Source organism: Polaromonas sp. P1_E12, assembly GCF_056405975.1.
Genome location: NZ_JBFUBB010000003.1, coordinates 1 through 449122, shown reverse-complemented (window position 1 = coordinate 449122; position 449122 = coordinate 1). Strand labels below are relative to the sequence as shown.

The window sequence follows — 449122 nt, the reverse complement described above, 5'->3', positions numbered from 1 at the left end:
CCCAAAGAGTAGTTCAGCCTGGGCAGCGTCCCAGCACATGCGGCGAGGGGCGTATCTATAGGCTTACACGCACATGATCGTGAGGCGGTGTCCCTGATGTTCCGTATGTTCGACGACTTTCCAGCCGAGCCGGGCATACAAGGCTTCGCTGTTCGGCGTAAACAGGTAGACCTTGTCTTTGCCCATGCCGGCGGCCTCCCGAACCACATGCCGGACCAGCGCCGACCCAATCCCCTTGTTCCTGTGCTCGGACGCGACATAAACGCTGGACAACCAAGGCGATAAGTGGGAATGGGTAATCGTTTGCGGCAGCAGGCTTGCCGACCCCAGAAGCCGGCCTTCGCAGACCGCCACAAAGGTCATCGGCAACGCGCCCTTCTGCGCGGATGCCTTCAGCCTCTGCGTGCGCTGCTCAACCGTAACCGATGTATTGAGATAGCCGAATTGCGCCTGGTGCCACACGGCCAGCGCCGCGAGATGCTGCGGGTGGTCGGCAAGATGGCCAATGCACACAGGAGATGCTGCGTGCCTCATGCCAGTTGAACCCAGGCAGCAACAGACATGGGCGGCACGGTCACAGTGTGCTCGTCGCGGCCCGCCAATTCCCGGGCCAGCAACGCGTCGACATCGTGATGATCCGCATCAGCACGCCCGAGCTTTCGAGCCATGGGTGTGACCGACCTGACCGCCTCCAGAGGCAGTTCGATTGAACGTGCACCATACTGAAGAGGTGCTGATGTCTGCACCTGCACACTGCCGTAGCGCGTCAAAATACTTGGGAGCCTTGCTGCCATGTACGGATTGATGCCTGCGTCCAGCATGACATCGCCTATGAACACAATCGCCTCATGTGTTTCTGGCGATGCAGGCGGCCAGATGCTGCTGTGTACGCCGCGGAAAAAATCCATTTCCAGAAACGCCATCGCTCCTCCCGGCCGGACCCAATTGGCCACGCGTGCAACAGCAGCCTCGGGACTTGCGATGTACAGCAGGAAGTACCGCCCAACCACAGCGTCAAACATCCGGGGTGGCTCAAAATCGTCCAGATCAGCCAAAACAAACTTCACATTCTGAAAACCCGAATCAGCGATGCGCAACGCAGCGGCATCAAGCTGGGCCGGGTCCCGGTCCACCGCCGTCACTTCGCCGCCGGGCCCCACACGGCTTGCCAGCAACAAGGTCATATCACCGCTTCCACAGCCCAGTTCCAGGACCTGGGACCCAGGCTGTACGCCGGCCCCTGTCAACAGGTTCTCGGTAAGCGGCAGTATCGCCAGCCCCTGCATTTTCAACCTGTCGCGCTCTTTTTCACTGCTGTGCAGCGGGTAGCTTTTCATCCTTCATGGATCCTTTTTTTTGGTTGTCATGTCGTTCCAGAGCTGCGGCAAAGTGCCCGCACGGGATGCCCCAATCGGTCAGGCATACATCGTCGATGTGACGCCAGCAACGTGATTCTCGAAAGAGCAGTATCCAGCCCCTGCAAGGCTCTGCACAGTGTGTGAACTACGGTATCCAGAGATCTCGGCCCGGTAGGCAATACCGTAGCCAAGCCGACTCTCTGACCACGACCGGGCTAGAAAATCCCGTATTGCGCGGCCCGGTGCGCAGCTTCAGCCCGCGTCTTGCTACCCAGGGCTTTCAAGGCAGCGCTCACATGCATTTCAACCGTACGAGGACTCAGGGATAGTGTGCGTGCGATCTGTTTGTCGGTCTGTCCTTGCGCTACCTGCCTCAGCACCTCGGCTTGGCGCACTGTCAGCCGGAAAGCAGGTGCCACAGCGCCCTCGTTGCCGGCGAGAAATTCAAGCACGGTATCGCGCACCCCGGGCCATGCCGGCTCCTCCACCAAAGGGATGTTGTTGTGCGAGTCAATCGGAACGAAGCGTGCGGCAGGAATGAGTGTGGCCAGTCTTTGCCCTTCGTCTATCGGATACAAAATGTCTCGGCGGGCGTGTAGAACCAGGCATGCAGTGTCAATCCGCTTCGCACTTTCGGTGAGGTCAAGGTCATAGAACGCCCGGACGCTCTGCGCAGCGATGGCGCCGTTCATGCGCTGGCTGACGATTCGATCATGGGCCTCAAGTTGCCCGGCCGAGGCGTCCGGGAGAAATTGTGCCGTGAATATGCGCCGGAAAGACACCGCAAACTCGCTTCGCCCATCCAGTCCGGATTCATACACCTGCAACGCCGCCATGGCATCGTCCCGTTGCGCGGGAGTCAGTTCACGCCGCAAACGCCCGCGAACGGCCCCTCCATAGATAACCAGGCGCGTCAACCGGGCAGGATGGCGGGCGGCATACTCGATTGCCGCATACGCCCCCGTACACACCGCCACCATGGCAAAGCGCGTCAGACCCGCTGCATTGACGACCGCCTCAATGTCTTCCACCCAGGCATCCAGGGACATGCGCTCAGGTTTTCGCTCCGAAAGCCCACAGCCCCGCATATCGAGCCTGATCACGGTGTGGCGGGCGGCCAGCGCGTCCATCCAGTGCCTGCTCGCGGGTCCAGGCGATGTCAGGTCGTTGTCGGTGTACTGCAGGGTGACCCACACGACTGGCGGCCCGCAGCCAGTTGCAGTGAAAGCGATGGCCGTTCCATCGGCGCTTTTGCAAAAATGAATGGAATTTGGATTCTTCAAAAGAGGGGGCTGTTGCAAATTTGTCTGACAACGCACGGGTAGATGGGGGTGCGTCAACAGTGCTCAGTATCACATCACAACGCAGTGTCTTGAACAGGGCCGAAAGCGTAGCCCGCTTTGAAATACTGCCTGAACGAAACGTCGGCACCGGTAAGCGTTTTATGATGCAGTCAAACGGCTGGCCCGGCTGCCAAAGACGAACGGCACAAGGCGCTTCAAATCAACAACACGGAGACCACCAATGGCTGACATCCAGATCCAGCGCGAACACACCCTGGGCCTTGCGGAGGCGCGCAAGATCGCCTTCAAATGGGCCGAGCAGGCCGAAGAAAAATTCGACATGGAATGCACCTACGAAGAGGGCAAGGACGAAGACCTGGTCAGCTTTACCCGCTCTGGTGTCAGCGGCACGCTGACCGTCACCAAGGACCGCTTCGATCTCCAGGCCAAGCTGGGTTTCCTGCTCGGCGCCTTCAAGGACAGGATCGAGGACGAAATCGTGAAAAACCTGGACACCCTGATCGCGAAAAAGCCTGCAGCCAAAAAAGCCACCGCCAAAAAGAAAGCGGCCTGAGTTTTCAGGCTCATTTCCCCGTGAGCTACAACCTCGCCCGGTTTGACCTGGTGTCGGTGCGCCTGGCGGTGGCCTGCGCCCAGACAGGCAGCCTGACGGCCGCTGCACGCGATTCGCACCTGGCGCTGGCTGCCGCCAGCCGGCGCATCCGGGAGCTTGAAGACGCCCTGGGCGACGCGCTGTTCGAACGCCATCCACGCGGGCTACTCCCCACGGCGGCGGGCCGCGTCTTCGTCAAACACGGGCTCACGCTGCTGCAGACCATGGAACAGTTGGGCGGCGAACTGGCCGACCTGCGGCGCGGCATCGCGCGCCACATCCGCCTGTGCGCGAGTAGCGCCGCCATCAGCCAGTTTTTGCCGCCCTTGCTGGCGCGCTATGGCGAGCTGCATCCGCAGGTGCATATCGACCTGGAAGAGCAGGTGTCGGAAGCCGTGGCGGCCACTCTGCGCGAAGGCCGGGCCGATGTGGCGGTATTTGTGGAAGGGCCCGACACCACAGGGCTGGACACGCGTCTCTTTCGCGAAGACGAGCTGGTGCTGATCCTGCCGGCCGGCCACACGCTGGCAGGCAAAACGCCGCTGGCCTTTGTCGATGCGCTCGACGAAGAATGGATCAGCCTGACCGCCGGCGCCGCCATGCTGCAAAAGCAGCAGCAAGCCGCGCTGGCCGCCAACCGACCGCTGAAGCTGCGCATGCAGGTGCGCAGCTTTGACGCCGTCTGCCACATGGTGTCCTCCGGCCTGGGCGTCGCCATCCTGCCCAAGGCCGCGACGCTACCCATGGTCAAAAGCATGAAGCTCAGCTGGCGGCCGCTGGCCGACGCCTGGGCCCAGCGCCGCCTGCTGACGGCCACCATGGCGGGCCAGTCAGATGCGGGGATTGCATCGCTGGTGGATTTTCTTACCCCGCTTTCGCAAAACGCGAAACCTAAAGCCCTAAAACGGAAATAGACGGAGCCGGACCGCGGCGGCACACTGCCGCCCATGCCCTCCCCTGAAAAATCCCTCGCGGCTTCTACCCACGCTCCCGGCCAGGGCCCGCTCACCGGGCTCAAAGTGCTGGAACTCGGCCAGCTGATTGCCGGGCCTTTTGCCGCCAAGACGCTGGCGGACTTCGGCGCCGACATCATCAAGGTCGAAACGCCGGGCACGGGCGACCCGCTGCGCAAATGGCGCCTGCTGAAAGACGGCACTTCCGTGTGGTGGCAGGTGCAGTCGCGCAACAAGCGCTCGGTGGCGCTGGATTTGAAGAGTCCTGAAGCGCAGGCCATCGTGCGCCAGCTCGCGCTTGACGCCGACGTGCTGATCGAGAACTTCCGCCCGGGCGCCATGGAAGGCTGGGGCCTGGGACCCGACGAATTGCTGGCGCTGAACCCACGACTCATCATGCTTCGCATCAGCGGCTACGGCCAGACCGGCCCTTACCGCGACAAGCCGGGCTTCGGCGTGGTGGCCGAGGCCATGAGCGGCCTGCGCCACCTGACGGCCGAGCCGGGCCGTGTGCCGGTGCGCGTCGGCGTGAGCATTGGTGACACGCTGGCCGCGCTGCACGGCGTGATCGGCATCCTGCTGGCGATGCAGGAACGCCAGCGCTCCGGCAAAGGCCAGGTGATTGACGTGGCGCTTTATGAAGCGGTGTTCAACTGCATGGAAAGCCTGCTGCCTGAATACAGCGCCTTTGGCGCGGTGCGCGGCGCGGCCGGCAGCGCCCTGCCCGGCATTGCACCCAGCAACGCTTATCTGTGCAAGGACGGCGGCTATGCGCTGGTGGCCGGCAACGGCGACAGCATCTTTAAACGGCTGATGACCACCATAGGCCGCAGCGATCTCGGCAACGACCCGGCGCTGGCCGATAACGCGGGCCGCGTGGCGCGCGTGGCCGAGATCGATGCGGCCATCGGCCAATGGACGTTGAATCTCACAGTAGACGAGGTGCTGGCGGCGCTCGACAAGGTCTCGGTGCCCGCCGGCCGCATCTACACCGTGGCCGATATCGTTGCTGACCCGCACTACCAGGCGCGCGGCATGCTCGATGAAGTAAAGATGGACGACGGAAGCCTGCTGGCCGTTCCCGGCATCGTGCCCAAGCTTTCGCGCACGCCGGGCGGGCACCGCCGAAATGCGCCGCAGGTGGGGCAAGACACCGATGCGGTGCTGCGCGAGATCGGGCTTTCAATCGAACAGATTCAGGCGCTCAAGGACAAAGGCATCGTGGCTGGAAAGGATGTCAAATCGTGAACACCCTGAAACGTGAAGTGCGCCGCGCCGGGCCGCCCCAAGCAAGCATAGCCCCCTCGGGGGGCAGCGTATTACACGAAGTGAAAAGCGTGGGGGTCAAGATCCATTTCAACGAGGTCGCCACGCGTGACGGCTTCCAGATCGAGCCGAACTTCATCCCAACCGATGACAAGGTCGCGCTGGTCGATGCCCTCAGCGTATGCGGCTACGCCAAGATCGAAGTGACATCGTTTACCTCGCCCAAGGCCATCCCCATGCTGCGCGATGCCGAAGAGGTGATGGGCCGCATACGCCGTGTGCCCGGCGTGGAGTACACCGTGCTGGTGCCCAACCTGCGCGGGGCGGAGCGAGCGCTGGAGTCGCGGGCCGACGAACTCAACCTGGTGATGTCGGTATCGGAAACCCACAACCTGGCCAACCTGCGCATGCCCCGCGAGAAAAGCTTTGCCGCGCTCTCTGATGTCATTCGCCATGTTGACGGCCGCACGCCCATCAACATTTCGCTGTCGTGCTGCTTCGGCTGCCCGATGGAAGGCGAAGTGGTCGAGGACGAAGTGCTGCGCTGGAGCGATCGCTTCGCCGCCTTCGGCGCAGACCGCGTGCGCGGCCTCACGATCTGCGACACCACCGGCATGGCCCACCCGGCTCAAGTCGGCCGCATGGTGGAGGCGCTACAACAACGCTTTGAAGGCCTGCAGCTGACCTTGCACTTTCACAACACGCGCGGCATGGGCCTGGCCAACGTGCTGGCGGCCGTGCAGGGCGGCATTACGCGGTTTGACGGCTCGCTGGGTGGCCTGGGCGGCTGCCCCTACGCGCCCGGTGCCAGCGGCAACATCAGCAGCGAAGACGCGGTACACATGCTGCATGCGATGGGTTACGACACCGGTATGGACCTTGAAAAGCTGCTTGCGGTGGCGCGGCAAATGCCCGGCATCGTCGGCCATGACGTGCCTGGGCAGGTGGCCAAGGCCGGCCGGATTACCGATTTGCATGAGCCACCGCCTTATGTGGCCGAGCTAAGGGCCGCCTCGGCATGATTCGGCAACTGGATCACCTGGTGCTGACCACCTCGGACGAAGCCCCCTGCGTGGACTTCTACACCCGCGTGCTGGGCATGACGCTGGAAACCTTCACCGGCGGCACACCACCTGTAGAGCGCAAGGCCTTCAAGTTCGGCAAGCAGAAGATCAACCTGCATGTCAAAGGGCGCGAGTTTGAACCCAGAGCCCACCTGCCGGTGCCCGGCGCTCTGGACCTGTGCTTTCTGGCCGGTGTCCCGCTTGCTGACGTGATCACCCATCTCGAGCGGGAGCGCTGTCCAATCATTGAAGGCCCCGTGCTGCGTACCGGCGCCACACAAAAGATCCGCTCGGTCTATGTGCGCGACCCCGACCTGAATTTGATAGAGATTTCCGAACCCGCCTGAAACAGCATCCCAAAACTACAACCGGAGACAACGACATGAGACAACGTAATTTCTTCCACCATCTCGCCATCCTGGCAGGGGCGATGACCGGTCTGGCAATACTGCCTGCCGCGGCGCAGCAGGCCTATCCCGGCCGCCCGGTCACCGTCATCGTTCCGCAGGCGGCGGGCGGCGCCAACGATGCCATTGCGCGCATCGTGTCCCAAAAGCTCGGCGAAATCATGGGCCAGACCTTTCTGGTTGATAACCGGCCCGGCGCGGGCGGTAATGTCGGTACCGCCCAGGTGGCCAAAGCCAGGCCCGACGGCTACACCCTGCTGCTGACGACCAACAGCGCGCACGTCATCAATCCCGCCATCTACAAAAGCACCGGTTTCGACCCCGTGAAGGATTTCGAGCCGGTCGGCCTGGTGGCCAACGCCGGCTATGTGCTGGTTGCCAACTCGGCCTTTCCCGCCAATTCGGTGGTCGAGCTGATTGCCCAGGCAAAAGCCAGCCCCGGCCAGATCAGCTATGCCTCGGCCGGCAACGGCACGCTGAACCACCTGATCGGCGAAATGTTCAAGCGGGCGGCCGGCGTGGACATGCTGCACGTTCCCTACAAGGCTTCGGCTGCCGCAGCCACCGATGTTGCCGGCGGACAGATTCCGGTGTCGGTGCAGAGCCTGCCGTCGGCGCTGCCCTTCCTGCAGTCCGGAAAAATCAAGGTGCTTGGCGTGGTGAACGAAAAGCGTCTGGCCTCCTTGCCCAATGCGCCGACGATTGGCGAAACCCTGCCAGGCTTCGGCTCGACACCATGGTATGGGCTGTTGGCGCCCGCCGGTACGCCCAGGGAAGTCATCGTCAAGCTGCAGGCCGCCCTTGAAAAGACCCTGGCCAGCAAGGACGTGGCGGACAAGCTCGCGGCACAAGGCTGCGACGTGATGACCGCCAGCCCAGCGCAGTTTGCTGCGTTGATCCAGGGCGACCTGCCGCGCTGGAACAAGATCGTCAAGGACTCTGGCGCCCGCATCGACTGATCCACCGCCCTTCAGCCAAAACCTGGTCGGACATTGCCCGGCCTGAGCCACCCTTCCCCGAAAAAATACTATCCGGAGACAACCATGACCCTTATTTCCCGCAGAACCCTCATGACCGTCGCCAGCCTGAGCACGGCCGCATGGCTCAACCCGGTGCGTGCGCAGCTCGCCGGCAAACCCATCACACTCATTGTGCCCACAGCGGCCGGTGGCACCACCGACATTGCGGCACGCATGCTGGCCGAGCCCTTGGGCAGGATTCTGCAAACCTCGGTGGTCGTGGACAACCGCGGCGGCGGCAACGGCAACATCGCCGGCCAGATGGTCGCGCGAGGCCCGGCCGATGGCACCAGCCTGCTGGTGCAGTACTCGGGCTACCAATGCATCACGCCGCTGATCCAGCCGGTGCCTGGCTTTGACCCGGCGACCAACCTCAAGCCGCTAGGCCATTTGATTGACGCGCCGCAGCTGCTGGTGGTACGCGGCAACTTTCCCGCCGACAACTTTGTGGACTTCATCAAGTACGTCAAGGCCAACCCAGGCAAGGTCAACTATGCATCCAGCGGCAACGGCTCGCTGCAGCATGTGACGACCGAGCTGCTCAAGGACCTGACCAAGACTTTCATGGTGCACATCCCCTACCGCGGTACGGGCCCGGCGCTTAACGACCTGCTGGCCGGCACGGTGGACTTCACCATCACCACACCGCCGCCGCTGCTGCCGCACATCCGCGCAGGCAAGCTCAAGGCGCTGATGGTGACCGGCCGCACGCGCCTGGCCGCGCAACCCAATGTGCCGACCGCTATCGAGACGGGTGTGCCGCTGGTGGCATCGTCGTGGTTCGCGGTCTACGGGCCGACGGGACTGTCCGCCGACCTGCAAGGCCGACTCTCGCTGGCCATCAAGCAGGTGGTGGAATCGGAAGGCTTCAGGAAGCGCGCCGAAGAGCAAGGAGCGAAAGCGGTTGTGATGAGCGGCGCCGAGCTGGCTACCCTGGGTGACAACGAGCGCAAGATGTGGGACCGGATCGTGAAACTGGCGAACATTAAAGCCGACTGAAGTCTTTAACAGCCAGCAAAAAGCGGCACAGCCCCGGTGCAAATTGCGCCAGGGCTGTGCCGCTTTTTTGTGGAAGAGAGTCTTAGCTCAGATCGGCGATCAAATCGATGTACTGCTGCATCGCGTCATCCTGCGAGGTGCCCTTGAGGTTGTTCCAGGCGTCCCACTTGGCACGTGCGACCATGTCGCCGAAGCCGGGCTTTTTCTCGGCGTTGTCGCCGATGCTGCCCTGCTTGTAGAGCGCATAAATCTTCAGCAGCGTGGCGTTGTCAGGGCGCTCGCTGAGGTTTTTCGAATCGGCCATGGCTTTGTCGAAGGCGGCTTTCAGGTCTGACATGAAGAATCTCCGTTTTTAGAAGTGGGTCACCAATGAGGTGGCTTGGGGTAACTGCCCGGTATCTTAGCCAGGCCGTTCCTTGCAAAATAGGGAACTTACCCCATCCGGGGTGAGTTCGCATCAGTTTTGCATTCGGGAGTGCTCATGGTTACACGCGTTACCGCTCAGGCCGCAGGCCGCAAAGTGGCAAAAAACGTCCAGAAGAACGTCAAGCGGGCCGTCTCGGGAACCCTGGGCATTTCAGGGGAGCGCATGAGCAAGGTCGACACGGCCTGGCTGCGCATGGACAACGATGCCAACCTCATGATGATCGTGGGCGTCTGGCAGCTGGCGCCGGGCGTCAAGTACGCTGCCGTCTGCGAACGCATCGAAAACAGCCTGCTGAAGTACGACCGTTTCAGGCAGCGCGTGATGGAAGACGCCGCCGGCGCCACCTGGGTGATGGACCGCAACTTCGACCTGGCCAACCATGTCGTGCAGGAGAAGTTGGCCAAATCAGCCAACCAGGAGCAGGCCCTGCAGGACCGCGTGGCCGTGCTTGCCACCCAGCGCCTGGATCCGAGACGCCCGCTGTGGCAAATCCACCTGATCGAGGATTACACCGGGCCCGATGGCGTCAAGGGCAGCGCGATGATCGTGCGCATCCATCATTGCATCGCCGACGGCATTGCGCTGATCTCCGTGACCATGTCGCTGGTCGATGGCGGCACGCCGCCGCCTGAGCGGCGCACGAAGGCTGCGGCGGCTACCGGCACGGAAGACTGGATTGCCGACACCCTGCTCAAGCCCTTCACCGACATCACCGTCAAGGCACTGGGCGCCGTCGGTGAAGGCGCAGCGCGCTCGCTGGGCATGCTGGGTGACCCCAAAAAGGGCATGGAAGACGGCATGCACGGCTCCATGGACATGGCCAAGGTCCTGATGCAGGTGCTCAAGGACGGCGCCGCGCTGGCCCTGATGCCCGACGACTCCAAGACCCGGCTCAAAGGCAAGCCAGGCGGCGCAAAAAAAGTGGCCTGGTGCCAGCCGATTCCGCTGGATGAAGTCAAAGCCGTGGGCAAGGCACTCAACTGCTCGATCAACGACGTGCTGCTCAGCTGCGTGGCCGGCGCCCTGGGCGAATATTTGAAAACCTTCGGTGACGACGTGGCAGGCCAGGAGATTCGCGCCATGGTGCCGGTCAACCTGCGGCCGCTGGACCAGGCGCACAAGCTGGGCAACCGGTTCGGCCTGGTGCCGCTGGTGCTGCCCATCGGGGTGGAGAATCCGATCGAGCGCGTCTACGAGGTGCGCCGGCGCATGGCTGCGCTCAAGGGCAGCTACCAGCCGTTGCTGGCTTTCAGCCTGCTGGCGGTGGCGGGCCTTTTGATCAAGCCGGCGCAGGACGTGATGCTCAACCTCTTTGCCAAGAAAACCACGGCGGTGATGACCAACGTGCCTGGCCCGCGCGAAAAGCTCAAGTTCTGCGGCTCGACACTGGAGCAAAGCATGTTCTGGGTACCGCAGTCGGGCGACGTGGGGCTGGGCGTGTCGATCTTGAGCTACGGCGGCGGCGTGCAGTTCGGCGTGATCACCGACAGCACCCTGTGCCCGGAGCCGCAGCACATCATCGACGAGTTTGTGCCGGAGTTCGCCAAGCTGTCCATCGTGACGCTGATGCTGCCCTGGGGAGAGTGAGCCCTCGCTGTGCGTCGCAGCTGCCAGGAAGTTCCGGTTAATTTTTTGAGGTTTTTATGGCCTTAGCCCAATAAGGACGGGCGCAAGCAGCTACTTTTTTGATAGCACATCCCGCGGCAACTCCACCGCGCGGAAAGGACGTCAGGCTGCAAAACGCTGTGAGGCGATGGCCAACAGTCCGTCGAAGATGAGGCTGTCCACCAGCTCAAACTTCACCGACATGCTGGGCGCCATCTTCCAGCCAGCGCCGCCGGTCATGATGCATTCGGGTGTTTCGCCGCAGTGGCGGGCGACGTTTTCCACCATGCGGTGTATCGCACCGGCAATGGCGAAAGTGCCGCCGCTGGTCAGCGCATCGCTGGTATTGGTGGGAAAGTCGCGCACCTCGCCGGTGGGAACGTGCAGACCGGCCGTGCCGGACTCGAGCGCGCGCAACATGATGCCGTGGCCTGGAAGAATGAAGCCGCCCAGGAATTTTCCGGAAGCGTCGATCGCCTCGACCGTCACGGCGGTACCCACCATGACAACCACGCAAGGCTTGTTGATGCCGCGCGCCAGCAGCCGGTGGCGCGCACCGATCATGGCCACCCAACGGTCAGCGCCCAACCTGGCCGGATGGTCATAGCCATTGGTGACACCAGCCTCATGCGGGCTGGAAACGACCCAGTGCGGCGCCACGTCCCAGAGTTCCATTTGCTCGACCACACGCCGCTTGATGGCGTCGCCGGCAACGATGCAGCCGAGGATACGCGACGGAGGTTGCATGCCGCCCCACTCTTCTTCGGACAGCTTGTCGATGTTTTCCAGAAACACCGCACCCTGCGCCAGCAGCTTGGCCCTGGGCACAGGGGCTTCGTACTGGGCCCATTTCAGGCGGGTGTTACCCACGTCAAGCGCTAGAAAGGTCATTTGGCGGATTATGAACAGGTTTGAAGCGCACCTGCAGGCGCAGGCCTACAGGTTTTCCAGTAGACGCGGCAAAGAACGCTCAGATCAATCCGAACCAGCACGCGCGCTGGATGGCGGCCAGCTTGTTGTCGACCTTGAGTTTGGTCATGGCATTTGAGAGGTGAAAGTTCACCGTGCGTTCGCTGCAGGCCAGCAACTCGCCGGTCTCGCGTGCCGTCATCCCCTGGAAGGCAAGGCTCAGGCATTCGAGTTCGCGCGGGCTCAGCGGACTGCGCGCTTCGGCCAGCGCGCGCTTGAGCAGCGGCCAGATGTTGAGGGCCGACCAGGCCAGCAAGGCCGCCTCGCTGCGGTCATGCCACTGGCGCGGGCTGAAGAGGTAGCATTCAAAGGCCCGCCCCACCGTCAATGGAAAGGCGATGCGCACCACGCTTTGGTAACCGTGAGCCAGCCACAGCCGGCGCCAGCGGCCCAGGCTTTCGAAAGCGGTTTTGGAAATATCCTGCCAGGCGACAAGAGGTGCGTCGGAATCGCGCCACGGGGCGCCGAAGTCCCGGCTCTCTGCCAGGGCCTCGGCGGCATCCAGCAGGCGCGGAGGGTGAATGGCCAGCACCAGCCGGTCTTCCTGCCCCCCGAACGGGTCGGGGCCGAGCACCATGAGCGCTTCGACCGAGAACTCGCGAAGGGCGCACAGCCAGTCGCTGATGACGCCATCCAGGCTGACGCTGTCAAAGTTGGCAGGTAACAGCATTAGCTTGACGAGATGAGAACCGGGACAATACAGTCAAATGTCAAATGCATCATCAGTCAGGTTCCCGGTTGTGCTGGAGAAGTTCTTAACGTGAGGAGCGCTCGCTTTCACGCGTGGCTTGCGCGGCGTCCCCTGCTTCAGTGGCTGCGCGAGGAACTGATCCTTGCGCCCCTGGAGCCCATTTTGCATCCATCCCCGCGACGGCTGTGGTGGCTGGGTCTTTCTTTTTTTTCGGGCAACGCCCTGTTCGCCTGGATCTGGTCGGTCTGGCTGCCGCAGCCCTATGAAAACCTGCCGCTGCGCGTCGTGGCCAGCGTACTGGGCTACAGCCTGATGACCAAACGCGTCAACCATGACCCGGGAAGCAGGCTGGCGCAACGGGTGTTTGGCGTGGTGTTCTGGCTCGAACTGCCGGTCCTGTTCAGCTGGATGTACCTGTGCAACGGCAGCAATACCGTGTGGCTGGCCACCCTGGCGGCCATGGTGCTGATCTACTACCATGTCACTGACTGGCGCCTGGCGACCCTGGGCACCATCACCGGTGGGGGGCTGGCCTGGGTCATGTTCCTGTACGTGGGGCCGGCGGTTCCCTCCCTGCCGGAAGACCAGCGCACCGTGCATGCCGTGGTATTTGCGTTTGCCTGGTCGATCGCGCTGGTGCTGAACCTTTCCTCGGCCAACCTGCGGCGGGAACAGCTTTCCAGCACGCTCACTACCATCGGCATCATGGCGCACGAGCTGCGCACGCCGCTGTCGACGGCAGCCCTGCTGGGCGATGCGATCCAGCTGGAGGTACAGCGCCAGCCCGACAACCCGCGCGCGCTGCAGCTGGACAAACTGGCGCTGCGCCTTCACGCACTGGTTCGAAACATGAACCACCAGATCGACACACAGATCGCGAATGCCAAGCTGCTGCAGCTGCCACGGCATACCCAACAGGTCGCGGCCGGCAAATTGGTCCAGGATGTCGTGGCGGCGTATCCCTACCAGTCGAGTCGCCAGAGGGAATGCGTGCGGGTGCTTGTTCACGATGACTTCACCTTCCGTTCTTCCGCCACACAGTTTTCCCAGGTGCTGGACAACCTCATCAAGAACGCGCTGCATTCCCTGATGGCGGCTGACTCGAAATACCCGCACGGCGCCCTGCGCATTGAAGTCGGCAGGACGCAGGCGCGCGGCCGCATCATGGTGGCCGATGAGGGCATGGGTATCGACGCTGCCTTGCTGCCGCAGATTTTCAAGCCGTTCTTCTCGAGCAACCGCGGCACGGGGCATGGCCTGGGCCTGGCCTTTTGCCAGCAAGTGGTACAAAGCGCAGGTGGCACCATTCATGTGAAATCAGAGTTCGCCGTGGGAGCTGCTTTTACCATCGAGCTGCCGATTACGGCCTGATACCTTGCACATGATTTGCTTTTGACAACCCGCGCTAGACTGACAACATGTCCTTTGCACTTTACCGCCGTCCCGGAGGCGTGGTTTTCCTGGACGACGACCCGGATTATCTCGAAATGCTCGCGGAAGTCATGCCGCTGGACTGGTGTGTACGCCTGTTCCTGCGCCCGGTGGCGTGTATAGACCTGCTGCTCCAGGAGCCGGTGCGCTGGGAAGCGGATGCCTGGCGCCAGCAGGAAATCATCAATCGATGGCGCGAGGGGACGGCCCTGATCCCGCAAATCCTGCAGTACTGGCGGGAAGACGGCACGGCGCGATTTGCGCTCACGCAGGTCTGTGTGGTGGACTATTCCATGCCGGCCATGAGCGGACTGAGGGTGTTGAGCGAGCTGACCGGCTGGTCGGGTTCGCGCGTTTTGCTGACAGGCCGGGCCGACGAGCAACTTGCCGTGTCGGCCTTCAACCGCGGGCTGATCGAACAATTCATTCCCAAGCAATCTCCGGAGATCCGGCTGCGCCTGACCGATGCGGTGCAGGCGCTGCTGCGACAGCCCGATCCCCGGCACCAGCAGACCTGGCGGGCGACGCTGTCCCGCACGCAGCATGCGCTGCTGTGCGAACCATCCGTCGCGCAGGAGCTGGAAAACCTGGCACTGCGGCAAGGCTGGATCGAGCATGTGGTGATAGGTGCACCCTTCGGTGTGCTGGCCCTTGACCGTAAAGGCAGCGTCAGCTGGTTGCAGCTGGAACCCGCCGGGAACCTGCCAGAGCTTGCCGAAATGGCGGCATCGCAAGGCTGGGATGCCGCGACCGTGAAGGACGTGGCGGCAGGCAGGAAACTCATCGACCTGGAACTGCAGCTGGCGCTGGGCGCCGGCCACAAACCCCAGCCGCGCCAGGCCTTCGCCATCGCCTCCGGTCCGACCGTGCTTCATGCGGCGCTTTTTACCGTCGGCGAGCCTTTTAACCCCGGCTTCATGAGCAGCCACGAGCGATTTATTGCCACCTCGGGTGAGAGACACCTTCAGGACTGACGCCGGCATCATGCCTCCTGGCCGGCCCGGGCGCGCCGTGCAATCGGCCAGTCCCATGGCTTCACGATCGGCGCGATCTCGCGTGCGACCGCTTCCACATGGTCCAGTTCGGAATCCATCAGCCCGGCATTCAGGGTTAACCTCATCATCGCGCGTTTGCTGCTGGTGGCCGGCGCGCAGAACATCGACGAAAACACGTTGCGCTCCTCCAGCCGGTCCCGCAACACCATGGTGTCGGATTCCAGTCCAACCTCCAGCGCAATGATCTGCTGGCTGCCCTGGTGGATGGGATAGCCCAGCTCGCTCAAGGCAGACCGCAACCTGCGCGTGTGGGCGTGAAGCCTTGCGCGCGCATCGTCGCTGTTGCGGATCACCTCCAGCGTGGCTGCAAGGCCGGCAATCTCGTGCGGCAGCAGGCTGGAGCTGAAGATATTGGGAAAGCTTGAACAGAGAATGTAATAGCGCATGTGCGCCGGCGCGGTAAAAAAGCCGGCCCGGCCCGCAAAAGCCTTGGCAAGGCTGGCGGTGATGAAGTGCACGCGGCTGGTGAGGCCCAACTCGGCGCACAGCCCCGCACCTTCCGGGCCGTGTGTGCCCAGCGAGTGCGATTCATCCACCAGGATCATGCAGCCGTGCTGCTCGGCCACATCGACAATTTCCCCCAGGGGGCAGATGGCACCCGTGGTGCTGTACACGGAATCGACCACCACGATGCCCGGGCCGTTCCTGGCGATCATCCGGGCGAGATGAACCGGATCATTGTGGCGAAAAGCGAAAGCCGGGGCGCGCGCCGCATGGGCGCCTTCCCACAACGATGCATGGGCCAGCGTATCAAGGTATACAGGGGTCTGCGCATCGGCAATCGCCTGCAGCAGGCCGACATTGGCCGCATAACCCGATTGGCAAATGAAGCCGTCGTCCTTGCCCACCCAGGATGCCAGTGCCAGCTCCAGCGTGTGTGTGGGATGCTGATTCAGGTGGAAGACACCGGACTGCACCACAAACTCCTGCTCCTTGCGCAAGGCTTCCACCTGCGCGTGAACGATGTGCGGATGGCCCGTGACGCTGAGGTAGTCGTTGCCGTCCAGCCGGATGGCATTGGAGTCCGGTGTTTTGCCATGAAGCATGAACTTTCCGCTCCACTGGTGGTTCCAGCGCGGCGTGAAGTCGCGGGATATTCGCTGGCACAGCTGGGCCCCAAGGGCAGGGTTGGAAAAGTGTGCGGTGTCAGGGGAAAGTTTGCGTTCGAGTACTTGCATGGGGACTCCGTTAAAAAGAGGAACCCCATTGAAAGCGCTCAAACAAATTGATACGCCTTACCCCCTGTCAGAACTAACAGGGGGCACCCCCATACATCAAACTTCAGACAAAGTCATGCGAACTATTCACTTCATTTTTGTGAAATAAATGCGCCATTCACTTACATATACAAGTTACCAAAGGTACGCACAGGACTGCTTCAATTCAGGGTTTTACCGGAATTTCAGCCCTGCTTCCAGGGCAAGCCCCGAAAACGCCAGCCTCCCTTGCGGCCGCGCTGCCCCTGGTCATCAGCATCGCCTTCAAAACCTTCGAGGATGTTGTAAGCCTCGACGCCCAGCTCGGTCGCGCGTTTGGCCGCCGCGACCGAACGCACGCCGCTGCGGCACAACAGCACTGCCTTCTTGCCGGCGGGCACGGCAGCTTTCAGCCCCTCATCGAATCCTGCGTTCATTGCCATGCCCGGCCATTGCTTCCAGGCCAGGGGGACAGAGCCGGGTACATAACCCACCCATTCACGTTCGGCGTCAGTTCGTACATCCACCAGCACGGCTTCGCCCGACTGCATCCATTCAAAAGCCAGCTGTGCAGAAATATCGCCGGCATAGCCGGAAGCAGTCTGGACACCAGGTTGCGCGGAACCATTTGCAGAAGTGTTTTTTTTCATCACAGGGCCTCTCAGTTCGGGGTGTTGATCAACAGGCATATCGGGCATGCATGCACCGCATGACAGCGACCCGAAACCAGCAGATCAAGTTTATCCCCCTGCAACCACACGCCAGACAGTGAGGGCATAGGCAGGCCGCGCATCCCTGGCGCAGGTGTGACATGCACAATCACCCTACCCATGAACTGCAGGAGACCCCGATGCCCCGCAACGCCGACACACCTTCTCCACAAAAGGTACAGCCTGGCAAGGCAAGCTTCAAGGCTCTGGCCAAAACCGTAGCCCCCTGGCAACCCTCTCCGTCGAAGCCCAAGGGGTTTTCTCTTGCCAGCCTTGACCCGGCCGCCAAGCCGTTCTCGACGGGCGACAAGCTACGCGATAAAGCTGCCGTCGAAGCACTGGCCACGGAGATTGACGGATTGCAAAACCTGTTTTACGCGGACAAACGCTACAAACTTCTTGTGGTCCTGCAGGGAACGGACACCTCAGGCAAGGACGGAACATTGCGCGGTGTCTTTGGGCGCATCAGCCCGCTGGGCGTACGGACGGTCAGCTGGAAGGCGCCGACGGAAGACGAGCGGGCGCATGACTACCTGTGGCGAATCCATCAACAGATGCCGGGCACGGGGGAGATCGCGATTTTCAACCGCAGCCATTACGAAGATGTGTTGCTGCCGCCCGTCAACGGATGGATCACACCGGCACAAACAGCACAGCGGTTCCGGCACATCAACGACTTCGAACGCATGCTCTCGGAAACCGGTACGGTGATCCTCAAGTTCATGTTGCATATCAGTCCCGATGAGCAAAAGCAACGGCTGCAGGAGCGACTAGATGACCCCGCCAAACACTGGAAATTCAGCGCGGGCGACCTGGAGGTTCGCAAACAGTGGAAGCAGTACCAAAAGGCTTACGAAGCACTGCTTCAGGCCACCAGCACTCCTTGGGCACCCTGGACCGTGGTGCCGGCTGACTCCAAGACGCATCGCAACCTGATGATCGCCACCCTCGTCCGGGCCCGGTTGCTGGAACTGAAGCTACGCTTTCCGCCGGGCGATCCGGCCCTCAGGGGGCTGAAAGTCACCTGAGCTCCTCGCGGGCTCCTGTCGGTCACGCACAAACAGTTTCACCCTGAGAAGGGGCAACAACCTGTAGCGTTGGTGGAAACCCTCTTTGTAAGGAATGGGCAAGACGGAATGATGAGTCCTCTTATATTTTTCGAAACAACAGGAGACAAGTCATGACCGAGAGCAAAAGCCCCCGCAGGCGCGGCCTGCTGAAAGGCGCCGCGATTGCCGCCGGCGCCCTGTCCGCCCCCATGGTCGCCATGGCGCAGACAACGTCCTTTCGCTTCCAGAGCACCTGGCCGGCCAAGGACATCTTCCATGAATACGCCAACGATTTCGCGAAGAAGGTCAATGACATGGCCGGGGGCCGACTGAAGATCGAGGTGCTTCCATCCGGCGCCGTGGTGCCGGCTTTTCAGCTACTGGAAGCTGTGAATAAGGGAACCCTTGACGGTGGACACGGCGTGGTGGCTTATCACTATGGCAAGAACAACGCCCTGGCCCTGTGGGGCTCCGGCCCGGCCTTCGGCATGGACCCGAACATGGTCCTGTCCTGGCACAACTATGGCGGCGGCAAAGCGCTGCTGGAAGAAATCTACAAGTCGATCAACATGGATGTGGTGTCATACCTCTACGGCCCCATGCCTACGCAGCCGCTGGGCTGGTTCAAGAAGCCGATCGCCAAGGTGGGTGACATGAAGGGTCTGAAGTTCCGCACGGTCGGCCTGTCGGTCGACATCTTCACCGCGATGGGCACCTCCGTGAACCCGTTGCCCGGTGGTGAGATCGTGCCGGCACTGGACCGCGGCCTGATCGACGCGGCCGAGTTCAACAACGCCAGCTCCGACCGCGTTCTGGGTTTCCCAGACGTGGTCAAAAACTGCATGCTGCAGAGCTTTCACCAGAGCGGGGAGCAATTCGAGATCCTGTTCAACAAAGGCAAGTACAACGCGCTGCCGGCCGAACTCAAGGCGATCATCGACTATGGCGTGCAGGCGGCCAGCGCCGACATGAGCTGGAAGGCCATCGACCGTAACTCCACCGACTACGCCGAGATGAAAAAGCAGGGCATCAAGTTCTACAAGACGCCCGACGCCGTGCTCAAGGCACAGCTGGAAGCCTGGGACAAGATCATCGAGGACAAAGCCAAGGCCAACCCGCTGTTCAAGAAGGTGATCGACTCGCAGAAAGCCTACGCCGCACGCACAATCCCCTGGCAGAACGACTACATGGTCGATTTCAAGATGGCCTACAACCACTCCTTCGGCAAGAAGAAAGCCTGAGCCTGCGAGCCCCGGCGAAGCCGGCCAGCCGTCCAACCCTGGATGGCTGGCCTTTTTGATGGGAACACCGGTTCAAAATGAATACACAAAAAATCCTTCACACGGCTGACCACATCAGCACCTGGGTCGGGAAGGCCGCCGCCTGGCTCATCGTGATCCTCATGGTGGTCGTTTGCGCTGAAGTTTTCAAGCGTTACGCGCTCAACGCGCCCACCGCATGGATCTTCGACGTCAATAACATGCTGTATGGCACGCTGTTCATGCTGGGGGGCGCCTACACGCTGGCGCATGACGGCCATGTGCGCGGCGACTTCTTCTACGGCAACTTGAAGCCCCGCACGCAGGCCTGGCTGGACCTGGTCCTGTACATCGTCTTCTTCCTGCCCGGGATTATGGCGCTGACCTGGGCCGGCTGGACATACTTCAATGAGTCACTGGCGATGCGCGAACAAACCTTCAACGCCACCCCAATCCCGCTGTATCCGTTCAAGTTTGTGATCCCGGTGGCTGGCACCATTGTGCTGATGCAGGGGCTGTCCGAGATCCTGCGCTGCGTCGTTTGCATCCGCACCGGCATCTGGACACCTCGGCTCAAGGACGCCCAGGAATCCGATGTGGTCGCGCAGCAGCTGGCCGGCAGCGAGTTTGTCGATGAAGAAGCCAAGCGGCTGGCCATCGAAAAATCCGCCGGCCTGAAAGGTTGAACATGAATCGCCCGGCCGTTCCGAAGATTCTTGGCACCGCAGCCCACAGGGCGGAGGTCTCCAAGTGAGCAACGCAGTACTCGGCATGACCATGCTCGGTCTGATCGTGGTCGTCATCATGATGGGCTTTCCCACCGCATTCACACTGATGGGCCTGGGCATGGCGTTCGGCTTCGTGGCCTTCTACGATCCGTCCACCCATTTTTGGGAAAACAGGATCTTCGACCTGATGGTCCAGCGCGCTTTTGGAGCGATGACTAACGAGACCCTGTTATCGATTCCGCTGTTTGTGCTGATGGGCTATGTGATGGAGCGCGGCGCGCTGGTGGACAAGATGTTCCATAGTGTGCAGCTGGCGTTCCGCAGCGTGCCCGGCTCACTGGCGGTCACCACCCTGATCATCTGCACGTTCTGGGGCATCGCCAGTGGCCTGGTGGGCGCTGTGGTGGTGCTGATGGGCGTGATCGCCATGCGGCCCATGCTCAACGCCGGCTACGACACGCGACTGGCGGCCGGCGTGATCACCGCCGGCGGCACGCTGGGCATCCTGATCCCGCCCTCGGTGATGATCATCGTCTACGCCGCCGTCGCCGGCCAGTCCGTGGTCAAGCTCTACGCGGCGGCCATGTTCCCCGGCTTCTTCCTGGCCCTGCTCTACCTGGTCTACATCGTCGGCTGGGTCATGCTCAACCCCAAGATCGCGCCCAAGCTGCCGCCGGAGCAGAACCGCGCGCCGGTGCCACTCTGGCTGCAGCAGGTGACCGCCGCCTATTCACGCAGGGCGCTGCAGGCGCTGGCCATGGCCATCGCGGCTCCGGGCAAGGCGCTGCAGGCGGGCGCCCAAGTCAGCCGCGGCTTCCTGTTGCGCAGCTTGGGCACTGCCCTGGTGCCGGTGGTGTTCGCGCTGGCGACTCTGGGCGGCACCTGGTGGTATGTGGTCATCCATTCGCAGGCCGACAACATCGCCCAGGTGGCGGCGGCACGCGCCGCCAAGGCCGCAGCGCCGACAGGCGGAGGCCTGCAGGGGCCCGCAGTCACCGGCGGAGTCCAGGAACCACCTGCGGAAGAAGGGCTGAAAGAACCCGGCGACACGGCCAAGGAGCCGGCCGAAGCCGGCGGCTTGCAGGCGCCGCCGGGATCGGAAGATGCGAAGCCATCGACAGCAGCAACCACCGCCGACGCACCACTGCAGGAAATCGGCGAGCCCTCGGGTTCGGGGCCACAGACCGCACCCGTGCCCGAGTCCTTCTACACGGGCTTTGCCATCGCCTGCGTGCTGATGGCGGGACTGCTGCTGTGGTACTACCGGCGCTTCGACGCCGAGCAGTTCGAGATCCTGCGGATGCTGGTGAGCTCGGTCATGCCGCTCGCGCTGCTGACCATCGTCGTGCTGGGGGTCATCCTGTTCGGCATCACAACCGCAACCGAATCGGCGGCCGTTGGCGCGGCCGGCGCCTTTCTTATGGCTTGGCATGCCGGCACGCTGGACTTTCAGAAAATCAAGGAGGCGGTGTTCCTGACCTGCAAGACGACCTCCATGGTGTGCTGGCTGTTTGTGGGTTCAGCACTCTTCTCCGCGGTTTTCGCTCTGCTGGGCGGCCAGCGCGTCGTCGAGGAATGGGTGATGTCGATGAATCTGACACCACTGCAGTTCCTGCTGCTGTCGCAGGCCATCATCTTCGTCCTGGGATGGCCACTGGAGTGGACCGAGATCATCGTGATCTTCGTGCCCATCTTCCTGCCGCTGCTGCAGCATTTCCAGATCGATCCGATTCTTTGGGGCGTGCTGGTTTTCGTGAACCTGCAAGCGGCCTTCCTGTCGCCGCCCGTGGCGATGTCGGCTTTCTACCTGAAGGGGGTGTCGCCACCGCATGTGACCATCAACCAGATCTTCGCCGGCATGATGCCCTACATGCTGATCGTGATCCTGTGCATGGTGTTCATGTACATCTGGCCCGGGTTGACGCTCTGGCTGCCTAAATACCTGTACGGGTAAACAGGCCGGAAGCCATTGGGTACCAGGCTTTGGCAAAGAGGGGCGCTCCGCGTCCCTTTTTTTTTGCTCGCACCGCTACACGGCGCACACTTGATCGGCGCCGGCTTACCGGCTAAGATTGACGTTTACGTAAACGTCAATCAAACAGATCACAGATCGACGGTCCAACCGCCGCCCGGAGACAACCATGACCGACATGTCCGCTGAATACAAAGCGCTCGCCAGCTACCGCCCCACTCACAAAGTGCGCTTCATCACGGCGGCCAGCCTCTTTGACGGTCATGATGCCGCCATCAACATCATGCGGCGCATCCTGCAGAGCATGGGCGCGGAGGTCATCCACCTGGGCCACAACCGCAGCGTGGACGAAGTGGTCACAGCCGCCCTGCAGGAGGACGCGCAAGGCATCGCCATCAGCTCCTACCAGGGCGGGCATGTCGAGTACTTCAAGTACATGGTCGACCTGCTCAAAAGCCGCGGCGGCGAACACATCCAGGTGTTCGGCGGGGGCGGCGGCGTCATCGTGCCGCCCGAAATCCGCGAGCTGCATGCTTACGGCGTCACCCGCATCTACAGCCCCGAAGACGGCCAGAAGATGGGCCTGGCCGGCATGATCGGCGAGATGGTCATGCGCTGCGACAAAGACCTGACCAGTTTCGCGCCCAAGAACGTCACGGCCATTGAAGGCCACGGAGAGATGAACTGGCGGGCGCTGGCGCAGTTGATCACGGCGCTGGAGAATGGCAAGGCCGACGCGGCACTGGTGGACAAAGTCCGCACGCAGGCCTCCACCTGCAAGATCCCTGTGCTGGGGATTACGGGCACTGGCGGCGCCGGCAAGTCTTCATTGACCGACGAGTTGATACGCCGCCTGCGCCTGGACCAGAACGACAAATTGCGCGTGGCAGTCATCAGCATTGATCCATCACGCCGCAAGAGTGGTGGCGCGCTGCTGGGTGACCGCATCCGCATGAACGCCATCAATCCCTGGACTGTTCCCCTGGCTGGTCAGAAGAACGCCGACAGCGGACAACGCGTGTTCATGCGCTCGCTGGCCACACGCGACTTCGGCTCTGAAATCAGCCAAGCGCTGCCCGACGTGATCGCCGCCTGCAAATGTGCAGGCTTTGACCTGATCGTGGTCGAAACTTCCGGCATAGGCCAGGGCGACGCCGCCATCGTGCCGCATGTGGACGTGCCCATGTACGTGATGACGCCCGAGTTCGGCGCAGCCAGCCAGCTCGAAAAAATCGACATGCTGGACTTCGCCGAGTTCGTCGCCATCAACAAGTTCGACCGCAAGGGCTCACTCGATGCCTTGCGCGACGTCTCCAAACAGGTGCAGCGCAACAGGGAAGCCTGGGGCACGCCGGCCGACAAGATGCCGGTGTTCGGCACCATGGCCGCGCGCTTCAACGACGACGGCGTGACCGCGCTCTACCAGGCGCTCAAACCACGCCTGGCCGCGCTGGGCCTGGCGCTTGAGGCTGGCATGCTGCCCGCCGCAGAGGTCCGCCACAGCACCAATCAGACGCCTGTGGTGCCGGCCGCGCGTACGCGCTACCTGGCCGAGATCAGCGACACGGTGCGCGGCTACAAAAAGCGCGCCCGCGCGCAGGCTCAGCTGGCGCGCGAGGTGCAGCAACTCAAAGCCGCCGCCGCCATGCTCAAGATCGACAAGCCCGACCGCGCGCCCGCCGCCGAAGCCGCGCTGGACCTGGCCGGCCACCGCAAGGCCCGCATTGATGCCGACGCGCGCGCCCTGCTCGCCCAATGGCCCGACATGCAGACTGCTTACGCCGGCGACGAATACGTGGTGAAAATTCGCGACAAGGAAATCCGTACCGCGCTGACCACCAAATCCCTCTCAGGAACCACCATTCGCAAGGTGGCCTTGCCGCAGTACGAAGACCACGGCGAAATCCTCAAATGGCTGATGCTGGACAACGTACCCGGCAGCTACCCCTACACCGCCGGCACCTTTGCTTTCAAGCGCGAGGGCGAGGACCCGACCCGCATGTTCGCCGGCGAAGGAGATCCTTTCCGCACCAACACCCGCTTCAAGCTGCTCAGCGAAGGCATGACCGCCAAGCGCCTGTCCACTGCGTTTGATTCGGTCACGCTCTACGGCAACGACCCGGCGCTGCGGCCCGACATCTACGGCAAGGTCGGCAACTCAGGCGTCTCCATCGCCACGCTGGACGACATGAAGGTGCTGTACGACGGCTTTGACTTGTGCAACCCCTCGACCTCGGTCTCGATGACCATCAACGGCCCGGCGCCGACGATTCTGGCCATGTTCATGAACACGGCCATCGACCAGAACCTCGACAAGTTCAAAAAAGACAACGGCCGCGACCCGACGGCGACCGAGGCTGCCAAGATTCGCGAATGGGTGCAAGAAAACGTGCGCGGCACGGTGCAGGCAGACATCCTGAAAGAAGACCAGGGCCAGAATACCTGCATCTTCTCGACCGAATTCAGCCTGAAAGTCATGGGCGACATCGCCCAGTACTTTGTGCACAACCGGGTGCGCAACTTCTACAGCGTCTCCATCAGCGGTTACCACATCGCCGAAGCTGGCGCCAACCCGATCAGCCAGCTGGCCTTCACGCTGTCCAACGGTTTCACCTTTGTTGAAGCCTACCTCGCGCGCGGCATGCACATCGACGACTTTGCGCCCAACCTCAGCTTCTTCTTCAGCAACGGCATGGACCCGGAATACACCGTGATGGGCCGCGTCGCGCGCCGAATCTGGGCCGTGGCCATGAAAGAAAAATACGGCGCCAACGAACGCAGCCAGAAGCTGAAATACCATATCCAGACCTCGGGCCGCAGCCTGCACGCGCAGGAAATCCAGTTCAACGACATACGCACCACGCTGCAGGCGCTGATCGCCATCTACGACAACTGCAACTCGCTGCACACCAACGCGTTTGACGAAGCCATCACCACGCCCACCGAAGAATCGGTGCGCCGCGCCATGGCCATCCAGCTCATCATCAACCGCGAATGGGGCCTGGCCAAGAATGAAAATCCTTCACAGGGCGCTTTCATCATCGAGGAGCTCACCGAGCTGCTCGAAGAAGCCGTGCTGCTGGAGTTCGAACGCATCGCCGAACGCGGCGGCGTGCTGGGCGCGATGGAAACCGGTTACCAGCGCGGCCGCATCCAGGACGAGTCCATGCACTACGAGATGCTCAAACACACCGGCGAGCTGCCCATCATCGGTGTGAACACCTTCCGCAACCCGCACGGCGATGCGGTGCAGGACAAGCTGGAACTCGCGCGCTCCACCGAAGAAGAAAAACAAAGCCAGCTCAAGCGCCTGGACGACTTCCACCGCCGCCACGCGACCGAATCACCCGCCATGCTCAAACGCCTGCAGCAGGCCGTGATCGAAAACCTCAACGTCTTCGAGGTGCTGATGGAAGCCGTGCGGGTCTGCTCGTTGGGGCAGATCACCCACGCGCTGTTTGAGGTGGGCGGGCAGTACCGGCGCAATATGTGAATATTGCTCGGCATGGCTCCGCGGGAAGCCGTTGTTGCCGTGCTGCGCGTGGAGTTTTTGGCGACGGGAATGTCTCGCTGGCTGTCCTGCGGAGCTGGGGCGATGACTTTGTTGCAGGCACAACGAGGCGGAAGATGTGGCCTGTGATTCGCTATTAAATTCATAGCTGCTTACGCAAGTAGCATAAGGGCCAGGACCAGATTTTGTGTACGGAAATGCACTAAGGGGCCTGTAAGACAGGGCGGCGGACTAGTTCCTGCTGGCGGCACTTTTGCTGCCAGAGAGACTCACAGCCCCCATCGTGCAATACCTTCACCAAGAGCACTCAGGACAACGGCTACGAAGACAGCTGAACCGTAGATTTCGGTGTCGTTCGCCGCTTTATTCTCCTTCGTATTCACTGCATGCAGAGGATGCGCTCCGCTTGAGTGTCGGTTGGTTTATTTATGAATCCAATGTGAAATCTTTGCCATCACCCCCTGTGGTGGCGGAATCCACCCGGGCTGGAGAAAGTCGTACACATCGTCGTAGTGCTCCAGTGGCTGGTTGGGCATGAGTTCCATAGGTACGAGCGGGCAGTCGATCTGCACGGGAATTCCTTTGAGCCAGCAGAGTTTGGCGCAGTAGGTGCTCATCTCAGCTATCAAGTCCTCTACCAAAGGATCACCTGTTTGCTTAACTGCGTCTCGCAAAATTAGGTTTTCAAGCCCATTTTTATCGCGCCGCATCAACAACGAAAAGAAATCCCCGCCGTCGGTAGCGAACTGCCGATCAATTTTGCGACCATGCTTGACAAGTTTCTCTACTTTGGCTTGCAAGGCTTCGTAGTCACCCAAAATGGCTAGCTGCCACATGTGTACTTTGAAGTGTGAATTAAGTGGATTGCTTCGATTCCTCATGAAGTCCGGAGGTTCCAGGCTTGCCATGGCATCGATGATTTTCGGATTGTCGGACAAGAGCGCATAGTAGATTTCTTTGCCAATCGAAAATTTTTGATARCTATCCAAGGCAATCGCAGCCAACTCTAGCTTGCAAGCGACATGCATATGCTGCTTGAAACTTTGCAAATTGCCCTCCACAAAGTAATCGAAGATGCCAATTCTTAGATGATCGTGACTTAGCGAGCTATAACAAGCGCGCAAGTCGATCGGTTTGATGCGAAACCTGATTTTGTTGATTAACCCCGGCATTCTTTCTTTAGAGATCTCGGCAAGATTTTGTGCATTTTCGTTGGCATTTTTGAGCATGAGGAATTTCACCTTAGCTTCACGATGGTCATGCCATTGGCATTGACGCCGGTAACAACCTTTACCAAGGTTTGATCGTTGAAAGAAGTTTGAATTTTGGCTGCGACTACCTTCTGTTGAGCGGTTCCGTTTTCTAGTCTTGCTATCGCGCTCTTAATCCAGTCGTCCGTCATCTGCGTATCCATACTTCCCGACGGTCCACTCAATTTAATCGACCCATTCGCATTGAGCGGCTTAACCTCATTGATGTAGACCTTGTCGCCTTTGACATATACCCCGTCAAAGCAATTGCCACTGCCGCACTTTCCTTCTAACTGCGTAAAGCCGTTTCGAGCGAAGTAGCTGTCCGCAATGTACTCGCGCAATAGACCTTGTGCGTTGGTGTTAGGTAAGCTGTCAAGCTGGCGCAGAGTGGCTTGCTCCACTGCGCTCAAGCGCACGGGCAATGCTTCTTCTGTGATTTGTTTTGTGCTGATGTTACCCCCACTGGATGCGGTCGCACGGCCAGCTAGAAATACATCTACTTCACCCAAAGCCCGACCGAGCGTGGTTAGCGCGCGGCTACCGATCGCCCCGCCGAGTACGAATTCTTCGACAGGGTAGCTGGGTGTCGCCGCGCCGTTCAGCGCAATCAGTTGCTCCAGTCGCGTCTGGTCGCGTTGATCCATGCCCGCAGCTATAGAGCTGGGTAGCTGGCCCAAGAATGTGTTGGCGTAAGGGTTAGCACGCTGCTCGGCCGTTGCGCTGAAGTAGGTTTGTTGCGCCCCGTTTGCGGTCATGATTTGGCCGTTCACGCTTATGGGCTGCCCTGTGTAGGGCGCAAGCAAAAGCTGTGCTGTTTTAAGGTCGTTCAGATATTTTTCAACACCTCCCAAAGCTCCTTCGCTGCCAGGCTGCGCTGCAGTTTGAGCCAACGCAGTGAGGTAGTGAAGGTTTTTGTCGTATTCGCGGGAATCGGTTTGACCTTCGGCCGCACGCTCCATCAAATCAGTCCACTTGACGGCACTGGATATTTCGCATGCTGAGTTGCCACGACACTCCTGCTTCGCCTTATCTTTAGCCAACTTTTCGATCAGGCTTCGCTCATTGGGATGCAACTGCCGATTATTGGCATCCACAGTAAAAGCAGTAGCGGCCCCCTGCGCACTACCGAAGGCCGCACCCACCCCCGCAGCTGTCAAACCAGCAACCCCTTGCGCAATGGTCTTCGCTGCCCCTTCACTCAAACCTGCGTTCTGCAAGCCCTGCTGAACGCCGTCCTGGAAGTCGTTCATCAGGTTGGCCGCGCTGGCGCTGGCTGCCGCGCCTGCCGCCCCGCTCAGGCCACCGCTCAGCGCGCCTGCCGCCGTGTGCAGGGCAATGCGGTAGATACCACCTTCTTCCCACTTGGATGCTTCGGCCAGCAGTGCGGCTTTCTTTCCTGCATCCTGCTCTGCTTTGGCTTGCTCTTTGAGGTCTTTGCCCTGCTTGGCTGCAAAGTCGGCCACCGCCTTGGGCGCTTCCCTGCTGAAGGCCTGCGTTATTGCCACCTGCGCATTGATTTCGTTTTGGACTTTGGCCGCATCAAAGATGGGTTTGATACCCGTCTCGGCATCGGTACTTCTGACAGCGGTATTACCTGCAATGCCCGAGATACCGCTGCTGCTGGTGCTGCTGACATCCGCCTTGTCTTTGCCGATGCCGGCGCTGCTGGTGCCGGCGCTGCTGCCCACGGTCACGCTGTAGGCGCTGCCTTTGTAGGCGGCCTGGTTCTGGATGTCGCTGATGCTCAAGGCGCCACCGGTGGTGAAGCTGTTGGCGCCGGTATCGACGGCGTAGTCTGTACTGGCAATCACGCTGCCTTTCAAGGCGGTGTTGCCTGCTACGTCGACCTGGAAGCCTCCGTCTCCTGCCTTGATGCCGCTTTGCTCGGCAACGCTTTGGAAGTCGCTGCCGATCTTGCTTTTGCCGGCGCTGACGCTGCCTGTGCTGGTGCCGTAGCAGAAGGGCGGTATGCACAGGCTCAAACTAAAGCCGGAGTTGTTTTGTTTGGCGTCGAAGGTGGCGCTGTCCTGCAGGCTTTCGATGTTCAGGTTGCCGCCTACCTCGGCTTTGACGGTGTCAGCGGCAATCACTGCGCCTTTGAGGATGGTGTCGCTCCCGCTTTTGAGGGTGACGGTGTCGCCGGCACTGCTGCCGCCGGTGATGTGGCTGTTGGTGTAGCCGGTGTCATTGCCATCGGCATTGCCGCGGGCTTTGCTGGCGGCCAGCTCCAGGGTGAAGCCGTTTTGTGCACCGCCCACGGCAAAGCCTATGCCTACGCTGGTGCCCTGGGAGCTGTTGGTGCTGTGCTGGGCGCTTGCGCTTTTGGCGGCAAGTATGTCCAGCTGGCCTTCGGCGTTGATGTCGACGTTTTGGCCTGCGCTGATGTCGCTGCCGATGATGGTGATGTTGCCCTGGCCCTGGCTGGGCTGGCCGCTGGCGTTGATGGTGACATTGCCGCCGGCGCCCACGGTGCTGCCCTGGGCCTGGCTGTAGCTTTGCTCGCTGGTGCTCTGGGTTTTGGTGCTGGAGATGCTGACACTAACTTTGAAGCCACCCAGGTTGCCCGCTGCTGCTGCCGTCGCCATGTCTGCTGCGGCTTTTGCCTGCATGGCCATCGTTGCTGCGGCCAGGGCTTTCATGCGGGGGTCTTCTGTCTGGCTGGAAGACTTGGCGACGCTATTCAGGCTTTTGATGGCATCCACGATGGGGATGGAGACGCTACCGCCGATCGATTGCTGGCTGGTTTTTTCGGTGGCAACAGAGCTGCCGGTGTTGTAGGCCTCTTTGATCAGGACGTTCCTGGCCTCAATGTCGATGTTGCCGACGTTGCCAGCCCCGCCTGTGCCGGGCTGGGCGAGGGCCAGAACCTGGCTGGCGGTTTGGGTGTAGGTTTGCCCGGCGCGCAGATCGACGTTGCCGCCCAGGCTGGCGACGGTGGAGCCCACCTGGCTGGTGCTCTTGCCGGTTTCGTCCTGGCTTTTCTGGAGGGTGCCCAGCGCCGGCTGAAGGATGGTGCCGACCATGCCGGATTTTTTTGTGGAAGACGCGGTTTCAAAGGTCTGATTGTTTTGCGCGCTGACGATGCTCAGGTCTCGCGCAGCTGCGATGGCAATGTCGCCATCGGCCACCAGCGTGGCGGCGCGCAGCGTGGTGTCGCGCCCGCTGCTGCTGGCGATGCTGCCGGCGCTGAGCGTACTGCCCACTGCTGTGCTGCTGGTCATTTTTGCTTGTTGCTCGCTGCTGCTCTTGGTAAGCACGGCGGCGCCAAACGTCACGGCACCGGTGGCCATGAGTGTTCCGCCAACGACCTTGCCCAGCCCGGTGGAGTTTTTTCGGGTCTCGCTGAACTGGCTCACAGCCAGGGTGTTGTGCCCCTCGGTGAGGTTGACGTCTCTGCCCGCTGCAATCGTCAGGGCGTTGGCTGCGTTCAGGTTGCTCGCTTGCACGTTCACATCCACGCCCGCGCCTATCGTGACGCTGCCACCGGAGAAGTTGCTGGCCTGCATGTCGGTGCGGTCCAACGTCTGGCCCGTCGTGGTGGTCTTTTTGGAGAAGAGCCCCTTGCTGGTGTACTGGTGGTTCTCGTCCACGCTCTGGCTGCTCTGCCCGGCCGTGATATTAATGTTATTGCCTGCGGTGGCCACCAGGGCCGCACCTGCTTGCACCGTTGCAGCCCGGGCGTTGAGGTCTGTCCCCGCGGCAAGCCTGACGCTGCCATTGCCTTGAATGACGGTGCCCACTTCGGCGCTCTGGCTGTCCTTGCGGTTGTTGTTGGAGTTCCAGATGATGGTGTTGTTGCTGGCCTCTGTCACTGTGCCCAGGTTGAGGTCGCGCCCGGCGGCGATCAGGGTGCTGCCTGCGGGCTGGCCGGCTGCGGTGGGGGCGTTGTTGATCAGCTCGGCGGCGATGAGGTTGATGTCGCGCCCGGCGCTGGCAACCAGGGTGCCGCCGGGGTTGGTCACGTACAGGCCGGCCACGCGGTCTATGTTGGTGCGGTTGCCGGTGCCGCCGGTCTGGGTGCTGGTGGTGCTGGCCACATTGAGGTCGCGCCCTGCCGTTGCCGTCAGCGTATCTGCGGCGATGATTTGCCCGCCGATGTTGTTCAGGTCGTTGGTGGCCGCTACCGCCACACTGGCGCCGCGGATGCGGCCGGCAAGATTTTGTACGTTCTGGGCGTTGAGGACGACAGCGGTTCGGCCTGCGATGGTGCCGCTGTTCAGCACATCGCCACTCAGGTTGAGGTTGGTGGCGCCGGCCGAGATCAGGGCGCCGTCGCCGGTGAGGTCGCCGTCTTTGACCTTGACATACAGCTGGGGCACCAGAGCTTTGACTTTAGTGCCATCGGCCAGGGTGACTTCTCGTTCGACCAGCCAGACGATGTCGCTGGTCAGTTGCGCCATCTGCGCGGCACTCAGGGCAATGCCGGGGCGCAGGCTGTACTGCTGGGCAAAGGTCACGCTGTTGTTCATCAACGCCTGGTATTGGGCTTCGTCGCTCTGGTAGCCGTCGAGGAAACGCCGGCCTGTGAGTTCAGCCACCTGCTCGCGGATGAGCTTTTGTTCATAAAAGCCGTCGCCCAGGCGCTTTTGGGTAAGGGTGGGATCCAGGCCCAGTTGCTGCAGCATGTAGTCGCTGCTGAGCCACAGGCGGTAGTTGGCAAAGCGTGGGTCGGTCTCGATCAGGAAGTTGCCTGCGGCGTTGGGGTTGATGCGAAACAGGCTGTTGTTGGGTACGGCGGTGTTGGGATTGTTGGTGGCCACGCTGGCGCCTTGCCCAAGCGAGACCAGTGTGCGGGCATTGATGCTGGTGCCTGTTCCAGCGGGCGCGGTGTTTTGCAGGTAGACCGTGGGGGTCAGGTTGATGCCTTGCACGGCACTCCCCGGGTTGTAGCCGGCGGAGGCGGTGCCGGTGTCGTCGCGGCCACTTCGGTGGTTTCTCCAGTAGTGATAGACCATTCCAGCGTCGGTGATGACGCGCTGACCGGCCACCTCAGTGTTGGTCAGCGTGCCTATGTTGCCAGTCAATGTGCCGCCGGCGATGATGCGGCTTTTGTCGTTGAAGACGTTGGCGGCGTTGATCGTCATGCTGCCTCCCGAGAGGATCTGCCCCGGGTCCGACGCTGCGACCACGGTCTCCGAGATGCTTCGGTTGTACTGGTACATCGACCAGGCTTCATAGCGACCGCCATCGGGCGTGGCCAGGTGCAGTGACTCGTCGTCGTAAGTCGTCAATCCGGGGGTGCCCGCCAGGAAACGGGTGCCGGAGCCGCTGCCCTGAAACTCGGTGATCACCGAACTGGACACCGGCACCACCTGTGTGCTGAAGTGATTGTTGGTGTTGTTGATCTGGGCGGCGTTGATCGTCAGGTTGCCCAGCGCTTCAATGGTGGCACTGCCGTTATTGAGGGTGGTGGCTTGCCCTGTTGCCTGCTTGGCGCCATCCAGGCTGTCGCCTATGGCCATATCTCCGCCGCTGAACAGCAGGGCGTGCTCTGCGTTGTTGATGGTGGTGGCACCTATGTCGAGGCGGTTTCTAGCAGCGATTACCGGGGCAACCCCGCCTTCGGCGATGTTGTTGAGCGTGGTTGCACCAATGGCGACGTGGTCGCCGTAAATGCGGCCGGTGCCCAGGTTGTTGAGGGTTACGGTTTCAATCACCGTTTCCACGCCATCAATCAGGCCGCGGTTGGTCAATGTGTTGGCATCGGTGGCGACGAGCTTGACTGCGGTTCCGCGGATTTCTGCACCGGCCTGGTTGTCCAGGCTGGCGGCCTTCAGCGTCAGCCCCTGGCCCGCGAGCAGTTGCCCCTGGTTGGTCAGCGTGCCTGTGGTCTCCAGCGACGCATTGCCGGTAGCCTGAAATTGCGCTGCGGCGGTGTGGGTATGGTTGCCCAGCAGCTTGGTGTTGAGGCTGCCCTGGCTTAAAACCTTGCCGTCGCTGCTCAGGCTGGCGGCATCAATGACCAGCGCTTGGCCGGCGATCAGGGTGCCGCCGGTGTTGGTGATGGCCAGTGTCTTGCCGGGGGCGTTGACGGCAGGGTCGTTGCCTGCATTCGGGTCTTTGATGTTCAAGGTGCCGGTTGCAGAGATGAGGCCCAGCGTGTTGTTCAACTGACCGGCGATGGTGAAGTTGGCGGTACCTGTGCCGTTGCCATCGTTCTGCACGATTTCGCCGGCGACATTGCTGAGGGCACTGGCGCCCACAGTAAGCTGACCTGCAGACACCTTGGCTGCGTCGGTGCGCAGCAGGCCAGGGGTGCTGATGGTCAAGCCCTGGGTGACGGCCATGACGGCCGAGCTGGCGTCAATACCGCCTGCACCGGCTGCCAGGTTCAGGCTGTCTGCGCTGTTCTGGCTGCCCGCCAGATTGATGCTTCCGGCGTTCAGGCTCTGCGCGCCCGTAGAAAGGTTTTGACCGAGGGCCGCAATCGTTTGTGTGGCGCTGACGCTCAACGCGCCGGTGCCGCCGGTAGCAGCAACCAGGGTACCGTCTTCCCGCAAGCCCGCTGCCAGTACCGAACCCGCCGTGCTGCTGACTTCACTGGCCGCGCCTGTGGCTGCCAGGGTAGTGTTGCCCTGTGCCGCAACCAGGCCAGCATTGCTGATGTTGCCACGCGTGCTCAGGCTGGTGTCGCCGGTGGAATAGATGGTGCCGCTGGCCGCGTTGCTGATGCCGCCGCTGGCGTCCAGCCGGGTGGCAGCCGAGCCGGCGATACGGCCCGTGTTTTGTAGCATGCCGTCAACTGTTACCACTACGTTGCCGGCAGTCGCACCAATGTTGCCGGCGTTGCGCACGCCCACACCTGCTTCGGTGCCCACCAGCGTGATCTTGCCCGCATACATGCCACCGAGCAGCGCAACGTCGAGTGCAAATGCAGGCGCAGCACCGCTACCTGCGATCGGTGTGGCGGTGGTCTGAGCCTCATCCACCGTACTGGCGCCAGTGGTGACCTTGAGCTCGTTGGCCCAGATGCCGGCGTTGACCTCAGCCGCGCGCGCGATGATGCCGGTGAAGTCCGTCCGGCTGGCGTCCAGACCGGCCCCGCTGATGTTGACCAGGCCTTTCTGGACCACATAACCTTCGAGGTTGCCGCCATTGATGATGGGCGTTCCGGTGGTGAGCGTAGCGCGGCTGGCGTTGATGAAACCGCCGCCATTGACATTGATGCCCGACGGGTTGGCAATGATCACTTCTGCGCGCTGGCCGGCCACCTCGATATAGCCGTTGATGTAGCTGGGGTGGCTGGAATTGATCTGGTTGACGATTTTGGCGGCAGAGCCGGTGGCCAGCCACGGGTTGCCCTGTACCCAGCCGCCCAGTTGGCTCTGCACGTTGGTGCGGCTGTTGTTAAGAATGACGCCGTTGGGCCCGACGTTGAACAAAATCAATTGGTTGATTGACACACCGGCAGCCGAAGGCGTGGTGATGTTCTGCACCGGCACACCATTGGGGGCCACGAGGATGGTCGGGCGCTGGCTGCCGGGGGCGCTGGGATCTGCAGCTACCTGAGCCTGCGCGACCGGGAGCCACTGCGAGAAGCCGCCCAGGGCGCAGAACACGGCGACACTGAGCGCCCTGAAGTTGAAGCAAGTTGCGCCGCTCAACGAGTCGGGCCGTTGCGCAGCAGGCGACTGTGTGGATCCGGTGGCCTTGCCGCAGCTGCTGGCGGTTTCCTGCACAGCCATGCGCATGCCGCGTGCATGGTTGAAGACGATGCGGTACAGGTTCTTGTTCATGGTGGTGCGGTTCTTCTCAAAGATCTCTTAATCAAAATCAAAAGCTGTAGTTCAGGCTGATGCCAGCAGTAGCGTTGGCTGTGACGAAACCCTCGGGCTTCTCAAGCGGGCGACCGATAAAGACGTCGTAACTCATGGCCTTGTAGCTTCCGCGCAGACCCAGCACGACACCGGTCAGGCGCCGGCCGGCCAGGAACTCGGCCGACGGGCCGCTGACCTCGCCGTGGTCCAGCCCGGCATACAGTTCCTGTCCGCTGTTGCCCAATGCCACGCCCAGGTCGTTGCGCAGCAACCAGCCGCGTTCGGCCATCAAGCTGGATTCACCGTCAAAGCCGCGCACGGTGTAACGCCCACCTATGGCAAAGCGGTCTTGCGGGCTCAAGGGGCTGCGGTTGGCTTGAGCGCGGACGCCGGCGTTGTACCGGAGCTTTTGGCCTGCTGCTTTAAACGGCAAGCTCAGATTGACATCCAGCGTGACCAGTCTGAAGCGCGATGTACCTTCGCCAAACGCTTCTTCCGGCGCAGGTAGAGAATTGAAGGCGCCAGTGCCGCGCTTATAGGCGAGGGTGGTATCCAGCGTGGACTGGCCAATGAATTCGCGATGGTTCAGTGCGGCGTGCCAGCCGCCGACCCTGCGTCGCTGAACTTCAATTTCGGTGTCGTCGATGTAGTTGTTTGAACTGCGGTAGAAGGCGCCGAGGGACAGCGTGGTCTTGCGCGCCGCGTCCCGGTAGACCAGCCGCGAGAGTTTGAGCTCGGCGTTGCTGCTGGTGCCGCGGTAGATATAACTCTGGTTCAAGCCGGTAACAGATTGCCAATAGCGGTTCTTGCTGGCGGTGGCGCCAAGCAGCCAGTAGCCCATGGGTACCGAGTAATGCACCGTGCGCCCCCGGGTGCCGCGCTCGCCTTCCTCACCGCCGCCCTGGTCACCGTTGAACGACAGGTACAGCAGATCGTTCAGGCTCAAAGGATTGTCCCAGGACAGGGCCAGGCCGCCCTGGTAGCTGCCGGTGCTTTTGGCGCCGCTGTCGTCCGCCGACAGTGAAAGCCGCAGTGGAAAGGCCTGCTTGTAACTGACCACCAGATCGCTCTGACCCGGCAGTTCGGCCGGCTCGATCTGGATATCGGCCTCGGCGGTTGGAACGCGCTTGAGATTTTCCAGCGCCTGCTCGACATCGCGCAGGTTCAGAACAGCACCGGGCTCCGCCGGTGCGGTGCTGTTCGGCCGGGTGCCGGGTTTGGTCCCCTGGGCAAAACGTATGGCACGAATGCTGCCCGGAAGCACGGTCAGCGTGAGGCTGCCGCTTTTGAGGTCTTGCGGCTCGGCCAGGATGCGTGAGGTGACAAAGCCTCGGGCCGTCCAAGCGTTTTGCGCACGCTTGATGAGCAAAGCAATGCTTTGCTCGCCCAGACAGCGTCCCAAAGGTGAGTCGCTGGCATCGGCGCCGGAGGTGGCGGCAAGCAACCAGTCAAAGCGTTGCGCAGCGTCACCTTCGCCATGCAGGGTGATCGTGCGGATCTCAAAACATGGCGATTCTGAAACAGGCAGCCGGGCTTGCCCGGGTTCGGGCCCGGCGCGCAGGCGCACATCGGGCGCGGTTTCAAGCTGTTCCCGCAAGGCCTTCTCCCGCTCCTGCGCGCGGCGCTGCTCCTGAACGCCAATGCGCGGGTCGGGTTGGGCATGAATACCGGCGGTAAGCGCCCACAAGCCAACCGCGACAGCGAGTCGGTCCAGGGAAAACCCAGAACGGATGATTGGATGCAGCACCAGCGACGAAGTCGACCGGTCTGACGAAGCTGCGCTAAAAATGCTCCCACTCCCAAGTACTTGTTTTTAATAACTATTTTCACCCAACAGTGAGTGGCAACCCTGCATGGAGAGCGATCTTAGGGGCTCGGAAGTAAGAAAACTGTAACTTCTGCCGATTGTTACTTGTATCCTTTCACATCTTAAAAAACAAAATAAGAGTACTTATTAATATAAAGATCGGCTTTACGGGGGAGGTCGGCGGAAACGTGGCGCCAAGCGAGATTTTGGAAGCTCTGCCCAAACGTGTCGTCGAAGAGACACCTTAAGGGCGGCTTTACCCAAAAACGGTTTCTGAGGAAGCCGAATCGTCGAAAACAAGCGACGGACAATAGATGCCACTGTTGAATTGCACTGAAGTCTGACCCGAGTTTTCCATCGAATATGGACTCACACTCTTTGTGAGCAGAAGGTGCTCACGGTGTGGATAAGTTCCTGGTTTTCTCTGGCGTGGCGTGAGGCCAAACGTGTTGAGCCGCGCTGAAGCCTCAATTTGGGCGCCGACTCACCCCGTATAGCCCGCCATACGCGGCAACCACAGCACCATGCCCGGCCAGAAGGTCACCAGCGCCAATGCGCCGAGCATGACGAGCAGGTAGGGCCAGACCTCCGCCATCAGTTCGGAGAAGGAGACGTCGGCGATCTTCATCATCATGAACAGCAGCAGCCCATACGGTGGCGTTACCAGCCCGATCATGATGTTGAGCACGGCCATGACGCCGAAGTGCACCGGGTCAATGCCCAGTGCCACCGCGGTGGGCAGCAGCACCGGCAGGATGATCAGAATGATGGTCGAGCCTTCCAGAAAGGCCCCCAGCAACAGCAGGATGACATTGACAAGCAGCAGGAAGGTGAGAGGTGTCATTTCCATGCCTTTGAGCATGCCGCTCAGGTGGGTGGGGATGTTCTCCGAGGTGATGACGTAGTTGAACACCAGCGCGCCGGCGATCAGCATGCCGATGGAGATGCTCATCTTCGCGCTGGACAGCAGCGAATCGTAGATGTCAGGCCAGCCCATGCTGCGGTACAGGCCGGCGGAGATCAGCAGCGCGTAGGCGGCCGCGACACCCGCCGCCTCGGTCGGCGTGGTGATGCCGCTGTACAGGCAACCCAGCAGGATCACCGGCAGCATCAGCGCGGGAAAGGCCTCCTTGGTGATGCGCGGCATCTCGGACAGCGGCACCCTCTCTTCCACCGGGAAACCGCGCCGCTTGGCCTGGAACCAGATCAGCACCATTTGCACCACGCCCAGCAGCAGGCCGGGCAGCACGCCGCCGATGAACAGGTAACCGATGGAGGTGCCTGACACCAGCGCATACAGCACCATGGGGATGGATGGCGGCAGTATCGGCCCTATCACCGACGACACGGCGCTCAGCGCCGCGGCGAAGCCCGGCGTGTACTTGCCCTCGCGCGTCATCATCACCTGCATGACCTTGCCCGAGCCGGCGGCGTCCGCCAGGGCCGAACCCGACATGCTGGCGAAGACCACGCTCTGCAGCACGTTGACCTGCGCCAGGCCGCCCGGGAAGCGGCCGACGATGGCGTTACAAAAGCGCAGCAACCTGTCCATCACGCTGCCCGTACTCATGAACGTAGCAGCCAGGATGAACAGCGGAATAGCCAGCAGCAGGAAGCTGGAATAGGTGCCGTTGAGCAGTTGCTCGGCGGCGGCGCCCACGTCCATGCCTTTCATGTAGAGGTAGAGCACAGAGCCGGCAATCATGGCCAGGCCGATGGGCGCGCCGAGCAGGCTCAGGCCGACGATGGCGATGATCGCCAGCGAAAAGGGACTTGTGAGGTTCATAGGGCGGACGCTGAGGACGGCATGTCGCGAGTGGTTTTGTCGGGCCCGTGTATCAGCTGGCGCACCGCGCGGAGGATGACCGCCACGACGAAGACAATGTAGATGGAATAGGTGACGTCCATGCGGACGCCGAGGTAGGAACTCTTCTCGACCTTCATGAAGGTGACATAGCTCCACGCGCCGGGCAGCGACATGCCGAACAGCACGATGATGGCGATGGCCACGACACCGCCGACCACCCGGCGCGTGCGATAACTCCCGCGCGAGCTGATCATGTCGATGCGGATCTCCTCGTCGTCCTTCAGCACAAAGGCCGCGCCCCACAGCACCAGCCACAGCCAGCACACCAGCGACAGCTCGGCGGTCCAGCCCACCGGCCAATTGAACAGGTAGCGCATGACGATCTGCACCAGGAAGGCGACGAAGATCACGGCCAGCAGGCCGGCGGCCACCGCTTCGGCGAAGCGGTGCAGCGTTTTCAACACTCGGGTCAGCATGGGCCGCGGGTCACTTCATGGCGTTGATCTGCGCCAACATGCCGGCAGGCCAGGCCTTGGCTTCGTCGGACGCCAGGTAGACCTTCTGCGCATACTCGCGGAAGGCGGCGATGTTGGGAACGTAGACGTCGAGCCCGCCCTTGCGGAAGCTCTCCGCCAGCTCGGCCTCGCGCTTCTGGTGCTCGGCCGTGCTCCAGGCGATGGCCTTGTCGGCCGCGGCCTGGAAGGCGCGCTGCTTTGCCGGCGACATGCCGGCCCAGGTCTTGAGGTTGACGGTGAGCACGTCAAAGCCCACCAGGTGCGAGGTCAGCACCAGCTGGCCCAGCACTTCGTTGAACTTCATGTTCTGCACGTTGGGCAAGGGATTGTCCTGGCCGTCGATGGCGCCGGTTTGCAAGCCGGTGTAGGTCTCCGCGTAGGCCATGGGCGTGGGGTTGGCGCCGAGCGAGCGGCCCAGCAGTTGCCAGGCGTCGCCGGGAGGCATGCGCAGCTTCACACCGGCCAGGTCGGCGGGCGTGTTGATCTTCTTCTTGCCCTTCAGGCCGACGTGTCGCGTGCCGAAAAAGGTCGGGCCGAGGATTTTCACCTTCAGCTGGTCTTCCACCATCTTCTTCATCTGTGCACCCTGCTCGCTGGCGAAAAAGGTGTTGAGGTGGTTGGCGTCGCGGAACAGGTAGGCCGAGGTCAGGATGGACCAGGCCGGCACCTGCTTTGAGATGTCCTGCGGCGCGATGTTGCCCACCTCCAGGTTGTCGCGCTGCAGCGCGACCAGCTCGGTGCCCTGGCGGAAAAGCGTGGAGTTCAGGTGCATTTCGACCTTGAAGTCGGCGGCGACATCCTTGGCGAACTGGTTCATCATCTCGGCGCGAATGTCTTTGTCGGAGAACACGGCAGCGAAGCGAATGGTGGCGGGAGTCTGGGCCCAGGCCCGCAGTGCGGCGGTGGCGGCCAGGGTGGCGCCCGCGCCAAGCAGCGTACGCCGGGCTATCGGAAGTTGGATGGAATGGTTCATGGCTTGTCTCCTTTGATGTATTTGGATGAAATGGAAATTGCGTGGAAATTCCGGGTGGGGCAATCGGGCTCTACGTGGCTCTATGCAAAGGTCAGGCGCTGCGCGAGCGCCCGCAGCGCCAACTCGTAGCCGAACGGGCCAAAGCCGCAGATGACGCCCGTGGCCACCAGCGACACAAGCGAGTTCTGGTACAGCGCATCGCGCCGGTGGATGTTGGTGACATGCACTTCGGCAATCGGCTGGTCCAGCGTCTTGAGAGCGTCCAGCACCGGGATGGAACGGAACGACAGCCCGGCCGGGTTAATGACAAGGGCGGCGGCCTTCTCGCGGGCTTCCTGCACCCAGTCGACCATCATGCCCTCATGGTTGGTCTGGCGGAACTCGCACGTAAAACCCAGCTCGTCCGCGACACGGCGGCATAGTTGTTCTACCTGCGCCAGCGTCGTGGAGCCGTAGAGATGCGGCTCACGCACGCCTAGCAGGTTGAGGTTGGGCCCGTTCAGGACGTAAATCACTTTCGATTGCATGGGATTCCTCACGGAGACCTTTCATGGACGCGAACCGATTCTTGCCCCGTCGTGCCACAATCTTTCCAAACTGGAAACTTTTTTCATATGACGATATGAGCAATGCCCTGGACCGCGGCTTCACCGTGCTGGAGCACCTTGCGCACTACCCGCAAGGCTCGCCGCTGTCGCTGATCGCGACGGAGCTGAACCTACCGCTGAGCGCTTGCCACCGCGTGCTGGCGGACCTGCAGCGCCTGGGCTATGTGCGCCAGGCCCGCAAGCAGGGCGAGTACGTGCTCACGACCAAAGTGGTGTCGCTGGGATTGGGCTTCCTTAGCAGCGCCGGCATCGTCAACATCGCTGAGCCGCTGCTGGAACGGCTGGCGCAAACATCAGGCGAGCTGGTGCGCCTGTCCATCGTCGACGAAGACCGCCTCACCTTTGTGGCCAAGGCGCAGGGCCAGCGGCAGTCGGGCTTGCGCTACGACCCGGACATGGGCATGGACGTGCGCCTGTCATGCACCTCGTCCGGGCATGCGTGGCTGATGACGCTGAGCGATGAGCGCGCGCTGGAACTCGTCAGCAAACAGGGCTTCGGCACACCGGCGCAATACGGGCCCAAGGCGCCCACCACCATCAAGGCGCTGCTCGGCTTCCTGCACGCGGCGCGGGTACGCGGCTACGCGATGATCGACGAAGTGTTTGCACCGGGCATGTCGGCCATGGCCGTGCCGGTGTTCCACCGCAAGGCGGCCATCGGCGTCATCAGCATCGCGGGGCCGCGCACGCGCCTCACCGGCGAGCGCACGCATGAACTGGCGCCGGCGCTGCAAGCGGCGAGCGCGGAGCTGGGGCCTATCAGCAACGCATCGACTCTGTTCGGCAAGCCGCCGCTGGGCAAGGGCTGAGCAGGCGAACATGAGCGACTCAGCCTGATGCGAAAGATCCTGATTTCCATTCTCGCCGCGCCTTTCGCCGGCGCGGCTCTGTTCGCCTTCTGGATCAAGTGCGAACACAGGCCGGCGGAGGCCATCGCAGCGACCCACGCGTACATCGAAGGGGTGGACACTGACGCCGGCTGGAAAGCCCGCCTGCGCCGCTGCGTCAAACCGACCGGGTTTACACCGTTCCAGACCAACGGCAACCGCCTTCGCCGGCTGGCCGGCAACCAAGACCCTGACCCGGTGGAGGTCAGCGTGGATTTTTTTGATTGTTCGGTTCGCTTCTACCTGCGCAAGCAGAAGTCGGGCTCCTGGCTGGTCTACAAGGCCCAGAGCCATGCGGGCTAGGACTTCGTCCTTGCCTCGCTAGAGCTTCAGGGTCAGCCGCCTCCAGGCGCCTGCCTCTTCCAGTTGGTCCTGCACCAACGTTGCACCAGTAAAACCCAGCGTTCGCCGCTCAGCCGCCGGCATCAGCAGGATGAGACTGTCTTGCACAAGCGGCTGCGCGCCCTCACGGTGAACCGCGATGTGCAGGCCTTGCGCGGTGGATTCGACGCTCAAGCGCCTGGAGCAGGCCGTGATCGAAAACCTCAATGTGTTCGAGGTGTTGATGGAGGCGGTGCGCGTCTGTTCGTTGGGGCAGATCACCAATGCGCTGCTCGAGGTGGGTGGGCAGTACCGGAGGAATATGTAAATCGCCGGGGGCTGCTATTACCCAACTGATCAATAGCACTATTGACGAATCCTGCCAGCACTGGTGACGATGGATAACTCGACGAAGCTGGAGCCAGAGTGCTGTCCCGGTTTAAAGCTGATCAAGTAACCACCCAGGTCAAAATTACTCATGCCGTCCAAGGCTAGAACGGTCCCCTCGCGGCTGGGCCTGCTGCCTTGGCGGCGTATCGCTTCAGAAATGACGCGAGCGGCAATATAGCCCTCCATCATGGCGTAGCTCACAGGCACTTCCAGGTTGGGTGTCTTGGCAGCGGTCTCAGTAAATTCCTTGACTAGCTGACTGGAGACCTTGTACGGACTTGGCGTCACTTGGGCGATAGCCACACCTTGCATCTGCTCCGGAGACAGTCGTTTCGAGAGTTGCTCGATGTCGGCGCCCGAATGCGAAAGCAGTTGAGCCGCGCCACCTGCGATACGGTACTTCTCAATGAAGCCAGCCGCAGCAGACCCGCTGGAAACCATGATGATCGCTTGCGGCTGCATGTTCATGAAAGTGTCCACGGCGTCGGTGACGTTGACCGTGTTGGCGACGTAGGAGGCGCGTCCTTCGATCGTCGCTCTGACTTTCCTAGCTGACTCCTCGGCCGCGGCGATTACCGCAGTTGAGCCCGGCCCAGCCTCATGGAAAAGCCCCAGGCGCTTAATCCCGATGGTGGCCAAATGCTCAATGAGTTTGGAAATCTCGTCGCGCAGGCCTGCCCGCACGCTATACAGGTAGGGGGTGTCCGGCTGAATCTCCGAAGTACGGTAGCCCACCAGAGCGATCTTTTCTTTTGCCAAAATTCCCGCAGACACCAAGTCTGCAACATTCTTGCCGCCAAAGTAACCGGCCAGAACCAGTGGCTTATCTTCAGCAATCATCTGCTTGGTCAACGTGACCGTGTCGTCGGGCCTCCCGCCATCATCCTTGCGCAAGAGTGTGAGCTTATGACCGTTGATGCCACCGGCCTTGTTCATGACGTTGAAATGCAATTGCAAGCCGGCGGCGTAAGCGCGGCCCTGACCGGCCTCCGGCCCTGACATGGGGCCGACTTGGCCTACCATGATCTCTGCGGCGAGTACCGGACCGGCTCCCGTCACAAGGGCCCCCACGGCCAGTGCCATCAGGGCCTTGGCGAAAGCCGACGATAAACAACGGTTGTGCATGATGAGAGTTTCCTTTGTGCCGCGAATCTGACGGACTTGGATATCGATCAGTGGTCAACCTGCTGCAACACGGTCGCGGACTCTCCGTTGCCAGCGCCGCTTCGGCTGTGATCCGCGCGGGGGAACCGTCGGGTTCGGGCCCGCCTGAGCAAGCTGGATTCCATGGATCAAGGAAGGGGGCCCGACCCGCCTCCTCATGGACGGCCGAAACGCGCGCCATCATCAACCCGGGCTTCGAACTGCAGCAGAGCGAGCAGTTGGCGAACCTTGACGCCTTGCGGTCGAGCCAGGTTGTCGCGAAGCGGTGCCAAACGCTCTTCCGGAAGGATGCCCGTTGTGCATTGTTCGAATTTGATTTGCCGCTCCAACGACGAAAACGGATTCAGGAATGACCCTTTGGCGTGGTGAACCACACGCTCCAGGCGTCGTCCGTCCTTCAAGGTTACGACTGTGGTGTGGGGGAGCAGCTGCGTTGCGGTTTCTACGCGTGTCGAATCCAGGCGCATTTCGACGCGTGGCATGAGGCGCCGGGTCACGTCGTCTTGCACCGCTTGCGGCGTGAAGTCGGCCAACGTGACCGTGCCATAACGGAGCATCGTTGCCACCGCGTAGGGCATGGAAAACATGGCCTCGCGGGGATCCCTCGGCTCCGGGTATTTGAGATTCACCAGGTTGACGCGCCCGACCAATGTTTCGACACGCTCCACGTCCTCCATGCCGAATCGGTGTTCCGTGGCCAGGGCTTGCAACGCGTCCAGACAGCGGTGTGTGGACGCACAGTTGGGATACAGCTTGAATCCCAGGCCGTGGCTGTCGATCGCCAGCGGGCCATCGTTGACTGCAGTCATGGACCGCCAGTCGGCCGCCAAGCCCCCAGCATAGAGTGCGCCAAACCCATGCGGGCCTTCCAGGGCTTTATCGCTGCCGGTGACGCCTGAGGCCGCAAGCGATGCGGCCAGCACACCGCCTTGAGCCGCCAGTCCGGCATGCACGGGTTTCGTGTCGGTGCCGAACTGGACCTTGGGTCCAGCTGCCATGGAAACAGCCAGGCTGAGGGCGTGTGTCATACCGCCGACGCCCAGCCCAAGCAGTCTGGCGCAAGCGGCTGCGGCAGCAATTACACCAATGGTTTGAGTACCATGCCAGCCTTTTTCGGCATGGGACCGGTCCATCGCCATCCCGACGCGGGCCATCACCTCGCTTCCGACGATCAGTGCATCCAGCACCGCATCGAGCGTGGCATCAATCTCGTGCGCTTGCGCCAGGATGGCTGGGATCACAGCGCAGCCAAAATGGCCACCGGCGACGAAAAACATCTCATCCAACTCCCGCGCATGGGCGGCCGTGCCGTTGGCCAATGCACTGAAGGCGGCACAAGTCCCGGTGTTGCTACCCACCACCGGGACCGGTCCCGCGACACGCAATCCCGCACGTACCGAGGCGCAAACCGGATCCCCAGCACCCGCCACCATGGCGACGATGGTGTCCTCCAGGGAGTGCTCCGCCGTGCGCAGGGTGGATTCACCCCATTGACTGGGGACCGTGGCAGCCCAGTGCGCGAGAACCTGGGTAGCGGGGACGGGGGAACTGAACATGCTTGTCCTTGGGGTCTGTTTTTGGTATGTGGTTGCGCCTGTCAGCGCATCCTTGTGTGAAGCGAATAGCCGAAACGCAACAGCAGGCCTACGCGAAAGGCCAGGCACATTCAGTCAAGCTTTACTCCGGCGTTGCGGATCACGTCACCCCATTTTTTCGCCTCGCTGTCAATATGTGTCTTGAAAAACTCGGGCGTTCCCCCAAGCGCGACCTGCCCCACTTGTGCGAATTCGGCTTTGGTCGCAGGTGCCTGCAGCCAGTTGTTGATCTCACGGTTCAGGCGCAGGATCACCGACCGAGGCGTGCCCGTCGGTGCCACAATGCCGCCCCAGGCCACCACCTCGAAGCCTGCAATGCCCGCCTCTTCCATGGTCGGCACGTTGGGCAGCAGCGCCGAGCGACGTTTACTGGTAACCGCGAGCGGACGCACCTTGCCCGACTGGATCGCGCCCACCATGGACGGCAGGTTGTCAAACATGAAGTCGATCTGCCCGCCGATCAGGTCGGTCTGCGCCTGCGGAGCCCCGCGGTAGGGAATGTGGCTGAAGCTGATGCCGGCTTTTTCCTTGAGGATTTCGCCGCTGAGGTGACTGGTGGTGCCGTTGCCGCCGGAACCCATGGTCAGATTGCCCGGGTGGCTCTTGGCATAGATGACCAATTCGCGAACCGAGGCGATGGGCAGGCCATGGCGGACCACCAGCACATTGGGCACCTGCGAGAGCACGGCCACCGGCGCCAGGTCTTTATCGGGGTTGTAGGGCATCTTGGAAATCAGGCTGCGGTTGATGGCCATGGTCACGATATTGCCGAAGCCCAGCGTATAGCCGTCGGGTTTGGCGGTGGCCACCGCCTGCATGGCAATGGTGCCTGCCGCGCCGGGGCGGTTCTCGACGATCACCGCTTGTTTGAGCTTGTCCTGAAGGTAGTAGGCCAGTTTTCGGCTGGTCTGGTCGGGCGTGCCGCCGGCGGCCGAGGGCACGATCAGTTTGATAGGCTGGGTGGCGGGCCAATCCGCCGCCAGGGCGGTGCCAGCCAGCGTGGCCGCCGCCAGCAGCAGTACAAGGCGCGCTTGAAATTTCGACATCTGTGACTCCAACTTCTGTTCTTGAGGGGCCGCCCACTGCGGCGCCCTGAATATCTGACATGCGCGCCGGCCTGTCCAACGGAATAAACGCATACCCCCCTGCATTTATTTCATGCCCGCATAGCCTTTTTCATTGCGGGCGAACGGATGCCATGCCAATAATGGCCGTAACCGCCATGAAATATCCGACGCAGCGCCACCTGCCCTCCATCGTCAACCTCAACACCTTCGAGGTGATTGCACGGCGCCTGAGCATCACTGCCGCAGCCGATGAACTGGGTCTGACGCAAAGCGCGGTGAGCCGCCAGCTGTCGGACCTGGAGGGCTTTGTCGGCGTTGCACTGTGCCGGCGCACAACTAGCGGGATGGAGCTGACGGTTGACGGTGCCAGCTACCTGCGACGGGTGCGCACCCTGCTGGACGAGTTGGAGTCAGCGACCATCGCCGCGTCCATGGGCTCCATGCCAGGCAAGATACTGCGGCTGTCTGTGCCCACCACCTTTGGCACGCTGTGGGCCATGCCTCGGCTGTGCGCCTTCGCCATCGCGCACCGGCAAATCCAGCTGGACGTGGCCACGCATACCGGGCCCATCAGCATGCGCGACTCGGGGCTGGACGCGGCTATCGTCTACTGCGAAGGGCCGGAGCCCGGCTGCGTGGCCGACCTGCTACACCCCCTGCACTCCTTTCCTCTTGCGGCGCCCACGCTGAGCCGGCTGGCGGCGCCGCTGACGGGCACGCAAATGGCAGCGCTGCCCTTGCTGCACCAGAGCATGGTGCCCAACTCATGGCCGGCCTACCTGCGGCAGCTGGGCGCGTCTGTAGAAGTCCCGATGCCGGGCGCCCACTACGGTCTGCTGTCGCTTGCATTGACGGCAGCGGAGGCCGGACTGGGCATCGCACTGGCGCCGGACTATGTGAGCGCATCGGCGCTGCAGACCGGGCGCCTGGTCAAGCTGAATGACAAGCCCTTTATTTCGCCGCGCAGTTACTTTCTGGTGACGACGAACGAGCGCGCCAAGGCGCCCGTAATCCAATCACTGCGCCAGTGGTTGACGAGCCAGTCGCCGCCTGCCCCTTGAGGCTCCGGCGGTGGCCAGCTGAATGAGGCAGAGGCGGCGTGGTCCAGGAGACTGATCAACGCGCGAAGTTGCCGCTCCAGGCCAATCACACCAGAGACGCCGGAGAGTGCAATGGGCCAAGTCACAACTTCCGTCGAAGTCCACCTCAATGGTGAGGACCCCAGGGGCCTTCCCAAAGCGGCATCGCCGGGTTCGTACCCAGCGTGCGTTTTGCCGCGGCCCTGGTTTTGGCCGCGTTGACCGGTTTGACACTGTGGTCCGGCACACTCAGGGTTTGCGTTTGGCTGGCTGGGCTGACCGGGCGGCCGGCGGCAACGTCTGAGGCGTGTAGGCCGGTTGTGGTGAAAGCGGCCGCCAGGCCGACAGATGCAAGGGGTCGCAAGATCAGGACCAACATTTGAAGCCTCCCGTAGTGAATTGTCGTCACTGCAGTGACAGCATGCAAAGGACGTGCCAGAACTCCAGCCATCGTGTTGCACCGTCACGGCTTACCGCCAAGGCTGGTGATCCGCTGCCCGGGATCGCAGCGGCCCAGGACACATTTCCCTCATATAGGGTCAAAGCTTCAGCGTCAGCCGCCTCCAGGCGCCTTCGAGCTGATCCTGCACCAGCGCCCCGCCGTCAAAGCTAAGCGGGCGTTGCTCTGTTGCCGGCAACAGCAAGACCAGGTTGTCTTGCACAGGCGGCTGTGCGCCCTCACGGAACACCGCGATGTGCAGGCCTTGCGCGGTGCAATCAACGCGCAGGCGCCACTGCCCATAAGCGCCGCTGCGCCAGGCCTGGCTATGGCCGTCGTCTTCAAAACAGCTGGCTTCGAAACTGCCATCCCCCTTGAAGGGAAATACCTGGAAGCCGCGCAGGTCTTGGACCTTTGCGAAATGGATCTCTCCGAGGTTCAGCGGTACGGCACAGCCTTCGCGTGCCAGCAATGGGGGCGGGCCATCCAGCGGCGCATCCAGCGTGATCCACTGGCCGGCTTTCACGTACCGCGCGGTGTGCGCCTCGTACCAACCGCCGGTGCCGGGCAGCCACACGCGGCGCTCGGTCTGGCCGGGCTCGACCACCGAGGCCACCAGCAAATGGGCGCCCAGCAGCATGTCGTCGTTTTCTTCCAGGCAGTGCCTGTCTTCCGGGAAGTCGTGGTACGTCGGCCGGATGATGGGTTCGTAGGCGCTGTGGTAACGCCATACCAGGTCGTACAGGTAAGGCATGAGCCGGTAGCGCAGGCGGATCAGCTCGCGCACCTGGGGCGTCACCTCGGGGTACATCCAGGGTTCATTGACGGTTTTGTCGTCGTTCCACGAATGGATGCTGAAGCGCGGCAGGAAGATGCCGTGCTGCACCCAGCGCAGCAGCAACTCGGGCCCCGGCGCAGGACCGGAAAAACCGCCTATGTCGTGCCCGGTGTTGGACACGCCCGACATCGCCAGGCCCAGGCCCATGCGGATGTTGTAGCGCAGCGTTTCCCAGGCCGTGTAGTTGTCGCCCGACCAGGTCTGCACATAGCGCTGCATGCCCGCGGCGCCTGAGCGCGACACCAGGTAGGGCCGCTCCGCGGGCGCGAACTCGGTCTGCGCGGCATGCGACGCCTGCATCATCAGCAAGGTCTGCAGCGGGCGCACCTCGCGCGCGGGACGGGGCGCGCCGAAGCCGTGGGCCAGCGCCTTGTCGCTCCAGATCTCGTATTCGTTGTTGTCATTCCAGGTGGCGGGGATGCCGTATTCGAGCAGCTGCTCAGTCACCTGCCTCTTCCACCAAGCGATGGTCTTGGGGTTGGTGAAGTCGAGGTACGCACCGGTGCCGTCCCAGAACTGTATGGCCGTGGGTTGGCCGTCCGGGTCTTGCACCAGCAAGCCGGCCTGCCTGACCTCTTCGAAGCGCGGGTGGTTGCTGAGCAGCGCAGGCTTGATGTTGGGCACCAGGCGTACGCCGCATTCCAGGTAACTCTGCACAAACGCTGCGGGGTCGGGAAACTTCTCGCGGTTCCAGTTGAAGACGTAACGGCCCGGGCCAATGGAGGTGTAGCCCGACGACAGGTGGAACGAGTCGCAGGGAATGTCGTGCTCTTCACAGCGTTCGAGGAACTCGCCCATGCGCTCTTGCGCATTCGGTGCGTCTGTGTAGCTCATGGTCGAGCCGGAATAGCCCAGCGCGTAGCGCGGCGGGAAGATGGGCCGGCCGGTGAGCCAGGTGTAGCGGCGCGTGATGGCGGCCGGGTCGGCGCCGGCGATGTAATACAGGTCGAGGTCGCCGTGATCGGCTACGAAGTAACGGTAGTGGCCGTGGTAGTTGTCCATCTCGCGGCCCATGTCGAAACTGCAATCGGACAAGGTGTCGTAGAACAAACCGAAACACAGGCCGGCGTCTTTTTCACCACCTTTGCGCGTGATGTAGAACGGGATGTGTTTGTACAGCGGGTCGGTGCTGCGTGCGCTGTAGCCCATGGGGTCGAGGTTGCACATGCGGTAGCGCTGGCCGGCACGGTTGGCGTCGCCGGCGCGCTCGCCCAGGCCGAAGTAGGCTTCGCCGCGTTCGCGCTGCAGGTAGTGGTAGACCTTTTCGTCCCACCATCCAAAGTTGTAGCTCTGCGTGGTGCGGTCGGAGGCTGTGGCCTGCCAGCGGCCCTGTTGCCGGCTTTCCCAGCGGCAAAAGAAGCCTTCGAGCGCGATGGTCAGGCGCACGGCGCCTGTGGTGATCTGTAGTTGCGAGCCCTCTTCCTTGAGTTCGAATGCGGGCAGCGAAAAGCCGCTCACGTCGAAGCGGTCGCGGCCTTCAACGGGCAAGTTTTCAAGTCCAGGCGCCACGGTCCAGCTGCGCGGCATCTGCAGCCGTCCTTGCGGCAGCACCAGCACACGAACGATGTCTTCTTCGAGCACCCAGATGTGGGCCGTGGCACCACTGGTGCTGTTCAGGACGAGGTGGTTGCCGCTGCGCGATTGCAGGGCGAAAGTGGGAGCTTGGTCAAGGCGCATGGTCGGCTGGTCAATGTTTCGGGTGGCGCAGGTTCAAAGACGCAAGCCGTTCTGGTCGAAGAAATGCAGGTGCTCTGCGGGTGCGGTCACCTTGACGGTGTCGCCGCGCTGGATGTTGGTCTGCCCGCTCAGGATGATTTCAAAAGGCGAATCGGGCACCACGTTGCCATGCAAGATGCTGGTGCTGCCGAGTTGCTCGACCTGCGACACCTTCATCTCCAGCGGACCGTCGTTGGTGAGCTGCGCATGCTCGGGCCGGATGCCCACCGTGCTTGTTCCAGGCTTGGCGCCAGGCATCTGAGCCACCGGCACGAAGTTCATCCGCGGGCTGCCGATGAAGCCGGCCACGAACTGGTTGCAGGGCCGGTTATACAGCTCCAGCGGCGAGCCGACCTGCTCGATGCGGCCGGCGCGCAGCACCACGATCTTGTCGGCCATGGTCATGGCCTCGACCTGGTCGTGTGTCACGTAAATCATGGTCGCGCCAAGCCGGGCATGCAGGTCGCGGATCTCGGCGCGCATCGAAACGCGCAGCTCGGCATCGAGGTTAGACAGCGGTTCGTCGAACAGGAAGAGCTTGGGTTCGCGCACGATGGAGCGGCCTATGGCTACGCGCTGACGCTGGCCGCCGGAGAGCTGGGTGGGCCTGCGCTGCAGCAGCGGCGCGAGCTGCAGCATGGTGGCGGCGGCATTGACCTTGCTCTCGATCACGGCTTTGGCCACGCCCAGGTTTTCCAGGCCGAAAGCCATGTTGTCGTAGACGCTCATGTGCGGGTAGAGCGCGTATGACTGGAACACCATCGAGCAGCCGCGGTGCGCGGCGCTCACGTCATTGACACGCTGGCCGTCGATGCGGATGTCGCCGCCGCTGGCGGGCTCCAGCCCCGAGATGATGCGCAGCAGCGTGGATTTTCCGCAGCCTGAGGGACCGACGAAGACCACAAATTCACCGTCGGAAACGGTCAGGTCCACGCCATGGATGATGGTGGCTTTGTCGAAGGTTTTGACGACGTTGGCGAGTTCAAGAGTGGCCACGGGAAAGTCCTTGGTTATTTGACGCCGGCACTGGCGATGCCAGTGGCGATGTATTTCTGCAGGAAGGCAAAGACCAGGGTGATCGGAATCAAGGTGATCACGGTCATCGCCAGCAGGTAGTGCCACTGCGTGTTGAGTTCACCCTGGAAGGCATTGAGCGCGAGCTGCAAGGTGAAGTGCTCCGACTTGGACAGCACGATCAACGGCCAGAGAAAGTCGTTCCAGCGCCACATGAACGAGAAAATGGCCAGCACCGCCATCGCCGGAGCGGCCAGCGGCAGGATGATCTTCCAGTAGATGCGCCACTCGCTGGCGTTGTCCATGCGCGCGGCCTCCAGCAATTCGTCGGGAATGGTCAGCATGTACTGGCGCAGCAGGAACACGCCCGTCGGCGTGGCCACCGCGGGCAGGATCACGCCCCAGAGGTTGTTCAAGAGGTTCAGCTCCGAGATCACCAGGAAAGCCGGCACCAGGATGATGGTGGGCGGAATCATCAGCGTGGCGATGATCAGCACAAACACCGTCTTCTGCCCGGTGAACTGGTACTTGGACAGCGCGAAGGCCGCCATCGAATTGAACAGCAGCGTGAGGATGGTCGCCACCACGGTGATGAACACGCTGTTCCATAGATAGGTGCCGAAGGCGAACTTGCCGAACAGCTCGGTGTAGTTGCCGCCGGCGAATTTGAGTTCATTCACCGGTTTGCGGTCATTGATGTTCACGCGCAGTTCGGTCTGCGGCGCCGCGGGATCGACCATGGTGGCGACCAGGCCGATGCGGCGCACCTGGGCCAGTTCGCGGATATTGCCCTGTTCGTCCTTGGCACGGAACAGCGGCAGGGGTTTGTCGTATCCGGCCACCACCGCTTCCTTCTGGCTGTAGGGCAGAAAGGTCGGCGGGAACTGGCTCAGCGCGCTTTCGGTCTTGAAGGACGACATCACGAGCCACAGCACCGGGCCGAACATCACGATGAGGCCGGCCAGCAGGTAGGCATAGGAGACCCAGTCGGTCCAATGCAGGCTGGTGCCACCGTATTTGTAGCCCTTGGTGCGGGTGAGGAAATTGGCCATGGCTTTTCCTTACTTCTTGATTTTTCCGGCCTCACCGGCTTTGGACAGCCGCAGTTGCGCGAGCGTCAGGGCCATCAGGCCGGCGGCCAGGATCAGCGAGGCCGCGGCGGCCAGGCCGTAGAGGTGGATCTGTTCGGCGAAACCGGTCTGGTAGATGTATTGCACGATGAAGGTGGTGGCCGAGCCCGGGCCGCCGCCGGTGAGCACAAACACTTCGTCAAAGCTCTGCACCGCGCGGATCATCACCAACACCAGCACCACGATCAGGTTGGGCATGAGCAGGGGCAGCGTGATGCGCCTCAGCACGCGAAACGGCGGTGCAGCGTCCATCTCGGCGGCTTCGTAGACGTCTTTCGGAATGGCCTGCAGGCCGGCCAGCAGAATGAGTGTGTAAAAACCCATGTGAGCCCAGATCGACACCACCACCACCCAGAAGAATGCCCAGTGCCGGTCAAGCAGCCAGTCCATCGGCGAGCCGCCCATGGCCACCAGGCCGGCATTGAACACGCCCTGGCTTTGCAACAGCCATTTCCAGATCAGCGCCACCACCACCGGCGACAGCAGCACCGGGTAGAAGAACACACCGCGCCAGAAGCCGCGGCCTATGATCTTGCGGTTCAGCACCAGGGCCGTCACCAGCGAGAAGAACACCATCAAGGCCACCTGGATCAGGCTGAACTTCACCGTGTTGGCGATGGAACGCCAGAAGATGTCGGTGCGGCAGGTCTGCAGGTCGGTGTAGTCGCGGCATTCAAGCAGGATGGCGAAATTTTCCAGCCCCGTGAAAGGCCGCTGCATGGGCAGTAGATTTACCCCGCCGGTCACCGCATACACCAGGTTCACCACGATAGGTAAAAAGGTGAAGATGCTGATCACCACCAGGTTGGGGCCGACAAAGAGCCAGCCTATGCGCGAGGCGCCCAGCCATTTCTGGCCCAGCCGGAAGACCGGCTCGAACAGGTTGAACAAAAAGCCCAGGAAGGCCGAAAAAACCGACATACCGACTCCGATCTACTGTGCCCAACATGACGCCCTCTGCGCCGTCTTATGCCAGTGACACCGCGGAACTGGCTCCGCCAGGCCGCAGGTGTCGCCCCCTGCAAGGGGGAGGCGCGCACGCAGTGCGCGCCACGGGGGTGCGCCTATTTTTCGGCTTGTTTTACCGCTTCGGCCATGTCGGTGCCGATTTTGGTCACGGCCTCATCCACGCTGATCTCTCCCACGATGGCCTGGGTGACCCGGGTTACGGTCGGCAGCATCAGGGCGCGGTTGTACTTGTAGCCTTGCAGCGCGTAGGCCGGCGGCGCGATGGTGGAGGTGCCGCTGGTGAACACGCCGAGCGCGGCACGCGCCGTCGGGCCGGCGCTCGGGTAGTCCACGCCTTTTTTGGCCACGCCTGCATGGGCCGGAATATTGTTGGTACGGGACGCGAATTCGGCGACATTGGCCTCCTGCGCCATGAAGTCCAGGAAGCGGCCCACTTCTTTCGGCGACTTGGTGGTCTTCAGCGCCACCCAGGCCGCGCCGCCGGGCATACCCGAGCAGGCAGCCGGGCCACAGGGATTGGGCACGGCGACCCAGTCGAAGGCATTGCCGATTTCCTTTTGCATGCGGTTGATCTGCCATGAGCCCGAAAGGATCATCACCACACGGCCGTTCTTGAACTCACCCACCGCATCGGCATAGCTGGAGCCGCCCGAGCCGCCCCACACATCTTTAAGCATGGTGCCGTCCTTGTGCCAGGCGACGAACTTGCCCACGGCGGCCTTGTAGCCTGCATCCACCGTGAGGTTTCCCTTGGCGTCGAAAATCTTCGCGCCATAGCTCACGGCGGGGCCGGCGAAGCGGTGGCCCGAGCGGTCCCAGGCCATGGCGGCCGGGGTTTGCGTGGCCTTGGCCACCTTGCGCGCTGCATCGGCCCACTCTTCCCAAGTAGCCTTGGGGCCTGGCATGGGTACCTTGGCCTGCTCGAACAAGGTCTTGTTGACGAAGGGGCCGGTCATGGTCATCTGCGAGAGGAAACCGTAGATGCCCTTGTCGCCTGCCTTGTTGCGCATCCAGGGCAAGGTGCTGCCGAAGTTGTCTTCCCAGTACTTGCGGTCCTTCACATGGGCGCTGATGTCGATGTAGTTCTTCGACAGGCCACCGATCTCGGCGACACGCGCGATGTCGGGGCCCTGACCCGCCGCCAGCTGGACGGGCAGCTGCTCGACCACCGTCTTGTAGGGCACGGTGTCGAGGATGACCTTGGCGCCGGGGTTCTGCGCCTCGTAGCGCTTGATGAGGTCGGCGGTCACGTCGCACTCGTTGCCGTCCTGGTAGCACATAACCCGGATTTCGGCGAAGGCGCTGGTGGCCAGCGTGGCGACGGTGGCGCCCAGGAGGCCGGCGCGCGTGGCGTGCCTGGCGAGGGAACGAAGCTGGAAGTTCATGGTTGTCTCTTTCTGGAAAAAGGAAGGTGGGGCCGATCGTTCGCCGGCTTCAGGAATGCGCGTCGGCCCCGGAACGCAGCGCGGCATCCGTTCCACCGCCGGGCAGCATTTCCTCGGTGCGCGGATACGGATCGAGCAGGAGCACCGACAGGGGCTTGCCGGCGCTGTGCGTGCTGGTGGAGATGGAACCCATGTCGTCTTGTGCCGTTGTTTTGCGATCGTGGCTGACTTTGGGCTATTATGGCAAACGTTTGCCAACGCTTGGCAATCGTTTGCCATACTTGTCAGTCACGGCTTTCTCGGTTATATGTTGTCCTGGCACGCACCGATCGCGCCGCCGGTCGGCCATCCGCCGTCGGCCCTTGTTTTCCAAAAATACGACCCATCGATGCTTCGCTTTCCACTCGCCGGACTCTCGCCTCGCCATCCGCATGACCGGCCTTCGCGCCAACCCAATATTCGCTGCGGCGTCCAGACCCGGCAGACCTGCCGCCCGCACCGATGACCGACGACACCCCGCGCAGGCGCAAGGGCGTCGGCCCGGTTTCGCTGAGCGAAGTCGCCGCGCAGGCCGGCGTCTCAATCTCCACCGTCTCGCGCATCGTGAACGGCGAGACCCGGCGGGCTTCGTCGGAAACGCTGGCGCGCGTGCGCGAGGCGATCAAGACCGTGGGCTACCACCCGAACCAGCTGGGGCGCGCGCTGCGCAACCGTGAGAGCCGCCTGGTCGCGATGCTGGCCGCCAACCTCGACAACCCCGTGATGGCCACACTGGCCGCCTCCACCGAGGCCGCGCTGCGCGAGGCCGGCTACACGATGATTCTGTGCGATACGCACGACCGGCCGGAGCTGCAGGACGACTATCTCAACGCCATGCGCTCGCAGGTCGTGCAGGGCTACGTGATGGTCGCGGCTCAGCCCAGTGCCGGCCTGCGCGACTTCGTGGAGCGCGGCGCGCCGATGGTCTTCGTGAGCCGGCGCAGCCCGTTCGGCACCTGCGCCTTCGTGGGGCCGGACAACCTGGCGGCCGGCGCCGCCGCCGCAGACTACCTGCTCGACCGCGGCATCGACGCGCCGGCCGTGGTATTTCCGTCGCGCGGATCGTCCACGACCCGGGAACGCGTGCAGGGCTTCTGCGAGCGGGCCGGCGCCAGAGGCTTGTCAGCCGACCGGATCCGTCGGGTAGAGGCTCCGGGCATCTCGCACCTGGAAATCGGCTACGCCGCCGCGGCCCAGTTCGCGGCGCCCGGTGCCTGGCCGCGTGGCGCGATGTGCATCAGCGACCAGGTCGCCTATGGGCTGCACCGCGTGGCCCGCGAGAGCGGGATCCGGGTGCCCGGCGACTGCGAGCTGGTCGGCATCGACGGCAACCCGATCAATGCCTGGCTCGCCCCGTGGCTCACCTCGGTCGAAATTCCGCACCAGGATTTCGGACCGGTCATCGTGGACCTGATGCTGAGCCTGTGGGGCGGCGAAGCGCCACGCGAACGCCTCATGCCGCACCGCATGGCGGCTGCGCTTGAGACCTGAAACCGGCCAGCCTGCGCGCCTTCAGGAAAGCTTACTTTCTATCCCACGGCTTGAACCGGTTCTGCGGTGCAGGCACAGCATCGCCGGAAGCTTGCCCCTTCTTCGCCAGGTGTTGCGGAGTTGCCCATGCACTCTTTTTCGTCTTGCCATTCCCATCAATGACAGTAATAATCCGACCTCTTATGAATCTCACCAACGTGATCAAGGCAACTTTCGCCACCTGACTTCGCCTTTCGATCGCGTTCGGAAGGCTTGTGCCTTCCGGACAACAAAACCCCGGCAGGCTTTCCCTCCGGGGTTTTGTTTTTTTGGGCTTTAACCATGCGTACCTACGACAAGCTGATTGCCACGATTCCCGACCGCCGGAGCGCAAGCACCGTGCGCCTGGGCTCCGGCCGCAATTTCAACCTTCAACGCTAGCATCCAGGCGAATCCCGCCTGGGCTGGCCTTTGCCAACCAGGCGGCAGCCGCTCGCAAAGCCGAGTGCGGCCGCAAGAAAGATTCACCATGACTGCAAAAACCCACAAGCTCCGCAATATCGGCGTCATCGCCCACGTCGACGCAGGCAAGACCACGACCACCGAACGCATCCTGTTCTACACAGGTGAAAGCCATCGCATCGGCGACGTGAATCACGGCACCACGCGCATGGACTTCGACCCCCAGGAACGCAAGCGCGGCATCACCATCAACAGTGCGGCCATCACCGTTCACTGGAAAGGCGCGCAGATCAATGTCATCGACACGCCCGGACACATCGACTTCAACATCGAGGTGAACAGGTCCTTGCGCGTTCTCGACGGAGCGGTTGTCGTCTTCGACGGCGTGGCCGGCGTGGAGCCGCAAACCGAGACCAACTGGCGCCTTGCGGACAAATACCAAGTGCCCAGGATCGCCTTCATCAACAAGCTTGACCGCGTCGGTTCGGATTTCCAGCGCGTCGTGGCCATGATGAAAGATCGCCTGGGTGTGACGGTCGTTCCGCTGCAACTGCCGATCGGCTCGGAAGGCGACTTCCGCGGCGTGGTCGACCTGGTGGCGATGCGCGCAATGTTCTGGGACAAGGACGATGCGAGCGAGCCTTTCCGCGAGGCGGACATTCCCTCCGACCTGGTGGATCTGGCAGTTCGTACACGCGCCAGCCTGGTCGAACTCGCGGCAGAGCAGGAGGATGCCGCGCTGCAGGCCTACGTCAACGGCGAGGAGATCGAACTCGCCGTGTTGCGCCGCTGCATCCGCAAAGGTGTGCTGACTGGAGCGTTTGTGCCTGCGCTCGGCGGTTCGGCATTCAAGAACCGTGGTGTGGAGCCTCTGCTGGATGCCGTCGTGGACTACCTGCCCGCGCCGGACGATATGGTTCGCGAAGATGGAAAACCGGCTTCCGCCAGTGATCCGCTTGCCGCGCTGGCGTTCAAGGTCACCACGGATGACCATGGCTCGAAGGTCTTCGTGCGTATGTACGGCGGCAGGCTTGGCCGTGGCGACGTCGTGCTCAACGCGACGACCGGCAAGACGGAACGCGTGACGCGGCTCTATGAGGTGCATGCGGACGACCTCATTGAACGCGAGGAACTGGTAGCGGGAGATATTGCCGCCGTTGTGGGTCTCAAGGACACGCTGACGGGCCACACCCTGTGCGATCCGTCTCATCCGGTTCATCTGGAAGAAATCAGCGTTCCAGAGCCGGTGATTCACGTGGCAATAGAACCCAGGACCAGCGGCGACCAGCAAGGCCTCTCCAAGGCACTGCAGGCGATGTTGAGGGAGGACCCGAGCCTGAAGCTCCGGCATGACGCGGAGTCCGGGCAAACAGTCCTCTCCGGCATGGGAGAGCTGCAGCTCGAGGTTTCTATCGAGAAGCTGCGGGCCAAATATGGTGTCGAAGTGTCGGTTGGCCAGCCACAGGTTGCCTACCGGGAAACAATTTCACGAAATGTGGAGGTGAACCATGTTCACAAGAAGCAAAGCGGAGGGCCCGGCCAGTTCGCCGAGGTCAAACTCCTGCTGACGCCTCTGAACCGAGGCGAAGGCATCCGTTTCGACAGCCGTGTTGTCGGCGGCGCTGTGCCGCGGGAATTTATTCCAGCGGTAGAGACCGGCATACGGCGTGCCGCGCTTTCGGGTGTGGTGGCAGGCTATCCCTGTGTCGATTTTTCAGTCACGCTACTGGATGGCGGTTTCCATGAAAGAGACTCGTCGACGGTTGCGTTCGAGTTGGCCGCCATGGCGGCTTTCCGGGAAGGCTTTGCAAAAGCGGGGCCACAGGTCCTGGAACCGGTCATGGCCGTTGAAGTCATCACACCGGTGGATTACCTGGGCGACTGTATTGGCGACCTGAATCGCCGGCGCGGCATGGTGCGCGGGCAAGGCCAGCGCGGCAATGCGGCGTTGATCGAAGCCGATGTGCCTTTGAAGGAGATGTTCGGTTATATCGGTAGCCTGCGCGCGCTGTCTTCGGGCCGCGCGCAGTATTCGATGCAGCTGGCTCACTATGAGGTGATCCCAGCGGTGCAGCTTGCTGCGTTGTTGCAGAACTAAGCGCCTTGGGCGTGGACCTTGTGTTCACGCCCTTTTTTTTGCTCTCACTGGCCCGGTCCGAGGTCACCGGGCAACTGGCCGGCGAAGGTGCAGAGTCGGTGCAGGGCCGCTTCATCGAACACCTCGCGCCGGATGCGTCACGCGCCGGGTTTAGGCCTTTTCCAGATCACGCCGTCCACCAGGTAGTGATGGAAATTCACGGTGAAATGCAAAATGAACACGGCGGGCAAGCCTAGCCAGATCAATTGCCGACCCGCCACCGACAGCGCTTCGTACATCACGGCGCCCAGCACCAGGCATAAGGCAAGGTATTTGGCCGCATTTTTGAATGGGTTCATCAGGCGCTGAAGGTCTTGGCCGTCAAGGGATCGTTGATCGACGGCGCCCGGCAGTTGCGCGTCACGGCGGACATTCTGCAGCCATACAAACTGCAGGTATTGCAGGTTGTGCCAGATATTGACCACCAGCCACCCCGACGTGATGTTCGTGGCCCACAGGTAAGCGACTGCCGTGACAAGCAGGTGCGATGCCACAAACAGGCAATGCCCCGCGTTGAGTTGACCGGCCAGCGCAAGGCGCAGCTGCCGATATCCCCACCATGCGCACACAAACACGGCGACGATGCCTGTTGCGCCTGTCAACGCGGCGTCAACGGATGGAAGATAGATGGGGTAGCCATAAAAGAATTCAGGGGCTGTTGTACACCGATGCATCAAGCCCCAAAGCGGAAAGAGATAGATCAGGCTTTCAGACAAGCGATCAGGGCCCGTTGCCTGCGGGTCGGCCCTTCTGTACGCCCTTGCAATGCCGAACGACTGCCGGGTGACATGGTAGGTCTGCGCAATGAAATACAAGGTAAACAGGCCGCCCAACTCATAGGCCAGCGCGACCATCGTGACCCCGACCAGCACGATGGGCGGCAAACCAAAAATCAGGAACCAGTGCTTTTTGGCTTGGGCTTTGTCAAACCCGATGCGGGTGTAGGTCGCAATGACGTGGGGGCTGGCAAATAGCCAGATGTCGACCAGTACCACCGCTACAAACATCGCGGGTGAGATCGTCGCCAAAGCGCCCAGGACCAGCGCGATGCCGGCGGTGCCAAAGAGGAACAGCCTGTCAAACCACGGATCGTAGAGAAGCGGGCCGTGATTGGCGGTACCGACCGGCCAGCGCAGGCTCATGTCACCGGCAGAATAATGGGAGGTGGCCGCGCTGAGCCGGGAGGAACGAATTTTGGCGGCCGGACGAACTGGGTTCTCGGCCGAAGATTGCGTTCCGTCGTCGCCTTGATCTGCTCGTATGCGCTGTTGAGGCCGGCCTCAAACCGCGAAGCCAGCGTCAGCCTGCCCGGCATGGCAGACAAACCAGCGGGGGGCAATGTCTGGTAGGGGTCATACGACGGCCTGGCTTCACAAGGGTAGCAAAGCCCATCGGCATCAAACTGGCTTCGGAATTGAATGGAATAGACCACCCCACCGGGTTTATCGCTGTCGATGGGAAATGAAAAATCCACAACAGAATCAGAGGCATCGGCGGCAGGATTGCTGTCGCGCAACAGGATGAAACCGGAATCAGTGAAGGCGCGGACCCACTCCCGCTTCAGATCCGGCAGTTTGACCTTGACGTAGGAGTTGTCGTAAGTCCAGCGATTACGCTCTCCGCCCCATGCGTTTTTGTAATCAAACCCGCGCTGGGGATCCAGGTAGTTCAGGGATTTGTTTTTGATGGACGAATACGCTTGGTCGATGTCCGGGTAGAGCCTGCTGCTCAGGTCGTACTGGACCATCCATGGAAATTTCCCGATGTCCGTTTCGTCCTGTATTTTTCCCCATCGCAAAAAACAGTTCATGCACCGGCCATTGACAACGGTGCCGTCTACCTTGAATCCAAAAATCACAACGCCGTATTTGCCATTCTTGTCCACGGGATAAGAAAACCGGAAGACCGTGGCGCTGTCTGCGTCTTTTTTGGCGGCAAGCAGGGTGAAGCCGGATTCCACAAACGAATCAATCAGGATTTGATTCAAATCCTGCACTTTGATGCTTTTGTAGATCGCCATCGGGAATGCGTTCGGCGTTCCTATCTGCCTTGTTGCAATCGGGTTTGCAAGCGGCTGGGCGCTTGAAATGGAAAAACATCCCAACCCCAGGATCAATGCCAGGAAAACCGCCATTCTGGACAACATTTTTCGGTACCCCCCGTTGACGTTATCCATGGATTAAACATCATGGCCGTCTTCCATCAAGAGGAGTTTTTATCTGGATTGGATACCGCATCGAACCCAATTCACCGAACGCCAGCCATTTTGGCCATGAAAAAAGCGCCCGAAGAGGCGCTTTTTTCATGGATGCGACCTGGGGCCGCATCAGCAAAACAGCTCAACCCTGGTGAGGGCGCTTGCCTGGGTTCTTTTTGCTGCGGGTGTGCGAACCGCGCTCCAGGCTGATCTTCTGGCCGCGGCCGGTCGTGATCGTGTAGCCCTTGGGAGGGACTGGCTTGGGGGCGCAGATGTCGGCTTCGACTCTGATTTTCTTGGGCATGGAAGACTCCGGGTTAAAAATGGCGTAGCCCGTGATTTTAAGCCACTCCGGGGCTGCAGGGCTCCCGCCGGGCTTATTAGGCGTACAAGGCGGCCGGCGCCTGCTCCCGGACGCACTGTGTTTGGGCCGCCGCCAGCGTGCGCGCCACGGGCTCCCAGGTGCTGGCATAGGCGGGGAGCGCGTCGGGTGCAAAGGCGGTGTGCGGCCAGTCGGAGCCCCAGACCATGCGCCGCCCGAACAGCCCCGCGACCTTGCGGATGGTCTCGTCTAGCGTCTCATACGGCGCCTGCGCCCCCAGGCGGTACCAGCCCGAGAGCTTGACCCAGGCGCCCTGGTCGGCGAGCTGCTCCAGCGCCCGCCAGGCCGGGTGATCCGGAGGAACGCCGGCGTACATGCCGGCGAGGTGGTCCAACACCGCCGGTACCGGGCTGGCCGCATGCAGGGCCGCGATCACGGGCAGGTCTTGCGGTGCCGCATACCACTGCACATGCCAGCCCAGCGCACGCAGGCGCGGCGCCAGGGCCTGGAAGCTGTCCCGGGCGCCGTCACCCTCCCCGGCCTTGAGGCTGTCCCCGACGGGAGACACCAGATTAAAGCGCACGCCACGCACGCCGAGCGCATGCATGGCCTGCAGTGCCGCATCGTCGATGGAAGGCGGCAGCACCACCACACCGCGATGTCGCCCGCCACCGACACGCAAGGTGTCCAGCAACACTGTGTTGTCGGTGCCATAAACGCTGGGCTGCACCAGCACCAGGTGGCCGAAGCCATGGCTTTGGGCCAGTTGCTCGATGTCCGCCAGCGGCCGGTGCGCGGGCTGGTAATGGCCCGGCGCGACAGCCGCAGCGGCGTCAAAGACGTGGACGTGGCTGTCCCAGCCGGGCGCCACCGGGTCAGGCGTGGAACTCTGCACCGCTTAACCCGTGGTGATCTTGCGGTCTTTGATGATGCGGCCCCATTTGAGCTGCTGGGCTTTGAGGAAAGCCTGGGTCAGCGCTTCGGGGCCCTCAGGGAAGGCTTCGCCGCTCAGGCTGCGGATGCGGCCCAGCACTTCGGGGTCGGCCATGGTCTTTCGGATGGCGGCGACCAGCGCGGCTTTGGACTTGGCGTCTATGCCGGCGGGCGCCAGCACCGGATTCCACTCGAGCACCTCATAAGCCGGCACGCCGGCTTCTTCCATGGTCGGCATGTCGGGCAGCGAGCGCGTGCGGCGCCGGCTGGTCACCGCCAGCGGGCGCAGCCGGCCCGACTGGATCTGTCCCAGCGAGGAGGCCACGTTGGCGAAGAAGAGCGGCACCTGGCCGGCCATCACGTCGTTCATGGCCGGGCCGCCGCCGCGGTAGGGCACGTGCACCAGCTTGACGCCGGCCAGGTCTTCAAACAGCGCGCCAGCCAGGTGCTGGGCCGAGCCGTTGCCGGAGGAGGCATAGGCGATCTGCCCGGGTTTGGCCTTGGCCAGGCGTATCAGGTCCTTGACGCTTTTGGCTTCAAAACCGGGCGTGCACACCAGCACGTTGGGGAACTGCGCCAACACGGCCAGAGGCGCGAAAGCCGTGTCGGTGTCGTAGGGTAACTTGGGGTAAAGCGCGGGATTGACGGCGAAGGACGAGGCATCGACCAGCAACTGCGTACCGTCGGGCACGGCGCGCGCCACCTGCGTCGCGGCGATCTGGCCGCCGGCGCCGGGCTTGTTGTCGACCAGCACGGGCTGGCCCAGGAACTCCGCCATGCGCGGTGCGATCAACCGCGCCATCAGATCGGCGCCGCCGCCCGCGGCATAAGACACGACCAGCGTGATCGGCTTGCCACCGGCGATCTGGCCCGCGGCATGAGCGGCAAAGGTCCAGGGTGCAGCGACGGCCGCGCCCGCGGCCTGCAGCACGAGGCGGCGCGAACGGTTCAGCGGCTGCGCGGCATTTGAAGGGTTGTTGCTTGGGTGTGGCATGGTTTTCTCCAGTTCCAGGGTGTGTTCAGGGTGTGTTCAGGTGATGGTGACGGTGTAGTGAAAGGCGTGGGCGTCGCCCCGCGTGTAGCGCACTTCGACGCAATGGCCGGCAAGGTCGTAGGCGCAGCGCGTGACCAGCGCACAGGGATGGCCGGCCGACAGGGCCAGGTGGCCGGCCTGCGCCGCCGTCAACGCGCCGAAGCCGATTTCATCGACCGCGCGGGCCACGTGCACGCCGCAGCGTTCGGCAAACATCGGGTAGAGCAGGTCGCCCCAGCTGTCGGTATCGCTCTCGGCGAGCTCGGCAAACAGGGCCGGGGGCAGCCAGATTTCCTCGTAAACACAGGGCTGGCCAGAGAGCGAGCGCACGCGTTGCAGCCGCAGCGCCGTATCGCCGCGTGCAAGGCCGAGGCGCCGCGCCACCTCGGCGGGTGCGACCAGCAGCCGGCGCGAGACGATGTGCGAGGCTGGCACTTCACCCGTGCCCTCGCCGAAGCGGAAAAACCGCATCATGGTGCCGCCCGTCATGCCGGCACGCACAAAGGTGCCGCGGCCGTGGATGCGTTCGATCAATCCCTGGTCGGCCAGGAGTTCCAGCGCGCGGCGCAGCGTGCCCAAGGCCACGCCGTGCTCGGCGGCCAGGGTCTGCTCGGCCGGCAAGGCGCTGCCCGGCGGCCACTCGCCCGCCACCACGCGCGCGCGCATAGCGGCGGCCAGGGCGGCATAACGGCTTTGGCCCGGTTCGGCGGGGACCACAGTGAGGGTGGGCTTATGCATAATTGATCTAGTCCTATAGATGACTAGATCATGTCATGCGTCCCCGCATCTGTTCTCAGGGTTTTCACGTAGTTTTCGGGACCAGGAGCGGCCTTCTCCGAAAAAAAAAAGCGGCGCCCATCAGGGCGCCGCCTCTTTGCGGAGAAGCAGCGAACCACTTACTCGATGGTCGCGCCGGAAGCCTGCACAATGCCCTTCCATTTGAGGTAGTCGCTCTTGAGCAACGCGGAGAACTGCTCGGGCGTCATGTTTTGTACCTCAGCGCCTTGCGCGTGAATGGCCGCCTTCATTTCGGGTGTGGCCAGCAGCTTGTTGACCTCGGCATTGACCGTGGCAACGATGTCTTTGGACGTGCCGGCCGGCATGAAGAGGCCATACCAGGTGCTGACGTCAAAATCCTTGTAGCCCAGTTCGGCCACCGTGGGCACATCCGGCAGCGAGGTGCTGCGGCGGGCCGAGGTGACGGCCAGCGGGCGCAGCTTGCCCGATTTGATCTGGGCGATGGCCGAGGGCAGCGAGGACACCATGAGGTCCACATTGCCCGCCAGCACATCCATCATGGCCGGGTTGGAACCCTTGTAGGGCACGTGGCGCAGCTTGATGTTGGCCGCGCCGTTAAAAATCTCGCCCGCCAGATGGATGGTCGTGCCGTTGCCGGGCGAACCGTAGGTGATGGAGTCAGGCGCAGCTTTGGCTGCCGCCACCACGTCGGCCAGCGTCTTGAAGCGCGACTGCACGCCCGTGACGATCACGACCGGCGTGTAGGCGACGTGGGCCACTGCCACCAAATCCCTGGTCGGGTCGTAGCTCAGGTTTTTGTACAGCCAGGGGGCAACAACCAGGTTGTCCTTCTGGCCCATGACCATGTCATAGCCCGTGGGCGCTGCGCGTACGGCCTCTGCAATGCCGATGGTGCCGCCGGCGCCGCCGCGGTTATCGGGCACCACGGTCCACTTGCTGGCCTCCGCCAGTTTGGTGGCCACCAGGCGTGACAGGATGTCGGTGCCGCCGCCGGGCGGGAACGGAACGATCAGGCGGATCGGCTTGGCCGGGTATGTTTGGGCCTGCGCGGCACAGAGCACGAGCGCGAGGGCAATGAACGACAAAAACTTGCGAAGCATGGGGGAAGGTCTCCTTATGGGGCTTGCCAAGCATAAGGCGAATGAAAAAGACGCACTCGCTTGCAGCCGGTTTGACCTTCAATTTTATTCGCCGGCCTGTCTATACAACATGGCGGTGTAGCGAGGCCGGACCGTGATCCGCGGGGTCCGGCGTCTCGATCGGCGATGCCCTGGGCGGGCTGCAGCGCCTGCCATGCACCACCAGCGCCCCCGCAAGCGCCGCTTATGATCAGCCCTTTAAAAAATAAGAGGGCCTTGCATGTCATCAAACTCTTCTGCCGCGCCGTCCATGGTGCGCACCGGCGCCAAAGCCGGTGTGGCGTTTGCCAGTTCTGTCGCCATGGGAGGTTTGCTGGCTTTCCTGCTGGGCGGTGGCGTGTTCTTCTTCTACCTGAGCCGGCTGTCCGGCCCTGGCATGCCCGCCGCTGCGCATGCAGGCGGCGCCGGCGCCATCCTCGCCTTGCTGTTTTCACCGCCCTTGCTGGTCAGCATGCTGCTGCTGGCCTTTGTTCCGATTTACCTGATGCTGGGCGTGGCGCGTGGCCGCAGCCGGGCCATACAACAAGTCGTGACGGGTCATGGAGAGGCCATGTCGCAGCGATTGACAGACGCGATTGCCGGACGTATCGAGGCCATGCCGCGAACCAAGGGTGCACTCGAACGGGTGTCAGAGATGCTGTCGGCCGATGCCATTGGTCAGCAATTGGCGCCCGTGCTGGGCCAGGGACGCGCCGTGCGCGGCATGATCAATTTCGTGGTGAACCGCCTGCCGCTGGCTGATGTACTGGCGCAATGGCAGCAGGCCCGCGCCGCCGAGGCCGCACCTGCGCCAGCACCAGGTTCGCCTGACCCGGTGTTGCGCACTCTGCTCGCGCAGCGTATTGGCCAGACGCTTCAGGATGCCGCTACGCCTTCCCGCAAGCCGCTCTACATCGCCATGGCCGTCCAGGCGGCCTTGCTGGCAGCAGGGATGTGGCTGACGCGTTGACACGCGTTGACCCCTGGAAAGGTCTAGATCATCTCCAGCGAGGTGGCGCGGGAAGGCGGCTTGAACAACACATCCAGTGCAGCCAGTTGTTCATCGCTGAGCCGGATTTGCGCCGCCGCGGCGTTCTCGCGCAGCCGTTCCGGATGGCCCGTTTTGGGAATGGCGATGACGCCGTCCTGCGCCAGCACCCAGGCCAGCGCCGCCTGGGCGGGTTGCATGCCGTGGCGCACGGCGAAGCCGGTCAGGCCTGCATGGCGCAGAAGGCGCGCCTGCTCGATCGGTGAATACGCCATGACCGGCACGCTGCATTCGCGCAGCCAGGGCAGCAGATCCCACTCAATGCCGCGGCGCGTGAGGTTGTACAGCAGCTGGTTGGTTTGCACGCCCTGACCGCCGGGCACTTGCCACAGCTCCTGCATGTCGGAGAGGTCAAGGTTGCTCACGCCGTAATGACGTATCTTGCCGGCCTTTTGCAGCGCCATCAAAGCCTGCATGGTTTCGGCCAGCGGAACCGAACCCCGCCAGTGCAACAGATAAAGATCGATGCGGTCAGTGCGCAAACGGCGCAGGCTGCGCTCGCACGCGGCCACTGTTCCCGCCTTTGAGGCATTGTGCGGATACACCTTGGTGACGATAAAGGCTTCGTCACGCCTTCCCTGCAGCGCCTCGCCAACGAGTTCTTCGGCCAGCCCCTCACCGTACATTTCCGCGGTATCAACCAGCGTACAGCCCAGGTCCAGGCCCAGCTGCAGAGTCGCGAGTTCGTCGGCGCGCCGCGCCGGCACGTCGCCCATGTTCCAGGTGCCCATGCCCAGGGCGGGAACGGCTTCGCCGCAGGGAAGCAATACGCTTTTCATGCAAAGCATCTTAGCGCCGCGCAGTCCCGAACGGCGCATTTCAGTGATGCGGATACGGAATCAATGGCCCCCGAAGAATTCATGGTTCCGCCGGCCCCGCGACGTAGCATGGCGGAGCTTTCACTGCGCCAGCGCGCTCACCTGATGGAGACCGACATGAAGATCATCCGAAGCAAGGATTTCACCGCAGCACGCGCCTGGGGCGCGGTGACGGTAGCCAACATGCAGGGCATCACCACCCGGCTGCACTGGACCGACAAACCCTACAAATGGCATATCAACGAGGGCGAAGAAGTGTTTGCGGTGCTCGATGGCCGCGTGGAAATGCGCTACCGCGACAACTGCGGGCAATGCTCCGTGATGCTGGAAACCGGCGACATCTTTTTCGCGAGCGTGGGCACCGAGCATGTCGCCTCACCGGTGGGCGAGGCCCGCGTGCTGGTGGTGGAAGTGGAGGGCAGCGACTGAAACGATCCGGCTTGATCCGCGCACGCCCCTAGGACGCTGCAGGCAGCAGCGGCAGGTTCACCAGCAGGTTTTGCGGCTTGAGCCTCACCACCCCGTCGGCGTTCATCATCAATCCCAGGTACACCGGCTTGCCCGCCACATCGCTGCGCATTTCCCGCGTGTCCACAAATTCCAGCCGGAACAGGCTGACCAGGCGCTGCAGCCGGTCGGGCGCAACGTCCATTCCCTCATACAGGTCATTGAGCAAGGCTGTGGACTCCACGTCCAGCCCTACATGCCAGCGCCAGGCTTCATCGTCCACTTTCTGCACCGGCCGGATGGTGACTTCAACGCCGAGAAAATGCTTCACCCACTTCTGCAACACGCTTGCCAGCGCCTTGAGGCCTGAGCGGGCGCGCACCATGGTGAAGACCAGGCCGTGGCTCAGGTCGTTGCTGACCTCATGCGTCAGGTCCAGCAGAAAACGGTGGCGGCCCGGCTGCTGCCAATACGTGAAAACGTTATCGTCATTGAGCACCTGCAGTTCAACCACGGGCACCGGCGCCTTGGCCTCCGCCAGGAAGCGGCCGAAGTCGCCCACACCGCCGGTCTCATTGAACATGTCGATCACTTCCTGGTCGCCGCTTAGCACCTGGCCGTCCTGCGTACTGATGCGCTGGGGGCGAAACAGTATTTCGGCGGCGCGCACTTCATATGCGTCGGTGGAACCCTGCAACACATTGTGGACAACCGCCTGGGCAATCAGGTCGATGAACAACGGCGGTATGTCGATGCGGCCCGTTCCGTCTCGCGGGAACAGGCCCAGGTAGTACGCCTCCAGCGTGCCGGCGGCGAGCAGTCCATCGCGAAAGCGCAAAAACAGGTTGTAGTTGTCACGCGCATCCGCATCTTGCAGGGCCGCCAATTCGGCGGGCTCTACCGGTCGGGAGGGTGCAGCCACCAGCGCGGCGTGCAGGGCACGTTCGGCATCGCATGACTCGGCCACCGGCGCGAGTTCGGGCCGCGCGAGGAAGAGCCGCAGATAGTCGTCGGAGGGTGCGAGCCAGCCGCGTGCGTTGCGCTGGAGCCGGGAAAAGCCGCTGGAAGGCCAGAAATCTTGCATGGGGCAATCGTCTCATATTGCACGCGCCATTTTTTCGCCGCAGTCCTGTCGCTCCTTTTTTGATAGCTGCTTGCGCCCATCTGCATTGGCCTGCAGACATTTTTCTCTAACAAAAGTGTCATTAACAGAACGATCGGCCGCTGCAGGCATTACATCCCGTTTCATTCCAGCCTTCTGTTTCGCAATCTTTACCGCCTGTTAGCACTCCATCCATCGTCACGCACGTTGTACTGGGTAAGGTCTCCTCATCAGGCGGCGATCACGATGCGATCACGACGGTTACGTCAGCCCGCCTTCCAGTCCATCCATGTCCCGCAAGACAGGAAGAGAGCGTTCAACATGACAGCAATCGACACCGGCGACACAAACGTGTCCCATACCGATCACATGGCCTTCCGGCCTTCGCACCTTTACGGCTACCTCACGCTGCTGGCCTTTGCAGTCCTGCTGGCATTGCTGCAGCCCGTTGCCTGGGCGCAGGAGCCTGCGCCTCAGGGCGCCCAGTTGGATCCACCCGGCCGGGTCGCCCGGCTTAACCTGGCCGAAGGCGCCGTGAGCTTCGCACCGGGTGACGGCAACAACCCGGCAGGAGCGTCGGCCTGGACACCCGCCGTGCTGAACCGGCCGCTGACAGCCGGCGACAGGCTGTGGACGGGCCCCGGCGCCCGCTCGGAGCTGTACGTGGGCTCTACCGCGCTGCGCATGAACGGCCAGACCAGCCTGGATTTCCAGGCACTGGACGACAACACCACCCAGTTGCGCCTGGCCCAGGGCACGCTCAAGCTGCGCGTACGGGCCCTCTATGAAGGCCAGCGGCTGGAAGTGGATACGCCCAACCTCGCGTTTGTGGTGTCGCAGCCCGGTGACTACCGGCTGGACGTCGACCCTGCCGGCAACACGACGCGCGTGGTGGCCCAGTCGGGCAGCGGCGTAATTTATGGCGACGGCGTCGCCCCTGTCACACTGCAAAGCCGGCAGCAGGCCAACTTCAGCGGCACGCAACTCACCCCGGCGGGACCGGGCGCCGCACAGCAGGACAGTTTTGACCTGTGGGCCGCCGCCCGCGACCGGCGTGAAGACCAGTCGGTTTCGGCGCGTTACATACCGCGCGAAACCGTGGGCTACCAGCAGCTCGACAGCTATGGCACCTGGAGCCAGGACCCGGGTTACGGCGCCGTCTGGATACCGCGCGCCGTGCCCGCCAATTGGGCGCCCTACCGCGTCGGCCACTGGGCCTGGGTTTCGCCCTGGGGCTGGACCTGGGTGGATGACGCACCCTGGGGGTTTGCACCGTTTCACTATGGCCGCTGGGCACAGATCGGCCCGCGCTGGGCCTGGGTACCGGGCCGGCTGGCACCGCGCCCTGTCTATGCGCCCGCCCTCGTCGCTTTTGTGGGCGGCAGCAGCGGCGGTGTGAACTGGAACATTTCCATCGGCGGCGCACCGCGGCCCGGCGTGGGCTGGTTCCCGCTGGCGCCCGGAGAAGCCTTTCGCCCGGCCTACCGCGTGAGCCCGCGCTATGTCACGCAGGTGAACCACAACATCGTAGTCAACAACACCGTCAACGTGACCAACATTTACCGCTACCAGCGCCAGCCTGCAGCCGTCACCGCGGTCAGCCGCGAGGACTTCGAACGCGGCCGGCCTGTGCACGGCAATCCCCACCGGCTGAGCAGCGCCGACCTGGGCCGCGCACAACTCGTGGCCGACCGCGGCGCCCTGCCGCAGCGCCCGAATCCGTCGGAGCTGCACGCGCAGCAGCGCCCCGTGGCCGCCGCCGCATTGCCGCCGCCCGCCGTGGCCACGCGGCCGGTGGTCAGCAGCCGCGACGACCGCAGGGATGATCGCCGGGACGGCCGGCGCGATAACAACAACCGGGACGAGCACCGCGCCGGTCCCGCCGCCGGCAGGGACCACGACGCCCGGTCACAAGCCGCCGCTCCCGCTTCCCCCGCCGCGCCTGTCGGCGCAGCGCCAGCCGCACGGCCCTCGCCCGCACCGGACCGCAGCGCCCTCGAGGCCAGCCAGCGCGCGCAACGCGAGCAGCAGCGCCAGCAGCAGGAGCAAAAAGAACGCCTGCAAGGCCCCCAGCTGGAACAGCAACGCCGCCAGGGCGAAGAGGCCATAGGCCAGCGCGCCCTGCGCGAGCAAGCCCAGCGCGATGCGCGGGCCCGCCAGGAAGCGCAGGAACGCGCCCAGGCCGCGGATGCCAATGCCAATGCCAATGCCGATGCACGCGCCAACGCCGACCGCCATGCCGCCGAACAGGCCCGTCGCAGCCAGCAACAAGCGCAGCGCGAACAGCTGCGCCAGCAACAGGAACAACGAGAAAAGCTTCAGGGTCCCCAGCTGGAACAGCAGCGCCGTTCCGGTGAAGAATCCATAGGCCAGCGCGCCCTGCGCGAACAGGCCCAGCGCGACCAGGAAAACACCCGCCAGCAACAGGCCGCGCAAAGACAGCAGCAACACCAACAGCAACTGCAGCAACAACAACGTTTGCAACAACAGCAGCAGCATTTGCAACAACAGCAACAACGTGCGCAGCAGGAGCAGCAGCGCCAGGCCCAGGCCCAGGCCCAGGAACAACAACAGCGGCGGCAACACCAATTGCAGCAACAGCAGCAGCAACAGCAGTCACAACGCGACGCCACCCCAGACAAACCGTCCCGCCAGGCCGACGCAACCAATCCGCGCGGCCAGCGCGGCGAAGGCGGCCCAGGCCGCAACCGCGAGCAATAAAAAAGCCAATACGGGCGCCGGTTTTCTACCGGAGGGGGCACTCCTCATCAAGCAGGGGCCGCGGAACCGGCTTTGCCGGGCAGAACAAGCCCACCCCTGTCCAGGCTCACTTCGTGTAGCCTGCTCCCCCTCAAGGGGGCGGCGCCTAGGGCCGGCAAAGCCGTACCCTCGGCCCCCGTTTGGTTGGGCCCGCTGAACTCTTAAACCAGCAGGGGCCGCGGAACCGGCTTTGCCGGGCCGCAGGCGCAGCGCCCCCGAGGGGCTGGAGCCCGCGGCTCCAAGCCTGCCTGCGCAGGCTTGGACGGGCGACAGAGGCGAAGCGTCTCGCAAGCTGCGGCCTGCAAGGCCTCGCGAACCACACGCAATGGGGAGCGTGGGGGCCTTAGGGGATCACGCAAAACTACTTAAGGGTCTGACCCGGTACCGCCTCGGAGGGTGGGTGGCTAGGATGACCACCTGTGTTTCACGGGTTCGCGCCTGCTGCCGCATCAGCCGCCGCGGCACCTTGCGCCCGTGATATCCAACCCATCTTCCGGAGAGCCAATTTGTCAGTGGAGTTCATTCTCGAAACACGAGGACTGACCAAGGAATTCAAGGGATTCGTGGCGGTCAACAACGTGGACCTGAAAGTCCAGCGAGGGCATATCCATGCGCTGATCGGGCCCAACGGCGCCGGCAAGACGACTTTCTTCAACCTGCTGACGAAGTTCCTCATCCCCACGCGCGGAAGCATTGTCTACAACGGTAATGACATCACGTTTGAGCAACCCGCGCAGACCGCGCGGCGCGGCATCGTGCGGTCATTCCAGATCTCTGCGGTCTTCCCGCACATGACGGTGCTGGAGAACGTGCGCGCCGCCTTGCAGCGCAACCTCGGCACCTCGTTCCATTTCTGGAAAGCGGAAGACACCCTGTTTCACCTGCATGGCCGTGCTCGCGAGCTGCTGGCCGAGGTCGACCTCAGCGACTTCGCCGACGAGCTCACCGTGAACCTGCCCTACGGCCGCAAGCGTGCGCTCGAACTCGCCACCACGCTGGCGCTGGAACCCGAACTGATGCTGCTGGACGAACCCACGCAGGGCATGGGCCACGAAGACGTGGACCGCGTGACGCAGCTGATCAAGAAAGTCTCGGCCGGCCGCACCATCCTGATGGTCGAACACAACATGAACGTGGTGTCGTCGATCGCCGATCGCATCACGGTGCTGCAGCGCGGCGCCATCATTGCCGACGGGCCTTATGCAGAAGTGTCAGCGAATCCGTTGGTGATCGAAGCTTATATGGGCACAGCGAACACCGAGCTTCAAGGGGCGCACTAGAGATGCTGGCCCCCACGCTTTTCACTTCGTGTAATACGCTGCCCCCCGAGGGGGCGCTGCGCCTGCGGCCCGGCAAAGCCGGTTCCGCGGCCCCTGCTTGCACTACACCTCTTGCCTCTGTGGCGACCAGGATGTTGGCCCTATGACCAAAGAACTTCTCAAAATTGAAGACCTGCACGCCTGGTACGGCGAGTCGCACATCTTGCATGGCGTGAACCTCAGCGTCAACGAAGGCGAAGTGGTAACACTGCTGGGCCGCAACGGCGCCGGCCGCACCACCACCATGCGCGCCATCGTCGGCATGACGGGTGCACGCAAGGGCTCGATCCGCATCAACGGCGAAGAAGCCATCAAGCTGGCGCCGCACAAGGTGGCCCGGCTGGGCGTGGGCTACTGCCCTGAAGAGCGCGGCATTTTCGCCAGCCTGACAGCCGAAGAAAACCTGATGCTGCCGCCCACCATAGCGCCCGGCGGCATGAGCCTGGACGAAATCTACGCAATGTTTCCCAACCTCAAGGAACGCGCCAGCAGCCCCGGCACGCGGCTGTCCGGCGGCGAGCAGCAGATGCTGGCCGTGGCGCGCATTTTGCGCACAGGCGCGCGCCTCTTGCTTCTCGATGAAATTTCCGAAGGCCTGGCGCCGGTCATCGTGCAGAAGCTGGCAGAGATGATCCTCACGCTCAAGGCCAAGGGTTACACCATCGTGCTGGTCGAACAGAACTTCCGCTTCGCCGCGCCGCTGGCCGACCGCTTCTATGTCATGGAGCACGGCCGCATCGTCAAGCAATTTGCGCAGTCCGAGCTGACACAAAACATGGGCATGCTGCAGGAATACCTCGGCGTCTGAGGCCGGGTGCGCCGAATCCCTTTTCAGTCCTCATTTGGTCCCCCCCAGTTCACCCCCCATCCATAACAGGAGACATCATGAAACTCAAAGCACTTGCCGCCGCACTCGCCCTTGGCCTCACAGGCGCAGCCTTCGCACAGAACACCGGCCCGATCAAGATCGGCATCATCACCGACATGTCCAGCCTTTACGCCGACATCGACGGCCCCGCCGGCGCTGAAATGCTGAGGTGGGCCGTGCAGGATTTCGGCGGCAAGGTCCTGAACCGCCCCATCGAAGTGCTGAGCGCCGACCATCAGAACAAGGCCGACGTTGCATCATCCAAGGCGCGTGAGTGGATCGACAAGGATGGCCTGCAGATGCTGATTGGCGGCACCAACTCCGGCACGGCGCTGGCCATGTCCAAAGTCACCACCGAAAAGAAAAAGCCCTTCCTCGTCATCGGCGCCGGCTCGGCCCGCCTGACCAATGAAGACTGCTCGCCCTACACCATCCACTACGCCTACGACACGGTCTCGCTGGCCAAGGTCGCCGGTTCCGCGCTGGTCAAGGCCGGCAACAAGAGCTGGTACTTCCTGACCGCCGACTATGCGTTCGGCTACTCGCTCGAAGGCGATGCCTCCACCGTGGTCAAGGCCAACGGCGGCACCGTCGCCGGCACCGTCCGCCATCCGCTGAACGCCTCGGACTTTTCGTCTTTCCTGCTGCAGGCGCAGTCTTCCAAGGCGCAAATCCTGGCACTGGCCAATGCCGGCGGCGACTTCACCAACGCCATGAAGGCCGCCAAGGAATTCGGCATCGGCAAGACCATGAAGGTTGCCGGCCTGCTGGTGTTCATCAACGACGTGCACTCCCTGGGCCTGGCCAACACCGAAGGCCTGCAATTGGCGGACAGCTGGTACTGGAACCAGGACGACGCCTCGCGCAAGTTCGCCAAGCGCTTCTTCGATAAATACAAGCGCATGCCTTCCAGCCTGCAGGCGGCCGACTACTCCGCCACCCTGAGCTACCTGAAGGCCGTGCAAACCGCCGGCACGACCGATTCCGACAAGGTCATGAGCACGCTCAAGGGCATGAAGATCGAAGACTTCTACAACAAGGGCCAGATCCGCGCCGACGGCCGCATGATCCACGACATGTACCTGTATGAAGTCAAGAGCTCCAAGGATTCGGGCACGCCATGGGACTACTACAAGACCATCGCCAAGGTGCCTGGCGAGCAGGCTTTCACCACGGTGGCCGAATCCAAGTGCTCGGCTCTCAAGAAGTAAAGCATCACTGCAACTGCGCAAACGTTGAACTGACGAAAAAACAAAAAACGGGGTAGAACGAGGGTTCGATCCAGCCGGTCATTTCGCAGAAATGCAGAATGACCGGCTGCTTCTTTGAAAAACCCTTGCGCTCCCGCCACAACTCACGGTATCGGTGTCCTGACAGGTTCCCATGGAAATTTTCGGTATTCCCCTGCAAGCGTTTATGGGCCAGCTGATGCTGGGCCTGGTCAATGGCGCCTTCTACGCCATGCTGAGCCTGGGGCTCGCGGTGATTTTCGGCCTGCTGGGCATCGTCAACTTTGCGCACGGCGCGCTCTACATGCTGGGCGCCTTCGCCGCCTGGATCATGCTGGACCAGTTCGGCATGAATTACTGGTTCGCGCTGGTGTTGGCGCCGCTGACGGTCGGCATTCTCGGCGTCATCATTGAGCGGCTCTTCCTCAAGCATCTGTACAAATTGGACCCGCTCTACGGCCTGCTGCTGACCTTCGGCCTGGCGCTGGTGCTCGAGGGCGTCTTCCGTGAAATCTACGGCGTCTCGGGCCAGAACTACAACGTGCCAGACCTGCTGGCCGGCTCCATGGACCTCGGCTTCATGCGCCTGCCCATCTACCGCGCCTGGGTAGTCGTGGTGTCGCTGGTAGTCTGCCTGGGCACCTGGTTCCTGATCGAACGCACCCGGCTGGGCGCTTACCTGCGCGCCGGCACCGAAAACGCGCCGCTGGTGCAGGCCTTTGGCATCAACGTCCCCATGATGGTGATGCTGACCTACGGCGCGGGCGCCGCCCTGGCAGCCCTGGCCGGCGTGCTGGCCGCGCCCATCATCCAGGTCAACCCGCTGATGGGCTCCAACCTGATCATCGTGGTCTTTGCCGTCGTCGTGATCGGCGGCATGGGTTCCATCCTCGGCTCGGTCATCACCGGCCTGGGCCTGGGCATCGTCGAAGGCCTGACCCGGGTGTTTTATCCTGAAGCGTCCAACATCGTGGTATTCGTCATCATGGTCATCGTGTTGATGTTCCGGCCCGCCGGCCTCTTCGGAAAGGAAGCCTGACCATGAGCGCCCTCTCCACCAAAGCCGCCAACATGCTGCGCATCACTTACCTCGTCCTGCTGGCTTTTGCGCTGGCTGCGCCCTTCCTGGGTCTCTACCCGGTGTTTGTGATGAAGCTGCTGTGCTTTGCGCTCTTCGCCTGCGCCTTCAACCTGTTGCTGGGTTTTACCGGCCTGCTCTCGTTCGGCCATGCCGCATTCTTCGGCTCTGCCGCTTATGTCACCGGCTGGTTCATCAAGTCGCAAAACTGGACACCCGAACTGGCTCTGCTGGCCGGCGCGGTGGCGGCCGGGCTGATCGGCCTGCTGGTCGGCCTGGTGGCCATCCGCCGCCAGGGCATTTATTTCGCCATGATCACGCTGGCGATTGCGCAGATGGTCTACTTCGTCTGCCTGCAGGCGAGCTTTACCGGCGGCGAGGACGGCCTGCAGGGCGTGCCACGCGGCAAGCTGTTCGGCCTGCTGCCGCTTGAATCCGACGTCACGCTGTATTACGTGGTGGTGGCGATTTTTGTGGCCTGCTTTCTGTTCATCTCGCGCATCGTGCACTCGCCCTTCGGCCAGGTGCTCAAGATGATCCGCGAAAACGAACCCCGCGCCATCTCGCTGGGCTACAACGTCGACCGCTACAAACTGCTGGCCTTTGTGCTGTCGGCCGCGCTGGCCGGCCTGGCCGGTTCGATGAAGACCCTGGTCATGGGTTTTGCCACGCTGTCGGATGTGCATTGGTCCATGTCGGGCGAGGTCATCCTGATGACCCTGCTGGGCGGCGTCGGCACTTTCTTCGGCCCGGTCATGGGCTCGGGCATCGTGATCGCGCTGCAGAACCTGCTGGCCGACAAGGTCGGCTCCTGGGTCACCGTCATCATCGGCGCGATCTTTGTGCTGTGCGTGCTCGCCTTCCGCAAGGGCGTGATCGGTGAGTTGCAGGCCTTCCTCGAACGCCGCCGCGCCGCGGCCAAGGCTGCCGCGGCAAAACCCTGACCGGCAGGGCCGGGCGGCCGTCCCGTCCGGCTGCTTTTAAAGTCCTTCATTTGCTATTATTTTAATAGCTGCTTGCGCTTGTCACCATTGGCTAACAGCCTCATTTTCTCAACATCAGTCACCCCGGAACTCGCGCCGGTACATCGACGGCGAGGTACCAAGCGTCGCCGCAAAGTGCTGCCGCAGGGATACCGCCGAGCCGAATCCCGCATCCAGGGCAATCTGCTCCATCGAGCGGCCGGTTGATTCGAGTTGCCGCTGCGCCAGCGCCAGGCGCTGGCTGGTCAGCCACTGGCCCACGGTGGTCCCGGTGATGTGCCGGAAATGCCGGGTGAAGGTGCGCCGGCTCATCAGGGCACGCGCCGCCAGCGTGTCGAGGCTGTGGGGCTGGCGCAGGTTTTCCTGTACCCACGCCAGGATGGCCGACAGCCGGTGGTCGGAGCCTGTGGCAGGCAGGGGTTGCTCCACATACTGCGCTTGGCCGCCCTGCCGCTGCGGCGCCACCACCATGCGGCGCGCCACCCGGTTGGCGGTTTCTGCGCCGAAGTCCCGGCGCAGCAAATGCAGGCAGCAATCAATGCCGGCGGCCGTGCCTGCCGAGGTCAGCACGTCACCGTCGTCCACATACAGCACATCGGGCTGCAGCCTGACCTGCGGATAGCGCTCGGCAAAAGCCGGCGCCAGCGCCCAGTGCGTGGCGGCAGGCCGGCCGTCCAGCAAGCCGGCCTCGGCCAGCACAAAAGCCCCCAGGCACAGCCCGACGATGCGCGCGCCGCGCTTGTGCGCCGCACGCAAAGCCTTGAGCAGGGCTTCGGACGGCCGCTCCATCGGGTCCCGCCACGACGGCACCACCACGGTTTGCGCCTTGGCCAGCACGCTCAAGCTGTGCTCCACCGCAATGGTGAAACCGGCGGTCGTGCGCAGGCTGCCCGGCGTTTCGGCGCACACCAGCAGCCTGAAGCGCGGCAGGTCTGGCCCTGAAAAATCGTTGCCAAACACCATGCACGGCACGGAGAGGTGGAACGGACTGATGCCGTCAAACGCCACCACAGCGACCGTGCTGAGCTGACTTGTGGTGCGCGACTTGATGCGTGACTTGCCAGCGGTCGGCACCTGTGAAAGTGTGTTTTTCGACATGACCCGATTCTATCGAATATTGTCAATTGGGCCACTTTCATGAAAGCTCCCCCAGCCCAACAATCACACCATCAGCATTCGTTGATCACTTGATTCAGCAACAACCCGCAGGAGCAAACACATGGCCATCCCGAACTCAAAGCCCGCAGCACCACGCCGCGCCCTCGTCGTCATCGATGTGCAAAAGGAATATTTCAGCGGCGGCGGCCTGCTCATCGAATACCCGCCGGTGGAAAAAACCTTGCCCAATATCGGCCGCGCCATGGACGCGGCGCGCGCTGCGGGTATTCCGGTGGTGGTGGTGCAGCACAGCGAATCGGCCGCGTCGCCGCTGTTCGCCAAAGGCTCCCCCCTGTGGGAACTGCATGAGACCGTGGCCAGCCGCCCGCGCGACCACTACGTTGAAAAATCCTGGCCCAGCGTCTACACCGGCACCGACTTCGCTGCATGGCTGGAAAAAAACCGCATCGACACCCTCACGGTGATCGGCTACATGACACACAACTGCGACGCTTCCACGATTTTTGAGGCCACGCACCGCGGCCTGCATGTGGAGTTCTTGCAGGATGCCAGTGGCGCACTGCCGTATGCCAACGAGGCTGGCCGGGCCAGTGCCGAAGAAATCCACCGCGTGTTCAGCGTGGTGTTTCACTCGCGCTTTGCCGCCACAGGCTCCACCGACGCCTGGATCGCCGCGGTCCAGGCCGGCGGACGGCTGGAAAAAAACAACGTCCTCGCGTCAAACCGCGCGGCCATTGCCGGCCGGTAACAGGCACCTTTCGCGACGCCCCTCAGAGGCCGTCGGTCGAGAGCGCATGGTTCACGCGCTGCGGGACGACCAGTTGCCCATAGCCATCAGGAATGGCCTGGATCTGGATGATGGGCGCACTGGACGTGACGCTGCCGAACAACATGGCAAAAGCCGCGTCGGCCGCATCACGGCCGGTGGCAAACCGCACAAAGCCCATGGGAATGGCGGTGCCTGACGGATCGAACAGGTACCACCGATGGCCCAGGTAAACCTCGACATAGGCATGGAAGTCGGTGGGGCCGAGCGCGGGGTCGGCGCCGTAATCAATGCCGGTGGCAAAACGCGCCGGCAGGTTGAGGGCGCGGCATAGCGCAATCATCAGGTGCGCGAAATCGCGGCACACACCGACGCGCTCCACCACCGTGTCGATCGCCGAGGTGCTGCCGTGCGAGCTGTTGGACTCGAAACTCACGCGCTGCTGCACCCACTGGCAGATGGCTTCTGCCCGGCTGTAACCTTGCTGCAAATGGCCGAACTCGTTGGAGGCCAGCTTCTGCAGCCGGTCGGACTGGCAGTAGCGGCTCGGGTAGATGTAGGGCAGCACGGCACCGGGAAGCTGGCAGACCGGCACCTCGCCCAGCTCACCGGGCGCCGCTGTGTAGTGGTAAATGTCTACGGTGGCTTCATAGCGCACGCTCAGTGGGCCGGGCTGGGCCTGCAGGCGCAGGTAGCGGTTCCGGCTCGCCGGGTCGGTGTCGATGGTGAAGGGCACCGGCTGGCTGACCTGCAGGTTTTCAGCCTGCACGATTTGCTGCTGCGTGTGCGCCGCGTGGACGTTGAAGATGAAGTCGCCGCCCGGAGGCGCGACGTCGTAGTTGAGTTCGACGGAAAACTGGAGCCTGACCATGGATTCTTTCCTTGCCGTTGCGCAAGGGTCAGGCCTGGAGCAAGCCTGCCGCCGCGCAATCGTCAATCAATGAAGGGAGCCTGTCAGCGTGGCGCTCGCCGCAAGCGGGCACCTGCGCAAAGCGCGCTGATCTGGTGTACCAGTCATTGTGGACCTCTTCGAGGCGGATACCGGCGATTTGCGGCGGTTTGCGGCTTTGGCGTCCGCCATGACCACGCGGCGTCCGGCTTGCGGGTGGCATGGGCGCCTACATGTCAGGGCTGCCGGCATGACCCAACTCCTCAATTGCTATTAATTCAATAGCTGCTTGCGCCCGTCAGGTATGGGCTGGAGGCCGATTTGGCTTAAAAATCCAGGTCAGCGGCCCTCTGGCTCGTCATCCAGCAGCCGCACTTTCACGCTTTTTCCCTTGACCCGCCCGGTAGACAGCTTGTGCAGGGCCTCGGCAGCAATCGCACGGTCCACCGCCACATAGGTGGAGAACTCATTCACGTTGATCTTGCCGACCTGCTCGCGCGTGAAGCCGGCCTCGCCGGTCAGCGCGCCCAGCACGTCGCCGGCGCGGATTTTTTCCTTGCGGCCTCCCACAATCTGCAGCGTCACCATGGGCGGCAGTAGCGGTTCATTGCTGGCCGGCGTCAGCTCGGTCAGTTTGTGCCATTCGGATTCAGCCTTTTGCAGCACCTCGATTTTCCCGACATAACCCATCTCGTCCATGCTGGCCAGACTGATGGCCCAGCCTTCTTCGTCGGCGCGGCCGGTGCGGCCAATGCGGTGGATGTGTACCTCGGCATCGGGCGTCACATCCACGTTGATGACCATTGCAAGCTGCGCGATGTCCAGGCCGCGGGCGGCCACATCGGTGGCCACCAGCACCGAGCAACTGCGGTTGGCAAACTGCACCAGCACCTGGTCGCGCTCGCGCTGCTCCAGCTCGCCGAACAACGCCAGTGCACTGAAGCCCTGCTCTTTCAAGTAGGCCACCAGTGCGCGGCACTGCGACTTGGTGTTGCAGAACGCCAGCGTGCTGGCCGGACGGAAATGCCGCAGCACCTGCGCGACGGCGCCCAAGCGGGCTTCGTCATGGTCGCTGTCCGGCACCTGGTACCAGCGCTGCTGGATTTTGGTTTTTTCATGCTGCGCCTGCACCGTGATGGTTTGCGGCGCCTTCATGAATTGCTGGCTCAACTTGGCAATGCCTTCAGGATAGGTTGCCGAGAACAGGAGTGTCTGCCGCTCTTTCGGGCACTGTTTGGCGACGGTGACGATGTCCTCGAAGAATCCCATGTCCAGCATGCGGTCGGCTTCATCGAGCACCAGGGTGTTCAGCGCTTCCAGGGTCAAATTGCCGCGCGCCAGGTGGTCCATGATGCGGCCGGGCGTGCCCACCACAATGTGCGCGCCGTTTTCCAGGCTGGCGGTCTGGTTGCGTAGCGGCACACCGCCGCACAGCACCACCACCTTGGTGTTTTCCTCGGCCCGCGCCAGACGGCGGATCTCGGTCGCCACCTGGTCGGCCAGCTCTCGCGTGGGGCACAACACCATGGCCTGTATGGCAAAGCGCCGTGCATTGAGGTTGGCCAGCAGAGGTATCGCAAAGGCGGCGGTCTTGCCGCTGCCGGTTTTGGCCTGGGCGATCAGGTCTTTGCCCAGCAGCGCCACCGGCAGGCTGGCAGCCTGGATGGGCGTCATGCTGAGGTAGCCGAGCTGCTGCAGGTTGGCCAGCACGGCGGCATTCAGGGGCAGGCTGGCGAAGTCGGTATTGCCGGCGGAAGAAGGGGAAGAAGGGGAAGAAGGGGAAGGAGAGGAGCTCATCCCCCATTATCGGTGCCAGGCCTTCAGCGGCCTGAACCAGACTGCATTTGCAGCCCATGGCCACCATCCCTCGCGAGTGCCAGGTCGCGCAACTGTGCATCGTGTACTTCCGAAATGGAGGTCAGACCGAGCAGGCCCAGATCACGCTGGACTTCGTCGGCCAGGATGCGGATTGCATGGCGCACGCCCTCTTCGCCGGCGACGGCGGCCGCATAGTTGAACGGGCGGCCGACAAACACGAACCTGGCGCCAAGTGCGAGCGCCTTCAGGACGTCCGTCCCGCGCCGGATGCCGCTGTCCATCATGACCGGGAAGTCGGCGCCAACCGCCCGGACAACCTCGGGCAGTACGCGCAGCGGCGAGACCGTGCCATCGAGCTGGCGGCCGCCGTGGTTCGACACGATCAAACCGTCGGCGCCCATGTCCCGCACCTTGCGTGCGTCCTCGTGGTTCATGATGCCCTTGACCACCAGGGTGCGCTTCCACTTGCGGCGGATGAGGGCCAGGTGCTCCCAATCCAGGTGGTCCTTGGCACCGAAGTCACGTGCCACCCGCGACGAGAGGATCGGAGCGCCACGGGTCGCGTACGAGTTCTCGAAGTGCGGCATCCCGTGGGTAACGAGCGTCCGCAGGAAGGTGCCGATCGTCCAGCGCGGGTGGGTGAGCCCCTCCCACGCCAGGTGCAAGCCCGGTCGCAGGGGCGTGGAAAAGCCTGCACGGATGTTGTTCTCGCGGTTGGCGAGCACAGCGGTGTCGACCGTCAGCACGAGCGTCTTGACGCCCGCACGGTCAACGCGGTCGATCAACGCCTCGATCTTGGCGGTCTCGCCCGGCAGGTAAGCCTGGAACCACGTCTCCGGGGCCGCGGCCATCACCTCTTCCAGCGGGATGAGTGAGGAGCCGCTCATGATCATCGGCACGCCCTCGGCCGCCGCTGCGCGGGCCTGCACGAGGTCGCCGCGATACGCACTGAGCGCACTGATGCCCATCGGCGCGATGCCGAACGGTGATGCGTAGCGCCTCCCCAGAAGATCGACCGCCTGGCTGCGGCCGGACACGTTGCGCAGCACTCGCGTGATGAAACCGAACTCCGAGAACGCTGCGCGGTTATCGTGCAGCGACGCCGAGTCTTCTGCTCCGCCGGCGATGTATTCAAAGAGCGGGCGCGGCAGGTGGCGCCGGGCGCCTGTTTCGAAATCCTGCAACGACAGGAATTTTCGCAAGCTCGGTACCGCGACGGGACGTGCTCCCGGTGACAGGCGCGTCACCCTCGGCACGGCCTCGGAAGAGGCGAATTGCGACATATGGAGATCAGTTCACCTGGATGTTTGCTTCGCGGATCACCTTGTCCCAAAGTCCGGTCTCCTTGCGGATCATGTCGGTGAGCTCGGCCGCGTCCGCAAGCTCGATGTCGACCCCCTGTTCTTCGAAACGCCTGGCCACCCCAGGGTCGAGCGACGCCTTCTTCATCGCCGCATAGAGGCGCGCGACGACGGGCGCCGGCGTTCCGTTGGGCGCGAAGATGGCATTCCAGCTCTTGTAGCCGAAGCCGCGAACGGTGTTCGAAATCAAGGGGATCCCCTTCAGAGGTGCTGCGGCGCTGGGGGCGGTGAGGCCGATGACCCGCAGCGAGCCGTTCTGGGCCATGCCGGTGAACGAAGGCATGGTTCCGAACATCGCATGGATCTGGCCGGAGACAAGGTCCGTGGTCGCCGCCGAAGCCCCGCGGTACGGCACGTGCTTGATGTCGATCTGCGCGGCGCGCGCGAACAGTTCCGTGCCGAGGTGAGCCAATCCCCCGACGCCTGCAGAGCCGAAGTTCAGTTGGCCCGGATGTGCCCTGGCATACGCAACCAGCTCCGCGATCGTCTTGAACGGCATCTTCGCCGTCACCACCAGCACGTGTGGTGCCGTGGCGATCATCCCCACCGGCGTGAGCTGGGTCAGGATGTCCACACGCGGCTTCTGCAGCAGGGGTTGTGCCGTGATGTTGCCGGAGGCGGCGAAGAGCAGCGTATGGCCATCGGCCTTCGAGCCTGTCACCTTCTGCATGGCAGGCACGCCGGCGCCGCCGCCGGCGTTCTCGATGATGAAAGGCTGTCCCAGGGCGGCGCTCATGGCCTGGGCCAGATCGCGGCCGAGGACGTCCGTCGCGCCACCGGCGGCGAATGGAATCACCATCCTGGTCGAAACCGAAGAGGCGCCCTGCGCCCAGGCGCCGAACGCGGCGATTGCAGCCGCCGAAGCAAGGAAGCTACGGCGCCTGGCGTGCATGTTTGTCATGGAACGTGTCTCCTGGATCAAGGAGCGCATGATCCGAACAAAGATACAGGATAGGCAATGCGTTACGCCTGACGTAACGGTGCGCGGGCTTGAATACAATCCGGCCATGCCGCAAGAGTCCAGGTCCAAGCCGCCGCATGCGACGCCGAAGCGACTTCTCGCGGACGGGCCGGTGGGAACCTCGACGCGTCCAGGCGACGAGAACGTCACGGCCGTGGCGCGTGCGCTGGCTATCCTCACTGCCTTCGAAGGCGACGAGCTCTTTCTCCCGCTGGCGGAGCTCGCACGCCGTACCAGCATGCACAAACCCACGGTGCTGCGGCTTGCGCGCACGCTCGCTGCAGCCAGATTCCTCGTCAGGCGCGAAGACGGTGCGTGGCGGCTCGGCCCTGCAGTAGGCTGGATGGGCTCCCGCTACCAGGCGCAGTTCGACCTCGACTCCGCCATCGAACCCATCCTTCGCCAGCTTGGTACGGCCACGGGAGAAAGCGCCTCGTTCTTCGTCTTCGAAGGCAACCTGCGCAGCTGCCTGATGCGTTGCGAGGGAACGGCAGGTGTTCAGAGCCAAATTCGCTCTGGCGAGGTTTTTCCCCTGGACCGCGGATCCGCCGGCCGGGTGATTCTGGCCGCCCTGGGCGAACCGGGCAATCTGAATGAGCGCATCCGTCGATGCGGTTTCCACATCACCCGCGGCGAGCGGAACTCGAAAATCGCGAGCGTCTCCGCGGCCGTGCGCGGACGCCATGGCGCCGTGCTGGGCTCTGTCAGCACGGCGGGCCCGGTGGAACGACTGACGGGTGCGGTACTCGCGCGTTACGCGCCCGCCACGGTTCTGGCGGCGAAGCAGCTCGGGCAAGCGCTCGGCGCCATGCCTTCCACGGCGCTGCGGGCAACCTGGCATCCGTGATCTGCGTCGCAAACGACGCGAAATGTCACCCGGGCGCACCTGATGTGATGTGATGTGATGTGATGTGATGCACTATCCTGTGCGGCCTGCGAAAAAATGCAGTCGTCACCGATGAAGGAATACCGGTTGCCGCTTCTCCACAAACGCTGCCGTTCCCTCTCGTGCGTCTGGGGAAGCCGCTGCGATCATGAACTGCGCGGCCTCTATGGCCAGGCCCTCGTCGATGGAAACATTCAGGCCCCGCGTCACCGCACGCAGCGAGGCCGTCACCGCCACTGCGGAGTTTTCGGCGATGCGGTCGGCCATTCGCAGGCACGCCGGAAGCAGGTCATGGGCCGGCACCACATGGTTGATGAGGCCTATCAACAGGGCTTCCTCGGCACTGATGGCGTCGCCGGTGAGGATCATTTCGTTGGCGCGCTTGCGCCCTATGTGGCGCGGCAGGCGCTGCGTGCCGCCAAAGGGCGGTGGAAAGCCCAGCCGGATTTCCGGTTTGGCAAAGCTGGCGTGCTCCGCCGCAATCGCCAGGCTGCAGGCTTCCATGGTTTCGCAACCGCCGCCGAAGGCGATGCCGTTGACGGCCGCGATGATGGGCTTGGGGTAGTTTTCGATGCGCCGCGTCATCGTCTGGCCGCGCATGACGAAGTTGCGGTAAGCCGCCTCGGGCGACGCTGCGATGTCGGGCGCAAAGCCCGCGATATCGGCGCCCGCGCTGAAAGCCTTGTCACCCTGCCCCGTCACCACCAGGCAGCGCACGCTGTCGTCGCGCTCCAGGGCGTTCAGCCTGTCCATGAGCTCATCGATCAGGGCGTAGTTCAGTGCGTTCAGTTTCTCGGGCCGATTCAGGGTCAGTATCACGTGTTGGCCGCGGCGCTCAGTTTCTATCAGCATGGTGTCTCCTCAGGTTTTCGGGCAATAGCGTCGGGGGATACGAATGACAACACACCGCAACCGCGCGGGGCACCCACAAAATAAGTCGCGGCTTGCGGCGTGACAAAGGACTGGCCGTTCTCCAGCACCACGTCGCTGTCCCGGCGTCCAGCCAGCGCATCGCTGGTGATCCAGAGGCAACCCCCAGTGCAGGCCAAAACCTGGCCGCGCGGCAAGCGCAAGGGTTTGGGGATGGGCCCGAGCTTCAGCGGAGTCTGTGGAGTTTGTAGGGTTTGCAGGGCATGCATGGCGGACTCCTTGAAAAGTGTGGTTTGATTCTTCAACGGAGCCGGCCCGCGTGGCCGGATGGTTTGTCATACGGGGTATTCCAATCATTCATGCCATGCTGAGCAGCCCTTCCACCAGCGCATTGCGCGCCATGTCGCTCGATGCCATCCGCGGTTTTGAATCCGCGGCACGGCACCTGAGCTTTACGGCGGCGGCCGAAGAGCTTTGCATCACGCAGTCGGCCGTGAGCAAGCAAGTGAAAAGCCTGGAAGATGCGCTGGGCACGACGCTGTTCCTGCGTGGCGGCAAGGGCCTGAGCCTGACGCCGCAAGGCCGTGAGCTTTATGAGACGGCCCGCGCCGCGCTGGCGCAGCTGGCCTCGGCCGTGGACCGCCTGCTGGCGGTGGACAGGGTCTCTGTGGCTGTCACCACCACGCCCTCTTTCGCCGCGCTGTGGCTGGCGCCCAAACTCGCCAGGTTCCAGTTGCTGGAGCCCGCCATCGATGTGCGCGTCGACGCCACGGAAGCGCGCGTCAACCTGGAGCGCGAAGGCATGGATCTGGCCGTGCGGCTCTACCCTGTGCTGCCGGGCGGCGAAGACCCGCCACCCCTGCTGCAGGAGCAGGCCCTGCTGGTGGCGGCGCCGGCCGTCGCGACGCGCATTCGTAACGCCGCCGACATCACGGCCACACCGCTACTGGTCTATTACGACCCGGCCACGCGTTTCCCCTGGATGTCGTGGCCGGACTGGTACGAGCGCCTGGGCTTGAAACAATCGGCGCAGCAGCCGTGCCTGTATTTTTCGCAGTACGAGCATGTCCTGACCGCGGCCGTGCAAGGCGCCGGCGTCGCGATAGGGCGCACGCCACTGGTGCTGCCGCTGTTGCGCAGCGGCCAGCTCACGGTTGTCTTGCCCGGCGAGACGGTCGCGGGTTTGGGCTATCGCATCGTGATCTCAGCCCACAGTGCAGAGCGGCCCGCCGTGCAGAAGTTTCGCGCGTGGCTGGAGCGCGAACTCGCGCTCGAAGCCATAGGCTAAGCCCAGGCGCCGGTAGCTTCCAGCACCGGGGAGAGTTCCGCCTCGCCCCAGCGCAGCGGCAAGGAAGATTCCACCAACCGCATGGACTGCACCTTGAAACGCATCAGGCGCTGCGCGCCGGTGAAGGACTGCACCTCGGGCCCGTCCCAGATGATGTCGGCCGTGACGGCCAGGTACAGCAGGTCGCCGTTGTCGAAATCAATGAACAGCAAGCCGGCACGCGGGTTCACTACCAGGTTGCCCAAGGTGTTGAAGAAGTAGTTGCCGACGAAGTCCGGCACGGTCAGGGTGCCGTCGGCCTCCACGCGCACAAAGCCGGGCTTGCCGCCGCGGTGCGACACGTCCACGCCGCCGGCGCGGCCGGCTTGCTCACCGTTGCCCTCATAGGCTGTGGCGATGAACAGCGTGTCCGCCTGTTCAATCATGCGGCGCGCCGCGTCATTGAGCTGCGCCGACGCGTGCACCACCGGCCCGGCTGCGGGCGCGGGACGGTCCGCATAGACAGGCTCGCGCGCCTGGATGTATTTGGGGCAGTTGCCGAAACTCTGGCTCAGCTCCACAGCGAAGCCCGAGGCACTCACGCCGCGAACGATGCCGTTCATGCGGTTACGCCTGCGCGTGTGCGGCTCTATGCCCAGCAGGCCTATCGCGGCGCCGTCTGCCAGCGTGCCTTGCAGGGGATCACCTGCGAGCGGCTGCGTGCGCACCACCAGGTGATGCGCATCGGGCGAGTGGATAAAACCCGGCGGCTGGGCCAGCACCGAGGCCCAGGGCTGGCCGCTCGCGTCCACCGTGCCGGCAACCACAAAAGGCAGTTGCTCAAAAAACTCACGGTGCTGGTCGGGCATGAAGTCGCGAATCACGCGCGGGCCGATTTCCGCCATGCGCGCGCGCACGGCCGCGCCCACGCGCGCTTGCGCAGCGCGCTCGCCTTCGTGGAAAGTGGCGGTGCTCATGCGGCCAGCCCTATCGGCGTCCTGACCATGGGCACAAAGCGCGGCAAGGCCTCTATGCGGGCCAGCCAGGCGCGTATGCGCGGGTAGGCTTCCAGCGAGACCTTGCCCTCCGGCGCATGGGCCGAATAACTGTAGTTGGCGATGTCGGCCAGTGTGGGGGTGCTGCCCGCGAGAAAAGCCGACTGGCCCAGCTGCTGCTCCATCACCGCGAACAGGGCATGCGCGCGCTCAATGGCTTCCGGACTTTCCGGCCGCTTGAACAGCTGGATGACGCGCGCGGCGGCCGGGCCGGAGGCGAGCTGCCCCGCAGCGACCGACAACCAGCGCTGCACCGCCGCAGCGGCCAACGGGTCGCGCGGCAGCCATTGCTCGGCATCCGGCGCGTAGCGTGCGTTGAGGTAGACCAGGATGGCGTTGGAATCGGCCAGCGTGACTTCACCGTCCTGGATCACCGGCACCTGGCCGAAGGCGTTCATGGCCAGGAAGGCCGGCGTCTTGTGCCCTTTGGTGGCCAGGTCGATCTCGATGCGCTCGAAGGGCAGGCCCAGCAGCGAGAGAAACAGCTCCACCCGGTGTGAATGGCCGGAGATGGCGACGCGGTACAGGCGTATGGGTTGTGCGGGCTGGGCTTTGGCGGCGGGTGTGCTCATGGCGGGGCTTTCGGCAGGTTGAAAAATCTTGCTCTCGGGAGAGGATTCTGTTTGAACCGTTATCTTGAATAAATGGTTCTGATGATATTTAACTAATCCATTAAGTGGATGAATCCCCGCAACAGGCGTAGCATGTCGCCATGGACAAACTCCGGGCCATGCAGGCCTTTATTCACATTGCCGAACAAGGCAGCCTCACGGCCGCAGCCCAGGTCATGGAATCGTCGCTGCCGGCCATGGTGCGCACGCTGGCCGGCTTCGAGGCGCAGCTGGGCGTGCGCCTCTTCAACCGCACCACCCGGCGCATCTCACTGACCGAGGAAGGCCGGCGCCACCTGGAGAGCTGCCGGCAGGTGCTGGCCACACTCGCGGACGCAGAAGCGGCACTGACGGCCGACGCGGCCGAACCCGCCGGACACCTGACCATTACCGCGCCCATGCTGTTCGGCCAGATGCATGTGGCGCCCGCCGTCACGCGCTTTGTGCAGCACCACGACAAGATGCGCTGCTCCATGGTGCTGCTGGACCGCGTGGTGAATCTGCTGGAAGAAGGCATCGACGTCGGTATTCGCATCGGCGAGCCTGAAGACTCCAGCCTGGTGGCGCAGAAGGTGGGCACCATCCGCCGCCTGGTGGTGGCCAGCCCGGCCTGGGTTCGCCGCCACGGCGTACCAAAGCACCCCAAGGACCTGCTCAAGGCCAACTGCGTGCGACTGACGGACCATTCCCCCACATGGGGTCCGTTCATAGACCAGGGCCGACCGCTTCGGCTTGCCGTCAGTGGTAATCTGGAGTTCAACCAGATCGCACCGGCTGTGGCGGCCTGCGCGGCGGGTGTGGGATTCGGTTCTTTTTTGTCTTACCAGGTGGCGCCGTTTTTAAAAACCAAACAATTGCGCACCGTGCTGGAGGGTTTCGAGCCGCCGCCCCGGCCCATCAACATTGTTTACCCGCACGCCCGGCTGCTGCCCATGCGCACGCGGGTGTTCATTGAGTGGATGAAAAAAGAGCTCCGGGAATTCCAGTCTTGAGAGCCGGCATCAAGGCACCCGAAAAAGCAACGTCAGCAGACACCAGAACAAGGACAGCGAATGCAGACTTTTGATTTTGACCTTTTCGTGATCGGCGGCGGCAGCGGCGGTGTGCGCGCCGCGCGCATGTCGGCCCAGCGCGGCGCCCGTGTGGGACTGGCCGAATTCGCTGCGATGGGCGGCACCTGCGTGAACGTGGGCTGCATTCCCAAAAAGCTCTACAGCTATGCGGCCCACTACGGCGACAGCTTTGAAGAGTCGCGCGGCTTCGGCTGGACCGGCGAGGCGCCGGTGTTTGACTGGGACACGCTCAAGGCCAACCGTGTCCGCGAGATTTCGCGGCTCAACGGCATTTATGTGCAGCTGCTTGAAAGCGCCGGCGTGCAGATCATCACCGGCTGGGCACGGCTGCTTGACGAGCACACCGTCGAGGTCGACGACAAAAAGTTCACGGCCAAAAACATCCTGATCTCCACAGGCGGTACCGCCACAGTGCCTGCCGTGCCGGGACGCGAACATGTGGTGACCTCGGACCACATGTTTGACCTCAACCCCTTCCCGAAGCGCCTGCTGGTGGTGGGCGGCGGCTACATCGCTTGCGAATTCGCCTCGATCTTCAATGGGCTGGGCTCACAGGTCACCCAGGTGCATCGTCGCGACATGCTGCTGACCGGCTTTGACGATGATGTGCGGCGCTTCATTGCCGCCGAGATGAGCAAGACCGGCATCACCCTGCAGCTGGGCGCAGAGATCGCCGCTATCGCCAAAACCGCCACAGGCCTGCAGGTGACGCTCAAGGACGGCGGCGGCCTGGAGGTGGACACCGTGCTCTACGCCACGGGCCGGGTTCCCAATGCGAATGGCATCGGGCTTGAAGCTGCCGGTGTGGCCGTCAACGCAGCCGGTGCGATCCAGGTCAATGCGCACTACCAGACCTCGGTGCCGTCCATCTATGCGCTGGGCGATGTGACGGCGCGCATGCAGCTGACACCGGTGGCGTTGGGCGAAGCCATGGTGGTGGTGGACCAGCTCTTCGGGCCGGCCGCCGGCAAAAAGCCGCGCAACATGAGTTATGAGTTTGTGCCGACCGCCGTCTTCACCCATCCCAACATCGGCACGGTTGGCTATTCAGAGGCCGATGCGCGCGCAAAGTTCGGCAAGGTCACGGTGTTCCGCGCCGACTTCAAGGCACTCAAGCACACGCTGAGCGGCAGCACCGAACGCACGCTCATGAAGCTGCTGGTCGAAGACGCCACCGACCGTGTGGTCGGCCTGCACATGGTGGGGCCGGACGCCGGCGAAATCGTGCAGGGTTTTGCCGTGGCCATGAAGGCCGGTGCGACCAAGGCAATATTTGACAGCACCATCGGCATCCACCCCACGGTGGCGGAAGAGTTTGTGACGATGCGCGAGCCGGTCAAGGACTGATTTCAGCGCCCTCCCGGTGCAATCTCAACGCAATGCCCGGCACGCACGTTGGCGGGCCGATGCAGCTGTGTTTCAAGGTCTTTGATGCACGACATCGCCACGAAAAAATGGCAAGACCGCCGAAACTTCAGTTAGCACGCGCCGCCACTCCGATCTCGCTCAAATACTCTTTGAGGGCGGTGCGCCATAAAGCAGGTTTGTGATAAATATGATGTCCGTCACCCTCGATCGGGGGCTGAAGCAGCAAGCGTCCCTTGCCCCCTGCCGCCTGAAACGCTTCGTAGGAAGCGCGTATGGTGTTGGCGGTATAGCGGCTGTCGTTTTCCGCGAAGACCCAGAGCGTGGGAACGCGCGTGGTTTTTCCGAACTCCGCGAACCCATCCACCATCATCCGGTTGAGGTGGCCGGGGCCGCTGCCGATTTTTCTTATATCGTTTCGCCCGCCTGAAAAATCGATGGTCCCGATGAGCCCCGTCGGGCTCTGGCTGGCGAGGTACATCGAGAGGTAGCCTCCGGCCGACTGGCCCGAGAGGATGAGCCGGCTGGCATCAAGCTCCGGGCGGGTCTTGAGCCAGACCAATGCGGGCAAGACGTCTTCGGACTGTACACGCGCCTTGTAAGTGGCGTCGCCGTCCTCATGGGAAAAGTTTTTCGGATAAGTGCCTTCAGACATGCCCACGCCACGGCGTGCGGGCATCAGCACGGCCACGCCCATTTGCAGAAACTCGCGCGCAACCACCATATCGCGGAACCGTTCCTTGTCGCGATTGAATACGATATCCCCGTGACTGAATACCGTAACCGGATAAGGGCCCCCGCCAAAACGACGGACCTCGGGTAACAGCAAAGTGGCTTCCAGCCGGTTGGTGCCGAAGGTGCCGGGCACCTGGTAAGTGATGACTTCCTCTCGCCAGGCAATGGGCGGGCTGGCATAGCCGATAACAGGGGCCGGTTCCTGCCCCTCAAGCCAGCCGGCGACGGCCTTGGCCACAATGGCCTCCTGCCCCTGCAGCACGTGCTGGCTACCACGCCCGCAATCATCCTTGCCGTCCTGCTGCTCGTAACCTACCTGGACAAAAGTAAAACGGCTGCGCTGGGCCAGGATTTGCGCCTCCGGAAAAGGTGCACTGTCGCATTGAGCGCCAGGCGCGTGCAGCATCAGTACGGGCTTGCGCAAGGCGCTCCAGTCGCTGGTGCGGTTGTTCTTCAATACGCTGGAGGCCACGACGATCTTCCCGAATCCTTCCAGGTCGTCGGCGATGTCCAGCAGCGGAGCCACCAGGGAAAAGCCGGCCAGATGAACCTGCGCTCCGGGAAACGACTGCTGCGCCTGCTTGAGCGCCGCGGCAAGGTCTTGCCGCACCTCCCGGCGCGGCCTGGCGTTGAGGTTACGGCGTTCGGCATCGCTGGGCGGGTCCACGTACACCAGGGCCACACCCTGGGCCTGCAGCTGAACCGCCCCACGCACCCAGGGCCCGCCGAGGGTTAACGCGGCAGGGCCGTTGGCAACCTTGAGTTGGGGTACACCGCCGGGTTGCGGGTAGACCAGCACGTGCCTGACCGGCTGGTTGCCCCCAACCGCATCGCCGTAAAGGGCAATGGCCAGCGTGACACTCTGTCCGGTTGGCGATACACGGGTGGACAAAGTCTGCACGGTCCAGTCCTGGGCCTTCGACTGCAAAGCGCCGCCCAGCAGCAGCACAGCCAATGCAAAACGAATGCAGGCGGAAAGCACCATCAGATGACGTGATTGCATTTCCCGGGCTCCACCTCGACTTTGAACTTGCATGAAACAGGCCGGAGGCTTTGCCTAGTCCGCGTCCGGATCTTCAGGCGTATCCGAATCCGGCTCGCGGTCTTTCAGGCGTTCGTCGAGGCGCTGGCGGATGGTGCCGGCCTCTCCGAGAAACTGCGCCAGGGGCACAGCCGGCGCCATGCGCAGGGACGGCGGGTAGAGGGTGGACATGTAGAGCTTGTTGGACAGGCGCTTGTTCTGCAGCCAGTTGGTGCCCAGCATGGCAACGATGCCCAGCACGGTCACGCCGGCCACCAGCCCCGCCAGTCCACGGCGGCGCTGCGGGACGATGACCGTCAGGTGCACATAGACGGCCGCAGCCGCCCCCAGCAACAGCAGCGGCACTTCAAAGCGCGCCAGGCTTTCCAGCGAGAACATGAAAGCCAGCAGGCCGGCCAGCGTGGCAACCAGCTGTATCGCCACCGAACTGGTGCAGGCAATACGGACATGGCGCCAAAACTGGAGGTGGCCGGTAAACAGCTTGGTGGCCAGGGCCCACAGCCCCGCCCACACGGTGATCGCCATGGCCACCGCCGCCATCAGGCCGGGCAACTGCCGCGCCAGCTGGGAAGGCTCGGTCAGGGTCAGCCACGACTGCCCCACCACCAGGGCCAGCATGGCGGCCAATGCCAGCAGGGTCCAGCCGGTCGTGCGCCACGGAAAGTGCGGTAGCCGCTCTTCAGCGGCTACCGGCGCTTCCGCCAGGCGCAGCCCCAGCTTCAGCCGGCCCAGGGTCAGGGCCTCGCCGGCAGGCCAGCTGAACTGCGTGCCCTGGCCATGCAGCGTCCGGTTCAGCGCGACACCATTGACCGTGTCCAGCACCTGCACCATCACTTCGCCTTCCGGCGTGCGGTCTATGCGCAGGTGTTCAGCGGCCACATGGCCGTCATCCAATACCAGGTCGGCGGTGAGTGCGCGGCCCACGGTAACGGGCCAGTGCCGCACGTCAAGGCGGCCCACCAGTGCACCGTTGCGGTCGGTGGCCTGCAGCAGGGCAAGATTGCCGGCGCTCATGGTGCGGCCTCCCATTTAAAACCGCCCAGGTAATGCGCCACCAGCTTGAGGCCGTTGTCAAAACTTACGCCCTGCGCATCCATGCGCCCTTGCACACCGCGTGTGGACTGGTTGACGGACATGGTCAGCACAGACACATCGTAGAGGCCCGGCAGCTTGCGGTAAGCACTCATGCACACCACGGCGCGCATGGGCATGCCGCCCGTTTCGACGAAGCGTTCGGAGCACTCGGCCGCCGTGGCCTTGCGTGAACCCCGGGTAGAGAAGTACTCATTGCCGAAACTTTGCGAGTACATGACGGCAAAACGCAAGGGGCCCAGCTTGGGCGCGTTGTAGGCTTCGTAGCGCAGGCGGATGTAGCCGGTGTTGAAATCGCCCGCGAACACGTGGCTGTCAATCTGGCAGTCGGTGCGCTCCAGGTCAAAGGCCTTGAAGTCGGGCTCGCGTCCGCGGCCCCAGCAGCGGGCCAGGGAATCTTCGGGCACGGGCACGCTGTAGCCGCCATGTTTTTGCGCGGTGAGCGGCACCGCGGTGAACTTTTGCGTCAGCAGGGCCTGGTGCTCGCCCAGCTGGCGCGCCACCTCGGCATGTGCCGGTTTGGTGATGGGCTTGGCCGAAGCGGCCTTGGCCAACAAGGCCTGGGCGAATTCGGCGGGGATCAGAAAACTCAGCAGGTCGCCGTCCAGCCGCTTGGATACGTTGATACCGACCACCTGGCCGGCATCGTCCAAAGCCGGGCCGCCGCTCATGCCGGGGTTGAGCGCGCCGCCGAAAAAGATGCGTGGGTAAAAGCTGCGCTGCACGAGGCCGTTGTAGGTGCCCTCGGTTACGGCAAACCCGATATCCAGCGGATTGCCCAATGAATAAATGCGTTCGCCGCGCGCCAGGGGCCTGTCCGCGCCGCGAAAAGCCAGCTGCGGCATTCCTGTAGCCGGCGTTTTCACGCGCAGCAGCGCCAGGTCGTTGCGCACGTCAAAGGCGAGCAATTCAACCTCGGCCTCCTTGCCGTCCACCGGCACGTAGACGCCGCGATAGCGCTCGGGCTCCAGCGCCAGCTGGCTGGCCACATGGAAGTTGGTGATGATGAGCCCGTTCGCAGACACAAAAAAGCCCGAGCCCACACTGGCCTGGGTGTTGGAGTTGCGCAGCAGGGTGCGGATCTGCACCAGTTTGTCGCGCGTGGTTTCATAGGCACGCTGGGCGTCGCGCGATATCTGGGCTGGTGCGGTGGCCGGCGCCTGTGGAGCGCGGCCCGGTGCCGGGGCCTGCGCCTGGGCCACCTGCAGGCACAGGGTACCGAGCAAGACTGCCGCCAGCGTGCGCAGGTGCCCCGAAAGGTTGTGGTGTTTCATCAGGGCATTCTAGGGTGTGCCGCGGCACTTGCAGCACAATGATGTGCATGCCCTGCGGTGCTACGCTTTGCGAAAACCACCTGATGGACCTTCACCATAAAAACAAGGCTTTTTTCATGCCCTATCTGCCGCCTTTCATAGCCCCGACCCGCTACAGCGACCCGGCCGCCGCACTGGCACAGGTTCGCGCCATTTATGACCAGCAGATTGCCCACCTGCGCGATGCAATGCAGCGCTATGTGGCCGGCGAAACCCTGCCCGGCCATGTGCGCGCCTGCTACCCTTTCGTGCGCATCCATACCGACACCGTGGCCCGCGCCATCCTGGAGACGCCCGACATCTCGCAGCTGAGTTTTGGTTTTGTGGCCGGTCCCGGCCGCTTTGAAACCACACTGACCCGGCCGGACCTCTACGGCAACTATTACCTTGAACAGTTCCGCCTGCTGATGCAGAACCACGATGTGGAGCTGGAAATAGGCACCAGCACGCAGCCCATCCCCATCCATTTCTCATTTGCAGAGAACGACCATATTGAAGGCAGTATGGACGCAGCCCGCCGCATGCTGATGCGCGACGTGTTCGACCTGCCCGACCTGGCCGCCATGGACGACGGCATCGCGAATGGTACGTATGAACCCCTGCCCGGCGAACCGCAGCCGCTGTCGCTGTTCACCGCGGCGCGCGTCGACTATTCGCTGCAGCGCCTGCGCCACTACACCGGCACTTCGCCGCACTGGTTCCAGAACTTCGTGCTGTTCACCAACTACCAGTTCTACATCGACGAGTTCGTGCGCCTGGGCCATGAAGCCATGGCCGACCCGGACAGCGAGTACACCGCCTTCATCGAGCCCGGCAACGTGGTGACCCGGCGCGCCGGCCTGCCCGCCGAGGCCGGCGACGAGCTTGGCGTGCAGCCGCCCCGCCTGCCGCAAATGCCGGGCTACCACCTGCTACGCGCCGACCGCACCGGCATCACCATGGTCAACATCGGCGTGGGCCCGGCGAACGCCAAGAACATCACCGACCACATCGCCGTGCTGCGCCCGCACGCCTGGATCATGCTGGGCCACTGCGCCGGCCTGCGCAACAGCCAGCAACTGGGCGACTACGTGCTGGCCCATGGCTATGTGCGCGAAGACCACGTACTGGACGAAGAGCTGCCGCTGTGGGTGCCGATCCCGGCGCTGGCTGAAATCCAGGTCGCGCTGGAAAAAGCCGTGGCTGACGTGACCCACGCCGTGGGCCCCGACCTCAAGCGCATCATGCGCACCGGCACCGTGGCCTCCACCGACAACCGCAACTGGGAGCTGCTGCCGGGCAACCAGCCGCAGCGCCGCTTCAGCCAGAGCCGCGCCGTGGCACTGGACATGGAAAGCGCAACGATTGCCGCCAACGGCTTTCGCTTTCGCGTGCCCTACGGCACCCTGCTGTGCGTGAGCGACAAGCCGCTGCACGGCGAGATCAAGCTGCCCGGCATGGCCAACCATTTCTACCGCGAGCGCGTCGACCAGCACCTGCGCATTGGCATCCGTGCCATCGAGCTACTGCGCGCCGAAGGCATCACGCAGCTGCACAGCCGCAAGCTGCGCAGCTTTTCGGAAGTCGCGTTCCAATAGGTCCGTCAGTTGCTATACTTTTGGTAGCTGCTTGCGCACGACCCTATTGGCCTGCAGCCTTATTTTTTATAAATATCACCCGCCCATGGAAAATCTTTCACCGCTCGTTCCTGTCACAGAAGCCAGTCATGGCGTGGTGATCGACCTGATCTACGCAAGCACCAACAACTTCACCGGCCAGGTGATTTATGACAGCCCGCTGTGCTTCTTGCATCCGCAGGCAGACGCCGGCCTGCGCAAAGCCATAGCGGCCGCAAAAGACATGGGCTTTCAGCTCAAGATTTTCGACGCCTTCAGGCCGCAGGAAGCGCAGGAGGCACTTTGGGCCGTGGCGCCCAACCCCGCCTACATCGCCGATCCGGCCAAGGGCTCCAACCACACACGGGGCGTGGCGCTTGATGTCACGCTGCTGGCGCACGACGGGCAGGAGCTGGACATGGGCACGCCGGTCGACACCATGACGCACGGGTCCCATCACTTTCACACGGCACACCCTGTGGCCGTCCAGGTCAACCGCATGCGGCTGCTCACGGTCATGCTGGAAGCAGGCTTTGTGCACCACCCCAACGAATGGTGGCACTACCAGTTGCCGGACGCCAAAGGCTTTCCGCTGATCGACAGCCATGCCTTCATGCGCTGCGTGGGCGAGGGCCAGCAGCCCGCCCGGCTCAGGGCCGCCTGAGCTCGCCGGCCGGGCCGGCCACCGGCAGTTCCGCCGGCTGCCGCGACTCGGCCGACTCCGTACGCACCAGCGGCAAATGCTGCGGGTATTCGCGCTGCATGAAGTCCACCAGCGCCTCGCGCACCTTGCAGCGCAGGTCCCAGTTCAGGCTGGAGTTGGCGGAGGTCACCAGCACCCGCAGCTGCATGCTGCGCTCGCCCGCCTCCACCACCTGCAGCAGGCACAGCCGCTTGTCCCACTCGGGCGCTTCCTCGCAGGCGCGCCGTGCCGCGTCGCGCAGCGGGGCCAGGGGCGTGCGGTAGTCAACCCAGATAAAGACCGTGCCGATGATCTGGGCGCCGGTGCGCGTCCAGTTCTGGAACGGGTTTTCAATGAACCACTGCAACGGAACGATCAGGCGCCGCTCGTCCCAGATTTTTAGCACCACGTAAGTGCCGGTGATCTCCTCCACCCGGCCCCATTCGCCCTGCACGATCAGCACGTCGTCCAGGCGGATGGGCTGCGCCAGCGCCAGCTGCAGGCCGGCAATCAGGTTGCTGAACACGGGCCGCGCCGCGATACCGATCACCAGCCCCGCCACACCCGCCGAAGCCAGCAGGCTGGCCCCGAATTGGCGCGCGCCGGGAAAGGTCATCAGCATCAAGGCCAGCCCCGTCAGCAGCACGATGAACATGGCGGTGCGCGCCAGCATGCGGGTCTGCGTATGGATGCGGCGGGCGTTGAGGTTGTCCTCCACATCGACCGGGTGCAGGCCGATCACGCCCAGTGCGGCCCCGCGCGCCGCGCGCATGCCCGCCCAGGTCAGGGCGGCGAGCAGCAGCAGGCCATTGGCATGGCGCACCCCGTTGATCAGCGGAAAGGTATCCGGTGCGCTGTGCCAGACGATCTGCAGGGCAATCAGGGGCAGCAGCACCTGCACCGGAGAGCGGCATTGCTCTGCGACCCGGGCCATGACCGGCATGGAACGCGTCAGGCGCAGGACCACGACAGCGCCTATCGTGTGTACCACCAGCGCCAGGGCAACGCCGATGCAGGCCGCCAGCAACACGTGCAGCGACGAGTCGTCCGCCCAGGAAAGCAGTGCTGCGAAGTTCATTCAGTGGCCCCCTCGTTCACCCTTCAGCTCTCCGACGGCCCTGCACGACTTTGGGTGGCGCGGGGAAAGCGGAGGTTCCGATGGTGGTCATACGCTGGAGATGAAGTGGCAAATGGAAACGGGGGACGGAAAACGGGGAATGGGGTAACGCCGGGGGCCGGAGGCCTTGGGGCATGGGTAACAGCTCACGCCCGAGCTTTTTACTTTGCCCGTCCTTACTCTACTGCAGCAGAGTTGCGCCTCAAGTAGGACGCGTGCCAGTCTTTCCCCTGCAAACCATCAGTCCATTGCAATCAGATGATAATTATTCTCAATTAGAGTTTTAACCTGTGGGCCGCAGCATGCGCCGCCCTCCCTGAAAGACACCATGTCCACAACACCCTCAGCAGCCGTCCCTTCTCCCGACGCCGCGCCGCGCAAGCGCCGGCCGCCGCGCCATGTGCAGGTCACCCGCGTGCAAACCTTGAGCCCGCTGATGCGCCGCATCACGCTGCAAGGCGCTGAGCTGGAAGGCTTTGAGGTGGCCGACCCGGCCTGCTACATGAAACTGATTTTTCCTGAGCCAGGTCAGACCGAGCCCGAGCGCCCACTGCCCGATGGGCCGCGGCCGAAGTCCATGCGCACTTACACGCCGCTGGCAGTGCGCAACGATGTGCACGAGGTCGATGTGGATTTTGTGCTGCACGGCGACGGCCCTGCCTCCACCTGGGCTGCGCAGGCTCAACCGGGCCAGGTGCTGTATTTGATGGGCCCCGGCCCTGGCTACAAAGTTCAGCTGGATGCGCCTGCGCATTTCCTGATCGGTGACGACAGTGCCTTGCCCGCGTTTGAAACCATTCTGGCCGCCCTACCCGCCACGGCGCAGGCGCGCGTGCTGGTCGAAGTGGTGGATGCGGCGGAAGAACGCGCGCTGCACAGTGCTGCCAAAGTAGAAGCGCACTGGACCGCACGCGGCAGTGACAACACGCAGGCTGGCCAGGCACTGGAAGCCGCGTTGCGCAAAGCCGGCGCGCCCGCACCCGGCACGCGCATTTACCTGGCCTGCGAGGCCGCGGCCATGCGCCGCATTCGCAAGTTGCTGATTGAAGAGCTGGGCATGGAGCGTGGACACATCGTGGGCCGCGGTTACTGGAAGCTGGGCACCGTCAATCACCCGGATCACGATTACGGGGAGGGTGACTGAGCCCCCACGGTCGCTCACTTCGTGTAGCTCCCTGCCCCCCAAGGGGGCCGCCCGCCTGCGGTCTGGCAAAGCCAGTCCCGCGGCTCATGCTGGGTTAAGAATTCAGGAGCGTAACAGGGGCGAAGTTATTTACCAGCGGGGGCCGAGGGTCCGGCTTCGCCGGCCCCAGGCGCCGCCCCCTTGAGGGGGGAACAGGCTACACGCAGTGAGCCTGGACGGGGGTGGATCTCATCCACGCGCATAACTCACCGTGAGCATCTCCCACTGGTGTCCTTCGGGCTCGTTCCAGTAGATGCCCTTGCCGCCAAGGTATGTGCTGACCTGCATGTCCATGGGGCCGCGAACCGAGCTACGGTATTGGATTCCTGCCGCCTGGATGCGCCCCAGGATCGCATCGAATTCCTGCTCGCTCACGCGAAAGCAGAAATGCTCGACGGGAAAGTCTTCGTCGGTGTCGATGAAGTCCAGCGTCAAGCCGTCGTTGATGTAGACGGCTGAAAAAGGCCCTATCGTGGTTTCAGCCCACCGCACGCCGAGCAGCTCTGCCAAAAACCTGGCCGAAGCCACCTTGTCTCGCGCCGATACGATGAAGTGGTCCAGATGAATGGTCATGGCAGGCCTCTTGATGGTGATGGCCTGTTTTATAGCGTGTGCGGGCCGCGCCTGTACACCAGCGTGCGTAACAACCTTCATGGCGGCGTTGCCGCCATGGCCGCATGGCTGTAGCCTTACGGGCGGTTCTTATAAGAAAAGTGGGCGTAGGCCAATAGGGACGAGCGCAACAAGCTATCTTATTGATAGCAGACAAGGCCAGCCGCACAACCCCGGTCCACACTCACAGGTCGAAGAACACCGTCTCCTTGCCGGCCGCGCTGTCCTGCATGCGGATGTCGAATCGGTAAACCGGTCCGGCGCCCGTCATGTCGCGTTGGGCAACCAGGGTGGCACGCCGTTCGGCCGGCACGCTGGCCAGCACCGCGTCTTTGCCGTTCACTTCCGCCTCATCATCAAAGTAGATACGCGTGAAGGTATGCACCAGCAGGCCGCGCATGGTGACGCAGACGTTGATGAACGGTGCTTGCCCCGCCACAGCGCCGGGCTTGACGGTGAAGAATTCGTAATGGCTTTGCGGCAGGGTGCCGGTGCCGCAGCGGCCAAAGCCGGTGAAGCCGCGTGCTTCGGCATCGGCCACCGACGAGATGGGCTGCCCGCTGCCGTCGGGCTGGGCAATCTCGACCATCGCGTCCATCACGGCATTGCCGGCGCCGTCAAACACCTGGCCGGTGATACGGATGTGCTCGCCCTTGGCATTCGGCTGGGCCAGCACGGGCGTGAACAGGCTTTTGAGGTCGTAGCCGTATTGCGTAGGTGTGAGGCCATAGGCAAAGAAGGGGCCGACGGTTTGCGAAGGGGTTTGTTTAAGTGGGCTTGTAGTCGTCATGGCGTTGTCTTCCTGCCGCTTATTCAAAACGCGTGGCTTTGGGGCCGCGCAGCACGATGTCGAACACATAACCGAGCGCGTAGTCGGGCTGGGTCACGTCGAGACTGAATTTCGAGACCATCAGCTCGCGCACGCTTTCGGGCGCGCCCATGTACATGGGGTCGTAGCCGAGCAGCGGGTCGCCGGGGAAATACATCTGCGTCACCAGGCGGCTGGCGAAGTAATCACCAAACAGCGAGAAGTGAATATGCTGCGGCCGCCAGGCGTTGGGGTGGTTGCCCCAGGGGTAGGCACCGGGCTTGATGGTCTTGAAGCTGTAGCGGCCTTCGTTGTCGGTCATGCAGCGGCCGGCACCCAGGAAGTTCGGGTCCAGCGGCGCGTCGTGCTGGTCGACCTTGTGCACGTAGCGGCCCGCCGCATTGGCTTGCCAGACTTCCACCAGCGTGTTGCGCACGGGGCGGCCGTCTTCGTCCAGCACGCGGCCGGTGACGATGATGCGTTCACCCAGCGGGTCGCCATTCATGACGGCGTTTTTGGTCAGGTCGCTGTCCAGCGGGCCGAACTGCCCGGCGCCATAGACGGGCGCATTGAGCTGCGCCAGCGCCTGCTTGATGGGCACCAGCGGCTGCTTGGGGCCGCGCAGCAAGGTGGATTTGTAGCCGGGATAAATATGGGGCGAATGGCTGGTCCAGTCGCGTGGGGCCAGAAAACTGTTGTTCAGGTCGGGTTTCATCGATGTCTCCAATGGGTTGCATGCGCTGGCGCCCTGGTCGCGGCGCGCTTTTCTACGCTGCCGCGACTTTAATCGGCCTCAATGGTTATGTATATTGACATTTTCTCGACTTATCCATAACCAAATGGTCAAATTGGAGCATGGTCGATGAACGCATCAAATACCGGCACCTGCAGTGCTTTCTGGCGGTGGCGCAGCATGGCAGCCTGCAAAAGGCGGCCGACGTGCTCGCCATCACGCAGCCCGCCGTATCCAAAACCCTGAAAGAACTTGAGGGCCTGCTGGCGGTGCGATTGTTTGAGCGCGGGCGCAAGGGCGCCGTGCCCACGCGCGAGGGCGAAGCCTTTTTGCGGCATGCCGGCGCCAGCGTGAGCGCGCTGCGCGAAGCTGTCGCCAGCGTTGCGCAGACGCGGCGGCAGGGCAGCGCGGTGATTGCCATCGGTGTGCTGCCGACGGTGGCACCGTGGCTGATGCCCTTGCTGCTGGCGCGGCAAGAGGCCCAGTCCGGGCCGGATGCGCACACCAGCCTGCGCATCCAGACCGGCGCCAACCCAGAACTGCTGGCCAGCCTGCGCCAGCGCGCGCTGGATTTGGTGATTGGGCGTTTTGCCGAACCGGCCCATATGCTGGGCCTGACGTTTGAGCACCTGTATGCCGACCCACTGGTACTGGCGGTACGCCCCGACCACCCGCTGCTGGCGCAAGCAGGGCGCAAGGCCGATCCGCTGGTCGGCTTGCAGGCCTTCACCACGATCCTGCCCACGCAGGGCACGGCCATACGCCATACCGCCGACGGATTTTTCCTCACACGCGGCCTGCCGCCCCCCGTGCGCCTGGTCGAAACGCTGTCGGTGTCCATCGCACGCGGCTACACGCAGCAAAGCGATGCAGTCTGGCTTTCGCCGCTGGGGGCTGTGCGGCCGGACCTGGACAAGGGCACGCTGGTGCGCCTGCCCGTCAGCATGGCCGGCACCGAAGAGCTGGTGGGGTTGACGCTGCGCGCCGACATGGCGCCCACCGAGGCTCAGCACCAGCTGATCACCACCATCCGGGTGCTGGCGGCAGAGCGCCGCAGCGAAGCGCCGGCCCTGCTCTAGGCTGGCTCGGCCTGCACCGCAAAGCGGGCGGTCAGTTCACCCAGGCCCAACTCTTCAAGCACCTCACGCAAACGCGCTTGGGCGGCACGGGTTTTACCGGCCTGCGGCTGCGCAGGCCGGCTGGCAAGAATGAGTTCGTTCTTCATCGAATGCTCCCAGCCCACGAGCTCGGTCACGGTGACCTGGTAGCCGTTGGCTTCGAGCTGCAGGCAGCGCAACACATTGGTGATCTGGCTGCCGAATTCACGCGTGTGCAGCGGGTGCCGCCAGAGTTCGGCCAGCGGCGTGCGAGACAGTGACAGCGCACGGCTTTTTTTCAGCACACCGGCCACTTCAGCCTGGCAGCACGGCACCAGCACCATGTGGCGGGCATTTTTGGCCAGCCCGAATGCAATGGCGTCATCGGTGGCGGTGTCGCAGGCATGCAGGGCGGTGACGATGTCCACGGTGGGCGGGAGTTCAGCCGAAGTGGTGGCCTCCTGCACCGACAGATTCAGGAACGACATGCGCGCAAAACCCAGCCGCTGGGCCAGCACGCGTGACTTTTCAACCAGCTCGGCACGCGTTTCAATGCCGTACACATGGCCTGCGGTTTTTTCGCCGCGGTGCGCGACATTAAAGAACAGGTCGTACAGGATGAAGCCCAGGTAGGACTTGCCGGCGCCGTGGTCGGCCAGGCTGAAGGCGGCCTTCTCCGCAGCCACCTCATTGAGCAAGGGCTCGATGAACTGGTACAGGTGATAGACCTGCTTGAGCTTGCGCCGCGTGTCCTGGTTGAGCTTGCCTTCGCGCGTGAGGATGTGCAGTTCCTTGAGCAGCTCGATCGACTGGCCGGGGCGAAGTTCTTCGATGATTTGTGCTGCGGATGCGGGCTTTCCTGAGCCCTTCGAAGGCTTTGCCGCGCGCGCGGTGCTGGGTGTTTGCATGGCCTCAAGTTTAGTGGCGCGCCCCCGGTACAGGCGGCCCCGGTGCAAAGCCCCTGGAAGTCGGCATGGAACATCCGGAAACAATTAACTTGCACACAATTTAATTGCTCGCTATAATTCATCCTATGCCCAACAAAACCGACACCGCCAATGCCACTGACGCCATGCTGCAGCTGGACAACCAGCTGTGTTTTGCGCTGTATTCCACCTCTTTGGCCATGACCAAGCTGTACAAGCCCCTGCTCGAAGAGCTGGGCCTCACGTACCCGCAATACCTCGCGATGCTGGTGCTGTGGGAGCAAGACGGCCTGACGGTCTCGGAACTCGGTGAACGGCTCTATCTGGACTCGGGCACGCTGACCCCGCTGCTCAAGCGCATGGAATCCGCCGGGCTGGTATCACGCATCCGCGCGGTGGAAGACGAGCGCCGCGTTCACATCACGCTGACGGCGGCTGGCCGCAAGCTCAAGGCCAAGGCCGCCAAGATTCCGGGTTGCATCCTGAGCGCCACCCAATGCTCGATTCCCGAGCTGGTGTCGCTGACGCAGCAGGTGCAGTCGTTTCGCAACCGCCTCACCGCCTGATTTCTTTCACCATTTCACTGAATTTTTAACCCGCCCCGATCCGGGGTATTTTCCAAAGGAAGCCACCATGACCACACTCGAAAAAGTTCTCTACACCGCCCACGCCCACACCACCGGCGGCCGTGACGGCAAGTCCAAGACCGACGACGGCCGCCTGGACGTCACGCTGAGCTCGCCCGGCACCGCCGGCACCGGCACCAACCCCGAGCAGTTGTTTGCTGCCGGCTACGCAGCCTGCTTCATCGGCGCGATGAAGGCTGTCGGCGGCATGAAGAAAATCGACGTGCCTGCAGACGTTTCCATCGACTCCAGCGTTGACCTCGGCAAGATCCCGAACGGCTACGGCATCGCCGTGCGCCTGGACATCACCCTGCCCGGCATGGACCGCGCCGCTGCACAAGCGCTGGTGGATGCAGCCCACCAGGTTTGTCCGTACTCCAACGCCACCCGCGGCAACATTGATGTTGTGATCACCCTGAAGTAATAGAGCCCCGGCTCATGCTGGATTGAAGAGTTCAGTGACGTAACCCAGCGGGGTATTCACCAGTGGGGGCCGAGGGTCCGGCTTCGCCGGCCCCAGGCGCCGCCCCCTCGAGGGGGGAACAAGCTACACGCAGTGAGCTTGGACGGGGGGGTGTCACTAATGCGGCCCGCCGGTGTTGAACCGGCGGGCCGTTTCATTTACGGTGTGCGCATGAACACCGCAGCTTCAACCACCTTCCAGGTCCGAAAGGACGCCCTTGCCGAAACCCGCTGGCATACCGATGCGCCTCTGCCGCTCACGCCCGGCCAGGTGCGGCTCGGCATCGAATCATTTGCGCTGACCTCCAACAACATCACCTATGCGGCCTTCGGTGACGCGATGAACTACTGGCAGTTTTTCCCGACCGGCGAAGAGAGCTGGGGCAGCATCCCCGTCTGGGGTTTTGCCGTGGTGGCGGAGTCGCAATGCGAAGGCGTGGCTGTGGGGGAGAAGTTTTACGGCTACTACCCCATGGCCAGCGAGCTGGTGCTGCAGCCGGCGCGCGTGACGCCCGCCGGTTTTTTCGACGGCGCTGCGCACCGGCGGCCCCTGCCGGTCGCCTACAACCAGTACATGCGCTGCAGCGCGGACCCGTTTTATGACGCGGCCACCGAAGATGTGCAGTCGCTTCTGCGGCCGCTGTTCATCACCTCCTTCCTGATTGACGACTTCCTGGCGGACAACGGCTTCTTCGGTGCCAATGCCATGCTGCTGTCCAGCGCCTCCAGCAAGACGGCGTATGGCACGGCTTTCCAGCTGGCCAAGCGGCCGGGCATCGAGGTGATCGCCCTCACGTCGCCAGGCAACGTCGCTTTTTGTGAAAGCCTGGGGTGCTACAGCCGTGTGGTGACCTATGACCAGCTCGACGCGATTGGCGCCGACACGGCTTGCGTTTACGTCGACTTCGCGGGCAGCGCCAGCCTGCGCCAGCGCATTCACAGCCGCTTTGGCCAGCTTCGCTACAACTGCTCGATAGGCGGCACGCATGTGGACGACCTGGCCGCCAAAGGCAGCGCCAAGGAGTTGCCCGGCCCCCGGCCCACGCTGTTCTTTGCGCCTTCGCAGGTCAAGAAACGCATCACCGACTGGGGCAAAGAAGGCTTTGGAAAGCAGCTGGTGCGCGCCTGGCGGGATTTCACGCGGCAAGTGACGGGCGCCAAAACGCCTTGGCTCATCGCCCAGCGGCATGCCGGGCAAGTTGCGGTGCAAGCCGCTTACCAGGAAGTGCTGGCCGGCAAGGGAGACCCGCGCACCGGCCACATCCTGCAGCCCTGATTCTTTCCGCCTTCAACGGACAGGCGCTATGGTTTTTATAGCTGTTCGCGCTCGTTTTCATTGGGCCACAGGCCTTTTTCATCCGAGAAACAGGCGATTACAAGCCCCTGCTGGCAGCGCACCATCATCTGCGCCGACAATCAGGCATGACAGAAAAACACAAGGCTGAGGCGCACGCAACGCTGCACGCGTACGAGACATTGACACCCGACGTGGTGCTCGATGCGCTGGCCAGCGTCGGTTTGCTGGGCGACGGCCGCCTGATGGCACTTTCAAGCTACGAGAACCGGGTTTACCAGATTCACCTGGAGAGCCCCGTGGGTGACGCCGACCTGGCGGGCGATGTCGTGGTGGCCAAGTTTTACCGGCCGGACCGCTGGACCGACGAACAGATTGCCGAAGAACACGCCTTTGCCGCCGAGCTGATGGCCGCCGAGATACCGGTGGTGGGCGCGCTGGTGCTGGAAGGCCGCACCGTGCACCACTTCAAGGGCTTCAGTTTCAGCGTTTCGCCCAGCCGCGGCGGGCGGCGGCCCGAGCTGGACAACCTGGAAGTGCTGGAGTGGATAGGCCGTTTCCTGGCCCGCATCCACACCGTCGGCAGCGCCAAGCCCTTTGCGCACCGGCCGGCCCTGAACCTGCAAACCTTTGGTTATGCCTCGCGCGACATCCTGCTGGCGGGCAGCGACCATGGTGCCAAAGGTTCCCACGGCTACATCCCGCTGGACATGGAGTCGCGCTGGCGCAAGGCCTTTGAAGAAGCCATGCTGGTGGCGCAAACAATATTTGAAAGCGTGGGCGACGTGAAAAACCTGCGCCTGCACGGTGACTGCCACCCCGGCAACATCTTGTGGACGCCCGAGGGCCTGCCGCTGGCCGGCCCGCATTTTGTCGACCTGGACGATGCGCGTACGGGGCCGGCGGTGCAGGATTTGTGGATGCTGGTGTCAGGCGACCGCGCGCAGTGCACCCGCCAGTTGGGTGCGCTGGTGGACGGGTATGAGGAGTTTCGCGAATTCGACCGGCGTGAGCTTGCGCTGATCGAGCCGCTGCGCACGCTGCGCCTGGTGCACTACAGCGCCTGGCTGGCGCAGCGCTGGCATGACCCGATCTTCCCGATCAACTTCCCCTGGTTCGGCTCCAGCGACTACTGGAAGAGCCAGGTCGACATGCTGGAAGAGCAAACCGAGGCCATGCAGGATCCGCCGCTGGTGTGCTGAGGGACTGCTGGCTCTCTCCAGGCAGTCAGCCATGTCCATGCTGTCGCTATGAATTTAATAGCTGCTCGCGCACACCCTTAAAGGGCCAGAGGCCGAATTGACTCACAAAAAGGCCTCTCTCCGCCTTTCTGGAGGCCCTGTATTCGCTCAGCCGGCGCGCGGTGCCTACACCAGCAACGCGTTCACCCGGCGCACGTATGCCGCCGGGTCTTCAGGCATGCCGCCTTCGGCCAGCAAGGCCTGGTCAAACAGGATGTGGGCCAGGTCGTCAAAATGCGCACCGTCCACGCCAGCCTCGAGCTTTTTGACCAGCGGGTGCTGGGCATTGACTTCCAGGATGGGCTTGGACTCGGGCACGGCCTGGCCGGCCTGCTTGAGCATGCGGGCCAGCTGGGTCGACATGTCGCCGTCCTGCACCACAAGGCAGGCAGGTGAGTCGACGAGGCGCGAGGTGGCGCGCACATCCTTGGCTTTGTCTTTCAATGCTTCTTTCAGCTTGTCGAGGATGGGCTTGAACTGTGTCTGCGCCTCTTCGGCGGCCTTCTTCTCGTCTTCGTCCTGCAGCTTGCCCAGGTCTACCGCCCCCTTGGCGACCGACTGCAGCGGCGTGCCGTCAAAGTCGTGCAGGTAATTGAGCGCCCACTCGTCCACGCGGTCGGCCATCAACAGCACTTCGATGCCTTTCTTGCGGAAAATTTCGAGCTGGGGGCTGTTCTTTGCCGCGGCCAGTGTGTCGGCGGTGATGTAGTAGATCGCGTCCTGGCCTTCCTTCATGCGGGCTTTGTAGTCGGCAAAGCCCACGCTGACGGTATCCGTCGTTGAGCTGGCAAAGCGCAGCAGCCTGGCCAGTCGCTCGCGGTTGGCAAAGTCTTCGCCCAGGCCTTCCTTGAGCACGGCGCCGAACTCGCCATAAAAAGCCTTGAACTTGTCGGCGTCATTGGCGGCCAGGTCTTCAATCATCGACAACACGCGCTTGGTGCAGCCTTCGCGGATTGCCTTGACGGCGCGGCTTTCCTGCAGCAATTCGCGCGAGACATTGAGCGGCAGGTCGGACGAGTCCACCACACCCTTGACGAAGCGCAGGTAGGTCGGCATCAGCGCCTGGGCGTCGTCCATGATGAAGACGCGCTTGACGTAGAGCTTGACGCCCGCAGCCTTGTCGCGGTTGAACATGTCCATGGGCGCCTTGGCCGGGATGAACAGCAGCTGCGTGTATTCGGTGGCGCCTTCCACGCGGTTGTGCGTGGTGGCCAGCGGCGCTTCGCTGTCGTAGCTGATCTGCTTGTAGAACTCGTCGTACTGGTCTTGCGTGATGTCTTTTTTGGCGCGCGTCCACAGCGCCGCGGCCTGGTTGACGGTTTCCCATTCGCCGGTCACCACCATCTCGCCGGGCTGGTCGTTTTCGCCTTCCTTCCATGCTTCTTTCTGCATCAGGATGGGCAGCGAAATGTGGTCGGAGTATTTGTTGATGATGCCTTTGAGTTTCCAGGCGTTCAGGTAGTCGAGCGACTCTTCTTTCAGGTGCAGGATGATGCTGCTTCCGCGCTCGGCGCGTTCGAGCTCGCTGACTTCAAACTCGCCAGTGCCGTCGCTGCTCCAACGCACACCCTGGTTTGCCGGAAGGCCGGCGCGGCGGCTTTCCACTGCGATGCGGTCGGCCACGATAAAGCCCGAATAAAACCCGACGCCGAACTGGCCGATCAGCTGCGCGTCATTCTTCTGGTCGCCCGAGAGTTTGGCCATGAAGTCGCGCGTGCCGCTCTTGGCAATCGTGCCGAGGTTGTCGATGGCTTCCTGCTGCGACAGGCCGATGCCGTTGTCGGTGATGGTCAACGTACCGGCCGCCTTGTCAAAGCTCACTTTCACCTTGAGCTCGGGATCACTTTCATACAGCGACGCATCGTTCAACGCTTCGAAGCGCAGCTTGTCGCAGGCATCCGACGCGTTGGAAACCAGCTCGCGCAAGAAGATGTCCGGGTTCGAGTACAGGGAGTGCGTGACCAGCTTGAGCAGCTGCGCGACTTCGGCTTGAAAAGACAGGGTTTGTTTCTGCATGGTTTGAGGCATGGTTGTTTCAGGTTTGTTACTGATTCACTGGATCCGGAAAGAAAAAGCCGTTTCAGACGGCAGTATTTACGCTTGTTACTTGTAAGTCTTTTGACTCTATTTATGAATAAATCCAATAATTTCAACGGTTTGACGTGACAAATTCCCCACTAGAGTGCGCTGTTACAGATACAAATCACCCGATTTCAGAAATATCTAGTTACAGTCCATTCACCTTCACATTTCCCTTGTTTGTTATTCGTTTTTTAACTGGAGAACAGTCATGAAAAAGCTCATTTTAGTAATCGCCCTCGGCCTTGCCGCTATCGCCACCCTGCCTGCTTACGCTGCCACGGCTGCCGGCACCTTCAACGTGGTGATCAACCTGACCTCGAAGTGCGAGATCAACTCCACCAACGCCGCCACCGGCGCGGTCATCAACAACGTGGTGTTCAACTACACCTCGTTCCAGACCACGGCGGCCACCTCCACCGGCGGCGGTTTCAATGTTCGTTGCACCAACTCCCTGCCTTACACCCTGGCACTGAGCAACTCCGGCGTGACCGATGATGCCGTCAACCTGGCTTATACCCTGGCACTGAGCGCTGCTGCGGGCACCGGCAACGGCACCGACCAGGCCTTCACGGTCAACGGCACCATGGCCGCCGGCCAGGCTGGTACCTGCGCCACGGCGACTTGCACCAATACCGCCGCGACCAACAAGACCAAGACCCTGACGATCACCTACTGATCGCCCCCCGGGCTTGATGTCAGCCACGTCGACAGTCATGATCCGCAAGGCCGCCTTCGGTGTTCTCCTGATGCTTGCCGCTGCTGCCTGCTTTGCGGGCGCGGCGGCGGGGCAGTTGTCGGTCCAGATCACGCTGAACGTCCCGGGAAACACCACCGGCAATGGCAACGCCTGTACCAGCGCCACCGGCTCTGGCGGCAGCGGCGCCTCGGTACAGGTGACCTGCAATTCGAATGTCTTTGTCAATATCTCGCAAGTCCGCAGCCTAGGGGATGCCCGCTTCATGCCCGGTTACCGGCCCACGCGGGACTCCCTGCTGCCCGACTACTGCCGCAATGAGTTGTCCCGCAACGACCCTGGCGCCCGCTTTACCTGCCGGCTTCAAGACCAGCGCCAGGTGGCCACGGCCGATGAAGAATCGGATGACGGCTGGGAAATCGAAAGCCGGCGTTACGCCCTTGACACAGATGCCGCAGCGGTTGAAAAACAGGCCCGTTTGCGGCTTCAGGATGACCGCGGTACCGTGACGGCACTGCACCTCGCCCATGCCGGTAACCTCTCTAAATCGGTTGAGATGCTGGTATCCTTCTGAGGATGAACGTCTCACAGCGCCGAAGCAAGCTTGTTACCTACGCCTTCCTGCTAAGCCTGCTGGGGCCTTGGGCGGCTGCTACGGCAGGCGTTTTTTCCGTGACACCGGTGCGGCTCTACATGACCCCGCGCGATCGCGCCATCGCCGTCACACTGTCCAACGAAGCCGATACCGAAGTCGTGCTGCAGGCTGACATCAACACCTGGACCCAGAAACCCGACGGTACTGACGAACTCGTCCTGACCGAAGATCTGATCCTGGCCCCTCCCATCATCAAGCTGGCACCCAAGGCCCGGCAAGTGGTACGCCTTGCCCTGCTGAAACCCGCAGATGCAAGCCGGCAGCTGACCTATCGCATGATCATTCGCGAAGTTCCTGAAGCTGTACCCGCAACTGGCATTCAGGTTCCCATCGCGCTGGCCTTGAGCATGCCCGTGTTCATCACGCCCCCTGTGGCCAAACGCCAGGTTAGTTGCACTAACCAGCTGGCGGACGCCAAAACCCTCAACCTGCAATGCAGCAATACCGGTACGGCTTACGCCCAGATACGGGAAGCGACCGTTACGCGCAGCACACAAGTCCTGGCCCGGTTTGAGGGTGGCAGTTACATCCTGCCCGGTGCCCGTAAAACGGTCGGGCTTAAGGCAGAGCAGGCCCTTACAAAAGGGGACGCCCAACTGGTGGTGACCTTTGATGACGGACAAAGCCTGACGACCAGCATCACGCTGCCTTGATTTGGTACCCGATTTCAATGAGGCGCTGGTGGACTTTACGAAAACACCCCGTAGCGATTGGCATTGCAGGCCTTTGTTACGGCCTGCTGGCACACGCCCAGACACCCGCCTCCTCTAATGCGCCGCCAGCGGCCCGGTCATCCAGCGACCGGCTCCTTCCGCTGGAAGTCTTCATCAACAGCACCAAGGGCGGCGTCTGGACCCTGCTTGAGCGCAACGGCATCCTGTATGCGCCGGAAGATGCCTTTGAAGAGTGGCGGCTGAACCATCGGCCCAGCGCGCAGGACGTTGATTTCCAGGGCCAAAAGTGGTTTCCGCTGTCTGCTATTCCGGGATTCGAAGCGCGGCTGAATTTTGCCGACCAGTCAGTGGATCTGGTGTTTTCGCCGGCCGCCTTCAACGCCGTGCGCCTGACGCAGGAATCGGCCATGCGCCCTCCGCTGTCACCGTCGATTCCCGCCGCATTTGCCAACTATGACCTGAACTACATCACCACCCGCAACCGCGTCGGCGGCAACACCATGGACTCGAAAGACCTGGGTGCCCTGACTGAATTCGGCGTGTCGGGCGAGATGGGGCTGTTGACAAGCAGCTACGTGGGTCGCAACCTCATCAGCCAGGACCCGACGCTCAAGGCCTCATGGCGTCGGCTTGAAACCACCTACACCCGGAATTTCCTGGACAGCAACAGCTCCCTGCGACTGGGTGACAGCAGCACGCGAACCGGCATTTCGGGACGCCAGGTGTATTTCGGCGGGATCCAGTTCAGCAAAAACTTCTCGCTGCAACCAGGCTTCGTCACCCAGCCCATTCCCACGGTGACCGGCCTGTCGGCGGCGCCCAGCACCGTTGAGCTCTATGTCAACGACGCACTGCGGCAAACTTCCAAGGTCCCATCCGGCCCCTTCAGTATCGACAACTTTCCCGCGTTGACCGGCGCCGGGGAAGCCCGCGTGGTGGTGCGCGACATCCTGGGCCGGGAGACCGTCATTACCCAGTCTTTTTTCAGCAATGCCAACCTGCTGGAAGAAAACCTCAGCGACTGGAGCTTTGAGCTGGGGGCCGTACGCCGCGATCTCGGGCTCGAGAATGCCGACTATGGTGATCGCTTCGTTTCTGGCCTCTGGCGCCAGGGTCTGAGCAAAAGCCTCACGGTCGAGGCCAACGGCGAATGGTCGAAGTCTCTGATGCGCGCCGGCGCCGGCGCCAGCTATGAGCTGCCCTTCCAGATGCTGGGGCAGACAGCGTTTTCGGCCAGCCGCAGCGACGCGGCGGGCCAAGGCACCAACTGGATGGTCGGGGTCGAGCGCAGCGGACTGCGGCACGGCGTGTCACTCAGCGCGGAAGGCGCATCGCGCGGCTACCGGCAAATCGGTATCGATACGCCATCGCCCCGCCTGCAAACCACCGCCAGTTACAGCTACAGCAGCGACAACTTCGGCGCCTTCAACGTGAGTTACGCTGGCTTTGACAACTACGACCTCGGAAAGCTCAACACTCTCAGTGTGAATTACACCCTGCGCCTCGGTCAACGCGCAGCCCTGACTTTGAGCGCCACCCGCCTCAGCGGCATCAGCTCGGGGACCTCAGTGGGCGCCACCCTGATCGTGCCGCTTGAAAATCGGGTCACCATCGCCGCAGGTGTCACTACCCGCAGTGGAAGCACCGAAGGATATGTAAACGCCAGCCGAGCAGTGAGTGCCGAAACCGGCTGGGGCTGGCGAACGGCGCTGGGCTCCCGTGCGGACGGCCGCTATGCGGAAGGCGGCGCTTATTACCAGGGCACCAAGGGCCTGTTTTCGGCTGACGTCAGCAATGGAGAGAGCCAGCAAAACCTGCGCCTGGGCCTGATCGGGGGCATGGTGGCGGCCGAAGGCCAAGTCTTTGCCACGCGCCGCGTACAGGAAAGCTTTGCCATTGTCGAGGTGCCAGGTTATGCCAACGTGGGCGTGGGCTTCCAGGGCAGTACCCTGACCCGAACCAATTCAGACGGCGTCGCGCTGCTGCCGCGCCTGCTACCGTTCCAGCGCAACAGCGTACGCCTGGATCCGAGCGAGCTGCCGATCAGCGCCGAACTCGACTCCATCGAGCTCGAAGCCGTGCCGGCGCTTCGGGGTGCGGTCAAGATCGCGTTTCCCGTCCGCTCAGGACGGGGCGCCTTGATTCGTATTGAGCTGGACGATGGCGAGCCGGCGCCCTCGGGTGCAGAGGTTGAGCTGATCGGCGACAAGAAAGAGTTTTTTACCGCTCGCCGCGGCGAGGCCTTTGTCACCGGGCTGCAGGCCCAGAACCGCCTGCGCCTGAAATGGAACGGGGCTACCTGCACATTTGCGGTGGAGTTGCCGCCCGGCAACCTTGAGGATATCGCCCGGGTAGGCCCGGTACGCTGCAGTGGTGTCAAACGATGATTGACACCAAACCCTGGCGCCTCGCCGCTGCGGCCTGCCTGTCCCTGCTGGGCGCGGCACCGGCCTGGGCCGCGCTGATCTGCAACGCCACGGCGACGCCTGTGCAGACGGTGTACTTTGAGAACGACCCGAATCCCACAGACGGCGCGTGGACCGTGACGATCAACTGCACGCGCGGCCCCACAGATCCAGCCAGCTCAGACTACACCTTGCAGGCCGATAACGGCTTCAACCCCACCGGGAACACCAACCAGGCGGTCAACGGCAACGGCCAGACCAACCGCATCGCTTACGAGCTTTACAGGACGGCACCAGGCAACGGCGCATGGGGCGGAACCACGGCCACTGACTTCGCCGGAACGGTCAACTTCGGCGGCGCCCTGACGGCCAGTGCCACCCATGTCTTCTACAGCCGCATAGCGGCCGGGCTTAACAAGAGCGCCAAACTCTTCACCGACACCGTGACCATGCGTCTGCGCTATGACAACGGCCCCGGCAACGTGGATGTCTTCCCCACATTCCCCGTGAGCATCAACAACCAGTCCGTCTGTCTGCTCAGCACGCCGCCGGGCAACATCCAGTTCAACTACGCATCCTTTCAGCTCGCCGCGGCCGCAGCCAGCACGGCATATGCCGTGCGCTGCACCATCGGCGAAACCTACACCATGGCGCTGGACGCGACGGCGGGAAACCTGCTCGCGCTCAATTACACCCTGGCTTTGAGCAATCCCGCAGGTCAGACCGGTACCGGCTTCCCGCAGAATTTCACGATCAACGGAACCATCCCAGGCGGCCAATCCGGCACCTGCGCAACGGGCACGTGCACCAGCACGCAGACGCGAACCCTGACCATTACTTACTGACATCCATCTTGTTTTCCGTCGGCGTGATTTTTGTCACGATTTTTCGACACCAGTACCCACGGGGAACGACGCAATACGGCACCATGCACAGTACTGCTACAAAACGTTACCATCAGCAGTTAGAAGTCGTCCCGCCAGCGAAGGCCCGGGCGATTAACGGAGCCCATCGATGAGTGTCTCTTACGCATTGCGCATTGCCCTGGCAGCCCTGCTGTGCACCTGCGCGCTGCAAGCTAAAGCAGCCATTACCTGCACACTCGCAGCCACGTCTGTAGACCTCAATTACACCAACGGGGCCGCCGCCGCCAATGCCAGCGGCACCATCACCGTGAACTGCACCCGGCTGTCGACGGACGCCAACAGCACCACTTATTGGGTCAGCATTGATTACGGCAGCCGCACGGGCCTCTCCCGCCGGGTTTTCCGTCACGGCGGCGGCACCATCAATGCCGACCGGCTCGATGTCAATATCTACAAGAATGCGACCACGACCGACTGGGTCAATACCGGCACCGGGCGGGTGAATGGGACCTTGAATTTTGGCGCTGCGCTAAGCGCCAGCACCACCCTGACCTACAACTTCCGCGTGGTGGCCGGACAAACCGGAAACACGGCAGGCATTTATGACGAAACCTTTATCACGACCCTTCAGCTAGCCACTGCCGGCCCCGTCGTTGCCACCACGACCTTTACACCCACCGTGAGCATCATCGCCCAATGCTTTGTGGGGCAGGTGGCTGCAGGCAATACGGCCCCGGGCGCCATTTCTCCGTCCACACTGACGCTGAACTACATCTCTTTTGCGCCCACCCCCCAGACCAGTACCATGAACTTCACGGTCGACTGCACTCGCGGCACCAGTTATGCCCTGGCGCTATCGCCGGCAGCGGGCACATTGCTGGGTCTCAACTACACGTTGGCACTCAGCAGTGCAAGCGCAACGGGCGATGGCCGGGCTCAGCCCTATACGGTGACAGGCACCATTGCAGCCGGCCAGGCGGGCACCTGTTCCACAGCCACCTGCACTGCCACCCAGACCGGGGTTACGGTCACCGTCACCTATTAACACTAACGGCCAGCGCGCATCCCTGGCGCGCTATTAGCAAGCGCCTGCCGCCGGGCGCTTTGCTGTTTTTATGCCCAATAAGGGCAGCATTCCACAGCCCTGTCGCGCCCCAATTGAGGCTGACACCCCTCATACTGAAGAAAACCCCAATAAAATTTGGATTTCATCAATTAAATGAATAAATCAAATTAAAAAATCAATTTGTGTGAAATGTCACTAATTAACAGTTATGAGGTGACTTTTACCAATTGATTCAAATTAATAAATTCGATAGCATGACTGCAACAACTGATAGTTTTAAGGAGTTGCACCATGAAAACCATCAAATTTGCTTTTATCGCCGTCCTGGCCGCCCAGTCCCTGCTCGGGATTCACAGTGCAGCCCAGGCGCAAACCAGTTCCGGCTCCTTCGGTGTGACCATCATGCTGCGCAGTTTCAGCGAAGCCGTCACGGCAGACCATCGCTGCACCCATCGCGGCCAGCCAGACGGCCAGGCTGGCACCTTGCGCATCAGTTGCCCGGCGACCGTGGATATTCAGGCCATTGCTGCCGCATCGACCAATAGAAGCGGTCAGACGCAACGCATGAACACCATGTCTGATTCCGGCGCAGGTAGCCGCCTGGCTGTGGTGGCGGGCAAACCCATGAATTCCCGCGACCCGGTTGAATTGACCATTTCCTGGTAGCGGCAGGCGACGCACCGCCCCATCTTCGCTCCGCGCCTCGCGAATCCGGCCTTCAAGCTGCTGTTGGCAATCAGCATGCGTGCGGCTACGCGCCTGACCGCCTGACCGCCATCTCCGCAAAAGGAACGGCGACCTGCTGGCGCCCCTGGAATACACGTCCCCACAGCATCTACCGTGACGCCGACACTGAGCGTTGCAGTTCTGCCGATAACTCTTCGCACGCTACACAGCCAACAGATCAGCGATCCAGCCTCTGCTGCTGTGTTGTCTGCGCGCCTGCGAATGCAGCACGCGATCCCAGCGGCGCACTCATCGCTTCCACGGACAAAGACCCTCACAAGCTTCGCGCGCCAGACCTTCTCGTTAGGGGCGCAGGCAACCTGCTCAAACCAAGCTCCCTTCTCTCGTGATCGCTTGAATGCCCGCTTCGAGCTGGAGCTTCAAGCAGCGCGTTCTACGGGCTCATCGACCAATGCCACCGCTCATCGCTCACACAAGAGCAGAGCGCCACCCCTCAAGCAACCGTACTGCTTCGCGAAAAGCAGAGAAAAACATCCGCCGAGCAGGTGACGGTAATTTGTTTCTGACTCGTTACAGTAATTTGGGAAATATCTCACAGTTAGCGACCATCGGCTTTCGTTACACCTCTCTCAGCAGGCTTCTTTCTTGTCGCCATTTCGCATAAATCCATTGTTTTCAATGACTTAAGCGTGACGTATTTACCATTTGTCGCCCGCGTTACGAATGTAAAGCCACCTTTTTTCGAAACGCCTAGTTACAGTCCACTCACGTTCAAAAAAAGCCTGAACACCCGATTCACCTCATCACCATGATCTGGAGAAACTTAATGAAGAAAATTGTTTTAGTAAGCGCCTTGAGCCTCGCTGGCTTGTTGGCCGTACCGGCCCATGCAGAGTCCACATTCACCACGCCCGCAGTAACTGGTTCAACAGCCACTGCGCGCCTGGACTTTTCAATCGTCATCCCGCAGGTCCTGTTCCTGCGCGTCGGCACCAGCAGCGGCAACACGGCTACCGATGGCACCATCAACAGTATTTCCTTTACTGTGCCCGGCGCCAATGTGGGCGACAGCACCGTGATCGCCGGTGTCGGCGGCGACCTGACCGCAGGTGCCGTGACAGTGCGTGTTTATGGCAACGGTGGCAACATCAACCTGAACTCAAACACCACCGGTCCGCTCACAAACGCCACCGGCCAAACAATTCCGTGGAGCCAGATCAGTGTGGCCAGCGCCGCACTGGCAGCCACCACACCCGGCTTTACCAACGCCGCCATTACCCATCCCACGTTCAACGCGACCGGTGGAGCTGGCACGTTGACCAGTTTGACCGCCACCAACAGGCTGGTTCGCGTCGAAGGCAAGTGGACTTACACCTACCTCAACGCCACCCTTCCCGCAGCCGGCACCTATGGCACTTCCACCAACGGTGGTCGTGTTACCTATACCGCCACGCAGATGTAACTTAACCCTTAACCATTTATCCCTTAGGAACCATCATGAAAAAACTCCTTCTTGTCAGCACCCTGGGCTTGACTGGCCTGTTCAGCGCTACCGCCCATGCGGAATCCACATACGTCCCAGCCGCGGTGACCGGCTCCACAGCCAACGCGCGCGTGGACATGTCGATCGTGATTCCGCAAGTGCTGTTCCTGCGCGTCGGCACCAGCAGTGGCAACACGGCTACCGATGGCACCATCAACAGTATTTCCTTTACTGTGCCCGGCGCCAATGTGGGCGACAGCACCGTGATCGCCGGTGTCGGCGGCGACCTGACCGCAGGTGCCGTGACAGTGCGTGTTTATGGCAACGGTGGCAACATCAACCTCAATTCAAACACCACCGGCCAGTTGACGACCGGTGTCGCCGCCGAAGCAATCCCCTGGAGCCAGATCAGTGTGGCCAGCGCCGCACTGGCAGCCACCACACCCGGCTTTACCAACGCCGCCATTACCCATCCCACGTTCAACGCGACCGGTGGAGCTGGCACGTTGACCAGTTTGACCGCCACCAACAGGCTGGTTCGCGTCGAAGGCAAGTGGACTTACACCTACCTGAACTCCACGCTGCCTGCGGCTGGTACCTACGGCACATCTGCCAATGGTGGCCGCGTCACTTACACCGCCACCCAGATGTAAGCAGCGCCACATGAGCGCTTGAATGGAGGCCCCGTCTGACGGGGCTTTTTTTGTTAATGCTTGTCAGTTAGCGTAAAGTGACACTTATGCGCGCACCATCAAAGCTCCTCCTGCCCACTCGCAGCAGTGTGTTGCCAATGCTGCGCATCGTCACATTGTCAGGCAGCGCGTTGGCATGCGTGGGCGCCCAGGCCTTTGTCGTCACCATCACAGCAGGCACCAAGTCATTGTTTTTGCAGGTAGGCGCCGGAACCATGACCGGCGGCAATTTCAGTACAGGGGGCACGCCCGGCAACAATTCCACCATCAATCGCGTTTCGGTCACCATTCCAGCGGCCAACATCGGAGCCGGCACCAGCGCCATGACAACCGACAGCACCGTTACGGCCAGCCCTTATGACAGCTTTGCCTTTTGCACGGTGCCCGCGCAGGTTTACGTCGGCGGCTTTTACCGCACACCAGGCACCGGCGCCAACGCCACACTCACCGCCACCGCACCGGCCTCTCTGGTCAATGCCACGGGCGACACCATTCCGTTCAATACGATCTCCTGGGTTTCCGGCGGCGCATCAGACCCAACCGCTACCATCCCCAGCGGAACGTTTGTAGGCGGTGCATCACAAACGCTGCTCAGCGTTACACGCAACACCTGGTTTGAAAGCTGCCTGCAGTTCAACTACGCCAATACCCAACTGGTGGGTTCGGGCACCTTTACCGGCCGCGTCAGCTACACCCTGACCTCCCCATGATGATGAAAAGACCGGTCAGCCTGTCACACCTCATCGGATTTGCCGCCCTCCTGCTGCTTGCCAACGTGCTGACTGCGCAACACGCAGCCGCCACCACGACCCGCGTGGATGACACCGGCACCGTCGCGACCCAGAGCGTCGTCCCCATGCGCTGGCGGCAACTGGTTCCCGGCCGCGGTGCCGACAACTCCGTGGAGGCCAGCCTGCGGGTCGCCCTGCGCCTGAACCTCTCTCGCTGGCTGAACCAGCCGGTCAGGCTTTACATGGGACTTGCCCCAGTCGCGGGCGAGCCCATCTTTGTCACCTGGCGAACCCAGGGGCGTTTGCTGCCTGGCTCACTGCGCTCCGGCGGGCGCACCCTGATCTTCGACGGTGTCGTCAGTGCAGCTTCCCTGGAAGAAACCGTTGAGCTGCTTCTCAGAACAGATGGGCGCGCGCTGACGTCTTCCCAGGCCCTGCAGTTTTATTTCGAGGTAGATACGCCATGACCCGTCTCCAATTGCCTGCCATGCCGCGGTATGCCGCTGGCTTTCTTGGCTTGGCCTTTGCCCTGATTGCACCTGTCGCGACGGCAAGCGAATTTGCATTGGCAGTGTCGCCTCCCCGGTTTGAGCTTGAAGTCAAACCAGGCGAGCGAATCCGCCAGGTCATGGAAATAACCAATGCCTCCTCAATTGCCAACACGTTCAGCATCAAGACAGCGGACTGGCGGTTTGGCATGGACAACTCCGTCACTTTCACTGAGGAGTTGGGGCCCGGCAGCTGCCGCCCATGGGTGTCCATCGAGCGGCGCGAACTCACCGTCGCGGGTGGGCGCCCTTACCGGTTTCGTTTTGAGGTCAACGTGCCGCCCGACGCAAAGCCCGGTGAATGCCGTTTTGCCATCATGCTGGAAGGCCAGGAACAGGTCACCCGCATGGAGTCGGGCCCGCCCATTCCTTTTTCCGCCCGTCTCGGCGTGGTGGTCTACGTTGCCATCGGCGGCGCCACACCAGAGCTGAGCGTCGCCGGCTCGGGCGTCCAGACCGTGAATGGCAAGCCCACACCGGTCCTGCAGATCCGCAACAGCGGCACCGCCCACGGCCGTATCACCGGTTTTCTGAACGGCACCGATGCGTCCAACACCTCATTGGAATTCTCACCTGCCAACACCCCCATACTTCCCGGCGAAACGCGCACGATTTCGCTGAGTGCCACAAGGCCGGGAGACCAGGACACCGCCGCGCAAATCCGCTATCCCGTCACGGTGCGCGGCAAGCTCGAGTGGGGCAAAGGCCAAACACAAAGTATTGAGCAGCGCTTCGCCCCATGAAGCGACGGGCGCACACGCCGATCATCCCTTCTTCCTTCCCACCGAAGTGGTGGCGCATCGGCCTCGTGGGGCTTGGCGCCGGATTTGCAACGGCTACGGCCCTGGCGCAGGCAACCGCCACACCCGCTACCGATCAGCCTTATGTAGACCGTGTCATGGAGGGCGTGCCGGATCCTGACGGCGCCCTGCAGCTGAAGTCCAGCGAATACAACGAAGCCGGCTGGCCGCGCAGCTGGCGTGTTGATTACTCCCTGTTCAAACAAAGCGGCGGCGGCGACACAACCTCCCGCGCGTTGGGCATAGGCGGCTTCGTGGACACACCGAACCACGGCGCACTCTCGGTCAATGCCAACCTGGTCCAGCAGCAATCGAATGCGCCGGGCAACCAGGCCCAAAACAGCGGCAGCACCTGGCGCATTGACCAGCGCGCCCTGCCGCTGGACGACGGCTGGTTTGCCAACCACAACGCGGGTGACATCAATACCGTCAGCACCCGGCTCGCCCGTGGTACCGGGCGGGTATCGGTGCCGGCCACGCCCATCCGGGGTGTTGGTGGGCAGTGGTACCTGAACGACGCCGTAGACCTGAACGCAGCCGCGGGACGTACCGGCCTCTTTAGCGGGCTGGATGCCGCCGGGTTCCAGACCTCCGGCGGCAGCATCGGGTCTGCCGGTGCGCAATTTCGCCTGCCCACCGGGGATGCACTGGGGGCGGGAAGCCGCACTGACGCCGCATTCCAGCTGATCGACGGCAAAAACATTTCGGACGGCGCGGGCTTCGGCAACGCACTGAACACCCGCGCTTACTTTGCTGCTGCGTCCTGGGAAGGCGCAGCGCCGTGGGGCCCGGGCCTGGCTACCGGCTATGGGTCGCCCAGTGAGCGCATCGGCGGCTTGCGCATGCAGGCCAACGTGGTACGCAGTGACAGCACGCAGGGCGGCGTCGCAACCGGCCTCTGGCTGGATGCCGCATGGCGAACCGAACGCTGGCGCAACACGGCCGGTGTTTTCCGCTTTGAACCCAATTTGCGCTGGGGCACAACAGTTCTCGCCAGCGACCTGCAAGGCGTCTACTGGCAGGCCGACACCTCTACCCGGCAGTGGCAAGCCGGGTATGCGGTCGAGCTGAGTGACAGCGTGAGCCGTGCCGGCGCAGGCAGCGGTGCGTCGGGACGCAGTGCTTTTATCAACGTCAACGGCCGCTATCTGCTCGATTCGCGCAACTCGGTGGGCGCGGCGCTGAGCTTTCGCACCATCACCAGCCCCGGCCAGTCGGCGCAGCTGTCCTGGAGTCGCGCCAGCGACTGGGGCCAAACCCAATGGCGCGCCGACCTGGCCAACGCATCCGGCGTCCGGACGACCCGGCTCGGGGTAGACCAAAGCTGGCCGGTTGTCTTGCCGGCCACCTTCGGTACGTCGCTGGCATGGGAGCGGATGAGCGGCAATGTGAGTCCCACTACCGGGCTGATCTGGGGCATTCTCGGCACCTTGTCGCCGTGGTCGCAATGGTCGCTGGATGGGTCGGTGCGAGGTGCGCGCCGCAGCGACGGAGGCGAGTCGGTCAATGCAAACGTCGGCGTGAGCTGGCAGCCTTATGGCGGCTGGACGCTTTCCCTCCGGTATACCGAGTCACGTGGCCAGGAGCCGCTTCCGGCACTGGTGGTCTCGGCCCTGACGGCAGCAACGCAGCAGGCCATTGCAACCACCCAGACCAACCGCAGCATCCAGCTGCTGCTGCGCTACGAGGACCGGGCCGGCACCTCCACAGCACCGCTAGGCGGCCTGCCCGGAACCGGCTCCGGCGGGCTCACAGGCACGGTGTTTTTCGACGCAGACAGCAATGGCCGCAGGGAAGCGTCTGAAGGCGGCGTGCCTGGCGTCACCGTCATCCTCGACCGGCGCTATGTGACACGAACCGACAGCCAGGGCCGCTACGAGTTTCCCTACGTGGCAGCCGGAGAGCATTTGATCGAAGTTTCTCCGGACAACGTCCCGCTGCCCTGGAGCCCGGTTCTTCGCGATCCTGCGAAGACCGTCATTCTGGTACGCCAAACCAATTCACTCGACTTCGCCGTGCAGCGCGAACGCTGAAAACACCGCCTCCACTCCACGGAGAGCCCGTGTGAGCTGAGATAGCTGCGTCAAGACTCAGAACGTCTGAGCTCGGGGCCGCGGCAGCCCTCGGAAAACTCAAAAATTGACAAATCGATGGGTTCGCCTGGCAGGAATTTGATGAAACAATCAAAATCAAACTGAAATTTGCTGAAAAACCGAATAAACCGGTAAATAAGTCACACATTTGCTGGCATTAATGTCTTGCATCACTTTTATCAATTTAGTTACTATTGAGGCGTACTTAATCACTTCACAGGCTCAGCTCCGTGTCCTCCTGCAACACCTACCCAATGTCTTTCAGCCGCCTCATGGCGCTGTCGGCGCTGCTGGTGGCCATGTTCTGCATACCGCAGAGTTCACGAGCTGGCGAGATGCTGAGTGTTGACAAACCCCAGGCCAGCACGAAGCTGGATTTCGCCATCGTCATTCCAGCTGTGCTCCGTATCCTGGAAAACAGCCACCCGGCCGCCCTGTTCTCTGCCGACACCACGGGATCCCTCATTTCCGCCACGCAGCGCATGGTGTTGGTATCGACCCTGGGCAAGGGCTTCTGCATGGACTTGCAGCTCAATCAGCAGCAGGTAGCGGGCTGGCAGCTGAACGTCAGCGGCAGCACGGGCACCCGCGTTGAGGCTGCCGATGGCGGCTACCGGGTCTGCGCACTGCGTCCCGGCCGTTTTGAACTGGCACTGCAACACGCCTTCAGCCTGAAGGAACGCAAACCCGGCGCAGACGCCTCGGCCTCCAACTTCAGCTGGCCCGTCAGTGTGAGCCTGGTCACCCCCTGACCAGATTGCGTAAAACCCCCGGCCGCCAGGAAGGCTAGCGGCCCAACCATTGCACCAGCTGGCGCGTCACCTCGGGGCGGCCCAGCAATTCCATGTGGTTCATGCCCTGCGCCACCCACTGGTTTTCCGGCGCAAACGCCAGCGTGCGGGCCGCCTCTTCATGCAGGCCCAGGGCGCTTTCCAGCGACACCAGCCCATCGCCCACCATCTTGCGCGCCAGTGCCTCCCTGACCGGGACCAGGGGGCCGCGGCCGGCTGACAGCGTGGTGGCGGCGACCGCATAACAATCCACGCCCGCGGGCAGGGGCACGACCTCCCGCACGTCGGGGCCACGCTCAAAACGCCCCGCCTGTCGCCAGTCGGCTTCCAGCACGTTGCCGTGGCGCAAGTCAGTGATGCCGGCACTGCGCACCTGGCCGATCCTGGCGAAGGGCCGCGTCACCAGGTTGCTGCCCAGTACGCCGTCGACCCAGCTGCCCAGACGCTCCAGCGGCGCGCCGTGATGGGGTGTTCCCAAAAACACCATGGCCTTGAGCTGCTGCAGCCAGCTGTGGCCCGCCTGGGCTGCGTGGTGCCAGGCGCTGCGCGCCACCAGGCCGCCCATGCTGTGCACCAGCAGCGTCACGTCCTGCACCGGCTGCGGCCAGGCCTTGACCAGCTGCTGCAACAGGCCGGCCAATTGCTCGCCATTGGCCGAGGTATGCAGCCCCGTGTTGTAGTGCAGGTATACCGGTGTGTAACCGAGGTCACGCGCCAGCTGGCCGCCATGGCCCTGCGGCAGCGCGCTGTTGCCGCACCATTGCAGGTCGTTCATGCACAGCCCGTGAACCATCACCAGAATCTTTCCCGTCGCGCGCGGCAGCCGCGCAGCCAGCGCCTCTGGGTCCAGCACCAGCGGCTGGCCTTCATGGCGCAAGCTCATGTGGATGGCCAACGGGTTGCCCGTGTCCAGCAGCAGGTCTCCCAGCACGCCATTCAGGGCCGAAAGCATGGCCTCGCGCTGCGGCGAAGAAGCCTGCGCGCCGGCCAGCGGCACTGCGCGCGACAACACCGCATTGGCCGCCCCACCAGCCAGCCGCGTGACGCCCCTGATGCTGCCGTAGACCCAGCCCGTGATGCCGGAAGGCTTGACACCGCTGCTTCCCGGCGCACTGTCGACAAACCTTGAACCCAGCAGGCCAAACGGTGCGGCAACGGCTTTGTACACATTGCCCTGCACGGTTTCTGCCAGGCCTGTGACGCCCAGGGTGGCCTGCGTGGCAAGCTGGGCCAGCCCCTGGATATCGGAAACATGCAGCCAGGTCGGCAGCCTGAAAGACCCGGGTATGGAGATGGTGGCCGTGGCGTCAGGCCGGTCTGGTGTGCTCATGGCGCGATTGTGGCGCTATGGGAGCCCATGCGCCAGCGGGTCGTTCCACCGCAGCGGTTTATAAGGAAAAAATGGCGTTAAGCCAAGCAGGACCAGCGCAATCAGCTATTAATTTAATAGCAAAAGAACTACAGGTGTTGGTGGCTAAGACGAGCCACCAGACCGCAAGATGCCACCTTTCAGCGCGCCGTTCCAGGGGGAATGCCAAGAGTACGCGCCCTTGATCCCCACCTAGTGCAAGGTCGTTTGCTCCTGGCAATAGTCAAACAGGCCCTCGAGCTCACTGGACTTGTCGAACACCGCATCAGCCCCGAGTTCGGCGGCGCGCCTGCGGATTTCATCCGTCGCGTAGTTGCTCAGGACGACCACCTTCTGGTAGGGCTCACGGTTGCGGCAGCCTGCGAGCACGCCCAGCCCGCTGCCTTCCTTCAGGAAAAGGTCCACGATGGCCAGATGCCACTCACCGTTGTGCAGCTTCAGCCAGCGGGTGGCCTCGGTCTGGGTGGCGCCGTGGCCCGTTACCTGGACAGCGGCAATCTCCTTGAGCGCCTCTATCAGGTTCTCAAGAACGATCTCGTTGTCTTCAACCAGGTAAGTAATAAGTGCCATACAACCCACTTTAGGCCGCGGCACACGGGAAACTGCCATCCGTTGGCGCACATCCGGGTAGGACAGGGGCACGCTCGGGTAAGCCCGAGCGTGCAGGCTAGAAGTGCTCGTGCGGCGCCAGGTAGCGCCATTGTCCGACCGGCAGGTGGCCCAGGTTGACATGGCCGATGCGCACGCGCTTCAGTCCGGTGACAAACAGGCCCACCTGCTCGCACATGCGGCGAATCTGGCGCTTTTTGCCTTCCTTGAGCACAAAACGCAGCTGCTCCGGGTTTTGCCATGACACCTGCGCGGGCTTGAGTGCCTGCCCGTCCAGGCTCAGGCCGTGATTCAGCAGCGCCAGTTTTTCGCGCGGGAACAAAGCCTGCACGTTGGCCGTTTCGTCCCCTTTTTCAGTTCTGTAGCTAACGCGCACCAAATACTCTTTTTCGATCTCCGAGTCTTCACCGATGAGCTGGCGCGCCACCCGGCCGTCCTGCGTCAGCACCAGCAACCCGATGGAGTCGATGTCCAGCCGCCCGGCCGGCGCCAGGCCACGCAACTGCTCATGGCCCCAGCGCATGCGGCTGTTGCATTCGCGCCAGCGGTTTTGCGGCTGCACCAGCACCACGGCCGGTTCATGCCCGTCTTCGGCCTGGCCGCTGACATAACCGACCGGCTTGTTGATCAGGATGGTGACCTGCTGGCGCTGCTGCTGCTCGGCCTGGCGGTCGATCTCGATACGTGCGTCCACGGCCACCGGCTGCCCCATGACGGCCGGTGCACCGTTCACACGCACCCAACCGCGGGCGATCCAGTCATCAGCTTCACGGCGAGAGCAAAGGCCCAGCTCGGCCATGCGCTTGTTCAGCCGCACGGTGGGGGCCGGTGCGCCTAGTGCAGTCGCTGCCGGCGCGGCTTTCTGGATTCGTACGGCGGCGCCGACAGGCCTCGGGCCGGGTTTGAGAGGTTCAGTCATTTGCTATCTATTTTATAGCTGCTCGCGCAGGTTATTCGTGGGCTACAGGCGTATTTGGCACTTAAATGCCACCGGGTACGGCTCTCAGGCCACCCAAAGGCGATAACCCACAGCCGTTTCCGTGAGCAGGTGTTTGGGCTGCGCCGGATCGGCCTCGAGTTTTTGCCGCAGGTGGCCCATGTAGATGCGCAGGTAGTGATTTTGCCCGGCATGGGCGGGGCCCCACACTTCGCGCAACAGCTGGCGGTGTGTCAGCACCCGCCCGGCGTTGGTCATCAACACGGTGAGCAGGCGGTATTCGATCGGCGTGAGGTGCACCTCCACGCCGCCGCGGCGCACGAGCCGCGCCTGGCGGTCCACCACCACATCGCCAAAGGTAAAAAGCGGCTCGTCAGGCGTTCCGTCAGCGCTGGCAGCGCGCGGGCGGCGCAGGTTGGCGCGCACACGGGCCAGCAGTTCGCCCACGCCGAAGGGTTTGGTCAGGTAGTCGTCGGCGCCGGCGTCCAGCGCGGCGATCTTGTCGGCCTCGTCCGCGCGCGCCGACAGCACCACAATCGGCACGGCCGACCAGCCGCGCACGTCGCGAATCACCTCCAGCCCGTCGCCGTCGGGCAAGCCAAGGTCCAACACCAGCAGGTCGGGCTTGCGCGTGCCGGCCTCGGTCAACCCGCGCTTGCCGGTGTCCGCCTCGAACACCTGCCAGCCTTCGGCCTCCAGCGCCGCGCGTACAAAGCGGCGTATCTGTGGCTCGTCTTCAATCACAACGGCAACGGGTGCGGGGTGGGACATGGGCAAAGAGGAAGAAAGGTCAGGCGGGTTCAGGCAGGCCCTGCGGCGGCGGGCGGCGCGGCAGGGTGATGGTGAATTCTGCACCACCGCCCGGCGCATTGGCGGCCGTGATCTGCCCTCGGTGCGCCTGCACCACTGCCTGGCAGATGGCCAGGCCCAGCCCCACGCCCGGCGTGGCCGATTCGGTCTCGCCGCGCGTGAACTTCTCGAACAGCTCGTGCTCGCGGCCCTTGAGGGTGGCGGGCAGGCCGGGCCCGTGGTCACGCACCGCCAGCATCAGCGCCTGCTCCGTCGCCTCTGCGCTGATTTCTATAGGCGACCGCCCGTACTTGGCGGCGTTTTCCAGCAGGTTGGCGAGCACGCGCTCCATCAGCACCGCGTCAAATTCGACCAGCGGCAGATCGGCGGGTAGCGCCGCCGTGACAGCCTTGCCGGCCAGCGCGTGCTGCGCCTGGCGGATCGCCGAACCGACAATTTCCTCGACAGACTGCCATTCGCTCCTCAGGTTAACGGCACCGCTTTGCAGCCGCGCCATGTCCAGCAGGTTGTTGACCAGCGCGCTCAGGTGCCGCGCTTCGCCGGCGATGGCGCGCGCCGCCTGCGACTGTTCGCTACTGAGCGGCGGCGCCGTGCGCTGCAGGGAGTCGGCCAGGCCGATCAACGCAGTCAACGGCGTGCGCACATCGTGCGAAATCGCCGCGAGCAGCATGTTGCGCAATTTCTCGGACTCCATCTGCACCACCGCCTGCTGGGCCACCTCCACATAGTGCACGCGCTCCTGCGCGATGGCGATCTGCCGCGCCAGGGTTTCGAGCTGCTGCATCTGCTCGGGAATCAGCAGCCAGCGCGCCTGCGCAGGCTTGAGCGCCAGCACGCCGCGCACGCGCATCGGCGCCTTGAGCGGGATGTAATGCCATGCCTGGGCCGACAAGGTGGCGGTGGCCAGCCCCGCCGGCTGTTCGTTGCGGAACACCCAGTCGGCCACGCTGGCGTCAAAATCCGCGGGCGGTTTGGCGGGCGGCAGTAACTGGTCGTGGCTGTCGGTCACCATCACCAGCGCCTGCCCGCCGAAGTTGCGCTGCGCGGCCGCTTCGCCGAGTTCCATGACCTGCTCACTCAGCAGCGCCGCCGACAGGTCGCGCGTGAGCTCGAACAGCGACTGCGCGCGGCGCTCGCGGCCGGCCGCAATGCGCGCCTGAAAACGCAGGCCTGCCGTGAGTTGCCCGGTTAGCAGCCCCACCATCAGCATGACGGAAAATGTCAACAGGTACTGCACATCGCTGACGGCAAACGACAGGCGGGGCGGCACAAAGAAAAAGTCAAACGCCGCCACATTGAGGAAAGCCGCCAGCGCTGCCGGCCCGCGCCCGAACTTCAGCGCCACCAGCACCGTACCGAGCAGAAACAGCATCACGATGTTGGCGAGGTCAAAAAATCTGAGCAAAGGCAAAGCCAGCAAGGTGACTGCGGCGCTACCAGCCATTGCCCATGCGTATCGCGGCAGGCTCTCCTGCCAGGCCGCGGCGGCATCATCGTCGGCAGAACGCTGCACGGCGCGCGCCAGCCGCCGCGCACTGTCGGCATGGCCCACCTCCACGATGTCCAGTGTGGGCGCCAGCGTTGCCAGCCGGCGCGTCATGGTGGAGCCGGCCCACAGCGCGCGCCAGCCCGGCAGCTGCGGGCGCCCCACCACCAGCGTGGCGCAATTGAGTTGCTGCGCCTGCGCTACCAGTTCGGCGGCGGGATCGCTGCCGGTCAGTACCGCCGTGGCCGCGCCCAGTTCTTCGGCCAGCTGGATAACGGCCAGGATGCGGTCGCGCCTGGCAACCTCCAACAGCTGCAGGCGCGGCGTTTCCACATACGCTGCATGCCAGCGCACATTGAGCTGGCCGGCCAGGCGCGCCGCCGTGCGCACGGTCTGCTCGGCGCCTTCACGCGGGCCTATGCAGGCGAGGATGGCGCCTTCGGTGTTCCAGACCGGGGCGATGGATTTTTCGACGCGGTAGCTGCGCACGTCGTCTTCCACATGCTCGGCCGTGCGCCGCAATGCAATCTCGCGCAGTGCGATCAAATTGCCTTTGCGGAAAAAATTCTGCGCCGCGCGCTCGGCCTGCTGCGGCAGGTAGACCTTGCCGGCTTTCAACCGCGCCATCAGTTCGTCAGGCGTGACGTCGACCAGGATGATTTCATCGGCGCCGTCCAGCACCGTGTCCGGGACCGTTTCATGCACGCGTATGCCGGTGATGGCACCCACCGTGCCATTGAGGCTTTCCAGGTGCTGCACATTGACCGCTGACCAGACGTCGATGCCGGCTTCCAGCAGCTCCTGCACATCCTGCCAGCGCTTGGCATGGCGCGAGCCCTCCACATTGCTGTGGGCGAGCTCGTCGACCAGCAGAAGTGCCGGCTTGCGCGCCAGCGCCGCGTCCAGGTCGAACTCTTTCAACCTGTGCCCGCGGTAGGCTACCTCCTGCAAGGGCAGTTGCTCAAGCCCGGTCAGCAGTTCCATGGTTTCACTGCGGCCATGGGTTTCGACCACACCGACCAATACATCCCGCCCGGCCTTGCGCTCGCGCTGCGCGGCGCTGAGCATGGCGTAGGTCTTGCCCACGCCGGCACTGGCACCGAAGTAGATGCGCAAACGTCCCCGGCGCGCTTTTTCCTCCTCGCCGCGCAGACGGTCGAGAAGTTCGTCGGGGTCAGGGCGGGAGTCGGAAAAACTGGCCATGCCGTTGCGCTATTCCTGGGTGATTCAAAAGTTTCAAAGATCGCCTCGCAAAGGGTAACACCGGGTGTGTTTTTCCTGTTCGCCTGACTCGCCATCTTTTGGCATGCCGGACTCCCGCCTTTCACCGCGGCCCGCGATCCACCAGGCCACCGCCAGCGGCACGCCAAAGGCGGCCAGCGCACACAAGACCCGCAGAAGATCAGAGTCCATGGACATTTCTCTTAACGAAGCGCTTCCAGCGCGAGGTTGAGTTGCAGCACATTCACCTGGGCCTCGCCCAGAAAGCTCAGCAAAGGCTGCTCGGTGTACTGCCCGACCAGGGCCTGAACCTTCTCAAGCGCCAGGCCACGCGCTTTGGCCACACGGGCCACCTGGTAGCGCGCCGCAGCCGGGCTGATGTGCGGGTCCAGCCCGCTGGCAGACGCCGTGACCAGGTCCACCGGCACCTGGGCCGTGTTGCCCGGATCGGCCGCTTTCAGCGCTTCGACACGGCCCTTGACCGCGTCGACCAGCGCAGGATTCAGCGGGCCCTGGTTGGAGCCGCTGGAAGCCGATGCGTTGTAAGGCATGGGCCCCGTGGCCGATGGGCGGCCCCAGAAATTTTTGGGATCGCTGAAGTTTTGCCCGATCAGCGAAGAGCCGACAACCTTGCCGTCACGCTGGATCAGGCTGCCGCCGGCCTGCGCCGGAAACAACGATTGCGCGGCGCCGGTCACCACCAGGGGATAAGCCACGCCGGTGACCAGGGTCAGCACGGTGAACATCACAATTGCGGGGCGAAGAATATTTGTCATGAGGATTCCTTGATATGCAGGTGTTCAGGCGAGGTTCATTGCTACCAGCAGCAAGTCAATCGCCTTGATTCCGATAAAGGGCACGATGAGACCGCCCAGGCCGTAAATAAGCAGGTTGCGGCGCAGCAGCGTGGCGGCGCCCACAGCGCGGTATTTCACACCTTTGAGCGCGAGCGGGATCAGGAACATGATGATCAGGGCGTTGAAAATCACCGCCGACAAAATCGCTGACGACGGACTGCCCAGGTGCATCACATTGAGCGCGGCCAGCTGCGGGTAGGTGGTCACAAAGATCGCCGGGATGATGGCGAAGTACTTGGCCACGTCGTTGGCGATTGAAAACGTGGTGAGCGAGCCGCGCGTCATCAGCAGGGCCTTGCCGGTTTCCACGATCTCCAGCAGCTTGGTGGGGTTGGAGTCGAGGTCCACCATGTTGCCGGCCTCCTTGGCGGCCTGGGTGCCGCTGTTCATGGCGACCGCCACGTCGGCCTGGGCCAGGGCCGGCGCGTCGTTGGTGCCGTCGCCCGTCATTGCCACCAGTCGGCCTTCGGCCTGGTATTGGCGTATCAGTTTGAGTTTGTCTTCGGGCGTGGCCTCGGCCAGGAAGTCGTCAACACCCGCCTCGGCAGCGATGGCAGCGGCCGTGAGCTTGTTGTCGCCGGTGATCATCACCGTCTTGATGCCCATGCGGCGCAGTTCGCCGAAGCGTTCCTTGATGCCGGCCTTGACAATGTCTTTCAGCTCCACGATGCCCAGCACCGTGCTGCCGTCGGCCACGGCCAGCGGCGTGCTGCCGCGGCGCGACACGTCATCTGAAGCGCGCAGAACTTCAGCCGGAACGGTTCCGCCCAGTGCTTCCACATGCTTGCGGATCGCATCGACCGCGCCCTTGCGCAGTTGCCGCTTGCTTCCATCGGGATTCAAGGCGTCCATTCCGCTCATGCGGGTTTGCGCAGTAAAGGGCACCTCAATCACAGCCTGCATGGGCGACTGGCTGACGGCCAGCTTCAGGGCCAGCGCCACGATGCTGCGGCCTTCCGGCGTTTCGTCGGCATAGGAGGCCTGCATGGCGCAGGTGGCGAGCGCTTTTTCAGACACGCCGGGCGCGGGCAAAAAGCTCGAAGCCTGGCGGTTGCCGTGGGTGATGGTGCCGGTCTTGTCGAGCAGCAGCACATCCACGTCGCCGGCAGCCTCAACCGCGCGGCCCGAAGTGGCGATGACATTGGCCTGCATCATGCGGCTCATGCCGGCCACACCCACAGCCGACAGCAGGCCGCCAATCGTGGTCGGGATCAGGCAGACCAGCAGCGCTACCAGTGCGGTGATGCTCACCACCGTGCCCGCCCCCACCGCACCCACGCTGAAGACGGAGAACGGCAGCAACGTGACAGTAACCACCAGGAAAACAATGGTCAGCGCCACCAGCAAAATCGTCAAGGCGATTTCATTGGGCGTCTTCTGGCGTTTGGCACCTTCGACCATGCTGATCATGCGGTCCAGGAAGGATTCGCCGGGGTTGACGGTGATGCGCACCACCAGCCAGTCTGACAGCACGCGCGTGCCGCCGGTCACGGCGGAGAAGTCGCCGCCCGACTCGCGCACCACCGGGGCCGATTCGCCGGTGATGGCGCTTTCGTCGACCGAGGCCACGCCTTCAATCACTTCTCCGTCCAGCGGAATCATGTCGCCGGCATCGACCAGCACCACGTCCCCTTTCCGGAGATTTTCAGCTTCTTGCGGCAGGAACGTGGCGCCATGCCGGGGTTCCTTGAGCTTCTTGGCCCAGGTGCTTTTTTTCAGGCTCCGCAGCGACGCCGCTTGTGCCTTGCTACGGCCCTCGGCCAGCGCTTCGGCAAAGTTGGCGAACAGCACGGTGAACCACAGCCAGACGGCCACGGCAAAGATGAATCCGGCAGACGCTTCGCCCTGGCCCTGCAGGGCTTGCAGGCCCAGCAAGGTTGTGAGAATGCTGCCGATGTAGACGACAAACATCACGGGGTTGCGCCACTGCACGCGCGGGCTCAGCTTGGTGAACGAAGCCACGATGGCCGGCTTGAGCAGCGCGGGATCCAGCAGCATTAAAGTTTTTTGGGTACTCATATGGGTTTCTCTTTGAGCCTCGCGGTTATTGGCCTGGCCACAGCATCAGGTGCTCGACCACCGGGCCCAGCGCCAGGGCGGGCACGTAATTGAGCAGGCCCACCAGCAGCACAGTGCCTATCAACAGCATCACGAACAGCGGGCCGTGCGTGGGCATGGTGCCGGCCGTAACCGGCAGGCGTTTCTTGGTGGCCAGCGCACCGGCAATGGCGAGCACCGGAACGATGAAGCCGAAGCGCCCCAGCCACATCACGATGCCCAGCAGCGTGTTGTAGAACGGCGTGTTGGCCGACAGCCCCGCGAAGGCGCTGCCATTGTTGTTGCCGGCCGAGCTCAGCGCGTAAAGGATTTCAGAAAAGCCGTGCGCACCGGGGTTGGCAATGCCCGCCTTGCCTGCGCCGGCCAATACGGCGATGGCGGTGCCGGCCAGAACCAGGACAGGCGTGACCAGGATGGCGATTGAGGTCAGCTTCATCTCATGCGCCTCGATCTTCTTGCCCAGGTATTCCGGCGTGCGGCCAATCATGAGGCCGGCGATGAACACCGCCAGGATGGCGAAGATCAGCATGCCATAAAGCCCCGTGCCAACGCCGCCAAACACCACTTCGCCCAGCTGCATCATCACCATGGGCACCATGCCGCCCAGCGGCGTGAAGGAGTCGTGCATGGCATTGACCGCGCCGCAGGACGCCGCCGTCGTGATGACCGCGAACAGGCTGGAGGCATTGATGCCGAAGCGGGTTTCCTTGCCTTCCATGTTGCCGCCGGCCTGTAGCGCGCTGGCCGTCTGGTCCACGCCCAAAGGCGGCAGCAACGGGTTGCCGGCCTGCTCGGCCGGGGTGATGGCCACGACGGCGACGACAAATATCACCGTCATGGCGGCCAGCACGGCCCAGCCCTGGCGCTGGTCGCCCACCACGCGGCCGAAAGCGAAGCACAGCGCCGCCGGAATCAGGAAGATGGACAGCATCTGAAAGAAATTACTCAGCGCCGTCGGGTTTTCGTAAGGGTGGGCCGAGTTGGCGTTGAAGAAACCGCCGCCGTTGGTGCCCAGCATCTTGATGGCTTCCTGAGACGCGACCGGGCCCATGGCCAGGGTCTGCTTGTCGGATTTGGCATCCTCCATCACGGGATTGCCCTTGTCGTCTTTCAGCGCCTGGCCATCAGGGCCGTTTTTCGGCTGCTGATAGCTGGTCACTTCCAGTGTGCTCACGTCTTTGTAGGCATCAAAGTTCTGGATGACGCCCTGCCCCACAAGAAAGACGGCAAACACCAGCGACAACGGCAGCAGCAGCCAGGCCGTGATGCGCGTGATGTCCACCCAGAAGTTGCCGATGGCGCCGGTCGCCCGCGCGGCAAAGCCGCGGAACAACGCAAACACCACGGCGATGCCGGTGGCAGCAGAGAAAAAGTTCTGCACCGCCAGCGCCAGCATCTGCGTGAGGTAGCTCATGGTGGATTCGCCGCCATAGCCCTGCCAGTTGGTGTTGGAGACAAAGCTGACGGCGGTGTTGAAGGCCGAGTCGGGCGTTACCGCGGCCATGCCGGCCGGGTTGAGCGGCAGCCAGACCTGCAAGCGCTGCAGGGCATAGACAGCCAGCACGCCGAGCGCGTTGAAGGCCAGCAAGGCCAACGCGTACTGCGACCATTTCATGTTGGTATCGGCCGATGTACCGGCGAGGCGATACAGCGGCGCTTCCGCCTTATGCATCCAGTTGGGGAGGCTACCGGAATACAGGCGGGCCAGCCAGATACCCAGCGGCCAGGCCGTGACCAGCAGCGCACCGAGGAAGAGGGCGAGGAGCCCCCATGACACGTTGCTCATCAAAACTCCTCGGCGCAGATCAGCGCATAGACGAGGTAAGTGAGCAGCAGGACAGCACAGACGCCGCCGAAGCCGTACAAAACGTCGAGGCTGATCATGAACGGCCTCCTTCGGATTTTTCAAGCTTCTGGAAGCCCCAGACCAGCAAGACCATCACACCCCAGAGGGCGGCGGCGCCAAGAATAAACGCGAGATCCATGACTTTCTCCAACAACAAACGATGGAAGAAGTTTCGGATCCGACGTGTAAAAACGGGGATGAAAGACCGTGGGCCGGTATAAAGAAAGCGTAAAAATCAGGGGTTTAAACCCTGTTCAAGCCGAGGCGTGAGACCGCATCACCACGCGCAGGTGCAGCGCGCGCAGGGCGTCAATGTCGTCCAGCAGGGACGAGGCCAAAGGCAGCAAGGGATCACCCTGATCGCCCGCTTCCTCCAACAGCAAGACCAGACGCGCGGCTTTGGCATGGAGCGCCTCCATAGCCTGCGAAACCTCGCTGTGGTTTTCCATCGCACCGGCGTGGCTATCGCATCGCGCTGCGGGTGACCATGTAAACGCCTATCAGCAGCAGACCGGTGAAAAACAGGCGCCTGAAACCCTTCTCGCCCACTCGCCCGCGCAGCTTCTGGCCGACGACCATGCCCAACAAGGCAGCGGGCAATGGCAGCAGCAAACTCCAGCCACCCGGCATGCTGCCCATGGCAAAAGAGCCTTCCATCACCAGGCGCAGAAAAAGTGCGACAGTAGAAACGGTGAAAGACAGGCCCAGCGCCTGCACCAGCTCGTCTTTCTTGAGCGATAAGGCCTGCAGGTAAGGCACAGCCGGAAAGACAAACACGCCGGTGGCCGAGGTGATGGCGCCGGTCGCCAGGCCGGCAGCGAAGGAAGAAACCCGCTCGCCGCGCGGCGTGACCACCAGCGGCAGCGCGCACAGCCCCAGCAGCGCATAAATGATCAGCGCGGCGCCCAGACCTGCCGAGGCGAGGTCCGCATCAAGGGTGACCAGGCTGACCGGTGCCCACAACGTTCCGGCGATCACGCCAGCCTGCAGCGGCCACAGGCGCCGCAACAGGCTTGCCAGCGCGGCGCCGTCCCACATCTGCCAGGCATTCGTCAGCAACGAAGGCAGGATCAGGATGACGGCTGCCTGCGCAGGCGGCATCACGCTGGCCAGCAAGCCCATGGAGAGCGTCGGCAACCCCAGGCCCACCACGCCCTTGACGAGGCCGGCCAGCAGGAATACGCCGGCGACGGCGGCCATCAAGAGGGTGTCGTTCCCTGCGCTCACGAAGTTGTTCATCGAGTTCATGCACCGATTCTGCGCAGCGGCGCGCTGGCGCTCAAGCGGTAATATCCGTTCACAGCCTTCGCCGTTGCCGAAGGCTAAAACGCCTGCAGCCCATGCCCGCCACCCTTCGCTTTGACCTCATCGACCTTCGGCTGTTTCTGCACACCGTCGATACCGGCAGCATCACGGCGGGCAGCAAGCTTTCACACCTGGCGCTCGCCTCGGCCAGCGCACGCATACGCGGCATGGAAGACGCCCTGGGTGTGCCGCTGCTGGAACGCCTGCGCGCCGGCGTGAAGCCGACCAAGGCCGGCCTGGCCGTGGCCCACCATGCGCGGCTGGTGTTGCAGCAAATCGAGCGCATGCACGGCGAGATCGGCGACTATGCCGGCGGGCTGGCCGGCAAGGTGCGTTTGCTGTCGAACACCGCCGCCATCACCGACTACCTGCCGCAAGCACTCGCGGATTTCCTCAACACGCATCCGGCCATCGACGTCGACCTGGAGGAGCGCCCCAGCCACCTGATCGTGTCGCAGCTGCTGGGCCAGGCGGCCGACCTCGGCATCGTGGCAGACTCCGCCGACATCTCCAGCCTTGAATCAAAACCTTTCCGGCGCGACCGGCTGGTGCTGGTGGTTCCAGCCGGCAGCGGCTTCGGCCGCCAGCGCCAGATACCGTTCGGGCAAACATTGAGCCATGACTTCGTCGGCCTGGAGGAAGACAGCGCCCTGCAACAGCACCTGAACCTGCAGGCCGAGCGCCTGGGGCTGCGCATGCGCACCCGCATACGGCTTCGCAGCTTTGAGGCGGTCTGCCGCATGGTGGAGGCCGGGGTCGGTGTGGCCGTGGTGCCGGCCATCGCGGCCGAACGCCATGCGGAGGCAGGCAAGCTGCGCATCCTCAAGCTGACCGACACCTGGGCCGACCGGCAGTTGCTGATCTGCGCGCGCCGCTTTGACCAGCTGTCGCTGCCGGCGCTAAGACTGGTCGAGTCGCTGTGCGCGCCTGCCGCGCCGCCGGAGCGCTCACACGCGCACACAACACCCAAGCGATAAAGTCATGCCCATGCAAACCCCTGAACCCACAGACCTGCTGGCCAGATCCTGGCGGCTTTGCGCTGATGCCCTTGCCGTCCGGCCAATCGGGCGGGCGGTGTTCGACGGACTGGTGGCGCGCTACTCAGAGCCGCACCGCAAGTACCACACCGTGCAGCACCTGGGCGAATGCCTCTCGCATTTCGAAGGCGTCCGCGACCTGGCTGAACAGCCCGCAGAAGTCGAGATGGCACTGTGGTTCCATGATGCGATTTACGACACGCAGCGCCACGACAACGAGGAAAAAAGTGCCGACTGGGCTCGCGAGGTGCTGCTGGCGCACGGCACCGCCGAAGCCGCCGCGCAGCGCGTTCATGACCTGGTCATGGCCACCCGCCATACGGCGCTGCCGGACTCGCCCGACGAACAGCTGCTGGTCGATATCGACCTGTCCATCCTGGGCGCCGGCCCAGCCAGGTTTGCCGAATACGAGCAGCAGATCCGGGACGAATACGCTTTTGTACCCGCGGCCGTGTTCCGGCAAAAGCGGGGCGAAATCCTGCAGGGTTTCCTGGACCGGCCTGTGATCTACAGCACGGCGCATTTCCACGAAACACTGGAAGCGCGTGCGCGCGAGAACCTGCGCAAGGCGATTGCCGGCGCGACATCGGCAACCAGCCCTTCAGCACGATGAACATCTGCCCCCACTGCCGTCAGGCTGGAATCAAGATCTGGGAAAAACGTTTCTCCAGCCGCGGCAACCCCGCCACCTGCACCGTGTGCGGAGGGCTCTCGCATGTTCTGGCCAGCGCCGCCGGCGGCACATTTATCCTGACATCCGTCCTGTTGATGCTTGCCGTCCTTGCCGGTTTTTTGACCAGCTCATGGCTGGCCGGGTTGTCGGGTGGACTGCTGGCAGCGGCCTACAACCTGTGGGCATGGCAGCGCGAAGCGCTTTGGCCGATCCTCAAGGAAAACGCCCAGGCTGCAAACCGCGCCAATTGGGTGGTCGCCGCGGTTTCCATCTTTATTTCGTTTCTTTCCTGAGGGACGGTGCCCCCACCTGTCGCACCATAACGCTATCAATTTCATAGCTGCCAGCGCATATCCTGATTGGTCCGAAGGCACTTTTGACATCAAAAAAATGTCGGGCACCACACGCCAAGTGCCAAAGATGGCTTCCCAGGATAGTTTTCTCTCTACAAATTGCTATTAATTCAATAGCTGCTTGCGCTTTCCCCCATTGGCCTGCAGCCATTATTTGCTTGAAAAAACACTGGACCGCAGGGCGCCCAGGTCCAGCACGCGCAGGCCGCCGTATTCGATGCGGATGAGGCCCTGGGCCTGCAAGGCATTGAGCGCCTCGTTCACGCGCTGGCGTGACAAACCCACCAGGTAAGCCAGTTCCTGCTGCGTGATGCGCAGGATTTCGCCCACACCCGGATACAGCACCGGGTTGAACAGCGAGGCCAGGCTGCGCGCCACACGGATGTCGGGGTTGTTCATGCGGTCGATCTCGCGCGCGGCGATGAACTGACCGAGCCGCTCATTGAGCTGGTTCATCACAAAGCGGTTAAAGCCGATGGAGTGGTCCAGCAGCCAGTGGAAGGTTTCAACGGGCAGGCCCGCCACCACGCTTTTGCGCAGCGCCTGGATGTTGTAGCGGTAGGGCTCGCGCTTGAGCGCCGTGCCTTCACCGAACCAGCCGCCGGGCGGCACGCCGGTGAACGTCATGGTCATGCCCTGCTCGTTGTCGCTGCTCATCTTGAGCAGGCCTTCGACCACGCCAAACCAGTAGGTCACCGGCTTGCCCACACGGCACACATAGTCGCCCGGCGCGGCGTCGCCTACCTGCAGCCCCGCCAGCGCACGTGCCCTTTCTTCAGGCTGCAGCAAGGGCAGCCAGGGAATGCCGCGCAGCTCGTCGGGCGTGGGGTTCCTGCGGCGCTGGTGAAGAGGCGGTTCAGTGGACATGGCTCACAGCATTCGGGTGAAAGTCAGTGAAAGGTCAGGGAAAGTCCGGGGCGGGCGCAACCCTTGGATTGTCGTCGGATAGACATTTCATTGCCAATCCAAAGCATAGCATCGGCCCCGCTGAGACAGCAAACCAACAACGAAAGCCAGGAGACCCGCCATGACCGAAAACCGCACACCTTCGCCGACCGATTCATTTCCTGCAGGCATCGACCCGCAGCGCACCCGCCTGACACGCCGCCGCATGCTGGGCGCACTCGCCGCCGTGCCCGCCGCACTTTACGGGCCGGCGCGCGCTCAGGACACCGGCCCGGTGCACATCGCGCAATCCATCGCGCTGAGCGGGCCGCTGGGCGAGCTGGGCCAAGCCATGCACCAGGGTGCAAAAGCCTGCTTTGCCAGCATCAACGCCAAGGGCGGCGTGAACGGCCGGCTGATCGAACTCACCGTGGCCGACGACGGCTACGACGTCAAACGCGCGCTGACCAATGTGAAAGGCTTCATCGACGACAAAAGCAATTTCGCGCTCTTCAATTGCATGGGGACACCCATGATCGAAGCCATGCTGCCTCAGGTGATGGAGTCGGGCATGCCTTTCTTCGCACCGTTTTCCGGTGCGCTGTCGGCACGGCCGGCCAATGCGCGCAATGTGTTCAACATCCGCGCGAGTTACGCCGACGAAGCCGAGCAGCTGGTGCAGCACCTGGCAACCATCGGGATCCGGCGCATCGCGATCGTCTACCAGAACAACTCCTTTGGGAAAGAAGTCTTCGACGCCACCCAGCGCTCCATGGCCAAACACAAGCTGGAAGCGACCGCGATTGTCACGGTGGAAAACAACTCTTCGGATACCGGCCCGGCAGCGGTAAAAATTGCGGGCTCCAACCCGGAAGCCGTGCTGGTGGGCCTGGCCGGCAAGCCGACCATCGACTTCGTGAAAGCGATACGCGTGCAGCGCAAGGGACTGCCGCTTTATGCGCTGTCCATCATGGGCGCAGCCGCCACACTCAAGGCTATGGGTGACGACGCCACCGGCATTGCCGTGTCTCAAGTCGTGCCCTTGCCGGGCAATACCGTGGTGCCTATGGTGCGCGAATTCCAGCAGGCCTGGAAAGCCGCGGGCGTGACGCTGGAGCCTTCACACCTGGCGCTGGAGGGTTACATCAATGCCCGCGTGTTTGCCGAGGCGCTGCGGCGTGCAGGCAAAAACCCCACGCGCGCCGGCTTCATCGACGGCACCTGGAATTTGAAGCGCTATGACCTGGGCGGCTTTGAAGTGAGCTTCAGCGACTCGGCCCGCAATGCCTCACGCTTTGTGGAACTCACCATGGTTTCGCGCGACGGGCGCTTTATCCGATAAACCGCGCCGACCCCGGGCACACCCCAGTAGGACTTACCCGGAAATTGTCGTCGCAATGACACCGTAACGTCAAAGCCGGTCCTACTATTCATTGCATACCAGCGGCTTTCAACGAGAAGCCGCACAAGAACGGAGACAAGAAAGCGAATGCAGACCACGTTCCCACGATTGCTGCTCAAACATGCGGCCGAACGCCCCGGCGCCGCCGCCATGCGCGAAAAAGAGTACGGCATCTGGCAGGCGCACAGCTGGGCCGGCATGGCGCAGCTGGTGGAGCGCATCGCCTGCGGCCTGCATGAAGCCGGGCTGCAGCGTGGCGAGCACATGGTCATCATCGGCGCCAACCGGCCGCGCCTGTACGCCACCATGCTGGCCGCGCAGTCGCTGGGCGCCATACCCATTCCGCTTTACCAGGACGCCGTGGGCGCCGAGTGTGTCTTTCCCATCAACAATGCCGACGTACGTTTTGCGCTGGTGGAAGACCAGGAGCAGGTGGACAAGCTGCTGGAGATACGCAGCCAGTGCCCGCAACTGGACCAGATCATTTATGACGACCCGCGCGGCCTGCGCAACTATGCCGAGGCTGGCCTGCAATCGCTGGACGCCTTGCTGGAAAAGGGCGAAGCCTTTGCCGCGAAACAACCCGGCTTCTTCAAGAGCGAAGTCGAAAAATCCCGGCCGGATGATGTGGCCGCGATGTTTTTCACCTCGGGCACCACGGGCAATCCCAAGGGCGTGGTCCATACCCACAACACCCTGCTGGACCGCGCCAAGGCCGGCGCCGACTTCGACAAACTCACCTCCGGCGAGGAAGTGCTGGCGTACTTGCCACCCGCGTGGGTCGGCCAGAACATCTTCAGCTATGCGCAGTGGCTGGCCTGCGGCTATGTGGTGAATTGCCCCGAGAGCGCGAGCACCGTGATGATCGACCTGAAAGAAGTCGGCCCGACCTACTACTTTGCGCCACCGCGGATTTTCGAAAGCCTGCTGACCACCGTGATGATCCGCATGGAAGACGCGGGCCGCATCAAACGCGGCATGTTCAACTATTTCATGGGCGTGGCCAAACGCGCCGGCCCCGCATTGATGGACGGGAAGCCGGTGGGCGGGCTTGACCGCCTGCTATATGCACTGGGCAGCGTGATGGTCTATGGCCCGCTGCGCAATACGCTGGGTTTTTCGCGCGTTCGCGTGGCCTACACCGCGGGTGAAGCGATTGGACCGGACCTCTTTACCTTCTACCGCTCCATCGGCATCAACCTGAAACAGCTGTATGGCTCGACCGAGACCGCCGTGTTTGTGTGCCTGCAGCCGGACAACGAAGCACGCGCCGATACGGTAGGGGTGCCGATCAGCGGCGTGCAGATCAAGGTGGCCGACAACGGGGAAATCCTGGTGAAGTCCGCCGGCCTGCTCAAGGAATATTACAAAAATCCCACGGCGACGGCCGAGGTGCTGAGCGCCGACGGCTGGTATCACACCAGCGACGCGGGCTTTATCGATGCCGCCGGCCACCTCAAGATCATCGACCGCGTGAAAGACGTGGGCCGCATCAAGGGTGGCACCAACGACGGTGCCATGTTCGCGCCCAAGTACGTGGAAAACAAGCTCAAATTCTTCCCGCACATCAAGGAAGTCGTGGCCTACGGCGACGGCCGCGAAAAAGTCTGCGTGATGATCAACATCGACTTCGACGCCGTGGGCAACTGGGCCGAACGCCGCAATCTGCCTTACGCCGGCTACACCGACCTGGCGCAAAAGCCCGAGGTTTACCAGCTCATCAAGGAGTGCGTCGAAAAAGTCAACGCCGACCTCAGCGTGGACGCCCTGCTGGCCGGCTCACAGGTCAGCCGCTTCCTGGTGCTGCACAAGGAGCTGGACGCCGACGACGGCGAACTCACACGGACGAACAAGGTGCGGCGCGGCTTCATTGCCGAGAAGTACCAGCCGCTGATCGATGCGCTTTATGGCGGCAAGACCGAACAGTTCATTGAAACCGTCGTGAAGTTTGAAGACGGCCGATCAGGCAGCGTCAGTGCGACGCTGAAGATCAGCGACACACAGACTTTTGCGCCAATAAAGGCGGCAGCATGAACAACAAGCAACAGCAAGTCCCCCAGATACCAGCTCGAGCCGCGGAACCGGCTTTGCCGGGCCGCAGGCGGGCGGCCCCCTCGGGGGGCAGCGTAGTACACGCAGTGACAAGCGTGGGGGCAAAGTTTGCACCCGTGAAGGCAGCAGCATGACTAAAAAGATCGGTGACGTCATCCTTGACGTCAACAACATCAGCCTGAGTTTTGGCGGGGTCAAGGCCCTCTCGGATATTTCCTTCAATGTGAAAGAGCATGAAATCCGCGCCATCATCGGACCCAACGGCGCCGGCAAAAGCTCCATGCTCAACTGCATCAACGGCGTTTATGCGCCGCAGCAGGGCTCCATCACCTTTCGCGGCCAGACCTTCAAGCATATGAACAGCCACCAGGTGGCCGTCATGGGCGTGGCGCGCACTTTCCAGAATCTGGCGCTCTTCAAGGGCATGAGCGTGCTCGACAACATCATGTCGGGCCGCAACCTCAAGATCAAAAGCAACCTGCTGCTGCAGGCGCTGCGCATAGGCCCCGCCGAAAAAGAAGAAATCATGCACCGCGAGGCAGTGGAAAAAATCATCGACTTCCTGGAAATCCAGGCCTACCGCAAGACGCCCGTCGGGCAACTGCCCTACGGCCTGCAAAAACGCGTTGACCTAGGCCGTGCGCTGGCGATGGAGCCGCAAGTCCTGCTGCTCGACGAACCCATGGCCGGCATGAACGTGGAAGAAAAGCAGGACATGTGCCGCTTTGTGCTCGACGTGAACGACGAGTTCGGCACCACCGTCGTGCTGATCGAGCACGACATGGGCGTGGTGATGGACATCTCCGACCGCGTCGTGGTGCTCGACTACGGCAAAAAAATCGGCGATGGCACTCCCGACGAAGTACGCAACAACGAAGACGTGATCCGGGCCTACCTCGGCACCAGCCACTGACATGGACGAGAACACCAAGATGAAACCACAGCGTTCCCCGCAACCCACGATGTCCCCATCCAGCGAAGGGAGCCAGTGATGGGTTCATTTTTAGAGACGATTATTGGCGGCCTGATGTCGGGCATGCTGTATTCGCTGGTCGCATTGGGCTTTGTGCTGATCTACAAAGCCTCGGGTGTCTTCAATTTCGCCCAGGGCGCGATGGTGCTGTTCGCGGCGCTGGCCATGGCGCGTTTTTCCGAGTGGATTCCGCAGTGGACGGGACTGGACAGCAAGTTCATCAACAATGCATTGGCCTTTGCAGTCGCGCTGGCCATCATGGTCGTGGTGGCCTGGTTGATTGAAAAGCTGGTGCTCAGCAAACTCGTGAACCAGGAAGGCGTCGCGCTGCTGATGGCGACGTTGGGCATTTCGTATTTCCTGGACGGCTTCGGCCAGACCATCTTTGGCTCCAGCATTTACAAGATTGACGTGGGCATGCCCAAGGATCCGATGTTCCTGCTGGAAGGTGTCTTCCAGGGTGGCCTGCTGGTGAACCAGGAAGACCTGGTCGCCGCGCTGATCGCCACCGCCCTGGTGGCGGCACTGGCCGCCTTCTTCCAGTACACGAGTACAGGCCGGGCCTTGCGCGCCGTAGCCGACGACCACCAGGCCGCGCAATCCATCGGCATTCCGCTCAACCGCATCTGGGTCATCGTCTGGAGCGTGGCGGGCTTCGTGGCCCTGGTGTCCGGCGTCATCTGGGGCAGCAAGCTGGGCGTGCAGTTTTCGCTGTCGGTGCTGGCGCTCAAGGCGCTGCCGCTGGTGATTTTGGGTGGCCTGACTTCGGTGCCTGGCGCGATTGTGGGTGGGCTGATTCTGGGCGTTGGCGAGAAACTGGCCGAAGTCTTTCTCGGCCCTTACGTCGGCGGTGGTATCGAGATCTGGTTTGCGTATGTACTTGCGCTGTGTGTCTTGCTGGTCCGGCCTCAGGGCTTGTTCGGCGAAAAAATCATCGATCGCGTATAGACATGAAGCCCCCACGCTTGTCACTTCGAGCCTTCGGCGCGCTGCCCCTTACATGTGAATTGGGGCCGATGCGCCTACGGCGCGGCAAAGCCCAGCGCACAACTTCTTTTATTGCGATCTAACGGCGGCTCACCTTTATGTTTTACAGAGAAAACGGCCAGTTCAAAACCAACTACCGGGCTGACCAGCAGATCTTCCCAATCCTGCAGGACCGGATCGCCATCGGCTTGCTGTTGGCGTTCGCCTTCGTTGTCGTGCCATTGTTGGCCAGCGACTACCTGTTCCGCGCCATCCTGATTCCCTTCCTGATCTTTTCGCTGGCAGCCGTTGGGGTGAACATCCTGGTCGGCTATTGCGGACAGATCTCGCTGGGCTCGGGTGCCTTTATGGCGGTGGGGGCCTATGGCGCCTACAATTTCTTTGTGCGTATTCCCGGCATGCCGCTGATTCCAGCACTGATCCTGGGCGGCTTGTGTGCCATGCTGTTCGGCATCCTGTTCGGGCTGCCCAGCCTGCGCGTGAAAGGCCTGTACCTGGCGGTGACCACGCTGGCCGCGCAGTTCTTCAGCGACTGGATGTTTTTGCGCATCAAGTGGTTCACGATGGACACGCCTTCGGGTTCGGTGTCGGTCTCCAACCTGCAGGTGTTTGGACTGCCCATCGAAAGCGCGCTGAGCAAATACCTGTTTTGCCTGGCCATCGTGGTGGTGATCACCCTGCTGGCCAAAAACCTGGTGCGCAGCGCGATCGGCCGCGAGTGGATGGCCATTCGCGACATGGACGTGGCAGCCGCCGTGATCGGCATTCGCCCGATGTACGCCAAGCTCAGCGCCTTTGCAGTCAGCTCTTTCATCATCGGCATCGCTGGCGGCCTGTGGGCCTTTATTTACCTGGGCGCCTGGGAGCCTGCCGCCTTTTCAGTGGACTACTCCTTCCGCCTGCTGTTCATGGTGATCATCGGCGGCATGGGCGCCATCATGGGCAGCTTCTTCGGCGCGGCCTTCATCGTGGTGCTGCCGATTGTGCTGAGCCAGCTGCTGCCGGTGCTTGCCGGCTGGCTGGGTATATCGATCTCCACGGCGGGCATCTCGCACGCGGAACTGATGATTTTTGGTGGGTTGATCGTGTGGTTTTTGATTGTCGAGCCGCATGGGCTGGCCAAGCTGTGGGCCGTTGGAAAGCAGAAATTACGGCTATGGCCATTCCCCCACTGAGCGCTCCGATACGCCAGGCCTAGGGTTAAGAATTACTCGAAATCACCAATGCGCAATGGATTGTTAGGTCGTTTACTGAGGTGTCAGTTTTTTTCGCGGTGTTTATAAATTTTCCAGGAGACAACAATGAAGATTCGTAACGTGATGTTGGCGGTGGCAATCCTCGCCACCGGCGCTTCGTCCCTCGTGGCGACCAGCGCATTCGCACAGGCCAAAGAGCAATTCTTTCCGGTGCTGTCTTACCGCACCGGGCCTTACGCGCCCAACGGCGTGCCCTGGGCCAACGGCTATGTGGACTACCTCAAGCTGGTCAATGCCCGCGGCGGCATCAATGGCGTGAAGATCTCGTTTGAAGAGTGCGAAACCGGCTACGACACCGCGCGCAGTGTCGAATGCTACGAACGCCTGAAAGGCAAGAACGGCGGCGCCACGCTGGTGCAACCGCTGTCTACCGGTGCGACGTTTGCCATCACAGAAAAAGCCCCCGTCGACAAAATTCCGGTGGTGACCGTGGGCTATGGCCGCAGCGAGAGCGCAGACGGCTCCATCTTCAAATGGAACTTCCCGATTGCCGGCACCTACTGGGTCGCCGCCGACGCCATCCTCCAGGCCATCGCCAAGAAGGAAGGCGGCTTCGACAAGCTCAAGGGCAAACGCATTGCGCTGGTCTATCACGACTCGCCGTTCGGCAAAGAACCCATTCCGCTGATGCAGGAACGCGCCGCCATGCACGGCTTCACGCTGCAGCTGCTGCCCGTCACCGCGCCCGGTGTCGAGCAAAAAGCCACCTGGCTGCAGGTTCGCCAGTCGCGCCCAGACTACGTTGCACTGTGGGGCTGGGGCATCATGAACACCACCGCCATCAAGGAAGCGCAAGCCACCGGCTACCCACGCGAGAAGATGTACGGCGTGTGGTGGGCCGGCGCAGAGCCTGACGTGAAAGACGTGGCTGAAGGCGCCAAGGGCTACAACGCCGTGACCATGCAGCACGGCGCCGAGCCGAATTCCAAGCTGGCCAAAGACATGCTGACCCTGGTGCACGGCAAAGGCCAGGGCACAGGCCCCAAGGAAGAAGTCGGCCAGGTGCTTTACATGCGTGGCGCCATGAGCGCGATGCTGGGCGTGGAAGGTTTGCGCGCCGCGCAAGACCGTTTCGGCAAGGGAAAAATCATGACCGGCGAGCAAGTGCGCTGGGGCCTGGAAAACCTGAACCTGACGCAGGCCAAGCTGGATGCGCTGGGCTTTGCCGGCGTGATGCGGCCTATCAGCACCTCGTGCACCGACCACATGGGTTCGGCATGGGCGCGCATCCATACCTGGGACGGAAAGGAATGGAAATTTACCTCCGACTGGCTGCAGGCTGATGAGCAGGTGATCAAGCCCCTGGTCAAGTCCACCGCCGCCAAGTACGCCACCGAGAAAAAGCTGACGGCGCGCACACCCGCTGACTGCCAAAGCTAGGCTCCCCCCGTGGCGGCGCTCTGCGCCGCCTCCCCCTCAAGGGGCGGCACTGGTGGACCGGCAAAGCCGGATCCACGGTGCCCTTGCCTTGAAATCCTTCCGCCAGGCGGGAGGGGTGCGGCTCTCGCGAGCCGCCAATTGGAAGGCCTGCACGCAGGTCTTCCAATTGGTCAGGAAAAAATATGGACACACCTAACATCGTTCTCAATGTCAACGGCATCGAGGTTATCTACAACCACGTGATCCTGGTGCTCAAGGGCGTCTCGCTGCAAGTCCCGCAGGGCCGCATCGTGGCCATCCTGGGCGGCAACGGCGCGGGCAAGACCACCACACTGCGCGCGATTTCCAATCTGCTCAGGGGTGAGCGCGGCGAAGTCACCAAAGGCTCCATTGAGCTGCGCGGCGAGCGCATTGAAAACCTCTCGCCGGCCGACCTGGTGCAACGCGGCGTGGTGCAGGTGATGGAAGGGCGGCACTGCTTTGCCCACCTGACCATCGAGGAAAACCTGCTGACCGGCGCCTACACGCGCAGCAGCAAGGCCGAAGTGGCGGCCAACCTGGAGAAGGTCTACAACTATTTCCCGCGCCTGAAAACCCGGCGCACCTCGCAGGCGGCTTATACGTCTGGCGGTGAGCAGCAGATGTGCGCCATCGGCCGTGCGCTCATGGCCAGCCCTTCCATGGTGCTGCTGGACGAGCCCTCCATGGGCCTGGCGCCGCAGATCGTCGAAGAAGTCTTCAACATCGTGAAGGACCTGAACCAGAAGGAGCAGGTCACCTTCCTGCTGGCCGAGCAGAACACCAACATGGCACTCAAATATGCCGACTACGGCTACATCATGGAAAGCGGCCGCGTGGTGATGGATGGCGCGGCCAGCGACCTGGCCAATAACGAGGATGTCAAGGAGTTCTACCTTGGCGTGGGCGGCGGCGAGCGCAAGAGCTTCAAGGATGTGAAGAGCTACAAGCGCCGCAAACGGTGGCTGGCCTGAATGGCCCCCACGCTTGTCACTTCGTGTACTGCGCTGCCCCCCGAGGGGGCCGCTGCGCCTGCGGCCCGGCTAAGCCGGTTCCGCGGCCCCGGCTGGTTTAAGACCTCTCCTTGCCCAGGTTTTCTCCAAATATGACCACACATTACGACTCACTGGAAGTGCGAAGCCCTGCGGAACGCGAGGCGGCGCTGCTGACCGCCTTGCCGCAGCAGATTGCCCATGCCAAGACCCGGGCCCCCGCATTCACAGCCATCCTTAAAGACGTTGACGCCCAGGCCATCACATCACGTGCGGAACTGGCGCAATTGCCCGTCACGCGCAAGCATGAGTTGCTTGAGCGCCAGCAGGCCGAGCGCGCGCCCGGTGGCAGTGGCAATGCATTTGGCGGTTTCAGCGCCTTGCGCTACGGCGCGCATATGCCCCATGTTTTTGCCAGCCCTGGCACCATTTACGAGCCCGGCGGCAAGCGCAAGGACTACTGGCGCATGGCTAGGGCCTTGTATGCCGCCGGCTTTCGCGCCGGCCAGCTGATTCACAACAGTTTCAGCTACCACTTTGTGCCGGCGGGCTCCATGATGGAAACCGGCGCGCATGCCCTCGGTTGCACCGTGTTCCCGGGTGGCACCGGCCAGACGGAGCAGCAGGTACACGCCATGGCGGAACTCAGGCCGGCCGGCTACATCGGCACACCAAGCTTCCTGAAAATCATCATGGAGAAGGCCGCCGAAATGAAGGTGGAACTGCCGACCGTGACGCGGGCACTGGTTTCAGGCGAGGCGTTTCCCCCCAGCCTGCGCGACTGGCTGGGTGAGCGCGGCATTGCGGGCTACCAGTGCTATGCCTCGGCCGACCTGGGCCTGATTGCCTATGAAACCGAAGCGCGGGAAGGCCTGGTGCTGGATGAGGGCGTGATCGTGGAAATCGTTCGTCCGGGAACGGGCGACCCGGTGGCTGAGGGTGAAGTGGGGGAACTGGTGGTCACGACCCTCAATCCCGGCTATCCGCTGATTCGCTTTGGTACGGGCGACCTTTCCGCCATCCTGGCGGGCACCTGCCCCACGGGACGCACCAATGCGCGCATCAAGGGCTGGATGGGAAGAGCCGACCAGACCGTCAAGGTCCGCGGGATGTTTGTACACCCCGGACAGGTCGCTGACATTGCCCGGCGCTTTCCGGAAGTGATCAAGGCCAGGCTGGTCGTCAGCGGAGAGATGGCGAGCGACAACATGCATTTCCAGGTAGAAACCGCTTCCGCCCCGGATGGCCTGGACCAGCGTATCGGCGACGCCATCCGTGACGTCACCAAACTGCGTGGAACGGTCCAGCTAATGGCGCCGGGAAGTCTCCCCAACGACGGAAAGGTTATTGAGGATGCACGTAGTTACAAGTAGAGCCCCCAGCTTGTCGCTGCGCCTGCGGTCTGGCGAAGCCAGTCCCGCAGCCCCTGCTGGCCTGAACTCCCAAAGCCCGGGGTTGCGCGCTGCCCGCAAAGCGACCGGGGGCTAGCCCTTACGTAGTTCCCGCGATGTTTGCGCAGTAAGCGGACCGTAAACTTGGCGCGTTCATCACAAGGAGACGCTCATGAAACGCCTGTTAGTCCTCGCCGCTGCTGCAACGGCCATGTTTGCAGCCCACGCGCAAGCCCCCGCCTTCCCCGGCTCCAAGCCAGTCACTCTGGTGGTCCCATTCGCGGCCGGCGGCCCAACCGACCGTGTGGCACGCGACCTGGCCGAAGCCATGCGCAAAGCCATGGGCGGCAGTGCCAACTTCGTGGTGGAAAACGTCAACGGCGCCGGCGGCACCATCGGTGCGGCCAAGGTAGCCCGCGCAACGCCCGATGGCCACACCTTGCTGGTGCACCACATCGGCATGGCGGCTGCGCCGGCCCTGTACCGCAAGCTGCCCTACAAGGTGCTGGACGACTTCGAGTTCCTGGGCATGATCAACGAAGTACCGATGACCATCATCGGCAAACCGCAGCTGCCGGCCAACAACTACCGCGATTTCGAGAACTACATTCGCGCCAATGCCGGCAAACTCAACATCGCCCATGCCGGCCTGGGTTCCGCATCGCACCTCTGTGGCCTGATGTGGCAGGCAGCCATCAACGCCAAGGACGCGATGACCACCATCCCCTTCGGCGGTACAGCACCAGCCATGAATGCACTGGTGGGCGGACAGGTCGACATGATGTGTGACCAGACCACCAACACCACCGGCCAGATTGAAGCCGGCCGCGTCAAGGCGTTTGCGGTCACGACCGCCAAACCGCTGAAGAACAACAAGCTGCTCAAGGACTACCCGACGCTGCAGGAAATGGGCCTCAAAAACTTCGACCTGACGATCTGGCATGGCATGTACGCCCCCAAGGGAACGCCGCCGGCCGTGATGACCCAGCTCAACAACGCCCTGAAAGTGGCGCTCAAAGACCCCGACTTCATCAAGAAGCAGGAAGGCCTTGGCGCCGTGGTGGTGACCGACAAGCGCGTCGAACCTGCCGCCCACAAGGCTTTTGTATCGGCCGAGATCAACAAGCTCAAGCCCGTGATCGACGCCGCCGGCAAGTTCGCCGACTGATCCGTTGACCGTTTGATTGCCAGCCGCCCGGTTCACGCCGGGCGGCTTTTCTTTTTTTGGGTGGCTGGGTTGAAACCCTCTTGAAGCATGGACCCACGCACGCTATCTTCATGTGACCCCCGGCCGCGCCGGCCATCCCTGGAGCCCCTCTTGAACAACAACAGCAAGCCCTTTCTTTCCCGTCGCTACGGCGCTTTCCTGGCCACCGCGCTGACCGCCGTCGCCACCTTTATGGCCACGCCCTCCGCCTGGGCGCAAAGCGCCAGCTGGCCCACCAGGCCCGTCAAAATCGTCGTGCCCTTCGCGCCAGGCGGCACCACCGACATCCTGGCCCGCGCCATGGCACCTGAACTCTCCAAGGCATTCGGCCAGCCCTTTGTGGTTGAGAACCGTGCCGGTGCCGGCGGCAACATTGGCGCAGACGTGGTCGCCAAATCCACACCTGACGGCTACACCCTGCTGATGGGCACCGTGGGCACGCATGGCATCAACAAGTCGCTGTACAGCAAGATGGCCTACGACCCGCAAAAGGACTTCGCGCCCATCACGCTGGTCGCGGGCGTACCCAACGTGATGGTGGTGAATACCGAAAAGGCGAAAGCCGCCGGCATCAACAATGTCACGGACTTCATACGCGCGGCCAAAGCCAAGCCCGGCACTTTCAACATGGCCTCCAGCGGCAACGGCACGTCCATCCACCTGGCGGGTGAACTGTTCAAGACCATGAGCGGCACTTACATGACCCATTTCCCCTATAGCGGCTCCGGCCCGGCACTGCTGGCGCTTGTGGGTGGCGACATGGATGTGATGTTCGACAACCTGCCGTCTTCCATGCAGCTCATCAAGTCCGGCAAGCTCAAAGCCCTGGCCGTGACGAGCTCAGAACGCTCAGCCGCCCTGCCTGACGTCCCCACCATAGAACAGGCCGGCGGCCCGGCCATGAAAGGTTTCGACGCGAGCTCCTGGTTCGGCCTGCTTGCCCCCGCCGGCACGCCGCCCGACATCGTGAATCGCATCCAGCAGGAAACCGCCAAGGCGCTGGGCACGCCTGCGATGAAAGAAAAACTGCTGGCCCAGGGTGCGATTCCGAGCGGCAATACGCCGGCACAGTTCACGGCTTTTATTAACGCCGAACACAAGAAGTGGGCGCAGGTGGTGAAGGCTTCGGGGGCGAAGGTGGACTGAGTGCATATCAACTCACCACGCAAAAAGCCCTGTCACCAGGGCTTTTTTAATATGGCTCGGCGCGACCGCTGGCCCTGCTGAGCCTAAACGCCCCAAACCACCTCATGCCCCGACTTCAGGTTGCGCTGCAGCATGTCAATAAAAGGCACGGCGCGCTGGCGCAGGCCCAGGCCGTCGCCTGGGACGACGCCGTCTTCGGCATTGGCGTCGTGGGCTTCTTCATGCGCGATCGCTGCCTGCAGGGCGGCTATCGCGGCGGGCATTTGCTCGGGCAGGATGATGCCTTTGGGGGCGGGGTCTTTGCCGATGATTTCGAGGACCTTGCGGCCGTTGGCTTCGAGCATGATCACATCGCCGGCGTCTTTTGATTTGAATTTGTAAAGCATGGATGCTCCTCTAGTTGGACAGACAGGCCATTATGGAAAGTTTTCGGACGCGTGTATGTAGGCAGGTTTCACCTGTTGCGGCCTCGGGGTTCCGGCTGCGGCCGCCGGGCCGGCCGCGCGGCTCAAGCAAAATAGGGCCCATGTTCAATATCGCCACTGTCCCCAAGTCGGCTCGCCAGGCTCTCAGCCAGGATGGGCTGAGCCTGCTCAACCCTGCCGAGCTGACGGCCACGCTGGAACTGCCGACGCCGGCATGGACATCAGGCTGGCAGGCGCTGACAGACTCCTGGAACCGCTTGCCGCCTGACGCCCATCTGAAGGACGGCGGCCACTACCGCAAGCGCCGCCATTCCTGCTTCGTCCAGGAACTGGCCACAGGCACGCTCACGCAAACCCCGCATCGCGCCCACTGGCAACCCACCGATTACAACGCCCTGCACGGCGGCTTCGAGCGCTGGTTCGACCCGGTCGAGCCAGCGGTAGCTACAGCCCAGGCGTGGACGGACCTGCTGGCCAACCTGGGCAAGCTGTTTGCGCAAGTACAGCCCGCCGGGCGCTGGCATATTGAAGCGCACCAGTTCCGCATCGACACCGCGGGCGGCGTAGGCCGGCCCACGCCGGAAGGCGCACACCGCGACGGCGTGGACTTTGTGGTGGTGATGATGGTGGGGCGCCACGGCGTGAAGGGCGGCGAGACCCGGGTGTTTGACGCCAACGGCCCGCACGGCGTGCGTTTTGTGATGCAGGAGCCGCTGACAGCGCTGCTGCTGGACGACGCACGGGTGATTCACGAAACCACGCCCATACTGCCGGCAGACGATCGGACCGGCGGCGGTTTTCGGGATACGCTGGTGCTCACTTACCGGGCAGCTGGCTTTCAGGCACCCTGATATGCGGTTGGTGCGGCAGCCGTAAATACCCCCGCGGCCTCTACCCGCTGCAGTAACACCCGTTTTCCGGTGTTGCGGAAAACACCGGAAAACCCGCTTGACGGATTTAGTTTAAACCTAAACAATTAAGGTCAAATTAATCCAGAGAGTACGCATTCATGCACATTCTTTGCCTGGGCGGTGGTCCCGCAGGCTTGTATTTCGCCCTGCTGATGAAGCTGCAAAACCCGGCGCATCAGGTGACGGTGGTCGAGCGCAACCGGCCTTTTGACACCTTCGGCTGGGGCGTGGTGCTGTCGGACCAGACGCTGGGCAACCTGCGCGTGGCCGACCCGGTCAGCGCGCAACTGATCGGCGACGCTTTCAACCACTGGGATGACGTGGAGGTGTTTTTCAAGGGGCGCTCGGTGCGCTCCGGCGGCCACGGTTTTTGCGGCATCGGCCGCAAGCGTCTGCTCAACATCCTGCAGGAGCGCTGCATCGCGCTAGGCGTGGACCTGGTGTTCGAAACCGACGTGCAGGACGACCAGGCTATCGCTGCGCAATACAACGCCGACGTGGTGATCGCCAGCGACGGTCTGAACAGCCGCATCCGCAACCGGTATGCGGAGACCTTCAAGCCCGACGTGGAGCTGCGCGCCTGCCGTTTTGTCTGGCTGGGCACGCACAAGACGTTCGACGCCTTCACCTTTGCCTTCGAGCAGACTGAGCATGGCTGGTTCGCCGCGCATGCCTACAAGTTTGACGAGAACACTTCGACCTTTATCGTCGAGACACCCGAGGCCGTGTGGAAGGCGCACGGCCTGGACCAGATGAGCCAGGAAGACGGCATCGCATTTTGTGAACGTCTGTTTGCCAAATACCTGGACGGCAACCCGCTGATGAACAACGCGACGCACGTGCGCGGCTCGGCCATCTGGATACGTTTCCCGCGTGTGGTATGCGAGCGATGGGTACATGAGGTCGCCATCAATGGCAAGCAGGTGCCGATTGTGTTGATGGGCGATGCGGCGCACACGGCGCATTTCTCGATTGGCAGCGGGACCAAGCTGGCACTGGAAGACGCGATTGAGCTGACCAACTGCTTTGCCCAGCACGGTGATGCCACCGCGGCGCTGCAGGCTTATGAAGCGCTGCGCTCGGTCGAGGTGCTGAAGATACAAAACGCGGCGCGCAACTCGACCGAGTGGTTCGAGAATGTGGACCGCTACAGCGGCATGGAAGCCGAGCAGTTCTTTTATTCGCTGCTCACACGCTCGCAGCGCATCAGCCACGAGAACCTGCGTGTGCGCGATGCCGCCTGGCTGCAGGGCTATGAGCAATGGTTGGCTAAAAGCAGCGCACCGCATGCGCCGCCGCCCATGCTGCTGCCTTTGAAGACCCGCGAACTGAATCTGAAGAACCGCATCGTCGTTTCTCCCATGGCTACCTACAGCGCGGTAGACGGCGTGCCGCAGGACTTCCATCTGGTGCACCTTGGCGCACGCGCGCTGGGCGGCGCTGCACTGGTGTTTGTGGAAATGACCGCGCCATGCGCAGAGGGCCGCATCACCCCCGGCTGCCCGGGCCTCTGGAACGAGACGCAAGCCAAGGCGTTCAAACGCATCGTGGATTTTGTGCACGCCTCGGGCGCTGGCGCCAGGATTGGCATGCAGCTCGGCCACAGCGGCCCCAAGGGCTCGACACAAGTCGGCTGGGAGCAACCCGATGAGCCGCTCGCCACCGGCAACTGGCCGCTGCTGGCGGCCAGCGCCGTGGCTTACGGCCCCACCAACCAGGTGCCGAAAGCCATGACGCGCGCCGACATGGACCGCGTCAAGGCGGAGTTCGTGCAGTCCACGCATTACGCAGCCGAAGCGGGCTTTGACTGGCTGGAACTGCATTGCGCGCACGGCTACCTGCTGTCGAGCTTTATCACGCCGCTGACCAACCAGCGCACGGACGACTACGGCGGCAGCCTGGAAAACCGCTGCCGCTTTCCGCTGGAAGTGTTTGCCGCCATGCGTGAAGTGTGGCCGGCGCATCTGCCGATGAGCGTGCGCATTTCGGCGCACGACTGGGCGCCGGGCGGTAACACGGCGGATGACGCTGTGGCCATCGCCCGGATGTTCAAGTCAGCAGGGTGCGACTTCATCGACGTCTCGTCGGGCCAGACCACGCGCGCGGCCAGGCCGGTTTACGGCCGCATGTACCAGACGCCGTTTGCCGACCGCATCCGCAACGAGGTGGGCATAAAGACCATCGCCGTGGGCGCGATCTCGGAAGTCGACCATGTCAACAGCATCATCGCCGCCGGCCGTGCCGACCTGTGCGCCATTGCCCGGCCGCACCTGGCTGACCCCGCCTGGACGCTGCACGAGGCCGCCAGGCTGCAAAGCCGGCATGTGGACTGGCCTCTGCCCTACCTGAGCGGGCGCGACCAGCTCTACCGTGAACTCTCAAAGAAAAAAGAGCTTGTAGCCCAGGAAGAACGGGCGCAAGCAGCTATCAAATAGATAGCGCCAACGAATTACACCATCAAGGAGACAAGCCATGGACATGGAAGCAAGAGGGCACAGCGAACACCCCGAGGCCTTGCGGCTCTGGCTGCGCATGCTGACCTGCACGCAGCTGGTCGAGAAGCAGGTGCGTACCCAATTGCGCGAGCAGTTCGACACCACCTTGCCGCGCTTTGACCTGATGGCGCAACTTGAGCGCAGCCCGGAAGGGCTGAAGATGAACGAGCTGTCGCGCCGCATGATGGTGACCGGCGGCAACGTGACGGGCATTACCGACCAGCTGGTGAACGAAGGACTGGTGGAGCGTGTGGACGTGGAGGGCGACCGCCGGGCCTACCGCGTGCGCCTGACCCCCCGAGGACGAAAGCTGTTCGACGAAATGGCAAACGAGCATGAAGCCTGGATCGTCGCGGCCTTTGAGGCTTTGTCACCACGCGAGGTGGAGTCCCTGCACAAACTGCTGGGCAAGGTCAAACAACACCACAACGCCCTGCTGACCGACAGCAAACTGGAAACGACATGAAACACTACATCGGCCTGGCCAACCCCATGCATGCGCAGTTTGATGCGCTGGCCCATCACCAGGCGGAGCATTTCGCTTATGCCTTCGACGCCGGCGTCGCGACGCTGACGCTGAACCGGCCCGAGCGCAAGAACCCGCTGACCTTCGACTCCTACGCCGAGCTGCGCGATCTGTTCCGCACGCTGAATACTGCCACCGACGTGAAGGCGGTGGTCATCACTGGTGCCGGCGGCAACTTCTGTTCGGGCGGCGATGTGCACGAGATCATCGGCCCACTGACAAAAATGACCATGCCCGAACTGCTGGAGTTCACGCGCATGACGGGCGACCTGATCAAGGCCATGCGCCTGTGCCCCCAGCCCATCATCGCGGCGATTGACGGTATCTGCGCCGGCGCCGGTGCCATGATGGCGCTGGCCGCCGACATGCGCCTGGGCACGGCCCAGGCCAAGACGGCGTTCCTCTTCACGCGCGTGGGGCTGGCCGGTGCCGACATGGGGGCCTGCGCGTTGCTGCCGCGCCTGATCGGACAGGGGCGCGCATCGGAACTGCTGTTTACCGGCAGATCCATGAGCGCGCAGGAAGGCTTGCAGTGGGGCTTCTTCAACGCGCTGCACGAGCCGCAAGATGTGCTGGCGCAGGCGCAAAAGCTGGCGCAAGAGCTGGCCGACGGCCCGACCTTTGCGCACGGCATGACCAAAACCATGCTGCACCAGGAATGGGCCATGACGCTGGATCAGGCCATAGAAGCCGAAGCGCAGGCCCAGGCCATCTGCATGCAGACGCAAGACTTCACACGGGCGTACGAGGCCTTTTCAGCCAAACAGAAACCAGTGTTCCGCGGCGACTGAGCGCGGCAGGACGACAAGGATCACGCATGAGATCGACCACCGCCCACTTGGCGCTGCCTTTTTTTGACGAGGTTCACCGCGACCTGGCGCAGCGCCTGGCCGACTGGATGCCGCAGCAGCACATCGACGAAAGCGATGACCGCCGGGCCTGCAAGGAGTGGGTGAGCCTGCTGGGTGCCAACGGCTGGCTGCGCTATTGCGTACCGGCGGGTAAGGACGGCACCCTGGGCGGCGCACTGGAAAAGCTGGACTCCCGCGCGCTTGTCATCCTGCGCGAGACGCTGGCCTTTCATTCGCCACTGGCCGATTTCGCGTTTGCGATGCAGGGACTGGGCAGCGGCGCCATCACACTGGCGGGCACACCGGCGCAGCAGGCTGCCTACCTGCCGCAGGTGGCCAGCGGCAAGAAGATCGCGGCCTTCGCCTTGAGCGAACCCGACGCTGGCTCGGACGCCGGTGCCATGGTGACCTCCGCCACAGACACGGGCGACGGCTGGGCCTTGAACGGCAGCAAGACCTGGATCAGCAACGGCGGCATCGCGGATTTTTACGTCACCTTCGCCAAGACGGATCCGCAGGGCGGAACGCGCGGTATCACGGCTTTCATCGTCGACGCCACAAGCAAAGGCCTGGACAGCAGTGAACACATCGCAGTGATGGCGCCGCACCCGCTGGCCACGCTGAAGTTTGCGCATTGCAAGCTGTCGCGGGAAGCGCAGCTGGGCACGCTGCACGGCGGGTTCAAGCTGGCGATGCAGACGCTGGACATCTTCCGCGCCTCCGTGGCCGCTGCCGCGCTGGGCATGGCGCGCCGTGCCCTGGCCGAGGCAGTGCATTTCTCGAAGGAACGCAAGATGTTCGGCCAGACGCTGGCCGACTTCCAGCTCACGCAGGCCAAGCTCGGCGAGATGGCAGCGCTGATCGATGCGGCCGCGCTGTTGACCTATCGCGCCGCATGGATGCGCGACGAAAGCGAACGCCTGGGCAGCGGTGCGCGCATCACTGCCGAAGCGGCCATGGCCAAGATGACGGCCACCGAGAACGCCCAGAAGGTCATCGACATGGCGCTGCAGATGCATGGCGGCCTGGGCGTGAAGGTTGGCACCAAGGTGGAGAGCCTGTACCGCGACATACGCTCGTTGCGCATTTACGAAGGCGCGACTGAAGTGCAGCAACTCATCATTGGAAAGGCCGTATTGCAATCATGAGCACCTTCGTCTCCGACTCCATCGAAAGCGTTGCCGCGGTACCGTCCGCACAGACGGACCGCTTTGTACACGACCGTTTGCCACCGTACGAACAGCTTCCGCGCATGGTGTACGCACTGCCCGAGCTGTGCATACCGGCGCAGGCCAACCTGGTGCAGGCCCTGTTCGACAAGGCGTTTCGGGAGGGACGCGCGGGCAAGCCGCTGCTGCGCTCGGACAAGATCACTCTGAGCTATGCAGATGCGCTGGATCGCGTAAACCGCATCGCGCAGGTGCTGACGGAAAACTTCGGCCTGAAGCCCGGCAACCGGGTGTTGCTGCGCGGCGGCAACTCGATCGGCATGGCACTGGCCTGGCTGGGCGTGGTGCAGGCCGGGCTGGTGGCGGTGGCGACCATGCCGCTGCTGCGCGCCAAGGAGCTGGGCGAGATCATTGAGAAAGCCAGGCCCGCGCTGGCTTTGTGTGATGCCGGCCTGCTGGAGGAATTGCAGACGGCGCAGGCGCAATGCGATACGCTGCCCATCATCGTGCCCTTCAACCTCATGGATGCAGCGGGCTCGCTCGCGGTTCTGTCGGCGCAGAAGAACGGCAAATTCACAACCTGCCCGGTAGCCGCCGACGACATCGCCTTGATGGCCTTCACCTCGGGCACCACGGGAAAACCCAAAGCCGCGGTGCACACGCACCGCGACGTGCTGGCGGCCTGCGAGGCCTGGCCGCGCCACGTGCTCAAGGCAAGGCCGGACGACATCGTCATCGGCTCGCCGCCGCTGGCCTTCACCTTCGGCCTGGGCGGCATGCTGATTTTCCCGATGTGGGCCGGTGCCTCTGTTTACTACCCCTCCATTGCCTATACGCCAGAAGCGATGGTCAAGCTGATCAACCAGGTCGGCGCAACGGTCTGCTACACGGCACCGACGTTTTACCGGCAGATGGCTGCGTTCGCCAAACAGCACGGCGTGCCCGGCTTGCGGATGTGCGTGAGTGCCGGCGAGAGCCTGCCTGACGCCACGCGGCAGCTATGGAAGGACGCTACCGGCATTGAGATGATCGACGGTATAGGCGCGACCGAGATGTTCCACATCTTTATCTCCGCAGCCGGCGCCGACGTGCGCCGCGGCGCCATCGGCAAGGTGGTGCCAGGCTACACCGCCAGGGTGGTGGACGACACCGGCGCGGAAGTGCCGCGCGGCACCATAGGCAAGCTGGCTGTGGTGGGCCCGACCGGCTGCCGCTACCTCGATGATGCGCGCCAGGGCAACTATGTGAAGGACGGCTGGAACTACCCGGGCGACGCCTTCATGCAGGACGCCGACGGTTATTTCTTCTACCAGGCGCGCGCCGACGACATGATCATTACCGCGGGCTACAACGTGGCGGGCCCTGAGGTGGAAGATGCCCTGCTCAAGCACCCTGCCGTGGCTGAATGCGGTGTTGTGGGCTTGCCCGACGACGACCGGGGGATGGTCGTCAAGGCCTTTGTTGTGCTCAAGCCTGACCAGGCAGCAAATGACGCCATGGCAAAGGCCCTGCAAGACCACGTCAAGGCGGCGCTTGCGCCTTTCAAATATCCCCGTCAGATCGAATTCGTGACCAAACTGCCGCGCACCGAAACCGGCAAGCTGCAACGCTTCAAGCTGCGCGAATCATGAAATTCACCGCGCAAAAGCTCGTCAGGTTTCACCATTGCGATCCGGCCGGCATCGTTTTTTACCCGCAGTTTCTCTATCTGTTGCATGAGGTGCAAGAGGATTTCCTGGCGCACATCGGCTTTCCCGAACATGTTCTGATTGCCGGTGGCACAGGCGTGCCGATTGTGGATCTGAAGGTCGAATTTCTCGGTATGTGCCGTCATGGCGACCCGCTGACAATCACGCTGGAACTGACTCGCCTGGGTAACGCGAGCATGGGTATGCAATACGAGATTCATGGCAGCCCAGCCTCGCCAGACGGCGCCGAAGTCATCAAGCTGAAAGCGCATGGCGTGGTGGTCTATTCAGAGCTCCCCAATGGCAAACCCCTGCCGCTTCCCGAACGAATGCGCAGCGCCCTGTTACCTTATTTGAAAACATCCTCAGGAAGCTCATGATCAAGAAACTACAACCGCCCGGCTGGGCCGAGCCCAAAGGTTATGCCAACGGCATCCTTGCACGCGGCGCCTTGCTTTTTGTGGGCGGCCAGATTGGCTGGAATGCACAGCAACAGTTCGAGAGCGACGATTTCATCGCGCAGACGCGCCAGGCGCTGCTGAACATTGCGGCCGTGCTGAAGGCCGGTGGCGCCGGACCCGAGCATATGGTCCGCATGACCTGGTATGTGTTGGATCGTGTCGAGTACGTGGCCAGGCTCAAGGAACTGGGTGCTGTCTACCGCGAAGTCATGGGAAAGAATTTTCCGGCCATGACATGTGTCGAGGTTGCGGGCCTGGTTGAAGACCGCGCCCAGGTGGAAATTGAAGTGACGGCGGTTGTGCCGGACTGAGCAACAGCTATACAGGCCTGCTGCAAGCAATGACTGCCGGCGACGTCACTGGCAGCAGAATCGCTGAACGCCGATGTAAGCCGGAAAGCAAAACGCCTGCTTGATGCAGGCGTTTTGCTGTTGGCCTCGAGAGGCTAACTTGTTGGTTGCGCGGGCAAGATTTGAACTTACGACCTTTGGGTTATGAGCCCAACGAGCTACCAGGCTGCTCCACCGCGCGGTATGTATGTATTGTAGCTTACTCTGCCTTGGCCGTGTCAGCTGTAGTGTCTTCTGACACTTCAGGACGATCCACCAGTTCAACCAGTGCCATGGGCGCATTGTCACCAACGCGGAAGCCCATCTTCAGAATGCGGGTGTAGCCGCCGGGACGTGCCTTGTAGCGTGGGCCGATCTCTGCGAACAGCTTGACGACCATATCGCGGTCACGCAGGCGATCAAATGCCAAGCGCTTGTTGGCCAGAGTAGGTTCTTTACCAAGGGTGATCATGGGTTCGACCACGCGGCGCAATTCCTTGGCCTTGGGCAGGGTGGTCTTGATGACTTCGTGCTGCAGCAGCGAGTTCATCATGTTGCGCAACATGGCGAGGCGGTGCTCGCTGGTGCGGTTGAGTTTACGTAATCCGTGTCCGTGGCGCATAGTGTTTCCTTTTTTAAAATCCAGGCAGCCGTATCAGGTACTGCCCGTGCGAGATCCCCTTTCCGGCGGGATCTTGTGGTTCAAATTAACGCTTGTCGAGGCCGGCGGGTGGCCAGCTTTCCAGGCGCATACCAAGAGTCAGGCCGCGCGAGGCAAGCACTTCCTTGATTTCGTTGAGCGATTTACGGCCCAGGTTCGGCGTCTTCAGCAGCTCATTCTCAGTGCGCTGGATCAGATCGCCGATGTAGTAAATGTTTTCCGCTTTGAGGCAGTTCGCCGAACGAACGGTAAGTTCGAGTTCGTCGACAGGGCGCAGCAGAATCGGATCGAACTGCTGCGAGCTGCGCTGAACGGGTGCGTCAAACGCGGCCAGTTCATTGCCTTCGAGCTGTGCGAACACGGCCAGCTGCTCCACCAGGATCTTGGCCGAGGCACGGACAGCATCTTCAGCCGTCACCGCGCCGTTGGTTTCGATTTCCAGCACGAGCTTGTCGAGGTCGGTGCGCTGCTCAACGCGGGCGCTTTCAACGATGTAGCTCACGCGCTTGACGGGCGAGAACGACGCGTCCAGCACAATACGGCCGATCGATTTTGGCGACTCATCGCCATAGCGGCGCTGGTTGCCCGGCACATAGCCGCGGCCATTTTCAACCTTGATCTGCATGTCGATCTTGCCACCGTGCGACAGGTTCACGATCACGTGCTCAGGGTTGATGATTTCCACGTCGTGCGGAGTCTGGATGTCGGCGGCAGTAACTGGGCCTTCGCCGTCCTTGCGCAGGCTCAGCGTGACTTCGTCGCGGTTGTGGAGCTTGAACACCACACCCTTGAGGTTCAACAGGATGTTGACGACGTCTTCCTGCACACCGTCGATGGATGAGTACTCGTGCAGGACGCCCGCGATGGTGACTTCGGTGGCGGCGTGGCCGACCATGGAAGACAACAGTACGCGGCGCAGCGCGTTGCCCAGCGTATGGCCGTAGCCACGCTCAAACGGCTCCAGAGTCACCTTGGCGCGGTTGGCGCCGAGCTGCTCAACATTAATGGTTTTTGGTTTCAACAAATTGGTCTGCATGCAGTCTTCCTCTCAATACCCTCGGTTCGTTACACCGATAAGGCCGGCGAAGCACACCCTGGCGATACGGTGCCCCGTATCGCAGGAACGAAAAATTAGCGTGAGTACAACTCGACAATCAACGATTCGTTGACGTCGGCGGCAAACTCGTCGCGATCAGGTACCTTCTTGAAGGTGCCTTCTCCCTTGTCGGCGTTCACATCGACCCAGGCGGGCAGACCGACCTGTTTTGCAAGCTCCAGGGCTTCCGTGATACGGGTCTGCTTCTTCGACTTGTCACGCACGGCAATAATGTCGCCGGCCTTGACCATGTACGAAGGAATGTTGACAGATCCGCCATTGACCGTGATGGCCTTGTGCGAAACCAGCTGGCGCGCTTCAGCACGGGTCGAACCGAAGCCCATGCGATACACAACGTTGTCCAGACGCGACTCAAGAATGAACAGTAGATTGGCGCCGGTGTTGCCCTTGCGACGATCCGCTTCTTCAAAATAACGGCGAAACTGCTTTTCGAGCACACCATACATGCGCTTGACTTTTTGCTTTTCGCGCAATTGCAAGCCGAAGTCGGAAGTACGGGTACCAGAGGTACGGCCGTGCTGACCTGGCTTGGAGTCGAATTTGGCCTTGTCGCTGATGGCGCGGCGTGCACTCTTCAGGAACAGGTCGGTGCCTTCACGGCGGGATAGTTTGGCCTTGGGGCCTAGGTAACGTGCCACTTGAGTGTCCTTTTGTCATCTGCTGCAATGAATTGCAGGAGCCGGAGGTCGTAACCTGCGGCGGTGGGCTTGGTAAAAATGCCTGGTATCTGACGGGCTGAAACAACCCGCCGGATGCCTGGGCACGGGGAATTAAATGCGGCGGCGCTTTTGCGGGCGGCAGCCGTTATGCGGAACCGGGGTCACGTCGGCAATCGAATTGATCCGGATGCCGAGTGCGCCCAAAGCGCGGACAGATGATTCACGGCCTGGACCAGGACCCTTGATTTCGACGTCAAGATTCTTGATGCCTTGCTCAATGGCGGCGCGACCAGCCACTTCGGAAGCGACCTGCGCTGCGAAAGGGGTGGATTTGCGCGAACCTTTGAAACCCTGACCACCGGAAGACGCCCAGGACAAGGCATTGCCCTGGCGATCCGTGATAGTGATGATCGTGTTATTGAAAGAAGCGTGGACGTGGGCGATACCATCGGCCACGTTCTTGCGAACTTTCTTGCGAACGCGTTGTGCGGCGTTATTGCTTGGTGATTTTGCCATGACGACCTCTCAATTATTTCTTCAAAGCTGCAGCGGCCTTGCGCGGGCCCTTGCGGGTACGGGCATTGGTCCGGGTGCGCTGGCCACGCATGGGCAGGCCGCGACGGTGGCGGAAACCACGGTAGCAACCGATGTCCATCAGGCGCTTGATGTTCATCGTGGTTTCACGACGCAGGTCACCCTCGATGGTGAACAGGGCGATCTGCTCACGGATTTTTTCCAGGTCGCCATCGGTCAGATCTTTGACCTTTTTGGCGTAAGCGATGTCACATGCTTCGCAAATTTTGCGAGCGCGCGTGCGACCGATGCCAAAGATAGCAGTCAAGCCGATTTCGGCATGTTGCTGCGGCGGAATATTGATACCAGCGATACGAGCCATGTTCGTCCTCTAAAACTCTTGAAATCAGCCTTGACGCTGTTTGTGACGCGGATCCGTGCAAATCACACGGACAACGCCCTTGCGACGGATAACTTTGCAGTTACGGCAAATTTTCTTGACCGAAGCTGAAACTCTCATTTCTATTACTCCTAAACTTTCACTCTGTGCTTACTTGGCACGGAAAACAATTCGCGCGCGCGATAAATCGTAAGGCGTTAACTCAACCGTTACCTTGTCACCGGGAAGAATGCGGATGTAGTGCATACGCATTTTTCCCGAGATGTGCCCCAGTACAACATGTCCATTTTCCAGCTTCACCCTGAAAGTCGCATTGGGAAGGTTTTCTACAACCTCACCTTGCATCTGGATCACATCGTCTTTAGACATATCCCATCAAATACCCAGTTAACCGCCCAGTGACGTCTTGAAGTTCGCCTTTTTAAGCAACGACTCATACTGTTGCGACATCATGTAGTTCTGTACCTGGGCCATGAAATCCATGGTCACCACGACAATAATCATCAACGACGTACCGCCAAAATAAAACGGCACGTTGTATTTCAAAATCAAAAACTCCGGCAACAGGCACACGAATGTGATGTAAACCGCACCTGCCAGCGTCAAACGCACCAGGATTTTGTCAATGTAGCGCGCCGTCTGATCGCCCGGCCGAATACCCGGAATGAACGCACCGCTCTTTTTCAGGTTGTCCGCCGTTTCACGGCTGTTGAACACCAGCGCCGTATAGAAGAAGCAGAAGAACACGATCGCACTGGCATACAGCATTACGTAGATTGGCTGGCCCGGCGTCAGCGTGCTGGCGATGTCTTTGAGCCAGCGCATGCTTTCACCGGTGCTAAACCAGCCCACGACGGTAGCAGGCAGCAAAATGATCGATGAAGCGAAAATCGGGGGGATCACACCCGCCATGTTCAACTTCAACGGCAAGTGCGATGACTGCCCGCCGTAAACCTTGTTACCCACCTGGCGCCGCGCATAGTTCACAAGAATCTTGCGCTGCCCACGCTCTACGAACACCACGAAATAGGTCACCAGCACAACCACCGCGACGATCACAATGGCCACCAGAATGCTCATGGCGCCGGTACGCACCAGCTCCAGCAAGCCACCCATTGCGCTCGGCAAACCTGCCGCAATGCCTGCAAAAATCAGGATCGAAATGCCGTTACCCAAACCACGCTCGGTAATCTGCTCACCCAGCCACATCAGGAACATCGTGCCGGCCGTCAGGCTGAACACTGCCGTCATGCGGAAACCAAAGCCGGGCGCCAACACCAAGCCTGGCGAGCTTTCCAGCGCCACAGCAATGCCCATGGACTGGAACAATGCCAAAGCCAGCGTGCCGTAACGTGTGTACTGCGTAATCTTGCGCCTGCCGCTTTCGCCTTCTTTTTTCATCTGCTCGAACGTCGGAACGACGTACGTCAGTAGCTGCATGATGATCGATGCCGAGATGTACGGCATGATGCCCAGGGCGAATACCGTAAAGCGCGACAGGGCACCACCAGAAAACATATTGAACAAATTCAATATGCCGCCTTGTTGGCCCTTGAACAACTCCTTGAGCTGGCCAGGATCAATCCCTGGCACCGGGATGTGCGCGCCAATGCGGTACACCACGAGAGCCAGCAGCAAAAACACAAGCCGGTTACGCAAATCACCGTACTTGCCGGTTTTCGCAATTTGAGCTGAGTTGGTTGCCACTGATTTTCCAGTCAGGTATTTAAGCGACAGAGCCGCCGGCGGCTTCAATAATGGCCTTGGCACCCGCCGTGGCGGAGATGCCGTTCAGCTTGACAGCCTTGGACAGCTCACCCGACTTGATGACCTTGACGTTCTTGGCAAGCTGGCCCACCAGGCCGGCAGTCTTCAGTGCCAGCAGATCGACTTCAGCCAGACCCAGCTGCTCCAGCGCACTCAGGGTAACCTCGGCGTTGAACTTGAGCAGATGCGACTTGAAGCCACGCTTTGGCAAACGGCGCTGCATAGGCATTTGACCGCCTTCGAAGCCGACCTTGTGGTAGCCACCAGCACGTGATTTCTGGCCTTTGTGGCCGCGTCCAGATGTTTTACCCAGACCGGAGCCAATGCCACGACCGACGCGTCGCTTGGCATGTTTGGCACCTTGGCCAGGCTTGATTCCGTTCAATTCCATTTTGAGTCTCCGCTCAGACAATCTTGACCAGATAGCTGATCTTGTTGATCATGCCGCGCACTGCGGGCGTATCCTGCAATTCGCTGACGCTGTTGACGCCACGAAGGCCCAGACCGCGCACAGTGGCGCGATGCGATTCCTTGGTGCCAATCGGGCTGCGAACCAGCTGGACTTTGACTTTGGTTTCTTTGGTCATTTCAATGCCGCCTTAGCCGAAGATCTCTTCGACCGATTTGCCACGTTTGGCCGCAATTTCAGAAGCGGTCGTGGAATTGTTCAGTGCATCCATGGTGGCACGCACCATGTTGTAAGGGTTGCTCGAACCATGACTCTTCGCCACGATGTCGGTAATGCCCATGACTTCGAAAACGGCGCGCATTGGGCCGCCAGCGATGATGCCGGTACCCTTGGGAGCCGGCGCCATCATGACGCTGGCTGCACCGTGGTGACCGAAAACATTGTGGTGGATGGTGCCGTTTTTCAACGAAACCTTGGTCATGTTGCGACGCGCTTCTTCCATCGCTTTTTGCACGGCTGCCGGCACTTCTTTCGACTTGCCTTTGCCCATGCCGACGCGGCCATCGCCGTCACCCACGACGGTCAACGCGGCGAAACCGAGGATACGGCCGCCCTTTACGACTTTGGTCACGCGGTTAACCGCGATCATTTTTTCCTTCAGACCATCGTCTGGAGCGTCGTTTTGCTGTTTTGCTTGAAACTTAGCCATACTTAATTCCAGTCTGCTTAGAACTGCAAACCAGCTTCGCGAGCCGCCTCAGCCAGCGCTTTGACGCGGCCGTGGTACGCAAAACCGGCGCGATCAAACGCCACTTTTTCAACACCTGCTGCTTTTGCCTTTTCGGCAATGCGTTTGCCAATGGCTTGCGCAGCAGCAACGTTTCCACCTTTACCCGAAGCGCCGATTTCCTTGCGGACTTCCACTTCCGCGGTGGAAGCAGCAGCCAGGACCTTGGTGCCGTCGCCAGAAATAACGCTGGCATAGATGTGCAGATTGGTGCGATTCACGGTCAAACGGGCAACACCTTGCGTAGCAATGCGAATGCGGGTCTGACGTGAACGACGAAGGCGCTGCTCTTTTTTGGTCAACATGATGCAGCTCCTTATTTCTTCTTGGTTTCTTTGATCGTGATCTTCTCATCCACATAGCGGATGCCCTTGCCCTTGTAAGGCTCGGGAGGACGAACAGCACGAACTTCAGCGGCGATCTGGCCGACGCGCTGGCGGTCGGAACCCTTGATCACCACTTCCGTGGGAGTCGGCGTTGCAACGGTGATGCCAGCAGGCATGTCCATGATCACAGGGTGCGAATACCCCACGGTCAGGTTCAGCTTGGCGCCCTGAGCTTGGGCCTTGTAGCCCACGCCGACCAGGCTGAGCTTCTTTTCGAAGCCCTTGGTCACACCAGTCACCATGTTGTTCACGAGCTGACGCATCGTGCCGCTCATGGCATTGGCTTCACGCGAATCATTGGCCGGCACAAAAGTCAGCTTGCCCGCATCATTCTTGATGGTGACAAGCGCGTTCTGCGTCAGCGCCAGGGTGCCGAGGGCACCCTTGACATTGATCTGGTCTGCTTTCATGGCCACGTCCACACCCTGAGGCACGGTCACTGGCATTTTTCCTACACGAGACATTTCAGTTTCTCCTCAATGCCGCCGTTAGGCCACGTAGCAAAGCACTTCACCACCGATACCGGTAGCGCGGGCTTTACGATCGGTCATGACGCCTTGCGGGGTCGTGACAATTGCCACACCAAGGCCATTCATGACCTGGGGGATGGCGCCATGGCCTTTGTAAACACGGAGGCCTGGGCGGCTGACGCGCTCAATGCGCTCAATCACGGGCTTGCCTGCGTAATACTTCAGGGCGATTTCCAGCTGGGACTTGCCTTCGTCGGTCTTGACGGAGAAGCCATCAATGTAGCCCTCATCTTTCAGAACCTGCGCGATGGCAACTTTGACTTTTGACGACGGCACCAGCACGACGGCTTTTTCAACCATCTGTGCATTGCGGATGCGGGTCAACATGTCGGCGATAGGATCACTCATGCTCATTTTGTGGTTCTCCTATGCTTACCAGCTTGCCTTGGTGATACCAGGGATATCACCAGCAAAAGCCAACTCACGGATCTTGGCGCGAGCCAGGCCGAACTGGCGGAAAGTACCGCGTGGGCGGCCCGTGATCGCGCAGCGGTTACGCTGGCGGGTCGGGTTCGCATTGCGGGGCAGTTTTTGCAGCTCGAGGCGAGCCAGCTGACGCTCTTCGTCAGAGCGCTTGGCGTCGTTGGACGTCGCCTTGAGTTCAGCGTATTTCTTGGCGAACTTCGCGGCGAGTTTCTCGCGCTTCAGTTCACGTTGCAGTAAAGCTTGTTTTGCCATGTCCCGCCTCAGTTCTTGAACGGAAAACGGAAGGCGGTGAGGAGTGCCTTGCACTCTTCATCGGTCTTTGCCGTTGTGGTGATGCTGATATTCAGGCCACGCAAGGCATCAACCTTGTCGTACTCGATCTCAGGGAAAATGATCTGCTCTTTCACGCCGATGTTGTAGTTTCCGCGGCCATCGAAGGCCCGGCCGGAAATACCGCGGAAGTCACGCACACGCGGCAGGGCCACAGTGACGAAACGATCGAGGAACTCATACATCTTCACGCCGCGCAGGGTCACCATGCAGCCGATAGGCAAGTCTTCGCGGATCTTGAAGCCGGCGATAGCCTTCTTGGCCTTGGTCACGACAGGCTTCTGACCGGCAATCTTGGTCATGTCGCCGACGGCGTTGTCCATGACCTTCTTGTCGGCAACAGCCTCGCTCACACCCATGTTGAGCGTGATCTTGGTGATGCGGGGAACCTGCATAGGCGAGGTATAGCCGAATTTTTCAATCAGGCCGGGGGCGATTTTTTCGCGGTACTGGGCTTGCAGGCGGGCCTGCGAAGCAGCTTGTACAGGTGCGGTCTTTGCCATGTTATGCAACCTTGATTTCTTCGCCACTGGACTTGAAGACGCGCACTTTTTTGCCGTCTGCCAGGAGCTTGATGCCAACGCGATCCGCCTTGCCGGTAGCGGCATTGAAAATTGCCACGTTCGACTGGTGAATCGGCATGCTTTTTTCGACGATGCCACCGGTGGTGCCCTTGAGGGGGTTGGGCTTGGTGTGTTTTTTCACCAGGTTGATCCCATCCACCAGCACGTAGCTATCATCTTTGCGCAGCGAAATCTTGCCGCGCTTGCCTTTGTCGCGACCAGCGATCACGATGATCTCGTCGCCTTTACGGATTTTGTTCATGGCGAGTCCTTACAGAACTTCAGGAGCCAGGGACACGATCTTCATGAACTTTTCAGTGCGCAGCTCGCGCGTCACTGGTCCGAAGATGCGGGTGCCGATTGGCTCCAGCTTGGCGTTAAGCAACACTGCTGCGTTGCCGTCGAATTTGACGAGCGAACCATCGCCACGGCGAATGCCCTTGGCGGTGCGAACGACCACAGCGCTGTAAACCTCGCCTTTTTTGACGCGGCCACGCGGAGCGGCTTCTTTGATGCTCACCTTGATGACGTCACCAACGCTGGCGTACCGGCGCTTGGAGCCGCCCAGAACCTTGATGCACATCACGGACTTGGCACCCGTGTTGTCAGCAACATCGAGCTTGGATTGCGTTTGAATCATTTAAATGTGTTCCCAACTTGCACCGGAAGGCAACCCCTTGGGATTACCAGCCAATCAGTCTTGGGCCCGTCGTCCACACTGCAAACCACTTGCAATGCTTCCGTTAGGCAGAATTCCTCGCCTTTTTAGAGCGAAGCCCACGATTATGACTGAGCGAAAAGCCACTGTCAACCGCTTGTTGTGAAAATATCCCCACAATAAAGCGGCGGTACCTCCAGAAGCCCGGGGAGCCCTCGGGTACCGGCCACGCTTCGCGCTTATGCCACGGGCGGATTTTCGGCATTAAATCCGGCCTCAGACCAATAGGGATGCGCGCAACCAGCTATCAAAAAGAGAGCAAAATCTGCCCGGGCATCCAATTTCGCCCGCCTCCTTCCTCCTTTGCAGGACGGCAACTGGCGGCAATTCAGGCTGGCAGGCTGAGGTATTGGCCACACAGCGTCAGGAATTCGTCCAGCTGGGGATCCACGCCGTTTTCCTGCTGTAGCAGAGTGGCCACTTCCGGCGCCAGGGTTCTGGCCAGTGCCGCGTCGAGAAACAGCAGACGGGAACGCCGTGCCAGTACGTCTTCAACGGTGCGGGCATATTCATGGCGGGCAGCGAAACGCACCATTGCCTCCGTCAGCCCACCGCCTAATTCGCGGCTGGCACCCGGCAGGTTTTCCATGGCGGACGCCTCGCTGCCATACAGATGAGACCCTGGTGCCTCGCTAATTTTGTGATTCGAATTGTGAGCGCCAACTAACTTCAAGTTTGTGGTGACGCCGGCCCCGCGTGTTGGCAGCAACGCCGCGCCAAAACACTTAGCCAGGACATCTTCAGCCATCGCCCGATAGGTCGTCCACTTGCCGCCGGTCACCGTGACCAGGCCGCTTTTGCTGACCAGCACCGTGTGCTCACGCGACAACGCCTGGGTGCTTCCGGCATCCTCATCCGGCGGCTTGACCAGGGGCCGCAACCCCACCCAGATGCTTTTAATGTCAGCCGGACCGGGCGCGCGGCTCAGGTAGCGAGCCGATTCGCGCAGGATGAAGTCAACTTCTTCGCGGAAAGGCAGCGGCTCGCGGGCCAGGTCGTGGCGCGGCGTATCCGTGGTTCCCAAAATGGTTTTACCCAGCCAGGGGACGGCAAACAGCACCCGGCCGTCGGCCGTCTTGGGCACCAGCAGGGCGTGGTCGCCAGGCAAAAACGAGCGGTCCACCACAATATGAACACCCTGACTGGGTGCCACCATGGGCTTGGCGTCCCGCCCTATGGCCTGCCCATCCTGCAGCCGCAACTGGTCCACCCAGACACCCGCCGCGTTCACCACGCAGTTGGCGCGGATTTCGAATGTGCGGCCCGTTTCCTGGTCCCGTGCATGCAGGCCGACCAGCTTGCCGCCCTCATGAATCAGGCCCGTTGCCGCGCAGTAATTCACCAGCAACGCCCCCTGGCGCGCCGCCGTGCGGGCCAGCGCCAACGCCAGCCGCGCGTCGTCAAACTGGCCATCCCAGTACTTGACGCCGCCCTTGAGATCTTGAGCCTGCACTGTCGGCAGGCAGGCAAGAGTTTCTTGCCGGTTCAGGAATTCCGTGGCGCCCAGACCCGCCTTGCCAGCCAGCGCGTCATACATCTTGAGCCCGATACCGTAGAACGGCGCCTCCCAGAACTTGTAGGAAGGCATGACAAAGGGCAAGGGCTGCGCCAGATGCGGCGCGTTGGCCAGCAGCGTGGTGCGTTCGTGCAAGGCCTCACGCACCAGCGAGATATTGCCCTGCGCGAGGTAGCGCACACCGCCATGCACCAGCTTGGTGGCGCGGGACGATGTGCCCTTGGCAAAGTCGTGCGATTCGACCAGCACGACAGAAAACCCGCGGGCGGCCGCATCCAGTGCGACCCCCAGGCCGGTAGCGCCGCCGCCAATGATCGCGATGTCGTAGTGGTACGGCTCGGCAAGCCGGGCCATTAAATCCTGGCGCCGCGTTTGCGCAGGCGCTAATTCAGTCGTCATGGGCTTTGCTTCCCGTTTCCATACAAACCCATTGGTAAAAAGTGCGCCGAGCTTACCCTGCGCTTGTTGCAATAACCTGAATCCAGAAAAAAAGCCGTGCAGCGCTCACGCACCGCACGGCCATCCGATCAGCGTACTTTTCCGTCTTTCCAGGCCTGCAGCAACTTGTCGTAGTTGATGGTTTCGCCCTTGGGTTTTTCATTGGCCAGCTTGGCCCATGGCGCCGACTTGTCGCTCAGCCATTTGGCGGGATCACCCTTGGGGTTGAGCTTGGGCGGGCACTTGGCCATGCCGGCGCGCTCCAGGCGGCCCATCACGTCGTCCATCTCGCCCGCCAGCGTGTCCATGGCTGCCTGCGGCGTCTTCTCGCCGGTCACTGCCTGGGCCACGTTCTTCCACCACAGCTGCGCAAGCTTGGGGTAGTCGGGTACGTTGGTACCAGTCGGCGACCAGGCCACTCGGGCGGGGCTGCGGTAGAACTCGACCAGGCCGCCCAGCTTGGGCGCCATGTCGGTCATGGCCTTGGACTGGATATCCGACTCGCGGATCGGTGTGAGGCCAACAATGGTCTTTTTCAGCGACGTGGTCTTGGCGGTGATGAACTGCGCGTACAGCCAGGCGGCGGCCGTCTTGTTCTCGTCGTGCGCGGCAAAGAAAGTCCAGCTGCCCACGTCCTGGTAGCCGTTTTGCATGCCCTGTTTCCAGTAGGGGCCGTTGGGGCCGGGGGCCATACGCCACTTCGGCGTACCGTCGGCATTCACCACGGGCAGGCCTTTCTTGGTCATGTCGGCGGTGAAGGCCGTGTACCAGAAAATCTGCTGGGCGATCTGGCCCTGGGCCGGCACCGGGCCGGCTTCCCCGAAGGTCATACCGGTGGCCTCCTTAGGCGCATATTTCTTCATCCAGTCGACGTACTTGGTCAACGCGTAAACAGCAGCCGGTGAATTGGTCGCGCCACCGCGCGCTACCGAGGCTCCCACCGGCGTGCACTTGTCGGCCGCCACCCGGATACCCCATTCGTCAATCGGCAGGCCGTTGGGCGTGCCGATGTCGGCCGTGCCGGCCATGGACAGCCACGCGTCGGTAAAGCGCCAGCCGAGCGACGGATCCTTCTTGCCGTAGTCCATGTGGCCGTAAATCGGCTTGCCGTCGATGGTCTTCACGTCGTTGGTGAAGAACTCGGCGATGTCTTCATAGGCGCTCCAGTTCAGCGGCACGCCCAGCTCGTAACCGTATTTGGCCTTGAACTTGTCCTGCAAGTCCTTGCGCGCGAACAGGTCGGCGCGGAACCAGTACAGGTTGGCAAACTGCTGGTCAGGCAGCTGGTACAGCTTGCCGTCCGGGCCGGTGGTGAACTTCGTGCCGATGAAGTCCTTGAGATCCAGGCCCGGGTTGGTGTATTCCTTGCCCTTGCCCGCCATGTAGTCGGTCAGGTTCATCACCTTGCCATAGCGGTAGTGGGTGCCGATCAGGTCCGAGTCGGAAATCCAGCCGTCGTATATCGACTTGCCGGACTGCATGGAAGTCTGCAGCTTCTCGACAACATCGCCTTCCTGGATCAGGTCGTGCTTGACCTTGATGCCGGTGATTTCCTCGAAGGCCTTGGCCAGCGTCTTCGATTCGTATTCGTGGGTGGTGATGGTCTCGGACACGACCGAGATTTCCTTCACGCCCTTGGCCTGCAGTTTCTTGGCCGCGTCAATGAACCATTTCATTTCCGCCTGCTGTTTGTCCTTGCTCAGGGTAGAGGGCTGGAATTCATTGTCAATCCACTTCTTGGCAGCCGCCTCGTCGGCCCACCCCGGGCTGGCCATGGCACACACTGCGGCCACTGCCAGGGCCGTATAACGCATCTTCATGATTTGTCTCCTCATTGGTTCACTCCCCGTGGTTGAAGGCTTATTCGGCTCCGGGGAATATGAGCCGGGTTCCTTTTCAAGATTTCTATCCCTTGCGCATGACAAGTGCGAGCAGGGCCATCGACAGCAAAAAACTGATCCAGATCGACGGGTCGCCCTCCAGACCCAGCCACCCGGCCAGCTTGCCGCTGATGCCCACAAAGATGAGGTTGACGTAGGCCGCACTGAGCAGGCCGATAAAAAGCCGGTCACCGCGGGTGGTTTCCAGCGGCAAAAAGCCGCGCCGTATCGTTGTCGGAGATTTCAATTCCCACACCGTCATGCCCACCAGCATCAGCACGATGCACGTAAAGAAAATTGCCACTGGCGTCGTCCAGGCCATCCAGTCAAACATGGGCTCCCCCCCGAACGCCTTCGGCGCTCCCCCTCAAGGGGGCGCCGCAAGCGGCCTGGCAAAGCCAGATCCGCGGCGGCCGCTTGATATACCGAGTGATAGTCATAGGGTCTCTCCTGTTCCTTCGCGCGGGGTCATACCCTGCCCATTGCGAAGCCTTTTGCGATGTAGTTGCGCACAAACCAGATCACGATGGCGCCCGGTACGATGGTCAGCACGCCGGCCGCCGCCAGCGTGGCCCAGTCCATGCCGGATGCCGACACCGTCCGTGTCATGGTCGCGACGATGGGCTTGGCATTGACGCTGGTCAGTGTGCGCGCCAGGAGCAATTCGACCCAGCTGAACATGAAGCAAAAGAACGCCGCCACACCGACACCGGCCTTGATGAGCGGCAGGAAGATGCGGACAAAGAAGCGGGGGAATGAATAGCCGTCGATGTACGCGGTCTCGTCAATCTCGCGCGGGATCCCGCTCATGAACCCCTCCAGGATCCACACCGCCAGCGGCACGTTGAACAGCAGATGCGCCAGGGCCACCGCGATGTGGGTGTCCATCAGCCCCACTGTAGTGTAGAGCTGGAAGAAGGGCAGCAAAAACACCGCCGGCGGTGTCATGCGGTTGGTCAGCAGCCAGAAGAACACATGCTTGTCGCCCAAAAAGCTGTACCGCGAAAACGCATAGGCGGCCGGCAGGGCCACAGTGACCGAAATCACGGTGTTGATGGCCACATAAATCAGGCTGTTGATGTAGCCCGAATACCAGGACGGGTCGGTGAAGATGGTCTTGTAGTTGTTCCAGGTAAAGTCCTGGGGGAAAAACGAGAAGCTCGACAGAATTTCAGCATTCGTCTTGAAGCTCATGTTGACCATCCAGTAGATGGGCAGCAGCGCAAACAGGATGTACGCGATCAGGAACAGCGTGCGCGCCTGGAATCTGGGTGCGTTAGGTGAGTTCATTCCACGCCCTCTTTCTCTTGCGTGCCCACGCGCTGCATCCAGTTGTAGAGGATGAAGCACAGCAGCAGGATGATCAAAAAGTAAATCAGCGAGAACGCCGCCGCCGGGCCCAGGTCAAACTGGCCGACGGCTTTTTGCGTGAGATATTGCGAAAGGAATGTCGTGGCATTGCCCGGCCCGCCGCCCGTCAACACAAAAGGCTCGGTATAAATCATGAAGCTGTCCATGAAGCGCAGCAGCACGGCAATCATCAGCACACCGCGCATTTTGGGTAGCTGGATATAACGGAACACCGCAAATTTACTGGCGCCGTCGATGCGCGCGGCCTGGTAGTAGGCGTCGGGAATGGAGCGCAAACCGGCATAGCCCAGCAGCGCCACCAACGGCGTCCAATGCCAGACATCCATCATGAGCACCGTCACCCAGGCGTGCGTGGCATTGCCGGTGTAGCTGTAGTCAAAGCCCATCTTTTGCAGCATCGCGCCCAAAAGGCCAATGTCAGCCCGGCCATAGATCTGCCAGATAGTGCCCACCACGTTCCACGGAATCAGCAGCGAGAGCGAAACGAGCACCAGCACCAACGAGGCCTTCCAGCCTTGCGCCGGCATGGACAGCGCGAGTGCGATGCCCAGCGGAATTTCGACCGCCAGCACGGCCAGCGAGAACGTCAGTTGCCGCCAGAGCGCCGCATGCAGTTCTTCGTCACGCATGACGGATACAAACCACTCAGTGCCGACAAACACGCGCCGCTCGGGCGAGATGATGTCCTGCACCGAATAGTTAACCACGGTCATCAGCGGCAGAATGGCGGAGAACGCCACGCAGATGATGACGGGCAGCACCAGCAGCCAGGCCTTCTGATTAACGGGCTTAGTCGTCGTGCTCATGCATCCACCAGTTCGTCATTGAGGTACAGGCAGGTGTGTGGCCCCATCACCTGCAGCCAGACCTCCTCGCCAACTTGCGGCGCGCGGGAAGCAGGGTTCAACCGGGCCTTGATCGTGTGTTCACCGATCCGCGCCGTCAGCATCCAGTGCGTGCCGATGTCCTGCACCAGCGTGACAGTAAAAGGCAATGCGGCCGGATCGCCGGGCGCTGTCTTCACCACGTATTCAGGTCGAACGCCCAGCTTGAGCTCACCGTCGGGCATGGCGCGCTCGGGTGGCAGCGCCAACGGCCGCTCCGCGACGCGTAGCGCGCCACCGACGACGGTGGCCGGCAAGAAGTTCATGCCGGGCGATCCGATGAAGTGGCCTACAAACGTATGGCGGGGGCGCTCAAACAACGCATCGGCCGAGCCCGTCTGCACAGCACGGCCGCGCGTCATCACCACCACTTCTTCGGCAAAGGTCAATGCCTCAACCTGGTCGTGTGTCACATAAATCAGGGTGAGCTTCAATTCATGGTGAATCTGTTTGAGCTTGCGCCGCAGTTGCCATTTCAGGTGCGGGTCGATCACCGTGAGCGGCTCGTCAAACAGCACAGCAGACACATCGGGCCGCACAAGGCCGCGGCCCAGCGAAATTTTCTGCTTGGCATCTGGCGCAAGCCCAGCCGCGCGGTGGTTGAGCTGGCCGCTCATGTCCAGCATCTCGGCAATTTCACCAACGCGTTTTTTGATCTGGTCTTCCGGCACCTTGCGGTTGCGCAGCGGAAACGCCAGGTTTTCAGCCACCGTCATGGTGTCGTAGATCACCGGAAACTGGAACACCTGCGCAATATTGCGCTGCTGCGGCGAGGCGTGCGTCACATCTACGCCGTCAAACTTGACCGTGCCCTGCGACGGCACAAGCAAGCCCGACATGATGTTGAGCATGGTGGTCTTGCCGCAGCCCGACGGGCCCAGCAACGCATAAGCGCCGCCATCGCGAAAACTCATGGTGAGCGGGAGCAACGCGTAGTCGCTGTCTTCGCGCGGATTCGGCCGGTAGGCGTGGGCCAGGTCGAGATCAATACGCGCCATAAGGCCTCCGCAGCACAGAAGTCGTTGCAAAAAGGTGCTTCATGCAAGTCCTCCCTTGCGCTCTGGCGCCAAAAGCAAGGCACCGGTCGCATCAAAGACATACACCTGGGCGGGGCTGAGAAACAAGGTGATGGGCGCACCCAGCTCGAAGTAGTGCACGCCGGTCAGTTGGGCCACCAGCTCACCCACCGCCGTAGCAACGTGGACAAAAGTGTCGGAACCCGAAATTTCAGCCAACTCGACCTTTCCCGGCAGCGCCACATCACCCTCACGCTTTTGGACGCGCAGGGCGCTGCCGCGAACACCGGCCGTGAGGGTGGCCAGGTTTTGCGCCGGCGCATCGGGCAAGGCCAGCGCCAGGATAGGCCCTGCCGCCAGCTGCAGGCCTTGCGCTGCGGGCAGGGCCGCTATCAGATTCATGGGCGGATCGCTGAACGCACGCGCAACGCGCAAGGATCGTGGCGAGTGGAAGACCTCGGCGGTCGGGCCGTACTGCAGCAGTTCACCACCGTCCATCACGGCGGTGTAGCCCCCCAATAACAAGGCTTCGCCAGGCTCGGTGGTGGCGTAGATCACGGTGGAATCGCCGGCGGCAAAAAGCTGGGTCAGCTCTTCGCGCAGTTCCTCGCGCAGCTTGTAGTCCAGGTTAACCAGCGGCTCGTCCAGCAGCATCAGAGGAGCCCCCTTGGCCAGTGCACGCGCCAGGGCCACCCGCTGCTGTTGCCCGCCCGACAGCTCCGCAGGGTAGCGGTCCAGAAACATCTCGATATGCAGGCGTTCGGCCAGTTTTCGCACCGTCTGGTCAATGTTCTTTTCGCCGCGCAACTTGAGGGGCGAGGCGATGTTGTCCGCCACCCGTAGCGACGGGTAGTTGATGAACTGCTGGTAGACCATGGCGACGTTCCGCTCGCGAACCGGCATGCCGGTCACATCGGCGTCGTTCACCAGGACTTTTCCCTGCGTGGGGACATCCAGACCCGCCATGATGCGCATCAGGCTGGTTTTCCCGGCCTGCGTCGCGCCCAGCAACACAGTGACTTCGCCGCTGCGCGGCGCAAGGTTCATTTCATAAAGCCATTGTTCGGCGCCGACTTTTTTGCTGACGTGGTCCAGGGACAGCTGCATCACGCGCCCCCTCTGTGCAACCGGCCATTGAGAATGCGTCGCAGCGACCCGAAACGGCGGTGGAGCCTCTGTGCCGGGGCAGCGGCAGGCAAACAAAAAGAAGCAGTAGACAAGAGAAGGGCTCCCGGCGAAACTTGGACGAAGTTCGGTTTTTTTCTATTTTTCTTCTTTTGTGATTGTTTTATCTAATTGTTTTCCCTTATCTGTTTCCTTTTGTTTCGATATAAAGTTTCCAGACCTCCACGATTCCATCAAACTTGAACCCGCGTGAACTCCAATCCCAGGCAAATCAAGCTCCTCGACGTCGTGCGAACCCATGGCTCGGCCTCCGTCGAGCAGCTCGCAGAAAAATTGGACGTGACCCTGCAGACCGTCCGGCGGGATGTGCAGCGCCTGGCGGAAGCAGGCTTGCTGACGCGCTTTCACGGCGGCGTGCGGGTGCCCAGCTCCACCATCGAAAACATTGCGCACCGCCAGCGCGAAAGCCTTAACGCCGAAGGCAAGGCGCGCATCGCGCGCGCGGTGGCCCGGCGTGTTCCGAACGACTGCTCATTGATCCTCAATATCGGCACCACCACCGAAGCCATCGCCAAGGCCCTGCTGCACCACAAGGGACTGCGGGTCATCACCAATAATTTGAACGTGGCCGGCATCCTGTGCAGCAATACCGATTGCGAAGTCATCGTCGCCGGTGGTGTAGTGCGTTCACGCGACCGCGGCATCGTGGGCGAAGCGGCAGTCGACTTCATACGCCAGTTCCGGGTAGACATCGCGATCATCGGCATTTCCGGGATCGAGCCTGACGGCTCCCTGCGCGACTTCGACTACCGCGAAGTCAAAGTTGCCCAGACCATCATCGAGCATGCCCGCGAAGTCTGGCTGGCGGCAGACAGCAGCAAGTTCAACCGGCCCGCCATGGTGGAGCTGGCCACGCTTTCCCAGATTGACCGGCTGTTTACCGACATGCCTCCGCCCGAGCCATTCCCCACCTTGCTGGAAGAGGCGGACGTCAACTGTGAAGTGGCCCATTCCTGAGCCCCGCGCACTTGTGCGCGCCTGCCACCCTTTCATACACTCCAGCGCATGACATACCTTCTCGCACTCGACCAGGGAACCTCCAGTTCCCGCAGCATCGTGTTTGACGAACACGGCCACATCGTGGCCCTGGCCCAGCAGGAGTTGCCGCAGATCTACCCCAGGCCAGGCTGGGTCGAGCACGACCTGATGGAGATCTGGCGCACGCAGCTGGCCACGGCCCGCGAGGTGCTGGCCAAGGCCCATATCAAGGCCAGTGACATCCGCGCGCTGGGCATCACCAACCAGCGCGAGACCACCGCCCTCTGGAACCGCAAGACCGGCCTGCCGGTTCATCACGCCATCGTCTGGCAGGACAGGCGCGCGGAAGCCACCTGCGCCGAGTTGCGTGAGCGCGGCAAGGAAAAGCTGATCCAGTCCAAAACCGGGCTGCTGATCGATGCCTATTTTTCTGGCACCAAGCTCAAATGGCTGCTGGACAACGTGCCCGGCGCACGCGCGCAGGCCGAGCGCGGCGAACTGGCCTTCGGCACCATCGACAGCTGGTTGATGTGGCAACTCACCGGCGGCGCGTTGCACGCCACCGATGTCAGCAATGCGTCACGCACCATGCTGTTCAATGTGCATGCCAATCAATGGGACGACGAGCTGCTTGAGCTGCTGGGCATCCCGGCTTCGCTGATGCCGAAGGTGCTGCCTTCGAGCGCACATTTCGGCGACGTGCAGCCCGACTTGCTGGGTCACGCCATTGCCATTGGCGGCGTCGCCGGCGACCAGCAAAGCGCACTGTTCGGTCAGGCCTGCTTCAAGGCCGGCATGGCCAAGAACACTTACGGCACCGGCTGCTTCATGTTGATGCACACGGGCAGCCAGTTTCAAACCTCACACAACGGTCTGCTTACCACCAGCGCAGCCCAGGCAACAACCCAAACGCAGTTCGCCACTGAAGGCAGCGTGTTTGTTGGCGGCGCCGTGGTGCAGTGGCTGCGCGACGGCCTGCACGCCATCAAAGGCAGCGCCGAAGTGCAGGCGCTGGCCGAAAGCGTGCCTGATTCAGGCGGCGTGATGATGGTTCCGGCCTTCACCGGCCTGGGTGCACCCTACTGGAAACCGGACGCGCGCGGCACCATCACCGGCCTCACGCGCGGCACCACGGTGGCCCACATCGCACGCGCCGCACTCGAAAGCATCGCCTACCAAAGCGCAGCGCTGTTGCAGGCCATGAGCCGCGACGCGGTCAGTGCCGGCGCAGCGCCTGTGGCCGAGCTGCGTGTAGACGGCGGCGCCTGCGTCAACGACCTGCTGATGCAATTCCAGGCCGACCTGCTGGGCATACCGGTGATCCGTCCGGCCGTGATTGAAACCACCGCGCTGGGCGCCGCCTACCTGGCGGGGCTTTCCAGCGGCGTGTACGGCAGCACCGACGAGTTGTCAGGCATGTGGCGCGCCGAGCGCAAGTTTTTGCCGACTCTGGGCGCGGACCGGGCCGCTGAGTTGATGGCGCGGTGGGAACAGGCAGTGCGGCAGACCGTGCTGCAGTAAGCGCGGCCCTGCCCGACACGATTTGCGCGCCTGCGCTTGTCACACTCCCCTCAAGCGCGGCCGCTAGACTTGGCCGCATGAACCCTTACTCCACAACACCCTCCAGGCGCCGGCTGGTCCTCGGAGCCGGCGCGGCCGCTGTGCTGGGCCTGGCCGGTTGCGGAGCGCCGCAACCGGTGGCCGCAGCCACCCAGCCGCCTCGAACACGCCTGCGCCTGATCGGTGAATCCCGCATTCCACACCGGCTGCAATTCCAGGGCACCACGGTGGGCGGGCTCTCGGGCATCGACTACGACGCCGCCAGCGACCTGTATTACCTGATCAGCGACGACGGCTCCGACGTCAACCCCGCGCGGTTTTACACCGCACGCATCGCGCTGGACATGAACAGCCTGGGCCAGCCGGAATTGCTGAGCGTCACCACCCTTCGCGAAGGCAATGGCGACGCGTATGCGGCCGTATTGCGAGGCATCCAGATTCCCGACCCGGAGGCGATTCGCTGGCGCCCCACCAGCCAGACGCTGCTGTGGACCAGTGAGGGGCACTCCCTGGCGGGCGTGGCACCGGAGCTGCGCGAAAGCCGGGCTGACGGCACGATGGTTCGCGAATTTACGCTGCCGCCCATGTTTGAGTTTCATCTCATCCGGGGGCCGCGCGTCAATCTGGCACTGGAAGGCCTGGCGCTGACACCCGATGACAAGACCGCCTGGATCGCCATGGAAAACGCTTTCCGTCAAGATGGACCCGTACCCACGGTGAAAGCGAAGGGCGGGCCCTGCCGCTTCACCCAAATTGACCTTGCCAGCGGGAAAGCATTGCGGCAAATCGCGTATGTGCCCGACGCCATTCCGCGCGCACCTGTCGCACCAGCCACCTATGCCGACAACGGTGTGGTGGAAATCCTGATGCTCGATGCCGACCGCATGCTGGTGCTGGAGCGGGCCTATATGGCCGGCTGGGGCCCGCAAGCAGGTAACTCGCTGCGCCTGTACCTTATCGACACCCGGCAGGGATCCGACACGCTCGCAACGCCTGTCCTGCAGACTGGCACCTATCGCGCGGTGGACAAAACACTGATCGCCGACTTTTCCACCTTCACCGGCCCGGGGCCCGGCCTCCGGCTGGAACGTCTGGACAATACGGAAGGCATGGCCTGGGGCCCGGTACTGCCCAACGGAAATCGCAGCCTGGTCTTCATTAGCGACGACAATTTCAGCTCCCGGCAAATCAGCCAGTGGCTGGCCTTTGAATTTTTGGATTGACAACGCATGACCTCCACTTCCCGCACAAGCAACGAACACATTGCCTTCATAGGCGGCGGCAACATGGCCAGCGCCATCATTGGCGGCCTGCTTAAACAGGGCATGCCAGCCAGCCAGATCCAGGTGGTCGAGCCTTTTGAGGAGCAACGCAACAAGCTCACCCGGCAATTCGGCGTGCAGGTGCATGAAAAACCCGGCGCGCCACTGGCCAGCGCCGGCCTGGTGGTCTGGGCTGTAAAACCGCAGACTTTCAAGGATGCAGCCCTGCAAACACGCTTTCACACCAAAACCGCCCTGCACCTGAGCGTGGCAGCCGGCGTGCGGTCCAGCAGCATCGCGCGCTGGCTGGGCACCGAGCGCGTGGTGCGCGCCATGCCCAACACGCCGGCGCTGGTCGGCAAAGGCATGACGGCGCTGTTTGCGCGGGATGCCGTGACAGACGATGACAGGCTGGCCGTCGAGCAGGTGGTCAAGCCCACAGGGGATTTCCTGTGGCTCACCGAGGAAGCCCATCTGGACGCGGTCACCGCCATTTCGGGCTCCGGCCCGGCCTACGTCTTTTATTTTGTGGAAGCCATGATCGAGGCAGGCACGGACATGGGCCTTGCGCCGGAACAGGCGCGCAAGCTTGCCGTCGGCACCTTTGTAGGCGCTTCGGCGCTGCTGCAGGCGTCCGACGAGACGCCCCAGACCCTGCGCGCCCAGGTCACGTCCAAAGGGGGCACCACCTACGCCGCGCTGACCTCCATGGAGCAGGACCGCGTCAAGATGCTGTTCATGCGCGCCATCCACACGGCGAGGCAGCGAGCCGGTGAATTGGGTGATGAGTTTGGTGCGGGCTGAAGAGGTTTAAGAGAAAACCTCCTGCAACCCAATGTAGGAAAGCGCAAGCAGCTATCTATTTAGGAGCTTAGGAACTCAGCTCATCTGGTGATGAACTTTGCTTCCCAAGCCCCCAACTTAATAGCTGCTCAGGCACATATTCGATGTCAATGGCCAAAACTACAGAACAGCCTGAAAAAAGCCGTTTTCCGCCTCTGTGAGCACCAGGGAAGCCTACTGATCAACCTTGACACGGTAAGTGACGACGATTTGTGCCCCAGAGGCCAGCGAACCGGTAAAAGTCCACTTCAATGCCCCCTGCGCGTTCACGGCCGGTTGCGTGGTCACCGTGCAGCCCGTGATACCCGTGGGCAGCACGCCTGGGCAGGCGGTGGAGACGAAGCCGGTGAACGCCGGGGTCGAGTCGCTCACAAACAGCGTGGACAGCGCCTGTGTGCCGTTGTTGGTGGCCGTCAACGTGTACTGCAGCGTGTCGCCAGGGCTGGCGTTTACGCTGGTGGCCGAGGCGATAGCCTGGGTGACGTTGCTCACCAGCTTGGCCAGCGACAGGTCGCCAGCCTGGCCGACGGTGGTGATATCGGTGACAAGCAGGGTGCTGACGCTGAGCGCCGGGCTGGCGTTGGTGTAGCTGAAGGCCGCGCTCAAGGTTACGCTGTTCTGCGCGCCCTGGCCGGCCCCAGCGGGCACGAACTGCTTGACGATGAGGCAGACGGTCTGCCCGGCGGTGACGGTGAGAGCTGTGGTGACCTGCGCCTCGCTGGCCTCCAGCGCTGCGTTGCAATTGCTGTCCTGATACAGCACCTGGCTCCACGCAGGGCTGGCCGGCGTGGCGGTGTTGGCCATCGAGAAGGTGACTTGCCCGCCGGTGCCGGCGGTGTAGGTGTGGGCGTAAAACACGACCGTGCCGGGCTGGGCGGTTTGCGCGCCATTGGGGCTCAGGGTGTTGGGCGCCACCATGCCGAAGCTGATGCCGGTGCGGGCCAGGCCAGCGCCGGCGGTGTAGCTGACGCTGGGCCGGGTGTAGCTGCCGCCCGTGGTACCGGCCGAGCCGCCGGTGGCGGTGTAGCCGGCCGGCAGCACGGGCGTGATGACCACGGTGCCGCTGGTGACACCGGGAATCCACAGAATGAAGCTGCCATCGCTGGCAGTGGGTTCGGTGTCCACCGTCGTCGCACCCTGCATGGCGTTGACGGTGATGCCGGCCAGGCCGGGCTCCGTTCCGGCCTTCACGCCGTTGTTGGCAGTGCCGCCGCCCGCGCCGTTGTCGGCAAACACGTTGCCGCTCAGCGTGCTGCCGCTGTACAGACCAAAGTTCTGCGGTGGGGGCGGCGCGCCTACGATGCTGAACTGAATCACGCCGGTGGGGTTCTGCGTACCGATGAAGCCGGCCGGATACGCAGCCGCGATGTCGCTCAGCGTGTTGTTGCCGTCCACGATCAGGCAATAGTTGCCCTGCTGTATGTTGGTGAAGCTGTAGGCGCCGGTGGTGAGGTTGACCGATGCAGCCACGGTGGCCGGCCCAGTGCAAGTGCCGCCCGTGCGCGGCGCAAGCTTGACCCACAGCGCGCTGGCTCCGCCAATGCCAGCCTCGCCCGCGTCCAGGTTGCTGTTGTGGTTGGGGTCGCTGTAAACGTTGCCGCCGAAACCCAGGGCTACCGTACTGACCACGGGCGCAGCGCAGCCGGCGCTCGGCGTGTTGGCGGCAGTGCAGGTGGTGGCTGTCGGCGGGCTGGTGCCGCCGGCCGGATCCACGGCGGTGTAATTGGTGACCGTGATGTTGCTCGTCGGTCTTGCCGTAATTTGCAGGGTCGAGGTGCCGCCGCTCGCGGCGATGGTGCCGACGAAATCGCAGGTCACCAGCGTGCCGCCGGCATTGGCCGCGGTCGAGCAGGTCCAGCCGGTGCCGCTGCTGCTGACGTAGGTCATGTTGACAGGGAGCTGGTCGACCACGCGCGCCACAAAGGCCGGCGTCGTGGTGGTGGTTGCCACCGTGAGGGTGTAGACACTGTTGGCGCCCACCTGCAGCGCCGGGCTGGGCTGAGACTTGCTGACGGTCAGCGTGGGGTAAATCGGCGTGATGGTGACGGAGCCATTGCCGCCGGGGTTGCCTGTACCCGGCGCTGTGCCGGTTACGGAAGCGCCGCCCGCGCCGCCCGCCGAGGCGCTCGCGGTGAAGGCTGAAATCAGCACCGTGTCGCGGCAGGAGCCGCCTCCCGTGGCCTGGCGGGTGGCGTTGGCACCGCTGCTGTCCACCAGTTCCGCGCCACCCACACCGGCCGCACAACCGCCGCCACCACCGCCGCCGCCGGAACCGTCGCCGACACGCGTCGTGCCGGCGGTGCCGGCCCCGCCTTGCAAGGTGCCGATCGTTATCGCTGCCGGCAGGCCGGCGCGGCCCGGCACGTCGAGCGCGCCGCCCTGCCCGCCGCCACCGCCGCCGGCGATGATCAGCCTGGCATTGGCGGCCGTGGCCACCACGCTGGCGGCACCGCCGCCAGCACCGCCGCCGGACCAGCCGCTGCAGCCGGCCTGGCCACCGGAGCCGCCGGCCCAGCCCGGAGCACCGCCCGCAAGGCCGCCCGCGCCCGCCGCGTTGGCGCAGGTAAAAGCACCTTGCGATGTGTTGCCGGGCCGGCCACCCTGTCCGACGGCCACGTTGAGCACGGTGCCGGGAGCGATGTAGTAAGTGCCGGTGGCCCGCGCACCCGCGGCGCCAGCGCCGCCGTCGCCGTTCAAATCATTGCCACCGCTGCCGCCGCCCGCGCCGTTGGCCTGGATGATCACGCCGCCCGCCCCCGCAGGAACGGTGTAGGTCTGCAGGGCGCCGGTGTAATTAAGGGTCGTCTGAGCCATCGCCCACGGCGCTGCCACCAGCATGATGACAGCGGCCCATGCCATGCGCCCCACCCTGCGGGACTGCGGGCGCAGGCGAAGCGCATGGAGGGAGAAGCCTGGACGCTGAAAGAACATCATGATTTGGGGCCCGCCGTGTTGGTAGGTGAGGCAGTAGCCGTGCCAGCGGGTTCGAACACATTCTCATCAAACTTGAAGCGTACACGCAGGTAGACACCGCGCTGGGTGTAGGCTTCACCCGCCAGGTCAGCGGCCCTGAAACCCTTGATGTTGTAGCCCAGTGACACCCACATGTTTTTCCAGGCCAGGTAGCCGACTTCCACGCCCACCGCGGTCTCCGCAGCACCGTTACCCCACATGCGGTAGGCCTGCAGGCTGACGTCCCAGCGCTCGGTAAGGTCCCAGGTGGAGCGGCCGCCGATCAACTGTGTAAAGGAGCGGCTGCTGATGCCGTTGGACTTGTCGCGGCCCCATTTGGCGGCATAGCGCGCGCTCGTCACCCAGCTGCGGCTGGGCTGAATATTGAGGTGTGTGGAAAGAATCAGCCCGGACTCATCGCGGCTGACGCCCGGGCCCAGGGTGCTGTCCGAATCCTTTTTGTATTCGATGCGACCCAGCGCATTCCACACGTCAGTGCTCACCGGGCGATAGGCCACGCCGGACTGGGCTGTAATCAATTCACGCTTGCCGCCCGTGGCGCCGAGGTTGGTCTGCTCGCTGTAGAGGCCGCGATTGAGCAGGGTCCAGCTGTCGTCCAGCTTGTTGGCCAGCGCGCCCGTCAGCAGCCAGCTGCTCGAAGTGGTCGATGTCTGCCACTGCACCTGGCCGGACGCTTTCCAGGTGGCCGCGGCCGTGTAGTCGGCCCCGATGGTGACGGCGCTGGAATCGTCAATGGTCACACCCGACAACGGCTTGATGCGTTGCAAGCTGGCTGTCAGACCGACGCCGCTGTCCAGGCGCCAGAGCCTGCGCAGGCCAACAGCTGCTTCACTGCTGCGGCCGTTGATGCTGTCGCCCATGCGGTATTCATTGAACAGCTGCGTGCTGTCCGACAGTTCTGTGTTGATACCGGCAACGGTGGTGTATTGCGAAGTCGACGCATTGAGCGTGTAAATGCTTTTCAGACTATTGATGAAGTCATGGCGCGCATACAGACGCGTTGTGGAATTAATGGCATAGTTGCCGCCGACGCCGATCTCCCGGCCGCCGCTGCCGTCGATCGCGTATTCGGCCAGGCCGTAGACGTCGGCTTGGGGCACATCCGGAACCGGCACCGTCACCTTGACCCGCGCCGTGGTGTAACCCACCTCCTCGGACGAGCCTGAAGCCAGCGCCGTGGCGGAAGGCGTCACCGGAACGGTACTGCCAGGCAAGGCCGGACCGGAAAGCGCAGCGGCGGTGTTGGCGCTGCTGTAGCGCACGCCAACTTCCACCTTCACATTTCCGGGCAGGCTGTGTTCGAGCTTCAGGTCCGCGCCGGTTTGTGCCGCGCCTGTCACGCTGTTGGCAGTGCGCAGCGCTTCAGCGACAAGCCTGTTCTTGTCATCCACCGCGTAACCGATTTTTGCGCCGTATTCAGACTGCCCGGCCGACTGCACGCTGTTGGGGTTGTAAAAACCCGCACTGGTGCGCGCACCCCAGACGCGCGCCTGCAGCGCCTGGTCATCATGGCGGACTTCCACGCGCTGGCCTGAGCCGTTGCCCTGCAGATCTGTGCTGCTGCGGGCGATTTCACCGGTGGCCACGGTCTTTTCGCCCAGCTTCGCCGTCACGTTCAACCCGCTGAGGTTTTGGCGATTGGCGGGGTCGGTGTCCTGCACCGCCGTCGCGCCGAGCGATATACCCGGAAGGACTTCCAGGCGCGCATCGGCGCCGGCGACCGTATGTTTGGGGCCGCCCGAGTCCACCGAATAGCTGACCCGCACGAAGATCGGATTCAGGTCGGCGTCCACGCTCGGAACCGGAGTCTTGAGCAGGAGCTGGCCGCTGAAAGGTTCGATTTCGTAGTCGGTGAACTGCGCCAGCGGCGCGTCATTGATGATGACCGACGCCTGGCTGCGGCTTCGCGTGAGGATGTCGACCTGCTGGCTATTAACCACGCCGTTGATGTTGAGCCGGAACGGCCCGGAAGTGCCATTGGCGCGGAATTCCTGCACCAGCTGTGTCGTCGCCGTGCGGCTTGCAAAACCTTCCACGGTCACTGCGCCTTCCTGGTAACGGCCCTTGACACCGTTCAGGGCGCGCGCGTATTGCGTGAGCTGACGTGCGGCGTTGTCGCTCTGGGTTGAATAGTCGCCCAGCAGTGCGTAGTTGGTGCCGTTTTGCAGCATCACGTAGAGCTTGCCGGTGGACTGGGCGTCAAAGCCACGCGCCGACGAATCGCCATACACCGGGTAAAACTGGTTGGGCTGGATATCGCGGAACAGCGCCGTATCGGAAGGCTTGTCGGAATCGTAGGCCAGCGTCAGCAGGGAAGAGCCGAGCACCTTGCCTTTGAGGAACAGCGCAGTCCGCGCAGCCGCTTCGCCCTTGCCGCCCGCAAAGCTGCGCGACGTGCTCCGGATCTGCCGTTCAAAAACATCGCCGCTTTGCGCGGGTTGCAATGCGGAAGGATTGAGGCTGCGCAGGTTGAGGGTGCCCTCCACAATACCGGCCGCAATCATGGGCCGCAGGTTGGGCATGAACTCGATGGCCGCCACAGACTTGACGGTGCCGCTGGCAATACCAAGCTCCGCCTTTCCGGGCTGGGCTGGTGGCAACAACAAAAAGCGGCCCTCACCACCTTCAACGAAGACCTGCGTGCCGGGCTGGCGTGCGTCCAGGTCGGGAGTCTGCCACTGGCCAAGGCTTGCCTGCAGCGTCACTTGGGTTCGCACGGCCACCGGCAGCCCTTGCGCATCGCGCAGCGAAATGGTGACAGGGACGGCAGTCGCACCGTCAGCAATCAGCTGCGCAGGCGCGCCAACTTCGATCTTTGCCAGGGCACCGGGAACCAGGATCGTGACTTGCGCCGTTCCACGTGCATTGCCAAAACCGTCAACAGCGCGCACACCCAGCGTGTTGCGGCCGGGCCGGAGGTCAACACCGATGTATTCCCAGGCGACGACGCGGTTCTTCTCAAGACTGCTCTTCTTGCCTACCTGTGTGGCGGGTACCAGTTGCCCATTGAGGGTGACCTCAAACGTGGCGCCTAGCGGGCCTTTCACCCGGACGCGGGTCTGGGCTGAAGGCAACACCTGCTCGTTGACCAGCCCGACAAAACCCGTTTCACCATTGAGCTCCGGCAGGAGATCTTCCAGTGGAACGACTGCCTGTAGTGATTCGGCAGCGGAAACCGCGGAAGGTGGCACAGACTCCGACGCGACCTCCAAAGGCGTGTAAATAGGTTTGGGCAACCCCTGGGCGTTAGGCGCGTATGGTCCGCCCGGATCGCCCACTGCGCCCAGGGTGCCCGGCAGCGGTGCCACCGAACCTGCGGGAGTATTGTTTTTCTGTGCTCCGGGCAGACCGAGCACGCCGCTGGAGGGAAGCGTCCGGCTGTCCACCGAGGCTGCACGGCTGGACTGCAGCAACTGGCCTGCAGCCTGGGCGATCTCCGACGGATTGCCCAAGGCCTTTCGGCGAAGCGCGATCTGCTCCTGAATGGCAGGCGTGCATTCGGCGATGGCAAAGTCGGCCTTGTGGAGTTCGCCATTGATCAAGTCCACAAAACGGCTGGCTGCATCCAGGGCATTCCGGTTGTTGAGCACCTGGAGCGAAGCACCTGCAGGCAATGTGATGCTGTCGATCTTGGCGACATGGGTGCGTGGCTCGAGGCCGTAGAAACTGTATTTGCCTTCCTCGTCCGTCACGGCATAGGTGCCGTCTTCCAGATAGATCCGAACGCCCGGAATGCCTGGCTCACCCGCGTCCTGCACACCATTACGGCTGCAATCGGCAAACACCTTGCCGATCACATAGGCTTTGTTGGAAAACACACCGCCGACGACCTGGACGCGAACGCTGGACCGGTTGGACCGCACCACTCCGCTGGCGGCCTGCGCCGTATTGATGCCGTCGCCGCCCTGGCTGCCCACGCCGACGCGCACGCGGTAGGTCAGCGTCGGCTGCGAGCCGGAGGCGATGGCACCCACCGCAAACTGAAGGCTGGGACCCGCACCGCCTGAAGGGTCTGAAAGGGGCACGCCGTTGAGCCGTGCCGTGCCGCGCACATAGGCAAAGCCGGCAGGCAGGCTGTCGCTGACCACAACACCGGGGAGTGCCCCTGCGCTGACGTTGTTGAACTTGATCGAGTAGTCAACAAAGTCCCCGACTTCTGCTGTCTTCTTGTTGGCTGTTTTCTGGATAAACAGGCCACCCGCATTCGCACCTGGATCCAGGGGTACGTCGAAATGCACAGGCACACCCGCCACGACGAAATTGCCCCCGTAAGAGCCCGGTGTATCGATCAGCCGACCCGCAGGCTGTACCCCGGCAGGAAGCAGCGATGGAAAGGTGAAGCCCGCCGGTTGGGTGATTACCAGCCGGTATGTGCTGTTGGCCACCAGCGGAAATTCATAAAACCCGTCGGCAGCTGTCACGACAACGCTGGGAGCCGGCGTTACCCCATCTATCTGGAACACGACGGCTGGCCCACCGGGAACCCCGCCATTGCCGGCACCGGTGACGTCGATCAGCGCTACCGTGGCGCCGGCAACAGGCTGGTTGGTGGATGAATTGAACACGATGCCGGAAGGATCCACCAGCAGCGTGGTCGTCGCCGAGACGGTGATGCCGCCGCAGGAGGAAATCGTGGCCGTCACCGTGTCGTTTCGCAGCACTTCCAGTATGCCGTCGCCGGAAGCCACGATGTGCGTCGCCGCATTGGCTGTGGGAACATTCGGCATGATGCGGAAGATGCCAGTGTTGGGGCCGGTTTCCACAGCCGTAAAGGTTTCCGAATCTCCCGTAAGCCGGCTCACCAGCGTGATGGGCACCGTACCTACTGTCGTGGAGTCAGCGTTGCACACAGCAGCATTGGCCTGCACAAACAGTGGATGGCCCGGCGTACCGAGGGCGGTCCGGTTGGCATAAGAGGCGTTGCTGTAGAAAAGGATGTCTGCCGCGTATGCCGGCAACGGCAGCACCACCATATTGCTGGTGGTGGTCAACGGTGCAGCGGCGTCAGTCCAGTCCGCATAGGCCGTGCCCGACACATTGCCGGACGCGTTGGCGTTCACGCTGACATTAAATGTTCCCTGGAACAATCCGCCCTGGGGCAACGCGGCAATGCCCCAGGCAACGGCATCCACCGTGGCACCACCGGGTATTGCCGTGACATAGCTGTTGGTCGCTCCGCCCAGCAGGTGATACAGCGTCTGGGCACCGGGACTGGTAGACGGCAGGGCCGAGACAAAGGCCGTGTTGACCGGCACCGGGGCGCGCAGGATAAAAAGCGCCACCGGTGCGCCATTGACAAGCACATTCGCCGGGCTGGCCGCCATGTTTCCGTTGTTGATGGCCCTTGCGGTAAAGCTGAGAGCACCACCCTGAGTAGCGGTGGCCGACGAGGCTGAATAGCTGACCTGGATTGCCGCACCATTGGTGAGATTGATCGTATCGGTGTTGGTCGCGCTGGCCCCCTGGACCTGGCTCAACGCACTCAGGGTAATCTGGGCCGTCTGGCCAGGCGTCGCGCCCGGCGGGATCTGGCCCGTGATCAGCAATCCGGCATTGGCGCCAACGGCAACCATCACGGGACTTCCGGCAGGAACCACGGGTTCACCCGCATCCACCAGACCGTTGCCATTGACGTCCAGCACCACCTGGACATTGAGCGGTGTGAAGGCGCTGCCGCCGGACACACTGGCCGTGATCAGGTAGTTCGTCGTGCTGTTGCCGGTGTTGGCAAGGTTATGGTTGATCGTGAATGACGAACCTACGCCGATCAACAGGTTCTGGCTGGATGCCAGCGTGAGCGCTTCAAGCGTCGCCACCGTGGTGTTCACGGTGTTGGAGTTGAGGTGAACCGTCAGGCCCGTCGCCGTGTCCACAAAAGTCGCCGTCGCCGTGTTGCTGATCACCGTCCCCGCCGGGGTCGGCGCTGCCTGTGCTGCTGCCCAGAAGAGCAGCAACATGCAGGAGATCAGCAGCTTGCGCAGCGGGCGAGGAAGCATGGTTGATGGGCTTGTTGTTCGGTTTTCGACAGGGCGTCGCTTTCCAAAGGGCACGCGGCCGTGCCCTTTGAAAAGCGGGGAAGCTTTCGCTTCCCGCGCTTGAGGTCAGTCCCGGGTTAGGGGTTGATGCGTACACCGAAAGTCACGACAGCCGACTGACCAGGGGTCAGGGTGCCGATCGTCGCGGTGACGGTGCCCGCTGCGCCTGCGGAGGGGCCGGTCACGGTACCTACCGTGCTTGCCGCAGCGCTGCTCAGGGTGGTGTAGCTAGGCGTCGCGTCGGACACCACAACGGAGGTCGCATTCGCGGATCCCACGTTGGTCACGGTGATCTGGTACAGCACGCACTGGTTGGGACGGGCGCTGAGGGTAGCCGCCGCGTAGACCGTGCCGCCGTTGGCGCCTGCGCAAGCCGTGTCCAGGGATTGCGCCTTGGTCAGCGTCAGGTTGCCGGCGATCACGGTCGTACTGTCAACCGCAGTAGCCACGGCAGGAACTGTCGTCGCGTAGCTGCCATTGGTGGTCGTGACCGTGATGGTCGTGGCGTCCACTGCACCGGGGGTTGCACCGCTAGGAGCGATCACCTTGTTGAACACCGTGATCGATGCACCGGGAGCCAGACCCGCAGGCAGGACGCCCGCGGCGTGCAGCGTGCTGCTGATCTGAGGGTCGGTCGCGTCGAGTACGCCGTTGGCGTTGGCATCGTAGTACAGCGCGGAAGTCCAGCCGGCCTGGTTGTCGGCGCCGGCCAGGGTCAGCGTGCTGACTGTGCCGTTGCCTTCCAGCACGTTGCCGGTATTGGTCAAGGTGTGGCTGTAGACGTAGGAGCCGCCCGGGTAGGTCTGGCCGGCGCCATTGGGCGTCAGGGTGACCGAGCGGACAGCGCTCACGATCACGGCGTCATGCAGCGTGTCTGAAGCGTTCGACGTGGGCGACAGCGTGCGGAAATACAGCTGCGTGGTGCCTGCCGCAAAGCCGGCCGGCACACCCACCACCGCGCAGACGACGACGTTGCCGCCGGCGGCCACGGAGCCGGTGTTGGTGATGGTCGCGCCGGTGGTCGAGCAGTTGCCCACGCCGCCGTCGGCGCGGAAGCTGACCGTCCAGCCAGCGGGCAGCGTCACGCTGGCGAAGGTGTTCACCGTGCTGGCGCCCAGGTTGTAGCTGTCCGGCGACGGGCCGGTGTTGTTGGCCACGATGGTGAAGACCGTCGAAGCGCCCGGGTTCAGCGTGTTGGTGACCTGCGCGGCACCTTCACCGTTGGCAAACACACCCACGCCGGGAACACCCACGGCGGTCGGCAGATTGTTGGTCGCATCAACTGCCGCGGCAGTCACGGCGGTCAACTGGTCGTTGGTGGTGGCCGTCTTGGTCGGATCAAACACCGAGGTGGCCGTCTTGGCAATGATGAAAGGCGCACCGGTGTTGGTCGCGTTCGGCGGCAGCGTGGCCTTGAGGATCACGTTGTAGGTGGCGCCTGCGGCCAGCGGGCCGGTGTCAACCGTGCCGTCGCTATTCGTATCGACCAACGGCGTGACGCCGTCGCTCTTGTAAAGCTGGAAGGTCGTGCCGGCCGGGAAGTTGCCCGTGCTCAGCGTCATGTTGAAGGTGTCGGAACCGTTACCGGTATTGGTCACCGTGTTGGTGAAGCTTACCGTCGAGCCGGGCGCGGCCGGGCCAGGCACCGTGGTGCCGGTCAGCGTCACGGCGGCGGTCTGCAGCACCGTGAACGGCACCGTATTGGAGCCGCCCGTTACCGTGGTAGCGCCGTTGTTGTAGGACGTCGTGGCGGTGTTGTTCAGCACGCCGGGTGCAGTTCCCCCGGCCACGGTCACGCCGAAGCTGATGGTGCCAGATTGGCCAGCCGTTACCTGGTTGAGCGTGACCAGCAAGGTCTTGGTGCCCAGGGTGTAGCCCGAAGTCAGGGTGTTGGGTGCAGAACCACTGGAGGCACCAGCGTCGCTCAGCGCCGTGGCGCCCGTCACGCTCCAACGTGCAGAGCCTGCGGTATAGGTCAGGCCTGTCGGCAGAACGTCGGTGATCGCCACGGCGGTGGCCGTGCTGTTACCGGTGTTCGTGTAGGTCAGGGTGTAGGTGATGGCCGTGCCGGCGGAGCCGCTGGATACGCTGGCCGACTTGGTCAGCGTGACGACTGCGTTGGTCGTGGCCGTGGTCACGTCGGTGTTCGACTGGGTTTTCGTCGGGTCAAATACGCTGGTGCCGGTCACCGTGATGGTGTTGGTCTGTGCCGCCGTAGCCGTGCCCGGCAAGGTGGCGACCACGATGTACTTGAAGAGACCGCCTGCCGCCAGTGCGCCCGTCGAAGTGATCGCCGGGCCCGTTGGTGTGCCGCTGCCGTTGTCGGCAAAAATCTGGACGCTGGCCATCGAGAAGCCACCGGTATTGCTGGTGGTCAGATTGAACGTGTCCGTGCCGTTACCCGTGTTGGTCAGGGTGTGCGGGTAGTACACCACGCTGCCGGGTGTCGCGTTCTGCGCGCCATTGGCCGCCAGGGTCAAGCTCGCAATCTGCTGCACCGTGGTCTGCACCACGTTCGACGTGACCGTGCGCGTTATGCCGGATGCATCCGAGTACGTGGCCGAGGCCTGGTTGCTGATGGACGTGCCCGCCGGCGGCGGCGCGGCGTGGGCCGCCAGGCCGGCCAGAGCCAGCGCAAGCGCGACAAACAATCCCACAATCCAGTGGGTGAAGAAGTGCTGCAACCCTAAAGGCTGCGGACTCGAAGGATTGGCATACATGGCTTTTTCTCCTGGCTACTTAACAACGGTGAATCAACAAACAATTAACGGGGAACGGAAAGGCGAAATGCGCCGCCCGCATGGCGGGAGGCGCAGCTGCGAAGGAAGCTGGCCGTCATCACGGTTTGGCAGCCAGTGCGGCCGCAGGTGAATCGATACGCACACGCAGACTGACCACGGTGCTGGCGCCTGCGGCCAAGGTGCCGGTTTCCCAGCGCAAGGCGCGATAGTCAGCCAGGGGAACGGGCTCTTTGCGCACGCTGCCGTCGGCCTGCTTGACCATGCGCGTCAGTGGCATGGGTGCGAAGACAGTTCCATCCGTGGAGGCCAGGGCCTGTGCAGGTTCGGCACTTGCCGCGATAAAGGTGGTGCCCGGAGGCACCGGTATGGTTGCCAGAAGCTTGCCGGCTGCAGCGGCGCTGGTATTGCGGTAGGTTGCGCTGTACTGCAGGACATCCCCCGGTTTGCCATCGCCGGCAGGCTTGAGCACGGGCTTGCCGCCCACCATCTCCACGCGCTGCGCCAGGAGCTGGGAAGACACCGGCGAGGCTTGGGCCAGCACGGCCTGGCCAAACACCAGCCCGACGGCAAAAATACAAAGTTTCAGGGCAGATTTCATGGGTAACGTCCTTTCGTGACTCTCGGCAAATGGCTGGCTCGGAGGCAGATCCATGTAGGGCCGGCAACATATGCGCATCGATATGTATTTGAGACGTAACTTTATGTTACTTATCAACTTTCAGAGCCTCGATTACTTCACATGAACGCAATAGATGTGAATAAAAACAAAAATTCCGTGAGAAAAATCGCACAAATGTCCGTATTTAGTTGAATTTCAGCCTTCAATTTGATCAATTGAAACAGTAAGTTACATGTTAAAACATTGGAAATCCACCAAAAACCCTGAAGAAACTAATGGAAATTAACTAAATACCGGATCTTCAGTTGATCAATTAGAGTTAACTCGTAACCAATAGAAACGACTATCAGATTACCGGCCAAGCCGAGTGTCATTTTCGAAAGGGGATAGGTAGCCGGGCAGCGCCAACGGGAAGCCGGAGGATGAGGAAAACAAGGAGAAAAGGGAGGAAAGAGCAACGCCCCAGGCGCAACAAGCCAGGCGAACTCCAACGCGGAGCATGGCGGGCGGAAGACATACCCGCATAGTCGCGACCGTTCCCGGCGGGCAGCGTGGCGAAGACAAGCGGCCCGAACTCGGCACTAAGCTCGCTCAAAGCTCGCTTCTTCACTGCCGGCCCCGTTCTGCCAGGGCAAGCCGCGAAAGAAGGAGGAAAGTTACCTCACGGCATCACGCAAGCGCGCAAACACCTTCCAGAACGCAGCCTCCTGCGTGGTTGCAAAGTTGATGCGCATCAATGTGCTGGGTTTGCGCGCCGCGTGAAACAAGCCGCCAGGCGCAATCAGGTAGCCCTCGTCCAGCATGCGCTGGGACAACGCATCGGTATCGACGCCCGTGTCCACCCAGCCGAACAGGCCGGCGGGCTCCGCAGCAAATGTGCAGCCGTGAGCCAGGGCCAATTTGACGCTGCGTGCACGCGCGCCGTCAAGCCGGGTGCGAATACGCTCGGCATGCCGGCGTAACTGGCCCTGATCTATGCACCAGGCCAGCGCCTTCTCCAGCAGGGCTGGCGTGGTTAGCGTGGCCAGCAGTTTGGTGTCCAGCAGGCGCTCGATGAGGTCGGGGGGTGCGGCCATGAAGCCGACGCGCCAGCCGGGTGCCAGGATCTTGGCGAAGCCGCTGACATAAATCGTGCGCTGCAGCCCATCGAGGGCGCATAGCCGCGTGGCATGCTCAGGCGCCAGGTGGCTGTAGGTGTCGTCTTCAACAATGTGGAAGTTGTGTTGCATCGCCAACTGCAGCACGCGGTGGGCGCTGCCGGGCGTGAGGCAGTAGCCCGTCGGGTTGTGGAATACGCTGACACTGACAAACAGCTTGGGCTGGTGGATTTCGCAGTATTGGGCCATCACCGCCAGGTCCGGGCCGTCGGCGCGGCGCGGTACCGGCAGGATGCGCATGCCTAAAGCGTCCAGCCGGGCGAACTCCACCGCCCAGCCGGGCTCCTCCACCATCACACAGTCCCCGGCACGCAGCAGCGTCCGGCTGACGATGTCGAGCGCATGGGTGGCGCCAACGGTGGTGATGATCTGCTCGGGCGCGGCGTGCACATTGAGTGCACTGAGCTTCTGCGAAAGCGCGCGGCGCAGGCCGCTGTCGCCCATGGGTTCACCGTACTGGAGCGAAAAGTCCCGCAACGCGCTGACGCTGGTGACTTTGCGGACGGCGGCCGGCATGAAGGTGGTTTCGAGCCAGTCTGGTGGAAACACGCCCATGCCGGGTTGCGGCTTGTTGCTGACCTTGTGGAACATCCCGCGGATCAGCGCCGTCGCATCCACCGGCGCCTGGCGCGTGGCCATCCAGGTCGCAGTGCTCCAGGCGCCCGGGGGGGTGTGGCCCGCGGGCGTACCAGTTTTTGCGTCTGCTATATTTTTTATAGCTACCGGCGCTTTGGGAGCCTGTGCCAGCGCCGCATTAAGCGAAGTATCACGGACAAAAAAACCGCGGTTCTTGCGCGCCACCACCAGACCTTGCGCCAGCAACTGGTCATAAGCCGCCACCACGGTGGAGGCACTTACACCTTGCTGCTCGGCGCACAGCCGCACAGAAGGCAGGCGAGCACCAGGGGCCAACAGCCGGCTACGGATGCGCTCGGCAAAGCGCGCCGACAGCTGTTCGGTCAGGGACTGTGAAGCGGTTTTCATCAACATGGTGTGGCCTTGGCACGCCCTGCTGGCGGCATGTGTGCTGACAATTTAACCAATACAGTTTGGGAATTTGTACCAACAACTGTACTGGTGGTGTATTGCTTTCAACTATAAAGTTGAAAGCATGAACTGGCAAGAATTTACGGCCTTACTGGTGCTGGCAACGGCGATGAGCTTTTCGCCGGGACCCAACACGACGCTATCAACCGCACTGGGAGCCAACCATGGGTTGAAACGCGCGCTGCCTTTTGTCTGCGCGGTGCCGGTCGGCTGGGGCGTACTGCTCCTGGTGTGTGCCCTGGGGCTGGGCGCCCTGGTGCTGGCCGTGCCCTTGCTGAGCTGGGCCGTGAAGATCATCGGCGTGGCGTACTTGCTGTGGCTGGCCTGGAAGATTTCACAGTCGCGCCAGTTGAGCGAGGCGGACGCGGCGCGCCTGAACGTCACTTTCTGGCAAGGCGCCGCACTGCAGTTTGTCAACATCAAGGCATGGATGCTGGCGCTGGCCATCGTGAGCGGCTGGATTGCCGGCCGCGAGGCGCCGGCCGCGCGACTGGCCATCGTATTACCTGTGATGCTGGCCTACGCTTTTGTGAGCAACCTCACTTACGCGCTCGCCGGATCTTTGTTGCGCGAGTGGCTGACCGGCCCGTCCGGCAGCGGGCGTCGGCTCCAGTGGTTCAACCGCGCCATGGCGCTGGTACTCGTGGCTACCGCCATCTGGATGCTTTTTATATGACGTCCACATCTGCCGACACAACCAAAGGGCTATGGCTCGGCTTGCTGGGCATCGTGATTTTTGCCGTCACGCTGCCCATGACACGCCTGGCCGTGGGCACGCCGGATGCGCCGCAGATGTCGGGCGTTTTCATCGCGCTCGGGCGGGCCACGGTGGCGGCCGTGTTGTCGGCGGTGTTTTTGCTGGCCACCCGCGCAGCGCTGCCGCAGCGAAAGGACTGGCTGCCGCTGGCCGTCACCGCGGGCGGCGTGGTGTTTGGTTTTCCGCTCTTCACCTCGATCGCCATGCGCTACGTGGAAGCCGTGCATGCAAGCGTCATTCTCGGCGTGCTGCCCCTGGCCACCGCGGCGGTGGGCGCCCTGCTGCACCGCCAGCGTCCGTCTGCCGGCTTCTGGCTGTGTGCGGCACTGGGCAGCGCGCTGGTGGTTCTGTTCGCCATGCTGCGTTCAAACAGTGTGGGCGGGCTGTCCATCCATTTTGCTGACCTTTTGTTGCTGGCCGCCTGTTTGTGCGCGGCCGTCGGTTACGGCTACGGTGCGCGGCTGTCCCAGCACATGCGCGCCGAGCACGTGATCTGCTGGGCCTTGGTGCTCTCGCTGCCCTTGACTTTGCCCCTGTCTCTTTTCAGCTGGCCCACAGCACCACTCAAGGTCAGCGCCTGGGCCGGCTTTGCCTACGTGGCGGTGTTCTCGGCCTGGTTGGGATTTTTTGCCTGGTACCGCGGCCTGGCGCTCGGCGGTACGGTGCGTGTCAGCCAGGTGCAGTTGGTGCAGCCGTTTTTGTCCATGTTGTTTTCTGTGCCGCTGCTTGGCGAGCACCTGGACGCCGTCACCGTCGGCTTCGGGCTGGCCGTGATTGCCACCGTTTTCATCGGAAAAAAAATGCCGGTGCAGTCAGGCGCTCGCGTCCGGGCCGCCGAACCTGGCTCTTTGCTTAACACCAGAAAGTTGTGATGTACTCAGCCGCCTTTATTTTTGAACCCGGCACCTACGACGAACGGTTCCACACGCTGGACGCGCTGATCGAAGAAGCCGCCCAGGCCACGCCTGGCTACCTGGGCGCGGAGTCCTGGCGCTCGCCGGATGGCGTGCTGACCAATGCCACTTACTTCTGGGAAACCGAAGAATCGCTGCGCGTTTTTTCAGCACACCCCAAGCACCTGGAAGCCAAACGCCAGTACACGCAGTGGTACAAAGGTTTTCACATCGTCATCTCACAGGTGTTGCGCTCTTACGGCGACGGCACCATTGCACACATCACGCCCAACCAGCGGAAACGGGCATGAAGTGGGCTTGAGGCGGCCCGCCGCTTTTGCACCTCTTTCCAGGATATCTCCTATAACAAGGAACCATCGATGACTCCCGAACAACGCCTGCAGCAACTCGGCCTGATCATGCCGCCCGTCGTGACACCTCGCGGTAATTTCGATGCCTGGGTGCTCGACGGTTCCATGCTGTACCTGTCGGGCAAGGGCTCGCCGCTGCGGCAAGACCTGGCCGTGGTGCCCAAGGTCGGGCGCGAGATCAGCGCGGAGGAAGCCCGCGACCATGCCCACGACGTCGGACTGAACCTGATTGCCACCATGAAGGCCGCCCTGGGCGAACTTTCGCGCGTGCGGCGCGTGGTCAAGCTGCTGGGAATGGTCAACGCAACACCCGACTTCATGGGTCATACCGAAGTCATCAACGGCTGCTCAGATCTGCTGGTGCAGGTATTCGGTGAGGCCGGCCGCCATGCGCGCTCGGCAGTCGGTGTGGGCTCCCTGCCGCGCGGATTTGCAGTGGAAATCGAAGCCATCGTGTCGGTCACGGAGTAATCAGCATGCAAATCAACGAAATCCCCTTCGGCACCACCGACTGGTCCAACGTGGAGCGCACCGAACATTCCGCCCTGGAAGGCAAGGCCTTCTGGCGCACTCGCAAGTTTGGCGACGTGCGCGTGCGCATGGTGGAGTACACACCCGGATATGTTTCCGACCACTGGTGCAGCAAAGGCCACATCCTGCTTTGCCTGGAAGGCGAGTTGCAGACGGAACTGGACAACGGCAGTGTGCATGTGCTGTTGCCCGGCATGAGCTACCAGGTGGCAGACGGCGCCGAGGCCCACCGGTCGACCTCGCCTTCGGGGGCCAAACTGTTTATCGTGGACTGACCCGTCGCGAACCGTCTCCACCCCCGGTACCGATAGACCGATTCACCACAACGTTTTTTTCTTCTTTCAGTGAAGTAGCTATTTCAACCCGCATCAGGACAGCTTTCATGCATATCGCCATCCTTACCTTCGACGGCTTCAACGAACTGGACTCCTTGATAGCCTACGGAATGCTGAGCCGCATTTCGCTGCGGGGTGATGCCGACTGGAGAGTCAGCATTGCCAGTCCCACCGAGCGGGTGACGTCCATGAACGGCCTCACCATCGATGCACATATCAACCTGAGGGAAGCCAACCAGGCTGATGCCGTGCTGATAGGCAGCGGCATGAAAACGCGCGAAGTCGCCAACGATGCATCCATCCTCGGCCAACTGCAGCTCAATCCGCAAAGGCAGCTCATCGCAGCGCAGTGCTCCGGGACCTTTTTGCTCGCCAAGCTGGGGCTTGTCGGCCAAATGCCGGCGTGCACGGACTTGACCAGCAAGCCCTGGGTTCAGGCAGCCGGGGTGAGCATCCTGAACCAGGCCTTCTTTGCGAAGGGTAACCTGGCGACCGCGGGCGGCTGCATGTCCGCGCAATACATTTCCGCATGGCTGATTGCCCGGCTGAAGGGCATTGACGAAGCCCGTGAGGTGCTGCACTACTTTGCCCCGGTCGGTGAAAAGGAAGAATACGTCGCGCGGGGACTTGCCCACCTGGAGGCGAATTTGCAGGAGCGGCCCATGACGCCGGAAACGTCCGGCGTGCCATCGTGACAACAGCGGAACCAAGCCAATGGACGTGACGCCGGAAACCCCCGAACAAACACACAAACGGCTTTTGCGCGTGATGGCGCACGCGCGTGTGGACATGCTCCCGGGCGACTACACCTTCGCCGAGTTTCCCTTGGCGCAGTTTCCTGTACATCTGGTCGCAAACCCTGCCAGCGAAGCGCTCGCTTTGGTCCGCGACCATGCGGTCTGGAGCGCGCTGCTGCCCGCATCGGCATCCACCAAAGCCGAGGACCGCTACGCCGTGGTGTGCCTGCATTTCGCGCCCGATATTCCCAACAGCGGCTTTGTAGGCTGGCTCGCCAGCGAGTTCAAGCAGCAGCTGGGAACGGGGGTGTTTGTCGTCTGCGGGCACCACGCGGCCGACGGCGGCGTCTTTGATTACTGGGGAATTCCGGGAAGCGTGGCGCCGCAGGCCGTGAGCCTGATTCACGCCATGCAGGCGCGAGGAAGGGGTGCAGAATGAACGCGTTGACTCACCCTGCCGCCGGCCGCCGTCGCGGCAGCGCTTTAGCTAAATGCCTTGCAGAAGTTTTTGTGACCAGGCTTGTCTTTGACAGCCCATCAGGAGGAGAGTGAAATGGAATGGACCCAAGCGCAGCGCGCCAAAAAAATGAACCCCTCGGTGATCCGCGAGATCCTCAAGGTCACGGAGAAGCCCGGCATCATCAGTTTTGCCGGCGGACTGCCCTCGCCCAAGACCTTTCCGGTCGCCGCCTTTCGTGAAGCGTGCGACAAGGTGCTGCGCGAAGACGGCCATGCCGCGCTGCAATACGCGGCCAGCGAAGGCTACGCCCCGCTGCGCGAGATGGTGGCCGCCATGCTGCCTTGGGATGTGGACCCAGCGCAGGTGTTGATCACCACCGGCTCGCAGCAGGGCCTGGATTTGATCGCCAAGATCCTGATCGACGCCGCTAGCCGCGTGCTGGTGGAAACGCCCACCTACCTGGGCGCGCTGCAGGCCTTCACACCGATGGAGCCCGAAATCGTCGGCGTGGCCAGCGATGACGAAGGCGTGGACATCAAGGATCTCGCCAGCAAAGCTGCTGGCGCGCGCTTCTTCTACGTGCTGCCCAACTTCCAGAACCCGACCGGCCGCACCATGACCGAGGCGCGCCGTGCCGCGCTGAGCGCAGAGGCTGCGCGCCTGGGCCTGCCCATCGTCGAAGACAACCCTTATGGCGACCTGTGGTTTGACACGCCGCCGCCGCTGCCGCTCACCGCGCGCAACCCGGAAGGCTGCGTCTACATGGGCTCGTTCTCGAAAATCCTGGCGCCGGGTTTGCGCCTGGGCTTTCTGGTCGCGCCCAAGTCGCTCTACCCCAAGCTGCTGCAAGCCAAGCAAGCGGCCGACCTGCACACGCCGGGCTTTAACCAGCGCATGGTGGTCGAGACCATGAAGAACAACTTCCTGGACCGCCACGTGCCGACCATTCGCGCGCTCTACAAATCGCAGCGCGACGCGATGCTGGCCGCGATGAAGCAGGGCATGCCCGAAGGTGTGAGCTGGAACACACCGGCCGGCGGCATGTTTTTGTGGGTGCGCCTGCCTGAAGGCATGAACGCCATCGACCTGCTGCCCAAGGCCGTGGAGCGCAACGTGGCCTTTGTGCCCGGCTGGGCCTTCTACGCCGACCATGCCGACGCCCGCACGCTGCGCCTCTCGTTCGTCACGTCCAGCGTCGAGCAGATCAACATCGGCATCGCCGCGCTGGCTGCGGCCATACGCGAGCAACTACCTGCCGGCGTGCCTCAACTGCGCGCGGCAGCATGATGAACGCGAAAGGGGTCTGACATGCTTCATCTTTGGGGGCGCATCAGCTCCATCAACGTGCGAAAAGTCGTGTGGGCCGCGCAGGAGCTGGGGCTCACGATGCAGCGAACCGACGCCGGGGGCCAGTTCGGTATCGTCAAGGAGGCCGATTACCGGCGCAAGAACCCGAATGCGCTGGTCCCGCTGATGGAAGACGGTGAAGTGCTCATCTGGGAGTCCAATGTCATCGTGCGCTACCTGTGCGCCAAGCACTCGCCAGGCAATTTTTATCCCACAGCGCTGCCGCAACGCTTTGCCGCCGAGCAGTGGATGGACTGGCAGCAGACCACCTTCAACCCGGCCGGACGCACGGCTTTCGTGCAGTGGATTCGCACGCCTGCGGAGCAGCGCAATGCAGAACTGATCGCGCAGTCCGTAGCCGCCACCGAAGCGCTGCTGGCACTGCTCGATGCGCACCTGGCTGACCATGCGTTCATGGGCGGAGACCAGTTCAGCATGGCCGACATCCCGCTGGGCTGCGAAATGCACCGCTGGTTCGGCTTGCCGCAGCCGCGGCCCATTCGGCCCCACCTGGACCGCTGGTACCAAACCCTCCTGGCACGGCCCGCCACGCGCGGCGTGCTGGACCTGCCTTTGTCATAAATCTTCAAACCTATCCTGGAAAACCGAGAAACCCCATGAAGCAGCGCGCATTCAAGCAAGTCGACGTGTTCACACCCACCCCTTACTTCGGCAACCCCCTGGCCGTGGTAATCGACGGCAGCGGCCTGGATGACGCCGCCATGCAGCGCTTTGCCAAGTGGACCAACCTCTCGGAAACCACTTTCCTGTTGCCACCCGCAGACGCCACGGCTGATTACAGCGTGCGCATCTTCACACCCGGCGGCGAACTGCCTTTTGCCGGCCACCCCACGCTGGGCAGCTGCCACAGCTGGCTGGAAGCCGGTGGGCAACCGCACAGCAAAGACTTTATCGTGCAGGAGTGCAAAGTAGGCTTGGTGAAGATTCGCCGCGAGACGGGCACAAGGCGCCTCGCATTTGCCGCGCCGGCCCTGAAGCGCTCCGCGCCCAGCCCCTCGTTGCTGGCACAGGTAGCCGGCGCGCTGGGATTAAAAGCGACAAGCATCCTCGCCGCCCAGTGCCTGGACAACGGCCCGATGTGGCTGGGCTTGCTGCTGGACAGCCCGGAGACCGTGCTGCAACTGGCGCCCGATCACAAGGCGCTGGCCAAGCTGGGCACCAAAGTCGGCGTGGTGGCGCGCTACCCACGTGAGGAAACCGCGCCGTTGATTGCACGCGCCAACCGCGAAGCCAAGGCGTTCGCAGCCTCCGCACCTGAAACAACCCCTGATTTCGAAGTGCGGGCCTTCGCCGCTCCCATCGGCGTCGACGAAGACCCCGTCACCGGCAGCCTCAATGCCAGCCTGGCCCAGTGGCTGATTGCCGAAGGCCACGCGCCCGAGCGCTATACCGCCTCGCAAGGTGTCTGCCTGGGCCGCGCCGGTCAGGTGCATATCGAGCGCGATGCAGCCGGCCAGGTGTGGGTGGGCGGCGAATCGGTCACCTGCATTGACGGAAGCGTGACGCTTTAGGAACCAGCCCTCACCATGGAACGCAGCACCGCACTCCCGCCGCTGGCCTCACAGGTCGACCACCTCGTGGTGGTGGCGGCCGGCCTCGCCGAAGGCGTGCAGTGGTGCGAACGCGTGCTGGGCATCACGCCCGGGCCGGGCGGCGAGCATCCGCTGATGGGCACGCACAACCGGCTCTTCACAGTGGCCTCGCCGGCCTTTCCACGCGCCTATTTCGAAATCATTGCAATCAATCCGGACAAGCAAACCCCGCGTACGGCACCGGCCAGACGCTGGTATGACCTGGATGATCATGAGTTGCAGCTGCGGCTGAGCAAGACCGGCCCGCAGCTCGCGCACTTTGTCGCCTCGACGCCCCGTGTGATCGCGGCGGTGCGGGCGCTTTCCCGCCTGGGGCTGGATCGCGGTGAGGCGCTGGACGTCTCGCGCATGACGCCGCAAGGCCAGCTCAGCTGGAAAATCACCGTGCGTGAAGATGGTCAGAGGCTGTTTTACGGTGCGCTGCCCACGCTGATCCAGTGGGGCGACGTGCATCCGGCCGATGGCATGGCGCCCTCAGGCGTCACGCTGCAATCGCTGCACGCCAGCCACCCGCGCCCCGACGCATTGCGCGGCGGCTACGAGGCCATAGGGCTGGCCGGTGTAGGCCTCTCGCAAGGCCCGCCCAATCTCATCGCCACGCTGCAGACGCCGCGCGGCCTCGTCACCCTGGAATCCAAAGGAGCCTGAAATGTTGACGTCCACTGAACTCGCCTGGTTTGCTCTCGCCGCCCTGGTGCTGGTGCTCACGCCCGGGCCTAACATGATTTACTGCATCTCACGCACGCTGTGCCAGGGCCCCCGCGCCGGGCTGGTATCGCTTAGCGGCGTGGCGCTGGGGTTTGTCGTCCATCTGCTGGCCGCGTCGTTCGGGCTAACCGCACTGCTGCTGGCCGTGCCGCTGGCCTTTGATGCGATCAAGGTGGCGGGCGCGGCCTATTTGCTCTGGATGGCCTGGCAAGCCGTCAAGCCCGGGGGCCTGGCGCCTTTTGAAACGCGCGAGCTGCCGCACGACCCGCCGCGCACTCTCTTCCTCATGGGTTTTATGACCAACCTGCTCAACCCCAAGGTCGCCATGTTTTATCTCTCGTTCTTCCCGCAGTTTTTGCACCCAGAACGCGGCGACCTGCTGCTGCAAAGCCTGACGCTGGGCGCCGTGCAGATCAGCGTCAGCACGGGTGTGAACACAGTGCTGATCTGCTTCGCCGCGGCGATTGCCGGTTTCCTCAACCGCAATATCAGCTGGATGCGCGTGCAGCGCTATGTGATGGGCACCGTGCTGGGCTTGCTGGCGCTGCGCCTGCTGACTGAAAAGCGGGTGGCCGCATGAGCCGCCGGGCCGTTCCCAAGGCGAATGCCGCAGCTCGCAAAGCGGAGGCCACCCAATGAGCACGGTACTCGACCGCGCGCCGGAGCTGGGGAACAGCATGCTGCCTTCGCTGCAGGAGATTGAAGATGCGGCCCGTGTCGTCTACCGCGAGTTCCAGGCCACGCCGCAGTACCGCTGGGGCCTGTCCAGCCAGCGGCTGGGCGCCGACTGCTGGATCAAGCACGAGAACCACACACCGGTGGGCGCGTTCAAGCTGCGCGGCGGGCTCACCTACTTTGAGGCACTCAGGCAACGCGGCGAGCTGCCGCGAGAAGCCATCAGCGCCACACGCGGCAACCACGGCCAGAGCATAGGCTGGGCCGCCCGCGCGCACGGCGTGCCTTGCACCATCGTGGTTCCGCATGGCAATGCGGTGGAGAAAAACGCCGCCATGCGCGCACTGGGCGTCACACTGATCGAGCACGGCAACGACTTCCAGGAAAGCCGCGAGTTTGCAAAGAGGCTGGCTGCCGAACGCGGCGCCCACATGGTGCCGAGCTTTCATGCGGATTTGCTGCGCGGCGTCAGCACCTACTGGTGGGAATTCATGCTGGCGGTGCCGCAACTCGACGTGGTGTATGTGCCGATAGGCCAGGGCTCGGGCGCGTGTTCGGCCGTTGCCGCCAAGCTGGCGCTGGGCCGCAAGCTGCGCATCGTGGGCGTGGTCAGCGCGCACGCCACCACCTACGCCGACTCGCTGGCCGCGGGGCGCGTGATTGAAGCACCGGTGACTACCTACCTGGCCGACGGCATGGCCTGCCGCGTCGCCGACCAGGCAGCACTTGATATTTTGCTGCCGCACCTGGAACGCGTCGTGAAGGTGACGGACGACGAAGTAGCCCAGGCCATGCGCGACCTTTATGCCGACACACACAACGTGGCCGAAGGCGCGGGTGCGGCAAGTTTTGCTGCGGCCATGCAGGAGCGCGGCCGGCTCAAAGGCCTGGTGGTGGGCACCACCTTGTGCGGCGGGAATGTGGACACGGCGACTGTCGCCAAGGTGCTAGCTGCCGGCCCCCACGCTTCTCGCTTCGCGTAGTGCGCTGCCCCCCGAGGGGGCGCTGCGCCTGCGGCCCGGCAAAGCCGGTTCCGCGGCCCCGGCTGGATTGGCCTTTGGGTGCCGGCACCGGTCGCACGCGTGACTGGCCGCAGTTGCCACGCACGACACAATTCCAGCCATGGGAACCCTCTACCTCGTGCGCCATGGCCAGGCCTCATTTGGCGAAGACGACTACGACGTGCTCAGCCCCATGGGGCGCCAGCAAAGCGTGCGTCTGGGCGAGTACTTCAAGTACAAGGGCATCACCTTTGACGCCGCTTTCACCGGCACGCTGCAGCGGCAGATCAATACCTTTGCCGGGATCTGTGAAGGCATGGGTATCACCATGCAAGCCACACAGCGTCCCGGGCTCAATGAATATGACAGCCACGCAGTCATCGGCGCCATTCACCCGCACAAGCTCGAAAAACCCACCACGCCCGAGGAATACCGCGGCCACTTCCGGCTGTTGCGTGACGGGCTGGCACAGTGGATGGCCGGCGTGGTCAGCCCCCAGGGCATGCCAAGCTACACCGGGTTTGTTGAGGGTGTAACCTCTGTCCTGAACCACATTCGTGCCAGTTACAACGGCAATGTGCTGCTGGTTTCCAGCGGCGGACCCATCTCGACCGCTGTGGGCCATGTGCTGGGCACCAGCCCTGAAACCACGATAGAGCTGAACCTGCGCATACGCAACTGCTCACTTACCGAGTTTGCCTTTACGCCCAAGCGGCACATGCTGGTGACCTACAACACCTTGCCACACCTGGACGCGCCCGAACACGCAAGCTGGATTACTTACGCCTGACCGTGCCCGCGAGCAGCCGGCTTCGTGGTTTTTCCGCCATTGCCGAATCGACCACAAGCAAAGATACTTTGCGGCAATATGACCGCCGCCCTGATGCCCAGCCTTCGTCCTGTCGGAATTCGCCTTCACGGTGAAACAACCGGCGCGCTGGCAGCTTCCACTTACAGTTTCCTGGTGCAGCTTGAAAAGCTCGGCCTGCAGGACGCCGTGGAAACCAGGGAGATTTTTCCGGGCTCCACCGCCGCAAGAAGCTTCTGCCTGCCGGACGGCCTCGCCGCACAATGGGCGCCCGGCCTGGACACCCTGGGCCTGGCAGAACGGCTGCAGCTGGATACGCTGAACAACAGCGAAGACCTGGAACGAGAGATTCTTCTGGCCATGCTGCTCAGCCCGGTCGCGTTTGAATTTCCCAGCCATGCGGAGCTGGCATCGGCAGTGCGCATACGCCGCAACATCGTGCTGGCTGCGCGCAAGACTGCACTGGAATTTCACACCACCGAAGTCAACCGGCCGGAGGACTGCTGGGTCTACTCGGAAGACGCTGGCTTTACCGTCAAGCCCGGTCACGCGCTGATTCCCGCCCTGGAAAAAGCCACCCAACCCGAGGCCTCGGGCAAGCTGTATTCCTTTTCCTGCTACCGCGCGACCGAATACGTGATCCTGCTGGCCATCGCGCAGGAACTCGAAACCTGCAACCCGCCGTTGCTGGCCGCGCTGCAGCAGCGCTGGGAGCACCGCGCCATCATGTCGGGCAAATTCCACGACGTGTTCCTGCGCGAATACGGCACGATGGAACAACCCCTGCCGCCCAGGTATTACGTGCCCGGCGACCGCCTCTGGTTTCGCAACCCCGATGAACACTCTTCGGACGTTTCGGGCTATGAAGGCTCCTGGGTGTTCTACATCGGCAACGGGCAGTTCACCAACTTCTGGAAACGCGAGCAGCCCTACACCCTGACGGCCAAATGCCTGGAGCTGTTTCACTGGCGGCATGCCACCTACACCGACGAAGCCGGCGAGTTGCGTATCAATGAAAGCATCGTGGAAGCCGGCGTCAAGGCCTCCAGCACCGACCCGGCCGAGACGGCACGAATCCTGGAACAGATGCTGCGCATGCGTGAACCCAAGGGCGTGTATGTATCGGGCGGGTGCATAGACACCTCGCGGGAACACCCCCGCTGGGTCTGCCCCGGCACCGCCGACATGGTGTTGCCGACAGCCTGATGCGATTCAGGCAGCGTGACCGCTATTAAATTAATAGCTGCTTGCGCTCATCACATAAGGGTTTCAGGCGCTTTCCCTTTAAAACCCCCAAACCTTCTATTTCAGCTGGCTACCGCTCACCCGCCAGACCACGTTGCCCACATCGTCGGCCACCAGCAGCGCGCCGCGCTTGTCCATCGCCACGCCCACCGGCCGGCCGTAGGCATGGCCTTCGGGGCTCAGGAAGCCCGTGAGCACATCCACCGGCAAACCAGCCGGCAAGCCCTGGCGAAAAGGCACGAACACCACCTTGTACCCGCTGTGCGGCACGCGGTTCCAGGAACCGTGCTCACCGATAAAAACTCCCGAGGCCAGTGATGGCGGCAGCGCATTGCCTTCTGAAAACACCATGCCTAATGGCGCGACATGGGAGCCCAGTGCGTAGTCGGGTGAAACCGCTTGCGCCACCAGGTCCGGACGCGGCGGCTTGACGCGGTCGTCCACGTTCTGGCCGTAATAGCTGTAGGGCCAGCCGTAAAACACGCCATCGCGCACCGAAGTCAGGTAGTCGGGTACGAGGTCGCTGCCGATCTCGTCGCGCTCGTTCACCACCGTCCAGAGTGCGCCGCTGCCGGGTGCCCAACCCATGCCGTTGGGATTGCGCAGGCCCGAGGCAAACACGCGGTGGCTGCCGGTTTTGGCGTCGACCTCCCAGATGGCGGCGCGGCCGGTTTCGGCTTCCATGCCGCGTTCGCCCACATTGCTGTTGGAGCCGACGGTGACATACAGCTTGCTGCCGTCCGGGCTGGCGATGATGTTTTTTGTCCAGTGGTGGTTGATAGGGCCGGCCGGCAGGTCCACCACCTTGACGGGCCTCGCCGTAATGCGGGTCTGGCCCGGCTGGTAAGGGAAACGCACAACGGCATCGGTGTTGGCCACGTAAAAATCATTGCCCACCAGCACCATGCCGAAGGGCGAGTTGAGGTCTTCCAGAAACACGCTGCGGCTTTCGGCCTTGCCGTCGCCGTCGGCATCGCGCAGCAAAGTGATGCGGTTGGCCGTGGGCGCCCCGGCGCCGGCCCGGCCCATTACCTTTTTCATGAACCAGCCGCGGATACCCTTGCCGTCTTCCGGCTTGGGTGGCGCATTGCTTTCAGCCACCAGCACGTCGCCGTTGGGCAGCACGTAGACCCAGCGCGGATGGTCCAGGCCGCTGGCCAGGGCCGTTACACCCAGGCCCGCCATGGGCGTGGGCATTGCACCTTCGGGCCAACCTTTGGCTGGCGCGATGTTCACCGTGGGAAACAAGGTCTTGTTGGGTTTGGGCAGGGTTGGATTGGCGCCCATACCGGCCTCCGGCGGCAACAAGGCGGTGTCACCGCACGCGGCCAGCGTACAGGCGAATGCCGCGCACAGCGCCAGAACATGCCAGACGCGTTGACAGGCAATCGATCGCATAAAACCCCCTGAAGAAATGACGGCAATGCCCGCGCCCTGCATGATGCAGGGCATTCGTCAGTGTGGGCGGGTGAGGTTCGCGCAGCTGTCAGCCGGCCCCACCGGCCGCTGTCAGCGCTGACCTTCGCCTGGCTCAGCCCGTCAGCAGGGGCAGGTCAGCCTTCTTGAGGGTGCGCAGCACAAAGCTGGACTTGCTGTGGCGTATGCCTTTGATCTTGTAGAGCCGCTCGCGCAGCAGGCGCTCGTAGTCCTTGGTGTCGTGCACCGCGATGCGCAGCAGGTAGTCGTATTCGCCGGACACCAGATAAGCCTCTATCACCTCGGGGATCGCCGCCAGCGTCTCACCGAATTTCTCCAACGTGTTGTCGGAATGGCTGTCCAGCGTGACCTGCACCATCACCGTGTCGCCCAGGCCCAGCGCCTGCGCATTGAGGCGCACCGTGTAGCCCTCGATCACGCCGGCTTCCTCCATCTTCTTGATGCGGCCCCAGCAGGGCGAGGGGCTCAGGCCCACGGCCTGACCGATGTCTTGCAGGCTGGTGCGCGCGTCAGCCTGCAAAACCTGAAGGATTTTCCGGTCTAAAGTATCCATTCAGGTAATTTATCTGAAATTTTCTGTTTTACAGATTTTTTATCTGTTTATGGGAAATTCAGCAGCAAATCAGGCAAATTATTCGGCCACTCCCGGGAGATACTTTCTTCCATGGCAGCGGACTTACCGGTCCGTCTGGCAAGACAAGGCCCCCAGTGAGTTACCGCTCACTGGGGGCTTTGATTTTTATTCCATTGCTAATTCGCTGCGATAGGTCGTTACGCCGCCTTGCCGTGCCAGGGCCTGCCAATGCCATTTATGCAAATGCGAATGGGGTGAAAACGGTGCCAATCAAGGCGCGCGACGACGCCCAGACTTTTGTCTGGCTAGAAGCGCAACGCCGAGTGGCGCCGTTTTCACCCCATTCCCTCCGGGTTGCGATCAAAAAGGCCTTGCGCGGCGTTGCAAAGCCTTGACGGGGTCTGCCCCGCCTGCGTTTTGCGCCTTGCTCAAGGCCTTTTTGACTCGCAACGCATCTGCATAAATGGCATTGGCAGGCCCTAAGCACTGTCTGCGGCGGCGCGCCTGCTCTCGCAGCGAATTAGCAATGGAATCAGGGATCAGCCGACAGCGCACTGCAGGCGCAACTCCAGGCAAACACCGCTATCCCGGTTGTACGCGGTGATGGTGCCGCCCATCTTGGCCATATAGGTTTTGGCGACAAACAGGCCCTGCCCGCGCTGTCCCGCCACGCCGGTATCTGGCTGGTCAGACACGCCGTACTCGAAAATCTTGTCCAACAGGCCGGCCTCGATCTGCGGGCCCTGGTTGCTGATGCTGATCACTGCCTCGGGCGCTGTGCCTTCCTGTGCCTGCCGCGACAGCGTGATGCGGATCAGGCTGCCGGGCAAACGGTAGCGATCAGCGTTGCGCAGCACATGTGACACGACATCTTCCAGCGAATACTCGTCGGCACGCACTCTGACCGGCTGGGCCAGCGGATCAAAAGCCACACCGGGAATGCCCGCGGCCTCAGCGTTGCGCGCCACATGGCTCAGGAATTCATTGGCATCCAGCGTCTGCACATTGAGCGCGGTGGATTCAAAGGCTTCGCTGGGCGACGCACTGCCGTAGAGCACGCGCACGGCCTGCTGCATGCGGCTGATGTAGCGGTGCGCCGGGTCGTCGGCACTTCCGTGCAGCACCATGAGCGATTGCAGGGGCGACATGATTTCGTGGCCTACCGCGTGCCAGGTGTCTTTTTCCTGGGCGACGCGGATCTGTTCGCGGCGCACGTCTTCATTGACGCGCTGCAGCAGGTCTTGCAGGCCGCCGGCCAGCACACCCAGCTCGTCGCCGCCGCGCAGGTCGGCCAGGTCAACCGTCGCCAGGTTGTCGCTGGCGCGCACGCCCTTGGACACGGTGGCGGCGCGGCGGGTGAGTTCGGTGATGCGGCGGATGATGCGCAGCTCAATGGCCAGCCAGGTCACAAAGATGGCCAGCAGCATGGCCCCCACAAACCAGGACACACGGGTGGCCACAGCCGTCAGGGCTTTGTTGACGGTGCGGATGTCGCCGGTCAGCGTGAGCTCATAGCGCCCCAGCGGCGTGCTGATGATGTCGGTGCTGGTGATGGGTGCGTCGTAGCCATCGACTTGCAGCCGGCGTATCAGGTAAGCGATCAGGGGGGAGGAGCGCTCTGTCGCCTCTGCGCCGGACAGCGCCACGATGTCGGTGCTGGCGCCGGCGGCGCCCAGCTTGCGGATGCGCAGCTTTTCGCCGGGCAACAGCAAGGGGGTGAGCTCAGCCCATGAGAATGGCGCCGTGGCGCCTGCGGCATTGCTGTCAAACAACGGCTTGCCCTCGCCGGGGGCCAGCATTTCCACCTGCACCTTGATCTGGTCCAGGTCAGCCGGCGGCCAGACGATGCCCGCAGGCCCTTTGGTAAACAGGGCTTCGCGAAAAAGCTCCACCGGCAGGCGCACGCTGACAAAGGCACGCCGGGCACAATCAGGGTCTGCCGCCAGCGTGCCGTCCACGCAGCGGCTGTCTTGCCAAAGCCAGCCGCGGAAGTCGCGCACGGGCCGGCTGGCCGGCGTGATCGGGCCCTCATCGGCAAAGCCGACCAGCCGGCCTCTGGCATTGGCAAGAGGCGAGGCGTTGCGCCCCTCGTCCATGGCCTGCATGGCCTGGAAAGGTGCGATCCAGCGGGAGCGCTGCCCGCGCATGTCGACCGTGATGCGGGCGCGGTGCGCCTGGCTTAAGTCCAGCGTTCCGGAGATGTGCGACACCAGGGGCCCGCTGTTGAAGCTGCCGACGGCATAAAGAAAACCGCCGGCAAAGGGGTTGTTGCCGACGGCCACGCACATCGACGCCGCGTCGGGGTATTGCACCAGGCAGCCGGCCATCTCCACTGCCTGCTGGGCCTTGTTGCGATCGTCGAAATCGAGGGCCGAAAAAGGCAGCACCAACGGGCGCAGCGGCGTCACCTCATGCTCGTAGGCCGTGGGGTTGAGCAGCACCAGCTGGCCCGTGGGATGGCGCAGCTTGGCGGCGATCTGCGCCTGGTTCTTGCGAAAGCCGTCCTGGTAATTGCGGTAGCTGCGCTCCTTTTCGTCTTGCAACACGGCGATGGCCAGGGCGACGGTGGCCAATGCCAGCAGAAAAAAAGCGCCGCGAAAAAATACGCGCAGGCCGAAGGGTACGCGCGCCGGCAGCAGGCGCTCGACATCCAGGCGGGTGGGCAGCTTCACGCCTTGCCTCTGCCGCGCGGGGGCTCCGGCGCCTCAGCCCAGCGAAAGCCTCGCATCGGGATGTTTTCAATGCCGTCAAAGGCCGCATCGATTTCCTTGAACGCGTCGCGAATCGTGCTGACGTGCTTGCGGATGTTGTCGCGGTTGCGGCCGCTCTTGACCACCTGGTAGAGGTCGTCGTAACTCACGACCTCGCCGCGGCGCGCGTGCAGCGCTGCCAGGATGCGTTGCGCCGTCAGCGGCAGATTCACGCGCTGCCCGCGCCAGATGGCGGTGTTCTGTCGCAGCGGGTCCAGCTGCAGTTCCTGGCTGTCGCCGGCTGGCGCCCTGCCTGCGGGTTTGGCCTTGGCGGTCCGCAGGATGTCCAGGAAGGTCTCGATGAAGTCGGCCTCCTCAAACGTGGTTTTTTGCAGATAGTCCCAGGCGTCCAGAGCTTTCATGATGCTGCGGTAGATGGCGGCCGGCATGGCGGACACCACCAGCACGGGCGTACCCTGCCGCTGCTTGTTGATGGCGTTGATGATGGCCACGCCGGCATGGCGTTCGCGCCCCAGTTCGATGTCCAGCACCACGGCGTCATAGCCTTCGCGGGCAACGGCGGCCTCGGCATCGTCGCGGTTGAACCACTGGTCGACCTGGATGCCCGGACGGGCCGATTCAATCCAGCCCTTGAGCTGGTTGCTCATGGGCAGGTCGTCTTCGATCACGGCAATTTTGGTCATGAGGCCTCAAGAGGATGGGGTGTCGCCATTATGGGTGTGGCCTGCGCCAGGCCGTGTGAGTGTTTCTTCCGTTGGCGGAGGGTTGCCGCCGCCAAACCGTGCAAAGACACCGCGCAGGCGCATTGAATGCTCCGGGCCCGATTCGAACAATGGAGGCCAGAGAAAGCGCAACCCGCGCCTCTCGCCAAACCAACCGGAGGAGCCCATCATGAACCCACGCCTTAGCCGTATTTCCCTGCGCATCCGCGCCATCTTTTCCAGGGGGGTGCGCGGCACCCGCCGTATCGCTGCCACAGGGGTGCAGCGCGCCGCCAGCGCCAGCGGCCTGATGATCGCCACCGCCGCGGCGGGCGCGGTCGGCTACCTGCTGTGGGTGCACCCTCCCATGGAATCGGTGGCGCGCGGCGACGTGGCGATTCGCACCAACCAGCTGACCGGCGGCGTCGACGAATTCCGCGAAGGTTCCCTGCTGCTGCTGCCCGGCCTGCACGAGGTGCGTACCTTCTCGCTGCGCGACCAGGTCTACCGCCCTGAAGGCAGCAGCCGTGCCGACGGCCCCTCGCCCTTCCAGTCGATTGAAGGCATGTCGCTGGGTGTGGACATCACGGTGCGTTATGCACTGGACCCCACCAAGGTGAACGCACTGTCGAAAAACCTGCCTGACGACATTGCCGGCCAGATCGTACAGCCCGCCGTGCAAGGCGTGATCTACAAGACCTTCACCCGCTACACCGTACGGGAGATCTTCTCAAGCAAGCGTGCCGAGATCCAGCAGCTCATCGAAGCCGAACTCAAACCCAAGCTCGCGGCCGACGGCATCCTGCTGCGCACGGTGCAGATGGGCAAGGTCGACTTGCCCGCCGACTACCGCCAGGGCATGGACAAGCTGCTGGCCGAAGAGCTGGCCACGGAAAAGATGCGCTACACGTTGGCCCTGAAGGAAAAGCGCGTCAAGGAAACCGAGCTGGACGCGATGGCCGAAAAAATACGCCGTGAAACCAATGCGCAGGCCGCCGCCAGTGAACAGGTAATTGCAGCCAAAGCGCAGGAAGAAGCCATGAAACATGTCCTTCCCTTCAAGCAAAAGCAGATCGAGCAGCGCCAGCTCGAAGCCGAAGCCGACAAGCAGTCACGCATACGCACGGCGGAGGGCAGCGCCCAGGCGCGGCGCATCGAGGCATCGGGCGAAGCCGATTCGCGCCAGAAACTGGCGGATGCCGAAGCCTACCGGCTGGACCGCGTGGGCAAGATCAACAGCGAGCAGATGGCGCGCGAAGGCGTGCTGATCACGCGCCACCCGCTGCTGATCCAGAAGACCATGGCCGACAAGCTGAGCGACAAGATCACCGTGATCATCGCCCCGCCCTCCACCAGCGGCGGCTTTGTGGGCGCGGGCCTGCTGGGCGGCGCGCCCAAGGCCGGCCGCACCGTGGCGCAAGCGCCGCGCGACGCCGGCACGCAAGACAACAACGACAAAGAAGAGGCCGAATAATGATCACCACCGCACTTCTTACCCTCGCCATCGTGACGCAGGACCAGGCCACCCTGCGCGCCGCGCCGCGTGATTCGGCCGCACAGCAGGCGGCCCTGTGGCAAGGCGACGCGCTCGAGATCCGCGGCCAGCGCATGGATTACCTGCAGGTCTACGACCACAGGCGTGAACGCGCGGGCTTCATCCACGTGAGTCAGGTTCGCACGGTCTCGCTGCAGCCCGAGGACGCGCCGCAGCTCCTCTCGGTGGTGCGCTTCCTGCGCGAAAGCCCGGGCGCCGAAGCCCTGGGCATTGCGTACACGGCCGCTTACCTCAAGGCCGCGCCGGCAGACGCCATAGGCGCGGAAGCCTTTGATGCGTTGGGCACCATGGCCGAACGCCTGGCGCGCCGCGCCTCCATGAAGCACGGCAAGGCCACGAGTGACGTGATCTCTGCGCACATGGAAGTGGCCACCTTTTATGGCGTGAACTTTAAGGGTTATGAGCAGAACGGAAGCATGCAGCTTTGCTACAACGGCGAGGCCTTTCGCCGTGTGCTGGCGCTGCCATCCGACGCCGAGCAACGCGCACGCGCCGCGCTGGCCGTGACCCGCCCCGACTGCATGAGCCCCGACCTGCATCCGCAGGACCGCTTCACGCAAGACCAGTGGCGCGCCGAAGTGCTGGACAAGGTCAGCGCCGCGCAGTTCGCCCAGTTGCCTGAAGTCAGCAAAAACCGTTTGCGCCTGCGCCGTGCCGGCGTGCACGCCAGCCTGGCGTTTGAGCAGGCGCGCCGGGCCGAAGCACCCACGGCAGCCGCCCAGCGCGCCCTGGCGGAACTCGCGGCGGTGAACAAGCTGGAGCTGACGGACAACGACAGGCAGGACTACAACGACGCGGCGATTCGAGTGGGCGCCTCACGATGGGGCGCTGAAACCGCGCTACCCCGCTTCGCCAAACTGACGGTAGCCACCGAGACGGGCCAGGCCGGCGAAACCTGCGTGGCGCTGTACGAAAACAAGGCCGACGGCAAACCCGGCAAGGAGGCCGTGGCCAGGCGCTGCACCTACGGCATCGTGTGGACCGCGTCCGCCAGCGCCCACCCGGATGGCCAGGCCCTGGCGCTCGCGGTGCAGCCGCTGGACGCCTGGCGCGAGCTGTGGGTGTTTCGCAAAAGATCCGGGCAATGGACGATTGAGGTGCTGCCGCCCGCCAGCAATGGCCCCGAGTTGGGCTATGTGGAATTTGCCGGATGGGTGCGCGGCACGCCTCACATGCTGCTGGCCCGCGAGACCCGCATTGCCGGGCGCCTGCGCCGCAGTTTCGAGGTGGCGCGCATGGACAGCTTGACGGCCGAGAAGCAGGCCGGTGACCCGGGAACGCTGGCGGCCTTCGCCCGTTCGCAGGACGCCGCGTGGAAGCGCCAGACCGTGATCCTGCGCTAAATACCCGCCCCGCAACAGCCTAGAACGCGGTTTTATCGCTCAGCGTATCAGCCGGCAGTTGGTCGATCTCCGACAGAAGCCGCGCCAGGCTGCGCCCCGCTGCATTCAGCAGGGCGCGGCCTTTGTCTGCTGTAGCGGCAGCCGCATTGCCCACCGCACCCTGCGGGTTGTAGTCCTGCATCTGCCAGGCCAGCTTGGCGCTGCGGCCGTCACCCAGGATGCTGAACTTCGCAGCCCTGTCCTGTGAAGTGGAGTGAAAGTTCTGCGCCTTGGCCATGTCGACCTGACCCGGCTTGAGCGCCAGCATCATGGAGGTTTCGATCTCGCCGGCGTGGATGCCGAAGCGGTGCTCTTCGGCACTGAACAAATCATTCACGGACTTGCCATCCTCACCTGTGAGCGGCAGGTTGAACCAGTTCACGCTGTAGACCAGCATGCCCAGCCGGGCCCGCAGGTCGCGCGCCACCACGTCCAGCAGGCCAACCTGGCCGCCGTGCGAATTGAGCAGCACCAATTTCTTGACCCCCGTTTGCGCAACGGATTCGGCCAGCTCGGTCCAGAGCCGGATCACGGTCTCGGCTTTTAGCGTGAGCGTGCCGGCAAAGCGATCGTGCTCGGGGCTAAAGCCCACCGCCTGCGTGGGCAAAAACAGCACCGGCTGCGTTGGGGGTAAATGCGGCAAAGCGGCTGCAATCACACCTTCCACCAACGTCGCATCCACATTAAGCGGCAGGTGCGGGCCGTGCTGCTCCACCGCGGCCACCGGCAGCACCGCAATACAGCGGGCCAAGTCCAGGCGCGAAAAGTCAGGGCTTTTCAGGTCGGGCCAGAAACGGGGTGGGTTGGCTGCATCGAAGGTCATGGAGGGTATTTTGAGCTATCTGGCGATGCCGGGGGCTGGGGACTTCTGGCTGGTGGCGAATCGAAACAGTTCTGGCGAGCGGGCAAATCCCCAGGCTCTGGCGGCTCAACCGAGCGTGAAAGCGCACCGATCGCCATCAATCAGGGGCTTAAGAAGCAAAAATCCCGTTAAAGAGGATTGTTTCCCGGCAAGGATAGCAGCGACTTGTACAGGCTGCAGTGGCGGTGGTTGAACCTGAACTCGATTTCCTTCAAGTGCAGTTAGAAGGTGTGCCTGAGTGCACCGCTGAACTGCACCAGACGTCGCTTGGCATAGCGCCAGAAGCTCTCGATACCGTTGACGTGAACTGAGCCCCGGGCAAACTCATTGTTGCCGCGGTTGACCCGCAGGTGTCTTCTGGTGATGAACTTTGCCTCTTAAGCCCCTGAATTAATAGCAATATGATTCTTTTGTCGTGGCAGCACGTGGCCATGGGATTTGCGGATGACCGCGGCCGGGCAAGTCAACCGCCCTGCGAGGGAAGACGTTGAAGAAGAGCGTCTGTCACGGCTGCCCTGGTCCTTCGTGGACAGTTCACCCGGCAACACCCGCACCATAACTTTTCCAACATCCGGAGCTTCCCCATGAACAAATTACTGTCCACCCTCATCAGCGCAGCCGTCCTCGCCATGCCCCTGGCCGTGATCTCCACGCCAGCAGCGGCCCAGGCCGCCGCACCCGCAGCAGCCCCTGCCGCCGCACCTGCCGAAAAAGCCGCCGCGCCCACAAAAGCCAAGGCAAAAGCCAAACACAAGGTCAAGCACAAGGCCAAGGCAAAAGCCAAAAAATCGGTGTAATTTGCGGATGAAGTTCCGCTGAGCCCTTGATCAGGCGGCAGGAATTGAAAAAGCCCGCAGATGCGGGCTTTTTTATGGCCGTCTGTTTCGGCGCAGGCTCAACGGCCCAGGTACGACAGCGCAATTCCCGCAAATACCGTAAAGCCCAGCCAATGGTTGAGCCGAAACGCCTTGAAACAGTCATCGCGCTCGCGCTTGCGGATCAGCCAGCCGTGCCACAACGCCTGCCCGAGCGCCATCGCAATTGCTATTAAATAAATAGCTGGTTGCGCAATATCCATAAGGGCTACAGCCCAAATTAACAGAAAAATCAGGTAGCTGAGCATGACGCCCGCCACATCGAACCGCCCCAGTGTGATGGCCGACGTTTTCATGCCGATCTTCAAGTCGTCGTCACGGTCGACCATGGCGTATTCCGTGTCGTAGGCAATCACCCAGAACAGGTTGCCCAGCAATAGCACCCAGGCCAGCAGCGGAATGCGCGACTGTACGGCGGCAAAAGCCATCGGAATGCCAAAGCTGAAAGCGACCCCCAGCACCGCCTGCGGCATGGAGACATAACGCTTGGCATACGGATAGACCAGCGTTACAGCCAGCGCGGCGAATGACCAGGCGATGGTGACGGTATTGGTGGTGAGTACCAGGCCAAAAGCCAGCAGGGCCAGCACGGCTCCCAGCAACAGCGCCTCCCTGACGGAGACGGCGCCGCTGGTCACGGGCCGCTGCGCCGTGCGTTTGACGTGGCGGTCAAAATCGCGGTCGGCCACATCGTTGACGCAACAACCCGCGCTGCGCATCAGGAAGGTGCCCAAGGTAAACACGGCCAGCAGATGCCAGCCCGGAAAGCCGTGCGAAGCTACCCACAGCGCCGACAGGGTCGGCCACAGCAGCAGCAACCAGCCCGCCGGGCGATTCCAGCGGATCAGTTGCAAATAATTGGCCCCCACGCTTTTCACTTCGTGTAATGCGCTGCCCCCCGAGGGGGCGCTGCGCCTGCGGCCCGGCAAAGCCGGTTCCGCGGCCCCTGCTGGCGAAGAAGCGTCCCTCGCGCTGTTTGCCTGCAGCGGTGCTGATTTGCCGTTATCAGCCTCGTCTGAAACGCGCATGCAAGACTTACTCTTCGAGCAAGGAGCGCAGCATCCAGGCCGTCTGCTCGTGCACCGTCAGGCGCTGCGTCAGCAAGTCCGCGGTCGGCTCGTCACTGGCCTTGTCGGCCAGTGGAAATAATTCGCGTGCCGTGCGTGCGACGGCTTCATGGCCCTGCACCAGGATACGCACCATCTCCAGCGCCTTGGGCGGCACCACAGGTACATCGGGAATCGACGCCAGCTTGCCGAACTGAGCGTAAGAGCCCGGTGCGGGATGGCCCAGCGAGCGGATACGCTCGGCCACCGGGTCAACCGCGGCCCACAGTTCGGTGTACTGCGTCATGAACATCAGGTGCAGCGTGTTGAACATCGGCCCCGTCACATTCCAGTGGAAGTTATGGGTGGTCAAGTACAACGTGTAGGTGTCGGCCAGCAGGCGGCTCAGGCCCTTGGCGATCGCTGCGCGGTCTTTTTCATTGATGCCAATGTTGATGGAAGGTGCGGGCTTGCCGGTGGTTTTGCCGGCTGGTTTGGCAGAAGACTTGGCCATGGTGTTTCCTTTTTTAAAATTCAGGGATAACTTTAACGAAATCAGGACGACGGCCGCAACAGCCGCCGTCAATGCCGGTCATAGACGGGATTCAAGACAGGCGGATGACGCCGGGCAGTTCGCAGGCGTAGATGGCGTTGCGCAGCGCGGCAATGGCCTCGTATCGCGTGAAGCTGCGACGCCAGGCCAGCACCACGCGCCGGCTCGGCACATCGCCGTCAAACGGCAGGTATTTGATGAACGAAGGTTGCTCTGCTGCCACCTTGCTGCGGCTTGCGGCGGGTTTTCCCTTGGCGGGCTTCCCGGCAGCTGCGGCCTGCTCGGCCAGAGCCTCCTTGGGCACGCCCAGTCGGGGCACCAGCGTGATGCCCATGCCCGCCGCCACCATGTGCTTGATGGTTTCCAGCGACGAACCTTCGAAGCTTTTGCTGATGCCTTCGGCGCTGCTGGAAAAGCGTGCAAATTCGGGGCAAACCTCGAGCACGTGGTCGCGAAAGCAATGGCCGGTCCCCAGCAGCAGCATGGTTTCCTTCTTGAGCTCCTCGGCCGTCACGCTTTTGCGGGACGCCAGCGCATGGGCGCTGGGCACCGCCGCCATGAAAGGCTCGTCATACAACGGCGCAATGGCCAGGTTGGTGTCGGGAAAGGGCTCGGCCAGGATGGCGCAGTCAATTTCACCGGTACGCAACTCTTCCAGCAACTTGACGGTGAAGTTTTCCTGCAGCATCAGCGGCATCTGCGGCGTATGCGCAATCGCCTGGCGCACCAGGTCGGGCAACAGGTAGGGGCCAATCGTATAGATCACGCCCAGCCGCAGCGCACCGGCCAGCGGGTCTTTGCCGCGCTTGGCAATTTCCCGGATGTTGTCGGCTTGCTCCAGCACGCTCTGGGCCTGGCGCACGATTTCTTCGCCCAGAGGCGTCACGGTGATTTCGTTGGCGTTACGCTCAAAGAGCTTGACCTGCAGCTCTTCTTCCAGCTTCTTGATGGCCACACTGAGGGTGGGCTGCGAGACGTGACAGGCGTCTGCGCCCTTGCCGAAATGCTTTTCCCGGGCCACAGCGACGATGTATTTGAGTTCGGTCAGCGTCATGGGCTTATTGTGCTGCTTTTCTCAATCGCTGCATCGCCAGATGTTGCTTAGGCCTTCAGGTAATCGGCTTTGCCGCCCAGCCAGCGCAGGATGTGCCGGTGGGCCAGCTCCGCATGCCGGTCCAGCACGAGCGGAGCCCGCTCGCGCGCCCAGGCCAGCAGCGCGGCATCGGTTTCCAGGTCGGCAAAGCGCAACAGCGGCGCCCCCGACTGCCGCGCTCCCAGGAACTCCCCCGGCCCACGGATTTCGAGGTCGCGCCGGGCGATTTCGAAGCCGTCATTGGTTTGCGCCATGGCTTTGAGGCGTTCGCGCGCCATCTCGCCGAGCCGGGACGCTTCGCCGGTCGAATACAGCAGCACGCATGCCGACGCTGCCGCGCCGCGCCCGACACGGCCGCGCAGCTGGTGCAACTGGCTCAGGCCAAAGCGCTCGGCATGCTCGATCACCATCAGCGAAGCATTGGGCACGTCAACGCCCACCTCGATCACCGTCGTACTCACCAGCACGCCCATTTTCCCGGCGGTGAACTGGCTCATTACGGCCTTCTTTTCTGCAACCGGCATACGCGAATGCAGCAGCTCCACGCTGACGCCTGGCAAGGCCGCGCTCAACGCTTCATGCGTTTGCGTGGCATTGACCAGGTCGATGGACTCGCTTTCCTCGATCAGTGGGCAGACCCAGTAAATCTGCCGCCCTTCCGCCAGCTGCCCGCGTATGCGCGTGATCACTTCGTCGCGCCGCGCGTCGCTCACCACCTTGGTCACGATGGGCGTGCGGCCGGGCGGCAGCTCGTCGATGGTGGAGACGTCAAGGTCAGCGTAATAACTCATCGCCAGCGTGCGCGGAATCGGCGTGGCGGTCATCATCAAAAGATGGGGTTCCTGCCCGCCTTCAGTCATTTTGCTGCGCAGGGCCAGCCGCTGCGCCACGCCAAAGCGGTGCTGCTCGTCAATGATGGCGAGCGCCAGGTTTTTGAACTTCACCTTGTCCTGGATCACAGCGTGTGTGCCTATGACCAGACCGGCCTCCCCGCTCTCGATCAGCGCCAGCATCTCGCGCCGCTCTTTTGTTTTCTGGCTGCCGGTCAACCAGGCGGTCTTGATGCCCAGCGGCTCCAGCCAGCCGATCAGCTTGCTGAAGTGCTGCTCGGCCAGGATTTCCGTAGGCGCCATCAGCGCGCATTGCCAGCCCGCATCCATGCAGCGTGCCGCAGCCAGCGCCGCCACCACCGTTTTGCCGGCGCCCACGTCGCCCTGTAACAGGCGGTGCATGGGGATGTTTTTTTTCAGGTCCGCTTCAATCTCGTTGCACACGCGCTGCTGGGCGGCGGTCAACCGGAAAGGCAGGCGCTCCAGCAATTGGTCATGCAGCGTGCACTGCGTGCCGCGCATGGGCGGGCCCACCAGCGAAGGTGCGCGCATGGCTGCGCGTATGCGCCTGGCCTGCAGCTGCGACAGCTGCTGGGCCAGCAGCTCTTCGGCCTTGAGCCGCTGCCAGGCCGGGTGGCTGCGGTCTTCCAGCGTGGCCAGCGAGACATCTGGCGTGGGGTGATGCAAAAACTGTAGCGCCTCGCGCAGATTCCATAAGGGCTGCAGCCTGTTTTCACCTAAAACCTCAGGCGGAAAGGTCTCGCGGAGATCAGCCCGCGCCAGGCCGCTGAGCACGGCTTTTCGCAGGTAGGTTTGCGGCAGTCCGGCCACGGTGGGATACACCGGCGTCAGTGCGCCGGGCAGCTCACCGCCGGCCAGTCTGAAGCTGGGGTGGATCATTTCACGGCTGAGGAAGCCGCCGCGGATTTCACCCCGCACCCGAACATGGGCGCCTGTGCTCAGCGTTTTCTGGTGAGCCGGGTAAAAATTGATGAAGCGCAGCACGCAGGTGCCGCTGCCGTCGTCTACCGTCACCCGCAGCTGTCGGCGCGGGCGAAAGGCGATCTCGCTGTGCGTCACCTGGCCTTCGATTTGCACCAGATCGCCGTCCCGCGCGTCCGCCAGCCGCACGATGCGGGTTTCATCCTCGTAGCGCAGGGGCAGGTGCAAGGCCAGATCGATGTCGCGGCGCAGGCCCAGCTTCTCCAGGGCTTTTTGCGCAGGGGATTTGGGCGGGGCTTTCTCAACCTGCGGGCGGAGCACAGCGTTGTCCCCGACTGCAGTCTCAGGCGGGACAGTTTTTCGGACGGAGGCACCAGGAGGCGACATGGGACAATTGTGCCGTCAACCTAGCAACCGCAGTTGACCTCTTGCAAACCTCTCAGAATCCGCTTGAATACCGTCACCCCTCCCTTCGCTGGCACTCAGCTTGTGCATAACAACGCTATGCACCCGATTGCGCCACCCGCACAGCACCATGCGGCGTTGCTCCGCCTTGTGGGCAACAGCCCACAGCGTTGTCGCGCCTTGCCTGGCGCAGCGCGGGCGGCACACTCGGGCGCATCCAACTGCGGTTTCTAGGTTTATGAAGCCCCATTTCACCCTCAGCGATTTTGATTTCACGCTGCCCGAAGAACTCATTGCCCAACACCCTGCCGCCCAGCGCAGCGGCTCGCGCCTGCTTGACGGGCGTGAAGACCTGCCAGTGGACCGGCGGTTCACCGAACTCCCCGGCCTGTTGCTGCCGGGCGACCTGCTGGTGTTCAACGACACCAAAGTCGTCAAAGCCCGCCTCTTCGGCCAGAAAGCCAGCGGCGGCAAACTGGAACTACTGATCGAACGCGTGCTGTCGCCCCATGCGGATGCCGGCCATGAAGTCGCCGCCCACATGAAGGTCAGCAAAAAACCCCTGCCGGGCGCGGTGCTGCAAATGGACGGTGGCTTCACCGCCACGCTGCTGGGCCGCTGGCCCGAGGAAAGCGGACCTCTGTATCGTTTCCGCCTGAGCAGTGACCCCTATGCGCTGATGGCGCAGCATGGCCACGTACCGCTGCCGCCCTACATTACCCATACCGACTCCGCGGACGACGAGCAGCGCTACCAGACGGTGTTTGCCAAAAACCCGGGCGCCGTGGCCGCGCCCACCGCGGCACTGCACTTCGATGAAGCCATATTGGCGCAGCTCGAAGCGCGCGGCATCCAGCGCGCGAGCGTGACGCTGCATGTGGGTGCCGGCACCTTCCAGCCCGTCAAGGCCGAAAACATTGCAGACCACACCATGCATTTCGAGCGTTTTGAGGTCCCTTTGGCCACGCAGCAAGCCATTGCCGCGTGCAAGGCGCGTGGTGGCCGCGTGGTGGCCGTGGGCACCACCACTGTCCGGGCGCTGGAGTCGCACGCCAAATTCGGCCCCGACTGCAACGACACCAACATCTTCATCACCCCGGGCTTTGAATTTGCCGTGGTTGACCTGCTGCTGACCAACTTTCACCTGCCCAAAAGCACGCTGATGATGCTGGTCAGCGCGTTTTCGGGCTACGAACACATCATGGCGCTGTACCGGCATGCGATTGCCGGGCGATACCGCTTTTTCAGCTATGGCGATGCCATGCTGCTGGCCCGTAAAACCCCTCTGGCAGGCGCCTGATACACCCCTATACACCTGCGACAATCCCAAGATGCTCGAATTTGAAGTTCTGAAGACCGACGCCCCGGCCGGCGAAGGGGCCGGCGCCTACCTCGGCTCCTACGCCCGGCGCGGCAAACTGACGCTCAACCACGGTGTGGTGCAAACCCCCATCTTCATGCCGGTCGGCACCTATGGCACGGTCAAGGGCGTGATGCCGCAGTCGCTGCACGACATGGGCGCGCAAATCATCCTGGGCAACACCTTCCATCTCTGGATGCGGCCCGGCCTGGACGTGATGCAGCAGTTCGGCGGCCTGCACAAGTTTGAAAGCTGGAACAAGCCCATCCTGACCGACAGCGGCGGCTTCCAGGTCTGGTCGCTGGGCGAGATGCGCAAGATTTCCGAGGAAGGTGTGAAGTTCGCCTCGCCCGTGAACGGCGACAAGCTGTTTTTGACCCCCGAGATCTCGATGCAGATCCAGACGGTGCTTAACAGCGACATCGTGATGCAATTCGACGAATGCACGCCTTACGACACCAAGGGCCACATCACCACCGAAAGCGAAGCGCGCAGCTCGATGGAGCTGAGCCTGCGCTGGGCCGGCCGCTGCATTGCCGAATTCAAAAAACTGGAGAACCCCAACGCACTCTTCGGCATCGTGCAGGGCGGCATGTTTGAAAACCTGCGCCAGGAATCGCTCGATGCCCTGGTCGAGCTGGATCTGCCCGGTTACGCCATAGGCGGCGTGAGTGTGGGCGAACCCAAGGAAGAAATGCAGCGCATCATGGCGCACACGCCGCATCGCCTGCCGACGAACAAACCGCGCTACCTGATGGGCGTGGGCACGCCTGAAGACCTGGTCGAGGGCGTGGCCGCCGGCGTCGATATGTTCGACTGCGTCATGCCGACCCGCAATGCGCGCAACGGCCACATGTTCACGCGTTTCGGTGACCTGAAGATCCGCAATGCGCGCTACAAGACCGAAGACCAGCCGGTCGACGCGACCTGCGGCTGCTACACCTGCAAGAACTTCTCGCGTGCCTATATGCACCACCTGGACCGCTGCGGCGAGATGCTGGGCCCCATGCTGTCGAGCATCCACAATCTGCATTACTACCTGAACCTGATGCAGGAAGTCCGCGACGCACTGGACGCCGGCCGTTTTGGTGAATTCACCGCGCAGTTCCACGCCGACAGGCAGCGTGGCGTTTAAACGATGAACATCGACCTGCAACGCTGGATTGACCGCTGGGTTGGCATACCGCTGTGCGCAGCGGTATCGGGCGTCGATGCCGTACTGCGGCAATTCCGCTCCGGCGCCGACCCCGCGCCGCGCGCCATCGTGGTCATTTTGCTGTCGGAGATGGGCAGCCTGGTGTTGGCCCACGACATGTTCGCACGCCTGAAGCAGCGGTATCCCGACGCGCCGCTGCATGCCCTGCTCTTCGGCAAGAACCGCGAAATCCTCGACCTCATGCAGGTGGTGGACCCGGCCAACGTGCACACGGTGGACGACAAGTCGCTGGGCGGCCTGCTGTCCAGCCTGTGGAAGGCGATTGGCGAGCTGCGGCGCGCGAATGTTGACGTGGCGATTGACTGCGAGCTGTTCTCGCGGATCAGCAGCCTGCTGTCGTATGCCAGCGGCGCGCGCATCCGCGTGGGCTTTCACCGCCACACGCAGGAAGGCCTGTACCGCGGTTCGCACATCAACCGACCCGTTCCCTACAACCCCTACCAGCACATCAGCGCGCAGTTTCTGACGCTGGCGCGCGCGATTGATTCCACGGCCGTTCCCAAGTCCAAACTGCCCGCGAATCTGGCCGCGGCAGGCACCGGAAAACCACCGCCGCACGTACAGCTGGATGCGGCGCTGGTGCCAGGCATCCGGACGCGATTGGCTCAGGACTTTCCCGCGATTGCCGGCAAGCCTCTCGTGCTGGTCTACCCGGGCGGGGGCATCTTGCCGATACGCGCCTGGCCATTGGCTTCCTACACCGCCTTGTGTGAAGGCCTGGTGGCCGACGGCTGCGCCGTGGCCGTGATCGGCCTGAAAGACGACCAGGCACTGGCGCAGCAGCTGGTGGCCAATGTGCAGGCTGCCTTCCCGGGCAGCCCCGTGATTGACCTGACTGGCTATACGCGATCCATTTCCGAACTGCTGGCGCTCTTTCATGTGGCAAGCCTGTTGGTCACCAACGACGGCGGGCCTGGGCAGTTCGCGGCGCTCACGCCCATCTGGACACTGATGCTGTTTGGCCCCGAGACCCCGGGCCTGTATGCGCCGCTTACACCGCAGTGCCATTCCTTTTACAGCCGGTGGCCGTGTTCGCCTTGCCTCACTGCCTATAACCACCGCTCGTCCTATTGCGACGGCGACAACCAGTGCCTCAAGGTCATTGCGCCCGAAGCCGTACTGGCCAAGGCGCGCGAGTGCCTGGCAACGCCCTGACCTCATTCCGATGACAACACTCCGATCCATAGCAGAGGCTCTTGTCAGCCGCCTGCCTGAGCGCCTGCAACCCATGGCGCGCTGGCGCTTCATCAAGTTCGGCGTGGTGGGCGCCAGCGGCACGGTGGTGAATGTCGCCGTGCTGTATGTTGCCCAGGAATTCCTGTTCAGCCACATTGCCGACTTCCATTCACGGCTGAACTACTCCATCGCGCTGGCCATCACGGTCGCCACCATCAGCAACTTTTACTGGAACCGGCGGCTGACCTGGCGCGACCGCAAGCATGAGGTGCACCACTCGGCACTTTTCCTTTTTTCAAAGTACGTGATGGCGGCTGGCCTGGCCATCGTGCTGCAGTCTCTACTGACCAAATGGCTGGCGCTGTACATGCACTATCTGCTGGCCAATGTGCTGGCGATTGTCTTGTCCAGCGTGTGTAATTTTGTGGCCAATGACCGCATGACATTTCGCCGCCGGCGCGCGAAAATCGTGGCCCCTGATGCCGATGGCGCTGCGCCGCCATCCACCGATATCCATGACAAGTCTTGAGTCCCTGAAAAACCGCGTCCCGGCCCACCGCATCTGGATAGCGCTGGCGCTGCTGGTCGCGCTGGCTTACCTGTTTGGCCTTGCCGGTGACCACATTCCGCGAAATGGCGATGAGCTGGTCTATGCCCATATCGCCCGGCTGACGGCTGCGACCGGCAAGTGGCTTCCGCTGGTCAGCTCCTACGATTTCATGCGCAACACCAAGCCACCCGTGCTGTTTTGGCAGGCGATGGTCGCCGGCGGATGGGGCGGGCACTGGACGCTGCTCAACCTGCGCCTGCCGAGTGTGGTCTATACGTGGGCAATTTCGCTCATGGTCGGGCTGCTGACCTGGAAGATCGTTCGCAACACGGCTACCGGCACTGTCGCTGAAGAGTCGGTCAGCCATGCCGCTTCAACCGATAGCAGCCGCCATGCCCTGACGATGGGCGCCATCGCGACCATCGTGTACCTGTCGTTCTTCAGCACCTACCGCTATGGCAGGCCCTACCTCACCAGTGCACCCGAAACTTTTTGGCTGTTTGGCGTGTTGTTTGCCGTTGCCTGGGCGCCGGCAAAGTTGCTGGCCTCTCGCTGGAAATTTCCATTGCTCGCCGGCTTGGCCGTCGGCATAGGCTGCCTCTACAAATCGTTTGTCATGGTGGTGCCGGTCGGGTTCGGCCTGGCCTTGTGTTACCAGATGCTGGGTGCGCAAAAAGCCCCTTGGGCAATTTCCCGGCCCGGCATCGTCGCCGACGGCATCAAGGTCACAGCCATCTGCGTGCTGGCACTTGCAATCTTCGGATTGTGGTTTGCCATCGACCCGCAACCAGGAGAAGTCTGGCGCGAGTTCGTCGTCGGCGAAAACGCCGGCAAGATGAACTCGTCCAAGGGCTACTTCGCCATCGCGTTCAGCGGCAGCAGCGGCGTGTTGACGATATTGACGGGTTACTTCTCCAACGCCCTTTTCCTGCTACCCGTCGCCGTGGGCTGCTTTGTGGCGGCGTGGCGCGCCTGGCGGCAGCGCAAGGGCACTGGCAAGACCATCAGCGATGCAGAAAAAACCATGTGGCTCTGGATGCTGGCCTTTGCGCTGGTGTTCATGGTGCCCACCCAGCGCTCCACCCGCTACCTGATCCCCGCCATGCCCGCGCTGGCCGTACTGATCGCGTTGTACTGGGAGCGCATCTCGCGTATCTGGTTCAGCCTGACCTTGCTGATCTGCCTGGGCGGCGCGCTGGCCATGGGACTGATCGGCTTTGGCGGGGTGCGGGCTACACAGAATGCCGGACTGTACTCATCGCTCTACTGGCTCTTTATTGGGGCTCTGGCCGTGGCCTGTATTGCGGGCATGATCAGACGTGAGCTGACGCGCCCGGTCGCTGCGCTGAGCAGCTTCGCCGTACTCTTTGCGCTGGCATGGGTGACCCTGCCCTTCAATGGCGACATGGGCCACTTCCGACCCGAGACCGACGCATTGCTCAAAGGCCAGTCCGTGTCGGTGCCGAGCAACTTCAACGGGCACTTTGAGCGCTACGAGTTCATCATTCCGGGTGCCAAAATCGTTCCCTACTTTGCCGCGCAACCGGTGGACTACGAGGACGTGAATGCCCTGTTCAAGAACACGCGCTACGCCCTGGTGCAGCGCCGTGCCGGGCAAAAGCCCTGCGACGGTTGCCGCATCATCGACCAGCGCTGGGACCTGCGCTCACGGCAGGACGAAAAAGAAGGCACGCTGGGCGCGTTCAAGTCGCCCGAAACCTTCTGGTACGCCCGAGAATACCTGGTCGAGCGCGCCGCGCCCTGAGCGCCCGCTGCTTGTTTTGTTCATTCCAACCCCGTATTTGACTGGAGCCCTGCGCATGCCGAAAACCTCACCGCAGGCCACGATGGCCCGACTGCTGTCCCTGGTGACTGTCCTGGGCAGCTTGCTCCTTGCGCTTGGCGGCTGCGCCACGGCCATCAAGCCGCATGCGGAGACGGGTGCGCCTATGCTGGGTTTTCAGAACATGGCCCTGAACCCGGGCAATGGTGGAGAGCTGATCAGGCCCGACGTCCTGCTACCGGGCGACATCATCCTCACCGCTGAAAACGGCATCAACTCGGTGGGCATTCGCCTGATCACGCTATCGCCGGTCAGCCATGCTGCGATATATATGGGCAACCGGCAGATCGCTGAAGCCGTGGGCTCAGGTATTCGCGTGCGCAGCGTGGACGCGCTGCTCAATGATGAGGCGACGGTGGTGGCGTTTCGCCATCCCGACCTCACCGCCGAACAGGCCATCAAGATCAACACCTTCGCTGCCAGCCATGAAGGCAAGAAATACAACTATGTCGGCGTGATGCTGCAGGCGCCTTTCGCGCTGGAGCGCCGCATGTGCGAGCTGCCGCTGGTACCTTCCATGGTGCGCGACTTCTGTATTCGCGGCATCGCAGCCGTGCAGCTGGGGCTGGGTCGCAATGACCAGTTCTTCTGTTCGCAATTCATCCTGGAGGCCTACCGCAGCGCCGGCCTGCCGCTGACCGACGCCGACCCCCGGCTGATCAACCCCGGCGACCTGCTGCACATGCGGGAGGGCGATGTGCCCTCCATCATGATTCACAAGCCGCTGAGGTACGTGGGGCACCTCAAGGCGGCGCCCCAGATCGTCGCCGTCGAGCAGATGCAGCAGTAACCGGCGCCGCTGTTGCGGTCGTTATGGCGACGGCCATTTCAGTTGATTCAACCGCCGATGTGCATCGTGAACTGCGCGCCGTTGGAGAGCTTGCACTGCCCCGTCCCCATCGTTGACGAGTTCATCTGGTAGCGGCAACTGATATAGCTGCCCCGGCTGCCGGAGCCGTTGGCCACCCCTTCGCGCGTTGAAGAGCCTGCGATGCGCGTAGCTTCCCCGTTAAAGCTTTCACCGTTGATGTTGGTGGTGAAGGTGCCGCGCCCGTTCATGTCATTGGTCACCACCGCGCCCACCATGCCGTAGGCCTGGGCGGTGTCGTTCGCCGGGTACAGCCGCGCCGCAAAGGTCGTGCTTGCCGGCATGGCCGGTGTGACATACACCGTGGAGGAAACCGGCGGATGGCCGGGTTGGACCGGCACGACGTAGCAGCCCGTCAGGGCAGTGGCACCCAACACCGCAGCGGCCAAAGCCGTGCGACGCGTCAGGCGTGACAGGGAGAACAGGGAGGAATCGATCTTCATAAATAACCCGAAGGCCCAAGCACATGCTTGTAGAGGCAGTGTGGAGCGGAATGCCCTAAAAGTTTCGTTTAAAGATACAAGATCATTAAATTAGTACGATTAGCATCAAATAAGGATACCTCACCGAAAACCGACATATAAACAGCAGGTCTTCATGGCGGGGGCCGCAGTCACCAAATAGCCGACGTGCAGCGCAAAGATTCAGGCTCAGGCACCATCAGCGATCCTGCCCCTTTTTTTTTGCAAAGATGACCATGCAATACCGCCGCCTTGGAAACAGCAACCTCAAAGTCTCCGTCCTGTGCCTGGGCACCATGATGTTCGGCAAGCAGACGCCGTTTGAAGAAGCAGGCCGCATCGTGGCGTCGGCGCGCGAGCACGGGCTCAACTTCATCGACACGGCCGATGTCTACAACCAGGGCCAGTCCGAAAAAGACCTGGGCAAGCTGCTCGCGGGCCAGCGGAACCACTGGGTGTTGGCCAGCAAGCTGGGCAACCCTGTCAGCGAGGCCATCAATGAAGGCCACTACTCCCGCCGCTGGCTGGTGCAGGAAACGGAGGCCATCCTGGCCAGGTTGCAAACCGACTACCTGGACATTCTTTACCTGCACCGTGACTACCATGACGCCAACCTGGAGGAGGCGGTGCGTGCGCTGGGCGACCTGATCCGCGTGGGCAAGATCCGCAGCTTCGGCCTGTCCAATTTCAGGGGATGGCGCATTGCCGAGGTGGTGCACCTGTGCAAAGCGCTGGGCGTGCCGCAACCCGTGGTGTGCCAGCCGTACTACAACCTGCTCAACCGCGGCCCGGAGGTTGAAATCCTGCCGGCCTGCGGCCACTACGGCATGGGAGTGGTGCCTTACAGCCCGCTGGCGCGCGGCGTGCTGACCGGCAAGTACCCGCCAGGCCAGCCGCCGGCCGAAGGCACGCGCGCGGGCAGCGGCGACAAGCGCATCCTTGAGACCGAATTCCGCGAAGAGTCACTCGTTATCGCGCAGAAGATCAAGGCGCGCTGCGAAGCCCGGGGACAAGTGCCCGGCCAGTTCGCCGCAGCCTGGGTGCTGGCCAATCCACTGATCAGTTCGGTCATCGTCGGCCCGCGCACCCTGTCGCACCTGGAGGATGTGTATGGTGCGGTGGAACTTGTGCTGGACAAGGACGACGAAACCTTTATTGATGATCTGGTCGTGCCCGGCCACGCGTCCAGCCACGGCTACAACGACCCGGGTTACCCATTTTTTGGGCGGCCGATGGCCTGAGTCGAGGAACCTGCGGCTTCTGTCGGCCTTTCGGGAACGGCTTCACATCAGATCTGGTACTGCGACCACAAAGCATTCGTGAACCGCGACGCGCCAATATGCTCACGCAACTTGCTGAACCTTGGCGCCTGAGGGTAAGCACGAAGAAATTGTTCCTTTGTCGCGTGCAGCTGATACGGCAGGTAGTAGGTACCTTCAAGTGCCAAGGCCAGATCGATCATTGAGCGAGTCCATTGCGCAGCGTGTCGCTGCGCATAGACCGACATGCCCTGCTTATAGTAAATCACGAAAGAAAATACATCTTGCCGCGCCCAAGCCATCAGTACCGCATGATCAGGCGGCGAGTGGCGTATTGAAACATTCACCGTTCCCGTAGGAATCGTTTGCAAGATGTCTGCCATCTTTCGCGCGAAGCTCGTGAAGTGGCGCTCCGGAACAAAATACTCTTGCAAAACATAAGTGGAAAAATCCCGGCTCGCTGGCTCCAGCTGCGCAACGTCAAGGCTGGCTTCATAATTGCGCCACACCACGGCCGGGGTATCTTCGATGGAAGTAGCGGCTTTTCCCCGGAGCAAAGCTCCGCCAGGCAACTCCGTCATGGCCCAGAAGAAAAATTTCTCTTTCGTGTAGGGGCGACCCGGCGGCGTCAGCCGCTCCTGGATGGTCAAGGGCTTGTCGGTGCGTGACCACGTGACGCAATGCGGATAGCCAAACCGGTCCGGGAATAAATCGGCGTTGTGCAACAGCACGTTCGGGTCAGACTGGATCTTCTCGCGGAACCAGCCCGGATAGTCTTCAATGGAAATGCGGTTCGTTGATCTTTCTATGCGAAAGTTTTCATCGAGATTGAGTTCAATCTCCGTGACGACGCCAACCCCTCCATATCCGCCAATGGCGGCATGAAAAAGTTCTGAATTGATTTGCCTGCTGGCTTCAACCACCTCACCGTCAGGCAAAACGATCTGCAGGGCCCTGACGGAACGGCTCACAGGCCCGTGCCCGACATAACGCCCATGGCAATTCACCGACACCGAACCTCCCACCGTGAAACTGGCGTAGCTCTGCATGGTCTGGACCGCCAGCCCCTGCGGGTCGATGATTGTTTGCAAGTCGCGCCACCGCATACCGGCCTGGACTCTGGCGGTTCGTTTGGCAGGGTCGAATTTCACCACTGCATTCATGGAGCGCATATCCAGTTGCAGTCCGCCTTGAATTGCGGTTTGTCCACCCATGCTGAATCTGCCGCCGCCGACACTCACGCGGCCTTGCCATTTTTTTAAAGCCTGCCGGACATCATCGGTCCCACGAATTTCCGCGATCCCGGCCACCGTCACAGAACTCAGATGCGTGACATTGCACACACTCAACGGATCGACCGGGCATTTCGCCTCGGCATTCAGTTGCGTCAGCGCAGCACCACCCGCGATTGCCGATAGCGCCCTCCTGCGCGATGGGTCAAAGCGCATTAGCTGGCACCGCAGGAATGGCAGAACCTGGCGAACGCGCTCTTGCGCGTGGAGCACTTCGCACAATGGTCGAACAGGCCAATGCCGCAGTGCGGACAGAAGTCAATCACCGGATTTTTCAGATCCACCACCCGCTCACAGCCCGGACACACGCCTTTGGAAAGCCTTGTCAGTGCCGTGTCGTAGCTCAGTTCCTCGCGGCGTTGCACGTTCGGCAGCTGCTCGATCAGCTTCTGCTTTTCCAGGTATCGGTTCAGCGAAACAATGGCCTGCCGGCCCACCAGCGCCGTGACGACAATGCCCACGATATAACGCACATAACCACCGTAGCTAGGCAGGTAAGGCACCAGCTCGACGAAGAAGGCAAACACAGCAAAGAAGATAAAACCCCACACAAAGGGCCAGTAAGTCGTCTCGCGCTTTTTCGCAAACAGCCAGCCGGCCGCCACCAGCAACGGGAGAGTCAGGGCCAGGCGATACAGAAAGACGCGCAGTTCCACACGCCGGTATTCGGCGTTGAGTTGCACCTGGGCAGCCTCTTCCATCTCCGCCAGCTTGCGGCGTTCGCGCGTCGCACCCTGCCGGGCATCCAGTGCCGCCTGCTGCTGAGCTTCTACGGCGACGCCCGCCGCGCGTTCACGGTCTTTCAGCCCGTCCAGCGCCCGCGTACGCGACAGCAACTCGGTGTCCTGTTCAGCCAGTTGCGTGGCACGCCGTGTAGACAGCCAGTTGTCGAAGGTTTCACGCGCTGCGGCCGAATCCGCCTGGGCTGCCCGGCGTTTAAGCTGGGCTTGCTCCAGCGCGGTTTGCGCGTCACGCTCGGCCCGCTCGGCCGTTTTGATGGTGCCGCGCAGCGCATTGCTGGCCGTGGCGTCCATGTAGTCGTCGACCGAGAGCTGCTTCTCGACTTTCGGCAAATCGCCGACCACCGTGCCACCCAAACCGATCAGGAAACCGGCAAACACCAAAGCCACCAGCCAGAGGCCGCGGTGCATCCATTTTTCCGTCAATCGCAAAGTGTTGGCCACGGTTATCTCCGTTTTCTGGAAAACAGGTTTTCACAGTTTGATGACGGTCACGGGCTTGCCGGGCACCGTCATTTGTGCGCGTTGCAGCCAGTCAAACACCGAATCCACCGTGACGGTCTCAATGCGGTCAGAAAACCGTTTGTCGTTGGGATGGTCGTCAAACGCGATATTCGCCGCGGTCACGCGCCCGCCCAGGCGGGTCAAAGGGCCCAGCTTGAGCGTGGTGGGCTCGTAGCCCTTGAATTGCAGCCAGGCCTGAGCCTTCTCACGTGTGGTCACCCCGGGTTCCATCGCGGCGGCCACGGTTTCAATCGCCCATTGGTTGGACTGCTGGTACTTGCGGCCCCACACGTAGCTCACGATGCTGTAAGGCTTGTGGTGCATGGCTGTCAACCGGCCCGGGTCTTGCAGCAGCGCCAGGAGGCGTGCCTGGACTTCCGGCGCAGGCGCCACCCAGGCGGCTTCGTAACGCCACGGGTCGTCCAGGAAAAACTCGCCCAGTCCCTGGCGATACACCGCTGAGTCGCCGGTGCCGCAGGTGTTGAGCTTGTGCACCACCCGCCAGGTTATGCCGCCCTGACCGTCGGGCAGCTGATAGGCCAGGCCCAGATGCGAATAGCGAATGCCGTACTTGCCCAGGTCTTGGCCTGCCCGCGCCAGCACCACCACCTTCTCGCCGCTGGCATTGAGCGACGCCAGCGTCTTCTCGGCCAGTGTCATGCCGCGCTCAACGGTCTGAGGGTTGGTCTTGCGCGCTTCGCAGGAACGCCCGGCATGGACAGTTGGGGTGGCGCCCAGGAAAAAAGCCGCCAGCAACAACGGCAGGAAGACTCGAGTGATTTTCATGGGGTACTCCGCCTTATTGGGTCAACCGCTCGTTGTGCAGCAACGCGCGGCCTAGCGCATTGGGAATAAAGGCAATGGCCTCTCCGGCCGCCGACAGCACCACCCCGGCACTTACCACACTGACCACCACGGCGGTGCCGACGACCATGGAAACGCCGGCAACGCCCCGGCCGACCACCTCGATGCTGGCGCGGGCACCGTCGGAGGCGCGCTCCAGCACGTACACCGTTCCCCTTGCCGTGCTCTCCACCGTTTTGACCACCAGCACCGTACCGGCCGTAGACAAAACCACAGGCACAGCGACGACTGCACCCACCGCGGCGCTGGCCGTGACTACGACGGAGGCTACCGGCAGTGCCGAGACGGCACTGAGAGCGGAAGCCTCCGATTGGGCTTGCGCATTAAAAGATGCCGTAGCACCCGCCAATATTGCGCAAACAGCTATTAAATATGTAGCAAATGACTTTTTCATGATGCGTTCCAGAAGCAGAGGTGTTGTTACTTAGTCGCTGGCCGCGTGACCGCGGGGCCCGCGGCCCATACGGGCTTCGCTCAAGTCGGCTTCGTGCCGGTCGCGCAGGGTTTTGGCCAGGGTAAAGCTGCAGGTGATCAGGTAGAGCCAGCTCACGCCCAGGAAAGCCTTGTAGGTTTCATTGATCTCCATGCGCCACAAACCCCAGCCCGTCAGCGACATCGCCAGGAAGAAGCCACCCCACACCACCAGCTTGAACATCGGGGTGTCCGTCAGCCGGCCTTCGGCCCGGCTTTGCTCCTGGTCACGCACATACTTGGCCAGCACGAAAGCGGCCGACAGGCAGAAGAAATACCCCATGATCATGAAAGCGCGGTCCAGGTCCTTGCCGGGCAGCCAGGACAAGCCCACAGCGCAAAGGAAAACTGCAATCACGAACGAGGCCCACACCTGAACCTGCCAGGGTTTGGAGTCACGGTGTATCAGCGTCTGCATAAAAACCTTGCGGTTGTTGAGGTGCCGCTACTGTGCGGGCCAACGCTGCAAAATCACGCGAGTAACGATACAGATCCTCAGCAATGATCGAAGAGTATCGAATTTTGATACTTATCCAAGAAACCGGTTCAAGGATGTCTTAGCGCCTCGGTCATGCGCATATTGAACAAGGCCGGATCCTCAATTTGCGGAATATGACCGACGCCAGGCAATACCAGCAGTCTTGATCCGGCGACCAGGCGCTGCAGGGTTTCGGCCTGGGACAGCGGCGTGATCGTGTCCTCTTGCCCCCAGACCAAGGTCAGCGGCATGGGCAGCTCGCGGAAACCTTCAGGTTTCTCGCTCAAGGACTTGCCGCTCTCGCCGGCAAATTGCGCGGCCCAGTCGCCCAGGCTGGCGGTGAAGCCGTCCAGCACGAAAGGCTGCCGATAAATTGCCGTGCGCGAAGGCGTGACGACCTCCTTGCGAGCCACGAACTGGCGCAACCAGAATTCGCTGAACAAGGGCTGAGTGCCCACCGTGGCAATCAGTGCCGTGCGCAGCGGGCGAATGCCAAAGAGGCTCGCCGCCACGCCGCCGCTTTTCGCCGGTGCGGGATATTCCATCAGGCCGATTGCCGCATCGACGAGGATGAGATGGCGCACGCGGTCGGGTTGCAGCATGGCGGCTTCGGCCGCGGGCCCGCCGCCATAGGAGTGGCCCAGCAGTGTCACCGGGCCAAGCTTCAGCGCATCAATCAAGCCGATGATGCGGCGCGCCTGTGCGTTGCGACTGTAGTCGCGCGCAGCAGGCCGCGTGCTGAAGCCGAAGGGCGGCAGATCCACCGCAATGACGCGATAGCCGGCGGCGGCCATGGCCTTCACGTTCTGGTCCCAGGTGCCGCTCCATGCGCCGGTGCCGTGGGTCAGTACCAGGGGCGGCGCGGCCGGGTCGCCGAATTCCTGCACGTAAATGTCCACGTCATGCGCATGCAGCCAGCGCCCTTCCCTGGGCGCCGCCTCGCGTGGGCTTTGGTCTTCAACCCACAACATGCGGGCCCAGGAAAAAGCCACGACCAGCAACAGGCAGGCCGCCAGTGCCATGAGTACGCGCCACGGGTAGAAAAGCCAGCTGCGCCCTGGCTTCTGCCCACGCCCTCTAGTAGTCAAAAATGTGCTCCACCTGCAGATTGCCGGCTTGCCACTGGCGCAACGACTCGGCCAGGTGTTTGACGGGCACCGTCAACACCACCCGCTGGATGCCGGGCCGGGTGAGGATGGGTTGCCTCAGCAGGGGTGTGGCCGGGCTGGTGGGCTCCCAGGTGCCTGGCGCCAGCACGCTGACCAGGATGAATGAATCATTGCCTGCGATCTCGCTGAAATTGACGCCTTGCACCGCCAATGCCTGGGCATAGCGCATGAATGCCTCATAGCGGGGGATGGTGACCAGGGCCGAACCGTCGGGCTTCGGTGAGAGCACTTTGAGTTCCGGCAGCGCGGCGTCGGCCCGCGGCACAGGCTTTGCCACCACGGCAGTGACCGGCAAGGGCGCATCGTAGATCGTCTGCGTACCCAGCTTGATCAGCCGGGCATAACCCGCCTTGACCAGGTATTCGGTCGTGAGTGCAAAGCGGCGCTCCCACTTGCGGACCATGTCCGGCCCGGTGAGAGGCACATCGCGCCAAAGGCCTGCCAGCGCCTTGTCGAAGTCATACAGGTACCAGGGCTCTACGCGGATAAACCGCACATAGTCCTGTGCAACGCTGGCCGCATGCCTGTCCTCGGGCGTGGGCCGGCCGGCCAGTGATTCGGCGAGCCGCCCGACGAGCGTCTCATAGGCCGACTTGAGCGCATATTCCACCGTCGTGCTGGTGCCTATCACCATGATCATCAGGTGATAGCCGGGGTTGAGGTCGAGCCCGTGGCGGCGCGTCTCGTCAAAGACGGCTTTGTAGCTTTCCCAGAACTGGCCGATGTGGCCATAAAAAGGAAAGCGGCTGGGCGCACTGGCACCTATGAACTCGCCGTACTCATAGGGGCTAAATACCAGGAACCACTCGGGATAAGTCAGCAGCGTCTGCTCGACGCCGCGCACATGCTCGGACCCCGCCACCGGCGCAGGGCCGGCGGCCGGCGCCATTCCGACAAGCGCGGCGAAGGCGCCCGCAACTGTGAGATTGCGCAGCCAGCGCATCACGCGGCAGCCTCGCCGGATTTTGTGAACGCCAGCAGCACGTTGTCGGAAGGATCGTGCGCCTGCAGCTCGCGCTTGCCGCTGTCCTTCAGTCCACGTTCGCCAAGGTAAGCCACCCACTCGGCGACGGGACGGAAGTAGCGCAGCTCTCGCTGGTTGGTTTCCCATGCGCCGTTCAGGCCGGCATTGAAGACGGTGTGCACCAGCGAGACAAACGTGAACATCTCGGGCGTGGTGACGTCATGGTCGCGCAGGATGAACATGCCGCCCGGCTTGAGCACACGCACGATGGAGGCAACATAGGCATCCAGCTTGTCCAGCGGGCAGTGGTGCAGGCCGATATAGCAGGTCACCAGGTCCACGCTGGCATCGGGAATGCTCGCCGGCAGCGGGTCATAGTCGTTCATCGGCACAAAGCTGCCGATCTTGAACAGGCCGCCGCGCTCTGCGATGTCCACCGGCGAGTTGGTGGGCGCCACATCATTCACCAGGGTGACGGGGCCAGTCACCTTGATGCGCTTTTTCAGCTCGCTGATATAGCGGCCGGTGGAGCCGATCTCGACATAACCGTCAATCTGCTTTTTGTCGCCCAGCAGCCGCTGGGTCTGGTCGGCCATTTCCTTCTTCTGCTTGAAGAGTGCCGGCAACGCCAGCGTCAGGTCCGCCATGAAGGGCTTGATCTTCGGCAGTTCACGCTGGAGCCTGCGGTAAATGGCTTCATCGTTGTCGAGTTCGGCCGAGGTGTTCTTGATCAGTGTGTGAAACCGGTCCTCAGGATAAAGGCGGTAGATATTCTGCAGGAACTTGTAAAAACCGTCGTGCCAGCGGGTGACGCTGAAAACGGCGCGAAATTCCGAGACGGGTGAGGTGGTGGTCATGGCAGGTCCTGTCGTTCAGGTGTTGGAATCGTTCAGCGTGGGGTTCAATGTGGGGGCGTAGTATTTGTCCCAGAGCACATTGCGCAAGCGGAACTGCGGATCGAGCTTGCGTTTCAGGGCGAACAGCTCTTTGGCCCGCGGATAGGCGGCGTGGAACTGCTCCGGCGTTGCATGCGGCTGGTAGGGCAGGTAGTAGCTGCCGCCGACACGGATGGCCGCATCAATCAGCTCGCGCGTCCAGACCGACACGCGGTTGATGGCGTTGTCCCGGGTGCGCTGCTTGTAATAGAGGACAAACGCAAAGGTCTCACCCCGGGCCCAGGCCAGCAGGGTGCCGGGGTCGGGCCGCGCATGCCGCACCGACACGTTAAGCGCATTGACGCGATAGCGCTGCAGGATTTCCGCCATGATCGGCACGAAGTCGTCAAACCGCTCCACCGGAATGAAGTATTCCTGCAGCACATAGGTCGTGTACTTGCGCGAAGCCGGCTCAAGCTCCGCCACGTCGTAACCCGCCTCGAAGTTGCGCCAGTGCACCTTGCGGAAAAAATAAAGGAGGGGGTCGATCAGGTATTCGCGCCGCCATTTACCCAAGGGGGTCTCGGTCACGGCCCATACAAAGTAGCGGTTCACAGAGTAGGTTTCGCCGCCTTGCTGCAAACGTCTTGGCTCGGTGGTGGCTTCGTCAGTGCGCGCCCAGGTGACGGAGCGCACCTTGCGGTAATGCGGCGGGTACAGGTCGGCATTGTGAAAGACCGCGTCCTGGAAATACCTGACCTTGGCCTTGAAGTGGCTGATGTATTCGGCCGCGCTCATCTTGCGGGCCAGCCGCTTGACCTTGGTGTTGTCCGCCAGGTCCAGTTCGGCCTCAACGATCACGGCCACACCGCCATAGCCGCCGATCACAGCGTAAAAGAGTTCCGCATTGACGGAAGGCGAAGCATCCTGCACGCTACCGTCGGCCAGCACCACCCGGATCTCCCGCACCGACATCACCACTGCACCCAGGCCCATGTAGCGGCCATGGCAGTTCACACTGAGTGCGCCACCTACCGTGAAATTGGCATAGGTCTGCATGATTTTCACAGCAAGGTCGTGCGGATCGACAAAGCGCTGGATGTCGCACCAGCGAATGCCAGCCTGCACGCGTATGGTTTTCTCCATCGGCGAAAAGCGGATGATCTGGTTGAGTTCACGCATGTCCAGGTGCAGGCTGCCGGGGCTGGCAGTCTGCCCGCCCATGCTGAAATGCCCACCGCCCACCGACAGCGGGCCATCGGTACGGCGCACGGCATCGCACACCTCTTCCACGGTTTTGGGTTTGCTGATGGCCCAGACGGCAACCGGGTTGAGGCCGGTCACATCGTTCACGATCAAAGTGTTGTTGTGCATGTTGTGGTCCCGCGTCATCCTCTACCGCACCACCAGATAGTCGCCGCGCGGCGCCAACGGGTCGGGGCCCCAGCGATTGTCTTGCGGCAGGCCGCGCCTGAAGGCCAGTTGCCACGCCAGCCACAACGCACCGGCCACCGGCACCAGGACCAGCAGCAGCCACCAGCCCGAACGATTACGGTCATGCAGGCGCCGGATGCAGAGCAATATCAGCGCCGCCAGTACCGGACCATTGATGAGCCAGGCCAGCACCACCGAAGGGGCCGGCCCTGCGGCTGCCCAGGCCAGGTACAAAACCGCCCACGCGATGAGGCCATGCAGCCAGAAGCCACCGCGAGAAATCCTGCCGCCAGCTTTAAAAAATTGAAGCGCAGTCATGTCTTGTCCTGTCCCAGAAGTTGTTCCACCTTCGCCCTCAGATCCGAAGGCTCCACTTTGTCCGCAGCAATTGGCATGCCTACATTCAGGCCCACCCGGTTGAAGAGCCCGCGCCGAAAGGGTCTGGTCATGGCGACTCCTTTTTCGGCGCGGCTGAAAAATGAACCCCATAAGTCGGTCAGCGCCATCGGCACCACATTGACCTGCACACCATCACGCCGGGCATTCTCCAGAATCTTCATGACGCCGCCTTTGAACTCCTGCAGTTCGCCATTTTTTGTAATACCGCCCTCGGGAAATATTGCGAGCAAATCGCCGTCACGCAGCACCTTGGCGGCGGCTTCGAAAGCCGCCTCGTACAACGCCGGGTCTTCCGTCCGCGGTGCAATCGGGATCGCCTTGGCCAGCCGGAACAGCCAGCCCAGAACCGGCATTTTGAAGATGCGGTGGTCCATCACAAAGTAGATGGGGCGCGGGCTGGCGGCCATCAGCAGCACCGGGTCGACAAAGCTGACGTGGTTGCAGGTCAGCACGGCGGCGCCGGCGGCAGGGATGTTGTCGTCACCGGTGATCTTGAAGCGGTAGACCAGGCGCGAAGCAATCAGTGCGATAAAACGCAGCAGGTACTCGGGAACCAGCATGAAGATGTAGAACGCCACCACTGCATTGGCCAGTCCAACGAACAGGAATATTTGCGGAATGCTGAACCCGGCCTTGAGCAGGGCGCCGGCCAGGATGGCGCTGACGATCATGAACAGCGCATTGAGAATGTTGTTGGCCGCGATGATGCGCGCCCGGTGCGTGGACTGGCTGCGCAACTGGATCAGCGCGTACATCGGCACGCTGTAAAGGCCAGCAAAGAGGCTGAGCAAGGCCAGGTCGATCATTACGCGCCAATGCGCAGGCTGCGACATGAAGGCGCCCAAGGTCATGACGGGCGCTGACGGCAAGCCGCGCGAGGCGAAGTAAAGGTCAACCGCAAACACGCTCATGCCGATGGCTCCCACAGGAACCAGCCCTATCTCGACGTGGCGTTTGCTGAGCACCTCACAGAGCAGCGATCCGGTCGCGATGCCGATGGAGAAAACGACCAGCAGCAAAGACGCCACCTGTTCATTGCCGTGCAGCACCTCTTTGGCAAAACTCGGAAACTGGCTCAGAAATACCGCACCAAAAAACCACATCCAGCTGATACCCAGCATGGAGCGGAACACCACCAGGTTGCCGTTGGCAAGCTTGAGGTTGCGCCAGGTTTCTGTCACCGGGTTCCAGTTGATTTTCAGGCCTGGGTCAGTCGCAGGCGTCAGCGGAATGAACTGCGAGACAAGCCGGCCAACCAGTGCGAGGCCGATGCATGCAATGGCCACATAGTCCGGCCCGACCTGGGGTACGGCCACCATCAGCCCACCCACCACCTGGCCCAGCAAAATGGCCACAAAGGTGCCCATCTCAACCATGCCGTTGCCGCCGGTCAGCTCGCGCTCGTTGAGCGCCTGCGGCAGATAGGCAAATTTGACCGGGCCGAATATCGTGGAATGCAGCCCCATCAAAAACGTGCACCCCAAAAGCACGGGCACCTGGACATTGGCGTTGCTGCTCATGAAGCCGACCGCAGCGATCAGCATGATCACCACTTCCAGGTTTTTGACAAAACGGATCACGCGCGTCTTCTCGAACTTGTCCGTGAGCTGCCCGCTGGTAGCAGAGAACAGCAAAAACGGCAAGATGAACAATGCTCCGATGGCCAGCCCCGCCAGCGCGGGAGGCAGCCAGCTCACGCTGAGCTGGTAGGTCACCATCACGGTGAAGGCAAACTTGAAAAGGTTGTCGTTGGCCGCGCCTGAAAACTGCGTCCAGAAGAAAGGGGCGAAGCGGCGCTGCTTGAGGAGCGCGAACTGGTTCGGATGCTCGTGAACGGGGGGTGGCGACACCGCGGCGGCCATATCAACAGGCATGCTTGACTCCTCTTTTCAGTTGTTGTGCGGCAAGCTGTGGCGAGATGGCCTGCCTGCTCTGTTTTTGAATGCTGCTGTGGATTCTGCCTTGAATTTCCGGGCGTCCAGAAGCGCCGCAACGACGGGCCAGGCAGCACAACTGGCCACCACGTGCTTCAGGGTGTGGCCCGAAACCAGCTGGCCCGTCCATTCGAACACCGCGTGGTCGCCCAGCTCGAGCAGCTTGGCCAGCGCGTAAATGGCCACCACCAGCATCCAGCGGATGGGCAACACCCGCCCTGCCAGCGTGGGCCGCAAACAGGCGACGCCGACAATCAGCAACATGCCACCGAGTTGCAAAACGGCCCAGGGCAGCACATTGCCCGTCTGCGACCACAGATGCACGGACAACGGTCCGAGAACGAGGACTGTTGCAGCCACCGCGATACCGGCACGGGTGCTGACGGCCTGCATGGTGCCAAGCCCGAGCAAGCCGGCGAAGGCAAACACCATGCCGCCGCGATCCCAGACCAGCCCGGCATCTCCCGGCTGCAGATGGTAGGCCGCAGAAACCACGGAGGTGAGGGCCAAGCCGGCAAAGAACAGTCCTGCGAAACCTGCGGCGGCGGCGCTGACAGCCCGCGCCTTCACGGCACGCACAAGCGCCCAGGCACCCGCCATGCCCCACAGCACGAACGGCAGGTTGCTTAGGACGTCCATCGCATGCGGCAACCATCCCCAGGCTCGTTGGTCGGCGAAGTCGTGATAGTGCAAAGGCTGCGCCACCGACGGCCCCAGCAATGCCGCCGCCAGCATCGCAAGCAACACGCCGGCGAGCGCGGATTCGCGGCGGCAGGCCGGTGCGTTCCAGCCCGATACCTTCATCTGTGCGAACCAGGAAGGCGGTGGCACAACACGGCGGTGGGCGGTTTTTAGGCTGATTGGCATGGGGCAGCTCCTGTGTGAATGAAGCCGCACTGTGCAGGCCATGTCCCGAAAAAAGCACCGAAATTAGAACCAGTTCTCACCGTTCAGCCTTAAAGTACCGATAATCGATACTCATGAGCACTACCGCAGATCTGATCACCGCCCTCAAAAAAGAGCTCAAGGCTGCGCGCATGACGTACGCCGACCTGGCCGTCAAACTTGGCATGGCCGAGTCAAGCGTCAAGCGCATGCTGGCCAGGGGCGATATGCCCCTCTCGCGTATCGACGCGATCTGCCGCGCGCTCAAGCTGGACTTTGCCGACCTGGCCAGGCGCATCGCCGACACCCAGCCGCTGCTGGCGGAGCTGACCGAAGCACAGGAAAAAGCCGTGGTGGCCGACAAGAAGCTGTTGCTGGCCGCCATCTGTGTGCTGTCGCAATGGACGCTGGAGCAAATCACCACCAGTTACCGGCTGACCGAAGCCGAGTGCATCAAATACCTTGCGCAACTGGACCGTATCGGCATCATCGAGCTCAAGCCGCTGAACCGCTACCGGCTCAAGCTCGCCAAGACCTTCCGTTGGCGACCACACGGGCCGGTCATGGACTACTTCCGCGAAAACGCCCTGCTTGACTATTTTTCCGGTGGATTTGACGGCAACGGCGAAGGCCTGTTGCTGGTGCACGGCTCCATCAGCCGCGGCCTGGCGCCTTCGTTCCTTGAGCGCATGCAGCGGGTGGCGCAGGACTTTGCCCAACAGCACCAGACCGACCAGAAGCTGGGCGACAAGGACCGCGAAGGATTCACCTTGCTGCTGGCCATGCGGAGCTGGGAGTTCGAGGCCTTCGCTAATTTACGACGAACACCCCCGTCCGGGACTCACTTCGTGTAGCCCGTCCCCCCCTCAAAGGGGCGGCCCCCTGCGGCCCGGCAAAGCCGGTTCCGCGGGGCCTGCTGGTATTCAGTTCAGATCGCCGCCCGCGGCCTATTGCACGCAATTATATTAGTTGGCTAAGAAAATTCGGAGTTTACTGATAATATTCAGCGAATTGCAACCTGCAAGACTGATTTATGCATGCAATTTCCATCAGAAGCACGATGAACCCCACCTCCACCTACGTTGGCCTGCCCATCCCGGTCGCTGCAAATCTGACCGACACCAAATACTTCTTCCAGGCGCTGGACAACTTCTCGCGCGTGATGGCGATACGCCCCGGGGACTGGGTCCTGATGCTGGCCGACCCTCTGCTGGACCCGCGTGTGATCGACGCCGTGATCGGTATTGCCAAATCGCGCGGCGCCGAGGCGCGCATTTATATGGAGCCGAGCACGCAAGTGACCGCCGTACCTGAAGAAGTGCACGCCATGCTGAAGAAGGCCACTTTTGTGGTGTCTACCTGGTTCTGCTCCATCCTCGACCCTTTGTGCATCAACCTGCGCCGCGCCGGCCAGCGCTGGGTCAAGATCACCTACTTTCGCAACCTGGACCTGCTGCACACGCCGCAGGCGCGCTTTCCGGTCGACCTCATCGGCGAGATCATCCGCCAAACGGCCAGCCGTTACCCGATCGAAGGCGATTTCGACTTGCGCTTCACCGACTCTCGCGGCAGCGACTTCCGCATCAGCTTCACGCAGGCGATGCGCGCCAGCCAGCTGGCCACCAACCGCTGGCGCGGCCAGATGACAGCCGAGGAAGACGGCTGTTATGTGCACTACCTGCCGACACACGGCCCCAATCTGTGGGATCACAACTCGGTCAAAAATGATTTCAAGGCCGTGGTGCCCATGGCGGGCGTGCTTTACCCGCAATGGGCGGTCGGTTTTGCCAAACCGTTTGAGGAAAAAATCGCCGTGCATTTTGAAGGCGACACGATTTCCTCGGTCGATGGAATTTCAGAAGAAGCGGTGATCCTGCGCGAGATGCTGGTCGGCGGCCGAATGATCGAAGGCGGCGGCTGCGGTTTCAACCCCAAGGCACCGCGCCACACGGTGTACCCAGCCGGCTCGAACGCGCCCGGCGCGCTGCACTTCGGCATCGACCTGGCACAACCCAGCGACTACATACGCCGCGTCATGCCTGACTGGGAAGAGCCGCCGGTGCACATGGACCTCATCACGCTGGACGGCACCGTGACTGCAGGTAATCAGACCCTGATCAAGGACGGTTTTTTGTGCGCGCTGCGCGACCCGTCAGTGGTGGCACTGGCGGCGCGTTACGGCGATCCGGTGGAGCTGCTTGAAGCCCAGGTTTCGTAAGTCCCTTACCGTCGAGCAAGCGGGGGCCGCGGTCCGGCTTTGCCGGCCGCAAGGAGCCCGTCCCCTGGAAGGGGAAAAGGCGCTACACGCAGTGAGCGTCCGATAGGGGTAAGCCTATCCAGGCGACGTAAACACCGTCAGCACACCGGTGTAGCCGTAAAGGTGGTGCCGGGCGATCTCGCCGCCGGCGAAAAAGCCAACCAGCGGCACATCGCCCAGGGCCCGCCGCACGATCTGCAGTTCGGCACTGGGCGCACCGAAGTGCGGGCCGCCACGGCCGGAGCAACTGACATACACCGCGCCGGCTATGCGCCGGGCCGCGTGCGGCGCGGATTCGGCCTCTGACGCACTCAAGGCGCTGGCAACTTCCAACGTAACTTCTTCCGGTTCCAGCTCTTCACGAATCTCGGCGCACACACGCACCAGGTCGGCGCGCGCGGCTTCCATGTTGCGTTCGCAGAAAGCCAGCTTCATGCCCACGACGGGCACCTCCGCAATGGCAATACCCTTGCGCGCCGGATCCAGCCCGATCAGGTGGCGTACCAGTACCTCTGCGCCAAACTGGCCGTGCCGGCCGGCGCCGTCATGGGGAACGTCTGCCGGGCGGCTCAGGCCGACCAGCGTGGTCCGCACCTTGGCCAGGGCCTCCCGCGGCTCATCAAGCGACACGTCCAGGTCCGCCAGCATCACCTCCAGTGCCGGCTGGCCATCGAGCTCCGTCACCACATTGGACTCGCAGGCTGTGATTTCATGATGCGCAGACACGGGCCGGCACCCCTGGGTAATGCGCGACATCAGTGCCGCGCCCTGGCCAAAAGCCACACCGCTGAGCCCCCCGGTGAAGACACCGCCGGCCGCGCCCTGCCCCTTGACATTGCCATGCCCGCTAAGGGCAAACTGCACCGTACTGGAGCGGCTGGAGGCCAGGCCGCCAAACACATAGCCGCTGCCGGTGCGCTGTGCCATTTCGTCGATCAGTTCGGCAACGTCGGGCGTTCCGGCGTCCGCATGCACCAGCGCCGTATGCGCCTTGAACCTTCCCTGGCTGGCCGGGGGCAAGGGCGACACCCCGGAGAACACACGGTACTGGTCGTGCGGAAGCTCGCAGAGCATGACGGTGAGCGCCGGCTCGTCAAAGTACTCGACGTTGTTGGAGGCGATACCCACACCCACCGTGCCGCTCCAGTCGGTGATGTCGGGCAATTCGGCGCTCAGGTGGTCAAGAATGTCCTGCGCATGTGCCGCATAGTGATCGGTGATGTAGAGCAGCGCCAGCGTGGGCGATTTGGCGTAGCCGGGCAATGCGAGGTAGGCGCGCAGTTGCGCCAGCACAAGGCCTGCCGCCATCTGCCATTGCGGATGGGTGGCGTGGCCGTAGGGGAAAAGCTTCATGGGGTCCTGGTGAAATTCAGTGAAAAGTCAGCCTGTATCAACGCGTGGTTTTGCGTGCGGTTTTGGTTGCAGCCTTGCGCGCTGGCGCCTTGGCCTTGGGTTTCGTTTTGGCGGCAGTTTTGCCGGCGGCCGGTGTAGGCCAGGCCTGGCTGCTGCGCAGGGCCGTGTTCATGGCCGCGCGTGCGCCGCCCGCCACGGTTTTACCGGCGGACTCCGCCATGTTGCGGGCCATGCCCGTTGCCATGCCGGTGGCGGTCTTCATCGCGTCCTTGGCAAGGCCGGTCGCCAGGCTTTTAGTGGTGTCCATGGCCGTTTTTTTGGCGGCGTCCTTCATGGCATCTGCCGCAATCGTCTGGAACTGCTGGGTCAGCGCGCCCCACCACTGCATCGGGTCCACCACGCCGGCCGGCTGCGCGCCGGCCTTGGCCGCGGCGGGTGGCTTGGATTTTGCGGCCGGCTTGTCTGCGCCAAAGCTCGTTGGCGGAACCTCCAGCCCCGAAAACGTGCGGGCCTTGTCGGCCACACGCTGCACGCCACCGGCCACGCTGTCGGCCACCTTGAGCTTGAAGGCATTGGCCACGTCGCCCATGTTGAAGTTCATGCCTTTGAGGGTAGCCAGCGTCATTTTCTGCACCTCCAGCGCCTGGATGGTCGCCTTGAGCGCTGTGGCGTTCTGGTCGAGCCAGAACTGGACGGCCTTGAGTTCATCGATGCGCTTGTCGAGCTCTTCGACATTCAGCGTGGGCGCTACCCAGTTGCCCAGATTGGGCAGCTGCGGAATGCTTTGTGTGGCGCTGCCTGCCGCCTGTTTGGCCAGGTTCTGCAAAAAGTCAAAGCCGGGCACCAGCTTGCCGAAACCGGGGAAGGAAGGGTTGTCCGCGTCACTCATGAATGTCTCCTGGCAGGTTGTGCACGATTTGCATCGGGCGGCTGGATGATCCAGCGCACGCCTTCATTGTGCAACGCCGCAGCAGCGCGTCAACCGCTTTTTGTGTTTTCACCAGGCAAACACCAGGGTCGAACCGGTCTCGATACGGATTCAAGCAAAAAACACCCACAGACCTTTATTGACAAGCGCAAGCAGCTATCTATTTCATAGCATTCATCGGCAGGCCTGGCGCCATGCCTGTTGCCGGCCAGGCTGCAAAAGCGTCTCTTTCGGACAATGCCCTGATAAGCTTGCACCATGAAAAGCCTCTTTCACTTTGCCTTCAATGTCAGAGACCTCAACGTGGCCCGCCAGTTTTATGGCGGGATCCTGGGATGCGCGGAAGGCCGCTCGGCCCCTACCTGGGTCGACTACGACTTTTTCGGCCACCAGCTGTCGCTCCACCTGGGCGAACCGTTCAAGACGGAGCGCACCGGCCATGTCGGCGACAAGCTCGTTCCCATGCCGCATTTCGGCCTGGTGCTTGCCCTGGCCGACTGGCAGGCCCTGGCGCAGCGCCTGCAGGCGGCCCGCATGGAGTTTGTGCTGGAGCCGCAAGTGCGCTTTGCCGGCGAAGCCGGCGAGCAATGGACCATGTTTTTCTGCGACCCCTTCGGCAACCCCATCGAAATCAAGGGTTTCCAATCACTTGAAGCCCTTTACTCGGCCAACCCGGCCTGAGATATATATGGCCTATACCTTTGCTTCCGCCACGGTGCTGCTGCTGCTGATCACCGATCCGTTCGGCAACATTCCGATTTTTGTCAATGCCCTGAAGGGTGTGGCGCCGGAGCGGCGCATGCGCGTCATCCTGCGTGAGGTGCTGATCGCGTTTTTGCTGCTGCTGGCCTTCATGTTTGTCGGCGACGGCTTCCTGCGCCTGATGAACCTCAGCGATTTGTCGCTGCAGATTGCCGGCGCGGTGGTCATGTTCCTGATCGCGCTGCGCATGATTTTCCCGTCGGACCAGCCCGAGGCCGCGCCGCTGCAGGGCGAGCCGCTGATTGTGCCGCTGGCGATTCCCGCACTGGCCGGCCCTTCGGCGCTGGCCACGGTCATGCTGCTGGTGTCCCAGGCGCCGGCACGGCGGCTCGAATGGATCGCGGCGCTGTGCGTGACCATGGCGGTGTGCGCCGTGGTGCTGGTGCTGTCCGAGCGGATCCAGCGGGTGGCGGGCGACCGCGTCATGATGGCTTTCGAGCGCCTGATGGGCCTGATCCTTGTGGCCATTTCAGTTGAAATGTTCCTGCGCGGTATACGGCTGTTCATCACCCAGACCGGAGCCACGTCATGAAGAACGCCGCGCAGCGCCTGGCCCTTCTTTGTGCCTGCGCGCTGGCCTCAGCCTCGGTGCATGCCGTGCAGGATTGTGAAGTCAGCGGCGAAAGCGTCAACCCAAACCACGGCGGCACCACCGCCGGCAAGACCGGCATCATGCGCTGCAAGGACCGCGACTCCGGACAGCTGGTGCGCGAGCAGGAGCTGCAGGGCGGCAAGTTCATGGGCTTGATGCGCTACTACCAGAACGGCAAACTGCAGCGGGAATACAGCGAAAACGAGCGTGGCAACCGCCATGGCCGCGCGCGCGAATTCGCACCGGACGGCCAGGTGCTGCGCGACTCCGTCTACGAAAACGGCACCGAGGCCGGCCTGGCGCGCAGCTTTCACACCAATGGACAATTGCGGCGCATCGTGTTTTACGGGCCACGCGCAGGCGGTAGCGTAGAGCAGGCGTATGCCGAATTTAATGACCGCGGCCAGTTGCAGGCTTTGCGTTGCGGCGACAAGCCATTGCTCGCGCCGGCGGCAGACGATGCCCGCTGGTGCGGTTTTTCGGGGGGTACCTCGAAGGTCGAACTGTTCAGCGGCAAGGGGATATTGAACGGCAGCAGCAGTTACCTGGCCGGTAAACGAATTCGCCATGAAACGCTGGGTGACGGTGGAAAACCAGATTACCTGGATGAAGTATCGGGCAACATTCGCACTGAACGCTATTTCAACAATGCCGGCGTGAAACGCCGCGAAGTCCAGTGGCTGCTGGAAGCCAACCCGTCAAAAACCTCGTTCAAGGAACGCGAGCAGGAGTTCGCCGACAGCGGCGCGCTGACGCGCGACAGGCGCTGGTCGGCCGGCAAGCCGGTCAGCGACCAGACTTACTACCTGAACGGCCAGCCGCGCAGCAAAACCGAGTACGGTGGTGAAGGCGACACCGCCTGGCTGCAGACTACCGACTTCTTCGACAGCGGAAAAATCGCCGCCACCGGCCGCTACACAGCCTCCAACCGCTACCGGCAACTGCCCCAGGGTACGCATCAGCGTTTTAACGAAGCCGGCAGGCTGGTAGCCGAATCGAGCTACGACGAGCGCGGCCGCATCACGCGCGAAAAGGCCTGGGACGATGACGGCAAGCTGCTGCGCGACGATGCCGTCTTTGAAGACGGCTCAAGAAAAGCGTATTCCAGATAAAAAAATAGAGCCCCCACGCTCCCCGAGGGGGCCGCCCGCCTGCGGCCCGGCAAAGCCGGTTCCGCGGCTCATGCTGGCAGGGAAGGCCCCTTTGCGCAGCTCAGACCAAGGCTACAACCTTCTGGTCAATCGCGCCAAACACCGATTGCCCGTCTTTGCCTTTGGCTTCAATGCGAATGGTGTCGCCGAATTTCATGAACTCGGTTTTGGGCTTGCCATCCTCGATGGTTTCGATCGCGCGCTTTTCGGCGATGCAGCTGTAGCCGTGGCTCCAGTCCTTGTTGCTGACGGTGCCTGAACCGATGATGCTGCCGGCACGGACGTTGCGGGTCTTGCAGATATGGGCAATCAGCTGGCCGAAACTGAATGTCATCTCGGGGCCGGCTTCGCACATACCGACCTTGCGGCCGTTCCAGGTGCTTTGCAGCGTCATGTGCAGGCGGCCCTTGTCCCAGGCGTCGCCGACTTCGTCCAGCGTAACGGCAACCGGGCTGAAAGCGGTTGCCGGTTTGCTCTGGAAGAAACCGAAGCCCTTGGCCAGCTCATCGGGAATCAGGTTGCGCAAGGACACGTCGTTGGCCAGCATCAGCAGGCGCACGCCTTCCAGCGCCTGCTCGGGGGTGGCGCGCATGGGCACATCGCCGGTGATCACGGCGATCTCGGCCTCGAAGTCAATGCCGAACTCCTCGCTCGCCACCACCACATCGTCGCAGGGCCCAATGAAATCGTCGCTGCCGCCCTGGTACATCAGCGGGTTGGTGTAAAAACTTTCCGGCACTTCGGCGTTGCGCGCCTTGCGCACCAGTTCCACATGGTTGATGTAGGCCGAGCCGTCTGCCCACTGGTAGGCGCGCGGTAATGGCGCCATGCAGCGCGACGGCTCAAACGGGAAAGCGTGCCGTGCCTTGCCTTGGTTCAATGCTTCGTACAAGTCCTGCAACTGCGGCGACATGAAGTTCCAGTCGTCCAGCACCTGCTGCAATTTGCCCGCGATGCCCGTCGCATAATGGGCTGTTGAAAGATCGCGCGACACCACGACCAGCTGGCCGTCGCGTGAAGAGTCTTTGTAAGTGGCAAGTTTCATCAATATCCTGATTGGTGGCTGTCGGTGTTACCGAAGGGTCAATTGTGCCGTGGCTGGCGACCGGCCGACATTGCGCCCCCTCGCGTTACGATCCCTGCATTCATTGACCGACGGCTAACCCGAAATTCTAGACAAGCCATGAAAGCAAGCCCAGGCACACCCGCCACAGCACGCAGCAGCCTGCCGCCGCAACGCGCGGGTATCCAGTCGGTCGAGGTTGGCTTCAGCTTACTGGAGGCACTCTCTACCTCACCCGGCCCGCTGATGCTTCGCGACCTGGCAGCCGCAGCGGGCATGAGCGCGGCCAAGGCGCACCGTTATCTCGTCAGTTTTCAGCGGCTGGCACTGGTCGTCCAGGACGAGGCAACCGCCCGATACGACCTCGGCCCGGCTGCGCTCAAGTTAGGACTCGCTGCCCTTTCGAGATTGGACAGCGTGAAGCTGGCCCGCCAGCTCATGCCGCGCCTGATGGTGCAAACCGGCCAGACCCTGGCACTGGCGGTCTGGGGCAACCAGGGACCGACCCTCGTCCACTGGGAAGAATCGCCGCAGTCTGTGACGGTTAATCTGCGGCTGGGCGATGTCATGCCGCTGCTGTCGTCCGCCACGGGCTTGTGCTTTGCCGCATTTTTGTCTTCCAGCCGGCCCAAGGCTAAAGCCAAACCACAGGGGCGGCTGGCGCTGCTGGTCAGGGCTGAACTGACACGCAACCAGAAGCTGGCGCGAAAAGATGTTCCCGCCACCATGGCCGAGCTGAATGCCTTGCTGGAAGATATCCGCCGCCGCGGCATGGCGCGGGCAGTCAATACCCTGCTGCCCGGCGTAGCCGGCTTCTGTGCGCCGGTGTTCGATGCCGACGGCCACCTCGCGCTCGGCATTGTGGCGCTGGGTTCGCTTGCAACGTTTGATCCGGACTGGGACGGCGCGGTGGCACGGCCGCTGGCCGCCGCCGCCCGGCAACTTTCCGGTGATCTTGGATTCACACAGGCGTGACCACGTCCACCGACCGCTATCCTTCGGCGCCTCGCTGGCGTGTGCTTGCAGCGCTGGCTGCAGGGGTGCTGGCTGTCCACACGCTGATGCTGAAGTCGTCGCCGGTACGATTCGGCCCCGAGCAAACTGCCACCTCCCCTCGCAGCCCGGCCTTCGCAACGCGCAGCATCGCACCGTCTCCTGCACCGACAGCGCTGGCACCCGCGCCCTCCACGCCGCCTCCAAAACCCAGGATTTTTAGGAAGAAACCCGTTGAAGCCCAGGAAAATCCAGCGCAACCTGCTACTGATTTAATAGCAACGCCCTCTTCCGAGGTGATGACATCCAGCGCACCCGAGGCAAAAAATCCGGAAAGCCTGCCCGCGCAGGCGACGCCCACAATTGCGGCTGCCAGCGCCCCCGCGATAGCCGAACCAGGCCAGTCGGCGGTGACGGCGGTGGTCTTGCCGGAAAGCGCGCGACTGGAATACAAAATGACCGGCAGCGCAAAAGGCCTGAACTACCACGCAGACGCAGAACTGGGATGGCGCTATTCAGGCAACAACTACAGCGCCTCCATGCGCGTCAGCGCACTGTTTCTGGGCTCACGCAGCATGGCAAGCACCGGGCAGGTGGGTCCGGAAGGCCTGGCGCCGACCCGTTTTTCGGACAAATCAAGAAGCGAAGTGGCCGCGCATTTTGAAGCAGACAAGGGGCAGATCATCTTCAGCGCCAATACGCCGGCGGCCCCCTGGATCAAGGGTGCGCAGGACCGGGTCAGCGTCTTCATCCAGCTGGCTGCCATGCTCGCGGGCAACCCCACCGGCTTTCCGGCGGGCTCCACCATTTCGATTTACACCGTGGGACCGCGGGATGCAGACACCTGGACTTTCCGGGTGGAAGGCGAAGAGAAAATGGCACTTCCCTATGGCGAGCTGAATACGCTCAAACTCACTCGTCAGCCCCGGCGTGAGTTCGATCAGAAAGTGGAACTATGGTATGCCCCGTCACTGGGGTATCTTCCCGTTCGCAGCAGGATCACCCAGCAGAACGGGGATTTCATTGACCAGCAGCTCAGCGCGATCACCAAGAGCTGAGTTCAACCAACCGGCGTTGTTATGCCGCACGGAGGTGCCCGTTTTATGTGCGGTTTTACACGCACTACGCGCCTTTACCGCATGCTTTCGCACTTAACCCCCCGAGCCCTTGAACTTGGCCTCATCGTTGCTATCTGAAGCTAAAGGACCTACACCATGCAAATGCTTTACGACTCGGAATCTTTTGCTGTCATGCAGATTCACGCCAATGCGCCGGAAGAATCCGCGCCTGTCCCGGCCGTTCCGCAACTGGCCCGGCATGGCTTCGAAATCGTCGACAAACGTTCGGGCAAAGAGGTCTATCTGGATGGATCCTGGGCTGAAATGTTCCAGCAGCGCTTGAGCGCCTGGGCGCAAAACACCCCCACGCAAGAAGAAATCGAAGACACGCTGGAAGGCTACAGCGGGCTGGCCAACACCCCAATTTCACTTCATTAAGCCCCGCAGTCGCTCACTTCTGGCTTAAAGAATTCTGCAAGAACGACCAGTGGGTGCTGCGGGACTGGCTTTGCCAGACCGCAGGCGCCGCCCCTGGAAGGGGGAACGGGCTACACGCAGTGAGCCTGGACGGGGCGAGCTTATGACTCGGCTTGGTAAAACCAACGGTACATAGGCTCGGCCAGCACCAGCACGGCGGCCAGCCTGGTGACATGAAATGCCGTGACCACTGGCACACCCAGTTGCAGCACTTTGGCCGTAATGGCCATCTCGGCGATACCGCCGGGTGAGGTGCCCAACAGCAAGGTGGCCCAGTGAAGATCGGCAAACTGAGCCAGCCCCCATGCAAAAGCGGCGCACAACCCAATCATTCCCACCGTCGCCAGCGCCACCGAACCCAGCCAGCGCGGCGCCACGTGCACAAATCTGCGGGTGAACCGCACGCCCAGGCTGATGCCGATGACCAGCTGCGCTGCATTGGTCATGCCTTGCGGCAAGGCCGACAGCGTGACGCCGCAGGCCGTGAGCAGCAGCGACACCAGTAGCGCACCGATAAACCAGGGGTTGGTGCGATCGAGTTTCAGCATGACCCAACAACCGGCACCCGTCAACAAGGCCAGCAGGACAAGGCCCGGCAGTTGAACCACGCGCGCACCCGGCAAAGTAGCGTCCAACCCATGCAGCCCCGCCCATTGAAATCCGAAAGGAATGACCAATGTGACCAGCAACACCCGCAGGCTGTGCGCCGACGCCACCAGATCGGTTTGCGCACCGTGGCGCTCTGCCATCAGCGTCATTTCCGATGCGGCGCCAATAGGCGCCGCGAAATAGGTGGTGATGCGTGACAGGCCAGCAACATGCAGGCGACCCGGGCCGTGATGCACGCCGTAGAGCCATGACCCGAAAGCCAGGCCCAATACCAGTGCCCACACAATGTTCAGCGCAATCGCCCACCACAGGCCCCCCAGCAACGCCACCACCTGCGGCGTGAAGTACAACCCCAATGCACAACCGATGATCCATTGCCCGACGTTGCGCAGCGGCGTCCAGCTGGCCGTGGGTCCGCCCAGCATGGAGACCACCGCCGTCGCCAGCAAGGGGCCGATCATCCAGGGCAAAGGCGTGCGCAGCGCAATACACAAAGAAGCGGCACCCCAGGCCAGCAACAAGGTCAGGACGACACGCACGGGCGGGGACTGGGCGGCGCGGTGGGGCAAGGAAGGCATGGCAGAGCTTAACGGCGCGGAACAGAAGCCGCTGGAAGCGGTAGTATCCACCGATGCGCCATTTCTTCACCCCTCGTGCTTTGGCATGCCTTGTCTGCACTGCCACGATGGCTTTGGCGGGCGGTTGCGCGGGCCGGCCTGAAGCACCCATTCTGCAGGCGCAGGGCAGCGAAGCCGCACAAACATCCACCCGGCTGGAGGCGCTGCTCCCTGCCGACGTCCTGATCCTCGGGGAGCAGCACGATGCCGTTGAGCACCAGACAATCGAACAACAGGTGGTCGCCGCCCTGGCGGCCAAAGGGGTGCTGGCTGCCGTAGCCCTTGAGATGGCCGACACGGGTGCAAGCACTTCCGCGCTCAGGCCCAGTGCCACCGAGCAGCAGGCCCGCAATGCGCTCAACTGGAACGACAAGGGCTGGCCCTGGACAGCCTACGGTCCTGCCGTGATGACCGCGGTGCGCGCCGGTGTCCCCGTGATGGGCGCCAATCTGCCCCGGGTGCAGATGCCAGACAGCATGGCTGACAGCCGGCTTGACGCCCGCTTGCCAGGCCCCGCCCTCAAAGCCCAACAGCAGTTGATCCGTCTCGGCCACTGCAACCTGTTGCCCGAGAGCCAGATCACGCCCATGACACGTATCCAGATTGCCAAGGACATCACCATGGCCAACACCCTGGGGCAGGCCGTGCTGCCCGGCAAGACAGTGCTGCTGCTGGCCGGAAGCGGCCATGCGAACCGGCAATTGGGCGTACCGCTGCATCTGCCGACGGACATAAAAGCCAAAGTAGTGCGCCTGCTTGCCGGGAACCCTGCGAATGCCGAGAGGGCAGACGCTTTCGATGCGGTGTGGGCAACGGCCCCGCTCCCGGAGACCGACTATTGCGCGGGCCTGCAGAAGCAGCTGGTACCCAAACCCTGAAGAGCCTTTTGAGGCTCCTCCATCGGTGAATCAAGCGTTTTTGCGGATGGCGTCGGCAACCACATTGACGATGCGGTCGATATGTTCTTTTTCGACGATGTAGGGTGGGCAGACCACGACGTTGTCAGCCGCCGGCCTCACCAGCACACCGTTGTGGAAGCAGTCCATGAAGATGTCATAGGCACGCTTGCCCGGCACACCCGCCACCGGCGCCAGCTCGACCGCGCCGGCCAGCCCCAGGCTGCGAATACCGATCACATTGGGCAGGCCCTTCAGGCCGCTGTGCATCGCGTCGCCCAATACCTTGCCCATCTGGCCGGCACGTTCATACAACTGTTCTTCCTTGAACAGCTCCAGCGTCGCGATTGCGGCCGCGCAAGCGACCGGGTGGCCGGAGTAGGTATAGCCGTGAAAGAACTCCACGGCATGCTCGGGCGCACCGGCATTGGCATTCATCATGCCGTCATAGATGCGGTCGGAGCAGATCACACCGCCCAGCGGGATGACACCGTTGGTCACGCATTTGGCGAAATTGAGCATGTCGGGCACCACACCGTAATAGTCCGCCCCGAAACCGGTGCCCAGGCGGCCGAAACCCGTGATAACTTCATCAAAAATCAGCAGGATGCCGTGCTTGTCGCAAATTTCGCGCAGGCGTTTCAGGTAGCCCTTGGGCGGCAGGTACCATCCGGCGCTTCCTGATACCGGCTCGACGATGACGGCAGCCACGTTGCTCGGGTCGTGCAGCGGCAGGATGCGATTTTCCAGCTCCAGCAGCAGGTCTTCCTGCCATACGGGCTCAGTACCGTTGATGTAGGCGTGGTTGACCGGGTCATGGATGAAACGCATGTGGTCCACGCGAGGCAGCAACGCGGCGCCATATACCTTGCGATTGGCCGGAATGCCGCCCACGCTCATGCCGCCGAAACCAACGCCGTGGTAGCCCTTTTCACGGCCGATGAATACATTACGGTGGCCTTCGCCCCGCGCACGGTGGTAAGCCAGCGCGACCTTCAACGACGTGTCCGCGGCTTCTGAGCCCGAATTGCAAAACAGCACCTTGTTGAGGTCGCCGGGCGCCATGCCTGCGATGATCTCGGCGGCCTTGAAGGCCTGGTCGTTGCTGGCCTGGAAAGCGGTCGCGTAGTCCAGCGTATCGAGCTGCTTCTTGATGGCGTCGTTGATGGGCTTGCGATTGTGGCCGGCGCCCACGCACCACAGGCTGGAAATACCGTCGATCACCTGGCGCGCGTCGTGCGTCGTGAAATGCATGCCGTCTGCGGCCACAAACACGCGCGGGTCTTTTTTGAAGCTGCGGTTGGGCGTGAACGGGAGCCACTGGTGCTCCATGTTGAAATTCTGGTAGGCCATGGTGATTTCTTTCCTGCGTCGAAAGGAGTGAAGCTGGGATAGCAGCGCTTGATCTTGCATTCTGGCACTCTTGCCGCCGCCCTGCACCGTCAATTGCCCGCCGGCCGGGCAGACACAGTCTTCACCTGCGACAATTCACCCCCTATGAATCACGCTTATATCCTTACCCTGTCCTGCCCGGACCGTATGGGCATTGTTCACGCGGTCTCTGGCTTCCTGTTGCAGAACGGCGGCAATATTGAGGAAGCTGCGCAGTACAACGACCACGACACCGGACTCTTCTTCATGCGGGTTCAGTTTGCCTGCGACCAGCTGACCCAGGAAGAACTGAAGGTGCAGCTCGAAGCATTCGCCTCACCTTTCAGCATGAAGTGGAAGCTTCACTCGACAGAAGCTGCCATGCGTACCGTGATCATGGTCAGCCGCGACGGCCATTGCCTCAACGACCTGCTGTTTCGCTGGAAGTCCGGCATGGTGCCGCTGGATGTGCGCGCCATCATCAGCAACCACCGCGATTTTTACCAGCTGGCGGCAAGCTACAACGTTCCTTTCCACCACATCCCGGTGACGGCGGCCACCAAGGCGCAGGTCGAAGCAAAGCAACTTGAAATCATCGAGGCAGAGGGTGCCGAACTGGTCGTGCTGGCGCGCTACATGCAAGTGCTCAGCAACGACATGTGCAACTCGCTCTCGGGACGTGCCATCAATATCCACCACAGCATGCTTCCGAGCTTCAAGGGCGCCAGACCGTATTACCAGGCACATGAACGCGGTGTGAAGGTGATAGGCGCGACGGCGCATTACGTTACGGCAGACCTTGATGAAGGCCCGATCATCGAACAGGATGTGACCCGGGTTGATCACAAGGACACAGTCGAACACCTGACCGCCCGCGGCAAGGACACCGAAAGCCGGGTACTTGCACGCGCCGTCAAGTGGCACAGTGAACATCGTGTGCTTTTGAACGGCCACAAGACTGTCATCTTTAAATAGCCATGAGCCCCCACGGTCGCTCACTGCGTGTAGCTTCCTGCCCCCCTCGGGGGCCGCTGCGCCTGCGGCCCGGCAAAGCCGGTTCCGCGGCTCCTGCTTGCAAAGAAGCGTCGCAAACGACGCGTAGCGTTCACTAGTAGACATGGCTACTCCTGCCCGAATCCCACCCATTCAATGCCTGCTGACCTTTGAGGCGCTGGCGCGGCTGCGTAGCGTGACCCAGGCGGCCGAAGAACTCTGCGTCACGCCCAGTGCGGTCAGCCACCGCGTCAAGCAGCTGGAGCAGATCATCGGCACCAAGCTGTTTGGCCGTGCCGATTTTTCATTGACCACCGAAGGCAGCGAATACCTGGCGCATGTGCGCGAAGGCCTGGCCACACTGCAGAAATTTCCCGGCGCTGCCGGGCAAAGCGCCGCCCCCGGCAAGCGCAAGTTACGGCTGGCGGTCACGCCCACGTTCGCACGCTCCATCCTGATTCCACGCCTGCGCCAGTTCACCGATGCCTATCCTGAAATCGACCTGACGCTGCAGGTGTCCATCCCCCTGCTGGACGTGGTGGCCGAGGATGCCGACCTCATCGTGCGCTTCGGCACCGGCCGCTATGCGGACCTGGAGCACGTCTGCCTCAGCAAGGACGAAGTCGCGCCGCTCGCCTCACCGGCTTTTGTGCGCGAACACGGCCCCTTTGAGGCGGCTGAAGATCTCGAAGGCGAAAGCCTGTTGCGCTCGCCGCTGGAGCCATGGCGCACGTGGTTTGCCGCCCACAAACTTGATTGGCCCGAACCCACCGACGGCTCCCAGTTCAACGACATCGGCCTGATGTGCGATGCCGCCGCGGCCGGCATGGGCATCGCGTTGATACGTCTCAAGCTGGGCGCGCCCTGGCTGGAAAACGGCTCGCTGGTGCGGCTGGGCAGCAACGAAGTGTTCGCCGGTAATATTCCCAGCCCGCACGCACATTACCTGTGCTGGCGCACCGGCACCATGGACCGCTGGGAATGCGCGGCTTTTGCCGACTGGCTGCGCAAAAGCCTGGGTTAGGGCCCCAAGGCCTGTTAATGAGAAGGCCGCCGCTCGGCGTTGCAAAGCCTTGACGGGGCCCCTGAGTTTTGTGCCTTGCTCAAGGCCTTTGACATGCAGCGCATCCTGCGTAAACAAATAGCACTAACAGGTCCTGACGCCGTCCGATAAGTGGTTTTGCGTCCGTACCGGCTCATGCTTATGATGGGCTGGCCGTGACACCGGGGGAGGGCCCGGCCGGCTGCACATAGCCAAAAAAACCAACCCGTTCAACGAGGGAAAATCTTATGAGGAAAAATCAATTGGCCGTCGGCGTGGCCGGCGTCCTGCTCTCCATGCTCGCCCTGTCGCCTGCGGTTCATGCCGAGGGTAAGGCGGCCGCGGCCAAGGCCGTCAAGCCCGGCACCTTCTGTCCCATCCAGGACGCCAAGGAGTGCCAGGCCGCTGTGACGCCCGTGCAAATCCTGTCGCGCTTCAAGGCCGGCAATACGCGTTTCGTTTCCGGCAAGCCGCGCCACCAAAACTACCTCAAGGAAGTGAAGGCCACCGCGGACGGCCAGTTCCCACTGGCCAGCATAGTGTCGTGCATTGATTCGCGCGCACCGGCCGAGATTGTGTTTGACCAGGGCATAGGTGACCTTTTCAACGCACGCGTGGCAGGCAACATCGTCAACGAAGACATCCTGGGTAGCCTGGAATTCGCACACAAAGTCATGGGCGCCAAACTGCTGGTGGTGATGGGTCACACCAGCTGCGGTGCCATCAAGGGTGCTTGCGACGACGCCCAATTGGGCAACCTGACGGGACTCATCGGCAAGATCAAGCCAGCCGCGAACCTGGTGTCCGCCGACATCAAGGATCGCACGTCCAAGAACTATGCCTTTGTCGAGATGGTGGCGGAGAGCAATGTGCATCTCACAGTGGAAACGATTCGCGAGAAGAGCCCCATCCTGCGCGAGATGGAGCAAAAGGGAGAAATCCTGATCGTGGGGGCCATGTACGACGTGAAGACCGGCAAGGTCAAGTTTTACGACACGCCCGGCGCCGGCAAGGCTCCGGGAACGAAGTCTTGAAGCTCTTCCCGTTTTGAGCGGATTCTGGCGGCCGGCATTTCACACCCGGCATTAAATTTCTTCAACCCGGCCGCCGCCGCTTGCCCTACAGTCTGGTTTCAACCCCGGAGCCAGACAGACCATGAACGCCCCCGCCTCGCTCAAACAGCAAAGCCAGCTTGAACGCTCGGAACGGCAGTCGCAGGTCGTGCGAGCGCTGCGGGCGGTGTTGCCGGCTCATGCCCTGCTGTGGAACAACGAAGACACCACACCTTACGAGTGCGACGGCCTGACCGCCTACCGCCAGCGGCCGCTGGTTGTGGCTTTGCCCGAGACCTATGACCAGGTGCAGGCCGTGCTCAAGAGCTGCCATGCGCTGGAAGTGCCGGTGGTCGCGCGCGGCGCCGGCACCGGGCTTTCCGGCGGCGCCATGCCGCACAAGCTGGGCGTCACGCTATCGCTGGCCAAGTTCAACAAGATTCTCAAACTCGACGCCATCAGCCGCACGGCCGTGGTGCAGGGCGGCGTGCGCAACCTCGCCATTTCCGAAGCGGCCGCGCCGCTGGGCCTTTATTACGCGCCCGACCCTTCCAGCCAAATAGCCTGCACCATAGGCGGCAACGTGGCCGAGAACTCGGGTGGCGTGCATTGCCTCAAGTACGGGCTGACGGTACACAACGTGCTCAAGGTCAGAGGCTTCACCATTGAAGGAGAGGAAGTTGAATTCGGCAGTGATGCACTCGATGGAGCAGGCTATGACCTGCTGAGCGTCATCATCGGAAGCGAAGGCATGCTGGCCGTGACCACAGAGGTGACGGTGAAACTGATACCCAGGCCTCAGCTGGCGCGTTGCATCATGGCCAGCTTTGACGACCTGCGCAAAGCCGGCGATGCCGTAGCCGCCGTAATTGCGGCGGGCATCATTCCCGCCGGCCTTGAGATGATGGACAAGCCGATGACGGCCGCAGTGGAAGACTTTGTGCACGCCGGCTACGACCTCACCGCCGAAGCCATCTTGCTGTGCGAAAGCGACGGCACGCCGGAGGAAGTTGAAGAAGAAATCGGCCGCATGACCGACGTGCTGCGCCGCTGTGGCGCCACGGCCATTGCGGTGAGCCAGGACGAGGCTGAACGCCTGCGCTTCTGGAGTGGCCGCAAAAACGCCTTCCCCGCATCGGGACGCATCAGCCCCGACTACATGTGCATGGACTCCACCATCCCGCGCAAGCGCCTGGCCGACATCCTGCTGGCTATCGCCGAGATGGAAAAGAAATACCAGCTGCGCTGCGCCAATGTGTTCCACGCGGGCGACGGGAATCTGCACCCGCTGATTTTGTTTGATGCCAATGATCCCGACCAATTGCACCGCTGTGAACTCTTCGGCGCAGACATCCTGGAAACCAGTGTCGCGATGGGCGGCACCGTGACGGGCGAACACGGCGTGGGCGTGGAAAAGCTCAACTCCATGTGCGTGCAGTTCTCCGCCGAGGAAAACGAGCAGATGTTCGGTGTCAAACGCGCGTTCGACAGCAAAGGCCTGCTCAACCCGGGCAAGGTGATCCCGACGCTGAACCGCTGCGCCGAATACGGAAAAATGCTGGTACGGGGCGGGCAGATCAAGCACCCCGATTTACCGCGCTTTTAGGCGAAAGACGCAGCCGCATGAAAACCTCATAGACTGCGCGGGCAACCCACGGCCCAAAAAATGCATACGACGCTGTCCATCGGTTTTTCCACCATGCGCCGCCAGGTCTCCCGTGGCCTGGCAGGCGCCTTGCTGGCGTTCGTTTCGCCGTGGGGCTGGTGCCTCGAGGTGGGGCAGTCACTGCCCCACCTCGAGCCCTTCGACAAGGCCATGCTGGAAGTCATGAAGAAATACGATGTCCCGGGCGCCAGCCTGGTCGTGGCCAAGGACGGCAAGCTGCTCCTTGCCAAAGGTTACGGCTATGCCGACAGGGACAAGCAGGAAGCCATGACGCCGCAAACCCTGTTCCGCATGGGAAGCATCAACAAGACCTTGACAGCAGTCATGGTGCTCAAGCTGGCGGAGGACGGAAAGCTGAAGCTGGACGACCCGGTGCTGCCCCTTTTCGAAAAAGCCGGAATAGCACCCTCCTCCCCCGCCGACCCGCGCGTCAAGGACATCAGCATCCGGCACCTGCTTCAGCATTCAGGCGGATTCGATCGGGAGCGCTCTGGTGATCCGTTTTTTCAGCCCCGGCTCGGAGCCGTTGCCCGCCGGCAAGGCGTGGCACCCGTCAGCTGCGATGCGATCATCCGGGATTCCCTTCAGGACAAGCTGGATTTCGCGCCCGGCGAGCGCTTCGCCTATTCCAATACCGGCTACTGCATGCTCGGAAGGGTTGTGGAAGTCGTCACCGGCGAGTCCTACCGTACCTTCAGCAGCCGGGAGTTTCTGATGCCGTCCACCGGCAAAGGCTTTCAGGCCGCAAGCAGCACCGAGAGCCGGCAGGGCGAGACGAAGTACTACGCGTATCCCGGAGAGCCGCTGCAGCGCGGCGCACCGGGTGTTACGAACGCGAATGTGCCCAGCCCTTACGGCTCCTACTCCGTCGAAAACATGGACGCGCTGGGCGCCTGGATTGCAACGCCAACAGATGTGCTGAAGTTTTTCCTGGCGATCGACGGCGCACGGGGGAAACGGCTTCTGAATGAGGAATCGTTGCAAACCATGCGCAGCGAGCCGATGCTGGAAAAAGATGGCAATCCGCGCAGCTTTTATGCGGCAGGCATCCACGTCGTCAGGAGTGACAAAGGTGATAACTGGTGGCACACGGGCAGCCAGCCGGGCCTGCAGACCCTGGCACTTCGGACCCGGCAAGGCTATGCATGGGTGGTAGCCTTCAATTCCAGGCCGGACCCATCCGGGCGCCGCGCATTCTTCAAAGACATCGACCAGGCACTGTGGGGCGCGGCGAATGCGGTGCGGGAGTGGCCGCAAGGAGATCTTTTTTCCAGCCCTTAAACTTTCCAGATGGGTATTGCCATGACCATCCCAGCAATTCCCGGCGTTGCCCTCGCATCGAGAGTGCACCCACCTGCCGTGGAAATCATGTCATGACAGCATCGCGGAATTTGGCCTGGTTACTCGTTTTTCAGTCCGCAGGGGAACTTCTTTCCCGCGGTTTTCCCTGCCGTTTTCGGGCCCTGTGATTGGCGTGGTTTTGCTTCTGCCGGGCCTCCAGTCAGACACGGTGCGCAGCCCTGTGGCAGTGTGCGCAGACTTCTTGCTCTCGCACCTTTCGTTACTCTTTGTACCCGTCGACGTCGGGATGATGACCCGTCCGTCACTGGTCAGCCAGTACGGCGCACGCATGCTGCTGGTCGTGGTGGCGTCCACTTCGGCGGGTTTGCTCGTGACCGTGCTGATGCTGCACCTGGACGGTCGTCTGCCTGGCCGGTGCCCTGCTGGCCACCGGCGTGCCTTACCCCACCTATTTTGCGGGCGCCCAGTTCATCCATTTCCTGCTCGGCCCTGCGGTGGTGGCACTGGCATGGCCACTATGGTTGCGGCGCGAAGAACTGCGCCGGGGTCGGCTGCTGCTTGCGGCCGTAGCCGGTGGTGCTGCGGCCAGCGGATCGGCATTGTTGCAGGGATGGGCCGCAGGCTTGCCCGTCGAAGTTACCCTGTCGCTTGCGCCCAAATCTGTCACCGCACCAGTCGCCATGGGTATTGCGGAAAAGATCGGCGGAATCCCTGCGCTGGCGGCTGTGTTTGCCGTGGTTACTGGCCTCGTGGGTGCGCTCAGCGGCAAATACCTGTTTGACGCCTTGCGAATTCCCGTTGACGCTGCAGGCTGGGCCGCGTGGTTTTGCGCTGGGCACGGCATCTCACGGGCTGGGCGCCGCGCGGGCCTTGCAGGTCAATGCCGACGCGGGCGCTCCGCCGGGTTGGCGCTGGGCCTGCAGGTGGTTCTGGCGTCCGCGCTGGTACCGCTGGCGTTCCGGTGGCAGTAGCCAGAACGGCGAACACGAAAACCCCGCATCACTTTCCTGCCGCGAGCAGCAGGAAAGTGATGTGGAGGTTTCGGTGGCGCGTTAGAAACGCGCCCTGTTTTTGCTTTAAGTCTCCTACACCGCCTGCAAACCTGGTTTGACCGCACTCGCCGGCTTGGCCGCAGCCAGCGCACCGAACAGGATCTCGCCTGAGAGCTGGCCGCCTTCTTCAATCACCAGCTTGCCGTAGCGGATGATGCCCGTGACTTTCCCGGTCGAGTAAATCACCAGTTTCTGCCGCACTGTAAGGTTGCCGTTGAACTCCCCACGGATTTCCGCCACGTCGATTTCTGCGGAGCCCTTGAACGCACCCTGCTCGGCAATCTGGATCACTCGCGAATCCATGGTGGCTTCCACCAGGCCTTCGACCACCAGCGTATCGCAGTCCGTGATCTCCACGCCCTTCAGTTTGATGTTGGGGCCGACCGTCAACTTGCTGCCGCCTTCTTTTCCCGTGCTCGCAGGCGCTTCATTGACCGCCTTGGCGGTGTTTTGCTGGTTCACATTTGAGGACGATGCACCCGGCTGCAGCGCGCCGGAAGCACTGGACGTGCCCGTGGTCCCATAACCATTTCCCGGGCCATGACGCAAGCCCGTTGGTGTCTCGTTTTCTCGCTTGCCAAAGAACGGTGTTGCCATTGTGAGTTCCTTCAAAAAGAACGCATGGTACGTCTGCAGAAAATTAAAAGCTTCAGTGGTGTGCAAGATAGGTAACGAAATTAATTCTTACATTCACCAGTTTGCATTGACGATGCGGCAAGAACAACAGACCTTACGTGCGCCTACGGCCGGCCAGCAACACATGAGGAAAACTCCATCCAATTGGCGCTGGAGATTCGCTCACTTCGTTTCGGTACATGCGATGGATTTTTTTGACGCAGTGGCAGCGCCGATCTTCCAATGTCGAAATGCCTCAAACCTCGGATACCGGTCGCGTGTAGCATGTCGGGCACCATGGCCGCTGACAATGAACTCCACACATTCGCGCTTTTTGACACTGCTGTTGGGCAGTGCGCGCTGGTATGGAACGCACACGGCATTGCAGCCGTGCGCTTGCCCGAAACATCGGAGCGCCGCATGTTGTCCCGTCTGCGGGGAGAGTTTGCGCCGCTCGCGCCCGCCACGCCACCACAGGACATGCAGCTGGCCATAGACGCCATGACAGCCCTGCTGGCAGGTGACGCCCGCGATTTGCGGTTCTGCATACTGGATCTGCGCCGCATTCCCCCGTTTCACCGCCGGGTTTATGCGATTGCACAGGAAGTCCTTCCGGGCAAAACATGCACATACGGCGATATCGCCACCGAGCTTGGCGAACCCGGCTCGGCGCGTGCCGTGGGTCAGGCGTTGGGGCATAACCCGTTTCCCATCATCGTGCCTTGCCACCGCGTGCTGGCCGCAGGCGCGCAGTCGGGCGGCTTCTCAGCGCCGGGTGGCGTCTCGACCAAGTTGCGCATGCTGCTGATTGAAGGCGCGGAAATCGGCGGCGCGCCCGGCTTGTTTGACCGTGAGCCGCCGCCCTCCACGTCATAGTCATTGAACAAACGCCCATCACCACGAAACTCACCCACCCATGCCGCACACCTTTACAGACAAAACGCCCGCAATTCGTCTCTATTCAGCCCGCCTCAGCATGTTCGGCGCCAAGGTGCAGATCGCTGCGTTTGAAAAAGGCATACCGCTCGATATCGTCATGGTGCCCTTCACGCAGACCGGGGGCTACTCACCCAAGCATCCGGAGGTCGTGCGAATCAACCCGAAAAAACAGGTGCCCGTACTGATCAACGGCGACCTGGAGCTGTTTGACTCGACGCAGATCCTGGAATACCTTGAAGACCTGCAGCCCCAGCCCGCGCTGTGGCCGGCCGGCATCGCCGCCCGCGCCCGCGCCCGCCAGATGGAGCACATGTCGGACGAGGTTTACTTTCCTCACATCATCCGGCTCATGGGCCTGCAGCACAGCCTGGACGATCCGCAAGCGGTAGCCGCAATTGATGGTGCGCGGGCCTTCTACACGCGGCTTGAAAATCTCCTGCAAGGGCGGGAGTTCGTGATGGAGAGCTTCTCGTTTGCCGATATCGCGCTGTACATGGCGATGCTGTTTGGCGAACGCCTGGGCGCGCCCCTTACACCGGCTACGCCGTTGCTGCTGGCATGGCGCGACAGGATGAGTGCGCGGCCTTCGGTGCAGAGCGCGGTGATCCCCATGGCGAAATACCTGTTGTCGGACGGCAGGCCTCTGCCTGCCTTCATGGCCGAAATGCTGCAAGCGGCCTGACGCCAGGGCCCACACCCGACGTGGGTGCTCGGGGAAAACCGAGCAAAGACCGGCGCTTTGGCGCAAACTGGTGAACTGGCCGTGCAAACAAATCCAACAAGCGCGGACCGGCAAAAAAGGAGTTCGCCATGCCCCGTCACACCCCTATCGAGCGTTATCGCAACATTGGCATCAGCGCGCACATCGATGCCGGCAAGACCACCACGACCGAACGCATCCTGTTCTACACAGGTGTGAACTACAAGATCGGCGAAGTCCATGAAGGTACGGCCACCATGGACTGGATGGAGCAGGAGCAGGAGCGCGGCATCACCATCACCTCGGCAGCGACCACCGCCTTCTGGAAAGGCATGGCCGGCAACTACCCCGAGCACCGCATCAACATCATCGACACGCCCGGCCACGTGGACTTCACCATCGAGGTGGAGCGCTCCATGCGCGTGCTCGACGGCGCGGTGATGGTATATGACGCCGTGGGCGGCGTGCAGCCGCAGTCAGAAACCGTCTGGCGCCAGGCCAACAAATACAAGGTGCCGCGCCTGGCCTTCGTCAACAAGATGGACCGCGTGGGCGCGGACTTTTTCCGCGTGCAGCGCCAGATCAGCGAGCGTCTCAAAGGCGTGGCTGTGCCGGTGCAGATTCCGGTGGGCGCGGAAGACCATTTTCAAGGCGTGGTAGACCTCGTCAAGATGAAGGCCATCATCTGGGACGACACCAGCCAGGGCCTGCATTTCGAGTATGGCGACATTCCGGCAGACCTGGTGGAGACCGCCAACGAGTGGCGCACCAAGATGATTGAGGCGGCCGCTGAAGCCAATGACGAGTTGCTGAACAAATACCTGGCGGGCGAACCCCTGAGCGAGGATGAAATCAAGCAGGGCCTGCGCCAGCGAACCATCGCCAACGAGATCGTGCCCATGCTCTGCGGCAGCGCCTTCAAGAACAAGGGCGTGCAAGCCATGCTGGACGCGGTGATCGACTACATGCCTTCGCCGGTGGACGTACCCGCCATCCTCGGCCACACCGAGGACGACGGCGAGGCCGAGCGCCACCCGACTGACGACGAGCCCTTCTCGGCGCTGGCCTTCAAGATCATGACCGACCCCTATGTCGGCCAGCTGATCTTCTTCCGCGTGTACTCGGGTGTGATCAAAGCCGGCGACACGGTCTACAACCCCGTCAAGGGCAAGCGCGAGCGCCTGGGCCGCATTCTGCAGATGCACGCCAATGAACGCAACGAGGTCAAGGAAGTGCGCGCAGGCGACATCGCGGCCGCCGTGGGCCTGAAGGAAGCCACCACCGGCGACACGCTGTGTGACCCGGCCCACGTGATCATCCTGGAGAAAATGGTATTCCCCGAGCCTGTTATTTCACAAGCCGTGGAGCCCAAGACTCAGGCCGACCAGGAAAAAATGGGCATCGCACTGAACCGCCTCGCGCAGGAAGACCCTTCGTTCCGCGTGCACACCGACGAGGAGTCGGGCCAGACGATCATCTCGGGCATGGGCGAGCTGCACCTGGAGATATTGGTGGACCGCATGAAGCGGGAGTTCAGCGTCGAAGCCAATGTGGGCAAGCCGCAGGTGGCCTACCGCGAGACGATCCGGCAGGCGGTGAACGATGTTGAAGGCAAATTCATCAAGCAGTCGGGCGGTCGCGGGCAGTACGGACACGCGGTGCTCAACCTGGAGCCGCAGCCTTCGGGCAAGGGCTATGAGTTCGTCGATGCCATCAAGGGCGGCGTAATTCCACGTGAATACATTCCAGCGGTCAACAAGGGCATTGTGGAAACACTCAAGGCCGGCGTGCTGGCGGGCTACCCGGTGGTCGATGTGAAGGCCACGCTGGTGTTTGGCTCCTACCATGATGTCGATTCGAACGAGAACGCGTTTCGCATGGCCGGTTCGCTCGCCTTCAAGGAAGCCATGCGCCGTGCCAAGCCGGTGCTGCTGGAGCCCGTGATGGCGGTCGAGGTTGAAATGCCCGAAGACTTCATGGGCAATGTGATGGGCGACCTCTCATCGCGGCGCGGCATGGTGCAGGGCATGGAAGACATTGCGGGCGGCGGCGGCAAGCTGGTGCGCGCCGAGGTGCCGCTGTCGGAAATGTTCGGCTACTCGACCACCTTGCGCTCACTCACGCAGGGCCGGGCTACCTACACCATGGAGTTCAGGCGCTATGCCGAAACAACCCCGGATGTATCCGCTGCCATCATGCGCGGCAAGGGCACGTAGCTCCGCGCATGAAGCTCTAACAATTTCACCAGCATGCTTTATGCGGCTTGCCCATACGGCCAGGCGCGAGCAGCTATGGATCGGCATCAACAATTCAACGCAGGCAGGAATACGCGTGCCAGATATTTAAAACGAGTCCTCTGGCAAAGCCGGAGCGGCCAGAAACCCTCAGATCTCGATCTTGCTGCCCAGTTCCACCACCGAGTTGTTTGGCAGGTTCAGGAAGTCTGCCGCACCGCTGGCGTTGTGGTGCATCTGAGCAAACAGTTTCTCGCGCCAGGGTGCCATGCCGCTGCCGATGGTCGGGATCACCGTGTCGCGCGAGAGGAAATAGCTGGTCGTCATCGACTCCAGCTCGCAGCCCCGGCCCTTGATCTGCTGCAGGGCCTTGGGCAGGTCCAGGTCGTTCTTGAAGCCGTAGTGCACGTTGACCTGCCAGCAGTCGTGACCCAGTGATTCGATCTCCAGGCGCTTGTTCATGCCGATCCAGGGGATCTCATGGTTGCGCACCGTCACGAACAGATTCTGCTCATGCAGCACCTTGTTGTGCTTGAGGTTGTGCAGCAGCGCGTTGGGCACACTGCCAGGCTCGGCTGTCAGGAATACGGCGGTGCCTTCGACACGGGCCGGCGGGCTGACGAAGACGGCGTCCAGGAAGCTCGGTAAATCGATCGCATCGGCTCGCAGCTTTTCATTGAGCAGGTGGCGGCCTTCCTTCCAGGTAATCATCAGCGTGAACACGGCGCCGCCAATCACCAGCGGGAACCAGCCGCCGGCGAACAGCTTCATCAGGTTGGAGGCAAAGAAGGCGAAGTCGACGACAAAGAAAACACCGGTCGCCGCAATGCACAGGCTCAGCGGATACTTCCAGCCGTAACGGATCACGTAAAAAGTCAGGATGGTGGTGATCAGCATGTCGGTGCATACCGCAATGCCGTACGCGGCCGCCAGGTTGCTGGACGAGCGAAACATCACCACCGCAAGCACGATGGTGATGAAGAGGCCCCAGTTGACGAAGGGCATGTAGATCTGGCCGGTGTCGCGCACGCTGGTGTGCTGGATATTGAGGCGCGGCAGGTAGCCCATCTGGATGGCCTGCTTGGTCACGCTGAAGGCGCCGGTGATCAGCGCCTGCGAGGCGATCACGGTAGCCATGGTGGCCAGGCCCACCAGCGGCAGCAGCGCCCACTCGGGCGCCATCAGGAAAAACGGGTTCTTCACTGCGGCAGGGTTGCCGATGAGCAGCGCGCCCTGGCCGAAGTAATTGAGCACCAGCGAAGGCATGACCACGGAAAACCACGCCAGGCGAATCGGTTTTTTGCCGAAGTGGCCAAGGTCGGCGTAAAGCGCCTCGGCGCCGGTTACGCACAGCACGACGGCGCCCAGAATGATGAAGGTGGTACCGGGGTTGGCCCACATGAACATCACCGCGTAGTGCGGGCTGACTGCCACCAGGATTTCGGGATGGGTCACGATCTGCGAAATGCCCAGCAACGCCAGCACGGCAAACCAGATCAGCGTGATGGGGCCGAAAAATTTGCCTATGCCCGCCGTGCCGTGCTTTTGCACCGCAAAAAGGGCAAACAAAATGACCAGGGTGATAGGGATCACGCCCTGCTTGAAGGCAGGCGAGACGACTTCCAGGCCTTCGACGGCCGACAGCACCGAAATCGCCGGCGTGATGACGCCATCGCCATAAAACAGGGAAGTGCCGAAGATGCCAACGATCAGCAAGGTCTTGCGCAGCTGGGGCTTGTCTTTCACCGCGGTGGAGGCCAGCGCCAACATGGCGATCAGGCCGCCTTCACCGTTGTTGTCGGCGCGCAGCACCAGCGCCACATACTTGATCGAGACAATGACGGTCAGCGTCCAGAAGAAGATGGACAGGATGCCGTAGACGTTGTCTGGGGTAAAGGGAACATGCCCGGAACCGAAAACTTCCTTGACGGCATACAGGACGCTGGTTCCGATGTCGCCGTAGACGACACCAATGGCGCCCAGGGTGAGCGCCGCGAGTGATGATTTTTTACTGGACACAAAAACTTCCCGTCTTTGCACTCGGCCCGTTCAAGCGGGTCCAAAGCGGCGGGAATGGTTACCTTTGGGAACGCTATTTTGCGCCCGGGTGCCCTGCTTGCAAGTCGGCGAACACCCCTAAATCCAACTAATCCCGATTTTGTTGCACCGCAACAACTTGTAACAAACCGGCCCCGCCGATGCCGGGGAAGCCAGCGCAGGCAGGTGAATTCTGGGCGCTACTTTTTTAATAGCTGCTTGCGCACGGCCTGCTTGGGCCAGACGCCTAAAAGACTCCTAATTCGAGCCGTCGCGGACACATAAGCTCCCTGACTTTCGAAAGCGGCCGCGGGCAGGCCGGCTTTGCCGGATGCCTTGCGGCGTCCCCTGCAAGGGGAAACGGCACTACACGAAGCGTAGCGAAGTGAGAACGATAGGGGTGTTAGTCGTAAACCTCGGCGTCCGGGTCGGTGGCTTCGAGTTCATAGCTCGCAGCAAGCATCGCCAGTCGGGCGATCACGCCATACATATAGAAGCGGTTGGGGCTGCTGGAGCCGGGCTTCTCGCCGGGCTGCGGCAGGCGGCCGCTGTCGGCAAAGGCCAGCGGCACAAAGCTGGCGCCGGGCGCATTGAGGTTTTCGTCCACACCGCGCTCTGCATGCACGCGGTAAAAGCCGCCCACCACGTAGCGGTCCATCATGTAGACCACGGGCTCGGCCACGGCGTCGTTGACGCGCTCGTTGGTCAGCACGCCTTCCTGGATGATCACTTCGGACAGCGGCTGGCCGTCTTTTGTCGTGCTCATCTTGTTTTTCGTCTTGCGGTTCAGCGCGTCCAGGTCTTTCACGTCGCGCACCGTCATGATGCCCATGCCGTAGGTGCCATTGTCCGCCTTGACGACGACAAAAGGCTTTTCGTTGATGCCGTATTCCTTGTACTTGCGCTTGATTTTGGTGAGCAGCGCATCGACGTTGGTGGTCAGGCAGTCCATGCCGGTTTCTTCGGCAAAGTTGACTTCACCGCACTGGGCGTACATGGGGTTGATAAGCCAGGGGTCTATGCCCAGCAGCTTGCCGAAACGCTTGGAAACTTCTTCGTAGGCCTTGAAGTGCCGCGACTTGCGGCGCACCGACCAGCCGGCATGCAGCGGCGGCAACAGGTACTGCTCGTTGAGGTCTTCCAGGATGCCGGGGATGCCGGCCGACAGGTCATTGTTCAGCAAAATGGTGCAGGGGTCGAAGTCTTTCAGGCCCAAGCGGCGGTCGGTCCGGATCAGCGGCTCGATCGTGATGGTCTCTCCGGTCGGCAGGTTCAGCGTGGTGGGCTCCTTGATGTCGGAGCTCAGCGAGCCGAAACGCACATTGAGGCCGGCCTGGTGAAAAATGCGCTTGAGCTGCAGCACGTTGGACAGGTAAAAGCTGTTGCGCGTGTGGTTCTCGGGCACGACCAGCAGGTTGCGCGCCTCGGGGCAGATTTTTTCGATCGCGGCCATGGCGGCCTGCACCGCCAGCGGCAGCATTTCGGGCGTCAGGTTGTTCCAGCCGCCGGGGTAGAGGTTGGTGTCAACCGGGGCGAGCTTGAAGCCGGCGTTGCGGATGTCGACCGAGCTGTAAAACGGCGGCGTGTGCTCCATCCACTCCAGCCGGAACCAGCGCTCAATCGCCGGCGTGGAGTCCAGGACCCGTTGTTCGAGTTCGTTGATAGGGCCGTTCAGGGCGGTGATGAGGTGCGGAACCATGCGGCCACTTTCTGCTGCGGGATGTTGTTGTCAATAGTCTGCCGGGGCTCAAAAGTCGTCGTCTGCAAATCAGCTGCAGCGGTATTTTTTTCGCCGCTTTCTTGACCCATGTGCAGAGATGGGCCTGCAAAATCGTCAAAAATTGTCCTCGCCAAGGGTCGATTTTCGCTTTTAAGACCTGAACCCGGCAGGCCCGTGTTCGGTTATATCTGACCGGATTCTAGGGATATTGGGACGGGCCGGCGGGTTACAAGGCGTGACTGGAACCTTCAAAACAGAAAAATCCACCCAGGTCAGGAGGTCGAATCCAGACGGGCCAAGGCGGGATCTGTCAAATGGAGCGCGATGATGTTGACGCCCATGGGGCGGGTCGTGTAGCCATAACGCTCCAGAAGTTGCGTCAAGTCCGAGCGATTGGTCTTGATGACTTCGATCACCATCATGGGTTTGTGCTTTTGCAAGGCCTGCAGTGCCCCCGTCAACGCTTCGATCTCCATGCCTTCAATGTCAAGCTTGATGAAGTCAAGGCGTGGCAAGTCAAGGCCGTCAATAGTCATCATCCGTACTTTTTTGCCAGCAGCTTCGGAATAATCTATGTCCTGGCCGATGAACTCGTTCTGGCTCTTCTTGCGAAGTTCAAGTGACCCAAAACTGGAAGGCTGGCTGTAATCCAGCATAGGCACAGTGATGCTGCCTTCCTGCGATCCTAAAGCCGCGTAATGGGCGTTGGCGTTAAAGCAGTTGTTCAGGGCGATATTTCCGGCGAGTGCATAAAACACCCGCTCCTGCGCTTCGAATGCAACTACTTTGCCCCATCCCTGCATGTGCCGGGCCCATTCGAGGGTGTGCACGCCAATATTGGCTCCCCCATCGATCGCTACGAGACCATCCCCGAAGAATTCGTGTCGCATGTCCAGCAACTGAAGCACGTCATCAACTTCAGCAGGATCAAAGGAGGCATATTCAAGCACCTGGTGGCCGACACCGTACCTGCCTTCAGGGGTATCCTGGTAATCATTGCGATTGACGATCATCATCCCGTGGTGAGACGCTGCCAGTACAAACGGCAATGGGCGGCGCGTAAGTATCATGAATACAGATTCCTATTTGTCAGGTTAACGAATCAGGTCCTGACTTCGCCCTGCCCCAGTACCACGTACTTAAGGGAAGTGAGCCCCTCAATCCCGACCGGCCCGCGCGCATGGAATTTGTCGGTGCTGATGCCAATTTCGGCACCCAGCCCAAACTCGAATCCATCGGCGAAGCGGGTGCTCGCATTCACCATGACGCTGGCCGAATCCACCTCGCGCAAAAAGCGCTGGGCATTGATGTGGTCGCGCGTGAGAATAGCGTCGGTGTGGTGGCTGGAGTACTGGTTGATGTGGGCGATTGCTTCATCAATGCCCGCCACCACCTTGATGCTGATGATGGGCGCGAGGTACTCCTCGTACCAGTCCTGCTCAGTGGCAGCTTTGAGGTTGGCGCCTTTAATGCTAGCCAGAATGGCCTGCGATTCGGCATCGCAGCGCATTTCAACGCCCTTGGCGGCGTAGATGGCGCCGATTTTGGGCAGAAACTGCGCCGCCACGCCGCGCGCGACCAGCAAACCTTCGCTGGCATTGCAGGGGCTGTATTTTTGGGTTTTGGCGTTGTCGGCCACTTTCACCGCCATCTCGATGTCGCAAGGGTCGTCGACATACACATGGCAGTTGCCGTCCAGATGCTTGATGACCGGCACCTTGGCATCGCGGCTGATGCGCTCGATCAAACCTTTGCCGCCGCGCGGGATGATCACGTCCACATACTGCGGCATGGCGATCAAATGGCCCACGGCTTCGCGGTCAGTGGTGGGCACCAGCTGCACGGCATCGGCGGGCAGGCCGGCGGCCACCAGCGCCTGCTGCACCAGCGCAGCCAGCGCCTTGTTCGATTCAATCGCTTCGGAGCCGCCGCGCAAAATACAGGCGTTGCCGCTCTTGATCGCCAGTGACGCGGCTTCAATCGTCACATTGGGACGGCTCTCGTAAATCATGCCGAACACGCCAATCGGTACGCGCATCTGCCCCACGCGAATCCCGCTGGGCTGCTCCTTCATGCCGATGATGTCGCCAATCACGTCGGGCATCACAGCCAATTGCTCGCAGCCAACCGCCACGGTCTCGATGATTTTGGGGGTGAGCTTGAGGCGGTCCAGCATGGGCCCGGCCAGGCCAGAGGCCGTGGCGCGCTCGATATCGCGCTGGTTGGCGGCTTCCAGCGCCGCCAGGTTCTGACGCAGCAGGGCGGCCAGATTCAGGAGTGCTCTGTTTTTTATAGCTGCTTGCGCGCGTGCTACCTGGGCTGAAGCCACTTTTGCCTTGGATCCGAGCGCTTCCATCAGACCAGGGACATCGCCGGCGAGGTCGCTGGAAGAAGAAAGGGCTTTGTGGGAGTCAGGCGCGTTCATCGCACCATTTTAGGCTTCTCAACGCGCGCCTGGGTGCGCGGGGACTATGCCTGCCTGGGGCGGCCCTGCCCCTGCATGGCGCATTGCTCACACACCATACCGGCCAGCCGGTGCAGCGCCTGCCAGCCATCGGCTGGCCAGTCGGGCTGCTTCAGACCTTTGACAATGCCGTCAACCTTGTGTGCAGCGTGCAGCAGATTTGACAACGTGGTGTCGCCGATTTGCGGCAGCACGCGTTCAAACAATTTTTCCTTGACGCCCCAGACGCGGTTTTCGCGCAGCGCCATCGGCATGGGGCGCCCTGCTTGAATAGCGTCTTTCACGCGCTTCATGCTGCGAATGTCTTCGCTGAGCGCCCAGTGCACCAGCACTTCGGACTCCCCCTCGGACTGCAGGCCGTCGAGCATGCGCGCCACACGCACGGACTGGCCGCCCAGCACGGCCTCGGAGAGCTTGAACACGTCGTAGCGCGCCACATTGAGCACGGCGTTTTCCACCTGCTCAAAGCTCAGGGCGCTGTCGGGTTGGGCCGGGTACAGCAGTCCCAGCTTCTGGATTTCCTGGTGCGCGGCCAGCAGGTTGCCTTCCACCCGATCGGCAAAGAACTGCAGCGTGCGCTGGCCTTCTTCGCCGGCGGCCACGCGCTGGCCCTGCTGTTGCAGGCGCTGGGCAATCCACTGCGGGAGGCTGCGCCGGTCTATCGGGTCGAATTTGACGGTGACGCCGAAGCTTTCGAGCGCGCCGAACCAAGCGCCCTTGGCCGTCATGCTGTCCAGCCGCGGCAGCATGACCAAGGTGAGCGTGGAGTCGTCGCCCTGCGCGCGTTCGGCGATCTGCTGCAGCGCGACGGAGCCATCTTTGCCGGGTTTGCCGCTGGGGATGCGGATCTCGACGATCTGCTTGTCGGCAAAAAGGCTGAGCGAACCGCCGCTGGCCAGCACCTCGCTCCAGTCGAAATGCGCACCGGCCACGGTGTGCACCGTGCGCTCGGTGTAGCCCTGCTCGCGTGCCGAAGCGCGCAGCGCGTCGGCGAACTCCTGCACCAGGAGGGGCTCGTCGCCGTGCAGGGTGTACAGGCTTTTCAAGCCGCGCTTGAGGTGTTCCTGGAGTTGGGCGGGGGCCAGATTCATGAGGGGAGTTTAAAGCTTGGTGGTCGACAGTAGCAGGCTGGTCTCGGTGTTGGCAATGCCTTCGAGCAGGCGGATACGGCTCAGCACTCGGTCAAAGGCCTCCAGGGTGTCGGCCTGCAACTCGGCCACCATGTCCCAGCGGCCGTTGGTGGTGTGCAGGGCGCTCACGGCCGGATCGCCGCGCAGGGCGGCCAGCACCGCGTCCGTGCGGTTGCCTTCGACGGCCACGGTCATGAAGGCGCGGATGCGGTGGCCCTCGGCCTGGGGTTTGAGGCGGACGGTGTAGCCGGTGATAGTGCCGTCGGCCTCCAATTTGGCCAGCCGGTTTTGCACCGTGCCGCGCGAGACGCGCAAAACCTTGGCGATGGAGGCGACCGAGGCTCGGGCGTCGTCCCGCAACAGGGAAAGGAGTTGGCGGTCGGTGTCGTCCATGGCGCCATTTTATTGTCGAATCGCCAATTTAGTCTGTTGATTTGCTCAACTAAGCCATTAATTTGATCAACTTACTGACTTTTATTTGGCACAGCCCCTGCGGACAATGGAAAACAACACAAGACCGGGAGCCCCATGATGGTTGACTACATTGGCATTGAAAGCATTCAGAAAATCGTGCGCCAGCGCGGCGCCGCCGCCTTTATTGAAGGCCTGGCCGGCGAAATAGAGCACGACTACCGGCGCTGGAACGACTTTGACAAGTCGGCGCGCCACGCCATCCACTCCCCCGACGGTGTGATTGAGCTCATGCCCACCAGCGACGGGCACCAGTACTCCTTCAAATACGTCAACGGCCATCCCAAAAACACCGAACTGGGTTTGCTGACTGTGACCGCCTTCGGCGTACTGGCTGATGTGGACACCGGCTACCCCTTGCTGCTGTCAGAGCTCACCATCACCACCGCATTGCGCACGGCAGCCATGTCGGCACTGGCCGCCAAGTGGATGGCCCGCCCCGGGAGCCGCGTGATGGCGATCATCGGCAACGGCGCGCAAAGCGACTTTCAGGCGATCGCCTTTCACCACATGCTGGGTATACGCGAGATGCGCCTGTTTGACATTGACGCGGCCGCCAGCGATAAACTGGCCCGTAACCTGCATGCGATGGGGCTGCAGGGCCTGAGCGTGACGATTTGCCAGTCCGCCGACCAAGCCGTGCAAGGAGCCGACATCGTGACCACCATCACTGCCGACAAACGCAACGCCGTCATCCTGACGCCGGAGATGATCCGGCCCGGCATGCACCTGAACGCCGTGGGCGGTGACTGCCCGGGCAAGACCGAGCTGCACGCCGACATCCTGCTGCGCAAAGATGCGCGTGTGGTGGTCGAATTTGAACCTCAGTCGCGCATTGAGGGTGAGATCCAGCAAATGCCGGAAGACTTCAAGGTGGCGGAATTTGCCGATGTGCTCAAGGGCACTGCCCAAGGCCGCGCGTCGCCGGAAGAAGTCACCATTTTTGATTCGGTCGGTTTTGCGCTGGAGGACTATTCCGCCCTGCGCTACCTGCACAAGCTGCAACTGGCCGACGCCGCCAACCGCCGCCAGATCGACCTGGTGCCTCATCTTGACGACCCCAAAAACCTGTTCGGCCTGCTGGCATCTGCCACAGCGCCGACCGTCAAGGCGCCCCGCATTTCCCCCATCCCTGAAATGGCACGTTGATGACCAAGTCTGTTGACCTGATTGGCGCTCCCACCGACATCGGTGCGGGCAGCCGCGGCGCCTCCATGGGCCCCGAAGCCTTGCGCGTGGCGGGCATCCGCGAAGCGCTGCACGGCCGCGGGCTGGAAGTGTTCGACACCGGCAACCTGGCCGGCCCCACCAACCCATGGCTGCCGCCCGAGGAGGGCTACCGGCACCTGGACGAGGTGGTCGCCTGGAACAAGGCGGTGCACGAAGCGATGTACCAAAGCCTGGCGGACGGCCACCTGCCCATCTTGCTGGGCGGCGACCACTGCCTGGGGATTGGCTCGATCAGCGCGGTGGCGCGCCACTGCCGCGATACCGGCAAGACCTTGCGCGTGCTCTGGCTGGACGCACACACCGACTTCAACACCAACGCGCTCACACCCACCGGCAATGTGCACGGTATGCCGGTGGCGGTGCTCTGCGGACACGGCCCGGCCGAGCTCACCAGCATCGGCGGCTCGGTGCCTGCCATGAGCGCCAAGGCGATACGGCAAATCGGCATCCGCAGCGTGGACGAGGGCGAAAAGCGCTTTGTGCGGCAAGAGGGCCTGGAGGTGTTCGACATGCGCTACATCGACGAGATGGGCATGCGCCACACCATGGAAAAAGCGCTCTCGGGCATGGACGCCAACACCCACCTGCATGTGAGCTTTGACGTGGACTTCCTCGACCCGTCGATCGCACCAGGTGTGGACACCGCCATCAAAGGCGGCCCCACCTACCGGGAGGCGCAGCTCTGCATGGAAATGATTGCCGACACAGGCCTGCTCGGCTCACTCGACGTGATGGAGCTCAACCCGGCGCTGGATGTGCGCAACGGCACGGCCGAGGTGGCTGTGGATCTCATTGAGAGTTTATTTGGCAAGAGCACGCTGATGCGGGCTTGACAGGATAGAGGTTTCAGAGTTCCGTCACCGCCGCCAGGCGGCGCATGATCTGCTGGACGACATCGCTCTGCATATCGCGGTACAGCAGGGCTTCTTCGGCCTCCTTTGCCAATACCGCGGACTCATTGAAGCTGATGTCGCGCTGCTGCATGATTTCAGTGTCGGGGATGAGTTCCTTGCCCGCCAGGGTACGCAGCTTGAAGCGAAAACGCAGGCGCAGCTGAAACTCGCGTACCTGGCCCGAAGCATTGCGGCTCAGGATAACTTTTTCGCGCTGATCGCCCAGTGCATCGAGGACGACTTGCGCCTCATTGATCCTGCGGCCATCCGTGATCACCTCCACTTTGCGGGTCGCCTGCAGCGAACGCCTGAGTTCCACGCCCAGCGGTGAGGTTTCAGCCAGGCCCGAATAGAGTGTGGTGAAGGCAAAGGTGGGGGCCTTGCGCAGCGCGAAGCCGCATCCGCTCAGGCTCAGGGCGGCAACAGAAGCCGACAGGGAAAAGAATGTGCGACGCTGCATGGGCTGCCTTCTTTGGGTTGATGCGGTCTCAAATGACTCAGATGACGATGTTGACCAGCCGGCCTGGCACCACGATCACCTTCTTGGCGGGCGCACCTGCGGCCTGTTTGACGAATGCCTCGGATGCCAGCGCAGCCGCTTCAATCGCAGCCTTGTCGGCACCGGCGGGAACGGTGACAGAACCGCGCAGCTTGCCGTTGATCTGCAACACCAGCTCGATCTCATCCTGCTGCAGCGCGACTGCGTCGACTTCGGGCCAGGGGGCGTCGAGCAGTTCACCGTGCCGCGCCGCGTAGCCGAGCTGTGACCAGAGCGCATGCGCCAGATGCGGCGTGGCCGGGTAGAGGCAGCGCAGCAGGATGCTGAAGCCTTCGCGCAGCGCAGCGTTTGCACCTGCAGACGAGGCACCTTTAAAGTCCTCCATCGCGTTCAGCAACTTCATGTTGCCCGACACTACCGTGTTGTACTGCATGCGCTGGTAGTCGTAGTCAATCTGTTTGAGCACTGTGTGAATTTCCAGGCGCAGCGCTTTGGTTTCCTTGTCAAAAGAGGCTGTAGCACCCGATGGCTCTGCGCCCTCAGCTCCTGAATTCATAGCATGGAGCTTGACGCCGAAGTTCCAGACACGGCGCAGGAAGCGGTAGGAGCCTTCGAGCGCCGCATCGTTCCACTCCAGCGTGGTGTCGGGCGGCGCGGTGAACATGGTGTAGAGCCGGGCGGTGTCCGCGCCGTACTTTTCGATCAGGTCCTGCGGGTCGACGCCGTTGTTCTTGGACTTGGACATCGTGGTCCAGCCCTCGTAAGGCACCGGCAAGCCGTCGGCCCTGGAAGTGGCGGAGATCACCTTGGCGTGCTCGTCGCGCACGATATCGAGCTCGTGCGCCCAGAAATACTGCTTGCCGGTGGTCACGCGCGAGAAGGCCTCGTTGAGCACCATGCCCTGCGTGAGCAGCTTGGTGAAAGGCTCGTCGACCTTCACCAGGCCCAGGTCACGCATCACCTTGGTCCAGAAGCGGGCGTAAAGCAAATGCAGGATGGCGTGCTCGATACCGCCGATGTACTGGTCCATCGGCATCCAGTAGTTGGCGCCTTCGGCCACCATCTTGTCGCCGTTCTTCGGGTCGCAGTAGCGCATGAAGTACCAGGACGAGTCGACAAAGGTGTCCATGGTGTCGGTCTCGCGGCGGCCGGGCTTGCCGCAGACGGGGCAGACCACGCCGGCATGAAAGCCCGCGTGCTTGTGCAGTGGGTTGCCCGAGCCGTCGGGCACGCAGTCTTGCGGCAAGACCACGGGCAGGTCTTTTTCAGGCACCGGCACGGCGCCGTGCTCTTCGCAGTGGATGATGGGAATGGGCGTGCCCCAATAGCGCTGGCGGCTCACGCCCCAGTCGCGCAGGCGCCAGGTGGTTTTCTTCTCGCCCAGGCCTTTGGCCGCCAGGTCGGCGGCCACGGCGTCTACCGCAGCTTTGAAATGGAGTCCGTCGTATTTGCCGGAATTGATGGTCACGCCCAGCTGCTTGTCGCCATACCAGTCGGCCCAGGCGTCCAGGCTGTAGGCCTGGCCCTTGACGTCGACCACCTGCTTGATCGGCAGTTTGTATTTTTTGGCGAACTCGAAATCGCGCTCGTCATGTGCGGGCACGCCCATCACGGCGCCGTCGCCGTAGCTCATGAGCACGTAGTTGCCGACCCAGACTTCCACCTTGTCGCCAGTGAGCGGATGCGTGACGAAGAGGCCGGTGGGCGCGCCTTTTTTCTCTTGCGTGGCCAGCTCGGCTTCGGTCGTGCCGCCGGCCTTGCATTCTTCAATGAAGGCGGCGATTTTTGGATTGGACACGGCGGCGTGCTGCGCCAGCGGGTGCTCCGGCGCCACGGCGCAGAAGGTCACGCCCATGATGGTGTCGGCGCGCGTGGTGAAGACATACATCTTCCCCTCGCCGATCAGCTTGCCGAAGGCGTCCTGGATGTCGTGCGTGAACGCAAAGCGCACGCCTTCGCTCTTGCCGATCCAGTTTTCCTGCATCAGCTTGACGCGCTCGGGCCAGCCGGGCAATTTGTTGCTGACGCTGTCGAGCAGTTCGTCGGCGTACTGGGTGATCTTGAGGTAGTAGCCCGGGATCTCGCGCTTTTCCACCACGGCGCCGGTGCGCCAGCCCTTGCCGTCGATCACCTGCTCATTGGCCAGCACAGTCTGGTCGACCGGGTCCCAGTTCACGACCTGGGTCTTGCGGTAGGCAATGCCTTTTTCCAACATCTTCAGAAAGAGCCACTGGTTCCACTTGTAGTAGCTCGCGTCGCAGGTGGCAACTTCGCGGCTCCAGTCGATGGCCAGCCCCATCGCCTGCATCTGCTTTTTCATGTAGGCGATGTTGTCGTAGGTCCACTGCGCCGGCGGCACGCCGTTCTTCATGGCGGCGTTTTCGGCCGGCAGGCCGAAGGCGTCCCAGCCCATGGGCATCAATACGTTGTAGCCCTTCATGCGCAGGTGGCGCGTGAGCATGTCGTTGATGGTGTAGTTGCGCACGTGGCCCATGTGCAGCTTGCCGCTGGGGTAGGGCAGCATGGAGCAGGCGTAGTACTTCTTGCGGCTGGCGTCTTCCGTCACGCGGTAGGCGTCGGCTGCGGTCCAGTGGGCTTGAGCGTCGCGCTCAACGTCGAGGTGGTTGTATTTGTCTTGCATGGAGAACCGGAAAGGCGAAAACGGGATAACAAAATGGAGGCCGTGAAAGGCTCCGGCCCCGCCATACGGGGCCACGCGGCCAAAGGGCGATCCCCGATTTTAGATGCTGGGCGGCTCTGCGCAGGTTACCGGGCCGCCGCAGGGCTGGCAGCCGCGGACGGAACAGGATCTGCCACAAAGCCGATGCGGTTGAGCCCGGCTTTTTGCGCCACGCCCATGACTTCCACGACTTTCCCGTAAGGCACGGCTTCGTCCGCGCGCAACTGCACTTCGGTGTCGGGATTCTGGCCGGCAGTTTCCGCCAACCGGCGGGCAAGTTCATCCAGGCCCAAGGGCTTGTCATTCAGGAAAGCCTGGCCGGCCCTGTCGACCACCAGCGTGACGAATTTCGGCGCATCTGCCGGCTTGGCCGCCTCGGTTTTTGGCAGGTCGAGCCGGATGGTGCTGGCCAGCAGCGGAGCTGTAATGATGAAAATGACCACCAGCACCAGCATCACGTCGACCAGCGGCGTGACGTTGATGTCACTCATGGGCTGCGGGCCCTGGGTACGTTCGAGGCGGCCGAAACTCATGAGCCCCCACGCTTTTCACTTCGTGGGCCTGCGGCGGTACGCTGCCCCTTTCCCCAAATTTTGGGGCCATTTTTTCCAGGGGCGGCCCGTCGAAAAAATGTGCTTTTCATTTTGATGACGCTGTTGATAAAAACAGTTCGCGCAAATCGCGTGCAAAGCCTTCGAGGTCGGCCTCGATACGGCCGACGCGACGGCCGAAAATGTTGTACGCCAGCACGGCTGGAATCGCTACCGCCAGGCCTGCCGCCGTCATGATGAGCGCTTCGCCGACGGGGCCGGAGACTTTGTCGATGGTGATCTGGCCGGCTGAAGCGATGCCGACAAGTGCGTGGTAGATGCCCCAGACCGTACCCAGCAGCCCCACAAAGGGAGCCGTAGAACCGACGGTAGCCAGCAGCACCTGACCGAACTGCAGCTTGTCCAGGATGTCATGAAGGGCGTCGCGCAACACGCGGGTGAGTTGCTGGGACTTGTCGCCCGCCGACGCCAGCGTACCGCCGGCCTGGATGTCCGTGGCAACAATGAGAGGCAACACCAGCGCCTCGCGGTCGAAGGCGGCAACTTTCTCCCGGGCTTGTTCTACAGAGGTCGACTGCCAGAAAGCAGCGGTACTGCGTGCCACGTCTTTGGCGGCACGCTGAAGCAGCCAGGCCTTCCACAGGATCACGACCCAACTCGCGACCGACATGGCCAGCAACAAGGCCGCCACCAGCTGGCTGACGATGCCGCCCTGGGTCATCAGGCTGAAGAAGTCCATCAGGTTAAAACCTCCGAAACTGCCGTGGCCGGCACCGCATTCATTTTTTCAGGCCCAGTACGTCAAACATGTCAAAAAGGCCGGTGGCGTGCGAATCGAGGAAGCGCGCGGCACGCAAGCTGCCCTGGGCATAGTTGGCCCTGCTGGATGACTTGTGGGAAATTTCGATACGCTCGCCGGTGCCCAAAAACATCACGGTGTGGTCACCCACCACGTCGCCGCCACGCACGGCCGCAAAACCGATGGTCGACGGGTCGCGCTCGCCCGTCACGCCTTCGCGGGCATAGACGGCGCAATCCTTGAGGTCGCGACCCAGCGCACCGGCAATCACTTCACCCATCTTGAGTGCGGTGCCGGATGGGGCATCCACCTTGTGGCGGTGGTGCGCCTCGACGATTTCGATGTCATAGCCGGTAGACAGGGCCTGAGCAGCCATCTCGAGCAGCTTGAGCGTGACGTTGACGCCTACGCTCATGTTCGGAGCCATGACGATGGCGATGTCTTTGGCCGCCGAGGCTATTTCGGTTTTCTGCGCATCGGAAAAACCGGTGGTGCCGATCACCAGCTTGACACCCAGCTCGCGGCAAGCCGCCAGATGGGCCAGCGTGCCTTCGGGACGCGTGAAATCAATCAGCACGCCGGAATCTTTCAGGCCCTGCCGAAGATCGGCATTGATCAGGACGCCGCTCATGCGTCCCGAAAAGGCGGCGGCATCGCTGCCGATGGCGGGACTGGAAGCCACATCAAGCGCACCGGTCAGCTGGCAGTCGGCACTGGCGCCGACGGCCTCAATCAGCATCTGGCCCATGCGGCCGCTGGCGCCCGCCACCGCGACCCGGTGCCGTCTGGCCTGGGTCGCCTGGATTGAGCCGGCCCCGCTCACTGTTTCGGGCTTTCGAGCGGCGGATAGGAGGCAGACGGAGAGCCCGCCGGCGTACTGGTGGGCGCCGAAGTGGCTGCCGCCGGATTGGCTTTGACCTTTGTGGAAGCCTTGGTGAGCTGCTCTTCGGTGGCTTCCAGCACGGGCACATCGCCCAGTTTGCGTCGGTTGCCCAGTTTGGCAATGAATTCAGTTTCGCTCGGCATGGCGTCGCCTTCAAAGCGCTCCAGCTGGTCACCCTTGAAAAACACGGTGTATTTGTACGACTGGGGCTCCACGCCCTGGCGCTTCAGCGTAAAGACGTAGTCCCAGCGGTCGCCATGAAACAGGCTGGCCATCAGGGGCGTTCCCATGATGGCCTTGACCTGTTCACGCGTCATGCCGGGGCGAAGCAGCTCAACCTGCTCCCTGGAGACAAAATTGCCCTGAATGACGTCCACCTTATAGGGCGTGACCCAGTTGACCGGGTTGATCGAACTGCTGCTCATGTTGCTCAGGCTGCTGCAGGACGCCAGCACCGTGCAGGCCAGGAGCAGGAAAGCGGTTTTGGCGCTGTAACGATGATTTGCAGGCATGGCTGACATAGTGAGGGGGTGTAGCGATATGATCGTTCATTGTAGCGGCTGGGGACCCCCGGCCGGCACCTGCCCAGAAGGGTCGCACCACCGCTTTACACAGCGGTTTCACCCAGAGAGTTTTCCCATGAGCAACATCGACGAACTGAAAAACACCGGCCTCAAGGCAACCCTGCCACGCCTGAAAATCCTGGAGATCTTCCAGGCGGGCAAACAGCGCCACATGACAGCCGAAGATGTGTTCCGGGTGCTGCTGGAAGACCGGTCGGACATCGGCCTGGCCACGGTCTACCGGGTACTGACCCAGTTCGAGCAGGCCGGACTGCTGAACCGCAGCAATTTCGAATCGGGCAAAGCGGTCTACGAGATCAACGAAGGCCAGCACCATGACCACCTGGTCTGCCTCGATTGCGGCAAGGTCGAGGAGTTTTACGACGCCGAGATCGAAAAACGCCAGAATGCCGTCGCCAAAGCCAAGGGCTTCACCATTGCCGATCATTCACTGTCGATCTATGCCAACTGCACCAAGGACAAGTGCCCCAACCGCAACGGCGCACCGGTACGGCATCATCACGCCTGAGTTTTGAGAAAAAATGGCCTGAAACCCTTTGCTCACTTGCGCAAGCAGCTACTAATTTGATAGCAATCTAGAAATCCACCGCGTAGAAGGTGTGAAGAAACCGTAGCGAGCGGTCCGAGGTCGCGAGGATTCTGTTCCAGCAGGGGCCGCGGAACCGGCTTTGCCGGGCCGCAGGCGCAGCGGCCCCCTCGGGGGCAGGGAGCTACACGCAGTGAGCGACCGTGGGGGCCCTAGTCATCCTGTTCCATGGCGCGGCGGTGCCGCTCCACGAAATCCTGGTAGGTATTGATGCCGCGCAGCTGCAGGATCGCATTGCGCACGGCGGCCTCGACCAGCACGGCGATATTACGGCCGGCTTCCACCTGGATGATGACCTTGCGCACCGGGATGCCCAGCACGTCCTGCGTCAGCGGCTCATACGGAATGCGTTCGTAATCGCGCTCCAGCGTCTCGCGGCGCACCAGGTGCACGATCATTTTCAGGCGCATCTTGCGGCGCACCGCCGTCTCCCCAAAAATGGCCTTGATGTCGAGCAGGCCGATGCCGCGTACTTCCAGCAGGTTTTGCAGCAGTTCCGGGCAGCGTCCTTCAATCGTGGTCTGGTTGATCCGGTACAGGTCTACCGCATCGTCGGCCACCAGGCCGTGTCCGCGCGAAATCAGTTCCAGCCCCAGTTCGCTTTTACCCAGTCCGGATTCACCGGTGATCATGACGCCCAGGCCCAGGATGTCCATGAACACGCCATGCATGGAAGTGCGGTCGGCAAAATGCTTGGACAGGTAGGCCCTGAGCACGTCAATCACGAAAGCAGCCGACTCGGGCGTAGCGAACATCGGCAACTGGGCGCGTTCGCACATGGACAGCAGCGTGTCCGGCGCAGTCTGGCCGTCGGCGACGATCAGCACCGGCGGCTCCAGCGTGATGATGCGGGAAATGCGCCGGGCGCAGTCTTCGGGGCTGGCATTCGTGAGGTAAGCAACCTCGCGTTCGCCCAGGATCTGCACGCGGTAGGGATGAATGTAGTTGAGGTAACCGACCAGGTCAGCACCGGAGCGTGCAGCCCGCACGGCAACTTCGTCAAAACGCCGCTCGGAGGCCCCGAGGCCGGCAACCCATTCCCATTTCAGGGCGGCGCGGTGGTCTTCAAATAAAACGTCAGCGCTGACAACGGTGGGCTTCATGCGGCCTTGTACTTTTCCTGTTCAAGACCCTGCCGGGCCGGACAGCGTGCAACCGTGCAACACCACATCTAAGAACTGACTTCGTGGACGGAGTGCCAGGAAGCAATCAGGTTGTGCAGCGCAGCGGCATCGGTGCTGGTCTTGAGTTGCTCGCGCAAGGAGCTGTCGCTGAGCAATTCGGCAATTTCCGAAAGAATTTCGAGGTGCTTTTGAGTGGCTGCCTCGGGAACCAGCAGAAAAATCAGCAGTGCCACGGCCTGTTCGTCCGGCGCATCGAAGCCAATAGGCGCCTGCAACAGGAAAACGGCCGCCATGGGGGCCTTGAGGCCCTTGATCCGGCCGTGCGGAATCGCCACGCCATGGCCGAGCCCGGTGGAGCCCAGGCGTTCGCGGGCGAACAGGCTGTCCGTGATCAATGCGCGGTTCAGGCCATGTTGGTTTTCAAACAGCAGACCGGCTTCCTCGAAAGCGCGTTTCTTGCTGGTTGCTTCAACGCTGACCAGAACCTGGGAGGGGGGCAAAATTTGCGAAAGACGGTTCATAACAATCTTTTAGTCGCCGAATTATGCACTTTGCAGCGGGTTGACCGCAAAAAAGGCATTAAAAAGCCGCTTGGCGCCACAAGCGGCTTCGGCGTCTGGTTTGGCGCGCCTGCAGATGCCCTGCAGATTCGCCGCGACAGAAAACGTGCGATGCAGGTTTTCCGCCTGCACGCCATCGGTGACATGCGGCCCTTCGGGAGAAGCCGCACACCCTGAAAAAGGGACAGCCCGAAAAGACCTTCAGGCCTGGCGCTTGGCAGCAACGTGGTGGTGATCCTGGGTTCTGGTTTTGTAACGCCCAACCTGACGGTCCAGCTTGTCTGTCAATTCATCAACTGCGGCGTAAAGATCAGCGTGGGAGCTCTCGGCAAACAGGTCGCGGCCCTTGACATGCACATTGCATTCGGCCCGCTGGCGTCTTTCCTTTTCTTTCATGTTGTCCACTGTCAACAGGACTTTTACGTCTACTACCTGGTCGAAATGCCGGGTAATCCGATCCAGCTTGCTTGTCACATAACCGCGTAGCGCGGGGGTAACTTCAAGATGGTGGCCGCTGATCGTCAAGTTCATAAAGAGACTCCTTTTTCCAAGGTTGGAGCTGGGTTGAAAACACTGCCGGGCCCATGAAGGCGAGGCAGCGGACGGGGACACTCTCTTGGATTCACTATGCGCCCGATGCCCCGCAATTGCAACCTTGCGCCGCAATAAATAATGAAACCTTATGAAAAACTCCTTGACCCCATTTCACTGCATGCGCTGCGTGCTGGCGTGCCGCCCTGACAGCGCCTGAAGGCCTTTGATTCTTCTGGATTTTTACCAAGTCAAACCGTGTAGCGGCCAAGCCAGCGGACTTGCAGGAAGTCTTTCGCGGCGGCATCATGCTGACACAATTGCCCGCAGCCGGCCCGGCCCCATCAATGGGGCAATGGCAAAGACTGAAACAGCGCCCCATGGCGAAAAAACCATAACACCAGCCGATCAAGCTCATGCCCCGCCTGCTTTCACCACGTCCGCCGCATACCCGGCCCGGCCATGTCGCTTGAGACCATCATTTCTTCTGCGTTAACCCGCCCTGACGAGGCGCAAAATGCCCTTGTCCTCATGGGCGGCGGCGCACGCACGGCCTACCAGGCGGGAGTGCTTCACGCCCTGTCAACCATGCTCAGCGTGCAGGGCGGTGCGGCTGACCCGAAATTCCCGTTCAAAATCCTGGTGGGCACGTCAGCCGGTGCGTTGAACGCGGCCTTCCTGGCAAGCCATGCGGGTGAAGGCTTGCAGGCGTTCGGCCGATTGGCCAATTTCTGGACCACATTGCGCTCATCGCAGGTTTACCAGCTCAAGGTTCCCGCGTGGATCCGCTCAAGCCGCATTGCGGCGGCGCTGTTTTTGTCGCAGCAGGTGCGGGCGCAACAATCCCTGCTGGACAACACACCGCTGGTCGACACCTTGCACCATGCCATTTCGCTGGGCCATATCGAGCAGGCGCTGCAGGATAAAACCCTTCACGCGCTGGCCATCACGGCCTCCAGCTACAGCAGCGGCGTGCACTGGACGTTCTGCCAGATGGCTGCCGGCCGCCACGCCGATCTCTGGAGCCGGCCAGGGCGGCGTGCAGAGTTCCAGCCCGTCACCATCGAACACCTGATGGCTTCCAGCGCCATTCCCTTCCTGTTCCCCTCCACACCGCTCTGGGTGGACGGCCACCGCGAGTTCTTTGGCGATGGTTCCATGCGCCAGAGCTCCCCGCTCTCACCCGCCTTGCACCTTGGGGCCAGCAAGGTGCTGGTGATCGGCGTGGGGCAACCCGAGCGCGCCGGTTTCGTCGGCAGCAACGGGCCGAACGTGAGCGGCCGGCCCACGCTGGGCGCCATTGCCGGCCATGCCATGGCCAGTGTGTTTCAGGACACGCTGCAGGCCGACGTGGAGCAGGCTCAGCGCGTGAGCAAAACCGTGCGGCAGATGCCGCGCGAAATCGCGGCTGTCATGCCCTACCGGCCCGTCGACGTGTTGGCGATTGCACCGTCACAGTCGCTCGACGCACTGGCACAAGCCCACGCCGGCGAATTACCGCGGGGAACCTACAACGCGCTGGCTGGCCTGGGTGCGCTGGGCGCCAAAGGCAGTCCGGGAGGCGCCGCACTGGCCAGCTACCTGCTTTTCGAACCGGGGTTTGTCAAGGCGCTGATGGCGCTGGGCGAACAGGACGCTTACGCGCGAAAGAGCGAGCTCATCGAGTTTTTTATGTAGCGCAAGCGGTGGATAAACCAGGTGTGAAATGCCATAATCGCCGCTTATTCATTACGGAGAAATCCTTGGAAAGCAGTCCTAGTTGCTAGCTTTCAACACCGCAGACTGACGCCAGGCTTGCAAAGGCTCACGTTGAAAAGGGGGGTTGAAAGCGATGCCATATCCCACCGCCCTTTTACCGCGCTTTCGCGCAAGGCCTGAGCGTTCGCCTTGTGCCGGCCCCTGAACCGATAGGCAGTCAGTCATGCTCAATATTTTCACGCTGGCCAGCGGCCGGCTTTTCCAGGAAGAAATCGAATCCCTGGAAGAACTCTCCAAATTCCAGCCCATCTGGGTGGATCTGGAGTCTCCCACCCTCGAAGAAAAACGCTGGATCAAGCAGTACTACGGGTTGTCCATTCCGGAAGACGCGATGGACGAGGACATTGAAGAGTCCGCGCGCTTCTACGAGGAAGACAACGGCGAGCTGCACATCCGCTCCGACTTCCTGATTGCCGACGACGAAGAACCGCGCACCGTGCGGGTGGCTTTCATCCTGAACCTGGTCAACGACGACCTCAAGAGCAAGGGTGTGCTGTTTTCCATCCACGACGAAGACGTGCCGGTGTTTCGCCTGCTGCGGATGCGCGCGCGCCGCGCCCCGGGGCTGATCGAGGATGCCAAGGAGGTGCTGCTCAAGCTGTTTGACGCCGACGCCGAGTATTCCGCCGACACGCTGGAAGGCGTTTATGTCGAGCTCGAAAAAGTAAGCGCGCAGGTGTTGTCGGGCGACGTGACCGACGCCCTGGCCGGCGAAGTGCTGGGCGCCATTGCCCGCCACGAAGACCTGAACGGCCGCATTCGCCGCAACATGATGGACACGCGCCGCGCTGTCAGTTTCATGATGCGCAGCAAGATGCTCAACGCCGAGCAGTTCGAGGAAGCGCGGCAGATTTTGCGCGACATCGACTCGCTCGATTCACACACCGCTTTCCTCTTCGACAAGATCAACTTCCTGATGGATGCCACGGTCGGCTTCATCAACATCAACCAGAACAAGATCATCAAGATCTTCTCGGTGGCCAGCGTCGCCCTGCTGCCGCCCACGCTGATCGCCAGCGTGTACGGCATGAACTTCAAGGGCTACTTCCCCGAACTGGAATGGGCATATGGCTACCCATATGCACTGGGACTGATGATTGCCAGCGCGGTGGTGCCCATGTGGTACTTCAGGAAGCGTGGTTGGCTGCAATAAGGTCGTCTGCCGCGTTCTGGATCGTTTTGGGCGCTGAATTTTGCATCAAATCGGCCTGTAATCCAATAAAGACGAGCGCGAGCAGCTATTAAATAGATAGCAATCGCTCAGGCAGAAATCGTCGGCAGCAACTTTTCAACAATGGCGCGCGCGTAGACGCTGGCCACTTCCGCCACAAATGCCGGAAAGTCCACGTGCGCGGTGTCGTCGGCGCGGTCGGAAATCGTTCTCACCGACGCAAACGCCACGCCGTAGTCATGGCAGACCTGTGCCACGGCCGCACCCTCCATCTCGACCGCCAGCGGCGTGTGGCCTGCTGCAATCAGCGCCGCACGGATACCGGCAGCTTCCTGCGCGCTGCAGACAAAACGGTCGCCGCTGATCATCAGCCCGCGGTGGACGCGCGCAGACGGATACGCCGGCACCGTACCGGCAGCCAGCGCCGCCGCGTGCAATAACGACGTCAAAGCCGCGTTGCTTTCAAAAACCGTCTTGCCGTACAGCGGCACCTCATAGCGGGGAAACAGCGGTGAGGCGTCCATGTCATGCTGCACAAAACTGTCGGCCACCACCACATCGCCCACATTCACGCTTTCGCCCAGCCCACCGGCTACACCGGTGAAAACAATGCGGCCGGCCTTGAAGTGCTCGATCAGCGCCACCGCCGTGGTGGTAGCCGCCACTTTGCCGATACGCGCGAGCACCAGCACGACCGGGTGGCCGTGCAGGGCACCAAGCCAGAACTCACGGCCAGCGCGCTTCACCTGCCGCGCGTTTTCCAGCAGGTCAATCAGGCCGGACTGCTCTTCAGCAAGGGCGCTGAGGATGGCGGTGGGTGCGCGGGGGAAGGTGTCAGCGGAAGTCATGGCCTGATTTTGCCCGCGCTTTCAACACCGGGGACGCAGAAAAAAGGGCAGCTTGCGCCGCCCTCTAGAAAACCTGCCGCGCAAGCGCGGCGAGCTCTGAAACTTGCCGTTTATTTCTTGTCGCGCAGTTCGCGGCGCAGTATCTTGCCGACCGGCGTCTTGGGCAGGTCGGTGCGGAACTCCACCACCTTGGGCTGTTTATAGCCGGTCAGGTTGGTTTTGCAATATTCGCGCACTTGCGCTTCTGTCAGGTCGGGGTTCTTTTTGACAATGACCAGCTTCACAGCTTCGCCGGATTTTTCGTCGGCAACGCCCACACAGGCGCATTCCATCACACCGTCGAGCTTGGAGACCACGTCTTCAATCTCGTTCGGGTAGACGTTGAAGCCGCTCACCAGAATCATGTCTTTCTTGCGGTCGACAATCTTGAAGAAGCCGTTTTCATCAAGGACTCCAATGTCGCCGGACTTGAAGTAGCCGTCGGGCGTCATGACCTTGGCGGTTTCATCGGGGCGTTGCCAGTAGCCGGCCATGACCTGCGGCCCCTTGATGGCGATTTCACCGGGCTGGCCGGGTGGCACTTCGTTGCCGTCGTCATCAAGGAGTTTGAAATAAGTACCGGGAATCGGCACGCCGATGGTGCCGGTGAAGGCTTTGCTGTTGGTCGGATTGCAGCTAGCCGAGGGTGATGTCTCGGACAGGCCGTAACCTTCGCAGACCGGGCAGCCGGTTTTTTCAAGCCACAGTTTGGCGACCGCACCCGTGACCGCCATGCCGCCGCCCAGCGAAATCTTCAGGTGCGACCAGTCAACCGTGTTGAAGTCCGGGTGGTTGGCCAGGCCGTTGAAGAGCGTGTTGACCGCTGGGAAGCTGTTGATCTTGTGCCTGGAGAGCTCTTTAAGCACAGCCGTCAGGTCACGCGGATTGGGGATCAGGATGTTTTTGCTTCCGGTACGCATGCCCAGCATCATGTTCACGGTGAATGCGAAGATGTGGTACAGCGGTAGCGCGCAGACATACGTGAGCTGCTCGCCGGCCGGCAGGGCCGCCATGGCCGGGCTGTTCCAGGCTTCGGACTGCAGCACATTGGCGATCACGTTGCGGTGCAGCAGCACGGCGCCTTTGGAAACACCGGTGGTGCCGCCGGTGTATTGCAGTACGGCCACGTCGTCGGGTTTGATGTCGGGCCGCTTGAGCGTCAGGCGCGTGCCCCGCGCCACAGCGTCGTTAAAACGCACGGCGCCGGGCAGGTTGAAGGCCGGCACCATCTTCTTGACGTTGCGCACCACATAGTTGACGAGTGCGCCCTTGAGCATGCCCAGCTGGTCGCCCATGGCGCACAACACCACGTGCTTGACGGGCGTGGCGGCAATGCACTGCTCGAGCGTGTTGGCGAAGTTTTCGATGATGACAATCGCCTTCGAACCGGAGTCCTTGAGCTGATGCTCCAGTTCGCGCGGCGTGTACAGCGGGTTCACATTGACCACCACATAGCCGGCGCGCAGGATGGCCGCCACGGCTACCGGATACTGCGGCACGTTGGGCATCATGATGGCAATGCGGTCGCCTTTGGCCAGGCCCAGGCTCTGCAGGTAGGCACCGAAGGCGAGCGACAGGCTGTCGGTCTGGCCGAAGGTCACGTCCTTGCCCATGAAGCTGTAGGCGACGCGGCTGCCGTGTTTCTTGAAGCTTTCCTCCATCAATGCGACCAGCGACGGGTACTGGGACGCGTCGATATCGGTAGGAACGCCCGGCGGATAGGCTTTGAGCCATGGGCGGTCAAGGGTCGCTGCATTCATGTTTGTCTTCTCCATTACGTATTGCTTACTGCCATGGATTCTCATGGCGTGCCCTCTTCGTGGCTATTGCGTTTTCCCTAGGAAGYCCGGGAAATAAGGAGGGAAGCCTCTCTAAATCGGGGTGCGCCCGCGGCTCGCCGCCGCGGGAAAACCCGGCAGCCCGCGATCACTCGATGGCCTTGCCCATATCTTCGATCACCTTTTTGGCGTCTCCGAACACCATCATGGTCTTGTCCATGTAGAAGAGTTCGTTGTCCAGGCCCGCGTAGCCAGCCGCCATGGAGCGCTTGTTGACAATGACCGTCTTGGCCTTGTAGGCCTCCAGGATGGGCATGCCATAGATGGCGCTGCCCTTGACGTGCGCTGCAGGGTTCACCACGTCGTTGGCGCCCAGGATGATGGCGACGTCGGCCTGGCCGAACTCGGCGTTGATGTCTTCCATTTCATGTACCTGGTCATAAGGCACTTCGGCCTCGGCCAGCAAGACGTTCATGTGGCCGGGCATGCGGCCCGCCACGGGGTGAATCGCGTACTTGACGTTGACGCCCCTGTCGATGAGCTTTTGCGCCAGCTCTTTGACCGAGTGCTGAGCGCGCGCCACGGCCAGGCCGTAGCCCGGCACGATGATCACGGTCTCTGCATTGCCCAGGATGAAGGCAGCGTCGTCGGCAGAGCCCGACTTGACGGGGCGCTGCTCTTTGGCGCCGGTGGCGGCCGTGCCGGCCTCACCGCCGAAGCCGCCCAAAATCACGTTGAAGAAGGAGCGGTTCATCGCCTTGCACATGATGTACGAAAGGATGGCGCCCGACGAACCGACCAGCGAGCCGGCAATGATCAGCATGGAGTTGTTGAGCGAAAAACCGATACCGGCCGCCGCCCAGCCCGAATAGCTATTGAGCATGGACACCACGACCGGCATGTCGGCGCCGCCGATAGGGATGATGATCAGCACACCCATAACGAAGCTCAGCGCCAGCATCGCGAAAAACGCTGGCCAGCTGCCCGTGAACATGAATACCAGCCCCAGGCCGATGGTAATGAGGCCCAGCACCAGGTTCAGCTTGTGCTGGCCGGCAAACTGCACCGGTGCGCCCTGGAACAGGCGGAACTTGTAGGTGCCCGACAACTTGCCGAAGGCGATCACCGAGCCGCTGAAGGTGATGGCGCCAATGGCCGCACCGAGGAACAGCTCCAGCCGGTTGCCGGTGGGGATGGGGCTGCCTTTGGGCGCGATGCCGAAAGCGTAGGGCTCGGCCACGGCGGCCACGGCGATAAAGACCGCAGCCAAACCGATCATGCTGTGGAAGAAGGCCACCAGCTCGGGCATCTTGGTCATTTCGACCGTCTTGGCGCGCCAGGCACCATAGCCCCCGCCGACCACCAGACCCAACAGAACGTAACCCATGCCCAGGGCTTTGCCGCCTGAAATTTCAACGATGAGCGCAGCTGTCGTCAGCATGGCAATGGCCATGCCGACCATGCCGAACAGATTGCCGCGGATCGAGCTGGTGGGGTGTGACAGGCCCTTGAGCGCCTGAATAAAGCAGACGGAGGCCACCAGGTACAGCAGCGTGACGAGATTCATGCTCATTTGGCGGCTCCTTCAGCGGGCGCGGCTACTTTCTTTTCTTTCTTGCGGAACATCTCCAGCATCCGGCGCGTCACCAGAAAGCCGCCGAAGATGTTGACGGCCGCCAGCGCCACGGCCAGCACGCCCATGGTTTTGCCCAGCGGCGTTTCGGTCAGCGCGGCCGCGAGCATGGCGCCCACGATCACGATGGCCGAAATCGCATTGGTCACCGCCATCAGCGGCGTGTGCAGGGCCGGCGTGACAGTCCACACCACGTGGTAACCCACGTAGATGGCCAGTACAAAAATAATCAGGTTGATGATGGTGGGTGACACTGCATCCATGGTCTTCTCCGTGAGGGCCGCGCCGGCTTGAACCCGGCTGGCCGATTAAATCCAATTGATCCGATGGGTCCCGAATGGGTTACTTCTTCTTGACCTCGCCGCCCTGCGTCATCAGGCAGGCGGCGACGATGTCATCTTCCAGGTCGACATTGAGCGTGCCTTCCTTGGTGATGATGAGCTTGAGGAAGTCGAGCAGGTTGCGTGCGTAGAGTGCGCTGGCGTCGGCGGCGACGAGGGCCGGCACATTGGTCTGGCCGATCAGCGTCACGCCGTGCTTGACGACCGTTTTGCCGGGCTCGGTCAGCGGGCAGTTGCCGCCTTGCGGTGCGGCCAGGTCGACGATCACGCTGCCGGGTTTCATGGCCTTGACCATGTCTTCGGTGACCAGCACGGGCGCAGGGCGGCCCGGGATCAGCGCGGTGGTGATGACCACGTCGGCTTGCGCGACGCGCTTGGCGACTTCGGCCTTTTGGCGTTCGAGCCAGCTTGGCGGCATGGGCTTGGCGTAGCCACCCACACCGACAGCAGCTTCGCGCTCTTCGTCGGTTTCATAAGGCACATCGATGAACTTGCCGCCCAGGGATTCGACCTGCTCTTTGACACTGGGACGCACGTCGCTGGCTTCAATCACCGCGCCCAGGCGCTTGGCGGTGGCAATGGCCTGAAGGCCGGCTACGCCGACGCCCAGAATCACCACGCGGGCGGCCTTGACCGTGCCGGCCGCCGTCATCAACATGGGGAAGAAGCGCTGGTATTCGGCCGCGGCCATCATCACGGCCTTGTAGCCGGCGATGTTGGCTTGCGACGAGAGCACGTCCATGCTTTGCGCGCGGCTGGTGCGCGGCGCGGCCTCCAGCGCGAAGGACGTCAGCTTGGCAGTAGCCAGGCGCTGCAGGCCGGCGGCATCAAAGGGGTTGAGCATGCCGACCAGCACACCACCGGCTTTGGCCAGCGGCATTTCGCTGTCCAGCGGGCAGCGGACCTTGAGCACGATATCAGCGCCGTAAGCGCCCGCCGCGTCGGTGATCTCCGCGCCGACCGCCGTGTAGGCCTCATCGGGAACGCTGGCGGCCACCCCGGCGCCGGACTGCACACGGACGGTGTGCCCTTGTGCCTTGAGCTTTTTGGCCGTTTCGGGCGTGATGGCGACGCGTGTTTCTCCGGCCGTGATTTCGGCGGGTACCCCAATGAGCATGGGTCTCTCCTCAGTACGTTGGTGTTGGTTTGATTGACGTCAGCCCGCAGGCGAGCTTGCGCGCGATCTGTCTCGGTGTCTTTGTCTGCGTATCCGCTTTTTTGTACCTGTCATGAAGCTTACATGAGATTTCTGCAATTTTTTGTCAGGGCAGTCTACAGTTTTTGACCCGAGTCAAGCCACGCAATAAAAAAAGCCCCGCCTGCCAATACATGGCGGTTGGGGCCGGTTTGCCTTGATGGCTGGCGTGCTATTTCTATTTGGCTGTCGGCATCACAAACTCGGCACCCTTGCCGATGCTCTCGGGCCAGCGCTGCATGATGGATTTCTGCTTGGTATAAAAGCGCACGCCCTCTTCGCCATAGGCGTGCATGTCGCCAAAGAGGCTCTTTTTCCAGCCGCCAAAGCCGTGCCAGGCCATGGGCACCGGGATAGGCACGTTGATGCCCACCATGCCGACCTGGATGCGGCGGCTGAATTCGCGGGCCACATGGCCGTCCCGGGTGAAGCAGCTCACGCCGTTGCCGAATTCATGGGCATTGATCAGGTCCACCGCCTCGCCAAAGTCCTTCACGCGCACGCAGCCCAGCACCGGGCCGAAAATCTCTTCTTTATAGATGCGCATGTCGGGTGTGACGTGGTCAAACAGCGTGCCGCCCATCCAGAAACCCTTGTCGCAACCCGCACCGGCCTGGGCGCCCGTGAAGGTGCGGCCGTCCACCAGCAGCTTGGCGCCTTCCTTGACACCGGTATCGATGTAGCCCGTGATGCGTTGGTGTGCGGTGGCCGTCACGATGGGGCCCATCTCGGCGTCGAGCTCCACACCGTTTTTGATCACCAGTGTTTTGGCGCGCGCTTCCAGCATGGGAATGAGTTTTTCGGCCACATTGCCCACCAGCACAGCCACAGAGATCGCCATGCAGCGTTCGCCGGCCGAGCCGTAGCCCGCGCCGATCAATGCGTCCACCGCCTGCTCCAGGTCGGCGTCGGGCATGACCACCATGTGGTTCTTCGCGCCGCCCAGTGCCTGCACGCGCTTGCCGTGGCGTGCGCCGGTTTCGTAGATGTAGTTCGCGATCGGTGTGGAGCCAACAAAGGACACGGCCTTCACGTCCGGGTGCACCAGCAGGGCGTCGACCGCCTCTTTATCGCCCTGCACCACGTTGAAGACGCCGTCGGGCAAGCCGGCTTGCTTGAGCAGGTCGGCCATGAAAAGGCTGGGGCTGGGGTCGATGGGACTGGGCTTGAGCACAAAGCAGTTGCCGGCGGCAATCGCCACCGGGAACATCCACATCGGCACCATCACCGGAAAATTGAAGGGCGTGATGCCGGCCACCACACCCAGCGGCTGGCGCAGCGTCCAGTTGTCGATGCCGGTGGAAACCTGGTCGGTGAAGTCGCCCTTGAGCAGCTGCGGAATGCCGCAGGCGAATTCAACAATGTCGATGCCGCGCGAGACCTCGCCTTGGGCGTCGGTGAACACCTTGCCGTGCTCGGCGGTGATCATGTGGGCCAGCTTGTCCTTGTTCAGGTTGAGCAGTTCCAGGAACTTGAACAGCACGCGCGCGCGGCGCAGTGGCGGCGTGTCGGCCCAGGCGGGAAAGGCGGCCTGGGCTGACGCCACGGCCGCATCGACCTCCGTTCCGCTGGCAAGCGCGACATAACCCGACACCGCGCCCGTTGCAGGGTTGAAGACTTCCTGGCTACGCCCGGAAGACGGCGCGGCCACACGGCCATTCAGGTAGTGGCCGATAGTGGCTTGTGAAGCGGAGGCAGCAGGGGATAAAGACATTTTGCAATCCTTGAAAGGTGGCGGCACCGGACTGGCCGTTGGGGGTTCACCGCAGTCTAGGGCTGCGCAGCCGAATTGATAATGCCCCGTTTTGTGATTACATTGTTCATATTTTTGAACAATAGGCCTCTCGACCTCCATGTCTTCCGACCAGCTATCGCCCCTTGTCGCCGATCTTCACCTGCTGACCATCCTGGCGGCTACACGCAGCTTTACCGAAGCGGCGCGCCGCCTCGGGATGTCCAAGGCCTCGGCCAGCATGCGCATCAGTGAGCTGGAGCGCGCCGCCGGCGTGACGCTGGTGCGGCGCACCACGCGCTCCGTAGGCCTGACGGAGGCCGGCCAGCAATTGGTGAACGACATGCAGCCGGCGTTTAACCGCATCAGCGAAAGCTATTCCGCCGTCAAGGACCTGGTCGAAACCCCGCGCGGGCTGATCCGTGTGACAGCGCCGGTCGCTCTGGGGCGTCAGCACCTGGCGCCCTGCGTTGCGGCCTTCCTCAAGCGCTATCCCGAGATCCATATCGAACTGGAACTCACCGACCGCTTTGTCAACCTTGCCAATGAAGGCTTCGACCTGGCGATACGACACACGAATGCGCCGCCCGACACCCATGTGGCCTGGGTGTTGTGCGAAACGCGCTCCATCCTGCTGGCCAGCCCCGACTACCTGGCGCGCCGCGGCGTGCCTGCGCAGCCGTCAGACCTGGCCGCGCACGATTGCCTGCTTTACCTGGGCAACCACAACACCGCCAGCTGGACCTTCGTGCGCAGCGGCAAGCGCAAATCCCGCGAGCAGGTTGGCGTGAACATCACGGGCACACTGAAGGCCAACAACAGCGAAGTGCTGCGCGAAGCGCTGGTGGCGGGCCTGGGCATCGGCCTGCTGCCGGATTTCAGTGCACCCGCGGGTGGCAGCGCGGCGCCATCGCCGCTCGTGCAGGTGCTGCCTGAGTGGCAGGTGCAGGGATTTTTCGGCGAGCGCATTTACGCCCTCAGGCCTTGGTCGCAGCAAGTGCCCAAGGCGGTGCAATGCCTTGTGGCACATTTGCGCGAGAGTTTCGCTGCCGGATTTTCGGCTAGCAAACACACTTGGCCGGCCGGTCAGGATCCCGGTCATCAAGGCCACGGATAATCCGGCGCATGATTAAACGATGGAAACCCAGCGTCACGGTCGCTGCGGTGATTGAAAAAAAGATCGACGGTGTCTCCAGGTTCCTGCTGGTCGAAGAGGAAACGCGGGACGGCCTGAAGCTCAACAACCCCGCCGGCCACCTGGATCCCGGTGAAAGTCCCTTTGAGGGTTGTGTGCGCGAAACACTGGAAGAAACCGCCTTCCATTTCACGCCCACCGCCATTGTGGGGGTCTATCTCTCCCGCTTTGAGCGGGCCCTCATCGGGCAGGAAGAATCCGAAGACATCACCTACCTGCGCTTTGCGTTCTGCGGCGAACTGGGCGAGCACGTGGCAGGCCAGGCGCTGGATGAAGGCATTGTGCGCACGGTCTGGCTGACGGCCGACGAAATAAGAGCGAGCGCTCACATGCACCGAAGCCCCCTCTTGTTGACCTGCATGGAAGATTACCTGGCAGGCAGGCGCTTCCCGCTTGATCTGGTGACCACGGATGCCAGCGTGCATGCACCGCTGAGCCAGAAGTAGGAAGCGCCGCGAGCCATGCACGATTTGGCGGCGCCAACGGGAACGCTTTCCCGCTGACAGCCAGCGCAATCCTCAATAAAGAATTCGTTGCGCCACCGGCGGCGGCGTCCACTGGTACAACCAGGTCTCCGTCAATGACTGACCGTCGACCTGCAAATGCATGCGCAGGTTGATGGGTGCCGTGCTGTCGCCATCGGGACGCAGGTCGAACATGGCACGCCACCCCTTGATGGCGTCCAGCGGCCGGGCCGACGTCAATTCAATCGTGCCGCGCGAAGCGGTGATCACGGCTTTGACCTGGGCCCCGCGGTTCAGCAAGGCAAAGTCGCCGCCCGCAAAATCGACGGCAAAACGCCGCGTGTAGGCCGTGCGCTTTTGCCCGACCACGCCGCCGAGGCCGGTACGTGTGGCCACACAGCGCGCCAGCGGCCCTTGCGCGGCGGGCGGTTCGCCACCCCAGTGCAGCCGGTAGGAAAACAGCAACTCCTGCCCTGCCTGCGGCTTGTCCCTGGGGTTCCAGAAGGCCACGATGTTGTCAAAGGTTTCGTCCGCGGTCGGAATTTCCACCAGCTGTATCGCGCCCGCACCCCAGCCCGCCTTGGGCTCAACCCACAGGCTCGGGCGTTTTTCATAGAACACGCCGTCGTCCTGGTAGTGGTCAAAGTTGCGATCGCGCTGCATCAGGCCAAAACCGCGCGGGTTGTCGTCCTGAAAGGCGTTGAACTGCAATTGCGCCGGATTGGTCAGTGGACGCCACAGCCATTCGCCCGTGCCGCTGTGCATGGCCAGGCCGTCGGTGTCGTGGATTTCGCCGCGCCAGTCCCAGCCCATGCGTTTGTCGTTTTCGCCGGTCTGGAACATGCTGGTGCATGGCGCGATGCCCATGCGGTCAATGGTTTTGCGCGGATACAGCGCCACGTCCAGGTCCATGACCTGCGTGTCGCCCGGCGTGATCACAAAGCGGTAGGCGCCGCTGACGCTCGGCGAGTCCAGCAGGGCGTAGACGGTCAGCGAGGCCGCTTTCGGGTCCGGCTTTTCGAGCCAGTAACCGATGAAATCCGGAAACTCTTCCGGGAAAGTTTGCGCCGTGTCGATGGCCAGGCCCCGCGCCGACTGGCCGTACTGCCATTCGCCGCCCACCGCGCGAAAGTAGCTTGCGCCAAGGAAGGCCGCCACGTCACGCACCGGATCGGTGTGGAAATTCAGCCGGAAGCCGGCAAAACCGAGATCGGCGGGAAGCTTGTCGCCCCGCACGCCGCTTTTCCCATAATCAAACATGGCCGGGTCATAGGCCAGCTCCTGCGCCTGGCCATTGCTCACTTCGTGCATGCGCACCGGCGTCTTGAAGTACAGGCCGAGGTGGAAAAACTTCGCCACGAAGCGCAGCTTGTCATCGCCCCACAAGGCATGGTCGTCCCGAAAGCGTATGGCCTGGTGCTGGTCCCAGTTCAAGTCCGAAATGCCGGACGGCAACGTCGTCGACCGGGGCCGGTAAGGTTTGGCGGCCAGGTCGCGCGCCTGGCCCTTGAGCATCGCGTAGTCGAAGGCTTGGGCCTTGCCCACGGGTTTGAGGCCCGCGGCCTGGGCCAGTGACGAAAGCCATGGCAGCCCGGTGGCGATGCCGGCGGCCGTGACGGCCTGCCCGGTGCGGGAAAGAAATTGACGTCGTTGCAAAGTGGCAGCTCCTGCAAGAAAGGGCATTCCATTGTGCCGCCGGCCGCACGGCCAACAGGGCCGAAAAGCCCAGACAGGCGCAAACGCTTTCATCTTTTTACAATAGAGCCATGGGCAACCCGCAAATCAACACATACAGCCACGACGGCAAGCGGAAACGGATCGTCGTCGGCCTGAGCGGAGGCGTAGACTCCGCGGTGACGGCGCACCTGCTCAAACAGCAGGGCCACGAGGTTATCGGCATCTTCATGAAGAACTGGGAAGATGACGACGACAGCGAGTTCTGCTCGTCCAACATTGATTTTGTCGACGCCGCCGCCGTGGCCGACGTGATCGGCATCGAGATCGAGCACGTCAACTTCGCAGCCGACTACAAGGACCGCGTCTTCGCCGAGTTCCTGCGCGAATACCAGGCTGGCCGTACGCCCAACCCCGACATCCTGTGCAACGCCGAAATCAAGTTCAAGGCATTTCTGGACCATGCCATGCGCCTGGGCGCCGAAAAAATCGCGACCGGGCATTACGCCAGGGTTCGCCACAACGAAGCCACCGGCCTGCACGAACTGCTCAAGGGCCTTGATCCAGCCAAAGACCAAAGCTATTTTTTGCACCGGCTCAACCAGGCACAGCTCTCCAAAACGCTGTTCCCGGTGGGTGAGTTGCGCAAGACCGAAGTCCGGCGCATTGCCGACGAGATCGGCCTGCCCAACGCGAAGAAAAAAGACTCCACTGGCATCTGTTTTATCGGCGAGAGGCCTTTCCGCGAATTCTTGAATCGCTACATCGCCAAAGAGCCAGGCCCCATCAAGAACGACAAGGGCCGCGTGCTCGGCGAGCATGTGGGCCTGTCCTTCTATACATTGGGACAGCGTCAGGGCCTGGGCATAGGCGGCGTGAAGGCCAAGGGAGCCGAGCTCAAGGCCGTGCAGGCACGCGGGTTGCGCGGCGTGGGCGAGCACGAACCCTGGTTTGTGGCACGCAAGGACCTTGAAACGAACACGCTATGGGTGGTTCAGGGCCATGATCACCACTGGCTGCAATCCACGGTGCTCCAGGCACAGGACTGCAGCTGGGTGGCGGGACATGCACCGACGCCCGGTGTCATGGCGGCCAAGACACGCTACCGGCAGGCCGACGCACCCTGCAAACTGCGCAGCGCTACCGGCGCGGCCTGCGAACTGGTGTTTGCCGATGCCCAGTGGGCGGTGACGCCGGGCCAGTCGGCTGTGCTCTACCAGGGCGATGTCTGCCTGGGTGGCGGCGTGATTGCTGCCAGCAATGTGCAGAACCAGCCGGCTGTGCCGGTCCGGGCAGCCTACGCCTGATTTTCATTCAAATCAGGCCGCAAGCCTTTATGGACTTGCGCAAGCAGCTATTAAATCAATAGCAAATACGACTCAAAGCGCGGTTTCAACGTAGGTGTAGATGTAGTTGGAGCCGCCGTTGACATTGCCCAGCAGGCGCGACGAGCCAAAAATGCCGGAGCGGTGCGACACACCAAAGCCTATAAAGGTGTCCTTGAGCGGCCGGTAGCCGATCAGGTCGCCCAGGCTCACGTCGATGGTCGGATCCAGGTAATTGAGCATGCGGGAAGCCGACTTGCCGTTGGCCGCCAGGCTGGAGGACTCAATGTAGGGAGCCCGCTGTGCCATGGACACGCCCACGCCCAGACCGAGCCGCGTCTTGACCCGGTCGCTCCACGGGAAGCCCGAGTAGACGGCCTTCATGAACAGGTCCAGTTGCACGCCATTGGCCTGCAGGCCCCGCTCGTTGTGGTGCGTGAGGCCCACATAGCCGATGAAGTCGAGCGGCCAGCCGTTCACGTTGTTCAGGAAGGGCTTGCCGACCTGGATGCCGGTAATGCTGGTCGAATTGACCTTCGCCGTCGACAGGCACTGCGCCGTGATGATCTTGGCCAGATGGCAGCCATCTTCGGTTGACTTGCCGTACAGCAGCTTGAAGTAGGTGGGCGAGCCGTCTTCTGCCCACTCACGCTTGTGGCCGCCAAAGTCATAGGCCGCGCCGATATACACGGCAGGCAGCACGCTCTTTTGCACAATGGGGCTGTTCTTTGTCTTGTTGTCCAGCAAGGTGGCCGACACACCGGCCAGCAGGCGCCAGCGCTCGGTGAGGTCATAAGAGCCGTAGAGGCCAATCGAGGTCTGCACGCCCGAGCCCGGCGCATAAGCAGGCCGCCCGGCCGTTGCCTCACTGGCCTGCACGCCGTAGTAATAGTTGTTGAGCCTGGCGTCGCGCACCCCCACGGTCAGGCTGGGCCGCAGCATCCAGGGGCCCGAGCGCCAGTCGTAGGTGTAGCCCAGGCGGAACTCATTGCCCTTGTAGGTGTTGCTGATGTCATGCACCAGCTCGGCCTGCAGCGTTCCCCAGGGCTGGCGCCAGCGGTAGGCCAGGCCCAGGTCCAGGCCCGAGTCGCGCGGCGACATGCCGGCCAGGCTGGCGGGCAGGCGCTCGGTCGGGAAGCCCTCCAGGCGCTGCTCCACAAAAAGGTCCAGCCGCCGCTCGGTGCCGTTGAGCAGCTTGATGCCGCCCCGGTTGGCATGCAGGAAAAGCCGCTCGCCCTCATACAGGTAAAGCGGCAGCAGGTCGTAACGTGTGCCTGCATCCTTGTAGGGCGAACGTTCAATGCGCGTCACCAGGCCCAGGCCCGCGCTGCCGGGCGAAGAAAGGATGTCGGTCAGTGGTTCGGTGTTGCCGCCCGCCAGGGCCGGCGACATGGCGCACAGGCCGCCCAAAAAAAGGGTAGACGCCAGAAAGAGGCTGCGTGGCGAGGACGAGTGGTTCATCATTGGTTTTTTGTGTGAAGCTACCTGAACGGGCCGCCGCAGCCGGACAGAAGCCAAGAGCGCGGCGGACACTCCGATGCTATCCACGAATGGCACCGCCTGAGCCGCCCAACTTGTAAGCAAACAGGCACATATGGACTAGGCCGACATCCTTTCCCGGCGATTTCCTCACACGCTGGCTCACACGTACACTGCCTATCTTCGGGTCTCCACCAACTTAACGGAGCCTGTTATGCCCAAATTCGTGATCGAACGTGTCATCCCCGGACTCGGGGCCCTGAAGCCCGCCGAGCTGCAATCCATCTCCCAGAAATCCTGCGGTGTGCTGCAGGAACTGGGGCCTGATGTGCAGTGGGTGCAAAGCTATGTGACAGGCGGCAAGATGTACTGCATCTACCGCGCGGCCAATGAGGAGCTCGTGAGGGAACATGCGCGCCGCGGCGGTTTCCCGGCGAACTCCGTCGCGCAGATCACCACGGTCATCGACCCCACCACCGCTGAAGCCTGAGGTCTGCCGGTGAATCCGCAAGCCCCCGACAATCCGCCGTCTCCGGGGCTTGCCATCTACCTGCTTGGTCCGCCGCGCATAGAGCGAGGCGGCAGCCCTGTGCCGGCGCCGCGCGGGCACAAGGTCTGGGGCCTGCTTGCCTACCTGGTCCGCAGTGATGCACCGGTCAGCCGCAAACATCTGGCGGGCTTGCTGTTCGAAGACGCAGAAGACCCGCTGGCCGCCCTGCGCTGGAACCTCAGTGAGCTGCGGCGCCTGCTCGGCACCGCAGAGTTGCGCGGCGATCTGCTGGCACTTTTGCTGGAGCCTGCCACCTACGTCGACCTCAGCGCCGTGCTGTCGGGCAGCTGGGCGCAAGCCCTGTGCGTGCCCGGCCTGGATCACGAGTTGCTGGAAGGCATGAATTTTTCAGGCAGCCCGGCCTTCGAGGTCTGGCTCGCCACGGAGCGGCGCCATCTGCAGGCCGCCGCCGAAGCCGTGCTGCGCGAAGCCGCACTGGCTCGCATGGCCGCGGGCGCCATGACAGAAGCAGCCACACTGGCCGGCCGGCTGGTACGGCACAACCCGCTTGACGAGAACTACCAGGCTTTGCTGGTGCGCAGCCTCGCGGCCGCGGGCGACGGCGTGGGTGCGGCGCGCCAGGCCGCAGCCTGCCGCGAATTGTTCCAGCGCGAACTCGGCGTGCAACCCGGCGCCACGCTGGACGCGGCCCTGCGCACGCTCACCGCAGCGCCCACCGCGCGGCCCGCCACCGGGCGCGCCGCGGCGCTGGCCCAGCTGGAAGCCGGGGAGGCGGCGATCAGCGCCGGCGCGCTCGATGCCGGCCTGCAATGCCTGCGCCGCGCGATCGTGGAAGCCGATGCCACCGGCGACGCGGCACTGCGTGCGCGCGCCCGCGTGGCCCTGGGCGGTGCGCTGGTGCATGCCGCCCGCGGACGCGACGAAGAAGGCGCCACTGCGCTTCACGAAGCACTGGAGGTCGGCCACGAGGCTTCGCCGGCACTCGCCGCCGCCGCGTGCCGCGAACTCGGCTACGTCGAATTCCTGCGCGGCCGCTATGAACGCACGCTCGCCTGGCTGCAACGCGCGACGCCGCTGGCAGCCGGCGACCACGCGGAGCAGGCGCGCATCGCCACCGTGTACGGCGCTGCGCTCAGCGACACTGCGCATTACACGGCCGCCATCAGCCAGCTGCGCGAAGCTGAGGCGCTGGCTGCGGCCGTCGGCGACAGCCGGCAACTTGCCTACGCGCTGTCCATGCTGGGCCGCGCGCTACTGCTGCACGGCGAACCCGAGGCGGCCGCCGACGCCCTGGACCGCTCGGTGGCACTGGCCCGGCAAGGCTGGACCGCCTTTGTGCCGTGGCCGCAATCGCTGCGGGCCGAAATCGACCTGCTGCGCGGCGACGTGGATGCCGCCGCGAGCCGATTCGAGCATGCCTTCGCCCTCGGTTGCCAGCTCGGTGACCCGTGCTGGGAAGGCATTGCCGGCCGGGGCCTGGGGCGTGTGGCGATGGCGCGCGGGGAACCGCAGCGCGCCGTTGAAATACTTGCTGACGCACTGACGCGCTGCGTACGCCTTCCTGACGCCTACCTGTGGGCCAAGGCATATGCCCTCGACGCGCTGTGTGATGTCGCTGTGGCACAAGCCATGCCCCAGGCCTCGGCCTGGATCAACGAAATGCAGGACCTCGCTGCGCGTAGCGGCATGCGCGAACTGACGGTGCACGCCTGCCTGCACCGCGCGGCGCTCGGCGACGGCGCGAGCGCGGCGGCGGCGAAGCTGCTTGCCGGCCAGATCGACAACCCCGCGCTGCACGCCCTTGCCGGGCTCTGAACCCGGCGACGGCGCGGCAACACCTCAAGAGGTCGATGATGAATGCGACATCCAACGGCGCCGTATTTCACGGTGGAACCCGGCGCCTGGCGCCGGGACAAGCGCTGCGCCTGCCCCGGCGCGGCGGTGAATTGACAGTGCTGCGGGGCCGGCTCTGGCTGACGCGCCACAATGATTCCGGCGATCATTTCATTGAGGCCGGCCAGCGCGTGCGCCTAGGCGCCGATGAGAACGCGGTGATTGAGCCCGCAGGAACCGCGCAGGGCGTGACGCTGCACTGGGAGCCCTGCCGCCCGGGCCTCATCAGCGCCTTGCTCGCCCGGCCTCTTGGCGGCACGGCCTTCCTGGCCTTTGTGGCCGCCCGCGGCTTCGCGGCGCTGGCGCTCAGCGCCGCGGCGAGCGCAAGACGCGCGCGCGGCCAGGGCGAGACCTGCGACCGCCGTGCTGTATTCGTCACACTCGAAGGCAGCGGGGCGCAGGAGTCAGGCCGTCCCTTCTGGAAGAAAAACAGCCTCAAATCATTACTGGATGAGCGCAAGCAGCTATTAAATTCATAGCAAATGAGTTCGCATCAGCCGGCATCGACCCGGGTTTCCCGATGCATTGCAGCGTGCAGGCTATTGCGCTACATCAAACACCCGCACACCATTTTTATCTAAGCTGCTGGCATGAAGATTCAATTCCTCGGTGCCACAGATACCGTGACAGGTTCCAAATACCTGATCCGGTACGGGGAGTCCACGGTGCTGGTCGACTGCGGGCTGTTCCAGGGCTACAAGCAATTGCGCCTGCGCAACTGGTCCGCGCTACCTGTGGCCCCGGCCTCCATTGACGCCGTGATCCTGACGCACGCCCACATTGACCATAGCGGCTACCTGCCACTGCTGGCGCGCCAGGGCTTCAAGGGCAAGGTGTTCTGCACCCCGGCCACGGCCGACCTGTGCCGCATCCTGCTGCCCGACGCTGGCCACCTGCAGGAAGAAGAAGCCGAATACGCCAATCGCCACGGCTTTTCGAAGCACGCACCGGCGCTGCCCCTGTACACACGCGAGGATGCGCTACGCTGCATCAAGCTGCTGCACCCGGTACCCAGCGGAAAAAACTGGCACCCGGCACCGAGCCTGAACGCCAGCCTGACTCCTTCCGGCCACATGGTGGGCTCGTCGTTCGTGCAACTGGACAACGGCTCGCGCTCCATCCTGTTTTCCGGGGACATAGGCCGCCCCAACGACCTGGTGCTCAAGCCGCCTACACGGATGGACGGCGCCGATTATCTGGTGGTGGAGTCCACCTACGGCGACCGCCTGCACAAGGACTCGGACCCCCTATCGGCGCTGGGCCAGGTAATCAACCGCACAGCCGCGCGCGGCGGGGTGGTGGTGATCCCGGCTTTTGCGGTGGGGCGCGCGCAAAGCCTGCTGCACTGCGTTCAGGTGCTCAAGGCGCAAGGTGTCATACAACGCAACCTGCCGATCTACCTCAACAGTCCCATGGCGGCCAATGCCACGCAGGTGTACCTGAAACACAAGGCCGAGCTGCGGCTAACACCCGCGGAGTGCGAGGCCATGGCGCATACCGCCCACATCGTCGAGTCGCCGGAGGAGTCGCGCCTGCTCAATGCCAGGCACGGCCCCATGGTCATCATTGCCGCCAGCGGCATGGCTACCGGCGGACGTGTGGTCCACCATCTCAAAGCCTTCGCGCCCGACAAGCGCAACACCATCGTGTTTGCCGGCTTCCAGCCCGGCGGCACGCGCGGCGCACTCATCTCCGGCGGCGCGCCTACCGTGCGTATCCACGGCCAGGACGTGCCGGTGCGCGCCGAAGTGGCGATGCTGGACGACCTGTCGGCCCATTCGGATGCCGCCGAAATCATGGGTTGGCTGCGCGGCTTCAAGTCGGTACCGAAGCAGACTTTCATCACCCACGGCGAGCCGGCCGCAGCCGATGCCATGCGCCAGCGCATCGAACGCGAACTGCACTGGCCATGCCACCTGCCCTGTTACCTGGAGTCGGTCTCTCTCACCTGATGCAATTCACAAGCCAGCGGCAAGGACAGCCTCAGGCCAGGCCGCACCACTGCGCGATGCGATGCGTCATGTCGCTCCACAAGCCGAACACCGCGGCCAGCATCAGCACCCCCCCGGCCAGACGCACACCCAGTTGACCGCCCAGGCCGTTGCCGGCGCGCCGCAGCCCGGCCAGTAGTTGCGGCGCCAGCAGCAGGGAGACGCCACTGCCCACGGCAAAAGCCGCCATGGCCAGCGCGCCTTGCAACGGCCCGCCACTCAGGGACGCCACCAGCAGCGCCGAATAAAGCAGGCTGCAGGGCATAAAGGCCCATAACGCGCCCACCGAGAACATCCCGCCCCGTGATGCGGCCACGGCACCCACCCTGGACCACGCGGAGCGGCCTGCGCGGTCGGCCCAGGCCGGCTGGCTGGCCTTCACCATCAGCATCATTCCCCAACCCAGCACGGCCAGATGGAACAGCACCCAGAGCGGCTTGACCACGGCGGCCTGTTCTGTCATCCACGCAAAACTTTGCACTGCCATCGCTGCCGCCGCGCCCGCACTTGAATAGCCGACAAGCCGCCCGGCCTGAAAGACCAGCGGTGAATGCGCCTGCCGCTGCGGGCCCACGCGCCGCAGGCCGCCACAGGCCGCGCCGCACATCACAGCGCAATGAGGTCCTCCGGCAAGGCCCATCAGCAGGGCCGTCGTGGCGAGGGCGTAAGACATGGGCAGCGCTGCGATCAAATAATGCGCGAGAAACGACTGCGGTTGAGGTCGGACTGCAGGTAGCGGTCAAACACCATGGCGACCGCGCGCAACACGAACCGGCCTTCGGCCGTCACCTCGATGCCGGTGCTGGAAAGCAGCACAAGCCCGGCATCCTCCAGTTCGCGCAAGCGCTCCAGTTCCGCCGCAAAGTAGGTCTTGAAATCCAGCATCCAGGCGAGCTCTATCGATTCGAACCACACCTGGCCCTGGCACATGATGGCCATGATCACCGCGCGGCGCGCCAGGTCGTCCCGGCTCAGTGCCAGGCCGCGCGTGACCGGGAAGCGCCCCTGGTCAAGCAAGTCGCAGTATTCCTCCAGGGTTTTGGCATTCTGGCTGTAGGTGGCGCCGACCGCGCCAATGGCCGATACGCCCAGGCCCACCAGGTCGCGGTCGGGCTGGGTGCTGTAGCCCTGGAAGTTGCGGTGCAGCCGGCCCTCGCGGCTGGCCACGGCCAGCGCATCGTTCTCAAGCGCGAAGTGGTCCATGCCGATGTAGCGGTAACCCGCGCCCTGCAAACGCTGCATCGCTTCGGCCAGCATGGCGGCCTTGTCCTCGGCCGCGGGCAGCAGCGCCGGCGGGATGTGCCGCTGCGGCTTGAAGCGCTCCGGCAAATGGGCATAGGCATAGAGGGCAATGCGGTCCGGCCTGAGTTCCTCGACCTGGCGTATGGTGCGCGCGAAAGACGTCTGCGTCTGCCGCGGCAGGCCGTAGATCAGGTCCACATTGATGGATTCAAACCCGAGCACGCGCGCCTGCGCAACCAGCGCGAACACCTGTTCGGCGGGCTGGACGCGGTGCACGGCTTTTTGCACGTCGGCATCGAAATCCTGCACGCCGAAACTCAGGCGGTTAAAGCCCAGGGCCGCCAGCGCGGCCAGGCGCGTGTTGTCCACGGTGCGTGGGTCTACCTCGATGGCCATTTCCGCACCGGCCGCGATGTCGAAGTTGCGTCTGAGCATGTCCATGAGCTGTGCGAGTTCCGCGTCGGACAAAAAAGTCGGCGTGCCCCCACCCAGGTGCAGCTGGCTGACAGGCTGTCCCTGCCCCAGGCGCGCCGTGTACAGGGCCACTTCGCGCTCAAGATAGCCCAGGTAGGCGGTGGCACGGCTGTGCTGCTTGGTGATGATCTTGTTGCAGGCGCAGTAGTAGCACAGCGATTCGCAAAAGGGGATGTGCACATACAGCGATAGCGGTGCCGCCGAGGTCTCGGCCCGCGCGCGCCTGTCGTCCAGCGCGCGGCCGTGATCGACGGCGGTAAAGGCCTCGACAAAACGGTCCGCCGTCGGAAAGGACGTGTAGCGCGGGCCGGAGATGTCGAACTGGCGAAGGGCCTGGGGTAGAACAGCGGGCATGGGATGGTTCAGGAATGTGAGGCCTCCACTGTGCCGCCTCTCCGCCCCGGCTGCGTTGATGTGGATCAACGAGGGCGCAAGGTGCGGCCGCCGGACGCGTTTGCCCCGTCCTTGACCTGCGTCAAATCGCCGCGAAGGGCGCGCCGTAAGCTGGCGGCTTCCCCATTGCCTTGGGTCAACGGCCCCGGCTGCCAACCCTTCATCTCATGTCCCTCTCACAAGCAATCCAAGAAAACCAAGCCACCGTCCTTCCGCACCGAAAAGTCCTGCGTTCCTGGCTTCTTCCTGTCTCGACCAAAAACACCGGCCTCGCGTTGGCGCTGGCCCTGATGGACTTTGCCCTGTTCGCTGCATGCATGGCCGGGGCAGTGCTCGCGGGCCACCCTGCCCTCCAGGTGCTCATGGCCCTCTTGGCCGGCTTCATGATCGCGAGGCTGTTTATCCTCGGCCACGACGCGTGCCACCAGAGCTTCACCCCACACCGCAAACTCAACCGCTGGCTGGGCCGCCTGCTTTTTTTGCCCTCGCTCACGCCCTACAGCCTGTGGGATGTCGGGCACAACATCGTGCACCACGGCTACACCAACCTCAGCGGCTTTGATTTCGTATGGCAGCCCGCGACCCTTGAGGCCTATGAAAGCATGCCCGTCTGGAAACAGTGGCTGGAGCGCGCCTACCGCAGCGGCTGGGCGCCCTGGCTCTACTACCTCGTGGAAATCTGGTGGAAGCGGCTTTACTTCCCGTCCAAAGCCGTGATGCCTACGCGGCGCGGCATTTTTGTCGCGGACAGCTTGCTGGTCACTGCCGCTGCCGCAGCCTGGATCGCAGGCCTTGTGATCGCGGCAGGGTCTACCGGTCAGTCGGCGCTCTGGCTTTTGGCCGCTGGCTTTTTCCTGCCGCTGTTAGTGTGGAACGGCCTGATAGGTTTTGTGGTCTACGTGCACCACACGCACACCCAGATCGCCTGGTATGACAACAAAAAAAGCTGGTCGGACGCCAACCCCTTTGTCTCCACCACCGTGCACCTGACCTTCAACTCGTTTTTCGGCGCGGCGCTGCACCACATCATGGAGCACACGGCCCATCACGTAGACATGGGCGTGCCGCTGTACCGCCTGAAACAGGCGCAGGCCATGCTGGAGGCCAGGCTGCCTGGCCACATCGTCGTACAGCCTTTTTCCTGGCACTGGTACTTCGATACGGCGCGCCGCTGCAAGCTTTATGACTTCGAGCGGCGGCAATGGACGGATTTTTCCGGTACCCCGGCCACCCAGTCGATGGTCGTTCAGTGAACCTGGGTATCGAAGACGTGTTTGAGGGCCGCGTGGTCGAGGATGCGGATGTGGCGTTTGTCGACTTCCAGGATGCCCTGCTGCAGGAAGGCGGAAAAGGTGCGGCTCACGGTCTCCAGCTTCATGCCCAGGTAGCTGCCGATTTCGGCGCGCGACATGCGCAAGTGGAATTCGCTGGCTGAGTAGCCACGCAACTTGAGCCGCTGTGACAGGTTGAGCAGGAAGGCAGCCAGCCGCTCTTCGGCATTCATGCTGCCCAACAGCATCATCAGGCTGTGCTCCTTGACGATTTCCCGGCTCATCAGCCGGCTGACGGCCTGCTGCATGTCGGCACTGGTCGCAGCCAGGCCGCTGATCTGGTCGTAGGGAATGGTGCAGACTTCAGTGTCTTCGAGTGCAGTGGAGTTGCTGGCATACGCGCCGTTGGCAATACCGTCCAGGCCCATCAGTTCACCGGCCATCTGGAAGCCGCTGACCTGCTCACGGCCATCTGCCAGCGTCAGGCTGGATTTGAAGGTGCCGATACGCACCGCATAAATGTTGCGGAAAGCTTGGCCCTCGTGGTAGAGCGTCTGCCCCGCCTTGACCTTCGTCCGGCTGAAGTGGAGATCGTCCAGTCCATCCACATCGGCGGGCTTCATGCCGCAGGGCAGGCAGAGGTCGCGCAGGTTGCAGTTCGAGCAGTGAGTCTTCAGTGGCAGGATAGCGGCGGATGAAATGCCGCTGACGGATGAAGTGCCGCTGGCGGATGAACAGGCTATGGGCATGATGACTCCTTGGATTGGGAGGAAGAAACGGACTGATCCACACGCCGCGGCTGCGCAAGCATTGCCACGGTGTCCCCGAGTTGGTAAAACTCGGCGTGTTTATCGAGAAAACAGGCAGCGCCCGCAGCCAGGTAGCGCGCACGGTAGGCGGCCTCGGCATGGTTGCTGAGGATGATGAAAGGAATGTCTTGCGTGGTTTTGAGGATGGACTGCAGCACCTGCATGCCCGTGCCCTTCTCGAATTGCACGTCAAGCACCACCACATCGGGCTGCGTCGCCAGGATGCCCGAGACCGCAGACTCCGGCGTATCGGCCTGGCCCGCGACCACCACGCCCCGGGCGGTAAGCATTTCGGCAACGCTGCGGCGGCTCAGCGCGGAGTCGTCGGCCAGAAAGACCCGGGTGGGTGAAGCAGTGTGTTGCATGCCCTTACTGTCGCGCAGGCGGCGCGGCAGGGACATCGTCTTTTGCTGAAAGGCCGGCTCGGATAAGGCTGGTTCGCCGGCACCGGCGCTCCGATCCAGACTCGGAAATTTCCGAGCCTGTACCGACCAGCGCGCCCGCTTAATGCGCCATCAACACGGGTAGCGTCATGCTTTTAAGCACGGTCCGGGATGCGCCGCCCAATACCCATTCATAGGCGCGGGCGCGGCCATAGCAGCCCATCACCAGCAAGTCCGCCTGCAGATCGAATGCGCGCGACAGCAGCAGGTCGCCCAGGTTCCCGGGTTCCGCGCCTTCCACATTTTCCCGGTGCCAGCTGGCCTGGACACCGTGGGCCTTCAGGTAAGAGACGATATTCGGACCTGCGCCCGTAGCCGCCACGGCATCAACGCCCCAGCTCAGGATATGCACCGAGTTTGCGTTGCGCAGGATGGGGAGGGCCGCGGTCACCGCGCGTGCGGCTCCGCGGGTGGGCTTCCAGGCGATCACCACATTGCCCGGCAAACCCGGTTTTGCCGACGTGTAGGGCAGCACCAGTGCCGGCCGCCCGCTCAGGGCAATCACAGCCTCCGGAAAATCCGCCGGCATCAGCGTGGACCAACCCTCGCCCGGGCCGTGCTGGCCCAGCACCAGCAGGTCGGCATAGAGCGCCTGCCCGGCAAAGGCCGATAGCAGCGGAAATTCATGGACTTCAGCCCATGCGGCCGGCAGCCCCGCAGGCCGGATCTGTTCGAACACCGAGCGCGCCCGCGCCAGTTCGGTGTCCTGTACGTTCTCCCGCCTCACGGCCAGGCCGGTCCCCATGCCGGAGGCAACGGGAAGCGCCTCGGAGGCCGAAGGCGAGGCATAAAGCGCCGTGATGCCGGCGCCGTACTGCGCGGCAAGCCGGCAGGAAAATTCAAGGCGTTGCGCGAATTGCGGCGAGGCGTCGGCATGGACCAGCAGTTGTTTGAGTTCATTGCTCATGGAACACCTCCGGTGCAGAGTTTGGATACCCTGACTGTAGGGAGAGGCGCCCGAGGCTGTGTTGATCGTTGTCAACACAAGGCCGCTTTCCGCAGCAGACCGGTGGGCCTCAGGGGTCCAGTGGCTCGGTCAGTCCATGCTTGAGCGCATAACGGATCAACTCGCTCTGGTTTTGCAAGCCCATTTTCTGCATGAGGTTGGTCTTGTGGGTGCTGACGGTCTTGACCGACAGGTTCAGCTTCGTCCCGATGTCCGTCAGGGAAACGCCGGCCACCAGCAATTGCAACACTTCAAACTCGCGATTCGAAAGGCTTTCATGCGGCACTGCCTGGCTGCCGGGCATCGCACCCAGCGCGAGTTGCTCGGCCACTTCGGCGCTGATGAAGGCGCCGCCTGAAGCCACCTTGCGTATGGCCTGCTCCAGCTGGTCCGGCGCGCTCTCTTTGGTCAGGTAGCCGCTGGCGCCGTTCTTGATGGCGCGCACGGCGTACTGCAGCTCCTGGTGCATGCTCAGGACCAGGATGCGCAGCTGCGGCTTTTCGCCGCGAATCAGCTTGATGAGCTCCATGCCGCTGCGCCCCGGCATGGAGAGGTCCAGCACCAGCACGTCGAAGGCCAGCTCGCGCACGCGCTGCATGACTTCCGTCCCGTTGCCGGCCTCGCCGGCGACCTCCATGTCCTCGATGGAGGACACGATACGCTTGAGCCCCTCCCGCACGATGGAATGGTCGTCGGCAATCACAATCCTGATCACGTGATGTCTCCTGTTTCGGGCACCGGGATGCTGACCCGTATACGAGTTCCCTGGCCAGGCGCGGTGTCTATGTCCACCGTCCCCTGCAGCAGGCGGGCCCGCTCGCGCAGACCCATCAGGCCCAGCGAGCCGGGCTTGCGCGGGGCGTCCGGCGCGAACCCGGCACCGTCATCGCTCACGTCGAGGACCACGGCCGCATCAGTCCTCGCTATGCGTACATCGACTTGCGACGCACTCGCGTGCTTTGCCACGTTCACGAGCGACTCTTGCACAATGCGGAACACCGCCGTGGCATACGGTTCGGCCAGCTCAACCTCCTCGTCCAGCGACAGCTTGCACACCACGCCGTGACGCTGGGTGAAATTATGGGTGAGCCACTGGATGGCCGGCACCAGGCCCAGGTCGTCCAGCAGCAACGGCCGCAAATCTGACGCGATGCGGCGCGTGGCGGCCACCGTGGTGTCCAGCAAGCCGAGCATGTCGTCCAGTTTGGCCCGCACGGCACCTGCATCCGGGGGCAAGGCTTCCCGAATCCAGGTGGCGTCCATCTTGATCGCCGTCAATGACTGCGCGAGTTCGTCGTGCAGCTCGCGCGCGATCCGTGTTTTTTCGCTTTCACGGATGGCGTGGGCCGCCGAGGCGAAGGCGCTCAGTTCCTCGCTCGCGCGGACCCGCTCAGTCACGTCGCGCAGGATCACGGTGTAAAGCTTGCCATGCGCGGTATCGAGCTGCGAGATGGAAGCTTCCAGCGGAAACTCCTCGCCGCTGGACCTCCGCCCATACAGCACCGTGCCATCTCCCATGCGCCTGGAGGTTGTGCCGGTCTGACCGAAACGCCGAACCTGCTCGCCGTGTGCCCCCTGGTGCCGCTGTGGAATCAACCGTGTGAGCGGCTGGCCCAGCATCTCGCGCGTGGGCCAGCCGAATATCTTCTCGGCCGCCTTGTTGTACAAGAGCACGTTCTGCTTGCTGTCCACAGTGATGATGGCGTCCATGGCCGAATCCAGCAGACCGGCCAGCCTCGCGTCCGCGCCCTCCAGCGCTTGCTTGCCGATACGGTCTCGCGCCGCGTCACGCCCGGCCAGCAGCCAGGCAATGCCGCATGTGGCGGCGGCCAGCGCTGCAACCAGCGGCAGGCCCGGCAGCGATTGTGGGCTGGACGCCAGATGGACGGCGGCCAGCAGCGTCAGGGTTGCCATCACGGCCAGTGCGATGGCCATGGAGCGCCGGCGCTTGGGCACCGCGTCACCGACGTGGGGGAACAGGGACATGGGGCAGCTTCGGGAGTGGAACCCGATCTTACCGCCCGGCCCTTTCTGCGGAAGCCGGCACAGGCCCCATCAGCAGCACCGTCAAGGCGCTGGAGGCCGCGCAGGCAAGCCAGAACACAAAAAAGGCGGCGGTCTGCAGTGCCAGCCGGGACAGCCCCGCGGGTTGCCCGTAACGCAGCATTTCCTCAGGGTCGAACAGTCCGAAGAGCAGCAGTTCCAGCAGGCAGGCCGACAGAAAGGCCGGCCAGGCGATGCCCAGTATCTTGTTGGCTGAAATCATGGGGTCTCCTCTTTGCGTTGCAGGCGATCAGGGACGAGCCGTTTTGTCGGGTGTGGCCGCGTGATTGCGCCCCTCCAGGGCCGGCGCCAGTGCCCTGGGTTGATGCAGCGCATTGGTGCGCGAGGCCCGCGCCGGCTCCTGTCCGCCTATCACGGCATCCGGATACTTGACGGCCAGGAAGGCTGTCACCACGCCTGCCACGACCACTGCGGCGGGCCCGGAAATCACCAGCCAGACATGGCCGTGCTTCCACCATGGAGTGGCTTGGGTGGGAATGGAATTCATGAGGGGCCTTTCATCGCGATTCATCGCGGAACAAGGAACACGGATTTTTCTTCGACGTGGGCACGCCCGCTTTCATCGCCGACACGGAACACGATGGCGTGCGAGCCGGCCGACGCCGAGCCGTAGGGAATCTGCAGCCGCACCGCGACCCAGCGGGATTCGGTGGGGCCCACGCTGACTTCAGCCTCAGAGGCGACCGTCAGGCTCTCCAGTCCGGCGGCCGCAATCGTGTAGCGCTGCGGCTGCTCGGTGGCGTTCATGATCTGCAGCCGGTAAACATTTTCCAGCCGCCCGCCCGCCACGATGCGCGAAAGCGCGGCACGGTCCCGCACGACGTCGACCTTCAACGGCATGCGCGCCACCAGGCTCCAGAGAAGTGTCAGGCACAGTACGCCGAGCAGCGCCGTATAGACCAGCACGCGCGGGCGCAGCACCTGCCGCAGCATGCGTGAAGCACCCCATTTTCCGGCGAGCGCGTTCTGGGTGGTGAAGCGGATCAGACCCCGCGTATAACCCATTTTGTCCATCACACCATCACACACATCCACGCATGCCGCGCAGCCTATGCACTCATACTGCAGGCCCTCGCGGATGTCTATGCCTGTCGGGCAAACCTGCACGCACAGGGTGCAATCGACGCAAGCCCCCAGGGACAGCGCCGCGGCGTCGGCATGGCGCGACCTGGCGCCGCGCGGTTCACCCCGCGCGGGGTCGTAACTCACAATCAACGTGTCTTTGTCAAACATCGCGCTCTGGAAGCGCGCATAGGGGCACATGTATTTGCACACCTGCTCACGCAGGAAGCCGGCATTGCCGTAAGTGGCGAAACCGTAGAACAAGACCCAGAAGATTTCCCAGCCGCCCATTTTGGTCTGCAAGAACTGCAGGATCAGCTCGCGGGCCGGCACGAAATAAGCGACAAAGGTAAAGCCGGTCCACATCGCCACACCTATCCAGAGGATATGCTTGAACCACTTCTTGACCAGTTTTTCCAGCGAGAACGGGGCGCCGTCCAGCCGCAACCTGGCCGTGCGGTCGCCCTCCACCTTGCGCTCTATCCAGAGGAAAATTTCGGTGTACACCGTCTGCGGGCAGGCAAAGCCGCACCAAAGCCGGCCCGCAACCGCCGTGAACAGGAACAGCGACAAAGCGCTGGCGACCAGCAGGCCGGTCAGGTAGATGAAGTCCTGCGGGTACAGCACATAACCGAAGAGATAAAAGCGCCGCGCCTCCAGGTCGAACAGCACCGCCTGGCGCTGCCCCCACTGCAGCCACGGCAACCCGTAGAAAAACAGCTGCGTCAAGATGACGAATGCCCAGCGCCAGCGCGCAAACAGCCCGCTCACGGAACGCGGGTAGATTTTCTTTTGCGCCTCGTACAGCGACTCCCCTGCCGGCTCTGCCGCTGGCACGATGGGAATGATTTTTCGCAAAGGCAGCTGGGTCACTGTCGCCTCAAAGTTTTGCCGCAGCGGCTTTGTTGGAGAGCCCCCAGATGTAAGCTGTCAACACATGGATCTGCGCTTCCGTGAGCTTGCCGGCCTGCGCAGGCATTTCGTTGGTTTTGCCTTTGTTCACAATGTCGACGATGGCCTGCTCTCCCCAGCCGTGCAGCCAGATGTCGTCGGCCAGGTTGGGCGCGCCTATCGCGGTATTGCCCTTGCCGTCCATGCCGTGGCAGGCCGCGCAGGCGGTGAATTTGGATTTGCCGAGCTGCGCGCGCAGTGAATCGTGGGGACCACCGGACAGGCTCAGGACGTAATTCGCCACGTTCTTGACATCATCCGCTGTGCCTACAGCGGCCGCCATGGGCGGCATCTGGCCCTTGCGGCCCACGGTCAGGGTCTCCCTGATTTTTTCGGTTGAGCCGCCGTGGAGCCAGTCGGTGTCGGCGAGGTTGGGAAAGCCCTTGCTGCCGCGCGCGTCCGAGCCGTGGCACTGGGCGCAGTTGTTCATGAAGAGGCGCTCGCCCACCGCCATGGCATTGGCGTCGCCGGCGAGCTCGTCCGCGCTTTTGGCGGTGAAGCCGGCGTACAGCGGTGCAAGCTCCTTGTCTGCGTTGTCCATCGCGGTGTTGTATTCGCCACGCGTGCTCCAGCCCATTTCGCCCGGGTAAGCACCAAGGCCCGGGTAAGCGACCAGGTAGAGCAAGGAATAGATCACGCTGATCACGAACAGCCACATCCACCAGCGCGGCATCGGGTTGTTGGACTCGCGCAGGTCTTCATCCCAGACGTGGCCCGTCGTGTTGTCGCTGTTCTGGGGTATTTTTTTGCGGGCCGTCGCCCACAGCAGGACCAAGGCACCGAGGATGCCGATCAAGGTCAGCGCGGCCACATACCAGGACCAGAAGTTGTCTGTGAAATCGCTCATGGCTCACACCCGATGTGTTGTGCAGTGAATAAAAAACCGGTGAAGAGGTCTTGCATGGCGCTACCCCCTAGTCCTGCAGGAAGGGGATCTTTGCGTCCTCTTCAAACCGCGTGCGGTTACGGCTGGAATAGGCCCACACCAGCAGACCGACGAAGGTGGCAAAACACAGCAGGGTAGCGATGATGCGCAGCGTGTTGACGTCCATGTCGCTCTCCTTTACTTCAGGGCCTTGCCCATAACTTGCAGATAGGCCACCAGGGCATCCATTTCCGTCTTGCCCTTCACCACACCAGCGGCCTCGGCGATTTCGGCGTCGGTGTAAGGCACCCCCACCCTGCGCAGTGCTGTCATGCGAGGCGCCATGTCGGCGGGGTCGACGGGCTTCTTCTCCAGCCAGCTATAGGCCGGCATGTTGGATTCAGGGACCAGGTCGCGCGGATTGTTCAGGTGGATACGGTGCCATTCGTCGGTGTATTTGCCACCTACGCGGTGCAGGTCGGGACCCGTGCGCTTGCTGCCCCACTGGAAGGGATGGTCGTAGACAAATTCGCCGGCCACCGAGTAGTGCCCGTAGCGCAACGTCTCCGCGCGAAACGGGCGGATCATCTGCGAGTGGCAGTTGTAGCAACCCTCGCGCAGGTAGATGTCGCGGCCGGCCAGCTGCAACGCACCATAAGGCTTCACGCCTTCAAGCGGTGCGGTGGTCGACTTCTGGAAGAACAGTGGCACGATTTCCACCAGGCCGCCCACGGCGATCACCAGCAGGATCAGGATGATCATCAGGAAGTTGTTGGTTTCGATCTTCTCGTGCGAGAAGCCGGCCGCAGAGGGGGTTTCGTCTTTCATGGGATGTGCTTTCTTCTCTTGTTATGCGTGAGCCAGCGCCGGCACCGGCACCCGGACGGGGCGGCCCTTGGCCACCGTCATGCAGACGTTCCAGGCCATCAGTACCATGCCGCCAAGGTACAAAAGCCCGCCAAAGAAACGCACCACGTAGAAGGGATAGGTGGCCTTCACCGATTCGACGAAGGTGTAGGTCAGGGTTCCGTCGGCGTTGATGGCGCGCCACATCAGACCCTGCATCACGCCGGCGATCCACATGGCGGCGATGTAGAGCACGATGCCCACGGTGGCCGTCCAGAAATGCACCTCGATGGCGCGCACCGAATACATCTGCTTTTGCCCGAACAGGCGGGGAATCATGTAATACAGCGTGCCCATGGAAATCAGGCCCACCCAGCCCAGGGCACCCGAATGCACGTGGCCCACGGTCCAATCCGTGTAGTGCGACAGCGCATTGACGGTCTTGATGGACATCAGCGGGCCCTCGAAGGTGCTCATGCCATAGAACGACAGCGACACGATCAGGAAACGCAGGATGGGGTCCTCGCGCAACTTGTGCCAGGCACCCGACAGGGTCATCACGCCGTTGATCATTCCGCCCCAGCTGGGTGCCAGCAGGATCAGCGAAAACACCATGCCCACTGACTGCGTCCAGTCGGGCAAGGCCGTGTAGTGCAGGTGGTGCGGACCCGCCCACATATAGGTGAAGATCAGCGCCCAGAAGTGGACGATGGACAGGCGGTAGCTGTAGACCGGCCGCTCCGCCTGCTTGGGGATGAAGTAATACATCATGCCCAGGAAGCCCGCGGTGAGGAAGAAACCCACGGCGTTGTGGCCGTACCACCACTGCACCATCGCGTCCTGCACACCCGCATAAGCGGAATAGGATTTCATCCAGCCGGCCGGAATCTCCGCGCTGTTGACCACGTGCAGCACCGCCACCGCAAGAATGAAGGCGCCGTAAAACCAGTTGGCCACGTAGATGTGCCGGACCTTGCGGATTCCCAGGGTGCCGAAAAAGACGATGGCATAGGACACCCAGACCAGGGTGATCAGGATGTCGATGGGCCACTCCAGCTCGGCGTATTCCTTGCCGGTGGTGTAACCCAGCGGCAGGCTGATCGCTGCGCCCAGGATGACCAGCTGCCAGCCCCAGAAGGTAAAGGCTGCCAGCCGCGGTGCAAACAAGGGAACGCTGCTGGTGCGCTGGACGACGTAGTAGCTGCTGCCGATCAATGCACAGCCGCCGAAGGCGAAGATGACAGCATTGGTATGCAGCGGCCTGAGCCGGCCGTAGCTCAGCCAGGGAATGCCGAAGTTCAGTTCAGGCCATGCCAGCTGCGCGGCGATGAAAAGGCCCACAGCCATGCCGACCACACCCCAGAGCACAGCTGCCAGTGAAAACTGGCGAACCACCTTGTCGTGATAGGCGATCCCTCGTGTCGTTTCTTCGTTCATGAAGCACCTTTTGTCTTGATGCTTCAAAGTGTCGATGCGGCACGGGTCGCGCCATTTGATGCAGGTCAATCAGTGTGCAGAATGCGCTCGGCTTCCTGCTCAAGCGCCTCGAACTGACCTCGCCATACCGCCCAGCCCAGTGCGCCGATGATCAGCAAGGCCAGCACGACTGAGAGTGGGATCAAGAGGAACAGGATATCCATCTAGTTCTCCGGCGGGGTGCGCGCCAGCCTGGCCGAGTTGGCCACCACCAGCAGCGAGCTGGCCGCCATGCCGAAGCCGGCCAGCCATGTGGGCATATAGCCAAAAACCGCCAGCGGTACGCAGGTCGCGTTGTAAACCGCTGCCCACAACAGGTTCTGGCGCACGACCGCCCGGGTGCGCCGCGCCTGCGCGACAAGGGCTGGCACCGTGAGCAGCCGGTTGCCGGTCATGATGAAATCCGACCTTGCCTGAGCCACCGGCACGGCCTGACCCATGGCCATGGACGCATCAGCCACGGCCAGTACCGGCCCGTCGTTCATGCCGTCACCCACCATCATGACGCGATGGCCCTCGCGCTGAAGGCGGCGCACATGTTCCAGTTTGACCTCAGGCGTACATTCGCCAAAGCACCACTCAATGCCTGCCCGGCGCGCCAGGTGGGTGACAGCCTGGCCCGTATCGCCCGAAAGCAGCTGCACGCGGACACCGAGCTTGAGCAACGCGTCCACGGCCTGGGCCGCGTCTGGCCGCATCGCTTCGTCAAGCTCGAAACCCGCGAGGTAGTGCTCGCCATCGGACAGATGGGCCTGCAACACCGGCACATCGCGGCCCGGCACAGGCACGCCGCAAAAAAAGGCCGCCCCCAGGTTGAGGTAATGCGGCTCACTGCCGTCCAACCGGGCCACCTTGCCGCGCAGGCCCCGTCCGGTAACCTCCTCCACTTCGCTGGCCACCCAGTCCGCTGCGGGAAAGCGGGCGGCGATGGCGCGCGAGACCGGATGCAGCGAGTGCCTGGCCAGCGCCCCCGCCCAGTCACACGCCTCGTCGCGGTTCACACCGGCAGGCGTATGGGCCATCACGACTTGCATGCGGTCTTCTGTCAACGTGCCGGTCTTGTCGAAGATCACGGTGTCGATGGCAGCGCAGCTTTCCAGCGCCTGCAATTTGCGCACCAGCACGCCGCGCCGGGCCAGTGCGCCCGCGCCGGCCAGCATGGCCGCCGGCGTGGCCAACGACAAGGCGCAAGGGCAGGTCACGATGAGCACCGCGACCGCGACCGCCATCGCATGCGCCTGACCAAAAGGCCACCACCACACGGCTGCGGCGGCGCTCGCCAGCAGCACGGCCACCAGGAAGGGACTGGCGACGCGGTCCACCAGTTGCACCAGGCCTGGCTTTTCGACTGAGGCCTGCTCCATCAGGGCCACGATTTCGGCGTACCGGGTTTCCGGCCCGACGCGCAGCACGCGCACCTGCAGCACACCCGTGAGGTTGTGGCTGCCGGCAATGACACCATCGCCCACCCGCCGCAGCAGGGGTTTGGATTCGCCGGTGAGCAGCGACTGGTCGACCCGGCTCTCACCGCCCTCAACGGCCCCATCAGCGGGGAAAGCCTGACCAGGCAGCACCCGAATCAAGTCGCCGGCGACAAGGCGGCGCACGGCCACCGCGCGGAAACTGCCATCGGCTTCCCGCCGCTCCACGCTGTCCGGAAGGCGCCGCATCAGCGCCTCCAGCGCACCGGCGGTGCGGTCGCGCAGGCGCTGCTCCAGCAGTCGGCCCGACAGCAGAAAAAAAACGAACATGGGCACCGAGTCGTACGAGGCATGGTCACCCCAGGGGCCCGCCGGGTCAAAGGTCGCGGCCGTGCTGGCACCGAAGGCGATCAGCACGCCCAGCGCCACCGGCACGTCCATGCCGATGCGCAGGTTGCGCACATCGCGCAGCGCCGCCGCAAAAAACGGCCAGCAGGAAAACAGCAGCACCGGCAGGGTCAGCACCCAGGAGGCCCAGCCCAGCAGCGCCTGGATGTCGGGCGTGATCTCGCCCGCCGGCGCCAGATAGGCCGGTGCCGCGTACATCATGACCTGCATCATGCAAAAACCCGCCACCAGCCAGCGCCACAACATCACCCGCTGAGCCTGCACCCTGCGGCCGGCCAGCAGCAGGTCGCCTGCCGGCAAGGCGCCGTAACCGGCCTGGTGCAATGCCGCAATCCAATAAGAAGGCTGCGTGGTCTGCGGATGCCACTGAAGCCGCGCCGTGGCAGTCACGCCGTTGACCTGGACCGTATCCACGCCGGGCAGCTTGCGCAAAACCTCCTCGACCGTGAGCGCACAGGCCGCGCAGTGCATGCCCTCCAGCGCCAGGTACGACTCCCACCAGCCCTCGCGCCCCGCGACCGGCCGGCTAAAGCCCTCCCATTCGGCCGACTCGTCGAGCACGGCCCATGCGGCGGCGGGCGGCAAGAGACCGGCGGAAGCCGGGGCGATGGCGGTTTGCATGACGCAAGGGTAGCCAGCACGGCATGCCGCGCCCTTGATATGGATCAAGCCTGGGCGGGTGCGGCGCCTCTCTGTACGTTATCGAACAGTCCGATAGGCGGATGTTTGCGATAACAGCAATGCAGGGTTTGCCGAAGTGGCATCGCCTTGATCCAGGACAAGCGGCGGACCTTCCGCAGCCGCCAGACTGGCACCTGCCGAGTGCAGCCTCCAGGCTGGCTTGCCGTTTGCCGCCGCCTGGGCAAAACCGGATAAAAAAAGACAACGATGAAAATTCCCCGCGCCGCTGAAGAAAGCCCGCAGCCCGAAACACCCTGCGACCCGTCGGTGCGCGAGATCGAGGACGTCGCCGCGAGCACGGGCGCGGACCTGCTGCGCGGCCTTTCTTCCGGCGAGGCGTCACGGCGGCTTGGCGCGCAAGGGCCCAATACCCTCAACGCCGCGCCGCCCGTGAGTGCGTGGCGGCGCATTCTCTCGCAGTTCCAGGACCCCCTGATCTATTTACTGCTAGCGGCCATTGCCATTTCGCTGCTCGCATGGGCCATGGACGGGCGGCAAGGCTGGCCGATTGACGCGCTGGTGATTGCCGTCGTCGTCCTGCTCAATGCCGCGCTGGGCTACGTTCAGCAGGCCAAGGCGCGCGGCGCGGTGGTGGCCCTGGCCAAACTCACGCAGGCGAGTTCTTCGCTGATGAGGGACGGCCGCGTGCAAAAAGTGGCGCTGGCGTCGCTGGTGCGGGGCGACCTGCTGGTCCTGAATGAGGGGGACGTGGTGGGCGCCGACGCGCGGCTGGCGGCCGCCACCGCCCTGCGTGTCCACGAGGCCTCGCTGACCGGGGAAAGCTTCGCCGTGCTGAAAAGCACCGCTTCGTTGCGGGCCCCGGCCGCGCTGGGCGACCGCGTGAACATGGTCTTCAGGGGCACGGCCATCACCCAGGGCACGGGCCGCGCGGTAGTCACGGCTACCGGCATGAACACCGAAATGGGCGCCATTGCCGCCATGCTCGAGGCGACGTCGCAAGCGCCTACCCCTTTGACGCGGGAAGTAAGCCGGCTGGGCCGGATGCTCGGCATCGCGGTGCTCATTATTGCCACCGTGGTGGTGGCCACCATCCTGATGCTGTCAGAACTGCGCACGGCCGGCGACGTCATCGCTGTGCTGCTTCTCGGCGTGGCGCTGGCGGTGGCGGCGGTTCCGGAAGGCCTGCCCGCCATCCTGTCGGTGGTGCTGGCCATGGGGGTGCAGCGCATGGCCAGGCACAAGGCGATCATCAAAAACCTGTCGTCCGTGGAAACACTGGGCTGCGCCTCCGTCATTTGCACGGACAAGACAGGCACACTGACGCGCGCGGAAATGACCCTGACGCGCATTGCAACGGCATCCGGCATGGTGGAGGTGACGGGCGTGGGCTATGTACCTGAAGGCCGCGTCGAGCAGGCCGGCGGCGAACTCGCCGCCGGGCCGCTGCGGGAAGAGGTGGCGTTTGCGCTGCTGGGCGGCAGCCTGGCGGGCAATGCCGGCCTGCGGCAGGACTCCGCCGGCATCTGGCGGATTCAGGGCGATGCCACGGAGGCGGCTTTCCTGGTCGCCGCGCGCAAGCTCGACCCTTCACTCCAGGCACGCGCCGGCCGCTATGACCGCATCAGGGAGATTCCGTTCACGTCGGACCGGAAAATGATGTCGGTGATTGAGCGTGACCATGACCAAGGTGGCGCCGCCATGCTCATCAGCAAAGGCGCGCCGGACGTGCTGATCGAGCGCTGCACCCATGTGAAGGTGGGCGCGGCAACCGTGATGATGGATGCCGCCCGCAAGGCCGCCCTGCTCCGCAACGTCGACACCCTCTCGGACGCGGCCTTGCGCACACTGGCCGTTGCCTTCCGTCCACTGCACGCCGGTGAAGACCCGGCATCCGCATCACTGGAAGAAGACTTGGTCTACGTCGGCACGGCCGGCCTGATGGATCCGCCGCGCGAGGAAGCGGCCGTGGCGATACGCCAGGCCCAGCGTGCCGGCATCCGCGTCATCATGATCACGGGCGACCACCCGCGCACGGCGCTGCGCATTGCCGCGGACCTCGGAATCCGCGGCGCGCAATCGCCCGCGCTGACCGGCATTGAGATGGACAGTCTGGAGGATGCGGAATTTGCCGCCGCGGTTCGCCAGACGTCGGTGTATGCGCGTGTCGCGCCGGCGCACAAGCTGCGCATCGTGGATGCGCTGCAGGCCGACGGCCAGGTGGTGGCCATGACAGGCGACGGCGTGAACGATGCCCCCGCATTGAAGTCCGCGGACATCGGCATCGCGATGGGCCTGACCGGCACCGAAGTGACACGGCAGGCCGCCCGGATGATCCTGGCCGACGACAACTTCGCCACCATCGTGGAGGCGGTGCGCGAAGGGCGCGGCATTTTTGACAACATCCGGAAATTCCTGCGCTACCTGCTGTCCTCCAACATGGGGGAGGTGTTGACGGTGTTCCTGGGTGTGGTGGGTGCCGGCGTCATCGGGCTTCAAGCCCCCGGCGTTGCGGTGGTACTGCCCCTGCTGGCCACACAGATCCTCTGGCTCAACCTCATCACCGACTCCTGGCCGGCGCTGGCCATGGGCATAGACCCCGCGGTCGGCGACGTCATGACGCGAAAGCCCCGCACCCGCGATGAGCGCGTGATCGATGGCCGCATGTGGTCGGGGATATTGCAGACCGGCGCCGTCATCGCGGTGGTGACGCTCCTGACCATGGACATGTTGTTGCCTGGCGGGCTGATCGAGGGCAACCAGGACCTGGCCGTCGCCCGCACCGCCGGCTTCACCGTGCTGGTGCTGGCGCACCTGTTCAATGCCTTCAACGCGCGCTCGGAATCCGCCTCCGCGTTTCGCGGCCTTTTCTCCAACCCATGGCTATGGGCCGCGCTGGGCTTGTCGTTGGGCCTGCAGATCGCGGTGGTCAACCTGGAGTTTCTGAACTACGCTTTCGGCACGGTGCCCCTTACGTTTGAACAATGGCTGCTGTGCGCCGCCATGGCCAGCACGGTCCTGTGGCACGCCGAATTGCGCAAACTGGCCAGCCGGGCATGGCGCAGACATGCGCAAACGCGAACCGCCGCGGCCGGCGGCCCGCAGTGAAGACTTCACCCTGACGACGCCGGAGAAACACCATGATGTCAAAACCCCACCCGGAAAACCGCTACGGTGCGCTCTCCATCGGCTTGCACTGGTTCATGCTTGTCTTGCTGGCGGCGGTCTACCTCTGCATGGAGCTCAGTGACGCCTTTCCCAAGGGCAGCGACATGCGCAACGGGCTGAGGGCCTGGCACTACATGCTGGGCCTGTCCGTCTTTGTGCTGGCCTGGCTTCGCCTGGCGGTCAATCTCCGGCATCGCGCCCCACCCGTAGCCCCGGCACCGCCGCTGTGGCAAAGCCGCCTGGCCTGGCTGGTGCAGGCGGGGCTTTATCTGCTCATGATAGGGATGCCCCTGGCGGGATGGCTGATACTCAGCGCCCGTGGTCAGCCCATTCCATTTTTTGGGCTGCAACTGCCCGCGCTGATGGCCGAGAGCAAAGATGCGGCGGGCTGGATCAAGGAAGTCCACGAAGCGGGAGCGACAGCGGGGTATTTCCTGGTGGGCTTGCATGCATTGGCGGCCTTGTATCACCACTACCGGCTGCGTGACAACACGCTGGCTCGCATGCTTCCCGGCCGCCGCTGATTCAAACTACCCCCTAAACGAAGGATGAGTGCATGAGACATATTGAATGGCACAGGACTTCACGCATCGGATGGCTTCGCGCTGCCGTTCTGGGTGCCAATGACGGCATCGTATCGACCGCCAGCCTGATAGTGGGAGTGGCCGCCGCCAGCGCCACACACGGCAATGTGCTGATGACGGGCGTGGCAGCCCTGGTGGCCGGCGCGATGTCGATGGCCGCGGGCGAATACGTGTCGGTGCACTCGCAGTCCGATACCGAGAAGGCCGACCTGGCCCGGGAGCGGGCCGAACTTGAAAAAGACCCCGTGGCCGAACACCGCGAACTGACCGCCATCTACATCGCGCGCGGGCTGGACGATGCGCTTGCGCGGCAGGTTGCGGAGCAGCTCATGGCTCATGACGCCCTGGGTTCACACGCGCGCGACGAGTTGGGAATTCACGACAGCATGGCCGCCCGGCCCATACAGGCCGCGCTCGCGTCGGCGGCCAGCTTTGCATGTGGCGCCCTTTTACCGTTGGTCGTTACCGCGATGGCGCCCGGCGCCACACTGATCTGGTGGGTGTCGGGAACCTCCCTGGCATTTTTGGCCTTTCTGGGCGCGATGGCCGCCCACGCGGGCGGCGCGGGGATCCTGCCCGGCGCATGGCGCGTGACTTTCTGGGGTGCGCTGGCCATGGGCATTACCGCGGGTGTGGGCGCGCTGTTTGGGGCCGTGGTCTAAGTCTGCTGGCGAACAGACGGCACCCGATACTGCGCGCACAGTCACCCCATGCCATCACCCTCCACCAAAGCATTTCCCGGCCGGTATCTTGTGCTGGCCGCCATCGGGTTCGCCGGCCTGTCGGCGCATGGCCAGACGATGCCCGTACAAACCCGCGGGGAGTTGTTGTACACGACGCATTGCATTGCTTGCCACACCTCGGAGATGCACTGGCGCAACAACCGGCGCGCCCATGACTGGGAGAGCCTGAAAGTGCAGGTTCGCCTCTGGCAAGGCAACACCGGGCTGCAATGGGACGAGGCGGATATCGTGGAAGTGGCAGGCTACCTGAATGACACGATTTACCGGTATCCGCGCACCGCTCCCGTCGGACTCGTCTTGCCCGGGCCGCCGCAGAGGATTTCCGCCGCGCCCTGAAGCTGCTTCGGATAGCTTCCCGGCCGATGCGGTTTTGCGCACATCGAAAGATCTCACCGGAAGCGCCACAGTGGAGGGCCGACGTCATCTGCCGCGCCCTTGACATGAATCAAGACCGGGCCGCCGCGGCGCTCCTAGACTGCAAACGAATCAACACAGGAGAACCCACCATGTACAAGCGCATTCTTGTTGCCACCGACGGCTCCACGCTTTCCAAAAAAGCGGTCAAAGACGCCATCGCCCTTGCCGTGTCTTTGGATGCCGGACTCGTGGCGCTCAACGTCGTGCCGCGCTATCCCATGAGCTACTTTGAGGGCGGCGCCACAATTTCGCCGCAGGAAGTCGGGCGCATTGAAAAGGAATGGACCGGCAAGGGTCAGGCCATTGCCGACGCGGCGCAAAAGGCCGCCGAGGCTGCGGGCGTCCAGGCCAAATCCGTGATCGCCAAGTCCGACCTCGTAGCCACCGCCATCCTGGCCGCAGCCAAAAAGAACAAGTGCGACCTCATCGTCATGGCCTCGCACGGCCGCAAGGGCCTCTCTCGCATCCTGCTCGGAAGCGAGACCCAGCAGGTGCTCACGCACAGCAGCATCCCCGTCCTTGTCCTGCGCTGAGCGCGCGCCGTCTCATTTTTTTCCATTTTCCGGAGACAACCATGAAAGTCCTTCTGGCCGTTGACGGCAGCAAGTTCACAAAAAAAGCCCTCGCCTTTCTGGTCACGCACGAAACCCTGATGGGGCCCGACGCGGAGTTGATCGTGCTCAATGTACAGATCGCTGTTCCTCCACGCGTCAAGTCCATGGTGGGCGCCGCCACGGTACATGCCTACCACCGCGACGAAGCCCAGAAAGTGCTGGAGCCTATAGAACGCTTTCTCAAACGCCATGACATCACTTTCCGGGCCTCCTGGGTCGCCGGCACACCGGCCACACAAATCGCGCAGGCGGTGAAACGTGAAAAGGTACACATGCTGGTCATGGGCACCCATGGCCATGGTTTGCTGGGCCGCGCCCTGCTCGGCAGCGTTGCCCAGCGGGTAGTGGCGGACGTTGACGTGCCGGTGCTGCTGGTCAAGTAGCCGATCATCTTTTACGGAAGGCCTGCCATGAACACACTGTCAAATACCCGCTCCCCCGTGTCGCCGCCGCGGGCTATTCCCACCACACGCCAGGCGCAGGGCGGTTTGGGCCTGGGGCTGCTGGTCGCGCTGGTGACGGGCTCCATCATCGGCAGCGGCATTTTCGGCCTGCCGCAAAACATGGCGGCGGGCGCCGGCGCGGGTGCCATCCTGATCGGCTGGCTGGTCACGGGCGTGGGCATGCTGGTGCTGGCGCGCGTCTACCAGATGCTGGCCCTGCGCAAGCCCGAACTGGACAACGGCGTCTATGCCTATGCCCGCGCGCTGTCAGGCGAGTACATCGGCTTTAACTCCGCCTGGGGGTACTGGATCAGCGCCTGGATCGGCAACGTCGGCTACCTGGTGGCCGCCTTCGGTGCGCTCGGTTATTTCTTTCCAGCTTTCGGCGAAGGCAACACGCCCGCGGCCGTGGCCGGAGCGTCGATAGTCCTGTGGATCGTGCACGCGCTGGTGCTGCGCGGCATCAACACCGCTGCCTGGGTCAATGCGATTGTCACAGTCGCCAAAGTCATTCCGTTGCTGCTGTTCATTGTGCTGGCCGCCGCCGCTTTCCAGGCGCCCACCTTCAGCCTGGACTTCTGGGGCAGCGCCAAACTCGGCTCCGTACTTGACCAGGTCAAGAGCACCATGCTGGTGACGGTGTGGGTGTTCATCGGCATCGAAGGCGCCAGTGTCTATTCGGCGCGCGCGCGGCAGCGCAAGGACGTCGGCAAGGCCACGGTGATTGGTTTTCTGATCTGCCTGGCACTGTTGATGGCCGTCTCGTTGCTGTCCCTGGGCATCTTCACGCAGCCCGAACTTGCCGGATTGAAGAATCCCTCCATGGCCAGCGTGCTTGAGAAAGCCGTGGGCACCTGGGGCGCTGTGCTGATTTATGTCGGCCTCATCGTTTCCGTCGGCGGTGGCTTCCTGGCCTGGACATTGCTCGCTGCGGAGTCGCTCTTCACACCGGCCAACAGCGGCGTGATGCCCGAATGGCTGGGCCGCCAAAGCGGCAAGGGCGTGCCGGCCAATGCCCTGTGGCTGAGCAGCGCCATGGTTCAGATCTTCCTCATCGTCACGCTGGTCTCCAAGGCTTCCTACCTGGCCCTGATCTCGCTGTCGACCGCGATGATTTTGCTGCCCTACCTGTTCAGCGCGCTTTACGGCCTGAAGGTGCTGCTGCGCGGTGAGGGCCCAACGAGGGAAGGCACCGCCGGCGGGTCGCTGGACCTGCCGGTGGCCGCGCTCGCGTCGGTGTACTGCCTGTGGCTGCTGTATGCCGCCGGCGCCAAATACCTCCTGCTGAGCGCTCTGCTCTACGCCCCCGGCGCGGCCCTGTATTTCATCGCCAAACGGCAGGGCAACAAACAGCCCTTTACCGCTGGCGAGAAAGCCATGCTCGCAGCCGTGCTCGCGCTCGCAGCGGTGGCCGGCTGGATGCTCGCCACCGGTCAGTTGAGCCTGTGATGGCCGGCGTTCATTCAGAGACGGGCCGGCTGCGCAAGGTACTGGTCTGCAGGCCGGGCCTGGCGCATATGCGCCTGACGCCCGCGAACTGCCAAAGCATGCTGTTCGACGATGTGATGTGGGTCGCGCAGGCAAAAAACGACCATTACGCGTTCACCAGCGCCATGACGGAGCAAGGCGTGGAAGTGCTGGAATTGCACGACCTTCTCGCAGTCACAGTCAGCGACCCAGCGGTGCGCGACTGGCTGCTGGACCGCAAGCTGACCGGCATCGACCTGGAAGCCGCCGCCGTGCTGCGACCCTGGCTGCAAGAACTGCCGCCGGCCCGCCTGGCCGAGTTCCTGATTGGCGGGCTGACGCCGGTGGACCTGCCCTTCAAGTTGCCGGGTCTTACGGCCGCGTGCGCGAGCGCCTCCGACCTGTTATTGCCCGCCCTTCCCAATACCCTCTTCACGCGCGACAGCAGTTGCTGGATAGGCGACGGTGTGGTGCTGGGCGCCATGTACTGGCCCGCACGCCGGCAGGAAACCCTGCTCATGGCGGCCGTCTACCGTTTTCACCCTGCGTTTGCCGGCAAGGTCGCCGAGTGGTGGGGTGATCCGGGCCAGCCGCACGCGCAGGCCTCGCTCGAAGGCGGCGATATCATGCCTCTGGGCCAGGGCCTGGTGCTGATCGGCATGGGCGAGCGGACCTCGCCGCAGGCCGTGAGCCAGCTGGCGCGCAGCCTGTTTGCCCGCGGCGCCGCGACCCGGGTGCTGGCCGCCCAGCTGCCCAAGTCGCGCGGGGCCATGCACCTGGACACGGTGCTGACTTTTTGCGACCGCGACCTGGTGACGGTGTTTCCCGAGATCGTGCAGGCCATACGCGTGTTCAGCCTCAGACCCGGCAACGAAGCCGGCGCGCTGGATGTCAGGGCAGAAACCGGCCCCTTTCTTGACGTGCTCGCCCAGGCGCTGGGTATTGCAAAGCTGCGCGTTGTCGCCACCGGCGGCAATGCCTATGAAGCCGAGCGCGAACAGTGGGACGACGGCAACAACGTGCTGGCACTGTCGCCCGGCGTTGTCATGGCCTACAACCGCAACACCCACACCAACACCCTTCTGCGCAAGGCCGGTGTCGAGGTCATCACAATCCCCAGCGGGGAGCTGGGCCGGGGCCGCGGCGGCAGCCACTGCATGTCCTGTCCGATTGAGCGTGACGCTGCCTGACCCGCCATTGAGGCATCCACGAAAGACGGCTACCCATGAGCTTCAACCTTCACAACCGCAGTCTTCTGGACCTCAAGGATTTTTCCCCGCGGGACATCCGCTTCCTGCTGGACCTGGCCGCCGAGCTCAAGCGCTCGAAATACGCGGGCAATGAGCTCGCGCGCCTCAAGGGCAAAAACATCGCGCTGATTTTCGAGAAAGCTTCCACCCGAACGCGTTGCGCCTTCGAAGTCGCGGTGCACGACCAGGGCGGCCACGTGACCTACATCGACCCGGTCAGCTCACAGCTGGGGCACAAGGAGTCTCTCAAGGACACGGCGCGGGTGCTGGGGCGGCTGTACGACGGCATCGAGTACCGCGGCTTTCACCAGACGGTGGTGGAAGAAATCGCGCGCTTCTCGCACGTCCCGGTCTGGAACGGGCTCACAGATGAGTCGCACCCGACCCAGGTGCTGGCCGACCTGCTGACCATGCAGGAGTTCGGCGAAAAGCCGCTGCATGAACTGTCTTTTTGCTACCTGGGCGACGCCCGCTTCAACATGGGCTGCTCGCTGCTGGTGGGCGGCACGCAGATGGGCATGGACGTGCGCATCGCCGCACCCGCCGCGCTGATGCCACCGCCCGGGCTGGTGAGCGAAATGCGCGAGCTGGCCAGGACAACAGGCGCGCGCATCACCCTCAGCAACGATCCGGCCGAGGCTGTCAAGGACGCTGACTTTCTCTACACCGACGTCTGGGTGTCCATGGGTGAGCCCGACGACACCTGGAAGCTCAGGATTGAGCAGTTGCTGCCCTTCCAGGTCAACAGCGCCTTGATGAAGGCTACCGGCAAGCCGCGAACCCGCTTCATGCATTGCCTGCCGGCTTTCCACAACCTGGACACCGAGGTAGGGCGCCAGATCCACGAACGCTACGGCCTCAGCGAAATAGAGGTGACCGACGAGGTCTTCGAGTCCGATGCATCCATCGTGTTCACGCAGGCGGAAAACCGCATGCACACCATCAAGGCCGTGCTTGTGGCCACGCTCGCATGAAGCTGGTGATTGCGCTGGGCGGCAATGCCTTGCTGCGCCGGGGCCAGTCGCTCAGCGCGCAGAACCTGCTGGAAAACATCCGGAGCGTGGCGGCCCAACTGGCCCGCGTCGCGCTTCGTCATGAGTTGGTGGTGACTCACGGCAACGGGCCCCAGATAGGCCTGCTGGCGCTGCAGAACTCGGCCTACGCGGCAGTGGCGCCCTATCCGCTTGACGTATTGGGTGCGCAAACCGAAGGCATGATCGGTTACCTGCTGGAGCAGGAACTTGCCAACCACCTTCCACCCGGCCGCCCCGTGGTCACCCTGCTTACGCGTGTGGAAGTCGACCCCGCCGATCCGGCTTTCGGGAAGCCCACCAAACCTATAGGACCTGTTTACACGAAGGAGGAAGCCGAACGGCTTGCGCAAGCCATGCACTGGCATGTCGCGCCGGACGGTGCAGGCTTCAGGCGCGTCGTGGCTTCGCCTCTCCCTACGCGTGTGCTGGGCATGGACCCGATCAGCTGGCTGCTGCAGCATGAGGCAGTGGTGATCGCCGCGGGGGGTGGCGGCATCCCGGTGGTGCGCACCGCCGGCGGGCATTCTCTTCAAGGCATCGATGCCGTGATCGATAAGGACCTGACGGGCGCCCTGCTCGCGCGGGAACTGGGGGCCGACTGCCTGGTGATCGCCACCGACGTGGATGCCGTCTACCTGGGCTGGGGAACGCCCGCACAGCACGCCATCGGCAAGATCAGGCCACAGGAATTGCTGGGCCATAGCTTCCCCGCAGGCTCCATGGGCCCTAAGGTACAGGCTGCCACCGGCTTTGTGCTCAAGACCGGCAAGAAGGCTTTGATAGGCTCGCTGGCCCAGATCGAGGAGATGCTGGCGGGCCGTGCCGGTACAGAGGTCAGCCCCCACGGGGACACCACGGGCCAAGACCCGGTTATTACGGCCAATGCGTGAAACGCAGCAAATCGATTGACCTGCGCCCGGAAGCCCTTCCGACCGTCGCGAATCTGTCCACATTTGATCCGCATCAACATGCTGCTCCCCAAAATCGCCACCATGGATAACGTTTCAACTCACATGAGGCATTCACCATGTTCAAGCGAATCCTGATTCCCGTGGACGGCAGCGACACCTCCAACAAGGCCCTTGTCGCCGGCCTGGCGATGGCGCGGGAAACCAGCGCCAGCGTACGGCTGCTGCACGCCTTCAATGAGGCGGCTTACCTGGGTGGAGTCGACCCCTATGGCACCTGGTCGGCCGATCTGGTCGGCATGATGCGCGAAAGCGGCGCCAAAGTCCTGACGGATGCGACGGCCATCGCCGGGTCGGCCGGAGTCACTGCAAGCCAGTTGCTTTGCGATGAACCGGGCAAACGCCTGGGAGAGTCGGTGGCCGAGGCGGCCAAGCTCTGGAATGCCGATCTCATCGTGGTCGGCTCCCACGGCCGGCGCGGCCTGGGACGGGTGCTGCTGGGCAGTGGCGCCGAGCAGATCCTGAGGCTGGCGCCGGTGCCCGTCCTGGTCGTCCGCGACGCGCCTTCAGCGCAGGCTTAAACGAAACATAGCTGCAGGGCACAACAAGTGTGCGCGAGTAGCTATCAAAATAATAGCAATCCTCGGAGCGGAATATCGTCGCCATGTCGACCAAGCGCCAGGCTGGGCGTCAGCTTCCATTTGACGCGCTGACGGCCTGCCGTTGTTGTTCTCTGTCTGCCAGCAATTCGACAAAGGCACGGACCTTCGCGGGACGAAAGCGCGCGGCCGGAAACACGGCATGGATACCGCCGGAAGGCAGATGCCACTGCGGCAGGACCTGGATGAGACGGCCGGCCGCAAGATCACCCGCTACCGCATAGTCCGGCAGCACCGAAAGCCCCGCGCCCTGGAACACGGCTTCGCGCACGGCAAGCGTGGCGTCGAGAAAAATCGAGGCCTGCACGCTAACGGTCTGGCGCTCACCCTCGTTGAGCGAGAAATTCCATGTCAGGTGGTCGCGAAGAGCGGTGTTGGCGATGAAAGGCAGGCCGGCGATGTCTTGCGGGGCGGTAAGCCGCGCCACTTGCAGCGTCATGGCCGGCGACGCCACGAGCAGTTGCCGGAAAGAACCGATTTTTCGCGCCTGCAGGCTGGTTTCAGCAAGCCAACCGACACGTATCGCCAGTTCGATGTTGCCCGACATGAGGTCCAGCGTCTGGTCGGTGAGGACGGCATCGACCTTGCACGCAGGGTAGCGCCGGGTAAAGGCGGCGATAGCCGGCACCACCACGCCGACACCATAGTCGAAGGGGGCGGTCAGCCGCAGCATGCCGGACGGCTCCGCTGAGGTTTCGGCCAGGTCGTCGAAGGCATCCCCGGCCTCGCGCAGGATCAGCGCGCAACGCAGGTAGAAGGCTTGCCCCAGTTCGGTGGGCTGCACCTTGCGTGTGGTGCGCACAAGGAGCGACGTGCGGAATTCGCGCTCCAGCCGCGCAACCTGCTGGCTGACCACCGCCTTGGTGATCCCCAGGCGATCCGCAGCCGCGGTGAAGGAGCCGGTTTCCACCACAGCCGCGAAGTAGGCCAGGCGCCTCAGGTTTCCCAGCCCGCCGAGGCCACCTTCATCTTGATTGTTTGCTTTAAACATACATTGTGTTTATCAGAGATGTCTTTAACAGTCAATGGATCGTGCCTACGATCACAACCAGTGAGCAAAGAACTCCAAAGAAACCATGACCAAAACCCTTTATTACCTGTTCGACCCGCTATGTGGCTGGTGCTACGGCGCCATGCCGGCGCTCTCGGCATTGGCTGAAACTCCCGCTGTCCGCATCGAACTGCTGCCGACCGGGCTGTTCGCCGGCGAGGGCGCACGGCCCATGAACAGTGACTTCGCCGCCTATGCCTGGTCCAACGACCAGCGCATCGAGCGCCTGACGGGGCAGCGCTTCACCGGGCAGTACCGCGAGCAGGTTCTCGGTGATCGCCAGCGCTTGTTTGACAGCGGCCCCGCCACGGTGGCACTGACCGCCGTGTCATTGACGGCGCCGAGCCGGGAACTGGAAGCCCTCAAGGCGATCCAGAATGCGCGCTACGTGGATGGCAAGGACACGACCTCACTGGAAACGCTGGCCGGCGTTCTGCGCGGGCTCGGCCTCGAGCAGGCCGCCGCAATGGTGGAGCAACCCGAAGAGGATCTTCTCGTCGCCAACCGGGCCCGCATGGACCGCGCACAGGCCTTGATGCGGGAGTTCGGCGCGCAGGGCGTGCCCACCCTGGTTGCTGAATCCGGCGCGCAGCGCTGGGTCTTGAATAACGCCGATTTTTATTCCAACCCGCGCGCGCTGGCAGGCGAGCTCGAGGCTGCTTGAGCCCGGCACCGCCTCCACCCCCGCAACCCATTTCAGTTAACTGTTCAAGAAGAAGGAAAAACCATGACAACACGAAGAGAAGCAATCAAAACTGTAGCCGGCGCGGCTGTCGCGACGGCCATCTTAGGAGTGAAAAGCGCTATGGCTGCAAATACCAACCTGACCTGGAAACATTTCCCCGCCGGCGAACACGGATTCTTCCGCGCCCCGGTGCTGATCTCCGGCGAACGCGAGGCTGTCCTCATCGACGGGGGCTTTACGCTTCCAGACGGCAAGGCATTGGCCGAGGCCATCAAGGCCACCGGCAAAAAGCTCACGACCATCTACATCAGCCAGAGCGATCCCGACTACTACTTCAGCCTGGCGCCTATCAAGGCGGCGTTTCCCGACGCCAAGGTGATCGCGGCACCGGCCACGATCGCGGCCATCAAGGGCAACGTGGAAAAGAAACTGGCAACCTGGGGCCCCCAACTCAAGGAAAACGGCCCACAGGCGCTGGCGGACATCGTGATGCCCCAGGCCTTCGACGGCCGCAGCCTCACCCTGGAAGGCCATGCCATTGAAATCGTCGATGCGGATGGCTTGGCCAACCGCCGCTACATCTGGGTGCCTTCGCTGAACGCCATCTTCGGCGGCGTGCTGCTGTTCTCCGGTGTTCACGTGTGGACCGCCGACACGCAGGGCGCCGAGGCCCGTGCGGCTTGGGTGAAGACGCTTGATGCCATGGCTGCGCGCAAACCCGCCGTGGTGGTCCCCGGCCACATGGCGGTCACGGCGGCGGTGGACGCAAGCGCGATCCAATACACCCGCGACTACCTCGTGGCTTTCGAGGAAGTGCTGGCCAAGTCAGCCGACAGCGGCGCCCTCATCGCGGCCATGACCCGGCGCTACCCGAACGCCGGCATGGGCGTGGCGCTGCAAATCGGTGCCAAAGTCGCCAAGGGCGAGATGAAGTGGGGTTGAAGCCATGATGTCGAACATCGACATCGTCCGTGCCCACTACGCGGCCTCGGCCCAGGGAAACATCGGCGAGATGATGGCCCATGTCTCGCCCCAGGTACGCTGGACCGAGATGGCGGGCTTTCCTTGCGCGGGCACCTGGGTCGGGCCGCAAGCGGTTGTCGACAACGTCTTTGCCGTGCTGGGCAGGGACTGGATCGGTTATCGCTTCGAACTGCAAAGCCTCGTCGACGGTGGTGACCACATCCTCGGGGTGGGAAGCTACCACGGCACTTACCGCGCCACGGGAAAGGACATGCAGGCCCGTGTGGCCCATGTCTGGCACCTGCGGGGCGGGAAGGTCGTGGCCTTTGAGCAATTCACAGACACGCTGCTTGTCCGTCAGGCGATGAGCTGATCATCCGGGCACCTGCAAACAAAAAGCCCACTCTCCTCTCGAACAGTGGGCCTCCATCGACAAAGACTGTTTGTATTTAGAACGGGATATCGTCGTCCATGTCGTCAAAGCCGCTGGCGGCCTTGGCTGCCGGAGCTGGCCGCGGTGCGGCGGCCGGCGGGCGTGCAGCAGGTGCGGACTGGCGCGGCGCTTCATAACCGCCACCGTCATCACCGCCGGGGCCGCCCATGCCCTGACGGCTGCCGAGCATCTGCATCTGGTCGGCACGGATTTCGGTGGTGTACTTTTCCTGGCCGTCCTTGTCGGTCCACTTGCGCGTGCGCAGGCTGCCTTCGACATAGACCTGCGAGCCTTTGCGCAGGTACTGGCCGACGATTTCAGCAAGACGGCCGTTGAACACCACGCGGTGCCATTCGGTGGCCTCCTTCATTTCACCCGTCTGCTTGTCCTTCCACTTGTCAGTGGTGGCAATGGTGACGTTGGCGACCTGGTCACCGCTGGGGAAGCTGCGCATTTCGGGGTCCCGGCCCAGATTGCCGACGACGATAACTTTATTGACGGATGCCATGGGGTGTTCTCCTGATCTAACTTAGAGTTTAACTGGCTGGCCCGATGCGGTGCCATGGCCGTCTGTAACAGCCGCGGCCCCGTGCCGGCCGGGCGCCCGCATGGGCCAGGCCACCAGCAGCCAGGCCAGCATCAGGCCGCCGCACAACAGAAAAAGCCCCTGGGCACCGTGCACCTTGGTGATCCAGCCGCCCACCGCGCCGCCGGCAAAAAAACCGAGCGACTGCAAGGTGTTGTACACCCCCAGCGCCGCGCCGCGGGCATGGGCTGGCGCCACCCGGGAGGCCAGGCTGGGCTGGGTGGCTTCCAGGACGTTGAAGCCGCAAAAAAACAGGAACAGCAGCACGGCCAGAATGCCCAGGCTGGCCGGCGCCGAGGTAGACGACGCCACCCAGAGCAAGCCCAGCTGAACCAGCAGGACCAGGCCGACAGCCCCCAGGAACACGGCGCGCAGGTAGCCCCGTTTTTCCAGCGGAAACAGCGTAGCCCCCATCACCCCAAAAGAGGCCAGCACCGCCGGCAGGTAGACCTGCCAATGCGCGGCCTTGTCGAGCCCGGCATTCACCAGCAAAGCCGGAATCGCCACCCACATGGCCAGCTGCACGGCATGCAGCACGAACACGCCGAAATTCAGCCGCAGCAGCGCGGTGTCCTTTAGCACCTCCACCACGCTGCCGCGCGGCCGATTGACGTGCTCCACCGGTTCGGGTGGCACCCACCAGACGACCACGGCAATGCCGCCCAGTGCCAGTGCGCCAGTCAGGGCAAACAGCCCGTGCAGGCCGATAGCGCCGGCGAGCAGAGGCGCGGCCAACAGCGAAAGCGCAAACATCAGGGCAATGCTGCCGCCCACCAGCGCCATGGCCTTGGTACGCACTTCGTCGCGGGTGGAATCGGCCAGCAGCGCCGTAACGGCAGCCGAAATGGCACCCGCCCCCTGCAACGACCGGCCGGCGATCAGCCAGTTCAGGTCGGGCGCCCAGGCGGCGATCAGGCTGCCCAGCGCAAAAATGACCAGGCCGGAAACGATGACACGCTTGCGCCCCCACCAGTCCGAAGCGATCCCAAAAGGAATTTGCAGGATGCCCTGCGTCAGGCCGTAAATACCCATGGCCAGGCCAATCCGGGCCGGGTCATCGCCCCCCGGGTATTTGGCCGCCTCCAGCGCAAACACCGGCAGCACCAAAAAGAGGCCGAGCATGCGAAGCGCAAAGATCGAAGCCAGCGAAACGCTGGCGCGCCGCTCGGTAGCGGTCATGGGAAACGACATGGGGGCTGTAGGCGCAGTCAAGGGGATTAAAAGGGCAAAAGCGGCCAAAAAATAGCTAGAAAAGCTCCAAAACGGGGCAATAACCCGGGATTGACCGACTGGGAGCGGCAAGCCCACGGCAGCCCGTGGCTTGCCCAACCGGCTATTGTGCTTGAAACGGTGCTTCGGTCTATGATGGAGAGTTTTGCGGCTGCCACATCTTGAACTCTCCTGACGACAGCAAATACCTTGCCAAAGTGCTCGCGGCCCAGCGGATCAGCATCCGCGGCGCGCGCACGCACAACCTTAAAAATATCGATCTCGACATTCCGCGCAACCAGCTGGTGGTGATTACCGGCTTGAGCGGTTCGGGCAAGTCGTCTCTCGCCTTTGACACGCTGTACGCCGAAGGCCAGCGCCGCTACGTTGAGAGCCTCTCCACCTATGCGCGGCAGTTCCTGCAGCTCATGGACAAGCCCGACGTAGACATGATCGAAGGCCTGTCGCCCGCGATCTCCATCGAGCAGAAAGCCACCTCGCACAACCCGCGCTCCACCGTGGGTACGGTGACTGAAATTCACGATTACCTGCGCCTGCTGTTTGCGCGGGCCGGCACGCCCTATTGCCCTAACCATGACCTGCCGCTGCAGGCCCAAAGCGTCAGCGAAATGGTCGACACGGTGCTGGCGCTGCCCGAAGACACCAAGCTGATGATCCTGGCGCCGGTGGCGCGCGACCGCAAGGGCGAATTTGTGGACGTATTTGCCGAGATGCAGTCGCAAGGCTATGTGCGCTTTCGCGTCGACGGCACGGCCTATGAGTTTGACGACCTGCCCAAGCTCAAGAAAACCGAAAAACACAACATCGATGTGGTGATTGACCGCATCAAGGTGCGCGCAGACCTGCAGCAACGCCTGGCCGAAAGCTTTGAGGCCGCACTGCGCCTGGCCGACGGCAAAGCGATTGCCATGGAAATGGACACCGGCAAAGAGCACCTCTTCAGCGCGAAGTTTTCCTGCCCTGTCTGCGACTATTCACTGAGCGAAATGGAGCCGCGGCTCTTCTCTTTCAACTCGCCCGTCGGCGCCTGCCCCACCTGTGACGGCCTGGGTCATATGGAATTTTTCGACCCGGCACGCGTGGTGGCCTTCCCGTCGCTGAGCCTGGCCAGCGGCGCCGTCAAGGGCTGGGACCGGCGCAATGGCTACTACTTCTCGATGCTTGAGAGCCTGGCAAAGCACTACAAATTCGACATCGACACTGCCTTTGAGAACCTGCCCGACACCGTGCGGCAGGTTGTCCTGTATGGCTCGGGCGAGGAAGAAATCAAGTTCAGCTATGTGATGGATTCGGGCAACTTTGCCGGCAAGAAGATCGCCAAGAAGCATCCCTTCGAAGGCGTCATCACCAACTTCGAGCGTCGTTACCGCGAAACCGATTCCGCCGCCGTGCGCGAAGAACTGTCCCGCTATCGCAGCGTGCAGCCCTGCCCTGACTGCGAAGGCACGCGCCTGCGTACCGAGGCACGCCACGTGTACCTGGTGAGCGCGCCTGAAGACGGCGTTGACGCATCGGTGACCGATGGCACCAAACCCGGGCGCAAGGCGATCTATGAAATCAGCCACTCAACGTTGCGCGAGAGTTTCGAGTATTTCAACGCGCTGAAGATGCAGGGCGCCAAGGCCGAAATTGCTGCCAAGGTAGTGCGCGAGATCGGCCTGCGCCTGAAATTCCTCAACGACGTGGGCCTCAATTACCTGAGCCTGGATCGCAGCGCCGAGACACTGTCGGGTGGCGAGTCCCAGCGCATTCGCCTGGCCTCGCAGATTGGTTCTGGCCTGACCGGCGTGATGTACGTGCTCGACGAACCCAGCATCGGCCTGCACCAGCGCGACAACGACCGCCTGATCGGCACGCTCAAGCATTTGCGCGACATCGGCAACAGCGTGCTGGTGGTCGAGCACGACGAAGACATGATCCGCGCGGCCGACCACGTCATCGACATGGGACCGGGTGCCGGTATCCACGGCGGGCGCGTGATGGCGCAAGGCACATTTGACGAAGTCAAGAACAACCCCGACTCGCTCACGGGCCAGTACCTGGCGCAAGCGCTGAAGATCGCCGTACCCAAACGCCGCACCCCCTGGCTGCCGACGGTCAAAGCTGTAGAAGCTGCAGAGAAAAAGAAAGCCTCGCGCTTTCCGCAAAGTCCGGCCGCCGAACGCCGCGCAGCGCGCGAGGCCGTGCACCAGGCCACGCTGGGCGACATGCAGGCCTTGCGCGTCATCAACGCCACCGGCCACAACCTCAAAGGCGTGAGCGTCGAATTCCCGGTGGGCCTGCTCACCTGCGTGACCGGCGTATCGGGGTCGGGCAAATCGACGCTGGTCAACGACACGCTGTATGCCGCCGTGGCGCGCACGCTGTACCGAGCCCATGAAGAGCCTGCGCCGCACGAAGCCATTGAAGGCATCGAGCATTTCGACAAGGTCATCAACGTTGACCAGTCGCCCATTGGCCGCACGCCGCGCAGCAACCCGGCCACCTACACCGGCCTCTTCACGCCGATCCGCGAGCTGATGGCCGAGATGAACACGGCGCGCGAACGCGGCTACGGCGCCGGAAGGTTCAGCTTCAACGTGGCCGGCGGCCGCTGCGAAGCTTGCCAGGGTGACGGCGTGGTGAAGGTCGAAATGCACTTCCTGCCCGACGTGTATGTGCCCTGCGATGTCTGCAAAGGCATGCGCTACAACCGCGAAACACTGGAAGTGCAGTACAAGGGCAAGAACATCGCACAGATCCTGGACCTGACCGTCGAGGTGGCCGCCGAGTTCTTCAAGGCCGTGCCCACCATTGCGCGCAAACTGCACACCCTGCTCGACGTGGGCCTTTCCTACATCAAGCTGGGCCAGGCCGCGACCACGCTCTCAGGCGGCGAGGCGCAGCGCGTGAAGCTCGCGCTGGAATTGAGCAAACGCGACACCGGCCGCACGCTGTACATCCTCGATGAACCGACGACCGGCCTGCACTTTGCCGACATCGACCTGCTGCTCAAGGTGCTGCACCAGCTGCGCGATGCGGGCAACACGATTGTGGTGATCGAACACAACCTGGACGTCATCAAGACGGCCGACTGGCTGATCGACATGGGACCGGAGGGTGGTGCCGGCGGCGGCACGGTGGTGGGTGTCGGCACACCGGAAGACATCGCTGCCAATGCGGCCAGCCATACCGGACGATACCTGGCGCGCCTGCTCTGAGTTTCCCTGCCACGTCCGGGTGCCTGCCGCGCCCGGACGCGGCCTTCTTTTCACGGGATCCCGGTTTGAACAGCTCCACCTTTTTCACCCGGCGCAAAGTGGTTTTTCTCCTGGCCTCACTGTGCTGCCTGCTCTGGGGCAGCGCCTACCCGGCCATCAAGAACGGCTATGCGCTGTTTCATATTGCGGCCAACGACATTCCCTCCAAGCTGGTGTTTGCGGGCTGGCGCTTTATTTTTGCCGGCCTGGTGCTGCTGGTGTTCGCGGCCCTCAGCAAAAAGCCGGTGTTTCAGCTGGGCCGCCGCACCTTCGGCCAGGTGACGGTGGTGGGACTCACGCAGACCAGCCTGCAATATGTGTTCTTCTACATCGGCCTGGCGTACGCCACCGGCGTGAAGAGCTCGATCATGAATGCAACGGGCACCTTCTTCAGCGTGCTGCTGGCGCATTACATCTACAAGAATGACCGTCTCAGCTTCAACAAGGTGCTGGGTTGTGTGGTGGGCTTCGCCGGCGTGATGGTGGTGAACTTCAGCGAAGGCCTGCTGGCCTTCGATTTCACGCTGCTCGGTGAAGGCTTTGTGGTGATCGCCGCCTTTGTGCTGTCGGCCGCCAGCATTTACGGCAAGAAGGTGTCGCAGCGCGTGGATTCGGTGGTGCTGACGGGCTGGCAACTGGCCATAGGCGGCCTGGCCCTGCTGCTGATCGGTGTTGCCACCGGCGGAACGCTGTCGGGCTTCACGCTCAAGTCCACTTTGCTGATGGTGTATCTGGTGGTGCTGTCGTCGGCCGCGTTTTCGCTGTGGACGATTTTGCTGAAGTACAACCGGGTCAGCATGATCACCGTGTTCAATTTCATGATACCGATTTTTGGGACACTGCTGTCGGCGGTGTTTCTGGATGAGCGCTTCCTGGAGTGGAAAAACGGCCTGGCCTTGTTGCTGGTTTGTTATGGAATCTGGCTGGTGACGAAGGAAGAGAAAGTTACCGGCTGAGCCTGGGTTTTACGCGCGAGCGGCCCCCGACAGCGATGGCGATTGCGATGACAACCAGCACCGTTGCAACCGCGAACGTGACCTGCATTCCGGTGGCAACAGCCCCGGCACCCGCGGTGGTGATGTCCGCCGCCGAGGCAAACGCGAACACGGTCCCCATCGCGGAGGCACCGGTCATGAGGCCCAGATTGCGCGACAGGTTGAGCATGCCGGAAATGACACCCCGCTGGTCCGCAGGAATGTCCGTCATGACCGCTGTGTTGTTGGCGGCCTGGAACAGCTGATATCCCGGGGTCAGGATGAAGATGGCGGCCACGTAGCCCGCAACACCGAACATCGCCGGAAGCGCGGCCAGCGCCGCTGCGCCGGTAGCCACGGCGATGAGTCCGATGATGGCCATGAACGGCGCCCCCAGGCGGTCCACCATGCGGCCAGCCGGAACGCCGCTCAATGCGGAAATGACGGGGCCTATCGACATGACGATGCCGACCAGCGCGGCGTTGAGGCCGAGGGCACGGGACAGGTAAAACGGGCCGATGACAAGCGTCGCCATCATCACGGTCGCAACGAGCGCGTTCATGCCGAGGCTTGCACTCAAGCCTGGAGCGCGGAACGTCGTGAGCCGGACCAGAGGGGATTTCGCCTTCGACTCGACGAGCACGAAAAAGCCGACGCCGATAACAGCCGCCAGCAGCAGCGCCATGTTGAGCGGACCGAAATGACCGCGCCCCGTTGTCATGGCCAAGGCGTAGGCTGCGAGCGTCAGGGCCAGCAGCAGTGTGCCCAGGTGATCAAAATGGGGGCGCTCCTTCTTCCCTTCCTTGCGGTCAGCAGGCAAGTAGCGACGCGCCAGGAAAAAAGTCAGGATGCCCAACGGTACGTTGATGAAGAATAGGGCCTGCCAGCCCGATACAGCAATCAGGACACCGCCCAGCGATGGACCCAGCGCGGTGCCGACCGCGGACATGGTGCCGAGCAACCCCATGGCACTGCCGGTTCTGGCCTTCGGAACCGCCTCGCCGACAAACGCCATGGTGAGCGCCATCATCACGGCCGCCCCCAGGCCTTGCACCGCCCGGGCGGCAACCAGCAGCCAGAGCGTGGGCGCGACACCGCACAGGACCGAGGCCAGCGAGAACAGCAAGATGCCGGCCAGCAGCAAGCGCCTTCGGCCCATCAGGTCCCCCAGCCGTCCGGCACTGACGATCAGGGCGGTGATGGACAGCAGGTAAGCCAGGACCACCCATTGCACTTCCTGAAAAGAGGCGTTGAACGCCTGAGCCAGCGCCGGCAAACCCACGTTGGCGATGCTGGTGCCGAGCGAGGACAGCAGCATGGACAGCGAAAGACTGGCCAGTACCCATCGGACCGACGGCGCCGGTTCCGCGTTGGCGTTTGTTGATGGGCGGGTGGGTGCAAGGGGAGTGGTCAAGGTAGTCCAGTGGGCAAGCGGTAAAGGGGTTGTGGCTCCCCGAAATGGAGCTCTCCGGGAGCGTAGTTCTTTACCTGACATGGCGGAAGACGCACCATTTGCACTTTATGAGTGCGTTTAACGCCATGTCATGGCCAAATTGCGCTATGGTCGATGCATGGCTGCGCCCGATTTCAACCTTCTTGTCACCCTGGATGTGCTGCTCGCGGAAGGCAGCGTGGCGGGCGCAGCCCGGCGCCTGCGGCTGAGCCCGTCAGCGATGAGCCGGGCGCTGGCCCGATTGCGCGAAACGACCGGCGACCCGCTGCTGGTCAGGGCTGGGCGCGGTCTTGTTCCCACGCCGCGGGCCGTCGAACTCCGTGAGCGCGTCAGCCAGCTTGTGCAAGACGCAGAAGCGGTGCTGCGCCCCGCCAAAAAACTCAAGCTCAAACAGCTGGTCCGCACGTTCACGCTGCGCACTCGCGAAGGTTTTGTGGAGAACTTCGGGCCGGAGCTTATTGCACGCGTTGCGGATGAAGCACCCGGCGTGCGGCTGTGCTTCGTACAGAAGCTCGACAAGGACAGCACGCCGCTTCGCGACGGGACCGTCGACCTGGAAACAGGCGTTGTGGGAAAGACGGCGGCACCGGAGCTGCGCGTGCAGGCCTTGTTCCGGGACCGGTTCATCGGCGTCGTACGAATGGGACACCCGCTGGGCGAGGGCGAGGTCACGCCCGCCCGCTACGCCGCCGGCAGGCATATCGACGTCTCGCGGCGGGGCCAGGGCAAGGGGCCGGTGGATGAAGCCTTGCACCCGTTCGGGCTCGAAAGGGAAATCGCTACCATCGTCGGTGGTTTTGCGGCGGCACTGGCACTGGCCCGGGCTTCCGACCTGATCGCCACGGTTCCTGAACGGCACACCGGAAACCTGCGCGCCGGAATGCACAGTTTTGCGCTGCCGGTCTCCACGCCGGAGATCACGGTGTCGTTGCTCTGGCATCCGCGGCTGGATGCGGATCCGGGGCATCGGTGGCTGCGGGGGTGTGTTCGGGAGGTTTGTGCGGGGCGGCCCCTCGCCTGATCGAGTGGTTGGTGATGTTGTGGCTGAGCTCTTTGCTGAGTGTTGCTGGCCGGGGGTTGCCCGGCATGCAAGTAACTTTCTTTTGCTTCGCCAAAAGAAAGTCACCAAAGAAAAGGCGACCCTGCTGTCTGCGTCCCCTGCGCTGCGCTCCGGGGCAACCTGCGGTGCTCGGTTCAGGCGGGGTCTCGCTCGAACTCGCTACGTTGCACTTCGCTCAGACAATCGCGATCCCTGATCCGCCTGACCCTGCGCTCCTCGGCGCAGACAGAAGGGGCAATCGGGAGCGGGGACTGAAGACAAATACCAACTCCAATACCAACAAGGACACGCCATGGCGTGTCCTTGTTTCTTCAGGTGTTCGGTATTCCTCTCCCACCCCCTTGTGTATGCGCCGAGGAGCGGAGGTCCAGACGGATCAGGGCAAAAACTTGTTTGAGCGAAGCGAGTTGTTTTTGACCCCGGCTGGACCGAGCACCGCAGGTTGCCCGCAGCGAAGCGAAGGGACGCAGGAACCAGGGTCGCCTTTCTTTTGCTTACTTTTCTTTGGCGAAGCAAAGAAAAGTGAGTCGCCTGCCGGGCGACCCCGGCCAACCACCCTCAGCAAAGAACCTCCCCCGTCGGAACAAACAGCGACCCACCGTCAAGCCCCTCCAGCCAGCAGCGCCGCATTCCCCCCCGCCGCCGTCGTATTCACCGTCACAGCCTGCTCAGCACAAAAGCGATACAGGTAATGCGGTCCACCCGCTTTGGGACCCGTGCCGGACAGACCTTCACCACCAAAGGGTTGCACCCCGACCACCGCACCGATCATGTTGCGGTTCACATAAATATTGCCGACGTGGGCGCTGGCCGCGAGTGCCTGTGCGCGCGAGTCGATGCGGGTCTGGATACCGAGTGTGAGACCGTAGCCCAGCGCGTTGATCTGCTCGATCACGGCCTCCGGCGTGGCCAGCTCGCCACTGCCCCAGCGCACGATCTGCAGTACGGGGCCGAAGATTTCGTCTTTCACTTCGGCCAGGCTGCGCACCTCAAAGGCTGCGGGGGGAATGACATTTGCTATCGAATCAGGAGCTGCTTGCGCCCGTCTCTTATGGCTTACAAGCACTTTTGACGTTGAACCCAGGCGCTGAAGATGCTTCTGGATGTTGTCAAAGGCTTCGCGGTCAATCACCGGACCGACGTCCGTTGCCAGGTCAGCCGTCTCGCCCACGACAAGCTCCTGCGCGGCGCCCTTGATCATCTCGATCACGTGGTCGGCGATGCCTTCATGCACGCACAGCAGGCGCAGCGCCGAGCAACGCTGGCCGGCAGAGCGGAACGCGCTCTGCACCACCGCGTCGGCCACCTGCTCGGGCAGGGCCGTGCTGTCCACCAGCATGGCGTTGATGCCGCCGGTCTCGGCGATCAGCGGGACGATGGGGCCGTCTTTGGCAGCCAGCGCGCGGTTGATGATCTTGGCAACCTGGGTGGAACCGGTGAACACCACGCCGGCCACATGCGGTGCCGCCACCAGCGCGGCGCCCACGGTTTCGCCGGCGCCGTGCGCCAGTTGCAGCGCCCCTTCGGGCACGCCGGCCTGGTGCAGCAACTTCACCGCCTCCCAGGCCACGCCGGGCGTTTGCTCGGCGGGTTTGGCCATCACGGCATTGCCGGTGGCCAGCGCTGCCGCGACCTGGCCGGTGAAGATGGCCAGCGGGAAATTCCAGGGGCTGATGCAGACCCAGACGCCGCGCGCCGACAGGCGCAGCTCGTTGGTCTCACCGGTCGGGCCAGGCAGCATCACCGGCTGCATGATGCGCTCGGCCTCATTGGCGTAGTAGCGCAGGAAGTCGACCGCCTCGCGCACTTCAGACACCGCATCGCCCCAGGTCTTGAAGGCCTCTCTCACCAGCAATGCGCAGAATTTCGGCATCTGCTGCTCCATCGCGGCGGCAGCACGGCGCAGGATGGCGGCACGCTCGGCAACGGGCACCTTGCTCCATTTTTGATAGCTGCTCGCGCCCGTCACTATTGCCCTGGTGGCCGATTTGACATCAAACTCTGGCACGACGGGCACCGGCGTGGTGGCCAACGCGGCCAGCAGCGGTGCGCGCATGCTCTCGACCGTGAGGTCCAGCCCCAGGCTGTTGGGTCGGCCCCGGCCGTACAGCGCGGGTGGCAGCGACAGCGACGATTCGGGCTCCAGCCGCATCGGTGAGGTCAGCAGCTCGCCCATGCCGACCGACTCGTCGGCCAGTTGGTGCACAAAAGAGGAGTTGGCGCCGTTTTCCAGCAGGCGGCGCACCAGGTAAGCCAGCAGGTCGCGGTGGGCGCCCACGGGCGCGTACACGCGGCAGCTGATCAGCGGGTTCTTCAGCACCTCGCGGAACACGCCCTCACCCATGCCGTGCAGACGCTGCAGCTCGAAGGGAACTGCGTTGCGGGATGCCATCTGCAAAATCGCCGCGATAGTCGCAGCGTTGTGGCCAGCAAACTGCGGGTAGATGGCGTCGGGCGCGGCCAGCAAAGCCTGCGCGCAGGCGAGGTACGACACATCGGTGTGGTGCTTGTGCGTGAACACCGGGTAGTGCGGCAGGCCCATCTCCTGTGCGCGCTTGATTTCCGAATCCCAGTAGGCTCCTTTAACCAGCCGGCACATCAGGCGCAGCCGGTATTTGCGGGCAATGGCAGCGATGTGCTCGATCAGCTCCAGAGCGCGGGTCTGGTAGGCCTGCATGGCCAGGCCAAAGCCCTGCCACTGAGGGTGGTGCTGGGCCACCAGCGCGGCCAAAGCCTCAAACACATCCAGCGACAGCTCCAGTCGGTCGACCTCTTCGGCGTCGATGGTGAGGTTGATATTGGCCCGGGCTGACAGCTCGCACAGCCCCCAGACGCGCGGCACCAGCTCGGCCATCACGCGTTCGCGCTGGGCATCTTCGTAGCGCGGGTGCAGCGCGCTGAGCTTGATGGATATACCGTCGTTTTGCTCAGTAACGCCCACCGGACGAGCGCCAGCAGCTATTGATTTGATAGCGTCTGTGTAACTGGCGAGATAGCGCAACGCGTCGGCATCGGTACGCGCACCCTCGCCCAGCATGTCGTAGCTGAAACGCAGGTTGGGAATTTTTTTGCGGCTGTCATCGGCCTCGGCCATCGCATCGGCAATGGTTTGCCCGAGCACAAACTGCCGGCCGAGCAGCTGCACGGCACGCAAGGTCGCCGCCACCACCGTGCGCGCGCCCAGCTTGCTCATGATGTGGGGTTGGCCGCCTTCCGGCAGGAATTTCTTGGACATGGCGATGGCCGAGGCCGACAGCCGTGCCATCACTCCATCGCCAGCGCTGTCGAAATCGGCGCGGCCGAGCTGGTCAGCCGTCAGGGCAATCGCGGTTTCGGCGTCCGGCACACGCAGCAAAGCTTCGGCCAGCCGCATCAGGGCCAAGCCCTCCGCGCTGGAGATCGGGTATTCCTTGAGCAGGCTTTCCATGGCCCAGAACGGCGGCGGGTTGTCACGCACGGCTTGCACCCAGGGCTGGGCGGAGTGCGCCGCCGCCGCCCAGTCGAGCGCCCCGGCCAGGCGCTGCAGGTGCGCGGCCACGATGTCGGCTTCGGGGCGGTACGGGAAGGGCAGGCGCGGAGATGCAGGTTTCAAGTGATTCATGGAGGTTTTCACGGTAAATGGCGGTTATTCAGTCAATACGATGATGTTCTGTTGAATGTTGCTGAATTTCCCGCTAAATTTGCGAATTTCACCGAATAATTCACTACGCATGTTTGAAGCCTCACCCGAAATTGACCGCATTGACCTGAAAATCCTGAATGTCCTGCAGCAGGACGGCCGGATTTCCAACCTCAAGCTCGCCGAGAGCGTGGCTCTGTCGCCCACGGCCGTGCTGGCCCGCGTGCAGCGTTTGAGCCGGGACGGCTACATCCTGGGTTACGAAGCCCTGCTCAACCCCCTCAAGCTGGGCGCCGGAATGATGGTGTTTGTCGAAGTGCTGCTGGACCGCACCACGCCCAATGTGTTTGAAGCCTTCAAGGCCGCGGTGCAGGTTCACCCTGAAATTTCCGAATGCCACATGGTGGCCGGCGGCTTTGACTACCTGCTCAAAACCCGCATGGCCGACATGGTGGCCTACCGCTCTTTTGCCGGCACTGTGCTGTGGCAGCTGCCGGGTGTGCGCGAAACCCGCACTTATGCGGTGATGGAAGAGGTGAAAAATACCACCCGGCTGGCGCTGGGGGTCTAAGCCGACACCCGCGCCCGCCTGGAAAAGCCGTATTGGTGGCACTTTTCTCACGGATTCCCGCTCAAATCCAGCCGCACCCGGACTAACCGCGTTGCCAAGCCATGCGCATTGGACTACCTTGCAGTGCACATATGCAAGAAATTGCATATGCAGATGGTGAAAAAACCATCACCACAAAAAAACGGAGGTCCCTGATGAAACACAAGCCATGGTGGCGTTTGGGCGCAATGCTGGGGGTGCTTGTCGCCACCGCAGTGCAGTCGGCGGAAGTCGGCGTGACGGATACCGAAATACGCGTCGGGCAATTCGCCGCCCAGACCGGCCCCGCCGCCGAACTGGGCAAGCGCATGCAGCTGGGCATATTGGCGCACTTCAATGCCGTCAACGCCGCCGGCGGAATCAACGGCCGCACCCTCAAGCTGGTTTCGCGGGATGACGGTTATGAACCCGAGAAAGCTGCTGCCGCGGTCAAGGCCCTGATCGAAGAAGACAAGGTGTTCGCGCTGATCGGTTCGGTCGGCACACCCACCACCCTGGCTGCGGTGCCGGCTATCAACGCGGCAGGCATCCCGCTGGTGGGCCCGTTCACCGGCGCACAGGGCCTGCGCGAGCCTTTCAACCGGAACCTGTTCCACGTGCGCGCCAGCTACTTTGACGAGACCGAGCGCATCGTGCAGCACCTGAGCACCGTCGGCATCACCAAAATCGCGGTCTTCTACCAGAACGACTCTTATGGCAAGGCCGGGCTGGAAGGCGTGATGCGGGCGCTGACCCGGCGCAACCTCAAGCCGGCTGCCAGCGTCACGGTTGAGCGCAACAGCGTGGATGTTGCCGCACCGCTGGCAGAAATACTCAAGGTCACGCCCGAGGCCGTGATCCAGATCAGCGCCTATAGGTCCTGCGCCGCGCTGATCCGGCAGGCACGGGCCAAGGCCTACGGCGGCCAGTTTTTCAACGTGAGTTTTGTCGGCTCGAAGGCGCTCGCTGAAGAGTTGGGCGACACCGGGGCGGGCGTGACGATTTCGCAGGTGATGCCCTTCCCTTACACACCCTCATCGGCCATCGTGCGTGAATACCAGCAACGCATGGCAGAGGGTGGCCACAAGGACTTTGACTTCTCCAGCATGGAAGGCTTTCTGGTGGCCAAGGTTTTTACCGAGGGCTTGCGCCGGGCCGCCGGCAAGAACCTGACCCGTGAGAGCCTGGTGACGGCGCTGGAGTCCATGCGGGACTACAACATGGGTGGCTTCACCGTGAATTACGGCCCCCAAAATCACGAGGGCTCCCGCTTCACCGACCTCACCATCATCGGGCGCGGCGGAAAATTCATGCGCTGACGGCACCCGAGCTTGCAAAACGGCCCATGCTGGCAATAATGCGGGCTCATCCCCTGTTTGCCATTCACCAGGAACACCCATGAAGCTTTCCACCCCCTTTCCAGCCGCCCTTGCCGCTTTCACGCTGGCCCTGTCCGCCGGGGTTTCTGCACAGACCACCAAACCAGGCCTGTGGGAAATGACGAGCAAGATGCAATCAAGCTCCGGCGAGATGGAAAAAGCCATGGCCAACATGGAAAAGCAGCTGGCCAGCATGTCCCCCGAGCAGCGCAAGCAGATGCAGGACATGATGGGCAAACAGGGCATGTCCATGGGCCCCGGCGGCGGCATGAGCATGAAGATGTGCATCACCAGGGAAATGGCCGAGCGCAACGAAATGCCCCAGCAGCAGCAAGGCGACTGCAAGACCACCCAGTCGCCGCGCAGCGGCAACACCGTGAAGATCTCTTATGTGTGCACCCAACCCCCTTCCAGCGGCGAAGGCGTGATGACCTTCAACGGCGACACCGCCTACACCATGAAGATGAACACCACGACCACCGTCAAAGGCAAGTCCGAGAAGATGACCATGGATGCTGCAGGCAAATGGCTGTCAGCTGACTGCGGCAACATCAAACCCATCGCGCCACCCAAGAAATAGCCTGATCAGAAGATCGCATGGGACGCTGTGCCAGCAGCGAATCCACAGGGCATGTCTTCACCAGCAGGGGCCGAGGAACCGGCTTTGCCGGGCCTCAGGCGCAGCGGCCCCCTCGGGGGGCAGGGAGCTACACGAAGTGAGCGACCGTGGGGGCCTATCTCTTGCCGAAGATTGCAGTGCCTACGCGCACCATGGTGCTGCCCGAATGGATCGCCGCCTCCAGGTCGGCGGTCATGCCCATTGACAGCGTATCCATGGGTGCAGGCAACGCACCTGACGCATTGATTTCGTCAAAAATGGCTTTTGTCCGCGCGTGGACAGCGCAAGCAGCTACAAAATCGATAGCAGGCTCCGGTATTGCCATCAAGCCGCGCAAGGTGAGGTTCGGCAGCTGCACAACCGCCTGCGCCAGCGCCAGGACATCCTCAGGCGCCACGCCCGACTTGTTGGCGCCGTCATCCACGTTGACCTGCAGGCAGATCTGGAGCGGCGGCAAACCGGGCGGCCGCTGCTCGCTCAGCCGCTGGGCGATTTTTAGGCGATCGACCGACTGCACCCAGTCAAAATGCTCAGCCACGAGACGGGTCTTGTTGCTCTGAACCGGGCCGATGCAATGCCACTCCAGCGCAATCGCAGCGCCCTGAGCCTCAGCGCCTTGCCAGGCGCGGAGGGTGGCAATTTTCTCTACGCCCTCGGTGATGTAGTTTTCGCCGAAGGCGCGCTGCCCATCCGACGCGGCGTCGATCACGGCGTCCGCACCGAAGGTTTTGGAGACCGCCAGCAGCCGTACGCTCGCCGGATTGCGCCCGGCAGCTACGCAGGCCGTGGTTATCCGGTCACGGACAAGCTGGAGATTGCGCACAATCGTGGTCATAATCGAACTGTAAACTTAGTTTGAAAACCATTTTCAAAGGGTCCCGGGATGGATATCACGCAGTTGCTGGCTTTTAGCGTCAAGAACAAGGCGTCTGACTTGCATTTGTCGGCAGGCTTGCCGCCCATGATCCGGGTTCACGGCGACGTGCGGCGCATCAACATCGATCCGCTGGACCACAAGCAGGTGCATTCCATGGTGTATGACATCATGAACGACACCCAGCGCAAAACCTACGAAGAGTTCCTGGAGGTCGACTTCTCGTTCGAAATCGACGGACTGGCGCGCTTTCGCGTCAATGCCTTCAACCAGAATCGCGGCGCCGGTGCGGTGCTGCGGACCATTCCATCCAAAATCCTGACACTGGAACAGCTCAACGCCCCCAAGATTTTTGGCGACCTGGCCATGAAACCGCGGGGCATGGTGCTGGTCACCGGCCCCACCGGCTCGGGCAAATCGACCACACTGGCCGCCATGGTCAACTACCTGAACGAAAACGAGTACGGCCACATCCTGACGGTGGAAGACCCGATCGAATTCGTGCACGAATCCAAAAAGTGCCTGATCAACCAGCGCGAAGTCGGTCCGCACACCCTGAGCTTTAACGCCGCGCTGAAGTCGGCCCTGCGGGAAGATCCGGACGCCATCCTGGTGGGTGAAATGCGTGACCTGGAAACCATCCGGCTGGCTATGTCGGCCGCTGAAACGGGCCACCTGGTCTTCGGCACGCTGCATACTTCCAGCGCCGCCAAAACCATCGACCGGATCATCGACGTGTTTCCGGCCGAGGAAAAGGAAATGATCCGCTCCATGCTGTCCGAGTCATTGCAGGCCGTGATCTCGCAAACGTTGTGCAAAACCAAAGACGGTGCGGGCCGCGTGGCTGCACACGAAATCATGCTGGGCACCAGCGCCATCCGCAATTTGATCCGCGAGGCCAAGGTCGCCCAGATGTATTCATCCATCCAGACCGGCAACAGTGTGGGCATGCAGACGCTGGACCAGAACCTGACCGAACTGGTGAAGCGCAATGTGATTTCTGCTGCCGAAGCCCGCGGCAAGGCAAAAATCCCGGAAAACTTCCCCGGCTAGAAGCTATGGCCCCCACGCTTGTCACTTCGAGCCTACGGCGCGCTGCCCCTTTCCTTACGTACGGGGCCGCTGCGCCTGCGGCCCGGCAAAGCCGGTTCCGCGGCCCCTGCTTGATTGAAGAGAGAACCACCGTCACCGATCCTGCCGAGTTTCCGGCAACGACAGAGTTTGTTTGAAAGGAGTCGCAAATGGAACGCGACCAGGCCAGTAAATTCATCAATGATCTGCTGAAACTCATGGTCAGCCGTAATGGCAGTGACCTGTTCATCACAGGCGACTTCCCACCGGCCATGAAAGTCGACGGCAAGGTGACCAAGGTGTCGCCGCAGCCGCTGAACGCCGGCCACACGCTCGCCCTTGCCCGTTCCATCATGAACGACAAGCAGGCCGCCGAATTCGAACGCACCAAGGAATGCAATTTCGCCATCTCGCCGCCCGGCGTGGGGCGCTTTCGCGTCAATGCTTTCATCCAGCAGGGCAAGGTCGGCATGGTAATGCGGACGATTCCCGCCGTGCTGCCCACCATCGACGGGCTGGGTGTGCCCCAGGTGCTCAAGGAAGTGGTGATGAGCAAGCGCGGCCTGACCATTTTGGTGGGCTCTACCGGTTCGGGTAAATCCACCACGCTGGCGGCCATGGTCGACTGGCGCAACGAACAGTCGTTCGGCCACATCATCACGATTGAAGACCCGGTGGAATTTGTCCATGCGCACAAGAACTGCGTGATCACGCAACGTGAAGTGGGCCTGGACACCGACAGCTGGGAAGCGGCCCTGAAAAACACGCTGCGCCAGGCGCCCGACGTGATCCTGATGGGCGAGATCCGCGATCGCGAAACCATGGAACACGCCATCGCGTTCGCGGAAACCGGCCACCTGTGCCTGGCCACCCTGCATGCCAACAGCGCCAACCAGGCGCTGGACCGCGTGATCAACTTTTTCCCCGAAGAGCGCCGCACCCAGTTGCTGATGGACCTCTCGCTCAACCTGAAGGCCATGATTTCACAGCGGCTGGTGCCCAAGCAGGACGGCAAGGGTCGTTTTGCGGCGGTGGAGGTCATGCTCAACTCGCCTCTGATCTCCGATCTGATCTTCAAGGGCGAAGTCTCCGAAATCAAGGAGATCATGAAAAAAAGTCGCAACCTGGGCATGCAGACTTTCGACCAGGCGCTGTACGACGCCTTCGAGAGCCACTTCATCACCTACGAAGATGCCTTGCGCAACGCCGACTCGGTGAACGACCTGCGCCTGCAGATCAAGCTTAATTCGCAGCGTGCCAAGTCCGTCGACCTGGCTGCAGGCACGGAAAACTTCGCTATCGTCTAAGCCGCTGAACTGCCGGCGTCGTTCCGGCCAAGGGCTGAGTTCGAAGGGCTAAAGGCCGCGAAGCAGACCTGAAGGTAATCGATAGTGGCCCGGATTTTGGGAGCCCGATGGCGTTCGGCCAGAATCACCGCATCAATAGAATAGACATCGCTCACCGTGTGCCGGGCCAGCACCGGCTTTAACCGGCCTTGCGCCACCAGCTCGCGGCCGATAACGTCGTTGATCCGGGCAATGCCGGCTCCCGCCAAGGCCAGTGAAACCACCGCAGCGCTGCTATTGACGCGCAACTGCCCCTGCACCGCCAGTGAGATGACGACTGCGTTTTCTTCGAAGGTCCATTGATTGTGGGTAATCGAAGTGGTATTTGATATCAGGCTGTGCAGTTGAAGATCTGCCGGCGCACGCGGAACGCCATGCTTCTTGAGATACCCGGGTGAGGCGTACAAGGCACGCCCATGGTTTCCAAGATTGCGGGCAACGGCCGTCTGCGCAGGTGCAACACCCGCCCTCACGACGATATCCATCGCCTCATCGGCCATGCTGACAAGCCGATCATCCAGATGCAGGTCCAGCTTCAATTCCGGGTGCAAGGCCCGCAGCTTGCCCAGCCGGGGAATCAGTACATATTCAGCAAGAATCTGGCTGATGCTCAAACGGACCGTTCCCACCACTGAGCGGCTTCGGCTGGCGAAGCTGTTTTGCAATTGCCTGTGTTCGGCAAGGATGCGCTGGGCATATTCAAGGAAGACCTCACCTTCGTCAGTGAGAGAGAGGCTGTGAGTGGTGCGGTGCATCAGCCGCAGGCCGCATTGAGCCTCCATGCGCGCGAGCGAACGCGACATATGGCTGGCCGCGACGTTGCGCTCCCTCGCTACTGTCGAGAGCGACTGGGCAGATGCAAGCTGCGCAAACAGCGAGAAGTCGTCAAGGCTGAGGTTTTTCATGCTTGTGCAGATTTGACACAAGCATTATGCATTCGGAGGGATTTCCAGCCGGCGTCATCCTGGGCACAGTTCACTTCGCACGGACATGTTGCGCCGTCGTTCATTAAAGGATTTTTATGCCCATCTCCATCCAGCTATCGCAGGGACTTTTAACGCCGGCCGGCGAGCGCGAGGTTTTCTCCAGAGTCGCGGATGCCTTGCTGCAGGTACACGGCCTCAGCGGAAACGCCTTCATGACTCCCGCAGTCATCGGGCATGTCGACATTTACCCTGAAGAGCACAGCTATGCCGGCGGCAAACCCCAGTCGCTTGCGGTCATAGAGATTAAGGTCCCCTCTGTCACCTTCCCCGATCAATCGGTAAAAGACAACTTCGTCAAGGCGGCAACAGACATCATTGACGAGCTCAAGGCGGGGAAACACCCGAGAGAGCGCACCTTCGTCAACGTGACCTACGCGGTGGAGGGCGCATGGGGAATTGCCGGCAAAGCCTATACCAATGCCGACCTGGGAATTGCCATTGGAGCTGCCGCAGGCTAGGCAAGCGCGGGACCGGCATGCGTCCCACATTCACCTTCGTCACCCGCACAGCGCACCCACCGATTAACCCAAAGGAAACTTCATGCCTCTCGTACGAATTGACCTTCCTGACACCACGCCGGACGAAGAGCTTTCGGCCGTGTCGGGCCTTGTGCACCAAGCCCTGGTAGACACTTTCAATGTGCCGGCGCCGGATCGTTTCCAGACGCTCACGCGTCATACACCGCGCCAGCTCATTTGCTCCGAAGAATTCCTTGGGGTCACGCACTCCGCCCACGTGGTCTTTATTCAAATATTCTGTGCGCCCGGCCGATCGCAGGACATGAAGAAGGCGCTCTTCTCGGAAATCGGAGAACAAATCTCGTCGAATTGCAGCTTTAGTGCAGCCGACGTCATCATCAATCTGGTTGAAACGTCGCGTGAGAACTGGTCTTTTGGAAACGGCATGATGCAATTCAGTTAATGAATGGGGCGGGATGGCCTGTTTTGCATACCCCAAAACGCACTGAGATGCGCCATGAATGTGAAGCTGCTCCTTCGTGGGAAAACAGGGAGGTTCACTGGGCAAAGCGCGCAATCAAGCCATAATCATTGCTGCCAAACCCCCTTGCCCGACGGGCCTCAAGAGATTTAACTGTGTCATCAATTCACCCCAAAACCTACGAAACTTCCGATTCACGTACCGTCGCCTTCCTGGGCCTGGGCGTCATGGGCTTCCCCATGGCCGGCCACCTGGCGCTGGCGGGCCACGACGTCACGGTCTACAACCGCAACGCCGCCAAGGCTGCGTCCTGGACGAGCGAGTTCAAGGGCCGTGCAGCCGCCACACCGCGCGAGGCGGCTGCAGGCGCAGACATCATTTTCTGTTGCGTGGGCAACGATGCCGACCTACGCAGCGTGGTACTGGGTAGCGACGGAGCGCTGGCCGGCATGAAACCGGGCGCCATCTTCGTGGACCACACCACGGCTTCGGCCAATGTGGCGCGCGAACTCCATGCTTCGGCCGCCAAACTGGGGCTGCATTTCATCGATGCGCCTGTGTCGGGTGGCCAGGCCGGCGCGCAAAATGGCGCGCTCACCGTGATGTGCGGCGGAGACACAGCAGCATTTGATGCCGCGAAACCAGCGGGCATGGCTTTTTCAAAAGCCTTCACGCTGATGGGCCCAAGCGGCGCGGGGCAGCTCACCAAGATGGTCAACCAGATCTGCATTGCCGGCCTCGTGCAGGGCCTGAGCGAGGCGGTGGCGTTTGGCCAGAAGGCCGGGCTGGATGTCAACCAGGTCCTGGACGTGATTGGCAAGGGCGCAGCCCAAAGCTGGCAGCTCGACAACCGCGGAAAAACCATGGTGGCCGACAAGTTTGACTTCGGGTTTGCCGTGGACTGGATGCGCAAGGACCTGGGCCTGGTTCTGGACGAAGCCAAGCGCAACGGTGCGCGCCTGCCAGTGACGGCCCTGGTCGACCAGTTTTATGCCGACGTGCAGGCCATGGGCGGCCAGCGCTGGGACACATCGAGCCTGATCAAGCGCCTGAAATAAGTACTGGGCCGATCCCGGAAAAAGCGGGCGAAAACACAACGGCAGTACTGGCCTGGCCAGAACTACCAGCCCCGAACATCAACTACCAGCGGGTTTGGCGCCTGCGGGTGGTTCTACGGGTTTTGACGGCAGCATGCGTGCCAGCTCTTCCTCGCTGATGATTTCGAAAATACGGATGACTTTTTGCACACCCGGAGTGGAACGAACCACGTCTGTGGCACGATCCGCTTCTCGCTGTGTAACGCGCCCCATCAGGTAGGTCGTACCACGTTCGGTCACCACCTTGAAGGCGTTCAACGACAGGTCACGTGCGTCAATCAGCATCGCCTTGACACGGCCAGTGACGAGGGTGTCGGACGAGCGCTGCGTCAGAGTGGAACTGCCCATGATGGCAAGCTCATTGACCACCGAGTTCACATTCTCCACACGCGAAACGATCTGTTCGACGAGTTGCTTGTCCTGGGCATTGGGGACTTCCCCCGTCAGCAAGACCTGCCGGTTGTAGCTGGTCAGGTTGACGTGAACACGATCACCCACATTGCTGCGAATCCGGCTCAGCGCGCGCAATTCAATGCCTTCGTCTTCCAGCTGCGCACCGGACGTACGGCGATCGGTGGCAACAAGCGCACCGCCGGCCATGCCGCCCACCACCAAAGGAAAGCAGGCTGTCAGGGCGCTGCCAAGCAATACCGACGTACCAATGGCCAGAGCGAGTCGTTTCAACGGGGCATATGTCATACAGAGGTCTCCTGATCGCCAAGTAACTGGGTGTCCACACCATCGCAAATGCAATGGAGGACAAGAAGGTGCACTTCCTGGATACGCGCGGTCCGCTCATGCGGCACGCAGATATGCACATCGGTTTCGCGCAGGGCATGGGTCATCTTGCCGCCCCCGCGCCCCGTCAGCGCCACCACGGTCATCTCGCGCTCATGGGCGGCTTCGATGGCGGCCAGCACATTGGCCGAATTGCCGCTGGTGCTGATGGCCAGCAATACGTCGCCGGCGCCGCCCAGGGCACGCACCTGCTTCGAGAAGATGACCGTGAAGTCGTAGTCGTTGGCAATGGCGGTGAGGATGGAGCTGTCGGTCGTCAGCGCAATCGCACCCAACTCGGGCCGCTCGCGCTCATAGCGCCCCACAAACTCCGCAGCGAAGTGCTGGGCATCCGCTGCCGAGCCACCATTGCCGCAGGCCAGGACTTTGCCGCCACTGGTGACGCTGGCCAGGATGGCCTGCACTGCGGCCGCAATCGGTTTGGACAGGACCTGTGCCGCCTGGTATTTCAGGTCGGCGCTGTCAATGAACTGCTGTTCGATACGTTGTTCAAGCATGGGGTCAATGATAGCGGGTCGGACTGCGCCGCCGGCCCCGGAGGGGTTTGCGCAGGCTGGCAATGGATGGTTACAAATTCCGCCATCCATTCCCGGCGCTCAGGACGCGTCGAAAGCTCCGGGCAGCCATTCAATGTCAGGAGCCGCCCCTTCATCCTGCGGCCCGTTGACCAGGACCACGTCGAATCGACAAGGCGGTGGGCTGCCGAAACGCATGAGATAGTGCCTCGCGGCAAAGATGATTCGCTGTTGCTTGGCGGGGCTGATGCTGGCGCCGGCGCCGCCGTGTGAGACGCCGGTGCGCTGGCGCACTTCCACAAACACCAAGGTACCGTCGGGTGCGCGCATGACCAGGTCGATCTCGCCGCCACCGCGGCCCGGCGTCCGATAATTGGTATCGACCAGCATCAGTCCGGCCTTGGCAAGGTAGGCGCGCGCGGCAGCTTCCGCAGCATCACCCCTCGACTTGGTGGTAACCTGCCCAGGCGAGGCTGGGGCCTGAAGGGCCGTCGCTTTTGACGCCGTCCCGGCAACCTGTTTTCTGGAAAACCACATTGAACGCTTCCTTCGACCTGGCACTGAATGCGGCACGCGCCGCAGCAGGCATGCAGCATTATCCGGAAAGCGCGCTCTATGTGGTGGCGACCCCGATCGGGAACCTGGCCGATATCAGCCTGCGCGCCCTGCAAGTACTGCAACTGGTAGACGCCATAGCCTGCGAAGACAAACGGCATTCGCAGCCCCTGCTACGGCAGTACGGCATCGACAAGCCCCTGCTGGCGGTGCACGAACACAATGAAGCAGAGGCCGCAGGCCTGGTGATCGAACGCCTGCAGCGGGGTGAGCGCGTGGCCTATATCAGCGACGCCGGCACGCCGGCCGTGAGCGATCCCGGCGCCCGCCTGGTCGCCGCCGTTCGTGCCGCTGGCCTGGCCATCATGCCCCTGCCGGGTGCCAGCAGCGTCACCGCGGTGCTCAGCGTGGCCGGGCTGAGCAGCCCGGGCGGTGACACCGGGTTCGTATTCGCCGGTTTTCTGCCGAGCAAGGCCGGTGAACGCGACCAGGCCATCCAGCAGCTGCAAACCGATACCCGGGCCATCGTGATTCTGGAAGCGCCGCACCGCATCGAGGCGCTTGCGAAAGCACTGGCGGTGCTGCAAGCCCGCCTGGTCACCGTTGGCCGTGAGCTGACCAAGCAATTCGAGGAAATTGCGACCGTGCCGGCGCAGGATTTTTCCGGCTGGCTGGCTGCTGGCGCCCAGCGTACGCGCGGTGAATTTGCACTGGTGCTGCATCCTTGCGCCGCTGCGGATAACCCTGAAGATGGCACACGGGTGTTGCAGTTGTTGCTGGCGGAGTTGCCGCTCAAGACTGCTGTAAAAGTCGCGGCAGAAATCACCGGCGTGGGGCGCAACGAGCTCTATGACACCGCACTCAAGCTGAAAAAAGAATGAACCCCAACGCCGACGAACTCTGGCGCGCCCCACGCTGGACGCTTGCCGCCTTGTTGGCTGTGCTCGGGATGCTCGGGCCGTTTTCCATCGACACCTACATTCCCGCCTTTTCCGGCATGGCGCAGTCGCTGGGAGCATCACCGGTAGAAATGCAGCAGACGCTGTCGGCCTACCTGTTCGGTTTTGCTTTCATGAACCTGTTTCACGGCGCGCTGGCCGACAGTTTTGGCCGCAGGCCGGTGGTGTTGTGGGGAATCGCGCTATTCACTCTGGCGTCGGCCGGTTGCGCGCTGTCGCAAAGCATCGGGCAACTGGTTTTTTTCCGGGCCATGCAGGGCTTGTCGACAGGTGCGGGCATTGTGGTGTCGCGCGCCGTCATACGCGACATGTACCCGCCGGCTCAGGCCCAACAGGTCATGAGCCAGGTCACCATCTATTTCGGAGTGGCCCCAGCCCTGGCGCCCATTGTCGGCGGCTGGCTTTTTGTGCATCTGGGCTGGCACAGCATCTTCTGGTTTCTGACGGGAGTGGGTGTGATCCTGTGGGCTACCAACTTCCGGTTCTTGCCCGAGACACTTCCGCCGCTGGAACGCCAGCCGTTTGAAGTCAGGCACCTGATGCGGGGCTACTGGCAGTTGGGTTCCAGTCCCCGCTTTTTATTGCTGGCGCTGGCCAGCGGCGTGCCATTCAACGGCATGTTTTTGTATGTACTGTCAGCGCCCGCTTTTTTGGGGGAACACCTGGCACTGCAGCCTACCGAATTTTTCTGGTTTTTCATCCTGACAATCTCCGGCATCATGTCCGGCGCGTGGCTGAGCGGCCGCCTGGCAGGAAAGATTGCCCCCAAGCAGCAAATACGGCACGGCTTTGTCATCATGCTGGTCACCTCGGTGCTTAACCTGATTGCCAACATGCTGTTCGCCCCGCATGCTTCGTGGTCCCTCTTTCCGATCGCAGTGTTTGCATTCGGCTGGGCGCTGATGGTGCCGGTCGTCACGCTGCTGGTGCTGGACCTTTATCCTGAACGGCGCGGCATGGCTTCTTCCCTTCAGGCCTTCGTGGGCTCAACCGCCAACGGCATTGTTGCCGGTGTCATCGCCCCGCTCGCAATGCACTCCACCCGGGCATTGGCGGCAGTCTCGCTCGGGATGATGTGCATCGGGTTGGTTGCCTGGGTGTATCTGCATCACCGGTGGCCGGATATCGGCCGCTCCGCAACACCCGACTAGCGTGCAATACGCCCATCAGCGATCATTGACTCGCATGGGAAATTCCATGCCTTGCCCGATGCGCTGCACCACGTTGTTGCCGTCCAGGTAAGCCCAGAAAAACATGGGTTGATCGCTGTCTCGCCAGCGGTAAGTCATGATGTCGCCGGACCATGACGCTACACGGTCAATCTTTGCCGGCCGGCCAAATTCGCGTTCCATATCCGAGCGCGTCCACTTGCCCGGCTGGACTCTTGAGAACTCTGCTGGCGTCAGAACCTCGCGGACGCCGATGACCCTGCCGGCGGCATCCAGATCTACCATCGTGGCGAACTGACCAAGCGGCTGGCCCGAATACTGCAGCCGGGTTCCCGCATCCAGCGGCACCACCCGGGACGGCGTTCCGCGAAGCGCGATGACGTTCTCACGGGTCATGCCGGGCTTTATCGCTGTCAACGCGCAGCCGGCGGCACACAGCGCCGCGACAACAAGACCGGAAACAAATTTAAATACCCTCACGGTTACTCCTGCCTGAAATTGAATTGATCACAAGACTTGGGACTCCATCCCGGCCAGAATGTTCCCCGTGTGTGGCACCGTGGCCTCTGCTTTAAAGTTGTGCCCAACTGATCGTCACTACGCGGGCCGAATCACGGATTGTTGCATCATGCCGCACCCACTGAGGACGCCCGGACTGCCGCTGTCATTGTTTCTGGTACCCATGGTGCAGGGCAACGGCTCGAAGCCGGGATTCAACGGATTGGACTAGGCCCCAAGCAAACTCGCCGACTCATTTTGTACTGAGCCCGCCTGGGGGCCGAGATGTTTGGTGTCCATGTACCCGCACGCACTCAGGCTTTGTGCTGCCGCGCAAATATTTTGGCCAGATCCAGGAAATTCTTTTCGGCCGGCGAGTTGCTGTCTTCCCGGCTCACCAGCGTGATAGGCGCCACCAGCGCGGGCCTGGCATTGGTGATACGGCAGTACACCACGCTCTCACGGTGAAAATCCTTCATGGATGCGGGAACCACGGAAACGCCCGCGCCCGCCGCGACCAGGCTGATATTGGTCAGCATGCGCTCCACCTCCGAGGCGATCCTGAGCGTGAAGCCCGCCTGTTCACAGGCTTCGATCAGATCCGAATACATGCCTGGTGCGCCGTGTCTGCGCACCAGAATGAACTGCTCATCAGCCAGGGATTTCAGATCAATGACCGGCATCTTGCCCTTGGCGGCGCCCGCCACCAGCGCATGGCCCACCGGCAGAATCAGCAGCATCTCTTCTTCGAGCAAGGAAAAAAAACTCACACCGCGCGGATGGCTGACGGGCGTACGCAGAATCGCGATATTGACCTTGCCCCTGTCTATGCCCTCGGTTAATTCCGCCGCATTGGCTTCCCTGAGGTCCAGGTGCACATCGGGATAGGCGCCGCGATAGGCCCGGATGATCCCCGGAATCAAAGGATGAGCCGCGGCAGAGCTGGTAAAGCCTATGGCCAGCGTGCCTTCAAAGCCCTGTGCGGCGCGCGCGGCGCGTGCCGCGCCCTGCTCGACGCCGCGCAGGATGGCCTGGGCTTCCTGCAAAAACACCGCGCCACCGGCCGTCAGCGCCGCGCCTTTGGGGTGGCGGCGGAACAATTCGAAGCCCAGCTCCTCTTCCAGCAGCCGGATCTGGTGGCTCAAGGGCGGCTGCTGCATATTCAACCGCTCGGCGGCGCGCGTGAAATGCTGCTCCTCGGCAACCATCAGGAAGTAGCGCAGATGTCTCAGCTCCATGGTGTCAGCCCATCTTTTTTAGGTATCGGGGATCGTATTTTCGGATTTTATGTATATGCCCGCGACGATGCGTGACACCTTCGCGTCTTGATACTCGCCGTCCATCCGCAAAAAACAACCGTATGGCGCGGCCCCCGCGCCGTGGCGGCCAAGCCGCCCGTAGACTGGGTGATCGATGATCAAAATCAGAAGAACGCTTTGCCATCCCATTGCGCAAATGGCTCTCGCCTTTGCCGCCGGCATCCTGCTGGGGAATTTTTTTCCCTCAGTCGGCGCGATGATGAAACCCCTCAGCGACGGCTTTCTGCGCCTGATCAGCATGCTGATCGGCGTGCTGATCTTTTGCCTGGTGGTGTCCGGTATCGCCAGCATGCGCAACCGGCTGCAGGCCACAAAGGTGGGTGTCAAGGCCATCATCTACTTCGAGGCCATGACCTTGATCTCGCTGCTGGCGGGCATGTTGGGCGCCTTGTTGCTGACGCCCGGCAAGGGTTTCGCGCCAGATTTTGCGGCTGACGTCGCACAGCGCGCTGCGCCTGCAAAGGCCGCGGAAAGCACAACCGACTTTTTGCTCAACATCATCCCCCCGACATTTGCCAGCGCCTTCACCGGCAACAACAACCTGCAGATCCTGCTGCTGGCGCTGCTGTCGGGCATTGCACTGGCGCGCGCGGGTGAACGCGGGCACAAGCTGCTGGAGCTCATCGAAGCGGTGCAGCAAGTATGGCTCGGCATGGTCGGCATGGTCCTGAAGCTGGCCCCACTGGCTGCATTCGGTGCAGTCGCCTTCATGATTGGCCGTTACGGGATGTCCTCGGTGTTGCCACTGCTGCATTTTCTCGCCGCGATTTATCTCGTCAGCATCCTGTTTGTCTTCGTGGTGATGGGCCTTCTCGCGCGCGCCGCCGGTTGCAACATCTTCCGCCTGGTCGCCTATGTCAAAGAAGAGCTGCTGCTGGTCTTCTTCACCACTTCGTCAATAGCCGCCTTGCCGAGTCTGGTCGGAAAAATGGAAAAAATGGGCTGCGCCAAACCGGTGGCGCGCTTGATGCTGCCGACCGGTTTTAGTTTCAACCTGAACGGCAGCAACATCTATATCGCCATGGCGGCGATCTTCCTGGCGCAGGTGGCGCATGTCGAGCTGGGTTTCTGGTCACTGCTGTCACTGCTGGGCATCGCGATGCTGACATCCAAGAGCGCCGCCAGCGTCGCCGGTTCGGCCTTTGTGGCCCTGACCGCGACGTTGGCCAGCCAGAACCTCATACCGATCGCGGGCATTGTCCTGTTGCTGAGCATAGAGCGGTTGATGAAATGCCGCTCCCTCACCAACATGCTCGGCAACTGCGTGGCCTGCGTCGTCGTGTGCGCCTGGGAAAAAGCCCTGGACCGCCAAGCGATGCATCAGGCCCTGTCGGGCAAGGCCTCCTCCTCGTCCGCCGTCGCCGACCAGATCTGATACAGGCGTTCGCCCAGGCATTCCGCACGGCCTTCGAACAAGGTATTCAGGCACTCGGGCCGCTCCAGCTGCCGGTACAGTGCAGCCCGTTCCGGGTAGTTGTCAGCCATGCGAACGGCGGCGGCAATGTAGCCCTCCACGCTGTCGGCGATGGCCCAGTCCGGCAGGCCCAGCCGGCGGAACAGCCCTTCGTCGATGTGTTCAAACACTTCCGGCCCTGTCTTGCACACGCCGGGCAAACCGACCGTCACGGCATCGGTAATGCCATTGGTGTTGCCGAAGGGAAAGGGGCTCAGGAACATGTCGCAGCGGCTGAAGATAGCCAGGTAGTCCGGGTAGGGCTGGTGCGCGTAGATTTCCGCGTCCGGCAGATAGCGGCGTATCACCCTTCGCACTTGCGGATAGATCAGGCCGGTTGCCTGTCCAATCAGGAAATGAAACCGTATCTGCTTGCGTGAGCCCGCGCGTATTTTCTGGCAGGTCACCAGGAATTTCGGATTGATCTTCATGGTGGTCGCGGCCACGGCGATGTTGACGACCGCCGAGTCCTGCCGCTGCGGCCGTGCCAGCGAGACTTCGATGGCGGACGGGCGGTAGGGCTGCCCGTCTTTCGGCAGACGCAGCAGGGTTTCGCTGAAGCAGGCGGGATCGCCGACAAAATCGTCTTCCACGCTGATGTAATCGATACGGTCGGAATGCGTGGTGGCGGGATGGCCCAGCGCTGCCACCTGCACGGGTGCCAGGCGCTGATTGGCCGCGAACATGGTGATGGGAAACATGCCGACGCTGGGCATGTAAAACACGGCGGGCCTGAGGGAGCCGGCCAGCGCGTGCAGCTGGCGCAGGCAGGCGATCATGTCATTGGGCGCGGCGAAATCAATCACCTCATCAAACACCGCCCGGCCCAGTTCGTCGATGTTGCCGGGGTAAGCAATGGCCACCAGGCGAAAATGCCGGCGAGCGGCCTCCAAAGTCCTGGAATGCGTGCGGTAAATCGAATGCCCACCGGAGAACCACTCGAGCAGTACCAGCATGATGGGCTTGTCCGCACTTTGCGCGGCGAGCGCGGGCGCAACGCGCCCCAGGCCCAGCGCCTCGAGCTTCTTGCGAACCAGCCGGTTGATGGGGCGCTTGATCTCGTGGCGGTCGGGCAGGTCGGCGTAGCTGCAGTGCATGTACACGTCGTGCAGGATGCCTACCGGCAGGATGTCCAGGCTTTCGATTTCCTCGAGGTGGGCGGGGAGCCAGGCGAGCAGCGCCTCGCGCTTGGAATGCGCAGCTGGCGAGCCGAGAAAGCGCGGCGACAGCAGGGCCGTGAACAGCGCGGCGGCCAGCTTTTTGTTCTGCCGCCACAGCAATTCCACGTCCAGCGGGATTTCCGATTCGGGGGAATACAGGATGCAGAACTTCACGAGATCCCGTTCGCTCACGTGGAACTCCGGTGCGCCGGAGCCCAGGAAATTGAGCGACCTCAGGATATGGTCGCAATGGACAAAGGCGCTGGCGGCAAACAGCGCCGACAACCAGCGCTGGAAGTTGATGAGCTGGCCGAAGCCGCCGGGCGAGACATGGAAGGTCGGGTCGGAAAACAGGGCCGAGATGGCGCTGGTGAGGCGGGTCAGGCCGTGCGCGTCACGCTCCTGCGCACCTATGGCGGCCGACAGGCTGAGCGCGAAGTTGCCGTCCAGGTTGCCGTAGTTCCTGTCTATGAGCAGCAGCAGCTTGACCAGCTCTCGCGCAGCCGGCTCCTGCTGGCGGGAGTAGCACAGGTATTCGAAATTCTCCAGCGAAAAAATATCGTCAGCCATGGTGCCCTTGTCGATGGCCCCGTCAGGCCGACAGCGCCAGTATCGCCGCTACCGCCGTGAAACTCACTGGACCAGCCCGGAAAAGGTGCGGTCCAGGTTGTACTGGGCACGCGCGAGCTTGTCCTGCTGCGCCTTGAGCCAGGCGGAGTCCTGCTCTAACCGGCTCTTCTCGGCCGCCAGCATCCTGACGGTCTCCGTGCGCTGCGGACCGCCCAGGCCCTTGCTGGAGGCCAGCATGTTCTGCGCGGTCAGCGACGTACGGAAGCGCTCCTGCGTCAGCGGAAATTCCGCCCGTGGGAAATCAAAGGCCTTCACCGCCTCTGCATACAACTGCCTGGCGACGTCGAAGGGAATCTCGGCGGGCTTGAGCTTGTTGGCGCGGCCGTAGTTGACCAGGTCCGAGGCGAAATGGTGGCCGACCCGGAAGGGAACGTCGGCGTCGCGCTGCAGGATGTCGGCCAGCTCGGTGGTGGTGGAGTAATCGGCGTCAACTTCCTGCAGCGCGCGGTTGCGATCGATGACGAGGTGGTTCATCAGGTCAGCCAGCTTCACGAAGGCATTGGCCGTGAGGTCCAGGGTTTTGTCGACCTGGTCGCGCTTGTAGTCGGGCATGCCGGGCGTGACGTTGTGCGCCTCCAGTTGGTAGGTGAAGGCGCCGCCCACCACCTCGCTGGCCTGCAGCCGCAGCACGTTGAGGGCATAAGGATTGCGCTTTTGCGGCATGATGCTGCTCGTGCCGGTGAGCCGCCCCTCCTGGATGGTGATCCAGGGAGCGGTCTGGTGGTACTGGGTGTGCATATCCTGCGCCAGCAGGCCTATCATCAGCGCCGCGTTGCTGCACAGGCCCACCAATTCCACGCCCTGGTCGAGCGCGCCGAGCTGGGCCGCGTCGTAGGAGTTTTCCACCACGCCGTCAAAACCCAGCAGCTCCGCCAAGCGCTGGCGGTTGACCGGAAAACTCGAGGTACCGAGCGCGCCCGCGCCCAGCGGGCTCATATTGAGGCGCGCATAAGCCTCCTTCAGTCGCGCGCTGTCGCGCCCGAAGACCGAGGCGAAGGCCAGCAGGTAGTGCGCGTAAGTAGTGGGCTGGGCCTGCACGCCGTTGGTATAGGCCGGCACGATGGTGTCCAGGTTCTTCTCGGCCACAGCCAGTAGTTGCGCTTTCGATTGGATCATCGCGTCCATTAGAACTAGCGCACGCTCGCGCTGGATCAGGCGCCGCGTGGTGGACAGGATGTCCTGGCGGCTACGGCCTGAATGCATGCGCGAACCGTCGGGGCCGGCCAACGCCAGGATCAACGGCTCATACTGCAAATAGTCACCCGGGCGCTTGGCACCCGACTGGTTGCCTTCCCTGATCACTTGTTCAACAGCCCGCGCGATTTTTTTCCCAAGCTCAGGCGGGACGATTTTTGTCTCGACCACCATCACGGTTGAGGCCTTGTTCATCTCGCCGAGGAAATGGAAGTTGTCGTGCTCGGCTTGCCCGGTTTTCTTGTCTGCGGCGACAGCCACAGCGGACAGCGATACCAGCAACAGCAGAACCAGCCGCCCGGCGCGGCGCGGCATTATGGAGCCAGTGAACGCCGCGGCGGACGCAGGTTCAAGGCGTTGCATCTTCTTTGCCTGCGGCGGATGCATTGAGATTGGCATTGGACGACACCACGGAAATAGTGAGCCTGTCCGCTCCGCCGCTGGAGGATGGGGATGCAGTATCGCCGACAAGGGGCGCCATCCAGTCGCTACCGGCCATATCCGACTGCAGCGCGGCGGTCGCGGCGGCCGAATCGGCGCTGGTCAGGCTGTTGCTCATCTTGCCGCCGAGATTACGCAGCACGACACCGGATCCGGTGGCGGTGATCGTCGTGGCGTCCGAAGACTGGCTGAAGGGCTGCCCACTCGGCGCACTGGCGCTAATGAGCAAGACGCCGTTTTCCACCTGCAGCTTGTTGGTGCCGCCGTCTATGCGCACACCATAGCTGCCGCCGGAGCCCGATACGCGAAGATTTCCGTTACCACCCGTACTGACGGTATTGAAGGCATTGGCGCTGCTGCCGACGATAGAGAGGCCCTCGCCGGAGCCGGCGGTCGTCGCCTGGATGTCGATGTCGCCGCTGCCCGATGTGATGCTGATGCCGTTGGCGGCGCCCGAGGCCGCAGTGCGCAGGAGAACTGCCGGCGCCGCAGACGCCGCGCTGCTGTTGCCCGTGATCGAGAGTTTGCCCGACACCGTGGAAATGGCGGCGGAACTGGTCGCCGTCGACGGGTAAATGGCGACGCCGCTGCCATAAGTGGAACTGCCGGCCACGCTCACCGAACCGCTGCCAGTGGCGCGTATGACGTTGTTGCCGGTCAGCACGCCTACCCCGTCACCGTAAACGCTGCTCCCGGTGATTGCGAGCGCACCGTTCTCGACGCTGACCAGGGCCTTTCCTCCGCCGTAGATGCTGACCCCGTTGCCCTGGTCGGCGGCGTTGCCGACCAGCGTCACATTGCCCGCGCCCGTGGTCTGGATGCGGTTGGCGACGTTCTGGATGGCGATGCCGTGGTCGAGTTCGCCGACGTTGGGCGAGTGGAAGTTGCCGACCAGCGTGATGTTGCCGCCCTGCGAGGCGATGTTGTTGACCGAGTTGGTGCTGGTGGCGCTGCCGCCCAGGGCGATGGCGTCCGAGGTGCCTATGGAGTCGCCGCGCAGCGTGATGTTGCCGCTCACGGTGCTGACGTTGACGCCGTTCGAATTGCCGGTGGAGTTCAGGAAGATGCCGTAGCCGCCGAAGCTGCTGGTGCTGTTGCCGTTGACGGCAATGGCGCCGCTGCCGGTGCTGATGTTGATCGCCGCGTTGGCGCCGGAAGGCGCGATGTCTACGCCGCGCCCCGAATAACTGGTGCCGTCCAGCGTCAGCGCACCCGACTGCGTGCCCAGGTTGATGCTGGCGTAGGCGCCGCTGGCGTCCAGCGACACGGCCTTGAAAGAACCGGTGGTGGGGTTGACCACACTGTTGTTGGCCAGCAGCTTGAGCGCGCCGGCCGTGCTGTTGATGTTGACCTGCGAGGCGGTGGCCGCGCTGGTGCCGCTGCCCGAGCTCAGCAGGCCCAGCGCCGGCGTGGTGCCGCCCGAGGTGTTGCCGGCCACCGTGATGTTGCCGTCGGAGAAGATGCTGATGGAAGAGCCGGAACCCGTCGAGTTGAGCACCGTGCCGTAGCTGCCGGTGCTGCTGCCGCCCAGCGTGATGGCGCCGCCCGCCGTGGCATTGAGCACCACGGCGCCGTTGCCGGAGGCCGCGAGGTAAACGCCGCGGCCGGCACCGGCAAAGCCGTTGGCATTGGCCTGGATGGTCAGGTTGCCGCTGCCCACGCTGAGTTTTTGCGTGGAGGTGCTGGCCGTCGAGCAGATCAGCACACCGAAGCCCGAGCTGGCATTGCCGCTGATCGTCAGATTGCCCGAGCCGCTGGCGGCCAGGGTGTTGTTGGTGCTGAAGATGCGCGTGCCATTGCCGCTGCCCAGGTTGATGCTTTCCACCGTGATGGAACCGGCGCCGCTGGTGAGCACGTTGCTGCCGCCGGTGAGCACAAAGGCGTCGCCGGTCGCACTGGCGCTGGCGACATTGGCCAGGATGGAGATGTTGCCGCCACCGGCATTGAGCGTGGAGGCGCCGGATATATTCACCGCACTGGTGGTGGCGCTTGTCGAGGTGGAGGCGCCGCGTATCGTGATGTTGCCGCCGCTGGTGCTCAGCGAAGCGCCATTCAGTGCCACGCCCGAGGCGCCGCTCTGGTTAGTGGCGGCATAGCCGGTCAGCGGATTGCTGCCGCCGCTGATGGTGATGGCCCCGCCGTTGGTGGTGATGGTGCTGCCGGTCAATGCCACCGAGCCGTTGCCGGTGTCGCCGTAGTTGGAGACCAGCGAGACATTGAGGCTTTTGCCGGTGCCGTTGGAAATGACGCGGCCGCTGCCGATGATGATGTTGCGGTGCGCCTGCAGGGTCAGCGAGGCATTGCCCACACCCTTGACGTTGTCCAGCACATTGATGTCGCCCGCGGTGCCGCCGGCGGCAGAGGTTTGGACTATCACGTTGGCGCCTTCGGACAGCGAAGCGTTGAGTACGCCCGAATTCAGGGTGGAATTGGCTGCACCGCTCGAGGTGAAGGGCGAGCTCCCGGTCGCGCCGGAGCTTGCCGCGCTCGTGATGTTGATGTTGTAGGGGTCGATCAGCCAGGTGCCGCCCTTGCCGGAGGCCGCACTGATATTCACCGAACCCGTTGCATCCAGGTGGTGGCCAGAGGTCTCGACCAGGCCGCCGCTGCCGGTCTGCCCGCCGCCCAGCACCGTGATGCCGCCGTGAAACTGCGTGCTGTCGGTGGACCACAGGATGACTTTGCCGCCGTCGCCGCTGTTGAGCGCGTCAGCGTGAATGCGGGCGCCCTCCCCCATATAGGTTCCGACGGCCTGGCGCTCGGTACCACTGCCCTGGTAGTTGCCGCCGACCAGTACCGTGCCGCCACCGGCATCGCCGGAAGCATCGATTCGGGCGCCGTCGAACACACCGACGTACTGGCCCAAAGCCTTGAAACTGCCGCCGGTTTCACCGGCATCGCGGCCGGAGACGTCGACACGGCCGCTCAAGGCGACAATGCCTGCCTCCCCGCCGTCAAGCAGGACCGTGCCGTTTCGGCGCTGCAGGCTGGTCGCCTCGATCACGCCTTCGTTGTTGACCACATTGGACATCAGCGCGTCGCCGGAGCGGGCCGACATGACGACCAGGCCACCGTTGGCCTTGAGCAGCCCCTGGTTCACCACACTGGCGCCCAGCGAAGGGTCACTCACCTGCATATTAATCAGGCCGTCACCGTTGAAGTCCAACGTGATATTCTTGCCGGCGCCCAGCATCACGCTGCCCAGACGGGCAGTGATGCTGCCCACATTGCGCACCTGCGCACCCAGCAGCGCCACGTACCCGCCGTCAGCCGCCACGATGCTGCCCTCATTGATCACGGCGCCGCCCGCGCTGCCGGCTTCAAACCGATTGTTGCCGGCCATGAAGTTGCCGTCCGAGATGTTCAGTGAGCTGGCCACCAGGCCGCCGACATTGACAGCTGAACCCTGGCCGAACAGGATGCCCGAGGGATTGATCAGGTAGACCTGCCCGTTGGCATTGAGCTGGCCCATGATCTGCGAGGCATCGCTGGATGTGACGCGGTTGAGGGCCACCGACGAGGCCGAGGGCTGCGCGAAATTGACTTTGGCCGCGCTACCGATGTTGAAAGTGTTCCAGGTAGCGACCATCCGGTCGCTGCCCTGTACCACGTTCATGACGTTGCCGCTCTGGCTGATGCTGCCGCTGCCAGCTGTGACCTGACCATTGGTAGGTAAGGCGCTGGCGTCCAGCGCATATCCCCGTACCGGGTAAATGGCGCAAAGCGCTGACAGCATGGCTGCACTCAGCGGTGTCAGCGTCGGGCGGCTTTTACGTGGGGAAACCGGGGAAGAGTGGTATGTCATGCGAGCCCCTCAGAACGTGTAGTTGATACCGAAACCGATCGCGCGGATCGTGGTGCCTGCGCCTGCACTGCCGAACACGCCGGCAACGGCGTAGTTGTAATTGGCCAGCGGTTGGTTGCGCAGCAGCACGTACTGCCCGAAAATCCTGAGCTGCTTGCTCCAGGCATAGGAGAAACCGATGGCCTGGGAGGTCGCACCCATACCTTCCGTCGAACAGTTCACGCCATTGCCGGAAATCATGGCGCAGTCGCCTGCGAAGGCTTTGGCATGGCTGGCGCGCAACTGCCAGGCACCTATCTTGTGTGAGACGCCGACCATGTAGGCGCGGCGGCGGTAGCTGGCGAGGTCGCTTGAAGTGACGCTGGTGTTGATGACACCGGACTCGGCATAGCTCAGTTCGTCGGCGATCAGCGAAACCTTGGTATCGCCAAAATCGTAGGCCACGCCGTAGCGCACGCTGTAGTCATTGGACGAAGTGCCTTGCGTGACGTGGGTATTGGTACCTACCCCGCGCGCGTTGCGGCCCAGGCTGGCTATGCCGAAATAATTCACATGCTGCTCAGCCGCAACCACAGCAGAGAATCCGCCGTTCTCATACGACAGGCTGCCGCCGTAGAGGTAGCCTGTATCAACGTCCGGCGCGGCCTTCATGCCGTTGTTCGAATAAGCCAGCTTGAGCTGGAAGCCGCCCATCTTGGGCGTCCAGTAGCCGAACACGCCGGCCTGGCGGCGGTTGAAAGCGGCATCGTCGTTGTTTTCCACCGCCGCCGTGCCCACCGGGCCGGAGTTTTTAGTGATGCTGGTGGCGAAGCCCGGTGACCCGATGATGTTGTAGTGCGCCGCACTGGTGGTCGCCCCGAAGGGGTCGAAGGAAGAGGTGCTTTCCTTGAGCGGCATGTCCCAGTTGCCGTACATCGCGGTGCCAGCGTCTGGATGGGCGACAGCCACGCCGGTATTACGCAGCTCTTGCCTGTGTGTCCAGTTCGGGGTCGCGTCGTCTCCGGCCGCGCCCGCGCTCAGCGACAGGCCCAGCTCCAGCTGCCACAGCGCCTTCCACTGTTCATAAATGGGGATGCCGCCACGCGCGCCCACATACGACACATTGTCGCGCGCACGCCAGAAGCCCGACATGTTGCGCCCATTGGGCGTGGCCAGCTTGCTCTGGTCGGCGGGCGCCGCAGGCGTCGCGCCTGAGCGGCTCACGTATTCGGGGATGATGCCCAGTGAGCCGTACAGCCGCATGCCGTCTTCCGCCTCCTCGAAATCCTCGCCCCGGCTGCCGCTGCTGGAGGCCAGGCCCGTGAAGGCCTGGGGTGAACCCGACACCGATAGCCACAGGCGACGCGCGCTTTTTGGTTCGCTGACTGGATTGACGCCGGGCGACACCGCGATGCTGGCATTGAACACCAGGTCCTTGTTGTAGACGTTCAGGCCCACGCCATAGCCGTAGCGGCTCGCGCGGTTTTCGCTGTTGTCCCACGGCTTCTTGTTAATGGTCACGCGCCCCGCATCGGCGAACAGCGCACCTTCCACGACGGAGTTGCCGACAACACCCAGGGTCTTGCGCAGTTCCAGACGCGCCAGCATGCCCTGGTCGCCCGCGGCTTCGCCGGCAGGGTACGCGCGCACGCCGCCGGATCCGCCCAGGCTCATTTTCTCTGACGCGTCCAGGTTCTTGTCGGCGTACTGCGCGGTGACCGAGCCCAGCAGAGAGTAGCCGCCGCCAAGCTGCTGCAGGCGGCTGAACGACAGGTTGAGCTTTTTGTAGTCGCCTGCCGCATTGGCCGTGAAACGGTCCAGTGCTGCGTCGTTGGGCGTTTCTTTTTTCAGATAACCCATACCCAAACGCGCGTTCCAGCTGTTGTTCGCCGACGCGCCTGTCCAGTCGTCACGCCAGTCGCCAGACAGGCCCGCACTCATCAGGTTGGCAGACTTTTCGACGGTCGTGCCGCCAGTCGTGTCCTGGAAATGCCGGTATTCCGTCGCCAGCGACAGATTCATGTTGGCGCGCCGGCTGCGCAGCAACGCCGCGTTGAGAAACAGCGTGCTCACGCGGGCTTCACCTCTGGCCTCTACTTCCTTGAGGTTTTTGCCAATGTTGTATTGCAGACCCGCAAAGTTCGCGCCTACCGACAGCCCTGTCGTGCCGAGGGGCTGCACATAACCAACGCCTGCAATGCGCAGGCCTTCAAAAGTTTGCTGCGTATTCAGGCTGAAGCTTTCGCCCATGCCCAGTGCGTCGTTGAGGCTCAGGTTGGCGGACAGGCGATTGGCACCGGTGTAATAGCTGCCACCGTTGTCGATGCTCACGCGCGAGGTGATCGCCCCCATCTCGCTGACCTTGACGATGATGTCGGTGGCGCCCGGTTCTGCCGAAGGCCGCAACACCGCCTTGACCGTCACACCGGCGATGTCAGAGAGCCGCAGCAGCGTGTTTTCGAGGTCGCTTTCCTGGATCACCTCGCCCGGCTGTAGTCCCGCGAGATGTCGGCCTATCAGGTCCGGGTCCAGGCGCACGTTGGCATCGGGCTCGGCCACCACCCGGCCGATGACGCCTTCACGGATGCCGAGGGCAACCACACCGCCTTGTATTTCCTGTGCGGGGAGGTAGGCGCGCGCTACCAGGTAGCCCCGGGTGCGATAGTAGGCCGTGATTTTGGCGGCGGCTTTGCCCAGTCCGGCGAAGTCCAGCTCGCGGCCGACAAACTCCTGCAGTTGGGCTTGCAGCTCGGATGCCGGCAGAGACCGGTTGCCGCTCAGTACAAAAACCGTGACCTGTATGCCCGTCCCACCGGCGGGGGGGCTCTGGCCCTCATCACTGCCTTCCACCTCTTTTTCGATGCGCGCAGGACGCTGCACTGCCGCCGGCGGGCCGGCATTTTCCGTCGGCGAGAGCTGTTGCCGGTTCGCGTCGAAAAGAGTACCGGCGCTGGGCGGCGTCTGTGCATGGACGGCAAAAGGTGCGGCGGCCAGCATTGCGCAGATCTGCGATGCGAGGATTTTTCGCCGTGGTGCGGCAAGGCGTGAGGGTTCCATCATGGTTTTCGTCTTCTGTCTTGGTGTTGTATCCGCGCGTCTCTGTGCTTCTTCTTTTTTCTTGTTGTGCTCGTTCGGCTTGTCTCTGTTTGTCCCGGCTATTCGCTAGTTGCCGGCGGCATGGAAAATTTTTGCAGCAACATCGCGGGACTCAAAAATTTCGGCCGCTTCGTGGCCCGCGTCCGGCACCACCATGACCGCACGCGTCACGGGTGTCTGCCATTTCTGGGCTAAAAACTGTTCGTAGCGCATGTAATTCCTGTGCCGATTCAGCCGGTCCGTGCCCTGCATGGCGGCCCCGCAGGATTTGTCGAGTGACTCGTAGGCTGGGTCGTTGTCCTGCGCGCCCACCAGGTAGAGGACCTCGCGCGCCGCATAGCGCTTGAACAACTGTTCGCCGTCCAAGCCCTGCCCATAGGGAACCATGTTGCCCAGGCCGTAGCGGAAGTTGTTGTAACCGGGGCAAAGGATGCTGTTCACAGGCTTGAAGCTCCCACCCTCCGGACGGCTGTCATCCAGGTACAAATAGGAAGACGGGCTGGAGACCACATACCGCACGCGGATGCCCGACTTGCGCAACCCCTCCTCGCTGTTGTTGAGCACGGCATAGCGCTGCATTAGCTGCCCACCGGCCGAGTGGCCGATGAAAACGATTTCCTTAAGTACGGGAAAACGCTTGCCCGCGCTCAGGTAGCGGGCGATATCGTCCAGCACGCCGCAGGAATTGATAGCCTCCTTGCCCCGGGAGGGCTGGCACTGCATCCAGTTGCCACCGCGCCAAAGCGGGATATTGCCGTCAGGCGAGGTGTCTGATGCCGTCAGGAAGTGGGGCACCAGCAGCAACGTGCTTGATGCGTCCAGCCGCGCGGCTTCCAGCAAGCCCAGGCCCACGCCAAAATAACGGTCGGCATCGCGCTGCACGCCATGTACAAAAATGACCGCACGCTTGATCCCGGCGTCCGGCTGGCGCAAGTCAATGTTGGAATAGACCGCAAAGGGATAAGCGGTGCCCGCGGCTTCCAGGTCAATTACCTGCTCCCTGGGCGGTTCGCCGGCGGCTTTATCAGCTGCAGCGAAAAGACGCGCGCCAAAGAAAGCCAAGCCCATTGCCACCACCAGTTGTAACCACCTGTTTCGAGCACGTGTCATACCTGTATCTCGCTTTGTCAAAAATGCAGACATCGAAAGGCTTGACGCGTTGTGCTCGAATGCCGGGCGCTCCCGGCGTACGCACTACAAATGGATCACAAATCCAGCGTTTCCCTTCACGGCCTTTTTTAGGAGATCCACCGGAAAGATCAGTTGTAATAACTTGCAACTTACGGTGTTGTTGGCGATTCTAGGAAGACAACCGCTACCTGTAAAATATCTTGATTCTGGTACATCGATACTTTAAAAGTATCTTATGAGCAAGAATCCAGCAGCGAGGATCAGCGCGACACGTAATGGACGTTGGCCACTGGATTGATACCGGGTAGGCATCGGTTCCACGCAAATTCGGCGTGGACGTATCTCGACTCCACTGCTGGAATGCGGTCTGGCGCTAACCCCGTGCGCTCTAAGGGGTTAGCCGCTGAGCGTGCGTTTTTGACGGAAGGTCCCAAGGCGCCATTGCCTCGCGGATCAGCGCGACGTGCGGATGATGACCTTGCCGCGCGCATGACCGCCGGCCACCTGCTCAAGCGCCGCGCGGGCGTCATCCAGCGGATGGATTGTGTCGAGGATCACCTGGAGCCGTTTGTCGTCGAAGCGCTTGAGAATCAGCGTCAATGCCGCAGCATCCCCGCTGAAGAATGCGAAGACGCCGTGGATATCTCCACGCGGCTGTATCGTGTGATCGACGATCGACACCACCGTCCCGCCCGGCCTTGTCGCTCGCCACGACCGCTCGAGGGTCTCCCCACCAATCGTGTCGATGACCAGGTCCAGGTCTCGCCAACGCTCTGCAAAGTCATCACGGCGGTAATCGATGACTTCGTCCGCACCCAATTCTTTGACCAGTGTGTGGTTCTTTGCAGAAGCCGTGGCTAAGACGTGCGCACCTGCCTGCCTTGCGAACTGGACGGCGAAGCTGCCCACGCCACCGGCTGCCGCGTGAATCAGCACGCGCTGCCCCGCCCTTAACTTTCCAGCCCCAAACAGTGCCAGCCAGGCCGTACCTGCTGCCGTCGGCAACGCTGCGGCCTGCTCGTAGCTCATCTCTGCAGGAACCAGGCACAACGCGCTTGCAGACAGCAGGGCAGACTGTGCGAAGGCACCCCCCGCCGTCGGCGCGAGCCTCCCCACGACGCGGTCACCAGGCTTGAACCGGCCAACCTTTGGACCCGCGGCTTCAATCACACCGGCGAGGTCAGTACCTAACGTATAGGGCAAAGTGACAGGAAAGACAGGCTGCATGGACCCGCCAAGGATTTTCAGATCCAGCGGGTTCACGCTCGCCGCCTCGACGCGAACCAGGGCCTGACCGTCACCCGGTGTGCCCAGGACGGCGTGTTCAATATCCGCCCGGCTGGCGCCGCCGAATGCGTGGATGCGAAGTGCTTTCATCAAATACTTTCCCCGTTAATCGCCGAGTGGAGGGAAGCTTCCAAGTTGCAGGAAAACGCCAAACCAGTCTTCCAGGTGCCAGGTTCGCTGGATACGCGTCTCATGGAATTCGTGGAACTCGTGGATGCGGATGCTGACCTTTTTTCCGGTTGCCGCAATGCCGAAGAGTGGCCCCAGATGGGTACCCGTTATCTCAGCCCGTACACCGATACGCCCGGGTACCTGAATCAAGTCGTGAATGGCAATATGAACGTCCGGCAGGGCTCCGATGAAGCTGCGGATGATCGGTTTCAAACCCTCGGGTCCCGGGCCTTGCCCGGGCGCCAGCGGAATGTCATCCCAGTCGGCAGTCACAGCGCTGTCCAGCAGGTCAGGGTTCTTGTCGTTGAATGCGCGATACAAGGTTTCGACGGCGCGGCGCTCAGCCATCATTTGTGTGGTGTCGGTCATTTGTCCGGCTTTCGGTGGTTGAAGTGGAAGAAGGTCGATTCTGGTCGGCCGATGAAAATCCGTCCAACAAATGACTCATATACAGTTATATTTGATTCATGGATTTTCATGGCATTGATCTGAATCTGCTCGTGGCGTTTGACGCGCTGATGGACGAGTGCAATGTGACCCGCGCAGCCGCGCGGGTAGGCGTGAGCCAACCTGCCATGAGTGCCGCGCTGTCACGTCTGCGAACGTTGTTTGGCGACCCGCTGTTCCTGCGCAGCGCAGAAGGACTTCTGCCGACAGCGCGTGCCAGGGAAATCGTGGGGCCCGTGTCGCAAGCACTGCGGCAAATCAAGACAGCTCTCGTGCAAGAACCGGGCTTCGAGCCCGAGCAGGCATCTCTGGTATTCAACCTTGGGCTGTCCGACTATCCGGCTTTCGTACTGCTGCCCGCACTTGTCAGGGAGCTGGCGCGCGCGGCGCCGGGAATATCGCTGAGCGTGCACGCGATTAACAATCGGGATAGTGCGGTCGACATGCTGGACGCAGGAACGATTGATGCGGCAGTTGGCGTCCCGCCGACCCATGCAGAGAGCCGGATATTGACACGGCCTGTTCTGAGAGACGAGTTCGTGACCATCGTTCGCCGCGACAACCCGGCAGTGAAGCGAAGCATGGGTCTGAAGGCATTTCTTGCGCTGCCTCATGTACTCGTGTCACCGGAGGGTGATCGCCACGGCCTGGTTGACGAGGCGCTGGCCAGGCTGGGAAAACGCCGCACCCTCGCACTGACGCTTCCGCAGATGTTTGCCGCGCCCGCGGTGGTGGCCCAGACAGATACCACGGCGACGGTAATGAAGCGCGTGGCCCTCAATTCCCCGGCTCTGCGCAAGCTGGTCTTGTTTCCGCCGCCTGTTGCGCTGCCAGAAGTTGTCTTCGACCTCATCTGGCATCGACGGAACGATGCACATCAGGTGCAGCAATGGCTCAGGGAATTGATCGCATCACTTGCTTCGGCTGCCTAGAATAGTAAAACCCGCCAGTCGCTTCACCGTGACGAATTTCAGTGAAGTTGGGCTTTGAAACGCTGCGGCGTGCCTGCGCGACAACGGCAGACAAGAAAAACCATGATTGGTGCGGCTGGCGGGGATCGAACCCACGACCCTTGGCTTCGGAGGCCAATACTCTATCCACTGAGCTACAGCCGCAACGCTGGAAACGGTTTGCGCCGGATTGCGGCCGAGGGGCGCGAAATCAGGGCAATTTGCACTGTGCGGGCGATTCACGCCGCGCAACGCCTGCGATTCTACCAGCCGGCCACGGCGCTCCCCGGCCTCTGCAAGCCCCCAGTTATAATGTGAGGTTGCTGAGCAAGCGCTGCCCAAGAGCGCCATATCACCACGCGATAGCCCCCCGATTCTTAGTTTTTTGAGGACGCCATGAGCGCAAACGACCACACCACGGCCCACGAAGAAGCCCATACTGGCCCCATCAAGACCCCCCAGCAACTGCTGGCCGCGGTTTTTTTCTCTTTTGTCGTTCCTGTTTTCGCCATCATCGGCCTGGTGTATTACGTCGCTTCGGCCAACAAGCCAGCTGCGGGTGCGGACGAAGGCGCCAAGGCGGTTGCGCAGCGCATCCAGAAGATCGGTGCGGTTGAAATCCGTGATGCCAACCGCCCCCTCAAATCGGGCGAAGAAGTCTACAAAGCACAGTGCGTCGCTTGCCATGGCACTGGCGCAGCCGGTGCGCCGAAGTTTGGCGATACGGGTGCCTGGGCAGCCCGTATCAAGACCGGTTTTGACGCGCTCTGGCACTCCGCCCTGAAGGGCAAGGGTGCCATGGGCGCCCAAGGCGGCGGTGATTTTGAAGACGTCGAAATTGGCCGTGCAGTGGTTTACATGACGGCTGCCGCAGGCGGCAAGTTTGCAGAGCCAGCCGCCCCGGCTGCTGCTGCCGCTACGGCACCCGCAGCAGCCGCCGCACCGTCGGCAGATGTGGTCGCCGCACTCGCTGCAGCCAACAAGACGGCAGCGCCGGCCGCCGGTGCAACGCCGGCTGCTGCCGGTGGCGCCGCACCCGCGCTGTATGGCCAGGTCTGTGCGGCCTGCCACGTGGCCGGCGTTGCCAATGCACCCAAGCTGGGCGACAAGGCCGCATGGGCTCCCCGGATTTCCGCAGGTGTCGAGGCTCTGACGGCCAGCGTTGTCAAAGGCAAGGGTGCCATGCCACCCAAGGGCGGCTCGGCTGCCCCCGATGGCGAAATCAAGGCCGTGGTGCAGTACATGGTCAATGCGTCCAAGTAAACACAGCAAGGAAATCCAGCCCAAAAAAAGCCGGTCAATGACCGGCTTTTTTAATGGAATCTTGATGAGAAATTCAAAGGAAAATGGGTTGGAGCCCAAGCATGACGGGCGCAAGCAGCTACTTTTTTTGTAGCAACTGCGGGCTTCGCACATAGCCGAACCGGCGCGACAAATCGCTGGCCAGGACCTCCTCGGGCACCCACAGGCCCTGCTCTATCGCGTCAGCCGCATGCGTCATGTCCTGGGTATGAACGAGGCCAAAACCCAGGTTGGTTTCCAGGTAGACCCTGCCGGATCCGTCCACGATGCAGCGCTGCGGCCGCGCCGTTTGACCGGAATGGGCCGTGACCTCAAACATAGGCGCGGGGGCGACACGCCAGATCAGCGGCGTCGCTTCGAGCTCCACATACACGCGCTGCGGCCCATTCTGGAAGAACCACTGGCCAGCAGCATCGCTTTCATAATTCCGCTGAATGAAATCGATCAGCTTGTCATGCTTGAGCAGCGAGCCCTTGCTGGCCGCATGGCGCGCGGCATCCAGGCCAGGCGCGCCGCCAAAAGGCCCGGCAGCCTGGGCCCTCTCATCACGCATGTACCAGTTACCGCGTGCGTCCAGTCCCAGCCAGCCGTAGCAGTCGGGAACATTGGGCCATTTGGCAATGGCCTGCCTGACGATGTCATCCATGCCGCTATTTTGCGCTGCACACGGCAGGTGCGATGCGGGCAGGGTTATGGGTAAGCATTAGAGATGTGCAGCCAGGAAACCGGTGACCGCTTCCGGCATGGCACGCACATGGCCGGGAAATGGCGGAGAAGGAAATCCAACATGACCGCCCTGTGCCGGCTGCCAAAGCGTGACATGGCTGCCGGCCTCTGCGGCTTGCGGCAGGCTGCCGGCCGGCACAAAGGGATCGTTCAACGCGTTCAGGGCCAGCGCCGGCACGGCAATGCTGCGCAAATGCGGCTTGGCAGATGCACGCAGCCAGTAGTCATCCGCATCCTTGAACCCATGGACAGGCGCAGTGAATACATTGTCGAAAGCGTACAAGTCGCGCGCGGCCAGTAATCGGTCGCGGTCAAAAAGGCCTGGGTGCTGCTCCAGTTTTTTCAGCGCCTTCGGCACCATGGTTCTCAGGAACATGCGGGTGTAGACCTGCCGGTTGAACCCTCGGCCAATGGCCCAGCCACTGGCCGTCAGGTCCAGCGGCGAACAGACGGACGCAATGCCGCTAACCACCTGGCGGGCCTCTGCGCCGAGCTCGCCGGCCCAGCGCATCAACGCATTGCCGCCCAATGAAATGCCCACGGCAACGACCGGCCCGGGATGGGCCTGCGCAAAACGCCGCAGTATCCAGTCGATCTCTGCAAAATCTCCTGAGTGATAGGCCCGCGGCGCCAGGTTCAATTCACCGGAACACCCCCGGAAGTGTGGAATGGCGCAGCCCCAGCCGCGCTCGCGGGCCACATCGGCAAGCGCTTCGGCGTAGTGGCTGGCAGATGACCCCTCAAGCCCATGAAATACCACCAGGAGTGGCACTTCCTTGCGCGCGTCCTTGCGTCTCACCTCGATGGATTCGCTTCCCGCCGGAGAAATCTCCGGAAGCCCCGACGAAGGCTCATTTCCATCGAGCATCCAGTCAACGTCGACAAAATCGTTGTCAGGGGTATCCCAGCGCTCCCGGCGAAACACGGGCGGCGGGCCCAGGTAGCGGCGTGACCGCAGCGCAGCCCAGATGGTTTGCAAATTGCCGCCCGGCAGCCACCAGGGTGCTGCGTATTTCATCGCAGGCCCTTCAGTGCAGGACGGTCGGTGTTTCCGACACTTCCTGCATTTCTCGCGGCGTGCCGGGACTGGCATGGTGGGCCACCATGCGCCAGCCTTGCGCACCCTTGTGATACACATTGGTGGCAATCACGTAAGCATGCCGCGGCCCTTCATCGGTCAGCACTTCGATGCGTTCCAGCACGCTGTGCACGCAGGCGCTCATGGTCTCGACCTTTCGCACCTTGATGGCCTGGGCATTGATGGTGCCATTGGCAAACATGGCGTCGAAAGTGGCGCGTATGGCCGCCGGGCCCACCAGCCGGGCGCCACCCGGGTGCACACAGACGATGTCGTCGTCATCGCCCCAGCAGGCCATGAGCTTTTCGATGTCGCCGCTTTGCAGCGCCTCATAGAAAGCCGCCTCGATGTCATCGGCGTTGCCGCTGCTGGCGGGCGGGACTTTGGGTTTGGGCATGGGAAGGCGTCAGTCCGGCTTGGCGTTGGGTGGTGAATTCTGCTCGGGATTGAGCCTTGCAGCAAGCCACGAGCGTACGACACCTTGCATGCTGTTGTCTTGCGGCCCGGCGCGCCGGCCGTTTCCACCGCTCTGGTTAGCCTGCCAAAGCAGTTCAGGAGCGGCCACATGGGTGCCCGGCGGCAAAACCTGCAGCGCGGCGTCGATAAATTCTGCCAGCTTGGCAGGACGCACCGGCTGCTCGGCTGCGGGAATCATGAACTTGAGGGTTGACAGCATCCATGACGCCGTCTTCTCGAAAAAATTGGCGCCCGCAATACCTTCGGTCTTGCGCGCCGAGCGCACCAACAACACGCGTTCAAAACCCAGCGAAGCCACGGCTTGCTCATCGAGGTCGGCCAGTCCGCGCTTGAGGGCATCGGGTAAACGCCCCGAAGCGTGGGGCACCACCACAACCAGTGTCTGTGCGCCACAGCGTTTCAACCAGCGGGCCAGCACCGGTAGTTGTCCCGGCACGGGCGTCCACAGTGTGCGCTCACGCCCATAAAAAAGCCGTGGCGGCTCAAACATGACCAGGCCGGTATGAACAAGCTGAGGCCGCGCGGGCCACGCGTCGATCGCTGAAGCATCACCTGCCAGCACAATCCCCACGCCGGCCATCCCGGTGGTCATGGTTTCAGTAGCCAGCACCTCGGTGTGTGCATAACGGCCGCTGCCGACAAGGCGGCGCAACACTTCATTGCCCAGCACGCCGGTCGCGCCGGCAATCATCAGACGCGGTTTCGGGGCTGCCGCCGCCAAGGGGCGCAGGTTGGCCTGCAGAGCTTGCAATGCCTGTACGGACACGGGGGAATGAGGCCTCATCGACATTCAACTATGTTAGTGTTGCAGCTTGCATTTTCGAAAGACATCGCCATGAAATCCCGCTTTTTAAACCTGTTCCTTGTCAGCATGCTGGGCCTGCTCCTCACGGGTTGCGGCTACAACGACTTTCAGCGCCTCGACGAACAAACCAAATCGGCTTGGTCTGAAGTGCTGAACCAGTACCAGCGCCGTGCCGACCTGGTGCCCAACATTGTGGCCACGGTCAAGGGCGAAGCCGCTTTTGAACAGGACACCCTGACCAAGGTGATTGAAGCACGCGCCAAGGCCACCTCCATCCAGGTGACACCGGAAACCCTGAACGATCCGGCAGCCTTCAAGAAATTCCAGGCGGCGCAGGGCGAACTCGGCAGTGCGCTGAGCCGCCTGATGGTGGTCAGTGAACGTTACCCCGACCTCAAGGCCAACCAGGGCTTTCGCGACCTGCGCGTGCAGCTGGAAGGCACCGAGAACCGCATCACCGTAGCGCGCAACCGTTATATCCAGGCGGTCCAGGAATACAACGTGCTGGCACGCAGCTTCCCGAGCAACCTGACGGCCATGGTCTTCAGCTACAACGTCAAGCCGAACTTCACCGTGACCAACGAGGCGCAGATTTCCGCGCCTCCTGTGGTGGACTTCACCAAGAAATAAGTCTTTGCGAAACTTGCCGTGCAGCAACTAGCGGGTTGGACATCGGGCCGCAACCTACGCTGGATGGCGGGCTTGTTGCTGGCCGTGTGGCTGCCCCTTGCGGCCTGGGCGCAAGGCGTGCAGCCGGTGCCGGCCCTCACGGCGCACGTCATGGATAGCACCGGTACGCTGGACGCTACGCAGCGCGCGGCACTGGAAGCCAAACTCGCTGCGTTCGAACAAAGCCGCGGGGCACAAGTGGTGGTGCTCATCGTGCCCAGCACCCAACCCGAGGACATCGCCGCTTATGCCCAGCGTGTGGGCGACACCTGGAAGATCGGGCGCAAGAGCGTAGGCGATGGGCTGTTGCTGGTTGTGGCCAAGAATGATCGCAAGGTCCGTATCGAGACCACCAAGGCGCTGGAAGGCGCCATTCCGGACCTCGCGGCGCGCCAGGTGATAGACACCGCCATCACCCCGCGCTTCAAACAGGGTGACTTTGCCGGTGGGCTGAATGCCGCGGCCGACCAGATCATGGCGCTGATCAGCGGCGAAAACCTCCCGGCGCCTGAGCAGAAAAGTGCTTCGGGCATGGCTGACAGCGGCTTCGAGTGGACCGACCTCGCGGTGTTCCTGTTCTTTGCCGTGCCGATTGGCGGGCGCCTGGCCGCCGGCGTCTTGGGGCGCAAGCTGGGCTCCATCGCCACCGGCGGTGCCGTCGGCGTACTGGCCTGGGTGTTCACCAGCAGCCTGATTGTGGCCGGCCTGGCGACTGTGGCGGGTATGGTGTTCGCGCTGGTGACCAGCCTGGGTGCCCTGGGCCGGGGCGGCCGCTCTTCGGGTGGATGGAACACCGGCGGCTTTGGCGGCGGCAGCAGCGGAGGGAGCTGGGGCGGAGGCAGCAGCAGTGGCGGCGGGTTCAGCAGCGGCGGTGGCGGTGATTTCGGCGGCGGCGGCGCATCAGGCGACTGGTAGGCACATGCCCAATAAACTCAAGACCATCCTCAAGCACCTCTGGCTGGACGCCTGCGATGCCCAGCGCGCGATTGCACCCGACATGCTCAACCAGCTGGCCAGCCGGGTGGCGGCCAGCGAGCGGCGGCACAGCGGCGAAATACGGATATGCGTGGAGGCTTCGTTGCCCATCAGCTATCTGTGGCGGATGAACAAGGAAAACACCATCGCACGGCTGACGCGCCAGCGCGCCCTCACGATGTTCGGCAAGTTGCGGGTATGGGACACCGAACACAACAACGGCGTGCTGATCTATTTGCTGTTAGCCGAGCACGCCATTGAAATCGTGGCGGACCGCGGCGTGGCGCGCCACGTGGATCAGGCGCATTGGCAGGCCATGGTGGCGCGCATGGCCCAGGCGTTCAGGGAGAACCGGTACGAGGACGGACTGACACAGGCACTGGAAGAAACCTCAGCACTGCTGATGGCACACTTTGCCATCGATGGCGCGCAGGGCGACGCACCCAACAACCCCAACGAACTGCCCGACGCACCCTGGCTGCAATAGCCGGTTGGCAGGTACCGCAGGCCTGTCGCCGATAGCGTCGCGTCAGGGCGCCAGAACCACGACCAACACAAAGAGGGCGACTGCCGCGAGCACAACCCGCGTCAGCCAGGCTTTGCGCGCGCGTCTGGCCCGACGCTCCGGCGACGCTTCTTCTCCCCATATCAGGCTGTCTAAAAGACTGTCCATTTCGCACCTCGTTGCTGGCTTGAACCCGTCACAACGATAAGGGAGCAGCCCGGGCCATGGCTGTCATTTAGCGTGTCCAGTTGTTACCTTGCTGGCTCAGCCCAAGCGTTTTTTCGGAAAACGCTCCCTATTTGATAGCTGCTTGCGCTCACCCTGTATGGGCTGGAGGCCTTTTTTCGCTCAAATAGCGGAAGCACGCCCGGTTTCCGCATGGTGCAATGGGAACGTCGCGCCGCAGCCACTCATGGCTGCGGGAAGCTACTTCATCGACGTCCGCTTCTGCTCGCTGCGCGCCGATTGCACTACCTTCTCGATAAAACAAACGCCGCGCCCTCCGTCCTCGACCCACGGATGGTCGGCGTCTAGCGGATCAGCCGTTCGCCCGGCGTACGCGTGCGGATATCGGCCGCCCCAAGGTAGACATCCGTAAAGGCTTCAATGAAGGACTCGGGTGGCTGGCCAGTTGGCCCGCTACGCAGAGGGAGCACAAAACAACCATCTTCGTCATTTTCAGGAATGACTGTGAGCGCTTCGCCAACTGCATGAGCGACCAAACTGATTCGAATTTCTCCAAATCGAAGCGCCCAGAAAAAAACCGGCCCTTTTTGGCCGGTTTTTCCTGAAGCATGGAATCTTACTTTTTCTGGCGGTATTTGCGCAAAGCGGCAATCTGGGCGGCCATGACGGCGAGCTCGGACTGGGCCATGGCAATATCGATATCGCTTTTTGCGTTTTTCAACGCTTCTTCAGCGGCAGCCTTGGCTTCCATCGCCTTGGCTTCATCCAGGTCCTTTCCGCGAATCGCGGTGTCGGACAGCACGGTGACACAGTTCGGTTGCACTTCAAGCAAGCCGCCGGCCACGAACACGAATTCTTCGCTGCCGTCAGCCTTTTCGATGCGCACGGCGCCCGGCTTGATGCGGGTGATCAGCGGGGTGTGGCGCGGGTAAATGCCCAGCTCGCCGGCCTCGCCGGGCAAAGCGACAAAGTGCGCTTCACCGGAGAAGATGGACTCTTCCGCGGAGACCACGTCGACGTGAATGGTGGTTGACATAAACGCTCCTTAATGGAAAAAAGTTGCAGGGCCTGAGCCCTTAAACCTTCTTCGCCTTCTCGAAGGCTTCGTCAATTGTGCCGACCATGTAGAACGCCTGTTCCGGCAGGTGATCGCACTCGCCGGCCACAATCATCTTGAAGCCGCGAATGGTTTCAGCCAGGCTGACGTACTTGCCGGGAGAGCCGGTGAACACTTCAGCAACGTGGAAAGGCTGCGACAGGAAACGCTGGATCTTGCGGGCGCGGGCCACGGCCAGCTTGTCTTCAGGGGCCAGCTCGTCCATGCCCAGAATTGCAATGATGTCGCGCAGTTCCTTGTAGCGCTGCAGCGTGCCCTGCACGGCGCGGGCCGTGGCGTAGTGGTCTTCGCCCACGACGTTCGGATCCAGCTGACGGCTGGTCGAGTCGAGCGGGTCAACCGCAGGATAGATACCCAGCGAAGCGATGTCACGCGAAAGCACCACGGTGGAATCCAGGTGGGCAAAGGTCGTGGCAGGCGATGGGTCGGTCAAGTCATCGGCAGGAACGTAAACGGCCTGGATGGATGTGATGGAGCCGACCTTGGTGGAGGTAATACGCTCTTGCAGGCGGCCCATTTCTTCGGCCAGCGTAGGCTGGTAACCCACGGCAGAAGGCATACGGCCCAGCAGTGCGGACACTTCGGTACCGGCCAGCGTGTAGCGGTAGATGTTGTCCACGAAGAACAGCACGTCGCGGCCTTCGTCACGGAAGGATTCGGCGATTGTCAGGCCGGTCAACGCCACGCGCAGACGGTTTCCTGGGGGCTCGTTCATCTGGCCGTAGACCATGGCCACTTTGGATTCGCCGAGGTTCTCGAGGTTCACGACGCCGGAGTCGGCCATCTCGTGGTAGAAGTCATTGCCTTCGCGGGTACGTTCACCCACACCGGCAAACACGGACAGACCCGAGTGCGCCTTGGCGATGTTGTTGATGAGTTCCATCATGTTCACGGTCTTGCCGACGCCGGCGCCGCCGAACAGGCCCACCTTGCCGCCCTTGGCGAACGGGCAAACCAGGTCGATCACCTTGATGCCGGTTTCCAGCAGTTCCTGCGATGGCGACAGTTCGTCGTAGGCAGGCGCCTTGCGATGGATGGGGGCGGTCAGCGTCTGGTCGACCGGGCCGCGCTCGTCGATGGGCGCGCCCAGCACGTCCATGATGCGGCCCAGCGTGGCTTTGCCCACGGGAACCGTGATGTTGGCGCCGGTGTTGTACACCATGTTGCCGCGGCGCAGGCCGTCGGACGTGCCCAGCGCGATGGTACGCACGATGCCGTCGCCCAGCTGCTGCTGGACTTCCAGCGTCAGCGCGGAGCCTTCCATTTTCAACGCGTCATAGATCTTGGGCATCTGGTCGCGCGCGAATTCCACGTCAACCACCGCACCAATACACTGAACAATCTTGCCTTGAGCTTGAGCCATGATTGAATCCTCTTTCGTTTCTTTAAATCTTTAAATCGGGTGTGGCGGCCTAAACCACTATCAGACCGCTGCAGCACCGGCAACGATTTCCGAAAGTTCTTTCGTGATCGCCGCTTGACGCGTTTTGTTGTACACCAGCTTGAGTTCGCCGATCACGCTGCCGGCGTTGTCGGTGGCGGCCTTCATGGCCACCATGCGGGCAGACTGCTCGGACGCCATGTTCTCGGCAACTGCCTGGTACACCAGCGCTTCCACATAGCGGATCAGCAAATCGTCGATCACGGTCTGCGCATCGGGTTCGTAGATGTAGTCCCAGCCGTGCTGGTCTTTATCGGCCTGCAGGTGTGCTGCCGTCAAAGGCAGCAGCTGCTCGACCACCGGTTCCTGGCGCATGGTATTGATGAACTTGGTGTAGCACAGGTACACCGAGTTGATCTTGCCTTCGCTGTACGCGTCGAGCAGCACCTTGACGGGGCCGATCAGCTTTTCCAGGTGAGGCTTGTCGCCGAGCTGCGTCGCGTGCGACACCACCTTGGCGCCGACCCGGTTCAGAAAACCAAGGCCCTTGTTGCCGATGGCCACAGCCTTCGCATCATGGCCGGCGGCCTGCACTTCCTTGAGCTTTGAGGTCACGGCGCGCAGCACGTTGGTGTTCATGCCGCCGCACAAGCCCTTGTCAGTCGTCACCACGATGAACCCGGTGGCCTTGGCGTCGTTGGACTCCATGAACGCATGGGTGTATTCGGGGTTGGCCTGACTCAGGTTGGCCGTGATGTTGCGGATCTTGTCGCTGTAAGGACGGGCAGCGCGCATCCGCTCCTGCGCCTTGCGCATCTTGGAGGCGGCCACCATCTCCATGGCCTTGGTGATCTTCTTGGTGTTTTCCACCGATTTGATCTTGCCGCGTATTTCCTTGCCTGCTGCCATATGGATTCCTAAGGGGTTCCTGAGGGTTGCTTAATTACTTGCTTGACGATGCGTCAGGCGAGATCAGGCAAACGACTTCTTGAACTCGGCCACAGCCGCGTTCAGTTCAGCCTCAGCATCCTTGTCCATGGCCTTGTTGGCTTCGAGCTTGGCCATCAGGGCCGCGTTCTTGTCCTTCAGGAAGGCGTGCAGGCCGTGTTCGAAAGCCAGGACCTTCTTGACTTCGATGTCGTCCATGAAGCCCTTGTTCACTGCGAACAGCGTGGCGGCCATGTTGGAGATGGACAAAGGCGAGTACTGGGCTTGCTTGAGCAGTTCGGTCACGCGGGCACCGCGGTCCAGCTGTTTGCGGGTGGCTTCGTCCAGATCGGAAGCAAACTGCGCGAAGGCAGCCAGTTCACGGTACTGGGCCAGGTCGGTACGGATACCGCCGGACAGGTTCTTGATCAGCTTGGTCTGGGCAGCGCCGCCGACGCGGGACACCGAGATACCGGCGTTAATGGCGGGACGAATACCGGCATTGAACAGGCTGGTTTCCAGGAAGATCTGGCCGTCGGTGATCGAGATCACGTTGGTTGGCACGAAAGCGGACACGTCGCCGGCCTGCGTTTCGATGATCGGCAGCGCGGTCAGTGAACCGGTCTTGCCCTTGACGGCACCCTTGGTGAAGTCTTCAACGTACTTTTCGTTCACGCGTGCTGCGCGCTCGAGCAGGCGGCTGTGCAGATAGAACACGTCGCCGGGATAGGCTTCGCGTCCTGGTGGACGGCGCAGCAGCAACGAGACCTGGCGGTAAGCCACGGCCTGCTTGGACAAATCGTCATACACGATCAGCGCGTCTTCGCCGCGGTCGCGGAAGTATTCGCCCATGGTGCAGCCAGAGTAGGCGCTCACATATTGCATGGCGGCGGATTCGGAAGCCGAAGCTGCCACGACGATGGTGTATTCCATCGCGCCGGCTTGCTCGAGCGAGCGCACCACGTTCTTGATCGACGAGGCCTTCTGGCCGATGGCGACGTAGACGCAGGAAACGCCCTTGCCCTTCTGGTTGATGATGGCGTCGATGGCCACAGCGGTCTTGCCGGTCTGGCGGTCACCGATGATCAGTTCGCGCTGGCCGCGGCCGACGGGCACCATGGAGTCAATGGACTTCAGGCCGGTCTGCAGGGGCTGGTCAACGGATTTACGGGCGATCACGCCGGGCGCAACCTTTTCAATCACGTCGGTGAGTTTGGCATTGATCGGGCCTTTGCCGTCAATCGGCTGGCCCAGTGCGTTGACCACACGGCCAAGCAGCTCAGGACCCACAGGCACTTCCAGAATACGGCCCGTGCACTTCACGGTGTCGCCTTCGGCGATGTGCTCGTACTCGCCCAGAATCACGGAGCCGACAGAGTCGCGCTCCAGATTCAGCGCCAGGCCATAAGTAGGCGTGCCGTCGGCGGTTGCGGGGAACTCCAGCATTTCGCCTTGCATCACGTCGGACAGGCCGTGGATGCGGACGATACCGTCGGTCACGGACACCACGGTGCCCTGGTTGCGGACATCGGCACTGGCTGTCAGGCCTTCGATGCGGCTCTTGATCAGTTCAGAAATTTCTGCGGGATTGAGTTGCATGACTCTTTCCTTCTTTCTATGTTGTTGGCTAAAAACCGGGGCGCGCCTGAGCGCAAGCTCAGGAAATCAGCGCCACTTTCATTTGCTCTAAACGGGCTTTGACCGAGGTGTCCAGCACCTCGTCACCCACCACGACACGTACGCCACCGATCAGCGCCGGCTCGAGCTCAACCGAAAGGTTGAGCTTGCGGCCAAATCGCCTCTCCAGCGTTGTTGCCAAATCGGCCAATGCGGCACCTTCCAACGGAAATGCGCTGTAAACGGTGGCGTCCGAAGAACCACTCTGCGCATTTTTCAGCGCGCGAAACTGTGCGGCGATTTCCGGCAGGACGCTGATGCGGCCGTTCTCGATCACGGTCCGCAGGAAGTTCTTGGCGGCTTCCGGCAGCTTCGTTTTGGCCACCCCGGAAACTACGTCAAACGTCTGGTTTACCGTCACGCTGGGGTTGCCCGCAAATTGCTGCAACTGCACGTTGGCGGCAATGGCTGCAAGCTCATCGAGCCAGACGGCAGTACCGCCCAGGTCGGAACCAGAGGCCTTGAACAACGCTTCAGCGTAGGGACGGGCAATGGTGGCTAGTTCGGCCATGTTTTACGCTCGCTTAAAGTTCGGTCTTCAGGCGACCCAGCAAGTCAGCATGCACACCGGCATTGACTTCCTTGCGCAGAATCTGCTCTGCACCCTTGACGGCCAGTGCGGCGACCTGCTCACGCAGGGTCTCGCGGGCCTTGACGGTTTGCTGCTCGGCCTCAACCTTGGCGGCGGCAATGATCTTGCTGCCTTCTTCGGTTGCGCGGGCCTTAGCCTCTTCAATCAGGGCCTGGGCGCGGCGCTCGGCTTCCGCCAGGCGCACTGCCGATTCGTTGCGCGATTTGGCCAGTTCTTCTTCCACGCGCTTGTTGGCAACGGAAAGTTCAGACTTGGCTTTATCGGCAGCGGCAAGGCCGTCGGCGATCTTCCGGGCGCGTTCGTCGAGCGCAGCTGCAATCGGTGGCCACACGAATTTCATCGTGAACAGCACCAGAATCGCAAACACGACGAGCTGCGCAAAGAATGTGGAGTTAATACTCACAGCGGCACCTCTGTAGGTTGTCTAGAAAGGCGTGCGATTTACTTCAACACAAACGGGTTGGCAAATGCGAACAGCATGGCAATACCCACGCCGATCAGGAAAGCGGCATCGATCAGACCGGCCAGCAGGAACATCTTGGTCTGCAGTTCGTTCATCAGCTCTGGCTGGCGTGCAGCGGCTTCGAGGTATTTGCTACCCATGATGCCGATGCCGATACATGCGCCGACAGCGCCCAGGCCAATGATCAGGCCAGCGGCCAAAGCGACAAAACCGAGTACGTGTTCCATTTAATGCTCCTATGGATTTAACTAACTAACAAAAATAAAAAAAGAAAGCGGAAACCAGAAAACCAGGGGAAACTGATTCGTGAGAATCAGTGATGGTCGTGGGCCTGCCCCACATAGACCAGCGTCAACATCATGAAAATAAACGCCTGCAGCGCAACGATCAGGATGTGGAAGATTGCCCAGCCCGTGCCCGCGAGCACATGGCCGATGAAGAGGAATACACCGGTCGCAGAGCCGAAGCCCACTGCACCCATCAGCGCGATCAGCATGAACAGCAGTTCGCCCGCGTACATGTTGCCGAAAAGCCGGAGGCCGTGAGATACGGTCTTGGCGGCAAATTCGATCATCTGCATCAGGAAGTTGACGGGATACAAAAACCATTTGTCGCCGAACGGGGCCGAGAACAGCTCATGCACCCAGCCGCCAAAACCCTTGATCTTGACGTTGTAGTACAGGCAAACCAGCAGCACGCCGCAGGACATGCCCAGCGTGGCCGAGAGGTCGGCCGTGGGAACCACGCGGAAGTTGTGAATGCTGTGATCGAGGCCGGTCACAGCAAAAATTGTGTGGAACAGGTCGACAGGCAGGAAGTCCATGGAGTTCATCAGGAAAATCCAGATGAATACGGTGAGCGCCAGTGGGCCGACGGCCTTGCGCGATTCGGCGTTTTTAACGATGCCCTTGGCTTGGCTGTCCACCATTTCGAGCAGGATTTCAACAGCCGCCTGCAGGCGGCCGGGAACGCCGGCGTGCACGCTTTTGGCCACACGCCACATCACGAACATACCGATCACACCCAGGGTGATGGCCCAGAAAATCGTGTCGAAATTGACAACGGAAAAGTCGACGATGCCAGTCTGTTTGTGGTTTTGCAGATGGACCAGGTGGTGACCAATGTACTCACCAGCGGTCAAAGCGTTTCCGGAAGATTCAGCCATTTACGAACTCTTTTCAACTCTTGAAAATGGATTACGCCAACTTTTTCGGCCGGGACTGGAACCAAAGCACCAGCCAGACCACCTTCATTGTCACTACAAGGCCAACCAGCATTGCCGGCCAGCTCAAATCCGAAACCATTCGGGGAGCAGCGAACAACATCGCTACCGTCAGGCCAATCTTGACCATTTCCCACAAAAAAAATCCAGCCACCGCAGCGCCCGGATTCATTGAAGACATCTTGCTGGTCAGGCCGCGCGCAAACAACGCACCCGGGATGACCACCGCCAGCGCACCATAAAGGGCGGACCAGCCTGCACTTTGCCTTCCGGTCAATCCCCAGGCGGCCAGCGCCACCACAAGACCCACCACACTTTGCCCTGCCAATACCACCCAAGGGGAAACCGAGGGGTCCGCTTCACGAAGCTTTTGGGCCTCTTCACGCGTCAAGGGCTTGAAACCCTCATCGCCAGTCTCCATCTCTTCCGTGACACTACGCCCTGTCGCACCCGGATTTCCCGGGTTTGTCGCTGACTTTGCCGAATTTGCCATTTTGGTCGTCACAAATTACGGAAAAGTTACAGGGCCGTTATCAGCAAAGCCCTTGATTATACGTAGAAACCCCTGCGTATCCGACAAAACCCCCGGCCTGAATATGAATTAGGGGCGATTCGCATCATTTGGGTGCGGCTCGCAGCGGGTGGTTCACAATTGTCCGGCGACTGCGGCGCGCCGACCCTCCTACGTAGTTGCACGTGATGCTCCACGATGGCCCAAGCCCCGCATCCATCACCTTCCACCCACCGAAAGAAGCCATGCCCGCCCTGATGAAATTCCTGCACATTGCCGCCGCCATTGCCTGGCTGGGCGGGGTGGTCTTCATGCTGTTCGCCTTGCGGCCTGCCGTCGCCGAACAGCTGGCGCCACCCCAACGCCTGCCGCTCATCGCAAAGGTCATGCAGCGATTTTTCGCTCTGGTCTGGGGCACCATCGGCGTCCTGCTGGTGACAGGCCTGGCCATGCTGCTGGCCGCGGGCATGAAAACCGCCCCCCTGGGCTGGCACCTGATGTTCGGCGTCGGCCTCTTGATGTTCGCGCTGTTCGGGCATCTGTATTTCGGCCCTTTCCGGCGCCTGAAGCTCGCTGTCAGCGCATCCGACTGGCCTGAAGGCGGACGCCGTGTCGGGCAAATCGCCACCCTGGCCATGGTCAACCTGGTGCTGGGCGCGCTGGCGATCGCCGCCGTGATCTTTGTTGCCTGATGCCGGAGCAAACCGGCCGTCTTGAAAACCGCCTGCCATGAGCGCCCCTAAAAGGAAGGCGCCGCAACACCGGCACTGGACGGACCGACTGAAAGCATCCGTGCCGACACGTGAAGTCCTGGCGCAAAACCGGTGGCTCAAACCGGTGGCCCACCGCCTGCTGGATCCCCAGCTGTGGCGGCTGCAGCACGAGGCCGTGGCGCGCGGTGTGGCCATCGGCATATTCTGGGCATTTGCCCTGCCATTTGCACAAACCGTGGCGGCCGCCGCCCACAGCGTCTGGTGGCGCGCCAATATTCCGGTGGCCGCCGGCATCACCTTCATTACCAACCCTTTCACCGTGGGCTTCTGGCTCTGGCTGGCCTATCAGGTGGGCGATCTGCTGCTGGACGCGCCGCCGCCCATCCGCATCTCGGAAGGCGCAGGCATCGTGGCGTGGGCAGCCTCCTTCGGCGGGCCTGCCATCCTGGGCATGGGCATCTTTGCCGTGCTGGGCTCGATTACCGGCTACCTGCTGGTCAAGCTGGGCTGGCGCGTTCGCATCTGGTTCAAACGCCGCCGCCGGCAAACGGCCAGACGTTAGACAATCCGGTACAGGCCGTCCACCAGCAGCCATTCCGACGCACTTTCATTTCCTTTTCAAACAGACCCATGACCACGCTTCCCGCCAACGCCCTTCCCGACACCCCCTGCTACCTCAACGGCGAATTCACCCCGCTCAAAGACGCCAAGATCAGCGTGATGGACCGTGGCTTCATCTTCGGCGACGGTATTTATGAAGTGGTGCCGGCCTACGCGGGCAAGCTGTTCCGTTTTGAGCAGCACATGGCGCGGCTGGAACGCAGCCTCACCGAACTGCGCATCGCCAACCCGCTGACTCGTGCCGAGTGGCTGGATGTTGCTCTCAAATTAATAGCTGCTTGCGCTCAGTCCACGGGCGTTTCAGCCGAAAAAGGCAATCAACTGGTGTACATCCAGATCACCCGCGGCGTGGCCATGCGCGACCATCCCATGCTGCCGGGCCTGACACCCACCGTCTTTGTGATGTGCAACCCGATGAAGCTGCCCAGCGACCAGGCACGCGAAAAAGGTGTGGCCTGCGTCACCGCCGACGACTTCCGCTGGGAAAAGGCCCACATCAAAAGCACCAGCCTGCTGGGCGCGGTGTTTTCGCGCCAGATCAGCGTCGACGCCGGCGCGGTCGAAACCGTGATGTTCCGCGGCGACTACCTGAGCGAAGCCGCTTCCAGCAATGTCTGGATCGTCAAGGACGGCAAGGTCTCGGGGCCGCTAAAGGACAACCTGGTGCTCGAAGGCATCCGTTTTGGCCTGATCGAAGAGATGTGCCGCGCGGCGGGCATTCCTTTTGAGCTGCGCCGCATCACCCGCGCCGAAGTGCTGGCAGCGGACGAGCTGCTGCTTTCGTCGGCCACCAAGGAGGTTCTGCCCATCACCCTGCTGGACGGCCAGGCGGTCGGCCACGGAGTGGAAAAAGGCAAACCTGGCCCCATTTATGCAAAGCTGTACGCTCAATACCAGCGTGCCAAAGTGGCCTGAAAGGACCCATTGCCATGACGACTTCCCCCAGCATCCCCAAAATCATCGGAGTTCCCGGAACGGAGCCCTCGCGCCAGGAATCGCTGATCGAATATCCCTCGCAGTTCCCGATCAAGGTGATGGGTGAAAAGGTCGACGGCATGGTGGCGGCCATCACGTCCATCGCGCACCAGTTCGACCCGGCCTTCGACGCCTCCACCATCGAGCTGCGCGAAAGCAAGGGCGGCAAATACCTGGGCGTCACCATCACCGTCACAGCCACCAGCCGCGAGCAGCTCGACGAGCTTTACCGCACGCTGTCGACGCATCCGATGGTCAAGGTCGTGTTGTAGTCACGACCCAAGGGGAAAGCCGCCGCACATGCAGGCCGAAACACGCACACTAGGTCGGGTTGATTACCTGTCCACCTACGAAGCCATGCAGGCCTTCACGGCGGCGCGCAGCGCCGGGGTTTCAAGCGAAAACGGGCTGCAGCCCAATCAGGACGAGCGCGACCAGCTATGGATTTGTGAGCACCCTCCGGTCTACACCCAGGGGCTGGCGGGTAAAAGCGACCATGTGCTGAACCCCGGTAGCATCCCGGTAGTGCAAACCAACCGCGGCGGCCAGGTGACTTACCACGGCCCCGGCCAGGTGGTGGCCTACCCGCTCATCGACCTGAAGCGTGCCGGCTACTACGTCAAGGAATACGTTTACCGCATTGAGGAATCCGTCATCAAGACCCTGGCGCATTTCGGCGTGACCGGGCACCGCGTAACGGGTTCGCCCGGCATTTATGTGCGGCTGGACGACCCGGCTTCCCACGCGGCCCTGACCGGCCCGGTGAACCCGATGGACCCTTTTCGCGGCCTTGGGAAGATCGCCGCCCTGGGCATCAAAGTCAGCCGGAATTGCACCTACCACGGGGTCGCGCTCAATGTGGCGATGGACCTGGAACCCTTCTCGCGGATCAACCCCTGCGGGTATGTGGGGCTCAAAACTACAGACCTTTCTACAATCGGGGTATCGGCAAGCTGGCAGGAAGCCGCGGATGTGCTGGGCCGCAAGCTCGTCACCTACCTGGCGCCTTGAAGCTCCCTGAAGCGCAAAACCACCTGCCGCCAACACGAAACACCAATTCATGAGCACACCTGACCCCCTCCAAGCCACGGCCAACCCCGTGGTCCGCGACGTCCAGACCGTGGAAGGCTACAACCCGCTGGCCAAGCAAAAGGCCGCGGCCAAGCTGTCGCGCATCCCCGTCAAGGTGGTGCAGGGCGAGATGCTCAAAAAGCCCGACTGGATCCGCGTCAAGGCCGGCAGCCCGACCACGCGCTTTTATGAGATCAAACAGATCCTGCGCGAGAACAAGCTCAACACGGTGTGCGAAGAAGCCAGTTGCCCCAACATCGGCGAATGCTTCGGCAAGGGCACGGCCACTTTCATGATCATGGGCGACAAGTGCACGCGCCGCTGCCCGTTTTGCGACGTCGGCCACGGCCGACCGGATCCACTGGACGTGAGCGAGCCGCTGAATCTGGCGAAAACCATCGCGGCGCTCAAGCTCAAATACGTGGTGATCACCAGCGTGGACCGCGACGACCTGCGCGACGGCGGTAGCGGCCACTTTGTGGAATGCATCCAGAAGATCCGCGAGCTCTCGCCCGCCACCACCATTGAAATTTTGGTGCCCGACTTCCGCGGCCGCGACGACCGCGCGCTCGAGATCCTGAAGGCCGCACCGCCCGACGTGATGAACCACAACCTCGAAACCGCACCGCGCCTTTATAAAGAAGCGCGCCCCGGCAGCGACTACAACTTCAGCCTGAACCTGCTCAAGAAGTTCAAGGCCTTGCACCCCGATGTGCCGACCAAGAGCGGCATCATGGTGGGCCTGGGCGAGACCGACGAAGAAATTTTGCAGGTGATGCGCGACATGCGCGCGCACAACATCAACATGCTGACCATCGGCCAGTACCTGGCGCCCTCGACCAGCCACTTGCCGGTGCGCCGCTATGTGCACCCCGACACCTTCAAGATGTTTGAAGAAGAAGCCTACAAAATGGGCTTTACCCACGCCGCCGTGGGCGCCATGGTGCGCAGCAGCTACCACGCCGACCAGCAGGCCCATGCCGCGGGTGTGGCCGACAAGGCCGACGCGGCCATCGCTGCTCTTTAATTCCCGCAACATGACCCTGCCGCAAGGCTCCCTGTCGCTGCGCCACTACGGCGCGTCGCACGGCAGCCATGCGCATGACCACTTCCAGGTACTGCTGGGCCTGAGCGGTGTGCTGGAACTGGAAGTACGCGGACGCGGGCGGCGCATCGCGGCAGGCCAGGGCTGCGTGATCACACCCGGCGACCGGCATGACTTCGAATCACGTGACGGCAGCCGCTGCCTGGTGCTGGACACCGCACAACCTGATTGGGCCCGCTGCGCAGCGGACCCCGCCAAAACCGGGCAAGCGTTGGCGCTGGCCCATTACCTGGCCGAAGCACTGCAGCAACCCGGTGGCCTGGCCCAACGCCATGGCCCGGCGCTGTTGCTGGAAGCCTGGCAACCCACAACACCCGCATCAACGCCCTTGCGCTATGCGCGGCCCATCCACTGGGAACAGCTGGCCACCTGGACACAGCAGCGCCTGCATGAGCCACTGAGCGTCGCGCAACTGGCCGCGCAGGTGTTTTTAAGCCCGACGCAGTTTGCCGCGCGCTGCCGGCGCGAGACCGGCCTCAGCGTGATGCAGTGGCTGCGCCGGCAACGCCTGGCACTGGCCGTGCAGCTGCGCGGCCGCGGCATGAGCGTGGCCGACACCGCGCTGCACTGCGGCTACCAGTCGCCCTCAGCCCTGACGGCCGCGATGCGGCGCGCCGGGCCGGGCAGCGCCTGACCTTTACGGATTTTCAATAGCGGCTCGGGTCGTTCGGCCGGCGGTCGTAGCGGTTGCGCACACCGTCGCCATCGCGGTCACCCCGGCCATAGCCAGGGCCATAACCTGGCGCGGGGGCGGGCACGACACGGTATTGCGGTCCGTTGTCATAGGCTACCGGGTAAGCCACGCAACCCGACAGGGCGGCCATGCCGGCCAGCGCCAGCAAGAGGATGGAAAGCTTTTTCATGGTGAGTCTCCTTGGGTTTCATGCGATTTCGGAGAAATCTGCCATGCCATTGCAACTGAAGTCCGTACGGGCAAGGTGTCTGCGGCGCCCCTCGCACGTGAAGCTCGTTACCGGATGTTGGTCTGCGCGTAGGACATACGCCTGAATCCCTGAAACCGTCGTTGCACGACAACAAAGCGTTGCCCTGCGACGACGCGCCCGGTGCGGCCCCCTATGCTTGCCGCCATGCCAGCCAATCTGTACGCACTGGGCGCCATCGCCCTCTGGACCCTGCTTGCCTCGCTCGGGGTCTCGCTCAAACACGTTCCACCCTTTCTGCTCACCGGCGTTGCGCTGCTGACCGGCAGCCTGCTGGCCCTGCCTTTTGTGCTGCGGGACCGCGCGCAATGGAAGATTCCCACCGCCACGCTGGCGCTCGGCGTGTATGGCCTCTTCGGCTATCACTTCCTGCTTTTCATCGCGCTGCGGTATGCGCCGGCGGTAGAGGCCAACCTGGTGAACTATCTCTGGCCACTCTTCATGGTGGTGCTGGCGCCGCTGTTTCTGCCTGGGGTGCAGTTACGCACCGTGCATGTGGTCGCAGGCCTGCTGGGCTTTTCTGGCGCGGCCATCGCCATTCTGGGCACAGGGGCCGACGGATCTTCCTCCGGCGGCTGGTCATGGGGCTATCTCCCGGCGCTCGCCTCGGCCTTTATCTGGGCCAGCTACTCGCTGCTGACAAAACGGGTGCCGGCCTTTCCTACCGCAGCCATCGGCCTCTTCGGCCTGGTCTCAGGCGTGCTCTCGCTGCTGTGCCATTGGGCGCTGGAGCCTGCCGCCACGCTGTCGGTGCAAGACTGGCTATTGCTGGCGGTGCTGGGCGCAGGGCCGCTGGGCGCGGCGTTCTTTCTCTGGGACAAGGCCCTGAAGCTGGGCGACGCGCAGCAGATCGGCATCCTCAGCTACCTCACGCCGCTGGGCTCGACTGCGCTGCTGATGGGGGTGAGCGGCCGCGCGCTGAGCTGGAGCATCGCCCTGGCGGCGGTGATGATCATCGGCGCTGCGCTGCTGGGAACAAGAGCCAAATAGGCCCGCAGCCCTTTAAGAACGGGCGCGAGCAGCTCCTGATTCAATAGCAGGCCATAGCACACACACGGCCAGGCCCGGCTCCGCATTGCGCACCTGCAGTTCGGCGCCATGCGCCTCGGCCACCAGCCGGCACAAGTACATGCCCAGTCCCACACCGCCCGTTGCGCGCTGGCGTGCGCCGTCGGTGCGGTAAAAGGGCTCGGTCAAATGTGCCAGTTGCGCGGCGTCCACGCCCGGGCCGAAGTCGCGTACTTCCAGCATCACGCCGCCGCCCGCCGGCTGCAGCGACACCTGCGGCGGCCTCCCGGCGCCGCTGCTGTAGCGCAGCGCGTTGTCCATCAGGTTGCGCACCAGCAGGCGCACGCGCATGCGGTCCAGCGCCAGCGGCGCAAGGCCGGCCGCCAGGTCCAGCACCATCTCTGATGCCCCCGGCACCTCGGTGGCTGTTTCGCGCACCAGCGCCGCCAGGTCCACCGGTTCGCGCTGCAGCGCGGCGTGCGGGCTGGCCAGGCGCTCGCTTTCGAGCAGGTCGCTGATCAGGTCGCGCATCTCGCCCAGGTCGCGCAGCAGCGCCTCGCGTTCGCGCTCGCCGGCACCGGTGCCCTCGGGCGTGGTGGGCAACAGCTCGGCATTGAGCCGCGCACGTGTGAGCGGGGAACGGAGCTCATGGCTCAGCGCCAGCAGCAAGGCGCGTTTGGCGTTCAGCATGCCTTCAATATCGTGCGCCATGGTGTTGATGCGCCCGGCCAGGTCGCCGAGTTCGTCGCGGCGGCGCAGGGGAATTGGCGTTGCGAACTCGCCGCGGCCAAAGCGCTCGGCGCCTGCGCGGATGTCGTCCAGCGGGCGCAGCAGGCGCCGCACATAGGCATAGGCGCCCACGAGCAAGCCCAACAGCAGCGCAAGCGTGATCCAGCCAAACACCCCATGTGGCGCCGTCTGCCAGGGCGCGGTGCCCGGGCCAAAAATCACGCGGTGGCCGTCGGCCGTGGTCCGGCTCAGCCAGTCTTTGGCGCGGGCGTCAAACACCTTGCGGTCGGGCCTGTCGGGATGCGACTGCCAGTTGACCTGCGGCCCTTCGATGCGGATGGAAATCGGCAGCCGCGCAGCCAGCGCCTGGGCGCGGCCCACATCGGGTGGTGAACCCAGGTCGGCCACCAGCCGGTCCATGTAGTCGCTGATCAGCGGCTTGGCTGCGTCGCGCCAACCCGTTGAAAACGCCCGCTGCATGCCGCTCATGAACACCGCGCCCATGGCCAGCGCCAGCAGCAGGAACACGGTAATCAGCCGCAGCCGCAGCGAATGCTTCCAGCGGTGGCGCCAGCGCTCGGGGCGTGAGCGCTCGCGGGCCCGGCAGTCCCGGCGCGTTTTCCAGCGCCTCATGGCACACCCACTTTGCCGGCGGCAAGGGCATAGCCCGCGTTGCGCAAGGTCTTGATGCAGTCCAGCGGCTCCAGTTTTTTGCGCAGCCGGCTCACCACAATGTCGACGGCGCGCGTGTACAGCTCGGCCTCGTGGCCGCGCAGGCGATTGAGGATGTCGTCGCGGTTGAACACCTTGCCGGGCTCGGCCGCCAGCAGGGCCAGCAATTCAAACTCGGTGCCGGTCAGCTCGACCTTTTCGCCCAGGCGCAGCACCTCGCGCGTTTCAACGTCGATCACCAGCCCCTGGAACACATGGCGCTGGGTGGCCGCAGCCGGTGCGCTGCGCTGGCGCCGCAAGATGGTCTGCAGGCGCGCCACCAGTTCGCGCGGCTCAAAAGGCTTGGGCAGGTAGTCATCGGCGCCTAGCTCCAGCCCGACCACGCGGTCCATCACGTCGCCGCGGGCCGTCAGCATCACGATGGGAATGTCGCTTTCCTTGCGGATCTCGCGGCACAGCGCAAAGCCGTCCATCTCGGGCAGCATGACGTCCAGGATGGCTGCGTCATACGCGCCGGCGCGCAGCATGGCCAGGCCTTCGCCGGGGCGCAGCGCGCTTTCGAGCACAAAGTCAAAGCGGGCAAAGTAAGCGGCCAGCGGCGCAGCCAGGTGCTCGTCGTCGTCGATCAGCAGGATATGGGGCATAGGATTGGCTACATTCGCTTCGGGAAACTCGCATCGACCTGGAGTTGCTCCTGAAAAAACATCAATGCATCGCGGTTCACATTGTCATGCACAGCAGCCCGATTGACGCCTTGTGGATCCGTACACAGAGCGGGTGCGACGCCGCGCATCTCCGGCGTGCACGGCGCGAGAAACACGAAGTGGTCGGCAGCGGGGATCTCGGTGTATCGGGCCAATGAGGGGAGCAGTTCCTTCACTTTGATCGCGTTCTCCCTGGCCGGGAGCACGGAATCGGCGCCGGCCGCGTACAAATGCACCGGCCTCGAGACCTGCGACAGGCTTTCGCGGTCAAAGAAGGCTCCCGGCGGGCTCATGGCGAACGCGGCGCGGATGCGGTCGTCAGTCTTCGCGATCAACGGGGGCGACGACAGGGAAACCTTTCCGCCACCGGCACATAGAACACTTGTCGGCAAGGCTTTGCAATAGGCACTGAGCAGCTCGAACTTCGGTTTGGCGCCCATCAGCAAGAGGGCCGAATAGCCGCCTGCCGAAAAACCCGCAACGCCCACCCACCGGGAATCGATCAGGCCCGCAGAGGCCGGAGCCTGCAACAGGAAATCCAGCAGTGCGGACAGTTGCAGCGCTCTTCCAATCAGCACCCGATCGGTGCCGACCCCGCTGCTGTCGCGAAAATTGTCGCCCGGATGCTCGATTGCGGCCACCACGTAGCCATGACGCGCGAGGAATGTCGCTGTATCGTGGTGACTGAACCGGCCGGCGCCATTGCCATGCGAGAGCAGCACCAGAGGATGGCGCACACCCATCGGCGCCGCATCCTTCACGGCAGACACAACGACAGCCCCCATCCTGGTTGTTTCAGACGTGGGCGCCGCCGGATAGAACACCGCCGCCTGCATCGGTTGCTGCGTGACAGGATCGGAAAGCTGAATCAGACGAAAGCCGGCTCCGCCGGAAGGTTCAGTGGCGTCCACCACGCCGGCAATCGACGCCAAAGCAACGAACACGCTGCAAGTTAGCGATTTCAACATCGGGTTCCTTTGAAGCGGAAAAAAGCGCTGTTCACCACGGATCGGCCCGTCCGATGCGCCCGAGGTGCGTCTGGCCAAAACCCGCCGCGTACTTGAGCCCGTAGCCCAGCGCACGGTCAAAGCCGATGTGCGCGCACCAGACCAGGCCGCCGGCCACCAGCATGGGGGTCGCGCCCAGGAAGCCCGCCGCCAGCAGGCCGACGGCGCCCAGGTAGGAATGCATGGCGTTATAGGCAGCAGCCCCCACACGCGGCCCGGCCAGGTAGGCCAGAAAAGAGAGGTCGGGCACCAGAAATAGCGCCGCAAACCAGCCCCACCCCGCGCCGAACTGGGCGTAGGCCGCCGCAGCGGCGGCCACCACCACCAGCCCTTCGGCACGCAGCAGCAGGCGTACGCCGCCGTTGGCGCTGCCCGGGGCAGCCACCTTGGCGATGCGGCGCACAGCGGTTGCCGCCGTTCGGCCTGCCGGGAAGAAAAGTGCCTCAGCCACGGTAACCCCAGCGGCGGCCGCGCTCCATGAAGTCGCGCACTTTTTGCTGTTGCTCAGGTTTGAGGTTGTCAAAGAAGTCCGCCGCTGCGGCGATCACTTCCGGGCTGCCGGACTGAATCGCGGCGGTTTTTTCCTCGATCAGCTTTTTGGCGCCGGCCTGGTCCAGCTTGTTGCCGGCAAAGAGGCCGCGAACGGCTTCCCGTGGCTCACTGCTGCCGCGCAGGGCCGCGCGCTGTGCCTGCAGCTTGTCGGCCAGCACGGCGAGTTTTTGCTTTTGCGCAGCGTCCAGGTCCAGGCGCGAGCCGATTTTTTCGACCATGCGGGCGCGCGCCTCAGGGGAGCCGGCGTCGCCGTGCCAGCCGTGGCCGCCGTGCGAGCACGCACCCAGGCTGCCGACGATGAGCGCCCCGCCGAAAAGGCCGAGCAGGATTTTTTTAACGCGATGTTTCATGAGGAGCCTCAAAGAAGAAGTGAAGGTTCCTCATGGTGCCCGCGGGGGGCCCTGGGCGGTTTGCAGCGCGGTTGCGGCGTGTTTCGCTTTGTTTCAGCCGCCCTGAATGGGCAGATGGGCAAGATTTAGCAACGTTTTCGGGCTCCAGCCCAATCAGGATGTGCGCGAGCAGCTATGTTTTTAATAGCAATAGCAGCCTGACGGCCATCAACCTTGCAGCATCGTCGCCGGCTCTTCGCAGGCCAGCACCTGTTCGGCCCAGGGCTGCAGCTTGGCGGCATCGGCGCGCAGGATTTGCTGCTTCACCGCCAGGATCTGCGACGGGTGCATGGAAAAGCTGCGCAGGCCCATGCCCAGCAACAGCCGCGTCATGGTGACGTCGCCGGCCATCTCGCCGCAAACGCTGACACCCTTGCCCTGCGCGTTGCATTCGTTGATGGTGTCGGCGATCAGGCGCAGCACGGCCGGGTGGCAGGGGTTGTACAGGTGAGACACCGCCTCGTCGGCGCGGTCGATGGCCAGCGTGTACTGGATCAGGTCGTTGGTACCGATGGACAGGAAGTCGAAGTACTTCAGGAAGAGCTTGAGCGTCAGCGCCGCGGCCGGGATTTCGATCATCGCGCCCAGCCGCACCGGCCCGTACGGAACGCCCTTGTTGTCGAGCAACGCGCGCGCCCGGTCGATCAGCGCCATGGTCTGGCGGATTTCACTGCCATGCGCCAGCATGGGCACCAGCAGGTTGACCTTGCCATGGGCGGCCGCACGCAGGATGGCGCGCAGCTGCGTCAAAAACATCGGCGGATCAGCCAGGCTCCAGCGAATCGCGCGCAGGCCCAGCGCCGGGTTGAGGTGGGTGTCCTGCGCCTTGTGGCGATCCAGTTGCTTGTCGGAGCCGATGTCCACGGTGCGGATGGTGACGGGCAGGCCGTGCATGCCTTCAATCGCCTTGCGGTAGGCCTGGTATTGCTCTTCCTCGTCAGGCAGCTTGCCGCTGCGGCCCATAAAAAGGAATTCACTGCGAAACAGCCCGACGCCGACGGCGCCGGCAGCCACCGCGCCCACCGTGTCTTCGGGCATTTCAATATTGGCCAGCAGATCGACTTTCTGCCCGTCGATGGTCAGCGCCGCCGTGTGCTTGAGCCGGTTCAGGCGCTGGCGTTCCAGCTCGCCCTGGCGCTGCTTGAAGCCGTATTCGGCCAGGATGATGGGCGACGGGTCGACGATCAACACCCCGGCCTCGCCGTCGATGATGACCCAGTCGTCCTGCTTGATCAGCTGGCTGGCGCTGCGCGCCCCGACCACCGCCGGGATGTCCATGCTGCGCGCCACGATGGCGGTGTGCGAGGTCTTGCCGCCCACATCGGTGGCAAAGCCGGCAAAGAGGCTCTGCTTGAACTGCAGCATGTCGGCCGGGGAAATGTCATGCGCGATCAGCACCAGCGGCACGTCGGTGGTGTCGTCCAGCAACAGGTCTTGCTGCGACTGCTTGCGGCTGGCGCCGGCCTGGGCCGCGGGCTGTACCGGCGAGGCCACGCCCTTCATGTGGCGCAGGATGCGCTCGACCACCTGTTCCAGGTCGGCCTTGCGCTCGCGCAGGTACTCGTCCTCCATGTCGTCGAACTGGCGCGCAATGATTTCGTACTGCGTGGTCAACGCCCACTCGGCGTTGTAATGGCGGTCGACGATCCAGTGCTTCACGCCGCTGATCAGCTGCTCGTCCTGCAGCAGCATCAGGTGCACGTCGAGCAGCGCGGCCAGCTCGTGCGGCGCGTCTTTGGGCAGGTCTTGCTGCAGGCGCGTGATTTCTTCCATCACCGCATTGCGCGACACCCTGACCCGCGTGATCTCGTCTGCCGTCTTGGCGTCGTCCACGAAATAGTGCGCCACGTCGGCGCGGCTGGAGGCCACCAGCACGGCGCGGCCGATCGCGATCCCGCGAGAAACGGCGAGACCGTGGACGGAAAAAGTCATGCAGCGCTCCCATGGTGTTGCGCAGTGCTTGCATCCAGGACGCATTCGAAGCCCGAGAGTTTCACACCCGGCTTCGCGACCAGCCACGCATCAAGCGCGCGCCGGGCGTGCCCGGCTTCCAGCGCCGCGATGCCTAGCCGCCATGAGCCGTCATCGCGGGCCGGCTCATCATGATTGTGACCACCCTCTGCAAATGGCCGGCCTTCAGAGCAGGCCTTGCACAGGGTGTGGAGCGTCTCCGTCCAGTTTTCCATGACGACACTGTCCGATTTAAAGCGCGCGTACAAGTCATCCAGATCAGCGCTTGTTGCATCTTCAACAACAACTTCGAATGTCGAATAGACAGAGGCCTTGAGCACCTGCAGTTCGTCAAAGACAGCCTTCTCCAGGTCGCCGATTTTTCGGTAACCGTTGGGTGCGCCGTCATGCAGCAGCAAATCGCCGTACCGCCGTCCCGAGGCCGCCAGGGGTACGCTTTCAATCACGGCCCGGGCCGGATCGATACGCCGGGTCCAGATCACTTCGGGCTCACCGTCGACGGCCACCCGAACAGGTGTCGCGCCTATGGGGTAATCGACCGGCCCATCGCCCTCGCCGATGTCGATGCCGTATTGCTTCCAGGCGCTGCGTGCACGGGCCCACTCGCCCAGGGCGGTAGCGGCAATGCCGGCATTCCAGATGGCCCCCTGGCTGGACGGGTCCAGGCGGATGGCCTCCAGGTTCGCTTCCAGGGATTCACGCCATTCGCACCGGTACTTGTGCAGCAGGCCGATGTTGTACCAGGGCGTGGCCCAGTCGGGCCTGAAGCTCAGGGCCTCGCGGTAGCAGGCCAGGGCACGGTCATCCTCGCCTTCGTCGTGAAGCTGGATTCCCCGTTCATTGGCGCGAAACGCCTGGCCCGCCTTTGAAATCCGCTTGGGCATCGGTCATTCCCCTTCGCCGAACTTGTCGGCGATCAAAGCGAGGATGGCCTCCATCGCGGCCTGCTCGTCGTTGCCGTTGGTCTCGACCTCCACGGTGCTGCCCATGCCGGCGGCCAGCATCATCACGCCCATGATGCTTTTGGCGTTGACGCGGCGCTCGCCCTTGCTCATCCAGACCTCGCAGCCAAAGCTGCCGGCGAGTTTGGTGAGCTTGGCGGAGGCGCGGGCATGCAGGCCCAGCTTATTGTTGATGCTCGTGCTGGTCTTTATCATGATTTCGGCGTACCTGATTTTGCGGTGCGGTGATGGCCACCTGCATCACGCCCTGCGTGGCGCCGATCAGCGCGCGCGCTACCAGCGCATCGAGCGACTCGTGACGGTAAGACACGGTGCGCAGCAGCATGGGCAGGTTGATGCCGGTGATGAGTTTGGAATGAACGCCGTCCACCAGCTTTTGCGCCACATTGCAGGGCGTGGCGCCGAACACGTCAACCAGCACCAAGGCATGCGAGGTGCCGAGCTGCGTCAGCATGATGCGCGCCTGGGCCAGGGTTTCTTCGGGCGGCATGTTGGGCTGCACGTCCAGCGCGGAAATACCCGCTGCGTTGTCCGGAAACACATGCAACACGCATTGGCGCAGGGCAGAGGCCAAAGGAGCGTGAGCGATGATGAAAATGCCGTTCATTGCGGTGAATTATCAGCTTTCACACTGAGGAAATACCCATATGAGGCGATACAACAACACAAAAACACGGACATCGCCGCCTGAAAGCTCGCCACCCGTGCCAGGCCCATGGCGGCAAACACGTCGATCAGCAAGCCGATTCCCCACTGCACGGTGAACACGCCGGCAAAAATCATGAGGTTGTAGGCCGAGAGCGCCCGGCCGGCGAGCGAGGCCTTGAACGCCATGCCCACCGCGGGCTGCGCCAGGCCCATGACGCTGCAACCCATGCAAAACAGCGCCCAGCCCAGCCATCCGGTGGAGGTGCCGGCCGCGATATTGACCGCCAGCACCGTGAGGCTGAAGGGCACACCCCAGGTGATCAAGCGGGTAGCGCCCCAGCCGTGCCGCGACAGCCAGGGGTTCACCATGCCCCAGCTCCAGAAGGTCACCAGCATGCAGGCGTTGATATAGAAGAGGCCGGTCGCCGCCTCCAGCGGCGTATAGCCCGCGACCCTGATCATCCAGGGGCCGGCCCACAGGGTCTGCACCGCCACCAGCCCGCCGTAATTGAAGAATGCCAGCGGCGTCATCTTGCGGAAGTAGCGGCTGCGCCAGATCGGCGCGTAGCCGACTTCGGCCGGCACCGCCGGTGCGGCGGCTTCTGGGCCTTCATGCTTTCTGTTGAGCTGCCATGTAGGTACAACCCAGGCGAGCGCGGCCATCGACAGCAAGATCATCGCGGCCAGTATCCAGAAGAGGGGCCGCCAGCCCGTCAAGGGCATCAGCCACTGCACCGGCAGGGTAGACGCCAGCATGCCGAGCGAACCAGTCATCAGCATCCACGAATTGGCGCGCAGCACCGTGGCCGGCTCATACCAGCGGCGGTAACCCGTGAGCGGTGCCATCAGGCAGGCGCTGACGCCCATGCCCACCAGCACACGCGACGCCAGCAACCAGGCAAAGCTGGTGCTCAACGAAAAGGCCAGGCAGCCCAGCACCGACAGCGCCAGAAAGCACAGGATCACGCGCTTGGGGCCGTGGCGGTCCAGCCAGGTGCCCAGCGGCAGCTGCGTGGCGGCAAAGCCCAGGAAATAGCCGCCCGCCAGCAGGCCGAGGTCGCGCGCATGCAGCGAAAACTCCTGCGTGAGCACAGGCGCCAGCGTGGCGGTGATGGCCCGTACCAGCGCCGAGCAGAAATACGCGGCGGCAAACGCCAGGAAAACAATAGCGCCGGTTTTTGCATCCAGCCGGCCCGGGTGCGAACTGGCAGCCGGCGCAGCGGTATTCGGGGAGGTCGGCAAGGAAGCTTCTGCGCTGGTCATGAAAGGCAAGCCACTTTATTCAAACTTGAGGCTGGAGAAAAATGTCTCGGCCACCTCGGGCGCGATGCGCGGGGCATACAGCACCACCTGGAACACCTGCGGGCCTTGCACAAAGTAGGCGGCCTGCCCGCTTACCGGTTTGCCGTCGGGGCCCTGCCCCTCGGCCTTGACCAGCGAGGCCGGTGGCAAGGCGGCGGCGCCGGGCAACTTGAGTGGCGACACCTGCGGCGCAGGCCCGGCCTTCATGTTGGCCAGCGTGAGGCTTTGCCACTGTGCGAGCACGGGCGCCGCTTTTGACGCGTCACCGAGGTCGGCCACCGCCACAGCAAAAGTGGCGCCGCCGGCATCACAACCCAGCATGCGCAAGGTAGTTGCCGGGCCACCCAGTGGAACCACCTTTTCGGCTTTGTCGGGCTTGCAGGGCAAAAGCAGCGCCAGGCGCGTGCCCTCAGGCCGCACTTCGCGCCAGTTCAGCGTGGGGCTACAGGCCACGAGCAAGATCATCACTGACAGGGCAAAGGCGGCGACCGGCCGCGGCGAGAGGTGCGCTGCGCCTCCAGAAATCGTAAGCATGCCTTGGACTTTACAGGGAATCAAAAAAAGCAGCCCGTTTTGGGGCGAAGCTGGGGCAGGCCGCTCCGTCCAGCCCGCTTCAGTACCAATTTTGGGTTGATACAGTCCCGGCCACGCACCAAGCTGGGCACGATGTTTGCTCATGCCCGCATGTGCAGTATGGAAAGAACTCAGGCTTTGCCATGCCATGATGCGGTCCAACAATCACTACCGTTCAATGATGATGGATTTCAAAACACGATTACTGGCTGCGCTGCTGCTATGTGCTGCAAGCCCTGTCTGGGCTTTGGAGCTGCAGAATCAAAACTTTAGCGACGACGAAATTTTCTCGGCTGTCGTTAACCGGTTTAAAAAACCGCTTCAACACCGGTTCAACCCTGCCTCTACGGACGAGCGAAAACCTTTTCTGGTGCTGGGCCCGGCGCTGAAATTCGGCAAAAAAATGCAGTCCCAGTCATTTACCCACCTGACGCAGCAAGAGCTGGTGGAGCAGCAACAGGCGGTTTTTATATTGGTAGAGAAAGCGCGCCCGAATCCCGAGCGGACCGAACTCTATGTTGATTACGACATACCGAGCAATGCGTCTTTTGGCGTGCTGAAGGTTTATCCCAAAGATGGTGTGCTGGTCGTTGAAAGCCTTGACAGCTTTCGATCATCTTCGGGCGCCAGAGCCACTTACGGCAAGCTCTACAAGGGTGTGGCTTGCCAGGACAACACCGAAATGGCGTATCGCTGGAACTACTACGAGCGCAACGCCTCAGGCGGGCGTTGCCCTGACAAGATGTTTACCGAATTTACGGATTACGGCGGTTAACCGAACTACGCCATGCCCGCACCCGCCCACCTTCCCGGCGCCAACCAGCCTGTCTGGCGCGACAAGCTGTCGCAGCTGCTCGAGTCCACCGGTGAAGGCATTTTCGGCATCGACATGGACGGCCGCTGCACATTCATCAACCGTGCCGGCGCCGAGCAGCTGGGCTACGCCCCCGCCGACGTGCTGGGCCACAACATGCACGAGCTGGCGCACCACTCCCACGCGGGCGGCGCGCACTACCCCGAGCACCTTTGCCCCATCTTCAACGCCTTTCGCAAGGCGCTGCCTTGCCGCATCGACACGGAGCTGTTCTGGCGCAAGGACGGCAGCGCGTTTGCCGTTGAATACTCATCGCACCCCATCGTCGAAGGCGGCGTGGTGCAGGGCGCGGTGGTCACCTTCGTCGACATCTCGGCGCGCCGCCAGGCTGAAGACGCACTGCGCCAGGCGCATGCGGTGCTGGAGCAGCGCGTCAGCGAACGCACCCAGGCCTTGTCTGAAGCGCTGCAGCACCTGCGCGAGCTCACCGCCTACACCCACACTGTGCGCGAGGAAGAACGCACGCGCATCGCGCGCGAGGTACATGACGAGCTGGGCAGCCTGCTGGTGGCGCTGAAGATGGACGTGGGCTGGCTCGACAAACGCCTGGGCGAACAGCAGCAGCGCGAACCCGGCGACGCGCAGGCCATGCGCGACACCATGCGCAGCAAATGCCAGAACATGGGGCGGCTGATTGAAAGCGCGGTCGACAACGTGGGCCGCATCATCACCGACCTGCGCCCCAGCATCCTGGACCACCAGGGCCTGTGGGCGGCGCTGGACTGGCAGGCGCATGAGTTCGTGCAGTCGGCCGAACTGGCGCTGGACTGGCAAATGGACGTGGCCAATGCGGCACCGCTGCCCGAGCCTTCAGCGATTGCCATCTTTCGCATCTTCCAGGAAATGCTCAGCAACGTAGGCCGGCATGCGGCCGCCAGCCGCGTGGCCATCACCATACGCGCCACGGCCAGTGACATCAGCATCGCCGTGCAGGACAACGGCCGCGGCGCCGAAGCCGCCGCCTTTGAAGCGGCCAATGCTTACGGCGTGATGGGCATGCGGGAGCGCGCGCGCCACCTGGGCGGCAGCCTGGAGATCACCAGCCAGGTCGGCCACGGCTCCCTCTTTAACCTTCGGATCCAGTTATGAACACCCTCAAAATCCTGATCGGCGACGACCACCGCATCGTGCGTGAAGGCCTGAAGCAGGTGCTGGCCGACGCGCCCGAAATTGAAGTGGTGGCCGAAGCGGAGACCGGCCCCGACATCCTGCAGCGCGTCGACGCGTTGGGTGGAGACAAAGGCTTGAGCGCCGTGCTGCTGGACATTGCCCTGCCCGAGCGCGATGGCCTGGATGTGCTGCAGGCCCTGAAAAAAAGCTGGCCGCGCCTGCCGGTGCTGATGCTCAGCACCTACCCCGAAAAGCAATACGCGGTGCGCTGCATCAAGCTGGGTGCGGCCGGTTACCTCAACAAAAGCGCGAATCCCGACGACATGATTGCCGCGGTGCGCAAGGTGGCGGCTGGTGGCATGTACGTTTCAGCCGCCACGGCCGAAGCGCTGGCCAGCGCAGTCGGTGGCAACGGCGGGCGCAGCGGCGCTGAAGCCCTGTCGCACCGCGAACACCAGGTCTTCCGCCTGCTCACGGCCGGCAAGTCCGTGGGCGAGATCGGCACGCAACTGGGCCTGGCGTCCAACACCGTCAGCACCTACCGGCTGCGCATCCTGGAAAAAACCGGCGCCAAAAATGACGTGGAACTGGCGCTGTACGCCGAACGCCACGCAAAAACATCTGCCAGCTCCTGACGGCGCAATTGGCGCGGCCTTGTCCTACGGCCGCTTGGGTGCCCGCTGATTAAAAAGCACCCACCAGCGCTGCATGCTGGTTGCAGACGGCGCCGCCGGCTCAACCCAAGGAGTATTTCAATGACAACCGTCACCGACGTGATGACCCGCAATGTGCGAACCCTGGCCTCCACTGACACGGTGGCTTCGGCCGCGAAAGCGATGGACGAACTCGACGTGGGCGTGATTCCCGTGTGCGAGGGCGACAAACTGCTGGGCGTCGTGACCGACCGCGACATCGTCGTGCGCGCCGTGGCGCAGGGCCTGGACGGTGACACGCCGCTGAGCAAGGTGATGAGCACCGACGTGCGCACCGCCCGCGAAAGCGACGACCTGGACACGGTGCTCGCCGAGATGGCTACCAGCCAGATACGCCGCCTGCCGGTGCTTGATGCCTCGGATGGCCTGGTCGGCATCATTTCGATTGGCGACATCGCGGTCAAGGGGCAGGACGAAGAAGACGTTGGCCAGTCGCTGGGCGAAATCTCCTCACCGGCGTGATCGCCCCCACCGCAGGGTGCCGGGCGGTGCCCTGCGCGGATTTGGTGCGGTGACGGCACCGCCGCGCCGCTGTGCGCAGGCGCGAAGCTGCTGAAGGTTCAAAAAAACCATTAAACGCCTGCGCCGGCGCACGAAAAGGCAGCATGCCGACTCCGCTGCGCCGGTTTTTGTAGTGAGTGCCCTACACCCTGTCATGGCATCCACAGCGAAATGCGGCACCTGCCGCGCTTTCGCCCCAATTGGCCAAAATTGGCCCGCTGCTTGCAAGACAGCCGCATCTTCCAAAGAAAGGTGCGCGCCATGTCTGACCTCTTTTCTCCCTACGACGCCGACCAGCCCCTGATGCTCAAATGCAGCTGCGGCAGGGACCACAGCGCGGCCGATCACCAGGCCGCCAATGCGTCTGCCGCCAGCCCGCAAGCGCTCTCGCACAGCTTCATGGAAGCCAGCCTGGTGAAGGCGCTGTTCCCGGTTGACAGCGTGCGCCGCCACTTCCTGCGCGCGGTGGGCGCCAACACGGCGCGCGCTGCGATTGCCTCGGTGCTACCGCTCGGTGCGCTGGAGGCCATGGCGCAAGACCGCGTGCCCCTGGAAAAGAAGGATCTGAAGATCGGCTTCATCGCCATCACCTGCGCCAGCCCGCTGATCATGGCCGACCCGCTGGGCTTTTACAAAAAAGAAGGCCTGAACGTCCAGCTCAACAAAACCGCCGGCTGGGCGCTGATACGCGACAAGATGATCAACAAGGAGCATGACGCCTCCCACTTCCTGTCACCCATGCCGCTGGCAATGACCATGGGCCTCGGTTCCAACCAGGTCAACATGAATGTGGCCAGCATCCAGAACACCAATGGCCAGGCCATCACGCTGCATGTGAAGCACAAGAACAACCGCGACCCGAAGAACTGGAAGGGCTTCAAGTTCGCCATCCCCTTCGAGTACAGCATGCACAACTTCCTGTTGCGCTACTACCTCGCGGAGAACGGCCTGAACCCCGACACCGACGTACAGCTGCGGGTTGTGCCGCCGCCCGAGATGGTGGCCAACCTGCGCGCCGGCAACATCGACGGCTTCCTCGGCCCGGATCCTTTCAACCAGCGCGCGGTGTACGACGAGGTCGGTTTCATCCACATCCTCTCCAAGGAAATCTGGGACGGCCACCCCTGCTGCGCTTTTGGCGTCAGCGACGAGTTCATCAAGCAGAACCCCAACACCTTTGCCGCGCTGTACCGCGCCGTGCTGGGCGCATCCTTCATGGCCAGCCAGCCGAAAGACCGCGACCTGATCGCCAAGGTGATCGCGCCTACGCAATACCTCAACCAGCCCGAGGCCGTGCTGCAGCAGGTGCTCACAGGCAAGTTCGCCGACGGTCTGGGCAATATCCGCAACGTGCCGGACCGCGCCAACTTTGACCCTGTGCCGTGGCAGAGCATGGCGGTATGGATGCTCACGCAGATGAAGCGCTGGGGCTATGTGAAGGGTGAAGTCAATTACAAACAGATCGCTGAGAAAGTTTTCATGCTCACGGATGCCAAAAAGCAGATGGCACTGGCGGGATTCAAGCCGCCTGAAGGCGCTTACAAAAAATTCAAGGTGATGGGCAAGGAGTTTGACCCTGCCAAGCCGGATGAGTACGTAAAAAGCTTCAGCATCAACAAGCTATGAGCCCCCACGGTCACTCACTTCGTGTAGTTCCCTGCCCCCCGAGGGGGCCGCTGCGCCTGCGGCCCGGCAAAGCCGGTTCCGCGGCCCCTGCTTGGTTTTCCTTGGAGCTCCATGCTCACTCACTTCCTGCTGCGCCATGAAATCCTTAAATTTGAAGGCGGGCCTGGTCTCGCTGCTTATCTTTTTCGCCTTTCTGGGCATTTGGTACGTGGCCACGCTGCCCGCATCCGGTACGCCGGCAGCCAGCACGGCGGGCCTGAGCGCCGAGCAGATCGAGTACCAGAAGATGATGGGCAAAGACCCAGGCAGCACCAAGACCACCGGCTTCCCGACGCTGGGCCAGATGGGTACGGCCATCTGGAAGCAGGTGTCCAACCCGCTGTATGACAACGGCCCCAACGACAAGGGCATCCTGATCCAGCTCGGCCATTCGCTGGCGCGCGTGGGCCTGGGCTTTCTGTTGGCGTGTGCGGTGGCCGTGCCACTGGGTTTTGTGATCGGCATGTCGCCGCTGCTGCGCCGGGCGTTTGACCCTTTCATCCAGGTGCTTAAACCCATCTCGCCCCTCGCGTGGATGCCGCTGGCGCTCTACACCATCAAGGACTCATCGATCTCGGGCATCTTTGTGATCTTCATCTGCTCGGTATGGCCCATGCTGATCAACACCGCCTTCGGTGTGGCTTCAGTCAAACGTGAATGGCTCAACGTGGCCAGCACGCTCGAAGTGAGCCCCCTGCGCAAGGCCTTCCAGGTCATCCTGCCGGCGGCGGCGCCCACCATCCTGACCGGCATGCGCATCTCCATGGGCATCGCCTGGCTGGTGATCGTGGCGGCCGAAATGCTGGTGGGCGGCACCGGCATCGGCTACTTCGTCTGGAACGAGTGGAACAACCTCTCACTCACCAACGTGATCTTCGCCATCCTGGTCATCGGTATCGTCGGCATGCTGCTGGACCTGGCCTTCGCTCAACTACAGAAGGTCGTCACTTATGTGGAGTGAGCCTATTGCGCGCGCCCCTGTCGCCACGCCAATGAAAGAACACAACATGCAGCAGGGATTCCTCAAGATCGAAGGCCTGAGCAAAGCCTTTACGCCCGCCCGGCCGGTATTTGCCGATGTGTCTTTTAGCATCAGCAAGGGCGAGTTCGTCTGCATCATCGGCCACTCAGGCTGCGGCAAGACCACCATCCTCAATGTGCTGGCCGGACTCGACAGCGCCACCGCCGGCCACATCTTCATGGAAAACCGCGAGATCGGCGGCCCCAGCCTGGAGCGCGGCGTGGTGTTCCAGAGCCACGCCCTCATGCCCTGGCTCACCGTGCGCAAGAACATCGCGTTTGCGGTGGTGTCACGCTGGGCCGACTGGACATCGGCACAAGTCAATGCGCATGTGGAAAAGTTCGTCGCCATGGTAGGCCTCACACCCGCCATCGACAAAAAACCGTCGCAGCTCTCAGGCGGCATGAAGCAACGCGTAGGCATCGCCCGCGCCTTTGCCATCCAGCCCAAGATGCTGCTGCTCGACGAGCCCTTCGGCGCACTCGATGCCCTGACACGCGGCACCATCCAGGACGAACTCATGGCCATCGTGCGCGAGACACAGCAAACGGTTTTCATGATCACCCACGATGTAGACGAAGCCATCCTGCTGGCAGACCGCATCCTCTTGATGAGCAACGGCACCGACAACGACGGCGTCTACGCACCCGGCCGCATCGCCGAAGAAGTCATCAACCCATTGCCCCGGGAACGCACCCGCGCCGGCCTGCACCACCTGCCCGGTTACTACGACCTGCGCAACCACATCGTCGATTTCCTCGTCACCCGCGCCAAGGCGCATTGACCATTCCCGCTTTTCACTTCACCCATCTCACATACAGGAGCAAACCATGAACCGCAACGACATCACCGAAAAAATCATCACCGTCAAAGTCAGCAAAGGCATCACCTGGGAGTCCGTCGCGAAGAAGGTCGGCCTCAGCAAGGAATGGGTTACCGCCGGCTGCCTGGGCCAGATGACCTTTGACGCCAAACAGGCCAAAGTGATTGGCAAGATTTTTGGCCTGACAACCGAAGAACAAAAATGGCTACAAGTCGTGCCGTACAAAGGCTCACTAACAACACCCGTACCCACCGACCCGCTGATCTACCGCTGGTACGAAATCGTGAGCGTCTACGGCACCACGATCAAGGAACTGATCCACGAAGAATTCGGCGACGGCATCATGAGCGCGATTGACTTCAGCATGGACATCGTGAGGCAGCCGGATCCCAAAGGGGACCGGGTGAATGTGGTGTTATCGGGGAAGTTTTTGCCGTACAAGACGTATTGACGTTGCTGGTGAGGCCTAGGGGTCTCTTGCCGGGAACCGGGCAAAGCAAAACGCATACATGTTCCACTTTGCTTCCCAATATTGGAGTTGAGCCATGCGCTGCTAACGCCGCGGGGTGGCAGCTTTCAGTAGCGTTACGCGTAGAGGTATGTCATCGATCGTTTACAGCCAACACCCATTGGACGCCACTGAGGTCCCTAAAGATACTCATTGAAATCAGAGAGAAAAACAATCGATATCTTTCCGTATCTAGCTCTACATAGTTTTGAAGCTCGCGCCTGTATGCGCCTCCAAGGAAGGCGCTCTCCCCGGCAGCGACTCGGACACTTTTTGCAAATCGAACCATAAACTCTTCGTTTTTCGAGGCTTGCAGATCTTCGAGTTGTTCCAGATTCTTCAGCAAATCAAACGACTCAAGTCGTTCTGGCTCACTACACGCGATTGAATGAGTTCCGGCCTTGGTATATGTGTTTCTGTGATGTCCAGTCAGCTCTGAGGCTTTTCTGAAATTCGTGTTTTCAATAAGACATCCGTTAATCTTGGCATCAACCAGATCGTTGACGTCCACCAATGCCGGCGAAGCATAGAGAATGAGTGCTTGGGAACCGAACTTTGCATCGATGTGCTCAAGCAAGGCCTGCTGCTCTTTGTAAACGTCGTACCTGAAATATTTCTGATTCCAGTGACTCCATTCAGAACCAAGCTTAGTAGTAATTAGCTCCGGTCTCTTGTACTGAAATAGGAGGTTTGCCTTGATACGAGGGATGTTCCGAATCTCTTGCCCCAGGTGATGCTCCATTTCGTCGGCGATGTCGCGTAGGTCCACACCTCCAAACGGCGGACGAAAGAAGAACGGGTGCCCCAGGCGCCGCCAAAGCCATCGATTTCGAGAGAAACCTGAAGCGTCTGCACCCATTCCGCCCTCTTGAACCTGACCAAATGGGAAGTAAACCACCGCCCTCCGGTCAAGCTCGTTATTGAAGTAACTCTCGAAAGTCTTCTCTTCGTAGCGTGGTTGCATTCTTGGAGTCCAGAGCGTTATTAGAGCTTGGTGGGGTCGCCGAGCATCTTGTTAAGCCGTACCGCTTCTTTGACAAGACGGCCCGACAAGGTGACGTTGACCTCCTCACCCTCATGAAACTCTCTCGTCGCCATTTCGTACTTGCCGCCGGGTTTTAACAACGGGTCTATCTCGCGAAGGCGTTGACCCCGCCAGAAGCCGAACAGCACGCGGGTTTCTTCAGCGCGGATCAACAGCACCGGCCCGTTCGACAAATAGACCAGGTGGCCCCACTTGATGACTTCATCCAGCGCGACGCCGCCCAGGACGGCGGCCCGTAGTTGCTCGACGGTGGCACGCTGCCAGCCGGACAGGGCAGTCACATATGCATCAGGGCTAGCGGCTGGAAGAGTCTTCTTCATCATGGCAAGTCCTAGGCCGTGCTTGTAGATTGAACAAGTGATCCTCCCATTAAGTAACGCCAACATCTCTTAAGCGCTTTAAGAAGTGAGCGAACTCGCGTAGAAACCTCAGATCGTCGTCTTCTAAGCCATCAGGATCAAAGTGCATGACGTCATTCCTAATGTCTCTCACGCGATTGAGGTGCGCGACGAAAGTTACTCTGTCAATTTCGATTTTGAGTTTTTTCCAATTTTTATCGCTCTCAACAAGCCGGATATATTCGCCAAATGTCAGATCTGCTGGAGTATCAATTTGACGGCCATCGTCACCTGGTGCTTTAGCAGCTATAAGCTCAACCTGCGTAAATTTGCCATGCAGCAATCGTCGAACTCCGTTCTCGATCTCACCTACAAGCAAGAAGGGCTCGGCGAGCAGGCGAAACTGCTCATTCAAATCGCTCGCTGTAACGATTCCGCAGATAGTCTTATCGTGAGCTTGAACAAGAACGTAATCGTTCGCAGCCACGACATATATCGCAGAAAACAATGGCTCAGCCGCGCTAAGTATCCTAGGCTCTTCCATGCAATCCTTAGCAGTGGCGATGGGCTTCTTAAGCGCTAACCTCATCCCAATCGTCTTCCAACTGACCACGCCCTTGACATCTCGTGGTCCAGTCATCACAGGAAGCTGCGAGAAGTCATTAGTCATCATCAACGTCGTTATCTGCTGCACTGAGGAATCAGGCGTAACACTGATCGGAGCCCGGTTTGCTGACGCCAGACTGCGAATCCTGTAAGTAGGATCTGATGCGGAGTCGTCTGCTACTCCCTGTGGACCTTGAACCTCGAGAGGTGCCTTCACAAACGCCACCTGGCCGTCGATATAGGCCCATTCAAAGTCCGGCGATGTTGTCAGGCCATGCCGCCTAAGAGCGTTGCGAATAAGACGGACGACGCGATATCCGCGCCGCTCCGCACCAAACCAAAGTAAGAAAGCCCGCACCGACTCTTTGGGCGGCGCTACGCCTCTCTTTAGTTGGTCGACGATCGCTGTAAGTTTTTCTTCGGCTTGAGCCATTGGTAACTCCTAGGTCTACGGCTGCGATTCAAAACTCTTGAGCTAAATCTGGATTGTTTGCAATTACCTGGGACACCACGTATCTGCGGTACTCTTCTGGAATGTTGTGTTCCTTCATGCCCTCTAAGATGTGCTGGACGTATTTCCTTGAGGTTTTTATATCGGACTTACGGTCTTTGACAACGTAAGTCAACGCCTCGACCTTCGATCCATCAACTTTTTGCAGCTGGATTGCCTGACGAATGTAGTTGGTACCCTCGCCTTCTATTGCATCCATTGATCGCCTGTTGAGCGTCTTCGCAGACTCTCGGGAGATAAGAAAATCAGGAATCTCATAGAGCACGCCAAATATGCATTGGCCGCTCTCGCTTGAAGCAATGTCAGCGGCCGCGCAATTATTTGTTTTGCTGAATACAGTGAATGCAAACTCGAAAAGATCTACGGACTGAGCAATACAGATTACTTTCGCGTCACCAGCTAATCTATCCGGGCTATTAAGGCGAGCGCTACACATGTTCGAGCCATACTGAAAAACGAGTGCCATCGATTCACTCCAATACACATATGATTTTTAATGCCTAAATCGACCGAAATACAAACGTGGCGTTGCATATTTTCGGTACGCAGCCATCAGCCCCCGAGTGCACCTTTCATCAGCGCTGCGGCTGCATCTTTCGCCACGGACTTCACGAGTTCAAATGTCATGGACACACCTTGCTCCGTAAACAGCTTTTTCGTCTTTGCCCACACTGTGTCACTTCTAATCGAATCCAGAAACTCATGCCCTTCCCAGGTAAGCCTCTGACCAAAAAAGTCTTTCACTTCTGGGCCCATCGTTTTCACCATCTGGCCGTTAACAAGACCCGCTTCTATAAGAAGGCTCATGTGGTATGAGATTTCTGACGCACGTTCTTCCGGGAATTGGGAAAGCTGAACCATTTCCGTAGGGAGACTGCACTCCTCTACTTTGGATAGAAGCTCGCGAATAGTTTCCCAGTTTCTTTTCATGGCAACTCCTGAGTTGTGGCCGCGCGCGCTTCTTCTAGCGAGCCGTTGGCAGTTTGACTATGGCAGCTTAGCCTAGGCAAGCAGTTCGGCCCATCCTCCAATCGGAGGGCTTTACGGCATTGAAAAGCTGCTCATATCCCGGCGTCCTGCGATCAGCGTAGCCCCAAGCAAAGTGCAAAATGGCGACATGAACTCCCTATCCGGCATCCGCATCCTCGACCTCTCCCGCGTACTCGCGGGCCCCTGGTGTACGCAGACACTCGCCGACCTGGGGGCCGACGTCATCAAGATTGAACGCCCCGGCACGGGTGACGACACCCGCACCTGGGGGCCGCCGTTTTTGAAGGATGCGCAGGGTGCGGACACCGAGGCGGCTTATTACCTGGGGACCAACCGTAACAAGCGCTCCGTCACCTGCGACATCGCACAGCCTGCGGGCCAGGCGCTGGTGCGTGAGCTGGCTGCGCATTGCGATGTGTTTGTGGAGAACTTCAAGGTTGGGGACATGGCGCGTTATGGGCTGGACTATGCGTCGCTGAAGGCCATTAACCCGCGCCTCGTGTACTGCTCGGTCACGGGCTTTGGCCAGAACGGGCCTTATGCCGACCGCGCGGGGTATGACTATGCGATCCAGGGCATGGGCGGGTTGATGAGCGTGACCGGCGAGCGTGACGACCTGGGGGGCGGGCCGCAGAAGGTGGGAGTGGCGGTGGCGGATTTGATGACGGGCATGTATGCGACGGTGGCAATACTCGCCGCGCTGCGCCATGCCGAGAAAACCGGCGAGGGCCAGCAGGTGGACATGGCGCTGCTGGATACGCAGGTGGCCATGCTGGCCAACCTGGGCGCAAACTATCTGGTGAGCGGCAAGGCGCCGGGCCGGGCGGGCAATGCGCACCAGAACATCGTGCCTTACCAGGTGTTTGAAGTGGCCCCGGCCGCGGATGGCAGCAAAGATCACTTAATCCTCGCGGTGGGCAATGACTCGCAGTATGCGAAGTTCTGTGCGGTGGCCAACATTCCGGAGCTGGCGACCAACCAGCTTTTTGCGAAGAACCGCGACCGCGTGCAGAACCGCGGCCAGCTGGTGCCGATCCTGGAAGCCGTGATGAAGACGCGCAGCAAGGCCGACTGGCTGGGAGCGCTGGAGGCGGCAAAAGTGCCGTGCGGTGCGATCAACAGCCTGGCAGAGGTGTTTGCCGACCCGCAGATTGAGGCGCGCAAGATGGTGACGGAGTGGAAGCACCCGGTGAAGGATGATTTGAAACTGGTCTCCAGCCCCATCCGCATGAGCGCAACACCGGTGCGGACCGATTTACCGCCGCCGCTGCTGGGTCAGCACACGGATGAAGTGCTGCGCGAGCTGCTGAACTATTCCGAAACGAAACTGTCCGAGTTGAAGGACGGCAAGACGATTTGACCGGCGGGCAAGCCTGCCCGGCATTCACCCACACAGGAGAACGCTTCGCATGATGATTCGACGCCGCATGATCACCACCATGCTGGGCCTGCCCCTTGGCGCCGCCTTGCCCGGGCTGGGTCATGCCCAGGCCATGGCCGACTTCGGGGTGCTGAAAGCCGGGTATGCGCAGCGCCTGAAGAAAATCCTTGCGGCAGGCGAGCTGCCTTATGTGGACATCGAGAGCTCCTGCAACCCCGGCAAGCTGGACATCGATTTCGTGGCGAAGAACATGGACGGGCTCAACATTGGCCTGATGGCTCTGTCGGCGGACATAGGCCAGGGCGAGTTTAAAAAGGGCGTGCGCTTCAACGCCCTGTCGGAGAAACTGGTTTCAGCCTATCCGGACCGTTTTATCCCCGTGGGGAACGGCGGCCAGCCGCCGGCGCTGACGGAGGCGCCCACCGAATTCATGGACGGCCAGGAGGCGGCCATCGAGAAACGGCAAATCATGTGCCTGGGCGAGTATGAGTTTCGCCACTACCCGTCGCCACGGCAGGTCAAACACGGCATGGGGGACGACCGCGATGTCCAGATCCCCATTGACGGCCCCGTAGGCCACCGCGTCTTCGCGCTGAGCGAAAGAACCGGCGTCGCTTTCCAGATCCACTATGAAATCGAGGACGACTTGCTGACGCCGCTGGAGGCCATGCTGGCGCAGTACCCCAGGGCCAAAGTGGTCTGGTGCCATCTGGCGCAAATCCGCTACATCGAGCGGGCCACGCGTTACAACGCGGCGTATGTGGACGGCCTGATACGGCGCTTCGCCAACCTGCATTTCGACACGGCTTTCGGCGACTCCGCTTCAATCTATCCCCTGAGCAACCAGCGGCATGCGCGCGTCTGGGGCAGCGACGGCGGGCTGGCCCGTGAATGGCGCGACTTGATAGTCGCCCATCCGAAACGCTTTCTGTCGGCGCTAGATCTGGGCGGAGACCGGATGGACCGCATGGTGTCCTATGACCAGAAGCACCGCTATTTCCTGCAGCAGCTGCCGGAGAATGTCCGGCATCAGGTCGCGTACCGCAATGCCTGGTCGCTGCTGTTTGGCGAAGAATTTGCCTGAAGAAACACACGGAGGTAAAGCGATGAAACACAATTTTGTTCTGGTGCACGGCGCCTGGCACGGCGGCTGGTGCTGGCGGCGGGTGGCGCAGGCGCTGCAGCTGGACCACCACAAGGTGTTCACGCCGACACTGACCGGCCTGGGCGAACGCGCCCATTTGCTTTCACCCACGATCAACCTCGACACGCACATCAACGACGTGATCAACCTGATTGAGGCGGAAGAGTTGCACGAGGTGACGCTCGCGGTGCATTCCTATGCCGGCATGATCGGCACGGCTGTCACTGACCGCATGCCCGACCGCATCAAGCACCTGGTGTATGTGGATGCGGTGGTGCCCAAGCCCGGCGAGAGCTGGAGCAGCACGCAGGCCAGCGCCACGCAGCAGCAGCGCATGGCGGCGGCGCAGGCTTCACCCAGCTTCAGCTTTCCGGCGCCCGACCCGGAGGTGTTCGGCCTGCACGATGCCGACCGCGAATGGGTGAAGCGCCGGCAGACGCCGCACCCCGGCAATACCTACCAGGCACCGCTGGACTTTGATGTGAAGCGTGTGGCCGCTGTGCCGCGGACTTTCGTCAGTTGCACCGAGCCCGCACTGGCCACGATTGAACCCAGCCGGCTGCGCGTGAAGGACGCCAAGTTCTGGGACGGTGCGTGGCTGCCGAATTCGCGCGTGGTCGAAATCAAAACCGGCCATGACCCCATGATCAGCGAACCGGCTGCGCTGACGAAGATTTTGCTGGAAAGCGCTGAATGAGCCAGGTGGGCCGCCGCCAGTTCACTGCCGCGCTGGCAGCCGGGCTGGCCGTGCCCCAGCTTGCGCTGGCCAAAGACACGGCCTTGCCTGTGCCGGCCTCTTTGCCGGCGGCCGCTGGAATCGCCGCCCTTAAAAATGAGCCGCTGGTGCTGCTGGTCAGCCTGCCTGGCTGCCCCTTCTGCGAACTGGTGCGGCGCAATTACCTGTTGCCGGGGCAACGCGATGGCAGCCTGCACGCCTGGCAGCTCAACATCAGCGACCGCGCGACGCCGCTGACCGGCTTTGACGGCCAGGTGACGACAGCCGCCGCGCAAGTCGCGGCATGGAAAGCCGGTTTCACACCCACCGTGCTGTTTCTGGGCCCGGCCGGGCAAGACCTGGCGGAACGGCTGGTTGGCCTGGCATCTACCGACTTTTATGGTGCCTATCTGGAAGAGCGACTGGCCCAGGCGCGCAAAGCTGTGCTGGCTCTCCGGTAAATGAAATGCAGACCGCCTCATTCGCAGCCGCGGGACTTCTAGTTGCTATTGTTTTAATAGCTGCTCGCGCAATATTTGATTGGGCTGAAGGCCTTTTTGATGCTTAAAACCGCCCCAAAAATAGCCCCGCAAAGGATTCTGGCGTGTCGCACAGCGTTTTTTGCCCCTGCACAACAACCTGCCAGCCGTCACGCGCATGACTGACCAGGAATCGCTGCTTGCCGCTATCCACGAGGAAGTGGTCTTGCAGGCCTACAACCCAGCCTGGCCCCAGCAGTTTGTGGCTGAGCGGGACCGCCTGCTTGCGCTCTCCCCTCAGCTGCCGGCCCGCCTGATCGACATCCAGCACATCGGCAGCACAGCCGTGCCCGGCCTGGCGGCCAAACCGGTGATCGACATGCTGGCCGGTGTGGAATCAATCGCGGCGGCTGAAGCGCTTCTGGCGCCGCTGTGCGCCAACGGTTACACGACCTCCGCTGAATTCAATGCCTCGCTGTCTGACCGCAAATGGCTGATGCGCTGGGCAGAGGGGCGGCGCACGCATCACCTGCACCTGGTGGTGCACGGCGGCGAGGTGTGGGCGCAGCGCCTGCGTTTTCGCGACGCCCTGCGGTCGGACCCTGCGCTGGCGGCGCGCTATGCCGCGCTCAAGGCGGAACTGGCTGCCAGGCACCCGGGTGACCGGGAGGCCTACACCGATGCCAAAGCCGCGTTTGTGAGCGCAGCCAGCAAAGGCTGAGCCTCCCTGCTTCCTACTATTAAGCCGCTGAATCAACCCGCTAGACCTGTACTGAACGCCGCATTCACGCTTGGCAAAACCGGCTTCGGTGGTAAATTCAAACCCGTTCAAGCAGGAGAGCGCTGCCCCACAAGGCAGCCACCGAAGGCGCAAACTTCCATAATCGCTCAGGTCCCGTACTGCCCGGAACACACAGCCGTCTGGAGAGACGCCGCACGCAAGGTGCAGCGCACCGAAGGAGCAAAGCCGAAGCTTGTGATCGACATAAAAGCAACGGCTGAATCTCTCAGGTAACAAGGACAGTGGAAGCGGCCGCAAGCATGTGATGGCTTGGCGGTTGCCACGATTCTTCCGATTCAACAGCAACCCCTGGCACGGCGCTTGCGCAACTGCAATGTTCTGCTTGAATGAAAAGGAATCGCCATGAAAGTCATGGTTTTGGGGGCTGGTGTCACGGGTATCACCACGGCCTGGTATTTGGCGCAGCGCGGCCATGAGGTGACAGTGGTGGAACGCCGCAACGCAGCCGCGATGGAAACCAGTTTTGCCAACGGCGGGCAAATATCGGTGAGCCATGCGGAACCCTGGGCCAACCCGGGTGCGCCGCTCAAGGTGTTGCAATGGCTGGCGCGTGAAGATGCGCCGCTGCTCTTCAGGCTGCGCGCCGATGTGAACCAGTGGCTGTGGGGGCTGGAGTTTTTGCGCAACTGCACGCCCGCGCGCACGGCACAAAACATCAAGCAGATCGTGAACCTGGGCATGTACAGCCGCGGCGCGCTGCAAAAGCTGCGCGCCGAGCTGGGCCTGCTGTACAACGCGCAGACCAAAGGCATCCTGCACTTCTACACCAGCCAGGCCGAGTACGACGCGGCGCAGGAACCCGCGCGCATCATGCGCGAGCACGGCTGCGAACTCGACATGAAGACGGCCGACGAATGTGTGGCGATTGAGCCCGCGCTGGCACAATGCCGCGGCAGCATCGTGGGCGGCAGCATGACGCCCAGCGATGAATCGGGTGACGCCCGCGCGTTTACCGCTGCGCTGGCCACGCGCTGCGAGCAAGCCGGTGTGAAATTTTTGTACAACACCACGGTGCTGGGCCTGGATGCCGCAGAGGGGCAGCTGAACGGCGTGCAGGTGGCGATGGGCAGCGGCGAGGCCGGTGGCAAGGTCGAGATGCTGAAAGCCGATGCGTACGTGATGTGCCTGGGCGCCTTCAGCGCGCAGTGGGCCAAAGTGCTGGGGCAAAGCCTGCGTATCTATCCGGCCAAGGGTTACTCGGTCACGCTGCCCGTGATCAACGAGGCGGCGTCGTACCAGGTGAGCCTGACGGATGACGAGTACAAGCTGGTGTTCTCGCGCTTTGGCAACCGCTTGCGCATTGCCGGCACGGCCGAGCTTAATGGCTACAACACCGAGCTGAACCTGGTGCGCTGCAACGCCATCGTGCGCCGTGTAAAACAACTCTTTCCCGACATGACGGACGGCGAAGGCGCGCAGTTCTGGACAGGCCTGCGGCCGGCCACGCCGAGCAACGTGCCTTACATCGGCAAAAGCAAGGCCTCCAATGTCTTCCTCAACACGGGCCACGGCACGCTGGGCTGGACGCATGCCTGCGGCTCGGGCGCGGCGATTGCGGACATCGTGAGCGGGCGCGTGCCGGAAGTCGACTTTGCGTTTACGGGGATGGCGGCGCCGGGGCGTGTGATGGCATTGCCGGGAATGGTGAAGGCCTGAGCAAGGCCTGAAAGGCGGGTCTGAAGCACGGGGTTCTGCAGCAGGTGGGCGGAAACGGTAATATCGCCCTCCGTTCATCAGCTGCTTGCCGCCATGACATCACCCGCCACTACGCCCCCCGACGGTCTTCCCACCTACAGGCTCCTTACCGGCCCTGACGACGCGAGCTTTTGCCGCCGGGTGAGTGAGGTGCTGGCGCTGGGTTACGAGCTTTACGGCTCGCCGGCGGCGACCTTCAATGGCGAGAACGTCATCGTGGCGCAGGCGGTGCTGTGGCCTTCGCTGCGCAAGGCCGGCTGATGAGCCCAGCCCAGCCCCTGAACCCCGCAACGCTTCAAGCCATGGCGGATTTCCCGCACCAGCTGGAGCAGTTTTACGACGCAATTCCTGAAAGCCACAAGGCTTGGACGCCGCCGTCGTGGGAAGGCATTCCGAGCGAACACTTCACGGCCATTGCGCAGGTCTGCCACATCAGGGACATCGAGACCGACGGCTATCACGTGCGGTTTCAGCGCACCTTGTCGGAAACCAGCCCCGTGCTGGAATCACTGGACGGCTATGTACTGGAAAAGGAACGCAACTACGCGGCCGCTGATGCGCAAGAGGCCATCGCGGCGTTTCGCGCGGCGCGCACCCGGACGATGGCCATGCTGTCGGGCATCACGCCCGGGCAACTGGGCCGCACGGCGGAATTCGAAGGTTACGGTGCCCTGACGCTGCGCAGCCTGGTGCATTACCTGTGCAGCCACGACCAGCAGCACCTGGCTGGGCTGCAATGGCTGCTCGGGAAAATCGACGCCTCCCTCGCCGCTTGAGGCGTCCGCCGCCCTGCCGCATAGCACACGCGCCTTGGGCGCGGTATTCGCCGCCTCCCAGGCGCTTAGAGGTTGCCAGGGCCGTCTTTTCAATGAAAAAACAACAACCTCTGAAGCAGATACGCTGATTTATGTCACGAAGGTATTCATTCGAATGTAACAAAAAGTTCGTTTTGAGGCGCCGTCATGCACACTGATTGGGCTGGGAACGCGGTTTGTGCGGCCAAGGGCACACAAACAGCATTCCTACGTATCTGTTTCATAGACAACTGGAGTGATCAACATGAAGTTTTATCTGCGCCATGCCGCAATATTGGCCAGCGCCGCTTGCGCCCTGGGTTCAGCAACAGCCCAGACCGACGAGGCGAAGCCTGCACGCAAGGCGAAAGCAGCGGCCGCTACCCCCGCGCCCGAAAAATATTCCGGCCCACGCGAAAAAATGGTCGTGGCCATGCCCAAGACCTATGGCAAGAGCGAAACCATGGCCTTGTGGGGCGACTACTTCAGCCACCTGTCACGCTGCGGAAACATCGACCTGCAAAACGCGCAAGGCGAATCGATGGACAAGACCAGCAACATCGACATCCTCGGTGAAAAAGAGCTGATTGAAGGTATCTCGGCCGGCAAGGTCCAGCTGGCACAGGTCAACCCCGGCCTGGCTGCGCAGTTGGTCACCGCCGGCCAGCCGGCGCCGTTTGGCGTTCCCGGCAACAAGGCCAGCGGCGTGCGCAACTCCTACAAACTGATTCTGATCACCCGCATCGACAGCCCGTACAGGGAACCGAAGGACCTGATCGGCAAGAAAATCGCGCACACCACACCCACCTCCAACTCGGGCAACCTCGCGCCGCGCGCGCTCTTCCCGGCGCTGGGCCTGACGCCGGACAAGGACTACGAAGTCGTGTTCTCCAACGGCCACGAGCGCTCCGTCACGGGCGTGATGCATGGCTTTTATCCGGCCGCAGCTGTGGCCAGCGATTTGTACCAGCGCATGGTCGTCAAGGGCGACGTCAAGGGCTCGAGCATCCGCACGATCTGGGAAAGCCCGCCCTTCATGACGGAAACCTGGACCATGAGCAAGGACGTTTCGCCCGAACTGCAGGCACGCGTGAAGAAATGCTCGTTCAGCTACAGCTTCTCGCCCACACTGAAAAAGCAGCTGCCCGGCAACGACACCTTCCTGCCTATCAACTTTGATCGCGACTTCGCGACGGTGATGCAGGTCTACCGCGCCAGCCAGAAGAAGTAGAGCCCCCACGCTCCCCCACTTCGTGTGGGTCGCGAGGCCTTGCAGGCCGCGGCTCGCGAGACGCTTCGCCTCTGTCGCCCGTCCAAGCCTGCGCAGGCAGGCTTGGAGCCGCGGGCTCCAGCCCCTCGGGGGCCGCCCGCCTGCGGTCTGGCAAAGCCGAATAATTGGCACACCCCTATCGGGCTCACTGCGTGTAGCCCTTTTCCCCTTGCAGGGGACGGTGCTTGCGGCCCGGCAAAGCCGGTTCCGCGGCACCCGTGGCTTGAAGAGTCCGATGGCGTAACTAACGGGGGTATTCCACCAGCGGGGGCCGCGGGTCCGGCTTCGCCGGCCCCAGGCGCCGTCCCCTTGAGGGGAGAACAAGCTACACGCAGTGAGCTTGGACAGGGGGATCAGATCCTTAGAGGTGGATGGACCGTCCCCCAGAGGCTTTCATCAAGCACCCGCTGCAGGGTTCGAATCAGTTCTTCGTTGGAGGTGTGTGCCTTGACCAGCACCGCTTCTGCGCGCTGGCTTTGCTTCGACTCCACATCGTGTGCGGAAAACACGACCACTGGCGGGACGATGTCCAGCGCTTCAATGGTGTCCAGCAGCCCCCAGCCCGAGCCGTCCTTCAGCGTCAGGTCGAGCAGCACCAGGTCGTAGCGGCGGCGCGCCAGCTGGTCGCGTGCTTCGCGCAGCGTGGCGGCAAATTCAAAGGTGGCAAAGTCCTGGGCAATGGCCGCGGCAATGCGCTGGATATCGAGGTCGTCCTCGACGTGCAAAATGCGCGGCCGGCCTTCGGCCATGTTGCCGATGGCACGGTGCAAACTGAGGATCAGGAGGTTCTCGTCGATGGGTTTTTCCAGCCATGTTGAAACCGCCAGCGGCTGGGTGTTGAATTCGAGTTCGCCTTCTTCGGCGTTGGCCGAGACCACCACGATCGGCAGGTCTTTCGTTGCTTCTTCGCGGCGCAGTGCACGAATCAGGCTGATGCCGTCCTGGTCGGGCAGGTTCAGGTCGACCGTCATGGCAGCGTAGGGCATCAGCATGACTTGCTCCAGCGCCTGCCCTGCGCTGTGCACCATGTCCGAGTCAAAGCCGCCTTTATCAAGCATCAGGTTGATCAGGCGGGCAATGTCGGGATCGTCTTCGCAGACCAGGATGAGCGGCCTGGTCGCTGCCCCGGACCTGATGCTGGTTTGAATCGGCGCCGGCACCGCCTCGGGCAGCTCAAAGAAGAAAACAGTTCCGACGCCGGTTTCCGTCGTGAACCCGATTTGGCCGCCCATCCGCTCCACGATGGCGCGCGAGATGTTCAGGCCCAGGCCCGTACCACCCATTTTTCGGGTGTCCGATGTGTCGGCTTGCGAGAATTTCTGAAAGATGCGCTTTCGGAACTCTTCGGGAATGCCGGGGCCGCTGTCGGCGACTTCCACCCGGACCCTGCCGTTCTTGCACAGCAGCCGGACTTCCACGCAGGACTGGGCCGGCGCGAATTTCACGGCGTTGGACAACAGGTTGGTAATGACCTGGGTCAGCCTGTCGCTGTCGACGCTGACCCTTACCGCTTCTGCCGGTGCGTCCAGAACCAGCTTGACGTTGTGCTGGCCTGCGAAGCCTTCGTTGGCCGTCAGGGCTTGCGTCAGCAGAGGCTGCAGTTCCATCTGCTGGAAGTCAAAACGCATTTTTCCGGATTCAATTTTTTCGCTGTCCAGAATGTCGTTGATCAACCTGATGAGCCGTTCGCAATTGTTGGTGGCGATGCCGACCAGGTTTTTGGCCATGGCCGGCAGCTCCCCGGCCACGCCGCCGGCGATCAGGCCCAGGGAGCCGCGAATGGAGGTCAGCGGGGTGCGCAACTCATGACTGACGGTAGAGACGAACTCACTCTTCATGCGGTCAATGCGCTTGAGTTCGGTCACGTCGGTGCCCAGCGAGAAAAAGCCGACCACCTTGCCTTCGTCCTCGTTTTCGCCGTAGCGTGGAAAGTACTGCATGACGTAGTCGCGCAGCTGGCCATCTGACGTGACCTGCGTGCGATCGTATTGCGCCGCATAACCGGCGAGCGCTTCTTCAATCTTGCCCCGCTCTTTTTCGTGGAGCTCGTCGCCCATCAGTTCGCGCATGGTCTTGCCGTGGATCTGGCCGTGCTTCAGGCCAAGAACTTCTTCGTAGGCAAGGTTATGGAACTGAAAGCGCTGTTCGGCGTCGATATAGGCAATCAAGGCGGGCACACTGTCCGTGATCTGGCGCAGTTGTGATTCGCTGTCATGCAAGGCGCGGGTGCGCTCCTGCACGGCTTCCTCCAGGCCGCTCACCTGCGCTGCCGCCTGCTGCGCCAGCTCCCATTTTGTGGTCAGCATTCTTGCCAGCTGGCTGACTTCAACCGGATCAAACGGTTTTTTCAGAATCAGGAGGCGATCCCGGGCTTCCAGCCGCGCGAACACATCTTCCCAGGCATGGTCGGAGTAGGCGGTGCAGATGACGATCTGTACCTTTGGATCAACGCGCCAAAGCCGTTCGATGGTCTCCACACCATCCCAGCCCGGCGGCATGCGCATGTCCACAAAGGCCATGGCATAGGGCCGCCCGGCCCGAACGGAGACCTCGACCTTGTCCAGACCCTCACGTCCCTGGTAGGCCGAGTCCAGCTCAAAGCCATCATCGGATACCGGTGCGGCGTCGCCAAACAACAGGGCTTCGGCATCGTCCAGGTCATGCGCAACCGGCCTGGACGCAAGAATTTTCCGGAAGTCTTCGTGGATGGACGGCATGTCGTCGATCAGCAAAATGCGCCGGTTCTGCAGTTGAGTCATGGCTGGCTCCTGTGTTTTTTCGCATCAGCCGGGGTTTCATCGGGCGAGTGTTGCCGCACAGGCGATGGAATGGTGAAGAAAAATGTGGCACCTTGCCCCACCGCCCCTTCGGCCCAGATACGACCGCCGTGACGGGAAATGATCCGGTGAGCGCTTGCCAGCCCGATTCCCATCCCTGCAAACTCACCCGGTGAATGCAGGCGCTGGAAGGTACCGAACAATTTGTCCGCGTACGTCATGTCAAACCCGACGCCGTTATCACGGACAAAATAGACCGTACTTTCGTTGTCGGGGTGCTGCGCCCCAACCCAGATCTCGGGGGCAGTGGCATGGACGGTGAACTTCCATGCGTTGGAAATAAGGTTTTCCATTACCTGGCACAGCAACGCGGAGTCACCCACAGCGGTAAGGTTGGGCGTTATGTGGACTTTCACATCTCGCGCGGTATTGCGTTTCTGGCAGTCACCGCGCACGCGCTCGGCTATTGCCGTGAGGTCGACTGTCTCGATCTTCAGGTTGGTACGGGACACCTGGGCCAGCAGCAGAAGGCCATCCGTGAGCTCACCCATTTGCCTGACTCCCTCGCGTATCCGGCTCAGGTAATGCCTCGCACGTTCCGCCGCATCACCGCTGACCGCCTTTTGCAGCAAGTGGCTGAAGCCGTCAATCGAGTTCAGGGGAGAGCGCAAGTCATGCGCGAGCGAATACGAGAAGGCTTCGAGTTCCTTGTTGGACTGGCGCAAAGCCGCTTCGGTTGCCCTGAGATCCTGCACGGTATCTTCCAGGCTGCTCACCTGTGCTGCCGCGCGCCGCGCCAGCTCCCATTTGGCGGTCAGTGTTCTCGCGAGCTGGCTGACTTCGATCATGTCGAATGGCTTTTTGAGCACCAGCAGGCGGTCCTGCACGTCCAGCCGCGCCAGCACATTTTCCCAGGGATGGTCGGAGTAGGCTGTGCAGATCACGATCTGCACATGCGGATCAACACCCCAAAGCCGCTCGATGGTCTCCACCCCGTCCCAGCCCGGCGGCATGCGCATGTCCACAAAAGCCATGGCATAGGGCCGCCCGGCCCGGATGGATTCCTCCACCATTGCCACACCTTCGGCGCCCTGATAAGCGGAGTCCAGTTCAAAATCACCGTAGGAAATCTGCGTGACCTCACCAAACAACTCGGTTTCGGCAACGTCCAGATCACGCGCCACCGGTTTCGCAGCGAGGATTTTGCGAAAGTCCTCATGGATCGACAGCATGTCGTCGATCAGCAGGATGCGCTGGTTCTGTAGCTGCGTCATGATTTGGTCTGCGCGATATCCATTGGCAGCTCCAGTGTGAAGGTGGCCCCCAGACCCGGCCCGTCGCTGTGAGCGGAAAGTGTCCCGCCCATCTGGCTGACTGCCAGCGCGCAACTGTGCAAACCAAAGCCGTGGCCTGTTTTGCGCGTCGTAAATCCGTGCGAGAAAATCAGCGTGAGGTTTTCCGCCGGTATCCCCTCTCCCTTATCCATGACAGAGACCCGCAAGGTCGACTCGCCAACAGGCTCCACCCGCAATGTGATCTGGTGCGATGCGGCCGGCATACCCGCCATGGCATTTTTGGCGTTGCTGATCAGGTTCACGAGAATCTGCAGCACCCGTGAGCGGTCCAGCAGTGCTTCTGGCACCTGCGCGAACTCCTTCACCACAGTGACCCCGTGGCGCGCCAGTGAGACACCGTTCATTCGCAGGGCGTCCTCCACCAGGTCACAGATCTGCACCGGTTCAACAATGCTGCTTCCGCCTGCATACGACTGCTGGGTGGCAACGACGTCCTTGATGTGGTCGATGCTTCTGGTGAGGAGTTCCAGCTCCTTGAGCATGCCCTGCTGCTCCTGCACCAGGGTCTGGGAGATTCCATTCAAATAGCCGGGCAGTATCTTGCCCTTCTCGTCATGAACCAGAAAGTGGGCCAGGTCCGCGGCGTGCTCATTCATCAGCTGCACGCCCCGGGAAAGCCCCTGCACCCTGGATTTGTGCAAGGTGCTGCCGATGAGGTCGGCCGAGACGTTGACGCTGTTGAGGATGTTGCCCACGTTGTGCAGCACATTGGTGGCGATCTCTGCCATGCCCGCCTGACGCGCCGCGGTCATCAGCTCGCTTTGCGCCTGGCGCAGCTCCTGCGTCCGTTCCTGCACGCGCTGTTCGAGGTGCTCATTGGCCGCCTGGAGTTCCGTGTTGACGCGCCGGATCACGGCATGGCTGCGAAACACCTGAAGGGCTGCATACAGCAGCAGGGCCACCAGCACCGCCGAGAAAATCAGCAGGTAGCGGCCGTAGCGCTCGCCCTCCACCCCCGCGCGCTGCTGCTCGATCGTTGATGCATCGTTGGCCGCATCGAGCAATTTGGCGGTCGGTGCCGAGGAAATACCCGCGAGAAGTTCATTGACTGTTTTTTGTTCGCGCAAGATGGTCTGGACATGCGCGCGGAAGATCCCCAGCCTGTCGGCAATGCCCGGCGGAGTATGGCGCAGCTTGCCGTCAAGCCGGCCCAGTTCTTCTTCTATCTCGGCACCCTTTTCGTCGGTCGGGCTCTGGCTGTACAGCATGCTCGCGAGCAGCAGCCTGCTGACGCCAGACGAAATCTGCCGGAGCGCCAGCTCCGTGGTACCGCGGCCGGGCCCGAGCGACTGCTGGACATCTTCCGCTGCGGTGGGAAGAAAGGCCAGCGAGTTTCGCAGCACAGAGTTGTGCGACTTGAATTGCTCGATCAGGGCGGCTTTGTCCTGCACGGCGCGTTCCAGCGCCGCGAGCTTGTCCACCTGCCCCGATGCATCGTGCTTGTGGGCGTGGGTGCCCGACTCGAGTTGTTCCATGAGCCGGGCCATCCCGCCCTGGTTATCGGCCAGCGCATCGTAGTGCGTGTTGATCCCGATCCTGGACTTCAGCACATCCAGCTCCCATTGCGCGTCCAGCTGCTTCAGGTGGCGCAGCACGGCCATATCCTCAAAGTAGTGCGACTCGTCGAAGCTTTGGGTTTTGCTATACAGGAACACCAGGACGGACAGCAGCACGGCGGTAATCGCCGCCATAGGCGCCAGGGCAAGTTGATTCTTTTTTTTCACGGTTTGAAGTCCCGTTCGCCGGTGAGCGTATTGAGGAACTTGACGATGGATTCCTTGTCTTCCCTGGAGGCAACGCGTCCGAGCTGGTACCTGAACATGACATCGACGGCATCTTCCAGTGTCTTGGCCGAGGCATCGTGAAAATACGGCGCCGTCAGCGCGATGTTGCGCAGGCTCGGTACCTTGAAGACGTGCTTGTCGCTTTCCACCTTCGTGACGAGGTACCGGCCAAGATCGGCCTCCGTCGGGCTGCCGCGCTTTGCGAAGTAGTCGCCCATGACGCCGAATTTCTGGAACATGTTGCCGCCCACGTTGACGCCCTGGTGGCAGGCGACGCACCCGTACTGCTTGAACTTGGCGTAGCCGACCTTCTCCGCGTCGGTAATGGCGTTGGCGTCACCACGCAAATATTTGTCGAAGCGTGAGTTGGGTGTGATCAGCGTCCGTTCGAATGTCGCGATGGCGTTCTGGATATTGGCTTTGGTCACGCCGTCTTTGTAGGCCGCACCAAACGCGCTTTTGTATTTCGCGTCGTCCGCTATCTTGCGAACCACATCTTCCCACTTCGCCCCCATCTCGATCGGGTTCAGCATGACATGGTCTACCTGGGACTCCAGCGATTCGGCGCGGCCGTTCCAGAATTGCCTGAAATTGAGCGCCGCATTGAACACCGTCGGGGCATTGACACCGGTCAGCCCACCGTTAAGCCCGACGGAGCGGTCACGGCCGTCACCGCCGCCCTTGCTCAAATCATGGCAGCTGAAACAAGACACGCGCCCGTTTCCGGACAGGCGTGGATCGTGAAACAGCTGCCGCCCGATTTCGGCGCGGGCCGGGTCTTGCTTCAGCGTGAGAGGGATTGGCTGGATGGGCTCATTGAGCAAAGGGGCCGCGATGGCGGCATGGGAGGCGAACGTCAGCACAGCCAGCAGCAGCTTCAGCCGCTCACCCAATCCCGTGACCGCCGAAACCGTGGCGGCAGAAGGGTCTGGGCTGGCGCCCCTGGAGCATTGATCGGGGTGCTCGTTCATGGCTCACCTCGTGGGTTTCGTGCGGGAGTACGAAGCGCGAATCCGAACCGGACGCAACCCCGAAGCGTGAACCGCAAGGTTGCCACCCACCGGGAAGCGGTGGCTGTCCGTCTTGATGATAAATCCATGTTTCGGCAATTGTCCGGATTTGCTGATGTTGCGGCGTTTCATGCCGGCGTCCATCCGTTGCCCCCAGCCACGGGACGAAGCCTGCATAACCCAGCTTGGCGGCTTGAGCGGCATTCTTCACATACCGTCGGTGATCCGCGGTATCTGCAGCCGCTCCAGACCGTTCGCTGCAACCTCATCAGAGCACGTTTATCGGCGAGGCTGTTAAGGCATTTCCCGCGTGGTCATATTTGCCAACCGCATGTAAGCAAATGCGTTTTTTCGGGGCCGCCCGACCCATGAAAACGCCGTCTCGGGTCCTGAACCAGACCCCGCTGCCCCGCCCTCGATACGCTCACTTTTTGATAGCTGCTTGCGCTCACCCTATATGGGCTGGAAGCCAATTTCCGATGCAATATTTCAGCAGAACCGTTATTTCATGGATCCGAAGACCTTTTTGAGGATGGCGCTGCCGGTGCCTACCGGGTCTTGCCGGATCTTCTTTTCCTCCTCGCCGATGATCAGGTACAGACCGTCCAGCGATTTGCCGGTCACGTACTGCTGGATGTTGGCGTCTTCTTTCTTGACCAGGCCAAAGCCGGCGGCCCTGCCGGCGAATTCGTTGTACTTGTTGGCCAGACCGACTTTTTCGGTCGCCTTGGTCACCACGGGCAGAAACTTCACGCCCAGCGGAGCGCGGGTTTTTTCAGCGAAGAAAGTGGTCACCGAGGTTTCGCCGCCGGTCAGGATGTTTTTCGCGTCATTCACGTTCATGGTGCGTACCGCATTGACCAGCAGGTCCTTTCCCATGGGCACGGCAGCTTCGGCGGCCCGGTTGATGGACGTCACCAGTTCATCGATCCGCTTGCCCTGGCCGAAGTTTTTTAGCAATTTCGAAGCATCTTCGAGATATCCGGGCAAGGGAATGCGAACTTTTGGGTTGCCGAGGAATCCATCTGTCTTGCCCAGCAGGGCGACGGCGGCGACAGCACCTTTTTCGAGGGCTGTTTTCAGGCCGGCGCTGGCGTCGGCATTGCTGATGCCCGACAAGTCCCCGAGCGAGAGTGCGTGGGCCTGGTGGTAGGTGGCCAATATCAGTGCGCCCAACGCGCTGACGCCGGCCTGGTTAAAATTGCGACGTTGCATGATGAGGTCCTTCCAATGAAATTGACATCCCGCCTGACAGTATGCCGCACGGCACTGGCCGGTATTTTGGCTGTGGCGGCCCTTGCTTGCCTGCCGGGATGTGGCGGCGCCGAGGCCGCGCCGGAGTCGACCTTTGTGTTGCTGGACGGCAGCAAAAAAACCACCGCAGACCTCAAAGGCAAGGTCACCCTGGTCAATTTCTGGGCCACCAGCTGCGTGACCTGTGTGGCAGAAATGCCGAAGGTCATTTCGACCTACAACAAATACCAATCCCAAGGCTACGACACGCTGGCCGTGGCCATGAGCTACGACCCACCCAGCTATGTCGTCAATTACACGCAGACGCGCCAACTACCTTTCAAGGTGGCCATCGACAACACCGGCGCAGTGGCCAAAGCATGGGGCGATGTGCAGCTCACGCCGACAACCTATCTGGTCAACAAGCGCGGCGAGATCGTCAAACAGTACGTGGGCGAGCCCGACTTTGCGGCGCTGCACCAGCTGATTGAAAAGCTTCTCAAAGAGACCTGAAGCGTTTCGCTCCCCCAAAAGAAAAGCCGGTTCAAACGAACCGGCTTTTTTGTTGCCCAACCCCGGGACGGAGATGTCTCCATTCAAGCGGGGGCCGAGGGTCCGGCTTCGCCGGCCCCAGGCGCCGCCCCCTCGAGGGGGGAACAGGCTACACGCAGTGAGCCTGGACGGGGGTGTTACTGATTTCTGAAGGCGTCGTGGCAAGCCTTGCAACTGCCAGCCGTCGCCGTGAAAGCGGTCTTCAGGTTATCAAGGTTGCCGGTCTTGGCCGCGGCGGCCAGCTTGGCGGTCTCTGCGACCAGCTTTTCATGGCCTTCCTTGAACTTGGCTTGTTCGGCCCAGATTTCAGGCTTGGCCTTGGTGTTGCCGCCCTTGTCGGTGCCGGGGCCAAAGGCGGCCCACGGGAGCTTGGCCATCTCGGCCACAATTTCTGCGTTGTCCGCTGCAACCTTGGCGTCGAAGGGAACACGGCCGTTGGCCATGGCACCGACACGCCCGAAGTGCTGGCCCATGACAAACAACGCGCTCTGGCGGTATTTGATGGCATCTTCGGGTTTGGCAAACTGCGCGGAGGCCGGAGCAGCCATGGCCATCAATGTGGCGGCTGCGGCGATACAGGCAAAAGCTTTCATGGGTTTCCTCGTAGGTTTTTTCTTAAGATGGGGCAATGGCAACACACTTTGCCTGTTGCCATAGGGCTGAGTTTAGCCAGACCAGATAAGTTCCGCAGGAACTTATGCGCTACGGGAAAGCACCAAGTGGCAGCGAGGCCGTATAAAGGGCACCGTTGCATAGAACAACCACAAAAACGAGGAGTGAGCATGTACACCAATAAAAACCTTCACAAGGTGCGCGTCTGGGATTTCCCCACGCGGTTTTTTCACTGGGCGCTGGTGGCTTGTGTGCTTGGGCTGGCCATTACCGGCACCATCGGTGGCAACGCCATGGTCTGGCATTTCCGGTTTGGCTATACCGTGCTCGCCCTGCTGCTGTTTCGCGTTGTCTGGGGCCTGGTGGGTGGGCGCTGGTCTCGTTTTGGGGCGTTCATCTATGCGCCCCAAAGCGTCATCAACTACCTCAAAGGCCAGGGCAAGCCCGAACACGGTGTCGGCCACAGCCCGATAGGTGCGGGTTCGGTGTTCGCCATGCTGGGATTTCTGGTGGCCCAGGTCGGCACGGGCCTGCTGAGCGACGACGAAATTGCCTTTGCCGGCCCCCTGACACGTTTCGTCTCCAACGCCACCGTCAGCCTGGCGACCAACTACCACAAGAACATTGGCAAGTGGGTGCTTCTGGCCCTGGTGGTATTGCACATCGCGGCCATCGTTTATTACCTGACCCGGAAACACAACCTGGTCGGCGCCATGCTGCACGGTGACAAGGAGCTGGTGGTGCCGGCCCCGCCATCGCGCGACGACACCGTCTCGCGCCTGGCTGCGGCGCTGATCCTGGCGGTCTGCGGTGGCGTGGCTTACTGGGTGTCTACACTGGCCGCGCCTGCTGCATTTTGATGCCTCCGGCCGGGGCGTCCCGGGCCTGCTCTCCAGTTGCAAATCACGGTAAACTGGTTGTCGACTTCTTCCTGCCGATCCGTGCAACGCCCCTCCATCCAGTTCATCACGCCCGACACGCCGGCGCAGCTGGCTGCCACGCGGCTGATTTTTCGCGAATATGCGGAGCAGCTCGGCATTGACCTGTGCTTCCAGAACTTTGAGGCCGAACTGGCCGAGCTGCCCGGTGAGTACGATGACCCTGAGGGTGCGCTGCTGCTGGCCCTGGTCGACGGCGAAATCGCCGGCTGTTGCGCGCTGCGTGCACTGGACTCGGTCGACTACCCGAATGCCGGGGAAATGAAGCGGCTGTATGTACGCCTGCCGTTTCGCCGTCTCGGTCTGGGCCGGCAGCTGGCGGAGGCGACTTTGGATGCTGCGCGCGTGGCGGGCTATTCCTCGGTGCTGCTGGACACGCTGGACGACATGGAATCGGCGCGCGCCCTGTATGCCGAGCTGGGATTCTCCGAGATACCGCCCTACTATCACAACCCGATCCCGGGCGCGCACTATCTCAAGGTCGATTTGTAGGAAAACATGCTGCAGGCCAATGGGGCTTTGCGCAAGCAGCTATGTTATTGATAGCAATTAACTAGCCGACGTCAATCCGCCATCACCAGCAGAGCACAATAAAAAAGCCGCTGACAAAGAGGCAGCGGCTTTGACAGACCCGTAAGGGCCGGGGGGGCAGCGTGATCAGCCTTTGGCTTGCGCCAGCAACGTGGCGGCATCACTGACTTCAAACTTGCCTGGGCCTTCAACATTCAGGCTGGCGACCTTTCCATCCTTGACCAGCATGGAGTAGCGGTTGCTGCGCAGGCCCATGCCGCGCGCCGTCAGGTCCAGCGTCAGGCCCGTGGCCTTGGCGAACTCTGCACTGCCATCGGCCAGCATGCGCACCTTGTCGCCGGTCTTCTGGTCGCGTGCCCAGGCGCCCATGACAAACGCATCGTTCACGCTCAGGCACCAGATCTCGTCAACACCTGCGGCCTTCAGTTCAGCGAACTTCTCTACGTAGCCGGGCACATGCTTGGCCGAACAGGTGGGCGTGAACGCACCGGGAAGCGCGAACAAGGCGATGGTCTTGCCGGCGGTGGCCTTGGCCACGTCGACCGGATTGGGGCCAATGCTGCAGCCGTTGCCTTCAACTTCAGAAAATTCCATCAGCGTGGTGGCCGGAAGGGTGTCGCCTACTTTGATCATGGTGTGCTCCTCAAGAATGGATGGGTTGTGAATGAAGTGGGGAAATCAACCCCGAAGTGTAGTGCGGCGGCAGCAAGCGTGTGCTCACTGTGCAAAAGGCGGCGCGCACGTGAAGGTCATACTTCGAAAGCCCGGAGGGACGGCGGCACACCAGCGGCATCGCAGAAAGCACAAACAAAAACGGCCCACCGAAGTGAGCCGTTTTTTTGAGCGTGACCGGAGTCAGCCTTAAGTTGAACTCAAGACTTAAACGACCGCAGCCTTTTCAACCAGACGGGTCACAACCCAGTTCTTGGTCTTGGAGATCGGGCGGCTTTCGGTGATCTCGATCACGTCACCCGTGTGGTACTCGCCTTTTTCGTCATGGGCGTGGTACTTGCTGGACAGCGATACGATCTTGCCGTACAGCTCATGTTTCACACGACGCTCAACCAGAACCGTGACAGTCTTGGCGCGCTTGTCGCTGACCACCTTGCCGATCAAGGTGCGCTTGAGGGATTTTTTAGCTTCCGTCATTTTTTGGCTCCTTGCTTGACGATGGTTTCGGCCAGGATAGTCTTGGCGCGAGCGATGCTGCGACGCGTGGAACGCAGCGTGGAAAGGTTGGTCAGTTGCTGCGTGGCTTTTTGCATGCGCAGCCCAAAGTGGGCTTTTTGCAGCTCTTTGACTTCGGTTTTCAGGCCGGCAACGTCTTTTTGGCGCAGTTCAGTAGATTTGGTCATTGTCATTTCCCCTTACTGGCCGATCATGCGGCTGACGAAGGTGGTGCGCAGCGGCAGCTTGGCGGATGCCAGGCGGAACGCTTCGCGGGCCAGCTCTTCAGGCACACCAACGATTTCAAAGACGATCTTGCCGGGCTGGATTTCAGCCACGTAGTACTCTGGGTTACCTTTACCGTTACCCATACGCACTTCAGCAGGCTTTTGGGAAATCGGCTTGTCCGGGAAGACACGGATCCAGATACGGCCGCCACGTTTGACGTGACGGGAAATCGCACGGCGTGCGGCTTCAATTTGACGGGCCGTCAAACGGCCACGGTCAGTGCATTTAAGACCGAAGTCACCGAACGCAACCGAGGAACCCCGGGTTGCGATGCCGGTGTTACGGCCTTTTTGCTCTTTGCGGTATTTTCTGCGAGCGGGTTGCAGCATTTTGATTCTCCGTTAATAGACCGATTACTCGGTCTTGGCACCGTCAGCTGCTGCAGCTGGCGCGGCTTTACGGACGCGCTTAACGGTGGTTTTCGGGGCTTCGCTACCAGGAGTAGCTTCAGCCGGCTTGTCGCTTCCATCTACCGGAGCGGTGTTGGTCGCACCGCGTGGTGCACGGGCACCGCGTGGAGCAGGACGGTCGGAACCAGGGCGATCGCCAGGACGGGCATCACGGCGTGGGCCGCGCGGCTTGCGTTCTTCGTCGGCCGGTGTTTCCACCATCTTGGCGCCTGGCGCATCGTTGCGGCCCAGCGTGTCGCCCTTGTAGACCCAGACCTTGACGCCGATCACACCATAGGTGGTCTTGGCTTCGGAGGTGCCGTAGTCGATGTCGGCGCGCAGGGTGTGAAGGGGCACGCGACCTTCGCGGTACCACTCGCAACGAGCGATTTCAATGCCGTTGAGGCGGCCGGACGACATGATCTTGATGCCCAGGGCACCCAGACGCATGGCATTTTGCATGGCGCGCTTCATCGCACGGCGGAACATGATGCGTTTTTCAAGCTGCTGGGTGATGCTGTCAGCGATGAGCTTGGCATCAATTTCAGGCTTGCGAACTTCTTCGATGTTCACGGCGACCGGCACGCCCAGCTGGCGGCTCAGTTCTTTCTTGAGGTTCTCGATGTCCTCACCTTTTTTGCCGATCACGACGCCCGGACGTGCCGAGAAAATCGTGATGCGGGCATTCTTGGCGGGGCGCTCGATCAGAACGCGCGAAACCGCAGCGTTCTTGAGCTTGGCCTTCAGATACTCGCGAACCTTGATGTCTTCAGCCAGCATGCCGGCGAAATCACGGTTGCTTGCGTACCAGCGGCTAGACCAGTTGCGGCTAACTGCAAGGCGAAACCCGGTTGGGTTGATTTTTTGTCCCATATCCTGCTGCCTTTAGTTGCCAACGACCACGTACACATGGCACGTGGGCTTGCTGATGCTGTTGCCGCGGCCTTTTGCGCGCGCGGAGAAACGCTTGAGCGTGGCACCTTGTTCGACGTAGATGGTTTTCACCTTCAGCTCGTCGATGTCGGCGCCATCGTTGTGTTCAGCGTTGGCGATGGCGGACTCCACAACCTTCTTGATGATTCCAGCAGCTTTTTTCTGCGTGAAATTCAGGATGTTGAGGGCTTGATCCACTTTCTTGCCGCGGATCAGGTCAGCGACCAGACGGCCCTTGTCGACCGACAGACGAACGCCCCGGAGGGTTGCACGTGTTTCCATGGTCTTTTCCTTACTTTCTCACAACTTTTTTATCAGCCGGATGACCTTTGAAAGTCCGGGTGAGTGCGAACTCGCCCAGCTTGTGGCCAACCATTTGATCGGTGATGTAGACAGGTACGTGCTGCTTGCCGTTGTGAACGGCGATGGTCAGGCCGATGAACTCGGGCAGGATCATGGAGCGACGCGACCAGGTCTTGATCGGCTTTTTGTCCTTGTTGGTAACGGCCTTGTCGGCTTTTGCTACCAAATGATGGTCGACAAACGGACCTTTTTTGAGTGAACGTGTCATGGGTTAGCCTTACTTCTTGCGACGCGAAACAATCATCACTTGCGTGCGCTTGTTGTTGCGGGTGCGGTAGCCCTTGGTCAGGTTACCCCATGGATCGACAGGATGACGGCCTTCGCCGGTCTTGCCTTCGCCACCGCCGTGCGGGTGGTCAACGGGGTTCATCACCACACCGCGAACGGTCGGGCGAATACCCATCCAGCGCTTCACACCGGCCTTGCCGAGACGGCGCAGGCTGTGTTCTTCGTTGGCGACTTCACCGATGGTGGCGCGGCATTCGATGTGGATCTTGCGAACTTCACCGGAGCGCATACGCACCTGGGCGTAGGTACCTTCGCGGGCCAACAAGGTTGCAGAGGTGCCGGCAGAGCGGGCGATTTGCGCGCCCTTGCCGATTTGCATCTCGATGCAGTGGATCGTCGAACCGACAGGAATATTGCGGATCGGCAGGGTGTTGCCGACGCGAATCGGCGCTTCCGAACCGCTGATCAGCGTGGCGCCGACTTCAAGGCCGCGGGGGGCGATGATGTAGGTGCGCTCGCCGTCGGCGTAGCAGAGCAGAGCAATGTGGGCCGTGCGGTTGGGGTCGTACTCGATACGTTCGACCTTGGCCGGAATGGCGTCCTTGTTGCGCTTGAAGTCGACCACGCGGTAGTGGTGCTTGTGACCACCGCCTTTGTGGCGAACCGTGATGTGCCCGTTGTTGTTACGGCCGGACTTCTGGAATTGTGGCTCCAGCAGCGGCGCGTAAGGCTCACCCTTGTGCAGGTGATCCCGGGAAATCTTCACCATCCCGCGCATGCCGGGAGAGGTGGGTTTCATTTTAATGACAGCCATTACGCAGACTCCCCACCGAGGTTGAGCTCTTGACCTGGCTTGAGCGTCACGTAAGCCTTGCGAATGTTGTCGCGGCGGCCCACGGATTTGCCAAAGCGCTTGGTCTTGCCTTTGATGTTGAGGACGGCAACCGACTGAACGTCCACCTTGAACATCAGCTGCACAGCAGCCTTGATCTCAAATTTGGTAGCGTCCTGCAGCACCTTGAAGGTCACGGCATTGGTCTTGTCCGCAATCATCGTCGCCTTTTCAGACACGATGGGAGCGACCAGAACCTGCATCAGGCGGCCTTCGTCGAATTTCAGTTTTGGAGAAGATGGGTTACGGGCGCTCATGCGAACATCTCCTTGAGTTGGTCCATGGCGGCCTTGGTGACCAGAACCTTCTTGTAGTGAACCAGCGACACCGGATCGGCGTAACGGGGCTCAACCACGAGGATGTTCACCAGATTGCGGGAAGCCAGGTACAGGTTTTCATCAACCACATCAGCGATGACCAGCACCGAGTTGAGGTTCATGGCCTTGAACTTGTCAGCCAGGACTTTCGTCTTGGGTGAATCCACAGCCAGCGAATCAACCACAGCCAGGCGGCCTTCGCGCGCCAGTTGCGAGAAGATGGACGCCATGCCGGCGCGATACATCTTCTTGTTGATCTTCTGCGTGAAGTTTTCATCAGGCATGTTCGGGAAGATACGACCGCCGCCGCGCCACAGTGGCGAAGACGTCATACCAGCACGTGCACGACCGGTGCCCTTTTGTTTAAACGGCTTCTTGGTCGAGTGACGAACCTGCTCACGGTCCTTCTGGGCCCGGGTACCCTGGCGGGCGTTGGCCTGGAAGGCCACGACCACCTGGTGAATCAGGCTTTCGTTGTATTCGCGACCAAATACGGTATCAGGCACGTCCACTTTGGACGAAGCCAGACCTTGGTCATTCAGGAGTTCGACCTGCATCAGTTCGCTCCTTTAGCAGCGGTGGTGGGCTTGGCCTTGATCGCGGCGCGAACCGTGACAAAACCGCCTTTGGAACCAGGCACAGCGCCGCGAATCATCAGCAGCTGACGGGCTTCGTCAATGCGCACAATGTTCAGGTTTTGCGTGGTCACGGTGACGTCACCCAGGTGGCCCGTCATGCGTTTACCAGGAAACACACGGCCGGGGTCCTGCGCCATACCGATGGAGCCGGGAACGTTGTGCGAACGGCTGTTACCGTGCGACGCGCGCTGCGAGCTCATGTTGTGGCGCTTGATGGTGCCGGCGTAGCCTTTACCAATGGAGGTGCCCTGCACGTCCACCAGCTGGCCCACGGCAAACACGTCGGCTGCGGGCACAACAGTACCGGCAGCGTATTTGCCTGCGACGTCAGCCGTCACGCGGAATTCTTTCAGGATTTCACCAGCCTCAACGCCTGCTTTCGCAAGGTGGCCAGCGGCCGGCTTGGTCACGCGCGATGCTTTGCGTGCGCCAAATGCCACTTGAAGGGCATCGTAGCCGTCATTTGCTTCGGTTTTAACCTGGGTCACGCGGTTGTTCGATACATCCACCACGGTAACAGGAACTGTGTCCCCATCATCCGTGAACAGACGCATCATGCCAACTTTGCGGCCCAGCAACCCGAGGGAGTTGCTCAGACTCATGATGTGTTCTTTCGTAACTTTCACCGCTGCGACTTCAATTGGCCACAGACGTTTTGATGTGAAAGACTGTTAATAAAACCGCCCAATCCATAGAAGCAAGGAGCCAATATGCAAAGGACAGCCCAAGAGTATAGCCCAGGCGGCCAAAAATGGCAAACCTGGGCTAAAACCTGTCGATTTGGGGGCCAGCTTGTGGCCGAAACCCCGATTTTTTGCTTACTGCAGCTTGATTTCGACGTCCACGCCAGCCGGCAAGTCGAGCTTCATCAGGGCATCCACGGTTTTGTCCGTAGGGTCCACGATGTCCATCAGACGCTGGTGCGTGCGGATTTCCAGCTGGTCGCGGCTCGTCTTGTTGACGTGGGGCGAACGCAGGATGTCAAAACGCTTCATGCGCGTTGGCAGGGGCACGGGGCCCTTGACAATCGCACCGGTGCGCTTGGCAGTGTCAACGATTTCAGCTGCCGACTGGTCGATCAGCTTGTAATCAAACGCCTTCAGGCGAATGCGGATTTTTTGCTTGGTGGCCATGGTAATTCCTTATGGTTTGCGGAAATTACGCAATGATTTTGGCAACGACGCCGGCGCCGACGGTCTTGCCGCCTTCGCGGATGGCAAAGCGCAGGCCTTCTTCCATGGCGATCGGGTTGATCAGCTTGACGGTGATCGACACGTTATCGCCTGGCATGACCATTTCCTTGCCTTCTGGCAACTCGATCGCACCGGTCACGTCCGTCGTGCGGAAGTAGAACTGGGGGCGATAGTTGTTGAAGAATGGCGTGTGGCGGCCGCCTTCGTCCTT

General features: G+C 62.4%; 434 protein-coding genes, 2 tRNA genes, 2 pseudogenes and 1 riboswitch (1 of these 439 cut by a window edge). Of the genes and pseudogenes, 201 read left to right on the top strand and 237 right to left on the bottom strand.

Annotated elements, in window-relative coordinates:
- Positions 1–12, top strand: the 3' portion of a protein-coding gene (locus AC1D13_RS11975; protein ID WP_477689582.1) for an aminopeptidase. The gene continues 1128 nt to the left of window position 1, outside the view; 12 of the gene's 1140 nt are visible here — the last part of the coding sequence; the start codon falls outside the window, past its left edge; the stop codon is at positions 10–12.
- Between the two features lie 51 nt (positions 13–63).
- Here the strand turns inward: AC1D13_RS11975 and AC1D13_RS11970 are convergent, their stop codons facing one another.
- The 3 genes from AC1D13_RS11970 to AC1D13_RS11960 form a co-directional block, all read right to left on the bottom strand.
- Complete coding sequence (locus tag AC1D13_RS11970) at positions 64–534, bottom strand: GNAT family N-acetyltransferase (RefSeq protein WP_457281259.1); 471 nt, start codon at positions 532–534, stop codon at positions 64–66.
- Entirely contained in the window at positions 531–1337 is an 807-nt protein-coding gene (locus AC1D13_RS11965) for a class I SAM-dependent methyltransferase (protein ID WP_457281260.1), read from the bottom strand. The genes AC1D13_RS11970 and AC1D13_RS11965 overlap by 4 nt, the downstream gene beginning before the upstream one ends.
- Before the next feature lie 236 nt (positions 1338–1573).
- The gene (locus AC1D13_RS11960; RefSeq protein WP_477689581.1) at positions 1574–2488 is read right to left on the bottom strand and encodes an alpha/beta fold hydrolase; all 915 of its coding nucleotides are present in this window, start codon (positions 2486–2488) and stop codon (positions 1574–1576) included.
- A 394-nt stretch (positions 2489–2882) separates the two neighbouring features.
- Here AC1D13_RS11960 and AC1D13_RS11955 point away from each other — a divergent pair, with 394 nt between their 5' ends.
- The 7 genes from AC1D13_RS11955 (at position 2883) to AC1D13_RS11925 (ending at position 8962) form a co-directional block, all read left to right on the top strand.
- A complete protein-coding gene (locus AC1D13_RS11955; RefSeq protein ID WP_457281261.1) occupies positions 2883–3215 on the top strand; it encodes a polyhydroxyalkanoic acid system family protein in 333 nt (110 codons plus the stop codon).
- 20 nt (positions 3216–3235) lie between these two features.
- A complete protein-coding gene (locus AC1D13_RS11950) occupies positions 3236–4168 on the top strand; it encodes a LysR family transcriptional regulator (protein ID WP_477689580.1) in 933 nt (310 codons plus the stop codon).
- Between the two features lie 33 nt (positions 4169–4201).
- Positions 4202–5455 (top strand): CaiB/BaiF CoA transferase family protein, encoded by a 1254-nt coding sequence (locus AC1D13_RS11945; RefSeq protein WP_457281263.1) that lies wholly within the window; start codon positions 4202–4204, stop codon positions 5453–5455.
- A gap of 89 nt (positions 5456–5544) precedes the next feature.
- The gene (locus tag AC1D13_RS11940) at positions 5545–6495 is read left to right on the top strand and encodes a hydroxymethylglutaryl-CoA lyase (RefSeq protein WP_457281650.1); all 951 of its coding nucleotides are present in this window, start codon (positions 5545–5547) and stop codon (positions 6493–6495) included.
- On the top strand, positions 6492–6884 hold the full coding sequence (locus AC1D13_RS11935) for a VOC family protein (RefSeq protein ID WP_457281264.1): 393 nt from the start codon (positions 6492–6494) through the stop codon (positions 6882–6884). The genes AC1D13_RS11940 and AC1D13_RS11935 overlap by 4 nt, the downstream gene beginning before the upstream one ends.
- A gap of 35 nt (positions 6885–6919) precedes the next feature.
- A complete protein-coding gene (locus AC1D13_RS11930; protein ID WP_457281265.1) occupies positions 6920–7903 on the top strand; it encodes a Bug family tripartite tricarboxylate transporter substrate binding protein in 984 nt (327 codons plus the stop codon).
- 84 nt (positions 7904–7987) lie between these two features.
- A complete protein-coding gene (locus AC1D13_RS11925) occupies positions 7988–8962 on the top strand; it encodes a Bug family tripartite tricarboxylate transporter substrate binding protein (protein WP_457281266.1) in 975 nt (324 codons plus the stop codon).
- A gap of 82 nt (positions 8963–9044) precedes the next feature.
- Here the strand turns inward: AC1D13_RS11925 and AC1D13_RS11920 are convergent, their stop codons facing one another.
- The gene (locus AC1D13_RS11920; RefSeq protein WP_457281267.1) at positions 9045–9299 is read right to left on the bottom strand and encodes an acyl-CoA-binding protein; all 255 of its coding nucleotides are present in this window, start codon (positions 9297–9299) and stop codon (positions 9045–9047) included.
- Between the two features lie 144 nt (positions 9300–9443).
- Between AC1D13_RS11920 and AC1D13_RS11915 the strand changes: the two genes are divergently transcribed.
- Positions 9444–10976 carry a wax ester/triacylglycerol synthase family O-acyltransferase gene (locus AC1D13_RS11915; RefSeq protein WP_477666525.1) on the top strand — a complete coding sequence of 511 codons (1533 nt, stop codon included), beginning with the start codon at positions 9444–9446 and terminating at the stop codon, positions 10974–10976.
- Positions 10977–11117: 141 nt separating this feature from the next.
- Here AC1D13_RS11915 and AC1D13_RS11910 read toward each other — a convergent pair whose 3' ends face one another.
- Positions 11118–11885 carry a type III pantothenate kinase gene (locus tag AC1D13_RS11910; protein WP_457281269.1) on the bottom strand — a complete coding sequence of 256 codons (768 nt, stop codon included), beginning with the start codon at positions 11883–11885 and terminating at the stop codon, positions 11118–11120.
- A gap of 79 nt (positions 11886–11964) precedes the next feature.
- Positions 11965–12633: a helix-turn-helix transcriptional regulator gene (locus tag AC1D13_RS11905; protein ID WP_477666524.1), complete on the bottom strand. Its 669-nt coding sequence runs from the start codon at positions 12631–12633 to the stop codon at positions 11965–11967.
- A 183-nt stretch (positions 12634–12816) separates the two neighbouring features.
- Between AC1D13_RS11905 and AC1D13_RS11900 the strand changes: the two genes are divergently transcribed.
- Positions 12817–14025 carry a sensor histidine kinase gene (locus AC1D13_RS11900; protein WP_457281271.1) on the top strand — a complete coding sequence of 403 codons (1209 nt, stop codon included), beginning with the start codon at positions 12817–12819 and terminating at the stop codon, positions 14023–14025.
- 47 nt (positions 14026–14072) lie between these two features.
- Positions 14073–15059, top strand: coding sequence for a response regulator (locus AC1D13_RS11895; protein WP_457281272.1), 987 nt, complete (start codon positions 14073–14075; stop codon positions 15057–15059).
- 8 nt (positions 15060–15067) lie between these two features.
- Here the strand turns inward: AC1D13_RS11895 and cqsA are convergent, their stop codons facing one another.
- Both cqsA and AC1D13_RS11885 read right to left on the bottom strand, forming a co-directional pair.
- On the bottom strand, positions 15068–16318 hold the full coding sequence (cqsA, locus tag AC1D13_RS11890; RefSeq protein WP_457281273.1) for an alpha-hydroxyketone-type quorum-sensing autoinducer synthase: 1251 nt from the start codon (positions 16316–16318) through the stop codon (positions 15068–15070).
- Positions 16319–16542: 224 nt separating this feature from the next.
- Positions 16543–16986 carry a rhodanese-like domain-containing protein gene (locus AC1D13_RS11885; protein ID WP_477666523.1) on the bottom strand — a complete coding sequence of 148 codons (444 nt, stop codon included), beginning with the start codon at positions 16984–16986 and terminating at the stop codon, positions 16543–16545.
- Positions 16987–17186: 200 nt separating this feature from the next.
- On the opposite strand from AC1D13_RS11885, the gene AC1D13_RS11880 reads away from it, so the two are divergent.
- The 5 genes from AC1D13_RS11880 to icmF all read left to right on the top strand — a co-directional run bounded on the left by AC1D13_RS11880 (position 17187) and on the right by icmF (position 25547).
- Positions 17187–18074 carry a PPK2 family polyphosphate kinase gene (locus tag AC1D13_RS11880; protein ID WP_477666522.1) on the top strand — a complete coding sequence of 296 codons (888 nt, stop codon included), beginning with the start codon at positions 17187–17189 and terminating at the stop codon, positions 18072–18074.
- Positions 18075–18226: 152 nt separating this feature from the next.
- Positions 18227–19336: a TRAP transporter substrate-binding protein gene (locus AC1D13_RS11875; protein ID WP_477666521.1), complete on the top strand. Its 1110-nt coding sequence runs from the start codon at positions 18227–18229 to the stop codon at positions 19334–19336.
- Positions 19337–19413: 77 nt separating this feature from the next.
- On the top strand, positions 19414–20040 hold the full coding sequence (locus AC1D13_RS11870; protein WP_457281277.1) for a TRAP transporter small permease subunit: 627 nt from the start codon (positions 19414–19416) through the stop codon (positions 20038–20040).
- A gap of 64 nt (positions 20041–20104) precedes the next feature.
- Complete coding sequence (locus AC1D13_RS11865) at positions 20105–22036, top strand: TRAP transporter large permease (protein ID WP_477689579.1); 1932 nt, start codon at positions 20105–20107, stop codon at positions 22034–22036.
- Positions 22037–22223: 187 nt separating this feature from the next.
- Positions 22224–25547, top strand: a complete 3324-nt coding sequence (icmF, locus tag AC1D13_RS11860; RefSeq protein WP_477689578.1) for a fused isobutyryl-CoA mutase/GTPase IcmF — start codon at positions 22224–22226, stop codon at positions 25545–25547.
- Positions 25548–25987: 440 nt separating this feature from the next.
- Here the strand turns inward: icmF and AC1D13_RS11855 are convergent, their stop codons facing one another.
- From AC1D13_RS11855 to AC1D13_RS11825, 7 genes are all read right to left on the bottom strand, one after another.
- The gene (locus tag AC1D13_RS11855) at positions 25988–26794 is read right to left on the bottom strand and encodes an immunity 49 family protein (RefSeq protein ID WP_477689577.1); all 807 of its coding nucleotides are present in this window, start codon (positions 26792–26794) and stop codon (positions 25988–25990) included.
- Between the two features lie 8 nt (positions 26795–26802).
- Positions 26803–34554, bottom strand: coding sequence for a hemagglutinin repeat-containing protein (locus AC1D13_RS11850; RefSeq protein ID WP_477689576.1), 7752 nt, complete (start codon positions 34552–34554; stop codon positions 26803–26805).
- Between the two features lie 37 nt (positions 34555–34591).
- Positions 34592–36262 carry a ShlB/FhaC/HecB family hemolysin secretion/activation protein gene (locus AC1D13_RS11845; RefSeq protein WP_477689575.1) on the bottom strand — a complete coding sequence of 557 codons (1671 nt, stop codon included), beginning with the start codon at positions 36260–36262 and terminating at the stop codon, positions 34592–34594.
- Positions 36263–36866: 604 nt separating this feature from the next.
- Complete coding sequence (locus AC1D13_RS11840) at positions 36867–38168, bottom strand: TRAP transporter large permease (RefSeq protein WP_477666516.1); 1302 nt, start codon at positions 38166–38168, stop codon at positions 36867–36869.
- Entirely contained in the window at positions 38165–38665 is a 501-nt protein-coding gene (locus AC1D13_RS11835) for a TRAP transporter small permease (protein ID WP_477666515.1), read from the bottom strand. The genes AC1D13_RS11840 and AC1D13_RS11835 overlap by 4 nt, the downstream gene beginning before the upstream one ends.
- 10 nt (positions 38666–38675) lie before the next feature.
- Positions 38676–39677, bottom strand: a complete 1002-nt coding sequence (gene dctP, locus AC1D13_RS11830) for a TRAP transporter substrate-binding protein DctP (RefSeq protein ID WP_477666514.1) — start codon at positions 39675–39677, stop codon at positions 38676–38678.
- 80 nt (positions 39678–39757) lie between these two features.
- Positions 39758–40204 carry a type II 3-dehydroquinate dehydratase gene (locus tag AC1D13_RS11825; protein ID WP_477666513.1) on the bottom strand — a complete coding sequence of 149 codons (447 nt, stop codon included), beginning with the start codon at positions 40202–40204 and terminating at the stop codon, positions 39758–39760.
- Between the two features lie 95 nt (positions 40205–40299).
- Between AC1D13_RS11825 and AC1D13_RS11820 the strand changes: the two genes are divergently transcribed.
- Together AC1D13_RS11820 and AC1D13_RS11815 are read left to right on the top strand one after the other, a co-directional pair.
- Complete coding sequence (locus AC1D13_RS11820; protein ID WP_477666512.1) at positions 40300–41094, top strand: IclR family transcriptional regulator; 795 nt, start codon at positions 40300–40302, stop codon at positions 41092–41094.
- A 27-nt stretch (positions 41095–41121) separates the two neighbouring features.
- Positions 41122–41475, top strand: coding sequence for a hypothetical protein (locus AC1D13_RS11815; protein WP_457281286.1), 354 nt, complete (start codon positions 41122–41124; stop codon positions 41473–41475).
- Between the two features lie 18 nt (positions 41476–41493).
- Here the strand turns inward: AC1D13_RS11815 and AC1D13_RS11810 are convergent, their stop codons facing one another.
- Positions 41494–41688, bottom strand: a complete 195-nt coding sequence (locus AC1D13_RS11810) for a hypothetical protein (protein ID WP_477689574.1) — start codon at positions 41686–41688, stop codon at positions 41494–41496.
- Here AC1D13_RS11810 and AC1D13_RS11805 point away from each other — a divergent pair.
- Entirely contained in the window at positions 41672–41821 is a 150-nt protein-coding gene (locus AC1D13_RS11805) for a hypothetical protein (protein ID WP_457281664.1), read from the top strand. The genes AC1D13_RS11810 and AC1D13_RS11805 overlap by 17 nt on opposite strands.
- A 38-nt stretch (positions 41822–41859) precedes the next feature.
- Here AC1D13_RS11805 and AC1D13_RS11800 read toward each other — a convergent pair whose 3' ends face one another.
- The 3 genes from AC1D13_RS11800 to AC1D13_RS11790 all read right to left on the bottom strand — a co-directional run bounded on the left by AC1D13_RS11800 (position 41860) and on the right by AC1D13_RS11790 (position 45688).
- Complete coding sequence (locus tag AC1D13_RS11800; protein ID WP_477689573.1) at positions 41860–43008, bottom strand: ABC transporter substrate-binding protein; 1149 nt, start codon at positions 43006–43008, stop codon at positions 41860–41862.
- A gap of 194 nt (positions 43009–43202) precedes the next feature.
- A complete protein-coding gene (locus AC1D13_RS11795; protein ID WP_477689572.1) occupies positions 43203–44603 on the bottom strand; it encodes an MmgE/PrpD family protein in 1401 nt (466 codons plus the stop codon).
- Between the two features lie 110 nt (positions 44604–44713).
- Complete coding sequence (locus AC1D13_RS11790; protein WP_477689571.1) at positions 44714–45688, bottom strand: Bug family tripartite tricarboxylate transporter substrate binding protein; 975 nt, start codon at positions 45686–45688, stop codon at positions 44714–44716.
- A 176-nt stretch (positions 45689–45864) separates the two neighbouring features.
- Here AC1D13_RS11790 and AC1D13_RS11785 point away from each other — a divergent pair, with 176 nt between their 5' ends.
- Complete coding sequence (locus AC1D13_RS11785) at positions 45865–46770, top strand: LysR substrate-binding domain-containing protein (RefSeq protein WP_457281291.1); 906 nt, start codon at positions 45865–45867, stop codon at positions 46768–46770.
- Between the two features lie 557 nt (positions 46771–47327).
- Here the strand turns inward: AC1D13_RS11785 and AC1D13_RS11780 are convergent.
- From AC1D13_RS11780 to AC1D13_RS11755, 6 genes are all read right to left on the bottom strand, one after another.
- Positions 47328–49742, bottom strand: coding sequence for a glycoside hydrolase family 31 protein (locus AC1D13_RS11780; RefSeq protein ID WP_477689570.1), 2415 nt, complete (start codon positions 49740–49742; stop codon positions 47328–47330).
- Positions 49743–49775: 33 nt separating this feature from the next.
- Positions 49776–50777: an ABC transporter ATP-binding protein gene (locus AC1D13_RS11775; RefSeq protein ID WP_477689569.1), complete on the bottom strand. Its 1002-nt coding sequence runs from the start codon at positions 50775–50777 to the stop codon at positions 49776–49778.
- Positions 50778–50791: 14 nt separating this feature from the next.
- Positions 50792–51847: a carbohydrate ABC transporter permease gene (locus tag AC1D13_RS11770; RefSeq protein WP_457281294.1), complete on the bottom strand. Its 1056-nt coding sequence runs from the start codon at positions 51845–51847 to the stop codon at positions 50792–50794.
- Between the two features lie 9 nt (positions 51848–51856).
- Entirely contained in the window at positions 51857–52846 is a 990-nt protein-coding gene (locus AC1D13_RS11765; RefSeq protein WP_457281295.1) for a carbohydrate ABC transporter permease, read from the bottom strand.
- A 143-nt stretch (positions 52847–52989) separates the two neighbouring features.
- Positions 52990–54279, bottom strand: coding sequence for an ABC transporter substrate-binding protein (locus AC1D13_RS11760; RefSeq protein ID WP_477689568.1), 1290 nt, complete (start codon positions 54277–54279; stop codon positions 52990–52992).
- Positions 54280–54328: 49 nt separating this feature from the next.
- Complete coding sequence (locus tag AC1D13_RS11755; RefSeq protein WP_457281297.1) at positions 54329–54472, bottom strand: hypothetical protein; 144 nt, start codon at positions 54470–54472, stop codon at positions 54329–54331.
- Positions 54473–54780: 308 nt separating this feature from the next.
- Here AC1D13_RS11755 and AC1D13_RS11750 point away from each other — a divergent pair, with 308 nt between their 5' ends.
- Together AC1D13_RS11750 and fusA (AC1D13_RS11745) are read left to right on the top strand one after the other, a co-directional pair.
- Positions 54781–55809: a LacI family DNA-binding transcriptional regulator gene (locus AC1D13_RS11750; protein ID WP_457281298.1), complete on the top strand. Its 1029-nt coding sequence runs from the start codon at positions 54781–54783 to the stop codon at positions 55807–55809.
- A gap of 508 nt (positions 55810–56317) precedes the next feature.
- Complete coding sequence (fusA, locus tag AC1D13_RS11745; protein WP_457281299.1) at positions 56318–58348, top strand: elongation factor G; 2031 nt, start codon at positions 56318–56320, stop codon at positions 58346–58348.
- 137 nt (positions 58349–58485) lie between these two features.
- Here the strand turns inward: fusA (AC1D13_RS11745) and AC1D13_RS11740 are convergent, their stop codons facing one another.
- The 7 genes from AC1D13_RS11740 to AC1D13_RS11710 all read right to left on the bottom strand — a co-directional run bounded on the left by AC1D13_RS11740 (position 58486) and on the right by AC1D13_RS11710 (position 64731).
- Entirely contained in the window at positions 58486–59529 is a 1044-nt protein-coding gene (locus AC1D13_RS11740; RefSeq protein ID WP_457281300.1) for a hypothetical protein, read from the bottom strand.
- Complete coding sequence (locus tag AC1D13_RS11735) at positions 59526–60563, bottom strand: hypothetical protein (RefSeq protein WP_457281301.1); 1038 nt, start codon at positions 60561–60563, stop codon at positions 59526–59528. Before AC1D13_RS11735 ends, AC1D13_RS11740 begins: the two co-directional genes overlap by 4 nt.
- Positions 60564–60726: 163 nt before the next feature.
- A complete protein-coding gene (locus tag AC1D13_RS11730) occupies positions 60727–60888 on the bottom strand; it encodes a hypothetical protein (RefSeq protein WP_007863796.1) in 162 nt (53 codons plus the stop codon).
- A gap of 76 nt (positions 60889–60964) precedes the next feature.
- Positions 60965–61801 (bottom strand): amidohydrolase family protein, encoded by an 837-nt coding sequence (locus AC1D13_RS11725; RefSeq protein ID WP_477689567.1) that lies wholly within the window; start codon positions 61799–61801, stop codon positions 60965–60967.
- Between the two features lie 3 nt (positions 61802–61804).
- Positions 61805–62833: a tripartite tricarboxylate transporter substrate binding protein gene (locus AC1D13_RS11720; RefSeq protein WP_457281303.1), complete on the bottom strand. Its 1029-nt coding sequence runs from the start codon at positions 62831–62833 to the stop codon at positions 61805–61807.
- A gap of 36 nt (positions 62834–62869) precedes the next feature.
- On the bottom strand, positions 62870–63610 hold the full coding sequence (locus AC1D13_RS11715; RefSeq protein ID WP_457281304.1) for a GntR family transcriptional regulator: 741 nt from the start codon (positions 63608–63610) through the stop codon (positions 62870–62872).
- Positions 63611–63768: 158 nt separating this feature from the next.
- Entirely contained in the window at positions 63769–64731 is a 963-nt protein-coding gene (locus AC1D13_RS11710; RefSeq protein ID WP_477666511.1) for a Bug family tripartite tricarboxylate transporter substrate binding protein, read from the bottom strand.
- Positions 64732–64990: 259 nt separating this feature from the next.
- On the opposite strand from AC1D13_RS11710, the gene AC1D13_RS11705 reads away from it, so the two are divergent.
- Entirely contained in the window at positions 64991–65719 is a 729-nt protein-coding gene (locus tag AC1D13_RS11705) for a hypothetical protein (protein WP_477666510.1), read from the top strand.
- A 23-nt stretch (positions 65720–65742) separates the two neighbouring features.
- On the opposite strand, the gene AC1D13_RS11700 is transcribed toward AC1D13_RS11705, so the two are convergent.
- Positions 65743–66576 carry an aldo/keto reductase gene (locus AC1D13_RS11700; RefSeq protein WP_457281307.1) on the bottom strand — a complete coding sequence of 278 codons (834 nt, stop codon included), beginning with the start codon at positions 66574–66576 and terminating at the stop codon, positions 65743–65745.
- 156 nt (positions 66577–66732) lie between these two features.
- Here AC1D13_RS11700 and AC1D13_RS11695 point away from each other — a divergent pair, with 156 nt between their 5' ends.
- Positions 66733–67044, top strand: coding sequence for a cupin domain-containing protein (locus AC1D13_RS11695; RefSeq protein WP_457281308.1), 312 nt, complete (start codon positions 66733–66735; stop codon positions 67042–67044).
- Between the two features lie 28 nt (positions 67045–67072).
- Here the strand turns inward: AC1D13_RS11695 and AC1D13_RS11690 are convergent, their stop codons facing one another.
- Together AC1D13_RS11690 and AC1D13_RS11685 are read right to left on the bottom strand one after the other, a co-directional pair.
- Positions 67073–68146, bottom strand: coding sequence for a DUF6352 family protein (locus AC1D13_RS11690; protein ID WP_477666509.1), 1074 nt, complete (start codon positions 68144–68146; stop codon positions 67073–67075).
- Between the two features lie 12 nt (positions 68147–68158).
- A complete protein-coding gene (locus AC1D13_RS11685) occupies positions 68159–68311 on the bottom strand; it encodes a hypothetical protein (RefSeq protein WP_457281310.1) in 153 nt (50 codons plus the stop codon).
- A gap of 174 nt (positions 68312–68485) precedes the next feature.
- Here AC1D13_RS11685 and AC1D13_RS11680 point away from each other — a divergent pair, with 174 nt between their 5' ends.
- From AC1D13_RS11680 to AC1D13_RS11655, 6 genes are all read left to right on the top strand, one after another.
- On the top strand, positions 68486–70885 hold the full coding sequence (locus AC1D13_RS11680) for a DUF6600 domain-containing protein (protein ID WP_477689566.1): 2400 nt from the start codon (positions 68486–68488) through the stop codon (positions 70883–70885).
- Between the two features lie 545 nt (positions 70886–71430).
- Positions 71431–72204, top strand: a complete 774-nt coding sequence (locus AC1D13_RS11675) for an ABC transporter ATP-binding protein (protein WP_477666507.1) — start codon at positions 71431–71433, stop codon at positions 72202–72204.
- 142 nt (positions 72205–72346) lie between these two features.
- Entirely contained in the window at positions 72347–73051 is a 705-nt protein-coding gene (locus tag AC1D13_RS11670) for an ABC transporter ATP-binding protein (protein ID WP_457281313.1), read from the top strand.
- Between the two features lie 77 nt (positions 73052–73128).
- A complete protein-coding gene (locus tag AC1D13_RS11665) occupies positions 73129–74322 on the top strand; it encodes an ABC transporter substrate-binding protein (protein WP_457281314.1) in 1194 nt (397 codons plus the stop codon).
- Between the two features lie 172 nt (positions 74323–74494).
- Positions 74495–75379: a branched-chain amino acid ABC transporter permease gene (locus AC1D13_RS11660; RefSeq protein ID WP_457281315.1), complete on the top strand. Its 885-nt coding sequence runs from the start codon at positions 74495–74497 to the stop codon at positions 75377–75379.
- A gap of 2 nt (positions 75380–75381) precedes the next feature.
- Entirely contained in the window at positions 75382–76362 is a 981-nt protein-coding gene (locus tag AC1D13_RS11655; protein WP_457281316.1) for a branched-chain amino acid ABC transporter permease, read from the top strand.
- Positions 76363–76476: 114 nt separating this feature from the next.
- Here the strand turns inward: AC1D13_RS11655 and AC1D13_RS11650 are convergent, their stop codons facing one another.
- Positions 76477–77499 carry a GlxA family transcriptional regulator gene (locus AC1D13_RS11650; protein WP_477666506.1) on the bottom strand — a complete coding sequence of 341 codons (1023 nt, stop codon included), beginning with the start codon at positions 77497–77499 and terminating at the stop codon, positions 76477–76479.
- A 121-nt stretch (positions 77500–77620) separates the two neighbouring features.
- Between AC1D13_RS11650 and AC1D13_RS11645 the strand changes: the two genes are divergently transcribed.
- Positions 77621–78268: a cysteine hydrolase family protein gene (locus AC1D13_RS11645; protein ID WP_477689565.1), complete on the top strand. Its 648-nt coding sequence runs from the start codon at positions 77621–77623 to the stop codon at positions 78266–78268.
- A 22-nt stretch (positions 78269–78290) separates the two neighbouring features.
- Here the strand turns inward: AC1D13_RS11645 and AC1D13_RS11640 are convergent, their stop codons facing one another.
- The 4 genes from AC1D13_RS11640 to AC1D13_RS11625 all read right to left on the bottom strand — a co-directional run bounded on the left by AC1D13_RS11640 (position 78291) and on the right by AC1D13_RS11625 (position 83255).
- A complete protein-coding gene (locus AC1D13_RS11640) occupies positions 78291–79157 on the bottom strand; it encodes a transglutaminase-like domain-containing protein (protein WP_477689564.1) in 867 nt (288 codons plus the stop codon).
- A gap of 357 nt (positions 79158–79514) precedes the next feature.
- Positions 79515–80972 (bottom strand): ATP-dependent RNA helicase DbpA, encoded by a 1458-nt coding sequence (gene dbpA, locus AC1D13_RS11635; protein WP_477689563.1) that lies wholly within the window; start codon positions 80970–80972, stop codon positions 79515–79517.
- A 23-nt stretch (positions 80973–80995) separates the two neighbouring features.
- Positions 80996–82276: an alpha-hydroxy acid oxidase gene (locus AC1D13_RS11630; RefSeq protein WP_477689562.1), complete on the bottom strand. Its 1281-nt coding sequence runs from the start codon at positions 82274–82276 to the stop codon at positions 80996–80998.
- A gap of 7 nt (positions 82277–82283) precedes the next feature.
- The gene (locus AC1D13_RS11625) at positions 82284–83255 is read right to left on the bottom strand and encodes a Bug family tripartite tricarboxylate transporter substrate binding protein (protein WP_477689561.1); all 972 of its coding nucleotides are present in this window, start codon (positions 83253–83255) and stop codon (positions 82284–82286) included.
- A 106-nt stretch (positions 83256–83361) separates the two neighbouring features.
- Between AC1D13_RS11625 and AC1D13_RS11620 the strand changes: the two genes are divergently transcribed.
- On the top strand, positions 83362–84162 hold the full coding sequence (locus AC1D13_RS11620; protein WP_477689656.1) for an IclR family transcriptional regulator: 801 nt from the start codon (positions 83362–83364) through the stop codon (positions 84160–84162).
- A 105-nt stretch (positions 84163–84267) separates the two neighbouring features.
- On the opposite strand, the gene AC1D13_RS11615 is transcribed toward AC1D13_RS11620, so the two are convergent.
- Together AC1D13_RS11615 and AC1D13_RS11610 are read right to left on the bottom strand one after the other, a co-directional pair.
- Positions 84268–85053: a crotonase/enoyl-CoA hydratase family protein gene (locus AC1D13_RS11615; RefSeq protein WP_477689560.1), complete on the bottom strand. Its 786-nt coding sequence runs from the start codon at positions 85051–85053 to the stop codon at positions 84268–84270.
- A complete protein-coding gene (locus tag AC1D13_RS11610) occupies positions 85047–85340 on the bottom strand; it encodes a DUF2917 domain-containing protein (protein ID WP_477689559.1) in 294 nt (97 codons plus the stop codon). The genes AC1D13_RS11615 and AC1D13_RS11610 overlap by 7 nt, the downstream gene beginning before the upstream one ends.
- A gap of 95 nt (positions 85341–85435) precedes the next feature.
- On the opposite strand from AC1D13_RS11610, the gene AC1D13_RS11605 reads away from it, so the two are divergent.
- Positions 85436–86359, top strand: coding sequence for a LysR substrate-binding domain-containing protein (locus tag AC1D13_RS11605; protein ID WP_477689558.1), 924 nt, complete (start codon positions 85436–85438; stop codon positions 86357–86359).
- On the opposite strand, the gene AC1D13_RS11600 is transcribed toward AC1D13_RS11605, so the two are convergent.
- Positions 86356–87315 carry a pyridoxamine 5'-phosphate oxidase family protein gene (locus tag AC1D13_RS11600; protein ID WP_457281326.1) on the bottom strand — a complete coding sequence of 320 codons (960 nt, stop codon included), beginning with the start codon at positions 87313–87315 and terminating at the stop codon, positions 86356–86358. The two genes, AC1D13_RS11605 and AC1D13_RS11600, sit on opposite strands and share 4 nt — an antisense overlap.
- A complete protein-coding gene (locus tag AC1D13_RS11595) occupies positions 87312–87965 on the bottom strand; it encodes a glutathione S-transferase family protein (RefSeq protein ID WP_477647537.1) in 654 nt (217 codons plus the stop codon). The genes AC1D13_RS11600 and AC1D13_RS11595 overlap by 4 nt, the downstream gene beginning before the upstream one ends.
- 140 nt (positions 87966–88105) lie before the next feature.
- Between AC1D13_RS11595 and AC1D13_RS11590 the strand changes: the two genes are divergently transcribed.
- Both AC1D13_RS11590 and gorA read left to right on the top strand, forming a co-directional pair.
- Entirely contained in the window at positions 88106–88996 is an 891-nt protein-coding gene (locus tag AC1D13_RS11590; protein WP_477666504.1) for a LysR family transcriptional regulator, read from the top strand.
- A 60-nt stretch (positions 88997–89056) separates the two neighbouring features.
- A complete protein-coding gene (gene gorA / locus AC1D13_RS11585) occupies positions 89057–90424 on the top strand; it encodes a glutathione-disulfide reductase (protein ID WP_457281329.1) in 1368 nt (455 codons plus the stop codon).
- 127 nt (positions 90425–90551) lie between these two features.
- On the opposite strand, the gene AC1D13_RS11580 is transcribed toward gorA, so the two are convergent.
- From AC1D13_RS11580 to AC1D13_RS11570, 3 genes are read right to left on the bottom strand one after another with little or no spacing between them, the layout of a single operon-like run.
- The gene (locus tag AC1D13_RS11580; RefSeq protein ID WP_477666503.1) at positions 90552–92180 is read right to left on the bottom strand and encodes an alpha/beta hydrolase family protein; all 1629 of its coding nucleotides are present in this window, start codon (positions 92178–92180) and stop codon (positions 90552–90554) included.
- Positions 92181–92234: 54 nt separating this feature from the next.
- Positions 92235–93233 carry an FHA domain-containing protein gene (locus AC1D13_RS11575; RefSeq protein ID WP_477689557.1) on the bottom strand — a complete coding sequence of 333 codons (999 nt, stop codon included), beginning with the start codon at positions 93231–93233 and terminating at the stop codon, positions 92235–92237.
- Positions 93230–94585, bottom strand: coding sequence for a S1 family peptidase (locus AC1D13_RS11570; RefSeq protein WP_477689556.1), 1356 nt, complete (start codon positions 94583–94585; stop codon positions 93230–93232). Before AC1D13_RS11570 ends, AC1D13_RS11575 begins: the two co-directional genes overlap by 4 nt.
- A gap of 116 nt (positions 94586–94701) precedes the next feature.
- Between AC1D13_RS11570 and AC1D13_RS11565 the strand changes: the two genes are divergently transcribed.
- Together AC1D13_RS11565 and ddpX are read left to right on the top strand one after the other, a co-directional pair.
- The gene (locus AC1D13_RS11565) at positions 94702–96201 is read left to right on the top strand and encodes an AMP nucleosidase (protein ID WP_457281652.1); all 1500 of its coding nucleotides are present in this window, start codon (positions 94702–94704) and stop codon (positions 96199–96201) included.
- 85 nt (positions 96202–96286) lie between these two features.
- The gene (gene ddpX / locus AC1D13_RS11560) at positions 96287–96883 is read left to right on the top strand and encodes a D-alanyl-D-alanine dipeptidase (RefSeq protein ID WP_457281333.1); all 597 of its coding nucleotides are present in this window, start codon (positions 96287–96289) and stop codon (positions 96881–96883) included.
- On the opposite strand, the gene AC1D13_RS11555 is transcribed toward ddpX, so the two are convergent.
- A complete protein-coding gene (locus AC1D13_RS11555; protein WP_477666501.1) occupies positions 96870–97979 on the bottom strand; it encodes a mechanosensitive ion channel family protein in 1110 nt (369 codons plus the stop codon). The genes ddpX and AC1D13_RS11555 overlap by 14 nt on opposite strands.
- 367 nt (positions 97980–98346) lie before the next feature.
- Between AC1D13_RS11555 and AC1D13_RS11550 the strand changes: the two genes are divergently transcribed.
- On the top strand, positions 98347–99162 hold the full coding sequence (locus AC1D13_RS11550) for a siderophore-interacting protein (RefSeq protein WP_477666500.1): 816 nt from the start codon (positions 98347–98349) through the stop codon (positions 99160–99162).
- A 228-nt stretch (positions 99163–99390) separates the two neighbouring features.
- Here AC1D13_RS11550 and AC1D13_RS11545 read toward each other — a convergent pair whose 3' ends face one another.
- The 3 genes from AC1D13_RS11545 to pcaH all read right to left on the bottom strand — a co-directional run bounded on the left by AC1D13_RS11545 (position 99391) and on the right by pcaH (position 101336).
- Positions 99391–99774: a VOC family protein gene (locus AC1D13_RS11545; protein WP_477666499.1), complete on the bottom strand. Its 384-nt coding sequence runs from the start codon at positions 99772–99774 to the stop codon at positions 99391–99393.
- A 223-nt stretch (positions 99775–99997) separates the two neighbouring features.
- Positions 99998–100603, bottom strand: coding sequence for a protocatechuate 3,4-dioxygenase subunit alpha (gene pcaG, locus AC1D13_RS11540; RefSeq protein ID WP_477689555.1), 606 nt, complete (start codon positions 100601–100603; stop codon positions 99998–100000).
- Between the two features lie 19 nt (positions 100604–100622).
- The gene (gene pcaH / locus AC1D13_RS11535) at positions 100623–101336 is read right to left on the bottom strand and encodes a protocatechuate 3,4-dioxygenase subunit beta (RefSeq protein WP_477688311.1); all 714 of its coding nucleotides are present in this window, start codon (positions 101334–101336) and stop codon (positions 100623–100625) included.
- A gap of 140 nt (positions 101337–101476) precedes the next feature.
- Between pcaH and pcaQ the strand changes: the two genes are divergently transcribed.
- Entirely contained in the window at positions 101477–102433 is a 957-nt protein-coding gene (pcaQ, locus tag AC1D13_RS11530) for a pca operon transcription factor PcaQ (RefSeq protein ID WP_477666496.1), read from the top strand.
- Here pcaQ and AC1D13_RS11525 read toward each other — a convergent pair.
- Positions 102430–103359, bottom strand: coding sequence for a class I SAM-dependent methyltransferase (locus AC1D13_RS11525; protein WP_477666495.1), 930 nt, complete (start codon positions 103357–103359; stop codon positions 102430–102432). The two genes, pcaQ and AC1D13_RS11525, sit on opposite strands and share 4 nt — an antisense overlap.
- Positions 103360–103484: 125 nt before the next feature.
- Between AC1D13_RS11525 and AC1D13_RS11520 the strand changes: the two genes are divergently transcribed.
- The 4 genes from AC1D13_RS11520 (at position 103485) to AC1D13_RS11505 (ending at position 106961) form a co-directional block, all read left to right on the top strand.
- Positions 103485–103943: a MarR family winged helix-turn-helix transcriptional regulator gene (locus AC1D13_RS11520; protein WP_477666494.1), complete on the top strand. Its 459-nt coding sequence runs from the start codon at positions 103485–103487 to the stop codon at positions 103941–103943.
- 67 nt (positions 103944–104010) lie between these two features.
- On the top strand, positions 104011–104427 hold the full coding sequence (locus tag AC1D13_RS11515) for an organic hydroperoxide resistance protein (RefSeq protein WP_457281342.1): 417 nt from the start codon (positions 104011–104013) through the stop codon (positions 104425–104427).
- 210 nt (positions 104428–104637) lie between these two features.
- Positions 104638–105741, top strand: coding sequence for a DUF2855 family protein (locus tag AC1D13_RS11510; RefSeq protein ID WP_477689554.1), 1104 nt, complete (start codon positions 104638–104640; stop codon positions 105739–105741).
- Between the two features lie 146 nt (positions 105742–105887).
- Complete coding sequence (locus AC1D13_RS11505) at positions 105888–106961, top strand: serine/threonine protein kinase (protein WP_457281344.1); 1074 nt, start codon at positions 105888–105890, stop codon at positions 106959–106961.
- Between the two features lie 165 nt (positions 106962–107126).
- On the opposite strand, the gene htpG is transcribed toward AC1D13_RS11505, so the two are convergent.
- Positions 107127–109016 carry a molecular chaperone HtpG gene (gene htpG / locus AC1D13_RS11500; RefSeq protein ID WP_477689553.1) on the bottom strand — a complete coding sequence of 630 codons (1890 nt, stop codon included), beginning with the start codon at positions 109014–109016 and terminating at the stop codon, positions 107127–107129.
- 274 nt (positions 109017–109290) lie between these two features.
- Between htpG and AC1D13_RS11495 the strand changes: the two genes are divergently transcribed.
- The 14 genes from AC1D13_RS11495 (at position 109291) to AC1D13_RS11430 (ending at position 123228) form a co-directional block, all read left to right on the top strand.
- The gene (locus AC1D13_RS11495; RefSeq protein ID WP_348044688.1) at positions 109291–109758 is read left to right on the top strand and encodes a Csu type fimbrial protein; all 468 of its coding nucleotides are present in this window, start codon (positions 109291–109293) and stop codon (positions 109756–109758) included.
- A 37-nt stretch (positions 109759–109795) separates the two neighbouring features.
- Complete coding sequence (locus tag AC1D13_RS11490; protein WP_457281346.1) at positions 109796–110350, top strand: hypothetical protein; 555 nt, start codon at positions 109796–109798, stop codon at positions 110348–110350.
- A gap of 2 nt (positions 110351–110352) precedes the next feature.
- A complete protein-coding gene (locus AC1D13_RS11485) occupies positions 110353–111084 on the top strand; it encodes a fimbrial biogenesis chaperone (RefSeq protein ID WP_457281347.1) in 732 nt (243 codons plus the stop codon).
- 17 nt (positions 111085–111101) lie between these two features.
- Entirely contained in the window at positions 111102–113492 is a 2391-nt protein-coding gene (locus AC1D13_RS11480; protein ID WP_457281348.1) for a fimbria/pilus outer membrane usher protein, read from the top strand.
- Entirely contained in the window at positions 113489–114355 is an 867-nt protein-coding gene (locus AC1D13_RS11475; RefSeq protein ID WP_477689552.1) for a spore coat protein U domain-containing protein, read from the top strand. The genes AC1D13_RS11480 and AC1D13_RS11475 overlap by 4 nt, the downstream gene beginning before the upstream one ends.
- A 169-nt stretch (positions 114356–114524) precedes the next feature.
- Positions 114525–115421 carry a hypothetical protein gene (locus tag AC1D13_RS11470; RefSeq protein WP_477689551.1) on the top strand — a complete coding sequence of 299 codons (897 nt, stop codon included), beginning with the start codon at positions 114525–114527 and terminating at the stop codon, positions 115419–115421.
- Between the two features lie 312 nt (positions 115422–115733).
- Complete coding sequence (locus AC1D13_RS11465; RefSeq protein WP_477666490.1) at positions 115734–116108, top strand: Csu type fimbrial protein; 375 nt, start codon at positions 115734–115736, stop codon at positions 116106–116108.
- A gap of 847 nt (positions 116109–116955) precedes the next feature.
- Positions 116956–117591, top strand: a complete 636-nt coding sequence (locus AC1D13_RS11460) for a hypothetical protein (RefSeq protein ID WP_457281352.1) — start codon at positions 116956–116958, stop codon at positions 117589–117591.
- Between the two features lie 35 nt (positions 117592–117626).
- The gene (locus AC1D13_RS11455; protein WP_457281353.1) at positions 117627–118265 is read left to right on the top strand and encodes a hypothetical protein; all 639 of its coding nucleotides are present in this window, start codon (positions 117627–117629) and stop codon (positions 118263–118265) included.
- A gap of 86 nt (positions 118266–118351) precedes the next feature.
- Positions 118352–119014, top strand: a complete 663-nt coding sequence (locus AC1D13_RS11450) for a hypothetical protein (protein ID WP_457281354.1) — start codon at positions 118352–118354, stop codon at positions 119012–119014.
- Positions 119011–119502 (top strand): hypothetical protein, encoded by a 492-nt coding sequence (locus tag AC1D13_RS11445; protein WP_457281355.1) that lies wholly within the window; start codon positions 119011–119013, stop codon positions 119500–119502. Before AC1D13_RS11450 ends, AC1D13_RS11445 begins: the two co-directional genes overlap by 4 nt.
- Positions 119499–120326, top strand: a complete 828-nt coding sequence (locus tag AC1D13_RS11440) for a COG1470 family protein (RefSeq protein WP_457281356.1) — start codon at positions 119499–119501, stop codon at positions 120324–120326. Before AC1D13_RS11445 ends, AC1D13_RS11440 begins: the two co-directional genes overlap by 4 nt.
- Positions 120323–122416 carry an SdrD B-like domain-containing protein gene (locus tag AC1D13_RS11435; RefSeq protein WP_477689550.1) on the top strand — a complete coding sequence of 698 codons (2094 nt, stop codon included), beginning with the start codon at positions 120323–120325 and terminating at the stop codon, positions 122414–122416. The genes AC1D13_RS11440 and AC1D13_RS11435 overlap by 4 nt, the downstream gene beginning before the upstream one ends.
- A gap of 314 nt (positions 122417–122730) precedes the next feature.
- Positions 122731–123228 carry a hypothetical protein gene (locus tag AC1D13_RS11430; RefSeq protein ID WP_477689549.1) on the top strand — a complete coding sequence of 166 codons (498 nt, stop codon included), beginning with the start codon at positions 122731–122733 and terminating at the stop codon, positions 123226–123228.
- A 34-nt stretch (positions 123229–123262) separates the two neighbouring features.
- Here AC1D13_RS11430 and AC1D13_RS11425 read toward each other — a convergent pair whose 3' ends face one another.
- The 12 genes from AC1D13_RS11425 to AC1D13_RS11370 all read right to left on the bottom strand — a co-directional run bounded on the left by AC1D13_RS11425 (position 123263) and on the right by AC1D13_RS11370 (position 135708).
- Positions 123263–124597 (bottom strand): esterase/lipase family protein, encoded by a 1335-nt coding sequence (locus tag AC1D13_RS11425; protein WP_477689548.1) that lies wholly within the window; start codon positions 124595–124597, stop codon positions 123263–123265.
- A gap of 231 nt (positions 124598–124828) precedes the next feature.
- On the bottom strand, positions 124829–125206 hold the full coding sequence (locus AC1D13_RS11420; protein WP_457281360.1) for a response regulator: 378 nt from the start codon (positions 125204–125206) through the stop codon (positions 124829–124831).
- A 97-nt stretch (positions 125207–125303) separates the two neighbouring features.
- Positions 125304–126164, bottom strand: a complete 861-nt coding sequence (locus AC1D13_RS11415) for a pseudouridine synthase (RefSeq protein ID WP_477689547.1) — start codon at positions 126162–126164, stop codon at positions 125304–125306.
- An 84-nt stretch (positions 126165–126248) separates the two neighbouring features.
- Positions 126249–126953, bottom strand: coding sequence for a two-component system response regulator KdpE (kdpE, locus tag AC1D13_RS11410; RefSeq protein WP_477668642.1), 705 nt, complete (start codon positions 126951–126953; stop codon positions 126249–126251).
- 19 nt (positions 126954–126972) lie between these two features.
- Entirely contained in the window at positions 126973–129681 is a 2709-nt protein-coding gene (locus AC1D13_RS11405; protein ID WP_477689546.1) for a DUF4118 domain-containing protein, read from the bottom strand.
- A 33-nt stretch (positions 129682–129714) separates the two neighbouring features.
- On the bottom strand, positions 129715–129891 hold the full coding sequence (locus AC1D13_RS11400) for a hypothetical protein (protein WP_457281364.1): 177 nt from the start codon (positions 129889–129891) through the stop codon (positions 129715–129717).
- Between the two features lie 11 nt (positions 129892–129902).
- On the bottom strand, positions 129903–130475 hold the full coding sequence (gene kdpC, locus AC1D13_RS11395; protein ID WP_457281365.1) for a potassium-transporting ATPase subunit KdpC: 573 nt from the start codon (positions 130473–130475) through the stop codon (positions 129903–129905).
- Positions 130476–130499: 24 nt separating this feature from the next.
- The gene (kdpB, locus tag AC1D13_RS11390; protein WP_477689545.1) at positions 130500–132575 is read right to left on the bottom strand and encodes a potassium-transporting ATPase subunit KdpB; all 2076 of its coding nucleotides are present in this window, start codon (positions 132573–132575) and stop codon (positions 130500–130502) included.
- 25 nt (positions 132576–132600) lie between these two features.
- Positions 132601–134400, bottom strand: coding sequence for a potassium-transporting ATPase subunit KdpA (gene kdpA / locus AC1D13_RS11385; RefSeq protein WP_477689544.1), 1800 nt, complete (start codon positions 134398–134400; stop codon positions 132601–132603).
- The gene (locus AC1D13_RS11380; protein WP_457281368.1) at positions 134400–134498 is read right to left on the bottom strand and encodes a potassium-transporting ATPase subunit F; all 99 of its coding nucleotides are present in this window, start codon (positions 134496–134498) and stop codon (positions 134400–134402) included. Before AC1D13_RS11380 ends, kdpA begins: the two co-directional genes overlap by 1 nt.
- Before the next feature lie 216 nt (positions 134499–134714).
- A complete protein-coding gene (locus tag AC1D13_RS11375) occupies positions 134715–134909 on the bottom strand; it encodes a hypothetical protein (protein ID WP_477649103.1) in 195 nt (64 codons plus the stop codon).
- A 13-nt stretch (positions 134910–134922) separates the two neighbouring features.
- The gene (locus AC1D13_RS11370) at positions 134923–135708 is read right to left on the bottom strand and encodes a sulfite exporter TauE/SafE family protein (RefSeq protein WP_477689543.1); all 786 of its coding nucleotides are present in this window, start codon (positions 135706–135708) and stop codon (positions 134923–134925) included.
- Positions 135709–135800: 92 nt separating this feature from the next.
- Between AC1D13_RS11370 and AC1D13_RS11365 the strand changes: the two genes are divergently transcribed.
- Genes AC1D13_RS11365 through AC1D13_RS11355 form a run of 3 tightly spaced genes read left to right on the top strand, consistent with a single transcriptional unit; the run spans position 135801 to position 137768 of the window.
- Entirely contained in the window at positions 135801–136742 is a 942-nt protein-coding gene (locus AC1D13_RS11365) for a LysR substrate-binding domain-containing protein (RefSeq protein WP_477666484.1), read from the top strand.
- A 4-nt stretch (positions 136743–136746) separates the two neighbouring features.
- On the top strand, positions 136747–137415 hold the full coding sequence (locus AC1D13_RS11360) for an HD domain-containing protein (protein ID WP_477666483.1): 669 nt from the start codon (positions 136747–136749) through the stop codon (positions 137413–137415).
- A complete protein-coding gene (locus AC1D13_RS11355; protein WP_477666482.1) occupies positions 137412–137768 on the top strand; it encodes a hypothetical protein in 357 nt (118 codons plus the stop codon). Before AC1D13_RS11360 ends, AC1D13_RS11355 begins: the two co-directional genes overlap by 4 nt.
- 210 nt (positions 137769–137978) lie before the next feature.
- Here the strand turns inward: AC1D13_RS11355 and AC1D13_RS11350 are convergent, their stop codons facing one another.
- Positions 137979–138695, bottom strand: a complete 717-nt coding sequence (locus AC1D13_RS11350) for a Crp/Fnr family transcriptional regulator (RefSeq protein WP_457281374.1) — start codon at positions 138693–138695, stop codon at positions 137979–137981.
- Between the two features lie 160 nt (positions 138696–138855).
- On the opposite strand from AC1D13_RS11350, the gene AC1D13_RS11345 reads away from it, so the two are divergent.
- The 10 genes from AC1D13_RS11345 to AC1D13_RS11300 all read left to right on the top strand — a co-directional run bounded on the left by AC1D13_RS11345 (position 138856) and on the right by AC1D13_RS11300 (position 151517).
- Positions 138856–140055 carry an ABC transporter substrate-binding protein gene (locus tag AC1D13_RS11345; protein WP_457281375.1) on the top strand — a complete coding sequence of 400 codons (1200 nt, stop codon included), beginning with the start codon at positions 138856–138858 and terminating at the stop codon, positions 140053–140055.
- A 147-nt stretch (positions 140056–140202) separates the two neighbouring features.
- A complete protein-coding gene (locus tag AC1D13_RS11340) occupies positions 140203–142149 on the top strand; it encodes an AMP-dependent synthetase/ligase (RefSeq protein ID WP_477666481.1) in 1947 nt (648 codons plus the stop codon).
- A 148-nt stretch (positions 142150–142297) separates the two neighbouring features.
- On the top strand, positions 142298–143080 hold the full coding sequence (locus AC1D13_RS11335; protein WP_457281377.1) for an ABC transporter ATP-binding protein: 783 nt from the start codon (positions 142298–142300) through the stop codon (positions 143078–143080).
- Between the two features lie 78 nt (positions 143081–143158).
- On the top strand, positions 143159–144088 hold the full coding sequence (locus tag AC1D13_RS11330) for a branched-chain amino acid ABC transporter permease (RefSeq protein WP_457281378.1): 930 nt from the start codon (positions 143159–143161) through the stop codon (positions 144086–144088).
- A gap of 137 nt (positions 144089–144225) precedes the next feature.
- On the top strand, positions 144226–145302 hold the full coding sequence (locus AC1D13_RS11325; RefSeq protein ID WP_457281379.1) for a branched-chain amino acid ABC transporter permease: 1077 nt from the start codon (positions 144226–144228) through the stop codon (positions 145300–145302).
- A 126-nt stretch (positions 145303–145428) separates the two neighbouring features.
- A complete protein-coding gene (locus AC1D13_RS11320; protein WP_457281380.1) occupies positions 145429–146763 on the top strand; it encodes an ABC transporter substrate-binding protein in 1335 nt (444 codons plus the stop codon).
- A 182-nt stretch (positions 146764–146945) separates the two neighbouring features.
- Positions 146946–147755 carry an ABC transporter ATP-binding protein gene (locus AC1D13_RS11315; protein WP_457281381.1) on the top strand — a complete coding sequence of 270 codons (810 nt, stop codon included), beginning with the start codon at positions 146946–146948 and terminating at the stop codon, positions 147753–147755.
- A gap of 131 nt (positions 147756–147886) precedes the next feature.
- On the top strand, positions 147887–149146 hold the full coding sequence (locus AC1D13_RS11310) for a phenylacetate--CoA ligase family protein (protein ID WP_457281382.1): 1260 nt from the start codon (positions 147887–147889) through the stop codon (positions 149144–149146).
- A gap of 190 nt (positions 149147–149336) precedes the next feature.
- Positions 149337–150332 carry a tripartite tricarboxylate transporter substrate-binding protein gene (locus AC1D13_RS11305; RefSeq protein ID WP_457281383.1) on the top strand — a complete coding sequence of 332 codons (996 nt, stop codon included), beginning with the start codon at positions 149337–149339 and terminating at the stop codon, positions 150330–150332.
- Positions 150333–150563: 231 nt separating this feature from the next.
- Positions 150564–151517, top strand: coding sequence for a Bug family tripartite tricarboxylate transporter substrate binding protein (locus AC1D13_RS11300; RefSeq protein WP_457281653.1), 954 nt, complete (start codon positions 150564–150566; stop codon positions 151515–151517).
- Between the two features lie 83 nt (positions 151518–151600).
- Here the strand turns inward: AC1D13_RS11300 and AC1D13_RS11295 are convergent, their stop codons facing one another.
- A complete protein-coding gene (locus tag AC1D13_RS11295; RefSeq protein ID WP_436156923.1) occupies positions 151601–151903 on the bottom strand; it encodes a DUF1840 domain-containing protein in 303 nt (100 codons plus the stop codon).
- A 140-nt stretch (positions 151904–152043) separates the two neighbouring features.
- Between AC1D13_RS11295 and AC1D13_RS11290 the strand changes: the two genes are divergently transcribed.
- From AC1D13_RS11290 to AC1D13_RS11255, 8 genes are all read left to right on the top strand, one after another.
- Positions 152044–152793, top strand: a complete 750-nt coding sequence (locus AC1D13_RS11290) for a 2OG-Fe dioxygenase family protein (RefSeq protein ID WP_457281384.1) — start codon at positions 152044–152046, stop codon at positions 152791–152793.
- A 158-nt stretch (positions 152794–152951) separates the two neighbouring features.
- Positions 152952–155288 (top strand): bifunctional salicylyl-CoA 5-hydroxylase/oxidoreductase, encoded by a 2337-nt coding sequence (locus AC1D13_RS11285; RefSeq protein ID WP_457281385.1) that lies wholly within the window; start codon positions 152952–152954, stop codon positions 155286–155288.
- A 37-nt stretch (positions 155289–155325) separates the two neighbouring features.
- Complete coding sequence (locus AC1D13_RS11280) at positions 155326–155814, top strand: MarR family winged helix-turn-helix transcriptional regulator (RefSeq protein WP_477666480.1); 489 nt, start codon at positions 155326–155328, stop codon at positions 155812–155814.
- The gene (locus AC1D13_RS11275) at positions 155811–156665 is read left to right on the top strand and encodes an enoyl-CoA hydratase family protein (RefSeq protein ID WP_477666479.1); all 855 of its coding nucleotides are present in this window, start codon (positions 155811–155813) and stop codon (positions 156663–156665) included. Before AC1D13_RS11280 ends, AC1D13_RS11275 begins: the two co-directional genes overlap by 4 nt.
- Before the next feature lie 26 nt (positions 156666–156691).
- A complete protein-coding gene (locus AC1D13_RS11270; protein WP_477689542.1) occupies positions 156692–157873 on the top strand; it encodes an acyl-CoA dehydrogenase family protein in 1182 nt (393 codons plus the stop codon).
- Complete coding sequence (locus tag AC1D13_RS11265; protein WP_477689541.1) at positions 157870–159525, top strand: benzoate-CoA ligase family protein; 1656 nt, start codon at positions 157870–157872, stop codon at positions 159523–159525. Before AC1D13_RS11270 ends, AC1D13_RS11265 begins: the two co-directional genes overlap by 4 nt.
- Positions 159522–159962 (top strand): acyl-CoA thioesterase, encoded by a 441-nt coding sequence (locus AC1D13_RS11260; RefSeq protein WP_457281390.1) that lies wholly within the window; start codon positions 159522–159524, stop codon positions 159960–159962. The genes AC1D13_RS11265 and AC1D13_RS11260 overlap by 4 nt, the downstream gene beginning before the upstream one ends.
- Complete coding sequence (locus tag AC1D13_RS11255; RefSeq protein ID WP_457281391.1) at positions 159959–160354, top strand: RidA family protein; 396 nt, start codon at positions 159959–159961, stop codon at positions 160352–160354. Before AC1D13_RS11260 ends, AC1D13_RS11255 begins: the two co-directional genes overlap by 4 nt.
- Positions 160355–160497: 143 nt before the next feature.
- On the opposite strand, the gene AC1D13_RS11250 is transcribed toward AC1D13_RS11255, so the two are convergent.
- The 26 genes from AC1D13_RS11250 to AC1D13_RS11125 form a co-directional block, all read right to left on the bottom strand.
- Positions 160498–160574, bottom strand: a tRNA-Met gene (locus AC1D13_RS11250).
- 18 nt (positions 160575–160592) lie between these two features.
- A complete protein-coding gene (rplQ, locus tag AC1D13_RS11245; protein ID WP_122954335.1) occupies positions 160593–160994 on the bottom strand; it encodes a 50S ribosomal protein L17 in 402 nt (133 codons plus the stop codon).
- 85 nt (positions 160995–161079) lie between these two features.
- On the bottom strand, positions 161080–162069 hold the full coding sequence (locus AC1D13_RS11240; RefSeq protein ID WP_122954336.1) for a DNA-directed RNA polymerase subunit alpha: 990 nt from the start codon (positions 162067–162069) through the stop codon (positions 161080–161082).
- Positions 162070–162164: 95 nt separating this feature from the next.
- A complete protein-coding gene (gene rpsD, locus AC1D13_RS11235; protein WP_457281392.1) occupies positions 162165–162788 on the bottom strand; it encodes a 30S ribosomal protein S4 in 624 nt (207 codons plus the stop codon).
- A gap of 132 nt (positions 162789–162920) precedes the next feature.
- Entirely contained in the window at positions 162921–163325 is a 405-nt protein-coding gene (gene rpsK / locus AC1D13_RS11230) for a 30S ribosomal protein S11 (RefSeq protein ID WP_007869288.1), read from the bottom strand.
- Between the two features lie 13 nt (positions 163326–163338).
- Positions 163339–163704 (bottom strand): 30S ribosomal protein S13, encoded by a 366-nt coding sequence (gene rpsM / locus AC1D13_RS11225; RefSeq protein ID WP_074579313.1) that lies wholly within the window; start codon positions 163702–163704, stop codon positions 163339–163341.
- A 24-nt stretch (positions 163705–163728) separates the two neighbouring features.
- Positions 163729–163842, bottom strand: coding sequence for a 50S ribosomal protein L36 (rpmJ, locus tag AC1D13_RS11220; RefSeq protein WP_028820150.1), 114 nt, complete (start codon positions 163840–163842; stop codon positions 163729–163731).
- Between the two features lie 30 nt (positions 163843–163872).
- On the bottom strand, positions 163873–164091 hold the full coding sequence (gene infA, locus AC1D13_RS11215) for a translation initiation factor IF-1 (protein ID WP_007869286.1): 219 nt from the start codon (positions 164089–164091) through the stop codon (positions 163873–163875).
- 18 nt (positions 164092–164109) lie between these two features.
- Positions 164110–165429, bottom strand: coding sequence for a preprotein translocase subunit SecY (secY, locus tag AC1D13_RS11210; RefSeq protein WP_457281393.1), 1320 nt, complete (start codon positions 165427–165429; stop codon positions 164110–164112).
- Positions 165430–165448: 19 nt separating this feature from the next.
- Positions 165449–165880 carry a 50S ribosomal protein L15 gene (gene rplO, locus AC1D13_RS11205; protein WP_122954339.1) on the bottom strand — a complete coding sequence of 144 codons (432 nt, stop codon included), beginning with the start codon at positions 165878–165880 and terminating at the stop codon, positions 165449–165451.
- A 13-nt stretch (positions 165881–165893) separates the two neighbouring features.
- Positions 165894–166076 carry a 50S ribosomal protein L30 gene (rpmD, locus tag AC1D13_RS11200; RefSeq protein ID WP_122954340.1) on the bottom strand — a complete coding sequence of 61 codons (183 nt, stop codon included), beginning with the start codon at positions 166074–166076 and terminating at the stop codon, positions 165894–165896.
- 12 nt (positions 166077–166088) lie between these two features.
- Positions 166089–166607 (bottom strand): 30S ribosomal protein S5, encoded by a 519-nt coding sequence (gene rpsE, locus AC1D13_RS11195; protein WP_457281394.1) that lies wholly within the window; start codon positions 166605–166607, stop codon positions 166089–166091.
- Between the two features lie 17 nt (positions 166608–166624).
- On the bottom strand, positions 166625–166990 hold the full coding sequence (gene rplR / locus AC1D13_RS11190; RefSeq protein WP_457281395.1) for a 50S ribosomal protein L18: 366 nt from the start codon (positions 166988–166990) through the stop codon (positions 166625–166627).
- Between the two features lie 11 nt (positions 166991–167001).
- Positions 167002–167535 carry a 50S ribosomal protein L6 gene (gene rplF, locus AC1D13_RS11185; RefSeq protein ID WP_457281396.1) on the bottom strand — a complete coding sequence of 178 codons (534 nt, stop codon included), beginning with the start codon at positions 167533–167535 and terminating at the stop codon, positions 167002–167004.
- A 24-nt stretch (positions 167536–167559) separates the two neighbouring features.
- Positions 167560–167955 carry a 30S ribosomal protein S8 gene (gene rpsH / locus AC1D13_RS11180; protein WP_371436766.1) on the bottom strand — a complete coding sequence of 132 codons (396 nt, stop codon included), beginning with the start codon at positions 167953–167955 and terminating at the stop codon, positions 167560–167562.
- A gap of 18 nt (positions 167956–167973) precedes the next feature.
- Positions 167974–168279, bottom strand: coding sequence for a 30S ribosomal protein S14 (rpsN, locus tag AC1D13_RS11175; RefSeq protein ID WP_188709725.1), 306 nt, complete (start codon positions 168277–168279; stop codon positions 167974–167976).
- Between the two features lie 8 nt (positions 168280–168287).
- The gene (gene rplE, locus AC1D13_RS11170; protein ID WP_092130238.1) at positions 168288–168860 is read right to left on the bottom strand and encodes a 50S ribosomal protein L5; all 573 of its coding nucleotides are present in this window, start codon (positions 168858–168860) and stop codon (positions 168288–168290) included.
- 1 nt (position 168861) lies between these two features.
- Positions 168862–169182 (bottom strand): 50S ribosomal protein L24, encoded by a 321-nt coding sequence (gene rplX, locus AC1D13_RS11165; protein WP_348045257.1) that lies wholly within the window; start codon positions 169180–169182, stop codon positions 168862–168864.
- 9 nt (positions 169183–169191) lie between these two features.
- Positions 169192–169560 carry a 50S ribosomal protein L14 gene (gene rplN / locus AC1D13_RS11160; RefSeq protein ID WP_007869247.1) on the bottom strand — a complete coding sequence of 123 codons (369 nt, stop codon included), beginning with the start codon at positions 169558–169560 and terminating at the stop codon, positions 169192–169194.
- Positions 169561–169966: 406 nt separating this feature from the next.
- Positions 169967–171553, bottom strand: a complete 1587-nt coding sequence (locus tag AC1D13_RS11155; RefSeq protein WP_457281397.1) for a glycerol-3-phosphate dehydrogenase/oxidase — start codon at positions 171551–171553, stop codon at positions 169967–169969.
- Between the two features lie 128 nt (positions 171554–171681).
- Positions 171682–173412, bottom strand: coding sequence for an ABC transporter substrate-binding protein (locus tag AC1D13_RS11150; RefSeq protein WP_457281398.1), 1731 nt, complete (start codon positions 173410–173412; stop codon positions 171682–171684).
- Between the two features lie 85 nt (positions 173413–173497).
- Positions 173498–173806, bottom strand: a complete 309-nt coding sequence (locus AC1D13_RS11145) for a DUF2160 domain-containing protein (protein ID WP_457281399.1) — start codon at positions 173804–173806, stop codon at positions 173498–173500.
- Between the two features lie 134 nt (positions 173807–173940).
- On the bottom strand, positions 173941–174762 hold the full coding sequence (locus tag AC1D13_RS11140; protein ID WP_457281400.1) for a carbohydrate ABC transporter permease: 822 nt from the start codon (positions 174760–174762) through the stop codon (positions 173941–173943).
- Positions 174759–175649, bottom strand: coding sequence for a carbohydrate ABC transporter permease (locus AC1D13_RS11135; protein ID WP_457281401.1), 891 nt, complete (start codon positions 175647–175649; stop codon positions 174759–174761). The genes AC1D13_RS11140 and AC1D13_RS11135 overlap by 4 nt, the downstream gene beginning before the upstream one ends.
- Positions 175646–176725 (bottom strand): ABC transporter ATP-binding protein, encoded by a 1080-nt coding sequence (locus tag AC1D13_RS11130; protein WP_477689540.1) that lies wholly within the window; start codon positions 176723–176725, stop codon positions 175646–175648. The genes AC1D13_RS11135 and AC1D13_RS11130 overlap by 4 nt, the downstream gene beginning before the upstream one ends.
- A gap of 39 nt (positions 176726–176764) precedes the next feature.
- Positions 176765–177850 (bottom strand): ABC transporter ATP-binding protein, encoded by a 1086-nt coding sequence (locus AC1D13_RS11125; RefSeq protein ID WP_477689655.1) that lies wholly within the window; start codon positions 177848–177850, stop codon positions 176765–176767.
- 267 nt (positions 177851–178117) lie between these two features.
- Here AC1D13_RS11125 and AC1D13_RS11120 point away from each other — a divergent pair, with 267 nt between their 5' ends.
- The 4 genes from AC1D13_RS11120 (at position 178118) to proC (ending at position 182532) form a co-directional block, all read left to right on the top strand.
- A complete protein-coding gene (locus tag AC1D13_RS11120; RefSeq protein WP_457281403.1) occupies positions 178118–178885 on the top strand; it encodes a DeoR/GlpR family DNA-binding transcription regulator in 768 nt (255 codons plus the stop codon).
- Positions 178886–178933: 48 nt separating this feature from the next.
- Positions 178934–180427 (top strand): glycerol kinase GlpK, encoded by a 1494-nt coding sequence (gene glpK / locus AC1D13_RS11115; RefSeq protein WP_477689539.1) that lies wholly within the window; start codon positions 178934–178936, stop codon positions 180425–180427.
- A gap of 77 nt (positions 180428–180504) precedes the next feature.
- Complete coding sequence (locus AC1D13_RS11110) at positions 180505–181689, top strand: esterase-like activity of phytase family protein (RefSeq protein WP_477689538.1); 1185 nt, start codon at positions 180505–180507, stop codon at positions 181687–181689.
- A 6-nt stretch (positions 181690–181695) separates the two neighbouring features.
- Positions 181696–182532, top strand: coding sequence for a pyrroline-5-carboxylate reductase (gene proC / locus AC1D13_RS11105; RefSeq protein WP_457281406.1), 837 nt, complete (start codon positions 181696–181698; stop codon positions 182530–182532).
- A 213-nt stretch (positions 182533–182745) separates the two neighbouring features.
- On the opposite strand, the gene AC1D13_RS11100 is transcribed toward proC, so the two are convergent.
- The 5 genes from AC1D13_RS11100 to AC1D13_RS11080 form a co-directional block, all read right to left on the bottom strand.
- Positions 182746–185430 carry a hypothetical protein gene (locus tag AC1D13_RS11100; RefSeq protein ID WP_457281407.1) on the bottom strand — a complete coding sequence of 895 codons (2685 nt, stop codon included), beginning with the start codon at positions 185428–185430 and terminating at the stop codon, positions 182746–182748.
- A gap of 71 nt (positions 185431–185501) precedes the next feature.
- The gene (locus AC1D13_RS11095; RefSeq protein ID WP_477689537.1) at positions 185502–191540 is read right to left on the bottom strand and encodes an SdrD B-like domain-containing protein; all 6039 of its coding nucleotides are present in this window, start codon (positions 191538–191540) and stop codon (positions 185502–185504) included.
- 116 nt (positions 191541–191656) lie between these two features.
- On the bottom strand, positions 191657–194299 hold the full coding sequence (locus tag AC1D13_RS11090) for a beta strand repeat-containing protein (RefSeq protein ID WP_457281409.1): 2643 nt from the start codon (positions 194297–194299) through the stop codon (positions 191657–191659).
- Positions 194300–194417: 118 nt separating this feature from the next.
- Positions 194418–194918: a hypothetical protein gene (locus tag AC1D13_RS11085; RefSeq protein ID WP_477666468.1), complete on the bottom strand. Its 501-nt coding sequence runs from the start codon at positions 194916–194918 to the stop codon at positions 194418–194420.
- 677 nt (positions 194919–195595) lie between these two features.
- Positions 195596–197086 (bottom strand): aminotransferase-like domain-containing protein, encoded by a 1491-nt coding sequence (locus AC1D13_RS11080; protein ID WP_477689536.1) that lies wholly within the window; start codon positions 197084–197086, stop codon positions 195596–195598.
- A gap of 121 nt (positions 197087–197207) precedes the next feature.
- Here AC1D13_RS11080 and AC1D13_RS11075 point away from each other — a divergent pair, with 121 nt between their 5' ends.
- The 15 genes from AC1D13_RS11075 (at position 197208) to AC1D13_RS11005 (ending at position 208585) form a co-directional block, all read left to right on the top strand.
- Positions 197208–197819 (top strand): LysE family translocator, encoded by a 612-nt coding sequence (locus tag AC1D13_RS11075; protein ID WP_457281412.1) that lies wholly within the window; start codon positions 197208–197210, stop codon positions 197817–197819.
- Complete coding sequence (locus AC1D13_RS11070; RefSeq protein ID WP_457281413.1) at positions 197816–198772, top strand: DMT family transporter; 957 nt, start codon at positions 197816–197818, stop codon at positions 198770–198772. Before AC1D13_RS11075 ends, AC1D13_RS11070 begins: the two co-directional genes overlap by 4 nt.
- A complete protein-coding gene (locus tag AC1D13_RS11065) occupies positions 198772–199104 on the top strand; it encodes an antibiotic biosynthesis monooxygenase family protein (protein WP_457281414.1) in 333 nt (110 codons plus the stop codon). The genes AC1D13_RS11070 and AC1D13_RS11065 overlap by 1 nt, the downstream gene beginning before the upstream one ends.
- 69 nt (positions 199105–199173) lie before the next feature.
- Entirely contained in the window at positions 199174–199635 is a 462-nt protein-coding gene (locus tag AC1D13_RS11060) for a RidA family protein (RefSeq protein ID WP_457281415.1), read from the top strand.
- 5 nt (positions 199636–199640) lie between these two features.
- Complete coding sequence (locus tag AC1D13_RS11055) at positions 199641–199970, top strand: DHCW motif cupin fold protein (protein ID WP_457281416.1); 330 nt, start codon at positions 199641–199643, stop codon at positions 199968–199970.
- A gap of 107 nt (positions 199971–200077) precedes the next feature.
- Entirely contained in the window at positions 200078–200725 is a 648-nt protein-coding gene (locus AC1D13_RS11050) for a DJ-1/PfpI family protein (RefSeq protein WP_457281417.1), read from the top strand.
- Positions 200726–200744: 19 nt separating this feature from the next.
- On the top strand, positions 200745–201206 hold the full coding sequence (locus AC1D13_RS11045) for a DUF6196 family protein (protein WP_457281418.1): 462 nt from the start codon (positions 200745–200747) through the stop codon (positions 201204–201206).
- Between the two features lie 114 nt (positions 201207–201320).
- Positions 201321–202514, top strand: coding sequence for an aminotransferase-like domain-containing protein (locus AC1D13_RS11040; RefSeq protein ID WP_477666465.1), 1194 nt, complete (start codon positions 201321–201323; stop codon positions 202512–202514).
- A gap of 21 nt (positions 202515–202535) precedes the next feature.
- Positions 202536–203156 (top strand): glutathione S-transferase family protein, encoded by a 621-nt coding sequence (locus AC1D13_RS11035; protein ID WP_457281420.1) that lies wholly within the window; start codon positions 202536–202538, stop codon positions 203154–203156.
- A gap of 35 nt (positions 203157–203191) precedes the next feature.
- Positions 203192–204106, top strand: a complete 915-nt coding sequence (locus AC1D13_RS11030) for a PhzF family phenazine biosynthesis protein (RefSeq protein ID WP_457281421.1) — start codon at positions 203192–203194, stop codon at positions 204104–204106.
- Positions 204107–204121: 15 nt separating this feature from the next.
- Positions 204122–204835 carry a VOC family protein gene (locus AC1D13_RS11025; RefSeq protein WP_477666464.1) on the top strand — a complete coding sequence of 238 codons (714 nt, stop codon included), beginning with the start codon at positions 204122–204124 and terminating at the stop codon, positions 204833–204835.
- Position 204836: 1 nt separating this feature from the next.
- On the top strand, positions 204837–205475 hold the full coding sequence (locus AC1D13_RS11020; protein WP_457281423.1) for a LysE family translocator: 639 nt from the start codon (positions 204837–204839) through the stop codon (positions 205473–205475).
- Positions 205476–205530: 55 nt separating this feature from the next.
- Positions 205531–206553 carry a threonine dehydratase gene (locus tag AC1D13_RS11015; RefSeq protein WP_477666463.1) on the top strand — a complete coding sequence of 341 codons (1023 nt, stop codon included), beginning with the start codon at positions 205531–205533 and terminating at the stop codon, positions 206551–206553.
- A 139-nt stretch (positions 206554–206692) separates the two neighbouring features.
- Positions 206693–207361 carry a histidine phosphatase family protein gene (locus AC1D13_RS11010; RefSeq protein WP_457281425.1) on the top strand — a complete coding sequence of 223 codons (669 nt, stop codon included), beginning with the start codon at positions 206693–206695 and terminating at the stop codon, positions 207359–207361.
- A gap of 93 nt (positions 207362–207454) precedes the next feature.
- A complete protein-coding gene (locus tag AC1D13_RS11005; RefSeq protein WP_477689654.1) occupies positions 207455–208585 on the top strand; it encodes a hypothetical protein in 1131 nt (376 codons plus the stop codon).
- A 96-nt stretch (positions 208586–208681) separates the two neighbouring features.
- Here the strand turns inward: AC1D13_RS11005 and AC1D13_RS11000 are convergent, their stop codons facing one another.
- The 4 genes from AC1D13_RS11000 to AC1D13_RS10985 form a co-directional block, all read right to left on the bottom strand.
- Entirely contained in the window at positions 208682–210022 is a 1341-nt protein-coding gene (locus AC1D13_RS11000) for a PQQ-dependent sugar dehydrogenase (RefSeq protein ID WP_457281656.1), read from the bottom strand.
- Between the two features lie 133 nt (positions 210023–210155).
- Complete coding sequence (locus AC1D13_RS10995; protein WP_457281426.1) at positions 210156–210614, bottom strand: Lrp/AsnC family transcriptional regulator; 459 nt, start codon at positions 210612–210614, stop codon at positions 210156–210158.
- A gap of 560 nt (positions 210615–211174) precedes the next feature.
- On the bottom strand, positions 211175–213307 hold the full coding sequence (locus AC1D13_RS10990; protein ID WP_477689535.1) for a sensor histidine kinase: 2133 nt from the start codon (positions 213305–213307) through the stop codon (positions 211175–211177).
- Positions 213304–214029: a response regulator transcription factor gene (locus tag AC1D13_RS10985; protein ID WP_477666461.1), complete on the bottom strand. Its 726-nt coding sequence runs from the start codon at positions 214027–214029 to the stop codon at positions 213304–213306. The genes AC1D13_RS10990 and AC1D13_RS10985 overlap by 4 nt, the downstream gene beginning before the upstream one ends.
- A gap of 208 nt (positions 214030–214237) precedes the next feature.
- Between AC1D13_RS10985 and AC1D13_RS10980 the strand changes: the two genes are divergently transcribed.
- Together AC1D13_RS10980 and AC1D13_RS10975 are read left to right on the top strand one after the other, a co-directional pair.
- Positions 214238–215521: an SPFH domain-containing protein gene (locus tag AC1D13_RS10980; protein WP_457281430.1), complete on the top strand. Its 1284-nt coding sequence runs from the start codon at positions 214238–214240 to the stop codon at positions 215519–215521.
- Entirely contained in the window at positions 215521–216945 is a 1425-nt protein-coding gene (locus tag AC1D13_RS10975) for a hypothetical protein (RefSeq protein WP_457281431.1), read from the top strand. Before AC1D13_RS10980 ends, AC1D13_RS10975 begins: the two co-directional genes overlap by 1 nt.
- A gap of 19 nt (positions 216946–216964) precedes the next feature.
- Here AC1D13_RS10975 and AC1D13_RS10970 read toward each other — a convergent pair whose 3' ends face one another.
- Together AC1D13_RS10970 and AC1D13_RS10965 are read right to left on the bottom strand one after the other, a co-directional pair.
- Positions 216965–217807 (bottom strand): creatininase family protein, encoded by an 843-nt coding sequence (locus AC1D13_RS10970; RefSeq protein WP_477666460.1) that lies wholly within the window; start codon positions 217805–217807, stop codon positions 216965–216967.
- A 167-nt stretch (positions 217808–217974) separates the two neighbouring features.
- Positions 217975–218202 (bottom strand): annotated as a pseudogene (locus tag AC1D13_RS10965) (IS1595 family transposase); the annotation flags it as partial.
- A gap of 228 nt (positions 218203–218430) precedes the next feature.
- Here AC1D13_RS10965 and AC1D13_RS10960 point away from each other — a divergent pair.
- Complete coding sequence (locus tag AC1D13_RS10960; RefSeq protein WP_477666459.1) at positions 218431–218643, top strand: hypothetical protein; 213 nt, start codon at positions 218431–218433, stop codon at positions 218641–218643.
- Positions 218644–218741: 98 nt separating this feature from the next.
- Here the strand turns inward: AC1D13_RS10960 and ubiA are convergent, their stop codons facing one another.
- The 4 genes from ubiA to recG form a co-directional block, all read right to left on the bottom strand.
- Positions 218742–219590 carry a 4-hydroxybenzoate octaprenyltransferase gene (gene ubiA / locus AC1D13_RS10955; protein ID WP_477666458.1) on the bottom strand — a complete coding sequence of 283 codons (849 nt, stop codon included), beginning with the start codon at positions 219588–219590 and terminating at the stop codon, positions 218742–218744.
- 166 nt (positions 219591–219756) lie between these two features.
- Entirely contained in the window at positions 219757–220281 is a 525-nt protein-coding gene (locus AC1D13_RS10950; RefSeq protein ID WP_477666457.1) for a Dps family protein, read from the bottom strand.
- 91 nt (positions 220282–220372) lie between these two features.
- Entirely contained in the window at positions 220373–221374 is a 1002-nt protein-coding gene (locus AC1D13_RS10945; protein ID WP_477666456.1) for a LysR substrate-binding domain-containing protein, read from the bottom strand.
- A 47-nt stretch (positions 221375–221421) separates the two neighbouring features.
- The gene (gene recG / locus AC1D13_RS10940; protein ID WP_477689534.1) at positions 221422–223572 is read right to left on the bottom strand and encodes an ATP-dependent DNA helicase RecG; all 2151 of its coding nucleotides are present in this window, start codon (positions 223570–223572) and stop codon (positions 221422–221424) included.
- Positions 223573–223828: 256 nt separating this feature from the next.
- On the opposite strand from recG, the gene queA reads away from it, so the two are divergent.
- The 6 genes from queA to AC1D13_RS10910 are packed head-to-tail and all read left to right on the top strand — an operon-like array spanning position 223829 to position 230525.
- The gene (gene queA, locus AC1D13_RS10935) at positions 223829–224890 is read left to right on the top strand and encodes a tRNA preQ1(34) S-adenosylmethionine ribosyltransferase-isomerase QueA (protein ID WP_457281438.1); all 1062 of its coding nucleotides are present in this window, start codon (positions 223829–223831) and stop codon (positions 224888–224890) included.
- 31 nt (positions 224891–224921) lie between these two features.
- On the top strand, positions 224922–226085 hold the full coding sequence (tgt, locus tag AC1D13_RS10930; protein WP_457281439.1) for a tRNA guanosine(34) transglycosylase Tgt: 1164 nt from the start codon (positions 224922–224924) through the stop codon (positions 226083–226085).
- A 3-nt stretch (positions 226086–226088) separates the two neighbouring features.
- Positions 226089–227321, top strand: coding sequence for a glycosyltransferase family 9 protein (locus AC1D13_RS10925; RefSeq protein ID WP_477689533.1), 1233 nt, complete (start codon positions 226089–226091; stop codon positions 227319–227321).
- A 10-nt stretch (positions 227322–227331) separates the two neighbouring features.
- Entirely contained in the window at positions 227332–227871 is a 540-nt protein-coding gene (locus AC1D13_RS10920; protein ID WP_457281441.1) for a GtrA family protein, read from the top strand.
- Positions 227858–229657, top strand: coding sequence for an ArnT family glycosyltransferase (locus AC1D13_RS10915; protein ID WP_477689532.1), 1800 nt, complete (start codon positions 227858–227860; stop codon positions 229655–229657). Before AC1D13_RS10920 ends, AC1D13_RS10915 begins: the two co-directional genes overlap by 14 nt.
- A gap of 55 nt (positions 229658–229712) precedes the next feature.
- Positions 229713–230525, top strand: coding sequence for a YiiX/YebB-like N1pC/P60 family cysteine hydrolase (locus AC1D13_RS10910; RefSeq protein ID WP_457281443.1), 813 nt, complete (start codon positions 229713–229715; stop codon positions 230523–230525).
- A 47-nt stretch (positions 230526–230572) separates the two neighbouring features.
- Here AC1D13_RS10910 and AC1D13_RS10905 read toward each other — a convergent pair whose 3' ends face one another.
- Positions 230573–231046 (bottom strand): hypothetical protein, encoded by a 474-nt coding sequence (locus tag AC1D13_RS10905; RefSeq protein ID WP_457281444.1) that lies wholly within the window; start codon positions 231044–231046, stop codon positions 230573–230575.
- Between the two features lie 254 nt (positions 231047–231300).
- Between AC1D13_RS10905 and AC1D13_RS10900 the strand changes: the two genes are divergently transcribed.
- Positions 231301–232305 carry an aldo/keto reductase gene (locus AC1D13_RS10900; protein ID WP_457281445.1) on the top strand — a complete coding sequence of 335 codons (1005 nt, stop codon included), beginning with the start codon at positions 231301–231303 and terminating at the stop codon, positions 232303–232305.
- A gap of 47 nt (positions 232306–232352) precedes the next feature.
- Here the strand turns inward: AC1D13_RS10900 and AC1D13_RS10895 are convergent, their stop codons facing one another.
- The 12 genes from AC1D13_RS10895 to AC1D13_RS10840 form a co-directional block, all read right to left on the bottom strand.
- A complete protein-coding gene (locus tag AC1D13_RS10895) occupies positions 232353–233771 on the bottom strand; it encodes an FAD-binding oxidoreductase (RefSeq protein WP_477689531.1) in 1419 nt (472 codons plus the stop codon).
- Complete coding sequence (locus AC1D13_RS10890) at positions 233771–234799, bottom strand: serine endopeptidase (RefSeq protein ID WP_457281447.1); 1029 nt, start codon at positions 234797–234799, stop codon at positions 233771–233773. The genes AC1D13_RS10895 and AC1D13_RS10890 overlap by 1 nt, the downstream gene beginning before the upstream one ends.
- Positions 234800–234829: 30 nt before the next feature.
- A complete protein-coding gene (locus AC1D13_RS10885) occupies positions 234830–235645 on the bottom strand; it encodes a DUF2145 domain-containing protein (RefSeq protein ID WP_477689530.1) in 816 nt (271 codons plus the stop codon).
- A gap of 13 nt (positions 235646–235658) precedes the next feature.
- On the bottom strand, positions 235659–236117 hold the full coding sequence (locus AC1D13_RS10880; RefSeq protein WP_477689529.1) for a hypothetical protein: 459 nt from the start codon (positions 236115–236117) through the stop codon (positions 235659–235661).
- 30 nt (positions 236118–236147) lie between these two features.
- Positions 236148–236612, bottom strand: coding sequence for a YiaA/YiaB family inner membrane protein (locus tag AC1D13_RS10875; protein ID WP_457281450.1), 465 nt, complete (start codon positions 236610–236612; stop codon positions 236148–236150).
- 128 nt (positions 236613–236740) lie between these two features.
- The gene (locus AC1D13_RS10870) at positions 236741–237694 is read right to left on the bottom strand and encodes an alpha/beta fold hydrolase (protein ID WP_477689528.1); all 954 of its coding nucleotides are present in this window, start codon (positions 237692–237694) and stop codon (positions 236741–236743) included.
- 55 nt (positions 237695–237749) lie between these two features.
- Entirely contained in the window at positions 237750–238787 is a 1038-nt protein-coding gene (locus AC1D13_RS10865; protein WP_477689527.1) for a hypothetical protein, read from the bottom strand.
- Entirely contained in the window at positions 238784–239662 is an 879-nt protein-coding gene (locus AC1D13_RS10860) for a methyltransferase domain-containing protein (protein WP_457281453.1), read from the bottom strand. Before AC1D13_RS10860 ends, AC1D13_RS10865 begins: the two co-directional genes overlap by 4 nt.
- 15 nt (positions 239663–239677) lie before the next feature.
- Positions 239678–241054 (bottom strand): FAD-binding oxidoreductase, encoded by a 1377-nt coding sequence (locus AC1D13_RS10855; protein WP_477689526.1) that lies wholly within the window; start codon positions 241052–241054, stop codon positions 239678–239680.
- A gap of 21 nt (positions 241055–241075) precedes the next feature.
- Positions 241076–241432, bottom strand: coding sequence for a DUF805 domain-containing protein (locus AC1D13_RS10850; protein ID WP_457281455.1), 357 nt, complete (start codon positions 241430–241432; stop codon positions 241076–241078).
- The gene (locus AC1D13_RS10845) at positions 241429–243387 is read right to left on the bottom strand and encodes an MFS transporter (RefSeq protein WP_457281456.1); all 1959 of its coding nucleotides are present in this window, start codon (positions 243385–243387) and stop codon (positions 241429–241431) included. The genes AC1D13_RS10850 and AC1D13_RS10845 overlap by 4 nt, the downstream gene beginning before the upstream one ends.
- A 15-nt stretch (positions 243388–243402) precedes the next feature.
- Positions 243403–244314 carry a hypothetical protein gene (locus tag AC1D13_RS10840; protein WP_477689525.1) on the bottom strand — a complete coding sequence of 304 codons (912 nt, stop codon included), beginning with the start codon at positions 244312–244314 and terminating at the stop codon, positions 243403–243405.
- Positions 244315–244427: 113 nt separating this feature from the next.
- On the opposite strand from AC1D13_RS10840, the gene AC1D13_RS10835 reads away from it, so the two are divergent.
- Entirely contained in the window at positions 244428–245186 is a 759-nt protein-coding gene (locus tag AC1D13_RS10835; protein ID WP_457281458.1) for a helix-turn-helix domain-containing protein, read from the top strand.
- Positions 245187–245392: 206 nt separating this feature from the next.
- The gene (locus tag AC1D13_RS10830; protein WP_457281459.1) at positions 245393–246550 is read left to right on the top strand and encodes a hypothetical protein; all 1158 of its coding nucleotides are present in this window, start codon (positions 245393–245395) and stop codon (positions 246548–246550) included.
- Positions 246551–246664: 114 nt separating this feature from the next.
- Here the strand turns inward: AC1D13_RS10830 and AC1D13_RS10825 are convergent, their stop codons facing one another.
- A complete protein-coding gene (locus AC1D13_RS10825; RefSeq protein WP_457281460.1) occupies positions 246665–247942 on the bottom strand; it encodes an FIST signal transduction protein in 1278 nt (425 codons plus the stop codon).
- A 37-nt stretch (positions 247943–247979) separates the two neighbouring features.
- On the bottom strand, positions 247980–248831 hold the full coding sequence (locus tag AC1D13_RS10820) for a PhaM family polyhydroxyalkanoate granule multifunctional regulatory protein (RefSeq protein ID WP_457281461.1): 852 nt from the start codon (positions 248829–248831) through the stop codon (positions 247980–247982).
- 297 nt (positions 248832–249128) lie between these two features.
- Between AC1D13_RS10820 and AC1D13_RS10815 the strand changes: the two genes are divergently transcribed.
- From AC1D13_RS10815 to AC1D13_RS10805, 3 genes are read left to right on the top strand one after another with little or no spacing between them, the layout of a single operon-like run.
- Complete coding sequence (locus tag AC1D13_RS10815) at positions 249129–249551, top strand: VOC family protein (RefSeq protein WP_457281462.1); 423 nt, start codon at positions 249129–249131, stop codon at positions 249549–249551.
- A 7-nt stretch (positions 249552–249558) separates the two neighbouring features.
- Positions 249559–250164, top strand: coding sequence for a MarC family protein (locus AC1D13_RS10810; protein ID WP_457281463.1), 606 nt, complete (start codon positions 249559–249561; stop codon positions 250162–250164).
- Entirely contained in the window at positions 250161–251336 is a 1176-nt protein-coding gene (locus tag AC1D13_RS10805) for a toxin-antitoxin system YwqK family antitoxin (RefSeq protein WP_457281464.1), read from the top strand. Before AC1D13_RS10810 ends, AC1D13_RS10805 begins: the two co-directional genes overlap by 4 nt.
- Before the next feature lie 100 nt (positions 251337–251436).
- On the opposite strand, the gene AC1D13_RS10800 is transcribed toward AC1D13_RS10805, so the two are convergent.
- Positions 251437–252420, bottom strand: a complete 984-nt coding sequence (locus tag AC1D13_RS10800) for a fumarylacetoacetate hydrolase family protein (RefSeq protein ID WP_477689524.1) — start codon at positions 252418–252420, stop codon at positions 251437–251439.
- 180 nt (positions 252421–252600) lie between these two features.
- Here AC1D13_RS10800 and AC1D13_RS10795 point away from each other — a divergent pair, with 180 nt between their 5' ends.
- The 3 genes from AC1D13_RS10795 to AC1D13_RS10785 all read left to right on the top strand — a co-directional run bounded on the left by AC1D13_RS10795 (position 252601) and on the right by AC1D13_RS10785 (position 254927).
- Complete coding sequence (locus tag AC1D13_RS10795; protein WP_477689653.1) at positions 252601–253413, top strand: IclR family transcriptional regulator; 813 nt, start codon at positions 252601–252603, stop codon at positions 253411–253413.
- Complete coding sequence (locus AC1D13_RS10790) at positions 253410–254489, top strand: DUF3108 domain-containing protein (RefSeq protein ID WP_477666447.1); 1080 nt, start codon at positions 253410–253412, stop codon at positions 254487–254489. The genes AC1D13_RS10795 and AC1D13_RS10790 overlap by 4 nt, the downstream gene beginning before the upstream one ends.
- Before the next feature lie 156 nt (positions 254490–254645).
- Positions 254646–254927, top strand: a complete 282-nt coding sequence (locus AC1D13_RS10785; RefSeq protein ID WP_457281467.1) for a BTH_I0359 family protein — start codon at positions 254646–254648, stop codon at positions 254925–254927.
- Between the two features lie 140 nt (positions 254928–255067).
- Here the strand turns inward: AC1D13_RS10785 and AC1D13_RS10780 are convergent, their stop codons facing one another.
- Positions 255068–256153 (bottom strand): AbrB family transcriptional regulator, encoded by a 1086-nt coding sequence (locus AC1D13_RS10780; RefSeq protein ID WP_477689523.1) that lies wholly within the window; start codon positions 256151–256153, stop codon positions 255068–255070.
- Positions 256154–256233: 80 nt separating this feature from the next.
- Between AC1D13_RS10780 and AC1D13_RS10775 the strand changes: the two genes are divergently transcribed.
- Positions 256234–257070 (top strand): ChaN family lipoprotein, encoded by an 837-nt coding sequence (locus tag AC1D13_RS10775; protein ID WP_477666445.1) that lies wholly within the window; start codon positions 256234–256236, stop codon positions 257068–257070.
- Positions 257071–257100: 30 nt separating this feature from the next.
- Here the strand turns inward: AC1D13_RS10775 and aptA are convergent, their stop codons facing one another.
- Positions 257101–258441 carry an omega-aminotransferase AptA gene (gene aptA / locus AC1D13_RS10770; RefSeq protein WP_477689522.1) on the bottom strand — a complete coding sequence of 447 codons (1341 nt, stop codon included), beginning with the start codon at positions 258439–258441 and terminating at the stop codon, positions 257101–257103.
- Between the two features lie 144 nt (positions 258442–258585).
- Here aptA and purU point away from each other — a divergent pair, with 144 nt between their 5' ends.
- The 7 genes and pseudogenes from purU (at position 258586) to AC1D13_RS10735 (ending at position 265485) form a co-directional block, all read left to right on the top strand.
- The gene (gene purU / locus AC1D13_RS10765) at positions 258586–259434 is read left to right on the top strand and encodes a formyltetrahydrofolate deformylase (RefSeq protein WP_457281471.1); all 849 of its coding nucleotides are present in this window, start codon (positions 258586–258588) and stop codon (positions 259432–259434) included.
- 142 nt (positions 259435–259576) lie between these two features.
- Positions 259577–260476 (top strand): LysR substrate-binding domain-containing protein, encoded by a 900-nt coding sequence (locus AC1D13_RS10760; protein WP_457281472.1) that lies wholly within the window; start codon positions 259577–259579, stop codon positions 260474–260476.
- A gap of 266 nt (positions 260477–260742) precedes the next feature.
- Complete coding sequence (locus AC1D13_RS10755) at positions 260743–261528, top strand: carbonic anhydrase family protein (protein WP_457281473.1); 786 nt, start codon at positions 260743–260745, stop codon at positions 261526–261528.
- A gap of 121 nt (positions 261529–261649) precedes the next feature.
- Entirely contained in the window at positions 261650–263152 is a 1503-nt protein-coding gene (locus AC1D13_RS10750) for an FAD-linked oxidase C-terminal domain-containing protein (RefSeq protein ID WP_477666443.1), read from the top strand.
- A 60-nt stretch (positions 263153–263212) separates the two neighbouring features.
- On the top strand, positions 263213–264493 hold the full coding sequence (locus tag AC1D13_RS10745; protein ID WP_477689521.1) for a serine hydrolase domain-containing protein: 1281 nt from the start codon (positions 263213–263215) through the stop codon (positions 264491–264493).
- Between the two features lie 92 nt (positions 264494–264585).
- Positions 264586–264908 (top strand): annotated as a pseudogene (locus AC1D13_RS10740) (CidA/LrgA family protein); the annotation flags it as partial.
- 40 nt (positions 264909–264948) lie between these two features.
- Positions 264949–265485, top strand: a complete 537-nt coding sequence (locus AC1D13_RS10735) for an LrgB family protein (protein WP_477689520.1) — start codon at positions 264949–264951, stop codon at positions 265483–265485.
- Positions 265486–265599: 114 nt separating this feature from the next.
- On the opposite strand, the gene AC1D13_RS10730 is transcribed toward AC1D13_RS10735, so the two are convergent.
- Positions 265600–266163 (bottom strand): bactofilin family protein, encoded by a 564-nt coding sequence (locus tag AC1D13_RS10730; protein WP_477689519.1) that lies wholly within the window; start codon positions 266161–266163, stop codon positions 265600–265602.
- A gap of 315 nt (positions 266164–266478) precedes the next feature.
- Here AC1D13_RS10730 and AC1D13_RS10725 point away from each other — a divergent pair, with 315 nt between their 5' ends.
- From AC1D13_RS10725 to fusA (AC1D13_RS10715), 3 genes are all read left to right on the top strand, one after another.
- Positions 266479–267057, top strand: coding sequence for a methylated-DNA--[protein]-cysteine S-methyltransferase (locus AC1D13_RS10725; RefSeq protein ID WP_457281478.1), 579 nt, complete (start codon positions 266479–266481; stop codon positions 267055–267057).
- Positions 267058–267097: 40 nt separating this feature from the next.
- Positions 267098–267802 carry a glutathione S-transferase family protein gene (locus AC1D13_RS10720; protein WP_477689518.1) on the top strand — a complete coding sequence of 235 codons (705 nt, stop codon included), beginning with the start codon at positions 267098–267100 and terminating at the stop codon, positions 267800–267802.
- Positions 267803–267930: 128 nt separating this feature from the next.
- The gene (gene fusA / locus AC1D13_RS10715; RefSeq protein ID WP_477689517.1) at positions 267931–270036 is read left to right on the top strand and encodes an elongation factor G; all 2106 of its coding nucleotides are present in this window, start codon (positions 267931–267933) and stop codon (positions 270034–270036) included.
- A gap of 168 nt (positions 270037–270204) precedes the next feature.
- Here the strand turns inward: fusA (AC1D13_RS10715) and AC1D13_RS10710 are convergent, their stop codons facing one another.
- The 7 genes from AC1D13_RS10710 to AC1D13_RS10680 all read right to left on the bottom strand — a co-directional run bounded on the left by AC1D13_RS10710 (position 270205) and on the right by AC1D13_RS10680 (position 277798).
- Positions 270205–272073, bottom strand: a complete 1869-nt coding sequence (locus AC1D13_RS10710) for a potassium transporter Kup (protein ID WP_457281481.1) — start codon at positions 272071–272073, stop codon at positions 270205–270207.
- Between the two features lie 421 nt (positions 272074–272494).
- On the bottom strand, positions 272495–273790 hold the full coding sequence (gene gshA / locus AC1D13_RS10705; RefSeq protein ID WP_457281482.1) for a glutamate--cysteine ligase: 1296 nt from the start codon (positions 273788–273790) through the stop codon (positions 272495–272497).
- Positions 273763–273945 (bottom strand): hypothetical protein, encoded by a 183-nt coding sequence (locus AC1D13_RS10700; RefSeq protein WP_477689516.1) that lies wholly within the window; start codon positions 273943–273945, stop codon positions 273763–273765. Before AC1D13_RS10700 ends, gshA begins: the two co-directional genes overlap by 28 nt.
- A 138-nt stretch (positions 273946–274083) precedes the next feature.
- On the bottom strand, positions 274084–274827 hold the full coding sequence (locus AC1D13_RS10695; RefSeq protein WP_457281483.1) for an FkbM family methyltransferase: 744 nt from the start codon (positions 274825–274827) through the stop codon (positions 274084–274086).
- 86 nt (positions 274828–274913) lie between these two features.
- Complete coding sequence (locus AC1D13_RS10690) at positions 274914–276236, bottom strand: glutamate-5-semialdehyde dehydrogenase (RefSeq protein WP_477689515.1); 1323 nt, start codon at positions 276234–276236, stop codon at positions 274914–274916.
- A 44-nt stretch (positions 276237–276280) separates the two neighbouring features.
- Complete coding sequence (holA, locus tag AC1D13_RS10685; protein ID WP_477689514.1) at positions 276281–277366, bottom strand: DNA polymerase III subunit delta; 1086 nt, start codon at positions 277364–277366, stop codon at positions 276281–276283.
- Between the two features lie 9 nt (positions 277367–277375).
- On the bottom strand, positions 277376–277798 hold the full coding sequence (locus AC1D13_RS10680) for an Lrp/AsnC family transcriptional regulator (protein ID WP_457281486.1): 423 nt from the start codon (positions 277796–277798) through the stop codon (positions 277376–277378).
- A 138-nt stretch (positions 277799–277936) separates the two neighbouring features.
- Between AC1D13_RS10680 and AC1D13_RS10675 the strand changes: the two genes are divergently transcribed.
- Positions 277937–279025 carry an ornithine cyclodeaminase gene (locus AC1D13_RS10675; RefSeq protein WP_457281658.1) on the top strand — a complete coding sequence of 363 codons (1089 nt, stop codon included), beginning with the start codon at positions 277937–277939 and terminating at the stop codon, positions 279023–279025.
- On the top strand, positions 279025–279939 hold the full coding sequence (gene rocF / locus AC1D13_RS10670) for an arginase (RefSeq protein ID WP_477689513.1): 915 nt from the start codon (positions 279025–279027) through the stop codon (positions 279937–279939). The genes AC1D13_RS10675 and rocF overlap by 1 nt, the downstream gene beginning before the upstream one ends.
- Before the next feature lie 13 nt (positions 279940–279952).
- On the opposite strand, the gene AC1D13_RS10665 is transcribed toward rocF, so the two are convergent.
- The 6 genes from AC1D13_RS10665 to AC1D13_RS10640 form a co-directional block, all read right to left on the bottom strand.
- On the bottom strand, positions 279953–280459 hold the full coding sequence (locus tag AC1D13_RS10665) for an LPS-assembly lipoprotein LptE (protein ID WP_477689512.1): 507 nt from the start codon (positions 280457–280459) through the stop codon (positions 279953–279955).
- 37 nt (positions 280460–280496) lie between these two features.
- Complete coding sequence (leuS, locus tag AC1D13_RS10660; protein ID WP_477689511.1) at positions 280497–283139, bottom strand: leucine--tRNA ligase; 2643 nt, start codon at positions 283137–283139, stop codon at positions 280497–280499.
- Positions 283140–283264: 125 nt separating this feature from the next.
- Complete coding sequence (locus tag AC1D13_RS10655; protein WP_477689510.1) at positions 283265–283711, bottom strand: ExbD/TolR family protein; 447 nt, start codon at positions 283709–283711, stop codon at positions 283265–283267.
- Between the two features lie 106 nt (positions 283712–283817).
- Positions 283818–284468 (bottom strand): MotA/TolQ/ExbB proton channel family protein, encoded by a 651-nt coding sequence (locus AC1D13_RS10650; RefSeq protein ID WP_457281491.1) that lies wholly within the window; start codon positions 284466–284468, stop codon positions 283818–283820.
- Positions 284469–284508: 40 nt separating this feature from the next.
- The gene (gene dapB / locus AC1D13_RS10645; protein ID WP_477689509.1) at positions 284509–285351 is read right to left on the bottom strand and encodes a 4-hydroxy-tetrahydrodipicolinate reductase; all 843 of its coding nucleotides are present in this window, start codon (positions 285349–285351) and stop codon (positions 284509–284511) included.
- Entirely contained in the window at positions 285348–285923 is a 576-nt protein-coding gene (locus AC1D13_RS10640; RefSeq protein WP_457281493.1) for an outer membrane protein assembly factor BamE, read from the bottom strand. Before AC1D13_RS10640 ends, dapB begins: the two co-directional genes overlap by 4 nt.
- 127 nt (positions 285924–286050) lie before the next feature.
- Here AC1D13_RS10640 and fur point away from each other — a divergent pair, with 127 nt between their 5' ends.
- The gene (fur, locus tag AC1D13_RS10635) at positions 286051–286503 is read left to right on the top strand and encodes a ferric iron uptake transcriptional regulator (protein WP_457281494.1); all 453 of its coding nucleotides are present in this window, start codon (positions 286051–286053) and stop codon (positions 286501–286503) included.
- Positions 286504–286733: 230 nt separating this feature from the next.
- Here fur and hprK read toward each other — a convergent pair whose 3' ends face one another.
- Together hprK and AC1D13_RS10625 are read right to left on the bottom strand one after the other, a co-directional pair.
- Positions 286734–287684, bottom strand: a complete 951-nt coding sequence (gene hprK, locus AC1D13_RS10630; RefSeq protein WP_457281495.1) for an HPr(Ser) kinase/phosphatase — start codon at positions 287682–287684, stop codon at positions 286734–286736.
- Positions 287685–287752: 68 nt separating this feature from the next.
- Positions 287753–288226, bottom strand: coding sequence for a PTS sugar transporter subunit IIA (locus tag AC1D13_RS10625; RefSeq protein ID WP_457281496.1), 474 nt, complete (start codon positions 288224–288226; stop codon positions 287753–287755).
- Between AC1D13_RS10625 and AC1D13_RS10620 the strand changes: the two genes are divergently transcribed.
- A complete protein-coding gene (locus tag AC1D13_RS10620; RefSeq protein WP_457281665.1) occupies positions 288116–288442 on the top strand; it encodes a hypothetical protein in 327 nt (108 codons plus the stop codon). The two genes, AC1D13_RS10625 and AC1D13_RS10620, sit on opposite strands and share 111 nt — an antisense overlap.
- Positions 288443–288466: 24 nt before the next feature.
- Here AC1D13_RS10620 and hpf read toward each other — a convergent pair whose 3' ends face one another.
- A complete protein-coding gene (gene hpf / locus AC1D13_RS10615; RefSeq protein ID WP_007872838.1) occupies positions 288467–288796 on the bottom strand; it encodes a ribosome hibernation-promoting factor, HPF/YfiA family in 330 nt (109 codons plus the stop codon).
- A 462-nt stretch (positions 288797–289258) separates the two neighbouring features.
- Here hpf and AC1D13_RS10610 point away from each other — a divergent pair, with 462 nt between their 5' ends.
- Entirely contained in the window at positions 289259–290473 is a 1215-nt protein-coding gene (locus AC1D13_RS10610) for a patatin-like phospholipase family protein (RefSeq protein WP_457281497.1), read from the top strand.
- A gap of 244 nt (positions 290474–290717) precedes the next feature.
- The gene (gene corA, locus AC1D13_RS10605; RefSeq protein WP_477689508.1) at positions 290718–291707 is read left to right on the top strand and encodes a magnesium/cobalt transporter CorA; all 990 of its coding nucleotides are present in this window, start codon (positions 290718–290720) and stop codon (positions 291705–291707) included.
- A gap of 107 nt (positions 291708–291814) precedes the next feature.
- Here the strand turns inward: corA and AC1D13_RS10600 are convergent, their stop codons facing one another.
- The 6 genes from AC1D13_RS10600 to AC1D13_RS10575 all read right to left on the bottom strand — a co-directional run bounded on the left by AC1D13_RS10600 (position 291815) and on the right by AC1D13_RS10575 (position 299273).
- Entirely contained in the window at positions 291815–292573 is a 759-nt protein-coding gene (locus AC1D13_RS10600) for a 5'-methylthioadenosine/adenosylhomocysteine nucleosidase (RefSeq protein ID WP_457281499.1), read from the bottom strand.
- A 110-nt stretch (positions 292574–292683) separates the two neighbouring features.
- Entirely contained in the window at positions 292684–294372 is a 1689-nt protein-coding gene (locus AC1D13_RS10595) for a long-chain-fatty-acid--CoA ligase (protein ID WP_457281500.1), read from the bottom strand.
- Positions 294373–294538: 166 nt separating this feature from the next.
- Positions 294539–295963 (bottom strand): NAD(P)(+) transhydrogenase (Re/Si-specific) subunit beta, encoded by a 1425-nt coding sequence (locus AC1D13_RS10590; RefSeq protein ID WP_477666437.1) that lies wholly within the window; start codon positions 295961–295963, stop codon positions 294539–294541.
- The gene (locus AC1D13_RS10585) at positions 295960–296286 is read right to left on the bottom strand and encodes an NAD(P) transhydrogenase subunit alpha part 2 (protein WP_011485418.1); all 327 of its coding nucleotides are present in this window, start codon (positions 296284–296286) and stop codon (positions 295960–295962) included. Before AC1D13_RS10585 ends, AC1D13_RS10590 begins: the two co-directional genes overlap by 4 nt.
- Before the next feature lie 79 nt (positions 296287–296365).
- Complete coding sequence (locus AC1D13_RS10580) at positions 296366–297481, bottom strand: Re/Si-specific NAD(P)(+) transhydrogenase subunit alpha (protein WP_477666436.1); 1116 nt, start codon at positions 297479–297481, stop codon at positions 296366–296368.
- A 256-nt stretch (positions 297482–297737) separates the two neighbouring features.
- Positions 297738–299273 (bottom strand): CoA-acylating methylmalonate-semialdehyde dehydrogenase, encoded by a 1536-nt coding sequence (locus tag AC1D13_RS10575; RefSeq protein WP_477689507.1) that lies wholly within the window; start codon positions 299271–299273, stop codon positions 297738–297740.
- Between the two features lie 139 nt (positions 299274–299412).
- On the opposite strand from AC1D13_RS10575, the gene AC1D13_RS10570 reads away from it, so the two are divergent.
- Both AC1D13_RS10570 and AC1D13_RS10565 read left to right on the top strand, forming a co-directional pair.
- The gene (locus AC1D13_RS10570; RefSeq protein WP_477666434.1) at positions 299413–300408 is read left to right on the top strand and encodes a LysR family transcriptional regulator; all 996 of its coding nucleotides are present in this window, start codon (positions 299413–299415) and stop codon (positions 300406–300408) included.
- 8 nt (positions 300409–300416) lie between these two features.
- The gene (locus tag AC1D13_RS10565) at positions 300417–300932 is read left to right on the top strand and encodes an NUDIX hydrolase (RefSeq protein ID WP_457281505.1); all 516 of its coding nucleotides are present in this window, start codon (positions 300417–300419) and stop codon (positions 300930–300932) included.
- A gap of 72 nt (positions 300933–301004) precedes the next feature.
- Here the strand turns inward: AC1D13_RS10565 and AC1D13_RS10560 are convergent, their stop codons facing one another.
- Positions 301005–302606 carry an OpgD/OpgG family glucan biosynthesis protein gene (locus tag AC1D13_RS10560; RefSeq protein WP_477666433.1) on the bottom strand — a complete coding sequence of 534 codons (1602 nt, stop codon included), beginning with the start codon at positions 302604–302606 and terminating at the stop codon, positions 301005–301007.
- Positions 302607–302716: 110 nt separating this feature from the next.
- On the opposite strand from AC1D13_RS10560, the gene mnmA reads away from it, so the two are divergent.
- Complete coding sequence (gene mnmA / locus AC1D13_RS10555) at positions 302717–303931, top strand: tRNA 2-thiouridine(34) synthase MnmA (RefSeq protein WP_477666432.1); 1215 nt, start codon at positions 302717–302719, stop codon at positions 303929–303931.
- A 72-nt stretch (positions 303932–304003) separates the two neighbouring features.
- On the opposite strand, the gene AC1D13_RS10550 is transcribed toward mnmA, so the two are convergent.
- Entirely contained in the window at positions 304004–305410 is a 1407-nt protein-coding gene (locus tag AC1D13_RS10550) for a MipA/OmpV family protein (protein ID WP_477666431.1), read from the bottom strand.
- Positions 305411–305642: 232 nt separating this feature from the next.
- Between AC1D13_RS10550 and AC1D13_RS10545 the strand changes: the two genes are divergently transcribed.
- The 4 genes from AC1D13_RS10545 (at position 305643) to AC1D13_RS10530 (ending at position 309784) form a co-directional block, all read left to right on the top strand.
- Positions 305643–305918 (top strand): DUF4242 domain-containing protein, encoded by a 276-nt coding sequence (locus AC1D13_RS10545; protein WP_457281509.1) that lies wholly within the window; start codon positions 305643–305645, stop codon positions 305916–305918.
- Positions 305919–305927: 9 nt separating this feature from the next.
- Positions 305928–307754: an AfsR/SARP family transcriptional regulator gene (locus AC1D13_RS10540; protein WP_477666430.1), complete on the top strand. Its 1827-nt coding sequence runs from the start codon at positions 305928–305930 to the stop codon at positions 307752–307754.
- 38 nt (positions 307755–307792) lie between these two features.
- On the top strand, positions 307793–308311 hold the full coding sequence (locus AC1D13_RS10535; RefSeq protein WP_477666429.1) for a DUF2917 domain-containing protein: 519 nt from the start codon (positions 307793–307795) through the stop codon (positions 308309–308311).
- A gap of 111 nt (positions 308312–308422) precedes the next feature.
- Complete coding sequence (locus AC1D13_RS10530; RefSeq protein WP_477666428.1) at positions 308423–309784, top strand: MBL fold metallo-hydrolase RNA specificity domain-containing protein; 1362 nt, start codon at positions 308423–308425, stop codon at positions 309782–309784.
- A 31-nt stretch (positions 309785–309815) separates the two neighbouring features.
- Here AC1D13_RS10530 and AC1D13_RS10525 read toward each other — a convergent pair whose 3' ends face one another.
- Entirely contained in the window at positions 309816–310496 is a 681-nt protein-coding gene (locus AC1D13_RS10525; RefSeq protein ID WP_457281513.1) for a sulfite exporter TauE/SafE family protein, read from the bottom strand.
- 14 nt (positions 310497–310510) lie between these two features.
- Positions 310511–311893 carry an oxygen-independent coproporphyrinogen III oxidase gene (gene hemN, locus AC1D13_RS10520; RefSeq protein ID WP_477666427.1) on the bottom strand — a complete coding sequence of 461 codons (1383 nt, stop codon included), beginning with the start codon at positions 311891–311893 and terminating at the stop codon, positions 310511–310513.
- 206 nt (positions 311894–312099) lie between these two features.
- Between hemN and AC1D13_RS10515 the strand changes: the two genes are divergently transcribed.
- Entirely contained in the window at positions 312100–313185 is a 1086-nt protein-coding gene (locus AC1D13_RS10515) for a fatty acid desaturase (protein ID WP_477689506.1), read from the top strand.
- Here the strand turns inward: AC1D13_RS10515 and AC1D13_RS10510 are convergent.
- From AC1D13_RS10510 to AC1D13_RS10445, 14 genes are all read right to left on the bottom strand, one after another.
- Positions 313179–313952: a helix-turn-helix domain-containing protein gene (locus AC1D13_RS10510; protein ID WP_477666425.1), complete on the bottom strand. Its 774-nt coding sequence runs from the start codon at positions 313950–313952 to the stop codon at positions 313179–313181. The genes AC1D13_RS10515 and AC1D13_RS10510 overlap by 7 nt on opposite strands.
- Positions 313943–314413 carry a response regulator gene (locus tag AC1D13_RS10505; RefSeq protein ID WP_477666424.1) on the bottom strand — a complete coding sequence of 157 codons (471 nt, stop codon included), beginning with the start codon at positions 314411–314413 and terminating at the stop codon, positions 313943–313945. The genes AC1D13_RS10510 and AC1D13_RS10505 overlap by 10 nt, the downstream gene beginning before the upstream one ends.
- A 103-nt stretch (positions 314414–314516) precedes the next feature.
- Entirely contained in the window at positions 314517–315362 is an 846-nt protein-coding gene (locus AC1D13_RS10500) for a universal stress protein (RefSeq protein WP_477666423.1), read from the bottom strand.
- A gap of 109 nt (positions 315363–315471) precedes the next feature.
- The gene (locus AC1D13_RS10495) at positions 315472–316116 is read right to left on the bottom strand and encodes a response regulator (RefSeq protein ID WP_477666422.1); all 645 of its coding nucleotides are present in this window, start codon (positions 316114–316116) and stop codon (positions 315472–315474) included.
- On the bottom strand, positions 316113–317387 hold the full coding sequence (locus AC1D13_RS10490) for a PAS domain-containing sensor histidine kinase (protein WP_477666421.1): 1275 nt from the start codon (positions 317385–317387) through the stop codon (positions 316113–316115). The genes AC1D13_RS10495 and AC1D13_RS10490 overlap by 4 nt, the downstream gene beginning before the upstream one ends.
- Before the next feature lie 28 nt (positions 317388–317415).
- The gene (locus AC1D13_RS10485; protein ID WP_457281521.1) at positions 317416–317667 is read right to left on the bottom strand and encodes a hypothetical protein; all 252 of its coding nucleotides are present in this window, start codon (positions 317665–317667) and stop codon (positions 317416–317418) included.
- 27 nt (positions 317668–317694) lie between these two features.
- The gene (locus tag AC1D13_RS10480) at positions 317695–317952 is read right to left on the bottom strand and encodes a nitrogen fixation protein FixH (protein WP_477666420.1); all 258 of its coding nucleotides are present in this window, start codon (positions 317950–317952) and stop codon (positions 317695–317697) included.
- 20 nt (positions 317953–317972) lie between these two features.
- Positions 317973–319400, bottom strand: a complete 1428-nt coding sequence (gene ccoG / locus AC1D13_RS10475; protein ID WP_477666419.1) for a cytochrome c oxidase accessory protein CcoG — start codon at positions 319398–319400, stop codon at positions 317973–317975.
- Between the two features lie 7 nt (positions 319401–319407).
- On the bottom strand, positions 319408–320325 hold the full coding sequence (gene ccoP / locus AC1D13_RS10470; RefSeq protein WP_457281524.1) for a cytochrome-c oxidase, cbb3-type subunit III: 918 nt from the start codon (positions 320323–320325) through the stop codon (positions 319408–319410).
- Between the two features lie 67 nt (positions 320326–320392).
- Positions 320393–320530, bottom strand: a complete 138-nt coding sequence (locus AC1D13_RS10465; protein WP_457281525.1) for a cbb3-type cytochrome oxidase subunit 3 — start codon at positions 320528–320530, stop codon at positions 320393–320395.
- An 11-nt stretch (positions 320531–320541) separates the two neighbouring features.
- Positions 320542–321171 (bottom strand): cytochrome-c oxidase, cbb3-type subunit II, encoded by a 630-nt coding sequence (ccoO, locus tag AC1D13_RS10460; RefSeq protein ID WP_457281526.1) that lies wholly within the window; start codon positions 321169–321171, stop codon positions 320542–320544.
- Between the two features lie 21 nt (positions 321172–321192).
- Positions 321193–322626: a cytochrome-c oxidase, cbb3-type subunit I gene (ccoN, locus tag AC1D13_RS10455; RefSeq protein ID WP_457281527.1), complete on the bottom strand. Its 1434-nt coding sequence runs from the start codon at positions 322624–322626 to the stop codon at positions 321193–321195.
- Between the two features lie 65 nt (positions 322627–322691).
- Positions 322692–322829 (bottom strand): cbb3-type cytochrome oxidase assembly protein CcoS, encoded by a 138-nt coding sequence (ccoS, locus tag AC1D13_RS10450; RefSeq protein WP_431095040.1) that lies wholly within the window; start codon positions 322827–322829, stop codon positions 322692–322694.
- Positions 322830–325115: a heavy metal translocating P-type ATPase gene (locus tag AC1D13_RS10445; RefSeq protein WP_477689505.1), complete on the bottom strand. Its 2286-nt coding sequence runs from the start codon at positions 325113–325115 to the stop codon at positions 322830–322832.
- Positions 325116–325382: 267 nt separating this feature from the next.
- On the opposite strand from AC1D13_RS10445, the gene AC1D13_RS10440 reads away from it, so the two are divergent.
- From AC1D13_RS10440 to AC1D13_RS10390, 11 genes are all read left to right on the top strand, one after another.
- Positions 325383–328241 carry a cation-translocating P-type ATPase gene (locus AC1D13_RS10440; RefSeq protein WP_477689504.1) on the top strand — a complete coding sequence of 953 codons (2859 nt, stop codon included), beginning with the start codon at positions 325383–325385 and terminating at the stop codon, positions 328239–328241.
- Between the two features lie 35 nt (positions 328242–328276).
- Positions 328277–328825, top strand: coding sequence for a cytochrome b (locus AC1D13_RS10435; protein WP_457281659.1), 549 nt, complete (start codon positions 328277–328279; stop codon positions 328823–328825).
- 32 nt (positions 328826–328857) lie between these two features.
- The gene (locus AC1D13_RS10430) at positions 328858–329547 is read left to right on the top strand and encodes a VIT1/CCC1 transporter family protein (protein ID WP_477689503.1); all 690 of its coding nucleotides are present in this window, start codon (positions 328858–328860) and stop codon (positions 329545–329547) included.
- A 48-nt stretch (positions 329548–329595) separates the two neighbouring features.
- Positions 329596–329964, top strand: a complete 369-nt coding sequence (locus AC1D13_RS10425; protein ID WP_457281531.1) for a cytochrome C — start codon at positions 329596–329598, stop codon at positions 329962–329964.
- 170 nt (positions 329965–330134) lie between these two features.
- A complete protein-coding gene (locus tag AC1D13_RS10420) occupies positions 330135–330578 on the top strand; it encodes a universal stress protein (RefSeq protein WP_477689502.1) in 444 nt (147 codons plus the stop codon).
- A gap of 41 nt (positions 330579–330619) precedes the next feature.
- Positions 330620–331042: a universal stress protein gene (locus AC1D13_RS10415; RefSeq protein WP_457281533.1), complete on the top strand. Its 423-nt coding sequence runs from the start codon at positions 330620–330622 to the stop codon at positions 331040–331042.
- 27 nt (positions 331043–331069) lie between these two features.
- A complete protein-coding gene (arcD, locus tag AC1D13_RS10410; RefSeq protein WP_477689501.1) occupies positions 331070–332551 on the top strand; it encodes an arginine-ornithine antiporter in 1482 nt (493 codons plus the stop codon).
- Positions 332551–333759 (top strand): arginine deiminase, encoded by a 1209-nt coding sequence (locus tag AC1D13_RS10405; protein ID WP_477666413.1) that lies wholly within the window; start codon positions 332551–332553, stop codon positions 333757–333759. The genes arcD and AC1D13_RS10405 overlap by 1 nt, the downstream gene beginning before the upstream one ends.
- Before the next feature lie 35 nt (positions 333760–333794).
- Positions 333795–334793: an ornithine carbamoyltransferase gene (gene argF, locus AC1D13_RS10400; protein ID WP_477687010.1), complete on the top strand. Its 999-nt coding sequence runs from the start codon at positions 333795–333797 to the stop codon at positions 334791–334793.
- A complete protein-coding gene (gene arcC / locus AC1D13_RS10395; protein WP_477689500.1) occupies positions 334790–335743 on the top strand; it encodes a carbamate kinase in 954 nt (317 codons plus the stop codon). Before argF ends, arcC begins: the two co-directional genes overlap by 4 nt.
- Positions 335744–335880: 137 nt before the next feature.
- Positions 335881–336342 carry a universal stress protein gene (locus tag AC1D13_RS10390; RefSeq protein WP_457281538.1) on the top strand — a complete coding sequence of 154 codons (462 nt, stop codon included), beginning with the start codon at positions 335881–335883 and terminating at the stop codon, positions 336340–336342.
- A gap of 109 nt (positions 336343–336451) precedes the next feature.
- Here AC1D13_RS10390 and AC1D13_RS10385 read toward each other — a convergent pair whose 3' ends face one another.
- Positions 336452–337411: a LysR family transcriptional regulator gene (locus AC1D13_RS10385; protein WP_477689499.1), complete on the bottom strand. Its 960-nt coding sequence runs from the start codon at positions 337409–337411 to the stop codon at positions 336452–336454.
- 85 nt (positions 337412–337496) lie between these two features.
- Here AC1D13_RS10385 and AC1D13_RS10380 point away from each other — a divergent pair, with 85 nt between their 5' ends.
- The 3 genes from AC1D13_RS10380 (at position 337497) to AC1D13_RS10370 (ending at position 339492) form a co-directional block, all read left to right on the top strand.
- Complete coding sequence (locus AC1D13_RS10380) at positions 337497–338135, top strand: DsbA family protein (protein WP_477689498.1); 639 nt, start codon at positions 337497–337499, stop codon at positions 338133–338135.
- A gap of 63 nt (positions 338136–338198) precedes the next feature.
- The gene (locus tag AC1D13_RS10375; protein WP_477666407.1) at positions 338199–339098 is read left to right on the top strand and encodes an MBL fold metallo-hydrolase; all 900 of its coding nucleotides are present in this window, start codon (positions 338199–338201) and stop codon (positions 339096–339098) included.
- 4 nt (positions 339099–339102) lie between these two features.
- Positions 339103–339492 (top strand): nuclear transport factor 2 family protein, encoded by a 390-nt coding sequence (locus AC1D13_RS10370; protein WP_477666406.1) that lies wholly within the window; start codon positions 339103–339105, stop codon positions 339490–339492.
- A gap of 76 nt (positions 339493–339568) precedes the next feature.
- Here AC1D13_RS10370 and ssb read toward each other — a convergent pair whose 3' ends face one another.
- The gene (gene ssb / locus AC1D13_RS10365; protein ID WP_457281543.1) at positions 339569–340060 is read right to left on the bottom strand and encodes a single-stranded DNA-binding protein; all 492 of its coding nucleotides are present in this window, start codon (positions 340058–340060) and stop codon (positions 339569–339571) included.
- Positions 340061–340081: 21 nt separating this feature from the next.
- Positions 340082–341317 (bottom strand): MFS transporter, encoded by a 1236-nt coding sequence (locus tag AC1D13_RS10360; protein WP_477666756.1) that lies wholly within the window; start codon positions 341315–341317, stop codon positions 340082–340084.
- Positions 341318–341529: 212 nt separating this feature from the next.
- On the opposite strand from AC1D13_RS10360, the gene uvrA reads away from it, so the two are divergent.
- The gene (gene uvrA / locus AC1D13_RS10355; protein WP_477689497.1) at positions 341530–344568 is read left to right on the top strand and encodes an excinuclease ABC subunit UvrA; all 3039 of its coding nucleotides are present in this window, start codon (positions 341530–341532) and stop codon (positions 344566–344568) included.
- 65 nt (positions 344569–344633) lie between these two features.
- Positions 344634–345563, top strand: coding sequence for a DMT family transporter (locus tag AC1D13_RS10350; protein WP_477689496.1), 930 nt, complete (start codon positions 344634–344636; stop codon positions 345561–345563).
- On the opposite strand, the gene AC1D13_RS10345 is transcribed toward AC1D13_RS10350, so the two are convergent.
- Entirely contained in the window at positions 345553–346995 is a 1443-nt protein-coding gene (locus tag AC1D13_RS10345) for an MFS transporter (protein ID WP_477689495.1), read from the bottom strand. The genes AC1D13_RS10350 and AC1D13_RS10345 overlap by 11 nt on opposite strands.
- Positions 346996–347152: 157 nt before the next feature.
- Here AC1D13_RS10345 and AC1D13_RS10340 point away from each other — a divergent pair, with 157 nt between their 5' ends.
- Complete coding sequence (locus tag AC1D13_RS10340; RefSeq protein WP_457281660.1) at positions 347153–348055, top strand: LysR family transcriptional regulator; 903 nt, start codon at positions 347153–347155, stop codon at positions 348053–348055.
- 640 nt (positions 348056–348695) lie between these two features.
- Here AC1D13_RS10340 and AC1D13_RS10335 read toward each other — a convergent pair.
- Positions 348696–351695, bottom strand: coding sequence for an L-glutamate gamma-semialdehyde dehydrogenase (locus AC1D13_RS10335; RefSeq protein WP_477689494.1), 3000 nt, complete (start codon positions 351693–351695; stop codon positions 348696–348698).
- A gap of 109 nt (positions 351696–351804) precedes the next feature.
- On the opposite strand from AC1D13_RS10335, the gene AC1D13_RS10330 reads away from it, so the two are divergent.
- From AC1D13_RS10330 to AC1D13_RS10320, 3 genes are all read left to right on the top strand, one after another.
- Positions 351805–352284 carry an Lrp/AsnC ligand binding domain-containing protein gene (locus AC1D13_RS10330; RefSeq protein ID WP_457281549.1) on the top strand — a complete coding sequence of 160 codons (480 nt, stop codon included), beginning with the start codon at positions 351805–351807 and terminating at the stop codon, positions 352282–352284.
- A gap of 194 nt (positions 352285–352478) precedes the next feature.
- Positions 352479–353621: an ABC transporter substrate-binding protein gene (locus tag AC1D13_RS10325; RefSeq protein WP_477689493.1), complete on the top strand. Its 1143-nt coding sequence runs from the start codon at positions 352479–352481 to the stop codon at positions 353619–353621.
- A gap of 79 nt (positions 353622–353700) precedes the next feature.
- A complete protein-coding gene (locus tag AC1D13_RS10320; protein ID WP_477689492.1) occupies positions 353701–354261 on the top strand; it encodes a DUF3617 domain-containing protein in 561 nt (186 codons plus the stop codon).
- A gap of 154 nt (positions 354262–354415) precedes the next feature.
- Here the strand turns inward: AC1D13_RS10320 and AC1D13_RS10315 are convergent, their stop codons facing one another.
- A complete protein-coding gene (locus AC1D13_RS10315) occupies positions 354416–355135 on the bottom strand; it encodes a YggS family pyridoxal phosphate-dependent enzyme (protein ID WP_477689491.1) in 720 nt (239 codons plus the stop codon).
- Between the two features lie 48 nt (positions 355136–355183).
- Between AC1D13_RS10315 and AC1D13_RS10310 the strand changes: the two genes are divergently transcribed.
- Positions 355184–356227: a type IV pilus twitching motility protein PilT gene (locus AC1D13_RS10310; RefSeq protein WP_457281553.1), complete on the top strand. Its 1044-nt coding sequence runs from the start codon at positions 355184–355186 to the stop codon at positions 356225–356227.
- A gap of 188 nt (positions 356228–356415) precedes the next feature.
- Positions 356416–357552 (top strand): PilT/PilU family type 4a pilus ATPase, encoded by a 1137-nt coding sequence (locus AC1D13_RS10305; RefSeq protein ID WP_457281554.1) that lies wholly within the window; start codon positions 356416–356418, stop codon positions 357550–357552.
- On the opposite strand, the gene AC1D13_RS10300 is transcribed toward AC1D13_RS10305, so the two are convergent.
- Positions 357549–358496 carry a LysR family transcriptional regulator gene (locus AC1D13_RS10300; RefSeq protein WP_477689490.1) on the bottom strand — a complete coding sequence of 316 codons (948 nt, stop codon included), beginning with the start codon at positions 358494–358496 and terminating at the stop codon, positions 357549–357551. The two genes, AC1D13_RS10305 and AC1D13_RS10300, sit on opposite strands and share 4 nt — an antisense overlap.
- Before the next feature lie 116 nt (positions 358497–358612).
- Between AC1D13_RS10300 and AC1D13_RS10295 the strand changes: the two genes are divergently transcribed.
- From AC1D13_RS10295 to AC1D13_RS10285, 3 genes are all read left to right on the top strand, one after another.
- Positions 358613–359035 (top strand): 4-oxalocrotonate tautomerase, encoded by a 423-nt coding sequence (locus AC1D13_RS10295; RefSeq protein WP_477689489.1) that lies wholly within the window; start codon positions 358613–358615, stop codon positions 359033–359035.
- Between the two features lie 82 nt (positions 359036–359117).
- Positions 359118–359498, top strand: coding sequence for a tautomerase family protein (locus AC1D13_RS10290; RefSeq protein WP_477689488.1), 381 nt, complete (start codon positions 359118–359120; stop codon positions 359496–359498).
- Between the two features lie 173 nt (positions 359499–359671).
- Positions 359672–360574: an NAD(P)-dependent oxidoreductase gene (locus tag AC1D13_RS10285; protein ID WP_477689487.1), complete on the top strand. Its 903-nt coding sequence runs from the start codon at positions 359672–359674 to the stop codon at positions 360572–360574.
- 78 nt (positions 360575–360652) lie between these two features.
- On the opposite strand, the gene AC1D13_RS10280 is transcribed toward AC1D13_RS10285, so the two are convergent.
- The 3 genes from AC1D13_RS10280 to AC1D13_RS10270 form a co-directional block, all read right to left on the bottom strand.
- The gene (locus AC1D13_RS10280) at positions 360653–361312 is read right to left on the bottom strand and encodes a BON domain-containing protein (RefSeq protein ID WP_477689486.1); all 660 of its coding nucleotides are present in this window, start codon (positions 361310–361312) and stop codon (positions 360653–360655) included.
- Positions 361309–361908 carry a phosphoheptose isomerase gene (locus AC1D13_RS10275; RefSeq protein ID WP_431098788.1) on the bottom strand — a complete coding sequence of 200 codons (600 nt, stop codon included), beginning with the start codon at positions 361906–361908 and terminating at the stop codon, positions 361309–361311. The genes AC1D13_RS10280 and AC1D13_RS10275 overlap by 4 nt, the downstream gene beginning before the upstream one ends.
- A gap of 99 nt (positions 361909–362007) precedes the next feature.
- Entirely contained in the window at positions 362008–362463 is a 456-nt protein-coding gene (locus AC1D13_RS10270) for a YraN family protein (protein ID WP_477689485.1), read from the bottom strand.
- 50 nt (positions 362464–362513) lie between these two features.
- On the opposite strand from AC1D13_RS10270, the gene rsmI reads away from it, so the two are divergent.
- Positions 362514–363362 carry a 16S rRNA (cytidine(1402)-2'-O)-methyltransferase gene (rsmI, locus tag AC1D13_RS10265; RefSeq protein WP_457281661.1) on the top strand — a complete coding sequence of 283 codons (849 nt, stop codon included), beginning with the start codon at positions 362514–362516 and terminating at the stop codon, positions 363360–363362.
- The gene (locus tag AC1D13_RS10260) at positions 363359–364591 is read left to right on the top strand and encodes a multidrug effflux MFS transporter (RefSeq protein ID WP_457281561.1); all 1233 of its coding nucleotides are present in this window, start codon (positions 363359–363361) and stop codon (positions 364589–364591) included. The genes rsmI and AC1D13_RS10260 overlap by 4 nt, the downstream gene beginning before the upstream one ends.
- A 15-nt stretch (positions 364592–364606) precedes the next feature.
- Here AC1D13_RS10260 and AC1D13_RS10255 read toward each other — a convergent pair whose 3' ends face one another.
- Together AC1D13_RS10255 and AC1D13_RS10250 are read right to left on the bottom strand one after the other, a co-directional pair.
- Positions 364607–365089, bottom strand: a complete 483-nt coding sequence (locus AC1D13_RS10255) for a hypothetical protein (RefSeq protein ID WP_457281562.1) — start codon at positions 365087–365089, stop codon at positions 364607–364609.
- A gap of 332 nt (positions 365090–365421) precedes the next feature.
- On the bottom strand, positions 365422–366345 hold the full coding sequence (locus AC1D13_RS10250) for a LysR substrate-binding domain-containing protein (protein ID WP_457281563.1): 924 nt from the start codon (positions 366343–366345) through the stop codon (positions 365422–365424).
- 217 nt (positions 366346–366562) lie between these two features.
- On the opposite strand from AC1D13_RS10250, the gene AC1D13_RS10245 reads away from it, so the two are divergent.
- Complete coding sequence (locus tag AC1D13_RS10245) at positions 366563–367801, top strand: cation:dicarboxylate symporter family transporter (protein ID WP_457281564.1); 1239 nt, start codon at positions 366563–366565, stop codon at positions 367799–367801.
- Here AC1D13_RS10245 and AC1D13_RS10240 read toward each other — a convergent pair.
- The 7 genes from AC1D13_RS10240 to AC1D13_RS10210 form a co-directional block, all read right to left on the bottom strand.
- A complete protein-coding gene (locus tag AC1D13_RS10240; protein ID WP_457281565.1) occupies positions 367747–369609 on the bottom strand; it encodes a peptide transporter in 1863 nt (620 codons plus the stop codon). The genes AC1D13_RS10245 and AC1D13_RS10240 overlap by 55 nt on opposite strands.
- 63 nt (positions 369610–369672) lie before the next feature.
- Complete coding sequence (locus AC1D13_RS10235) at positions 369673–371178, bottom strand: argininosuccinate lyase (protein ID WP_457306434.1); 1506 nt, start codon at positions 371176–371178, stop codon at positions 369673–369675.
- Between the two features lie 34 nt (positions 371179–371212).
- Complete coding sequence (locus AC1D13_RS10230; RefSeq protein ID WP_457281567.1) at positions 371213–375109, bottom strand: beta strand repeat-containing protein; 3897 nt, start codon at positions 375107–375109, stop codon at positions 371213–371215.
- Positions 375110–375118: 9 nt separating this feature from the next.
- The gene (locus tag AC1D13_RS10225; protein WP_477689484.1) at positions 375119–378148 is read right to left on the bottom strand and encodes a ShlB/FhaC/HecB family hemolysin secretion/activation protein; all 3030 of its coding nucleotides are present in this window, start codon (positions 378146–378148) and stop codon (positions 375119–375121) included.
- A 102-nt stretch (positions 378149–378250) separates the two neighbouring features.
- Positions 378251–379294: an alpha/beta fold hydrolase gene (locus tag AC1D13_RS10220; protein ID WP_457281569.1), complete on the bottom strand. Its 1044-nt coding sequence runs from the start codon at positions 379292–379294 to the stop codon at positions 378251–378253.
- Between the two features lie 474 nt (positions 379295–379768).
- Positions 379769–380692 carry an NADP-dependent oxidoreductase gene (locus AC1D13_RS10215; RefSeq protein ID WP_457281570.1) on the bottom strand — a complete coding sequence of 308 codons (924 nt, stop codon included), beginning with the start codon at positions 380690–380692 and terminating at the stop codon, positions 379769–379771.
- Between the two features lie 15 nt (positions 380693–380707).
- A complete protein-coding gene (locus AC1D13_RS10210) occupies positions 380708–381142 on the bottom strand; it encodes an ester cyclase (protein WP_477667632.1) in 435 nt (144 codons plus the stop codon).
- A gap of 98 nt (positions 381143–381240) precedes the next feature.
- Between AC1D13_RS10210 and AC1D13_RS10205 the strand changes: the two genes are divergently transcribed.
- Entirely contained in the window at positions 381241–382152 is a 912-nt protein-coding gene (locus AC1D13_RS10205; protein ID WP_457281572.1) for a LysR family transcriptional regulator, read from the top strand.
- A 107-nt stretch (positions 382153–382259) separates the two neighbouring features.
- On the opposite strand, the gene AC1D13_RS10200 is transcribed toward AC1D13_RS10205, so the two are convergent.
- A tRNA-Arg gene (locus AC1D13_RS10200) sits at positions 382260–382335 on the bottom strand.
- A 231-nt stretch (positions 382336–382566) separates the two neighbouring features.
- Here AC1D13_RS10200 and AC1D13_RS10195 point away from each other — a divergent pair.
- Positions 382567–383433 carry a c-type cytochrome gene (locus AC1D13_RS10195; protein ID WP_457281573.1) on the top strand — a complete coding sequence of 289 codons (867 nt, stop codon included), beginning with the start codon at positions 382567–382569 and terminating at the stop codon, positions 383431–383433.
- A 118-nt stretch (positions 383434–383551) separates the two neighbouring features.
- On the opposite strand, the gene AC1D13_RS10190 is transcribed toward AC1D13_RS10195, so the two are convergent.
- Genes AC1D13_RS10190 through AC1D13_RS10175 form a run of 4 tightly spaced genes read right to left on the bottom strand, consistent with a single transcriptional unit; the run spans position 383552 to position 386537 of the window.
- Entirely contained in the window at positions 383552–384118 is a 567-nt protein-coding gene (locus tag AC1D13_RS10190; RefSeq protein WP_457281574.1) for a DUF2946 family protein, read from the bottom strand.
- 57 nt (positions 384119–384175) lie between these two features.
- Positions 384176–385216, bottom strand: a complete 1041-nt coding sequence (locus AC1D13_RS10185) for a YheT family hydrolase (RefSeq protein ID WP_457281575.1) — start codon at positions 385214–385216, stop codon at positions 384176–384178.
- A gap of 10 nt (positions 385217–385226) precedes the next feature.
- Positions 385227–385673 carry a YybH family protein gene (locus AC1D13_RS10180; protein ID WP_457281576.1) on the bottom strand — a complete coding sequence of 149 codons (447 nt, stop codon included), beginning with the start codon at positions 385671–385673 and terminating at the stop codon, positions 385227–385229.
- 9 nt (positions 385674–385682) lie between these two features.
- On the bottom strand, positions 385683–386537 hold the full coding sequence (locus AC1D13_RS10175; protein ID WP_477667629.1) for a hypothetical protein: 855 nt from the start codon (positions 386535–386537) through the stop codon (positions 385683–385685).
- A gap of 51 nt (positions 386538–386588) precedes the next feature.
- Between AC1D13_RS10175 and AC1D13_RS10170 the strand changes: the two genes are divergently transcribed.
- From AC1D13_RS10170 to AC1D13_RS10160, 3 genes are all read left to right on the top strand, one after another.
- Positions 386589–387188 (top strand): LemA family protein, encoded by a 600-nt coding sequence (locus tag AC1D13_RS10170; protein ID WP_457281578.1) that lies wholly within the window; start codon positions 386589–386591, stop codon positions 387186–387188.
- Positions 387189–387251: 63 nt separating this feature from the next.
- Entirely contained in the window at positions 387252–388142 is an 891-nt protein-coding gene (locus tag AC1D13_RS10165; protein ID WP_477667642.1) for a TPM domain-containing protein, read from the top strand.
- Between the two features lie 4 nt (positions 388143–388146).
- The gene (locus tag AC1D13_RS10160; protein WP_477689483.1) at positions 388147–388689 is read left to right on the top strand and encodes a TPM domain-containing protein; all 543 of its coding nucleotides are present in this window, start codon (positions 388147–388149) and stop codon (positions 388687–388689) included.
- Between the two features lie 42 nt (positions 388690–388731).
- On the opposite strand, the gene AC1D13_RS10155 is transcribed toward AC1D13_RS10160, so the two are convergent.
- The 10 genes from AC1D13_RS10155 to AC1D13_RS10110 all read right to left on the bottom strand — a co-directional run bounded on the left by AC1D13_RS10155 (position 388732) and on the right by AC1D13_RS10110 (position 396765).
- Complete coding sequence (locus tag AC1D13_RS10155) at positions 388732–388875, bottom strand: hypothetical protein (protein WP_457281580.1); 144 nt, start codon at positions 388873–388875, stop codon at positions 388732–388734.
- Positions 388876–389509: 634 nt separating this feature from the next.
- The gene (locus AC1D13_RS10150; protein ID WP_477648282.1) at positions 389510–389929 is read right to left on the bottom strand and encodes a F0F1 ATP synthase subunit epsilon; all 420 of its coding nucleotides are present in this window, start codon (positions 389927–389929) and stop codon (positions 389510–389512) included.
- Positions 389930–389969: 40 nt separating this feature from the next.
- Complete coding sequence (gene atpD / locus AC1D13_RS10145) at positions 389970–391373, bottom strand: F0F1 ATP synthase subunit beta (RefSeq protein WP_293400292.1); 1404 nt, start codon at positions 391371–391373, stop codon at positions 389970–389972.
- Between the two features lie 60 nt (positions 391374–391433).
- Complete coding sequence (gene atpG / locus AC1D13_RS10140) at positions 391434–392300, bottom strand: F0F1 ATP synthase subunit gamma (protein ID WP_457281582.1); 867 nt, start codon at positions 392298–392300, stop codon at positions 391434–391436.
- A gap of 63 nt (positions 392301–392363) precedes the next feature.
- Entirely contained in the window at positions 392364–393917 is a 1554-nt protein-coding gene (gene atpA, locus AC1D13_RS10135) for a F0F1 ATP synthase subunit alpha (RefSeq protein WP_457281583.1), read from the bottom strand.
- 58 nt (positions 393918–393975) lie between these two features.
- Entirely contained in the window at positions 393976–394506 is a 531-nt protein-coding gene (locus AC1D13_RS10130; protein WP_477689482.1) for a F0F1 ATP synthase subunit delta, read from the bottom strand.
- A gap of 13 nt (positions 394507–394519) precedes the next feature.
- On the bottom strand, positions 394520–394990 hold the full coding sequence (locus AC1D13_RS10125; protein ID WP_457281585.1) for a F0F1 ATP synthase subunit B: 471 nt from the start codon (positions 394988–394990) through the stop codon (positions 394520–394522).
- A gap of 38 nt (positions 394991–395028) precedes the next feature.
- Positions 395029–395277, bottom strand: a complete 249-nt coding sequence (atpE, locus tag AC1D13_RS10120; protein WP_293400282.1) for a F0F1 ATP synthase subunit C — start codon at positions 395275–395277, stop codon at positions 395029–395031.
- Positions 395278–395363: 86 nt separating this feature from the next.
- Complete coding sequence (gene atpB / locus AC1D13_RS10115) at positions 395364–396215, bottom strand: F0F1 ATP synthase subunit A (RefSeq protein ID WP_457281586.1); 852 nt, start codon at positions 396213–396215, stop codon at positions 395364–395366.
- A 31-nt stretch (positions 396216–396246) separates the two neighbouring features.
- Positions 396247–396765 (bottom strand): ATP synthase subunit I, encoded by a 519-nt coding sequence (locus tag AC1D13_RS10110; RefSeq protein ID WP_457281663.1) that lies wholly within the window; start codon positions 396763–396765, stop codon positions 396247–396249.
- A 263-nt stretch (positions 396766–397028) separates the two neighbouring features.
- Between AC1D13_RS10110 and AC1D13_RS10105 the strand changes: the two genes are divergently transcribed.
- The 7 genes from AC1D13_RS10105 to AC1D13_RS10075 all read left to right on the top strand — a co-directional run bounded on the left by AC1D13_RS10105 (position 397029) and on the right by AC1D13_RS10075 (position 401902).
- Positions 397029–397475: a DUF4149 domain-containing protein gene (locus AC1D13_RS10105; protein ID WP_477689481.1), complete on the top strand. Its 447-nt coding sequence runs from the start codon at positions 397029–397031 to the stop codon at positions 397473–397475.
- A gap of 37 nt (positions 397476–397512) precedes the next feature.
- Complete coding sequence (locus AC1D13_RS10100) at positions 397513–398058, top strand: DUF2062 domain-containing protein (RefSeq protein WP_457281588.1); 546 nt, start codon at positions 397513–397515, stop codon at positions 398056–398058.
- A 68-nt stretch (positions 398059–398126) separates the two neighbouring features.
- Positions 398127–399032 carry a D-amino acid aminotransferase gene (locus AC1D13_RS10095; RefSeq protein ID WP_477689480.1) on the top strand — a complete coding sequence of 302 codons (906 nt, stop codon included), beginning with the start codon at positions 398127–398129 and terminating at the stop codon, positions 399030–399032.
- Positions 399033–399046: 14 nt separating this feature from the next.
- Positions 399047–399364, top strand: coding sequence for an HP0495 family protein (locus tag AC1D13_RS10090; RefSeq protein WP_457281590.1), 318 nt, complete (start codon positions 399047–399049; stop codon positions 399362–399364).
- Between the two features lie 28 nt (positions 399365–399392).
- Positions 399393–400103 carry a lipoyl(octanoyl) transferase LipB gene (gene lipB, locus AC1D13_RS10085; RefSeq protein WP_477667626.1) on the top strand — a complete coding sequence of 237 codons (711 nt, stop codon included), beginning with the start codon at positions 399393–399395 and terminating at the stop codon, positions 400101–400103.
- A gap of 49 nt (positions 400104–400152) precedes the next feature.
- On the top strand, positions 400153–401190 hold the full coding sequence (lipA, locus tag AC1D13_RS10080; RefSeq protein ID WP_477689479.1) for a lipoyl synthase: 1038 nt from the start codon (positions 400153–400155) through the stop codon (positions 401188–401190).
- 10 nt (positions 401191–401200) lie between these two features.
- Positions 401201–401902 (top strand): helix-turn-helix domain-containing protein, encoded by a 702-nt coding sequence (locus tag AC1D13_RS10075; RefSeq protein WP_477689478.1) that lies wholly within the window; start codon positions 401201–401203, stop codon positions 401900–401902.
- Between the two features lie 13 nt (positions 401903–401915).
- Here AC1D13_RS10075 and AC1D13_RS10070 read toward each other — a convergent pair whose 3' ends face one another.
- The gene (locus AC1D13_RS10070; protein WP_457281594.1) at positions 401916–402131 is read right to left on the bottom strand and encodes a hypothetical protein; all 216 of its coding nucleotides are present in this window, start codon (positions 402129–402131) and stop codon (positions 401916–401918) included.
- Positions 402132–402356: 225 nt separating this feature from the next.
- Between AC1D13_RS10070 and AC1D13_RS10065 the strand changes: the two genes are divergently transcribed.
- On the top strand, positions 402357–403199 hold the full coding sequence (locus AC1D13_RS10065; RefSeq protein WP_477689477.1) for a DMT family transporter: 843 nt from the start codon (positions 402357–402359) through the stop codon (positions 403197–403199).
- A gap of 12 nt (positions 403200–403211) precedes the next feature.
- Here AC1D13_RS10065 and AC1D13_RS10060 read toward each other — a convergent pair whose 3' ends face one another.
- From AC1D13_RS10060 to AC1D13_RS10010, 11 genes are all read right to left on the bottom strand, one after another.
- Complete coding sequence (locus AC1D13_RS10060) at positions 403212–404579, bottom strand: sensor histidine kinase (RefSeq protein ID WP_477667622.1); 1368 nt, start codon at positions 404577–404579, stop codon at positions 403212–403214.
- Positions 404576–405262, bottom strand: a complete 687-nt coding sequence (locus AC1D13_RS10055; RefSeq protein WP_457281597.1) for a response regulator transcription factor — start codon at positions 405260–405262, stop codon at positions 404576–404578. Before AC1D13_RS10055 ends, AC1D13_RS10060 begins: the two co-directional genes overlap by 4 nt.
- Positions 405263–405270: 8 nt before the next feature.
- Positions 405271–406290, bottom strand: coding sequence for an alpha/beta hydrolase family protein (locus AC1D13_RS10050; RefSeq protein ID WP_477689476.1), 1020 nt, complete (start codon positions 406288–406290; stop codon positions 405271–405273).
- Between the two features lie 31 nt (positions 406291–406321).
- On the bottom strand, positions 406322–406780 hold the full coding sequence (locus AC1D13_RS10045; RefSeq protein WP_477689475.1) for a DUF4260 domain-containing protein: 459 nt from the start codon (positions 406778–406780) through the stop codon (positions 406322–406324).
- Positions 406773–407231, bottom strand: coding sequence for a Spy/CpxP family protein refolding chaperone (locus AC1D13_RS10040; protein WP_457281600.1), 459 nt, complete (start codon positions 407229–407231; stop codon positions 406773–406775). Before AC1D13_RS10040 ends, AC1D13_RS10045 begins: the two co-directional genes overlap by 8 nt.
- A 207-nt stretch (positions 407232–407438) precedes the next feature.
- The gene (gene ptsP / locus AC1D13_RS10035) at positions 407439–409202 is read right to left on the bottom strand and encodes a phosphoenolpyruvate--protein phosphotransferase (RefSeq protein ID WP_457281601.1); all 1764 of its coding nucleotides are present in this window, start codon (positions 409200–409202) and stop codon (positions 407439–407441) included.
- Positions 409199–410125 carry a tetratricopeptide repeat protein gene (locus AC1D13_RS10030; RefSeq protein WP_477689474.1) on the bottom strand — a complete coding sequence of 309 codons (927 nt, stop codon included), beginning with the start codon at positions 410123–410125 and terminating at the stop codon, positions 409199–409201. Before AC1D13_RS10030 ends, ptsP begins: the two co-directional genes overlap by 4 nt.
- A gap of 3 nt (positions 410126–410128) precedes the next feature.
- Positions 410129–410398, bottom strand: coding sequence for an HPr family phosphocarrier protein (locus AC1D13_RS10025; protein WP_477689473.1), 270 nt, complete (start codon positions 410396–410398; stop codon positions 410129–410131).
- On the bottom strand, positions 410367–410810 hold the full coding sequence (locus tag AC1D13_RS10020) for a PTS sugar transporter subunit IIA (protein ID WP_457281604.1): 444 nt from the start codon (positions 410808–410810) through the stop codon (positions 410367–410369). Before AC1D13_RS10020 ends, AC1D13_RS10025 begins: the two co-directional genes overlap by 32 nt.
- Positions 410807–412114, bottom strand: coding sequence for an MFS transporter (locus AC1D13_RS10015; RefSeq protein WP_477689472.1), 1308 nt, complete (start codon positions 412112–412114; stop codon positions 410807–410809). The genes AC1D13_RS10020 and AC1D13_RS10015 overlap by 4 nt, the downstream gene beginning before the upstream one ends.
- A gap of 15 nt (positions 412115–412129) precedes the next feature.
- The gene (locus AC1D13_RS10010; protein ID WP_477667616.1) at positions 412130–412687 is read right to left on the bottom strand and encodes a hypothetical protein; all 558 of its coding nucleotides are present in this window, start codon (positions 412685–412687) and stop codon (positions 412130–412132) included.
- 217 nt (positions 412688–412904) lie between these two features.
- On the opposite strand from AC1D13_RS10010, the gene AC1D13_RS10005 reads away from it, so the two are divergent.
- The 8 genes from AC1D13_RS10005 (at position 412905) to cynS (ending at position 419884) form a co-directional block, all read left to right on the top strand.
- Entirely contained in the window at positions 412905–413501 is a 597-nt protein-coding gene (locus AC1D13_RS10005) for a hypothetical protein (protein WP_477689471.1), read from the top strand.
- 12 nt (positions 413502–413513) lie between these two features.
- Positions 413514–414689, top strand: coding sequence for a sensor histidine kinase (locus tag AC1D13_RS10000; protein ID WP_477689470.1), 1176 nt, complete (start codon positions 413514–413516; stop codon positions 414687–414689).
- Positions 414686–415345 (top strand): response regulator transcription factor, encoded by a 660-nt coding sequence (locus tag AC1D13_RS09995; RefSeq protein ID WP_477689469.1) that lies wholly within the window; start codon positions 414686–414688, stop codon positions 415343–415345. Before AC1D13_RS10000 ends, AC1D13_RS09995 begins: the two co-directional genes overlap by 4 nt.
- Positions 415346–415465: 120 nt before the next feature.
- On the top strand, positions 415466–415885 hold the full coding sequence (locus AC1D13_RS09990; RefSeq protein ID WP_457281610.1) for a CBS domain-containing protein: 420 nt from the start codon (positions 415466–415468) through the stop codon (positions 415883–415885).
- Between the two features lie 300 nt (positions 415886–416185).
- The gene (locus tag AC1D13_RS09985) at positions 416186–417550 is read left to right on the top strand and encodes a CmpA/NrtA family ABC transporter substrate-binding protein (protein WP_477689468.1); all 1365 of its coding nucleotides are present in this window, start codon (positions 416186–416188) and stop codon (positions 417548–417550) included.
- 136 nt (positions 417551–417686) lie between these two features.
- Positions 417687–418550, top strand: a complete 864-nt coding sequence (gene ntrB, locus AC1D13_RS09980; RefSeq protein WP_477689467.1) for a nitrate ABC transporter permease — start codon at positions 417687–417689, stop codon at positions 418548–418550.
- A gap of 46 nt (positions 418551–418596) precedes the next feature.
- Entirely contained in the window at positions 418597–419394 is a 798-nt protein-coding gene (locus tag AC1D13_RS09975; RefSeq protein ID WP_477689466.1) for an ABC transporter ATP-binding protein, read from the top strand.
- A 46-nt stretch (positions 419395–419440) separates the two neighbouring features.
- Positions 419441–419884 (top strand): cyanase, encoded by a 444-nt coding sequence (cynS, locus tag AC1D13_RS09970; protein WP_477689465.1) that lies wholly within the window; start codon positions 419441–419443, stop codon positions 419882–419884.
- A gap of 151 nt (positions 419885–420035) precedes the next feature.
- Here cynS and AC1D13_RS09965 read toward each other — a convergent pair whose 3' ends face one another.
- From AC1D13_RS09965 to AC1D13_RS09945, 5 genes are all read right to left on the bottom strand, one after another.
- Positions 420036–420905 carry a hypothetical protein gene (locus tag AC1D13_RS09965; protein WP_477689464.1) on the bottom strand — a complete coding sequence of 290 codons (870 nt, stop codon included), beginning with the start codon at positions 420903–420905 and terminating at the stop codon, positions 420036–420038.
- A 20-nt stretch (positions 420906–420925) separates the two neighbouring features.
- Complete coding sequence (locus AC1D13_RS09960) at positions 420926–421306, bottom strand: DUF1801 domain-containing protein (RefSeq protein ID WP_477689463.1); 381 nt, start codon at positions 421304–421306, stop codon at positions 420926–420928.
- A 49-nt stretch (positions 421307–421355) separates the two neighbouring features.
- Positions 421356–422363, bottom strand: a complete 1008-nt coding sequence (locus tag AC1D13_RS09955; protein WP_477689462.1) for a CBS domain-containing protein — start codon at positions 422361–422363, stop codon at positions 421356–421358.
- 28 nt (positions 422364–422391) lie between these two features.
- Positions 422392–422907 carry a gamma-glutamylcyclotransferase family protein gene (locus AC1D13_RS09950; RefSeq protein WP_477689461.1) on the bottom strand — a complete coding sequence of 172 codons (516 nt, stop codon included), beginning with the start codon at positions 422905–422907 and terminating at the stop codon, positions 422392–422394.
- Positions 422908–422993: 86 nt separating this feature from the next.
- Positions 422994–423371, bottom strand: a complete 378-nt coding sequence (locus AC1D13_RS09945; protein ID WP_477689460.1) for a DUF2513 domain-containing protein — start codon at positions 423369–423371, stop codon at positions 422994–422996.
- Positions 423372–423558: 187 nt separating this feature from the next.
- On the opposite strand from AC1D13_RS09945, the gene AC1D13_RS09940 reads away from it, so the two are divergent.
- The 9 genes from AC1D13_RS09940 to phnD all read left to right on the top strand — a co-directional run bounded on the left by AC1D13_RS09940 (position 423559) and on the right by phnD (position 431672).
- Entirely contained in the window at positions 423559–424791 is a 1233-nt protein-coding gene (locus tag AC1D13_RS09940) for a CaiB/BaiF CoA transferase family protein (RefSeq protein ID WP_477689459.1), read from the top strand.
- Between the two features lie 49 nt (positions 424792–424840).
- Entirely contained in the window at positions 424841–425896 is a 1056-nt protein-coding gene (locus AC1D13_RS09935; protein WP_477689458.1) for an amidohydrolase family protein, read from the top strand.
- Between the two features lie 22 nt (positions 425897–425918).
- A complete protein-coding gene (locus AC1D13_RS09930; protein WP_477689457.1) occupies positions 425919–426653 on the top strand; it encodes an alpha/beta fold hydrolase in 735 nt (244 codons plus the stop codon).
- Positions 426650–427132: a thioredoxin domain-containing protein gene (locus AC1D13_RS09925; RefSeq protein ID WP_477689456.1), complete on the top strand. Its 483-nt coding sequence runs from the start codon at positions 426650–426652 to the stop codon at positions 427130–427132. The genes AC1D13_RS09930 and AC1D13_RS09925 overlap by 4 nt, the downstream gene beginning before the upstream one ends.
- A 196-nt stretch (positions 427133–427328) precedes the next feature.
- Positions 427329–427871 carry a GrpB family protein gene (locus AC1D13_RS09920; protein WP_477689455.1) on the top strand — a complete coding sequence of 181 codons (543 nt, stop codon included), beginning with the start codon at positions 427329–427331 and terminating at the stop codon, positions 427869–427871.
- A 190-nt stretch (positions 427872–428061) separates the two neighbouring features.
- Positions 428062–428183, top strand: a riboswitch (glycine riboswitch).
- Positions 428184–428294: 111 nt separating this feature from the next.
- Positions 428295–429608 carry a D-amino acid dehydrogenase gene (locus AC1D13_RS09915; protein WP_477689454.1) on the top strand — a complete coding sequence of 438 codons (1314 nt, stop codon included), beginning with the start codon at positions 428295–428297 and terminating at the stop codon, positions 429606–429608.
- Positions 429609–429701: 93 nt separating this feature from the next.
- Positions 429702–429908 carry a DUF1737 domain-containing protein gene (locus AC1D13_RS09910; RefSeq protein ID WP_477689453.1) on the top strand — a complete coding sequence of 69 codons (207 nt, stop codon included), beginning with the start codon at positions 429702–429704 and terminating at the stop codon, positions 429906–429908.
- Positions 429908–430423, top strand: coding sequence for a DinB family protein (locus AC1D13_RS09905; RefSeq protein ID WP_477689452.1), 516 nt, complete (start codon positions 429908–429910; stop codon positions 430421–430423). The genes AC1D13_RS09910 and AC1D13_RS09905 overlap by 1 nt, the downstream gene beginning before the upstream one ends.
- Positions 430424–430706: 283 nt before the next feature.
- Complete coding sequence (gene phnD, locus AC1D13_RS09900) at positions 430707–431672, top strand: phosphate/phosphite/phosphonate ABC transporter substrate-binding protein (protein ID WP_477689451.1); 966 nt, start codon at positions 430707–430709, stop codon at positions 431670–431672.
- 392 nt (positions 431673–432064) lie between these two features.
- Here phnD and AC1D13_RS09895 read toward each other — a convergent pair whose 3' ends face one another.
- From AC1D13_RS09895 to AC1D13_RS09875, 5 genes are all read right to left on the bottom strand, one after another.
- Complete coding sequence (locus AC1D13_RS09895) at positions 432065–434470, bottom strand: response regulator (protein WP_477689450.1); 2406 nt, start codon at positions 434468–434470, stop codon at positions 432065–432067.
- A complete protein-coding gene (locus tag AC1D13_RS09890) occupies positions 434467–435762 on the bottom strand; it encodes a sensor histidine kinase (RefSeq protein WP_477689449.1) in 1296 nt (431 codons plus the stop codon). Before AC1D13_RS09890 ends, AC1D13_RS09895 begins: the two co-directional genes overlap by 4 nt.
- On the bottom strand, positions 435759–437567 hold the full coding sequence (locus AC1D13_RS09885) for a DAHL domain-containing protein (RefSeq protein WP_477689448.1): 1809 nt from the start codon (positions 437565–437567) through the stop codon (positions 435759–435761). The genes AC1D13_RS09890 and AC1D13_RS09885 overlap by 4 nt, the downstream gene beginning before the upstream one ends.
- Positions 437564–438598: a cytochrome-c peroxidase gene (locus tag AC1D13_RS09880; RefSeq protein WP_477689447.1), complete on the bottom strand. Its 1035-nt coding sequence runs from the start codon at positions 438596–438598 to the stop codon at positions 437564–437566. The genes AC1D13_RS09885 and AC1D13_RS09880 overlap by 4 nt, the downstream gene beginning before the upstream one ends.
- 540 nt (positions 438599–439138) lie before the next feature.
- The gene (locus AC1D13_RS09875; RefSeq protein WP_457281629.1) at positions 439139–439852 is read right to left on the bottom strand and encodes a DUF4197 domain-containing protein; all 714 of its coding nucleotides are present in this window, start codon (positions 439850–439852) and stop codon (positions 439139–439141) included.
- Between the two features lie 15 nt (positions 439853–439867).
- On the opposite strand from AC1D13_RS09875, the gene AC1D13_RS09870 reads away from it, so the two are divergent.
- Positions 439868–440383 (top strand): TlpA disulfide reductase family protein, encoded by a 516-nt coding sequence (locus AC1D13_RS09870; RefSeq protein WP_457281630.1) that lies wholly within the window; start codon positions 439868–439870, stop codon positions 440381–440383.
- A gap of 176 nt (positions 440384–440559) precedes the next feature.
- Here AC1D13_RS09870 and AC1D13_RS09865 read toward each other — a convergent pair whose 3' ends face one another.
- Complete coding sequence (locus AC1D13_RS09865; RefSeq protein WP_457281631.1) at positions 440560–441015, bottom strand: c-type cytochrome; 456 nt, start codon at positions 441013–441015, stop codon at positions 440560–440562.
- Between the two features lie 189 nt (positions 441016–441204).
- On the opposite strand from AC1D13_RS09865, the gene AC1D13_RS09860 reads away from it, so the two are divergent.
- Both AC1D13_RS09860 and AC1D13_RS09855 read left to right on the top strand, forming a co-directional pair.
- The gene (locus AC1D13_RS09860; protein ID WP_477689446.1) at positions 441205–441894 is read left to right on the top strand and encodes a cytochrome b/b6 domain-containing protein; all 690 of its coding nucleotides are present in this window, start codon (positions 441205–441207) and stop codon (positions 441892–441894) included.
- Positions 441895–441975: 81 nt separating this feature from the next.
- Positions 441976–442464, top strand: a complete 489-nt coding sequence (locus AC1D13_RS09855; RefSeq protein WP_457281633.1) for a GNAT family N-acetyltransferase — start codon at positions 441976–441978, stop codon at positions 442462–442464.
- A 165-nt stretch (positions 442465–442629) separates the two neighbouring features.
- Here AC1D13_RS09855 and AC1D13_RS09850 read toward each other — a convergent pair whose 3' ends face one another.
- The 13 genes from AC1D13_RS09850 to AC1D13_RS09790 form a co-directional block, all read right to left on the bottom strand.
- Positions 442630–443136: a peroxiredoxin gene (locus AC1D13_RS09850; RefSeq protein WP_457281634.1), complete on the bottom strand. Its 507-nt coding sequence runs from the start codon at positions 443134–443136 to the stop codon at positions 442630–442632.
- A 246-nt stretch (positions 443137–443382) separates the two neighbouring features.
- Complete coding sequence (gene rpsQ, locus AC1D13_RS09845; protein WP_457281635.1) at positions 443383–443652, bottom strand: 30S ribosomal protein S17; 270 nt, start codon at positions 443650–443652, stop codon at positions 443383–443385.
- On the bottom strand, positions 443649–443858 hold the full coding sequence (gene rpmC, locus AC1D13_RS09840) for a 50S ribosomal protein L29 (protein WP_431098894.1): 210 nt from the start codon (positions 443856–443858) through the stop codon (positions 443649–443651). Before rpmC ends, rpsQ begins: the two co-directional genes overlap by 4 nt.
- A gap of 12 nt (positions 443859–443870) precedes the next feature.
- Positions 443871–444287, bottom strand: a complete 417-nt coding sequence (gene rplP, locus AC1D13_RS09835) for a 50S ribosomal protein L16 (RefSeq protein WP_122954483.1) — start codon at positions 444285–444287, stop codon at positions 443871–443873.
- A 24-nt stretch (positions 444288–444311) separates the two neighbouring features.
- Positions 444312–445220, bottom strand: coding sequence for a 30S ribosomal protein S3 (gene rpsC, locus AC1D13_RS09830; protein ID WP_457281636.1), 909 nt, complete (start codon positions 445218–445220; stop codon positions 444312–444314).
- A 12-nt stretch (positions 445221–445232) separates the two neighbouring features.
- Complete coding sequence (gene rplV / locus AC1D13_RS09825) at positions 445233–445562, bottom strand: 50S ribosomal protein L22 (protein WP_007866508.1); 330 nt, start codon at positions 445560–445562, stop codon at positions 445233–445235.
- 10 nt (positions 445563–445572) lie between these two features.
- Positions 445573–445851: a 30S ribosomal protein S19 gene (gene rpsS / locus AC1D13_RS09820; protein ID WP_007866503.1), complete on the bottom strand. Its 279-nt coding sequence runs from the start codon at positions 445849–445851 to the stop codon at positions 445573–445575.
- Positions 445852–445860: 9 nt separating this feature from the next.
- A complete protein-coding gene (rplB, locus tag AC1D13_RS09815) occupies positions 445861–446685 on the bottom strand; it encodes a 50S ribosomal protein L2 (protein WP_011481232.1) in 825 nt (274 codons plus the stop codon).
- Complete coding sequence (gene rplW, locus AC1D13_RS09810; protein ID WP_457281637.1) at positions 446685–447020, bottom strand: 50S ribosomal protein L23; 336 nt, start codon at positions 447018–447020, stop codon at positions 446685–446687. The genes rplB and rplW overlap by 1 nt, the downstream gene beginning before the upstream one ends.
- Positions 447017–447637: a 50S ribosomal protein L4 gene (gene rplD / locus AC1D13_RS09805; protein ID WP_011481230.1), complete on the bottom strand. Its 621-nt coding sequence runs from the start codon at positions 447635–447637 to the stop codon at positions 447017–447019. The genes rplW and rplD overlap by 4 nt, the downstream gene beginning before the upstream one ends.
- Positions 447637–448320, bottom strand: a complete 684-nt coding sequence (gene rplC, locus AC1D13_RS09800; RefSeq protein ID WP_011481229.1) for a 50S ribosomal protein L3 — start codon at positions 448318–448320, stop codon at positions 447637–447639. The genes rplD and rplC overlap by 1 nt, the downstream gene beginning before the upstream one ends.
- A 216-nt stretch (positions 448321–448536) precedes the next feature.
- Positions 448537–448851, bottom strand: a complete 315-nt coding sequence (gene rpsJ / locus AC1D13_RS09795) for a 30S ribosomal protein S10 (RefSeq protein WP_007838118.1) — start codon at positions 448849–448851, stop codon at positions 448537–448539.
- A gap of 25 nt (positions 448852–448876) precedes the next feature.
- A partial coding sequence (locus AC1D13_RS09790; RefSeq protein ID WP_477686924.1) for an EF-Tu C-terminal domain-related protein occupies positions 448877–449122 on the bottom strand: 246 nt, incomplete at its 5' end.

Excerpts from the sequence above, each read along its gene's own strand:
- AC1D13_RS11970 (WP_457281259.1), bottom strand. The coding sequence starts at position 534 with ATGAGGCACGCAGCATCTCCTGTGTGCATTGGCCATCTTGCCGACCAC.
- AC1D13_RS11965 (WP_457281260.1), bottom strand. The coding sequence starts at position 1,337 with ATGAAAAGCTACCCGCTGCACAGCAGTGAAAAAGAGCGCGACAGGTTG.
- AC1D13_RS11960 (WP_477689581.1), bottom strand. The coding sequence starts at position 2,488 with ATGGACGCGCTGGCCGCCCGCCACACCGTGATCAGGCTCGATATGCGG.
- AC1D13_RS11955 (WP_457281261.1), top strand. The coding sequence starts at position 2,883 with ATGGCTGACATCCAGATCCAGCGCGAACACACCCTGGGCCTTGCGGAG.
- AC1D13_RS11945 (WP_457281263.1), top strand. The coding sequence starts at position 4,202 with ATGCCCTCCCCTGAAAAATCCCTCGCGGCTTCTACCCACGCTCCCGGC.
- AC1D13_RS11935 (WP_457281264.1), top strand. The coding sequence starts at position 6,492 with ATGATTCGGCAACTGGATCACCTGGTGCTGACCACCTCGGACGAAGCC.
- AC1D13_RS11930 (WP_457281265.1), top strand. The coding sequence starts at position 6,920 with ATGAGACAACGTAATTTCTTCCACCATCTCGCCATCCTGGCAGGGGCG.
- AC1D13_RS11925 (WP_457281266.1), top strand. The coding sequence starts at position 7,988 with ATGACCCTTATTTCCCGCAGAACCCTCATGACCGTCGCCAGCCTGAGC.
- AC1D13_RS11920 (WP_457281267.1), bottom strand. The coding sequence starts at position 9,299 with ATGTCAGACCTGAAAGCCGCCTTCGACAAAGCCATGGCCGATTCGAAA.
- AC1D13_RS11915 (WP_477666525.1), top strand. The coding sequence starts at position 9,444 with ATGGTTACACGCGTTACCGCTCAGGCCGCAGGCCGCAAAGTGGCAAAA.
- AC1D13_RS11910 (WP_457281269.1), bottom strand. The coding sequence starts at position 11,885 with ATGACCTTTCTAGCGCTTGACGTGGGTAACACCCGCCTGAAATGGGCC.
- AC1D13_RS11905 (WP_477666524.1), bottom strand. The coding sequence starts at position 12,633 with ATGCTGTTACCTGCCAACTTTGACAGCGTCAGCCTGGATGGCGTCATC.
- AC1D13_RS11895 (WP_457281272.1), top strand. The coding sequence starts at position 14,073 with ATGTCCTTTGCACTTTACCGCCGTCCCGGAGGCGTGGTTTTCCTGGAC.
- cqsA (WP_457281273.1), bottom strand. The coding sequence starts at position 16,318 with ATGCAAGTACTCGAACGCAAACTTTCCCCTGACACCGCACACTTTTCC.
- AC1D13_RS11885 (WP_477666523.1), bottom strand. The coding sequence starts at position 16,986 with ATGAAAAAAAACACTTCTGCAAATGGTTCCGCGCAACCTGGTGTCCAG.
- AC1D13_RS11880 (WP_477666522.1), top strand. The coding sequence starts at position 17,187 with ATGCCCCGCAACGCCGACACACCTTCTCCACAAAAGGTACAGCCTGGC.
- AC1D13_RS11875 (WP_477666521.1), top strand. The coding sequence starts at position 18,227 with ATGACCGAGAGCAAAAGCCCCCGCAGGCGCGGCCTGCTGAAAGGCGCC.
- AC1D13_RS11870 (WP_457281277.1), top strand. The coding sequence starts at position 19,414 with ATGAATACACAAAAAATCCTTCACACGGCTGACCACATCAGCACCTGG.
- icmF (WP_477689578.1), top strand. The coding sequence starts at position 22,224 with ATGACCGACATGTCCGCTGAATACAAAGCGCTCGCCAGCTACCGCCCC.
- AC1D13_RS11850 (WP_477689576.1), bottom strand. The coding sequence starts at position 34,554 with ATGAACAAGAACCTGTACCGCATCGTCTTCAACCATGCACGCGGCATG.
- AC1D13_RS11840 (WP_477666516.1), bottom strand. The coding sequence starts at position 38,168 with ATGAACCTCACAAGTCCCTTTTCGCTGGCGATCATCGCCATCGTCGGC.
- AC1D13_RS11835 (WP_477666515.1), bottom strand. The coding sequence starts at position 38,665 with ATGCTGACCCGAGTGTTGAAAACGCTGCACCGCTTCGCCGAAGCGGTG.
- dctP (WP_477666514.1), bottom strand. The coding sequence starts at position 39,677 with ATGAACCATTCCATCCAACTTCCGATAGCCCGGCGTACGCTGCTTGGC.
- AC1D13_RS11825 (WP_477666513.1), bottom strand. The coding sequence starts at position 40,204 with ATGCAATCGAAAGTGATTTACGTCCTGAACGGGCCCAACCTCAACCTG.
- AC1D13_RS11820 (WP_477666512.1), top strand. The coding sequence starts at position 40,300 with ATGAGCAATGCCCTGGACCGCGGCTTCACCGTGCTGGAGCACCTTGCG.
- AC1D13_RS11815 (WP_457281286.1), top strand. The coding sequence starts at position 41,122 with ATGCGAAAGATCCTGATTTCCATTCTCGCCGCGCCTTTCGCCGGCGCG.
- AC1D13_RS11800 (WP_477689573.1), bottom strand. The coding sequence starts at position 43,008 with ATGCACAACCGTTGTTTATCGTCGGCTTTCGCCAAGGCCCTGATGGCA.
- AC1D13_RS11795 (WP_477689572.1), bottom strand. The coding sequence starts at position 44,603 with ATGTTCAGTTCCCCCGTCCCCGCTACCCAGGTTCTCGCGCACTGGGCT.
- AC1D13_RS11790 (WP_477689571.1), bottom strand. The coding sequence starts at position 45,688 with ATGTCGAAATTTCAAGCGCGCCTTGTACTGCTGCTGGCGGCGGCCACG.
- AC1D13_RS11785 (WP_457281291.1), top strand. The coding sequence starts at position 45,865 with ATGAAATATCCGACGCAGCGCCACCTGCCCTCCATCGTCAACCTCAAC.
- AC1D13_RS11780 (WP_477689570.1), bottom strand. The coding sequence starts at position 49,742 with ATGCGCCTTGACCAAGCTCCCACTTTCGCCCTGCAATCGCGCAGCGGC.
- AC1D13_RS11770 (WP_457281294.1), bottom strand. The coding sequence starts at position 51,847 with ATGGCCAATTTCCTCACCCGCACCAAGGGCTACAAATACGGTGGCACC.
- AC1D13_RS11765 (WP_457281295.1), bottom strand. The coding sequence starts at position 52,846 with ATGTCGGTTTTTTCGGCCTTCCTGGGCTTTTTGTTCAACCTGTTCGAG.
- AC1D13_RS11760 (WP_477689568.1), bottom strand. The coding sequence starts at position 54,279 with ATGAACTTCCAGCTTCGTTCCCTCGCCAGGCACGCCACGCGCGCCGGC.
- AC1D13_RS11755 (WP_457281297.1), bottom strand. The coding sequence starts at position 54,472 with ATGGGTTCCATCTCCACCAGCACGCACAGCGCCGGCAAGCCCCTGTCG.
- AC1D13_RS11750 (WP_457281298.1), top strand. The coding sequence starts at position 54,781 with ATGACCGACGACACCCCGCGCAGGCGCAAGGGCGTCGGCCCGGTTTCG.
- fusA (WP_457281299.1), top strand. The coding sequence starts at position 56,318 with ATGACTGCAAAAACCCACAAGCTCCGCAATATCGGCGTCATCGCCCAC.
- AC1D13_RS11740 (WP_457281300.1), bottom strand. The coding sequence starts at position 59,529 with ATGAGCCTGCGCTGGCCGGTCGGTACCGCCAATCACGGCCCGCTTCTC.
- AC1D13_RS11735 (WP_457281301.1), bottom strand. The coding sequence starts at position 60,563 with ATGGATAACGTCAACGGGGGGTACCGAAAAATGTTGTCCAGAATGGCG.
- AC1D13_RS11730 (WP_007863796.1), bottom strand. The coding sequence starts at position 60,888 with ATGCCCAAGAAAATCAGAGTCGAAGCCGACATCTGCGCCCCCAAGCCA.
- AC1D13_RS11720 (WP_457281303.1), bottom strand. The coding sequence starts at position 62,833 with ATGCCACACCCAAGCAACAACCCTTCAAATGCCGCGCAGCCGCTGAAC.
- AC1D13_RS11715 (WP_457281304.1), bottom strand. The coding sequence starts at position 63,610 with ATGCATAAGCCCACCCTCACTGTGGTCCCCGCCGAACCGGGCCAAAGC.
- AC1D13_RS11710 (WP_477666511.1), bottom strand. The coding sequence starts at position 64,731 with ATGCTTCGCAAGTTTTTGTCGTTCATTGCCCTCGCGCTCGTGCTCTGT.
- AC1D13_RS11705 (WP_477666510.1), top strand. The coding sequence starts at position 64,991 with ATGTCATCAAACTCTTCTGCCGCGCCGTCCATGGTGCGCACCGGCGCC.
- AC1D13_RS11700 (WP_457281307.1), bottom strand. The coding sequence starts at position 66,576 with ATGAAAAGCGTATTGCTTCCCTGCGGCGAAGCCGTTCCCGCCCTGGGC.
- AC1D13_RS11695 (WP_457281308.1), top strand. The coding sequence starts at position 66,733 with ATGAAGATCATCCGAAGCAAGGATTTCACCGCAGCACGCGCCTGGGGC.
- AC1D13_RS11690 (WP_477666509.1), bottom strand. The coding sequence starts at position 68,146 with ATGCAAGATTTCTGGCCTTCCAGCGGCTTTTCCCGGCTCCAGCGCAAC.
- AC1D13_RS11685 (WP_457281310.1), bottom strand. The coding sequence starts at position 68,311 with ATGAAACGGGATGTAATGCCTGCAGCGGCCGATCGTTCTGTTAATGAC.
- AC1D13_RS11680 (WP_477689566.1), top strand. The coding sequence starts at position 68,486 with ATGACAGCAATCGACACCGGCGACACAAACGTGTCCCATACCGATCAC.
- AC1D13_RS11670 (WP_457281313.1), top strand. The coding sequence starts at position 72,347 with ATGACCAAAGAACTTCTCAAAATTGAAGACCTGCACGCCTGGTACGGC.
- AC1D13_RS11665 (WP_457281314.1), top strand. The coding sequence starts at position 73,129 with ATGAAACTCAAAGCACTTGCCGCCGCACTCGCCCTTGGCCTCACAGGC.
- AC1D13_RS11660 (WP_457281315.1), top strand. The coding sequence starts at position 74,495 with ATGGAAATTTTCGGTATTCCCCTGCAAGCGTTTATGGGCCAGCTGATG.
- AC1D13_RS11655 (WP_457281316.1), top strand. The coding sequence starts at position 75,382 with ATGAGCGCCCTCTCCACCAAAGCCGCCAACATGCTGCGCATCACTTAC.
- AC1D13_RS11650 (WP_477666506.1), bottom strand. The coding sequence starts at position 77,499 with ATGTCGAAAAACACACTTTCACAGGTGCCGACCGCTGGCAAGTCACGC.
- AC1D13_RS11645 (WP_477689565.1), top strand. The coding sequence starts at position 77,621 with ATGGCCATCCCGAACTCAAAGCCCGCAGCACCACGCCGCGCCCTCGTC.
- AC1D13_RS11640 (WP_477689564.1), bottom strand. The coding sequence starts at position 79,157 with ATGGTCAGGCTCCAGTTTTCCGTCGAACTCAACTACGACGTCGCGCCT.
- dbpA (WP_477689563.1), bottom strand. The coding sequence starts at position 80,972 with ATGAGCTCCTCTCCTTCCCCTTCTTCCCCTTCTTCCCCTTCTTCCGCC.
- AC1D13_RS11630 (WP_477689562.1), bottom strand. The coding sequence starts at position 82,276 with ATGTCGCAATTCGCCTCTTCCGAGGCCGTGCCGAGGGTGACGCGCCTG.
- AC1D13_RS11625 (WP_477689561.1), bottom strand. The coding sequence starts at position 83,255 with ATGACAAACATGCACGCCAGGCGCCGTAGCTTCCTTGCTTCGGCGGCT.
- AC1D13_RS11620 (WP_477689656.1), top strand. The coding sequence starts at position 83,362 with ATGCCGCAAGAGTCCAGGTCCAAGCCGCCGCATGCGACGCCGAAGCGA.
- AC1D13_RS11615 (WP_477689560.1), bottom strand. The coding sequence starts at position 85,053 with ATGCTGATAGAAACTGAGCGCCGCGGCCAACACGTGATACTGACCCTG.
- AC1D13_RS11610 (WP_477689559.1), bottom strand. The coding sequence starts at position 85,340 with ATGCATGCCCTGCAAACCCTACAAACTCCACAGACTCCGCTGAAGCTC.
- AC1D13_RS11605 (WP_477689558.1), top strand. The coding sequence starts at position 85,436 with ATGCTGAGCAGCCCTTCCACCAGCGCATTGCGCGCCATGTCGCTCGAT.
- AC1D13_RS11600 (WP_457281326.1), bottom strand. The coding sequence starts at position 87,315 with ATGAGCACCGCCACTTTCCACGAAGGCGAGCGCGCTGCGCAAGCGCGC.
- AC1D13_RS11595 (WP_477647537.1), bottom strand. The coding sequence starts at position 87,965 with ATGAGCACACCCGCCGCCAAAGCCCAGCCCGCACAACCCATACGCCTG.
- AC1D13_RS11590 (WP_477666504.1), top strand. The coding sequence starts at position 88,106 with ATGGACAAACTCCGGGCCATGCAGGCCTTTATTCACATTGCCGAACAA.
- gorA (WP_457281329.1), top strand. The coding sequence starts at position 89,057 with ATGCAGACTTTTGATTTTGACCTTTTCGTGATCGGCGGCGGCAGCGGC.
- AC1D13_RS11580 (WP_477666503.1), bottom strand. The coding sequence starts at position 92,180 with ATGCAATCACGTCATCTGATGGTGCTTTCCGCCTGCATTCGTTTTGCA.
- AC1D13_RS11575 (WP_477689557.1), bottom strand. The coding sequence starts at position 93,233 with ATGAGCGCCGGCAATCTTGCCCTGCTGCAGGCCACCGACCGCAACGGT.
- AC1D13_RS11570 (WP_477689556.1), bottom strand. The coding sequence starts at position 94,585 with ATGAAACACCACAACCTTTCGGGGCACCTGCGCACGCTGGCGGCAGTC.
- AC1D13_RS11565 (WP_457281652.1), top strand. The coding sequence starts at position 94,702 with ATGCCCTATCTGCCGCCTTTCATAGCCCCGACCCGCTACAGCGACCCG.
- ddpX (WP_457281333.1), top strand. The coding sequence starts at position 96,287 with ATGGAAAATCTTTCACCGCTCGTTCCTGTCACAGAAGCCAGTCATGGC.
- AC1D13_RS11555 (WP_477666501.1), bottom strand. The coding sequence starts at position 97,979 with ATGAACTTCGCAGCACTGCTTTCCTGGGCGGACGACTCGTCGCTGCAC.
- AC1D13_RS11550 (WP_477666500.1), top strand. The coding sequence starts at position 98,347 with ATGTCCACAACACCCTCAGCAGCCGTCCCTTCTCCCGACGCCGCGCCG.
- AC1D13_RS11545 (WP_477666499.1), bottom strand. The coding sequence starts at position 99,774 with ATGACCATTCATCTGGACCACTTCATCGTATCGGCGCGAGACAAGGTG.
- pcaG (WP_477689555.1), bottom strand. The coding sequence starts at position 100,603 with ATGACGACTACAAGCCCACTTAAACAAACCCCTTCGCAAACCGTCGGC.
- pcaH (WP_477688311.1), bottom strand. The coding sequence starts at position 101,336 with ATGAAACCCGACCTGAACAACAGTTTTCTGGCCCCACGCGACTGGACC.
- pcaQ (WP_477666496.1), top strand. The coding sequence starts at position 101,477 with ATGGTCGATGAACGCATCAAATACCGGCACCTGCAGTGCTTTCTGGCG.
- AC1D13_RS11525 (WP_477666495.1), bottom strand. The coding sequence starts at position 103,359 with ATGCAAACACCCAGCACCGCGCGCGCGGCAAAGCCTTCGAAGGGCTCA.
- AC1D13_RS11520 (WP_477666494.1), top strand. The coding sequence starts at position 103,485 with ATGCCCAACAAAACCGACACCGCCAATGCCACTGACGCCATGCTGCAG.
- AC1D13_RS11515 (WP_457281342.1), top strand. The coding sequence starts at position 104,011 with ATGACCACACTCGAAAAAGTTCTCTACACCGCCCACGCCCACACCACC.
- AC1D13_RS11510 (WP_477689554.1), top strand. The coding sequence starts at position 104,638 with ATGAACACCGCAGCTTCAACCACCTTCCAGGTCCGAAAGGACGCCCTT.
- AC1D13_RS11505 (WP_457281344.1), top strand. The coding sequence starts at position 105,888 with ATGACAGAAAAACACAAGGCTGAGGCGCACGCAACGCTGCACGCGTAC.
- htpG (WP_477689553.1), bottom strand. The coding sequence starts at position 109,016 with ATGCAGAAACAAACCCTGTCTTTTCAAGCCGAAGTCGCGCAGCTGCTC.
- AC1D13_RS11495 (WP_348044688.1), top strand. The coding sequence starts at position 109,291 with ATGAAAAAGCTCATTTTAGTAATCGCCCTCGGCCTTGCCGCTATCGCC.
- AC1D13_RS11490 (WP_457281346.1), top strand. The coding sequence starts at position 109,796 with ATGATCCGCAAGGCCGCCTTCGGTGTTCTCCTGATGCTTGCCGCTGCT.
- AC1D13_RS11485 (WP_457281347.1), top strand. The coding sequence starts at position 110,353 with ATGAACGTCTCACAGCGCCGAAGCAAGCTTGTTACCTACGCCTTCCTG.
- AC1D13_RS11480 (WP_457281348.1), top strand. The coding sequence starts at position 111,102 with ATGAGGCGCTGGTGGACTTTACGAAAACACCCCGTAGCGATTGGCATT.
- AC1D13_RS11475 (WP_477689552.1), top strand. The coding sequence starts at position 113,489 with ATGATTGACACCAAACCCTGGCGCCTCGCCGCTGCGGCCTGCCTGTCC.
- AC1D13_RS11470 (WP_477689551.1), top strand. The coding sequence starts at position 114,525 with ATGAGTGTCTCTTACGCATTGCGCATTGCCCTGGCAGCCCTGCTGTGC.
- AC1D13_RS11465 (WP_477666490.1), top strand. The coding sequence starts at position 115,734 with ATGAAAACCATCAAATTTGCTTTTATCGCCGTCCTGGCCGCCCAGTCC.
- AC1D13_RS11460 (WP_457281352.1), top strand. The coding sequence starts at position 116,956 with ATGAAGAAAATTGTTTTAGTAAGCGCCTTGAGCCTCGCTGGCTTGTTG.
- AC1D13_RS11455 (WP_457281353.1), top strand. The coding sequence starts at position 117,627 with ATGAAAAAACTCCTTCTTGTCAGCACCCTGGGCTTGACTGGCCTGTTC.
- AC1D13_RS11450 (WP_457281354.1), top strand. The coding sequence starts at position 118,352 with ATGCGCGCACCATCAAAGCTCCTCCTGCCCACTCGCAGCAGTGTGTTG.
- AC1D13_RS11445 (WP_457281355.1), top strand. The coding sequence starts at position 119,011 with ATGATGATGAAAAGACCGGTCAGCCTGTCACACCTCATCGGATTTGCC.
- AC1D13_RS11440 (WP_457281356.1), top strand. The coding sequence starts at position 119,499 with ATGACCCGTCTCCAATTGCCTGCCATGCCGCGGTATGCCGCTGGCTTT.
- AC1D13_RS11435 (WP_477689550.1), top strand. The coding sequence starts at position 120,323 with ATGAAGCGACGGGCGCACACGCCGATCATCCCTTCTTCCTTCCCACCG.
- AC1D13_RS11430 (WP_477689549.1), top strand. The coding sequence starts at position 122,731 with ATGTCTTTCAGCCGCCTCATGGCGCTGTCGGCGCTGCTGGTGGCCATG.
- AC1D13_RS11425 (WP_477689548.1), bottom strand. The coding sequence starts at position 124,597 with ATGAGCACACCAGACCGGCCTGACGCCACGGCCACCATCTCCATACCC.
- AC1D13_RS11420 (WP_457281360.1), bottom strand. The coding sequence starts at position 125,206 with ATGGCACTTATTACTTACCTGGTTGAAGACAACGAGATCGTTCTTGAG.
- AC1D13_RS11415 (WP_477689547.1), bottom strand. The coding sequence starts at position 126,164 with ATGACTGAACCTCTCAAACCCGGCCCGAGGCCTGTCGGCGCCGCCGTA.
- kdpE (WP_477668642.1), bottom strand. The coding sequence starts at position 126,953 with ATGTCCCACCCCGCACCCGTTGCCGTTGTGATTGAAGACGAGCCACAG.
- AC1D13_RS11405 (WP_477689546.1), bottom strand. The coding sequence starts at position 129,681 with ATGGCCAGTTTTTCCGACTCCCGCCCTGACCCCGACGAACTTCTCGAC.
- AC1D13_RS11400 (WP_457281364.1), bottom strand. The coding sequence starts at position 129,891 with ATGGACTCTGATCTTCTGCGGGTCTTGTGTGCGCTGGCCGCCTTTGGC.
- kdpC (WP_457281365.1), bottom strand. The coding sequence starts at position 130,475 with ATGACAAATATTCTTCGCCCCGCAATTGTGATGTTCACCGTGCTGACC.
- kdpB (WP_477689545.1), bottom strand. The coding sequence starts at position 132,575 with ATGAGTACCCAAAAAACTTTAATGCTGCTGGATCCCGCGCTGCTCAAG.
- kdpA (WP_477689544.1), bottom strand. The coding sequence starts at position 134,400 with ATGAGCAACGTGTCATGGGGGCTCCTCGCCCTCTTCCTCGGTGCGCTG.
- AC1D13_RS11380 (WP_457281368.1), bottom strand. The coding sequence starts at position 134,498 with ATGATCAGCCTCGACGTTTTGTACGGCTTCGGCGGCGTCTGTGCTGTC.
- AC1D13_RS11375 (WP_477649103.1), bottom strand. The coding sequence starts at position 134,909 with ATGGAAAACCACAGCGAGGTTTCGCAGGCTATGGAGGCGCTCCATGCC.
- AC1D13_RS11370 (WP_477689543.1), bottom strand. The coding sequence starts at position 135,708 with ATGAACTCGATGAACAACTTCGTGAGCGCAGGGAACGACACCCTCTTG.
- AC1D13_RS11365 (WP_477666484.1), top strand. The coding sequence starts at position 135,801 with ATGCCCGCCACCCTTCGCTTTGACCTCATCGACCTTCGGCTGTTTCTG.
- AC1D13_RS11360 (WP_477666483.1), top strand. The coding sequence starts at position 136,747 with ATGCCCATGCAAACCCCTGAACCCACAGACCTGCTGGCCAGATCCTGG.
- AC1D13_RS11355 (WP_477666482.1), top strand. The coding sequence starts at position 137,412 with ATGAACATCTGCCCCCACTGCCGTCAGGCTGGAATCAAGATCTGGGAA.
- AC1D13_RS11350 (WP_457281374.1), bottom strand. The coding sequence starts at position 138,695 with ATGTCCACTGAACCGCCTCTTCACCAGCGCCGCAGGAACCCCACGCCC.
- AC1D13_RS11345 (WP_457281375.1), top strand. The coding sequence starts at position 138,856 with ATGACCGAAAACCGCACACCTTCGCCGACCGATTCATTTCCTGCAGGC.
- AC1D13_RS11340 (WP_477666481.1), top strand. The coding sequence starts at position 140,203 with ATGCAGACCACGTTCCCACGATTGCTGCTCAAACATGCGGCCGAACGC.
- AC1D13_RS11335 (WP_457281377.1), top strand. The coding sequence starts at position 142,298 with ATGACTAAAAAGATCGGTGACGTCATCCTTGACGTCAACAACATCAGC.
- AC1D13_RS11330 (WP_457281378.1), top strand. The coding sequence starts at position 143,159 with ATGGGTTCATTTTTAGAGACGATTATTGGCGGCCTGATGTCGGGCATG.
- AC1D13_RS11325 (WP_457281379.1), top strand. The coding sequence starts at position 144,226 with ATGTTTTACAGAGAAAACGGCCAGTTCAAAACCAACTACCGGGCTGAC.
- AC1D13_RS11320 (WP_457281380.1), top strand. The coding sequence starts at position 145,429 with ATGAAGATTCGTAACGTGATGTTGGCGGTGGCAATCCTCGCCACCGGC.
- AC1D13_RS11315 (WP_457281381.1), top strand. The coding sequence starts at position 146,946 with ATGGACACACCTAACATCGTTCTCAATGTCAACGGCATCGAGGTTATC.
- AC1D13_RS11310 (WP_457281382.1), top strand. The coding sequence starts at position 147,887 with ATGACCACACATTACGACTCACTGGAAGTGCGAAGCCCTGCGGAACGC.
- AC1D13_RS11305 (WP_457281383.1), top strand. The coding sequence starts at position 149,337 with ATGAAACGCCTGTTAGTCCTCGCCGCTGCTGCAACGGCCATGTTTGCA.
- AC1D13_RS11300 (WP_457281653.1), top strand. The coding sequence starts at position 150,564 with ATGGCCACGCCCTCCGCCTGGGCGCAAAGCGCCAGCTGGCCCACCAGG.
- AC1D13_RS11295 (WP_436156923.1), bottom strand. The coding sequence starts at position 151,903 with ATGCTTTACAAATTCAAATCAAAAGACGCCGGCGATGTGATCATGCTC.
- AC1D13_RS11290 (WP_457281384.1), top strand. The coding sequence starts at position 152,044 with ATGTTCAATATCGCCACTGTCCCCAAGTCGGCTCGCCAGGCTCTCAGC.
- AC1D13_RS11285 (WP_457281385.1), top strand. The coding sequence starts at position 152,952 with ATGCACATTCTTTGCCTGGGCGGTGGTCCCGCAGGCTTGTATTTCGCC.
- AC1D13_RS11280 (WP_477666480.1), top strand. The coding sequence starts at position 155,326 with ATGGACATGGAAGCAAGAGGGCACAGCGAACACCCCGAGGCCTTGCGG.
- AC1D13_RS11275 (WP_477666479.1), top strand. The coding sequence starts at position 155,811 with ATGAAACACTACATCGGCCTGGCCAACCCCATGCATGCGCAGTTTGAT.
- AC1D13_RS11270 (WP_477689542.1), top strand. The coding sequence starts at position 156,692 with ATGAGATCGACCACCGCCCACTTGGCGCTGCCTTTTTTTGACGAGGTT.
- AC1D13_RS11265 (WP_477689541.1), top strand. The coding sequence starts at position 157,870 with ATGAGCACCTTCGTCTCCGACTCCATCGAAAGCGTTGCCGCGGTACCG.
- AC1D13_RS11260 (WP_457281390.1), top strand. The coding sequence starts at position 159,522 with ATGAAATTCACCGCGCAAAAGCTCGTCAGGTTTCACCATTGCGATCCG.
- AC1D13_RS11255 (WP_457281391.1), top strand. The coding sequence starts at position 159,959 with ATGATCAAGAAACTACAACCGCCCGGCTGGGCCGAGCCCAAAGGTTAT.
- rplQ (WP_122954335.1), bottom strand. The coding sequence starts at position 160,994 with ATGCGCCACGGACACGGATTACGTAAACTCAACCGCACCAGCGAGCAC.
- AC1D13_RS11240 (WP_122954336.1), bottom strand. The coding sequence starts at position 162,069 with ATGCAGACCAATTTGTTGAAACCAAAAACCATTAATGTTGAGCAGCTC.
- rpsK (WP_007869288.1), bottom strand. The coding sequence starts at position 163,325 with ATGGCAAAATCACCAAGCAATAACGCCGCACAACGCGTTCGCAAGAAA.
- rpsM (WP_074579313.1), bottom strand. The coding sequence starts at position 163,704 with ATGGCTCGTATCGCTGGTATCAATATTCCGCCGCAGCAACATGCCGAA.
- rpmJ (WP_028820150.1), bottom strand. The coding sequence starts at position 163,842 with ATGAGAGTTTCAGCTTCGGTCAAGAAAATTTGCCGTAACTGCAAAGTT.
- infA (WP_007869286.1), bottom strand. The coding sequence starts at position 164,091 with ATGTCTAAAGACGATGTGATCCAGATGCAAGGTGAGGTTGTAGAAAAC.
- rplO (WP_122954339.1), bottom strand. The coding sequence starts at position 165,880 with ATGGAATTGAACGGAATCAAGCCTGGCCAAGGTGCCAAACATGCCAAG.
- rpmD (WP_122954340.1), bottom strand. The coding sequence starts at position 166,076 with ATGACCAAAGAAACCAAAGTCAAAGTCCAGCTGGTTCGCAGCCCGATT.
- rpsE (WP_457281394.1), bottom strand. The coding sequence starts at position 166,607 with ATGGCTAAGTTTCAAGCAAAACAGCAAAACGACGCTCCAGACGATGGT.
- rplR (WP_457281395.1), bottom strand. The coding sequence starts at position 166,990 with ATGTTGACCAAAAAAGAGCAGCGCCTTCGTCGTTCACGTCAGACCCGC.
- rplF (WP_457281396.1), bottom strand. The coding sequence starts at position 167,535 with ATGTCTCGTGTAGGAAAAATGCCAGTGACCGTGCCTCAGGGTGTGGAC.
- rpsH (WP_371436766.1), bottom strand. The coding sequence starts at position 167,955 with ATGAGCATGAGTGATCCTATCGCCGACATGTTGACCCGCATCCGCAAT.
- rpsN (WP_188709725.1), bottom strand. The coding sequence starts at position 168,279 with ATGGCAAAACAAGCTTTACTGCAACGTGAACTGAAGCGCGAGAAACTC.
- rplE (WP_092130238.1), bottom strand. The coding sequence starts at position 168,860 with ATGGCAAAGACCGCACCTGTACAAGCTGCTTCGCAGGCCCGCCTGCAA.
- rplX (WP_348045257.1), bottom strand. The coding sequence starts at position 169,182 with ATGAACAAAATCCGTAAAGGCGACGAGATCATCGTGATCGCTGGTCGC.
- rplN (WP_007869247.1), bottom strand. The coding sequence starts at position 169,560 with ATGATTCAAACGCAATCCAAGCTCGATGTTGCTGACAACACGGGTGCC.
- AC1D13_RS11155 (WP_457281397.1), bottom strand. The coding sequence starts at position 171,553 with ATGACGACTGAATTAGCGCCTGCGCAAACGCGGCGCCAGGATTTAATG.
- AC1D13_RS11150 (WP_457281398.1), bottom strand. The coding sequence starts at position 173,412 with ATGAAGATGCGTTATACGGCCCTGGCAGTGGCCGCAGTGTGTGCCATG.
- AC1D13_RS11145 (WP_457281399.1), bottom strand. The coding sequence starts at position 173,806 with ATGTTTGACTGGATGGCCTGGACGACGCCAGTGGCAATTTTCTTTACG.
- AC1D13_RS11140 (WP_457281400.1), bottom strand. The coding sequence starts at position 174,762 with ATGAACTCACCTAACGCACCCAGATTCCAGGCGCGCACGCTGTTCCTG.
- AC1D13_RS11135 (WP_457281401.1), bottom strand. The coding sequence starts at position 175,649 with ATGAGCACGACGACTAAGCCCGTTAATCAGAAGGCCTGGCTGCTGGTG.
- AC1D13_RS11130 (WP_477689540.1), bottom strand. The coding sequence starts at position 176,725 with ATGGCGCGTATTGATCTCGACCTGGCCCACGCCTACCGGCCGAATCCG.
- AC1D13_RS11125 (WP_477689655.1), bottom strand. The coding sequence starts at position 177,850 with ATGCAGCTGTCCCTGGACCACGTCAGCAAAAAAGTCGGCGCCGAACAA.
- glpK (WP_477689539.1), top strand. The coding sequence starts at position 178,934 with ATGACATACCTTCTCGCACTCGACCAGGGAACCTCCAGTTCCCGCAGC.
- AC1D13_RS11110 (WP_477689538.1), top strand. The coding sequence starts at position 180,505 with ATGAACCCTTACTCCACAACACCCTCCAGGCGCCGGCTGGTCCTCGGA.
- proC (WP_457281406.1), top strand. The coding sequence starts at position 181,696 with ATGACCTCCACTTCCCGCACAAGCAACGAACACATTGCCTTCATAGGC.
- AC1D13_RS11100 (WP_457281407.1), bottom strand. The coding sequence starts at position 185,430 with ATGGCATGGGCCGCTGTCATCATGCTGGTGGCAGCGCCGTGGGCGATG.
- AC1D13_RS11095 (WP_477689537.1), bottom strand. The coding sequence starts at position 191,540 with ATGCTTCCTCGCCCGCTGCGCAAGCTGCTGATCTCCTGCATGTTGCTG.
- AC1D13_RS11090 (WP_457281409.1), bottom strand. The coding sequence starts at position 194,299 with ATGTATGCCAATCCTTCGAGTCCGCAGCCTTTAGGGTTGCAGCACTTC.
- AC1D13_RS11085 (WP_477666468.1), bottom strand. The coding sequence starts at position 194,918 with ATGAAATCTGCCCTGAAACTTTGTATTTTTGCCGTCGGGCTGGTGTTT.
- AC1D13_RS11080 (WP_477689536.1), bottom strand. The coding sequence starts at position 197,086 with ATGTTGATGAAAACCGCTTCACAGTCCCTGACCGAACAGCTGTCGGCG.
- AC1D13_RS11075 (WP_457281412.1), top strand. The coding sequence starts at position 197,208 with ATGAACTGGCAAGAATTTACGGCCTTACTGGTGCTGGCAACGGCGATG.
- AC1D13_RS11070 (WP_457281413.1), top strand. The coding sequence starts at position 197,816 with ATGACGTCCACATCTGCCGACACAACCAAAGGGCTATGGCTCGGCTTG.
- AC1D13_RS11065 (WP_457281414.1), top strand. The coding sequence starts at position 198,772 with ATGTACTCAGCCGCCTTTATTTTTGAACCCGGCACCTACGACGAACGG.
- AC1D13_RS11060 (WP_457281415.1), top strand. The coding sequence starts at position 199,174 with ATGACTCCCGAACAACGCCTGCAGCAACTCGGCCTGATCATGCCGCCC.
- AC1D13_RS11055 (WP_457281416.1), top strand. The coding sequence starts at position 199,641 with ATGCAAATCAACGAAATCCCCTTCGGCACCACCGACTGGTCCAACGTG.
- AC1D13_RS11050 (WP_457281417.1), top strand. The coding sequence starts at position 200,078 with ATGCATATCGCCATCCTTACCTTCGACGGCTTCAACGAACTGGACTCC.
- AC1D13_RS11045 (WP_457281418.1), top strand. The coding sequence starts at position 200,745 with ATGGACGTGACGCCGGAAACCCCCGAACAAACACACAAACGGCTTTTG.
- AC1D13_RS11040 (WP_477666465.1), top strand. The coding sequence starts at position 201,321 with ATGGAATGGACCCAAGCGCAGCGCGCCAAAAAAATGAACCCCTCGGTG.
- AC1D13_RS11035 (WP_457281420.1), top strand. The coding sequence starts at position 202,536 with ATGCTTCATCTTTGGGGGCGCATCAGCTCCATCAACGTGCGAAAAGTC.
- AC1D13_RS11030 (WP_457281421.1), top strand. The coding sequence starts at position 203,192 with ATGAAGCAGCGCGCATTCAAGCAAGTCGACGTGTTCACACCCACCCCT.
- AC1D13_RS11025 (WP_477666464.1), top strand. The coding sequence starts at position 204,122 with ATGGAACGCAGCACCGCACTCCCGCCGCTGGCCTCACAGGTCGACCAC.
- AC1D13_RS11020 (WP_457281423.1), top strand. The coding sequence starts at position 204,837 with ATGTTGACGTCCACTGAACTCGCCTGGTTTGCTCTCGCCGCCCTGGTG.
- AC1D13_RS11015 (WP_477666463.1), top strand. The coding sequence starts at position 205,531 with ATGAGCACGGTACTCGACCGCGCGCCGGAGCTGGGGAACAGCATGCTG.
- AC1D13_RS11010 (WP_457281425.1), top strand. The coding sequence starts at position 206,693 with ATGGGAACCCTCTACCTCGTGCGCCATGGCCAGGCCTCATTTGGCGAA.
- AC1D13_RS11005 (WP_477689654.1), top strand. The coding sequence starts at position 207,455 with ATGCCCAGCCTTCGTCCTGTCGGAATTCGCCTTCACGGTGAAACAACC.
- AC1D13_RS11000 (WP_457281656.1), bottom strand. The coding sequence starts at position 210,022 with ATGCGATCGATTGCCTGTCAACGCGTCTGGCATGTTCTGGCGCTGTGC.
- AC1D13_RS10995 (WP_457281426.1), bottom strand. The coding sequence starts at position 210,614 with ATGGATACTTTAGACCGGAAAATCCTTCAGGTTTTGCAGGCTGACGCG.
- AC1D13_RS10985 (WP_477666461.1), bottom strand. The coding sequence starts at position 214,029 with ATGACCAAAATTGCCGTGATCGAAGACGACCTGCCCATGAGCAACCAG.
- AC1D13_RS10980 (WP_457281430.1), top strand. The coding sequence starts at position 214,238 with ATGAACCCACGCCTTAGCCGTATTTCCCTGCGCATCCGCGCCATCTTT.
- AC1D13_RS10975 (WP_457281431.1), top strand. The coding sequence starts at position 215,521 with ATGATCACCACCGCACTTCTTACCCTCGCCATCGTGACGCAGGACCAG.
- AC1D13_RS10970 (WP_477666460.1), bottom strand. The coding sequence starts at position 217,807 with ATGACCTTCGATGCAGCCAACCCACCCCGTTTCTGGCCCGACCTGAAA.
- AC1D13_RS10960 (WP_477666459.1), top strand. The coding sequence starts at position 218,431 with ATGAACAAATTACTGTCCACCCTCATCAGCGCAGCCGTCCTCGCCATG.
- AC1D13_RS10950 (WP_477666457.1), bottom strand. The coding sequence starts at position 220,281 with ATGGCCAAGTCTTCTGCCAAACCAGCCGGCAAAACCACCGGCAAGCCC.
- AC1D13_RS10945 (WP_477666456.1), bottom strand. The coding sequence starts at position 221,374 with ATGACGCTGACCGAACTCAAATACATCGTCGCTGTGGCCCGGGAAAAG.
- recG (WP_477689534.1), bottom strand. The coding sequence starts at position 223,572 with ATGTCGCCTCCTGGTGCCTCCGTCCGAAAAACTGTCCCGCCTGAGACT.
- queA (WP_457281438.1), top strand. The coding sequence starts at position 223,829 with ATGAAGCCCCATTTCACCCTCAGCGATTTTGATTTCACGCTGCCCGAA.
- tgt (WP_457281439.1), top strand. The coding sequence starts at position 224,922 with ATGCTCGAATTTGAAGTTCTGAAGACCGACGCCCCGGCCGGCGAAGGG.
- AC1D13_RS10925 (WP_477689533.1), top strand. The coding sequence starts at position 226,089 with ATGAACATCGACCTGCAACGCTGGATTGACCGCTGGGTTGGCATACCG.
- AC1D13_RS10920 (WP_457281441.1), top strand. The coding sequence starts at position 227,332 with ATGACAACACTCCGATCCATAGCAGAGGCTCTTGTCAGCCGCCTGCCT.
- AC1D13_RS10915 (WP_477689532.1), top strand. The coding sequence starts at position 227,858 with ATGACAAGTCTTGAGTCCCTGAAAAACCGCGTCCCGGCCCACCGCATC.
- AC1D13_RS10910 (WP_457281443.1), top strand. The coding sequence starts at position 229,713 with ATGCCGAAAACCTCACCGCAGGCCACGATGGCCCGACTGCTGTCCCTG.
- AC1D13_RS10905 (WP_457281444.1), bottom strand. The coding sequence starts at position 231,046 with ATGAAGATCGATTCCTCCCTGTTCTCCCTGTCACGCCTGACGCGTCGC.
- AC1D13_RS10900 (WP_457281445.1), top strand. The coding sequence starts at position 231,301 with ATGCAATACCGCCGCCTTGGAAACAGCAACCTCAAAGTCTCCGTCCTG.
- AC1D13_RS10895 (WP_477689531.1), bottom strand. The coding sequence starts at position 233,771 with ATGCGCTTTGACCCATCGCGCAGGAGGGCGCTATCGGCAATCGCGGGT.
- AC1D13_RS10885 (WP_477689530.1), bottom strand. The coding sequence starts at position 235,645 with ATGAAAATCACTCGAGTCTTCCTGCCGTTGTTGCTGGCGGCTTTTTTC.
- AC1D13_RS10880 (WP_477689529.1), bottom strand. The coding sequence starts at position 236,117 with ATGAAAAAGTCATTTGCTACATATTTAATAGCTGTTTGCGCAATATTG.
- AC1D13_RS10875 (WP_457281450.1), bottom strand. The coding sequence starts at position 236,612 with ATGCAGACGCTGATACACCGTGACTCCAAACCCTGGCAGGTTCAGGTG.
- AC1D13_RS10870 (WP_477689528.1), bottom strand. The coding sequence starts at position 237,694 with ATGGCACTGGCGGCCTGCCTGTTGCTGGTCGTGGCTTTTTCCTGGGCC.
- AC1D13_RS10860 (WP_457281453.1), bottom strand. The coding sequence starts at position 239,662 with ATGACCACCACCTCACCCGTCTCGGAATTTCGCGCCGTTTTCAGCGTC.
- AC1D13_RS10855 (WP_477689526.1), bottom strand. The coding sequence starts at position 241,054 with ATGCACAACAACACTTTGATCGTGAACGATGTGACCGGCCTCAACCCG.
- AC1D13_RS10850 (WP_457281455.1), bottom strand. The coding sequence starts at position 241,432 with ATGACTGCGCTTCAATTTTTTAAAGCTGGCGGCAGGATTTCTCGCGGT.
- AC1D13_RS10845 (WP_457281456.1), bottom strand. The coding sequence starts at position 243,387 with ATGCCTGTTGATATGGCCGCCGCGGTGTCGCCACCCCCCGTTCACGAG.
- AC1D13_RS10840 (WP_477689525.1), bottom strand. The coding sequence starts at position 244,314 with ATGCCAATCAGCCTAAAAACCGCCCACCGCCGTGTTGTGCCACCGCCT.
- AC1D13_RS10835 (WP_457281458.1), top strand. The coding sequence starts at position 244,428 with ATGAGCACTACCGCAGATCTGATCACCGCCCTCAAAAAAGAGCTCAAG.
- AC1D13_RS10830 (WP_457281459.1), top strand. The coding sequence starts at position 245,393 with ATGAACCCCACCTCCACCTACGTTGGCCTGCCCATCCCGGTCGCTGCA.
- AC1D13_RS10825 (WP_457281460.1), bottom strand. The coding sequence starts at position 247,942 with ATGAAGCTTTTCCCCTACGGCCACGCCACCCATCCGCAATGGCAGATG.
- AC1D13_RS10820 (WP_457281461.1), bottom strand. The coding sequence starts at position 248,831 with ATGAGTGACGCGGACAACCCTTCCTTCCCCGGTTTCGGCAAGCTGGTG.
- AC1D13_RS10815 (WP_457281462.1), top strand. The coding sequence starts at position 249,129 with ATGAAAAGCCTCTTTCACTTTGCCTTCAATGTCAGAGACCTCAACGTG.
- AC1D13_RS10810 (WP_457281463.1), top strand. The coding sequence starts at position 249,559 with ATGGCCTATACCTTTGCTTCCGCCACGGTGCTGCTGCTGCTGATCACC.
- AC1D13_RS10805 (WP_457281464.1), top strand. The coding sequence starts at position 250,161 with ATGAAGAACGCCGCGCAGCGCCTGGCCCTTCTTTGTGCCTGCGCGCTG.
- AC1D13_RS10800 (WP_477689524.1), bottom strand. The coding sequence starts at position 252,420 with ATGAAACTTGCCACTTACAAAGACTCTTCACGCGACGGCCAGCTGGTC.
- AC1D13_RS10785 (WP_457281467.1), top strand. The coding sequence starts at position 254,646 with ATGCAAATGCTTTACGACTCGGAATCTTTTGCTGTCATGCAGATTCAC.
- AC1D13_RS10780 (WP_477689523.1), bottom strand. The coding sequence starts at position 256,153 with ATGCCTTCCTTGCCCCACCGCGCCGCCCAGTCCCCGCCCGTGCGTGTC.
- aptA (WP_477689522.1), bottom strand. The coding sequence starts at position 258,441 with ATGGCCTACCAGAATTTCAACATGGAGCACCAGTGGCTCCCGTTCACG.
- purU (WP_457281471.1), top strand. The coding sequence starts at position 258,586 with ATGAATCACGCTTATATCCTTACCCTGTCCTGCCCGGACCGTATGGGC.
- AC1D13_RS10760 (WP_457281472.1), top strand. The coding sequence starts at position 259,577 with ATGGCTACTCCTGCCCGAATCCCACCCATTCAATGCCTGCTGACCTTT.
- AC1D13_RS10755 (WP_457281473.1), top strand. The coding sequence starts at position 260,743 with ATGAGGAAAAATCAATTGGCCGTCGGCGTGGCCGGCGTCCTGCTCTCC.
- AC1D13_RS10750 (WP_477666443.1), top strand. The coding sequence starts at position 261,650 with ATGAACGCCCCCGCCTCGCTCAAACAGCAAAGCCAGCTTGAACGCTCG.
- AC1D13_RS10745 (WP_477689521.1), top strand. The coding sequence starts at position 263,213 with ATGCATACGACGCTGTCCATCGGTTTTTCCACCATGCGCCGCCAGGTC.
- AC1D13_RS10730 (WP_477689519.1), bottom strand. The coding sequence starts at position 266,163 with ATGGCAACACCGTTCTTTGGCAAGCGAGAAAACGAGACACCAACGGGC.
- AC1D13_RS10725 (WP_457281478.1), top strand. The coding sequence starts at position 266,479 with ATGGCCGCTGACAATGAACTCCACACATTCGCGCTTTTTGACACTGCT.
- AC1D13_RS10720 (WP_477689518.1), top strand. The coding sequence starts at position 267,098 with ATGCCGCACACCTTTACAGACAAAACGCCCGCAATTCGTCTCTATTCA.
- fusA (WP_477689517.1), top strand. The coding sequence starts at position 267,931 with ATGCCCCGTCACACCCCTATCGAGCGTTATCGCAACATTGGCATCAGC.
- gshA (WP_457281482.1), bottom strand. The coding sequence starts at position 273,790 with ATGGTTCCGCACCTCATCACCGCCCTGAACGGCCCTATCAACGAACTC.
- AC1D13_RS10695 (WP_457281483.1), bottom strand. The coding sequence starts at position 274,827 with ATGATGATCGTCAATCGCAATGATTACCAGGATACCCCTGAAGGCAGG.
- AC1D13_RS10690 (WP_477689515.1), bottom strand. The coding sequence starts at position 276,236 with ATGAACGCGCCTGACTCCCACAAAGCCCTTTCTTCTTCCAGCGACCTC.
- holA (WP_477689514.1), bottom strand. The coding sequence starts at position 277,366 with ATGAATCTGGCCCCCGCCCAACTCCAGGAACACCTCAAGCGCGGCTTG.
- AC1D13_RS10680 (WP_457281486.1), bottom strand. The coding sequence starts at position 277,798 with ATGGACGACACCGACCGCCAACTCCTTTCCCTGTTGCGGGACGACGCC.
- AC1D13_RS10675 (WP_457281658.1), top strand. The coding sequence starts at position 277,937 with ATGGTTGACTACATTGGCATTGAAAGCATTCAGAAAATCGTGCGCCAG.
- rocF (WP_477689513.1), top strand. The coding sequence starts at position 279,025 with ATGACCAAGTCTGTTGACCTGATTGGCGCTCCCACCGACATCGGTGCG.
- AC1D13_RS10665 (WP_477689512.1), bottom strand. The coding sequence starts at position 280,459 with ATGCAGCGTCGCACATTCTTTTCCCTGTCGGCTTCTGTTGCCGCCCTG.
- leuS (WP_477689511.1), bottom strand. The coding sequence starts at position 283,139 with ATGCAAGACAAATACAACCACCTCGACGTTGAGCGCGACGCTCAAGCC.
- AC1D13_RS10655 (WP_477689510.1), bottom strand. The coding sequence starts at position 283,711 with ATGAGTTTCGGCCGCCTCGAACGTACCCAGGGCCCGCAGCCCATGAGT.
- AC1D13_RS10650 (WP_457281491.1), bottom strand. The coding sequence starts at position 284,468 with ATGGACTTCTTCAGCCTGATGACCCAGGGCGGCATCGTCAGCCAGCTG.
- AC1D13_RS10640 (WP_457281493.1), bottom strand. The coding sequence starts at position 285,923 with ATGCCTGCAAATCATCGTTACAGCGCCAAAACCGCTTTCCTGCTCCTG.
- fur (WP_457281494.1), top strand. The coding sequence starts at position 286,051 with ATGAGCAACATCGACGAACTGAAAAACACCGGCCTCAAGGCAACCCTG.
- hprK (WP_457281495.1), bottom strand. The coding sequence starts at position 287,684 with ATGAAGCCCACCGTTGTCAGCGCTGACGTTTTATTTGAAGACCACCGC.
- AC1D13_RS10620 (WP_457281665.1), top strand. The coding sequence starts at position 288,116 with ATGTTGGTTTTCAAACAGCAGACCGGCTTCCTCGAAAGCGCGTTTCTT.
- AC1D13_RS10625 (WP_457281496.1), bottom strand. The coding sequence starts at position 288,226 with ATGAACCGTCTTTCGCAAATTTTGCCCCCCTCCCAGGTTCTGGTCAGC.
- hpf (WP_007872838.1), bottom strand. The coding sequence starts at position 288,796 with ATGAACTTGACGATCAGCGGCCACCATCTTGAAGTTACCCCCGCGCTA.
- AC1D13_RS10610 (WP_457281497.1), top strand. The coding sequence starts at position 289,259 with ATGTCGCTTGAGACCATCATTTCTTCTGCGTTAACCCGCCCTGACGAG.
- corA (WP_477689508.1), top strand. The coding sequence starts at position 290,718 with ATGCTCAATATTTTCACGCTGGCCAGCGGCCGGCTTTTCCAGGAAGAA.
- AC1D13_RS10600 (WP_457281499.1), bottom strand. The coding sequence starts at position 292,573 with ATGACTTCCGCTGACACCTTCCCCCGCGCACCCACCGCCATCCTCAGC.
- AC1D13_RS10595 (WP_457281500.1), bottom strand. The coding sequence starts at position 294,372 with ATGAATGCAGCGACCCTTGACCGCCCATGGCTCAAAGCCTATCCGCCG.
- AC1D13_RS10590 (WP_477666437.1), bottom strand. The coding sequence starts at position 295,963 with ATGAGCATGAATCTCGTCACGCTGCTGTACCTGGTGGCCTCCGTCTGC.
- AC1D13_RS10585 (WP_011485418.1), bottom strand. The coding sequence starts at position 296,286 with ATGGATGCAGTGTCACCCACCATCATCAACCTGATTATTTTTGTACTG.
- AC1D13_RS10580 (WP_477666436.1), bottom strand. The coding sequence starts at position 297,481 with ATGCTCATTGGGGTACCCGCCGAAATCACGGCCGGAGAAACACGCGTC.
- AC1D13_RS10575 (WP_477689507.1), bottom strand. The coding sequence starts at position 299,273 with ATGTCTTTATCCCCTGCTGCCTCCGCTTCACAAGCCACTATCGGCCAC.
- AC1D13_RS10570 (WP_477666434.1), top strand. The coding sequence starts at position 299,413 with ATGTCTTCCGACCAGCTATCGCCCCTTGTCGCCGATCTTCACCTGCTG.
- AC1D13_RS10565 (WP_457281505.1), top strand. The coding sequence starts at position 300,417 with ATGATTAAACGATGGAAACCCAGCGTCACGGTCGCTGCGGTGATTGAA.
- mnmA (WP_477666432.1), top strand. The coding sequence starts at position 302,717 with ATGGGCAACCCGCAAATCAACACATACAGCCACGACGGCAAGCGGAAA.
- AC1D13_RS10550 (WP_477666431.1), bottom strand. The coding sequence starts at position 305,410 with ATGAACCACTCGTCCTCGCCACGCAGCCTCTTTCTGGCGTCTACCCTT.
- AC1D13_RS10545 (WP_457281509.1), top strand. The coding sequence starts at position 305,643 with ATGCCCAAATTCGTGATCGAACGTGTCATCCCCGGACTCGGGGCCCTG.
- AC1D13_RS10535 (WP_477666429.1), top strand. The coding sequence starts at position 307,793 with ATGAATGCGACATCCAACGGCGCCGTATTTCACGGTGGAACCCGGCGC.
- AC1D13_RS10530 (WP_477666428.1), top strand. The coding sequence starts at position 308,423 with ATGAAGATTCAATTCCTCGGTGCCACAGATACCGTGACAGGTTCCAAA.
- AC1D13_RS10525 (WP_457281513.1), bottom strand. The coding sequence starts at position 310,496 with ATGTCTTACGCCCTCGCCACGACGGCCCTGCTGATGGGCCTTGCCGGA.
- hemN (WP_477666427.1), bottom strand. The coding sequence starts at position 311,893 with ATGCCCGCTGTTCTACCCCAGGCCCTTCGCCAGTTCGACATCTCCGGC.
- AC1D13_RS10515 (WP_477689506.1), top strand. The coding sequence starts at position 312,100 with ATGTCCCTCTCACAAGCAATCCAAGAAAACCAAGCCACCGTCCTTCCG.
- AC1D13_RS10510 (WP_477666425.1), bottom strand. The coding sequence starts at position 313,952 with ATGCCCATAGCCTGTTCATCCGCCAGCGGCACTTCATCCGTCAGCGGC.
- AC1D13_RS10505 (WP_477666424.1), bottom strand. The coding sequence starts at position 314,413 with ATGTCCCTGCCGCGCCGCCTGCGCGACAGTAAGGGCATGCAACACACT.
- AC1D13_RS10500 (WP_477666423.1), bottom strand. The coding sequence starts at position 315,362 with ATGAGCAATGAACTCAAACAACTGCTGGTCCATGCCGACGCCTCGCCG.
- AC1D13_RS10490 (WP_477666421.1), bottom strand. The coding sequence starts at position 317,387 with ATGTCCCTGTTCCCCCACGTCGGTGACGCGGTGCCCAAGCGCCGGCGC.
- AC1D13_RS10485 (WP_457281521.1), bottom strand. The coding sequence starts at position 317,667 with ATGATTTCAGCCAACAAGATACTGGGCATCGCCTGGCCGGCCTTTCTG.
- AC1D13_RS10480 (WP_477666420.1), bottom strand. The coding sequence starts at position 317,952 with ATGAATTCCATTCCCACCCAAGCCACTCCATGGTGGAAGCACGGCCAT.
- ccoP (WP_457281524.1), bottom strand. The coding sequence starts at position 320,325 with ATGAGCGATTTCACAGACAACTTCTGGTCCTGGTATGTGGCCGCGCTG.
- AC1D13_RS10465 (WP_457281525.1), bottom strand. The coding sequence starts at position 320,530 with ATGGACGTCAACACGCTGCGCATCATCGCTACCCTGCTGTGTTTTGCC.
- ccoO (WP_457281526.1), bottom strand. The coding sequence starts at position 321,171 with ATGAAAGACGAAACCCCCTCTGCGGCCGGCTTCTCGCACGAGAAGATC.
- ccoN (WP_457281527.1), bottom strand. The coding sequence starts at position 322,626 with ATGAACGAAGAAACGACACGAGGGATCGCCTATCACGACAAGGTGGTT.
- ccoS (WP_431095040.1), bottom strand. The coding sequence starts at position 322,829 with ATGGATATCCTGTTCCTCTTGATCCCACTCTCAGTCGTGCTGGCCTTG.
- AC1D13_RS10445 (WP_477689505.1), bottom strand. The coding sequence starts at position 325,115 with ATGCAAACCGCCATCGCCCCGGCTTCCGCCGGTCTCTTGCCGCCCGCC.
- AC1D13_RS10440 (WP_477689504.1), top strand. The coding sequence starts at position 325,383 with ATGAAAATTCCCCGCGCCGCTGAAGAAAGCCCGCAGCCCGAAACACCC.
- AC1D13_RS10435 (WP_457281659.1), top strand. The coding sequence starts at position 328,277 with ATGTCAAAACCCCACCCGGAAAACCGCTACGGTGCGCTCTCCATCGGC.
- AC1D13_RS10430 (WP_477689503.1), top strand. The coding sequence starts at position 328,858 with ATGAGACATATTGAATGGCACAGGACTTCACGCATCGGATGGCTTCGC.
- AC1D13_RS10425 (WP_457281531.1), top strand. The coding sequence starts at position 329,596 with ATGCCATCACCCTCCACCAAAGCATTTCCCGGCCGGTATCTTGTGCTG.
- AC1D13_RS10420 (WP_477689502.1), top strand. The coding sequence starts at position 330,135 with ATGTACAAGCGCATTCTTGTTGCCACCGACGGCTCCACGCTTTCCAAA.
- AC1D13_RS10415 (WP_457281533.1), top strand. The coding sequence starts at position 330,620 with ATGAAAGTCCTTCTGGCCGTTGACGGCAGCAAGTTCACAAAAAAAGCC.
- arcD (WP_477689501.1), top strand. The coding sequence starts at position 331,070 with ATGAACACACTGTCAAATACCCGCTCCCCCGTGTCGCCGCCGCGGGCT.
- AC1D13_RS10405 (WP_477666413.1), top strand. The coding sequence starts at position 332,551 with ATGGCCGGCGTTCATTCAGAGACGGGCCGGCTGCGCAAGGTACTGGTC.
- argF (WP_477687010.1), top strand. The coding sequence starts at position 333,795 with ATGAGCTTCAACCTTCACAACCGCAGTCTTCTGGACCTCAAGGATTTT.
- arcC (WP_477689500.1), top strand. The coding sequence starts at position 334,790 with ATGAAGCTGGTGATTGCGCTGGGCGGCAATGCCTTGCTGCGCCGGGGC.
- AC1D13_RS10390 (WP_457281538.1), top strand. The coding sequence starts at position 335,881 with ATGTTCAAGCGAATCCTGATTCCCGTGGACGGCAGCGACACCTCCAAC.
- AC1D13_RS10385 (WP_477689499.1), bottom strand. The coding sequence starts at position 337,411 with ATGTTTAAAGCAAACAATCAAGATGAAGGTGGCCTCGGCGGGCTGGGA.
- AC1D13_RS10380 (WP_477689498.1), top strand. The coding sequence starts at position 337,497 with ATGACCAAAACCCTTTATTACCTGTTCGACCCGCTATGTGGCTGGTGC.
- AC1D13_RS10375 (WP_477666407.1), top strand. The coding sequence starts at position 338,199 with ATGACAACACGAAGAGAAGCAATCAAAACTGTAGCCGGCGCGGCTGTC.
- AC1D13_RS10370 (WP_477666406.1), top strand. The coding sequence starts at position 339,103 with ATGATGTCGAACATCGACATCGTCCGTGCCCACTACGCGGCCTCGGCC.
- ssb (WP_457281543.1), bottom strand. The coding sequence starts at position 340,060 with ATGGCATCCGTCAATAAAGTTATCGTCGTCGGCAATCTGGGCCGGGAC.
- AC1D13_RS10360 (WP_477666756.1), bottom strand. The coding sequence starts at position 341,317 with ATGACCGCTACCGAGCGGCGCGCCAGCGTTTCGCTGGCTTCGATCTTT.
- AC1D13_RS10340 (WP_457281660.1), top strand. The coding sequence starts at position 347,153 with ATGGCTGCGCCCGATTTCAACCTTCTTGTCACCCTGGATGTGCTGCTC.
- AC1D13_RS10335 (WP_477689494.1), bottom strand. The coding sequence starts at position 351,695 with ATGAATCACTTGAAACCTGCATCTCCGCGCCTGCCCTTCCCGTACCGC.
- AC1D13_RS10330 (WP_457281549.1), top strand. The coding sequence starts at position 351,805 with ATGTTTGAAGCCTCACCCGAAATTGACCGCATTGACCTGAAAATCCTG.
- AC1D13_RS10325 (WP_477689493.1), top strand. The coding sequence starts at position 352,479 with ATGAAACACAAGCCATGGTGGCGTTTGGGCGCAATGCTGGGGGTGCTT.
- AC1D13_RS10320 (WP_477689492.1), top strand. The coding sequence starts at position 353,701 with ATGAAGCTTTCCACCCCCTTTCCAGCCGCCCTTGCCGCTTTCACGCTG.
- AC1D13_RS10315 (WP_477689491.1), bottom strand. The coding sequence starts at position 355,135 with ATGACCACGATTGTGCGCAATCTCCAGCTTGTCCGTGACCGGATAACC.
- AC1D13_RS10310 (WP_457281553.1), top strand. The coding sequence starts at position 355,184 with ATGGATATCACGCAGTTGCTGGCTTTTAGCGTCAAGAACAAGGCGTCT.
- AC1D13_RS10305 (WP_457281554.1), top strand. The coding sequence starts at position 356,416 with ATGGAACGCGACCAGGCCAGTAAATTCATCAATGATCTGCTGAAACTC.
- AC1D13_RS10300 (WP_477689490.1), bottom strand. The coding sequence starts at position 358,496 with ATGAAAAACCTCAGCCTTGACGACTTCTCGCTGTTTGCGCAGCTTGCA.
- AC1D13_RS10295 (WP_477689489.1), top strand. The coding sequence starts at position 358,613 with ATGCCCATCTCCATCCAGCTATCGCAGGGACTTTTAACGCCGGCCGGC.
- AC1D13_RS10290 (WP_477689488.1), top strand. The coding sequence starts at position 359,118 with ATGCCTCTCGTACGAATTGACCTTCCTGACACCACGCCGGACGAAGAG.
- AC1D13_RS10280 (WP_477689486.1), bottom strand. The coding sequence starts at position 361,312 with ATGACATATGCCCCGTTGAAACGACTCGCTCTGGCCATTGGTACGTCG.
- AC1D13_RS10275 (WP_431098788.1), bottom strand. The coding sequence starts at position 361,908 with ATGCTTGAACAACGTATCGAACAGCAGTTCATTGACAGCGCCGACCTG.
- AC1D13_RS10270 (WP_477689485.1), bottom strand. The coding sequence starts at position 362,463 with ATGTGGTTTTCCAGAAAACAGGTTGCCGGGACGGCGTCAAAAGCGACG.
- rsmI (WP_457281661.1), top strand. The coding sequence starts at position 362,514 with ATGCAGCATTATCCGGAAAGCGCGCTCTATGTGGTGGCGACCCCGATC.
- AC1D13_RS10260 (WP_457281561.1), top strand. The coding sequence starts at position 363,359 with ATGAACCCCAACGCCGACGAACTCTGGCGCGCCCCACGCTGGACGCTT.
- AC1D13_RS10250 (WP_457281563.1), bottom strand. The coding sequence starts at position 366,345 with ATGGAGCTGAGACATCTGCGCTACTTCCTGATGGTTGCCGAGGAGCAG.
- AC1D13_RS10245 (WP_457281564.1), top strand. The coding sequence starts at position 366,563 with ATGGCTCTCGCCTTTGCCGCCGGCATCCTGCTGGGGAATTTTTTTCCC.
- AC1D13_RS10240 (WP_457281565.1), bottom strand. The coding sequence starts at position 369,609 with ATGGCTGACGATATTTTTTCGCTGGAGAATTTCGAATACCTGTGCTAC.
- AC1D13_RS10235 (WP_457306434.1), bottom strand. The coding sequence starts at position 371,178 with ATGCCGCGCCGCGCCGGGCGGCTGGTTCTGCTGTTGCTGGTATCGCTG.
- AC1D13_RS10230 (WP_457281567.1), bottom strand. The coding sequence starts at position 375,109 with ATGACATACCACTCTTCCCCGGTTTCCCCACGTAAAAGCCGCCCGACG.
- AC1D13_RS10225 (WP_477689484.1), bottom strand. The coding sequence starts at position 378,148 with ATGATGGAACCCTCACGCCTTGCCGCACCACGGCGAAAAATCCTCGCA.
- AC1D13_RS10220 (WP_457281569.1), bottom strand. The coding sequence starts at position 379,294 with ATGACACGTGCTCGAAACAGGTGGTTACAACTGGTGGTGGCAATGGGC.
- AC1D13_RS10215 (WP_457281570.1), bottom strand. The coding sequence starts at position 380,692 with ATGAAAGCACTTCGCATCCACGCATTCGGCGGCGCCAGCCGGGCGGAT.
- AC1D13_RS10210 (WP_477667632.1), bottom strand. The coding sequence starts at position 381,142 with ATGACCGACACCACACAAATGATGGCTGAGCGCCGCGCCGTCGAAACC.
- AC1D13_RS10205 (WP_457281572.1), top strand. The coding sequence starts at position 381,241 with ATGGATTTTCATGGCATTGATCTGAATCTGCTCGTGGCGTTTGACGCG.
- AC1D13_RS10195 (WP_457281573.1), top strand. The coding sequence starts at position 382,567 with ATGAGCGCAAACGACCACACCACGGCCCACGAAGAAGCCCATACTGGC.
- AC1D13_RS10190 (WP_457281574.1), bottom strand. The coding sequence starts at position 384,118 with ATGGATGACATCGTCAGGCAGGCCATTGCCAAATGGCCCAATGTTCCC.
- AC1D13_RS10185 (WP_457281575.1), bottom strand. The coding sequence starts at position 385,216 with ATGAAATACGCAGCACCCTGGTGGCTGCCGGGCGGCAATTTGCAAACC.
- AC1D13_RS10180 (WP_457281576.1), bottom strand. The coding sequence starts at position 385,673 with ATGCCCAAACCCAAAGTCCCGCCCGCCAGCAGCGGCAACGCCGATGAC.
- AC1D13_RS10175 (WP_477667629.1), bottom strand. The coding sequence starts at position 386,537 with ATGAGGCCTCATTCCCCCGTGTCCGTACAGGCATTGCAAGCTCTGCAG.
- AC1D13_RS10170 (WP_457281578.1), top strand. The coding sequence starts at position 386,589 with ATGAAATCCCGCTTTTTAAACCTGTTCCTTGTCAGCATGCTGGGCCTG.
- AC1D13_RS10165 (WP_477667642.1), top strand. The coding sequence starts at position 387,252 with ATGGCGGGCTTGTTGCTGGCCGTGTGGCTGCCCCTTGCGGCCTGGGCG.
- AC1D13_RS10160 (WP_477689483.1), top strand. The coding sequence starts at position 388,147 with ATGCCCAATAAACTCAAGACCATCCTCAAGCACCTCTGGCTGGACGCC.
- AC1D13_RS10155 (WP_457281580.1), bottom strand. The coding sequence starts at position 388,875 with ATGGACAGTCTTTTAGACAGCCTGATATGGGGAGAAGAAGCGTCGCCG.
- AC1D13_RS10150 (WP_477648282.1), bottom strand. The coding sequence starts at position 389,929 with ATGTCAACCACCATTCACGTCGACGTGGTCTCCGCGGAAGAGTCCATC.
- atpD (WP_293400292.1), bottom strand. The coding sequence starts at position 391,373 with ATGGCTCAAGCTCAAGGCAAGATTGTTCAGTGTATTGGTGCGGTGGTT.
- atpG (WP_457281582.1), bottom strand. The coding sequence starts at position 392,300 with ATGGCAGCAGGCAAGGAAATACGCGGCAAGATCAAATCGGTGGAAAAC.
- atpA (WP_457281583.1), bottom strand. The coding sequence starts at position 393,917 with ATGCAACTCAATCCCGCAGAAATTTCTGAACTGATCAAGAGCCGCATC.
- AC1D13_RS10130 (WP_477689482.1), bottom strand. The coding sequence starts at position 394,506 with ATGGCCGAACTAGCCACCATTGCCCGTCCCTACGCTGAAGCGTTGTTC.
- atpE (WP_293400282.1), bottom strand. The coding sequence starts at position 395,277 with ATGGAACACGTACTCGGTTTTGTCGCTTTGGCCGCTGGCCTGATCATT.
- atpB (WP_457281586.1), bottom strand. The coding sequence starts at position 396,215 with ATGGCTGAATCTTCCGGAAACGCTTTGACCGCTGGTGAGTACATTGGT.
- AC1D13_RS10110 (WP_457281663.1), bottom strand. The coding sequence starts at position 396,765 with ATGGCAAATTCGGCAAAGTCAGCGACAAACCCGGGAAATCCGGGTGCG.
- AC1D13_RS10105 (WP_477689481.1), top strand. The coding sequence starts at position 397,029 with ATGCCCGCCCTGATGAAATTCCTGCACATTGCCGCCGCCATTGCCTGG.
- AC1D13_RS10100 (WP_457281588.1), top strand. The coding sequence starts at position 397,513 with ATGAGCGCCCCTAAAAGGAAGGCGCCGCAACACCGGCACTGGACGGAC.
- AC1D13_RS10095 (WP_477689480.1), top strand. The coding sequence starts at position 398,127 with ATGACCACGCTTCCCGCCAACGCCCTTCCCGACACCCCCTGCTACCTC.
- AC1D13_RS10090 (WP_457281590.1), top strand. The coding sequence starts at position 399,047 with ATGACGACTTCCCCCAGCATCCCCAAAATCATCGGAGTTCCCGGAACG.
- lipB (WP_477667626.1), top strand. The coding sequence starts at position 399,393 with ATGCAGGCCGAAACACGCACACTAGGTCGGGTTGATTACCTGTCCACC.
- lipA (WP_477689479.1), top strand. The coding sequence starts at position 400,153 with ATGAGCACACCTGACCCCCTCCAAGCCACGGCCAACCCCGTGGTCCGC.
- AC1D13_RS10075 (WP_477689478.1), top strand. The coding sequence starts at position 401,201 with ATGACCCTGCCGCAAGGCTCCCTGTCGCTGCGCCACTACGGCGCGTCG.
- AC1D13_RS10070 (WP_457281594.1), bottom strand. The coding sequence starts at position 402,131 with ATGAAAAAGCTTTCCATCCTCTTGCTGGCGCTGGCCGGCATGGCCGCC.
- AC1D13_RS10065 (WP_477689477.1), top strand. The coding sequence starts at position 402,357 with ATGCCAGCCAATCTGTACGCACTGGGCGCCATCGCCCTCTGGACCCTG.
- AC1D13_RS10060 (WP_477667622.1), bottom strand. The coding sequence starts at position 404,579 with ATGAGGCGCTGGAAAACGCGCCGGGACTGCCGGGCCCGCGAGCGCTCA.
- AC1D13_RS10055 (WP_457281597.1), bottom strand. The coding sequence starts at position 405,262 with ATGCCCCATATCCTGCTGATCGACGACGACGAGCACCTGGCTGCGCCG.
- AC1D13_RS10050 (WP_477689476.1), bottom strand. The coding sequence starts at position 406,290 with ATGTTGAAATCGCTAACTTGCAGCGTGTTCGTTGCTTTGGCGTCGATT.
- AC1D13_RS10040 (WP_457281600.1), bottom strand. The coding sequence starts at position 407,231 with ATGAAACATCGCGTTAAAAAAATCCTGCTCGGCCTTTTCGGCGGGGCG.
- ptsP (WP_457281601.1), bottom strand. The coding sequence starts at position 409,202 with ATGACTTTTTCCGTCCACGGTCTCGCCGTTTCTCGCGGGATCGCGATC.
- AC1D13_RS10030 (WP_477689474.1), bottom strand. The coding sequence starts at position 410,125 with ATGCCCAAGCGGATTTCAAAGGCGGGCCAGGCGTTTCGCGCCAATGAA.
- AC1D13_RS10025 (WP_477689473.1), bottom strand. The coding sequence starts at position 410,398 with ATGATAAAGACCAGCACGAGCATCAACAATAAGCTGGGCCTGCATGCC.
- AC1D13_RS10020 (WP_457281604.1), bottom strand. The coding sequence starts at position 410,810 with ATGAACGGCATTTTCATCATCGCTCACGCTCCTTTGGCCTCTGCCCTG.
- AC1D13_RS10015 (WP_477689472.1), bottom strand. The coding sequence starts at position 412,114 with ATGACCAGCGCAGAAGCTTCCTTGCCGACCTCCCCGAATACCGCTGCG.
- AC1D13_RS10010 (WP_477667616.1), bottom strand. The coding sequence starts at position 412,687 with ATGCTTACGATTTCTGGAGGCGCAGCGCACCTCTCGCCGCGGCCGGTC.
- AC1D13_RS10005 (WP_477689471.1), top strand. The coding sequence starts at position 412,905 with ATGATGATGGATTTCAAAACACGATTACTGGCTGCGCTGCTGCTATGT.
- AC1D13_RS10000 (WP_477689470.1), top strand. The coding sequence starts at position 413,514 with ATGCCCGCACCCGCCCACCTTCCCGGCGCCAACCAGCCTGTCTGGCGC.
- AC1D13_RS09995 (WP_477689469.1), top strand. The coding sequence starts at position 414,686 with ATGAACACCCTCAAAATCCTGATCGGCGACGACCACCGCATCGTGCGT.
- AC1D13_RS09990 (WP_457281610.1), top strand. The coding sequence starts at position 415,466 with ATGACAACCGTCACCGACGTGATGACCCGCAATGTGCGAACCCTGGCC.
- AC1D13_RS09985 (WP_477689468.1), top strand. The coding sequence starts at position 416,186 with ATGTCTGACCTCTTTTCTCCCTACGACGCCGACCAGCCCCTGATGCTC.
- ntrB (WP_477689467.1), top strand. The coding sequence starts at position 417,687 with ATGAAATCCTTAAATTTGAAGGCGGGCCTGGTCTCGCTGCTTATCTTT.
- AC1D13_RS09975 (WP_477689466.1), top strand. The coding sequence starts at position 418,597 with ATGCAGCAGGGATTCCTCAAGATCGAAGGCCTGAGCAAAGCCTTTACG.
- cynS (WP_477689465.1), top strand. The coding sequence starts at position 419,441 with ATGAACCGCAACGACATCACCGAAAAAATCATCACCGTCAAAGTCAGC.
- AC1D13_RS09965 (WP_477689464.1), bottom strand. The coding sequence starts at position 420,905 with ATGCAACCACGCTACGAAGAGAAGACTTTCGAGAGTTACTTCAATAAC.
- AC1D13_RS09960 (WP_477689463.1), bottom strand. The coding sequence starts at position 421,306 with ATGAAGAAGACTCTTCCAGCCGCTAGCCCTGATGCATATGTGACTGCC.
- AC1D13_RS09955 (WP_477689462.1), bottom strand. The coding sequence starts at position 422,363 with ATGGCTCAAGCCGAAGAAAAACTTACAGCGATCGTCGACCAACTAAAG.
- AC1D13_RS09950 (WP_477689461.1), bottom strand. The coding sequence starts at position 422,907 with ATGGCACTCGTTTTTCAGTATGGCTCGAACATGTGTAGCGCTCGCCTT.
- AC1D13_RS09945 (WP_477689460.1), bottom strand. The coding sequence starts at position 423,371 with ATGAAAAGAAACTGGGAAACTATTCGCGAGCTTCTATCCAAAGTAGAG.
- AC1D13_RS09940 (WP_477689459.1), top strand. The coding sequence starts at position 423,559 with ATGAACTCCCTATCCGGCATCCGCATCCTCGACCTCTCCCGCGTACTC.
- AC1D13_RS09935 (WP_477689458.1), top strand. The coding sequence starts at position 424,841 with ATGATGATTCGACGCCGCATGATCACCACCATGCTGGGCCTGCCCCTT.
- AC1D13_RS09930 (WP_477689457.1), top strand. The coding sequence starts at position 425,919 with ATGAAACACAATTTTGTTCTGGTGCACGGCGCCTGGCACGGCGGCTGG.
- AC1D13_RS09925 (WP_477689456.1), top strand. The coding sequence starts at position 426,650 with ATGAGCCAGGTGGGCCGCCGCCAGTTCACTGCCGCGCTGGCAGCCGGG.
- AC1D13_RS09920 (WP_477689455.1), top strand. The coding sequence starts at position 427,329 with ATGACTGACCAGGAATCGCTGCTTGCCGCTATCCACGAGGAAGTGGTC.
- AC1D13_RS09915 (WP_477689454.1), top strand. The coding sequence starts at position 428,295 with ATGAAAGTCATGGTTTTGGGGGCTGGTGTCACGGGTATCACCACGGCC.
- AC1D13_RS09910 (WP_477689453.1), top strand. The coding sequence starts at position 429,702 with ATGACATCACCCGCCACTACGCCCCCCGACGGTCTTCCCACCTACAGG.
- AC1D13_RS09905 (WP_477689452.1), top strand. The coding sequence starts at position 429,908 with ATGAGCCCAGCCCAGCCCCTGAACCCCGCAACGCTTCAAGCCATGGCG.
- phnD (WP_477689451.1), top strand. The coding sequence starts at position 430,707 with ATGAAGTTTTATCTGCGCCATGCCGCAATATTGGCCAGCGCCGCTTGC.
- AC1D13_RS09895 (WP_477689450.1), bottom strand. The coding sequence starts at position 434,470 with ATGACTCAACTGCAGAACCGGCGCATTTTGCTGATCGACGACATGCCG.
- AC1D13_RS09890 (WP_477689449.1), bottom strand. The coding sequence starts at position 435,762 with ATGACGCAGCTACAGAACCAGCGCATCCTGCTGATCGACGACATGCTG.
- AC1D13_RS09880 (WP_477689447.1), bottom strand. The coding sequence starts at position 438,598 with ATGAACGAGCACCCCGATCAATGCTCCAGGGGCGCCAGCCCAGACCCT.
- AC1D13_RS09875 (WP_457281629.1), bottom strand. The coding sequence starts at position 439,852 with ATGCAACGTCGCAATTTTAACCAGGCCGGCGTCAGCGCGTTGGGCGCA.
- AC1D13_RS09870 (WP_457281630.1), top strand. The coding sequence starts at position 439,868 with ATGAAATTGACATCCCGCCTGACAGTATGCCGCACGGCACTGGCCGGT.
- AC1D13_RS09865 (WP_457281631.1), bottom strand. The coding sequence starts at position 441,015 with ATGAAAGCTTTTGCCTGTATCGCCGCAGCCGCCACATTGATGGCCATG.
- AC1D13_RS09860 (WP_477689446.1), top strand. The coding sequence starts at position 441,205 with ATGTACACCAATAAAAACCTTCACAAGGTGCGCGTCTGGGATTTCCCC.
- AC1D13_RS09850 (WP_457281634.1), bottom strand. The coding sequence starts at position 443,136 with ATGATCAAAGTAGGCGACACCCTTCCGGCCACCACGCTGATGGAATTT.
- rpsQ (WP_457281635.1), bottom strand. The coding sequence starts at position 443,652 with ATGACGGAAGCTAAAAAATCCCTCAAGCGCACCTTGATCGGCAAGGTG.
- rpmC (WP_431098894.1), bottom strand. The coding sequence starts at position 443,858 with ATGACCAAATCTACTGAACTGCGCCAAAAAGACGTTGCCGGCCTGAAA.
- rplP (WP_122954483.1), bottom strand. The coding sequence starts at position 444,287 with ATGCTGCAACCCGCTCGCAGAAAATACCGCAAAGAGCAAAAAGGCCGT.
- rpsC (WP_457281636.1), bottom strand. The coding sequence starts at position 445,220 with ATGGGACAAAAAATCAACCCAACCGGGTTTCGCCTTGCAGTTAGCCGC.
- rplV (WP_007866508.1), bottom strand. The coding sequence starts at position 445,562 with ATGGAAACACGTGCAACCCTCCGGGGCGTTCGTCTGTCGGTCGACAAG.
- rpsS (WP_007866503.1), bottom strand. The coding sequence starts at position 445,851 with ATGACACGTTCACTCAAAAAAGGTCCGTTTGTCGACCATCATTTGGTA.
- rplB (WP_011481232.1), bottom strand. The coding sequence starts at position 446,685 with ATGGCTGTCATTAAAATGAAACCCACCTCTCCCGGCATGCGCGGGATG.
- rplW (WP_457281637.1), bottom strand. The coding sequence starts at position 447,020 with ATGAGCGCCCGTAACCCATCTTCTCCAAAACTGAAATTCGACGAAGGC.
- rplD (WP_011481230.1), bottom strand. The coding sequence starts at position 447,637 with ATGCAGGTCGAACTCCTGAATGACCAAGGTCTGGCTTCGTCCAAAGTG.
- rplC (WP_011481229.1), bottom strand. The coding sequence starts at position 448,320 with ATGAGTCTGAGCAACTCCCTCGGGTTGCTGGGCCGCAAAGTTGGCATG.
- rpsJ (WP_007838118.1), bottom strand. The coding sequence starts at position 448,851 with ATGGCCACCAAGCAAAAAATCCGCATTCGCCTGAAGGCGTTTGATTAC.